The organism is Curtobacterium sp. MCSS17_005 (assembly GCF_003234225.2).
Classification (GTDB): Bacteria; Actinomycetota; Actinomycetes; order Actinomycetales; family Microbacteriaceae; genus Curtobacterium; species Curtobacterium flaccumfaciens.
This window is the reverse complement of record NZ_CP126258.1, coordinates 501,162-957,660: the sequence shown is the minus strand read 5'-3', so window position 1 is coordinate 957,660 and position 456,499 is coordinate 501,162. Positions and strand designations below refer to the sequence as shown.

The window sequence follows — 456,499 nt, the reverse complement described above, 5'->3', positions numbered from 1 at the left end:
CTCGCGCAGAACCGGCAGGACGACCGCGACCGCGTGCAGTTCGAGCAGGACCGCCAGCGCGCCGAGCGCAACCTGGCCGACACCGAGTACCTGGCCCGCGAGGTCGTGGCCCTGCGCCTGGCAATGCGGGACATGGCGTCGAAGGACTTCATCCGCGCCGAGCTCCGCTCCCTGCTCGAGGAGCTCGACCGCCGCGACGCCGACGAGGCCGGCTACGCGGACGAACACGACAGCTCCACCCGTGGCTGACGCCGTCCCCACCGACGATCAGCTCGGCACGGCGGTCCTCGCCGCGCTCGGCCGCGTCATCGACCCGGAGATCCGCCGCCCCGTCACGGAGCTCGACATGATCCGTGGTGTCGACGTGCAGCCAGGAGGCGCGGTGCGCGTCGACCTGCAGCTCACGATCGTGGGGTGCCCCGCCGCCGACACCATCGAGCGCGACGTCCGCGTCGCCGCCGGGTCCGTCCCGGGGGTCGGCGCCGTCGAGGTCGACGTGTCCGTGATGGACCCGGCCACTCGTGCCGCGCTGACCGAGCGGCTGCGCGCCGGCCGCCCCAAGGGCGTCCAGTTCACCGCGGACTCGCTCACGCGCGTCATCGCCGTCACGAGCGGCAAGGGTGGCGTCGGCAAGTCCACGGTCACCGTGAACCTCGCCGTCGCGCTCGCCCGCCGGGGCCTGCGGGTCGGGGTCGTCGACGTCGACGTGCACGGCTTCAGCGTCCCCGGCCTGATGGGTCTGACCGACGAGCACGGGGTCGCGCCCCGCCCGACCCGGGTGGACAGCATGATCCTGCCGCCGGTGGCGCACGACGTGAAGGTCGTCTCGATCGGCATGTTCGTCGACGACGTCTCGACCGCGGTGTCGTGGCGTGGACCGATGCTGCACCGCACCGTGAACCAGTTCCTGACCGACGTGTTCTTCGGCGACCTCGACGTCCTGCTGCTCGACCTGCCCCCGGGCACCGGCGACGTCGCGATCTCGGTGGGGCAGCTGCTGCCGCACGCCGAGGTCCTGGTCGTCACGACCCCGCAGGCCGCCGCGGCCGACGTCGCCGAGCGCAGCGGGATCGTCGCCCGGCAGACCGGGCAGCGGGTCATCGGCGTGGTCGAGAACATGGCCGGGCTCGTGCAGCCCGACGGCTCGGTGCTGCACCTGTTCGGTGAGGGTGGTGGCGCCGAGACCGCCACACGGCTCTCCCGCGGGCAGGACGCCCCCGTCCCGGTGCTCGGCACCGTGCCGCTGTCCGTGCCCCTGCGCGAGGGCGGTGACGCAGGCGTCCCGGTGGTGCTCGGCGCCCCGGAGGACCCGTCCGCCGTGGCCCTGACCGCGATCGCCGACCGGATCATCACGATGGGACGCGGGCTCGCCGGCCGGAAGCTCGGGTTGTCGCTGTCCTGACCGGCGTTCCGCGGCCCGTCCTGGGGAGCGGATTCGCTTCGCCGCACCGGTCCGCTCGACGCATCCTGTGCGTTCGTTCATGGACAGGGCGTTCTACCCCGGCGCATTATGCAAGGGCATTACACAATGCCCTTGCGGAATGCGACGTGAGGGCTCCACCCGCCGGACGACGACGTCCGACCGAGGACAGGAGAACCGTGTGAACCAGAACACCCGCGTGCGATCGGGCCTCGTGGCCACCATCGCCGCCGTCATCGTCGCAGGGGGCTCGCTCACAGCGGCGCCAGCCCTCGCTGCGACGACCTGCGCGACCGCCTGGAGTGCCGGCACCGCCTACAACGGCGGAGCCACCGTCAGCGAGAACGGCTCGAACTACACCGCGAACTGGTGGACCCAGGGCGACGAACCGGCGACCCACTCCGGCGCGACCGGCAGCGGCCAGCCGTGGACGTCGTCCGGCACCTGCACCGGTGGCGGCACCGGCGGCGGGACCACCACCCCTGGCGGCGGTGGGACCACCACGCCCGGCAACGGCAGCACCGGCACCGCGAGCGGCCTGGTCTTCAGCCCGTACAAGGACATCACCGTGAACCTCGACTGGAACACGAACGTCATGAACACCGCGGTCACCGGCACGCGGATCCCGGTCGTCGGGTCGAGCAACAGCCTCGTGTCGACGCGGGAGCCCGGCCTCAAGGCCATCACGCTCGCCTTCGCCACCGGTACCTGCGGCAGCGAGAACTGGGGCGGGGTGGCCGCCGACGCGTTCGCCAGCGCCAACATCGCGAAGCTCGACGCGGCCGGGGTGAACTACATCGTCAGCACCGGTGGCGCCGCAGGCTCGTTCAAGTGTTCCGGCACCGCGCTGCAGTCCTTCATCGCCCGCTACGCCTCGCCGCACATGATCGGCGTCGACTTCGACATCGAAAGCGGGCAGTCCGCCGCGGACGTGCAGAACCTGGTGAGCGCAGCGGCGCTGGCGCAGGCGAAGCACCCCGGCCTGCGCTTCTCGTTCACGCTCGCCACGCTGGCGGCGTCCGACGGTTCGTTCGGCGGGCTGAACAGCACCGGAGACGCCACCGTCAAGGCGATCAAGGCCTCAGCGCTCACGAACTACACGATCAACCTCATGACGATGGACTTCGGACGCGCGACCACGGCCAACTGCGTGATCGTCGGGTCGACGTGTCAGATGGGGCAGTCCACGATCCAGGCGGTCACGAACCTGCAGCACACCTACGGGATCGCCTCGTCGAAGATCGAGGTCACCCCGATGATCGGCGTCAACGACACCTCTGACGAGGTCTTCACCCTCGCGGATGCCGACACCGTCGCCGCGTATGCCAAGTCCCACGGGCTCGCGGGCGTGCACACCTGGTCGCTCGACCGCGACACCCCCTGCCCGACGGCGCAGAGCACCGCGTCACCCACCTGCAGCTCGGTGGCCGGCACCGCGGCCCTCGCCTGGACGGACCGCTTCCTGGCGGCCCTGAAGTAGGGAGGGACGGGGCGTCGCGACGCGACCCCCTGACGGACTGGAGGCCCGGTGCCAGCTGGCATCGGGCCTCCAGTCCGTCGTGTGCGGACGTGACGGGCGTCAGGTCGCCTCGGCGTCGAAGGGTGCCGGTTCACCGGCGGCCAGGGGCACGACGGGAGCCGTCGCCCGCACCTTCGAGGCAGTCACCTGCGCGGTCTGGACGGCTGCGGCACTCGTGCCGGAGTCGAGCAGGGCGTCGCGGATGATGCGGCGCGGGTCGTACTGGCGCGGGTCGAGCTTCTGCCACTCGATGTCGTCGAACTCGGGGCCCATCTCGTCGCGCATCCGCTCCTTCGCGGTGTCGGCGAACCGACGGACTGCCTTGACGAACTCGGCCAGCTTCTGGGCGTACATCGGCAGGCGCTGCGGCCCGAGCAAGAGGACGCCGATGACCCCGATGATCAGGATCTTGTCGAGCGGGATGTCCACGCGAGCGAGCCTAACGCGTGCTGCTGCGTTGCACCTCTAGAGTTGTCTCCCGAACGGAGTGTGCGTGTCAGAGAAAGAGTCGAACTGGAAGTTCGCCGAGGACATCGTCTCGGAGACCGAGGCGATCGCCCGTGCTCGTGAGCACTCCCTGGAACTCGGGGTCGAAGCGATCTCGCCTGCGATCGGTGCGCAGATCGGGGTCATCGCCGCAGCCTCGCGAGCCACGAGCATCATCGAGATCGGCACCGGCCTCGGGGTCTCCGGCCTGTACCTGCTCGCCGGCGCCCCGAACGCAACCCTGACCACGATCGACGTCGAGGTCGACCACCAGCAGTTCGCCCGCGACGCCTACATCAGCGCCGGCACCGCTCCCGCACGGATCCGGCTCATCCCCGGTCGAGCGAACCAGGTGCTCCCCCGCATGAACGAGGCCTCGTACGACGTCGTCCTCGTCGACGCCGACCCCGAGCACGTGATCGAGTACGTCGAGCACGGTCTGCGGCTCGCCCGCCTGGGTGGCACCGTCCTGGTGCCGCACGCCCTCTGGCGCGGACGCGTGGCCGACCCGGTGAAGCGCGACCGCGCCACCACGGACTTCCGGCTGCTCCTGACCGAGGTCTCGACCTCGGGTGCGGTGCGCAGCGCGCTGTCGCCCGCCGGTGACGGGCTGCTGCAGCTGACGAAGGTCACCAACTAGCGCTCGACCCGCCGCCGCTCGCGCAGGTCAGTCCAGGTGCCGCAGGTACCGCTCGGGCGACTCGAGGAACGCACGCTCGTTCCGCACCAGGTCGAGGTCGCGCCACTCGGTGCGCCGCAGGCCCCACTCGCCGACCTCGTGGATCTCGGCACCGGGGAACGCGGCGAGCACGGGTGAGTGGGTCGAGAGCACGACCTGGCCGACGCCGGTCTCGACGATCGAGCGCAACAGTGCGATCAGGGTGAGACAGCCCGAGAACGACAGGGCGGACTCCGGCTCGTCGAGGATCCAGAGCCCGGGCCAGCGCGCCCGATCGATGACGAAGTCCAGGAACGCCTCGCCGTGGCTGCGCTCGTGGAACACCGGCTCGGGCCGGCTGCGGTTCGGGTGCTCCTCGAGGTAGGTGAAGAAGCCGTGCATGGTCTCAGCACGCAGGAAGAAGCCACCGCGAGGTGCACCGAAGTCACGTCGCAGGACGATGTGCTGCCACAGGTCCGATTCGGACGGGCGGGTCGAGTGGTGCGCCCCGGTCGAGCCGCCTTCCGGGGACATCCCGAACGCGAGCGCGATGGCCTCGACCAGGGTCGACTTGCCGACACCGTTGTCCCCGACGAACACCGTCACCGGGTCCAGCTCGAGGCCCTCGTCGAGCAGCTGCCGGATCGGCGGGAGCGTGGCCGGCCACTCGTCGCGCGGCATCGGGTCCGGGTCGCGGTACTCCTCGACGCGTCGGATGGGCAGGTGGGTCCTCGGCACGGCCCCATCCTGCCGGAGCCGACCGACAGCGCCGCGGATCCCCCAGCCACGGGATCGTCGGCGGACAGACGGAAGGCCCGGAGCGTACACGCTCCGGGCCTTCCGTTCTGGTGCTTCGACGTACTAGGCCGAGACGACCTCAGCGAGTGCGTCGTGGAGTTCCTTGGCCTCGGCATCGTTGACCGAGACGACCAGGCGGCCTCCACCTTCGAGCGGAACCCGCACGATGATGAGTCGACCCTCCTTAACAGCCTCCATCGGCCCGTCACCGGTCCTCGGCTTCATGGCTGCCATCAGATGTCCCCTTTCGTGCAGTAAATGCAGCCCCATTATCCCGTATGGAGGGGGCAACTGCGAAACCGCCCAGGTTGGGGGTGTCGGATGTGCCGTTCTGATGCTCCGCAGAACGCGGTTCCACGGGCCTCCGGCGCCCCGCATCGATCACGGCGGGGTCCAGTCGTAGCCGTCGATCCACCACGTGTAGTACAGCCAGACCCACTGCAGCCCGACGAACGCGACGACGACGGCCACGCGGTACACCCGCGACCGCGGCAGCGCCACGATCCCGAGCAGCGGTGCGATCGGCACGAGGATGCGCCACGTGCTCGACTGCGGGAAGAACACCGCGAGCAGGTACACGAGGTACGCCACGCCCCAGAGTCGGAGCTCGATGCCGATCCGGCGTGCGGCGGGCATGCCCACGAACGCCGCGAACCCGACGAGCACGACGACGAGCAGCACCGTGCCGGCCGGCTGCCCGAACCACCACCCGAAGCCCTGCACCCACGGCGCGAACGGCACGAGTTCCTTCCACCCGATGTACGACGACCGCCAGGCGAGCTCGGTGTCCGTGTAGGCCTTCGGCACCCCGGTGACCGCCCACGCGATCGCCGGCCACGCCAGACCGACCAGACCCGACACCGTGGCGACCACCGCGGGCGGTACGAGCCGGCGGAGGATCAGCGGTTCCGACGAGCGCACCCACGCCGGGCGGATCGCCCACGCGGCCACGAAGAGCACCACCAGGAACGCGAAGGCGAGCCCCGTCGGTCGGGTCATGCCGAGCAGGAGCACGACGGGCAGCATCGCCCACCACCGTCGATCCACCATGAGCAGCAGCGCGACGAGCAGCAGGAACAGACCCATCGACTCCGCGTAGGCCACCTGGAACATCGCCGACACCGGTGCGACGCAGAACAGCACCGTGGCGAACGTCGCCCGTGCGGGGTCGAGGAACCGTCCCATGAGGCGGCGGAACACCAGCGCGGCCCCGAGTCCGGCGAGCAACGACACCGAGACCGCGACGAACTCGAACGACGCTCCGGTGAGCAGCGTGAGCGCCCGCACCGTGAACGGGTAGGCGGGCATGAACGCCCACGCGTTCTCGGTCACGTGCCCCGCGGCGTCGACCGGCAGCGTCGACGGGTACCCGCCCGTGGCGATCACGCGGTACCAGGCGCCGTCCCAGATCGACGCGAACGACAGGTAGCCCGGGCTCTGCACGGTGAACGAGTTCGCCGCCTGCACGCGGGCGAACGCGAGCATCATGGCGCCCGTCACGAGCCGCGCCAGCACGTAGACGACCGTGATGCGCACCCACCACGGGACGACCCGGTACCGGGCCCGCCAGCGGTTCCGAGCAGGGGTCCTCCGGGTGGCCCCCGCCGTCGTCAGGCCGTCAGCCACCGACGCAGCCCGGCCTCGACCGCGGTGATCTGCGCGACCGGGACCTGCTCGTCGTCGTGGTGGGCGAAGACCGGCTCGCCGGGGCCGTAGTTGACCGCGGGGACCCCGAGCGCCGAGAAGCGTGCGACGTCGGTCCAGCCGTACTTCGGACGGGGCTCCGGTCCGCCGACGGCCGCGACGAAGTCCTGCGCGAGCGGGGCGTCGAGCCCGGGGCGGGCACCGGCGGCGAGGTCGACGATCGTGACCTCGTACCCGTCGAACAGCTCGCGGATGTGGGCGACGGCCTCGTCGGCCGAGCGCGAGGGGGCGAACCGGTAGTTCACGTGCACCATCGCCTCGTCCGGGATGATGTTGCCCGCGATGCCGCCGCTGATGCCGACCGCGTTCAGGCCCTCGCGGTACTCGAGCCCGTCGACCGTGACTGTGCGGGGCTCGTACGCGGCCAGGGTGGCCAGGATCGGAGCGGTCTTGTGGATCGCGTTGTCACCGATCCAGCTCCGGGCGCTGTGCGAGCGCTTGCCGAACGTGCGGATCTCGGCGCGGAGGTTGCCGTTGCACCCGCCCTCGATCTGCGCCCCGGACGGCTCGCCCAGGATCGCGAAGTCGGCGGTGATGAGTTCGGGTCGCGTCCGGGCCAGGCGGCCGAGGCCGTTCAGGGCGTCGCTGACCTCCTCGTGGTCGTACCAGACCCACGTGACGTCGACCGAGGGGGCGACCAGGTCGTACGCGAGCTTGAGCTGCACCGCGCAGCCGGCCTTCATGTCGACGGTGCCGCGGCCCCAGAGGATCTCGGTGCCGTCTTCGGTGGTCCGGAACTCGGTCGGCAGGTTGTCGTTGAGCGGGACGGTGTCGATGTGTCCGGCGATGACGACCCGGCGGTCGCGGCCCAGGTTCGTCCGCGCCACGATCGCATCGCCGTCACGGATCACCTCGAGGTGCGGCAGCGGTGCGAGCACGGCCTCGATCGCGTCGGCGAGGGCCTGCTCGTTGCCGGACACCGACTCGATGTCGCAGATGGCACGGGTGATGTCGATGGACGAGGCGGTGAGGTCGAGGTGCTCCGGCATGCGGGCAGCCTATCGGCCGCCCCTCGCACCGCCCCGGCAGTCCGGACGGTCGGCAACCGGACCACCCCGGCAGTCCGGACGGACGGTGCCCGCCGACCGGCGCTCGGTACCCTGGAACCGTGACCGACACGACTGCCACCGACCGCCCGACCCACGCCTGGGGCCACGGCCTCGCGACGATCGCCACCGACGGCACGACGCTCGACACCTGGTACCCCGAGACGCACCTCGGCGCGCTGCCCGCCGACGCCGTGTTCCCCGCCGAGCTGCAGGCGCACGTCGGAGACGACCCCCGCCGCGAGGTCCGGATCGAGGCCGTCACCACCGAGATCACGATCGACGCCGGCCCGACGAGCACCCCGGACGCGTACCTCCGCCTGCACCTGCTGAGCCACCTGCACGTCCGCCCGAACGAGGTCTCCCTCGACGGCGTCTTCGGCCACCTGCCGATCGTCGCGTGGACGAACGCCGGCCCGGTGCACCCCGGGTCCCTGACGCGCCTGCGCCCGTCCCTGCAGCGCGCCGGCATCGCCGTGCACGCGATCGACAAGTTCCCGCGCCTGGTCGACTACGTCGTGCCGGACCGCGTGCGGATCGGCGACGCGAACCGGGTCCGCCTCGGCGCACACCTGGCACCGGGCACGACCGTCATGCACGAGGGCTTCGTGAACTTCAACGCCGGCACCCTGGGTGACGCCATGATCGAGGGCCGCGTCTCGCAGGGCGTCGTCGTCGGCAACGGCACCGACATCGGCGGCGGCGCCTCGATCATGGGCACCCTGTCCGGCGGTGGCACCCACCGTGTCTCGCTCGGCGAACGCGCGCTGCTCGGCGCGAACGCGGGCCTCGGCATCTCGCTCGGCGACGACTCCGTCATCGAGGCCGGTCTCTACGTCACGGCCGGCACGAAGGTGGTGCTGGTCGGCGCGGCCCCGAACCCCGACGGCACCCCGAAGACCGTCAAGGCCGCGGAGCTCTCCGGTACCCCGAACATCCTGTTCCGCCGCAACAGCATCAGCGGCGCCGTCGAGGCACTGCAGCGCAAGGGCGAGGGCATCCAGCTGAACACCGCACTGCACGCGTAGCGCACCGCGAGCGGTCGCAACACGCCGCCTGCGCGCTCCGAGGGTGCACGAACTGTCGCTCCGGCACCCGCCGGACGACAGTTCGCAACCACTCGGCGGAGGTGAGCGGCGCGTCCCGCCACGCCGCGCCCGACACACCCGCCTGGAGGCCCGGCGCCGGTCCACGAGACCGGCACCGGGCCTCCAGGCGGTCGCGTCCAGTGCCCCACCCCGCCCCGCGAGTGATCACAACACACCGTCCGCGGGCGCCGAGGGCGCACGAACCGTCGTTTCGACACCCGCCGGACGACAGTTCGCGACCACTCGGCGGAGGCGAGCGGCGCGTCCCGCCGGACGGCGACACTCTGCGCACACGCACGAGCGCCCCGCGCCACGGAACCGTGGGGCGGGGCGCTCGGAGTCGATCAGCGCTCGGGGACGTCGCGCTCGGGCGCACCCACGTAGAGCTGCTGGGGGCGACCGATCTTGTTGAGCGGGTCGTTGTTCAGCTCGCGCCACTGGGCGATCCAGCCCGGCAGACGACCGATGGCGAACAGGACGGTGAACATCCTCGGCGGGAAGCCCATCGCCTTGTAGATGATGCCGGTGTAGAAGTCGACGTTCGGGTAGAGCTTGCGGCTGACGAAGTACTCGTCCTCGAGCGCGATCTGCTCGAGTTCCATCGCGATGTCGAGCAGGTCGTCCTGCACACCGAGGGACTCGAGGACCTCGTGCGCGGACTCCTTGACGAGCTTCGCGCGCGGGTCGTAGTTCTTGTAGACGCGGTGTCCGAAGCCCATGAGCTTGACGCCCTGCTCCTTGTTCTTCACCCGCTCGACGAAGCGCGTGACGGGCTCGCCCGAGTCCTTGATCTGCTGGAGCATCTCGAGCACGGCCTCGTTCGCGCCACCGTGCAGCGGGCCGTACAGGGCGTTGATGCCGGCGGAGATCGACGCGAACATGTTCGCCTTCGTCGAGCCGACCATGCGCACCGTCGAGGTCGAGGCGTTCTGCTCGTGGTCCTCGTGCAGGATGAGGAGCCGCTCGAGCGCCTTCGAGAGCACCGGGTTCGGCTTGTAGGTCTCGGCCATGGTGCCGAAGTTCAGCCGCAGGAAGTTGTCGACGAACGACAGCGAGTTGTCCGGGTACAGGAACGCCTGCCCGATGGCCTTCTTGTGGGCGTAGGCCGCGATCACCGGGAGCTTGGCGAGGAGCCGGACGGTCTGCAGCTCGACCTTCTCGGGGTCGTCCACGTCCATGTCGTCCTCGTAGTACGTGGACAGGGCGCTGACGGCGCTCGAGAGCACGGACATCGGGTGCGCCGAGTGCGGCAGGGCGTCGAACAGGCGGCGGAGGTCTTCGTGCAGCAGGGTGTGCCGACGGATGCGGGCGTCGAACTGCTCGAGCTCGGTGGGGGTCGGCAGCTCACCGTAGATCAGGAGCCACGCGACCTCGAGGAACGTGCAGTTCCCGGCGATCTGGTCGATCGGGTACCCGCGGTAGCGCAGGATCCCCTGGTCGCCGTCGATGTAGGTGATCGCGCTCTTCGTCGCACCGGTGTTCACGAACCCGTAGTCGAGCGTGTTCATCCCGGTCTGCTTCTTGAAGGTCGAGATGTCGATAGCGGACGCGCCGTCGACGCTCTGCAGGATCGGGAACTCCGCCGTGCCACCCGGGAACGTCAGCGTCGCGGTCGCGCCCTGCTGTTCGGCGGCGGGACTCACGGGGACGGGCGTGGTGGGCGGTGTGGCCGTCTTCTGAGCGTCATTGGCAGTGTCAGTCACGAGGACAGCCTAATCGCGGCACCTGTCGGTCGTGCACACATCCCAGGTGACGATTTGGTGGTTCCCAGGGATTGCGGGCACCACCGGAACGACTCGTGTCCGTGCTACGCGGTGCCGAGGCGACGGCTGCTCGCCAGTCGCTGCGACGCTGCGGCGATGCGCTCGTCGGTCGCCGTCAGGGCCACGCGGACGTGCTCGCCCCCTGCTGCGCCGTAGAACGTGCCCGGTGCGACGAGGATCCCGCGGTCGGCGAGCCAGGCCACGGTGTCGAGTGCGGGTTCGCCACGGGTGGCCCAGAGGTAGAGCCCCGCCTCGCTGTGGTCGATCCGGAACCCGGCATCCTCGAGTGCTCGCCGGAGCATGTTCCGGCGCGCCCGGTAGCGGGCCTTCTGCTGCTGCACGTGGGTCTCGTCCTGGAGCGCGACGACCATGGCCTGCTGCACGGGCAGCGGCGGCATGAGCCCCGCGTGCTTCCGGACGGCCAGGACGTCGGCCAGGATCGCGGCGTCACCGGCGACGAAGGCCGCACGGTAGCCGGCGAGGTTCGACTGCTTCGACAGCGAGTACACGCTGAGCACGCCGTCGAGCGAGTCACCGACGACCCGGGGGTCGAGGATGGTGGGCGTCGGGGTGGTGGCGTACTCCGGGTCCCACCCGAGCTCGGCGTAGCACTCGTCGCCGACGATGACGGCTCCGAGCTCGCGGGCGCGCACCACGGCGGCACGGAGCTCGTCGATGGTCAGCACGCGGCCGTCGGGGTTGCCCGGGGAGTTCAGCCACACGAGCTTCGTGCTGGACGGCCACGCCGCCGGGTCGTCCGACGCGAGGGCCTCGGCGCGGACCAGTGCGGCGCCGAGCTCGTACGTCGGGTACGCGGCGGCCGGGAACACCACGGTGTCACCGGGGCCGATGCCGAGCCAGAGCGCGAGGCCCGCGATGAACTCCTTCGAGCCGATCGTCGGCAGCGCGTTCGCCTCGGTCAGGGCGACGCCGTGCCGGCGGCCGTACCAGTCGGCGATGGCCTGTCGCAGCGCCGGGGTGCCGGCGACCTGCGGGTAGGCGTGCGCATCGGTCGCGGTGGCCAGGGCGGTGCGGACGACCTCGGGCGTGGGGTCGACGGGCGATCCGACGCTGAGGTCGACGATGCCGCCCTCGTACGCCGCGGCGCGCTGCTTGAACGGGACGAGCTGGTCCCAGGGGAAGTCGGGGAGGTCGAGCGCCACGAGGGGGTCCGGTCAGCCGCGGACGGGCTCGGCCGCGACGACGGGGTGGTCCTTGTGGATCACGCCGACCTTCGCAGCGCCGCCGGGCGAGCCGACCTCGTCGAAGAACTCGACGTTGGCCTTGTAGTAGTCGGCCCACTGGTCGGGCAGGTCGTCCTCGTAGTAGATGGCCTCGACGGGGCAGACCGGCTCACACGCACCGCAGTCGACGCACTCGTCGGGGTGGATGTAGAGCGAGCGGTCACCCTCGTAGATGCAGTCGACCGGGCATTCGTCGATGCAGGCACGGTCCTTGACGTCGACACAGGGCTGGGCGATCACGTAGGTCACGGTTCGGGTGCTCCCTTCGACGAGCGGGTTCGAGTCTACTCGCGGCCCGGGGCCGTCCGGGACCGCAGCCCCGACAGGTCCGGCCACGCGAGGACCAGGGCGGCGATCACCGCGGGGGCGAAGTTCCACACGTACCCGGCCGCGTTGGCGAGGACGAGCGGCGAGCTCTCCCCGCCGACCGACACGAGCACCTGCGTCGCGACGAGGATCCCGATGCCGATCGCGGCGACCATCGTCCGCGAGCGGTAGACGAGCCGCACGCCCACGGTCAGGCCGAGCACGATGAGGGTGGTGATGACGAGTCCGACCGGGAACGCGCCGAGCGTCTGCTGGTGCGTGACCGTCCCGAGCCCGCCGGCGAGCAGCCCGAGCAGCAGCGAGACGACGACCGCCGCGGCCTTGCCCTGGCCGGACATCTCGGCGTAGGTCTGCGGGGCCGCCGGCTGCGGGGCCGCGTCGTGCCGGAACGCCTCGACCGCCGGGGCGTGCTGCCGGACGCCGTGCGGCATCACCCACGACAGGGCACTCGGGTCGGCGGGGTCCACGGGGTCGACAGCGACCTGGGAGCGGTACTGCTCGACAGCCGCCCGCACCTTCGCCCGGACCGGCATGACGTCGACCGTGACGTCGGCCTGACCGCTGGCGGGGTCGACGATCATCGAGAACGGGACTTCCTCGGCACGGGCTGCGTACTGCGCCGCGTGGTGCATCCGCACGTGGTCGGGATGCCCGTAGCCGCCGTCGTCGGCGTAGCTGATCACGGCGTCGGCACCGGTGGAGCGGATCGCGGCGCGGACGTCGTCGACGACCTCGCCCAGGTCCGCCGCCATCAGCGAGTCGGCCGGGGCGTCGTCCGCGGCGGTGGCCCGCCCGTCCGGGCCCCACTGCATGCCGGAGTCGACGTAGCGACGCTCCGGCAGGTCGGTCGGCCGGGCACCGCGCCCGCCGAGCCACAGGTGCTGCGGACCGCCGAGGGCGGCGAGGGCCGCAGCGATCTCGGTCTCCCGGTGCCGTGCCACCCGCGCGGGGTCGCCGGCCAGCGGGGCCAACTGCTCCGTGAGCATCTCGCCGCGCTCGCCCCGGGTCGCGGTGAGCACGGTCACCTCGGCGCCGCGCTCGAGCAGGGTCGCGATGGTCCCGCCCGACGAGAGCGTCTCGTCGTCGGGGTGGGCGTGCACGATCAGGACGCGCTCGGGGCGCGTGGCGGGGGCCTTCGACATCGTCCCCAAGGGTACGGGACTAGCGGGGCGTGACGATGTAGGTCGCCGTGACGCCGCCGCTGTCCTTGGTCTCCGAGAAGGTCAGGACGACGCGGTAGGCGTCGCTCCGGAACATGCCGAACGCGCTCGACGAGTCCGCACGCTTGGCCGACTCGGTGTACCCGGCGTCGGTGAGCTGCTGCACGGCGGCCTGGAAGTCGTCGACGGAGGCCGCCCGGACCTGCGCGACCCACCCCGAGCCGTTCGGTCCGGCTCCCCCACCGAGCACGGTGCCGTCGACGAGCGGGACGTCGGCCGACGGGAACCCGTCCGGCACCTTGCCGTCGGAGGTCACGTCGGCACCCTTGAGCGCCGTGTCGAGCGCGCCGTCGATGCCGCCGGCGACCGAGGACATGCCGTCCTGGATCGCCTTGCCGTCGATGCCCGCGACCCCGTCGGCGACGTTCGACGCGACGGAGGACCCGAGGTCGGTGGCCTGCTGCACGGCCTGGGTCGAGCAGCCGGTGAGTCCGGCCAGGGCGATGCCGGCAGCGACGGCGGCGATCAGCGGGGTACGGAGGGAACGCATGGCGCGACCGTAACGGACGAGCCGGGAGGCCCGGCGCGAGTTGGCTGTGAACGTGCCGTCCCCGGGGCGGTCACGTGCGCGGCGGGGCCGCCCCGGGCCTCCTTCCCGAAGAACGTGTCAGGCGACGTAGGCGCGCGTCGCCGCGACCAGGGCGTCGACGCCGACCGGGATCGCGGTCTCGGCCTGCGGCGCGTAGAACGGCGAGTGGTTGCTCGGGATCTCCTCGCCGCGGCGGAAGCGCTCCGGGTCGGTGATACCCGTGAACCAGTACACGAGCGGCGCTCCGGCGGCGGTGGCGAGCTGGCCGACGTCCTCCGACGCCATGGCGAGCCCGATCTCCAGGTCGCGGGCTCCCGGCACCTCGGCGCGGATGGCCTCGAGCACGGTGGCGGCGGCCTCGGCGTCGTTCACGGTGACCTCGGCGCCCGGCGCGCGCACGATCGTCGGCTCGGACAGGCCTCCGGCCGTGCTCTCGGCCCGGACGATGCGCTCGATCGAGGCGATGATGCGCTGGCGGGTCTCCTCGTTGCGGGCCCGGGTCGAGATCTCGATCACGGCCTCGTCGGGGATGATGTTCGCCCGCGTGCCGGCGTGGAAGCTGCCGACGGTGACGACCCCCGCGTCGCTCGGCGAGACCTCACGGGCGACGACGGTCTGCAGCCGCACGACGGCCGAGGCCGCGGTAACGACCGGGTCGAGCGATGCCTGCGGCGCCGAACCGTGCGCCCCTCGGCCGTTGAAGGTCACCGTCAGCCGGTCGCTCGACGCCATCACGGGGCCGGTGCCCACCGCGACGATGCCGACCGGTGCGGGTGCGGAGTGCTGCCCGAGCACGACGTCCGGCTTCGGGAACCGCTCGACCAGGCCGTCCTCGACCATCGCGCGGGCGCCGGAGATGACCTCTTCAGCAGGCTGGAAGACGGCGACGACCGTGCCGCGCCAGTCCCCCGTCGTGGCGACCAGGCGCTCCAGCGTGCCGAGCAGCCACGTGACGTGGATGTCGTGGCCGCAGGCGTGCATGGTCGGGACCTCGCGGCCCTCGTCATCGGTGCCGACGTGCTCGCTGGCGTAGGACAGGCCGGTGCGTTCCTGCACGGGCAGGCCGTCCATGTCGGCGCGGAGCCAGACCACGGGGCCCTCGCCGTTCGACACGACACCGACGACGCCGGTGCCGCCGACGCCCGTCGTCACCTCGATCCCACCGATCTCGGCGAGCTTCGCAGCGATGACACCGGCGGTGCGGTGCTCCTGGAAGCCGAGCTCCGGGTGGGCGTGCAGGTCCTGGTAGATCGAGAGCAGGTCGAGAGTCACGCTGACCACGGTACAACCGCGAACGGCCCGGCCACCTGTTGCGGGTGACCGGGCCGTCGGACGGAGGACGGGCCTCCGCGCGTGTTGCTCGCGCTGGTGCTTACGCGTCCTGGCGCTTGAGACGCGCGTAGGAGCGCTGGCGAGCCGACGCGTCCAGCTCGACCTTGCGGATGCGCACGGCGGCGGGGGTGACCTCGACGCACTCGTCCTCACGGGCGAACTCGAGGCACTCCTCCAACGAGAGCTGACGCGACGGCGTCATCGACTCGAACGTGTCGGCGTTGGCCGACCGCATGTTGGTGAGCTTCTTCTCCTTGGTGATGTTCACGTCCATGTCGTCGGCGCGCGAGTTCTCGCCGATGACCATGCCCTCGTAGACCTCTTCGGTCGGGTTGACGAAGAACGACATCCGCTCCTGGAGGTTCGTGATGGCGAACGGCGTCACCACACCGGAGCGGTCGGAGACGATCGAGCCGTTGATGCGGGTCTGGATCGCGCCGGCCCACTCGTCGTAGCCGTGGAAGATCGCGTTGGCGATGCCGGTGCCGCGGGTCTCCGTGAGGAACGACGTGCGGAAGCCGATCAGGCCGCGCGACGGGACGATGAACTCCATGCGCACCCAGCCCGTGCCGTGGTTCGTCATGTTCTCCATGCGGCCCTTGCGAGCGGCCATGAGCTGCGTGATCGCGCCGAGGTACTCCTCCGGCGTGTCGATCGTCATGTGCTCGTACGGCTCCTGCAGCTTGCCGTTCTCGTCACGCTTCGTGACCACCTGCGGCTTGCCGACGGTGAGCTCGAAGCCCTCGCGACGCATCTGCTCGACCAGGATGGCGAGTGCGAGCTCACCACGACCCTGGACCTCCCACGCGTCGGGGCGGCCGATGTCGAGGACCTTGAGCGAGACGTTGCCGACGAGCTCGCGGTCGAGGCGTTCCTTGACCATGCGGGCGGTCAGCTTGTGGCCCTTGACCTTGCCGACGAGCGGGCTGGTGTTCGTGCCGATCGTCATCGAGATCGCCGGGTCGTCGACCGTGATGGTCGGCAGCGGGCGGACGTCCTCGGGGTCGGTCAGGGTCTCGCCGATGGTGATCGTGTCGAAGCCGGCGACGGCGACGATGTCACCGGGGCCCGCCGACTCGGCCGGGTAGCGGTCGAGCGCCTTCGTGATGAGGAGCTCGGTGATGCGGGCGTTGACGACGGTGCCGTCGTGCTTGACCCACGCGACCGTCTGGCCCTTCTTCATGGTGCCGTGGAAGATGCGCAGGAGCGCCAGGCGACCGAGGAACGGGGAGGCGTCGAGGTTCGTGACGTGCGCCTGCAGCGGGTGCTCGTCGTCGTACTTCGGGGCCGGGACGTGCTGGAGGATCGCTTCGAACAGCGGCTCGAGGTCGTCGTTGTCGGGCAGCTCGCCGTCGTTCGGCTTGTTGCGCGACGCGGCACCGTTGCGACCCGAGGCGTAGACCACCGGGACGTCGAGGATCGCGTCGAGGTCGAGGTCGTCGACCTCGTCCGACAGGTCGGAGGCGAGGCCGAGGAGCAGGTCCTGGGACTCGGAGACGACCTCGTCGATGCGGGAGTCGGGCCGGTCCGTCTTGTTGACGAGCAGGATCACCGGGAGCTTCGCGGCGAGCGCCTTGCGCAGCACGAAGCGGGTCTGGGGCAGGGGACCTTCGGAGGCGTCGACGAGCAGCACGACACCGTCGACCATGGAGAGGCCGCGCTCGACCTCACCACCGAAGTCGGCGTGACCGGGCGTGTCGATCACGTTGATGGTGATGGGGCCGTCCGCGCCGAACTCGGTCGCGTGCTTGCCGTTGTAGAGCACCGACGTGTTCTTCGCGAGGATCGTGATGCCCTTCTCGCGCTCGAGGTCGTTCGAGTCCATCATGCGGTCTTCGCCCTCGAAGTGGGCGTCGAACGAGTTGGTCTGCGTGAGCATCGCGTCGACGAGGGTGGTCTTGCCGTGGTCGACGTGTGCCACGATGGCGACGTTGCGCAGGTCGGACCGGGTGGCGAGCGCCATACAGGACATCCTTCAATTTCTGGGAGAGTGTCGGGCCAGTGTTTTCACAGCACCGCACCCGTGGGCAGAACGCCCGACACGCCAGTCTACCGGTAGTTCGCAAGCGACAGGAGTACAGCGCATGAGCCGTCGGCGAACGTGGGTCGAGATCACCATCGTCCTGCTGCTCTCACTCGGTGCCAGCGCGCTCTACTCGATCCTGCAGATCATCGACGACCTGTCGCAGACGACCCCGCTCGGCGAGCAGTCGACGGCCCTGAACACCTCGTCGACGACGGTGCAGTACGTCGACCTCGCCCGGCAGCTCCTCGGCATCGCGGTGGACCTGGCCCCGGTCGCGCTCGTCTGCTACCTGCTGTGGAGCACGTCGCGGCCGCACCTCGGGCGGCTCGGCATCGACCGGTTCCGGGCGAAGCCGGACCTGGGCGGCCCGGCGCTCATCGCGCTGTGCATCGGGATCCCGGGGCTCGCGCTGTACTTCGCGGGGCGGGCGCTCGGCATCACGGTCGCGGTCGACCCCGCCGCGCTCAACTCCTACTGGTGGACGGTCCCGGTCCTGCTGCTGTCCGCGATCCGCTCGGGCCTGCAGGAAGAGGTGATCGTGATCGGGTACCTCTACGCCCGACTCGGCGACCTGGGCTGTGGTCGCTGGCAGATGATCCTGTCGACCGCCCTGCTGCGCGGCAGCTACCACCTGTACCAGGGGTTCGGGGCCTTCATCGGCAACGCGGTGATGGGCGTCGTGTTCGGCTGGATCTACACGAGGTGGGGCCGGCTCCTGCCGCTCGTCATCACGCACGCGCTGCTCGACGCGGTGGTCTTCGTCGGGTACCCCTGGGTGGCGCACGCGTTCCCGCAGTTGTTCTCGTAGGCCGCGGAGCGCATCCACAGCCCCCGCACAGCGCGCCGAGGGGCAACCACCGCCGGGCCGCCCTACCGTGAGACCCATGAGCATCCCCGCGATCGGCGAGTCCGCCCCGTCGTTCACCCTGCCGGGGATGGTCGTGCGCGGCGGCGTCCGCACCGACGACGAGTACGACCTGTCCGCCGAGATCGGCCGCACCGTGGTGCTGGCCTTCTACCCGGGCGACGCGACGGCGGTCTGCACGGCCCAGCTCTGCAGCTACCAGGCCGAACTCGACGAGTTCACCGACCTCGGCGCGACCGTGTGGGGCATCAGCCCGCAGGCACTCGATTCGCACGAGGGCTTCGCCCGCGGATCCTCGCTCGCGTTCCCGCTGCTCAGCGACACCGCCGGTTCGGTGATCCGCGCCTACGGGGTGCAGGCCCCGGGCATCGGCCTGCGCCGATCGGTCTTCGTGATCGGCCCCGACGGCGTGGTCCGCTGGCGGCACATCGGCCTCGTCGGCTTGCGGTTCCCGAAGGCCGAGACCATCCGCGAACAGATCGAACTGCTCGTTTCGTAGCCCCCGGCGTGGGAGTCCACTGAATGCGTCGCGGTGGGGTATTGACACCCGAACTGGGGGCGACGACCATTGACCGCACGAGGGTCCGTCCAGGATCTGCCTCCCCGGGGAATCGGGTCGTCCGGAGATACGCGCCGGTGTGTCACACCCGCTCCCCGGGCGTCTCCGGGGAGGCATCTCGTACCCTCGTCCGGTGCCCACCACCATCATCGCCCCCGGCCTGCGCGCCCTCGCCGTCGTCCTCTGGGCCGTGGCCGTCGTGCTCGTCCCGCTGGCCCTGCTCGGCGGCGGCGCCCCCTGGCTCGTGCCGATACCGAGCATCGCCGTCGCGTTCGTCGCGTGGGCAGCGCTGTGGCGTCCCAGGATCGAGCTGACGCCGGAGCACCTGCGCATCGTGGACGTCCGGCGTACCAGCAGCTACACCTGGTCACGCATCAGCGAGGTGCGCACGAAGTACGGCATCGAGGTGGTCACCAGCGAGGGCGTCCGCCGCGTCTGGATCGCGACCCGCCCGACGGCGCGGCTCGCCGCGCACACCGGTGACCAGCCGGGAGGCCCGGATCGCCTGGACGTCGACGCTGCGGCCGCGCGGATGCTGGCCCACGTGCCCGCCCCGGCCGAGCAGGACGGTCCGCCCCCGTCGAGCGTGACGGCTGCGCCGATCACGCACCGCACCCACGGCTGGACCATCCTGGCGATGGTCGTCCTCGGGGTCGCGGCGTCGCTGGCGGCGGCACGGTTCTAGCGGTCGCGCGGTCCTCGCGGCCGTGGCGCTCGGACGGAACCCGATGCAGAACGACACCCCCGACGTCGTGCGACGTCGGGGGTGTCGTTCGTGTGCGGTGTCGTTCGCGAACCGTGTCGTTCGTGAACTCGGTCGCGACTACTTCGTGTAGCCGACGTCCTGCCACTTGACCGAGTACTGCTGGAACTGCGCCGGACCGTAGTTCACCAGGTCCTTGCGCACGCCCCAGGCGTACGGCTCGGCGAACAGCGGGATGGTGCCGGCGACCGCGACGATCTTCTTGTCGATCGCCTGGGCGTCCTTGATGCGGGCATCCGGGTCGAGTTCGGCGTTCGCCTTGTCCCACGCGGCACCGAGGGAGTCGTCCGTCACGCCGGTGTAGTTCTGGCCGGCGTCGGCGGGGTAGTAGATCGACTTCAGCGACGAGATCGGGAACGGCGTGCCCTGCCACGCGAAGTACGTGGCGTCGAAGTCACGCGTCGTCGTGGTGATGTACTTCGTGAAGAAGTCGTCGGTGGGCACGGTGTCGATGGTCACCTTGAAGCCGGCGAGCTTGGTCTGCTGCTGCACGAGCTGCGCGATGTTCGCCGAGTTCGGGTTGTCCGACGGGATCACGAAGCGGACGTCGAGTTCCTTGCCGCCCTTGGTCGCGTAGCCGTCCGAGCCGATCTTCCAGCCGGCGTCCTCAAGCTTCGACTTCGCCTTGTCGGTGCTGTAGCCGTAGACGCTCGACACGTCGTCCTGGTAGCCCTCCTGACCGGGCAGGTACGTCAGGTTGTTGAGCACGTCACCCGGGCTCTTGACCGGCGACAGGATCGCCTGGGCGAGCACCTTGCGGTTGATCGCCTGCGCGAACGCCTGGCGCACGTCCTGGTCCTTGAAGACGTCCGAGGTGCCGTTCAGCGTGATCTGGCGCTGCGTGGTACCGAGCGACCGCTCGATCTTCGAGTCGGACCGCGAGTTCGCCGTCTTGAGGTTGTCGGCGCTGCCGTTCAGGTTGAAGGCGTCGAGCTCCTTGTTGCCGTACGCCTGGGCGACACCGTCACGGGACACCGTCTTGAAGACGATCGTGTCGAGCTTGCCCTCGTCGCCCCACCACTTCGGGTTCTTCGCGAACGTGAGCACGCCGCCGTTGGCGTCGAAGGACTTCACGATGTACGGGCCACCGGAGACGTAGGTCTTGCCGTCGGCGGCGTACGGACCCTTGGCCCAGGCCTTGTTGAAGTGCTCGGGGGTGTCGACAGCCCAGTACGGGTAGATGGAGCCCAAGACGCTCGCCCAGTCGGCGTTGGTCTTCGAGAACGTCATGATGACGTCACGCTCGTCGGAGCCCTGCTTGACCGAGTCCACGTCCTCCCACACGTTGGTGGCCAGGGGCGCGAAGGCCTTGTTCGTGCCGTTCAGCGCTTTCCAGTTCGCGATGACGTCCTTCGCGCTGATCGGGGTGCCGTCCGACCACACGGCCTTCGGGTTGATCTTGATCTCGACGGTCTGGGGCGAGTCCTTGGTCAGCTCGACGGACGTCGCGTAGTCCTTGTTCGCCTCCCACTCGCCGTTCTCCTTGAACTGGATGAAGCCCGGCAGGTAGGCACCCGAAATGGTCTGGTCGTCGACGGTTCCGGAGTCGAGGTTGTTGATCTGGAAGTTCGCCGGTGCGCTGTCGATCGGCAGGGTGATCGACCCACCGTCCTTGACGTCGGCGCGGTCCGCGACGGTCCAGCCGGTCGACTTCAGTGACGACTCGGCGACCGCGGAGCTGCTGTTGCCAGCCTGTCCGCCGCCCGAGCAGCCCGCCAGCACGACGGCGGCAGCCGCAGCGGTGGCGAGGACGGCGATGCCCTTGATCCTCTTTCGCATGGCGAGGATTCCCTTTCGTTGTGGTTCGCGCAGATCGCGCTGGACCGCGGCGGCCCCCGCCGTCGCGTCTGTTGGTTGAGAACCCTAGCCACATCCGAAGGCGGCACAAGGGTCTGTGCGATGAATCGAAACACGCTCGTAACGAATGTTGCATAGCGTCACTTCCGTTGTCCCAACCAGTCGCCCGAACGGCTAGCCTGTCGCCACCGACAACGCCGTCCGGTCGGACGGCCGCACCCAGAGGTCACGAACCACATGCTCGCCTTCATCGCAAAGCGGATCGTCAACTACATCGTGCTGACGATCGTGGCGACCACGCTCGGGTACATCCTCGCCAGCACGACGCTCAACCCGGCCGCCCGGTTCCTGGGGCGCAACCCGGCCGTGCCGCAGGGCACCATCGAGGCGTCGCTCCGCAAGCTCGGCGCCGATCCGGACACCCCGCTCCTGGTCCGCACCTGGGACTGGTGGGTCGGTCTGGTGACACACGGCTCGCTCGGCATGAGCACCCGCGGCACCGAGGTGACGGCCGACATCATCGCCCGCTCCGGGACGAGCCTGCGGCTGCTCGTGATCGGCACACTGCTCGGCGCGATCCTCGGGGTGCTCCTCGGCGTCTGGAACGCGGTCCGCCAGTACCGCACCTCCGACCAGGTCTCGACGTACCTGTCGTTCGCGGTGCTCGCCACCCCGACCTTCGTCATCGCGGTCGTGCTGATGATCCTCGCGACCACGCTCAACCAGGGCGTCGGGACGCAGGTGATCCGGTTCACCGGTGAGTACACGCCGGGGGTGACCGGGTTCTTCCCGGTGCTCGGCGACCGGCTCGGGCACCTGTTGTTACCGACGATCTCGCTGACGATCGGCGCCGTCGCCACGTACTCGCGCTACCAGCGCTCGGCGATGCTCGACGTGCTGTCGAACGACTTCATCCGCACCGCACGCTCGAAGGGCCGCACCCGCGGGTCGGCGATCATGCGCCACGGCGTGCGGGTCGCCCTCATCCCGATGTCGACCTTCTTCGCGTACTCGTTCGGACTCATCCTGACCGGCGCGAGCATCACCGAGCTGGTCTTCAGCTGGCACGGCATGGGCGAGTACTTCGTCCAGAGCATCAGCAACAACGACATCAACGCGGCATCGGGCACGATCCTCTTCACGGCGATCCTCGTGCTCATCGCAGGGACCCTCGCGGACCTGCTGTACGCCGCGCTCGACCCGCGAGTGAGGGTGTGACCCGTGTCTGTTCTCGACCCCACGACCACGACCACCGCCGGTGACCCCGGCGACGGCAACGCCGGGACGCCGGCGCACGTCATCGAGGTGACGGGCGGCCGCACCCCGCTCTGGCGCAAGGTGTTCGGCACCTGGCGCGCGCGCATCGGCGGCAGCGCCCTGCTCCTCATCATCCTCTGGGCGTTCCTCGGCCCGTACCTGTACCACTGGAACGCCGTCGACTCCGACGGACTGGCGTTCGGCATGCCGCCGAGCGCCGCGCACTGGTTCGGCACGAACGACATCGGCCAGGACATCTACGCGCAGACCCTGGTCGGCCTGCAGAAGTCGCTGCTCATCGGCCTGATCGCCGGGCCGGCGGCGACCCTGATCGCCGGCATCGTCGGCGCGATCGCCGGGTACTTCGGCGGCGTCACCGACCGGCTGCTCGTGTGGGTCATCGACCTGCTGCTCGTGATCCCGTCGTTCTACGCGCTCGTGCTGCTCAGCCCGGTCTTCAAGAACCTGACGTGGGTGGCCCTCATCGTCGGCCTCGCGGTGTTCAGCTGGATGGTGATGGCCCGGGTGATCCGCGGGCAGACGATGTCCCTGCGCGAGCGCGACTACGTCAAGGCCGCCCGGTTCATGGGCGTCCCGGCGTTCACGATCATCCGCCGGCACATCCTGCCGAACGTGGCGTCGCTGCTCATCATCGACGCGACGCTCGGCGTCGGCGCCGCGATCCTGGCGGAGAGCTCGCTGAGCTTCTTCGGCTTCGGCATCCAGATCCCCGACGTCTCGCTCGGCACCCTGCTCGCCGCCGGCAGCCAGTCCGCCGTCACCCGCCCGTGGCTGTTCGTCCTGCCCGCCGCGACGCTCGTCGCGACCGTGCTCTCGACCAGCCTGCTCGGCGACGCCCTGCGCGACGCCATCGACCCCACCTCCGGAGCCAACCGTGACTGAGCCGCTGCTCACCGTGTCCGACCTGTCGGTCACGTTCAACCCGAAGACCAAGCCCGTCTACGCGGTCCGGGGCGTCGACTACTCGGTGGCCCCCGGTGAGTTCCTCGGCATCGTGGGCGAGTCGGGTTCCGGCAAGTCGGTGTCCTCGATGGCCGTGATGGGCCTGCTGCCGTCGTCCGCCCAGGTGCAGGGCAGCATCCGGTTCGACGGCCAGGAGCTCGTCGGCAGGAACGACCGCGAGATGTCGGCGCTGCGCGGCCGGGACATCGCGATGGTGTTCCAGGACCCGCTGTCCGCCCTGACGCCGGTGTACACGATCGGCCAGCAGATCATCGAGGGCCTGCGCCTGCACGACCGCTCCCTCACCCAGCACGCCGCACGCACCCGCGCCGAGGAACTCCTGCGCATCGTCGGCATCCCGAACCCGGCGCGACGACTCGACGCGTTCCCGCACGAGTTCTCCGGCGGCATGCGCCAGCGCGCGATGATCGCCACCGCCATCGCGAACGACCCGAAGCTGATCATCGCGGACGAGCCCACCACGGCGCTCGACGTGACGATCCAGGCGCAGATCCTCGACGTGCTGCAGACCGCCAAGGACATGACCGGTGCGGCCGTCGTGCTCATCACGCACGACCTCGGCGTCGTCGCCGGCAACGCCGACCGCGTCGCCGTGATGTACGCCGGCCGGATCGTCGAGACGGCGCCGGTGCTCCCCCTGTTCCGTGAACCAGTGATGCCGTACACGATCGGGCTGCTCCGCTCGATGCCGAACATGACGTCCGCCCGCACCGAGCGGCTCGTCCCGCTCGACGGCCGCCCGCCCCTGCTCACGCAGAAGCCGACCGGCTGCCCGTTCGCCGACCGCTGCCCCGCCGTCATCGACGCCTGCCGCGACGGCGAACCCGCCCTCGTCGCACCGTCGGTGCCGCAGAGCGCCGACAACCCGGTCCTGACCGGCGCCGTCCAGACGATCGGCAACGGCACCCTGCTCGACGACCACACCGCCGCGTGCATCCGTCGCGACGAGATCGCCGCGGGCACCCTCGAGCGCTCGGAGATCTTCCCCCGCCCCGAGGACGTCCCCGAGGCAGCGGTCGACCACGGCGACGAGGTCGTGCTCGAGCTGCAGGACGTCGTCAAGACGTTCCCGCTCACCAAGGGCGCGCTCTTCCGCCGGCAGATCGGCGAGGTGCACGCGGTGGACGGCATCTCCCTGACGCTCAAGCGCGGCCAGGTGCTCGGTCTGGTCGGCGAGTCCGGCTGCGGCAAGACGACCACCATCATGGAGATCCTCGAGCTCGCCGGTGCCCAGCACGGCACCATCCGGGTGAACGGCGTCGACACCGCCTCGCTGTCCAAGAAGGACCGTCTGGCCCTGCGCCGCGACATCCAGGTCGTGTTCCAGGACCCGATGGCGTCGATCGACCCGCGCCTCGACATCGGCTCGGTGATCGGCGAGCCCCTCACCGTGCACGGCGTCGCGAAGGACGAGATCCGCCGGCGGGTGCGCGAGGTCCTCGAGCTGGTCGGGCTCGAGCCGAGCTACATCGACCGGTACCCGCACGAGTTCTCCGGCGGCCAGCGGCAGCGCATCGGCATCGCCCGTGCGCTCATCGTCGAGCCGAAGATCCTGGTGCTCGACGAGCCGGTCTCCGCGCTCGACGTCTCGGTGCAAGCCGGTGTGATCAACCTGCTCGAGGACCTCAAGCACCGCCTCGGGCTGTCCTACCTGTTCGTGGCGCACGACCTGTCCGTCGTCCGGCACATCGCCGACGACGTCGCGGTCATGTACCTCGGCCGCATCGTCGAGTACGGCGACGGCGACGCGGTCTTCTCGGACCCGCAGCACCCGTACACCCGGGCCCTGCTGTCGGCCGTGCCGGTGCCGGACCCGATGGCCGAGGCCGCCCGCGGGCGCATCCTGCTCGAGGGCGACCTGCCCTCCCCCACGGAGCGCATCGACGGCTGCCGGTTCCGCACGCGCTGCCCGCTCTACCAACTCCTCGACGAGGGCCGGCAGGAGCAGTGCCGCACGATCGACCCGGGTCTCGAGCCCGTGCACGGCCGCGGAGTCGCCTGCATCCAGACCGACCAGGAGCACCTGCTCACCGAGCGGGTCGACGCGGTCGTCTGACGACGCTGGTCACGCCGTGGACGTGACCAGCAGACGGACGGGAGGCCCGGCACACGTCGTGCGCCGGGCCTCCCGTCCGTCCTGTCGTCCCGATCGCGAGCCGCGTCAGGCTCCCAGCCACAGGCTGAGCAGCGAAGCGGCGAGCAGCGCCAGCGCCGCTGCGCCGACCGCCAGGGCCGGCACGTCCCAGCCGCGCACGGGGTCGCCGGCGCCGGTGCCGTCGCGGTGCTCGGACCAGCGGTCGAGCAGCACCGTCATCTCGTCGGGCTGTCGCAGGACGGCCCGCTCACCGCGCCGGGCCGGCTTCGGCCGCGGCAGCGACGGACCGCCCCAGCACTGCACCTTCCGGCCGGCGACCGTCTCGATCACGATCTGCCAGCGGAGCCGGACGTCGGCGACGGCCTGCCAGGGCACCACGGTGCGGCGGAGCGGGTTGACCACGGTGACGGCGCGCTCGTCGATGACGATGCACGGGCGGTAGGTCAGGACCCAGAGCGCCCAGACGAGCACGGCGATCGGGCCGGCGGCCCGGAGGACGACGTCCCAGCTCCCCCGGAACGCCGCATCGCCGAGCAGGAACAAGCCCAGGACGGCGACGAGGCCGGACGCCACCGCGCCCCCGCGACCAGCGCGGAGGACGACGGGGCGTCCGGCCTCGTTCGTGTCCAGGTGGATCAGCGTCCGAACTCGAACCCGGCACCGGGGATGGCGGCCAGGAGGTCCTTCGTGTACTGCTCCTTCGGGGCGGCGAAGACCTCGTCGGTCGTCGCCTTCTCGACGATCTGCCCACGGCGCATCACGCACACGTTGTCCGCGACGAGGCGGACGACCGCGAGGTCGTGCGTGATGAACAGGTACGTCAGGCCGAGATCGGTCTGCAGCTCGGTGAGCAGGTCGAGGATCTGCCCCTGCACGAGCACGTCGAGCGCGGAGACGGCCTCGTCGAGGACGATGACCTCCGGCTTGAGCGCCAGCGCGCGGGCGACGGCGATGCGCTGTCGCTGGCCACCGGACAGCTCGTTCGGGTAGCGGTTCACCATCGACTTCGGCAGCGCGACCTGATCGAGCAGCTCGAGCACCCGCGCGCGACGCGAGGCCTTGTCGCCCACCTTGTGCGTGGCGAGCGGCTCGGCGATCGTGTTCCCGACGTTGTACATCGGGTCCAGGGAGCCGTACGGGTCCTGGAACACCGGCTGCACGCGGCGGCGGAAGTCGAAGAGGTCCTTGCCCTTCAGCGCGCCGATGTCGATGCCGTCGAACTGCACGGTGCCGCTCGTGATGCTCTCGAGCTGCAGGACGAGCTTCGCGACGGTCGACTTGCCCGAACCGGACTCACCCACGAGCGCCGTGGTGGTGCCCTTCTGGATCGAGAACGACACGTCGTCGACGGCCTTGAGCTCGCGGGTGGCCAGGCTCTTGCCGCGCAGCTTGTAGACCTTCTCGAGGTTCTTCACCACGATGAGGTCCTCGGCCGGGCGGTGCTCGCGCTCCTGGGCCCGGGCGATCAGCTCGGCGTCGTCGTTGCCGGCGTCGGCGATGTCGACCCGCTCGTGCTGCACCTTCGACTGGATGCGACGGCTGGCCAGCGACGGGGCCGCCGCGACGAGACGCTGCGTGTACGGGTGCTGCGGGTTGGCCAGGATCTCCTTCGAGGGACCGGCCTCGACGACCTGGCCCTTGTACATCACGACGAGCTTCTCGGCGCGCTCGGCGGCGAGGCCGAGGTCGTGCGTGATGAACAGCACCGAGGTGCCGAAGTCGCGGGTCAGGCTCTCGAGGTGGTCGAGGATGACGCGCTGGACGGTGACGTCGAGCGCACTCGTCGGCTCGTCGGCGATGAGCAGCTGCGGGCGGCTCGACAGACCGATGCCGATGAGCACGCGCTGGCGCATGCCGCCGGAGAACTCGTGCGGGTACTGCTTCAGGCGGGTCGACGCGTCGCCGAGGCCGGCTTCCTGCAGGACCTCGACGGCACGGTCGCGGACGGCCTTCTTGCCGGTCGCCATGCCGTTCGCACGGATCGCCTCTTCGACCTGGAAACCGATCGACCACAGCGGGTTGAGGTTCGACATCGGGTCCTGGGGGACGTAGCCGATCTCCTTCCCGCGGATCTCCGACATCTCCTTGTCGCTCAGTCCGACGAGCTCGCGCCCGTTGAACTTGATCGAGCCGCCGGTGACCTCACCGGTGCCGGGGAGCAGCTTGATGATCGCCTGGGCGCTCGTCGACTTGCCCGAACCGGACTCGCCGACGATGGCCAGGCGCTCGCCCTGCTCGAGGGTGAGGTTGACGCCGCGGACGGCCTGCACGAGGCCGCTCTGCGTCTTGAAGCCGACCTGCAGGTCGGTGATCTCGAGCAGCGGCGCGCCGGAACCACCGGTGCGGCTGCTGTTCGTCTGGGTCAGTGTCTCGCTCATCGGCGGGCCCTCGCCTTCGGGTCGAGCGCGTCGCGCACCACGTCACCGAGGAGCAGGAACGCGAGCACGGTGATGGACAGGGCAGCCGACGGCCAGAAGATCGTCGACGGGTTCGTGCGGATCGACGTCTGGGCGGTGCCGATGTCGAGGCCCCAGCTGAGGGCCGACGGCGGCAGACCGATGCCGAGGAACGACAGCGTCGCCTCGGCGACGATGAACGTGCCGAGCGACACGGTCGCGACCACGATGACCGGAGCCAGCGAGTTCGGGATGACGTGGCGCACGAGCGTCCGGAACCGGCTGACGCCAAGGGCCGCCGACGCCATGACGTAGTCGGCCTGCTTGGCGCTCAGCACGGCACCGCGCATGATGCGGGCGATCTGCGGCCACGCGAAGGCCGCGAGGACGAGCGCGACGGTGATCGCGTTGCGCGCGGGGATGACGGACATGATCACGATCGCACCGAGGACGGTGGGGATCGAGAAGAAGATGTCACCGATGCGGGACACGATCGTGTCGAGCCAGCCGCCGTAGAAGCCGGCCAGGGACCCGATCACGATGCCGACGATCGACACCAGGATCGTCGCGACGATGCCGACGATGAGCGAGTTCTGGGCACCCCAGATCACGCGGGCGTAGACGTCCGAGCCCTGACGCGTGAAGCCGAGGATGTGCCCGGCCTCGGGTCCGCCGTCACTGTTGTCGAGGTTCGACGCCCGCGGGTCGACGTGGGCGAAGAGCCCCGGGAAGACCGCGACGACGATGATCAGCAGGATCAGGATCGAGGAGATCCAGAACGTCGGGCGGGTCCGCATCGACTCCCAGGCATCGGTCCACAGGGAACGGGTCTTCTCGTCCTCGTTGACCTGGTCGACCGCCTGCAGGGGGGTTTCTTCGAGCGGGGCGACGTAGTGCGTCGCCGAGCGGGGTGCGGCGTTACTTGGCATAGCGGATCCTCGGGTCCAGGACGGCGTAGAGCAGGTCCACCAGGAGGTTGGCGAGCATGAAGATGATGACCATCACGGCGACGAAGGAGACCACCGTCGGGCCCTCGCCGAGCTTGACGGCGCGGAACACCGTGCCGCCGACACCGTTGATGTTGAAGATGCCCTCGGTGACGATCGCGCCGACCATCAGGTTGCCGATGTCGACACCCAGGTAGGTCACCACGGGGATGAGCGAGTTCCGGAAGATGTGCACGCCGACGACACGACGACGGGGCAGCCCCTTGGCCGTGGCGGTCCGCACGAAGTCGGCACTCATGTTCTCGGCGACGCTGGCCCGGGTCAGACGCACGATGTACGCGAACGAGACCGAGGCGAGGACGATCGCCGGCAGGACGAGTTCACTCCACGGCGCCTCGCCGGACACCGTGACCCGGAACAGTCCGAGCTTGATGCCGAAGACGTACTGCAGCACGAACCCGACGACGAAGGTCGGCACCGAGATGAGCAGGAGCGACACGACGAGCGCGGTGGCGTCGAACAGCTTGCCCTTGCGCAGACCCGCGATGACGCCGACGACGATGCCGGCGACGGCCTCGAACACGAGCGCGAGGATCGCCAGGCGCGCGGTGATCGGGAAGGCCGATGCCAGCTGCTGGCTGACCGGCAGACCCGAGTAGGTCACGCCGAGGTCGCCGCGGAACACGCCGCCGATCCAGAGCAGGTACTGCACGATGAACGGCTTGTCGAGGTTGTACTGCTGACGCAGCGTCTCGATGACCTGCGGCGACGGCTGCCGGTCGCCGAACAGCGCGGCGATCGGGTCGCCGGGCAGCGAGAAGACCAGGAAGTAGATGAGGAACGTGGCCCCGAAGAACACGGGGATGAGTTGCAGGAGGCGCTTGCCGAGGTACCAGAGCATCAGATCACTGCCCGGTCCGGAGCGATGTCGATCAGGTTCATTGTGGTGAGGGGTGGACGGTCCGAGGGTCGGCACGGATGTCCGGTGCGGGAGGGCGCCCGCTGTGTGGGGGTGTTGTCACCGTGGTACGGGGGTTCGGGGACCTGTGCGGTCCCCGAACCCCCGTCCGGTGATCGCGAAGCAGGATACCTGCTCGCGCTTCGGTCTCTAGGAGACCTGGATCAGTTGTTGACCTCGATGTCGTAGTACAGCGGCACCGAGTTCCAGCCGAACTTGACGTTCGACACGTTGTCCGCGTTCCAGACACCGGTCACGTTGGAGTACCAGAGCGGGATCTCGGGCAGGTCCTCGAACAGGAGTTCCTGTGCCTGGTCGAAGGACTTGTTGCCCTCTTCGACGGTCGCAGCCGAACGGCCCTTGGCGAGCAGCTCGTTGTACTCCTTGGAGTCGTACCGCGAGTAGTTGTTCGACGAGCCCTCACCCATGGTCGGGCCGAGGAAGTTGTACAGCGACGGGTAGTCGGCCTGCCAACCGGTGCGGCTCCCGCCCGTGAGCTTGTCGTTCGTCTGGAGGTCCAGGGCTTCCTGGAACGTCGGGATCGCGTTGCCCTCGGCCTTGATGCCGAGCGTGTTCGAGATCGAGTTCGTGACCGCGGTCACCCAGGCCTCGTGGCCACCATCGGCGTTGTACGTGATGGTGAGCGTGTCGTCGTACTTCGAGATCTTGTCGGCCTCGGCCCAGAGCTTCTTGGCCTCGGACTCGTCGTAGTCCAGGACGTCCGAACCGTCGAGGTCGTCGTTCCAGCCGGCGATCACCGGGGAGGTGAAGTCCTTGGCCGGGGTGCGGGTGCCGTCGAAGATCTTGTCGGTGATCTGCTTGCGGTTGATCGCCATCGAGACGGCCTCGCGACGCAGCTTGCCCTCTTCACCCTTCCAGTGGTCGAGGTAGTAGGGCAGGTAGATCGCCTGGAAGATCGCGGCGGGCTGGTTGACGTTCGAGTCCGGGAAGTCGGACTTGTAGGTCTTGAACGCGCTGTCCGGCACGGCGTCGAGGACGTCGAGGTTGCCGCCCTGGGCGTCGGAGTACGCGGTGTCCTGCGAGGCGTAGAACGTGATCGTGAGACCACCGTTCTTCGGCTTGCGCTTGCCCTCGTAGTCCTTGTTGGTGACGAGCTTGATGGACTGGTTGTGCGTCCAGGCCTTCTTACCGTCGAGCTTGTACGGACCGTTGCCGATCGGGTTCTCACCGAACGCCTTGGTGTCGTCGTAGAACGCCGACGGGAGCGGCACGAACGCCGAGTAGCCGAGCGACAGCGGGAAGTCGGACTGCGCCGACTTCAGCGTGACGGTGAACTCGTCGTCGTCCACGACCTTGAGGCCGGTGAGCTCGGAGTCCTTGTCGGCGTTGTAGCCCTCGATGTTCTCGAAGAAGTAGCTGGCGCCCTGGGCGTTCGACTTCTGGGCTGCCCAGTTCCACGCCTTGGTGAACGACTCGGCCGTGACCTTCTCGCCGTTGGTGAAGGTGTAGTTGGTGTTCAGCGTGATGTCGAACGTCTTCGAGTCATCGGTGTCGATGCTCTTGGCGACCTCGTTGACCGGCTTGCCGTCGGCGTCGTACGAGACGAGGCCTTCGAAGAGCGAGTCGATGATCTTGCCGCCACCGGTCTCGGTGGTGTTCGACGGGATCAGCGGGTTCTGCGGCTCGCTGCCGTTCGTGGTGACGATCCCGGACGCGTTCGCCGAGCCCGAGTCACCGCCGTTCGACGAGCTGTTGCTGGAGCAGGCGGTCAGGGCGAGTGCTGTGGCCCCGAGCACGGCGAGGGCTGAGAGCCCGGCGCGCTTCTTGATCAAGGTTCCTCCTGGTGCATGGGACGCGCAGGGCACAGCGGTGTCACCCGGGCGCGTTTGACCTTTGCACTGTAGGCAAGGTGAACAGCGGCGTCCAAACCCAGGGGCGAACGGTTACACGCCGGTAACCAACTTGCACGATCCTTGCGAGAAGATGCAACATTCGCGCGCGTGCCGGTAAAGAGTGCGTTTTTGTTGCATCCGCATGAAATCCATTGCACTCCGTCACACTTCTGTGCAAGTCGGGGGACGGCCGAGCATCGCTCAGGGGTACGGTTCCGGGGCTGCGCCGAGCGGTCAAGACCTGCCGTGGGTGGCGCGCCGAGTGGTCACGAACTGTCGGTCGGCGTGGGTCCGGACGACGGTTCGTGACCGCTCGGCGGAACTGAGCGGGGTGTTGTGACCACCCGAGACGCGACCGTGCCACCGGCCGGACACGACCGTGCCCCGCCCGGAGGATCGGACGGGGCACGAGGTGCGCGGCGACGACGGGGTGTCGGCGCCGGTCGGGATCAGGCGAACGCCTCGATCGGCGGGCAGGCGCACACCAGGTTGCGGTCCCCGTACGCCTGGTCGATGCGACGCACCGGGGGCCAGTACTTCCGGCCGCTGATGCCCGGCAGCGGGTAGACGGCCTGCTCGCGGGTGTAGGCGTGCGCCCACTCCCCCGAGATCACCGACGAGGCCGTGTGCGGGGCGTGCACGAGCGGGTTGTCGTCCGCCGGCCACTCACCGCGCTCGACCGCCGCGGCCTCGGCCCGGATCGCGAGCATGGCGTCGACGAAGCGGTCGAGCTCGGCGAGGTCCTCGCTCTCGGTCGGTTCGACCATGAGCGTGCCCGCCACCGGGAACGACATCGTCGGCGCGTGGAACCCGTAGTCGACCAGGCGCTTCGCGACGTCGTCGACCGTGATGCCGGTGGTGTCACGCAGCGGGCGGAGGTCGAGGATGCACTCGTGCGCGACCAGTCCGTCGTCGCCCGTGTACAGCACCGGGAACGCGTCGCGCAGACGAGCAGCGATGTAGTTCGCCCCGAGGACCGCGGCCTCGGTCGCACGGGTGAGGCCCTCGAGCCCCATCATCCGGACGTAGGTCCACGTGATGGGCAGGATGCTCGGGCTGCCGTACGGCGCCGCACTGACCGGGCCGCCGGCGTGGGCCAGGCGGTCGTCCGCCTCGGCAGCGGTCGCACCGGAGCGCCGGTCGGCCTGCTGCGCGAACGGGTGGCCGGGCAGGAACGGTGCCAGGTGCGCCTTCGCGGCGACGGGTCCCACGCCGGGGCCACCACCGCCGTGCGGGATGCAGAAGGTCTTGTGCAGGTTGAGGTGCGACACGTCGCCGCCGAAGTCGCCGAAGCGGGCGTGGCCCAGCAGCGCGTTGAGGTTCGCGCCGTCGACGTAGACCTGGCCGCCGGCGTCGTGCACGGCGTCGCAGATCTCGCGGATGTCGTGCTCGTAGACGCCGTGGGTCGACGGGTACGTGATCATCAGGGCCGCGAGGGTGTCGGCATGGGCGGCGACGCGGGCCCGGAGGTCCTCGAGGTCGACGTTGCCGTTCTCGTCGCAGGCCACGACGACGACCTTCATGCCGGCGAGCACGGCGGACGCGGCGTTCGTGCCGTGCGCGCTCGACGGGATCAGGCAGACCGTACGCTCGCTGTCGCCGTTGGCCTGGTGGTACCCGCGGATGGCCAGCAGGCCGGCGAGCTCACCCTGGCTGCCGGCGTTCGGCTGCAGGGACACGGTGTCGTAGCCGGTGACCTCGGCGAGCCACGACTCGAGGTCGCCGATCATGTCGAGGTACCCCTCGACGTCCTCGCGCGGTGCGAACGGGTGGATGTTCGCGAACTCCGGCCAGGTCACGGCGGCCATCTCGGTCGCCGCGTTGAGCTTCATCGTGCAGCTGCCGAGCGGGATCATGCCGCGGTCGAGCGCGTAGTCCTTGTCGGACAGGTGCTTGAGGTACCGCATCATGCGGGTCTCGCTGCGGTGTGCGCTGAACACGGGGTGCGTCAGGTAGTCGCTCTCGCGCTGCAGGGCGGCCGGGAGGCCCGTGGCCGCGTCGCGCACGGCGGTCTCGGTCGCGGGGACGGTCACGTCCACCGCCCCGAGCACGCCCGCGAGCGCCACGACGTCGTCGGGCGTGGTCGTCTCGTCGACGGACAGCTGGAACGTGTCGGCGTCCACGACGTGCAGCAGGTAGCCGGCGTCCTGCGCTGCCGCGACGATCGCCTCGGCGCGACCGACGGCCCGCAGGGTGAGCGTGTCGAAGAAGGCGTCGTGCACGACCTCGACCCCGGCGTCACGCGCCACGGCGGCGAGCGCACCGGTGGTCCGCGCGACCCGGCCGGCGATGAACCGCAGGCCCTCGGGCCCGTGGTAGACCGCGTACATCGAGGCCATCACGGCGAGCAGGACCTGCGCGGTGCAGATGTTGCTCGTCGCCTTCTCGCGGCGGATGTGCTGCTCGCGGGTCTGCAGGCTGAGGCGGTAGGCCATCTGACCGTCGGCGTCGAAGGACACCCCGACCAGGCGACCGGGGAGCTGACGCTCGAGGCCGGCGCGCACCGCGAGGTAGCCGGCGTGCGGGCCACCGAAGCCGAGCGGGACGCCGAAGCGCTGGCTCGTCCCGACGGCCACGTCGGCACCCAGGTCGCCGGGGCTGGCGAGCAGGGTCATCGCGAGCAGGTCGGCCGCGACGACGGCGATGCCGCCACCGGCGTGGACCCGCTCGATGACGGACGACGGGTCGACGATGCGGCCCGAGGCGCCCGGGTACTGCAGGATGACGCCGAACGCACCGTCGAGCTGGTCGTCGCTCGGGCCGTCAGCAGCGTCGAACGCGCGCAGCGTGATGCCCACGGCGTCGGCACGGTGGTCGAGCAGTGCACGGGTCTGCGGCAGCAGGTCGGCGTCGACGAGGAACGCGTCGCCCTTGACCTTGGACGCGCGGCGGGCGAGGAGCATGCCCTCGACCACGGCGGTGCCCTCGTCGAGCATCGAGGCGCCGGCGGTGGCCATGCCGGTCAGGTCGGACACCATCGTCTGGAAGTTGATCAGTGCTTCGAGGCGGCCCTGCGAGATCTCCGGCTGGTAGGGCGTGTACGCCGTGTACCAGCTCGGGTTCTCGAGCACGTTGCGCTGGATCACCGCGGGCGTGTGGGTGCCGTGGTAGCCGAGGCCGATCATGGCGCGACGGACGGTGTTGCGGCCGGCCTTCGCGCGGAGTTCGGCGAGCGCCTCGGTCTCGCCGACGGCAGCCGGGATCACCGAGTCGGCGACGGGGCCGACGTGGATGGACTCCGGGATCGCCGCACGGACCAGGGCGTCGAGCGACGGCTGCCCGACGACGTCGAGCATGGCCTGCTGGTCGGCCGGGGTGGTGCCGATGTGGCGGTCGGCGAAGTTCGTCTGGAGGTTCTCGAACGCGGTCATGCGATGGAGGCCCGGTACGCGTCGTGGTCCATCAGGTCCTCGGGGAACGAGGTGCCGTCGACCTTGATCTTCACGAGCCAGCCGGCACCGAACGGGTCCTGGTTGACGGTGTCGGGGGTGTCGACGACGGCGTCGTTGACCGCGACGACCTCGCCCTCGATCGGGGCGAAGAGCTCGCCGACGCTCTTGGTCGACTCGATCTCGCCGATCTGGTCGCCGGCGGTGGTGGCGGTGCCGACGGCGGGGAGCTCGACGTAGACGACGTCACCGAGCTGCTCGGCGGCGTGGTCGGTGATGCCGACGGTGACGGTGTCGCCCTCGACGAGCAGCCACTCGTGGTCGGCCGTGTACTGGAGTGCGGTCTGGTCGGTCATGGGGTCAGCCTTTCGAGGCGCGGCGGTAGAAGGGGAACGCGGAGACCGTGCTGGGGACGGCAGTCCCGCGGACGTCGATGTGGAGGACCTGTGCCCCGTCCGACACGGCGGCGAGCGCGGCCGGGTCGACGAAGGCCATCGCGACCGGGTGGCCGAGCGTCGGCGAGAGCGCGCCCGAGGTCACGGTGCCGACGACCGTGCCGTCGAGCACGACGTCGTAGCCGGCGCGGGGAGCACGGCGGCCCTCGGTCACCAGACCGACGAGCACCCGGGCGTCCGCGGACGGGGTGACGCCGGCCGCACCGACGAAGTCGCCGTCCTTCGCGACGACGCGGCCGAGGCCGGCCTGGGCCGGACGGACGTCGGTGCCGAGCTCGTGCCCGTAGAGGGGCATGCCGGCCTCGAGCCGCAGGGTGTCGCGTGCGGCGAGCCCGGCGGGGACGACCCCGCGGTCGGCACCGGCCTCGAGCAGGGCGTCCCAGAGCACCGGGGCGGTGTCCGGGTCGGTGTAGACCTCGAAGCCGTCCTCGCCGGTGTACCCGGTCCGGGCGACGAGCACGTCGGCACCGTCGAACAACGCGTGCAGCACGCGGTAGTAACCGAGTTCGTCGAGCGGGATCTCGGGCTGCAGGCGGTCGGCGACGACGAGCGCGTCGAGTGTGCCGGCAGCCGCGGGGCCCTGGATCGCGACGAGGGCCGTGGTGTCGGAGTCGTCGGAGACCTCGACGTCGAACCCGTCGGCACGGGCGGTGAGCGCGCTGACGGCGACATCGCGGTTGGAGGCGTTCGCGACGACGAGGAAGACGTCGTCGTCGGTCCGGTACACGACGAGGTCGTCGAGGATCCCGCCGTCCTCGGCGAGCAGCAGCGAGTACTTGGCGCGGCCGATGGGCATCGTGCCGAAGGACCCGGCGAGCGCGTGGTCGAGGAAAGCGACGGCATCGCTGCCGGTCACCCCGATCTCGGCCATGTGCGACAGGTCGAAGACCCCGGCGGCCTGGCGCACGGCGTGGTGCTCGGCGAGGTCCGACGAGTAGCGCACGGGCATGCGGTACCCGGCGAAGTCGGTGAAGGTCGCACCGGCGGCCTCGTGCACGGCTTCGAGCGGCGACGAACGCTGACCCGGCGTGGGCAGTGGGGACGGACTCATGGCGGAGTTCTCCTGGCATCGGCAGGGCCCGGCGACGATCGCCGGGTGGAACTCCCCCTCTGTCATGGGCCTGAGAGTTTCACCGCGGCCCGTGAGGTCCGGCGGCTTTCACCGTGGGCGAGACGACCGTGCGTCTGCTTTTCAGAGTGGCCTGTCCGCTGCGGTGTGGGACCTGAGAGATTGACGGGGGGATTGCTCCTTCGGTGCCGTGCGTGTGCCCGAGGGCACGACGTACCCGGAGGTACGTGCACGGCGTCTCCCGCGACGGATGAACGGCCGGTGTGTTCAGTTGTCCGCCCAGAGCATACCGAGACCGCGTTACGAGCGTGTGTCGTGACCCGGCCTTCGACATCTCGTAGAATGCGGGGATGGCCGGACAACGATCGCGCCCCCGCGGGCAGCTGGAGCAGGCGGTGCTCGACGCCCTCCGCTCCGCCGACGCCGGGCTCACCGCGCGCCAGGTGCTCGACGCGTTCCCGGAGCCCCGTCCCGCGCTGACGACCGTCCTCACCGTGCTCGACCGACTCGGCCGCAAGGGCCAGGTGGAACGGGAGCAGCACGACGACGCTCCCCTGACGTTCCGCGCCGTGCACAGTCGTGACGAGCAGACCGCGTCGCTGATGTCGAGCGCGCTGGCCGCGTCGTCCGACCGCGAGGCGGCGCTGCTGCAGTTCACCGGCTCGCTCGCCTCGGACGACCTCGAGGCCCTGCGCCGCGCCCTCGACGCCCGCGCCCGCTCCTGACCGGCTGCGCACCGTGGTCGTCGCCGGCATCGCGCTCATCGTCCTCGCACTCGCGGTGGTGGTGTTCGCGCCCCGGATCCTGACCCGTTCCGGCTGGACGATCGACCTGCCCCGCACCGCGCTGGTCTGCTGGTCGGTCGCGGTCCTGCTCGGCGTCGTCGGCTTCGTGACCGGCATCACCCTCGTGGTGCTCGCCGACCGTCCGGTCACGGAGCTGTTCGGCGGGGACGACTCCCCCACGCACGGCTTCAACGTCGGCGTCGCGCTCCTCGCGGTCGTCGCGTTCGTCGTCGCGGTCCGGGTGCGCCCCGGCCCGGAACACAAGGCCGTCCGGCAGGCGATGCGTTCCGGCGTCGCCCCGCACCGCGAGATCGACGGCACCCCCGTCGCCGTCCTCGAGGCCGACCACGCACTGGCGTGCGCCGTGCCGGGTCGGAGCGGTGGCGTGCTCGTCAGCACCGGCTTGGCAGAGCGGTTGCGCACCGACGAACTGGAGGCCGTGGTCGCCCACGAACGCGCCCACCTGACCCAGCACCACGCGGCTGCGGTCGCGGTCGCGGAATCGATCGAGCGTGCGGTCCCGTGGGTGCCCGGTGCGCGCGCCATGGCGCGGTCGACGCGTGTGCTCGTGGAGTTCGCCGCGGACGACGCGGCGGCCCGTCGCGTCGGACGCGACGCCCTGCGCCGGGCGGTGCTGGTGGCGGACAGGAGCAGCGCGCTCGGGGCGATCCGCGCCTCCAGGCTGTCGTAGCGCCCCTGTCGGAGGCGAGGAATAGGGTGTCAGCACCGTGAAGCCACTGACCGAAGCCGACATCCGATCGTCGTTCGTGAACGCCACCCCCGACGAACTCGCACAGCTGCCCATCCCGGGCCTGCACGAGACACTCTGGGACGAACGCGAGTTCCTGGGCTGGCGCGACCCGCAGGCCGCCCGCCGCGGGTACATCGTGTCCTGGATCGACGAGCGCCCCGTGGGCATCGTCGTCCGGTCCGCCGGTGGCTCGCTGCGCCCCGGCATCGCCGCGATGTGCTCGTTCTGCCACTCCCCGCAGCCCGCGACCCAGGTCCGGCTGTTCTCCGCCGCGCGTGCCGGTGAGTCCGGGCGCAACGGCAACACGATCGGCACGTACATCTGCGAAGACCTCGGGTGCCCGATGCTCATCCGCACCGCGCCCCCGCACCTGAACCCGCCGGCGACCATCGCGATGCGTGGCGCCTCCCTGCTGCAGCGCGTGCAGAACTTCACCGCGGACATCACCAAGACGGCGTGAGCCGGTTCGGCACCGCCCGCTGGGCCGTGGTCGAGGAGCTCGGCGACGGGCGGTGGCGGCTGACCCTGCGGGACGAGGCCGACGACGAAGTCGGCGCGTTCGGTCTGGGCGTCGAGGGGCCGTGGAACCCCGACGTCGAGCCGCACGTCGGGTTCGTGCTCGTCCAGCTCGGCTTGACGCTGCGCGGCGCTCGGCCGTGGCGCGTCGACGAGCTCGGTGACCACCGGGCGCCCGTCCTGTCGCTCGGCTGAGCGAGGACGCCCGACCGGCGTCCGCTCGCGCACCCGGTCCGCTCGGTCAGTCCGCGGCGACGAAGTTGCGCAGGATCTCGCGGTCGTCGTCGGCGCGCATCGCCCATGCAAGCTCGCTGCGGTGGTCGCTGCCCTCGAGCGGCAGGAGCGCCACCGTGTCGGGTGCGGCGAGCGCAGCACTCTCCGGCACCACCGTGACACCGAGGCCCACCCCGACCAGATGCAGCACGGTCGCCCAGGTCGTGGCCTCCTGCACGATGACGGGACGGCGGCCACCGGCGGTGACCGGAGCGAGGTTGCGCTCGGTCGCCAGGGCCCCCGCGACCGCCGGGAAGAACACGAACGGCTCGTCGACCAGCTCGGTGCCGCGGATGCGATCCCGATCCGCCAACCGGTGCCCCCGCGGGACAGCGGCGACGAACGCCTCGGACCGGAACGGCAACAGCCGCACGGCGGGGTCCGGGTCGGCATCGCGGACGACGGCGAGGTCGAGCTCGCCGCGGACGATCCGGGCCAGCAGGGTCGACGAGTACCCCTCGGTCAGTTCGACCCGGACCAGCGGGTAGCGCTCCCGGAAAGCCTGCACCCGTTCGATCGGACCGAGGGGCAGCGCGGAGACGACGAACCCGACGTCGAGCCGACCGACCTCGCCCCGACCGACCCGCACCGTCTCGTCGAGGTCCCGGCGCACCTGCCCGAGCAACGACCGCGCACGGCCGTGCAGCACCCGGCCGGCTGCGGTCAGGGCGACGCTGCGGCTGGTCCGGACGAACAGGTCGACCCCGAGCGCGCGTTCGGTCCGCCGGATCTGCTGGGACAGCGCTGGCTGGGCGATCCGCAGCTGCTCGGCTGCTCGGCCGAAGTGCAGCTCGTCGGCGACGGCGAGGAACGCCCGCAGCTGCCGGAGGTCGACGTCGGGTTCGCGATCCATGCACACAGACTATCGATCGGCGCGAACGAGTATTGGACGTGACTGCATCCTCGATCGAGGATGAATGCATGCCCGAAGCGACCTCCACCGTCACCATCGCCGACCTCGCCACCCCCGCGGACGCCGAGGCGTTCCGCACGCTCAACGAGGCCTGGATCACCCGGTTCTTCACCCTCGAGGACGAGGACCGCGTGTTCCTCTCCGATCCGGTCGGCCGGGTCGTGGAGCGGGGCGGGGCCGTCCTGGTCGCCCGGCTCGACGACCAGGTCGTCGGGTGCATCGGGGTCGTACCCACCACCCCCGGAGTGTTCGAGCTCGTGAAGATGGCCGTCTCCCCCGACCACCAGGGGCACGGCACCGGGCGGAAGCTCATCACCGCGGCGCTCGACCGGGCACGCGAACTCGGCGCCCGCCGCATCGACCTGGAGAGCAACGCACAACTGGCCAGCGCCGTGCACCTGTACGAGGCGTTCGGGTTCCGGCACCTGCGCGAGGACGAGATCGTCCCGAGCCCGTACGTCCGGGCCGACGTGCACATGACCCTCGACCTGCACTGACGTTCGCCGTTGGACCTGCACTGACGTTCGAACTGCACTGGCGGCGGCCCGGTCCCGGTACGCTCGCGGCATGGCGACGTACGAGGTGCAGGCGGTCCGCGAGGCCGGCGCGTGGCAGGTCTTCATCGACGGCTTCATGGTGACCGAGGTGTCCCGGTGGCCGTCCGTCGGGTTCGTGGCCCGCGAGCTCCTCGCGATGGATCGTGACGACGCCCTGCGCATCCGCGTCGTCGGCCGCAACCAGTACGTGGCCTGACCGCAGCGGAGCGCGATGACCCGGGCGGTCAGCGAGCCGCGGCGACCAGCTGCTGGGCTCGCTGGTGCGAGACGTGGAGCAGCGGTCCGATCTCACGCACCGTGAGCCCGGCCTCGTGCAGGACCAGCGCCGCGGCGGCCGTCTCCTTGGCTGCCTCGATGCGTGCGCGCTCGGACTCCTCGCGGAGCGCCACCGCACGGTCCAGGTGCGCCTGCGCCGCTTCGGGCATCGCCACCTCGACGACGAGTTCGAAGGACTCCGGATCGCGGTCGTCGTTCATCAGCGAGAGCCAGTCGCGAGCCATCAGCTCGATCTCTCGTTCGCGCTTCGCCTGCGTCCGGATGACGCCGTCGATCCAGATCACCCAGTACTTCTTGCCGCGCTCCGCGCGAACAGTGTGTCGGCTCATTTCCGGCCTTCTCCCCGTTGTTGACTCGGCCGATCGCGTAAACCGGTCCACGAGTTCCGCGCGCTTCACGGTACGCGTCCAATCGGGATTGGGCAAAGCTGTCTACTCGAAGTAGACAAGGCCTCTCGGCTGGTCAGCGGCATGCACTCAGGCGACGTGCCAGACCAGCCCTTCCTGCGCGCTCGACGGGTACGCCGAAGCGATCCGGAACACGGCCTCGCGCAGGGTCTCCGGCGAGCACGCCAGGTTGAGCCGGACGAACCCGCGCCCCTCGGACCCGAACCCCAGCCCAGAGTTGAGCGCGACGTACGCGTGCTCCCGCAGCGGCACCGCGGGATCGTCGCCGAGGCCGATGCCCCGGAAGTCGAGCCACGCCAGGTACCCGGCGCGCGGCCGTGTGTAGACGACCCCGGGCAGGTGCTCGGCGAGCAGCTTGGCGAGCAGTCGGTCGTTCGCCACGATGCGTGCCACGACGTCGTCGAGCCAGTCCGTCGCCAGGGTGAACGCCGCCAGGTTCGCGTGCAGCCCGAGGATGCTCGTGCGGCAGGCGACTTCCTCCCAGAGCGTGTCGAGGAGCGCGGCGGTCCGGGGATCCCCGGCGACGATGACCGAGCACTTCACACCGGCGAGGTTCCAGCCCTTGCTCGCCGAGGTCACGCACACGCTCCGAGCACCGAGTGGCTCGGCGACGGCGGCGAACGGGGTGAACTGCACGCCGGGGTGGGTCAGGGGCGCGTGGATCTCGTCGCTGATGACGAGGACGTCGTACCTCGCAGCCAGTTCGGCGATCGCGACGAGGTCGGCCCGATCGTGCACGAGCCGACGGGGTTGTGCGGGTTGCAGAGCAGGAAGACGCCGACCCCGTCGGCGAACGCGCGCTCGAGGCCCTCGAGGTCGAGCCGGTACTGCCCCCACTGCTCGAGCAGCGGGACCTCCTCGACCTGACATCGGGCCTCTTCGACGAGCTCGAAGAACGGCGGGTACACGGGCGGGGTGATCGCGACGCGGCCGCCGTCGGGCAGCGCGAGCCGCAGCGACTCGACGATCCCGACGCTGACGTCGGTGGCCAGGTGGATCCGCGACGGATCGATCTGCCAGCCCCAGCGGTCCAGCGCGAACTGCGCGAACGCGGGAGCGAGCGGACCGGGGCCGTCGAGGTACCCGAGGTCGGACTGCGAGACCCGTTCGATCAGGGCCTGCCGGATCGCCGGGGCGACGTCGTGGTCCATCTCGGCGACGAACAGGGGCAGCACGTCGGGCGCGTACCGCGTCCACTTGATGCTCGTCCGGACCCCGCGGAGCGTGCCGACCGGGTCCTGCTCGTCGCTCGCCATGCGTCCCAGCATGCCCCTGCCAGGAGGCCCGGCGCGACTCCCGACGTCATCCCACGTCGTCTTCGGGTGGGCTCGCGGCCGGGGGCCGTCCCGTCGGCCTACTGTCGGCAGCATGAGCACGAGCACCGCCGACAAGGCCGTCACCCTGAAGCAGCTGCACGAAGCCCCCGAGATCCTGCGCGTCGTGAACGTGTGGGACGCGATCACCGCCAAGGTCGTCAGTGACCTGCCCGGCACGAAGGCGATCGCCACCGCCGGGCACTCGATCGCCGCGTCGTACGGGTACGAGGACGGCGGCATGCCCCTCGACCTCGCCCTGTCCGGAGCCGCGATCGTGGCCGCCGCCACGGACCTGCCGGTCACCGCCGACCTGGACGACGGCTACGAGGACCCCGCCGAGACGATCCGCCGCGCCATCGGCTCCGGCATCGTGGGTGCCAACGTCGAGGACCGGCTGCGTCCCTTCGACGAGGCCGTCGCCCGCGTCGCCGCGATCACCGCTGCGGCAGAGGCCGAGGGCGTCGACTTCCAGCTGAACGCCCGCACCGACGCGATCGTGCGCGGCGGCGAGCGCCCGATCGACGAGAGCATCGAGGACGCGATCGCCCGCGGCAAGGCGTTCCTGGACAACGGCGCCGCCCTGGTCTTCGTGCCCGGCGCGATCGAGCGTTCGGTGGTCGAGCGACTCGTCGGCGGTCTGGGCCGCGGCAAGCTCTCGGTCATCGGCCTGCCCGGCGCCCTGCCCGCCGCCGAGTACGAGACGCTCGGCGTCGCCCGCATCTCCTACGGCCCGCTCACGCAGCGGGTCGCGCTGCGCGCGCTCCGCGACCTGGCGACCGACCTGTACGCCGACGGCGTCGTGCCGGAGGACACCCCGACCCTGAACTGACGGAGCAGACGGACGGGAGGCCCGTGGCGGTGTCGCCACGGGCCTCCCGTCCGTCCTGTGGTCACGTCACGCGACCCGCTCAGCTCAGCCGAGCGCCGGGTACAGCGCGGGCGTGGTGCGCGCGTGCGTCTCCTGCTCGAAGGCGTAGCCGAGGCCGATGACCGTGCTCTCGTCGAACGAACGGCCGAGGAACTCCAGGTTCACGCCGGCACCGGTGATGGTGTTGTCGGCAGCGGTCGCCTGGCCCATCGGGACGGTGATCGCCGGCATGCCGGTGTTCGGGCTGAGGCGCATGTTCGTCGACTGCGTGCCGTACGGCGTGCCCGACGGGTAGACGAGCGCGTCGAGGTCCTGGTCGTCGAGCATCTGCGTCACGAGCTGCTTGCCGGTGGCGAGCTGCGTCGTGTGCGACCCCGTCGGACCGGCCCACGCCTGGTACTGCGCGTCGGTGATCAGGTCACGCGACTGGTAGGTGCTCTTGCGGCTCGGCACGTACTCGCCCGAGGCCAGGATGCCCTGCAGCGAGCGCGCGGCGACGTCGGGGTCGAGGTGCTTCGCGACGTACTCGTCCAGGTCGTGCTTGAACTCGTTCGTGCTGCCGCTGCCCTCGGACAGGACCCGGTTGAAGGCCGTCGTCGCGGTGATCGGGACGACGGTGGCACCGGCGGCCTCGAGCTTCGCGACGGAGGCGTCGAACAGGCGCTTCGTCGTGGCGTTCGTGCCGACCATGCTCGTCACGTAGCCGATGCGGGCGCCCTGCAGTGAGTCGGCGTCGAGCGACGACGTGTACGACGTCGGCACCTTGCCGGCCTGCGCACTCGTCGCCGGGTCCGCCGCGTCGACGCCGGTGACGGCGTCGAGCGCCACCGCGGCGTCGGTCACCGAGCGGGCGATCGGGCCACCGGTGTCCTGGGACAGGGCGAGCGGGATGATCCCGTCGCGGCTGGTCAGGCCGACCGTGGGCCGGATACCGACGAGCTGGTTGTACGTCGACGGCACGCGGATCGATCCGCCGGTGTCGGTGCCGAAGCCGATGCCCGCGAGGTTCGCGGAGATCGCCGCACCGGTGCCGCCGCTCGAGCCACCGGCCGTCTGCGCCGTGTTGTACGGGCTGGCGACCAGGAGCGACGAGCCGGCGGGCTGGTTCGACGAGAACTCGGAGACGAAGCCGAAGGCGAACTCGTCGAGGCTGGCCTTCGCCAGGATCACGGCACCGGCGTCGCGGAGGCCGGTGACCATGGCGGCGTCGGTGTCGGTCTGGTTGTCGTCCCAGCAGCCGCAGCCACCGGTGGTCGGCATGTCCTTCGTGTCGTAGTTGTCCTTCACCGCGATCGGCACGCCGAGCAGCATGCTCGTCATCCCGTGCTCGGCGCGCTCGGCGTCCGCGGTCTTCGCGGCGGCCAGGGCGTCGGCGTTGGTGGTGACGATCGAGTTGAGCGGGCGCCCGGTGGACGCGGTGTCGACCGTCGTGCGGTCGTAGGCGGCGATGCGGTCGAGGTAGTCCTGCGTGATCGCGACCGACGTGGTGACCCCGGCGTTCATCGCGGCCTGCATGTCGATGGTCGACGCCTCGACGAGCTGGAAGGGGCCGTCGTCGTAGATCATCCGCTGGGACAACCCGGCCAGGTCGGCGACGGTGATGGTGCCGTCGGCGTCGGTGTCCGCGGCGCTGATCGTCGCCCAGTCGGTGCTCGCGGTCGTCGCGCCGAGGTGGTCGGTGAGCACGGCGAGGTCGGCCTTGGTCACCTGGTCGTCGCCGGTCAGGTCGAGGTCCGTGTAGTACGGCGCGAGCATGGCGGCGGGGCTGGCGTCGACGGCTGCGGGTGCTGCGGCGGCGGTGATCGCGGGGGTCGCGGCGAGGACGGTGCCGACGAGGGCGATCAGTGCGGCGCCGGCGACGGTGGTGCGCTTCTTGCTGGCGGCCTGCTTGCGGGCGGCCTGCTTCTTGGCGGTCATGCGGAGGCTCCGGTGCGGTCGCGGCGGGCACGACGTGCCCGCAGGGTGATCAGGGTGCCGCCGGCTGCGAGCAGGGCGATGGACGCGGCGATCCACGGCGCGACGTCGGCGCCGGTCCAGGCGAGGTCACCACCGGTCGGACGGTCGTCCCCGCCGGCTGCCGCCACGGCGGTGGCGCCGCTGGTCGGGTCGGCGCCAGGTGCCGTCGGGTCACCGGGGGCAGTGGGGCCACCCGTGCCGCCACCGACGCCGGGCTGCGTGGTCGCACCCGGCGTCGGCGTGGCCGTCGGGGCGGTGGTCGCGGCCGCGGCGACCACGACGGTGGTGCTCGCCGGGGCGTCGAGGGTCGTCGACGTGCCGTCGGAGCCGACGAGGGTGATGCTCGTGACGTCGAGGTCGACGCTGCCGACCGCGGTCGGGGTCAGCGAGATCGAGGTGGCCAGGTCGCCCTCGAGTGCCGGTGAGGTGCCGAGGCGGGTGTGCACGATCGTCAGGGCGTCGCCGTCCTGCTCGACGCTGTCGAAGCCACCGTCCGGGCCGGTGACGCTGTCGTCCCGGTACTGCACCGAGTCGGCCTCGAGCGTGATCTCGTACGCGTAGACATCGGCGGTGTCCGGGATCGTCAGGTCGACGTCGAACGCCGTGCCGACGGTCACGGCGGCCGGGGCGTCGATGGTGGCGGTGGTCGCGGTGGGTGCTGCCTGGGCCGGAGCGGCCGTCAGGACGGCGAGGCCGAACGCCCCGGCGGCGACGAGCGTCGAGGAGACGATCGTCGCGCGGGGGCGCAGCCGTGGTCGGTGCTGCATGGGCGCAGTTCCTTCGGGTGGGGTGGAGGGGTACGGAGCGGGTACTCAGTGAACCGAAAGCTAACGGGGCGCTGTTTCCGGTTCTGGCCCGGCACGTTTCCGCCCCGTTACGGCTCGTTCCTGCCGCTACTGTCGTGCCATGTCGCTCGATGTCGAAGCCCTGCTCACCCCGCCCTCCCCCGTCGCTGCGCGGGCACTGGGCGCCGTGCGAACGTGGTCGTCACCGGCTCTGGTCAACCACTGCCTGCGGTCCTGGGCGTGGGCCGTCCTGCTCGCCCCGACGGTCGACCTCGAGCCGGACCCGGAGCTGCTCTTCGTCGCGACGATGCTCCACGACCTCGGCGTGACCCCGTCGTTCGACGCCCACCGGGTGCCCTTCGAGGACGCCGGCGGCGCGGTCGGTTCGGTCTTCGCGCTCGGCGCCGGGTGGGACGCCGTGCGAGCCCGTCGGGTCGGGGAGATCATCGAGCGGCACATGTGGCGGTCCGTCGACCCGGAGCTCGACGCCGAGGGGCACCTGCTCGAGGTCGCGACCTCGCTCGACGTCTCCGGTGCGGGCTTCGACAGGTGGTCGTCGGACGACCTGCGGGACGTCACGGCCGCGCTGCCCCGCCTTGACTTCTCGGCGTCGTTCGACGGGCTGATCCGCGAGCAGGCTTCGCGCAAGCCCTCTTCGGCCGCAGCTCGCCTCGACGGGTCGGGCAACGTGGCCGCCGGCGGAGACCGCTGGACGGCGTTCCTGGCGTCCTGACGCTCGGTCCGGTCGCTCGCTGGACTTCTCGGCGGGGTGGGCGTATAGTCTCTGGTTGGTGCACTGCAGCGAACCCATCTGACTCGCGCACACCAACCTCTCGACACCGACTCACCCGAGTCGCATTCCACTCGAGACACCGCTCGATCCGAACGGACGAGCTGCACGTTGAAACTCGACGTGCGCGCCCCGCACTCGATGCGTCGCGCTGGACTGAGACGTCCGCCGACACCGAGTCGCCCTGGCGCCGAATGACCAGGAAGTACAGCACCATGACCAGCAACGAACGAATCACCGTGTTCGGGACCGCACTCGCGGCTCCGACGATCACCCCCGACCGCATCGCCGAGTTCCCGGTGCGCGACGACCGCTCGCAGCGCGAGTACCTCGTCCGCATCGCAGCCGACGACCTGGGGACCTTCGTCACCCGGGGCACCCGGCTCGACGCCGTCGGCGAGGCCGGCTGGACCGTCCCGGGCCGCTCCTGGGCGGGCGAGGCCAGCCGCACCCTGCTGCAGGCACAGTCCGTGCAGGCGGGCGAGATGGCCCTCGCGGCCTAGGTCCCACCAGCACCACCACGAAGCGCCGCCGAGCACCTGCTCGGCGGCGCTTCGTCGTTCCCGGGGCAGCCCCGGTGCGACGCGTCAGTACTCGCCCCTGATCACGAAGAACGAGCCGCGGATCGTGCCCGCGAGCTTCGACCGCTGCCGGGCGAACTTGAACTTGTCGGCGAGTTCCTCCGGCACTTCCATACCGTCGGAGAGCTTGAACCCGACCGCACGCTTGCCGCCCGGTTCGAGCGTGTAGAGCACGTTGATCGCCAGGCCGGACTCGTAGAAGACGTAGGTCCAGCGGACGCCGTCGACCAGCGCTTCCGTGGCTTCGAGCGGCGGGGACGCGATCACGAGCCCCCGCTCCTCCACGAGCACGCGGGCGACGTACTCGACCAGCTCGGGAGCCTCGACGGCAGGACGTGTGGTGAGGTCGTGGTCGTACTTGTTCTTGAAGTAGCGGGCCTCGTTCGCACGGAGTCCGGCGAGCGCATTTACCACCGGCGAGGTCTCGAGCCCCACCGTGGAGACGTTCACGAAGTCGACGACGTACGGCATGGGGCCTCCTCGGCACTGGACGAGCTGAATCTAGTCCGCCCATGCCACTTCAACAGCAAGGGCGAGTCCTTTATAGTCGAGAGCTATAGGGGAGGTCGCCATGCGGGTCGAACGTGCTGCGGAGCTGATCCGCGCTGCCCGCGAAGACCTCGGTCTCTCGCAGACCGGTCTCGCTGCCGCCGCCGGCATGCAGCAGCCCACCATCTCGGCGTACGAGAGTGGACGGAAGCGGCCGCGCCCGGAGTCGCTCCGGCGGATCCTCGAAGCGGCGCACACCCGCCCGAGCATCCCGCTCGCCGTCTACGCCGACGCGATCCTCGACGAGGCGAAGCGCTTCCACCTCGACGACGTCCGCGTCTTCGGCTCCGCGGTGCGCGGGCAGGACACCGAACACAGTGACATCGACCTGCTGGTCCACCTGACCCCCGCGGCATCGCTGTTCGATCTCGGTGGATTCGCGCACGAGGTCGAGCGCATCACCGGTTTCGAGGTCGACGTCCTCACCGACGACCTCGAGGACGACGAGCACCTCGCCCACGTCCTCGACGAAGCCGTGCCGCTGTGATGCCGGCTCCCCGGTTCACGCCTCGGCCCCGCATCGACCGCGACCCAGTTGCCCTCGACGAGCGGTGGCCGTCGCTGCAGGCCAGCTTCCTCGACCTGCTCGCTGAGTGCTCCATGATCGTCGATGACGGGCGGAGCGAGTTCGACGCGGCCCGCAGCCTCACCTACCGAGCAGCCGAAGGGGTCATCATCCACTTCGACGACCTGCTCGGTCGCATCCCCCAGGACCGGGAGGCACGGCTTCCGTCCGACCTGTCACTCGCGGCGGTCCGGAAGACCCGCAACATCCTGTCCCACGACTACCGCAAGGCGCGGAAGGAGATCGTCTGGGATGCGATCGAGCACCGCATCCCCGCGGCGATCCTGGCGCTCGTCGGCTGACCCCACAGGGCGTCCCGACGACTGGGACCGCTCGACTCAGTTCAGGCGCTCGAAGACCATCGTCGCCTGCACCCGATCGCCGCCGCCGAAACCCGTGCTCCCCGAGGAAGCCGTCGTGATCGTGTGCAGCCGGTACCCGAGCGCAGCCTGAGCGTTGATCGCCTTCTCGAGCTCGGTGAGGTTGCCCGAACCGGTCCCGAAGAACTTCTCCTTGAGCACCACCTGCAGCACGACGTAGCTCATGCCGTTCTGCGCCGGACGCGGCTGACCACCCGAAGCAGCCTCGGCCTGGATCCGGCCGATCACTCCACCGACGCCGGACGCCCCGGGGGCCTGCTGCTGCACCTGCTCCGTCCACGCGGAACCGTCCCACCACCGCATGGTGCCGGAGCCGTCGTCGTACCACCCTGCCTGTGCATTCGTCATGCACTCATCCTGGCGCACGACGAACTGAGGTCAGTTGTTGAAGCGAAACTCCGCCATGTCGCCACGGCTGGCGACATCACGTGCGCACCGTCGCCGTCGTCTTCCGCGCATTCCCCGTGGCGTCGGTCCACGAGACTATGCAGTCGACCGCGTCGGGTGACCCCATGGCGAGCAGCAGTGGGAACCGCGCTTCTTGGCCAGGCGGGATCGTTCCGAGAGACCCTTCCTCGCGATGGGCGCGGAACAGCGCGTCTTCCGGGAGGTCCACGAATTCGAAGTCGACATCTCTCGCCGGCCCCCGGGAGGTGTTGTGAAGCACGAGTGACCAGCGCCGCTGTGTGTTGACGCGGCCTCTGCTGTCGGTCTTCACGCTCTCGCGCACCTCGGCGCGAGGCCACACACCCTCGGACGGGTCCGGCAACTCGGGCCGCACGTTCTTTGAAGACTCGACCGATTGCTGGAACTGCGCCGTCGCTCTGCTGAGGAAGTTGTTGATATGCCCGATGAGGGCACCGTCGTTGCCGTAGTCGAGGACGAGTGCGGACCTGCGCAGCTCTCCTAGGTAAGAGATGAGCCTCTGGCGCTCGTCGAGCGCCGCCCCGCTCAGAGGCGGGCGAGGAGCTGAGTTAACGAGGACTGCCACTGACTTTCCCGCCTCGACGAGGACCTTGATCTCTTCGGCTGTGCCCGACTCGGCCTGGCCGGTCGGCGTTCCGAGGCGATCCTCGAAGAGCGCCACGGCGAGGTCGGCCTCCTCGACAATCTGATCGTTAAGGATTGCCTGCGGTCGCTCACCGAATTCGGAGACGGCATGCTCAGTCCAGGACACTGGCAGAACCGTGAGACCGACATGGCGACCGAGGTTGAGATTCCACTGTCTTGCGGATCACGGCCATGTCCTCGAGTGCCACGTCGCCCGGGGCGGAGATGAGCAGATGGAGTGCGAGCGTGGGATAGGCCATCAGTCGGGGTCCTTGGTCGTAAGAGGATGAGGAGAACGGTCCCGTATGACTCGCAGGTCAACCGTTACCGACAAGCCGCAGGACTGGGCGCTCGTCGAGGTCGCCGAGGAGATCGCGTCGAGCGCCTACCCGGGCGAGGTGCCGACCCTGCTGAGGAAGGCCGCAGAGCTCGCCGGTGACCACGGTGCGGCCGTTCCGGCAATAGCGGAGGCGCTCGAGGTTGACCCTCGGCAGGTCCGATGCTTAATTACACGCTTAGGGCGTGTCACGGCTATGATCCCGCGGGCTCTGCGGGTGAGTCAGGCCCTGCCGGAACACAGGGTCGCGCGGATGATTAGCGACGAGCCGCGGAAGAAGTGGGTCGGCAACGTCGCTGCGGGCGGCCATGTCGTCGAGCGAGGCGATCACGTCGAGCACGGACCGGGGCTCGAACTGTCCAACTTCCCGCTTCGCCTTTTTCCGCACATTGTTCGGGGTCGGCCCAGCATCAAGGACGGAATGGTGCCACAGGCGGCTGTGGTGCGCGCATCGGTTGCGGAGATAGACCAACGCCCGTACACGGTAGGCGAAACCGGCCTTGGCGATACCGGCGCTCGTCGCCACGGCGTCGGCGAGCTCGCCTCCCGCGCCTCGCTCGATGGCCTTCGACAGCGTGCCGAACGACCAGGCTTCGACCGCCGACCACACCGGCAGCTTGCTGTAGTCGGCGCGGTCGACGCCCGCCTCACGGTAGTGGAGGATGTGGCGGTCCTTGCTGCGGTCTATGTCGCGGAGGCACGATTCGACGGTCGGCTCGCGGTCGCCAACTTCGGTATAGAAGCTCGCCTCGAGATACCGACCGTAGGCCCCATGCCCGTCCGCGATGACGCGGGCAAGGTGCGAGCGAAGCATGAGCTCGACCTGCGCGAGCGGCCGAACGAGTGCGATGCGCAGCGCCTCATCAGCATCGTAGACGGCGCGGATCTCGTCGAAGGTGACTCCCGGACGGAAGTCATCGTCCCCGAGATGGGGAGCCTTCTGAAAGTAGCGTGCATAGCCGGAGAACCGGTAGTAGTTCGTTGCGGCTAGGAAACGGGCGCATGCAAACTGATCGGCAACCGCGAGGCCCCGCCCGACCATGAGGGCGACTTGCGCGTCCCAGGACAGACTCGGCTTCAAACTTCACCCCGGAAAGAAAGAGGCCCCTCCCATTTGAGCTTCTTCGAGAGGCTTGGGAGGGGGTCGATTGCTCTTACTATAGCCGACGCAGCCGACGGCCGCCAGCAGGGCGGGTGCGAACCAGGCGCTCAGCCATCATCGCGAACCACGCCGGCAGGTCAGTTGTTGAAGCGGAACTCCACCACGTCGCCGTCCTGCATGACGTAGTCCTTGCCCTCGATGCGGGCCTTGCCGGCAGCGCGGGCCTCGGCGATCGAGCCGGTCTCGACCAGGTCGTCGAACGAGATGACCTCGGCCTTGATGAAGCCCTTCTCGAAGTCGGTGTGGATGACGCCGGCAGCCTGGGGAGCCTTCCACCCCTTGCCGATCGTCCACGCACGGGCTTCCTTCGGACCGGCCGTCAGGTAGGTCTGCAACCCGAGGGTGTCGAACCCGATGCGGGCGAGCTGGTCGAGGCCCGACTCGGTCTGACCGGTCGACTCGAGCAGTTCGGCGGCGTCCGCTGGGTCGAGGTCGATGAGCTCCGACTCGACCTGGGCGTCGAGGAACACGGCCTGCGCCGGGGCGACGAGCGCAGCCAGTTCGGCCTTGCGGGACTCGTCCGTCAGGATCGCCTCGTCGACGTTGAAGACGAAGATGAAGGGCTTGGCGCTGAGCAGGCCGAGCTCGGCGATCGGCGACAGGTCGATCTTGGTGGCGGACAGCAGCGTGCCCTGCTCGAGCGCGGCACGGGCCTCGCGAGCGGTCTCGAGCACGATCGGCTCGGTCTGCTTGAGCTTCACGGTCTTCTCGTACCGCGGGAGCGCCTTGTCGATGGTCTCCATGTCGGCGAGGATCAGCTCGGTGTTGATGACCTCGAGGTCGTCCTTCGGGGAGACCTTGTTCGCGACGTGCACGACGTCGTCGTCGGTGAAGCCGCGGACGACCTGTGCGATGGCGTCCGCTTCGCGGATGTTGGCGAGGAACTTGTTGCCCAGGCCTTCACCCTCGCTCGCGCCCTTGACGATGCCCGCGATGTCGACGAACGACACCGGCGCCGGCACGGTCTTCTCCGAGTGGAAGAGCTCGGCGAGCTGGTCGAGCCGCGAGTCGGGCAGGTTCACCACCCCGACGTTCGGCTCGATCGTCGCGAACGGGTAGTTCGCGGCGAGGACCTGGTTCTTGGTCAGGGCGTTGAACAGGGTCGACTTGCCGACGTTCGGGAGACCGACGATTCCGATGGTGAGAGCCACGGAAGAAGAGCCTACCGGCGGCGGCCTGTCGGAGCCGACCCGGGCCTCCAGTCCGTCCGTCAGATCAGCGGACGCGACCCGCCCATCGGAGGCCGCAGGGCCGTGATGCGGCGTTCGACGACGTCGAAGACGTCGGCCTGCAGCCGCTGCGATCGCCGCCAGTCCCCCGGCACCTGCAGCGAGTGGTCGGCACGGTCGACGGTCTGGAGGCGCGCAGCAGTCCCCGAGACCCGCTCGGACCGCCACATGGTGTCGTCTCCACCCCCGATCGCGACGTGCGCGTCGGTGGCAGCGGCGAGCGCTGCCGCGACGTCGTCGTGGGTGAGGACCGGCGTCAGCCAGACCCCGGGCACATCGAGGCGGATCGCCCACGGCAGGGCGAAGCAGCCGAACGACTTCGCGACGACGAGGTCGGGCAGCCGGTCCCCAAGGGCGGCGGCAACAGCGGTCACGACGAACCCGACCGGATCGGCACCGACAGCGTCGTCGACGTGCCAGCGTGGCGCGACGACCGCACACCCGGCCGCGGCGGCGATCTCGCTCGTCCACCACAGCAGCGGCGCCTGCTGCCCGTAGCCGGCACCGGCGAGCACCAGGACGAGCGGACGGCGGTCGGCCTCGTTCCCCATGCGCCGAGAGTAGCCACACGCAACGCCGACGGGAACGGAGGGCGATGTCGGCACCCCGTGCGACGATCGGGACCGTGCCGTTGAACTTCACCGCGATCGACTTCGAGACCGCCAACAGCTCGCCCGCCAGCGCCTGCTCCGTCGGGCTCGTGAAGGTCCGAGCCGGTCGGGTCGTCGATCGGGCGTCGTGGTTCATCCGCCCGCCGTTCGGGCACGACGCCTTCCTGGAGTGGAACACGCGGATCCACGGCATCGTCGCCGAGGACGTCACGCACGCCAAGACGTGGGAGCAGCAGTACCCCGACCTGGTGGCCTTCGCCGAGGGTGACGTCCTGGTGGCGCACAACGCCCGCTTCGACATGGGCGTCATCGCCGGTGGGTGCTCCGCGACGGGGATCGACCTGGCCGAGCACCACTCGCTGTGCTCCCTGGCGGTGGCTCGCAAGACCTACACGCTCGACTCGTACCGCCTGCCGGTCGCCGCGATGGCCGCCGGGTTCGAGGGATTCCAGCACCACGACGCCGCCGCCGACGCCGAGGCCTGCGCCGCGATCGTCGTGCACGCAGCCGGGCACCACGGGGTCGAGACGGTCGAGGCGCTCGGCGCGGTGACCCGGGTGACGATCGCCCCGGTCCGTCCGCGTGCCGAGAAGCCGAAGGCCGCGAACCAGCCGCGGCTGTCGAACCGGCCGATGGTGTTCGCCGACTGACGGTGTTCGCCGACTGACGGTGTTCGCCGACTGACCGTGTTTGCCGACTGACGCAACGCCCGCTGCGCACGGCCGGGGTGCCACATTCCCGGTGGTATTGTCACGACAATGCCGTCGGCACCGAAGCCGGCATCTCCGCACGTGTGAAGGACCGCGATGACCAACGAAGGCCAGCTGCCGTCCGACCTGTTCATGGACCTGGACCGGTCGGGTCCCATGCCCCTCTACTTCCAGGTCGCCTCGCGTATCGAGGAGTCGATCCGCTCCGGCGCGATGCCACCCGGGGCCCGACTCGAGAACGAGATCGCCCTCGGTGAGCGCCTCGGTCTGTCGCGGCCGACGATCCGGCGCGCGATCCAGGACCTCGTCGACAAGGGGCTGCTGGTGCGCCGACGCGGCATCGGGACCCAGGTCGTGCACGGGCCGGTGACCCGCAAGGTCGAGCTGACGAGCCTGTACGACGACCTGGCGCAGGGTGCGCAGGCTCCGGCGACGAAGCTCCTGCAGCGCAACGACGTCCCCGCGTCCGACGAGGTCGCCGCGGCACTGAGCATCGAGCCCGGCACGACCGTCGCGCACATCCGGCGGGTGCGGTTCGCCGAGGACGTCCCGATGGCGATCCTCGAGAACTACCTGCCGCCGGAGTTCCTCGACCTGACCGACGAGGACCTGCAGGCGTACGGGCTGTACCAGCTGCTGCGCGGCCGCGGTGTCACGATGCGGGTCGCGAAGCAGCGGATCGGGGCACGTGCGGTCACCGACGAAGAGGCCGGCCTGCTCGAGATCGAGGACGGCGACCCGGTGCTCACGATGAGCCGCACCGCGTACGACGCCTCGGGCCGTGCGGTCGAGTACGGCGTGCACTGCTACCGCCCGGACCGGTACTCGTTCGAGGTCACGCTCGTCGACAAGTAGGTCGCTCGGTGACTGGTCACGACACGCTGTCGGTGATGCGCCGAGTGGTCACGAACTGTCGCCCGGAGGCCCGGCAACCGACAGTTCGTGACCACTCGGCGGAACTGAGCGGGGTGTCGTGACCACCCCGCGAACGCACGGCCTCAACCGAGCGCGGGCACCCCGAGCTCACCGGTGACGTACTGGGCCCGTCCGAATCCGAACGACCAGTCCTGCGGCCCGTTCTCGACGTAGCCGATGAAGACGTCCTCGGACGCGACACCGATCGCCGCGAGGGCGTCGTGGATCGCCCGGTACAGCGCCGCCTTCGCCTCGTCGGTCCGCCCGCGCTGCGTGAACACCTGGATGACGATGACGCCCTCGGTGCGCTCGAACCCCAGGCCGGCGTCCTCGGCGATGATCTGCTGCGCCGGGTGCTCGGTGATCACCTGGAACCGGTCCCGCACCGGGATCCCGTACACGTCGACGATGGCCTGGTGGATGGCATCGGCGATGCCACGGACGGCCTCCGGCGTGCGGCCGGTGGCGAGGTCGATACGGACGAGCGGCATGGTGCCTCCTGGTTGCTCAAACTTTGTCCTTACATAGTAACAAGCAAGCACCGCGACGTGTCTAGAACCTCGGCGTCGGTGCCCCGTACGTCAGCGGCCCGTCGACACGAGCGACGTCGTGCCACGCGCCGTCGACCAGCGAAGCCTCCGCTGCCTCGACGATCGACGCCGCAGCGAGGCCGTCGGCGACCGAGGGTGCGAGCTGCTCCCCGCGCTGCACGCTCGCGATGAACTGCGCCGCCTCGATCGTCTTCAGGTCGTCGTAGCCCATCGCGGTACCGGCGCCCGGCTGGAACCGCCCGAACTCCCCGTCTCCGGCTGCGACGTAGTGCGTCGCGTACCCGTCGACCTCCTGCCCGTCCAGGTACACCTCGAGCTCGTTGAGGCGCTGGAAGTCCCACCGGACCGAACCGCGGGTGCCGTAGATCTCGAGCGTGTACTCGGCGTGCGGCCCACGCATGACCCGACTCGAGTCCATCGTGCCGACCGCACCGTCCTCGAAGCGGAACAGCAGCGCGGCGTAGTCCTCGTTCTCGACGGCACCGAGCTCGCCGGTCGCCGCGGCGCTGCGGTCGACGATGCCGGCACCCGGGCGGGGACGCGACTCGATGAACGTCTCGGCGAGCGCACTGACGGAGGCGATCCGGCCGACCACGTACTGCGCCAGGTCGAGTCCGTGCGACAGCAGGTCGCCGAGCACACCCGATCCGGCACGCTCGCGCTCGAAGCGCCAGGTCAGCGGGGCCGCCGGGTCGGACGAGTAGTCGGCGAGCAACGAGCCGCGCACGTTCGTGATGCGTCCGAGCCGCCCGCTCCGGACGAGTTCACGGGCACGCTCGATCGCCGGGGCGTGCCGGTAGTTGAAGCCGACGCTCGTGATGACTCCGGCGCGCTGCACCGCCTGGTGGATGGAGCGCGAGTCGCTGGCGTACCGTCCCATCGGCTTCTCGATCCAGAACGGCTTGCCTGCCTCGGCCGCGGCGACGGCCATCTCACGGTGCAGGAAGTTCGGCGAACAGATCGACACGACGTCGACCGCCGGGTCGGCGAGGACCTCGTGGTAGTCGGCGACGGCCCGCTCGTACCCGAGCCGCGTCACCGCCTGGTCACGGGCCGCCTCGATCGGGTCGGCCGCGACGACGAGCCACGGCTGGACGCCGAGCTCCGGGAAGTGGTCCGGCAACGCTCGGTACGCACGAGAGTGCAACCGCCCCATCCAGCCGACCGAGATCAGCCCGACGCCGATGCTGTCCATGGAGAACTCCTTCGTTCAGGTGACGCGCATTGGAGCGCGACAACGAGCGTAGCCGATGCGGCGGACTTTGTCAGCACATGACGCAACCGCCTGGAGGCCCGGTGCCGGTCTCGGGGACCGGCACCGGGCCTCCAGGCTGGTGCGTCAGCGCGCGGGGCGCGACCCGTGGTTCCGACTGCAGATCACACCCCGCATCAGACCGCGTCTCAGATCGCGGGGACGATGATGTCGCGGACCAAGGCGTCGAGCTTCGCGTCGGCGTCCAGGAACTGTCGGAGCGTCGTCACGGTCGCACCGAAGCGGTCGAACTCGTCGATCGTCATGCCGTCCACGTCGTAGCCGCGGGCGAACTCCGGCGTCGCGGCCCGGAGCGCCTCGATGACGTGCACGGGGACCTCGTCGTCGATGGCGTGCGGACGGAACGGGAACGCGTTGTCGTTGATGTCCTTCGTCCACTGGAACGGGGGCGACACCACCAGGTCGCCGCCCTGGAACTCCGACCACTGCAGTGCGTTCCGGAACGCGGCGACCAGCACGCGCGAGCGGAACCCACGCTCCTGGAAGACGCGGTAGGCGTTCTTCACCGCGGCGACACCGGCCCACTCGAGGATGCCCGGGTCCACCATCACGTGGTCGCGCTTGACGACGGTCTTCAGCCAGTCGTCGAAGCGGCCGGCCATCAGCGTGACGACGTGGCCGAACTCCTGCTCCGGCAGGCCCTCGGCAGCACGGCGGTCGAGTGCCCGCTCGATGGCCTCGCCCACGGCGACGACCTGCGGCACGGTGAAGGACACCGTGGCGTTGATCGAGACCCCGCGGTAGGCGGCTTCCTCGATCGCGGCGATGCCGACCTTGGTGGCGGGGATCTTCACGATGATGTTCGGCGCGAGCCGCGAGAACCGGACGGCCTGCTCGACGAGCGCGTCGGCATCACGGTGGAACCGGGGGTCGGTCTGCATGGACAGTCGACCGTTCCGGCCGCCGGACGCCTCGAACGCGGGCAGCAGCTGCGCCGCGGCGGCGATGGAGAGCTCCTCGACGGCCTTCCAGCCGATCCAGGACTCCCCCGCCGTCGGGTGCTCCTCGGCGATCTCGCGGATGCGCGGGACCCACGTCTCCGGGTCCTGCTGGATGCAGGTGTACGCGATCACCGGGTTGCAGGTCGCACCGACGGCACCGTACTCGTGGATGGCGGTCGACAGTTCGCGCGGGTCGGCGGAGTCGTTCCACAGGGCGGTCGGGGTCTGTTCCGCGGCCTGCAGGGTGACGGGACGGGAGTCGGCGTCGGTGGACGCCTGCGTCTCGAGGGTGGTGGTCATCGGTGGAGTCCCTTCGTGATCGTGTCGAGCTGGAACCGCGACACCGCGTCGGCGTTCTCGTCCTCGGCGAAGACGCTCGAGACCGCGACGGTGTCCTCGCGCGCTGAGAAACCGACCCGGTCGAGTGCCGCCCAGAAGGCGTCGAAGTCGACGTCCGCCTGGCCGACGGGCAGGTGCTGGTGCACACGGACCGGGTTGCCGGGCGGGTTCGTGATGTAGCGCAGGCCGTGCGAGCGACGGTGGTCGTACGCGTCGGCGACGTGGACCAGCTGCAGCGAGTCACCGGCCGCGTCGATGATCTCGTCCATGTTGCCGCCGTAGTGGAACGTGTGGCAGGCGACGTAGACGAAGCCGACGTGCTTCGAGTTCAGGCCCCGGATCACCCGGAGCGCCTCGAGCCCGTCCTCGACGAAGTCGTCGGGGTGCGGGTCGATGAGCACACGGATGCCGGCGTCCTCGATGATCGGCAGCAGTTCCTCCATCGACCGGTAGAACTGGTCCTCGGACTCCTCGGCGCGCTCGGGGCGGCCGGAGAACTCCGTGTTGATGGTGTCCACGCCGAGGCGCTTCGTGATCTCGATGACCCGCTTCCACTTCCGCACCGCAGCCTGTCGGGCGTCCTCGTCCGGGCCCGACCAGCGCAGCACGGGCAGCACGCTCGCCACCTGGACACCGGCGTCACGGCAGGCCGCGGCGAACGCGTCGACCAGGTCGTCGTCGGCCTTGGGGTGCCGGTAGAAGGGGATGAAGTCCTTGTGCGGGGTGAGCTGCAGGTACTCGTAGCCGAGCTCCGCGACCTTGCGCGGGAACTCGAGCAGCGACAGGTCGTGGTGGAACGGGGTCGGGTCGAGCGCGATCTTCGGCATCGATCAGGCCCCGGCGAGCGCGGCGGTCGCGTCGCTCGTCGCGTCGCTCGTCTCGTCGTAGAACGCCGGCTTCGTGACCGCGTACTCGACCACTTCGTGCGCGCCGGACTGCTGGGCCCGGACCGCGACCTCGGCGACGACCGAGGCGGTGTAGCCGTCCCAGGCACTCGGTCCGTCGATGCCACCGGTCCGGGCAGCGTCGACCCAGCGCTGCACCTCTTCGTCGTAGGCGGCACCGAAGCGCTCCTTGAACGACGGCGTGACGCCCTGCGAGGTCGCCCCGGCTGCGGCGAGCGAGAGTGAGGTGTCGCGGCCGATGTAGGCGACACCGGACTCGAACACGGCGTCGGTGGTGACCTGGTAGCCGAACTGGGCGTTGACGTTGATCTCGACGATCGCCATCGTGCCGGACTCGGTGGTGAACAGGACGAACTGCGGCTCGGGCAGGTCGGCCGGCGCGAGGGAGTTCTTGCGCGGCTTCTTCACCTCGACGCTCGTGATCGCTTCGCCGGTCAGGAACGGGATGATGTCGATCTCGTGGATCACCGAGTCGTGGATGAGCATCGACTCGCTGAAGTTCGGCGGCGTCGTCGGGTTGCGGTGCGCGTGGTGCAGGGCGAGCAGGGCGCCGTTCGCCCCCGACTCGCGCAGGGCCTTGAGCTCCTGGTACCCGGCGTCGAACCGGCGCATGAAGCCGACCTGGATGACGGGCCGGGCGGCGTGCTGCTGCTCGAGCTCGACGATGCGCAGCGAGTCCTCGGCACTGGTCGTCAGCGGCTTCTCGCACAGGACGGTGAGCCCGCGCTCGAGTGCGGTCACCAGGATCGGCTCGTGCAGGAAACCGGGGGTCGCGATGATGACGGCGTCGATCTCGGTCTGCTCGAGCGCCTCGTCGAAGGACGCGGCGGTGATCGCGCCGGGCGCCAGGGCGGCTGCCGCGGCGGCACGGGTCTGGTCGGGCTCGACGACGGCGACGACGTCGGCGTTCGAGATCTTGGCGGTGATGCGGCGGACGTGGTCGGCGCCCATCATGCCGGCGCCGACGACGGCGACGCGGAGGTTCTGCGTGGTGGTCATGGTGGTGTTCTCCTGGGGTTCGTTGACGCTGCGTGGACGGCGCGTCAGGAGGCGCGGGCGGCCGAGGTCGAGCCGAAGATGTGCTGGAAGGTGCGCTCGGCGATCGGGCCGGGGGCGTCGACGGAGCAGCCGTACATGTCCTGCTCGACGATGCCGAAGACGTCCGGGTTGATCGCGGCGACGGCCTCGATGATCGGGGCGAGTTCCGGGGTGCCGTGCGGCGGCTCGGTCATGATGCCCTGCGACACGGCGGTCGCGAACGGCACGTCGTTCTTGAGCACGTCGAACAGCAGGTCGGTGTCGACCTGCTTGAGGTGCAGGTAGCCGATGCGCTCCGGGTGGGCGGCGATGAGCTTGAGGTTGTCCCCGCCGTAGTAGGCGAAGTGGCCCGTGTCGAGGCAGAGGTTGGTGTACTCGGGGTTCGTGACCTCGAGGAACCGCACGGTCTCCTTGTAGGTGCCGACGTGGCTGTCCGCATGGGTGTGGAACTGCTGGTGGACGCCGTACTCCTCGAGCAGCGCCTTGCCGAGCTGGTCGTGGCCCTTGCCGAGACGCTCCCACTGCTCGTCGGTGAGCGTGCGCGCCTCGAGCACCTCTTCGGTGGCGTCCGAGCGCCACAGGTCCGGGATCGTCACCAGGTGCTCGGCGCCGAGCTTCGCGGCCAGGCCGGCGACCGCGACGGCCTGGTCCCACGCACGCTGGAACTGGTCCTCGCCCTTGTGGAACCCGGTGAAGACCGTACCCGCCGACAGCTTGAGCCCGCGGGACTCGAGCTCGTCGGACAGCTGGGACGGGTCGGTCGGCAGGTACCCGTACGGGCCGAGCTCGATCCACTCGTACCCGGCTGCGGACGCCTCGTCGAGGAAGCGCTGCCACGGCACCTGCTTCGGGTCGTCCGGGAACCAGACGCCCCACGAGTCCGGGGCGGTGCCGATGCGGATCGAGGCGGGCGCCGCGTCGGTGGCGGGGCTGCCGATGGGGGTGGCGGTGTCGGTCATGACGTCGCTGTCGCTTTCTGTCTCGTGAACGGTTCAGCCGAGCAGCGGACGCTGCGTGGCGACCTGCTGCGCGTACTCGGCGCGGGCGGCCTGGGTGCTGGGGAGGGTGGAGGTCTGCGCGACCGGCACGTCCCACCAGCCGTCGCCCTCGGGGGCGTAGACCAGCGGGTCGGAGTTGATGTGCACCAGGGTGGTGTGCTCGTTCGCCTTCGCCTGACGCAGTGCGGCCTTCAGGTCCTCGATGCTGTCGGGGCCGGGCTGCACCTCGATGACGTCGACGCCGTACGAGCGGGCGTTGGCGGCGAGGTCGACGGGCAGGGGCTCGCCGTTCTCGAACGACTCGGTCTCGTCGAGGTAGCGGTACTTCGTGCCGAAGCGCTCGGAGCCGACGGTCTCGGACAGGTGCCCGATCGACGCGTACCCGTGGTTCTGGATGAGCACGACGATGATCTTGATGCCCTCGGCCACTGCGGTGACGAGCTCGGTGTGCAGCATGAGGTAGCTGCCGTCACCGACCATCACGATCGCGTCGCGGTCCGGAGCCCCGCGGCGGACCCCGATGCCACCGGCGATCTCGTAGCCCATGCACGAGAACGCGTACTCGACGTGGTACCCGAGCTCGTCCCGCACCCGCCAGAGCTTGTGCAGGTCGCCGGGCAGCGAGCCCGCCGCCTGGATCACGACGTCGCGCGGGTCGGAAACCGACTGCACGGCCCCGATGATCTCGGGCTGGCCGGGCAGGTCTGCACCGGACGGGGCGAAGGCGCCGTCGACGGCGGCGTCCCACGCCGCCTTCAGCGAGGCGATCTCGGAGGCGTAGCCGGGCTCGACGACGTACGCCGTGTCCGACGTGAGCGACTCCGTCAGGGCGACCAGCGCCTCCCGGGCGTCCGCGATCAGCGGCAGCTGCGAACCGTGCTTGTAGGCGTCGAACGCGGCCACGTTGACGTTGACGAACGTGACGTCCGGGTTCTGGAACGCCGTGCGCGACGCCGTGGTGAAGTCGCTGTAGCGGGTGCCGACCCCGATGACGACATCGGCCTGGGCGGCGATCGCGTTGGCGGCCGCGGTGCCGGTCGCGCCGATCCCGCCGAGGTACTGCGGGTGGTCCCAGACCAGGGATCCGCCGCCGGCCTGCGACGTGCCGACCGGGATCCCGGTGGCCTCGACGAAGGCGCGGAGCTCGTCGGCGGCGTCGGAGTACAGCACCCCGCCGCCGGCCACGATGACCGGACGCCGGCCGGCCCGGATCGCGGCCACCGCACGCTCGAGCGGGCCACGCTCGGGCAGCGGACGGCGGATGTGCCACTCGCGCGGCTGCAGGAACGCGACGGGCACGTCGAACTCCTCGGCCTGGACGTCCTCGGGCAGGGCGATCGTCACCGCACCGGTCTCGGCCGGGTCGGTCAGCACCCGCATCGCGGCGAGGGCGATCGAGAACAGCTGCTCCGGACGCTCCACACGGTCGAAGTAGCGCGACAGCGGACGGAAGGCGTCGGTGACCTGCAACGACGTGTCGTGCGGCAGCTCGATCTGCTGGAGCACCGGGTCCGTGGTGCGCGTGGCGAAGGTGTCCGACGGCAGGAGCAGTGCCGGCAGCCGGTTCGTGGTGGCGAGTGCCGCGGCGGTCAGCATGTTGGCGGCGCCCGGGCCCACCGACGCCGTCGACGCGTAGGTCGCGCGGCGGCGGTGCATGCGGGCGAAGCCGACGGCCTCGTGCACCATCGCCTGCTCGTTGCGGGCCTGGTGGTACGGCAGCAGACCGGGCTGCTCGACGTGGAGCTGCTTGATGGCCTGACCGACCCCGGCGACGTTGCCGTGCCCGAAGATGCCGAAGATCCCCGGGATGGTGCGTTCGCGAACGTCGCCGTCGACGGTCCACTGGTTGGCCAGGAACTCGACGAGTGCCTGGCCGACCGTCATCTTCCGCGTGGTGGTGGTCACGCCTGCTTCCTTTCGTAGGGCAGTCGTGGGTCGATCGATTCCGATGCCCACGCCTGCCGGACCCACCCGTGGGCGGGGTCGTCGGTGATGTTCCAGACGCGCTCCGGGTCGGGCCCGGCCATCACGTTCAGGTAGTACATGTCGTAGCCCGGAGCGGCGACCGCCGGACCGTGCCAGCCGTACGGCACCAGGGCGACGTCGCCGGTCCGGACCTGCCGGAACTCGTCGATGGCGCGGTCGTCCGAGGCGTAGGTGCGGTGCAGGGCGAACGGGTCGGCGGCCTCGGGCGCGATCGACTCGAGCCCACGGGACACCGCTGCCTCGTAGTAGTAGATCTCCTCGAGGTTCGATTCCGAACCGGGCACGTTCGTGTCGTGCTTGTGGGGCGGGTACGACGACCAGTTGCCGGCCGGTGTGATCACTTCGCACACGATGAACTTGACGGCGTCGAGCGCCGCCGGGGTGCCGAAGTTGTGCACCTGACGGCTCGACTGCCCGGCACCGCGGAGCTCCACCGGCACGTCCGGCCGGGCCACGTAGGTGGTCGGCTTGACGGTGTCGGTGGGCGCCTCGGCGACGGCGAAGCGGCCGCTGCCGGTGATGGTGGCCGCGGAGCCCGAGCCCAGGTACAGGACGTCGGTGGGGCCGTCGAAGACGCTCCCCCGACCGTGCAGCGCCTGCTCGCCGTCGCCCGCAGCGCCCGAGTGGGTCACGTGGAACGACCCGGCGAGCGGCACGACGATGCGCTCGACGGCGTCGGCCGGGAGGCGCAGCTCGCCCCCGTCGGTCAGCGCGCCGGTCCGGAGCCCGGTGTGCGCCCACCCCTCGATGCGACCGTCGACCACGTCGGTCCAGCCCGCCTCGGGCCGGGAGCCCGCCGGGATGAACCACTGGTGGTGCTGGTGCTGTTCGTTCGCCATGCTGCGGGTCAGTTGTTCGACGGGAAGCCGAGGTTGATGCCGCCGTGCGACGGGTCGAGCCAGCGGCTCGTGATCGCCTTCTGGCGGGTGAAGAAGCTCACGCCGTCGGCCCCGTACGCCTTGTGGTCGCCGAAGAGCGAGTTCTTCCAGCCGCCGAACGAGTAGTAGGCGACGGGCACCGGGATCGGGACGTTGATGCCGATCATGCCGACCTGCACGTCACGCTGGAACCGTCGGGCGGCGCCACCGTCGTTCGTGAAGATGGCGGTGCCGTTGCCGTACGCGCCGGAGTTGATGAGCTCGAGGCCCTCTTCGTAGGTGGCGACCCGCACGACGCTCAGCACCGGACCGAAGATCTCCTCGGTGTAGACGCGGCTGGTGGTGGGCACCTGGTCGATCAGCGTCGGACCCAGCCAGAAGCCGTTCTCGTCGCCGTCGGGTCGGACGGTGCGGCCGTCCACCACAACCACCGCACCGTCCTGCTCTGCGACCTCGATGTACGAGGCGACCTTGTCACGGTGCTGCTTCGTGACGAGCGGCCCCATGTCGCACCCGCGACGACCGTCGCCGATGCGCAGGGTCGCCGCGCGGTCCTTGATCTTCTGGATGAGCTCGTCTGCCACCGGCTCGACGGCGACGACGACCGAGATCGCCATGCAGCGTTCGCCGGCCGAACCGAAGCCGGCGTTGATCGCGTTGTCGGCGACCAGGTCGAGGTCGGCGTCGGGCAGGACGAGCATGTGGTTCTTCGCGCCGCCGAGGGCCTGCACTCGCTTGCCGTGCTTCGTGCCGGTCTCGTAGACGTACTGCGCGATGGGCGTGGAGCCGACGAACGAGATCGACTCGACGTCGTCGCTGGTGAGCAGGCCGTCGACGGACAGCTTGTCGCCGTTGAGCACGTTGAAGACGCCGTCGGGCAGCCCGGCCTCCTTGAACTTCTCGGCGAGCCAGATGGCGGCCGACGGGTCCTTCTCGCTCGGCTTCAGCACGACGGTGTTGCCCGCGGCGATCGCGATCGGCAGGAACCAGAGCGGCACCATCGCCGGGAAGTTGAACGGGCTGATGATGCCCACGACTCCGAGCGGCTGGCGGATCGAGTAGACGTCGATGCCGGTCGAGACCTGGTCGGAGAACTCGCCCTTCATCAGGCTCGGGATGTTGGTGGCGAGCTCCACGACCTCTTGCCCACGGGCGATCTCACCCAGGGCGTCGTCGATGACCTTGCCGTGCTCGCTCGTGATGATCTCGGCCAGCTCGGCCTTGTCGCGGTTCAGGATCTCGCGGAACGAGAACAGGATCGCCTGGCGTTTGGCCAGTGACAGGTTGCTCCAGCCGGGGAACGCCGCCTTGGCGCTGCCGATGGCCGCCTGGATCTCGGACTCGTCGGCCAGCGCGACCTGCTTGGTCGCGACGCCGAGCGCCGGGTCGTACACGGGGGCGGTGTTGCCCGACGCGGATTCGACGCGCTTGCCGTCGATCCAGTGCCCGACGGTGGTGGTGGTCGTGTCGGTGAGCGTCATGCGTTGCTTCCTTCCGAGATGGACGAGTCCATGGTGGTGGCGCCCGCGAGCCGAGCGGCTGGGTCGTGGGCATCTGTGGAGAACCCGCCCCGGGCCTCCTGGCTGTGGACGAGACCGGCGGCCACGTCCACGGCGGCGGCGACGTCGCCGTCCGAGGGGTAGAGCAGGGTGCGTCCGACGACCAGGCCGCGGACGCCGGGCAGGGCCAGGGCGTCCGCCCACTTGGCGTACGTCTCCAGCGGGCGCGAAGCCGGGTCGCCGCCGAGCAGCAGCGTCGGCAGCGTCGTCGCGGCCATCACGCGCTCCATGTCGTCGACGACGGGGATCTTGAGCCAGCTGTAGGCGCTGGACTCGCCGAGTCCCGCAGCGATCGCCATCGAGGTGATCACGGCGTCGGCCGACAGGTCGTTGACGACCCGGCCGTCCCGCCACTCGGACATGAACGGCTCGAGCATGATCGGCAGCTGGAGCGCCGCGGCCTCGCTGACGGCGCGGGCCGTGGCCTCGAGCGTCGGCGCGGTGCCCGAGTCCTCCAGGGCGATGCGCACCAGCAGCTTGGCGAAGTCGAGCCCGGAGTCCTTGATCGCCCGCGCCGAGTACGCCGTGTACCGGTCGTCCATCTCGAACGTGGCGCCGCGGAGTCCACCGCGGTTCATCGACCCGACGACGACCTTGCCGTCGAGGGCGCCGAGCAGCGCGAGGTCCTCGAGGATGTCGGGGGTGCCGAGCACCCCGTCGACCCCCGGACGGCCGAGGGCCGTGACGAGCCGCTCGAGCAGGTCGTAGCGGTCCGCCATCGCGGACTCGTCGTCGCGCACCGCCAGGGCACCGCGTGCGGGGTGGTCGGCGGCGACGATGAAGAGCTTGCCGTCGTCGGCGAGCAGGGAGCGCTTGCGGCGGGCGTCGAGCGTGGCACGCACCAGGTCGGGCTGGCCGGCACGGATGTCGCGGAGGCGCTGGAAGTCGGCGGGGCTGAGCTCAGGCATGGGTCTTCTCCTCGGTGTTCGTCTCACCCGTGTACGTCTCACCCGTGTGGTTCGTGCCCTCGGCCGGGTTGTCGGTCAGGAACTGCTCGATCTCGTCGCTCGTCGGCATCGCCGTCGAGCACTCGAACCGCGTCGCGACGATCGCGCCGGCTGCGTTGCAGAACGCCAGGATCCGCTCGAGGCTCCAGCCCTGCAGTAGTCCGTGGGTCAGCGCGCCGCCGAAGCCGTCGCCCGAGCCGAGCCCGTTCACGACGTCGATGTGGTGCGGACGGAACTCGACGAACTCGTCGCGGGTCTTCGCCAGCACGCCCTTCGGCCCCTGCTTGACGATCGCGATCTCGACACCGCGGTCGAGCAGCGCGTCGGCGGCGCGGACCGGGTCGGTCTCCCCCACCGCCACCTCGCACTCCTCGCGGTTGCCGACGGCGACGGTGGCGTGCTCGAGGGCGATCGCGACCTCGCGCGTCGCGGCCTCGGGGCTCGACCAGAACATCGACCGGTAGTCCAGGTCGAGCACGGTGTGGGTCTTCGTGCTGTTCTGCGCGGCGGACCGGGCTTCGTACGCCACGTGGTGCGCCTGTCGGCTCGGCTCCTCGCTGAGGCCGGTCACCGTGGTCCAGAAGATCTTCGCGCGCTCGATCTCGTGCAGCGGCAGGGACTTCGCCGTGATCATCAGGTCCGGCGCCTTCGGGGCCCGGTAGAAGTAGAGCGGGAAGTCGTCCGGCGGGAAGATCTCGCAGAAGGCGACGGGGGTGTTCAGCCCCTCCACCGTCTCGACGAAGGCGTTCGCGACGCCGTACTCGGGCAGCGTGCGGGCGATGTACCGGCCGAACGGGTCGTTGCCCGTCCGGGTGATGACCGCGGCATCCGCGCCGTGGCGAGCAGCGGCGATGGCGACGTTCGTGGCGCTGCCGCCGACGGACTTCGAGAAGGTCGAGACGTCCTCGAGCGGGCCGGTCTGCTGCGGGTAGATGTCGACGCTGACGCGTCCCATCGTGATCACGTCGTAGGCGTGGGGAGCTTGGTTCGTCATGCGACGCGGTGGACCTTCCGTGCGGCTTCATCGGCGGACGATCACGACTGTACACCCTGTTTGCCCTAATGTCATGACATGGATTCCGCGGTCCGTCACGTTGGTCCCGTGGCGCTGGTCACGCTGGTTCTGCGGGGCGCGCCGGAGTGCCGGGAGGCGCGGTGTCGGTGGGTTCTGCCAGGGTCGCGACATGCAGATCCTCGCCCTGGTCATCGGTCTCGTGATCGGCATCGCCGTCGGTGCGGTCGTCGCCTGGTCGCTCGCCCGCTCGCGCGCGGGCATCGACGCCGCGTCGTCCCGTGCGACGGCCGAGGCGCTCCGCGGCCAGCTCGAGGCGGTGCGGCGCGACGCCGAGGAACGCCTCGACGCCCAGGACACGCAGTACCGCCGCCAGGTCGACTCGCTCGAGCGGCGCTCCGCCGAGCTCGAGCACCTGGTGCAGCGCATGCACGGCGTCGACGCAGCACGGAACCAGAACGAGTCCAAGGTGCTCTCCGCGCTCAGCCCCGTGGCGCAGACACTCGACGTGATGCGCACGAAGATCGCCGAGCTCGAGCAGTCGCGGAGCGAGCAGTACGGTGCACTGTCGGCGCAGCTCCGGTCGGCCGCCGAGTCCGAAGAGCGCCTCCGCGCCACGGCCGACACCCTGGCCAGCGCCCTGTCGTCGAACAGCACGCGCGGCGTCTGGGGCGAGACGCAGCTGCGCAACGTTGTCGAGGCCGCCGGGCTGCTCGAACGCGTCGACTTCGACGTGCAGTCCTCCGTCACCACGGCCGTCGGCTCCGCCCGCCCGGACATGGTCGTGCACCTGCCCGGCGGCAAGACCATCGCCGTCGACGCCAAGGTGCCGTTCAGCGCCTACCTGCAGGCCGCCGAGATCCCGGCGACCGCCACCGGTGCCGAGGCAGCCCGACGCGACCAGCTCATCGCCCAGCACGTCAAGGCGCTCCGAGCGCACGTCGACGCCCTTGCCGCACGGGAGTACTGGACCGGCTACGACGCCTCCCCCGAGCTCACCGTCGCCTTCATTCCGTCCGAGTCGCTCATCTCGAGCGCCCTCGCCGCCGACCCCGGCCTGCTCGACCACGCCTTCCGCAAGCGCATCGCCCTCGCCTCACCCGTGACCCTGTGGTCCGTGCTCAAGACCGTGGCGTTCTCGTGGCAGCAGGACGTGGTGTCGCAAGAGGCGCACGAGCTCTTCAAGGTGTCCCGCGAGCTCTACGGCCGGCTGTCCACGATGGCCGGGCACGTCGACAAGCTCGGCCGCTCGATCCGGGGCTCGGTCGTCGACTACAACCGCTTCGTCGGGTCCCTCGAACGCCAGGTCCTGCCGAGTGCCCGTCGGCTGTCGCTGCTCGATGAGTCGAAGGTCATCGCGGACCCGGCGTCGATCGAGGACGAGCCGCGGCTGCTCACGGCACCGGAGCTCGTCGGCGCCGTCGACGAGGACTGACCGGCGCAGCGCCGGACCGCACCGCACCGCACCGCACCGCACCGCACCGCCCCGCCCCGCCCCGCCCCGCACAACGAAAACCCGTCCGAACCACGGGATCGCGTGGTTCGGACGGGTTGCAGTGGTTCAGCGCGGATCCGCGCCGATCAGGACCGCGTGCGGATCAGAACCACTTCTCCGCACGGTGGTCCGCCTGGATGCGGCGAATCGTGTTCGAGCGCGAGCGGAGCACGAGCGAGTCCGTGTGGATGACGCCGCGCGAACGACGCACGCCGTCGACCAGGACGCCGTCGGTGACGCCGGTGGCGACGAAGAACGTGTTGTCACCCGTGACCAGGTCGTCCTGATCGAGGACCTTGTCCAGGTCGTGACCGGCGGCGATGGCGCGCTCGCGCTCCTCGTCGTCCTTCGGCTGGAGCTTGCCGAGGATCACGCCGCCGAGCGCCTTGATCGCGCACGCCGTGATGATGCCCTCTGGGGTGCCGCCGACACCGACGCACATATCGATCGTCGAGCCGGGCAGAGCGGCGGCGATGCCACCGGCGACGTCACCGTCGAGCAGCAGTCGCGTGCCGGCACCGGTCGCGCGGATGGCGCGGATCAGCTCGTCGTGGCGCGGGCGGTCGAGGACGGCGACGACCATGTCCTCGAGGTCCTTGCCCTTGGCCTTCGCCAGCGCACGGATGTTGTCACCGATCGGCTTCTCGAGGTCCAGGACACCGCGACCCTCGGGGCCGGCGGCGATCTTGTCCATGTAGAAGACGGCAGAGGGGTCGTACATCGAGCCGCGGTCCGAGACGGCCATGACGGAGATGGCGTTCTGGCGGCCGGCGGCGGTGAGCGAGGTGCCGTCGATCGGGTCGACCGCGATGTCGCAGGCCGGGCCGTGACCGTTGCCGACGTGCTCGCCGTTGTAGAGCATCGGGGCGTTGTCCTTCTCGCCCTCGCCGATGACGACGACGCCGTCGAAGTTCACCGTGCCGAGGAACTTGCGCATCGCGTCGACCGCGGCGCCGTCGGCGAGGTTCTTCTCACCACGCCCGACCCACGGCTGCGCACGGATCGCGGCGGCCTCCGTCGCACGCACGAGCTCGAGCGCGAGGTTGCGGTCGGGCTGGAGGAACAGGGAGCCGGTCTCAGTCGTGGGAGTCACGACCCGAGCCTACCGACCGGCGGCCGACCCACGGTCCGGACACCGGGCCCGTGCACGCATGTGCACGCCGGACGTGAGCCGACCGCGTAACCCGGACCGCGCCTCCAGTCCGGCTGACTACGATCGGCGGGGACATCACCGAAGTCGAAGGAGATCCACGTGCCCATCGCAACGCCGGAACAGTACGCCGAGATGATCGAACGCGCGAAGGCGGGCAAGTTCGCGTACCCCGCGGTCAACGTCTCCTCCTCGCAGACCATCAACGCGGTCCTCCAGGGCCTGCAGGAAGCCGGTTCCGACGGCATCCTCCAGGTCACGACGGGCGGTGCCGACTACTTCGCCGGCCACACCATCAAGAACCGCGCAGCGGGTGCCCTCGCGATGGCGAAGTTCGCCCACGAGGTCGCCAAGAACTACGACATCACGGTCGCGCTGCACACCGACCACTGCCCGAAGGACGCCCTCGACGGCTTCGTCCTGCCGCTGATCGCGGCGAGCGAGGAAGAGGTCCGGCAGGGTCGCAACCCGATCTTCCAGTCGCACATGTGGGACGGTTCGGCCGTGCCGCTCGACGAGAACATCGAGATCGCGAAGACCATGATCGAGAAGACGCGGAACATCAACGCGATCCTCGAGGTCGAGATCGGCGTCGTCGGCGGCGAAGAGGACGGCGTCCAGCACGAGGGCACGAACGACGCGCTCTACACGACCCCGAACGACGTCGAGAAGGTCGTCGACGCGCTCGGCCTGGGCGACAAGGGCCGCTGGATCGCGGCGCTCACCTTCGGCAACGTGCACGGCGTCTACAAGCCGGGCAACGTCAAGCTCCGCCCCGAGCTCCTCGGTGAGATCCAGGCGTCGGTCGCCTCGAAGCACGGCACGGGCGAGAACCCCCTCGACCTCGTCTTCCACGGCGGCTCCGGCTCGACCGACGACGAGATCCACGAGGCCGTCCGCAACGGCGTCATCAAGATGAACATCGACACGGACACGCAGTACGCGTTCACCCGCTCGATCGCGGACTCGATGTTCCGCAACTACGAGGGTGTCCTGAAGATCGACGGCGAGGTCGGCAACAAGAAGCAGTACGACCCCCGCGCCTGGGGCAAGGTCGCCGAGACCGCCATGGCGGCCCGCGTCGTCGAGGCCGCGAAGGTCCTCGGCTCGGCCGGTCACGCCAAGGGCTGAGCAGGTCCGTCCGGTCGGGTCCACCGGCCTGGAGGAACGGGGTGCGTCCGACGGACGCGCCCCGTTCTGCGTCGGGTCGCCTCCACCGCGTGCCACGATGGGCGGGTGACCGTCGACGCCATCGCCTCCGAGTTCGCCCAGTTCGTCACCGAGTCGCCCACCGCGTTCCACGCGGCGGCGGCGACCCGTGACCGTCTCGTCGCAGCCGGGTTCACCGAGCTGTCCGAGCTCGACGCCTGGCCGACCGAACCCGGCGCGTACGTGGTGGTCCGCGACGGTGCCGTCATCGCGTGGCGCCTGCCCGACGGTGCCGTCCCGACGACGCCGTTCCGGATCCTCGGCGCCCACACCGACTCCCCCGGCTTCCGCGTGAAGCCGAACCCCGGCGTGCGCACGGGCGGCTGGGAGCAGCTCAACGTCGAGGTCTACGGCGGCGCGCTCCTGTCGACCTGGTTCGACCGTGACCTGCGGATCGCCGGCCGGGTCGTCGACGCCGACGGCAGCGTGCGGCTCGTCAGCACCGACGCCGTCGCCCGCATCCCGAACCTCGCGATCCACCTCGACCGCGGGGTGAACGACGGCAAGGAGATCGACCGCCAGCGCCACACCCTGCCGATCGTCGGGGTCGACGGCGACGCCGGTGGGACCTCCGTCGTGGAGTGGCTGCTCGCCCGGCTCGGCGAAGGCGCCGTGTCGTGGGACCTGTTCCTCGCCGACACCCAGGCGCCGGCCCGGATCGGCATCGAGCGGGAGTTCCTGGCGTCCGGCCGGATGGACAACCTGACGAGCGTGCACGCCGGACTCCGGGGCATCGTCGACGCTCCGACCGACGGTGACCACATCCCGGTGTTCGCGGCGTTCGACCACGAGGAGATCGGGTCGTCGACGCCGTCCGGTGCCGGTGGTCCGTTCCTCGAGGACGTCCTCGGCCGTGTGCAGGAGGGACTCGGCACCACCCGCTCCGAGGCCGCCCGGGCGTTCCGTGCGTCGTGGCTGCTGTCGAGCGACGCCGGGCACCTGGTGCACCCGAACCAGCCGGAGAAGCACGACCCGACAAACCGTCCGCGCCCCGGAGCCGGTCCGCTGCTGAAGATCAGCGCGAACCAGCGCTACATGACCGAGGCGAAGGGCGAGGCCGTCTGGGCCGCCGCCTGCGAGACCGCCGGTGTGCCGTGGCAGCCGTTCGTCAACGTGAACACGATCCCCGGCGGCTCGACCATCGGCCCGATCGCGGCGACCCGGCTCGGGATCCCGACGATCGACATCGGCGTCGGACTGCTGTCGATGCACTCGATCCGGGAGCTCGTGCACGTCGACGACCTGGCTGCCCTGCACGGAGCGGTCGCAGCGTTCCTGGCCGGCTGACCTCCGGCTGGCGTCGACTGGCTGGGGTGGTCGCGACTCCCCATACGCGCAGGGCCGAGTGGTCACGAACTGTCGGTTACGCCGGTGCCGGACGACAGTTTCTGACCACTCGACGGCGGGCCCGCGGCGTGTTGCGACCACTCGGCGCGCGGAGGCCGGCGGCGCGAGCAGCCAGGCGGTCAGGCGGTCAGGCGCCGGACTGTCGCAGCATGAAGTCGACGAAGGCTTGGTCCTGCATGACCACGACGACGAACGCGATCGTGCTGATCGCCGTGGCGACGACCGCGCCGACCAGCGGCACCCAGAACGTCCGCTTCCGTGCTCGGAGCCGACGGATGGACCACCAGGCGACCAGGGCGAAGACGACCACGTTGGTGATCGCGGCGATGGCGGCGGCCGTGCTCAGGGCGCTCGGGTCGTTCAACGCCGTGTACTGGGTCTCGAGGGTGCGCCGCACGGTGGAGGCGACCTCGCCCACGGAAAGGGACTGCACCACGGAGACCAGTCCGAAGGCGAGCAGCCCGACGGTGAGCACGAAGTCGGCCGGCGTGCGACCGAACCGGCTGCGGACCATCGACCGCTGCGCCCCAGCAGGGACTGCACCGGAGCGAGCGTCCGTACCGGCGCGTTCGCCGCGGATGCCGTCGCTCGGAGCAGCGTCGCGCACGCCGGTGGCGGGGGCCTGATCCTGCCGCTCCCGTGCCTGACGCTCCCGCTCCTGGCGCTCCTGCTCGACGAGGACCGGGTTCACCCAGCCCTCTGGCGCGTACTCGCCGTACCCGGGGGCGGGACGGCCCTGGGGCCGACCGTTCGCGGGACCGGCGGCCGACGTCGCGGACGCACCCCGGGCCTCCTGGCCGCTACCAGCGCCGGCGTCGCCGTGGTTCGCCGGGTCGCGACGCGGGACCGAGGACCAGCCGTCCGAGCCGCTCATGACCGACGCCCGCCGAGCGCGCGCGTCGGGTTGCCCGAGGCGTCGGTGCGGAGCTCCTTGGGGAGCGAGAACATCAGGTCCTCGTGTGCGGTGACGACCTCTTCGACGGCGGCGTAGCCGGCGTCGGCGAGCTGTTCGAGCACCTCGGCCACGAGTTCTTCCGGCACGGACGCACCGCTCGTCACGCCGACCGTCTCGACACCGTCGAGCCACTCCTGCTGGATCTCCTCCGCGTAGTCGACGCGGTGGGCGGCGCGGGCACCGTGCTCGAGCGCCACCTCGACCAGGCGGACGCTGTTCGACGAGTTCGCCGAGCCGACCACGATCACCAGGTCGGCACCAGGCGCGACCTTCTTGATCGCGACCTGGCGGTTCTGGGTGGCGTAGCAGATGTCGTCCGACGGTGGGTCCTGGATGGCCGGGAACTTCTCGCGCAGCAGCCGCACGGTCTCCATCGTCTCGTCGACGCTGAGCGTGGTCTGCGACAGCCAGACGAGGTTGTTCGGGTCCGGCACCGACAGCGCGGCCACGTCGTCGGGGCCGTTCACCAGGATCGTGCGGTCCGGGGCGTGCCCCATCGTGCCCTCGACCTCTTCATGGCCGGCGTGCCCGATCAGGATGATGGTGCGCTCGGCCTTGGCGAACCGGGTGGCTTCGCGGTGGACCTTGGTGACGAGGGGGCAGGTGGCATCGATGGCGTGCAGGTCGCGCTCGGCGGCACCCGCGACGACGGCCGGCGACACACCGTGCGCGCTGAAGACCACGTGCGAACCCCGGGGGACCTCGGCCACGTCGTCGACGAAGACGGCTCCGCGCTGCTCGAGCGTCGACACCACGTGCACGTTGTGGACGATCTGCTTGCGGACGTAGACGGGCTCGCCGTACTGCTCCAACGCCTTCTCGACCGCGACGACCGCACGGTCCACCCCGGCGCAGTACCCACGGGGGGCCGCGAGCAGCACCTTCTTGGGGCCGGCGACCGGTTCGTCACGCAGTCGGCCCCGTGCCGCGTGCACACGCGGCGGGGCAAGCGGGACCGTGTGGCCGTTGGTGATCGTCACGTCCCCGATGATAGGTGAGCGGCACGCACGCGACCTGGGCGCGCGGGGTGCCTGTGGAGAACACGACGTCCGTCCCCTGTCACCGGTCTCGGGCACGATGGACGTCCCAGCAGGACGAGGAGCGACATGGCGATCGAACAGGGCCCGCCGACGGCCGACAACCCGTGGCCGGTGGCGCTCCTCGGCGCGAAGCTCCGCGACTGGATCGACCGGCTCGGCACCGCGTGGGTCGAGGGCGAGATCACGCAGTGGAACGTCGCCGGCGGCAACGTGTACGGCAAGCTCAAGGACGTCGAGGTCGACGCCACCGTGTCGTTCTCCATCTGGTCGAGCGTGCGCTCCCGGGTGCCGGCGGACATCAAGCAGGGCGACCGGGTCGTCGCGGCACTCAAGCCGAACTACTGGGTCAAGGGCGGCTCGCTGACCATGCAGGTCGTCGAGATGAAGCACGTCGGGCTCGGTGACCTGCTCGAACGCCTCGAGCGCCTCCGCCGGACCCTCGCCGAGGAAGGGCTGTTCGACCCGTCCCGGAAGCAGCGTCTGCCGTTCCTGCCGCACCGCATCGGCCTGATCACCGGCAAGGACTCCGACGCCGAGAAGGACGTCAAGCGGAACGCGCAGCTGCGGTGGCCCCAGGTGGAGTTCCGCACCGTGCACACCGCCGTGCAGGGCGAACGGACCGTCGGCGAGGTCACTGCGGCGATCCTCGAGCTCGACGCCGACCCCGAGGTCGACGTCATCATCATCGCCCGCGGCGGCGGCGACTTCCAGAACCTGCTCGGCTTCAGCGACGAAGGACTCGTCCGTGCGGCGGCCGCGGCGTCGACCCCGATCGTCTCGGCGATCGGGCACGAGGCCGACCGCCCCATCCTCGACGAGGTCGCCGACCTGCGCGCCTCGACCCCGACGGACGCCGCCAAGCGGGTCGTGCCCGACGTCGCCGAGGAGCTCGCCAACGTGCGGGCGGCCCGCGCCCGGCTCGGGCTCCGGCTCTCGCACACGCTGTCGGTCGAGGCCGACCGGCTCGCCGCGCTGCGGTCGCGCCCGGCCCTGGCGTCGACCGCGTGGCTCGTCGACACCCGTGCGGAAGAGGTCGCGCGCGACCTGTCCCGTGCCCGCGAACTGCTCGACCGCCGACTCGAGCGCGGGCACTCCGAGGTCGGGCACCTGACCGCCCGGCTCCGGGCACTCTCACCGCGCGACACCCTGCGCCGCGGGTACGCCATCGTGCAGCGGGCCGACGGCGGTGTCGTCCGCGGCACCGACGACCTGTCCGGAGCGACGCCGGTGCACGTCACGCTCGGTGCCGGCACGGCCACGGGCACGCTCGAACCGGACGGCCCCGGCCCGGACGGCTCCTGACCACCGCGGGTGTTCTCCACAGCCTGGGTCCGAGCGACGGATCGTCGGTGGACGCTCGGTAGGATCGACCCGTGCCATCCCAGCAGGAACCCGAGCAGACCGACGTCCAGTCGCTGAGCTACGAAGCGGCCCGCGACGAACTCGTGCGCGTCGTGAGCGAGCTCGAACAGGGCTCCGCGACCCTCGAGCGTTCGCTGGCGCTCTGGGAGCGGGGCGAAGCCCTCGCCGCCCGGTGCGAAGAGTGGCTCGTCGGCGCCCGCGCCCGGCTCGACGCGGCCCGTGCCGCCAGCGACGCCCAGGACGGCTCCGGCCGATGACCGACGCGAACGGCCGCCCGATCGTCGCCGAGCTCGGTCGCCCCGAGACGGCAGAGGAGACGTGGGCCCGCAAGGACGCCGCCCGGACCGCCCGCCGGCAGCACCAGACCGCGTTCAACCTGGTCATCGCGCTCATCGCCTCGCTCGGCATCGTGCTGTTCCTGGTGGCGGTCGTCGTCCGGCCCGACACCACGGTGGACCGCACCGTCGACTACCAGCAGATCGCGGCGAAGGCGAACGTCGACGACGTCACCCTGGTGGCGCCGCCGCTGCCCGACGGCTACAGCGCCAACCGCGCGGACTTCGCCAGCAAGACCACCGACGGCGTGGACGTCTGGACCGTCGGCTTCGTGACGCCGGACAAGCAGTACCTCGGTCTGCAGCAGGGCATCGACGCCAACGCCTCGTGGGTGTCGAACCAGCTCGACCAGCGCCCGTCCACCGGTGACCGCACCATCGGCGACACGGAGTGGACCGTCTACGACCGCCGCGCCGAGGGCACCGATGCCGGCAACCACGCGTACTCGCTCGTCTCGACGTTCGGCAAGAACACGATCGTGCTCTCCGGCACCGCCGACGACAAGGCGTTCCGGACCGTCGCGACCGCCGTCTCCCGAGAACTGACCGAGTAGACGACGGGCACCGCCCCGCCAGTCACCACCCCGTCCCACCCGAACCGAGGAGCCCCATGCCCGACCGCGCCGCCTCCACCCCGTCCGACGCCCTGCGCCTGCTGGTCGACGGCAACGCCCGCTTCGCCGCCGACAAGCGCCGGATGGGCCGCGTGGACCCGGACCGCCGCACCGAGCTCGAAGGATCGCAGTCGCCGTTCGCGACCGTCCTCGGCTGCTCGGACTCGCGGGTGCCGTTCGAGCACGTCTTCGACGCCGGCATCGGTGACCTGTTCGCCATCCGCAACGCCGGCCAGATCGTCGACGACGTCGTGCTCGGCTCGATCGAGTTCGCGGTCGTCGCCCTGGGCACGCCCCTGGTCGTCGTGCTCCGGCACACCCGGTGCGGTGCGGTCGCGGCAGCGCGCTCCGGTGAGCCCGTCCCCGCTCCGCACCTGCAGGCCCTCGTCGACGCGATCGCCCCGAGCGTCGAGAAGGTCCGACTCACCGACGCCGAGCTCCCGCAGGAAGCCGTCGGCGCCGCACACCTCGAAGCCACCCTCCGCCAGGTGATCGAGCGCTCCGGCGCGGTCTCCGACGCCGTGGCCGAGGGTAGATTGGCCGTCGTCGGGGCGACGTACGACCTCGCCACCGGAGAAGTCACCATCGACACCGTCGTCGGCCAGGTCTGACCGACCCCGACGACGACCGCCCCGGCGACCCCGGGGCGCAGGCACGGGCCGGCGCGACCGCGACCGGCGAGCACCCCAGGAAGGACCACGACGACGTGACCGACACCACCCCGACCGAGTTCCGCATCGAGCACGACACCATGGGCGAGGTACGGGTGCCGAAGTCGGCGCTCTACCGTGCCCAGACCCAGCGCGCCGTCGAGAACTTCCCCATCTCGGGCACCGGGCTCGAGTCGGCGCAGATCGTGGCGCTCGCACGGATCAAGCGTGCGGCGGCCATCGTCAACGGTGAACTCGGCATCGTCGAGCCCGCCGTCGCCGACGCCATCGCCGGCGCCGCCGACCTGATCATCGGCGGGCAGCACCACGACCAGTTCCCGGTCGACGTCTACCAGACCGGCAGCGGCACGTCGTCGAACATGAACATGAACGAGGTGCTCGCGACACTGGCGTCCGACATCGCGGGCTCGGCGGTGCACCCGAACGACCACGTCAACGCCTCGCAGTCGTCGAACGACGTCTTCCCCACCTCCGTGCACGTCGCCGTGACCGAGGCGCTCCTCCGCACGCTCGTGCCCGCCCTCGAGCACCTCGCCGAGTCCCTCGAGGCGAAGGCCACGCTCTGGGCCGACGCCGTGAAGTCCGGCCGGACGCACCTGATGGACGCCACGCCCGTCACCCTCGGGCAGGAGTTCGGCGGCTACGCCCGCCAGATCCGCCTGGGCATCGAGCGGGTGCAGGCGACGCTCCCCCGCGTCGCCGAGGTCCCGCTCGGCGGCACCGCGGTCGGCACCGGCATCAACACCCCCAAGGGCTTCCCGCAGCGGGTCATCGCCCAGCTCGCGAGCGACACCGACCTGCCGATCACCGAGGCCGTCGACCACTTCGAGGCGCAGGGTGCGCGTGACGCCCTGGTCGAGGCCTCCGGTGCGCTCAAGGTGCTCGCCGTCAGCCTGACGAAGATCAACAACGACCTGCGCTGGATGGGCTCGGGTCCGAACACCGGCCTGGGCGAGCTGCACATCCCCGACCTGCAGCCCGGCTCCTCGATCATGCCCGGCAAGGTGAACCCGGTGATCCCCGAGGCCACCCTGATGGTCGGCGCCCGGGTCATCGGCAACGACGCCACCATCGCCTGGGCCGGTGCCTCGGGTGCGTTCGAGCTCAACGTCGCCATCCCGGTGATGGGCACGGCGCTGCTCGAGTCGATCCGCCTGCTGGCGAACAGCTCGCGCGTGCTCGCGGACAAGACCATCGACGGCCTGCAGGCGAACCTCGAGCGTGCCCGCGCCTTCGCGGAGTCCTCACCCTCGATCGTCACCCCGCTCAACCGGGTCATCGGCTACGAGGCTGCCGCCAAGGTCGCGAAGTACGCCGTCGCCGAGGGCATGACCGTGCGCGAAGCCGTCGTGGCCCTCGGCCACGTCGAGCGCGGCGAGGTCACCGAGGCGCAGCTCGACGAGGCGCTCGACGTCCTGAGCATGACCCACCCGAACTGACGCGACGCTCCTGACGCGCCCCCAGGACGGACGGGAGGCCCGGTGCCAGCTGGCACCGGGCCTCCCGTCCGTCAGGTGGCGGCTCGGCCCGCCTCACGCGCTGAGCGACAGGTCACGCGCCCGGAAGCGCGTGACCTGTCGGTGAGCGCGAAAACCCGACAGCGCCTGCCGCTACACCAGGTCGGGCGAGTCCAGCAGGTCCGTGACCAGGGCGGCGATCGCGGAGCGTTCGGACCGCGTCAGCGTGACGTGTGCGAACAGCGGGTGCCCCTTGAGCCGCTCGATGACCGACGCGATCCCGTCGTGCCGTCCGACCCGCAGGTTGTCGCGCTGCGCGACGTCGTGGGTGAGCACGACCCGTGAGTTCTGGCCGATGCGCGAGAGCATCGTGAGCAGTACGTTCCGTTCGAGCGACTGCGCCTCGTCGACGATCACGAAGGCGTCGTGCAGGGAGCGGCCGCGGATGTGGGTCAGGGGTAGCACCTCGATCAGGCCGCGCTCGATCACCTCGTCGAGGACGTTGTCCGACACCACCGAGCCGAGGGTGTCGTAGACGGCCTGCGCCCACGGGTTCATCTTCTCGCCGGCGTCACCGGGCAGGAAGCCCAGGTCCTGCCCGCCCACGGCGTACAGCGGCCGGAACACCATGATCTTCTTGTGCTGCTGCCGTTCGAGCACGGCTTCGAGTCCGGCACACAGGGCGAGCGCCGACTTGCCGGTACCGGCGCTGCCGCCGAGCGAGACGATGCCGATCTCCGAGTCGAGCAGGGCGTCGATGGCGAGCCGCTGCTCGGCCGAGCGTCCGCGGAGTCCGAAGACCTCGCGGTCGCCGCGCACCAGTGCGACGGCGCCGGCGACGTGCACGCGGCCGAGGGCCGATCCGCGCTCGGAGTGGATGACGACGCCGGTGTTCACCGGGACGCCGTCGAGCTTTGCGGACCGGATCTCCTCCTTCTCGTACAGGTCGGACATCTGCTCGCCGGAGACCTGCAGGTCGGCGATCCCGGTGTAGCCCGAGTCGACCGCGAGTTCGGCGCGGTACTCCTCCGCCGCCATGCCGATCGACGACGCCTTGACCCGGAGCGGCAGGTCCTTCGACACGACGACGACGTCGAGCCCGTCGTTCTTGAGGTTCGACGCGACGGCCAGGATGCGGGAGTCGTTGTCGCCGAGCTGCAGGCCTGACGGCAGGACGGACTGGTTGGAGTGGTTCAGTTCGACGCGGAACGAGCCGCCGTCGCCGATCGCGATCGGGAAGTCGAGCCGCTCGTGCTCGATGCGCAGTTCGTCGAGCAGCCGGAGGGCCTGCCGGGCGAAGTACCCGATCTCCGGGTCGTTGCGCTTCGACTCGAGTTCGCTGACGACCACCACGGGCAGGACCACGGCGTGCTCGGCGAAGCGGAACAAGGCCCGCGGATCGCTGAGGAGCACCGATGTGTCGAGCACGTACGTGCGCTGGGCGACCGATGTGGACGAGTCCGCGGTGTGCTGCTGCTGTGCTCCGCGCGAGACGTTCTGAGAGGTCACGACCACTCCATCCCCGGGCCGCGACGGGCCCGGTCCTGTCCTCGAACGCGGCCACGGAGCGGGTCCCGAAGCACCGACTGTGGCCGCTTCGATCGGGCGCGGTGCCCGATGGGGACAACGTACGTCCGGCCCCCGACACCCCGACAGCGACACGCGGTTTCCGGAGTTACGGTCGCGTGAACAACGCGAGCGTGGCTCGCGACGCCGCGTGCGGCGGTGGCGCCGAGTGGTCACGAACTGTCGGGTGCGACGGCGCCAGCCGACAGATGGTGACCACCCGGCGGACGTCAGGGGGTGCCGTGACCGCTCGCGGGCTGCGGACGGGAGGCCCGTGGCGGCCTGGCACCGCGCCTCCAGGCCGTCCGGTGGTCGCGACTCGTCGCGCGCGTGGCTCCGGCTGGTCACGAACCGTCGGGTGCGACGGCGCCAGCCGACAGATGGTGACCACCCGGCGGACGTGAGCGGGGTGCCGTGACCGCTCGCGGGCGGCGGACAGCGAACAGCGGACAGCGGACAGCAGCCGCGCCGCTGCTACTGCATCGTGGCGTACGAGACGCAGGCGTCGCGGAACATGTCCAGGGTCTCGTCGGTGGTCGACGGGAACACGGACACCCGCGCGACGCCGAGCCGCGTGGTCGCGGTGACGCCGTGGTTGTGCATCGCGGCGGACAGGGCCGTCACGCGACCCTGCGTCGGCCGGAGCACCACGATGCCGGCGCGCTCGGCCGGGTCGCGGCTGGACTCGACCTCGAGCCCGAACTCGTCGGCGATGGCGAACACGCGCTCGACGCGGTCGGTGACCCGCTCCTGCACGGCGGCGACGCCGACCGCGGTGAGGCGCTCGAGCGACACCGCGAGCCGGGCCTGCGCGACCGGATCGATGCGGGACATCTGGAAGCCGGCGGCCCCCGGACGCACCGCCGGGACCTCGGTGGGCCAGCCGGAGGTGCCGTGCGGGCCGGACAGTGCCGGACGGATCCGGTTCAGGGCGCGGTCGCTGAACGCCACGAACCCGGTGCCCCACCCGGCGTGCAACCACTTCTGCCCGCCGGTGGCGACGACGTCGGCGACCTCGTACGGGGCGTCGACGACTCCGAAGCCCTGGATCGCATCGACGATGAGCAGGCGGTCGCCGATGACCTCCCGGATGGCGGCGAGGTCGGTCAGGTAGCCGGTGCGCCAGTCGACCAGGGACACCGCGACGGCGGTCACCTCGTCGGTCAGGCGCTCACGGATCAGCTCGGGGGTCACCCAGCCGGCACCCGACTCGATGACGACGGGCTGCACCCGTCCGCCGGTGGCCGAGGCGGCGCTGGCCAGTGCGAGCGGCAGCGACGGGTACTCGTCGGCGGACACGAGCACACCGCCGGTCAGACCGAAGGCGGTGTGCAGCAGGCCCGGGGTCGTCGCGGCCTGCGAGACGACCTGGTCCTCGCGGCGGCCGACCAGGCGGGCGGCGACGGTGCGGACGCGGGCGTCCTGCTCGTCGAGGGTCTCCATCGCGCCGAAGCGCATGTGTGCCTGGATCGTGCCGAGCACACGCTGCTCCTCGAGCACGGCGGTCTGCACGGGGCCGAACGCAGCGTGGTCGAGGTAACCGGGGTCTTCGGAGAAGCCGGCGGCGTACTCGTCGATGTTCACAGGTGGTGCACCTTTCACAGGGTTGAACCCTGAGAGCCTACTGGGACGCGGCTCCGCCGACGAACCCGGTGCGGGAGGTGGCTGCTCAGCCGCCGAACCGACGCGACCGGAGTCCGAAGTCGCGGACCGCCCGGAGGAAGTCGACCTCGCGCAGGTCCGGGTAGAACGCCTCGACGAAGTAGAACTCGCTGTGCGCGCTCTGCCACAGCATGAAGTCGGAGAGCCGCTGCTCGCCCGAGGTCCGGATCACCAGGTCGGGGTCGGGCTGGCCCTGCGTGTACAGGTGGTCGCCGATGAGCTCCGGCGTCAGGACCTCGGCCAGGGTGTCGATCGTGCCGCCACCCGCGCCGTGCGCCTGCACGATGCTGCGCATGGCGTCCGCGATCTCACGACGGCCGCCGTACCCGACGGCCAGGTTGACGTGCAGCCCCGTGCGTCCGGCGGTGCGCTGCTCGGCCCGTTCGAGCGCGGTCACCAGGTTGTCCGGCAGCCCCTCGTTCGAGCCGACGTGCTGCACGCGCCAGTCACGGTTGTCGGCCAGGACCCCGGCGAGGTCGGCGATGATCCCGACGAGTTCCTCGAGCTCTTCGCCGCCACGACCCGTCAGGTTGTCGGCGGACAGCAGGTAGAGCGTCACGACCTCGATGCCGAGGTCGTCGCACCACGTCAGGAACTCCGGGATCTTCGCGGCGCCGGCACGGTGGCCGTGCGCGGCGGACTCGAGCCCGAGCTGCTTCGCCCAGCGGCGGTTGCCGTCGACGATCATGGCGACGTGCTTGGGCTTCGCTGCACCCTCGAGCTGGCGGCGGATCCGGCGCTGGTAGGCGCGGTAGAGGATCCCTCGCCCTGTCCATCCCGCCGTCCCGGTCACGCACCGAGCGTAGTGCACCACCGACACACGATCCCTGAGGCTCCCGCTCTGCGGACACGTGGCTGTCGTTCGGGGTCAGGCCCTATGGTCGGGAACATGCAGGACGAGCACGAGACCGGAACACTCCCCCACGTCCCGTTCACGGAAGAGGCGTCGGCGACCGCGACCACGACCACGACCGCCGAACCCCGTCCGGCCTGGCGTGGCTGGATCCACCTCGGTGCGTTCCCGTTCGCGATCGCGATGGGGATCGTCCTGATCACCCTCGCCGACAGCACGGCAGCGAAGGTCGGCAGCGCGGTGTTCATGGCGACGTCGTTGGCGATGTTCGGTGTCTCCGCGACCTACCACCGGTTCCCGTGGGGGCCGAAGGTGAAGGCCGTGCTGAAGCGCATCGACCACACCAACATCCTGCTGCTCATCGCCGGCACCTACACGCCCGTCGCGATCTGCGCCCTGCCGCACACGCTCATGGTCGTCGTGCTCTGGGTGATGTGGTCGGGCGCCGCGCTCGGGATCGCGTTCCGCGTGCTCTGGATCAACGCCCCCCGCTGGCTGTACGTCCCGATCTACCTGGTGCTCGGGTGTGCTGCCCTCGGGCTGCTGCCGCAGTTCTTCGCGGCGAGCGTCCCGATGACCGTGCTCATCCTGTCCGGCGGCGTCGCCTACATCATCGGCGCACTGGTCTACGGCTTCAAGCGGCCGAACCCGGTGCCGACGCAGTTCGGGTTCCACGAGGTGTTCCACGCCCTGACCGTGGTGGCCTTCGGTGCCCAGTGGGTCGGCGTGCTCATCGTCGCGCTGGACCCGGTGCGCTGACCGTCGCAGGTTCCTTCCCAGAACGGGTGCGATGCCTGGTGGTTCCGGGCGTACTCACCCGGAAGTTCTGACGAGGTACGCCCGGTTCGACCAGGTACGCCCGGTTCCGGTAGGCGCGCCCGGTTCCGGTAGGCGCGCCCACAAGGCGGACTGGAGGCCCGTGGCGATGCCGCCACGGGCCTCCAGTCGGACTTGCGGTCGCGTCAGCCGCGCTCGGTGTCGTCGCCGACGTCGGCCCGGCCGTCCTCGGCCGCCCGCCGCTCCGGCTCGTCCGTCGCGGTGCCGTCCGTCGCGGTGCCGTTCGCCTCGGCCTCGAGCCGCTCACGCACCTCGGCGCGGTAGCGGGTCCGACGGATGCGTCGGGTCATGTCGACCACGAGCAGGATCGTCACGATCGCGACGAGTGCGATCGCGATGAACCCGACGACACCCGGGGTGACGTCGACGTCGGGGACGACCGAGGGGCTGGGACTGGGGGTGGCGGCGAGTGCCGCCGCGATGGTGCTCACGAGGTCGGTTCCTTGTCGGCTGGGATCCCGGCGAACAGGTCGGTCTCCGGGAGCTCGGTCGGCACGCGTGCCTCCACGAGCTGGTAGTCCTCGGTCGGCCACACCGTCGCGAGGAGGTCGTTCGGCCAGTAGAAGAAGGCGCTGTCCGGAGCGACCTGGCTGGCGTGGGCGCGGAGTGCGGCGTCACGCTGGTCGAAGTACTCGTGCACGTCGACGTGGGTGGTGGCGAGGTCGGGCCGGTCGGCGAACCGCTCGACCCACTCGCGCAGTTGCTCGATCGCGGGGCTGTCCGGGTCGCGCTCCTGCAGGGCTTCGAAGATCGTGCTGAAGCGGCGCGGGTTCATCGTGCGCTCGTAGTAGAGCTTCGCGATCGACCACGGGGCACCGGCGGACGGGTACGCCGACGGGTCGGCGGCGGCGGACCACGCGGCCATCGACACCTCGTGCGTGCGGATGTGGTCGGGGTGCGGGTAGCCGCCGTTCTCGTCGTAGGTGACGAGCACGTGCGGGCGGAACCGGCGGATCACGCGGACGAGGGCCTCGGTGCTGTACTCGAGCGGCACCGTGGAGAACGTGCCCGGCCGGACCGTCTCGCCCTTCTCGGCGTCGGGCAGCCCCGAGTCGTGGTAGCCGAGCCACACGTGGTCGATGCCGAGCGCCTGCTGCGCCGCGGCCATCTCGGTGCGGCGGTACCCGGCCATGTCACGGTGCGCACGGCTCGTGGCCGGCTCGCCGAGCTGGTCGTTCAGGATGTCGCCGGCCTCGCCACCGGTGCAGGACACGACGAGCACCTGGTGCCCGTCGGCCACGTACTTCGCGGCGGTCGCGGCACCCTTGCTCGACTCGTCGTCGGGGTGGGCGTGGACGGCCAGCAGACGGTAGGGCACGTGGGGTTCCTCACTGCGGGTGAGCGGCGTCGGACGCGGGCAGCGCACAGCATCGCGTGAACTACCCTGGGATCAGGATATCCACCCCGGGAGCCCCGAACTGTCCGAACAGCACCAGACCGCCACCCTCGACGAGCGCTACGGCCGCACCCCGGCCCGCAAGCGCCGCAGCCGCCTCTTCGCGATCGTCGCGGCCATCGCGGTCGTCGTGGTCTTCGGTGCGTGGGTGATCTGGGCCGGGCTCGACCAGTCCGACCGCGGCCTCGACCAGGACGTCATCGGGTACGAGGTCCTGTCCGAGCACAGCACCGTCGTCCACTCGCAGGTGTCCGTCGACCCGGGTGTCGAGGCGAAGTGCGCCGTGCAGGTCCTCGACAAGAGCTACTCGATCGTGGGCTGGAAGGAGATCACCGTCCCGGCGTCCGAACAGCGCAGCCGGAGCATCTCCACGCAGGTCACCACGACGACGCGGGGCGTGACCGGCTTGATCCACGACTGCTGGATTCCCTAGACTGTCCTGATTCGCCTCTCGAGACCGACCACTCGGCCGGTCTCGTTTTTTCATGGTCGAAGGGACAGAACATGAGCAACGACACGCAGGTCACCTGGCTGACCCAGGAGGCGCACGACCGTCTCAAGGCGGAGCTCGACGAGCTGAGCGGCGAGGGCCGTGCCGAGATCGCGCGCCGCATCGAGGCCGCTCGCGAAGAGGGCGACCTCAAGGAAAACGGCGGCTACCACGCCGCGAAGGACGAGCAGGGCAAGATCGAGGCCCGCATCCGCGTCCTCACCGAGCTCCTGAAGCACGCCACCGTCAGCGAAGCGGAGTTCGACGGCACCGTCGAGCCGGGCACCGTCGTCACGGCGGTCATCGCCGGCGACGAGTCCACCTTCCTGGTCGGCAGCCGCGAGATCGTCGCCGAGGGCTCCGACCTGACGGTCTACAGCCCCGTCAGCCCCGTCGGCGCAGCCATCGTCGGCCTCAAGGCCGGCGACAAGGCCACCTACACGGCGCCGAACGGCAAGGAGATCGCCGTCGAGGTCGTCAAGATCGAGCGCTACGAGCCGTAGACCCGGCCCACTGACAGACGGGAGGCCCGTGGCGACACCGCCACGGGCCTCCCGTCTGTCCGCCGGTCGCGCCCAGGGCGCGCACCGTACTTCCGACAGTCCACGCGTCGAACGACTCGTGGACTAGTGCTCGAGGAGTTCCGGGCGGAAGCCGACCTCGTGCAGGCGCTGGATGACCTCCTGCGCGTGCTCGGGGCCACGCGCCTCGATCGACAGGTCCAGTGCGACCTCGTTGATGACCAGGCCCTGGCCGTGGCGGGTGTGCAGCACCTCGACCACGTTCGCCCCGGCGTCCGAGATGACCTGGGCGACGCGGGCGAGCTGACCCGGGCGGTCCGGCAGCATGATGCGGATGCCGATGTAGCGCGAGGCCGCGACGAGCCCACGGGTGATCACGCGCTCCATCATGAGCGGATCGATGTTGCCGCCGCTCAGCAGCACCACGGTGCGGCCGGTGTCGCGGACGGCACCGGACATGATCGCGGCGACGCCGACGGCCCCCGCTGCCTCGACCACGAGCTTGGCGCGTTCGAGCAGGACGAGCAGGGCGCGGGCGGTGTCGTCGTCCGAGACGGTGACGATGTCGTCGACCAGGTCGCGGATGATCGGGAAGTTCAGGTCGCCGGGGCGCGCCACCGCGATGCCGTCGGAGATGGTCGGCTTCGTGGTGATGGTGACGGGCTCGCCGGCGGTGATCGACGACGGGTAGGCAGCGGCGTTCTCCGCCTGCACGCCGATGACCCGGATCGGCCGTCCGAGCCGCTCGGCCATGCCCTTCACGGCGAGCGCGATGCCGGAGATGACACCGCCGCCACCGATCGGCACGACGACGGTGTCGACGTCCGGCACCTGGTCGATGATCTCGAGGCCGAGCGTGCCCTGCCCGGCGATCACGGCCGGGTGGTCGAACGGCGGGATGAACACGGCGCCGGTGTGGGCGGCGAAGTCCTTCGCGGCGCTCAGCGCCTCTTCCACGGAGTGCCCCCGCAGCACGACGTCGGCGCCGTAGTGGCGGGTGGCCTGCAGCTTGGGCAGGGCGACCCCGACCGGCGTGAAGATCGTCGCGGGGATGCCGAGTTCGCGGGCGGCGAGTGCGACGCCCTGCGCGTGGTTGCCTGCGCTCGCGGCGACGACGCCCTTGGCGCGCTGCTCGGCGGACAGGGTCGAGAGCCGGTTGTAGGCACCGCGCACCTTGTACGCACCCGTGCGCTGCAGGTTCTCGCACTTCAGGTGCACCGGCGACCCGAGCAGCTCGGCGAGGAACTGCGACGTCTCCATCGGGGTGACGCGTGCGACGCCCTTGATGGTCTCGCGCGCCGCCTCGATGTCCGCGAGGGTCGGGATCGCGGCGAGCGTGTGCGGGGAGGCGCTGGTGTCGGTCACTCCCCCATCATCGTCGCTCCGGGCCCCCGCGGCGAACTCGTGTGACGCTCAGTTGGTGCTGGCGGTGCCTTCTTCGGCCGAGGGACCGGCGTCGACACCCGGGGCCGGGACGTCGTCGCCGACCTTGTGCCGACGGCGTCGGAGCAACTGGATCTGCCCGTGCTGCCCGCGCTTCGGCGTCGCTTCGAGGACGTGGTCCGAGTCGAGCCGTCGCCAGCGACCGCTCGCGATGGTGGTGACCATGGCGTTCAGCGTCGCGATCAGCGGCACGGCGAAGAAGGCTCCGGCGATGCCGGCGAGCCCGGAGGCCGCGGTGACGCCGAGGACGACCGCCAGCGGGTGGACCTTGACCGCGTTGCCCATCACGAGCGGCTGGAGGATGTGGCCCTCGATCTGCTGCACCAGCAGGACGACGCCGAGTACCAGGACCGCGGCGAGGGGACCGTTGAAGATCAGCGCGACGAACACCGCCAGGAAGCCCGTGACGATGGCGCCGACGACCGGGATGAAGGCGCCGAGGAACACGAACGCAGCGATCGGGATCACCAGCGGCATGCCGCCGAAGAAGAGCCCGACGATGAAGGACCCCAGGCCGATGCCGACCGCGTCGACGAAAGCGACGAAGATCTGCACGCGGATGAAGCTCGTCAGGGTGATCCAGCCGGCGACACCGGCGCCGTCCACCGCTGCGCGGGCCTTCTTCGGGAACAGCCGGACGGACCACCGCCAGACGTTCTTGCCGTCGATCAGCAGGAAGATCGTGGTGAACAGGATGATGAAGAGCGCCTCGAAGGCGTGCGTGGCACCCGAACCCGCGCTGGCGACCCCGGACAGGATCGACGCGGAGTTGTCCTGCAGCCACTTCGTGCCGTCGTCGAGCCAGCCGTTCACGTCCGATTGACTGATGCCGAACCCGGAGCTCAGGACGAAGTCCTTGATGTTCGCGTACTGGTCGACCGTCCGGTCACGCAGGGATGGGTAGGACGCGATGATCTGGTCGACGACGAGCCAGATCAGGCCACCGAGCGCCGCGATGCCGCCGAGCAGGCTCATCACGACGGCGAGCCACTTGGGCACGTGGTGCCGCTGCAGCCAGTTGGAGATCGGCACGAGGAGCGCCGAGACCACGATGCCGACCAGGAACGGGATGAGGATCTCGCTGAAGACCGTGACGAGCCAGATGAAGACGGCGATCACGCCCACGACGACGAGCGCCCGCCACGACCACGCACCGGCGATGCGCACGCCGACCGGGACGGATTCCTCGACCACGGGGTCGGGGTGTGTCTGCTTGCTTCCCCATGCCATGGGCCCGAGTGTAGCGATGTGCCTCCCGTCAGGTGCCAGATACGGCATACGTTCGTGGACCCTCATGTCGGCGGAGTTCGGTAGCGTCGCGGCATGCCCAGGTCGACGCTCTCCGCCGCCGAGGCCCGCCGGGTCGCACTCGCCGCGCAGGGGTTCGGGCGACCACCCGCCGAGCCCGTTTCGACCCGTGCGCTGAACGCGGCGTTCGGTCGGCTCGGCCTGCTGCAGATCGACTCCGTCAACGTGTTCGAACGCAGCCACTACCTGCCGCTCTTCGCCCGGCTCGGGGCGTACGACCGGTCGACACTCGACCGGCTGACGCTCGGACGCTCGGGTCCGTACACCGAGTACTGGGCGCACGAGGCGGCGTTCATCCCCCGCGACGACCTGCGACTGTTCCGGTGGCGGATGGACGCCCTGCGGGAACGTGACGCCGGCCCGACCAGGGTCGACGGCGTCACCCGGACCGCTGCCGTCCGGCGCGAACTGCACGCGCTGCTCCGAGCCGAGGGGCCGATGCGGGCGAGCGCGGTGGAGCACGAGTCGAACGTTCGACGCGGCCCCTGGTGGGGATGGAGCGACGTGAAGCTCGGGCTCGAGCAGATGTTCCGCTGGGGCGAGGCGGTGAGCGCCGGACGAGCCGGGTTCGAGCGGGTGTACGCCCTGCCGGAGCAGGTGCTGCCCGCAGGCTTCCTCGAGACCGCCCCGCCGCGTGCCGACGCCGTGCTCGAACTCGTCCGCCAGGCCACACGGGCGCTCGGCATCGGCACCCGGGCGGACATCGCGGACTACTACCGGCTGCGCTCCGACGACACGGCCACCGCGATCGCCGAGCTCACCGACGCCGGCGAGCTCCTGCCGGTGCGGGTCGAGGGCTGGGGCGAGCGGGCCTGGCTCCACGCGGGGGCTCGGGTCCCCCGGCAGCTGACGGCGGACGCGGTGCTGAGCCCCTTCGACCCGGTCGTCTGGTTCCGGCGGCGGGCCGAGCGGATGTACGGCTTCCACTACCGGATCGAGATCTACACACCGGCCCCGAAGCGGGTCTTCGGCTACTACGTGCTGCCGGTGCTGCAGGACGACCGGCTCGTCGGCCGGATCGACCTGAAGAGCGACCGGCAGCGCGGTGTGCTGCGCGTCCGGACCGCGTGGCAGGAGCCGGGCGAGCACCTGGACCCCGAGCGGCTCGCCGACACACTGCGACGGACCGCGAGCTGGCAGGGCCTCGGCGCGATCGAGGTGACCGACCGAGGAACCGCTGCTGCGGCCGTCGCCGGGGCGCTCGGAGTGCCCCTGGTGCCGCACGAGTCCGCTGACGACGCGGACACCCCCGAACCGGTCGAGACGGCCGACGACACCGCCGCCGACGGCACCGGCTGACCCGTCAGAACCGGTCGGCGTTCGCCCGCAGCCGCGCGATGCGGTCGGGCAGCGGCGGGTGCGTCGAGAACAGCCGGTCCATCACACCGGGGCGCATCGGGTCGGCGATCCACAGGTGCGCCATCGAGGAGTTCTGCGTCTGCATCGGTCGGCCGTACGCGCCGAGCTTCTCGAGGGCCCGGGCCAGGCCCTCCGGGTGCCGGGTCGTCATCGCCCCCGTCGCGTCGGCCAGGTACTCGCGCTGCCGGGACACCGCCGCCTGGACGCCGGCCGCCGCGATCGGGGCCACGATGACGGCGACGATCCCGGCGATGAGCAGCACCGGGTTGGCGCTGCCCCCGTTGTCCGAGTTGCGGTTCCGCCCGCCGGACAGACCGCTGAAGATCGAGATGCGGAGCAGGACGTCGGCGATGAGCCCGACGGCCACGACGAGTCCGAAGACCATCGTGGACATCCGGATGTCGTAGTTCCGGACGTGTCCGAGCTCGTGCGCCATCACGCCCTGCAGCTCCTGGTCGTCCATGAGCTCGAGCAGCCCCGTCGTCGCCGCCACCACCGCGTGCTCCGGGTCACGCCCGGTGGCGAAGGCGTTCGGCGAGGGGTCGGGGATGACGAACACCCGCGGCATCGGCATGCCGGTCGCGATGGCGAGGTTCTCGACGGTGCGCCACAGCCGTGGTTCGGAGACACGGTCGATCTCGACCCCGCCGGCGATCGCGGTGGCCTGCCGTGCAGCCAGGAAGTACTGCAGCACCGCGTACCCGAGGGCGACCGCGAGGACGATGAAGCCGATCGAGACGTTGCCGGCGAGGTACCCGCCGAGGAACCCGAGCGCGCCGATGATCAGCAGGAACACCAGGACGATGACCACGGTGTTGCGCTTGTTCCGCGCGATGGCGCTGTACACGTCGGATCCGACGCTGGGGTCAGAACTGCACGCGCGGCGGCTCGGCGATGGCCGCCGGCTCGTTCGTCTCGAAGAACGACGCCTCGGAGAAACCGCGGTTCTTCGCGAACGTGGAGTTCGGGAACACCCGGATCTTCGTGTTCAGCTCACGCACGCCACCGTTGTAGAACCGGCGGGCTGCCTGGATCTTGTCCTCGGTGTCGACGAGTTCGGACTGCAGCTGCAGGAAGTTCTGGCTCGACTGCAGCTGCGGGTACCCCTCGGCCACCGCGAACACGCTCTTGAGCGCCTTCTGCATGTGTCCCTCGGCCGTGGAGGCCGTGTCGGCGTCACCGGCGGACAGGGTCTCGGCGCGGGCCTTCGTCACGTCGTCGAAGACCGCCTTCTCGTGCGTGGCGTACCCCTTGACCGTGTCCACGATGGTGGGGATGAGGTCGGCGCGGCGCTTCAGCTGCACCGAGATGTCGCTCCAGGCCTCGTCGACCCGGACCTTGAGCGTGACGAGGGAGTTGTACGTCACCCAGAGGTAGATCCCGATGATCACCAGGACGACCACCACCACTCCGACGACGATGAGCGTCGTGACGAGTCCGGTGTCCATGCGGGCGTACTCCTTTGCGCGTCGGGATCCGCGGTGCTGCGTTGGCCTGAACGGCCATCGTGAAGTCTATCGACGCGCTGAGCATGCTCTGTTCCGTGAGCAGTGTTCACGGCCGATTCCCGAGTCACGCACACCGGGCTCCCGGACTGCGGCCCGATCCCGAACCTCATCCGCGAGGTGTATTGACCGGACGCCGCAGATCCCGTGGGATGGGTCCGGTGAACACGAGCGGGGAGAGCGTGGACGAGGGGGCTGTCGGGGGTGACAGTCCTCGTCGTCGTCCCCGCTTCGCCCTGCTCGCAGCGGCGACCACGGTCCTCGTCGCCGCCCTCCTCGGCGCCGCGACAGCCCCCGCCGTCGCGGTCGCCGCCACTCCCACTGCCACGCCCGAGCCGAGCGAGATCGCTCCGCCGAGCCCCGGCCGACCGGGCGCCCCGACGCCCACCCCCACGCGTCCGGCCGTTCGGCCCACCATCGCCGACCCGGGTGACATCACGACGGGGACGACGCGCTTCCACGGCACCGGCACCCCCGGGCACGCCGTCCGGGTGACCGGCCCGGCCGCGACGGGTTCGTCCGGGTGCACGACCCGGGTGGACCCGAACGGGTCCTGGGCCTGCCTCGGCGCCGTCCGGTCCGGTCCACAACAGGTCTTCACGGTGCGCGACCTCGTCGCCGCACTGCCCGTCGCGAGTGCACCGGCCTCGGACGTCATCGTCCCGCCGACGCTGGCGGCCGCCGGTCCCACCGGCAGAACGGTGTCCGGCACGGGGTACCCCGGATCGACGGTGATGCTGTCGGTCTCCGGCTCCTCGGCCCAGCAGACCGCCCGGGTGGGTGCGGACGGCCGGTGGGTGGCCGCCCTCGGGTCGCTCGCCGACGGTCGGTTCACCGTCACCGCGTCGCAGACCGCCAGCACGGCGCGCGGCTACCGGTCGGACCTGCGGAGCGCGGCGTCGGCTCCCGTGACGGTCACGGTCGACCGCACGGCGCCGGCCGCCCCGCGCATCACGACACCGGACGACGGCCAGCGCATCGGCACCCGGTCGACGACGGTGGCCGGGACCGGTGAACCCGGCGCCCGCGTGACCGTGTACGTCGACCGTGCGCCGGTGTGCGGCGTGGTGGTGGGGTCGGACGCCTCGTGGTCGTGCTCCACCGCGGGGTCGACGTTGCGCGCCGGCGGGCACGAGCTCACCGCGACGCAGCACGACGTCGCGGGCAACTACTCCCGGTCGTCGGCCGCCGTCCGGGTCACGGTGTGGTCCACCACCACGGCCCCGACCGCCACACCGACGCCGGGCGCCACGGACACCCCGGGGACGCCGGGCACGTCGACGCCGGGGTCCGGCGCGCCGACGGGCGCCCCCGGCGCGACCGGCCACGGCGGAACCGGCACCGGCACGAACGCCGCCGGTCACGGGGGCGACGGCGGCAACGGCAACGAAGACGGCGGCGCAGCAGGCACCGGCAACGGCCCCAGCGACGGCACCGGCAGCACCCCGGCCGGCGTCGGGAGCGCCGGAGGCCACCCCGACTGGTCCGGACCCGCGGGCGACTGGACCGCGGCGACCACCTACGACCGGACCGTCCCGACCATCCAGGCCGCGTTCTCGTGGCGGACCGTCCTGGTCGCCACCGCCGTCGCCGCCGGGTTCCTCCTGCTCATCGCCGCGCCGCTCGCCCTCGTGGCCGCGGTCACCCGCGGCCGCCTCCGCTCGCCGTTCGCCGGGCTGCTCGGACGCAACCGCTCGCGGTCGGACCGCGCCCGCGGCGACGACGTCCTGCCGACCTGGGCGTCCATCGCCATCGCGGTGTCCGTCGCGGCACTGTGCACCCTGCTCGGGGTCGGCGTCGAGCTCGAGGCCCGCTACGCCCGTCTGGCGATCGCCGTCCTCGCCGGGACCGGCGTCCTGACCGCCGCCGTCGTGTTCGCCACGCGGTGGGCAGCCGGCAGCGACCACCGCACCGTCGGATTCCGGGTGTCGCCGTGGCTCGTGCTCGCAGCCCTCGTGGCGTGCGGCGTCACCCGCGCGGCGGACCTGTCCCCCGCACTCATCGTCGGGGTCGTCCTCGTGCCGTCCGTCCGCCCCGGACTGGGGACCGGCCCACTCCGCCTCGGTACCGGGATCGCCGCGAGCCCCCGGGGTGCGACCTGGCGGGTGCTGGCGCTGCTCGGACTCGCCGCGGCCGGCTGGGTGCTGCACAGCGTGCTCGCGGGCAGCGGCTTCTGGGTGTCGCTCGGGTCGGAGTTCGCCATCACGCTGTGCGTCGGCGGCCTCGGTGCCGTGGTCGCGACCCTGCTGCCCGTCGCGGGGTCTGCCGGCAGCGCGCTGCTCGCCGCCTCCCACGGTCGGTACGTCGCGCTCGCGGTGGTCGCCGTGGCGCTGACCACGGCGGTCTACTCGGGGACGACCGGCACGCACGCCGCACCGGCCCTGCTCGTCGGGATCGCCGCGGCCTGCGTTGCGGCCGCGATCGCGGCACTGGTCTGGCTGCGCACCGAGCGGCGCGCGGCCCGCGTCTGAGCCAAGCCGGGCCTCCAGAGCGGTGCACCGCACCACCCGTCGGACAGAAGACGCACATGCGGGCCGGTTCGCGGACAGCGGGCTAGTGTGACGATCGGACGACCACGCCGCGCCGGACCAGCGGTGCAGCGACGCCTCGTGACCGGTGCCCGCGCAGGACAGTCGGTGTGCACCGCACGACCGCGGCAGGAGCGATGATGACCGACACCCGACCCGACACCCACCCCGACACGGACACCCGGTCCGACTACGACGCTACGCGCTTCCGCGAGGTGTTCGAGGGCAGCTTCACCTACGCGAACGGCTTCGCCCGCAACACCCACCGCTTCGCCGGCCGACCCGCGCTGCGCGAGCCGGAGACGGACCGCTCGTGGACCTACGCCGAGCTCGGCGACACCGTCGACCGGATCGCCGGGTGGCTCGTCCGGCACGGTGGCGGACGGGGTTCCGTCGTGATGGTCGAGCTGTTCAACACACCCGAGTTCGCGATGCTCTACCTGGCCTGCCACCGCATCGGCGCCGTGTTCTCGCCGACGAACTTCCGGCTCGCCCCCGACGAGGTCGCGTTCATCATCGAGGACTCCGCACCCGCCGTCCTGGTGCACGACACCGAGCGGACGAGTGCGATCGCCGCCGCGATCGAGTCCTCGCCGCACCGGCCGGACCACGTCGTCCCGGTCGGCGGCGACCACGACCGGTTCGCCGAGCTGCTCGCGTCCGATCCCGTCTCCCCCGAGGAACTCGCGGCGATCGGCCCGCGCAGCACCTACGACGAGTCCACCCGGCTCTACACCTCGGGCACCACCGGTCGGCCGAAGCCCGTCCCGCTGCCGAGCCTGGTCGAGGTGCTCAGCGCGCACGACGTGGTCATGCACTTCCCGCTCAGTCCGTTCGACAAGACGCTCAACATGTCACCGCTGTTCCACCGTGGCGGCCTGTACTCCGGCGGCCCGAACCCGGTGTTCTACGTCGGCGCGGAACTCACGACGCTGCGGCACTTCGACGCCGACCGGGTGCTCGACCTGGTCGAGTCCGAGCGCCTGACGTTCCTGATCGGGGCTCCGCCGAACCTGGTGCAGCTCGCCGACGCGCAGGAACGCCGGGCGCGGGACCTGTCGAGCCTCAACGGCATCGTCACGATGGGCGCACCGCTCGACCGAGCCGCGGCACTGCGGTACCAGGAGCTGCTGTCGCCGCGGATCTTCAACGGGTACGGCACCACCGAGACCTTCTGGAACACGTTCCTGCGCCCCGAGGACTTCCCGGACGGCGCCGGTTCCGCCGGTCGCGCATCGACCGACGACGACGTCGCCGTCGTCCGCGTGCACGAGGACCGTCTGGCCGACCCCACCGACACGGTGGCGAAGGACGGCACCGAGATCGGTGAGTTCGCCGTCCGCACCGTGAAGTCCGGCTACTCGTACCGGAACCCCGGGCTCGAGGCCGAGAAGTTCGCGAACGGCTGGTTCTACCCGGGCGACCTCGCCACGTGGGACGAGCACGAGCGGGTCACGATCGTGGGCCGCAAGGACGACATGGTCATCTCCGGCGGCGAGAACGTGCACCCCGTCCAGGTCGAGGCGGTGCTGCAGGAGCACCCCGGGGTCGCCGACTCCATCGTGGTGGGCGTGCCGGACCCGCGGTGGGGCGAGGTCGTCACGGCGTACGTCGTCCGTGCCGGCGACCGGCTGCCGACCGACGACGCCGAGGCAGCGGCCGTGCTCGAGGAGTGGACCGGCTCCCACCCGGGCCTCGCCCGGTACAAGCGCCCGCGGCGGTACCGCTTCGTCACGGACCTCCCCTACAACGCCACCGGCAAGAAGGTGCACTACCTGGCGAAGGACACGGCCGCGGCGGACCAGGCAGCCGGCCGGCTGATCGAGCCGTAGCGGGCCCGGTACCCGGCCGGTGACGGCCTGGAGGCCCGTGGCGGCGCCGCCACGGGCCTCCCGTCCGTCAGCTGGTCGCGTCCACCGCGCGCCGGGGCGCGTTGCGCGCGAAGAGGCCGGGCAGGAGCCCGCCGATCTTCGTCCCGATGCACAGGCTGACGAAGGTCGCGAGCGGAGTGGCGAGCGCCTCCGGATCGAAGGTGGCCACCGCCACCAGCCCGACCGTCCCCGGCACGAGCAGCAGGAACGCCGGGAAGAACGACACCGTCGCCGGGATCGCCGGCACGAGACGCTCGAGCAACCGGGTCGTGACGAACAGCAGCGCCGCTGCGGCACCGGTCGCGACGACGCTGCCCCAGAGCGGCGTCGTCGTGCTCACCACGGCGTACGCGGTGACCATGACCGCCACCGACACGAGCGTCAGGCGCCACCCGGACCGGAACACCAGACCGAGCCCGACCGCGAGCACCACGACGGCCACCCACGACACCCAGTACGCCGGCACGGACTCCCAGCCGGCCAGGTCCGTGCCGACCCCCGCGACCTCGCCGACGAGCGCGGCCGACGACGGGTCGACGTGCAACCCGGTCAGGGCGCTGCCGGACGCGATGCCGGCGGCCATGAAGCCGAGCATGATGAGCCCCTGCACCAGTCGCGACGACCCGGTGACGATGTCCGCGGCGGTGAGTTCGAGCAACGCGTTGGTGATGAGCGCGCCCGGGACGAACACCGCCACCGGGGCGCAGACCGCGAAGAGCGGGACCTGCTCGAACCCGGTGCCCGCGGCGACCAGGCCGACGATCGCCGTCGACACGAACGCGGCCAGGAACGGGATGATCGCCACGGCTTCGCGGAAGCGCCGGAGGACCAGTCCGATCACGCCGACCAGACCACCGACGACGAGCGCCAGGACGATCGCCCACCAGGGGCAGCGGAAGACGACGGCCAGGCCGGCCGAGGTCAGGGCGTTGCCGAGGATCCACGGCAGGGCGGGCGGCGGGACGGTGCCGGCGCGGATGGCCCGGACGCGGGCGGGGATCTCGGCGAGGGCGATGGAGCCGCTCTCGAGCCCGAGCACGACGCGGTTGGCCCGGGCGGCCTGGCGGGAGGACAGTTCGACGCCCTCGGCGTTGACGATGGTGGCGGCGCCCGTCGAGACCTCGCTCACCATCACCAGGGCGGGCAGGACGCCGATCGCGAGCGTCGGTCCGACCCCGGCGGCGTCCCGGGCCTTCTCGAGCGCCGACCGGACGTCGGTGACGGAGCTGCCGGCGTCCAGGAGCAGGGCTCCGAGGGTGCCGAGGAGCATGCCGACCGGGACGCTCTCGCCGTCGACGACCTCGACGTGGGCCTCCGGTCGGCGGAGGGCGTTCTGCAGGTTGGCGAGTGCGCTTCCGAGTCCGACCACGATCGTCGATGCTACTGGGCGTGCGGGGTGCGCGGGTCGCGTGCGGTGTTCGGTACCCCCGGTGGGACTCGAACCCACAACTCGGCGATTTTAAGTCGCATGCCTCTACCGATTGGGCCACGGGGGCGGGCCGCAACAGCCTACCGATGCACGAAGGCGGCCACCCTTCGCAGGTGACCGCCTTCGTGACGAGTGGTGCTACTTGGCGTCGGCCGGGGCCGTCACCGGCTCAGGGGCGTTGGAGACGTCCTTCGCGGGCTCGCCGTAGACGGGGCCGGCGGCACCGGCGACCTTGCCCTCTTCCGGAGCCGGGGCTGCGGCGGGCGCGGCCGGGGCCTCGGCAGCGGGCTTCGGACGGGACGCGAACGCCTCGAACGCGGCACGCGGGGTCTCGCGGTCGTCGAGCGACACGATGTCGCGGCCCAGGAAGAAGCCACCGACCCAGTCGCCGATGACGCGCCACTTGCGCTCCCACGACGGCATGGCCAGGCCGTGGTAGCCGCGGTGGGCACCCCAGGCCAGGAAGCCCTTCATGGCGAACTTGCCGGACTGGAACACACCGGTGCCCAGGCCGAGGCCTGCGACGGCACCGAGGTTCTCGTGCTTGTAGTCGGTCGTCGCCTCGCCACGGATGGTCGCGACGACGTTCTTCGCGAGCTGCTTGGCCTGGCGCACGGCGTGCTGGGCGTTCGGCACGCAGAACCCGCCGACACCGCCACCGGTCAGGTCCGGCACGGCTGCGACGTCGCCGCAGGCCCATGCGTCGGCGATCACGCCGTTGTCGTCGACCACGCGCAGGTCGGGCTGCACGCGGATGCGGCCACGCTGCTCGAGCGGGAAGTCGGTGCCCTTGACCATCGGGTTCGCCATGACACCGGCGGTCCAGATGATGAGGTCGGACGGGATGGTCTCGATCGCGCCGTCGCTCGTCTTGAGCTCGCAGACGCCACCCACGGCCGAGGCCAGCTGGGTCTCGAGGTGCACGGTCGCGCCACGCTCCGCGAGGTTCTTGAGCACCCAGTGCGACGTCTCGAGCGAGACCTCGGGCATGATGCGGCCCATCGCCTCGACCAGGTGGAAGTGCGTGTCGTCGAAGGACAGCTGCGGGTGGCTCTTCAGCAGGTCGGTGACGAAGGAGCGGAGCTCGGCGAACACCTCGATGCCGGCGAAGCCACCACCGACGACGACGACGGTGAGCAGGCGGTCGCGCTCGGGACCGGCCGGCAGGTTCGCCGCCTTGTGGAAGTTGCTGAGGATGCGGTCACGGATCGACGCGGCTTCCTCGATGGTCTTCAGGCCGATGGCCTCGTCCGCGACACCCGGGATCGGGAACGTGCGGGACACCGCGCCGGCGGTCATGACGATCTGGTCGTAGGACTCCTCCCACGCCTCGCCCTCGGCCGGGGTGATCGTCGCCGTCTTGGTGGCGTGGTCGACCTTGGTGACCTTCGCCGTGACGACGCGGGTCTTCTTTAGGTGACGACGGTGCGCGACGACCGCGTGACGCGGCTCGATGGAACCGGCGGCGACCTCGGGCAGGAACGGCTGGTACGTCATGTACGGCAGCGGGTCCACCATGACGACCTCGGCTTCGCCCTGGCGAAGGTGCTTCTCGAGCTTCCATGCGGTGTAGAAACCGGCGTAACCGCCGCCGACGACGAGGATCTTGGGCACGGGGGATGATCTCCTTGGATGGGGGTGTGCGGGAGTCGAGTCAGACTTCGCCGCCACCCGCCCCGACTCCAGCGTCTGCACCGTCATCATACGCCCGGCACTCACACCGGGAGGGCGACCAGTCCGCGCGCTCGAGCGCGAGGTCGCCGATGGGGTTGACGCCGGGTCCGGCGGCGAGGGCGTGGCCGACGAGGGCGTGCAGGCACTTCACGCGGGTGGGCATGCCACCGGCGCTGATGCCGTCGATCTCGTCGACGTGTTCGATCGACTCGCGATCGGCCAGGTAGGACTCGTGGGCCGCGCGGTACTGCGCGGCGACTTCGGGGTCCTCGAGCAGGGCTGCCAGCTCGGGCATCACCTGGTTGGCCTCGAGGGTGCTGACCGCAGCGGTGGCCGCGGGGTGGCACAGGTAGTAGAACGTCGGGAACGGGGTGCCGTTCGACAGCCGGGGCTTCGTGGAGACGACGGTGGGGTTGCCACAGACGCAGCGTGCCGCGATCCCGATGACGTCACGTGCCGGTCGGCCGAGCTGCGCCGACACGACCTGGACGTCGCGGTCGGAGGGCGGGTCGAAGGGAGGGGTCGTCACGGGAACGTGAGCCTACCGGAGAAGCGGAACCCCTCGCACCGTCGGGCCGGACGGCTCCGCGCCTCGCGGTCCGGGACTACTTGCTCTCGCCCGTCCCGGAGACGTCGGGGGCGACGAGGTCGGCGGCACGCTCGTCGGTGAGCCCGGACTGCAGCACCGACGAGAGCATCGCCTGCACCCAGTCGACCTTTGGCGTCTGCACCTTCGCGCTCACGGGGGTGCCGGAGTCCGTGGTCGGGGTCTTCTCGGCCCGCTTGTCCTCGGTGCCCATCACGAGGTAGCTCTCCTCGCCCGGGTACACGTAGAGCAGCCGGTCACGGGCTTGCGCCTCGATGTACGCCGGGTCGTCCCAGCGTGCGACGTCCTGCTTCTTCTGCGCGACGTCGGCCTTCTGGCTCGCGACCTCCTGCTGCTGCTGGGCGATCTGCTCCTGCTGCTGGATGAGCGTCCGGAGCGACGGCGCGAGCACCACCACGAAGAGCACGATGATCGCGAGCATGAGCAGGCTGAACCCGGAGAAGTGGATCGAGCGGTACCAGGGCTGCGCGGGCGTGCTGCCGTCGGGCATCGCCACGGGGACGCGGCGGACGCGGGGCTTCTGGCTGGGCACGGTCCGACGATAACCCGGCACGGTCGGTCGGGCCGCCCGGCACGCGGCCGTTCGGCGCCCTCCCAGCGTCTCGCGTCCCACGGTGCTGCCCAGCAGAAGACGCCGTCGTCTCCTCGAGACGCCTCCGGATTCGGCGGCGTCTCACGGACTTCGCGGCGTCAGGCTGACACGACGGCGTCACGCCGACGGCGGGCGGGTGCGGGTCCGATCGAGGCAGCCGGGAGGCACGGCTCGGGCCCGTCCGTCCACCCCGCACCCGGAGTGGTCACCACACACCGCCCGGCGCACGTCCGGTGGTCACGTCCTGTCGGCCAGGCCCGGGCCAACCGACGACTCGTGACCACTCGACGCAGCGCGCGCGGCACGTCCTGACCGCTCGGCACTTCGGGGCCGCACACACGACGAGACGCCGCCCCTTTGGAGGAGGACGGCGTCTCGGTGGTGCGGGTACTGCTGGCCGAGCTGGTTACAGCGACGCGGCGCGCGGGAAGGCCGAGCGACCGGCGTACACCGCGGCGTCGCCGAGCTCTTCCTCGATGCGGAGCAGCTGGTTGTACTTCGCGACGCGGTCCGAGCGGGCCGGGGCGCCGGTCTTGATCTGACCACCGTCGACCGCGACCGCGATGTCCGCGATCGTGGTGTCCTCGGTCTCGCCGGAGCGGTGCGACAGGATCGAGGTCAGGCCGTGACGGTGCGCGAGCGAGACCGCGTCGAGCGTCTCGGTGAGCGTGCCGATCTGGTTGACCTTGACGAGGATCGAGTTCGCGGCCTTCTCGTCGATGCCCCGCTGCAGACGCTTCGGGTTGGTGACGAACAGGTCGTCGCCGACGATCTGGACCTTGTCGCCGAGCTCGGCGGTCAGGTGCGACCAGCCTTCCCAGTCGTCCTCGGCCAGCGGGTCCTCGATGGTGACGAGGGGGTAGTTCGCGACGAGCTCGGCGAAGTAGGAGGTGAACTCCTGGCTCGAGAGCTGCTTGCCCTCGAACTGGTACTTGCCGTCCGAGAAGAACTCGGTGGACGCGACGTCGAGGCCGACGGCGATGTCCTTGCCGGGCGTGTAGCCGGCCTTCTCGATCGCGGTGAGCAGGAAGTCGAGCGCCGCGCGGTTCGACGCGAGCTCCGGCGCGAAGCCGCCCTCGTCGCCGAGGCCGGTGGCCAGGCCCTGCTTCTTCAGCTCGCCCTTGAGGGCGTGGTAGGTCTCGACGCCCCAGCGGAGTGCCTCGGAGAAGGACTCGGCGCCGTAGGGCACCAGGAAGAACTCCTGGATGTCGACGTTGGTGTCCGCGTGGGCACCACCGTTGACGACGTTCATCAGCGGGACGGGCAGCGTGTGCGCGTTCGGGCCGCCGAGGTAGCGGAAGAGCGGCAGGTCGACCGAGTCGGCTGCGGCACGGGCCACGGCGAGCGAGGCACCGAGGATCGCGTTCGCGCCGAGGCGGGACTTGTTCTCGGTGCCGTCGAGCTCGATGAGCGCGGCGTCGACGAGGCGCTGATCGGTGGCGTCGAAGCCCTCGAGCGCCGGGCCGATCTCGTCGAGGACGGCGTCGACGGCCTTGAGCACGCCCTTGCCGCCGTAGCGCGAGGCATCGCCGTCGCGCAGCTCGTACGCCTCGAACGCGCCGGTGGATGCACCGGACGGGACGAGCGCGCGGGACACGACGCCGTCGTCGAGGAGGACCTCGACCTCGACCGTCGGGTTGCCTCGGGAATCGAGGACTTCGCGTGCGCCTACGGCATCGATCAGGGCCACGGGGTACTCCCTACACATTGGTTGTGGTGATTGCGGTGTCGATCCTAGCGAGCGGAGGTGAACACGACGTCGGCCGTGACGCCCCGCTGTGGACGAGTCCGTGCTGGAACGAGGACTGGGTGCTCAGTCGAGCGGGCGGAACTCGACGCCCTCGAGCGACGCGGTGTCCGCCGAGACGGTCGCGAACGCCGTGAAGCCCTGGGCGGCGAGGCCGGCGAGCAGGTTCTTGGTGTTCTTCGTGCGGCGCTCGAGCCGGACGCGTCGGTGGGACGCCAGCGCCTCGGTCTTCAGCGCGGCGAGCCGGACCGGGTCGACGTCCTTGTCGTACACGAGCACGACGGCGTCGGCCTCGGCGGACTCCGGGAGGGTCACGAGGTCGACGAGCCGCTCGAACCCGAGCGAGAACCCGACCGCGGGGACGTCCTGCCCGAGGAACCGGCCGATCATGCCGTCGTACCGGCCGCCGCCACCGAGGCTGTAGCCGAAGTCGGGGTGCGCGACCTCGAAGATCGTGCCCGTGTAGTACCCCATGCCGCGCACGAGCGTCGGGTCGAAGCGCAGGTCCACCCCGGGCAGCGCCTCGCGCAGGCGGAGCAGGTCGGCGAAGGCCGCGGCGTCGAGCCACGGCGCCCCCTCGACCGACGTCCAGTCGGCGGCCTCGAGCGCACGGATGGTGTCCTCGAGCCCGGGCAGGTCGGCGCCCACGGTGCTGCGGAGTTCCGCCGCGACGCCGTCCGCACCGATCTTGTCGAGCTTGTCGATCGTGATGAGCGCGCGGTCCGCGGCGGCCGACTCGGTGATCCCCCACGACGCGAGGAGCGCGAGCAGGATCCGGCGGTCGTTGATCCGGATCGTCGTGCCGCGGACCCCGAGGGCGTCGAGGGCCGCGGTCGTCGCGCGGATGAGCTCGATCTCGGCGAGCTGCCCGGGCTCCCCCAGGATGTCGATGTCGCACTGCACGAACTGGCGGTAGCGGCCCTTCTGCGGGCGCTCGGCACGCCAGACCGGCGCGATCTGCACGGACCGGAACACCGACGGCAGCTCCGCACGGTGCGAGGCGTAGAACCGGGCCAGCGGGACCGTCAGGTCGAACCGGAGACCGAGGTCGGCGAGGTCCAGCGGCGCTTCGGCAGCCTGCAGGTCCTCGGTGGTCAGCCCGCGCTTCATCACCGCGAACGCCAGCTTCTCGTTGTCGCCGCCGAGCCCGGAGTGCAGCCGCGCAGCGTCCTCCACCACCGGGGTCTCGATCTCGTCGAAACCGTGCCGCGAGTAGACGTCCCGCACGACACCGAGCACGTGCTCGCGCCGGGCCTTGTCCGCCGGGAGGAAGTCACGCATGCCACGGGGTGCCGTCACGGTCGTTGCCATGGGGTCAATTCTGGCAGACGGGCGTCTCCGGCTTGCGCGCCTGCCGACCCACTCGCATACTGCATGCAGAACCTCGGTCCGGATCGTGCCTGATCCACGCTCCGGACCGATTCGCGGGGCGACGTGCTGCAGTGCGTCCCGCGGTTCGAGCGGGCTTCCCTGTCGGCCCCTCTCCCTGGTGGAGCCGACGCCCGCTCACGGGCGCCCTCTCTTTTTCGGGTTGGGAGGGCGCCCGTTCTCCCGACCGGGGATCACTCCACAGCCCGACCGGCCTCCTCCAACGCCGCCACCGCGGCCCGCAGACTCGCGACCGGGTCCACCCCGCGTCCTGCCGCAGCCGCGACCTCCCCGAGTACCGCGCGCCCCCACTCGGCGTCAACCGTCGCCACCCCGTCGTCCGCAGCGGGCGCGGCGGACGCACCACGGGCCTCCAGGCCGACGCCGGAACCGGCCCCGACGACGGACGCGACGACCGCGTCGGCGTCCCCACGTTCCTCCAGGCGTTCCAGCAGCTTCACCGCACGCTCCAGCGGCGGCATCGCCCGCGGCACCCCGTCGAACGCACTCCGCCGGCTCGCCTTCTCGGCCGCCTTGGCCGCACGCCAGACCCGCACGACGTCCTCGACGGTGTCCGCCGTCTCGTCGCCGAACACGTGCGGGTGCCGCCTGGTCATCTTGTCCCGGACCCCGGCGGCGACGTCCTCGAAGGTGAAGTCCCCCGCCCGGGCGGCGAGCCCCGCGTGCAGGACCACCTGGTAGAGCAGGTCGCCGAGTTCCTCGCGGACGTCGTCGGGGTCGCCGTCGTCGATGGCGTCGACGAGTTCGTACGACTCCTCGACGGCGTAGCGCGCGAGCGAGGCGTGGGTCTGCGCCCGGTTCCAGACGCACCCGCCGTCCTCGGCGAGCAGGCGGTCGACGACGGTCACGAGGTCCGGTACGGCGGTCATCAGGTCATCGTGCCACCCGCGTAGACTGGCGGTGGTGTGTCGGGAAGTCTGGTCGACGGACACTCACCCGACCCCTCGAGACGGAGATCCATGTCGTCCCTCGTCCGCTCCCCCCGCTTCAGCGCCATCGCGCTCCTCACCGCCGCCGTGCTCGGCCTGGTCGTGGCGAACTCCCCGATCGGCCCCGGCCTCGAACGGCTGCTCGACGCGCACCTGCCGCTCGGTGCCCTCGGCCTCGACCTGTCGATCGCGCACTGGATCAGCGACGGTCTGCTCGCGGTGTTCTTCCTGCTCGTCGCGATCGAGCTGAAGCAGGAACTCGTCGACGGCGAGCTGTCGAACCCCAAGACCGCGATCATCCCCGCCATCGCCGCGGTCGGCGGCGTGCTCGTCCCGGCCGGCATCTTCCTGCTCGTCACCGCGGGCACGCAGTACACGCACGGTTGGCCGATCCCGACGGCGACGGACATCGCGTTCGCGCTCGGGGTGCTCGCCATGTTCGGTCGCGGGCTGCCGAGCGGCATCCGGGTGTTCCTGCTCGCGCTGGCCGTGCTCGACGACCTCATCGCGATCATCATCATCGCCGTGGTGTTCGCGCACGACACCGACTTCCTGGCCCTCGCGGGCGCTGTCGTCACCCTCGCGGTGTTCTGGCTGCTCGGCCGGATGCTCCGTCCGGGGCGCAGCGGGCAGACGTTCATCATCGTGGCGATGGTCGTCGTCGGGCTCCTGACCTGGTGGCTCGTCTACCACGCCGGTGTGCACGCCACGATCGCGGGCGTCGCGCTCGGGCTCGTGCTGCCCCGTCGTCCGGGCCACACCCTGCACGAGAACGTCGAGCCGTGGTCGAACGCCATCGTGCTGCCGGTGTTCGCGTTCGCGTCGGCCGCCGTCATCATCCCCTCGGTCGGCATCAGCGAGCTCTCCCCCACGTTCTGGGCGGTCGTCCTCGCGCTGCCGGTCGGCAAGGTCATCGGCATCACGCTGTTCGGCACGATCGCCACGCGGATCTTCCGCTCGCCCGGCCGCTCGTCGCTGTCGTTCTTCTCGATCATCACCGTCGGCGTGCTCGGCGGCATCGGGTTCACGGTGTCGCTGCTCATGAACGAGCTGGCGTTCGCCCGCAACGAGGAGATCCTCGACGAGGGCGTCCTCGCCGTGCTCGTCGGCTCGGGCATCGCCATCGTCGCGTCGGCGGTCGTCGTCACCCTGCGGGCGCGGGCGTACCGCGCGCGCCGCGAGCTGTCCGAGGCCGAGGACACCGAGTAGCGGGTCGCGGGTCGCGGTTCGCACCCGTTCCACGACAGGCCACGCGTCGTTCGACGCATGGATCGTCGCGAACGGCGTGCGCGCCGTGGACGTGGCCGATGACGGACTGGAGGCACGGTGCGGGCCCGCACCGTGCCTCCAGTCCGTCGGCGCTCGCGTCTACGCGGCCGGCGCCTCTGCGGGGGTCGTCGCCCCGTAGACGGCGGTGAGGATGCTCTCCACCCACTGGATGAGGGCGTCGTCCGGCAGCGCCTGGTCGTGCGGACGCGGCATCGGGATGCTCGTCGCGTTCTGCTGCGGGAACCAGCGCGCCCCCGGGAACATGCGCTTCAGGCGCACCTGCGACGAGTCGGCGAGCTCCTTGCCGGCGACCCGCAGGTTCGAGCCCATCACCACGACGTCGGACAGGCCGACCTGCTGCGCCATGCGACGGAGGCGGGAGACCTCGACCAGGGTCTGCACGGCCTGCGGCGGCTGCCCGTAGCGGTCGGTGAGCTCGTCGAGCACCATGTCGATCGCGTTCGGCTGGGCCGTCGGGGCCGAGGCCGCCGAGAGCTTCTGGTACGCCTCGAGTCGGAGTCGCTCGGACTCGACGTAGTCCTCGGGGATGTGCGCGTCGACGGGGATCTCGAGCCGGAGCTCGGTCTGCCCCTCGGCGACGTCGCCACGGAACTGCGACACCGCCTCGCCGATCATCCGCAGGTACAGGTCGAACCCGACGCCTGCGATGTGGCCGGACTGCTCCCCGCCGAGCAGGTTGCCGGCCCCGCGGATCTCGAGGTCCTTCATGGCGACCTGCATGCCCGCGCCGAGCTCGTTGTTCGCGGCGATGGTCTCGAGGCGGTCCTGCGCGGTCTCGGACAGCGGCTTGTCGGAGTCGTAGAGGAAGTACGCGTACCCGCGCTCCCGCCCACGGCCGACACGACCGCGCAGCTGGTGCAGCTGCGACAGGCCGTACTTGTCCGCCTTGTCGATGATGAGCGTGTTCGCGTTCGCGATGTCCAGGCCCGTCTCGATGATCGTCGTCGAGACGAGGACGTCGAAGCGGCGCTCCCAGAAGTCGACCATGACCTGCTCGAGGGTGGTCTCCGACATCTGCCCGTGCGCCACGGCGATGCGGGCGTCCGGCACGATCTCGGCCAGGTGCGCGGCGACCGACTGGATGTCCTTCACGCGGTTGTGCACGTAGAACACCTGGCCCTCGCGCAGCAGCTCGCGGCGGATCGCCGCCGCCACCTGCAGGTCGGACTGCGGTCCGACGAAGGTCAGGATCGGGTGGCGGTCCTCGGGCGGGGTGGCGAGGGTCGACATCTCGCGGATGCCCGTGACCGCCATCTCGAGCGAGCGCGGGATCGGGGTCGCCGACATCGCCAGGACGTCGACGTTCGTCTTGAACTTCTTGAGCTGGTCCTTGTGCTCGACGCCGAACCGCTGTTCCTCGTCGATGATGACGAGCCCGACGTCCTTGAAGGTGATGCCCTGCGACAGGATCCGGTGGGTCGCGATCACGATGTCGACCGTGCCGTCGGCGAGCCCGGCGATGGTCTCCTTCGACTCCTTCTCGGTCTGGAACCGGCTCAGGGCCCGCAGGTGCACGGGGAACCCGGCGAAGCGCTCCTGGAGCGTCTCCATGTGCTGGCGGACGAGCAGGGTCGTCGGGACGAGCATGACGACCTGCTTGCCGTCCTGCACGGCCTTGAACGCGGCACGGATCGCGACTTCGGTCTTGCCGTAGCCGACGTCGCCGGAGAGCAGGCGGTCCATCGGGATCGGGCGTTCCATGTCGCGCTTGATCTCGTCGATCGTGGTGAGCTGGTCGGCGGTCTCGGCGAACGGGAACGCCTCTTCCAGCTCGCGCTGCCACGGCGTGTCCGGACCGAACGCGTGCCCCTTCGACGCCATGCGCGCCGAGTAGAGCTTGACCAGGTCGACTGCGATGTCGCGGACGGCCTTGCGGGCCTTCGACTTGGCGGCGGACCAGTCCGAGCCGCCCATCTTCGACAGGGTCGGGGACTCGCCACCGACGTAGCGCGACAGCTGGTCGAGCTGGTCGGTCGGCACGAAGAGCTTGTCACCCGGGTAGTTGCGCTTCGACGGCGCGTACTCGAGCACGAGGTACTCGCGCTGCGTCTTCACGGCGTTCCGGCCACCGCTGGAGACCTCGCGGCTGACGAGCTCGACGAACTTGCCGATGCCGTGGGTCGCGTGCACGACGACGTCGCCCGGCTTGAGCTGCAGCGGGTCGACGACGTTCTTGCGTCGGCTCGCGAGCTTCTTGACGGTGCGGGCACCCTGCTGGACGCTGCGGCCGTAGAACTCCGCCTCGCTCAGGACCGCGATGCGGGGGTCTGGGATGGCGAAGCCGTGCTCGACGGTCGCGGTCGTCACGACGGCGAACCCCGGCTCGGGCGGCGCGTCGACCGCTGCGGCACGAGCGGCGACCCCGGCGTCGGCGAGCACCTGCACCGCACGCTCGACCAGGCCCTGGCCCTGCGCGGTCACCACGACGGCCCACCCGTCGTCGGTCAGCGACTTGACGTGCGCGATCGCCCCGTCGGCGCTGCCCGCGAAGCTCGGCACCGCCTCGGCCCGGACGCGGATGTACTCGCCGGCCTCGGCAGCCGCCTCGGCGTCGGTGAGGACGCGCTCGGTGTCCCCTTCGTCGAGGCCGGAGTCGAACGGCGACACCGTCCACCAGGTGCGCTGCCCCCGGGTGTTCTTGAGCTGCTGCACGGTCAGGAAGTTGCCCGCGTCGAGGTCGATCGGCGCCTGGGCACCGGCGACCGCTGCGCTCCAGGCCGCCTGCAGGAACTCGGTGTTCGTCTCGGCGAGGCTGTTCGCCCGGCCGTTCACCCGCTCGGGCGAGAACACCGCGATGGTGGCGTCGTCCGGCAGGTAGGAGGTCATCGGCACGAGGTCCTGCACGAGCGCCGGGGCGAGGGACTCCATGCCCTCGACCGGGATGCCCTCGGCGATCTTCGCGAGCATCTGCGACAGGTTCGGGAACTCGTGCAGCATCTCGCGCGCCCGCTGCCGGACGTCGTCGCTGAGCAGGAGTTCGCGCGAGGCGGTCAACTCGACCGAGCCGAGGTCGTCCTCGGTCGTGCGCTGGTCGGCGACGGAGAACGCCTTGATCGCCTCGATCTCGTCGCCGAAGAAGTCGACGCGTGCCGGGTGGTCGGCCGTCGGCGGGAAGACGTCGAGGATGCCACCGCGCACCGCGAACTCACCACGGCGGGTGACGAGGTCGACGCGCGAGTAGGCGAGGTCCACCAGCTGGGACGCGATCGCCGCCAGGTCGTTGCCCCGCGAGTCGGTCCGCAGCACCACGGGCGCCAGGGAGGTCAGGTTGCTCGCGATCGGCTGCAGCGCGGCGCGGACGCTCGCGACGACGATGGTCTGGCGACGCTCGGCCGGGTCCGCGGCCTGCCACGCCGCGAGCTTCCGGAGCGTCGCGATGCGCGTGCCGACGGTCTGGGCACTCGGGCTGAGGCGTTCGTGCGGCAGGGTCTCCCACGCCGGGAACTCGAGCACGTCGGCGTCGGGGACGTAGCTGCCGAACGCTTCGCGGACCGCCTCGGCTTCACGCCCGGTCGCCGTGATGACGAGGACGCACTGCGGACCGTTGCGCTCGGCGAGCAGCGCGCCGAGCAGCGGCACGCGCAGGCCGTCCACGACGGAGAAGTCGGCGTCGCGCGGTGCGGCGCGCAGCACGCGATCGAAGGCGGAGGCGCGCGAGAGCGCAGGGATGATGCCCGAGATCGTCACTCAGGAGATGGTACCGGCCGCCACCGACACCGGCCGCGGCGTGCGCGACGGGCGAACAGCGCCGACGCCCAGCACGGAGCGCTCAGGACGGAGCGTGCACGCGCTGCTGTGCGGCGAGCAGCCCGACCTCGGCGATCGCCTCTACCGCGTCGGCCGCGTCGGCCAGCAGGATCGGCAGCGTCTTCTTCTCGGCGGCGGAGAAGTCACGCAGCACGTAGTCGGCCGGGTCCTGCCGACCGGGCGGACGACCGATGCCCACCCGGACGCGCATGAACTCGTTCGTTCCGGTGGCCTTGATGATGTCGCGCAGCCCGTTGTGCCCGCCGTGCCCGCCACTGCCCTTCAGGCGGACGGTGTCGAACGGCAGGTCGAGCTCGTCGTGCACGACGACGAGGTCGGCCGGAGTGGCGCTGTAGAACCCGAGCACCGAGGAGACCGGTCCGCCCGAGGTGTTCATGAACGACCCGGGCTTCGCCAGCACGAGTCGTGTGCCGCCGGGCACCAGGCGCCCCTCGGCGACCTGGTTCGGCGTCTTGTGCTTCTTGAACGTGGCTCCCATGCGGGACGCGAGTTCGTCGAGGACCATCTGGCCGACGTTGTGGCGGTTGCCGGCGTAGTCGGGCCCGGGGTTCCCGAGCCCGACCACCACCAGGATGCTGCTGCCGTTCATGAGCGCAGTGTCACAGCGTCGACCAGATGTCTTCGAAGGGGTGTTACTCGGAGTCCGCGGCGCCCTCGGCACCCGACTCGGCGCCGGCCTCGGCCGAGGCCTCGTCCGCAGCGTCGTCGTCAGCGGTGCCACGCGGGGTGACGATCGCGACGACCAGCGCCTCGGGGTCGGTCTCGAGCTCGGCGCCCTCGGGGAGCTCGAGCTGCGCGGCGTGGACCTGCACGCCGTCCTCGAGGCCCTCGACGTTCACGGAGACGTGCTCCGGGATGTCGGTGGCGAGCACGAGCAGCGAGATCGTGTTGAGGTCCTGCACGTGGATGGTGCCGGAGAAGGACTCGCCCTCGATGACGACGGGCACGTCGACCGTGACCTTCTCGCCGCGGCGGAGGACCACGAGGTCGATGTGCTCGATGATCTGGCGCACCGGGTCACGCTGGACGTCCTTGACGAGGGCGAGCTGTGCAGCACCCTCGATGTCGAGGTCGACGACCGCGTTGGCGGTACGGACGAGCAGCATGGTCTCGTGACCGGGCAGCGAGATGTGCTTCGGCTCGGTGCCGTGGCCGTAGACGACCGCGGGGATCTTGTCGGCCGCGCGGAGCTTGCGAGCAGCGCCCTTGCCGAACTTGGTGCGGACTTCCGCTGCGAGCTTGGTGTAGTCGGCCATGGTGCCTCCTGGTGTCGGGGACGACGCCGGGGTGCCGGCATCGTGGGGGTCTGTGGTGTTGCAACTCGAACGCGTGCACGCGTGAGGAACGATCCCAGGGTCTTGCCGGGTATCCCACCGCGTCGATCACGGCCGCGCGTACGCAGCCCTCGCCGAAGTCAGGGATTGAGTCTAGCAGGACCGTCCGGGCGTGTCGTCCCGTGATCTGCCCGCTCCGGCTGCGACGCCGCTCAGCGCCCGACCTTCCGCCGGTGCTCCTGCGCGGCGCGGAGGACGTCGCGCGCCCGGTCGCTCGCCGCCTCGGCCTCGTCGCGGGCTGCCTCGAGCCGGGTGATCTCGGCCTCGGCCTGCTCGAGGGCACGCTGGAGCTCCGCGCGGCGCTCCTCGGCCTGTTCGAGATCGGCCTCGGCGGTGTCGAGCGCGGCGTCGGCGTCGCGCGACTCCGTGCGCGCTGCGGTCTCGGCCTGGCGCGCGGCCTTCCGGTCGGCGGCGGGGTCGCGCTTCGGCTCGGGTTCGGGTTCGGGTTCGGCGTCCGGTTCCGGGGCGTCGCGCTGCGCGGGCCTGGAGGCACGGCTCGCCTTCCGCGCACCCCTCGCCTGGGAGATGGGGATGGGTGGGGCATCACTGCCGGACCAGGCATCGGGCACCGCGTCCGGATCCGCGAGCGCCCCGTCGAGGTCGACCGCGTCGAACCCCACGCTCTCGAGCGCCGTCACGAGCAGCCCCGACCGGACGACCGCTCCGGCGTGCGGGTCTGCCATCGCCGCCTCGATCGTCGACCGGACCTGCTCGAGCACCGCCGGGGTGACGGGGTGTCCGGCGTCGGACGCCAGGTCCGCACCGGCCTGCGCGAGGGCGTCGACGACCTCGGCGCGCTGCCGACGGAGGGTCCGGATCGCGTCGGGGTCGGCGTCGGCCTGGGCCTTGCGGAGCGCCGGTCCGAGGTCGACGGCGTCGTCGAGGGCACTGTCGTGCGCGAGCAGGTCGATCACCCATGCGGCCGGGGCGGGCTTCCGGAGCTGCCCGACCGCCGTCGCGAGGGCACGGTCGTCCTTCCGCACCGCGCGCTGCCGTGCGGTTCGCTCGGCGACGAAGTCCTGCGGTGCGACGAGCAGCAGCTCCCTGGCGACGTCGGCGAAGTCCATGCGACCACTGTGCCTGCTCAACACCGTGCCCGTTCAACACCGTGCCCGCCACGGCGCCGGGGACTACCAGTCGTGGACGGTGCCGTCGGCCAGGCGGTTGAACGGCAGGTACGCCTGCTCGTAGGGGTACTTGCCGGCCTCGTCGACGTCGAGGCTGACCCCGAGGCCCGGCTCGTCACCCGGGTGCAGGTAGCCGTCGGTGAACGTGAACGTCTGGTGGAACACCTGGTTGGTCTGCGGTCCGTGCTGCATGTACTCCTGGATGCCGAAGTTGTGGATCGCGAGCCCGAGGTGCATCTGCGCGGCGAGCCCCACCGGGGAGATGTCGGTCGGTCCGTGGAACCCGGACCTGACCTGGTAGAGCGCCGCGTACTCCATCGTCTTCTTGAGCGGGGTGACGCCGCCCATGTGCGTCACGGCACCGCGGACGTAGTCGATGAGCTGGTCGCGGATGATGTCCTTGAAGTCCCAGATGGTGTTGAAGACCTCCCCGATCGCCAGCGGCGTCGTGGTGTGCTGCCGGACGAGCTTCAGGGCCTCCTGGTTCTCGGCGGGGGTGCAGTCCTCGAGCCAGAACAGGTCGTAGGGCTCGAGCGACTTGCCGAGCTTGGCAGCCTGCAGCGGGGTCATCCGGTGGTGGCCGTCGTGCAGCAGCGGCAGTTCGGGGCCGAACTCGTTGCGGACGGCCTCGAACACGGTGGGCACGTGGCGCAGGTAGGCGCGGGTGTCCCAGTCCTCCATCGCCGGGTACGCCCCGCGCTGGGCGGGCTCGAAGTCGTAGCGGACGCCGGCGTTGCCCTCGGTGGTCCTGTTCGACGCGATGCCGTAGATGGACTCGAGACCGGGGACGCCGGTCTGCACCCGGATCGAGCGGTAGCCCTCTTCCTGGTGCTCGCGGATGGAGTCGAACAGTTCGGGCAGCTCCTTGCCCGAGGCGTGGCCGTACGCCATGAGCCCGGTGCGCGATGCCCCGCCGAGCAGCTGGTACAGCGGCATCCCGGCGACCTTCGCCTTGATGTCCCAGAGGGCCATGTCGACGGCCGCGATCGCGGCCATGGTGACCGGACCACGGCGCCAGTACGACGACCGGTACAGGAACTGCCAGGCGTCCTCGATGCGGCTGGCGTCACGGCCGACGAGCAGCGGGACGACGTGCTCGGACAGGTACGCGGAGACCGCGAGCTCGCGGCCGTTCAGGGTGGCGTCGCCGAGCCCGGTGACGCCGTCGGCCGTGGTGAGCTTGAGCGTCACGAAGTTCCGGTTCGGGCTGGTCACGATGACCTCGGCCCGCTCGATCAGCTGGCCGCGGTCCGCCGAGGCCCAGGTGTCCGGACGGCCGGCGGTGGTCTCGGCCGGCCCGCTGTCGGTGGCGCCGGGGACCGGGGCCGCGGGGTTCGTGGTGTTCGTGTCGGTCATGCGTGGACTCCTCCGTTGGAGCGTTCGCGGGCGGGTGCCGCGGCGGTGCGGATGCGGTCGGCCGCCGCCGTCACGGCGGCGACCACGGGGGTGGTGTCGAGTTCGGGCGCGACGACGGCCAGGACGTCGTGCACGTCCGAGTCTGGCCCGGGGGCACCGGGGTCGTCCACCAGGTCGGACTGCTCGGTGACGTGCAACCACCACGCGGCGAGGGCGGTGGCCGCTCCGGTGCCGATGCCGGCCGAGGGGTCGCGGGCGAGCCGGTGCCGCACGACGTCGACGACACGGACGGGCAGCTTCTGCGAGCCGCCGGACGCGATCTGCCGAAGCGTGTGCCGGATGCGCGGGTTGGCGAACCGTTCGACCAGGGCCGTGCGGGCGTCTTTGACCTCGGCCTCGGGCAGGGGCAGCTCGAGCGCGGCTTCGTCCCAGAGCTGCTCGACGGCGGTGCGGCAGACCGGGTCGTCCATCGCCTCGGCCACGGTGTCGTGGCCGAGCTGCAGCCCCAGGTAGGCGAGGAGCGAGTGCGAGCCGTTCAGCAGCCAGAGCTTCCGCTGCTCGTACGGGGTGACGTCGTCGACGATCCGGACGCCGGCCGTCTGCCACGCCGGTCGGTCGATCCCGTCGAAGGCGTCCTCGAGCGCCCACTCGGCGAACGGCTCGGTGACGACGGGGACCCGGTCTCCGGCGAGCGCACCCGGCAGTTCCGACAGGCGCGCGACGTCGTCGTCGGTGGTGGCCGGGGTGATCCGGTCGACCATCGAGCTCGGGAACGTGACGTTCGCCTCGATCCAGTCGTGCAGGGCGTCGTCGGTGACGGCGTCGAGCACGGCGTCGCGGAGGACCACCCCGTTGCGCGTCAGGTTGTCGAGACTGACCAGCGCGATGCGCCCGGACCCGGCGGCACGGCGGGCGTCGAGCCCCGCGACCAGCCGCGCCGGCACGTCGGAACCGGGCCGGTAGCCCTGCTCGGTGACCGTCAGCGTGACGATGGTCGTCTCCGGGGACGCGACCACGTGCCTCCAGGCCGTGTCGTCGCTGCCCGGGTGGGCGGCCACGATCGTGTCGACCACCTCGGCTCCGTCGCCGGACGCGGCTCGGGTGACGAGCGTGTACCGGCAGTCCTGCGCGATCAACGCGTCCGCGGCGGCGGGCGAGCGGCCGGTGAAGGCGGTGATGCCCCACGGCTCCCCCGTGGTGTGGGCGGTGTACCAGGCGAGGTGGGCACGAGCGAACGCGCCCACCCCCAGGTGGACGATGCCCGGACGCCGATCGGTCATGCCGACACCGGCACGAGGGAGCGGAGGTACGCCAGGTTGTCGGCGGTGCGGGTCTCGAGCGGGAGGTCGGTGGAGAAGTCCTCGATGGTGACCCACCCGTCGTACCCGACCTGGCGGAGCGCGTCGAGGTACTCGGACACCGACGCCTGGCCGGTGCGCAGGGGTGCCCACTCGTGCTGCCAGATCGAACTGCCGTCGGCACGGGTGTCGCCGGTGTCCACCCAGCGGGCGTTCTTCACGTGGGCGTGTGCCAGGTACGGCCCGAGCAGTTCGAACGCGGCGAGGTGGTCCTCGTACCCCTCGATCACGAGGTTGCCGAGGTCGTGGATGACGCCGACGTGTGCGGGGTCGAGACCGTCGATCAGTCGCAGTGCCGCGGAGGCCGACGGCGTGATCGTCATGTGGTGCAGCTCGACGAGTGCTTTCACGCCGAGCTCCGACGCACGCGACGCGACCCACTCGAGGTCGGCGCGGGTGCGGTCGAAGAGCTGCGGGTAGGTCTCGCCAATGCGTTCCTGCTCGGCACGGTAGTGCGGCATCGTGACGCGGACCTGCCGGGCGCCGAGTTCGCTGGTCACGCGCAGCATGGTCTCGACGCCGTCGTGGTCGGCGGCCGGCTGGTAGCCGCCGATGCCCGAGTACTCGAGCCCGGCGGCGTCGGTGACCCGGGCGATCTCGCCGACCCGGTCGCGGATGCCGGTGTACTGCCACGTCGAGTTGTTGCCCGCCCAGAACGACCGCTCGACGGGGACTTCGGCGCCGTCGGCAGGGCGGTCGTCGACGATGCGCCACTCGATGCCGTCCCAGCCCTGTGCGGCCAGGGTCTCGGCGGCTTCGGACGGGGTCCAGTCGGGGGTGGAGGCGGTGAACACGGAGAACTTCATCGGGTGGCTCCTTCGGTCGCGGTGGCGGTTGCGGGTGTGCCGACGACCGGCACCACGTCGTCGTACTTTCCCTCGATCACGTCGTCGATGCGGACGGGTTGCCCGAGCGTCGCGCTGACGTAGAGCCCGCGGACGGTGGCGAGCGAGACCAGGGCCGCGTCGACGGTGACACCCGGTTCGCGCCCTTGTCGGATCGCGTCGACGATGTCCGTGTACTGCCGAGCGTGCCCCGCGGCGAAGTGGTCGGGTTCGGCCGGGCCGCCGACGACGTGCTCGGGCGGGACGACGTCGTCTTTCTGGTCGACGGCTCCGGCGACCGCGGTGGCGTTCGACGTGGTCGCGGCGGACTCGAGCGTGGCGGTGTCCGGGGCGATGTGGAAGTAGGCGAGCCGGTCGTCGTCGACGATGGCGGAGCCGTGCGTGCCGTACACGGCGTACCGGGCGGAGAGCCCCGGGTACGCCGCGGTCGTGCAGTGGACGACCCCGAGCGCCCCGCCGGCGAACCGGACCGTGGCGACGGCGGTGTCCTCGACCTCGATGCGGTCGTGCGCGAGCAGGCCGGTCTGCGCGGAGATCTCGACCGGACGACCGAGCGCCCAGACGAGCAGGTCGACGGTGTGCACGCCCTGGTTCATCACCGCGCCGCCGCCGTCGAGCGCCCAGGTGCCGCGCCAGTCACCGGAGTCGTAGTACCCCTGCGACCGGTACCACGCGACGCTCGCGAGCCCCGAGGTCACGGTGCCGAACCCGCCGTCGTGCGCGGCCCGGGCGACGGCCGCCGACGCCGGGTCGAAGCGGTGCTGGCTGATGACGCTCGTGACGAGCCCGCGGTCACGAGCGGCTGCGGCGAGCGCCGCGATCTGCCGGGCCCGGGGCATCGTGGTGTCGAGCGGCTTCTCGATGACGACGTGCTTGCCGGCGGCCAGGGCGGCCTCGGCGAGCTGCACGTGCATGCCGGACGGCGAGCAGACGGCGACGACGTCGATGTCGGTCTGTTCGATCGCTTCCTCGATGGTGGACGTCGTGATCGGGCGGGCGACGCCCATCGCCTCGATTGCGTCGGCTGCGCTCGTGGCGGCTTCGGGCACGGCGTCGACGAGGGCGACGACCTGCAGGTCGGGGTGGTGGACGGCGACGGTGGCGTGGTGGCGTCCGATGACACCGGCGCCGACGACGGCCAGGCGGAGCGGGTTGGTGGGTTCGGTCATCGCAGGGTGACTCCGATCTGGTCGGTGAGGGTGCGGAAGGCCCGGCCGGCACGACCGAAGGCCGCGGGGCCGGAGAACCCGCCGAGGGAGGTGAAGTCGCTGAGGTGCGGCTCGAGCGAGGCGTACCCGGAGTACCCGGCGTCGCGGAGGGCGGTCAGGGTCTGGAGCAGTTCGCCGTCACCCTCGCCCGCGGGGACCACCGACGAGTCGGCGGCGAGGGCGTCCTTGACCTGCAGGTAGTCGACGTAGGGGGCGAGCTGCTCCCAGCCGTCGGTGAAGGGCCGGACGCCGCACTGCACGTAGTTCGCGTTGTCCCAGGCCAGGCGGAGCGCGGACGAACCGACGCTCTCGACGATGTCGAGCACCCGCGCGGGGACGTCGCCGTAGATGTCCTTCTCGTTCTCGTGCAGCAGCGTCACGCCTTCGCGCTCGGCGAGGTCGGCGAGCGCCCGCATCTGGACGAGGACGTCGTCGCGGACGTCGTCGGGGCTGCGGCCCTCGAAGTAGAACGAGAAGATCCGGATGTTCGTCGTGCCGAGGGCGTGCGCGGCACGGATCGCACGGGCGAGCCGTGACACCTCGTGCTCGACGGGTTCGTCGACGGGCACCTTGCCGATCGGCGAGGCGATCGCGGACACGGTCTGGCCGCGCTCGTCGAGCAGCCGGTGGAGTCGGGCGAGCTGGTCCTCGTCGAGGTCGACGACGTTGACGCCCCAGGCGCTGCGGACCTCGATGGCGCTCGCGCCGAGCGCCTGGAGGACCGCGACCTGGACGACCGGGTCGGCGTCGATCTCGTCGCCGAAACCGGAGAGTTCCCAACTGGGCTGGTCGGTCATGGTGTCCTTTCGTTCGGACGGGAGGCGCGTGGCGGGACGGCCACGGGCCTCCAGTCCGGTTCTGGGTTGCGGCCTACTTGACGGAGCCGGCGGTGAGCCCGCCGACCAGGTAGCGCTGGAAGATCAGGTACAGGGCGACGACCGGGACCGCGCAGACGATCGAGGCGGCCATCATCTGGCCGTAGATCGGAACCGCGCCGCCCTCTTGGGTGGTGCCGAGCACCTGCAGGACCACGGCCACCGTCCGGGTGTTCGGGGTCGTCATGATCGTGGAGAACAGGACGTCGTTCCAGCCGAGCAGGAAGGCGAAGATCGCGGACACGACGATGCCCGGCCACGACAGCGGGAGCACGATCTTCGTCAGGATCTTCGTCGAGCTGGCGCCGTCGATGCGCGCCGCTTCCTCGAGTTCCTTCGGCAGGCCGCGCAGGTACGTGACCATCACCCACGTCGAGAACGGCAGGGCGAAGGTCAGGTAGGTGACGAACAGGCCCCACCGGGTGCCGATGATCTGCACGCCGGTGGCGCTGGCGATGTTCGAGAACACCACGAAGACCGGCAGGAGCAGGAGCGTGCCCGGGATCGACTGCAGCGCGAGGAGCCCACGCAGGATGGTGAGCCGCCCGAGGAACCGGAACCGGACGAGCACGTAGGCCGTGGACACGGCGAGCGCAGCACTCGCGACGGCGACGGCACCGGCGGTGAGCATCGAGTTCACCAGTCCCTCGCCGAGGGCGACGGTGGACCAGATCTCGACGTAGTTCGACAGCGTGAACTCCGACGGGAAGTACTCGCCACGGGCGACGGCGACGTCGGAGTTCACCGAGCCGAACAGGATGTAGAGCACGGGGACGGCGATGAACGCGATGATCACCGCGATGACGGTGACGAGCAGCCAGCGCGGCAGCAGCCGGGTGACGTCGGTGTCGTACGGGCGCTTGTTCCGTCGCCCGCCGTTGCCGGTCGTGATGCTCTCGGTGAGCGTCGCGGTGGGGCGGGTGCGGGTGCTGAAGGACGTGCTCGGGGTGGTCATGCGCGTGCTCCGTCGATGTCGGCGGCGGTCGGGGCGGCGGCGAGCGTGGCGCGGTCGGCGCGACGCTGCTTCCGGTTGGGGCCGGCGTCGTCGCCGGTGTCGAGCTTGACCGCCCGCAGGTAGACGAACAGCGGGATCGCGACGATCACGAGCGAGCAGATCGCCATCGCTGCGGACAGGCCGAAGCGGAACGACTGGAAGCTCGCGATGTACGTCAGGACGGGCATCACCTCGACGCTGGACGGCAGCGGGATGCCGAACAGCACGAACGGCAGCGTGAAGTTGTTGATGTTGTGCAGGATCGAGATGATCACCGCGAGGCTGAGGGGTCCGCGCAGGTACGGGAAGATGATGTACCGCAGCTTCGCCCACCAGGTCACCCCGTCGAGCGCGGCGGCCTCGTGCACCTCGTTGTCCACGGCCTGCAGTCCGGCCAGGGACAGCAGGTAGACGAAGGGCCAGCTCGTCCAGATCATCACGCCGGCGAGCGCCCAGTACGACGCCGAGCCGTTCAGCCACAGCACATCGGTGTGCAGGATCGAGTTCACGACCCCCTGCGGCTGGAGCATCGTGCGGAAGAACGTGCCGACGACGAACGCGGGGAGCACGTACGGGATCAGGTAGATCGAGCGGACGAGCCCGCGACCGGGGAACCGGTTCTGCGTCGAGATCGCGGCGGCGACCCCGATCGGCACGGTCACGGCCGTGACGAGCACCGACAGCGACACCGAGATCCAGATGGAGTGCAGCAGCGGCGAGTTCGTGAACGCCTCCGTGAAGTTGGCGAACCCGACGAACGGGGCGCTGAACCACTGGCGGAGCGTGTACTGGTCGAGGTCGAGCATCGCGATCCAGAAGCCCACCAGGAGCGGCACCACGATGACGGCGAGCATGAGGACCCCGCCGGGCAGGAGCATCCACAGTGGACGCTCCCGTTTGTAGAGGGGCGTCTTGCCGGCCGGACGGACCGGCCGGGGCGGCGCCGCGTCGGTGCGGGGCCTGGTCTGCGTGCTGGTCATCACAGACCTCCGTTCTTCTGACGGTCGAGGGTGGCCTGGGCGTCCTTCTGGGCGTCCTGCAGTCGCTTGCGGAGCTGGTCGTCGGTGACCTCGCCGGACTTCAGCGACGGGATCGACTGCACGACCACGTCGACCAGGGCGAGCTGGATGTCGGACCAGGCGCCGGTGAACGCGGTCGGCTTGGACAGGCGGCCGGCGTCGATGATCGGCTTGAGCTGCGGGTTGTCGGCCGCCAGGTCGGCGGCGGCCGACGCGTTGGTCGGCAGGTTGCCGAACAGGTCGTAGTACTCGAGCTGGGCCTTCGGCGCGCTGAGCTGCTTGACGAACGCGAACGACAGCTCCTGCTTGCTGCCGTAGTCGGCGACGACCCAGTTGTCGCCGGACAGGATGCTGGCGGCCTCGATGCCGTCGGACGGCCGCTCGGACGCCCCCGGCGGGACGGTGGGCAGCAGGGCGAACTCGTACTTGCCGTCGACCTTGGTGTCCGTGAAGGAGTTGATGGCGGTGGTGGTCGTCATCGGGAAGAACGCGGCCTTGCCCTCGGTGAACTGCGCGAGGGCCTGGGCGTTGTTCCAACCGATCGCGGCCGGGTCGACGACGCCGTCCTTCGTCACCCAGTCGAAGTAGGTGCGGTAGGCGTTCTCGACGGCCTCGCTGTCGATCTCGGCCTTCGAGCCGTCGACGATCGTGTTGCCGGCGTTCTGGGCCATCCCCCACACGAACTTCCAGGGGTCGAAGCCGTCGGCGTAGGCGATCGCCATCCCGTGGCGTCCGTCACCCGTGGTGGCCTTCGCGTCGGCGGTCAGCTCGTCCCACGTCGTGGGCATGTCGGTGATCCCGGCCTTCGCGAGCAGGTCTTTGTTCACCGCCATCACGAACGGACGGCTGGCGAACGGGATCCCGATCTGCTTCGACGCACTCGGACCGGAGATGCCGAACGACGCGGGGTCGAACTGGTCCTTGCCGCCGATCGCGTCCCACTCCTTCGTGCCCATCTCGACGAAGGCACCGGTGGCGTACGCGGTCGGGGTGAAGGTGGTGCCGATCGCGTAGACGTCGGGGCCCTGGCCGGAGATGACGCTCGTCTGGATCGCGGTCAGTTCCTCCTGCGCGGACGAGTAGGTCTCCCACTGGATGTCCGCACCGGTGGTGCGCTTGAACTCGGCGGCGGTCTCCCGCTGCCACTGCTTGCGTTCCTTGGGGTAGGTGGTGTCCGCGCCCATCATCACGCGGAGGGTGTTCGGGTCGTCGCCGCTGCCGTTCACCACAGCGCATCCCTGCAGGGACAGTGCGGCGACGGCGACCACGGCGACGGCACCGACGAGGGTGCGGACTTGCAGTCTTCGCGTCTTCACGGGGGTTTCCTCCTCGAGACCTCCTCCGAGCGGCGCTGCTCGGTGGCACCACTGTTCCGCCGTTGGCAACATGCGGCAACCGGTTGCCACTTGTTGCCAGACGCGAATACGTTCGGCCTCGTGAAGGACCTCTCGACGGACGGTGGCGGGCGCACGGGCGGTGCCGCGGGCGGTGCTGGTGGCGCCGTCGCCGCTGGCGCGGGCGCCGCCGTTGGTGCTCGTGCTGCCGGCGCCGCCGCTGGTGCCGCGCGTCGCGTCACCATCCGCGACATCGCCGACGCCACCGGGGTCGCCGCGTCCACCGTCTCCCGCGCCCTGTCCCTGCCCGACCGGGTCAACCCCGTCACCCAGGAGCGCATCCAGCGGGCAGCCCGCGAGCTCGGCTACGTCGCCAACTCGCAGGCCCGGGCACTGACCTCCGGCCGCACCCGCGCCGTCGCCGTGCTCGTGTCCGACATCACGAACCCCTTCTACTTCGACGTCATCCGCGGCACCCAGCACCAGCTCGCCGGGGCCGGCTGGACGCAGCTGCTCGTCGACACCGAGGAGTCCGCCGACGCCGAGATGGCCGCACTCACCGCCGTGGGGGCGAAGGCCGACGGGGTCGTGCTCACGGCGTCACGACTGTCCGACGCGCAGATCGCGCGGTTCGCCGAGCGGATCCCCCTGGTCGTGGTGAACCGCCGACCCACCGGCGTGCCATCGGTGCTCATCGACACCCCCGGCGGGGTGGAGCAGGCGGTGCAGCACCTGGTGTCGCTGGGACACCGGGAGATCCTGTACGTCGCCGGGCCGGACAGCTCGTGGTCGAACGAGCGTCGGTGGCGCGCGCTCGTGCAGGTCGCCAAGCGCCTGGGGATCCGTGTCGCCCGGGTCGGGCCGCACGCACCCTTCGTCGACTCCGGCGCCGCGGCCGCCGACGCCGCCGTGCACGCCGGTGCGACCGCGTGCATCGCCTTCAACGACCTGATCGCCATCGGGATGCTCGCCCGGCTGCGGGAGCGCGGAGTCCGCGTCCCCGAGGACATGAGCATCGTCGGTTGCGACGACATCTTCGGCGCTGACTTCTGCAACCCGCCGCTCACCACGATGACCTCGCCGATCGAGCGGGCCGGCCGGGTCGCGATCCGGATGCTGCTCGGACGGCTCGGCGCGCTGCCCGCCGACGAACTGCCCGGGGAGCACATGTCCGGCGCCGTCGCCCTGCCCACCCACCTGACCGTGCGCGAGTCGACCGGGCCGGTACCCCGTGCCGGCACCGGCACCGGCTGATCCCCCACGAGCAGCCCCCGCACTCGCCACCGGCGAACTCGCCGCCCTCGAAGGAGTCGATGATGACCCGCACCAGCACCCCCACCCGGCTCGCACCGCACCCCGACCGGCTGTTCCCCGCCGACCCCGGAGCGCGAGCCGTCGCACGCACCGTGTACGAGGCGGTCAAGAACGCACCGATCATCTCGCCGCACGGGCACGTCGACGCAGCGCTGATCGCCTCGGACCAGCCGTTCAGCGACCCCGCATCGCTGCTCATCACGCCCGACCACTACGTGCTCCGCCTGCTGCACGCGAACGGGGTGGACCTGGCCGCGCTGGGACGCGCGGACCTGTCGGGGCCCCGCCCGGGCTCGCAGGCTCGCCCGGCGGCGTCGGCGCATCGCTGGCGCGATGCCGCTGAGCCGACGCCGCCAGGCCGTGCCATCTGGCGGCAGCTGGCGGAGCACTGGGACGACTTCCTCGGAACCCCCGTGCGGTACTGGTTCGAGACGGAGCTGCACGACGTGTTCGGGCTCGACCAGGCACCGTCCGCGGCGAACGCCGACGACCAGTACGACCACATCGCCGGCCTGCTGGCGTCCCCCGCCTTCCGGCCACGCGCGCTCTTCGACGCCTTCGGCATCGAGGTCCTCGCCACCACGGACGGCCCGGCGGACGACCTCGCTGGGCACGCGCAGCTCGCGGCGGACCCCGGCTTCACCGGCCGGGTGCTCCCCACGTTCCGCGCGGACGCCGTGTTCGACCCGACGCGGTCGGACTGGAGGCCCGTGGTCGCGTCGATCGGCGAGGCCTCCGGCATCGACACGGGCACCCACGCAGGGCTGCTGGCGGCTCTCCGCGCACGTCGCCACTACTTCATCGAGCACGGTGCGACCGCCACGGACACCGGGGTGCTCGACGCGGGCTCCGCTCCCCTGCCGTCGAGCGAGCGGGAACGCATCCACGCGGCGGCGCTGCGCGATGCGTCGTCGGTCACGGAGGCCGAGGCGACGGCGTACCGGCACGACATGCTCTACCGCTGGGCGGAGATGAGCGTCGAGGACGGCCTCGTCATGCAGCTGCACCCCGGGGTGATCCGGAACCACCACACCCCGACGCTCGAGCGCTTCGGGCCGGACACCGGACACGACCTGCCGGCCGTCGGGTCCTTCACCGAGCCGCTCCGGCCGCTGCTCGAGTCCTTCGGCACCGCTCCCGGGTTCCACCTCGTGCTCTTCACCGTCGACGAGACCGTCTTCTCGCGCGAGATCGGGCCGCTCGCGGGCTTCTACCCCGCCGTGTACGCGGGCGCACCGTGGTGGTTCATCGACACCCCGGCGGCCATCGGGCGCTACCGGTCGGCCGTCACCGACTCGGCGTCGTTCACGAAGACCTCCGGGTTCATCGACGACACCCGTGCGTACTGCTCCATCCCCGCGCGGCACGACATGGCACGGCGGGCGGACGCGGCGTACCTGGCGTCGCTCGTGGTCACGCACCAGGTCTCGGAGGAGGACGCCGTCCGCACCGCCCGCCGCATCGTGTCCGACATCCCGCGGGCGACGTTCAAGCTCTGACGCGGGCGGGTGCGGCGTGGTGCTGCGCGGTGCTGCCGCGTGGTGCGAGGTTCCGTGCCTGGTGCGAGGGGTGCCGGGTCGCACGGAACACGGAACCTCGCACGGTTCGGCGCTGCGGCGGTACGGTCGGGCGCATGACGGAGCGCGTGACGGCGGCGTACAGCGCTCGGGCCGACGAGTACGCGGCACTGCTCGGGTCGATGGACGCCGTCCACCCCGACGACCGATCCCTCGTCGACGCCTGGGCAGCCGGTCGCCGCGGTCCCCTGGTCGACGCCGGGTGCGGCCCCGGTCACTGGACGGCGCACCTCGCACGGCAGGGGCACCATGTCAGCGGCATCGACGGGACGCCGGAGTTCGTCGAGCACGCACGACGGACGCACGGCGCCTCGGTCGAGTTCCGTGTCGGGTCGGTCGACGCGCTCCCGCTCGCGGACGGCAGCGTCAACGGGGTCCTGGCCTGGTACTCGGTGATCCACCACGAGCCGTCGCGGATCGGTGAGCCACTCGCCGAGTTCCGTCGGGTGCTCACTCCCGGCGGTGGGCTGCTGCTCGGGTTCTTCGAGGGCGCCGCGGTCGAAGCCTTCGACCACGCGGTCGTCACCGCCTACCGCTGGCCGGTCGCGTCCCTGGTGGCGCTGCTGGACGAAGCGGGCTTCGACGTCGTGGACGTCCACACCCGCACGGCTCCGGAGCACCGGCCGCACGGGGCGATCAGTGCGGTGCGCCGCTGATCGGCCGCGGTGTCAGGGCTGCCAGCCCGGAGTGACGAGTCCGGTCTCGTAGGCGAACACGACGAGCTGCGCGCGGTCGCGGGCACCGAGCTTGATCATCGCTCGGGAGACGTGGGTCTTCGTGGTGAGCGGACTGACGAACAGCCGCGCGGCGATCTCGGCGTTGGTGAGCCCGACCGCCACGAGCTGCATGACCTCGCGCTCGCGCTCGGTGAGCACCGAGAGGCCCGGCGCGAGGGACGACGGCTTCGCGTGGGTGGCGTACGCCTCGACCAGGGAACGGGTCGCACCGGGTGAGAGCAACGAGTCGCCGGCCACCACGGTGCGGACGGCGCGGAGGAGCTCGGCGGGTTCCGTGTCCTTCACCAGGAACCCGGCCGCCCCGGACCGGATCGCCTCGAAGACGTAATCGTCCTGCTCGAAGGTCGTGAGGATGACGACGTGCACGCCGTCGAGGTCCGGGTCGTCGCTGATGCTGCGGGTGGCGGCGAGCCCGTCGGTGCCGGGCATGCGGATGTCCATGAGCACCACGTCGGGTCGCAGCGCCCGGGCAGCTTCGACCGCAGCGTCCCCGTCGCCGGCCTCGCCGACGACGGCCATGCCGGGTTCGGCGTCGAGGAGCGCGCGGAGGCCGGCACGGATGAGGACCTGGTCGTCGACGAGCAGGACGGTGATCGGGGTCATGATCCGGCTCCGTCCGCGACGTCGATCGAACCGGCGTCCTCGGTCGAACCGGCGTCGTCGGTCGAACCGGCGGTACTGATCGGCAGGCGTGCCACGACGCGCCAACCGCCGTCCGTCGTCGGACCCACGGACAGCTCTCCGCCGACCGCGGCGGCGCGCTCCCGCATGCCGATGATGCCGTTGCCGGTCGCGCCGAGGCCGACTCGTCGCGCGGAGCGGTCCGGGACGGCCGACGGGTGGTCCTCGACGACCAGGTCGACGACGTCGGCCCCGACGGTGACCACGACCGACGTGTCGTGTCCGGGGGCGTGCTTCATGACGTTGGTGACGGATTCCTGCACGATGCGGAAAGCGCTCCGGCCGCTGGTCCCGTTGACGCTCGACGGGTCGCCGTGGATCCGGAGCTCGACCGCGACGCCGGCGGCACGCGCTCGATCGACGAGCTCCGCGACCCGATCGAGGCCGGGAACGGGACTCCGATCGGGTCCACCGGTGCTCGCGGGGCCGCCGTCCACCGAGCGCAGCACCCCGAGGATCGTCCGGAGCTCGACGAGCGCATCGCGGCTCGAGTCACGGATGTTCAGCAGGGCGTCGTGGGTCTGCGCGGGGAGTCCGTCACCGAGGTGCAGAGCCACGCCCGCCTGCAGGTTGATGAGGGACATGCTGTGCGCCACCGAGTCGTGCAGTTCGCGAGCGATGCGCACACGCTCCTCGCCCGCCCGCACCCGTTCAGCTTCGGCACGCTGTCGACGGCGTTCGGCGACCCGCTCGACCTGCACCCGGACGAGTTCGGACACGGCGATCGTCACCGTCAGCCACGCCGCGCACAGCAGCACAGCACCGAGGTCGAGCCCCGGAGCCCGGCCGAGCAGCACGTCGGCCGACGGGAGCACCAGGACGGCGGCGACAGCGGCCACCGCCACGGTCCGTCGGTGGCCCCGCAGCCACGCGTTCACGACGGCCATCGTGAGCGCCGCCACGAAGGGCCCGCGGGGGCTGACGACCAGGGCGTACCCGACGGTCGTCGCCAACGTGACGAGCAGCACCGACCGTGGCCACCTCCACCGCCACGGCAGGACGACGACGCCGGCCACGAGGAGCGCGCCGGCGAGTGGGCCGAGCACGACGGGATCGACGCCGCCGACCGCACCGTGTCGTGCCCACGGCGGACCGCCCGTCCCTGCGACCGTGATGCGGGACGCGAGGATCGTGCCGACGATCTGCACGACGGCCACCGGCAGGACCCGACCGGACCGGGCGAACCGCTGGCGTCCCGGCCAGCGGTCGCCAGCCGAGTCGCGGTCGTCTTCGCGTGGCCCTGTCGTCATGCGTCGAGCCTAGGGACGTCGGTCCGCGCCGGCATCGACCGCAGGGGTGCCTGTGGACTACTCCCCGGGGAGTAGGTCCCTGGTGAGGAACGACCGCAGTACGACCGCGGGAGCAGACGGAATTGGGGCTGCGCGGCGGACGCGTGGCGGGCCTCCAGGCCGGAGAGTCGACGTGTCGCGACAGCGGCCCCGAAACCGACCACAGGAGATCACCGTGTTCACGTCCATCACCGCATCCGCACTCACGACGGCAGCAGCCCACGGCCCGTACTGGCAGGGCGGCGGGTTCCCGTTCTTCCTGTTCCCCGCGTTCTTCTTCTTCGCGTTCCTCGTCGTGTTCCTGGTGTTCGGGGTGCTCCGACGAGGGAGCTGGCGCGCCCGCTCCGACGCCCGCGGTGTGCTGGCCGACCGGTTCGCTCGCGGCGACATCGACGCCGAGGAGTACCGCGCCCGGCTGTCCGAGCTCAGCCGGAAGTGACCGCGAGCGCGGCGAGGATCTCCCGCACGGTGTCGTCGACCGCTCCGTCGATCGACACCGCGACGGCGGCCTCGCCGGGCTGCGGCCGCTCGAGGGTCGCGAACTGCGAGTCGAGCAGCGTCGTCGGCATGTACTCGTGCTGGCGGTGGGACTGCCGTTCGGCGATCAGGTCGCGCGACCCGTCGAGGAAGGCGATGACGAGACCCGGCGCGGACCCGCGCAGACGGTCCCGGTAGGCACGCTTGAGCGCCGAGTTCGCCATCACGCACCGGGAGCCGTCCGATTCGACCGCGGCGATCCGCTCGGCGCAGGCGTCGAGCCACGGCCAGCGGTCCTCGTCGGTGAGCGGGATCCCCTGCCGCATCTTCTCCTTGTTGGCGACCGGGTGCAGGTCGTCGGCGTCGACGAAGACGCACGGTTCGCCCTGCGCGACCAGGGCGTCGGTGAGCGCCTGGCCGATGGTGGACTTGCCGGAGCCGGAGACCCCCATCACGAGGACGGGTGGATGGACAGCGAGCTCGCTCATCCCTCCACAGTATTGATCCGGTGAACTCTGGTCCCCAGTTCCCGCAACACCTGTGCGCTCCCAGACCGCCGGTCGTAGGTTGGGCGCCAACGTCAGGACAAAGGAGGCCCCCGTGGCAGACAACAACGGTCAGGCGAACATCGGAGTCGTCGGACTCGCAGTGATGGGCTCGAACCTCGCCCGCAACCTCGCATCGCGCGAAGGCAACACGGTGGCGGTCTACAACCGCACGTACGCCCGCACCGAGGAGCTGCTCCAGGAGCACGGCGACGCCGGGTTCATCGCGTCCGAGGACATCGACGGGTTCGTCGCCTCGCTGTCGAAGCCCCGGACCGCCATCATCATGGTGCAGGCCGGCAAGGGCACCGACGCCGTGATCGGACAGCTCGCCGAACGCTTCGAACCGGGCGACATCATCGTCGACGGCGGCAACGCGAACTTCCACGACACCATCCGACGTGAGCACGACCTGCGCGAGAAGGGCCTGAACTTCGTCGGCACCGGTATCTCCGGTGGTGAAGAGGGCGCACTCAAGGGCCCGTCGATCATGCCCGGTGGCTCGAAGGAGGCCTGGGAGACGCTCGGGCCGATCCTGAAGTCGATCGCCGCGGTCGCCGAAGGTGAACCGTGCGTGACCCACATCGGCACCGACGGCGCCGGGCACTTCGTCAAGATGGTGCACAACGGCATCGAGTACGCCGACATGCAGCTCATCGCCGAGTCGTACGACCTGCTCCGTCGCGTCGGCGGGCTCTCGGTGGAGGACCTGGTGCAGGTCTTCGACGAGTGGAACAAGGGCGACCTCGAGTCCTACCTGATCGAGATCACCGGCGAGGTCCTCAAGCAGCGCGACGCCGACACCGGCAAGCCGCTCGTCGACGTCATCCGTGACGCGGCCGGCTCGAAGGGCACCGGCGTCTGGACCGTGCAGAACGCCGTGGGCCTGGGCATCCCCGTCTCGGGCATCGGCGAAGCCGTGTTCGCCCGTGCGGTGTCGTCGAAGCCGACGCAGCGTGCCGCCGTGCAGCAGTCGATCAAGAACCGTCCGCAGATCGCCGAGGTGCCGGACACCTTCGCCGACGACGTCCGTGCGGCGCTCTACGCCTCGAAGGTCGTCGCGTACGCGCAGGGCTTCGACCTCATCATCGCCGGGGCGAAGGAGTACGGCTGGGACATCGACCTCGGCAACGTCGCGAAGATCTGGCGGGGCGGCTGCATCATCCGCGCCCAGTTCCTGAACCGCATCGTCGAGGCCTACGCCGAGAACCCGAAGCTCGAGTCGCTGCTCGTCGACCCGTACTTCGCGAACGCCGTCGCCGAGGGCGAAGCCGCCTGGCGCCGCATCGTCGGCATCGCGGCGGCCTCCGGGATCCCAGCCCCCGGCTTCTCATCCGCGCTGTCGTACTTCGACTCCCTCGCGTCCGAACGCCTCCCCGCAGCGCTCATCCAGGGCCAGCGCGACTTCTTCGGCGCACACACCTACCAGCGCATCGACAAGGACGGCACCTTCCACACGCTGTGGTCCGACGACGACCGCCGCGAGGTCGAGCAGGAGCCGTCCACGCACTGACGACCGCACCCACAGCCGACCACGGAGGTCGGTGCGGGTTCTGCAAGGAGGGCCTCGCTGACCCCGGGGCCCTCCGCTGCGTCAGGCGACGATGCGTTCCCGTGCCAGGTCGGCGACGAGCCGGTCCAGCCGCGGACCGCGCCCGAGCAGCCGACGCGAACCCGGGGCGGTCCGGACGAAGAAGGTCGCCACGGCGGGGGTGTCGTCCGGACGCACGTGGTGGATCGCCACCGCACACGCGCGGCGAGCACCACCGGAACCACCGGGTCGCGCCGAGCTGCCGAGTTGCCCCGAACCGTCGACGCCGTCCGCCACGTCTTCGAGCCCGACGTGCACGACGCGACTCCACCGGATCACGAGCAGCCGGGTCGCCCGCCGTTCGTCGAGTTCCCACAGGGAGGCCTCGGTGGCGCCGAAGGCCCAGGTGACGCGCGAACCGAGGTGGGTGTCCGGACGGACCTCGTCGACGATGCCGCGGAGTTCCGGTGTCGGCGCCGCCGGCACGAGCCACACCGTCGGGTCGATCCGCCGGATGGCGAGTGCGAGGGCCTCGTCCGCCTGCCGCCGCCGTACCGTCGCGGTCCGCACGACGGCGACCACGATGACCACGACGCCGAGGGCGATCGCGCCGAACTCGACGATGCCGTACCAGGAGAGGTCGACGCCCGGTGCCGTCGAGACGACGACGATCCGGGTGATCAGGAGGACCAGCCAGACGGCGACGATGACCCAGCGCAGGGTGGCGAGTCGACGTGCCGGAGACATCGGTGTCCGCCGTGCACCGCGGGCACGACCGGACCGCGGGACACCATCCGGACGCTGCAGCACGGTCCGATCCTCCCACGAGCCGCGCGCCACCTGCTGGCTGAACCTAATGAACGCGCGGGGAAGCGCGCACACACAGCCCACGAGCGGCCGGGCGACCTACGCTCGGGCGGTGACCACCGAGACGACGGACGAACCGATCGGTCGATCGACGGCGGGTCCGTCGGACGGCCCGAGCAGGCCGGACGGCCCTCCGACCCGACGTTGGACGCTGATCGCCGCGATCGTCGGCGTCGTGGCTGCCGCCGCGTTCCTCGGCGTCGCCGAGTTCGGCGCGCTGCTGCTCGGCGGAGCGGGCAGCCCCCTGGTCGCCGTCGGGTCCGCCGTCATCGACCTCGCTCCCCCGGGAGCCAAGGACTTCATGGTCGCCGTGTTCGGCACGGGGGACAAGGTCGCCCTGTTCGTGCTCATGACGGTGATCGTCATCGCGATCAGTGCGGGTGCCGGTGTCCTCGAACGTGTGCGCCCGCCCTTCGGTGCCCTCGTGTTCGCCGCCGGTGGTGTGCTGGCGCTGCTGGCCGTCAGCACCCGCTCGGGCAGCGGGACGCTCGACGGCGCCCCGACGGTCCTCGGCATCGCTGCGGCCGTGGTCGTCCTGCGTCTGCTGCTCCAGCGGCTGCGCCGGTGGGAGGCCGCGGCGACCGTGCCGACGGCGGCACCGCGACCCGCCTCGGCTGAGCGCCGCACGTTCCTGGTCTGGGGCGTCGCGACGGCGACCCTCGCGGTCGTGGTGGGCACCGCCTCCCGGCTCGGGTCGTCCGCGATGCAGGCGGCCGCTGCTGCCAGGCGGGCCATCCGGCTGCCCGCCGCGGCCACCGCTGCACCGGTGGTCCCCGCGGGTGCGTCGCTCGATGTCGACGGCATCACCCCGTACATCACGCCGAATGCCGACTTCTACCGGATCGACACGGCCCTCCGGGTGCCGCAGGTCGATCCCGCCGACTGGTCGCTCCGCATCCACGGTGCGGTCGAGCAGGAGATCACACTGACGTGGGACGAGCTGCTCGCACTGCCGCTCGAGGAGCACGTGGCCACCCTGAGCTGCGTGTCGAACGAGGTCGGCGGTGACCTCATCGGCACGGCCCGCTGGCTGGGCTACCCCATCCGGAAGCTCCTCGCCCGGGCACGTCCGACGGGCGACGCCGACATGGTGCTCTCACGGAGCATCGACGGGTTCTCCGCCGGCACCCCGCTCGACGTGCTGCAGGACGACGGCACCGCGGCGCTGCTCGCGGTCGGGATGAACGGCGAGCCCCTGCCGACCGAGCACGGGTTCCCGGTGCGGATGGTCGTGCCGGGCCTGTTCGGGTACGTCTCGGCGACGAAGTGGGTCACCGAGCTCGAGGTCACCCGGTTCGCCGACGCGCAGGGCTACTGGACCCCGCGTGGCTGGTCGGAGCGTGGCCCGGTCAAGCTCGAGTCCCGCATCGACACCCCGCGGAACGGGTCGACGGTGACCGCGGGCAAGCCGGTCGCGATCGCGGGGGTCGCGTGGCAGCCGCACAAGGGCGTGAAGGCCGTCGAGGTCCGCGTCGGAGGCGGCGACTGGCAGCGTGCCGAACTCGCCGACTCGGTCTCCGCGGACACCTGGCGGCAGTGGGTGGTGCGGTGGACGCCGACCGCCGGCTCGCACCGCATCGAGGTGCGCGCGACCAGTGCGGACGGCGAGGTGCAGACGAGCGTGGACCGGCCGCCGGCGCCCAACGGTGCGACGGGCTGGCACACGGTGACGGTCGACGCGCGCTGACCGTCCGGGAGCGGTCTGCGACACGCCCGCTGACTGCCGTCGAGGTGGCAGAAAGCGTCGGTTCGCGGACGCGCAGACGACACTTCGTGCCGCCGCGGCGAACCTGAGCGGCATGTCCTGACCACTCGGCGCCGGGGCGCTCCGGTCACCCGACGGCCTGGAGGCCCGGTGCCTGCCCGCCCCGCCCCTCGCCCTGGTCGCGCGACACGCCACGTGCGTCGCGCCGAGGTCGCAGAAAGCGTCGGTTGGCGGACGCGCGGGCGACACTTCGTGCCGCCTCGACGAACCTGAGCGGCATGTCGTGACCGCTCGGCACCGCGGCCAGACTGGCACCAGCGCGAGGCGGGCAGGCCGAGGTCAGGAGGGCAGGGTCGCGACGACGCAGGTGCCGTCGACCTCGGCGTCCCGCTCGACCGCAGCGGAGAAGCCGGCGGCCGTGAACGCAGCGGCGGATGCCTCGGCCTGGGCCTCGGACACCTCGATGACGACGGCGCCACCGGGGCGGAGCCACTCCCCCGCACCCGCGGCGATCCGCCGGTGCAGGTCGAGACCGTCCACACCTCCGTCGAGGGCGACGCGGTGTTCGTGCTCGCGGGCCTCGGCCGGCATGAGTTCGATCGAGGCCGTCGGCACGTACGGGGCGTTCACCGCGATGACCGTCACGGCCCCGCGGAACCGATCGGGCAGCGGCGCGAACAGGTCTCCGGCGACGACGATGCCGCGGTCGCCGATGTTCTCGGCTGCGACGTCGACGGCGTCCGGGTCGATGTCGGTCGCGACGAGGTCGAGCGCGCCGACGCGGCCGAACAGGGCGACCGAGATCGCGCCGGCGCCGCAGCACAGGTCGACCACGCGGTCGTAGCGCTGCAGCCGACGCGCTGCCTGCTCGACGACGACGGTGGTGCGGGCTCGCGGCACGAAGACGCCGGACGTCACCCGGATACGGTGCCCGTCGAAGGCGGCCCAGCCGAGCACGTACTCGAGCGGCTCACCGGCCAGCCGACGCTGCACGAGGGTGCGGAGTCGCACCGGCTCACCGTCACCGGCCTCGAGCAACAGGTCGGCTTCGTCCTCGGCGAAGACGCTCCCCGCGGCCCGGAGCCGGGCCGCGAGGGCGTCACGCGCGGGGTGTGTCAAGCGGCTCCATCGAACATCGACGTCACGGAACCGTCGTCGAAGACCTCGTGGATGGCACGGGCGATGAGCGGGGCGATCGGCAGGACCTCGAGGCGGTCCCAGCGCTTGTCCATCGGCAGGGGCAGGGTGTCCGTCACGACCACGCGGTCGATGAACTCGCTCTGCAGCAGCTCGGTGGCGGGGTCGGAGAAGACGGCGTGGGTCGCGGCGACGACGACACCCGTGGCGCCGGCGTTCTTGAGCGCCTCGGCAGCCTTGGCGATCGTGCGGCCGGTGTCGATGAGGTCGTCGACGAGCAGGCACACGCGGCCGCTGACGTCACCGACGATCTCGTGCACCGAGACCTGGTTCGGCACGAGCGGGTCGCGGCGCTTGTGGATGATGGCGAGCGGGGCGCCGAGCTTCTCGGACCAGATGTCGGCGACACGGACGCGGCCCATGTCGGGCGACACGACGGTGAGCGTCTTCGGGTCGAGGATCTGGCGGAAGCGCTCGAGCAGCACCGGCATGGCGAACAGGTGGTCGACGGGGCCGTCGAAGAAGCCCTGGATCTGCGCGGCGTGCAGGTCGACGCTCATGATCCGGTGCGCGCCGGCGGCCTTGAACAGGTCGGCGACGAGGCGGGCCGAGATCGGCTCGCGGCCGCGGCCCTTCTTGTCCTGGCGGGCGTACGGGTAGAACGGCGCCACGACCGTGATGCGCTTCGCCGAGGCACGCTTCAGCGCGTCGACCATGATGAGCTGCTCCATGAGCCACTCGTTGATCGGCGCGGTGTGCGACTGGATGACGAAGGCGTCGCAGCCACGGACCGACTCGTCGAAGCGGGCGTAGAGCTCACCGTTCGCGAAGGTCCGGGCATCGGTCGGCACGAGGTCGACCCCGAGCTCCTCCGCGATCTCGGCAGAGAGCGCCGGGTGTGCTCGCCCCGAGACGAGGACGAGTCGTTTCTGGCCGGTTGTCTTGATTCCGGACAAGTGCGGTGCTCACTCCCTGACCCACGAGGGGTCGATGTCGGCGACGGGTGGTCGCCGGGATCTATTCGCCGTTCGCGAGCCGAGCAGCCTCGGCCGCCGGTGTGCCGGGTCGGTGTTCCTCGACCCATCCGTCGGTGTTGCGCTGTGGGGCGTAGCTGATCGCGAGCGATCCTGCCGGAACGTCCTTGCGGACGGTGGTCCCGGCACCGGTGTACGCACCGTCACCAATCCTAACGGGGGCGACGAACACGTTGTGCGAGCCTGTACGGACGTTCGAGCCGACCTCGGTGCGGTGCTTGTGCACGCCGTCGTAGTTCGCGGTGATGGTGTTCGCGCCGATGTTCGAGTCCTCGCCCACCTCGGCGTCGCCGATGTAGGACAGGTGCGGGACCTTGCTGCCGCGGCCGATCCGGGCGTTCTTCGTCTCGACGAAGGTGCCGATCTTGCCGTCGTCACCGAGGATCGTGCCCGGCCGCAGGTAGGCGAACGGGCCGACCGAGGCACCGTCCCCGATCACGGCGAGGGTGGCGTCGACGCGGTTCACGGTGGCGCGGGCCCCGACCTCGGTGTCGCGGAGCGTGGTGTCCGGTCCGACGACGGCACCGGCGGCGATCGCGGTGGCGCCGATGAGCTGGGTGCCGGGCAGGACCTCTGCGTCGGGCTCGATCGTGACGTCGAGGTCGATCCAGGTGGACGCGGGGTCCTGCACGGTGACGCCGGCGAGCTGGTGGCGGCGGACGATACGGGCGTTGAGTTCACGCGCGGCGTCGGAGAGCTGGGCACGGTCGTTGATGCCGGCGACGAGCCACGGGTCGGTCAGGGTGACCACGTCGATGCGCCCGCCGCGCTCGCTGATCAGCGCGGGAGCGTCGGTGATGTACTTCTCGCCCTGGGCGTTCGCCGTGGTGAGCGACGGCAGGGCCGCCCGGAGGCGTGCCACGTCGAACGCGTAGATGCCCGCGTTCGCCTCGGTGATGGTCAGCTGTTCGGCCGTCGCGTCCTTGTGCTCGACGACGCTGACGAAGGCGCCGGAGGCATCCCGCACGATCCGTCCGAGGCCGGTCGGGTCCGGGGCAATCGCGCTCACGAAGGTCGCCCCGTTGCCGCCGCCGGCGTGGGCGTCGACGAGGAGCCGGAGCGATGCGGCGTCGAGCAGCGGGACGTCGCCGGACAGCACCACGACGGCGCCGTCGAAGTCGGCGGGCAGTGCTTCGACCGCCACCTCGACCGCGCGTCCGGTGCCGGGGACGTCGTCCTGGTCGACGACGATCGCGTCGGGGGCGCGCTCGACGACCTCGGCCGCGACGAGGTCACGCTCGTGCCGGACGACGACGGCGACGTGCTCGGGGCTGAGCGACGACGCGGTGCGCAGGACGTGCCCGATGAGCGGCAGTCCGGCGAGCCGGTGCAGCACCTTGGGCGTGGACGACTTCATGCGCGTGCCCTGCCCGGCGGCGAGGACGACGACGGCGATGCGCTGGTCGGTCATGCACCCATCCTGGCGCACCGCAGCCCGGGCCGCCCGACGCGACCACGGCACTGTGCGGAACCGTGCGCAGAACCGCAGCCTGTGGACGGACCGGCACCGCGCCTCCAGGCCGCCTGACGGGGAGCTCTGGCAGACCCCGCACGCCGAGGATCAGGCCCGCGCGCCCTGCGGTTCCCGCTTGACGAACGCCATCAGCACCAGCCCGGCGATGAGCACGACCACCACGCCGAGGATCCCGAACCGGGTCGACCCACCGACGGTCACCGCGACGCCGAACAGCGCCGGCGCGAGGAACGACGCGGCCCGGCCGGTGGTGGCGTAGAGGCCGAAGAGCTCGCCCTCTCGGCCGGGGGTCGTCAGCCGCGCCAGGTACGCGCGGGACGACGACTGCACCGGGCCGACGAACACGGCGAGGGTCAGCCCGAGCACCCAGAACCACTGCGTCTCGTTGCCGGCGGCGAAGACCCCGACCCCGCACACGGCGAGTCCGACGAGCGAGACCATGATGAGCGCACGCGACCCGTACCGGTCGTCGAGGCGTCCGGAGACGAACGTCGCGATGCCCGCCACGACGTTCGCGGCGATGGCGAACAGGATGACCTGCGACGGCGTGAACCCGAACACCTGCGCGGCGACGATCCCGCCGAACGTGAAGACGGCCCCGACACCGTCGCGGAACACCGCGCTGGCGAGCAGGAACGCGAGGACGTTGCGGCGCTCGCGCCACAGCCGTGCGATGTCCCGGCCGAGGTCCGCGTAGGCACTGAACACGCCGCCGCCGCGGGTGCGGTCGGGCACCGCCTCGGGCACGGTGAGGAACAGCGGGATCGAGCTGACGGCCAGCCAGACGGCGGCGATGCCGATCGCGACGCGGACGTCCCACTGCCCGGTGGCGACGGTGGCCGGCAGTTGCAGGAGCCCGCCGACGACCCCGTCTCCCCGGAAGTCCTGGATGCAGAGCACGAGCAGCAGGACGAGCAGCACGATCCCACCGAAGTACCCGGCGGCCCACCCGATGGCGGAGACACGGCCGGTGCGTTCCCCGGAGGCGATCTGTCCGATCATGGCGTTGTAGCCGACGCTCGCGATCTCGTAGGCGACGGTGCCGATGCCGAGCAGCGCCGCTCCGAGCAGCAGGTACGGCTGGCTCGGCGCGACGAAGACCATGCCGCCGATCGACAGCGCGACGCCGATCGTGGCGATGAGGACCGACCGGCGGCGGTGTCCGGACGAGTCCGCGAGCCGGCCCATGGCCGGTGCCACCAGGGCCACGACGATGCCCGCGATGGTCAGTGCGGTGGACACGACGGCCGCGTTGTGCGCGAGCTCGCGTTCCACGATCGTCTTGCCGGCCGCGGACGTGTCGCCGACGAGCGCCGGGTCCACGAACGCCCGGCTGGCCAGGTACGTGCTGAACACGAAGGTGGTGACGACCGCGTTGAACGCGGCGGAACCCCAGTCCCAGAGCGCCCAGGAGACGAGCGCGCGCCGGTCGGTGCGCTGCGGCACGACGGCGGCCGGTGAAGCGGTCATGCGCGAACCGTAGCGCGTCCCGGTGACGCGGCGGTGGCCCCGTTCCGGGTCACGTGCCGGACGGGAGGCGCGGGGCGGGTTGGCCCCGCGCCTCCTGTCCGCACCGTGCGTGCGTTGTCACCCCGTGCGAGCTTCCGCGGGGTCGCTCGCTCTGGTGCGAGGTCCCGCACTCCGTGCGAGGTCTGCGCGCCGTCACGGAGTCCGGAACCTCGCACCAGACGACGCGCAACCTGCTCAGGCGGGGACGCCGCCGGGGTAGACGACGGACTTGAGCGACTCCGGGTCGGTGTCGCTCTCGAGGGCTTCGCGGACGTCGTCGAGCCCGAAGCGACCGGTGACGAGCGAGTCGAGGTCGACCTGCCCGGACGCGACCAGTTCGATGGCGACCGGCCACGTGTTCGTGTACCGGAAGATCCCGGTGACCGTGACCTCGAGGTTCTGGATGTGCTCGACCGGCAGCGTCATCTCGGAGTTGCCGAGCCCGACCAGCACCGCGGCACCCGCCGGACCGACCGCCTTGATGCCGTCCGACACCGCTCGGGGCGCGCCGCTGGCGTCGATGAACGCGTCGACGGGGACGATGTCGGACGCGACGGACACGGCGGTGGGGTCGACGACCTCGGTGGCTCCGTACTCCAGGGCCCGCGCACGGCGCTCCGGCACCAGGTCGCTGACGACGATGCGCGAGGCACCGAAGGCCTTCGCGACCTGGGCGCAGATGATGCCGATCGGACCGGCACCGGCGACGAGCACCGACGAACCGGGGACGATGCCGGCCTTGCGGACGGCGGCGATGCCGACGGACAGGGGCTCCAGGAGCGCGCCGGCCTCGAACGAGACGGCGTCGGGCAGGACGTGCGCGAACTCGGCCTCGATGGTGACGAACTCGGTGAAGGCCCCGTCGACCGGCGGCGTCGCGTAGAAGCGCATGTGCGGGCAGAGGTTGTAGCGGCCGGCCAGGCACTGCGCGCAGCGGTGGCAGGGGCGCTGCGGCTCGATGGCCACGCGCTCCCCCAGGCGGGACGGGTCGACGCCCTCTCCGACGGCCTCGATCGTGCCGGACAGCTCGTGCCCGAGGACGAGGGGCTCCTCGACGACGAAGTCGCCGATGCGGCCGTGGCGGTAGTAGTGCACGTCGGAGCCGCAGACGCCCACGGCGGCGACCCGGACGAGCACGTCGCCGGGGTCGGCGGCGGGGACGGGGCGGTCCTCGACGGTGAGGTCCTGGGTGCCGAGCAGGACGCTGGTGCGCTGGGTGGAGGTCATGCGGTTCTCGCTTCCTCGGCCGCGTCGTCGCGGCCGGACGTGTGGGTGGTGGAGGGGGCGGCGGCGGGCGCCGCGGGCGTGGTCGCCGGTACCGGTGCCGGTACCGCCGGCATCGTGGCGTCGCGCAGCAGCTCCGCGAAGCCGATCTCGGCGGCGCCACGGACCAGGACGTCGCGGCCGAGTGCCGCCGGGACGATCCGGAGCCGATCGGTCATCGCGGCCATCGTCTGCGCCCGGACGTCGGTCTCGACCCGGTCGCCGACGTGCCGGAGCAGCGCACCGAGGAACCCGCCGAGCACGACGACCTCGGGGTCGACGGTGTGGATGGCGTTCCGCAGTGCGGTCGCGAGTGCGGTGACCTGTCGGTCGACGACCCGCTCGACCTCGGGGCGGCCCTGGGCGAGCGCCGCGGCGAGCGCGTCGAGGTCGTCCGGCGGGGTCCCGGTGACCGCGGTGAGGGCGGAGCGTGAGGCCTCGGTCTCCAGGCAGCCGACCGCGCCGCAGTGGCAGCGGATCCCGTTCGCCGCGACGAAGGTGTGCCCGAGCTCGCCCGCGTACCCGTCGGCGCCGCTGAAGGGTCGGCCGGCACTGACGATCCCGCCGCCGATGCCGCTCGCGCCGCCGTTCAGGTAGACGAGGTCGTCGACGCCGCGCGCGCTGCCGTACAGCCGTTCCGCCCAGGCGCCGAGGTTGGCGTCGTTCGCGGCCCGGACCGGCAGCCCCAGGCGTTCCGCGAGCGGTGCGGCGAGGGGTTCGTCACGCCATCCGAGGTGCGGGGCGTCGCGCACGGTGCCGTCCTCGACCCGGACGATGCCGGGCACGGCGACGCCGACCCCGACGATCCGGGCCACCGGTCCGGTCCGGGCGACGAGTGCGGCGAAGACCCGGGCGACGGCGTCGATCGCCTGCGCCGCGGTGGGCACGGTGGTCTGCGGCTCGACCAGCCGGTCGCGGACGGTGCCGTCGAGGCCGACGAGGGCGACCCCGACGGCGTCGATCTCCACCGTGACCGCGGCGGCGAGGACGTCGGAGGAGGCCCGGACGACGCCGCTCGGCCGCCCGACGCCCGCACCGGGGGTCCCCGCTGCCGGCGTCTCCTCGTGCACGAGACCGGCGTCGACGAGGTCCCCGACGAGCGCGAGGATCGTCGAGCGGTTCAGACCGGTGCGCCGGGTGAGCTCGGCGCGGGTGACGGGGCCGTCCTCGTGGACGAGCCGGAGGACGCGCGCGGCGTTGCCCGGCGTCGCCGTGGGCTGCCGTGCCATGGGTCCTCCTCGGTGGTGGGTGGGGGCGTGGGTGGGGTTTCGGGCTGAGCGACGAGTTTTGCACCCGGGCGCCCGTGGACTGTCGCGCAGCGCGAAACCTCCGCGACCGCGACCGCGACCGACCGCGACGGCCCGGTCAGCGCGACCGCGAGAACGCGGCGTCGAACGCGGCGTCCGGCGGCGCGATGGTACCGAGCTGCCGGACGAACGCCAGCGCCTCGGGCCCGCCGACGAGCCGGTCCATGCCGGCGTCCTCCCACTCGACGCTGGTCGGTCCGGTGTACCCGATGTGGTTCAGCACGCGGAACACCCGCTCCCACGGCACGTCCCCGTGGCCGGCGGTGACGAAGTCCCACCCGCGCCGGGGGTCGCCCCACGGCAGGTGCGAGGACAGCCGCCCGTTGCGCCCGTCGAGCTGCTTCACCGACTCCTTGCAGTGCACGTGGTACACCCGGTCGGCGAAGTCGAGCAGGAACGCCGCGGGGTCGAGGTCCTGCCAGACGAAGTGCGACGGGTCGAAGTTGAACCCGAACGCCGGCCGGTCGCGGAACACCTCGAGGGTCCGCGCAGCGGTCCAGTAGTCGTAGGCGATCTCGGACGGGTGCACCTCGAGCGCGAACCGGACCCCGACCTCCTCGAAGACGTCGAGGATCGGTGACCAGCGGTCGTGGAAGTCCTGGTACCCGGCGTCGATCATCCCCGGGGGCACGGGCGGGAACCCGGCGACGGTCTTCCAGATCGACGAGCCGGAGAATCCGGTGACGGTGTCGACGCCGAGCGCCGCGGCGGCACGCGCGGTCCACTGCAGTTCCTCGGCCGCACGCTGCCGCACGCCCTCCGGGTCGCCGTCACCCCACACGTGCGGCGGGACGATGTCCTGGTGCCGCTGGTCGATGGGGTCGTCGCACACGGCCTGGCCGACCAGGTGGTTGGCGATCGTCCAGACCTGCAGCCCGTTGCGTTCCAGGATCGCCTTGCGCTCGGCGACGTACGAGGGGTCCGTCGCGGCGCGCCGGACGTCCAGGTGGTCACCCCAGCAGGCGATCTCCAGCCCGTCGTAGCCCCACTCGCCGGCGAGCCGGGCGACCTCTTCGAAGGGCAGGTCGGCCCACTGTCCGGTGAACAGGGTGACCGGCCTGGAGGCCCGGGTCGTCTCCGTCGTGTCGCTCGCGTCCGTCGTCGTCATCGTCGTCGTCCTTCTTCGCGGTGGTCGGGTTCCGTCACCAGGATCCGGGTGCGGACCCGGCGGGGACGGTGGCGGGTCGCTCGACGCGCGAGTGCACGTCGACGACCGAGTGGTCTCGGGCGGCCGCGGAGACCGCCTCCATGACCTCGAGCACGTGGAACGCGAGGTCACCGGAGGCTCGGTGCGGCCGGTCCGTCGCGATCGCGTGGGCCATGTCGGCGAGACCGTAGCCGCGGCCGGCGTCGGCGTACCCGGCGGCGACCGGCAGGTCGCGCCACGAGCGGTCGTCGGCGGTGGCGATCGACACGGTGTCCGAGAACCGGTTCGGGTCCGGGACGCCGAGGGTGCCGGCGGTGCCGTACACCTCGAACAGCGGGGCGCGGGTGGCCCACACCTCGAACGAGACGGTGACGGTGGAGACCACGCCGTTCTCGTGCTCGAGGATCGCGACGACGTGGGTGTCGATGTCGACCGGGATCGACGTGCCGGCGTTCGGCCCGGTGGCGATCGTCCGTTCGCGGGTGGAGCGGGTGGCGCTGCCGCTGACCCGGACGACCGGCCCGAAGAACGTGACGAGGCTGGTCAGGTAGTACGGCCCCATGTCGAGGAGCGGTCCGCCGCCCGGCTGGTAGTAGAACGCCGGCGCGGGGTGCCAGAGCTCGTGCCCGGGTGCGCTCCAGGCGACGGCGGCACCGACCGGGGTCCCGATCGCGCCGTCGTCGAGGGCGGCTCGTGCGGTCTGGATGCCCGTGCCGAGGACGGTGTCCGGGGCGCTGCCGACGCGCAGGCCGGCGGCGCGGGCTGCTTCGAGCACCGGTGCGGCCTCGGCGGTGGACATCGCGAGCGGCTTCTCGCCGTAGACGTGCTTGCCGGCGGCGAGGGCCCGGGTGGCGATGTCGGCGTGCGCGGCCGGGATCGTCAGGTTGAGCACCACGTCGACGTCGTCGGCGGCGAGCAGGTCGTCCACGGTGGTGCCGCGAACGCCCTGTGCAGTACCGACCTGCTGGGCGCGGGCGACGTCGAGGTCGGCGACCGCCACGAGCGACAGCCCGGGCAGCGCCGGGAAGTGCTCGAAGTACTGCTGGCTGATCACGCCCACGCCGACGACGCCGACCCGCAGTGCTCGTTCGTTCACCGTGCTGCCCACAGGAGTCCCCGTTCGATGATGGTGCGGAGTGGCTGCGACTCGACGACCTCGAGGCGGTGCCCTGGTGCGGAGACGAACACGCGGCCCTCGCCCCACTGCCGTGTCCAGATCGCCGGTGCGGTGACCGGGCGGTTCCAGGCGTCGAAGTCGCGCGCGTCCTGGGTGGTGGTCGCGAGGACGTCGTTGTACTCGTCGGACAGCACCCAGTACTGCTCGGTGACGAGGTCGAAGTCCTCGATGCCCTGCGTGATCGGGTGTTCGTGCCCGAGGTCGGTGATGTGCACCGTGTAGGGGATGTAGTTGTCGGACTGTTCCCCGACGCGCTCGTCGGGGTGCTTGCCGGCGTGGTGGGCGAACTGGCCACCGACCATGTGCAGGTAGTCGGCGGTGTTCCGGAACGCGTCCGCGATGCCGCCGTGCCAGCCGGCCAGTCCGGCGCCGCCCAGGACCGCGCGCTGCAGCCCGGCGAACTCGTCGTCGGCGATGGTCGACATCGTGACGACCTGCACGATCAGGTCGACCTCGTCCATGACGGCGGCGTCGGCGTAGACGGCCGTCGAGTCCGACACCCGGACCTCGAACCCGTTCTCGCGCAGGAACGGGACGAACAGGTCGGTGGTCTCGACGGGCTGGTGGCCGTCCCACCCGCCGCGGACGACGAGCGCCTGGCGGGTCTGCTCGGCGGCGCTCACGACGTCGCCGTCCAGGTGCTGCCGGCGGCGGCGCTGCGTTCGACCGCGTCGAGGACCCGCTGTACGTGCAGGCCGTCGGCGAACGAGGGCGACGGGTCGGTGCCGGCGACGATCGCGTCGACGAAGTCCTTCACCTGGTGGCTGAAGGTGTGCTCGTACCCGATGAGGTGCCCGGTCGGCCACCACGCGGCCATGTAGGGGTGCTCGGGCTCGGTGACGAGGATGCGGCGGAACCCCTGCTCCCCCGCCGGGGCGTTCGACTCGTACAGCCGGAGCTCGTTCATCGCCTCGAGGTCGAACTGGATCGCGCCCTCGGAACCGCTGATCTCGAGCGTCAGACCGTTCTTCCGCCCGGTCGCGTAGCGCGTGGCCTCGAACGTGCCGATCGCGCCGTCGGCCGCGCCGCCGTCGAGCCGCGCGGTGAAGAACGCGGCGTCGTCGACGGTGACCTGCCCGCGCTCGCTCGACGCGGTGCCGGAGAGCCCGACCCCCTCGGCCATCAGCGGACGCTCGGTCACGAAGGTCTCGAGCGTGCCGGAAACGGTGGCGAGCGACGCACCGGTGACGTGCTCGACCAGGTCGATGGCGTGCGCGCCGATGTCCCCGAGGGCCCCCGAGCCGGCGAGCGACTTGTCGAGGCGCCAGGTCATCGGGCCGTCCTCGTCCGCCAGCCAGTCCTGCAGGTAGAGCGCGCGGACCTGGCGCACGGTGCCGATCCGCCCGTCCTGCACCAGCTGCCGCGCGAACGCGATGGCCGGCACCCGGCGGTAGCTGAACCCGACCATCGCCCGGACACCCTGCGCACGGGCGGCGTCGGCGGCGGCGGTCATCGCCTCGGCCTCGGCGACGGTGTTCGCGAGCGGCTTCTCGCACAGGACGTGCTTGCCGGCCTGGAGCGCGGCGATCGCGATCTCGACGTGCGAGGACCCCGGGGACACGACGTCGACGACGTCGATGTCCGGATCGGCGACGACGGCACGCCAGTCGGTGGACGCCGCCTGCCAGCCGTACTGCTGCCGAGCGGCCTCGGTGCGTCCGGGATCACGCCCGACGATCACCGCCATCTCCGGCTCGGCTCCGAGGTCGAAGAACCTGGGGGCGGTCCACCACGCCTGTGAGTGTGCGGCTCCCATGAAGCCGTGCCCCACCATCGCGACCCGCAGTCGTTGCTGCACCGTCGACTCACTTGCCATCCGCTCGCTCCTTTGCGATCACGTGCTTGCCACAGCCAACACTACCGCTTATGTTGGGCGCGGCAACATTTTGTTTCGACGACGAACGGTGACCACCATGGCAACGACGCCCACCCGTGCAGACAAGTTCTCCTTCGGTCTCTGGACCATCGGCTACAACGGCTCCGACCCCTTCGGCGGGCCGACCCGACCCGCCCTCGACGTGGTCGAGGCGGTCGAGAAGCTCGACGAACTCGGGGCCTACGGCCTGACCTTCCACGACGACGACCTGTTCGCGTTCGGTTCCACCGACGCCGAACGCCAGACCCAGATCGACCGCCTGAAGGGCGCGCTCGAGTCGACCGGGCTCGTCGTGCCGATGGTCACGACGAACCTGTTCTCCGCCCCGGTCTTCAAGGACGGCGGCTTCACCTCGAACGACCGGCAGGTCCGCCGCTTCGCGCTCCGCAAGGTGCTCCGCAACATCGACCTCGCCGCCGAGCTCGGCGCGTCGACGTTCGTGATGTGGGGTGGCCGCGAAGGCTCCGAGTACGACAGCGCCAAGGACGTGCAGGCCGCGCTCGAGCGCTACCGCGAGGCCGTCAACCTGCTCGCCCAGTACGTCACCGACAAGGGCTACGGCATCCGGTTCGCCATCGAGCCGAAGCCGAACGAGCCCCGCGGCGACATCCTCCTGCCGACCCTCGGCCACGCGATCGCCTTCACCGAGACGCTCGAGCGCCCAGAGCTGTTCGGCATCAACCCCGAGGTCGGCCACGAGCAGATGGCGGGCCTGAACTTCACCGCCGGCATCGCCCAGGCGCTCTACCAGGGCAAGCTCTTCCACATCGACCTCAACGGCCAGCGCGGCATCAAGTACGACCAGGACCTGGTGTTCGGTCACGGCGACCTGCAGAACGCGTTCTCGCTCGTCGACCTGCTCGAGCACGGCGCCCCGCAGGGCGGCCCGGCGTACGACGGCCCGCGCCACTTCGACTACAAGCCGAGCCGCACCGAGGACATCACCGGCGTCTGGGACTCCGCGTCGGCCAACATGCGCATGTACCTGCTCCTGAAGGAGCGTGCGCAGGCGTTCCGCGCCGACCCCGAGGTGCAGGCAGCGCTCGAGGCCTCCAAGGTCGGCGAGCTGTCGACGCCGACGCTCAACGACGGCGAGTCGTACGACACGTTCCTCGCCGACCGGTCCGCCTACGAGGACTTCGACGCCGACGCCTACTTCGGCGGCAAGGGCTTCGGCTTCGTCCGCCTGCAGCAGCTCGCCATCGAGCACCTGATGGGCGCGCGGAATTGACGGCAGACGCGCCAGCGGCTGCATTCCGCGCGCTGAGGCGGCCTGCCGCCGAGGGGGCTGACCTCGTCGCCGGGGTCGACTCGTCGACCCAGTCCTGCAAGGTCACCATCCGCGATGCCGCGACCGGTGCGGTCGTCCGCGAGGGACGCGCGTCCCACCCGGACGGCACCGCCGTCGACCCCCGCCACTGGTGGGACGCCCTCGGTGCCGCCGTCGCGGACGCCGGTGGCCTCGACGACGTCGGCGCCGTCGCCATCGCCGGGCAGCAGCACGGCATGGTCGCGCTCGACGCCGACGGTCACGTGGTCCGCGACGCCCTGCTCTGGAACGACGTCCGCAGTGCGGACGCGGCCGCGCAGATGGTCGGCGAGCTCGGCCAGGAGGCGTGGGTCGCCCGGACGGGGCTGGTGCCGGTCGCGTCGTTCACCGGTACCAAGCTGCGGTGGCTCCGTGACGCGGAGCCCGAGAACGCGGCCCGCGTCGCGGCCGTGGCGCTCCCCCACGACTGGCTGTCGTGGCGGCTCCGCGGTTACGGACCGGCGGACGAGAGCCCGCTCGGCCCCGACCTCGACGCCCTGGCGACGGATGCGTCCGACGCCAGCGGCACGGGGTACTGGGACCCGGTGCGCCGCGAGTACGACCCGGAGCTGTTCGAGCTCGCGCTCGGGCGGCCGATGCGTCCGGCGTCGATGGGTGACGACGACGCCGTGGTCGTGCCCCGCGTGGTCGCTCCCGACGAGGCGATGGGCACCCTGTCCACCGACGTCGAACTGCCCGGCGGCGCGGTCGCCCGGTCCGGCCTCGTCGTCGGTGCCGGACTCGGCGACAACGCCGGGGCAGCGCTCGGCCTGGGTCTCGGCCCGGGTGACGTCGCGGTGTCCCTCGGCACGAGCGGCACGGTCTTCGGGGTCAGCGACGCCGAGGTGCGTGACCCGAGCGGGACCGTGGCGGGCTTCGCCGACGGGACCGGGTCGCGCCTCCCGATCGTCACGACGCTCAACGCGGCCCGCGTGCTCGAGGTGATCGGCGGCCTGCTCGGCGTCGACCACGACGCACTCGGCGAGCTGGCGCTGCAGGCGCCGGCCGGGGCCGACGGCCTCGTGCTGGTGCCGTACTTCGTCGGCGAGCGCACGCCGAACCGGCCAGACGCGACCGCATCGCTGCTCGGCATGACGCCGGCGACCACCGACCGGGCGCACCTGGCCCGGGCGGCCGTCGAGGGGATGCTCTGCGCCCTCGCCGACGGACTGGCCGCGGTGCAGGACACCGGGGTGACCGTCGAGCGGTTGCTGCTCATCGGCGGCGCTGCGCGGAACCCGGCGGTCCGCGCCGTCGCCGCGCAGGTGTTCGGCCGTGACGTCCTGGTGCCGGAGCCCGGCGAGTACGTCGCCGCGGGTGCTGCGAAGCAGGCCGCGTGGGCGCTCACCGGTGCCCTGCCGACGTGGGACACCGCGACGACCACCGTGCCGTCCGACCCGCACCCCGAGGTGCTCGAGCAGTACCGCGCCGCGGCGCGCTGACCGACGCACCGGATCCGACACTCCCCGCCCCCGGCGCCCTCCAGCAGGGCGCCGGGGGCATCATCGTCCCCGGAGGACCCCCATGCCACTGACCGACCTGCCCCTCGACGCGCTCCGCACCCACCGCTCGGACGTCCGTCGTCCCGCCGACTTCGACGCCTTCTGGGCGGACACGATCGCCGCTGCCCGGACCGCGGGCGAGGGCGTCGAGGTGACCCTCGTGCCGGCCGAGACCCCGGTGACCGGGCTCGTCGTCGAGGACCTGACGTTCCCCGGGTTCGCCGGTGACCCGGTGCGGGCGTGGGTCAACCGTCCCGTGACCGACGACCCGGGCGCGCTGCCGGTCGTCGTCGAGTTCCTCGGCTACGGCGGTGGCCGTGGTCGCCCGGGTGAGCGCGTGCACTGGGCCCTCGCCGGGTACGTGCACGTCGTGATGGACACCCGCGGCCAGGGCTCCGGGTGGGCCGGCGGCGACACCCCGGACCCGCACGGCTCCGCACCGCACGCCAGCGGCTGGATGACGAGCGGCATCGGCTCGCCCGCCGACCACTACTACCGCCGCGTCTACACCGACGCCGTGCGGCTCGTCGAGGCGGTGCGCACGCTGCCCGGGGTCGACCCCGAGCGCATCGCCCTGACCGGCGGCAGCCAGGGCGGCGGCATCACGATCGCCGCAGCGGCCCTGGTCGAGGCACACGTCGGACCGGTCGCCGCGGTGCTGCCCGACGTGGCGTTCCTGGCCGACTGGCGGAACGGCACCGACGTCGCGGTCGGCGGGCCGTACCTGGAGCTCGCGCAGTACCTCGCCGTCCACCGCGACGCGGCTGACACCGTGTGGGCGACCGCCGCGTACCTGGACGGGGTCAACCACGCCGCCGGCATCACCGCCCCGGCGCTGTTCTCGGTCGCGTTGATGGACGACGTCGTGCCGCCGCGCACGACCTTCGCCGCGTTCAACGCCCTCGGCTCCACCGACCGCGAGATCGTCGTGTACCCGTACAACGGGCACGAGGGCGGCGGCTTCCGGCACTGGGAGCGTCAGGCGGCGTTCCTGGCGGACCGGCTGCAGGGCTCCGTCAGATGAAGTAGTGGTGCCGGTGGTGGGGGCCGGCGCTCCCGCCACCGACGTCGTAGTGCACGGTGAGGGTCTGCTCCCAGTCGCCGCGGTGATCGCCCCACTCGAACAGGATGCTGTCCGGCACGACGTCCGGCTGGTGGAGCAGGACCCGCTCCGCCAGCCCGATCAGCCGCTGTTGTCGGGTACGCACGGATCGGCGCTCAGGTGCTCGTCTGGAGCGTCTTCTTCGGGTACTCGTCGAAGCGCTGGAAGTACGTGCTCGAGAACCGCCCCATGTGGCGGAAGCCCCACCGGTGCGCGACCTCGGCCACCGTCGTCTGCGCGCAGTCGGCGAGCTGGAGCGCGATCCGGACCCGGTCGAGGCGGACCTGCAGCAGGTACGTCATAGGGCTCACGCCGACGTGCTGCACGAAGTTCTCCTGCAGCGTGCGGGAGCTGACCCCGACGGCCCCGCAGACGTCCGCGAGCTGGAGCGGCCGGTCGCAGTGCTCCGCGAGCCAGGCCTGTGCGAGCTGCACGGTGTTCACCGTCCGGCGGACCGGCGATGCGTCGGGTTCGGCGTCCGTCCCGCCGAAGGCCCGCAGCACGGACTCGGCCAGCAGCACCTGTGCCGACAGGTGCCCGCCCGGGTTGCGGTCGGGGTGCAGTGCGTTGACGGCGACCGCGTCGATGCGGGCGACCAGGTGGGACACCTCGGCCTCGGCCGGGCGGGATCGCAGTCGGCCGGCGAAGCGGTGGTCGAACACGACCCCGTTCACGGCGTCGAGGAATCCGCGGTCGACCCGCAGGACCTGGACGGTCCCCGCCGGCACGAGCAGCGTGAACGGCCGGTCCGTCGGCAGGAGCACCGGCACACCGGGCCGGGCGGGCGCGTCGTCGTCGACCCGCAGGCACCCCGCGGTCGACCACGCCAGTACCGGCGTGCCGTCCGGCGTGAACGAGGCGGCGGCGGCGGTCGACACCGCCGACGACAGCAGCGCGACGTTGTGGTGGCGCACCGTCCGGTGGCGGAACGCGAACCGGTCGGTGGGCGCGAACCGGACGTCGCGACCGTCGTACACGGCACGCACCGTCCGGACGGCGTCCGCGGTGGTCCGGCCGCACCGCTCGGCGGTCCGGGGCGCGTTGCCGACGGCGACCCGCGGGACGGTGTCGCTGCTCACTGGCCCGATCCTCGCCGGGCGCGGAGGTCCGCGAAGGTGAACCGCTCGCGGTCGACGTCGTCCTCGGACTGCACGATCCACCCGCGTCGGGCAGCGCGTGCCCGAGCCCGGTAGGAGGTGATGTGGACCGGGGCGACCCCCGGTGCACGCTCGTAACCACTCATCAGATCCTCCGATCTGTCCCCGTGCCTCCGACCCTGTTCGGAGGGGGACAGTTTGAGTACCTCTTGGACGATAAGCGCCCTCACCGGGGTCCACAATGGCCCCCGAACGGGTGCGATCCACATCCGCGCACGCCGGATAACGGCGGCGTCGTGGCGTCGGAGGCCGATCGGCCCGACCGACTCGTACCCTCCACGTATGGACCAGGCACCGACCACGGCCAGTGGTCCCGAGCACGGCGGAGCACGGCTGTCCCGCACCGTGCACGAGGCGCTGCGGTTCGTGCACGCCCACGCCCGCGAAGCGATCTCCGTACCGGACATCGCCGCCGCCGCACACCTGTCGACCCGCGGCCTGCAGAGCGCGTTCCGGCGGGAGCTGCAGACCTCACCCGCGTCGTACCTGCGCGGGGTGCGACTCGAGGGCGTCCGCCGCGACCTGCTGTCGATGACACCGGCCGACCGTCGCACCATCGCGGACGTCGCCAAGCACTGGCACTTCAGCAACGCCGGCCGGATGGCGGCCGAGTACCGCGCCGCGTTCGGCACCGCACCGTCGGCGGCGCTCCGGTCGTTCGACCCGGAGGACCCGGACCCCCGCGCCACATCGGACCTCGCCGGGTCCCCGGGTGAGGGATCACGCTTCCGGATCGTGCTCGACTGCGAGGTGGAGGTCGACGACGCCGACGCGACGTTCGCCCATGCCCTGCGCCGTGCCCAGGGCGATGACCGCCCCTGGCACGGCTACGACCCCGACGGCAGCACGGCCGACGTCGTCGCGTTCCTGCTGGCGAGCGCCGTCCGCGGGGCCGCCGGGGACACCTCCGGCATCCGGCTGCGTGCGGTCAACCCGATGCTGCGGGCTCCGGACGAGCACGGCGGGTACCCGTCCGCCGAGCTCCCGCCGTGGTCGGCACCGGCCGTCCCGCCGTCGGCCACCGGCACGGAACGGGACTGATCGCGCCGTCGATGGACGAAAAGCGCCAGGGGTCGAGGAACCGGGGGAGAATGGACCTCGCGGGTCCGGCACGTGCGGCGGGCCCCGGCAAACGGAAGGCAGCGCCATGGGCCAGCTCATCTACGACTCGCAACCCCTCGAGCTCCGCCTCGACGACCGTGCGCTCACGCACCTGCAGATCGTCATCGTGAACCTCATCCGCCGCGGGGAGAGCTTCGTGTTCTCGTGGAAGGACGACCCCGCCGTCGGGGGCGGCCGCAGCAGCATCTGGATCCACCCGTACTGTGGACTGCACTTCAAGTTCGCCGGTGGCAAGTCCCCGAGCGTGAACCGCTCGTGGCTCGACGAGCTCTACGCCAGCGCGGCGAGCGGCTCCGGCCTCGTCCTGAGCCCGGAACCGACGGACGCCGAGGGCCCGGTCTCCGCCGACGACGTCGCCGGCGCCCCACCGGCACGACCCACCACGACCATCAGCGCCTCCTGACCGGAGCGCTGACGACGCGCCCCGACCGGGCACGAACGACAGGATGCCCCTCCCCGTGACCACCACCCCGCGTCGACGCCGCTCCGCGCTGCTCGCCGCCGCGCTCACCGCCGGACTCGCACTCGCCGGCTGCACGGCCCCGACCGCCGCCCGGGCCGACGGGTTCGACGTGACCGGCTTCCAGCCCGAGAACGCCGACACCGCCCTGGTGGACGCGAACGCCACGGCGATGGACGTGGTCGGCGTCGACGGGCTGCTGGTGAACCGCACGGGCACGAAGGTCACCGCACCGTCGCGCGCCGCCAAGGCCCAGCGCAACCGGGCACACGCCGACGGACTCACCGCGCAGCTGCTCGTCAGCAACTACTCCGAGGCCGACGGCGACTTCAGCGAGCCGATCGCGCGGAAGCTCCTGACCTCGCCCGCGAACCGCGCCCGGGTCGTCCGGTCGCTCGCCGCCGACGTTGCCACGGGCGGCTGGGACTCGGTCATGATCGACCTCGAGGCGCTGACCTCGGCCGAGAAGCCCGGCCTCACCGCCTTCGCCCGGGAACTCCGGGCCGCCGTCGGTGACGACGTCCGGCTCGACATCGCCCTGTCCGCGTCGACCACCGCCGCCGGGTACGCCCGCCTCGGCTACGACGTGCGCGCCCTCCGCGCCCCGCTCGACCACCTGACGCTGATGGCCTACGACCAGCACGGCCCCTGGGAACCGGACGCGCCCGGCCCGGTCGGGTCGCTCGCGTGGTCGTCGAAGGCCGCCCGTGCGCTCGCGACCCTCGCTCCCGCCGACCAGATCGTGCTCGGTGTCGCCGGGTACGGCTACCACTGGAAGGGCACGCGTCCGGCCGGTCAGCTCTCCGACGCCCAGGCCCGGCTCCGGGTCCGGAAAGCGGGCGCGACCGCCCGGTGGGACGCGACGGTCGGCGAGTGGACCGCGACCCTGCCGAGCGGTGAGGTGCTCTGGTGGTCCGACGCGCGCTCGCTGCGCGAGCGGGTCGCACTGGCGGAGCGGCTCGGCCTGACCGGCGTCGCCGTCTGGTCGCTGGACCTGTCCGACCGTCTCGAACCGGTCGGGTGACCGCGACCCGCTGACGGACAGGAGGCCCGGTGCGAGCCCGCACCGCGCCTCCCGTCCGTCAGCCGGTCACGCCCAGGGCGCGTGGTCCGTCACCAGGTCAGACGAGGGACCACTCCACCAGGCGGGGGTCGCCCGGGGTGACCTCGTGCACCGCACCCGTCACCGCGACGGTGGCGCGCTCCGTGGCGGTGCCGGGGACGGGGTGTCGGACCGGACCGTCGCCCGAGGCGACGATCCCACCGGCTGCCACCGGGCCTCCCGGCCGTGACGCCGCCGCGTGCGACGCGACCCAGACCTGCACGTCGCCGGGCTCGACCACCCTGCGCATCCGACGGTCGGTGAACGCGAAGCGCTGCACCGGGACGCGGAAGCGGACCCGCGCGGACTCCCCCGCGGCGAGCGCGACCCGCGCGTAGCCGAGGAGCTGCACCTCGGGCCTGGTGACGCTGCCGTGCACGTCGTGCCCGTAGAGCTGCACGACGTCGTCGCCGTCACGGGACCCGGTGTTCCGGACCGTCACCGACGCGGTGAAGACGCCGTCGGAGCGGACGTCCGGGTCGACGACGAGCTCGTCGTAGGCGAAGTCGGTGTAGCCGAGGCCGAAGCCGAACGGTCGCACCGGCGTGGAGTCCGCGGCGGTGACGTCCGACGGACCGCCGAGCCGCGGGTGCAGGTACGTGAACGGCTGCGCACCCGCGGACCGGGGCAGGGACAGTGGCAGCCGGCCCGAGGGCGAGGCCGCGCCGGTGAGCAGGTCGGCGATCGCCAGCCCGCCGCCCTCGCCCGGGAAGAACGCCTGCACGACCGCGGCCGGACGCGGCTGGTCGCCGTCGAGCGCCCAGCCGATCGCGTACGGCCGGCCGGTGAGCAGCACCATCACGGTGGGGGTCCCGGTCGCGACGACGGCCTCGACCAGTTCGCGCTGCACGCCGGGCAGGTCGAGCGACTCGGTGTCGTTGCCCTCGCCGACCGTGCCGCGGCCGAAGAGACCGGCCTGGTCGCCGACGACGACCACCGCGACGTCCGAGGCGGAGGCCACGGCGACCGCGTCGGCGAAGCCGGCCCGGTCGTCGCCCGTGACGGCGCAGCCCGCTGCGAAGCGGACCGCTGCCGGGCCGAGAGCCTGGGCGACGGCTTCGCGGACGGTCGGGATCGCGAAGCCGAGCGGCAGGTCGGGGTGCGAGGCGAGCACGTGGTTCGCGAACGAGTAGCAGCCCTGCAGGGCCTCGGCGCGGTCGGCGTTCGGGCCGATGACGGCGACGGAGGCCCCCGGTGCGAGCGGGAGGACGGGGGTGGTGCTGTCAACGGTGCCACGGTCGGCGGTGGCGTCAGCGGTGCCGCTGTCGGCGGTGCCGCTGTCGGCGGTGCCGCTGTCGTTCGACAGCAGCACGAGCGACTTCGCCGCCAGCTGCCGTGCGAGCGCCTGGTGCAGCGGGGTGTCGAGGTCGATCCCGGTGGGGGCGTCCTCGGCGAACGCGTCCGGTTCGAGCAGGCCGAGCCGCTCCTTCTGCCGGAGCACCCGGAGCACGGCGCGGTCGACGAGGGCCTCGTCCACCTGCCCGCTGCGGACCCGCTCGACCAGCGGCGCGAGGTACGCGTCACCGGTGGGGAGCTCGACGTCGATGCCGGCCTCGAGCGCCAGCACCGCGGCGTCGCCACGGTCGGCGGCGATCCCGTGCATGACCTCGAGGAACGCCACCGAGAAGTAGTCCGCGACGACCGTGCCGTCGAAGCCGAGCCGGTCGCGGAGCAGGTCGGTGAGCAGCTCGCCGTTCGCCGCGACGGGCACGCCGTCGATCTCGGCGTACGAGTTCATGACGCTCCGGGCGCCGCCGTCGCGCAGCGCCATCTCGAACGGCGGCAGGTACACGTCGGCCACCTCGCGGGCCCCGGCGTGCACGGGGGCGTGGTTCCGTCCCGCCTGCGACGCCGAGTAGCCGAGGAAGTGCTTCAGCGTCGCGTCGACCCCGGCGGACTGCAGGCCACGCACGTACGCGGTCCCGACCGTACCGACCAGGTACGGGTCCTCGGCGATGCACTCGTCGACCCGGCCCCAGCGGGGGTCACGGATCACGTCGAGCACCGGCGCGAGGCCCTGGTGGACGCCGAGCTGGCGCATCGACGCACCGATCGCGGCGCCGACCTGCTCGACGAGCTCCGGGTCGAACGACGCGCCCCACGCCAGCGGGGTCGGGAACGTCGCGGCCTTCCACGCGGCGAGGCCGGTCAGGCACTCCTCGTGGACGAGAGCGGGGATGCCGAGCCGGGTCTCGCGCTGCAGGCGGCGCTGTTCGGCCCAGAGCCAGGCGGCACGCTCGTCGGGTTCGACGGGACGGGTGCCGTAGACGCGGGTGAACTGCCCGATGCCGTCGCGGGTGATGTCCGCCAGGGTGCTGCCCTGCTGCACGGCCGCCATCTCGCCCTGCATGGGCGCGACGACGCCGTTCTGGTCGAGCCAGTAGCCGACGAGCTGGGCGACCTTCTCGTCGAGGCTCATCACGGCGAGCAGGGCGTCGGCGCGGGGTCCGGCGGTGGTCGCGGTCTGCGTCGCGTCCGTCGCGGTCACCCCTTCACCGCCCCGGTCAGGCCTCCGACGATGCGGCGCTGGAAGATCGTGAAGAACACGAGCGCCGGGATCATCGACATCGAGGTGAACGCGAGCACCTTTGCGGTGTCGACGGAGTACTGCGACGAGAACGACTGGACCCCGAGCGGCAGGGTGTACGCGGCCTCGTTGTTCAGGATGAACAGCGGCAGGATGTAGCTGTTCCAGCTGGCGATGAACGCCAGGATGCCGACCGTGACGACGCCGGGCAGCGACAGCGGCACGACCATCCGGAAGAAGAACCCGAGTCGGCTCGCCCCGTCGATCGACGCGGCCTCCTCGAGCTCGTCGGGGATCGCCCGCAGGAACGGCACCAGGATGATGACGGTGGTCGGCAGCGCGAACGCGATCTGCGGCAGGATCACGCCGGCCAGGCTGTTCGTCAGACCGAGGTCCTTCACGAGCAGGTAGAGCGGGGTGATCGCCACGGTGATCGGGAACATCAGGCCCGCGGCGAACAGGGCGTAGAGCGCCCCACGGCCGGCGAACCGGTAGCGGGCGAGCACGAAGCTCACCATCAGCCCGAGCACGACGACCCCGATGGTGGTCGTGACGGCGCTGATCGTGGAGTTGCCGAGCTGCTGCCAGAAGATGCCGCTGGACAGCACGGACCCGTAGTTGCCGAACTCGAACGGTGCCGGCAGTCCGGCGGGGCTCGTGGTGATCTGCGAGTTGGTCCGGAAGCCGCCCAGCACGATGTAGAGCACGGGTGCCAGGTTGGCGGCGACGAACAGGATCGCGACGACGTAGGTCAGCGGGTTCGCGCGTCCGATCGCGGCACTGGACCGGCGCTCCCGCACGGCCCGGCGCCCGGGGGCGACGATGCTCGTGGTGGCCATCAGTTCTTCCTCTCGGTGAGTGCACCCGCGGTGTCGCGGCGGAGCACGAAGCGCTGGTAGATCAGGGCGACCACGAGCGAGATCACGAACATCACGACCGCGACGGCGCTGCCGAAGCCGAAGTTGCCCGAGGTCCGGCCGTTGGCGACCATGTACGTCGCCATCGTCGAGGTGCCCGCGGTCGACGCGATGTACTGCCCCCAGATGATGTAGACGAGGTCGAACAGCTGCAGCGAGCCGATGATCGACAGGAACGCCCAGATGCGGATGGTCGGACCGAGCAGCGGCAGCGTGATGCGCCGCTGGATCTGCCAGTAGCCGGCGCCGTCGATGGCGGCGGCCTCGAACAGTTCCTCGGGGATGCTCTGCAGGCCGGCGAGGAACAGGATCACCGCGAAGCCGATGTACTTCCACGAGATGATCACGAGCAGCGTCCAGATGGCGATGTCGGGGTTCGACAGCCAGTCCGCACGGAGCCCGCCGAGGCCGATGCTCTGGAACAGGTCGTTCACGGCGCCGTTCGACTGGAGCATCAGGCTCCACCCGGTGCCGACGATCACCTCGGAGATGACGTACGGCACGAAGACGAGCACGCGGACGAGTCCGCGGCCGTGCATCTTCTGGTTGAGCAGCAGGGCGAGCACGATCGCGATCGGCCCCTGCAGCACCAGGGAGAGCACGACGATGAAGCCGTTGTGCATCAGGACCGCGTGGAACGCCTTGTCCTGGAAGATGATCAGGTAGTTCTGCAGCCCGACGAAGTCGGTGGGCGGGCCGTAGCCCTGCCACTTGAAGAACCCGTAGTAGGCGGCGAGCGCCACGGGCAGGATCACGAAGGTGACGAAGACGATGACCGCGGGTCCGGCGAGGACCGCGATCTCGACGCGCTTCCGCCAGTCTGCGATGCGGCGCTTGGTCCGCCGACCGGCGGGGAGCGGCGAACCGCTCCCCGCCGGGGACGTCCCCGCGGCCGTGTCCGACCCGGTGGTCGGAGTCGTACCGAGCGAGGTGTCGAGGGTCATGCTCAGCCCTTGGCCGCAGCCTGGTTGGTGGTCTCGACGATGTCCTTCGCGCTGCCCTTGTCGGCGAGCAGGTCGACGACGCTGGTGTTCAGCGCGTTGCCGACGTTCTGGCCGTACAGGGTGTCGAGGTACTGGGAGACGAACGGGGCCTCCTGGTAGGCGGCCAGGGCCGACTTCAGGTAGTCCGAGTCGACGACCGACTGGGCCTCCTTGTTGACCGGGATGGCGTTGAAGGCCTTGTAGTAGCCCTCCTGGTTGTCCTTCTGCACGATGAAGTTCAGGAAGTCGGTGCACGCCTTCTTCGGGGCCTGTGCCGAGCAGGAGTTGCCGTCGACGCCACCCATCATCGACTTCGGGTCACCCTTGCCACCGTCGATCGCGGGGAACGGGAACCAGCCGAGGTCGGGCAGCGGCTTGGCGTCCGGCGTCAGCGACGCGATCACGCCCGGGTCCCACGCGCCCATGAGCTCCATGGCGGCCTTGTGGTTGGCGAGGAGACCGGCCGAGCTGCCGGCGCCCTGCTGTGCGGCGGTGGTCAGGAAGCCGTTGTTGAAGGGCTTGGTGGCGTTGAAGTCCTCGAGCTGCTCGCCGGCCTTCGTCCAGCAGGCGTTGTCGAACTCCAGCGACTTCGCCGTGTCCTCGAGGGTCTTCTGGCTGCACTCGCGGAGCGCGAAGTTGTAGTACCAGTGGGCGGCCGGCCAGGCGTCCTTCGCGCCGACGGCGACCGGGTCGATGTCCTTGGCCTTGAGCTTCGTGATCGCGTCGTTCAGCTCGTCCATGGTCGTGGGCGTGCCCTCGATGCCGGCTTCCTCGAACAGGTCCTTCGAGTACCAGATGCCCTCGGGGAGCACCGCGCCCGGCATGGCGTAGGTCTTGCCGTCCTTCTCGTACCCGGCGAACGTGCCCGCGCTGATGGACTTCTTCGCGTCGGCGCTGATGGAGTCGGAGATGTCCATGAGCTGCCCGGCAGCGATCATCGCGTCCATCTTGCCGCCGCCACGCTGCAGGAACACGTCGGGGGCGTCGCCGGAGTTGAGGGCGGTCTGGAGCTTGCCGTCCAGGTCCTCGTTCTGGATCGCCTGGGTCTTGATGGTGACGTTCGGGTACTGCTCCTCGAACGCCTTGACCGTCGAGGCCCAGTAGGCCTTGCCCGGTCCGGTGGTCGAGTTGTGCCAGAAGGTCATCGTGACCTTCCCGCCGTCCTCGGAGGCATCGCTGCCCGCCGAGCACCCACTGGCCACCAGTGCTGTGGCCCCGATCAGCGCGATGGCTGCCGCGGCACGGATCTTCCTCGTCATCGTGGAACTCCTGAAGTGTCGTCGTTGACATGCGCGACATCGACTGCCGCTGCGGAGAGCATGCCTGCTGCTCCAGGCTCATGTCAATCGATATCGATAACGTTTTCTTTACCGATGTCATGATGCCGCAGCGGTACGGTGTGCACATGGACTCGGCACTCGGCGCGCGTCCCGGTGCCGGCCGGGTGACGATCGGCGACGTGGCGCGGGTGGCCGGGGTCTCGATCCCGACGGTGTCCAAGGTGATCAACCAGCGCGACGGGGTCGCACCCGCCACGATGCTCCGCGTGCAGCAGGTGGTCGACGACCTGGGGTACGAGACGTCGCTGGTCGCCCGGAGCCTCCGGAGTTCGCGGACCGGGGTCGTCGGCATCCTGGTCCCCGAGTTCGAGCCGTTCTCGACCGAGCTGCTCCGCGGCATCTCGCGGGCGGCGACCGGCACCGGCTACGAGCTCCTCGCCTACGCCGGCCTCATGACCGGGGCCGACCGACCCGGGTGGGAACGCCGGTCGCTGTCCCGCCTGTCCGGCACCCTGATCGACGGCGCGATCGTCGTCACCCCGACCACGGCGCTGTCGAGCTCGTCGATCCCCGTCGTGGCGATCGACCCGCACACCGGGCCGGAGGGACACGCCACCGTCGACGCCGACAACGAGGCCGGAGCCGTGCAGGCCGTCGAACACCTGCTCGCACTCGGGCACACCCGCATCGCGCACCTGCAGGGACGCGCCGACCTGGCCTCCGCCCAGCTGCGCGCGGCCGGGTACCGCTCGGCCCTGACAGCCGCGGGCATCGCCGTCGACGAGTGCCTGCTGCGTGACGGCGGCTACCAGGAGGACCAGTCCGCGGCCGTCGCTCGCGAGCTCCTGACCCTCGCCGACCGCCCCACCGCGGTGTTCGCTGCGAACGACTCGTCGGCGATCGGTGTGCTCCGCGCCGCGGCCGAGGTCGGGCTCCGCGTGCCCCAGGACCTGTCCGTGGTGGGCTTCGACGACGTGCCGCAGGCGTCCACCACGACCCCGCCGCTCACCACGGTGTCGCAGCCGCTCGCCGAACTCGGGTCGCACGCCGTGCAGATGCTCCTGACCATGCTGCGCGGCGAGCCGACCTCGGACCACGTCCGGCTCCCCACGACCCTGCGGGTGCGGGCGAGCACGGGCCCCGCGCCGAGGCCGGCATCCGGCCGCTGAGCACCCGCCGTCGTCAGCGGCGCAGGGTCTGCTTCGGGTACTCGCCGAACCGGGCCGCGTAGGCCGCCGAGAACCGTCCGAGGTGGGCGAACCCCCACCGTCGCGCGACATCGCCGACGACCCCGGCCTGCGGGTCGAGCTCGAGCAGTTCCCCGCGCACCCGGTCGAGCCGGACCTCGCGCAGGTAGGTCAGCGGTGACACGTCGAAGACCCGGCGGAACGACTCCTGCACCGACCGCACGCTCAGACCGGCGACCTCGGACAGCTCCTGGACGGTGACCGGCTCGGCCGCGTGTGCGTGGATGTACTCCACGGCGGCGCGCAGCCGGGCGTTCCGCGGCAGGCCGAGCACCGCGGGCAGGTCGTCGGCCTGCGGCGGGAAGGTGTCCAGGAACGCGGTGGCCGCCGATCGCTTGGCCTCGTGCCACGCATCCGAGTCGGGCCCCTCGGCGCGCAGCGCCCGGGACAGCGCCAGGAGCGCCCCCTGCCAGCGCTCCGCCGTGTCGGGCTCCGGCGCGCGGGTGGGGTCGAACCGCAGTGGTGTGGCCTCGACCTCCAGGTGTTCGAACGCGACCCGGTGCACGTACTCCCGCCCGAAGTGCACCAACCGCTGGTCGTGGTCCTCGGCCGTGAACACGAAGTCGTCCTCGGGCGGCAGGAGCACGGGGACGTCCCGGCGCAACTCCATCCGGACACGCCCGGAGTCCAGGTGCGCGGTCCCGCTGGTGATCCACGTCACCACGTAGTCGGCGCCGACCGGCACCGAGCCGCGCACGGCGCCGCGGAGCTGCGAACGCCGGATGCTCACGTCGGAGTCCCCGACGGCCGTGTACCGGTACGAGAAGTCGTCGTCGATGCGCCGGACGGACCACCGATCGGCGCCGTGGACGGCGGCGAGGTCGCGCTCGGCCGAGTCGGGGTCCCCGCCGGAGACCTCGAAGCGGACCGGTTCACCGGCGCGTGCAGCGGACTGCGGAGTCGGGGCGGGGTCAGCCACGGTGCCCCGAATCCGTCATCGCCACCTGCACCGTTCCACGCTTCGCGTTATGTGGATACGCTGGGGCTGTGAGTGCGGCGTATCGTGATCCGGACGAGACCCGTGCAGAGGGGGCTTTGTCGTGAGCGATGTCGACCTGGACGCGGCTCTGACCCGGCTCGAGGCCGCGGTCTCCGAACTGCGTGGACGCCTGCGCGACGAGCTCGGCGTCTCCGGCGGCGACCTGACGCTGCTGCAGTTCGTCTCGCGCGCCGAGGAAGCGGGCCGGACCGTGCGCGTCAAGGACCTGTCGAAGCACCTGGGACTCACCGGCCCGGCGGTCACCGGCATGGTCGACCGCCTCGAGCACAGCGGACACCTCAGTCGCATCCCGAACCCGGATGACGGCCGCAGCCGGCACATCGAGCTGACCGATGCTGCCCGCCGCGACTACGCGCGCGCGATGGACGGCACGAACAAGCACCTGCACGACCTGATGGCCTCCTTCTCGGAACGGGAGCGGGCCAGGTTCGTGCGGATCATCGACCGCATCGTCGCAGCCGTCGATCTCGGCGCACCGAGCCCCTGACGGCAGGTTACGGGCGGTCAGGACGACGCCCGGACGAATGTCCAGCATGCGCAGCTAGGTAAGTTCCCTACCTATCTCCGCATGCCGGACACCCGTCACCCCTTGACCGCGCCGGAGGTCAGCCCGGACACGATCGAGCGGCGGAACACCAGCACCAGGATGACGATCGGCACCGTCGCGGCGACGCTCGCGGCGAAGATCTGCGCGAACGGCACCGTGAACTGCGTCCCGAAGAGCGCGATGCCGACCGGGATCGTCCGGAACGAGTTCTCACTGTTGAAGGTCAGTGCCATCAGGAACTCGCTCCACGACGCCGTGAAGGTGAAGACGCCGACCGTGAACAGGCCCGGCTTCGCCATCGGCAGGATCACCGACAGCACGGTCCGCCAGGCCCCGGCGCCGTCGATCTCGGACGCCTCCTCGATCGTCGACGGGATCCCCTGCAGGTAGTTCCGCATGATCCAGATGGCGAACGGCAGGTTGAACGCCACGTACGGCACGATCAGACCCGGGTACGAGTTGAGCAGCCCGAGGTTGCGCTCGAGCAGGTACAGCGGCGTCAGCACCGCGATCGCCGGGAACACCGACAGCATGAGCAGTGAGGTCATGATCGCCGTGCGCCCCCGGATGAACCGGCCGGCCAGGGCGTACCCGGCGAGGAACGCCAGCGCGAGCACGATCACCGTGGTCGACACCGACACGATGACGCTGTTCACCATGTACTGGCCGAGCGCGTTGTCGCGGAAGGCCACCACGAAGTTGTCGAAGGTGAACGACTGCGGCCAGACGGTGGGCGGCGACTGCCCGATCTCGGACGCCGGTTTGAGCGACGTCGTGACGAGCCAGTAGAGCGGCAGCGCGGTGAGCACCGCGATGACGACACCGCTGACGTTGACGGTGTTGACCCACTTCCGCCAGCCCTTGCGCACACGTTGACGGGGCATCAGTCGTCCCCTCCCTTCGCCTGGTTCCGGAACGCCCGGAGGAACAGCAGACACCCGGCCGCGACGATGACCGCGGTGGAGGTCGCGATCGCCGCCCCCGGTCCGATGTTGATGTCCTGGAAGAGCACCTTGTAGCCCATGATCGCGAGCGACTGGGTGGCGGTGCCCGGGCCGCCGTTCGTCAGCACGAACGGCAGGTCGAAGACGCCGAACGCCTGCAGGATGCGGAACAGCACCGCGATCGTCAGGGTCGGGGTGAGCTGCGGCAGCACCACGCGCCAGAACGTCTGCCAGGTGCTCGCGCCGTCGAGCTCGGCGGCCTCGTAGTGGTCCTCGGAGATCTGCACGAGCCCGGCGAGCAGGATGATCGCGACGAACGGCGTCGTCTTCCAGATGTCCGCCACCATCAGCCCGGTGATCGCGGGCACCGGTTCGCCGAGGATCACCGGGGCGTCCCCGAACAACCCGAAGAACCACGTCGCGACGCCGTAGGTGCTGTCGTAGATGTACTTCCACAGCTGCGCGTTGACGATGGTGACGAGCGACCACGGGATGAGCATGAGCGCGAGCATCCAGCCGCGAGTGGCCCCGAGGCGCTCGAGCACCAGCGCGACGAGCATGCCGAGCACGAGCTCGACCGACACCGTCACCACCGTGTAGAGCACCGTGAAGCCGAGCGCCCGGTACCAGTCGGCGCTCTGCAGCAGGGCCGCGTAGTTGTCGAACCCGAACGACTGGATGGTGAAGCCCTCGTAGCCGACCTCGACGTCCGCGAAGCTCAGGACCACCGAGTACACGACCGGGAAGATCGTCACCGCCGCGACCACCAGGAGCGCCGGGGCCGCGAAGCCCCACGCGCCCCGCGAGCGGATGCGGTCGAGACGCGACCGCCCCGTCGGCCGGGGCGGCGGATCGACGCGACCCGTGCCTCCAGGCCGTGCCGGTCGTGTCGCCGTACCGGCGCTCACAGCGCTGCTCCCTGCAGGGCGAGCGAGATGGCGGAGGCCATCGCGCTGGTGCCGCCGTCGACGGACGCCTGCCCGCCGAGGATGCTGTTGCCGTTCTGGTAGACGCCCTGCGAGACCTTCGGGTAGTAGGCCGTCGAGGTCGGGCGGGGCACGAGCGTGATGCCCGCCGCTGTGTCGTAGGTCGGGCGCTCCTGCCGCTTCGCGTCCGCACTGACGAGGCTCGCCGACCGGGCCGGCAGGACCCCGCCCTCGCGGGTCAGGAACTGCTGCGCGGGCTCGCTCGACATCCAGCGCGCGAAGGTCAGTGCCGCCGCGGGTTCCTGGGTGTGCGGGTTGATGTAGTTCCCCCACCCGCCGATCGTCGAGTGGTGCTCGTCCATGCCGTCGAACGTCGGCCGGGCGGCGAGACCCACCTTGCCGGCGACCTGGCTGTCCGGGCCGTTCGCGATCCCCCAGGCGTACGACCAGTTGCGGAGGAACGCCGCGCGGCCGCCGGAGAAGGCGTCGTTGGTGTCCTGCTCCTGGTACGTCAGGGTGGCCCGTGGAGACGCTCCCGACGTGACCAGCGACCGCATGAACTCGAACGCGCGCTTGGTCTCGGAACTCGTGGTCTCGGGCTTCGTGAGGTCGTCGTTGAGCAGCGACCCGCCCGCGTCGGCGACGAACTCGGTGACGTTGCAGGTCAGTCCCTCGTACACGTCCCCCTGGAACGCGAACCCGTACGACACGTCGCCGGTGTCGACGAGCTTCGCGGCGGTCTCGCGCACTTCCTCCCACGACCCCGGCACCTGCAGGGAGTGCTTCGCGAGCAGGTCCTTCCGGTAGAGGAAGAACGACTCGTCGATGTAGAGCGGGAACATGTAGTAGGTCCCGTCGACGCTCGCCGCCAGCCGCAGGCCCTCGGGGAACTGGTCGAAGAAGTCCTCGCCGACGAGCTGGTTCACGGGGGTCGCGAGCTTGTTCTTCGCGAACTGCCCGGGCCAGGCGACGTCACCGAGGTAGACGTCCGGCGTGCTGCTGCCGGCCGCGATCTGGGTCGTCAGGCTGGTGCGGTTCGTGTCGGTGTCGCTCGGGGCACTGACGATCCGGACGCGGATGTTCGGGTGCTCCTTCTGGAACTCCGCGATGAGCCGGCGCCGCAGGTCACCGCCGTCCTTCGAGGCGACCTGACCGGCCCACCAGCTGATCGTCGCCTCGCCCTCGGGCGGTTCGGTGGGCCAGTCCTCGACCCGCGTGCGCTCGGGTCGGGTGGAGCAGCCGGCGAGCAGCAGCACCGCCGCTCCCCCGAGCATGAACGTCCTCCGGTCGATTGCCATCCGTCCTCCTCGACGTGTGGTGCTGCGAACCTGTGCATCCACACAACCAGGCGGAGCCTGGTCTGTCCGCCAGGGGCGGTCGGCGGCGCGGCTGCGGGGCGGCGGCGCGGCTGCGTCGGGCACCTTTCGGGCTGGACGACAGCTCACGCGCTCGCGGCCCCGTGGACTGTCGTGCAGCCCGAAACGTGGCCGGCGACGGCCTGGAGGCCCGTGGCGGGGTCGACCCGCGCCTCCAGTCCGGTAGGGGATCAGGCGGGGGCGGGGGCCGTGGAGTCTGCCAGGTGCAGGGCGCACGGGATGAGCGTGTGGGTGCGCGCGGTGCTGCCGCCCTCGAGGCGGTCGACCAGCGACTCGACCGCCAGGCGGCCGAGCTCCGGGCCGGGGGCGTTCAGCGTCGTGAGCACCGGTTCGGTCGCGGCCCCGGCGCCGTCGGAGGACACGATCGCGATGACCGAGACGTCCTCGGGCACCCGGCGACCGCCGGCCCGCAGCCCGCTGACGAGCCCGAAGTTCGAGTCGTCCTTCATGATGATCGCGGCCGTGACGTCGGGGTCGCGCACCAGCAGGTCCGCCGCCGCACGACGACCGCCCTCGGCCGAGGCGCCGGCGGCGACCACGGTGCCGGTGAGCCCCCGGCGGACGATGCCGGCGTGGAACGCCGCCTCGGAGCGGACCTTCGGCCCGTAGTCGGCCATGGTGGTGCCGTCGAGGTCCTCGACCACGAGCCCGATCCGACGGTGCCCGAGCCCGGTGAGGTGGTCGAGGGCGTCCTCGACGGTGCGCTCGAAGTCGATGTCGACGTAGGAGATGCCCGAGGGGTCGGCGGTGCGGCCGATCGCGACGAACGGGACCTCGAGCTCGGTCAGACGGGCGATCCGGGGGTCGTGCATCGTGACCTCCATCACCACGACCCCGTCGGCGAGACCGCCCGAGATGAGGTCCTGCACGTCGTCCGCCGTCGTCACCGCCGGCCAGAGCACCAGGTGGTACCCGAGCTCCGAGGCGCGGCTCGCGGCACTCGTGAAGAACTGCAGCGCGGTCTGTCCGAGCCGGTGCTCGAGCACCGGGAACACGAGCGCGAGGATCCGGGTGCGGCGCGACGCCAGCGCCCGGGCGACCACGTTGTTCCGGTAGCCGAGCTCGCGCATCGCCGCCGTGACCCGGGCACGGGTGTCGGCGGACACACGCTTGTTCCCGTTCACGACGAAGGACACCGTCGCGATCGAGACGCCCGCCCGGTCGGCGACCTGCTGCATCGTCGCCATGCCGCTCCCTCACCCTGTTGCGCTCACTGTAGCGGGGGCGGTGCTCGAAAAAGTTCGTCTAAGCGCTTTACCATCGAAGCGCTTCGATGCTAGCTTCGACCTCACTCGGGACGCGACGGAGCGGTTCTGGTCCGGTCGTCCCCGATCCACGAGCGACACGTTCGACTCGTGTCCGGCAACCATCCAGAGAAGAGCGAAGCAATGAAGCCTCGACACCGCAGGATCGCCCCGGTCCTCAGCGCGGTCGCCATGCTGGCGACCGTCCCCCTCGTCCTCGCCGGCTGTTCCGGCGGCTCGTCCGCGAGCTCCGGCGGCAAGGTGGACTCCATCACCGTGCTCGACTACTACAACCAGGGCAACGACAAGAAGGTCATCGGCGAGTACCTCGACAAGTGCGGCGCCGAGAACGACGTCACCATCAAGCGCAGCCTGGTACCCGGCTCGTCGCTCATCCAGAAGGTCCTGCAGCAGGCGTCGTCGAAGACCCTGCCGGACGTCCTGATGCTCGACAACCCGGATCTGCAGCAGATCGCCGAGACCGGTGCGCTGTCACCGCTGTCCGACTACGACATCTCGACCGACGGCTACGCGAAGGGCGTGCTGCAGGCCGGGACCTACGAGGACAAGGTCTACGGCCTCGCCCCCACCGTGAACACCATCGCGCTCTTCTACAACAAGAAGGTGCTGTCCGAGGCCGGTGTCACCCCGCCGAAGACGTGGGACGAGCTGCAGTCCGCCGCGGCGAAGCTCACCAAGGGCGACCAGTACGGGTTCGCCGTCGACGCCAACGCCACGTACGAGGGCACCTGGCAGTTCCTGCCGTTCATGTGGTCGAACGGCGGCGACGAGAAGGACATCGCGACCCCGGAGACCGAGGAAGCACTGTCGCTCTGGAAGGGCCTGGTCGATGACGGCTCGATGTCGAAGAGCGTCGTGAACTGGACCCAGGCCGACGTGAACGACCAGTTCATGGCCGGCAAGGCCGCGATGATGATCAACGGCCCGTGGCAGATCCCCGGTCTGAAGGAGTCGAAGGTCGACTACGGGATCGCCCAGATCCCCGTGCAGGCCGCCAGCGACAAGGCCGTGGCCCCGCTCGGTGGTGAGGTCTGGACCGTCCCGAACACCGGTGACAAGGCGAAGCAGGCCGTCGCGGCGAAGATCGTCGACTGCATGAACAGCGACGCGAACCAGCTCGCGATGGCGAAGCTGCGGTACACGATCCCCTCGAAGACCGACGTCGCGCAGCAGTTCGGCAAGGACGTCCCCGAGGAGCAGGTGTTCGTCGACCTCGTCGCCGACGCCCGCGCCCGCACCGGCGAGCTCGGTGCCGACTGGCCCAAGGCCGCGACGAAGATCTACACGGCCGTGCAGTCGGCGCTGACCGGGCAGGACTCCCCGGCCGACGCCCTGCAGAACGCGCAGTCGAGCAACTGAGCATGACGAGCACCGCGACCCCCGTCGCCCCACGGCGGGCCGCCGGGAACGGAGCACCCGCTCCGTCCCGGCGGCCCCGCCCGGGCCGCTCGCTGCGCTTCGAACGGATCGCGCAGCTGCTGTTCCTGCTGCCGGCCGTCCTGTTCCTGCTGCTGTTCTTCGGCTACCCGGTGGTCAAGAACATCGTCATGAGCTTCCAGGCGTACACGACGTCGACGTTCTACACGGGCGAGGCACCGTGGGTCGGCCTGGCGAACTACGCCTCGGTCGTGTCGTCCCAGCTGTTCGGCACGGCGATGCTCAACACGGCGCTGTTCACGATCGGGTCGATCGTCGGCCAGTTCGTCCTCGGCCTGCTGCTCGCCCTGTTCTTCCGCCGGAACTTCCCGCTGTCCGGCCTCCTGCGCTCGCTGCTCCTGCTGCCCTGGCTGCTGCCGCTCATCGTCTCGAGCGCGGTCTGGAAGTGGATGCTCGACCAGGACTCGGGCGTCGTCAACCAGTTCCTCGGCACCTTCGGCATCCCGTCGGTCCCGTGGCTGACGAGCCCCGCCGTGGCGCTCATCACCGTCATCGCGGTGAACATCTGGATCGGGATCCCCTTCAACACCACGATCCTGTACGGCGGTCTGCAGGACATCCCCACCGAGCTGTACGAGGCCGCGGCACTCGACGGCGCGACCGGGTGGAAGGCCTTCTGGGCGATCACCTGGCCGATGCTCCGCCCCGTCGTGAGCGTCACGCTCGTGCTCGGCGTCGTCTACACGATCAAGGTGCTCGACATCATCCTCGGGTTGACGAACGGCGGGCCGGCGAACGCCACCCAGACCATCGCGACCCAGTCCTACGACCTGTCGTTCAAGCAGTTCGACTTCGGGCAGGGCGCCGCGTTGAGCAACATCCTCATCGTGATCTCCGCCCTGTTCGCGATCGTCTACCTCCGCCTCAACAGGAAGGCCGTCGATGACTGACGCAGCGTCCACCAACGACGTCCTCCGGACCCGCGCGGTGGTCACCCGCGGTGCCCGGCGACCCGTCCGTCCCACGAGCGCGAAGCAGTGGGTGCTGTCCGGCGTCGGGATCCTGATCCTCGCCGTGATGCTGTTCCCCGTCTACTGGATGATCAACATCTCCCTGCAGCCGGCCGGTTCCGCGATCGAGGCCGCCTGGTTCCCGATCAACGCGCAGCTCGGCGGCTACGCGCAGGCCATCGCCGACCAGGGCGGCGCCCTGGTCACGAGCCTGGTGATCGCCCTGGGCAGCGTCGTCGTCAGTCTGCTCATCGCGACGCCGGCGTCGTACGCGCTCGCCCAGTTCAAGGTCAAGGGCATCAACGCGGTGCTGTTCGGCATCCTCATCTCGCAGATGATTCCGGGCATCGTCGTCGCGAACGCCCTGTACGCCGCGTACAACGACCTCGGGCTGCTCAACACCGTGCCGGGGCTGATCCTGGCCGACAGCACCGCGGGCGTGCCCTTCGCGATCCTGATCATGCGGGCGTTCATGCAGAACATCCCGCCGTCGATCATCGAGGCCGCCAAGGTCGACGGTGCCGGCAACTTCCGGGCCTTCCGCTCGGTCGTCGTGCCGATCAGCGCCAACGCCCTGATCACCGCCGGGCTGTTCACGTTCCTGTTCACCTGGAGCGACTTCCTGTTCGCCCTGACCCTCACCACCACCGAGGACGTCCGGCCGATCACGCTCGGCATCTACAACTACATCGGCACCTTTACCGCCGACTGGTCGACCGTCATGGCCGCCGCTGTGATGGCCTCGATCCCCGCCATCGTGCTGCTGCTCGTGGCGCAGAAGTTCATCGCCGCCGGGGCCACCGGCGGCGCAGTCAAGTGACCGGGTCCCACCACCCCCGAAAGGCACACACCATGACCACCACCCCGCTCCGCATCACCGTCTGGGGCGAGAACGTCCACGAACAGGTCGAGCAGCACGTCGCCGAGCGGTACCCCGACGGCATGCACGGCGCGATCGCGGACGGCATCCGCGAGCACCTGCCCGAGGCCGTCGTCCGGACCGCCACCATGCAGGAGCCCGAGCACGGCCTCACCGACGAGGTCCTCGCGAACACCGACGTCCTCACCTGGTGGGGGCACGCCGCACACCAGGACGTCGACGACGCCGTGGTCGACCGGGTGCACAAGCACGTGCTCTCCGGCATGGGCCTGCTCGTCCTGCACTCCGGCCACTGGTCGAAGATCTTCGGCAAGCTGATGGGCACCACCTGCACCCTCCGCTGGCGCAGCGAGCACGACCAGGAACTCGTCTGGACCGTCAACCCGCAGCACCCGATCACCCGCGGAGTGCCGAACCCGATCGTCATCCCCGAGCAGGAGATGTACGGCGAGTACTTCGACGTCCCGACGCCCGACGAGCTCGTGTTCATCTCGGGCTTCACCGGCGGCGAGGTGTTCCGGAGCGGCATGACCTACCGTCGCGGCCTCGGGAAGATCTTCTACTTCTCCCCCGGTGACCAGGACTTCCCCGTCTACCACCACCCGGACGTCCGCCGCGTGATCGCGAACGGTGCCGAGTGGGCCCGGCCCGAGCGGGAGCGGGAGATCCCGACGCTCCGCCGCTACGACCTGGGCGAGTACTTCGACGGGCAGCACTACCGCGGCCCGTTCGACGACGCCGAGCCCGAGACCGCCGAGCCGGCGGCCAGCGAGCCGGCGGCCAGCGAGCCGGCGGCCGAGCGCGACGGGGCGCAGGCGTGAGCCCCCTCCGCGTCCTGCAGGTCGGCGCCGGCGGGATGGGGCGGGCCTGGCTCGCCACCGTCGCCGCCGACCCCGAGGTCGAGCTGGTCGGCATCGTCGACCTCGACCTCGACGCCGCCCGCGCCGGGGCCGAGCACGCCGGCGACCCGTCGATCCCGGTCGGCACGGACCTGACCGTGCTGGCCGCCGAGACCGGTGCCGAGGCCGTCCTCGACATCACCGTGCCGGTCGCGCACCACCCGGTCACCCTGCAGGCGCTCCGGGCCGGGCTCCCCGTGCTCGGCGAGAAACCGGCCGCACAGACCGTCGCCGAGGCGCTGTCGCTCGCCGCCGCCGCCGAGGCCACGGGCAAGCTGTTCATGGTGTCGCAGTCCCGCCGGTACAACGACCAGCTCGTCGCGTTCCGGCAGCACGTCCGCGACCTCGGTGCCGTGGGCGGGCTGAGCACCCGGTTCGCGAAGGCGCCGCACTTCGGTGGTTTCCGCGAGGAGATGGACGACGTCCTGCTGCTCGACATGGCCATCCACGCCTTCGACTCCGCCCGGTACGTGCTCGAACGCGACCCGGTGTCGGTGTACTGCGAGTCGTGGAACCCGTCGTGGTCCTGGTACCGGGGCGACGCGGCCGCCGCAGCCGTCTTCACGTTCGAGGACGACGTCCGCTACGTCTACGACGGCTCGTGGTGCGCGCCGGGTGCCGAGACCTCGTGGAACGGCGACTGGCGTGCCTCCGGAGCGGCCGGCACGGCACTCTGGGACGGCGACCACGACCCGTCGAGCGACCTCGACGGCACTCCCGGTTCCCCTGCCGCTGCGCCGTCGGTCGGGCACGAGATCGCCGGGTCGCTGGCGTCCTTCGTCCGGGCGGTCCGCTCCGGCGAGGTGCCGGACGGCGAGGTGCACGGCAACGTGATGAGCCTGACCATGGTCGATGCGGCCATCACCTCGGCCCGCAGCGGCCGCCGGGTCGTCATCGACGAGGTACTCGAACAGGCGCACCGCGACGCCCTGGCCGCCGAGCAGGACGACGCGATCCGCGACCGCTTGGCCGGCTGGGAGTCGGTCCGCGGCGCCCTGCGCGAGCGGCTGCCCGCTTCGTGAGCAGGAACGGTCGGGTCGCGCACCGCGACCCGACCGTTCCTGCTCACCATGTGCGGTACGACGCACCCCGAGCAGGCCTGGAGGCCCGTGGCGGCGCCGCCACGGGCCTCCAGGCCTGCGTTCTGCGGCGATCCGGGCTCCACGCGCGCCCGGCAGGGACGCCGCCGGTTACGGTGTCCGGGTGCACGGACAACGGTCGTCGGACAGTGACACGGCGGCGGAGCCGGTCGTGCTCGTCGCGGCCGACCCGCGCCGGAGGACCGGCCGGACGCCCTGGCGGCTCGTCCTGGTCGGCGTCGTGCTCGCCGCGGTCGTCGGCGGCGCCGCGGTCGCGACCGCCGGCACCCTGGTGGCGCAGCGCATCGCGGAGTCGTTCGCCGTCCGTGACGCGACCAGCGACACCGCGGCGCTCGCACGGGTCGTGGTCGAACCCGCACTGCTCGACGCGGTCGCCGACCCGTCCCGGTCCGCCGTCGACCGGAACGCCGCACGGACGCGCCTGGACGACGCGGTGGCCGGTGAGCTGCGCGCCGGATCGGCGGTCCGGATGAAGCTCTGGGCGGCAGACGGCACGGTGCTCTGGTCGGACGAACGTCGACTGGTCGGCGAGCGCTTCCCGCTGTCCGACGAGGACCAGGAGGCGCTGGAGTCGGACCGCTCCGACGCCGAGGTGTCCGACCTGACCGAGCCGGAGAACCGCTACGAGCGCGGGCACGGGCCGCTGCTCGAGGCGTACCAGGCGGTGCACACGCCGTCCGGCGAGGCGCTGCTGTTCGAGGCGTACCAGCCGTACGACCAGGTGCTCGCGCGCGCCGCGGACCTGCGACGGTCGTTCGCCGTCCTGGCGTTCGGCACGGTGGCGGTGGTGCTCGCGCTCCTGGTGCCGCTGCTGCTCGGGTTGCTGCTGCGGATCCGTTCCGGGCAGCGCCTGCGGGAGCGGCTGCTCGGTCGCGCGCTCGACGCCGAAGCCGCGGAACGCCGACGGATGGCCGCCGAACTGCACGACGGACCGGTGCAGGACGTCGCCGGACTCGCACTGTCCCTCGGTGCCGATCCCGCCACGCGCGACGCCGCCACCGTGCTCCGGGGTGCGGTGTCGTCGCTGCGGACCTCGATGGCGACGATCCGGCCGGCGGCTCCGACGCCCGAGGGACTCGGTGCCGCCCTCGACGACGCCTGTGCCCGCGCGCGTGCAGCGGGGCTCGCGACCACCGTGCGGGTGCCGGAGGCCGTGGACGCGTCCCCCGCCGCGCTGCTCGCGGTCGTGCGCTTCGTCCGTGAGGCCGTCTGGAACGTCGTCAAGCACGCCGAAGCGACCCGGGTGGACGTCACGGTGACGCAGGCCGGCGGCTCGGTCCGGGTGGTCGTGCACGACGACGGAGCGGGCTTCGACCCCGCCGTGGTCGTCGAGGGCGGCCGCACCGGCCACCTCGGCACGACCCTGCTGCGCGAGGTCGCCGAGGACACCGGTGGGTCCCTGCTGCTCCGGACCGCTCCGGGTGCCGGCACCACCTGGGACCTCGAGGTCCCCGTCGACGCGGAGGCCCTGCGGTGAGGGTCCTGTTGGTCGACGACCACGCGCTGGTCCGGAGCGGGCTGCGCGCGGTGCTCGCGACGACCGACGACTGCGAGGTCGTCGGCGAGGCGGCCACCGGCGAAGCGGCGGTGGCGCTCGTGCCGACGTTGCGGCCCGACGTCGTCGTGATGGACCTGTCGATGCCCGGTGCCGGCGGTGTGGAGGCGACCAGGCAGGTGCGGGCGCTCCTGCCGTCGGTCCGGGTCCTCGTCGTCACGACGTTCTCGGACGACCACCGGGTGCGCGCCGCGTTGGCAGCCGGCGCCACGGGCTACCTGCTCAAGGACGCCGCGCCCGACGACGTGGTCGCGGCGGTCCGAGCCGCAGCGCGCGACGAGACGCCGATCGACCCCCGGGTGGCCCGGGCGCTCCTGCCCGGAGCAGCCGCCGGGGCCGCCGCGGACCGGGGCCCGGAGCTCCCGCCCCGGGAACGGGACGTGCTCGTCCGCATCGCCCGCGGCATGTCGAACCGGCAGATCGGCACGGAACTCGGCATCGCGGAGCGGACCGTGAAGGTGCACGTCGGGTCGCTGTTCCGGCGCATCGGCGTCGCGGACCGCACGAGCGCCGCCCTGTGGGCGCGCGACCACGGCTGGTGACCGTGCCCTGCTGCACGCTGCTGACCGGGTACTAGTACCAAGGTCCGATGGTGCGGAGCCGGGCCGGCGGCGACGATCGTCGTACCGGCCAGACAGGCCCACCAGGAGGCACCCATGCACACCCAGCGCTCACGCAGGATCGGCAGCGGCATCGTCGCCGCGATCGCCCTCGGCACCGCCGCCGCCGCTGCCCTCGTCGGGGTCTCCCCCGCGAACGCGTCCGGCAAGACCTCGACCGGTGGCGACTACGCCGTCACCGTGAACGGGGTCACGACGAACCCCGCCCAGGGCAAGGAGCTCAAGGTGCGCGACACCCCGGTCACCGGCACGATCGCGGTCCGGGGCAAGCACAACGGCTTCGACATCCGGATCGCCGACCTCGGCGTGTACGACTACACGCTGACCGGCGCTCCGGACACCCAGCGGATGGTGACGAAGCCGACCGTGGTGTTCGCGTCGAAGGTCCCGTCGCTCACCGCCGCGCAGCTCGCCAGCACGAAGCTCTCGTCGCTCGAGGTCAAGGACGACACCCTCGTCGCGATCTTCTCGACGGGGGCCGGGAAGCTCAAGGTCCAGGCGAAGGACGGCGCCCAGGGCGGCATCTTCCAGATGGAGACCGAGTTCGCCGGGCCGGTGACGTTCACCCACACCCTCGGGGCGGGCCTGTTCTACTTCACGAACCCGTACACGGGCAAGATCAACTTCGGCGACGGCACGGCCGCGGTGTCCGCGGGCAGCGGTGCCCACCAGATGCTCCTCGGCAAGGACAGCCCGCAGGTCGCCACGAAGACCTCGCAGACCACGACCACCACCACGTGGACGGTCCAGCCCGGCGGGCGTCTGGGCGGGGTGCTCGGCGAGGACGCCGTCGAACTCTCGCAGGGTGCGACGAACTGCACCAGCGACTGCCAGGCGCAGAACCAGATCCGCGGGTCGCTCCCGGTCCCGCCGGACCCCGTGGACCCGACGCCGCTGGGCGTCACGCGGATCGCGTGACCGTCTACCTCGCCTCGTGAGCAGGAATGGTCGGGTCCGCACGTCGGACCCGACCATTCCTGCTCACCATCCGTGCGCGCGCGGTCAGCGCGGGATGACGGAGAACAGGAACTTCTTGCGGACCATGTACCAGGCCAGCAGGATCAGCGCCGTGTGCACCACGAAGCCGATCCAGAAGTCGCCCCACGGCACACCGGGGATCGACGCGATCGCCAGGGCGAAGAACACCTGCCAGACGAACACGTACAGGCTCGCCTGCCCGAGCGGGATCCAGAGCCAGCCGATGGCGGCGGCGATGGGCTTCCAGAACACCGTGAGGATCGCGTAGGACACGATCGCGAAGAACGCGATGTCCACCAGGCGGCCCCACTGCAGGTCCACCCGCTGGTACGCCGTGTTGTACAGGGACTCGTACATCGTCGCCGGGAACGGCACCGGGGTGAACCCGAAGTGGTCGCCCGCCCACACGTAGACCAGGAACGCCGCGTACCCGCCGACGGCGACGCCGACCAGGACCTTGCCGAGACGCCCGGTGAGCGCGCCGACGATCTGCCGCCGGTAGTACCCGAGCACGAGCCCGTGGGTGAACACCACCTGCCAGGTGAACAGGGGGAACACCGCCTCGAACTGGGAGTTCAGCGGACGGAAGTCGGGGTTCAGCGCCTGGAACACGTACAGCGCCCAGCTGGCGGCGAGGAGCGCCCACCAGAACCCGCGGCGGATCACCCAGATCAACGCCGGGATGAACAGGCTCAGCACCACGAACAGGCCCATGATGTTGAACGGCCACGGCCCCATCTCGAGCAGCAGGAACTGCCGGATCGCGTACCAGGGCGGCGGGTAGGCGAGCAGCTGCATCGCGTTCGGGTACAGGTCGTAGACCCGGCCTTCGGCCTCGACGCCGCCGGTGCCCGTGCCGCGGTCGGTGAACGTGGTGATGGCGTCGGTGTTCAGGAACGGGACGAAGCTCAGCGCGAAGACCACCAGGATCACCACGAGCGTGACGACGTACTGCTTGCGCGCGCGCTTCCACGCCCCGATGGCCGCCGCCCACTCGCCGAACTTCTTGACGGCGAACGGGTACGTCATGCCGAGGACCATGCCGGACAGGAACACGAACATCTCGGCGCCGGTGATCGCCCCGACGGCGTGCAGCGTGAGGTACGAGTACGGCCCGCCGATCTCGATGTGGGTGATCACCACGGCGAGGATGATGAACCCGCGGAACAGGTCGAGCCGCAGGTCACGGCCGGGCTTGCCGTCGTCGGGGTAGCGCCAGCTCGGCAGGAGCCGGCCGAACACCCCGCTCAGCAGGAACACGACCGCCAGGCCGGCGGCCAGCCAGACGATCCACGCCATCTGGTCGCCGCCGGTCTCGTACTCCTGCGAGATCGCGGCGTTGCCCTGCTGCACGGTCACGCGGTCGGTGACCGGGCCGAAGGCGAAGTCGCCGGACCGCTCGAGGTCGGCGCGGAAGGACTCCGCGACGCCCGGGTCCGCGGTGAGCCGCCAGTCGGCCACGCGGTTGCCGGCCTCGGGCTCGCGTCGCTCCGCCTCGAGCACGGTCATGCCCCGGATCAGCGGACGCTCCTGCACGGCGGCGAGCACCTGCCGCCACCAGCTCCGCTTGACCTGGAGCTCGGCGTCGCCCTGCAGCTCACGGTTGTACAGGGCACCGGTGTCGAGCAGCATCGGACGGTCGTCGGCCACCGCGAACCGGTCGTAGAACGTGCCCGACTGCGGCTGGTCGTAGCCCCAGTCCTCGTCGAACCGCGACTCGACCTCACCGCTGCGGGTGAGCGGCACGGCGCGACCGGCGGCCTCGGTCGGGTCGCCCTTGCCGTACGAGAACATCGAGAGCCCGACCCAGTCGACGGCCTCGGCCCCCGGCCAGTACGGCCCGTACGGGTCGTCGGCGCCGGTGAGCTGTCCGTCGCCGTTCGTGTCCGCCTTCGCGACGTCGACCGGGGACAGGTTCCGCAGCCGCCCGGCGGACTCGCCGAACGGGTAGCCGGCGCCGTACCCCGGCGACCAGACCATGAGCGCGTCCGACGTGCCCGCGTGCACGGTCGTGGCGAGCCCACGGAACACCCGGACGAACTCCGTGGGCTGCTGGCCCCAGCGGACCCACGTGCCGTTCATCTGCGGTGCGAACCGGACGAGCACCTGGATGTCGTACTGGTCGTGCAGGTCCTCGAACACGGTGTTGACGGCACGGGTGTCCGCGGTGTCGAGCGACTTGAGTTCGCGATCGGGTTCGAGGCTCACGACGAGCACCGCACCCTGGGTCGCCGCCGCACGCGCCGAGCGGAGGAGCTCCTGCTTCGCCGTGCGGTCGAGCGGGTAGTCGACGGACACCCCGTACATCGACGGCGTCGCGCCGAGCCGCCCCGCGTACCCTTCGGGCGAGTCGCTGGCCCAGTCGAGGTCGGGGCCGAACCACGTCGACCCCTCGGCCGGCTGCACGGCGGCCGCCGGGTGCACGGACGCAGCCGACGCCGGCAGCGCACCACCGAGCAGGAGCGTGGCGATCGTGACGAGGAGGGCGACCGCGCGGGCCACCGGCTTCTTCACCGGTCGCACGCAAGCGTCCAGACGTTGTGGCCGGGCTCGTGCCGGTGCTCCAACCGGTCGAGCGCCGCGATTGCGAGGGCGAGACCGCGCCCGCTCTCCTGTTCGACGTCGGCCATGGTGACGGCACTCAGGTCGATGTCGGCCGGCATCCCGTTGTCGGTCAGCACCGCGGTCAGGGTCTGGTCGGTGGCCTCGAGGTGCACGGTGTACCGGCGGCCGGTCCCCCGGTCGGCACGGACGGTGTGCTCGACGATGTTCGCAGCGATCTCGGCCAGGGCGGTCTCGAGTGCGAAGCGCAGCCGCACGTCGTCGATGCCCAGGCCGTCCCACCACGCGGCGAAGCGGTCCTGCACCTCGTCGAGGGAGTCGGGCGTCGCAGCGACCTCGAACGTGGTCTCGGTGCTCACAGGGGTCCTCCGGCGGTGCTCGACTCGTGTTCGGACTGGGCTGGGGTGGCCGGGCCGCGGTACCGGACGGCCCGGATCACGATGCTGAAGATGAACAGGTCGAAGACGACCCACGCGGTGTTCACGAGCGGCGCGATCCCCTCGGCCTGGCCGGTCAGGTAGCGGATGCCGATCATGACCAGGGCGGCGACCAGGGCGCCCATGGCGTACAGCTGCGGCTTGACCAGGTCCCACCGCGGCTTCTGCTCGGTCTCGTCGCGCACCTTCGGGGTGACGCGGAACCCGAGCGGCTTGCCCCGGTAGACGTTCTGGAACGCACTGGTCACCGACTCGATCCAGACCGGGAACAGGGCGAGCGAGTACTGCTGCCCGCGCCAGGTCGGTCTGCCGGCGGCCACCACCCAGAACAGCAGCTGGTTGAAGACCAGGAACGGGATGAGCCGGGCGAAGAAGTCGACGCTGTAGGCCTGCACGGGGATGACCCCGAACGACAGGCAGAGCACCGGGGCGGCGATGTAGACGATCGCGGCGAACCCCGACAGGTAGCTCCACATCGTCGAGAAGTACATGAGCCGCTGCCCCCACGACAGCCCCTTCTGCACCAGGGGGTTCTCGCGGAAGAACACCTGCATGGTGCCCTGCGCCCAGCGGAGTCGCTGCACGAGCATCGTCGGCAGGTCCTCGGGGGCCAGGCCCTTCGCCAGGATCTCGTCGTGGTAGGCCGACTTCCAACCCAGCCCGTGCAGGCGCATCGCGGTGGCCATGTCCTCGGTCACCGAGATCGTCGCCAGCGGCATGATCGGCTGCGCCTCGTCGTCGCGGTTCACGTCGAGGGCACGGGCGAGCACCGCGATGGACTCGATGGCGGCAACCGGCGAGGCCTCGCGCCGGCCGAGCACGTCGAGCGCGGCGTCGTCGAGACCGGCGAAGGTGTTGGCGTCGGTGGACATCGCCGCGAGCTCCTGCAGGTCGTTCCGCACCGACTCGAGATCGGCGGCGGCGAACCGGAACGCGATCGCGTCGATCCCCCGCTGGAACGCGTACGTCACGTCACCGAGGGGCTCACCGGTGCGGACCTGTTCGCGAGCGCGGTCCACCACGACCTCGGCGTCGTCGAGGGCGGCGAGCACGCGCGGGTCGGTCTCGGTCTCTCGCGAGCGGGCGAGGAGCTTGCGCGAGGTGGCGAGGGTGCGCTGCACGGACGCCTCGACCTCGGCCACGTAGCGCGAGATGCCGAGCTGCATGAGCGCTTCACGCCGCAGGATGGCGTTCGACCCGCAGAAGAACGCCGCGTTCCAGCCGTCCTTCGACTGCTGGATCGGACCGTAGAACAGCGGCGCCTGGCTGCCGAGGGGGTCGTCGTCCGGCACGTTCTCGAACCACTGCGGCGTCTGCACGAGCGCCATCCGCGGGTCCTTGAAGTACCCGAGGGTGCGGTCGAGGATCGCCGGGTCGGGCACCTGGTCGGCGTCGAGGATGAGCAGGAACTCGCCCTGCGTCGCGAGCAGGGCGTTGTTGAGGTTGCCGGCCTTGGCGTGCCGGGGCCGGTCCACCCAGTCGGCGCCGCGCGTGATGACCCCGATGCCGAGCGCCTCGGCGGCCGCACGCATCTCGGGGCGGTTGCCGTCGTCGAGGATCCAGGTGGTGTGCGGGTGCGTGATCGCCTTGGCCGCCCGGGCGGTGCGCTCGACCAGGTCGATCGGCTCGTTGTAGGTCGTGATGAAGACGTCGACGGTGACGTCGGTGGACGGCTTCGCCGGTGGTTCGCCGCGCTCCCGGAGCCGCCAGGCCCCGAGGGCGAAGAGCAGGGAGTCGATGACGCTGTAGGTCTCGGCGAGGATCAGCGGCACCGCGATCCACCACGAGTGCCAGTTCACCGAGGCCGCCCAGCGCCACACGATGTAGTTCACCCCGGCGAGGGACGCCAGGAGCGCCACCGTGCGCACGGTCACCAGGCGTCGGCGGGCGGTGCCGGTGGTCAGGCGGCGGCGGTCCTGTCGGCTGACGTCGAGCGCGGTCACCGGGTCGCCCCGTCCGTCGTGCCGCCGCACGTGCTGTGTCGCAAGCATGCCTCCTGATCAGCGCGGGCCCCGGCCGCGTCGCACACGCCCGAGTGTGGTTCCGTCCGGCAGCTGACCCGGAGGGCACCGTGCCGGTCGTCCGCTCCGGTCATCGGGCACGACCTCGGCGTGACGACCTGTCTACCGCACGGGCGGGTGCTCTGTCAGGCCGCGCACCCGATCTGGGGACAGCACCCGCGTCAGAACGTGGCGGTGAACCCCAGGTCATCCGCCAGGCGCACGATGACCTGGTCGAAGTAGGCGGCCGGGTCGGACACGGAACCGACGAAGTGGCCGAAGAGCTCGAACGAGATCGTCCCGAACACCGTCGTCCAGGCCATCAGGGTGCGGACCAGGACCTCGTCGGGCAGGGTGATGCCGAACGAGCGCAGGGTGGCGACCCCGTCCGCGACGGCGGGACCGGCCACCCCGGGAGCCGCCGTGGGAGCGGTGGGTGATCCGGGCCTCCCGGCCGCCTCCGGCGTCGACGTGACGGACGAGCGCGACGCACCAGGCGCACCGGAGCCGACGGCGTCCGCGACCACGCGCACCAGCGCCAACGTCGTCCGCGTCGCGGGCACGACGGTCTCGCGCGGCGCCGCGTAGCCGGGCACGGGCGAACCGAACAGCAGCGCGAAGTCCCCCGGGTGCGCGATCGACCAATCACGGATCGCCCGGCACATCGCCACCCAGCGCGCACCGGGAGCCGATCCGGCCGCGGCACCGGCGGCCTCGACCGCGGCGCCGAGTTCGTCGTAGTCGGTGATGAGCAGGGCGGTCAGCAGGTCGTCGCGGCTCGGGAAGTACCGGTACACGGCCGACGAGACCATCCCGACGTCACGGGCGACGGCACGCAGGCTGACGGCGGCCGGACCCTCATCGGTCAGCCGGATCCGCGCAGCGGCCAGGATGTCCGCGGTGACCGTCTGCCGTGCGAGTGCTCGGGCGGTGGGTGCCATCCGATGATCCTGGCACGGGAGAGCAGCGCACACAAAGGAGAGCACTGCTCTTGCTCTTACGTCGACGAACCGTCATGCTCGTTCCGAGAGCAGTGCTCTCGAATCCATGACGAAGCGGTCGACCAGGAAGCGATCGACCAGGAAGCAGGAGACCATGACCCACCACCTCGTCGTCGGTGCCGGCCCCGTCGGCCGGCACATCGCGGAACTGTTGACCGTCCGGGGCGACCGCGTCACCGTCGTCTCCCGCTCCGGTCGCAGCACGGGCATCGCCGGCGTCGAGCACCTCGCGCTCGACGCCTCCGATGCCGACGCCCTCGCCCGCGCCACCGAGGGAGCAGCCGTCCTCTACAACTGCGCGAACCCCGGCGACTACACGCAGTGGGAGCGCACCTGGCCCCCGCTCGCCGCAGCACTGCTCACCGCGGCCGAACGCACCGGGGCGACCTACGCCATCACCGGGAACCTGTACCCGTACGGCCCGGTCGACGGGCACATGCACCCCGGCCTGCCGGACGCTGCCACCGACCACAAGGGAGTGCTCCGCGCCACGCTGTGGGCCGATGCCCTCGCCGCACACGACGCCGATCGGATCCGGACCGTCGAGGTGCGCGGCTCGGACTACGTCGGCCCTGGGATCGGCGCGAACGGGCACGTCACGCGCGTGCTGCCGGCGGCGCTGCGCGGACGGGCGGTGTCGATGGTCGGTCGCACGGACCTGCCGCACACCTTCACGGACGTGCTCGACGTCGCCCGGACCCTCGTCGCCGCCGCCGAGGACGAGAGCGCCCACGGCCGCACGTGGATCGTGCCGAGCAACGCGCCGCGGACGCAGCGGCAGGCGCTCACCGACGTGCTCGCCGCGGCGGGGAAGCCTGCGGTGCCGGTGCGGCGGATGCCCGCGGCACTGTTCCGCGTCGGCGGGCTCGTGTCGCCGATGCTCCGCGAGCTGGCCGAGATGTCCTACCAGTGGACCGCGCCGTACGTCGTGGACGACGCGGAGACCCGGGCGCACTTCGGCATCGAACCGACCCCGTGGGACGAGGTGTGCCGCCGGACGGCCGCCGGCGCGGCCTGAACCACCGCAGTCGACGCCGTCGCCGCGCCTGGACAGCCGCCACCACAGCCACCGCCACCGCCACCGCACACGGAAGGGGGACAGGACGCGCCGTTGCGCCCTGTCCCCCTTCCGCCTCGCACCGCCGGTCAGATCACCAGCAGCCTCGAGTACTGCGCCGCGTCGAGCTGCTGGGCAGCTCCACCCGCGGCGGGGACCTTCCACAGCCCGACCGAGGGGCCGCTGTCGATGGAGACGAACACGTCCCCGTCGGCCGAGACGGCACCCAGGTGCTCGCCACGCGACCCGGCAGTCAGCCCGGTCACCGGCACGGTGGACGTGCCGCCGCTGCCCACCACGAGCTTGTCCGGGATGCCGCGGTCGATCGTGCACCCGCCCGGCCGGTACTCCGACGGGGCGGGGCAGAACTGCGCCGACTGCAGGAGCGAGAAGCCGTCGGCGTTCGCGGCGGCGTACTCGAACGCGTACCGCGGTTCGATCTTCGTCAGTTGGGTCGCCCCTGGCTTGAGCTGGTACCAGACCCACGACCCGGCGCCACCGGTCGATCGGATGTCGACGTAGACGTTGCCGTGCGAGTCGGCGAGCACGCCGGCGGGGTAGCCGACGATCGTGCCGATCGGCCCGGTGAACGTGCGGGGCGCGATGCCGGTGCCCTTGACGTACGGCTGGCTGACCGTTCCGCCGAGCACGACGACCTTGCCGTCCGGGGTGACCGTCCAGAAACGCTGATCGCTCCCGACGGCCTTGCCGCCCAGGTCCAGCACGACCTTCGGGGTCGAGGTGCCGACGGACAGCTTCTGCACCGCACCGGTCACCGAGTCCACCCAGTACAGGTTGCCCTCGGCGTCGGAGCGCAGGTCCGGGGTCAGGTGCAGCCCGGACGCGATGATCGAGACCCCGCTGCCGTCGGCCGGGTCCCGCAGGATCTCGGTGCCGTCCGCCGACGGGGTGAACACGTCACCGTCGGCGTTCGCGGCGAAGCCCTCGCCGTCCGTCGCGACGACGGTCTTCGCACCGCTGCCGGAGTCCGCGAACCGCACGACGTCGCCGTTGCCGTCGAGGGCGAACAGCGACTGCGTCGTCTCCGGCTCGGGTACCGACGGTGACGTCCAGCGCAGCGTGATCGTGCGGCCGGTCCCCCGGTGGCCGAGGGCACGCACCGAGAAGCGGTACGTGGTCGCGGGCGAGAGCTCGTCGAACCGGTCGGAGCGGGCGCGCGGGTGGAGTCGGTCGACCTGGCGGTCGTGCCGGTTCGCGACGGCGGCGACGGCGACCTTCCAGCCCGTCACCTTCGCGCCGTGCTCCGGGCCGCGCCACGTCAGCGTGGCACTGTCCGCGTCGCCGGTGACGCGGACGGCGGTCGGTGCTCCCGGCACCGACGGAGAGGTGTGCGCCGTCGCCGGCACCGCACCTCCGAAGACGAGCGCCGCGGCGGCGACCGCGGTGATGAGTGCTCGGTACACGATGGTTCCCCTGCCTTCTCCGCGGCTCCCTGCGTCACGGCTCCACGTATCACAGCACCGCGCTGACCCCAGGGGAACGGCTGCGGGTCGGATCTGCGGTTCCCCGCACCGCAAGATGCCGCAGGGCTGGACCAGCAGACGCCGTCGTGTTCCCGAGACGCCGCCGAATCCGACGGCGTCTCGCCGACTCGGCGGCGTGGAGCCGACACGACGGCGTCTCGCGGGCACGAGATCCGCACCGACGACGGACGGGAGGCCCGGTGCCAGCTGGCAACGGGCCTCCCGTCAGAAGGTGGTCGCGTCTCGGACGCGGCTCGTCTCAGTAGCGCGGCTTGCGCTCCGGACGGTCGTCGCGGTCGTCGCGGCGGCCACCACCACGGCGGTCCGCACGGATCTCGATGAGCTTGCCGCTGATCCGGGTGTCGGTCAGGCGGTCGAGCACACCGGGGTCCATGTCGGCCGGCAGTTCCACGATCGAGAAGTCCGGACGGATCTGGATCGCACCGAAGTCGTCGCGACGCAGGCCACCTTCGTTGGCCAGGGCACCGACGATCTGGCGCGGCTCGACGCGGTGGCGGCGGCCTACCTCGATGCGGTACGGGGCCATCGGCTGCGAACGGCGCGGGCCGCGGTCACCACGGTCGCGGTCGCCACCACGGTCGCCGCGGTCGTTGCGGCCGCCACGGTCGTCTCGGGCACCACGCTCGTCGCGCTCGCTGCGGCGGGCGTCGCGCTCCATCTGGCTGCGGAGGGCGTCGTCGGCTGCGGTGAGGAGCAGCGGCGAGTCGCCCTGCGCCACGACGGCCAGGGCGGCGGCGACGTCGTCCGAGGGGACGTCGTGGTGCTCGACGTAGTGCGCGATGACGTCGCGGAAGGCGGCGATCCGGCCCTGGTCCTCGAGCGCCGCGGTGATGGCGTCGTCGAAGCGGGTCAGGCGCGTCTCGTTGACGTCGTCGATGGTCGGCAGCTGCATCTGCGTGAGCGGCTGCTTGGTGTGACGCTCGATCGCGGACAGCAGGCGACGCTCGCGCGGGGTGACGAAGCTGATCGAGTCACCCGAGCGGCCGGCGCGACCGGTCCGGCCGATGCGGTGCACGTAGGACTCGATGTCGACCGGGATGTCGAAGTTCACGACGTGCGTGATGCGGTCGACGTCGAGGCCACGGGCGGCGACGTCCGTGGCGACCAGGATGTCGAGCTTGCCCGACTTCAGCTGGTTGACCGTGCGCTCACGCTGGGCCTGGGCGACGTCACCGCTGATCGCGGCGGCGGCGTACCCGCGGGCACGGAGCTTCTCGGCCAGGGTCTCGGTCTCGCTCTTGGTGCGGACGAAGATGATCATGCCCTCGAAGTCCTCGACCTCGAGGATGCGGGTGAGCGCGTCGACCTTCTGCGGGTACGAGACCATCAGGTAGCGCTGCGTGATGTTCGCGGCGGTCTTCGTCTTGGTCTTGACGGTGATCTCGGCCGGGTCGGTCAGGTACTGCTGCGAGATGCGGCGGATCTGCGCGGGCATGGTCGCCGAGAAGAGCGCGACCTGCTTGTCGTCCGGGGTGTCGGCGAGGATCGTCTCGACGTCCTCGGCGAAGCCCATCTTGAGCATCTCGTCGGCCTCGTCGAGCACCAGGTACTTCAGCTCGGACAGGTCGAGCGTGCCCTTCGCCAGGTGGTCCATGATGCGACCGGGGGTACCGACGATGACGTCGACGCCGCGGCGCAGGGCGGAGAGCTGCACGCCGTACGCCTGGCCGCCGTAGACCGGCAGGACGTGGACGTTCTTCATGTGGGAGGCGAACTGCTCGAACGCCTCGCACACCTGCAGGGCGAGCTCACGCGTCGGGGACAGCACGAGCGCCTGGGGCTTCTTGCTGCCGGACTCCATGCGGGACAGGATCGGCAGCGCGAAGGCCGCGGTCTTGCCGGTACCGGTCTGCGCCAGGCCGACGACGTCGCGCCCGGCGAGGAGCGTGGGGATGGTGGCTTCCTGGATGGCGGAAGGGGTCTCGTAGCCGATGTCCTTGACGGCCTTGAGCACAGCATCGCTCAGGCCGAGGTCGGCGAAGGTCACCACTGGCCCGTCGTCGGTGGTCTCGGTGGTGGTGGCGGTGTCCGTGCTCATACACCAACGGTATCTCGAATGCGCGCCCCGCAGGGACGGGAGGCCCGTGGCGACGCCGCCCCGGGCCTCCCGTCCCTGCCCTCGGTCACGTCAGGAGCGGGTGGTGCCGATCCCCAGGACCGCGTCCGCCCGGTCGTTCAGTCGCGTCAGCATCTCGGCGAGCGAGCGCAGCTCGTCAGAGGCGAACTCCTCCGTCAGGTCGTCGAACACCTCGGCGCCGGCGGCGTCCAGCTCGTCGAGCAGTCGTCGGCCGGCGGGGGCGAGCGTGACGAGCGTGGCGCGGCCGTCCGCGGGGTCGGGCGACCCGATCAGGTGCTCGGCCTCGATCAGCGAGGCGACCCGGCGGCTGATCACCGGGCGCGACAGCCCCGTCGCGTCGGCGATCGCGGTCGCCCGGACCGGGCCGTGCCCGGCGACGGCACGCAGGATCACGCGGGCCGTCGGGTCGAGGCCACCCCGGGACTCGATGAGCGAGGAGCGCAGGGTCTGCCGGACCCACAGCCGGTCGAGCTGGGATCGCAGGAGTCGCTCGGCGGCACGCCGGTCGTCGGTCACGCGCTCAGCGTAGCGGGCACATTTAGTTGCTTGCCGGAAGCAACAGATGTATCGTTGCGCGGTCTGCAAAGTTTCACAGCCAGAAAAAGGAGTTCGATGACCGCCACCGCACCCGTCCCGGTGCAGCACGGTCGGCACACCGCCGAGGCCCCCGCGGCCTCCGGGGGCGCCGGCCAGCAGCCGCTGATGACCCACCGTCAGATCCTCCTGGTGATCTACGGCCTGATGGCGGGCATGTTCCTGTCCTCGCTCGGCCAGACGGTGTTCGGCACGGCGATCCGCACGATCGGCGACGACCTGCACGGGCTCGACCAGCAGGCCTGGGTGACGACCGCGTACCTCATCACCTCGACGATCGCGACGCCGATCTACGGCAAGCTCTCCGACATCTTCGGCCGCCGCCCGCTGTACATCTTCGGCATCGTCGTCTTCATCCTCGGCGCCGTCCTGTCGTCGATGTCGACCTCGATGCTCATGCTCGCCGCCTTCCGCGCGGTGCAGGGCATCGGTGCCGGCGCCCTGATGTCGCTGCCGCTCGCGATCATGGGCGACATCCTCGCCCCGCGTGAGCGCGCGAAGTACCAGGGGTACTTCCTCGCCGTGTTCGGCATCTCGTCCGTCATCGGCCCGCTCATCGGCGGCCTGCTCGCCGGTTCCTCCGAGATCCTGTGGATCACGGGCTGGCGCTGGGTGCTCCTGATCAACGTGCCGATCGGCGTCGCCGCGCTCCTCATGGTCATCGTGTTCCTGCACCTGCCGAAGGTGCACGGCGCCGGCGACGCGAAGCCGAAGGTCGACTGGTGGGGCGCGACCGCCGTCATCGTCACCCTCGTGCCGCTCCTGCTCGTCGCCGAACAGGGCCGCATCTGGGGCTGGGGCTCCCCCGCCGCCATCGCCTGCTACGTCGTCGGTGTCGTCGGCCTGATCGGTCTGCTGCTCATCGAGTCGAAGATGGGCGACGCGGCGATCATCCCGCTCAAGCTGTTCCGCTCGGGCACGTTCTCGATGGCGACCGTCATCGGGTTCCTGGTCGGCTTCGCGATGTTCGGCGCGATGCTCACGATCCCGCTCTACCTGCAGATCGTCGTCGGACTGACGCCGACCGAGTCCGGCTTCGCCACCCTGCCGCTCGTCGGTGGTCTCATGATCGCCTCGATCACCTCGGGTCAGATCGTCGCCCGCGTCGGCCGGTACCGGATCTTCCCGGTCATCGGCACCGCGCTCGTCTCCGCCGGCTACGTCGTCCTGACCTTCATGACGATCGACAAGCCGCTCTGGTTCCTGATGATCGGCATGTTCCTCATCGGTCTCGGCCTCGGATCGGTCATGCAGTCGCTGACCCTGGCGTCGCAGGGCTCCGTCGAGGCCCGTGACATGGGCGTCGCCACGTCGTCCGCCACGTTCTTCCGTCAGATCGGTGGCACGCTCGGCACCGCCGTGCTGCTGTCCATCCTGTTCTCGGTGATGCCGGCGAACATCCTGACCGCGACCGCGAACCAGAAGGACCTCGGTCCGGCGCTCGACGCCGCGCTCAACCCGACCGTCGCCAGCGCGAAGGCGAACCAGGGCGCCATGGAGAAGATCTGGACGCCCGTCGTCACCCCGCTGACGAAGACCGTCCAGTCGCAGCTCGACGCCGCCTCGGCGAAGGCGAAGCAGGCCGCCGACGCTGCGGTCACCGAGCAGGTCACCGCGGCCGTGCAGCAGCAGGTCACCGCCGGTGCCGTGCCCGCCGCAGCAGCGCAGACGGTCATCGACCAGCAGGTCGCCGCGGCCACGCCGGCCGCCGAACAGTCGGCACTCGAGCAGGTCGCCGACCAGGCGCACGCCAGCGTGCAGGACGGTGCCGTGTCCGTCGACTGGGCGGACGCCGACCAGCGCTCCTACTGGGTCGACGAGCTCACCCCGGAGCTGGCGAAGAAGATCGACGACGGCAACACCACGAGCGACAGCGCCACCAGCACGAACGACACCTCGTTCCTGACCGGTGCGGACAGCCGCCTGACCCGGCCGTTCATGGCGGGCTTCAACGCCTCGTCCGTGACGATCTACTGGGTCGGTCTCGGCGTCATCCTGCTCGCGTTCGTGCTGACCTGGTTCTTCCGGGTGCCGCCGCTGCGCCAGCGTTCCGCGCTGCAGGAGCAGGCCGACATGTCCGCCGAGGCGCAGCTCGAGGCCGAGGCGGGCGCCGCCGCAGCCGAGGCCGGCTCGTTCACCGGACCGATGACCGGTTCGGTGCCGACCGGGTCCGTGCCGACCGGCTCGGGTTCGACCGGATCCACGCCGACGCATCGTCGGTGACCGACCGGGGCGTCCGTCCGTGCCCCCCTTTCCGGGCGGGCGCCCCTCCCACACACACCAACCCACCAGGAGTCCACGTGATCACCACCCCGGCAGCGGCTGCGGCAACGGAGCCGTGCACGCTGCGAGAACGGAAGAAGCAGCAGACCCGGCAGGCACTGCACGACGCAGCGCTCACCCTGGTGTCCGCGCACGGGCTCGACGGCGTCACGGTCGAGCAGATCTGCGCCGACGCCGACGTCTCCCCCCGCACCTTCTTCAACTACTTCTCGTCGAAGGCGCACGCGGCGCTCGGGCTCGACTCCGTCGAGGTCCCGGAGCGCTCAGCGGCCTGGTTCGCCGAGGCCGACGGTGCCCTGGTCGACGACCTGTGCGCCCTGGTCGCGGCCACCGTCCCGCTCTCGCAGGACCGCCGTCGCATGAAGGAGCTGCTCGTGCTCCGGCCGGAGATGTCCTCGATGGTGATGCAGTGGATGGCCGAGTCGCGCCAGTCCCTGCTCAGCGTCGTCGGCACCCGCACGGACGCGCAGACCGCCCGCACCGCGGTGACCCTGGTGATGTCGGCGCTCAGCGAGGTGGCGCATCGAGCCACGGTCACCAACAACGAGGAGCTCGCGGATCGGCTCCGTGCCGTCGTGCGCGAGATGGCGGCGCTCGTCTCCTGAGGCGGGGCCCTTCGGGCGTACCTGCTCGAATCGGGCGTACCTGGCAGGAACTTCCTGCCAGGTACGCCCGATTCCGCTTTCCCGCGCACCCGCTCCGGGAAGGAACCGCGCTTCGTCGACGCGAGCGAAGGGCGGACGGGAGGCCCGTGGCGACGCCGCCACGGGCCTCCCGTCCGTCAGGTGGTGACGCCCTGACGCCGCCGCGCCGGCCGGTGCCACACGAGCGCGTCACGCGAGCGGTCGCGGGCGAACCGGAGCACCCGCAGCACGACGATGTCGTGGTCGCCCGCTCGACCAGCGCGTCAGACCGACCGCGCGGCCGCCTCGAGTGCCTCAGCGGCTTCGCCGGCGCGCACGATGTCACCGTCGCTGACCGACCTCGCGTTGTACTCGGCCTTGGTCTTCACCGCCAACAGCACCTCGAGGTGCTTCGCGACCGCCGGCCCAGCAGCTGCGCGGAGCACGGGCACCGCCTCGTGGTGCGCTCCCGATCGCGAGTAGTTGCCGGTCCGAGCCACGCAGATCGCGTCAGCCGCGGCGATGCCGCTGAGGACGCACTGTGTGACGAACGCGTTCGCGAACTGTGACCCGGCGCTGAACACCCCTCCGTCACCACCGAACGCGCGGAGGACGTCAGCGGCGTCGAGGAACTCCGTCGCCTTGGCGAGCCGGCCCCTCCGGAACGAATCGTCGCCCGGTGCGGTGGCGCCGGTTCGCGGGGTCATCCGTTCAGCGTACGGAGCTTCCGGGACAGCCATCGACCGTCACCTGCGATGGGAATCCCGTCCCGAGCAACCGACGCGAGGAGCGGATCCGTGCCCTCGATCTCGTCCTCGTCGAAGACGACCGGCCGCACGGCGTTGCCGGTCCAACGACCGGCTGCGCGGCACAAGGCGTGGATCTGGTCCTCGGCGTCCGGGCGTCGGCCGCGAGCGACGACGAAGCAGAGATCGAGATCGCTGTCCGGGCGCATCGCACCGCGGGCTCCGGATCCGAAGAGCGCGGCGTACCGGAGGGGGATCGACCGACAGCCGGATCGGAGTCGTTCGAGCAGGGCACGCCGGAGGTCGGCCAGGGCGGTGACCGCATCGGCGGCGAGGTGCTCTCGGTTCAGGGTGAAGGACTTCGTCCGTCCGGTCCGGTGCCCGTCGACGAGGCCCTGCTCGACCAGCCGATCCGCGCTGTTCCGGACCCCGGCGTACGACCGGTCCGGTACCAGGTTGCAGATGCCCGCGATAGTCAACGGCCGTGGGGCCAGTGCCAACACCGCGAGGACATCGCCGTCCACGGAGGTTGTGACGGTCGCGAAGGGGGATTGCAACTGCATGGAGAGGTCCGATCAGATCGAGTAGAAATCTACCACTCCAGGTAGATTTCTACTCGTATCTGAACAAATCCGTCAGACCACGGACCAGCCACCGTCACTCGGCAGCACCGCACCGTTGACGTTCGCCGAGTCGTCACTCAGCAGCCAGGTGATGGCGGCGGCGAGCTGCTCGGGCTGGGCGACCGGCGGGATGGTGGTCTGCATGATGGGACCGACCCGGCGGGCCGCGTACTCGCTGCGCATCGGCGCCTCGATGTTCGTGGCGACCGCACCCGGCGCCACGGCGTTCGCCCGGATGCCCTGCGGCCCGTGGAAGAACGCGACGCTCTTGGTGTACCCGGCGATGGCGTGCTTCGACGAGGTGTAGGCAGCACCGGCGGCCGAGGCCTTCAACGCAGCCTCGGACGCGACGTTCACGACCGATCCCTTGCCGGCGGCGATCATGAGCGGCAGCACGGCGCGGGTCAGGCGCATCGGGCCGGTGACGTTGACGCTGAAGACACGCTCCCAGGTGGCGTCGTCGACCTCGTCCGGCGGCAGGAACGCGTCCATGATGCCGGCGACGTTGGCGAGCCCGTCCACCCGGTCGCCGGCGGCGGCGATGAGTGCGTCGATGGTCTCGCTCGCGGCGACGTCGCCGACGACGGTCTCCACGGCGAAGCCCTCGAGCTCCGTGCGGAGTGCGTCGAGCCGCTCGGCCACGACGTCGGTCGCGATGACGCGCCCGCCCTCGTTCGCGATGCGTGTCGCCGTGGCGCGTCCGATGCCGGAACCCGCTCCGGTGACGATGATGGTCCTGCCGGTGAACCGTCCGGCGGTGGTGGTGTCGGTCATGTCGTCTCCTCGATGAGAGGCGCTCGCTGCGCCACACCGGTTATAGCACTCAGTGCCGAAAGGTCTCCATGAGCTCGACGAACGACCGTCCGACGGGCCGCCCGCGCACCATCGACCCCGACGCCGTGTCCCTCGTCGCACTCCGGCTGTTCGACGACCAGGGCTTCGACGCGGTGTCGATGGACGACGTCGCCGCGGCGGCCGGGGTGAGCCGTCGGTCCCTCTTCCGGCTGTTCCCGAACAAGGCGGCACTGGTGTGGGGCGGTCTCGACGAGTTCGCCGCGCGGTTCCGCGAGGCCCTGCGGTCACGGCCGGCCGACGAACCCTCGGCGGTGGCGCTCCGGGCGGCCTACCGGATCGGAGCGACGTTCCCGGACGACGCCGTCGAGGTCACCCGACACCGCCTCCGGGTCATCCGCGCGAACCCGTCGCTCGAGCACGTCGGCGCCGCGACGGTCACGGCCCTGACCGACGAGATCCTGCGGTACGTGGCCGAGCGGGACGGGGTCACCGCCGACGACCTCGCCGTCGCCGTGCGCGCCCACACACTGGCCGCCGCCGCGAGCGCCGCACTCACCTGGTGGGCACTGCACGGCGACGGCCGACCGGAGGACGTCCTGGAGCGCGCACTGGCGCTGCTCGACTGACGAGCCCGGGGTTCCCCCACGCCGCACGCCGGAGTACCTTCCGGGCATGCACACGACCGGACCCGCGCCGTACTTCCAGTTCGCCGGCACCGCCAGGCAGGCCCTCGAGCACTGGCAGCGGGTGTTCGGCGGCGACGTGCAGATCGCGACCTACGCGGACTTCTCCCGCACGGACGGCCCGGCCGACGCCGTCGCGCACGGCCAGCTCACCGGCGAGCTGCAGCTGTTCGCCGCGGACGCGAGCGAGGCCGACACCCCGTTCTCGGCGACGGGGCTGCTCTTCTCACTGCTCGGCGCCGCGGAACCGGACGTCCTGCGTCGGTGGTTCGACCAGCTCGCCGAGGGCGGCACGGTGGTCGACCCACTGCAGCAGCGCCCGTGGGGCGACTGGGACGGCACCGTCCGCGACGCGTCCGGGGTCACCTGGCTGATCGGGTTCGAGGACTCGGCACGCTGACTCCCGCGCGCCGCAGCGCCTACTGCTGGTCGGACGGCAGCAGCGGCGCCCAGAAGGCGTCGGGACCGTCGGCCTGCACGGCGTCGCGCTCGAACCGGAACCCGTAGTCGCGCACGAAGTCGAGGGCCGCGGCCTGCTCGTCCTCGGCGTCGTCGTGGTCCGCGTCGAACAGGTACACGCCGTGCCCCATCGCGACACCGGCGTCGCTGATGACGGAGAGGTCCCAGCGCCCCTGTTCGGAACGCTCGATCCGGACGACGGCGGCCTGGGATGCGGTGAAGTCAGCCATGCCGCGAGCCTACGGACGCCCCGCGGCTGGCGTTCAGGATGCTCCACGGCCACTACGCTGTGCACGGTCACAGGTCAGACGAGTGGAGAACGAATTGTCAGTCGGATTGCTCGCCGTGGTGGACGACATCCTCTCCGCAGCCCTCAAGGCCAGCGCGAAGACCGCCGGGGTCGTCATCGACGACGCCGCCGTCACGCCCCAGTACGTGCAGGGCCTCGAGCCCGCTCGTGAACTCCCCGTCGTCGGGCGCATCGCCCTCGGCAGCCTGTTCAACAAGTTCATCATCATCATCCCGCTGGCGTTGCTGCTCACGGCCTTCGCACCCGGGGTGCTGCCGTGGCTGCTGCTGCTCGGCGGCACGTACCTGTGCTTCGAAGGCGCCGAGAAGGTCACCGAGTGGTTCGGTGTCCACCACGAGGGCGGGTCCGACGAGGCCGTCACCGAACCGAAGCTCGTCTTCGGCGCCATCCGCACCGACCTCATCCTGAGCACCGAGATCATGCTCATCGCGCTGGCGGGCCTCGACCCCGACCTGGGGCTCTGGCCGACGCTCGGCGCCCTGATCGTGATCGGTCTGGTCATGACCGCGGTCGTCTACGGCGCCGTGGCACTGCTCGTGAAGGTCGACGACATCGGCCTGCAGATGATGAGGAACTCGGTCCGCCGCACCCGTCGGATCGGTGCCCGCATCGTCCGCGCGATGCCGATGGTCTTCCGGGTCATCAGCGTCATCGGGACCGTCGCGATGCTCTGGGTCGGCGGACACCTGGTCATCGCGAACCTCGCCGAGACCGTCTGGCACGGACCGTACGACCTGCTGCACGTGATCGAGCACGCACTCGAGGCCGCAGGCCCCGTCGTCGTCTGGATCGCCGACACCGCTGTGTCGGCCGTGGCCGGCCTGGTGCTCGGCATGGTCGTCGTCGGCATCGTGCTGGCCATCGGCCGCCTGCGCGGCAAGCAGCACTGACGCGGCTGCGCGGCGGCCGGGAGGCCCGTGGCGGCCCGGCACCGCGCCTCCCGTCCGGCGCACCGTGCGCCCACCGCTGACGGTGCGGGCCGCGCTCAGCGCTGCACGTTCTCCAGGTCCTCGAGCAGGCTCGGGTGCGTCGGCACCCAGCCGAGCGCTTCGCGCGTGTGGGCACTCGACGACGGCTGGTCCATCGCGAAGATCGGCGCGAACGCGCCGAAGGTCTCGTCGGCCACCCGCTCGACCGGCAGACCGAGCCGACGCCCGATGACCTCGGCCAGGTCACGCACCCGGTCCCCCTCGTCGGCGACCGCGTGCCAGACGGTCCCCGCCGGAGCACCTTCGAGCGCGAGCCGGAACAGCACCGCGGCGTCCGCGGCGTGCACGGCGGGCCACCGCTGCTCGCCGTCGCCGGGGTAGCCCGCGACCCCCGCCTGTCGGGCCGTCTCCGTCAGGATCCCCGCGAACCCGCCCGTGCCGTCGGCGTGCACGGTGCGCGGCAGGCGGATCGCCGAGACCCGGACGCCCCGTGCCGCCAGGTCGAGGGCGGCGAGGACGGATCGGGCTCGACCCGCGACCGGCCCCTCGAGCGGGAGCGGGTCGGTCTCGACCGAGGCCCGACCGGGCTCCCACGGCGTGCCGGAGACGACGACGAACGGGCGGTCGCTGCCGACGAGCGCCTCGCCGAGTGCGGCCATGGCGGCGCCTTCCTCGGCGATGCCCCGCTCGAGCGCCTCCGCCGAACTGAAGTCGTTCGAGAACGCGAGGCTGACGACCCCGTCGGCGGCGCGTGCGCCCTCGTGCAGCACGTCGAGGTCGGTGAGTGCTCCGCGGGCGGGGGTCGCCCCCGCGGCGAGGAGGGCAGCGGCCGACCGGTCCGACCGGGCCAGGGCCGTGACGGCGTGCCCGGCGGCGATGAGTTCGGTGACGACGGCGGTGCCGATGGTGCCGGTGCCGCCGGTGACGAAGACGTGCATGGGTGCTCCTCAGAAGTGATGGGACTTTTGTACCGTCACCGTACACCCGCGATGGGACAATTGTCCCGTCGCGTATGATCGTCCCATGGTGCGATGGGAACCCGGGGCCCGGGAACGACTGGTCCTGGCCGCGGTCGACCTGTTCTCCGAGCAGGGCTACGACGAGACGACCGTCGCGCAGATCACCGAGCGCGCCGGTGTCACGAAGAGCACGTTCTTCCGGCACTTCCCGGACAAGCGCGAACTGCTCGTCGCCGGGCAGGAGACCCTGAGCCGACTCCTGGCCGAAGGGATCACCGGCGCTCCGGCCGACGCCACCCCGCTCGACGCGGTCGCCGCAGGACTGGAACGGGCCTCGGACGAGATGGGACCGCTCAACCGTGAGCTCGGACCACGACTGCGAGCGGCCGTCGCCGCCAGCGCCGAGCTGCAGGAGCGCGACGCCCTGAAGAGTGTCGGGATGGCCGCGGCCATGACCGATGCCCTGGTCGGCCGCGGTGTCCCCGACGCGCCCGCCCGGCTGGCCGCCGAGATGGGCGTCCTGGCGTTCAAGCAGGGCTTCGAGCGGTGGTCCGGTGTGGGGCGCGCCGACGACGACCGGCTGGCCGACCACGCCACGGCCGCGCTCGCCGAGCTCCGAGCGGCGGCCGCCCAGCTCGGTTGAGCGGACGTCGAGCGGACGCTGAGCGGACGCCGGTCGTGCATCGTCGTATCCTCGGCTCCATGGCAACGGTGCGACAGGTCCAGGTGACGTTCGACTGCGCCGAGCCGGAGCGTGTCGCCCGGTTCTGGTGCGAGGTCCTCGGCTACGTGGTGCCGCCGCCCCCACCGGGCTTCGCCGACTGGGACGCGTTCGACCGGTCGCTGCCGCCGGAGCACCAGGGCTCGGCCTTCGCGTGCGTCGACCCGACCGGTGCCGGTCCCCGGCTGTTCTTCCAGCGCGTCCCCGAGGGCAAGACGGTGAAGAACCGGGTGCACCTGGACGTCCGGGTCGGCACCGGCATGATCGGCGCCGAACGGCTCGCGGCCCTCGACGCCGAGAGCGCCAGACTCGTCGCGCTCGGTGCCACCCAGGTCCGTCGGATGACGGCGGACCAGGTGAACGAGTCGTGCATCGTCATGCAGGACGTCGAGGGCAACGAGTTCTGCCTGGACTGACCGGCGTATCGTCGACGGACCCGAACCGCACCGCCGCGCCACGGAAGGACCCCCACCCCGCATGACCGTCACCGCTGCATCCGCAACCGCAACCGCAACCGCAGCCGCATCCGCCACCGCAGCCGACGCCACCGCCCTCGAACACCTACTGGGGTCCGACCAGGTGCTCCGCGACCCGGAGTCGCTCGAGCGCTACCGCCACGACGACGCCGAGTGGGCAGACTCCACGGCACCGCTCGCCGTCGTCCTGGCACGCAGCACCGACGACGTCGTCACCGCCGTCCGCTGGGCAGCCGCCGCCGGTCTCCGGGTCGTCCCCCGCGGTGCCGGCACCGGCCTGTCCGGCGGCGCCAACGCGATGGCCGACTCGATCGTCGTGTCGCTCGAGCGGATGGACCGGGTGCTCGAGGTGAACACCGACGAGCGGTACGCGGTCACCGAACCCGGCGTCATCAACGACGCACTCCGCGCCGCGGTCGCCGAGCACGGCCTCTGGTACCCGCCGGACCCCGCGAGCTCGGCGATCTCGACGATCGGCGGCAACGTCGCGACGAACGCCGGCGGCATCTGCTGCGTCAAGTACGGGGTCACCCGCGACTACGTGCTCGGCATGACCGTCGTGCTTGCCGACGGGTCGGTGGTGGAGCTCGGCCGCCGGACCGCGAAGGGCGTCGCCGGGTACGACCTCACGGGGTTGATGGTCGGTTCCGAGGGCACGCTCGGCATCGTCGTGTCGGTCACCGTGAAGCTGCTCCCCCTGGCCGGCCGTGACGAACGGGCGGTGATCGGGTACTTCCCCTCGCTGACCGCAGCGGGCGATGCCGTGGCCGCGATCTCGCGCGCGGGCATCGTCCCCGCGGCACTCGAGATCGTCGACCGCACCTGCCTGCGGGCCGTCGACGACTGGATGCACCTCGGGCTGCCGGCGGACGTCGACACCCTGCTGCTCGCACGGGTCGACGAGCGCGGTGCGGCCGGTGACGAGATCGCCGACCACGTTGCGGACGTCTTCGCGGAAGCCGGCGGCACGGACGTCGAGCGGGCCACGGACCCCGAGGACATCGACCGGCTGTTCCAGGCCCGCCGACTCGCCTACCCGGCTCTCGAGCGGCTCGGTCCGGTGCTGACCGAGGACATCTGCGTGCCGCGGAGCGCGGTGCCCGAGATGCTCCGGCGGATCCAGGTGACCGCGGACGCGCAGGACGTCACGATCGCCAACATCGCGCACGCCGGCGACGGCAACCTGCACCCGCTGATCATCGCGCCGGAGGGCGACGACGCCGCGAAGGCCCGCGCGAAGACGGCGTTCGACCAGATCGTGGCGGACTGCCTGGCGCTCGGTGGGACCGTGACCGGTGAGCACGGCGTCGGGCTGCTGAAGCTGCCGGGCCTGCGGGTCGAGCTCGGCGACCGCGTGCTCGCGATGCACCGCTCCGTCAAGGACGCGCTCGACCCGGCGGGGACCCTGAACCCGGGCAAGGCGTTCTGACCCGAGCGGACGGACGAGTGCTCGCGGGCGTGACCGCTGTCCGGATGTGCCCGATGGTCACAGAGCGGTAACGACGGCAGATCGGTCCAAACCCTTCGCCCCAGGGTGCCGAATCACCTGCAACGACCGGGAAACACCCGGAGCGCTCACCAGCCGCACATCGCTGGTTCTCCACCCCACCAAGGGTGTGTTCGGCGCGCACACAGCAGCCGCGCCGAGCGCGACAACAGCAAAGGACTGATCACGATGCGTAAGAGCCTCAAGACCTCCATCACCCTCGCCACGACCGGCGCCCTCGTCCTCGGCGGTGCCGCGTTCGGGATCTCCTCCGCCCAGGCCGCGACCCCGAACGTGCACACGGTGTCCTCGTCGTCCGAGTCGAAGATCCCCGCACCCGTCGCCTCGGTCCCCGAGGTCCTCGGTGGCTCCACCGCCGTGAAGCTCGACTCCGGCTTCACCGACGCCCTCACCGCCCTGAAGCTCACCCCCGGCGTCTCGGGAGATGCGACTCTCGCTGACGGGTCGGTGTCGTTCCCGATCACCGCCGGGTCGGTCACCTACTGGTCGCCGGATGGCAACTACCGCCCGTACGTGCAGGGCCTGCTGAACCACGACGACTCGGGTCTGACCCTGAAGGCCGGCGACACCACCGTCACGCTGGAGAACTTCGTCGTGAACCCGGGCTCGTCCAAGCTCTACGGCGACGTCCTCGTCAACGGCAAGGTCGCCGCGGCCAACGCGTTCCTGTTCGAGCTGCACGGCGGCTCCCTCAAGCCCCTCCAGCTCGAGGGCGACAACGCCATCCTCACCGGCACCACCGTCCACGTCTCCGAGGACGCCGCCGGCCTGCTGAACAAGACCTTCGGCACCGACGCCGTCAAGCGCGGCCTGCTCGTCGGCACCGCCACCATCACCGCACAGATCAAGTAACACCTGCCGCAACACCGCAACACCGCACGACACGAAGAGTCGCTCCGCCGATCAGGGCGGAGCGGCTCTTCGTCGTTCGCGGTTCCGCCGGTGGTGCTGCTCCTCCCAGTGGCCGAGCCTACGATCGAGCGAATGCCCGCTCCCCGCTCGACCCCCACCGACGACCGACCCGGGCCGGACGACTTCATCCGCGTCCGAGGCGCCCGCGAGAACAACCTGCGCGACGTCGACGTGGACATCCCCCGCGACCGGATCGTCGCGTTCACCGGCGTCTCCGGCTCCGGCAAGTCCTCGCTCGCCTTCGGCACCGTCTTCGCCGAGGCGCAGCGCCGGTTCCTCGAGTCCGTCGCCCCGTACGCGCGGCGGCTGATCGCGCAGGGTTCCACCCCGCACGTCGACTCGATCACCGGACTGCCGCCCGCCGTCGCCCTGCAGCAGCGTCGCGGCGCCCCGAGCTCCCGCTCCACCGTCGGCACCATGACCACGCTGTCGAACTCGATGCGCATGCTCTACTCGCGCGCCGGCACGTACCCGCCCGGCGCCGACCGGCTCGAGTCGGACTCCTTCTCGCCGAACACCGTCGCCGGCGCCTGCCCCCGGTGCCACGGCATCGGGACCGCGCACGAGGTCACCGAAGCATCGGCCGTGCACGATCCGTCGTTGAGCATCCGCGACGGCGCGATCACCGCCTGGCCCGGAGCGTGGCAGGGCAAGAACCTACGCGACGTCACCGCCGTGCTCGGCTACGACATCGACCGTCCGTGGCGCGAGCTGTCGCGCAAGGACCGCGACTGGCTGCTCTTCACCGAGGAACAGCCCGTCGTGCAGGTGCACCCGAAGCGCGACCGCGTGGCCAAGCCCTACAAGGGCCGGTTCTGGAGCGCCCGCCAGTTCGTGCTGCACACCCTCGCCGACTCGCAGAGCGAGACCCAGCGCGCGAAGGTGCTGCAGTTCGTCGAGTCCGGCCCGTGCGGGCTCTGCGGCGGCACCGGCCTGACCCGGGCCGCCCTCGCCGTGACGATCGGCGGCCGCTCGATCGCCGAGCTGAACGCCCTGCCGCTGACCGGCCTCGCCGACGTCCTGCGGCCGATCGCGGCGATCACGGATGCGGCAGCGGCGACGTCGCGAGCATCGTCCGGCGAGCACACCGAGGTCGCCGTGGCGATCTCCCGCGACCTGCTCACCCGCGTCGAGGTCCTGGTCGGCCTGGGTCTCGGTTACCTGGCGCTCGACCGCGCCACCCCGACGCTCTCCCCCGGCGAGAGTCAGCGGCTGCGGATCGCGACGCAACTGCGCTCCGGCCTGTTCGGCGTCGTCTACGTGCTCGACGAACCGAGCGCCGGCCTGCACCCCGCCGATGCCGAGTCCCTCGTCGACGTCCTCGACGACCTGCGCGCCGGCGGCAACAGCGTCTTCGTCGTCGAACACGACATGAGCATCGTGCGCCGCGCCGACTGGATCGTCGACGTCGGCCCCCGCGCGGGCACCGGCGGCGGCACCGTCCTGTACAGCGGCCCGGTCGCCGGCCTGGCCGAGGTCGAGGCCTCGGTCACCCGGCGCTTCCTGGAACCCCGGCAGCCGACCGCCGACCGCGCCGTCCGGACCCCGATCGCCACGCTCGAACTCCGCGACCTCACCCTGCACAACCTGCGGGGGCTCGACGTCGACCTGCCGCTCGGTGTGCTCACCGCGGTCACCGGGGTCAGCGGCTCCGGCAAGTCGTCGCTCGTCGGCGGCGTGCTGCCCGGCGTCGCGACGTCGCACCCGCTCATCGACCGCGTCGTGCAGGTCGACCAGAAGCCGATCGGCCGGACGCCCCGCTCGAACCTCGCCACCTACACCGGCCTGTTCGACGCGGTCCGGGCCGCCTTCGCCCAGACCGACGACGCGAAGGCCCGGGGCTGGACGGCCGGACGGTTCTCGTTCAACGTCGCCGGCGGCCGGTGCGAGGTCTGCCAGGGCGAGGGGTCGGTGTCCGTCGAACTCCTCTTCCTGCCGGGCAGCTGGGCCCCGTGCCCCGAGTGCCACGGCTCCCGCTACACCGCCGAGACGCTCGAGGTCCGGTGGAACGGGGCGTCCATCGCCGACGTCCTCGGCATGACCGTCGACGAAGCGGCGCCGTTCCTGGCGTCCCTGCCCGCAGCCGGGCGCGGACTCGAGACCCTCCGCGAGGTCGGCCTCGGCTACCTGCGGCTCGGCCAGCCCGCCCCGGAGCTGTCCGGCGGCGAGGCGCAGCGCATCAAGCTCGCCACGGAACTGCAGCGTGCGCGGACCGGCCACACCCTGTACCTGCTCGACGAGCCCACCACCGGCCTGCACCCGGCCGACGTCGAGCTGCTCACCGCCCAGCTCGCCCGCCTGACCGACGCCGGCAACACCGTCGTCGTGGTGGAGCACGCCATGGACGTCGTCGCGAGCGCCGACCACGTCATCGACATGGGTCCCTCGGGCGGCGACGACGGTGGCCGGGTCGTCGCCTCCGGCACGCCCGCCGAGGTCGCCGCCTCGACCGCCAGCCGGACCGCGCCCTACCTGCGGGACCAGCTCGGTCGCTGACGCAGGAGTGCCCGCCAGGATCGCTCCTGGCGGGCACTCCGTGGCTGCCGCTGTTACCGCTGGACCGCTTCCGGGGCGTCGTCGCGGAAGAAGTCGCTGCCACTGTGCGTGTAGCCGACCTCACCCGTCCGGCGCCACTGCTTGCGGACGCGCTTGAAGGTGGTGATGCGTGCAGGTTCGACGTTCTCGTCGCTCGTGTAGGCGCTCATGGCTGATCTCCCTGTGTGATTGGCCGTGGTTCCTTGGCCCCCCGAAAGGGAGGCTAGCGAGCGGCTCGGAGCGGAGTTCGCAATCCGTCCCGGAACGTCCGTGGAACGCAATTCCGGCCGCCTGATGGCCGCGGAACGCACGGACGCACGCGACCAGGCGGGACGGACTGGAGGCCCGGATCACCGCCGGCAGACCGGCGGCGGTGAGTCGCGCCTCCAGGCCGGTACGCGGGGCGGGCTCAGGAACGCAGGCCGAGCACCAGGTCGTGGACCACGCGCGCTGCGCGCGCCGAAGCGTCGTCCAGGTGCTCGCGGAACTCGGCGCCGTCCGGCGCGCAGAGGTCGCTGATGCACCGGACCGACACGAACGGCATGTCGTGCACGTGGGCGAACTGCGCGATCGCGGCCGACTCCATGTCGACCGCGGCCACCTCGGGGAACGCGACCCGGAGTGCGCGGGCACGACCCTCGGTCACGAAGACCTCGCTCGAGCCGATCGTCGCCGACCGCAGCGGCCACGCGATGTCGGCGCCCATCGCGAGCTCGACGAGCCGGGCGTCCGGCGCGTAGCCGGTCGGCATGCCGGGGACCTGGCCCAGGGCGTAGCCGAACGCGGTGGCGTCGGCGTTGAGGTTGACGTACCGGTCGCCGACCACGACGTCACCGATGGCGACACCGTGCATGAGCCCACCGGCGGTCCCGACGCTGATCACCGGGATGCCCGGGCCGAAGTCGTGGAAGCCGTGGGCGACGGCGGCCGTGGCGTTCGTGAAGCCGATGCCGCTGCGGCGCACGACGACCGTGGCGCCGCCGATGTCGAGCAGCTGGTGCGGGTCGTGGCCACCGACGGGGCCGTCGAGGACGGGGACACCGCCGAACAGGTCGGCGAAGGCCGAGACCTCTTCGCTCATGGCCGCGATGATGATCGCGACGGGTTGCTGCTGCACTGATCGATCCTCCCACGCCGGACGCGCGCGGACGTGCAGGTCGGATCGTCGACGGTGCTACCGGCGGGGGTCCTGCCGGGCCAGCTCGTCGGCGACGAAGGCGGCGAGCGCGTCGGCGCCGAAGTGGTCGTCGGCGGTGATCGTGACGACGGTGCCGGGGTCGTTGCTCGCCTCGGTCTCGTCGAACAGCAGCATCTGGCCGTACGCACCGTGCAGCCGCCAGAGCCGGCCGGGACCACCCCACCCGGCCATCGCGTACCGCTCGTAGCCGGGGCCCGTGCCCTCGCGCTCCACCCAGTCGGTGTGCATCGCGTCGCACCACCGTGCGCTGACGATCCGCTGTCCGTCGACGACCCCGCGATCGCGGATCAGGCGCCCGATGCGGGCGAGCTCCTCGGTGCGGAGCGACAGCCCCTCGCCCGCGGCGACGAACCCGTTCGGGCAACGCTGCCACTGGACGTCCCGGATGCCGAGCGGCGCGAACAGCCGTTCGGTGACGAACGCGCCGACGTCACCGACCCGGGTCTCGAGCACGCGCATCGCGGTGTAGGTGCTGGCGTTCGCGTACTGGAACACCCGGCCGCGGGACGGTCGCCGCAGGAACTCGGCCGCCAGGTCCGGCCAGTCCGTCAGCTCGGTCGCCGACCACGGCATGTCGATGCCGCTCGTCATGGTCAGCAGGTGCCGGAGGGTGACCCGCTCGACGCCGTCCCCGAGCGCGAGCCCGGTCTCCGTCCCGAGGCCGGTGTCGACCGGGTACGTCGCGATCGGTTCGTCGAGGTCGACCAGGCCATCGTCGGCGGCGATGCCGGTGGCCAGGACGCAGACGCCCTTCGCGGCGGAGTGGATCTCGCGTCGGACGTCGGGGGTCCAGTGGTGCTCGGCGACGTCGTCCGCGGTGCCGTCGGTGCCCGGAGCCGCAGTCCGCGTGCGCACGTGGATGCCGTGTGCAGCGAACCCCGTCGTGTCGATGTGCCGGACGACGGCGTCGAGGATGGTCGCGGCGGTGTGCACACCCCATCCTCTCGTGCCGAGCGGCGTGGGTGCCCCTTCATGGCCGGGCGGCTGCGGGGACGGGCAGGGGCCGCCGCGTACCGTCCGGCTCGTGTCCGACGAACAGCCCCGCCGCCCTGATCCCACCCGCGTCGGCGACCAGCCCGCACTCCGGACGGCGTCGGGCTCGAACTGGCTCGTGTGGGGAGCCGTCACGGCCGTGATCGTCGCCGCGGTGATGGTGCTCATGGCGATCCGGGCGCCGGCGATCGGCTGGCCGGCTCTGGTGCTCGTCGTCCTGTTGTTCGTGGCGATGGTCGTGGTGCGGGCCGCCGTCCGGCCGCAGCGCGCTCGACTCGTCACCCTGGCCGTGCTCGACCTCGGCATCGTGGTCGTCGGGTTGGTGGCGACCCTGGCGGTCCTGTACTCGACCCCGGCGGGCTGAGGGCCGGAGCGCGCTCCGACGGCGCTGGTGCGGCCCGAGACGGTCACCATGCCGGACGGGAGGCCCGTGGCGGGCACGCACCGCGCCTCCAGTCCGGTGCCGGTCGCGACCAGTGCACGTGGCCGGCTACGCGCTGCCGGTCACCGTCGGCTGCGCCTGCCGCAGCCCGGTGACCAGGAGGGTCACGATCGTCCGGACGTCGTAGTCGGGGTCCTGGGGACTCCACGCCACCAGGTCACCGACGGCCCGGAGCAGCTGGTACGGCGGGGTCGGCGCGGCCACGTCGCCGGACTCCCGCGCGGCGTCGAGCAGCCGGCCGAGCACGGGCACGAGCTCGTCGACGAACAGCGTGTGCAGCGCCGTGAAACCGTCGGCGTCGCCCTCCCAGACACGCGCCAGGCCGTGCTTGGTGCCGAGGAAGTCGACGAACTGGTGCACCCAGCGCAGCAGGGCGGCGAACGGCGACGGTTCGGAGTCGAGCAGCGCCGGCCCCGCGTCGACCAGGGCCTCGATCTGGTGCCGGTAGACGGCGACGACCAGGTCCGAACGGGTCGGGAAGTGCCGGTAGAGCGTTCCCACCCCGACACCGGCGGCGGTGGCGACCTCGCGCACCGGTGCGCCGACGCCCGAGGCCGTGAAGACCGCGGCAGCGGCGTCGAGGATCGTGCGCTCGTTGCGCTCGACGTCGCGACGGCGACGCGGCACGGGGTCGGTCGACGGGGTGCTCATGTGTCGATCATCCCACGACGCAGACGCGATGCGGAACAACGCTCCGCTTCGTCTTGCAATACGGATCGTTGTTCCGTATCGTTCCGGAACGTCGCTCCGTTTCAGACGACGATCGCTCCGACCACGGGCGACACCGCATCCCGGAAAGGCCCACATGGCACCCACAGCACCTCGGCCGCAGGTCATCAGCGTGCGCCCCGTCACGCTTCCCGCACCCTCGCGCGGCCAGGACCTCGAGGTCCGGATCACCGCACCGATGACCGGCACCGACCTGCCCGTCATCGTCTTCGCCCACGGCTTCGGCCAGTCCATGACCGGCGGCGACCCCCTGGTCGACCACTGGACCGCGAACGGCTTCGTCGTCGTCCAGCCGACGTTCCTCGACGCAGCGGCCTACGGGCTGACGCTCGACGACCCGCGCTACCCGACCATCTGGCAGACGCGGGTCGACGACCTCGAGCGGGTGCTCGACGACCTCGACCAGCTCATGGACGCGGTCCCCGGCCTGAGCGGGCGCGTCGACACCGCGCGCATCGCCGCGGTCGGACACTCGTGGGGCGGACAGTCCGTGGGCATGCTGCTCGGGGCCCGCGTCCTCGACGCCGACGGACGGCCGGGCGAGGACCGCACCGACCACCGCGTGCGCGCCGGGGTCCTGCTGTCCACCACCGGGATCGCGCGCGGCGACCTCGCGCCGTTCGCGCAGGAGCACTTCGCGTTCATGAGCCCCGACTTCAGCCAGCTGCACACCCCGTCACTCGTCGTCGCCGGCGACCACGACCAGTCCCAGCTCTCGACGCGAGGTCCGGACTGGTTCACCGACGTCTACCACCTGAGCCCCGGCGCGCGGCACCTGGTGACCGTCCACGGCGGCGAGCACCTGCTCGGCGGGATCCAGGACTACGAGTCGACCGCGACCACGGACGAGAGCCCCGAGCGTGTGGACCTCGTCCGCCACACCACGACGGCGTTCCTCCGGACCGCGCTCGGCCTCGACCCCGGAGCGTGGTCGGCGATCGCCGACGCCGTCGGCCCTGCTGCCGCCGTCGGCCACATCGAATCGAAGGAGCACCACTCGTGATCACCGACCAGCACCCCCTGCCCAGCAGCTTCACCGCCGCGTCCACCGCCGCCGACGTCCTGGACGGCGTCGACCTGACCGGCCGGAACGTCGTCGTGACCGGCGGACACAGCCGCCTCGGCCGTGAGACCAGCCGCGCCCTCGCGGCGGCCGGCGCCGACGTCACCGTCGCCTCCCGTGACGTCGACCGGGCATCCGCAGCAGTCGCCGACATCCCGGGCATCCACGTCGAGGCCCTCGACCTCACCGACCCGTCGTCGGTCGATGCCTTCGCCGCGCGCTGGTCGGCCTCCGGCCGCCCGCTGCACATGCTCGTGAACAGTGCCGCGATGCTCTTCACCCCGGACCGCCGGCTCGACGGCCGCGGCAACGAACAGGCGTTCTCGACGACGCACCTCGGGCACTTCCAGCTCACGCGGGCGCTCCTCCCCGCCCTCCTGGAGGCCCGTGGTGCGCGAGTCCTGACCGTCACCTCCGGTGCGGCGCGGTTCGGGCAGATCCGGTGGGACGACCTGACGTTCGCGCACGGGTACGACCCGGTCACCGCGTACGGCCAGTCGAAGCGCGCCAACGTCCTGTTCACGGTGGAGCTCGACCGGCGGTACGCCGACCAGGGCATCCGCGCCTTCGCCGCGCACCCGGGCGTCATCATCGGACCCGGCCCGCACGACGCTTCTCGGATCGCCTCCTACCGCGAGCAGGGACTGGTCGACGACCACGGGATGACCGTCATCGACCCCGAGGTCGGCAAGAAGACCGTCGAGCAGGGCGCAGCCACGCTCGTGTTCGGCGCCGCGAGCCCGCTGCTCGACGGCGTCGGCGGGGTCTACCTGAAGGACAGCGACGTCGCCGTGATCGACGACCGGGTCCTGCCCCTCACCGCGGACCGGATCCCGTCGGACGCGAACTCGGCGATGCTCGACGCCGACGATGCCCGGCGGCTGTGGGAGGTCAGCGAGGGGCTCCTGGCCTGATCGTGGTCAGCCGGGGGCTCCTCGTCTGCTCACTGTCCGCGTCGTCCTCGCTACTGTGTGACGGTGCTGACCGTGCGGATCGAGAGCCCCCGGCAGGACGACGTCCTGCACCTGCTGCAGCAGGGCGACGACTACGGACTGAGCCTCTACGCGGCCGAGAACTACCACGCGCTGGACGTCGACGACCTGGACCAGCCCGACGTCACGTTCCTGGTGGCGCGCGAGGACGGCACCGCCCTCGGCACGGTGGCGCTCGTCGACGCCGGCGACGGCACCGGCGAGGTCAAGCGCATGTTCGTGAGTGACGCCGCGCGTGGGCTCGGCGTGGGGACGCGGCTGCTCGACGCCCTGCACGACCGGGCGCGCGCGGTCGGCATCGGGACCGCCCGACTCGAGACCGGTCTGCCGCAGGCCGCGGCGATCGCGCTGTACCGGAAGGCCGGGTACGCGGACATCCCCCGGTTCGGCCCGTACGTCGACGACCCGACGAGCGTGTGCATGGAGCAGCAGCTCGTCTGATCGGCGCTCGGTCCCGACGTAGGATCGCGTGTGAGCTCCGAGCACCCCGAACCCAGCGGCATCGACCCCGACGACCTGACCGTCGCGCTCCGGGTGCTCGAGCAGCTGCCGTCGATCGACGAGACGCACCCGGACTTCATCCGGGTCCGCCAGGCCACCGCGAAGATGTTCAAGGCCGTCAAGCGTGCGCACCGTCTCGAGAAGCGCGGCGTCATCGCCGAGGCCGACCGCCGGGTGATCGCCGCCACCGCCACCGGGGCCGCCGACCGGATCGACGACGAGACCCGCGGCGTCCTGATCAGCGCCTCGACCGCGTCGACCACCGCGGGCACCCTGCTCAAGTCACGGCCCTGCTACATGTGCAAGCAGCACTACACGGTCGTCGACGCGTTCTACCACCAGCTCTGCCCGGCGTGCGCTCGCATGAGCCACGCGAAGCGCGAGGCCCGGACGGACCTGACCGGCAAGCGGGCGCTGCTCACCGGCGGCCGCGCGAAGATCGGCATGTACATCGCCCTCCGGCTGCTGCGCGACGGGGCCGACACCACCATCACCACGCGGTTCCCCCGCGACGCGGTGCGCCGGTTCGCGAGCCTGCCCGACTCCGCCGACTGGATGGACCGCCTGAAGGTCGTCGGCATCGACCTGCGCGACCCCGCCCAGGTGATCGGGCTCGCCGAGGACGTCGCCGCGTCCGGCCCCCTCGACATCCTGATCAACAACGCCACGCAGACCGTGCGCCGATCGACCGGGGCCTACCAGCCGCTGGTCGACGCGGAACTCACGCCGCTGCCCGACGGACCACTGCCCGAACTCGTGACCTTCGGGCACACGAACGACCAGCACCCGCTGGCGCTCGCCCGTTCAGTTGCCGCGCACCCGATCCTCGCGGCCGCCGCAGCCCGGGCCGACGAGCTGACCGAACAGGCGATGGCACCGGGATCGAGCTCGCTCGAACGGCTCGCCTTGGGCACCGCCATCGACGCCGGCGGCCTGGTCCCCGACCTGCACGACGAGAACTCGTGGACCCAGCAGGTCGACGAGGTCGACCCGCTCGAGATGCTCGAGGTCCAGCTGGCCAACACCACGGCCCCGTTCATCCTGATCTCGAAGCTCCGCCCCGCGATGGCCGCGAGCACGGGACGCCGCACCTACGTGGTGAACGTCAGTGCCATGGAAGGGGTGTTCGGCCGCGCCTACAAGGGACCGGGTCACCCGCACACGAACATGGCGAAGGCCGCCGTGAACATGCTCACCCGCACGAGCGCGCAGGAGATGTTCGAGACCGACAACATCCTGATGACGAGCGTCGACACCGGCTGGATCACCGACGAACGGCCGCACCCCACGAAGGTCCGGCTCGCCGAAGAGGGCTTCCACGCGCCGCTCGACCTGGTCGACGGGGCAGCCCGCGTCTACGACCCGATCGTCCGGGGCGAAGCCGGCGAGGACCTGTTCGGCGTCTTCCTGAAGGACTACGCGCCGAGTTCGTGGTGACCGGCCGTCTCCTCAGACCTGGAGCTGCCGCCCCACGACCCTCGATGCGCCACTGACGAACCGCTCGAAGAGTGCACGGGCCGACAGGTCTGCGCCGATGTCGAGGTGCGTCGGGGAGATTCCCCGTTCGTCGGACACCATGAGCTCGGCGTCGCCCGAATCCCAGACGATCAAGTCGTAGGCGATCAGATCGGACTCCACCAACACGTGGGTGCTCCGGTTGCCCCGTTCCTCGGGAGAGCGCCGCAACTCGGTGTTCACGGCGTCGGCCTCGAGCTGCGCCATCAGCAGCGAGCCCCAGCGGTGGAAGTCATCCGAGATGGTCACTGCGCACACCCGCTCTCGCTCCCGCCGCGACGGACGACCCGCCCGCTCCGCCTCCAGGATTCGAACCCGGACCTAACGGCACCAAAGGCCGTCGTGCTGCCATTACACCAAGGCGGAACGCACCCGCAGGTGCTCCTCCATCCTCCCACGACCGACGAGGCTGGCTGTCCGCTCCGGGTTCGGCCAAGATGGAGGGATGCCGCATGAGGACGAGGTCGATCGCATCGTCGCGGCGTGGGGTCGTGAGCGTGCTGACCTCGACTTCGGCCCGCTCGAGGTGTTGTCCCGCGTGGACCGGCTCGCCCGACACCTGGACCGTGCCAGGCGGACGGCGTTCGACGCAAGCGACATGGAGCCGTGGGAGTTCGACGTCCTGTCGGCCCTGCGGCGCGCGGGCGAGCCGTACGAGCTGAGCCCGAAGACCCTGCTGCAGCAGACCCTGGTGTCGAGCGGCACGATGACGAACCGGGTGGACCGCCTGGCGGCCCGCGGCTTCGTGGGGCGTCGGACCGACCCGAAGGACGGCCGCGGCATCCTCGTCTCGCTGACGAGCAAAGGCCGGGTGGCGGTGGACGCGGCGATCGCGGACCTGCTGGCCGCCGAGCGCGACATCCTGTCCGGGGTCTCCGCCGACGAGCAGGGCCAGTTGGCCGGGCTGCTCCGCCGACTCATCCTGGGTCTCGGGGACTGACCGAAAGCGTGACACGGGCCGGGCGGCCCCGGCGTAGCGTGCGGCGCATGCACGCCATCACCCTCGCCGTCGCCGACGTCGCTCGATCGGCCGATTTCTACCGCGCCCTGCTCGGCATCGAGGGCAGCGGCGTCATCGGCACCGAGTACCCCGCCACCGAGACGCAGGCCGGCGGCACCACGGCGATGTTCACCCTCGACGACGGCCTGATCGTCAGCGTCTACGGCCGGGCCGACATGGCGAAGGACTCCGGCGTGCAGCTGGCCATGGCACCGAGCAGCACGATCGGGCACTTCACGAGCAGCCAGGCCGAGGCCGAGGCGTTCCTCGAGCGGGCGCAGGCAGCGGGCGCCACGATGCCGGAACCGCCGTACACACGCCCGTGGGGCATGTGGTCCGGCTTCTTCCAGGACCCGGACGGGCACCTGTGGGAGGTCGTGGCGAACCCCGGCGGTGGGGCGCCCGAGGACGCCACACCGGCGGACAGCGGCCAGGACGCGGTCGACCCCGCGTCCGTCGAGTAGACCGCCTCAGACCCCGAGCAGCTCCGCGACCTCGAGCCAGCGCTCCTCGAGCTGCTCGACCTCGGCCTCGAGCGCACCGAGCTTCGACTGCAGTTCGCCGAGCCCGGCGTAGTCGGACTGGTCGTGCGTCGCGAACTGGTCGAGCAGCTTCTTGCGGTCCGCGCCGACCTTCGCGATCTTGCGGTCGAGCGCCGACATCTCCTTCTCGGCCGTCCGCCGGTCCGCTCCCGACAGGGCGGACGCACCAGCGGCCGTGGACCCGGCCACGGCACCGGCCGAGCCGGTCCCGCCGACGGTGTCGGGCCGCCCGGCAGACGCGGCGGCAGCCGCAGAGGCGGTCCCACCACCGGTGCCGGCCTCGCGCAGACGCATGTACTCGTCGACGCCGCCGGGCAGGTGGCGCAGGTGCCCGCCGAGCACGGCGTACTGCTGGTCGGTGACGCGCTCGAGCAGGTACCGGTCGTGGCTGACGACCAGCAGGGTGCCGGGCCAGGTGTCGAGCAGGTCCTCCATGGCGGCGAGCATGTCGGTGTCGAGGTCGTTGGTGGGCTCGTCGAGGATGAGCACGTTCGGCTCGTCGAGCAGGATGAGCATGAGCTGCAGGCGCCGCTTCTGCCCACCGGACAGGTCCTTGACGGGTGTGGAGAGCTGCTCCGAGGTGAAGCCGAGCCGCTCGAGCAGCTGCGACGGCGTCATCTCCTTTCCGTCGGCGACGTAGCTCGTCTTCTTGCGGGCCACGACCTCGCGCACGCGGTCGTCGGCGAACTGCTGCAGGTCGGCGAGCTGCTGGTCGAGCACCGCGACCTGCACCGTCTTGCCGGTCTTCACCCGCCCGCTGGTCGGCTGCAGCCGGCCGGAGACCAGGTTGAGCAGCGTCGACTTGCCGGCGCCGTTCGGGCCGAGGATGCCGGTCCGCTCCCCCGGTGCGATGCGCCACTCGATGCGGTCGAGGATCTGCGTGCCGTCGAACGAGACGCTCACGTCGAGCAGGTCGACGACGTCCTTGCCGAGGCGCGCGGTCGCCGTCCGGGACAGCGCGACCGTGTCGCGGATCGGCGGGACGTCGTCGATCAGGGCGTTCGCCGCGTCGATGCGGAACTTCGGCTTGCTCGTGCGGGCCGGGGCACCGCGGCGGAGCCACGCGAGCTCCTTGCGGGCCAGGTTCTGGCGGCGCTGCTCGATCGTGGCAGCCTGCCGGTCACGCTCGACGCGCTGCAGGATGTACGCGGCGTAGCCGCCTTCGAAGGGGTCGACGACGCCGTCGTGGACCTCCCACGTGTCGGTCGACACGGCGTCCAGGAACCACCGGTCGTGCGTCACGACGACCATGCCGCCCTGGTTCGACGACCAGCGGCGGTTGATGTGCCCGGCGAGCCACTCGATGCCCTCGACGTCCAGGTGGTTGGTCGGCTCGTCCAGGAACAGGACGTCCCAGTCGCCGACCAGCAGCCGCGCGAGTGCCACACGGCGACGCTGCCCACCGGACAGCTCGTCGACGCTGACGTCCCACGGGATGTCCGAGACCAGACCGCCGATGATGTCGCGGATCTTCGGGTCTCCGGCCCACTCGTGCTCCTCGAGGTCGCCGACGACGGTGCTGCCGACCGTCGCGCCCTCGGGCAGGATGTCGCGCTGGTCCAGGTAGCCGATGGTCAGCCCGCGGCGGTGCGTGACGCGGCCGCCGTCCGGCTCGAGGCGCTGGGACAGCAGTGCGAGGAGGGTCGACTTGCCGTCGCCGTTCCGGCCGACGACGCCGATCCGGTCACCCTCGTCGATGCCGAGGGTGACGTTGTCGAAGACGACCTTGGTGGGGAACTCGAGATGCAGGTTCTCGGCGCCGAGGAGATGTGCCACACGTCAAGGGTAGGTGGCGCGGCGGGGTGGCGGGTGCGGTGCGGATGGTTCGGGGCGGGTGGTTCGGGTGTTCGGCCGGCTCTGGTCGCACGGTGCGCGCTTGTTCGAGTGGTGCGAGGTTGCCCGCTCGGTGCGAGCCTGTTCAGGCGCACGGAGCGCGCAACCTCGCACCAGTCGACAGGGGGCGCACGGTGCGTCGGCCTGGAGGCCCGGGTCAGCTCGTCGGGGTCGGCTCGGCCCCGGCGCGGGGCTCGTCGCACGGTGCGCGCTTGTTCGAGTGGTGCGGGGTTGCTCGCTCGGTGCGAGCCTGTAGCGGCGCACGGAGCGCGCAACCTCGCACCAGCCGACAGACCGCGCATGGTGCGTCGGCCTGGAGGCCCGGGTCAATTCGCCGGGGTCGGCTCGGCCCCGGCGCGGGGCTCGGTCTCCTGCAGGAACGCCCGCCATTGCCGCCGCTTGCGTACGGTCCAGAGCAGCATCGCGAGGAAGAACACGGTGAGGAGTGCGTACAGCAGTCCGAACAACGTCGCCCAGTTGAGCAGGAACTGCGCGAACGCGAACGGCGTCCATCCGAGGGCGAGCCAGAACGTCGATGTCGATTGGCTGAGTCGACGGCCGGCGAGCGCGACGAGCGCGGTCCGGTGCTGCGGGTCGGCGGGCTGCTGCCCACGAGCCATGCGCTCGATCCGTCGGCGGTCGGCACGGGGAAGCCCGAACGTCGGGTCAGAGATCGCGCTCTGGAACTGCCCACCGCCCCGGACGATGGCGATCACCCAGCAGACCGGGCCAACGATCATGAGCGGGACGATGACGAAGAACGCCCAGTCCGGCAGGCCACTTCCGGTCGAGGGCAGCTCGAAGCGCGGCAGGTGTTCGGCGCTCAGCCACCCGGCTGCAACCGCGGTGACGACGGCCAGCACGATCCAGATGACCCGCCGGACCATCGAACGGCGGACACGCGGTCCGACTGCCGCCCCCGCGAGACGGTCCTCCACCTGCTGCCAGGTCTCCTCGGAGACCGTGGCTCCGGCGAACTCATGCGAGGCCGGCGTGGACACGATCAGCTCGCGGGGGCGGTGTCGCCCTCGCCCGCGGCTTCCTTCGCGCGCTTCAGGCGGGCCTGCGCTTCCCAGTACTCGATCTCGCGCTCGAGCTCTGCGAGCTCCTGCTCGGTACCGGTGACGCGCTTGGCGCCGTGGGCGCTGCGGGCGTCACCGAGGGTCGCGTACCGGTCCTCGTGGCGGGTCGGCTCGATGTAGCGACCGTGGTTCCGTTCGCCCGGAGCCCAGTCGTGGCCGATGGCGAACCAGACGATGCTGCCGACGACGGGGACCAGGATCACGAGGATCACCCACGCGATCTTCGGCAGGCCGCGGATCTGGTCATCCGTCTTCGTCAGGATGTCGATCAGGGCGAAGACCAGCAGGATGACGGTGATCCCGGGCAGCAAAACGCTCATGTTCGCGATTCTATGGATCCGCTTGGAGTCTCACCATGCCCCGAACGAGCGTCCTGGTTGCGAAGGTGCACAGGGTGGGCGTCGAGGTACCGGCGGGCGAGCACCGCGGACCGTGCCGTCCATGCGAACTGCCCCGCGGCGGCGATGCCACCCGCGAGGTAGACGGGCCAGAGCGTGACGCCGGAGAACGCGACGGCCGCCCACACGACCACGAGGCCCGCGGTCAGCTGGATCCCGGTGCTGTCAGCCAGTTCGACGGCTCGAGCCCGCACGATCGCCAGCCGGTCGGCGGGGGCAGCGCGCCGCCCGGTCGCGGCCGCGGTCACCGCCCGCTGCTCGTGTTGCTGCAACGGCGCGAGCACCGCCACCGGCCGAGCAGTCACGCCGTTCCGTCTCCGGCGGATGCTGACCTGAACGGCCTCACTGAGACCGGCCACGAAGCCCAGCGCAGTGACCACGGCCGAGAGCGTGAAGCGCGCGTCGGAGCCGGCGGGCAGGACGATCGCCCCGACGCCGAGCACCACCAACACCAGCACGATCGCCAGGACGAACCAACGGACCTTCAGGACAGGACCCGGGGACTGCGCCGAGACGGCGCGAGCGCGTTCCTCGGACTCGGCCCACCGGCGTTCCACCACCGTCAATTCGGCGTTCGACCGTTCGGCAGATGTCACAGCGCCGCGACCCACTCGTCCGTCCCGTCGGTGAACCGCTGGTGCTTCCAGATCGGCACGCGCTCCTTCACCAGGTCGACCAGGGCACCGCACGCGGCGAACGCCTGCGCCCGGTGCGACGACGACACCGCTGCGGCGAGCGCGACGTCCCCGATGCCGAGCGCCCCGACGCGGTGCAGCACGGCGATCCGGACGTCGGGGTGGTCCTCGGCGATGGTCCCGGCGACCTCGGTGATGACGTCGCCGGCACTGGGGTGCCGTTCGTAGTCGAGCGCGGTGACGCCCTTGCCACCGTCGTGGTCACGGACGATGCCGGCGAAGGTCACCACGGCGCCGTCCTGCTCGGTGGCCACCACGGCTGCGACCTCGTCGACGCTGATGTCGCGGTCGACGACGTCGGCCAGAACGACCCGTGCGGCGGCCTCGGTGGTGCTCACGAGGCGCTCCGAGGGGCGTGGCCTTCGCCGTGCACCTGGGCGACCACGTGGTCGAGTACTCCGTCGAGCACGGCGAGGCCGTCGGACACCCCACCGCGCGATCCGGGCAGGGTGACGAGCAGACAACCGGCGTTCGTGACCCCGGCGACGCCGCGGGTGAGCAGTGCGGTCGGGCCGGCGCCCGCGAGTCCGCGCCGACGGATCTCCTCGGTGATGCCCGGCAGTTCGAGGTCTATCAGGCCCGCCACCGCCTCGGGGGTCCGGTCGGTGGGGGTGACCCCGGTGCCGCCGGTGGTGATGACGACACGTGCGTCGGCCAGGAGTTCGGCGGTGACGGTCTCGGTGATCGCGCCGCCGTCGGGGACGATGATCGGGTCGCTCGTGGTGAACCCGTGGTCGCGCAGCCAGTCGGCGATGACGGGTCCGGTGCGGTCGAGCGCGGGGTCGGCGGCGGCCTGCGTGGACACCACGACGACGGCGGCCCGGCCCCTGGTCGGCTCGGCGGTCATCGGTTGCTCCAGTCCCCGGAGCGCCCGCCGTGCTTCTCGAGCACGCGCACGTCCGTGATCACGGCCGCTCGGTCGACGGCCTTCACCATGTCGTACACCGTCAGGGCGGCGACGCTCGCCCCGGTCAGGGCTTCCATCTCGACGCCGGTGCGCGAAGTCGTGCGGACCGAGACCTCGATCAGCACGCTGTCGTCGGTGCCGGTGATGTCGACCTGCACGCCGGCGATCGGCAGCGGGTGGCACAGCGGGATCAGGTCGGAGGTCTTCTTCACCGCCATGATCGCGGCGATGCGGGCGGTGCCGACGGCCTCGCCCTTGGGCAGCGAGCCGTCGAGGATGCGTGCGACGACGTCAGGGCGGGTGACGACGGTGGCGGTGGCGGTGGCCGACCGGTCGGTGACGTCCTTCGCGGAGACGTCGACCATGTGCGCGCTGCCGTCGGCGCGCACGTGCGACAACTCGTCGGTCGGCGTCGGCTCGGACCGCATCTGGTCAGCGGACGGGTCGGTCATCGGAGGCTCCAGACGGTCAGGGGGTCGCCGACCTCGACGGTGTCGACCCCCACGGGGACGTGCACCAGGTGGGTGGCGGCGGCGTAGTGGACGAGCAGGTGCGAACTCGGCCCACCGACGAAGTGCACGGCCCCGTCCTGCACCCGGCCGCGACGGACCTGGTGCTTGCCGACGGGTGAGCCGGCAGCGGACGCCGCCGGCAGGACCTGCGTGGGCCGGTCCGGCACGAGCCCGACGGCGGCAGCGAGCAGCGGGCGCAGGAACACCTCGAACGAGACGAGCGCCGACACCGGGTTACCGGGGAAGGACACGACGGGCACGGCACGACCGGCACCGAACACGACGCTGCCGAACGCCTGCGGCCCACCGGGCTGCATCGCAACCGGCGTCACCGCGAGCCCGCGGGGTTCGAGCGCCTGTCGCACGACCTCGTACGCCCCGGCGCTGATGCCCCCGGTGGTCAGCACGAGGTCGGCCCAGTCCCCCACGGCCGCATCGAGCGCCCGGTCGAAGGCAGGGACATCGTCGGGCACCCGGACGGCCCGCGAGTCCGCACCGACCTGGGCCAGTTCGGCCTGCAGCGCGATGCCGTTGGCGTCACCGATGGTCGCCGAGTCCGTGTCGGCGCCCTGCAGCTCCGAGCCGGTCGACACGACGAGGACCCGCAGCGGTCGGCGCACCGAGACGGCCGTCACCCCCGCCGAGGCCAGCGCCCCGAGCAGCGCCGGCGTGACCGCAGAACCGGCCGGAGCGAGCTCGGCACCGGCGGGCAGGTCGCTGCCGGTCACCCGCACGAAGGTGCCGGCGGTCAGGTCGGCGGGCACTGTCACCCGTGGCAGCTCGAGCGCCGCCGGGAACGCGCCCGGCTCGGTCGCCTCGACGGGGAACACCGCGTCGGCACCGGCCGGGATCCGTGCACCGGTCATGATCGGCGCGGCTGTGCCGGGTTCGAGCGGTTCGGGCACCACGCCGGCCGGGATCGGGTCGACGACCCGGACGGCATGCCCCGCGTCCGCGGCCCGCACGGCGAACCCGTCCATCTGACTGTTGTCGAACGGCGGCAGCGGAACGGGCGACGCGACGGGAGCAGCGAGCACGCGGTGCGCGAATCCGACACGCGCACCCGCACCCACACCCGCGAGTTCGTCGAGCCGCAGGTCTTCTGCTCCGAGGCCCGCCACCACCGGCGCGAGCAACGCCGCCAGGTCGTCGCGGTGCTGACCGATCGTTCGCACAGGTGCCTCCGAACAGGGGTTGGTGGCGCCGTTCCCGGTTCGCCCGGTGGCGCCGTCAGTAGCGTATCCAGCGCGCAGCCCGCGCCGACGACCAACCGGAGGACCTGTGGAGAACGACGAAGCCGTGACGATCGGTGTCATCGGAGGCTCCGGCCTCTACCAGCTGTTCGAGGAGGGCACCGCCGACGAGCTCGACGTCCCGACCCCGTTCGGCCCGACGTCGAGCCCGATCAGCATCGGCACGATGGCCGGACGACGGGTCGCGTTCCTGACCCGCCACGGCCGTGAGCACTCCGTCGCCCCGCACCGCATCAACCACCGTGCGAACGTCTGGGCGCTCCGTTCGCTCGGCGTCCGCGCGATCGTGTCCTCGAGCGCCGTCGGCGGCCTGCACCCCGACTACGCCCCGGGCACCTTCGTCGTGACGGACCAGCTCATCGACCGCACCTGGGGCCGCGCCGACACGTTCTTCGAGGACGACGTGCAGCACCTGTCCTTCGCCGACCCGTTCGATCCGACGCTCCGCCGCGCGGCGATCGACGCCGTCGCCGGACTCGACGTGCCGTTCCGTCCGACCGGCACCTGCGTCGTCATCCAGGGTCCCCGGTTCTCCACCCGCGCCGAGTCCGTCTGGCTCCGGCAGGCCGGCGGCCACACCATCAACATGACGATGACACCCGAGGTCCCCCTGGCCGCCGAACTCGGCATCGCCACCGTGAACCTGTCGTTCGTCACCGACGCCGACGCCGGCCTGGCCCCGACCGAGGACGAGGCCGCAGCCGCTGCCGCAGCCAGCGGCCCCGACGTCGACGACGCCGGCGCCGTCGTCACCCACGCCCTCGTCATGGAACGCCTCGCCCGCGCCAACGAGGTCATCGTCCGCGCCATCGGCCAGATCGTCGCCGCCATCCCCGCCGACTTCACCCCGCGTGAGCTCGTCCCCACCAGCGCGAGCGCCAGCATCATGCAGGCCCAGCCCGCGACGGGCCCCACCGCCACGAAGGCCCAGCCCGCCTCCACCACCACCACAGGCGCCACCGCATGAGCCGCCTCCTCGTCACCGGCGGCGCCGGCTTCATCGGCTCCGCGATCGTCCGCCGCGCCCTGGCCGACGGCCACGAGGTCCGCGTCCTCGACTCCCTGCGCGACGACGTGCACGGCGACCCCGCCGAGGTCGTCCGCGCCCACCAGCAGCAGGGCATCGCGTTCGTGCACGGCGACGTCCGTGACCGGGTCGCCCTCGACGCCGCCCTCGACGGCATCGACGTCGTGTGCCACCAGGCGGCCAAGGTCGGCCTCGGCGTGGACTTCCAGGACGCCCCCGACTACGTCTCGTCGAACGACGCCGGCACCGCCCACGTCCTCGCCGGCATGGACCGGCACGACATCGGCCGGCTCGTCGTCGCCAGCTCGATGGTCGTCTACGGCGAGGGCGCGTACACCACCGCCTCCGGCGAACCCACCCGTCCGCCGGCCCGCCGCCGCGAGGACCTCGACGCCGGCCGCTTCGACCCGATCGGCCCCGACGGTCAGCCCCTGCTGCCCGGCCTGATCGACGAGTCCGCCGCGCTCGACCCCCGCAACGTGTACGCGCAGACGAAGGTCGCGCAGGAGCACCTCGCCTCGAGCTGGGCCCGTGCCACGGGCGGCCGCGCGATCGCGCTCCGCTACCACAACGTCTACGGATCGGGCATGCCGGCGAACACCCCCTACGCCGGTGTCGCGTCCCTGTTCCGCTCGGCACTGGCCCGCGGCGAGGCGCCCCGGGTCTTCGAGGACGGCGCCCAGCGACGTGACTTCGTGCACGTCGACGACGTCGCCGGCGCGAACGCTGCCTCGATCGCGGCGACCGCCGACCTGCCGTCGGACACGTTCCGCGCGTACAACGTCGGCTCCGGCACCGTGCACACCATCGGGGACATGGCCGCCGCGATCGCCGGACCGGACGGCCCGCAGCCGGTCGTCACGGGCGAGTACCGCCTGGGCGACGTCCGCCACGTCACGGCGAGTTCGGCGCGCATCGCCGCCGAGCTCGGCTGGCACGCCGAGGTCGAGTTCGAGGCCGGCATGCGCGACTTCGCGACGGCACCGCTCCGAAGCGCCGTCCGCTAGCCGGAACGCGTGCGTGAGCGTCGCACCGCTGGCCGCGCCTGAGAGCGCGACCAGCCACCGGACGGGAGGCCCGTGCCGGCCCCGCCCGGCGCCTCCCGTCCGCAGTCGCCGCCCCCGGGGCCACGCGGGACGCCGTCGTGTCGGCACCACGCCTCCTGGTGCGTGAGACGCCGCCGCATCCGGCGGCGTCTCGACGACACGACGGCGTCTTGCGCACCCACTCGCGGAACCCACGCGCGCACCCTGTCCCCCGTTCTGGGGACCGGACGCGCGCCGAGCGCGCTGAACGACCAGGACCCGGCAATTTCCTGTACCCCGCAGCGCGTCGTCGTGTTGTGTCGAGTGCATGCCAGGACAGACCCGTCGATCCGACCGACCGCACCGAATGACGGACATGACTGTCGACGTGATCCTGCCGTGCCTCGACGAGGCGGACGCCCTGCCGAAGGTCATCGCGCGGCTCCCCACGGGCTACCGGGCCATCGTCGTCGACAACGGATCGACCGACGGATCGGCCGACGTCGCCCGCGCCCACGGTGCCCTGGTGGTGACGGAACCCGTCAAGGGGTTCGGTTCGGCCTGCGCCGCAGGGGTCGCCGCGGCGACCGCCGACTTCGTCGCGTTCTGCGACGCCGACGCTTCGATGGACCCGGCCGAGCTCCCGCCCCTGGTCGACCGCGTGGCCAGTGGCCGCGTCGACCTGGCACTCGGCCGTCGCGTCCCGACCGGCCGCGGCGCGTGGGCCCCGCACGCGCGCTTCGCGAACCGCGTCCTCGCCGTCCTCATGCACCGCGCGACCGGCTACCGCCTGCGCGACCTCGGCCCGATGCGCGTGATGCGCCGCGAGGACCTCGTCTCCCTCGACCTGCGCGACCGCCGCAGCGGCTACCCGCTCGAGATGGTCCTGGCCGCCCACGCCGCCGGCTGGCGCGTCGACGAGTCCGACATCGGGTACGCGCAGCGCATCGGTGACAGCAAGGTGACCGGCACGCTCCGCGGCACGATCAACGCGGTGCGGGACATGTCCCGTCTGCTCCGTGCGTACCGCCGGGAGGCCCGTGTCCGGGTCGTCGCACCAGGTCCGCTCCGCCAGACGGCCGAGTCCACCCCCGTGGTCGAGGAGGCCCGCTCGTGACCGCCGTCCCGACCCCCGCCAGCGACGCCGCGCGCGCCGACGTCACCGTCGCCGTCGTGGCGAAGGAGTGCCTGCCCGGCAAGGTGAAGACCCGGCTGACGCCGGCGCTCTCCCCCGAGGGCGCCGCACGCGTCGCGTCCGCGAGCCTCGCCGACACCCTGGCGACCGTCCGCGCACTCCCCGCGGCCCGTCGGGTCCTGTTCTTCGACGGCGACGTCGTGCCCGCGTCGGCCGAGGGGTTCGAGGTGCTGCACCAGCCCGGCGGCGGCCTCGACGAGCGCCTCGGGTTCCTGTTCGACGCCGTCGACGGTCCGCTGCTGCTCGTCGGCATGGACACCCCGCAGGTGTCCACCGCGGACCTCGCACCGGTGTTCGAGGACGCCGGGCGCGATGCCTGGTTCGGCCCGGCCGAGGACGGCGGCTTCTGGTCGCTGTACCTGCGACAGCCGACCGGCGACCTGCTGCGCGGCGTCCCGATGTCGCGTGAGGACACCGGCGCAGTGCAGCTCGCACGCCTGACCGACGCCGGACTCGACGTGGGCGTGCTCGGGGAGCTGCTCGACGTCGACACGATCCCGGACGCCGAGCGGGTCGCCGACCTCGCTCCCGACTCCGACTTCACCCGGGCACTCCGTGCCGAGACCGTGGGGAGCACCCGATGACCATGCACGCACCCGTCTCGTTCGGTGCCGGCGGCGGCGAACCGTACGCCCGTGCCCTGCGCACCGACGGCCACCTGCGCCTGACCGACCCCGACCGCCCCGATGTCGTCACCACGATGGACGTCGGCCGCTGGAGCGCCGCGGCCGACCGCGTCGACCGCTCGCTCCTCGACGACGTCGACGGCGGGGTCATCGACATCGGCTGCGGCCCGGGCCGGATGCTCGTCGCCGCACGCTCCCGGGGCATCCCGGCGCTCGGCGTCGACGTCTCCGCCGAGGCCGTCGCCATCGCGCAGCGCGCCGGCGGCACCGCCCTGCAGGGTTCCGTGTTCGACGCGGTGCCCGACGAGGGCCACTGGGACACCGCGCTCGTGATCGACGGCAACATCGGCATCGGCGGCGACCCGACGGCCCTGCTCGCCCGCTGCCGCGAGATCGTGCGCGCCGGAGGCCGGGTCATCGTCGAGACGAACCCCGAGGTCACGGCCGACCGGGTGTACACCGCCCGGGTGGTCGACGCCGACGGCAACGAGAGCGCCGGGTTCCCCTGGGCCGAGGTCGGGCTCGATGCCCTGCACCGGCACGCGGCGGAAGCCGGGTTGGTCTCGCGGCAGAGCTGGACGGCCGAGGGCCGGAACTTCTGCGAGCTGCTCGCCTGAGCCTCCGACACGCGCTTGTTTTGCATGATGCAAGACAAGCGCGTAGAGTGGTGGTCATCCAGCCGACGGCGTCGCGGTCGCCGGCTCGGTGACCTGCGGACCTCGGCACGACGACGAGGAGCACCCATGCAGAACCGTCAGAACCCCCTGGGCGGCGCCTACGTGACCGGCCTCGAGACCCGCGTCGAGCTCGGCGCCTTCACCGGCGACGCGACCCGCGGCCCGGTCGGCAGCTACACCGGCACCGGCATCGGCCGAGCAGTCGGCCGCTTCGTCGACACGCAGTTCCGCCGTCCCGGCACCGCGACGTCCTCGACGCGCACCGTGACCGGCTCGTTCCGCACGGCGACGGGTTCGTTCCGCACCGCCTGAGGCACCCGCCTCCACAGACCGCGAGCGGTCGTCCACCCCGGGGGTCCCCCCTCAACCCGGGTGGGGCGGCCGCTCGCTCGCGTTTCCGCCGACCTCCGGTGCACTTCCCCCGAACGCGCCAGGGCCGCCGATGCCAGGATGGACGCATGAACGACCGCGCCGGCACCCCAGCGACCGCAGACGACCTCGTCGACCTCGACGAGCTCCTCGCCGCCTACCACGACCGAGTGCCCGACGTCTCGGTCCCCGAGCAGAAGGTCGTGTTCGGCACGTCCGGACACCGCGGGTCGTCGCTCGACACCGCCTTCAACGACACCCACATCGCCGCCATCACGCAGGCGATCGTGGAGTACCGCCGCGACCAGGGCACCGACGGGCCGCTCTTCATCGGCCGCGACACCCACGCGCTCTCGGCCCCCGCCGAGCAGACCGCCCTGCAGGTCCTCGCCGCCAACGGCGTCCGCGTGCTCGCCGACAGTGAGGACGGCTTCGTGCCGACACCCGCGCTGAGCCACGCGATCATCCGCTACAACCGCGCCGGCAACCCGGACACGGCCGACGGCATCGTCATCACGCCGAGCCACAACCCGCCCCGCGACGGCGGTTTCAAGTACAACCCGCCGCACGGCGGCCCCGCCGACAGCGACGCCACGAGCTGGATCGCGAACCGGGCGAACGCGATCATCGAGGGCGGCAACGCCGAGGTGCAGCGCACCGAGGACGCCGAGCCCGAGCGCTACGACTTCCTCAACACCTACGTCGCCGACCTCGAGAACATCATCGACATCGCCGCGATCAGGCGTGCCGGCGTGAAGATCGGTGCCGACCCGCTCGGTGGCGCCTCGCTGCCGTACTGGAACGCCATCCGCGACCACTACGGCCTCGACCTGACCGTCGTGAACCCCGAGGTCGACCCCACGTGGGCGTTCATGACGCTCGACTGGGACGGCAAGATCCGGATGGACCCGTCGAGCCCCTCGGCGATGGCCTCGGTGCTCGCCCGCAAGGACGACTTCGACGTGCTGACCGGCAACGACGCCGACTCCGACCGGCACGGCATCGTCACGCCCGACGGCGGGCTGATGAACCCGAACCACTACCTCGCCGTCGCGATCGAGTACCTCTACGCGCACCGGCCCGAGTGGCGCGACGACGCCGCGATCGGCAAGACCCTGGTGTCGTCGAGCATCATCGACCGCGTCGCCGAGTCCCTGGGCCGTCGCCTGTGGGAGGTCCCGGTCGGCTTCAAGTGGTTCGTCCCCGGCCTGATCGACGGCTCCGTGGCCTTCGGCGGCGAAGAATCCGCGGGTGCGTCGTTCCTGCGCACCGACGGCACCGCGTGGACCACCGACAAGGACGGCATCATCCTGGCGCTCCTGGCGTCCGAGATCGTCGCCGTCACCGGCAAGACCCCGTCGCAGCTCTACGCCGAGCTGACCGAGCGCTTCGGTGCCCCGGTCTACCAGCGCGTCGACGCCGCGGCCTCGAAGGAGCAGAAGGCTCGCCTCGGCAAGCTCGACGGCGACGCCATCACCGCGGACACCCTGGCCGGTGACCCGATCACCGCGAAGCTGTCGAAGGCCCCGGGCAACGACGCAGCCGTCGGCGGCGTGAAGGTCGTCACCGACAAGGCGTGGTTCGCCGCGCGGCCGTCGGGCACCGAGGACGTCTACAAGATCTACGCGGAGAGCTTCGTCGGGCAGGAGCACCTCGAGCAGGTGCAGCGCGAGGCCAAGGAGATCGTCGACGCAGCGCTGGGCGCGTAGCGCCCTCGTCGGACGGGCTGCGGGTCTCGGAGACCGCAGCCCGTCCGACGGAGCCGAGCCGGGCCTCCAGGCCGTGTGCTGCCGGGGTGTACCGGGCGTACCGTGACTGCCGATCCACTCAGGAAGCCGTCTCGGTGCGACCGAGCACTTGCGGCAGTTGTAACTTTGCAGGCAGCGCAAAAATCGTTCTGCCAGCGCATCCGTACCCGGGAGACCCTGCTCATGACCCAGACGGCGACCGCACCCGCGGCCCCCTCCACGGCGTCCAACGTCGTGATGAACCACCGACAGATCCTGTTGGTGATCTACGGCCTGATGGCCGGCATGTTCCTCGGTGCCCTCGACCAGACGATCGTCGGCACCGCGATCCGCACCATCGGTGACGACCTGCACGGGCTCGACCAGCAGGCCTGGGTCACCACCGGGTACCTGATCGCGTCGACGGTGACGACCCCGATCTACGGCAAGCTCTCCGACATCTTCGGTCGCCGGCCGCTCTTCATCACCGCGATCGGCATCTTCATCGTCGGCTCGTTCGCGGCGTCGTTCTCCGACTCGATGCTCATGCTCGCCGGGTTCCGTGCGCTGCAGGGCCTGGGTGCCGGTGGCCTGATGTCCCTGCCGCTGGCGATCATGGGCGACATGCTCGCCCCACGCGAGCGGGCGAAGTACCAGGGCTACTTCCTGGCGGTCTTCGGCATCTCGTCCGTCATCGGGCCGCTCGTCGGTGGCGTCTTCGCCGGTGCGGACCAGCTGCTGTTCATCGCGGGCTGGCGCTGGGTGTTCCTGATCAACGTGCCGATCGGCATCATCGCCCTGTTCATGGTGCTGACGTTCCTGCACCTGCCGAAGTTCGGCGACCGGGGCAAGCCGCGCATCGACTGGTGGGGCGCGACGCTCGTCATCGTCACGCTCGTGCCGCTGCTGCTCATCGCCGAGCAGGGCCGCGAATGGGGCTGGGACTCCCCCGCCGCCTTCGCCTGCTACGCCATCGGCGCCCTCGGCCTGATCGCGTTCATCATCGTCGAGCGGGCCATGGGCGACGACGCGATCCTGCCGATGAAGCTGTTCGGATCGCGGGTGTTCTCGATGTCCGCGATCCTGTCCGTGCTCGTCGGCTTCGGCATGTTCGGCGCGATGCTGACGATCCCGCTCTACCTGCAGATCGTCAAGGGCGTGACCCCGACCGAGTCGGGGTTCGCCATGCTGCCGATGGTGCTCGGCCTGATGATCTCGTCGATCGCCTCCGGCCAGATCATCTCCCGCACCGGCAACTACCAGGTCTTCCCGATCACCGGAACGGCGTTCACCGCGATCGGCTTCACGGTCCTGACGTTCCTGACCGCCGACCGGCCCCTGTGGTTCCTGATGCTCGGCATGTTCGGCATCGGGCTCGGACTCGGACAGCTCATGCAGACGCTGACCCTCGCCGCGCAGAACTCGGTCTCGCCGCGGGACATCGGTGTCGCCACGAGCGCCGCGACGTTCTTCCGCCAGATCGGCGGCACGATGGGCACCGCTGTCCTGCTCTCCGTGCTGTTCACCCTGATGCCGACGAACATCAGCGCCGCGATGCAGAACGAGTCCGACCTGAAGAGCGCGCTCAACGCCGCGATGACGCCCTCGGTCGCGAACGCGTCGAAGAACCAGGGCGTGATGGACGAGATCTGGACGAAGATCGTCGACCCGGTGCAGAAAAACGTGCAGGACGGTCTCGACCAGGGCACCGCGCAGGCGAAGCAGGCCGCCGACGCCGCCGTGACCAAGCAGGTGACCGCAGCCGTGCAGCGGCAGGTCGCCGCGGGCACGGTCCCCGCCGCCGCAGCGGACACGATCATCGCCCAGCAGGTCGACGACGCGAAGCCAGCCGCCGAGCAGCAGGCGCTCGAGACGGCGGCCACGAAGGCGAACGCCTCGGTCGTCGACGGCACGCTGCAGATCGACTACTCCGACAAGGGGCAGCGGGAGAACGTCGTCGACCAGGTCGCCCCGACGCTCATCAAGCAGCTCAAGAGCGGCGACTCCGCCGCGAGCTCGTCCACCGACTCGGCGACGAGCGACACCTCGTTCCTGAACGGGGCGGACCCCCGGCTCAGCCGTCCGTTCCTGGTCGGATTCAGCGACTCGGCCGTCCGCGTCTACTACGTCGGCCTCGCGGTGATCCTGCTCGCGTTCGTGCTGACGTGGTTCTTCCGGGTGCCGCCGCTCCGCAAGACCTCGGCGCTGCAGGAGCAGGCCGACGCCGCACGCACGGCTGCCGGTGCGGGGTCGGACGGGAGCGCCACCGCAGCCGCTGCCGCCGCCGCACCTGGGGCCGGGCCGGTGCCGACGGGGTCGGGGTCGGCGTCGGCCTCCGCCGACGTGCCGACTTCGCCCGACGTGCCGACCTCGCCGGACGTGCAGCCCCGGTCCGCCCGGACCGCCGGAGCGTCGGACGTCTCGGTGTTGCCGATCGGGGTCGACGACACCCGCGCACCGTTGCCGAACGCCACGACGCACGGTGCGCACTCGGCGGCTGCGCCGGTCGACGAGCCACCGACGACGACCGGTGCCATCCGGACCCGGGCTGCCCACGCTGCCCCGGTCGTGGAGCCGGACGCCCACGGGGCCGGAGCCGATGCGGAGGCGAGCCGGGCCTCCCGGCCGGACGCTGACGACGCGCACGCGCACGGACGGCACTCGGCGGAGTAGTCGGCGCGGGCGCTCGCTCGCTGATGCCGAACGACGAGGTCGCTGTCGTACGACAGCGACCTCGTCGCATCTGCGCGTGTGCAACTGTTGCGGCCGCGCGGGAGCGACACCGTCGACGTCGTACGACATCGTCGTTCGGTGCGTGGGCATGTTCCGACGATCCACGCGTCGAACGACTCGTGGATCGTCGCAGACCCCGCTCGCCTCAGACCGCCGGCGCCGCGTCCCCCGCCGCTGCCGCCGGTGTTCCGGCCACCTCGAACGATGCCCCCGGCAACCGTTTCCGCATCACGTCGATCGCCGCCGGGTTGTCGTCCACCAGCACGTACCGCCGTCCCAGCGCCTGCGCCACCGCGCCCGTGGTCCCGCTGCCCGCGAAGAAGTCGAGCACCCAGTCCCCCTCCCGTGAGGACGCCTGCACGATCCGCCGCAGCACCCCCTCGGGCTTCTGCGTGGGGTAGCCGGTCTTCTCGCGGCCGGTCGGCGAGACGATCGTGTGCCACCAGACGTCGGTGGGCAGCTTGCCGCGCTCGCGCTTCTCGGGAGTGACGAGACCCGGCGCCATGTACGGCTCGCGGTCGACGGCCTCGGAGTCGAACCAGTACCGCGACGGGTCCTTCACGTAGACCAGGATCGTGTCGTGCTTCGTGGGCCAGCGCGTCTTGGACTTGGCGCCGAAGTCGTAGGCCCACACGATCTCGTTCAGGAACGACTCGCGGCCGAACAGCGCGTCGAGCAGCACCTTGGCGTAGTGCGACTCGCGGTAGTCGAGGTGCAGGTACAGCGTGCCGTCCGCGGCGAGCAGGCGCCAGGCCTCGATGAGTCGGGGTTCGAGGAACGACCAGTAGTCCTCGAACCGGTCGTCGAAGCGCATCAGGTCGCCGCGCACCCGCTCGTAGGTCCGGCCGTGGAACCCCATCACCGGACCGTCGGCCTTCGGTACGGCGGAGGTCGCGTGCCGACGCTGGTACCGGCCGGTGTTGAACGGCGGGTCGAGGTACACCAGCGTGAAGGAGCCGTCCGGGTAGGCGGGGACCACGTCGAGGGCGTCGCCGAGGACGACGCGGTCCGGGCCTCGGTCGTCTCCCCTGCGCACGGACCCATTGTCGCGCACCGAGCGGACGCGCAGCGCACGGAGCCAGCGCGCAGCCCAGAGCGCACGCCCGGGCCCCGGCGTACGGTCGAGTGCATGGCAGCAGCACCCGAGGTCCGCAACGACACCGACAAGCAGCAATACTCCCTGATCGAGGACGGCGAGGTCATCGGCCTCGCGGCGTACGAGATCGACGGCGACGAGATCCGCTTCGTGCACACCGAGGTCGATCCCGAGCACCGCGGTGGTGGGCACGCGTCGATCCTGGTGCAGCACGCCCTCGACAACGTGCGCGCGAGTTCGTCACGCCGGGTCGTCGCGCAGTGCAGCTACGTGCACGCGTGGATCGAGCGGCACCCGGACTACCAGGAGCTCACGACGCGCTGATGCGGGCGACGCACAGACGAGCGCGGCGCCCGTCCGCTCAGTACGAGCGGTCGTGCGTCCCCACGCGGGCCTCGTGCCGTCCGGCGCTCCGCACCGTCGGCACCCGGATGAGCACGCTGCCGCTGAGCAGGTCGTGGTCGTCGTCCGCCGGTGACGGGGCCTGTTTCGGCAGGCGCGCCTGCCGTTCGTACTCGGCTTGCGTCTCGTGCCGGGTCGGTGCGAACACCTCGTCCAGCATCCCGCCCATGCCTCCGGATCCGCCGCTCCGCTGGGACTTGTTCGACAGGTCGATCCACCCCATGCGATCGGCGATCCACACCACGACGGCCACGGCGGCCACCGCCCCCAGGAAGATCAACCAGTTCACGGCAGCGACGCTACGTGGACCGCGCAACGAGCGGATCAGCCGCGCGGGGGATTCTCATCATCCACACGTCTGGTTCATGAAGTCGTGGCGCACACTCGAACCAGCGGCGGCCGGGACGTCCCCCCTCAGCTCCGGCCGTCGCGTCCACCGTCGATCGCAACGGGGCTCACGGCACCCGCTCGAGCCACTCCTTCGTCGCGAACTTCGTCCGCACCAGCTCCTGCGCCCGCTCCCGCTCGGCCTCGGTCACGTGCCCCTCGGTCGCCCCGTACAGCCGGGTGAACGTGCCGATCAGCCGCTCGATGATCTCGGCGCGGGACAGCCCCGTCTGCGAGCGGAGCGGGTCGACCCGCTTCGCAGCGCTGGTCGTGCCCTTGTCGCTCATCTTCTCGCGCCCGATGCGCAGCACCTGCACCATCTTCTCGCCGTCCATGTCGTAGCTCATGGTGGCGTGGTGCAGCAGCGAACCGGTGCCGAGGCGCTTCTGCGCGGCCCCGCCGATCTTGCCCTTGGTCGAGGTGATGTCGTTGAGGGGCTGGTAGTACGCCTCGATGCCGAGCGACTTGAGCGCCTCGATCACCCACTCGTCGAGGAACGCGTACGAGTCGGCGAAGGTCATGCCCTGCACCAGGTCGGACGGCACGTAGAGCGAGTACGAGATCACGGCGCCGGCGTCCATGAACATCGCGCCGCCGCCGGAGATGCGTCGGACCACCTGCACGCCGTACTTCTCGGCGCCGACGGGGTCGACCTCGTTCTTGAGCGACTGGAACGAGCCGATCACGACGGCCGGCTGGTCCCACTCCCAGATGCGCAGCGTGGGACCGCGACGGCCGGCACCGACCTCTTCGGTCAGCACCTGGTCGAGCGCGAGGTGCTCGTTCGGGCTGATCGGCCCCTCGTGCACGATCTGCCAGTCGTGGTCGCGCCAGGTCGAGGCCCGCGACAGCGCGCGGCGCACCGCGACGCCGACGGACTCGGGCGTGAAGCCGAGCAGCACCGCATCGGTCGGCAGGGCCGCCCGCACGGCTGCGGCGACGCCAGCAGCGTCGGTGGTGACGGGAAGCCCGTTCACGGCCGCGTCGATGAGCGGCAGCGCGTCGTCGGGTTCCAGGAAGAAGTCACCCGCCAGGCGGAACTGCTGGATCGTGCCGTCGACGACTTCGAGGTCGACGACGACCAGCTTGCCTCCGGGGACCTTGTACTCACCGTGCATGCCGCAACCCTATTCCGGACGGCCGACGGCCCGGCAGTGAGCCGGCCTGGTGACGGCCTGGAGGCGCGTGGCGGCGCCGCCACGGGCCTCCAGTCCGCCGCCGGTCGCGTCGCAGGACGCGGCGAGCGCCGTCAGCGCGCGGTCACCCGGTCGAGCCACGCGACCAGGTCGCCGATGACCTCTGCGCGGTTCGTCTCGTTGTAGACCTCGTGGCGTGCGCCCTCGTACACTTGCACGGTCACGTCGGACAGCCGGCCGCGTCGGCGGTACGCCTGCGCCAGACGCTCGATCGAGCGCGGACCCCCGAGGGTGTCGTCGGAGCCGACCTGCAGCAGCATCGGCAGGTCGTGCGGGATCCCCCGCCGTGGCACACCGAGCAGCCGGAGGGTGTCGGCGAGCCCGAACAGCCCGATGACGTCGGCCTCGACCGCCAGGGGGTCGAGCGCCATCGCGTCGATGATCGTGCGGTCGCGGGTGAGCCACTCGTACTTGGTGGGCCCCGACCCCGCGTGCCGGGCGTTGAGGTCGCCGCTGTTCATCCAGCCGGGCAGCCGGTAGGCACTCGCGGACAGGACGACGCCGTCGTACCGGTCCGACGACGTGTTCACGATCCGCTGCGCCATGAGCGACCCCCACGAGTGCCCGAGCAGCACGAGCGGCAGCCCGGGTTCGTCGGCCCGCGCAACCGCGCTCATCTGCTCCACCGCGGCGATCGCCGCGCGCAACCCGCCGGGCCCGAGCCGCCCGAGCTTGGCGTGGTCGCCGTCCCACTGGGTCAGGCCGGTGCGTCCGTGCCCGCGGTGGTCGTTCGCGTGCACGGTGTAGCCGGCGCGCACCAGGTCCTGCGCGAGCGGTTCGTACCGGAGCCCGTGCTCCCCGACCCCGTGCGCGATCTGCACGACACCCTTCGGCCGCGCCGCACGCCAGGTCGAGTAGACGATCTCGACGCCGTGGGCGTCGGTGAACGAGGCGTCGCCACGAGCGGCGGAGAAAGTCGGCACCTCCGCATCTTCGCAGACGCGCTCCATCCCGGACCTGTTCACCCGGCGTTCACGCAGCGGGTTCGGGGCGGGCCTACCGTCCTGCGCATGGACGTCATCGTCATCGTCACGCTGGTGATCGTCGTGGCCCTCGTGTTCGACTTCACGAACGGCTTCCACGACACCGCGAACGCCATGGCCACGTCGGTCGCCACGGGAGCGCTCAAGCCCCGGACCGCCGTGCTCATCTCCGCCGTGCTCAACGTGGTCGGCGCGTTCCTGTCCACCGAGGTCGCCAAGACCGTCTCGCAGGGCATCATCCGCGAGGGGCAGGACGGCATCCACATCTCCCCCACGATGATCTTCGCGGGGCTCGTCGGCGCGGTGCTCTGGAACCTGGCGACCTGGTACCTCGGGCTGCCGTCGTCCTCCACGCACGCGCTGTTCGGCGGGCTCATCGGCGCCTCGATCATCGGGGCGGGTCTGAACTCGATCAGCTGGGCGACGGTGGTGTCGAAGGTCGTGCTGCCAGCGCTGCTCTCCCCGGTCATCGCCGGCGTGATCGCCCTGGTCGCGACGTACCTGGCGTACATGCTCACGAAGAACGCGACGACGCACGGTGCGGCGACCGGGTTCCGGCACGGGCAGACGATCTCGGCGTCGCTGGTGTCGCTTGCACACGGCACGAACGACGCGCAGAAGACGATGGGCGTCATCACGCTGACCCTCATCGCCGCGAACTACCAGGCCGCCGGCACCGGTCCGGCGCTCTGGGTGATCCTGGCCTGCGGGCTCGCGATCGGCCTCGGCACGTACATGGGCGGCTGGCGGATCATGCAGACCGTCGGCAAGAAGATCTCCGACGTGCAGTCGCCGCAGGGCTTCGCCGCCGAGACGAGCTCCGCCGCGACGATCCTCATCTCGTCGCACCTGGGCTTCGCGCTCTCGACGACCCACGTGACGAGCGGCGCGGTCGTCGGCTCGGGCCTCGGCAAGAAGCTCGCCGACGTGCACTGGTCGGTCGTCGGCCGCATCGTCATCGCATGGGTGATCACGCTGCCGGCCGCTGCGGTGGTCGGGGCGCTCGCGACCTGGCTCGCGTCGACCTCGGCCTTCGGGCTGGTGCTCGTCGCGGTCCTCGCCCTGGCCGGCGGGCTCACCTTCTACGTGCTCGCCAAGCGCAAGCCGATCTCGCACGAGGACATCACGACCGAGTCCGGGCCGGCCGAGCAGACCGAGCCGCAGCCGACCGGCGCGACGAACTGAGGGGAACGACGATGGACATCGACTTCACCGCGATCGGCACGGTCGCCGGCGTCGGCTTCGTGGCCGCCGTGGGACTGGTGCTGGTGTACACGCTCGGCCTGCGGCTGCTCGGGACGGGGCAGCCGGACGACGCGGGCGGCGAGCGCACGCAGTACTCCGACGAGACCCCGCGCTCCGGGCACACCCCGCCGGCGGCACTGGCGGGAGCCGTTTTGTGCTTCGCGCTGTGCATCGCCGCGGTGCTGGCGGGCATCTGGCTCACGATCCCCCAGTTCCACTGAGGACGTTCCTTCCCAGAACACCCGCGATGCCTGGTGGAATCGGGCGTACCTGGTCAGAACTCCCGACCAGGTACGCCCGATCCGACCAGGTACGCCCGTTCCGACCAGGTACGCCCGGAACACATGCCTGGGATGATCGACGTGTGACCACCCACCACCACCTCGACGCCACGGTCGACACCGCCGTCGACGTCTTCACCGCCGAACGCCAGCCGGTCCTGACCGTGGAACCGGGCGACACGGTGACCGTCCGCACCCTGAGTGCCGCGGGCTACACGGAACGCCAGCCGGGCCCTGGCCTCGACGCCCCGACCCTGATCGACCCGCGCCGGGGCCACTGCCTGGTCGGGCCGATCGCCGTCGCGGGAGCACGTCCGGGGATGGTCCTGGCGGTGCACTTCGACGACCTCGTGCCCGACGACTGGGGCTACACGGCCTCGGGCGGGGTCGACTCCCCGGTGAACCGCGCACTCGGCCTGACCGACCCGGCATCGCGCGGCCCGCTCCTGTGGGACATCGACGTGTCCGCCGGCGTCGCCGTGAACCAGCTCGGCCTCGGGGTGCGGACGGCACCGTTCCTCGGCGTCGTCGGCGTCCCACCAGAGGCCACCGGGGAGCACTCGACGATCCCACCCCGCACGGTCGGCGGCGGCAACGTCGACTGCCGTGAGCTGATCGCCGGCTCGACGCTGTACCTGCCCGTGACGGTCCCGGACGCCCTGCTCCACGTCGGCGACGGGCACGCGGCCCAGGGCGACGGCGAGGTCTCCGGCACGGCGGTCGAGTGCGGCATGACCACGACGATGACCCTGACGCTCCTCGACCGGGCTCCGGTCGAGGGTGTGCACGCCGACACCCCCGCCGGACGCATCACCTTCGGCTTCGACGCCGACCTCAACGTTGCGACGGCCACGGCTCTCGACCGGATGGTCGACTGGATCGCCGGGCTGCACGGGATCGGCCGCGCCGAGGCACTCGCGATGGCGAGCGTGGCGGTGAGCATGCGCATCACGCAGGTCGCGAACCGCACGTGGGGCGTGCACGCCCTGCTCCCGCACGACGCGATCCTGACGGACGCGCGGCTCTGAAGGCCGGGAGGCCCGCCCAGCGCGAGCCGACCGGCGCACGCTGGGCGGGCCTCCCGTCCGACGTTCCTTCCCATCGCACCCGCGCTGGAAGGCGGAAACGGGCGTACCTGGTCGGAAGAACCGACCAGGTACGCCCGTTTCGACCAGGTACGCCCGGAACGACCAGGTGCACCGAAGCCGTCAGTGGGCGGAGTAGCCGCCGTCCACCAGGTGGTAGCTGCCCGTGATGAACGAGGCCTTGTCGCTCAGCAGGAACAGCACGAGCGCGGCGACCTCGGCGTCGGTGCCGAGCCGCTTCGAGGCGTGCTCGTCCTCGAGTGCCGCGATGGCCTCGGGTGAGAGCGACTTCCGGAGCAGCGGGGTGTCGATGAACCCGGGGCCCACGGCGTTTGTGCGGACGCCCTGCGACGAGTACTCGAGCGCGGCGACCTTGGTCAGTCCGGCGAGCGCGTGCTTGGAGGCGACGTAGGCCGCGTTCTGCGCCATGCCGACCGTACCGAGCACCGACGCCATGTTCACGATCGCGCCACCGCCGGCAGCCACCATCGCGGGGATCTCGTAGCGCAGCCCGTAGAAGACGCCGTCCAGGTCGACCGCACGGACGCGGTCCCAGGCGGCGATGTCGTACTCGCCGATCGGCTGCGGTGCTGCGCCGATGCCGGCGTTGTTCACGGCGAGGTGCAGTGCGCCGAACGTGTCCACCGCGAACTGCACCATGCGCTCGTTGTCCGCGGCGACCGCGGAGTTCGCCTCGAACGCGCGAGCGGTGCCACCGGCCTCCACGATCGACGCGGCGACGCGCTCGGCGCCCGCCAGGTTGATGTCGGCGACGACCACCGTGGCACCCGCCGCGGCGAGCTCCTTCGCGACGGACTCGCCGATGCCGCTGCCACCGCCGGTGACGACGGCGACCTTGCCCTCGAACTCGGACATGTTCTCCTTCTCTCTCGGCAACACGTGTTGTCTACAACAACGGTACACCCGAAATGAAGTTCGTTCGCTGAACTAATGAGATAGGCTAACGATCGATGACCGATGCCACCGACCTCCGCATCGCGGTGAACCGGCTGTCCCGCACACTCCGTGGCCAGAAGGCAGACTCGAGCGTCACGGACGCGCAGTTCTCCGCCCTCGCCCGACTGCACCGCGACGGCGCCATGACCCTGGCCGACCTGAGCCGACAGGACGGCGTCACCCCGCCGTCGATGACGAAGACCGTCGCGGTGCTGGTCGAGCGGGGCCTGGTGTCGAAGTGCGGGCACGGCGACGACCGCCGCAAGGTGCTGCTCGGTGCGACACCCGCCGGAGCCGCCTTCGTCGAGGAGACCCGACGCCGCCGCGACGACTGGCTCTCCCCGCGACTCGCAGCGCTCACCGCCGACGAGCGGAGCACCCTCGCCGACGCCACCGAGATCATGAGGAGGCTGGCCCAGCAGTGACCGCCATGTTCCGCTCTCTCGCCGGACGCAACTACCGCATCTGGTTCGCCGGGGCCCTGGTGTCGAACGTCGGCACCTGGATGCAGCGCACCGCCCAGGACTGGATCGTGCTGACCCAGCTCTCGGACAACAACGCCGTCGCGGTGGGCATCACGATGGCCCTGCAGTTCGGCCCCCAGCTGCTGCTCCTGCCGCTCACCGGGCTCGCCGCCGACCGGTTCGACCGCCGGAAGATGCTCATGCTCACCCAGGGCCTGATGGGCTTGCTCGGACTGGGACTCGGCGTCATGGTCCTCACGCACACCGCCACCCTGCTCGCGCTGTACGGCTTCGCCCTGGCACTCGGCATCGTCGCCGCATTCGACGCCCCGATCCGGCAGGCCTTCGTCTCCGACGTCGTGCAGGGCGAGGACGTGTCCAACGCCGTCGCCCTGAACTCCGCATCGTTCAACGCCGCACGCCTGATCGGCCCCGCGGTGGCCGGTGTGCTCATCGCGGCGATCGGTTCCGGATGGGTGTTCGTCATCAACGCCGGGTCGTTCCTGGCCGTCCTGCTCGCACTCCGGTTCGTCGACCCCGCCCAGCTCGCCGAACGGGTCCGGGCGGGCCGCGGCAAGGGGCAGATCGTCGCCGGCTTCCGGTACGTCCGCACCCGACCCGACATCGTCGTCGTGCTCTGCATGATCTTCGTCGTCGGCACGTTCGGCGTGAACTTCCCGATCTTCACCTCGACGATGGCGCGGGTCGAGTTCCACCAGGGCGCCGGCGAGTTCGGGCTGCTCAACTCGGTGATGGCGATCGGCTCGGTGCTCGGCGCGCTGCTGTCCGCCCGCCGGGACAAGCCGAGGATGCGCACCCTCGTGCTCGCCGCCGGCGGGTTCGGGCTCGCGTGCACGGCCGCTGCCCTCGCCCCGACGTACTGGACCTTCGCGATCGTGCTGGTGTTCGTCGGGCTCGCGTCCCTGACCTTCATGACCACCGCGAACGCCCTGGTGCAGACGACGACGAAGCCCGCGATGCGCGGTCGCGTGATGGCGCTCTACATGGCGATCTTCGCGGGCGGCACCCCCATCGGCGCCCCGCTCGTCGGTGCCGTCGCCGACGCCTTCGGCCCGCGCTGGGCGATCGTCGTCGGCGCGGCCTCGGGCTTCGTCGCACTCGGGATCGCGCTCGTCTGGCTCGTCCGGTACCAGCGGGTCCGGCTGCGCTACGACGCCGGCTCGCGGCTGCACCTGGCGATCACGCACGCCGTACCGGTGGTCGGCTCACGCGCGGCGCTCCGCCGCGAGCTGGAACGCGACGAGACGCTCGCCGACCGCTCCAGCGCCGTCTGACGGACCGGCGGGTCGCCCTGCCCGTCGGCCGATGGCCGCGCCGACCGTCGGACGGGAGGCCCGCACCGGCGTCGCCACGAGCCTCCCGTCCGACGCCACCCGGACCCACCGCAGCGGTCGCGACGCGCGGACCGGCCCGGTCCCGCCGCACGCGCGCCCGGTCGGCTCAGAGCACGGGTGCGGACGACGCGAAGACACGCTCGTCGAGGGCCGCAGCGACGCGGTCGGCAGCCACCGCCAGCCGCTGCCCGACGTCACCCGCCACCGCGAGCGCCGACTCTTCGGGGATGCCGTCGAGCAGGGCGCGGACCTCGTCGAACCCGGCGACCTCGTCCGCGATGCAGGACGGGGCGACGTCGGCCAGGCACTCGGCCGCGCGGTGCACCGTGAAGCGCAACGACCGCGGACTGTGCGCGTCGAGGAGCAGGAAGGCGGCGGCGTCGGACGGCACCGGGGCGTGGTCGCGGCCGCGCAGGAAGGCCTCGCCCGCACCGCACGCCCGGAGCGCCGCCGTCCACGAGGTGACCGCGTCCGGCTCGAGCAGCCGCGACGCCAGCAGCCGGGCGGTGGAGGCGCAGCGGGTGAGCGAGCGTCCGAGGGTGAAGAACTCCCACACCTCGTCACGGCTGGCGTCCCCCTCGACCACCCCGATGGCGAGGGCACTGCGCTCCCGCACCCAGCCGAGGAACTCGTGCGCCCGGTCGGGGGCGATCTTCCGGGGCATCCGCGACCGCGTGACGTCGAGGCAGTCCCAGAGCTCGCTCGACACGACCTCGCGGGCACGGCGTGCGTGGTCGCGGGCGACGGCGACCGCGGCGGCGATGGACGCGGGTTCGTGCCGGTCGAGCGCGAGGGCGTCGACGGTGGCGGCACGGTCCGGGTCGTTCGCGGGGCCGGTGGTCCCGATGACGCTGCGGAGCTCGGTGGACACAAGCCGGTCGTCGTCGAGGGTCCCTGGTTCGCGACGCGCGACGTAGACGTCGAGCAAGCGTGCGACGACGTCGGTGCGCTCCACCGCGCTCCCCACGTGGAAGACGTTCCCCGCGAGGCGGCTCAGCACGGCTGCTCCTGCATGTCCAGAACCTAACGAGCCGGCGTTGCCGGGGTGTTACAGAACCGAGTCACGGGTGTTGCAGGTGTCCCGTCTCCGCGCTCGCTAGACAATCTAACTAGAGCGTCTAGCATTGGGGCATGACGTCCGAGGTGATGACCAGCACCGCGGGGTACTGGTACGAGGACTCCGCGGTCTCCGCCGTGGACGTCGTCAATGCCCTGCGGCGGTACCGGACGGCCGAGAGCGCCGCCCAGCGCCGAGCGCGCGAGGCACTGGGGATCGGCGAGAACGCCCTGCTGGCGATCCGGTTCCTGATCGACGCCGAGCACGACGGCCGCACCGTCAACGCGAAGGACCTCGCCGAGCGGCTCGAGATCACGGCGGCGTCGACGTCGGCGCTCGTCGACCGGCTCGTCCGCAGCGGTCACGTCGAACGGCACGCCGACCCGAACGACCGCCGTGGCGTGGTCCTCACCGCCACCGGCACCTCGATGCGGCACGCGCTCCGGGTCATCGAAGAGCTCGACGCCCGCGCGCTCGAGGTCACCGAGCACCTGCCGAGCAACGAGATGGCCGTCGTCGTGGACTTCCTCGACGAGATGGTCCGCGTCGTGGACGAGCTCGACGCCGGGTCGGACCACTCCCGTCGCGCGTAACCTGGACCGCATGGACCCTCGCGGCGAGCACCACCCCGAGGACGACATGCCGTTCGCGGAGCTCGACTCGCGGGCCCGTGCCGACGCAGCACTCCGACGGATCCAGGCCGGGTCAGATCCGGCTCGTGAGGCGTTCGACCTCGCCAACACCATGAACGACGAGGCCGTGGGGCGGCTCACGAAGCGCCTGCGGCGGTTGTTCCGTCGGGGCTGATCGGTCGGCGGAACCGTTCGTGTGCGCGTGCGTGTGCCCGTGCGTCAGAACGCGGTGCCGACCGCGGCGATGTCGTCGCCCCCGTGCCCGGCTGCGCTGGCATCGGCGTAGACGCGCCCGAGTGCCTCGAGCAGTGTGGTGGACACCCCGGCGGTCCGGGCGGCATCGGTGATGAGTCCGATGTCCTTCCGCAGCCCGTCGAGTGCGAACTGGGCGGGGAACTCGCGGGCGATCATCGCGGCGCCCTTGGTGTGGGCGTACGCGGAGTCGCTCGCGCTGCCCTCGATGGCCTGCAGGAACAGCGCGGGGTCGAGCCCGAGCGCCGCCGCGAGGGCGAGGGACTGCCCGGTCGCCGCGGTGATCGAGGCGATCCAGGCGTTGGCGGCGAGCTTCAGGGCGGTGCCGTCCCCGACGTGGTCGCCGGCGCGGACGGTCTTCGCGCCGATCGCGTCGAGCACGGGGTCGACACGGTCGAGCAGGTCCGCGGGGCCGGCCGCGAGCATCGTGAGCTTGCCCTGTTCGGCGGGGGCCTTCGTGCCGAGCATCATCGCCTCGACCAGGGTGATGCCGTACTTCTCGGCCAGTTGCACGACCGTCGCGGTGCCGTCGACCCCGATCGTCGAGGCCTGCACCCACACGGCGTCGGTCGGGGCGTCGCCGGCGGCCTGCTCGAGGACGTCGACGACCGCATCGGTGTCGAACAGGGTGAGCAGGACGACCTCGGCGTGCTCGACGGCAGTGCCCGGGTCGCTCGCCACCGTGGCACCGCGGTCACCCAGGGATGCGGCCTTGTCGGCACTCCGGTTCCAGACCGTCACCTCGTGGCCGTCGCGGAGCAGTGATCCAGCCACGCCGGCGCCCATCGCACCCGTCCCCAACACCGTCACTCGCACGTGCGTCTCCGTCCTGGCGCGACACCGTGCCGCGACCGTCCCGACGCTACGCCGACGCCGTCAGAGGAGCCCGCGAGCCCGGAGCCAGGCGGCCGGGTCGATCGGGGTGCCGGCCACGATGACCTCGAAGTGCAGGTGGGCGCCGGTCGAGACGCCCGTGTTGCCGACGGCCCCGAGCCGCTCCCCCGCGCCGAGGACCTGCCCGGGGCGGACGTCGATCACCGACAGGTGCCCGTACCGGGTCGCGGTGCCGTCGGCGTGCTGCAGGAGGACCTGGTTGCCGTAGCCACCGAGGACACCCGCCGAGACGACCCGGCCGGGCAGCGCGGCGACGACCGGGGTCCCGACGGTCGCGGCGAAGTCGACCCCCTGGTGGTTCGACGAGCAGGCCGCGCAGCCGACGACCCAGCGGGAGCCGAAGCCACCGGCGTTCGGGATCGCACCGACCGTCGGGCGCGCGGCCCCACCGGTCGGGCCCGCGCCACCGGGGACCCGGAGTGCTGCGGCTGCACGGCCGACCGAGAAGTCGTCGCGGCCGGCGGTCGGACCGGTCGAACCGTCGGCGACGAAGTGCTGCATGCCGACGGCGGCCGACGTGGGTTCCGGAGCGCCCGGAGCGGCGACGGCGGTCTGCGGGGAGCCGACCGCGACGAACAGGCACGTGACGGCGGTCACCGCCGCGGCGGGAAGTGTCCGCCGGGCGGGGATCCGGAACGAGGCAAGGCGACGGCGCGCGGGAGCGGCGGCCTGCGTGGGCCGGCTCGGCTGCGCGGCCTGCGTGGCCCGAGTGGGCCGGGTGGAAGCCGGGGTGGCGGGAGGGGGCACCGCCACCCCGGCGGCTCGGAGGGGCCCGGGCTGTGCAGCGTGCCGGGCACGGCGCAGCGGGGGCTCGGTCGGTCGGTCGGCGGTACGGCGCTCGGCTCCGCGCGGGCGTCGGGGCAGACCGTCGTCGAGGGTCGTCATCGTGCGCCGACCGGCCCGGTCAGACGCGGACGACGCCGTCACGGGCGATCCGGTCCAGCTCGCACACGATGGCGTCGACGACCGCTCGGGTGATCGCGTCGGCGACGGTCTCGACCAGGACGAGGTGCTCGGGGCGGATCGTGACCTCGGTCACCAGGGCCGATGCCACCCGCACCGGGATCTCGTCGATCGCGGCGACGAGCGCGGCCGGCACCAGCGTGGAGTCACCCGGGCGGACGGGCGCGGACATCGGCGAGGTCGGCACCGGGGTCACGACGGCGAGCGCCGGCGACGGGGTGGAGTGCACGGTGGAGTGCGGAGCGTCGGCCTGATCGCGACGCTGGGCGATGGAGTCGAAGAGCGGGGTGGAGGACATGCTGCGGACGGTCCGATCTGGATGTCGTGGCTGGTCGTTCTCGGGCGACCGGCGATGGCGGCGTGCCGAGCGGCACGTCCGCCATTCAACCATCGATATTTCAGATGTGCAATAGTGACCGGACAGTAGGGGTGATCAGTCGGGGTCGACGGCGGCAGCGGTCGGGTCGTCCGGCTGCAGCGCCCGACGGACCCGCTCCACGATCGTCGCGGGCGGGTTGTTGTAGGTGTTCGCCGGCTCCTGGCCGCTGAGCTCCTGGATCGCCGCCATCACCGCATCGGTTGCGTGGCGTCGAGCACGGCCGGACGACGCCTCGCCGAAGGACGACAGGTCGATCGGCTGCCCGAACTCGATCGTCACGCGGGCGAGCTTCGGCAGCCGGGACCCGACCGGCTGCACGTCCTCGGTGCCGGTGAGCGCGACGGGGACCACGGGGGCGCCGCTCGTCAACGCCAGCCACGCCACGCCAGTGCGGCCCTTGTAGATCCGGCCGTCGAGCGAGCGCGTGCCCTCCGGGTAGATCGCGAACGCCTCGCCCTCCTGCAGGCGTGCCAGCCCGAGGTCGAGGGCCTGCTGGGCCGCCGCACCCGCGCCACGCTCGACCCCGATGGCGCCGATGCCACCGAAGAACGCCCGCGAGACGGCTCCCTTGAGACCCGAACCCGTGAAGTACTCCTGCTTCGCCAGGAACGACACCTTGCGCGGTGCCATGAGCGTGATCGCGGGCGAGTCGATGAACGAGCGGTGGTTACTCGCGAGGATCACCGCACCCCGCTTCGGGACGTTCCGACGACCGATGATCTTCGGGCGCCACAGCAACCGGGCGAGCGGGGTCACCACCGCGCGACTGAGCACGGTGGCGAACTTCGTCGAACCGGACACCGGACCTCCTCGTGGTGACGAGCTACCGAGTGTAATGAGGCGCGCGGAGGGCACATGCCCGGAACGGCATGCAGTGGTGGCAGGGGGTCAGTCGGCCGCGGCGACGACGTCGAGGACCGCGCGCCCGTACCGTTCGAGCTTCGCTGCGCCGACGCCGGAGATCTCGCCGAGCTGGTCGATGTCGGCCGGGCGGACGGCCGAGATGCCCCGGAGCGTCGCGTCGTTGAACACCACGTACGCGGGGACGCCCTGCTCGCGGGCCTCGGCTGCACGCCAGGCACGCAGGGCCTCGAACAGGCCGACGGCTTCCTGCGGCATGTCGGTGACGACGGTCCGTCGACTGCTGCGGCCGGCCCGCGGAGCCTTGACCGGGTCGCGACGCATCCGTACCTGCACCTTGCCGGTCAGGACCTCGGCGCTCGTGGGACTGAGGACGACCGTGCCGAAGCCGTCGCCCGACACCGCCGCGTAGCCCTGGGCCAGCACCTGTCGTGCGACCGCGCGCCACTCGCCCTCGGACAGATCGGCGCCGATGCCGAAGGTCGCAAGGGTGTCGTGTTGGAGTTCCTGCACGCGGGGCGACCGCTTGCCGATCAGGATGTCGACGAGGTGCGAGACGCCGTACCGCTGGCGGCGCTCACGCTCGAGCCGCACGACGGTGGACAGCAGCTTCTGCGCGGGGACGGTGCCGTCCCACGACTCCGGCGGCGCGATGCACGTGTCGCAGTTGCCGCATGCCGTGCTCTCCTGCCCGAAGTACGCGAGCAGCCGCACCCGGCGGCACTCGATCGTCTCGCACAGGCTGAGCATGGCGTCGAGGTGGGCGCTGAGCTGCCGACGGTGTGCGGCGTCGCCCTCGGACTGGTCGATCATCCGCCGCTGCTGCACGACGTCGTTCAGGCCGTACGCGAGCCACGCGGTGGCCGGCAGCCCGTCACGACCCGCACGGCCGGTCTCCTGGTAGTAGCCCTCGACCGACTTCGGCAGGTCGAGGTGCGCCACGAACCGGACGTCGGGCTTGTCGATGCCCATGCCGAACGCGATCGTCGCCACCATGACGACGCCGTCCTCGCGCAGGAACGTCGACTGGTTGCGGGCACGCACCCGGGCGTCGAGGCCCGCGTGGTACGGCAGGGCGTTGATCCCCTGCTCGGCCAGGGCGGTCGCGGTGCGCTCGACGGAGTTGCGGGACAGGCAGTACACGATGCCGGCGTCGCCGCTGTGCTCCGTGCGGATGAAGGTGAGCAGCTGCTGCAGCGCGCCGGTCTTCGGTTCGATGCGGTACTGGATGTTCGGCCGGTCGAAGTCGGCGACGAAGTGCGCGGCGTCGTCGAGGCCGAGCCGGGCGGAGATCTCGCGGTGGGTCTGCGGCGTCGCGGTGGCGGTCAGGGCGATGCGCGGCACCGTCGGCCACCGCTCGTGCAGGACGCTCAGCTCGAGGTAGTCCGGGCGGAAGTCGTGCCCCCACTGGGCGACGCAGTGTGCCTCGTCGATGGCGAACAGCGAGACGCGCGCCCGGTCGAGGAGCGCACGGGTGGACTCGAGCCGGAGCCGCTCGGGCGCGAGGTAGAGCATGTCGACCTCGCCCTGCACGACCGCACGCTCGACCCGGGACCGTTCGTCGGGGCCCTGCGTGGAGTTGAGGAACGCGGCGCGCACACCGTTCGCCGCCAGGGCGTCGACCTGGTCCTGCATGAGGGCGATGAGCGGCGACACCACGACCCCGACGCCGTCACGGACGAGCGAGGGCACCTGGTAGCAGAGGGACTTGCCACCACCGGTCGGCATGAGCACCAGGGCGTCGCCACCGCCCACCACCTGGTCGATGATGGCCGCCTGCTCGCCGCGGAAGTCGTCGTAGCCCCACACACGGTGCAGCACGTCGAGCGCAGCGGCACGGGGTGCGGACACGGCAGCAGGAGCAGGCACGGCAGCGGGCGCGGGCGTGGTGCTCATGCCACGAGCCTACGGGCGACCGGCGACACCCACCGCACTGTCCACAGCACCGTCCGTGCCGGAGCCGGCACGGTGGTCGGGACCGGCCACGTCGTCGGCGCGGGCCGGCGTGGTCGCCCAGCCCGTGCCTCCAGGCCGGATCCAGCGGGCGCCGCCCGCCCAGGCCGGGGTCACACCGCGGAACCGGGGTGCCTCGTGCCCGGCGAACCGGCGGTCCAGCCCCCGCCACCACGCCAGGAACTCGACCATGCCCCAGAACGCGAGCGACGTGAGGAGGGTGACGAGGGTCCCCTGCCAGGTGCCGTTCGCGTCCGACGAGGTCAGGTCGACCTTCGACCAACCGGGCGCCTGCAGCACGAAGATCATGATGTTGTTGAAGGCGTGCTGCAGGACCGTCGCCTCCAGCCCGCCGGTCCGGAGGACGATGATCGCCGCGATCAGGCCGAACGAGCCGACGTCGAGGATGCCCCAGACGTTGTAGCCGTTCGGGATGTGCAGCACCGCGAAGACGACCGTCGAGACCGCCACGGCGATGACGGTGCCGACGCGACGCGGGATCCACGACGCGACGGTCTGCATGAGGAAGCCGCGGAAGATGTACTCCTCGGCAGCGCCCTGGAACGGGACGAGCAGGACGACGAGGACGATCGTCAGGGTGAGGGTGCCGAGGGAGACCGTCGACTGGCCGATCGCGTCGTGGTTCCAGGCGAAGCCGCCGTCGGTCGTGATCATCCCGCCGTCCCAGAACAGGCCGGTCTGGACGACGAACATGACCGCGGCGATGACGAGCGTCGGCAGCAGGCACCACGCCGTCCAGGCCCACCGGACCCGGAACCGCGTCGACGACAGGATGCCGGCCGGTCCGATCCGCGCGATCTTCACGGCGAGCAGGATGCCCGGCAGCAGGACCACGAGCGAGACGAGCGACAGCGACAGGATCAGCGGGTCGGTGGGGTCGAGCGCGCCACCGGCCAGGTCGTTCTGCAGGTCGATCAGGGCTTGCGGCCCCTGCGTTGCGCCGATCGGCACGAAGTACGCGACCGCGATGACGATCTGCGACACGAGGTACCACCCCGCCAGGAACGCGAGGGCGACGAGCGGCCGCCACCACCTCCAGCGCGCGTCGATCCGGGGCAGGCGCTGGTAGGGAACACTCACGCACCGCAGGGTACCGGGCCGGGCAGGATGGGAGCCGTGCTCACCGTCCTGTTCGGCCTGTCCGGCGCGATCGTCTACGGGTTCGCCGACTTCCTGGGCGGACTCGCCTCGCGCCGGGTCCGGCCGGTCGTCGTCACGGCGGTGGCCGCCGCGATCGGGATCGTGCCGTTGCTCGTCGGACTGGTGGTCCTGGGTGGCGTGTTCTCGTGGCCGGCCGCGGTCTGGGGTGCGGTCGCCGGGCTCTCCGGCGGCGTCGGGGTGCTGCTGCTCTACGCGGCACTCGCGATCGGACCGATGAGCGTGCTCTCCCCCGTCACCGCCGTCTTCGCGGCCGTCGTGCCGGTGCTCGTCGCGGTGTTCCGCGGCACCGTGCTGTCGCCCGTGGCCAAGGGCGCGCTCGTGGTCGCGGTCGTCGCGGTGGTCCTGGTCGCGGTGGTCCGGGACGCCTCGGGCGCGCGGCTCACCGCCCGGGGCGTGGTCGCCGCCACCGTCGCCGGGTGCGGCTTCGGCGGGATCGTGCTGGCCTACGACATGACGCCGTCGGACTCGGGCATCGCACCCCTCGTGGTCGCGCGGGTGCTGCAGGCGGTGCTGCTGGGTGCGGCGGCGATCGTCGTCGTGCTCCGGACGGGAGGCCCGGTGTCCGCCCCGACGTCGGCCCGCCCCGACGGGGCTGCCGCCGTCCGCGGGCCTCGGTCGGGTCGCACATGGGGTCCGCGGCTGCTGGTCATCGTCGCCGTGTGCGGCGTCTTCGACGCGATGGCGAACGTGTTCATCCAGGCGGGGCTGCACAGCAGCGACGACCCGGCGACCCTGCCCGTCGTGAGTGTGCTCAACGCGCTCTACCCGATCGGGACGGTGGTGCTGGCCGGGGTGGTGCTGCGAGAGCGGTTGACCGCGCAGCAGTGGATCGGCATCGTGCTGGCGTTCGTCGCGTCGGTGGCGCTGGCGTTGGCGTAGGGCGCGGGTCGCGGCAGGGCCGGGCGGGGCCGGGCACGGTGCCGAGTCGTTCGAACCGTGCGAGGTTGACCGCCCGGTACGGACTTGCAGCACCGCACCGAGCCGCCAACGCCGCACCGGATGAGCGGACCCGCACGGTGCGACGGGCGGGCGCGGTCAGGCGTCGGGGATGAGGCGCTTGCCGAGCGAGACCGTGCGGTCGTCGGTGTAGCCGAGGGACGCGTAGAACCCGAGCACCTGCTCGTTGCCCGCACGCACCTGCAGGTTGAGCTTCGGGCAGCCGAGGTCGGTCAGGAGCCGCTCGAACTCGGCCATCAGGGTGCGACCGAGGCCGGAGCCCTGCAGGTCCAGGCGCACGGCGAGGTAGTTCACCCAGCCGCGGTGCCCGTCGAAGCCGGCCATGCCCGCGGCGACGACGCCGGTGTCGGTGTCGGTGTCGTCGGTACTGGTGTCGGCGGCGTCCGGCTCGGCGACCAGGAAGAGCTCGGGCTGGACGGTCAGCTTGCGCGCGATGTCACGTCGGGGGTCGTTCCAGGGTCGGACGAGGCCGCACGATTCCCACAGGGCGACGACCGCGTCGGTGTCCTCGGTGCGGAAGGGGCGGATCCGGTACTCCATGCCCCCACGTTAACGGGGGTGGGGAGAACGTCGTCACCGGCCTGTCGCCGTGATCTGATAGACCTGTCCGACCACCCAGCCGATCAGGAGCCCCGTGACCGCACACGACACCCTCCCGTCGCGCCGCAGCGCACGGGACGACGAAGCCGGTTCGCGGTCCCGGCGTTCCCCGCGCAGACGCCAGACGGTCGGCGGTGCGATCGTGTCGCTCGTCGCCGAGTTGCTCATCATCGCGGGCGCCGGCACCGGCCTGTACGTCGTGTGGACGGCGTGGTGGACCGACGTGGTCGCCGTGAACGAGCAGACGAAGCTCGTGCAGGGCCTCGACCAGGTCAAGACACCGAAGGTCGAGGGCACCGAGCACCGCGGCACCGCACCCGTGCTGGACGAACCGCCGGGGTTGTCGGACGTGTTCGGCACGATGCAGATCCCCCGGTTCGGCAAGGACTACAACCGGCCGATCGGCGAGGGCACGGATCGTGAGCAGGTCCTCAACACCATCGGGCTCGGCCACTACCAGGACACCGCGATGCCCGGCGCACCCGGCAACTTCGCCATCGCCGGACACCGGGTCACCTACGGCAAGCCCCTCAACCAGATCGCGGAGCTCAAGAAGGGCGACTCGGTCGTGGTCCGGGTCACCGACGCGAAGACGAAGTTCGACGTCTGGTACGTCTACAAGGTCACCGACAGCCAGATCGTCACGCCCGACAAGATCGAGACGATCGCGCCGGTGCCGAACGAGCCGGGCGTGGAACCGACCCCCCAGGACCGCTGGCTCACGCTGACCGCCTGCCACCCGATGTGGTCCGCGGCGGAGCGGTTCGTGACGCACGCGAAGCTCGACTACTGGATGCCCGCGTCCGAGGGCACCCCGAAGGAACTCTCGGAGACCGCCAAGTGATCTTCCCCCTGGTCTGGCGGCTGCTGCCCGGCCCCACCGCCCTGAAGGTGCTCGAGTTGCTCGTGCTCCTCGTCGCCATCGTGTTCGTGCTGTTCCAGTGGGTCTTCCCGTGGATCGCGGCGGACATCCTGCCGCCGCCGGACGGCACGGTGGAGTCGACGCCGACCCCGTAGCGTCAGGTCAGGCAGGTCTGGTCTGGTCAGGTCGGGTCGGGTCAGACCGTGGTCGTCACCTGCGACCCGCCGGCCGGGGTGCGTCGCACGGCGATCCGCTCCGGGATCCGCTGCTTGAGTTCCTCGACGTGGCTGACGATCCCGACCTGTCGTCCGCCCGCGGTCAGTCGCGACAACTGCCCGATGACGTCGTCGAGGGTCTCGGGGTCGAGCGTGCCGAACCCCTCGTCGACGAACAGGGTGCCGAGCGAGACCCCGCCGGCCTCGGCCTGCACGACGTCGGCGAGGCCGAGCGCCAGGCACAGCGACACGGTGAACGTCTCGCCGCCGGACAGGCTGCGGGGATCGCGGACGGTGTCGGTCGTGTGGTCGTGCACGGCGAGGGCGAGCCCCGTCCGTCGCGACCGTGACCCGGATTCCCGTTCGTCGGAGGTCTCGAGGGTGAAGCGCCCGGCGAGCATGCCGCGCAACCGGTCGTTCGCCGCTGCCACGACGTCCTCGAAGCGCCGCATGAGCACGTAGGTGCCGAGCGTGATGCCGGTCGGGTTGACCGACGCCACCCCGTTCGCGACGTCGGCGAGCCGGACGACCGCGCGGCTGCGGGCCGAGGTCTCCTGTCGCGCGCGGACGGTGCGGTCGACCTCGGTCGCACACTGTTCGACGGCCTCGGCACGGTGCGCTGCGGTGACCGCGAGCCGGGTGGCCTCGTCGAGCTCGGCCGTCGCGCGGACCCGTTCGGCCTGGGCCGCCGGCACGTCGAGCTGCTCCGGATCGTCTTCGGCCGCCTGCACCACCGCCGGGTCGTCGAGCCCTGCCCGCACGACGGCGCGTTCGGCCTCGGCTGTACTGATGCTGCTGCGGAAGCGTGCGACGGTGTCGGGCTCGAGCAGGCCGGCTCGTGCGGCGTCGACGTCGGGGAACCCCTGCTCGTCCAGGACCCGGGCGACCTCGGCGCTGCGCTCGTCGCGGGCTCGGGCTGCGGCAGCCGCGCGGTCGTCGGCCTCGGCGACGGCGCGGAGCACCGTCAGCCGTCCGTCGAGCTCGTCGACCACGGCCCGGAGCGAGACCGGCGCGCTGTCGCTGTTGTTGTCGCTGTCGAGCAGTGCTGCGAGCCGGTCGATCGCGTCGTGCACGGATCGCAGGTCGGCCTCGAGCCGCTCGGCGTCGGAGGCCGCGGTCGACGCGAGCACCGTGCGCCGGGCGTCGAGGTCGTTCCGCTCGCGCTCGAGCGCCCGCGTCGCGGTGTCGTGCGCCGTCCGCTCGCGCTCGTGCTCCAGCACCAGCGCCGCAGCGTCGTGCGCCGCTCGGACCCGCTCGTCGGCGGCCACCGCCATGGCGTCGAGGGCGACCGTGTCGACGGCGCCGACGACGTCGGTCAGTCGGAGGTGCTCGGCGCGCTCGACGGCCAGGTCGGCCGCGGCGTCGGCGAGCTGCTGGTCTGCCAGACGTGTGGCGTCGCCCGCTGACTCCACCGCCTGGATCGTCGGGTGGTCGTCCTGCGGCGCGGCCACCGACGGGTGCGCCGTCGATCCGCAGACCGGGCAGGGGTCGCCGGGGGTCAGCGCGGCACCGAGCTCTCCGGCGAGCCCGGCGATCCGCCGCTCGCGCAGGGAGCGTTCGGCGTCGAGCGCCTCGGTGGCCCGACGCCGGGCATCGGCCACGACGCGTTCGGCACCGGCGACGCGCTGCTCGGCGCGGTCGCGAGCGGCCAGGTCGGCGCGGAGCGACTGCACCCGGGCGACCTCGTGCGCGGCGGCGTCGGCGTCGGCAGCGGTCGTCGAGGCGGTGCGGGCGGCCTCGACGATCCGGGCTCGTTCCGTCGGCCGGGCTTCGAGCGCGGTGTCGAGGGCGGCGAGGTCGTCGGTGAGGCGCGATGCGGTCGCGGTGGCCTCGGCGATGGCGGTGCGCCTGGTGTCTGCATCGGCCTCGACCGCGACGAGGTGCCGGACGTCGGACAGGGCGTCGGACAGGGTGTCGCGGCGCCGGGCGACCTGCTGTGCGTCGACGGCGCGGAGTGCGTGCTGGTCGCGCAGTCGGGCGGCTGCCGCGGCGGTGTCGTCCGCCCGGACGGCTGCGGCGTCGAGGCCGTCGGCCACCGCGGCGACCCGGGCGGCGCGCTCGGCCGTCGCGACCGCGGCCCGTGCCTGCTCGATCGCCGGGGCGTCGTCGTCGAGGAGCGCCTGCCGCCGCAGCAGCGCCGCTCGTCGCTCGAGGGCGGCCGCTCGGGCCGTCACCGATCGTTCGTGTTCGGTCGCCACCGTCGCGGCGGCAGCCGCAGCCGTCCGGGCCGCCCCGGCGGCATCGGCCGTCGCGCGGAGGGACGCCACCGTGCCGGGGACCACGGACTCGTCGGCCTCGGCGAGGTCGGCCGCCTGCGCGAACCGGGCCAGGGCGTCGCGGACGCGGTCGTCGGCCCCCTCGACCTCGGCCTGCACGGCTCGGCGGCGAGCGGCGAGCTCGTCGGCGGTGCGGTCGTAGACCTGGGTGCCGAACAGCGACTGCAGGAGCTTCCGGCGGTCTTCCCCCGGGGAGCGAAGGAACCGTGCGAACTCGCCCTGCGGCAGCACCACGGTCTGCAGGAACTGCGCGCGGTCGAGCCCGACGATCCGGGCGATCTCGACCCCGACCTCGGGGATGCGGGACGACATGGGTTCGCCGGCGACGTCGGTCGGCGCGGCGAGTCGGAACAGCTGCACGGACGCCTGCTGCTTCACCGTGCCGGTCCCCCGCTGCTTCGGGCGGTCGTACTGCGGGGTGCGCCGAACCCGGTACGTGCCCGCACCGGTCTCGAACACGAGCTCGACGAACGGTTCGACCGCGGGGTCGGCGTGCTGGCTGTGCAGCCGGTCGGAGCTGGCGTCGGAGCCCGCGAGTCCGCCGTACAGGGCGAACACGACGGCGTCGATGATCGTCGACTTGCCGGAACCGGTCGGCCCTTCGAGCAGGAAGACCCCGGACGCGGCCAGCGCCGCGAAGTCGATGGTCACGAGGTCGGGGTACGGCCCGATGGCGCGCAGTTCGAGTCGGTGCAGGTACATCAGCGGTCCCCCTCGCGCTGCAGGGCGAGTGCCGCGGCCTCGTACGCCTCGGTCAGCACCGCGCGTTCGTCGTCGTCGGGCAGCCCGCCGGTGGCGAAGGCCACGAAGTCGCCGGCGACCTCGACCGGGTCGGACGTCGCGGTGACGGCCCGCGCGGCCGTGGCGGCCGGCCGGTCCGCCGGTTCGTGCGTGATCGCCAGGGCGTGCGGGAAGTGGTCCTTCACGCGGGCGTACATGCGTTCCGGATGCACGGTGTCGGACACCGCGACACGGACCCAGGCATCGGCATCGGCCCGGAAGTCCCCGGACTCGATCGCGTCGATGCTGCCCCGGACGTCGACGAGCCGACGCGGCACCGGGGTCGGCACGAGCTCGACGGTGACGGCACCCGCCGCGTCGAGGTCGGCGATGGTCACGGACTTCCGCTGGTGCCGCTCGCCGAACGAGAACGCCAGCGGCGACCCGGCGTACCGGACCCGGTCGTCGTCGCCGACGCGCTGCGGGCCGTGCAGGTGTCCGAGGGCGACGTAGTCGAACCCGTCGAACACCGACTCGGCCACACGGTCGACCCCGCCGACGCGGATGTCCTGCTCGCTGTCACTCGGGTCGGCACCCCCGACGAAGGCGTGCGCGACGACGACGCTGCGGGTGTCTGCCCGCGTCGCCAGGTCGGCGCGGATCCGTTCGATGGCGGCGTGCACGACGGCGTGGTGCGAGCGGGCGAGGGGTTCGTCGGGGACCGCCGCCAGGGCGTACCGCGTGAGGTCGGGGTGCAGGTACGGGATGCCGTACACGGCCACCGGGCCGTCGTCGTCGGGCACGAGCACCGGATCGGCCACGTGGGCGGGCTCGGCGAGGATGCGCACGCGCTGCCCCATCACGCCGGCCCCGAAGCCGAGCCGCGCGGCGGAGTCGTGGTTGCCCGGGGTGAGGACCACCGTCGTGGTCTCGGCGAGGCGCTCCAGCACGCGGGAGAGCATGCGGACGGCGTCCACCGGCGGGATCGCACGGTCGTAGACGTCGCCGGCGATGACGACGAGGTCGACCGCGCGCTCGCGGGCGAGGTCGACGAGCCAGTCGGTGAACGCGGCCTGGTGCTCGAGCAGGTCGGCACCCAGCAGTGTGCGGCCGAGGTGCCAATCGCCGGTGTGCAGGATGCGCATGCGGCCACGGTAACGCCGGCCGGGGACATCCCCGGACACCTCGCGGTGCCCTGTGGACAACCGATCGGGCGTCAGTTCGCGCAGCTCAGGTTCGTGCCGATGAGCGCGGTCTGGATGCGCGCTGTCGCCGTGCTGTCGACGTACCAGGAACCTGCCCAGTTGGTGCGGATCTTCACGGTGACGACCGCACCGAGGGTGAGGATGCCGCTGCCCGTGACCCGGATCGGCGCCGTGCTGCCCGCCGGTCCGGTCGCCGCGATCGTGTTCGCGTTCGTGTTGAGCACCGAGAAGGACGCCGCGGTCGGCCCGCTGTACGCGAAGCCGATGTTCACCGAGCCGTCACCGTTCGGCGTGCAGGTCAGCGCCGTGGCGGGGGTCGCCGTGCCCGCCGTGAAGGCCGCGGTCGGTGCGACGGTGGTCCGTGACCAAGGAGCCGCGTCCGCCGCTCCGGGCAGCAGGACGCCGGTGGCCGCCGCGAGCACGAGCACCGCGGCGCCCCCGCCGACGCGGCGCAGCCGCCGCACGCGGCGGGCTCGTCGACGCAGCGCGCGACGGGTGAGGACGGTGGACGCAGCGGTCGGGAGGCCCGTGGCGGCGCCGCCCCGCGCCTCCAGGCCGTCATCGGCACCGTCTGCCGGACCGGCGGCTCCGTCCGGACCGACGGCTGCGCCGTCGGTGTCGTCGTCGGCCTCGACGAGTCGCCGGAGCGACCCGTCGATCGTGCACAGCGCGAGCACCGCGGTCAGGCCGAGCGCGAGCATCGCGACCAGGCCCCACTCCCCCGCGCTGATCCACCGGATCGGTGTGCCGATGAACGGGATGCGCAGGAAGGCGACGCCGTGCACGGCGGAGCGCTCGATCGGTGTGGAGTCCTGCTGCGGGTTGGCGTCGCCCTTCGTGACCATGGTGCCGCCGGGGCCGTCCTCGACGTACCGGTGCATGCGCAGGTGGTCCGGCTGGTCCGGGTCATCGGCGAGCAGGACCTTGCCCGTCGCGATCTCGCCCGAGCCGACCGGACGCGAGACGACCACGTCACCGGGGACGATCCGCGGCTCCATCGAACCGGTCATCACCGTGGTCGGCTGCCAGCCGATGAGCGCCGGCGCGGCCGCCCAGAGCGCGAGTCCGAGCAGCGTCGCGACCACGCCCCGGGCGAGGGTGGCGACGACGACGCGCCCCCAGTCGACGGCGTCACGGACCGCTGCGTGCGGTGCGGGACCACCGTGCACTGCGATGCTGCTCATGACTGCCTTCGACCGGGGGCGCGTTGCGGGGAGGGAACGGACGGGGCTGGTTCGGCCCCGGGCCCGGCTCAGCTGTTCTGGGCCTCCCAGGTGAAGCCGAGGGCTGCGGTGCCGCCCTGCACGGTGTTCGGGGCGGTGCTCGAGACCGTGTAGGTGACGCGGTAGACGCGCGTCTCGGACGCGGTGCCGGTCGGGGCCCAGGTGCCGACGCCGGTCGCGTAGTTGGTCGAGGCGGCGCCGAAGCCCGCGACGGTGCCGCTGTAGAGCGAGCCGCCGGTGGCGGCCGGGGTGAAGCCGGAGCAGGAGCCGAAGCCGCCGCCGGTGCCCTGCTCGATGGTCAGGTTGACGTTCGCCGCCAGGTCCTTCGTGGTCGAGACGTTCGTGCCGTAGAGCTTGACGGCCGAGGGCAGCGAACCGGTCGAGGTCACCGCGATGCAGTTCGCTCCGGTCGAGCCGGGCTTCAGGTTGTTCGCGGTGAAGAGTGCGGTGTTGTTGTCGTCGTCGGACAGGGCGACGCTGCCGGCCGTCCAGTTGTTCGTCGGGTTGACGGTGGTCGAGGAGAAGGCCGCGTACGAGGCCGTCGAGACGACGACCCCCGAGGCGACGAGGGCGGCGGGGATGGCGATCCAGGCGGCGAGGCGGGCAGCACGAGGCGTGACACGAGACATGGTTGGACTCCGTGAGGAAGAGATCTGATCGGTGGTTCGGCCGGGCCCGCGGTGGTTGGTCGCGCTACGTGCCGAGGTGGTACGACGATCAAGCTACTTGGCCCTCGAGCAGCTCACAAGACCTGAGATGTCCCCACTGATGGGGGTATCTTGACGAGTGAGTTACTTGTTGACTGAAGTTCCCACCCTGTACCCGAGAAGAGCTCCCATGACGGACACCGACCCGGTCGTCCTCCCCCCGCACGCACCCGCCGTCCCCGCGGCGCGCGTCGCCCCCACCACGCCGCCGGCACCGATGTCGCCCGTCGTCACGGCGATCGACCCCGTCAGCGCCGACACGGACCCCGATGCCGACCTGCCGCGACTGCTCACCGCCTTCCGGGTGCTCCAGATGCAGCACGCGCGCGTCCTGCACCACGAGAGCTCGATCCGCGGGCTGAACGCCACGGACACCCGGTTCGTGTTCTTCCTCAGCGCCGCCGACGGCCACGGCGTGACCCCGAAGCAGGCCGGTGAGTACCTCGAACTCACCACCGGCGCGATGACGTCGCTGATCGACCGGCTCGAGAAGCACGGACACCTGGAGCGTCGGCCGAACCCCGAGGACCGACGGAGCGTGCTGCTGCACCTCACGCCGTCGGGCACGGCGGTCGCCCGAGAGGTCGGCGCCGTCTACTCCGACGCGTTCCGGCAGGTCGTCGCACCGACCGACCGTGCCGTGGTCGCCGCCGCGTTCGAGGGGCTCGGTGCCGCCCTGGAGCGCCACCACCGCAGCGCCGCCGTGTGACAGCCGGTGTCACGGCCCGCGCGTAGCGTGAGCGCCATGACCCCCTCTGAACTCCTCACCGAAGCGTTCTCCCGCGTCCCCGAGACGGTCGAGCGGGCCGTCGACGGGCTCTCCGAAGACCAGCTCGCGGCACGACCGGCAGCCGGGGCGAACACCCTCGCATGGCTCGCGTGGCACATCGCCCGCGGCCAGGACGTGCAGATCGCCGAGCTCGCCGGCTCCGAGCAGGTCTGGACGGCGGACGGCTGGTACGACCGGTTCGGGCTGCCGTTCCCGGCCGAGGCGCTCGGCTACGGCATGTCCCGCGACGACGTCGGGCGGGTGCGGGCCTCTGCCGAGCTGCTCACCGGGTACCTGCGCGCGGTGCACGAGCGCACCGTCGCGTACCTCGGCACGCTCGGTCCCGACGACCTCGACCCCGTCGTCGACGACGCGTGGGACCCGCCCGTGACGGCCGGCGCGCGACTCGTGAGCATCCTGGACGACTGCACGCAGCACGCCGGGCAGGCTGGCTTCGTGCGCGGGCTGCTGTTCTTCAACCGCTGAGCGCGCGCGGGCGCGCGGCCGCTTCGTGAGCAGGAATGGTCGGGTCCGACGTCGCGACCCGACCATTGGTGCTCACCATGTGACGGACGGGAGGCCCGGTACCAGCTGGTACCAGGCCTCCCGTCCGTCGTGTGCTCGCGACTAGCGCGCGGCGAGCTCCGACACGATGCCGTCACCGGGTGCGGCCTGCACCAGGTCCGCCTCGATCTCGGCGCGCTCGAGGATGCCATCGATCTTGCGGATGCGGCCGCGCGGGACGATCGTCACGACCGTGCCCTCCTTGCCGGCACGACCCGTGCGGCCGGAGCGGTGCATGTACGCCTTGTAGTCGTCCGGGGCGTCCGCCTGCACGACGAGCGAGACGTCGTCGACGTGGATGCCGCGGGCGGCGACGTCGGTGGCGACGAGCACGTTGACGCGGCCGCTGGTGAGCAGCTGCAGGTTGCGCGTGCGGCGCGACTGGTTCAGGTCACCGTGGAGCGAGGTCGCGCGGATGCCGGCGTCCTCGAACTGGTCGGCCAGGCGCTCGGCGTAGGCGCGGGTCCGGGCGAAGACGATGGTCTTGCCGTCGCCGGCGACCAGCTCCTCGAGGAGACGGTCCTTCTCGCGCTGCTCGACCACGAGGACACGGTGGTCGATGGTCGAGGACGCCTGGTCCTCACCCGCGACCTCGTGCACGCTCGGCTCGTGCAGGAACTGCTCGACGAGCGCCGCGACCTGGGTGTCGAGCGTCGCACTGAACAGCAGCTTCTGCGCGCGGTTGCCCTGCGGGGTGACCTCGGCCGTGGCGGAGAGGATCTCCTGCACCGGCTCGAGGAACCCGAGGTCGCACATGTGGTCGGCCTCGTCGAGCACGGAGATGATGACCTCGCTGAGGTCGAGCTTCCCCTTGTTCATGAGGTCCTGCACACGACCGGGGGTGCCGACGATGATGTCGACGCCGCGCTCGAGTGCGCCCTCCTGGCGGCCGTAGGGGACGCCGCCGTAGATCTGCGTCGTGAACAGGCCGACCGAGCGGGCGATCGGCTGCACCGTGCGGTCGATCTGCAGGGCGAGCTCACGGGTCGGCGCAAGGATGAGCGCACGCGGGGCGCGGCCCATCTTGCGCTTGGTGCCGCCGCCGTGCTCCATGAGCTTCTCGACCAGGGGCGCGCCGAAGGCGATGGTCTTACCGGAGCCGGTGCGGCCACGGCCGAGGACGTCCTTGCCGGCGAGCACGTCGGGGATCGTCGCCGCCTGGATCGGGAAGGGGCTCGAGGCGCCGAGCTCCTGCAGGGCGCGGGAGATGTTGCCACCGATGCCCAGGTCGCCGAAGGTCACGCCCTCGACGTCGGCCGCGATGGTGGCCTCGGCCTGGAGCTTCTCGAGCTTGACGTCGTCGGCCGGCACGAACTTGCCGCGCTCGGGCTCGTCGAACGAGCGGCGCGGGGCGCGGTCGGTGCGGTCGTCGCGGTCGAACTTGCGCGGGGCGCGGTCGTCCCGGTCGAACTTGTGCGGGGCGCGGTCGTCGCGGTCGAACGAGCGACGCGGGCGGTCGTCGTTGTCGCGAAGCGGGGCGCGGTCGACACGGTTGAACGAACGCGGTGCACGGTCATCGCGGTCGAACGAGCGACGCGGGCGGTCGTCGTTGTCGCGACGCGGCGCGCGGTCGTCACGGTTGAACGAACGCGGTGCACGGTCATCGCGGTCGAACGAGCGACGCGGGCGGTCGTCGTTGTCGCGACGCGGCGCGCGGTCGTCACGGTTGAACGAACGCGGTGCACGGTCATCGCGGTCGAACGAACGACGCGGGCGGTCGTCGTTGTCGCGACGCGGCGCGCGGTCGTCACGGTTGAACGAACGCGGTGCACGGTCATCGCGGTCGAACGAACGACGCGGGCGGTCGTCGTTGTCGCGACGGGGAGCACGGTCGTCGCGGTCGAAGCGACGGGGACGGTCGTCGTTGTCACGACGGGGCGCACGGTCATCGCGGTTGAAGCTGCGCGGTGCACGGTCGTCATGGTTGAACGAACGCGGAGCGCGATCATCGCGGTCGAACGAACGACGCGGACGGTCGTCGTTGTCACGACGGGGCGCACGGTCGTCACGATCGAAGCGACGCGGGGCGCGGTCGTCACGGTTGAAGCCGCGACCACCACGGTCGTCGCGGTCGGGGCGACGCTGGCCGCCGCCGTCGCGCGGCTCCCAGTTCGGACGGGCCGGACGCTCGCCCTGCGACGCGCGACCGCGACGCTCCTCGGCGTCCCAGCGCTGCTTCTGGCGCGGCTGCGAGGAGTCGGCGGCGCGGAACCCGCGGTGCTTGCTGCTGCGGGCGGCGGGGGTGCCGTTCGGGTGGCGGACGCGGTCGGAGGCGCGGTTGTCCGCGCCGCCCTTGTTGTACGGGGCCATGGCTGCTTTCTCGGGTGCGCAACGTACCGCAGCGCCCGACAGCGACATCGGCGAGGGCTGCTTGCGGAGAGGGGGTTCATCCCGTCGCGAGTCGACGTGATTCCAGCCCTCGAGCAACACACACCCAGCAGAATTTCCGTGATCACAATGTCACGACGTCGAAGGCCGACCGAGCGAGTCTACGCGAGCCGGTGCCCTGACGCCAGCCCCACGCGGTCCGGTGGCGGCGTGCCGGGCGCGGGACGGGCCTCCAGGCCGGAGGTCGTGCGCTCAGGACTCCGCGAGCCGACGACGCTGCTCGGCGACGTCGAAGTCCGCCTTCGGCCAGGACAGGTGCATGTCCTCCAGCGCCCGGAGCAGGAGCTGCTGCACGGCGAGGCGGGCGTACCACTTGCGGTTCGCGGGGACGACGTACCAGGGAGCCTGCGGGGTCGAGGTGCGATCGAGGGCGATCTGGTACGCCTGCTGGTAGCGGTCCCAGAGCAGGCGGTCGTCGATGTCGCCCGGGTTGAACTTCCAGTGCTTGTCGGGGCGGTCGAGCCGGTCGCCGAGGCGCTCGCGCTGCTCGTCCTTCGAGATGTGCAACATCACCTTGACGATGGTCGTGCCGGCGGCGGCGAGGCCGTCCTCGAAGGCGGTGATCGCGCCGTAGCGGCGTTCGATCTCGTCCGGCGCGGCGAGCCCGCGGACCCGCTGGGCGAGCACGTCCTCGTAGTGCGAGCGGTCGAACACGCCGAGCTGCCCGGCTGCCGGCAGCTGCTTCTCGATGCGCCAGAGGAAGTCGTGCTCGCGCTCCTCGGCCGTCGGGGCCTTGAAGCCGGCGTAGTGCACGCCGTTGGGGTCGACCGCACCGACGACGTGCGAGACGATGCCGCCCTTGCCCGCGGTGTCCATCGCCTGGAGCACGAGCAGCACCCGGCGCTCGTCGCCGGCCGTCGATGCCGCGTACAGGCGCTCCTGCAGGGCGGCGAGACGGGAGGCTCCGGCGGCGAGGGCTTCGAGGCCGTCGATCTTGCGGCCGGGGAAGCCCGGGGTGCCGTCCGGGTCCACCTGGTCGAGGCGGAACCCGGGTTCGACGCGGAGCAGTGGTTCGGGATCGGCGTTCCAGGCCTTGCGACTGCTCACGGGTCCTCCTGCGGTGCTCCGGTCGGCGACTGCCGTGCTCATCCTCGCACTGCCATCCTCCGCTCGGGTGACGTCGGCGGTCGCCGGGGCGGCTAGCGTGGACGTGATGAAGTCCGGCCGCCGCTCACTGCTCGCGCTCGTCGCCGCGGTCGTGGCGCTCGGCGCGATGGCGTCCTGCAGCACGGACCCGGTCGGTGACGAGAACGCCACCGTGACCGCGGACAGCGTCATCTACCCGCTGTCGCTGCGGTACCACGGCATCGACGTGGTGGCCGACGTGCCCTACGGCACCGACCCGCTGCAGCGCCTCGACGTGTGCCTGCCGGCAGACAGCGACCCCGCGACGACGGCGACGCCCACTGCGACGCCGTCCGCCTCGGCCACCGCCGACCCCGATGCCGAAGCGGTCGAGGCCACCACCGGACGCCCGGCGGTCCTGATGATCCACGGCGGCAGCTGGTCGCACGGCGACAAGGCGACGGCCGCGTACCGGTCCGTGTGCAAGTACCTGGCGTCCGAGGGCTTCGTGACGTTCAACGTCGACTACCGCCTGGCCCCGACGGATCCGTTCCCGGCCGGGCTCGACGACGTCCGCCGTGCGCTCGACTACGTGTTCCGTCCCGCGACGCTCGAGACCTACGACGTCGACGCCCAGCGTGTGGGCGTGTTCGGCGGGAGCGCCGGCGGCAACCTCGCCGCGATGCTCGCCGTCACCGACCACGACTCCGCCGCGTACGCCGACGGGGACCGGATCCGTGCCGTGGTGGACCTGAGCGGGCCGACGAACCTGACCACCCGGTCCACCGAGCCCGACGGGGTGTCCGCGGCCTTCCAGCGCAAGCAGCTGCTCTACCTCGGGTGCCGGTCGTACGCCAGGTGTCCGGCGGCCACGCGGGCGTCGCCGGAGTTCCACGTCACCTCGGACACCGCGCCGTTCTTCATCGGGCACTCCACCGACGAGTTCATCCCGATGTGGGAGTCGCAAGAGTTCGCCGCGACGCTCCGCTCCCACGACGTCCCGGTGACGTTCGTGGCGGTCGAGGGCACAGCGCACTCGATCGCCCAGCTCGACGAGGCGATGAGCCGCCGGGTGGTCACGTTCCTGCGGACGCAGTTGGGCTGACCGCGGGCGGCCGACCAGCTGCCGGCTGCCGGAGACCGACCGCGTGCCCCGGGTGGGTGCCACCCGGAGTCGGGACTGCCGCTGCCGACACCCTGGCCGCAGACTTCGGGGGTGACCGACACCTCGACCCGCCCTGCCCGCGCCGCTGCGACCCGCTGGGACCGCCCTGCGCTGCAGACGTTCGGGGAGCTGCTGCTCGGGCTGTCGTTCCTCGCCGCGGTGTCGTTCGGCGGGTACGCCTCGGTCACCGGACAGCTGGCCGTCGTGTCACAGGTCGCCGCCGTGGTGTTCCTCGTGACGCTGACCCTCGTGCTGGTGTCCTGGTTCCGGGCCGTCGAGCGCGAGGAGCAGACCGAGCGCGTCGTCGTCTCGCCCCTCGCCGCGATCGACGCCGAGTACCGCCGCTAGGCAGCGCTGCCGGAACGCGCCGCTCGTCGCCGCTGTCGTTCCTGCCGGAGTTCCACGCGTTCCTGGCGTCGCTCGGCGCGCGCCTGCTTCCGGGTCTTGCCCGCGGCGATCCGGTCGTCGTTGCGCTCGCGAGCCCGCTCGACCACGAAGTACAGCGCCGGCAGCACCACGAGCGTCAGCAGCGTCGAGGACACCAGGCCACCGATCACGACCAGCGCCAGCGGCTGCGAGATGAAGCCGGACTTGCCGGTCAGCCCGATCGCCATCGGCAGCAGCGCGAAGATGGTCGCCATCGCCGTCATCAGGATCGGACGGAGGCGTCGTGTGGCGCCCTCGATCAACGCCTCGCGCACCCGCAACCCGCGCCGTCGGTACTGGTTGACGAGGTCGATGAGCACGATCGCGTTCGTCACGACGATGCCGACGAGCATGAGCAGACCGATCAGCGACGCGACACCGATCGGGACGCCCGACGCGATCTGCAGCAGGATCGCGCCCGTCGCCGCGAACGGCACCGACACGAGCAGCAGCAGCGGCTGGAGCAGGCTCCGGAACGTCGCGACCATGATCACGTAGACGATCAGCACGGCGACCAGCACCGCGAGCCCGAGCTGCGAGAACGCCGACGACTGGCTGGCGGCGACGCCACCGATCGAGGCGGTCGCACCCTTCGGCAGGTCGAGCTCGTCGACGGCGGTCGTGACGGACTGCACGGCCGCACCGAGGTTCGTGGCGTCCGGCGTCACGGTGATCGTGGCGGTGCGGGCCGCGTTCGTCGTGGTGACGGTGGTCGGGCCCTCGGACTCCTCGACCGTGGCGACGTCGGACAGCGGGACCGTGCCGGTGCTCGTCGGCACGTCGAGTGCACGGAGCGCGGCGATGGTGGTCGGCGGCTCCGGGTCGGCGATGTAGACGTCGAGCGTCGCGTCGTCGATCTCGATGCTGCCGGTGTCCCGCGGCGAGACCGCGGCGGCGACGAGGCCACCCACCTGGGTCTCGGTGAGGCCGAGTGACGCTGCCTCCTGGCGGTCGACCCGGACGGCGAGGAACGGTTCTGCCGCGGACAGGTTGCTCGTGGCGCCCGTGGTGTCCGGGACCGACTGCATGGTCTTCAGCACCTGGCGCGACGCCGTCTCGAGCTGCGACTGGGTCGGCGCGGTCACGTCGACCTCGATGTCGCTGCTGCCGCCGAACCCGCCGCCGGAGGACGCGATGGTGACCTCGCCGACGTCCTTGATAGTCCCGATCGACTTCCGCGCGTCGGCCTGGATCGTGGGCTGGTCGGCCTCGGCGTCGGTCGTGACGGCGTACTGCACCGAGGCGCTGCCGCCCCCGCCGAACGCCGCCTGGATCGACTGGCCGCTCGTGCCGATGGTGGTCTGCACGGTCTCGACGCCGTCGACGTCCTGCAGTGCCCGCTCGACCTTGCGTGCGGACTCGGACTGGACGGCGAGGCTCGAACCGGCCTTCAGGTCCTGCGTGACCGTGAACGTGTTCTGCCCCGAGTCGCCGAGGTAGTTCGTGGTGACGAACGGCAGCGTGGCGACCGTTCCGCCGAGCACGATCACGGCGAGCAGGATGACGACGACCGGCTTGCGGACGACCCACCGGAGCACCGGCAGGTAGACGCGTCGCAGGCGGTCGACCCGGCCGGCGTCGTGCAGGTCCGCGGCGGAGGCGAGCGCACCCTCCGAGCGGTCGCCTTCGTGCCCGCGCTCGGCATCGATCGCCGACGGTGCCGCTTCCGCGTCCGTGGGCGCTTCCGCTGCCGCCGTCGCGTCGCCCGGCTTCGCCTTCGGCGGGCGCAGCCACCAGTACGCCAGCACCGGCACGATGGTGAGCGAGACGAACAGCGACGCGACGAGCGCCAGGGTGACCGTCACGGCGAACGGTCGGAACAGCTCCCCCACGAGTTCTGCGACGAAGGCGACCGGCAGGAACACCGCGACGGTCGTCAGGGTCGAGGCGGTGACGGCTCCGGCGACCTCGCGCACGGCGTCCCGCACGGCCTGGCCGCGGTCGACACCGGGCAGCATGTGCCGCTTGATGTTCTCGATGACGACGATGGAGTCGTCGACCACGCGGCCGATCGCGATCGTCAGGGCCGCCAACGTGATGATGTTGAGCGTGTACCCGGCGGCGCGCATGCCGATTGCGGCGAGGAGCACCGACGTGGGGATCGAAATCGCGGTGACGAGCGTGGAGCGCCACGAGAGCAGGAACACCAGGATGACGATCACCGCGAAGGCGAGCCCGAGCAGGCCTTCCTCGGCCAGTGAGTCGATCGACTGCTGGATGTAGGGCGCCTGGTCGAAGACGACGGTGAACCGGGGGTCGCCCTCGATCTTGTCCTCGATGCCGGGCAGGGCGTCGCGGACGGTGTTCGAGACGTCGACGGTGTTGGCTTCCTGCGTCTTCGTGATCGAGATCGTCAGCGCCTGCTGCCCGTCCACGCGGCTGATGGAGGTGCGCGGCGACTCGGTGATGGCGACCTTCGCGACGTCGCCCAGGGTGGTGTCCGTCGGCGTGGCCGCGGTCGTGGACGTGTCCGTCGCGGCGTCTCCCGTGGGCGCAGCACCGGTCGCACCCGTGCCGGTCGTGCCCGTGCCGGTCCCGGTCACACCGGCGCCGGTCGCCCCCGTGCCGGTCGTACCCGCAGCCGTGCCGTCACCGGACGAGGCTGTCCCGTCGGCACCAGCGGCACCCGACCCGGACCCGTCCGACCCCGACGAACTCGAGGAGCTCGTCAGCGGCAGCGCGCGGATGTCCTTGAGCGAAGCGATCCGCTCGCCCGTCTGCACCGACAGGGTCGAGCCGTCCTCGGTGATCGTGCCGCCGGGGATCAGGGTGCCGTTGTCGTCGAGTGCGTCCGAGATCGCCGTCTGGCTCAGGCCACGGGCGGCCAGCTCGTCCTGGTCCGGTGTGATGACGACGCGACGACCCGGGTTGCCGAAGACGTCCGCCTGCCGCACGCCGTCGAGCTTCTCGAGGTCGGGGATCGCCGAGGCCTGCAGCCGGTCGACGAGCTGCTCCTGGTTGCCCGACGCCGAGACCGCGACCTGCAGGACCGGCAGGTCGTCGAAGGACCCGGTGACGATCTGCGTCTGCACCGAGTCGGGCAGCGACAGCGCGTTCACCGCGGTCTGGATCTTGTCCTCGGCGCTGGCCAGGTTCGATCCGTACTGGAACGACGCCGACACCACGCTCTGTCCGGTCGACGAGGTCGCACTGGTCGACTCGAGGTCCGGGACGACCTGGATCGCCTGTTCGATCTTGGTCGAGACGTCGTTGGACACGACCTCTGGCGTGGCTCCGGGGTAGGCGCTGACGATCGCGACCTGCGGGAACTCGACGCTGGGGATCAGCTCCTGCTTGAGGCTCGAGAGCGCGATGCCGCCGAAGACCGCGACCACGATCGTGACGAGCGCGATGAGTGCCCGGTTGCGCAGGCTGAAGACCGAGAGGAGGTGCACGTCATCGATCCTCGCAGGACCGACCGACGAACGTTCGGGTGCCAGCCAGAACCCGCCGTTGGATCAGGACGGAGCGGCGAGGACCCGCCGTCGGATCAGGACCGAGGGGCCAGGACCGGCCGACGGATCAGAACCCGCCGAGCAACAGGTACGCCCCGAGCACCGCGACCGTCCCGACCACCCCGGCGCCGAGCGCCACCACGCGCCCGACGGGTGAGCGGGTGCCGAGGACCCCGATGCCGAGCAGCACGACCCCGACGACGATCTCGACGACCCAGGTGACGTGCCCGGTCGTCGCGGCGACCTGCAGCAGCCCGCGGATCCCCTCACCGACGAGCACAGCGGCCGTCACACCGAGCGCCCCCGCCCGCCACCGGGCGTCGCGGGACCGCACCGCCACGGCGGCCGCTCCGGCCAGCAGCCCGGCCGGCACCCCGAGCAGCACCCAGGGGTTCGTGATCGACAGCACGTCGGGGAACCCGCGCAGGACCGTCGTGGCCCAGTACCCGACGTGCATGAGCTCGAGGAGCACGACGCCGAGCACCATCTCCAGCGGCAGGGCGACCCGGCCCCCTCGTGCTCCGGCCACCACGCACAGCAGCGCGGCGACGAGGAACCACGGTCCGGCTGAGTTCGACACGGAGGCGAGAGCGGGCACCGCCTGCCCGAACGAGGTCAGGACGCCCGCCAGGAACGCCCCGCTCAGCGCGATTGTGACCCGCACCACGGCGGGGACCGCCGCGGGCGGCTCGACGGGCGTCGGCACAGCGGAGCGGGTTCCGGCGGACAGGGTCGCGTTCATGGCACCAGCCTCGCCGGACCCTGCCGACGCCGCATCACCCCGAGGAGCGAGAACCCCCGACCCGACCTCACCCCGGAGGATGACGCCGAGCCCGGCGGACAACGCCGAGCCCCGGACGCGCCGCTCAGACCACCGCCGCCAACGACCCCCGCACGCCGCTCGTCTCACCGCCCACCCGTTCCCACGACCGCGACAGCACGTCGACCAACCGCCCCCGATCGGCCGGGGCCATCGTGAACGGCACCCGCAGGAACCGCTCGAACCCGCCGTCCGGCCCGAACACCCCGCCCGAGGCCAGCACCACGCCCTCGGCCCGTGCCGCGAGGACGAGTGCGCTCGACACCGGCCGACCGAGCCCCACCCACGTCGTCAACCCGCCCGCCGGTGCCGGGACGTCCCACTCCGGGAGCCGCGCCCGGAGCGCCCCCACGACCGCGTCGCGACCTTCGCGCAGGGACGCACGCCGCGCCTCCAGGAAGGCCGCCGTGCGCGGGACCAGCTCGCGCACGACCAGCTGGTCGAGCACGGGGGTGCCGAGGTCGCCCGTCGGGCGGGCGAGCAGCAGCCGCTGCAGCAGCGCCGGGTCGGCACGGATCCAGCCGATCCGCAGGCCGCCCCAAAAGACCTTGGCGGCGGAACCGATCATCACGACCGACGACCCCGACGGGTCCGCCGCTGCCAACGGTGGCGACGGCTCCCCGTCGATCCGGAGCTCCCCCATCGTCTCGTCGGCGATCACGACCGTGCCGACCGAGGACGCGACCGAGAGCAGGAGCCGGCGGGTCGACGCGGACATGGTCGCACCGGTCGGGTTGTGGAGCTCGGGCATGACGTACGCGACGGAGGGCGCGGTGCGACGCAGCGTCGTCTCGAGCGCGGCGGCGTCCCACCCCGTCCGCGCGTCGACGGGGACGCCGACCAGGCGGCCGCCGGCCTCGCGGAAGGCCTCGTGCGCGTGCGGGTAGGTCGGGGACTCGACGAGCACGGCGTCGCCACGGCGGACGAGCACGCGCGCGAGCAGGGCGATCGCGTGCTGCGCGCCGAGGGTGACGATGACCTGGGCGGGCTCCGTCGGCAGCCCGCGCTCGGTGTAGCGCGCGGCGATCGCGGCGCGGAGGCCGGGGTCGCCGACGGTGTCGTAGCCGATCCCGGCGAGCGCCGCGGGCACGTGCCGGACCGCCCGCTCGACCGCCTCGTCGATGCCGGGGGCCGCGTGCAGGGCCGCCTTGCGCAGGTCGAGCAGGTCCCCCTCGACGACTCCGCCCAGGCGTTCGGGGTCGGGCCGGCCGACCAGGTCACGGGGCAGGTGGACCACGCTGCCGGAGCCACGGACGGACACCAGGAACCCGTCGGAGCGCAGCCGGGCGTAGGCGTTCGCGACGGTGGTGCGTGAGACGCCGAGCGCTGCGGCCAGGCCGCGCTCGGCCGGCAGCCGGACGCCCTGGGCGACGCGCCCGTCGATGACGAGGACCCGGAGGGCGTCGGCGAGCGCCTCGTAGGCCGGGGCATCGGTCCCGACGCGCCAGTCGGTCAGCAGGTGAGAGGCGGCGCGGGCACTGATCAGGACAGGGGGCACGGGTCCACGGTAGCGCGATTGGCTCTCGACCAGCAGGCCAATCTGTCGGGACGATGGCCACATGCCCCGTCGCACCGCCCTCACCCTGCGCTTCGTCCAGCTCTTCGTCGGACTGTTCCTCTACGGCGCCTCGACCGCACTGCAGGTCCGCGCGGTGGTCGGTGTCAGCTCGTGGACCGTGCTGACCCAGGGGCTCGAGAACGTCGTGCCGTGGTCGTTCGGGGTCATCACGGTGGTGTCGAGCGGCGTGATCCTGCTGCTGTGGATCCCGCTGCGCCAGAAGCCGGGCATCGGGACGCTGCTGAACGCCCTGGCGATCGGGCCGAGTGCCGACCTGGTGCTCTGGCTGGTGCCGGAGCCGTCGGGGATCGTCGCCCGGATCGGGCTGTTCGCGGCGGGACTCGTGCTGCTCGCGGTGGCGACGGCGTTCTACATCGGGGCGGGGTTCGGCACCGGGGCGCGTGACGGCCTGATGGTCGGGTTGCACCAGCGGCTCGGCTGGCCGATCTGGCTCGCGCGGACCCTGGTCGAGGTCACCGTGGTGATCGTCGGGTGGGTCCTCGGCGGGGACGTCGGCGCGGGCACCGTCATCGCGGCGTTCGCGATCGGCCCGATGGTCCAGCCGCTCATGCCGCACTTCCGCCGGTTCCCGTGGAGCCCCGAGCGCACGGCGGCGGCGCCCGACGTCGCAGCATCCGCCGCCACACCGGCCGTGGAGGCCCACCCCACCCCCGCCACGCCCGCTTCGTGAGCAGGAACGGTCGGGTCCACGGCCCCGACCCGACCATTCCCGCTCACGATCGCCCGGCGCTCGCCCCGCGATCGCATGCGCCCCCTTGCGGCGGCGGGGAACGCGATATAGCGTGACCTCCACAGACGCGATACATCGCGAGTTCCAGGAGGCAACATGACGCAGGAGAAGTGGCTCGTCGACGAGCCCAAGGTCATCGACACCGGCATCGTGCGCACCGTGCGTGTCGGCCTCGTCGGCGGGCAGGTGGACGTCGTCGCGCACGACGAACCCACGGCCCGGGTCGAGATCCACAGCGTGTCCGGCAAGCAGATGCTCATCGAGGTCGACGGCGACACCCTCACCGTCGACCACCCCCAGGTCCGGTGGGACGACCCCATCGGGTTCCTGAAGTCCTTCCGCGGCAAGGCCCACGCCGACGTCAGCATCCTGGTCCCCCGCGACGCCGGCATCACGCTCGGCGTCGTCTCGGCCGGTGCGCTGCTGTCCGGGACGAACCGCGGTGCCACCCTCAACACGGTGTCCGGCGACCTGGTCGTCGACGGCGTCGCGGGTGACGTCACGGTCAACGCCGTCTCGGGCGCCACCACGATCCGCGACCTCGACGGCGCGCTCGCGGTGCACACCGTCTCCGGCGACGTCGTGGCCACCGGCGAGATCCCGCGGTTCCAGGCCGACGGCGTCTCGGCCGACGTCGTCCTCGACCTGCACGGGGTCCCTGAGTCCGCCCGCGTCAACACGGTGTCCGGCTCGGTGAGCGTCCGCCTTGCGGACGGCGTCGCCTACAAGTGCACGGTGAACACCGCGACCGGCAAGCTGCAGTTCGACGACGCCGAGATCCGCGGGGTGCGCGGCTCGTACGTCAAGCAGGGCGGCGAGCTGTCCGGCCAGTGGCTGGACCTGCGGGTGAACTCCGTCTCCGGCGACATCGCGGTACTGCACGCCCCGCCGGTCGCCGAGCCGGCACCACCGACCACCCCGTCGACCACCCCGACGAACGAGAGCGAGGTGCCCGAATGAGCCCCGTCTTCGCCCACGGCCACCTGCGCCTCTACCTGCTCGTCCTGCTGGCCGATCACCCGATGCACGGGTACGAGCTCATCCAGGCACTCGGCGACCGCTTCGGCGGCACCTACGTGCCGAGCGCCGGCACCGTCTACCCCCGGCTCGCCAAGCTCGAGGACGACGGCCTGGTCACGAAGACCGCCGACGGCCGCAAGACCGTCTACGCGATCACGGACGCCGGCCGTGCCGAGCTCGCGGCACGTGCCGACGAGATCGCCACGGTCGAGTCCGGCGTGAGCGACTCGGTGAAGTCGTTGGCCGACGGCGTGCGCGCCTCGGTCGGCGAGGCCATGCGCTCGCTCCGTGCCGACCTGGCCGCAGCCGCCGAGAGCCCGGCGTCCGGTTCCGCCGAGGAGCCCGTGTCCGTGCCGTCGGACAGTGCCCGCGCCCTGCGCGAGCTCGAGATGGCGCTGTCGTCGTTCCGGCAGCAGGTGCGTGCGGACCTGCGCCGTCGAGCAACCCGCGGCACGCTCGGTGCGGACACCGTGACGCGTCTGCGGGACGGCCTGGAGGCCCTGCGCAAGTCGCTCTGACGGCCGGCGGCCGACAGGCGGTGGCGACCAGGGCCTCCCGGCCGTCACCGGGACCGTCCGCGGAACCGGGACCGCCCCCGGAACCAGGTTCCGGACACAGCACCGTGCAGATGCGCGGTGTGGTGTCCAGAACCTGGTTCCTCAGCTCCCCGCACCCGGCGGATCGGCGGCCGGCAGCCGCGTCGGCGGGAAGCCGGCGAACGTGTCGGCCGCCGCCAGCTCCTCCCCGTCCTCGACGCGCGCCACGGTGGTGCGCACGGCCGCGAGCTGGCGGGCCAGGCGGTCCCGTTCGTGCTCGAGCCACGTCAGGTGCGCCGTGAGCGCGGCGACGTCGTCACCCTCGTCGTCGAGCCGTCGCGCGATCTCGGGCAGTCCGAGTCCGAGCCCGCGCAGCAGCAGGATGCACTGCAGTCGGACGAGCGCACGGTCGTCGTAGCGCCGCAGCCCACCCGCGCCGACGGCGGTGGCCGGCAGCAGTCCGACGGCCTCGTAGTGCCGAAGGGTCCGACTCGAGACACCGGCGGAACGCGCCACCTCGGTGATGACGTGGGGAGCTTTCGCAGCTGGGTCGTCCGGGCCTGTCGATGCGCTCATGCTGGCGACTGTACTGCTTGACGCTGCGTCAACCGCAAGGGGTGTGCGACCCCCAGGGTGGAGCACCAGTGGGCAGCCGGGAATATGCGGCAGGCGAACCGTGTTGACTCGGGCCCGGAACTGAGTAGGTTTGCCGCTCGTGACGAACGAGATCCGGTCGTTGAAAGCACGACTGATCGGGGATCCCCTCCCCTCTGAGAAGCTCGAAGGACAGCTCCTCCCGAAGCACCTGGCCCTGCCGATCTTCGCGAGTGACCCGCTGTCCTCTGTCGCGTACGCGCCGCAGGAACTCCTGATGATCCTGCTGCTCGGCGGCATGGCCTTCCTGACGTTCGCGCCGTGGGTCGCCGCACTCGTCGTGCTGCTGCTCGTGGTCGTCGTCGCCTCGTACCGGCAGCTCATCAAGGCGTACCCGTCCGGTGGTGGCGACTACGAGGTGGCACACCGGAACCTCGGTGAGAAGGCCGGGCTGGTCGTCGCGAGTGCACTGCTCGTCGACTACGTGATGACGGTGGCCGTGTCGGTCGCCTCCGGTGTCGACAACATCATCTCGGCGCTCCCGATGCTCGACCACTTCCGCGTCGAGCTCGCCCTGCTGTTCGTCGTGCTGCTCGCCGCCGCGAACCTGCGAGGTGTGCGGGAGTCGAGCAAGGCCTTCGCGATCCCGACCTACCTGTTCGTGGCGAGCGTCTTCGTGATGGTCGTCACCGGGCTCGTCCGCGTAGCCGCCGGCAACGCCCCGGTCGCCGAATCCGCGGCGTACACCGTGCAGAACGTGGAACACACGACGCAGGCTGCGTTCATCCTGCTGCTCCTCCGCGCCTTCGCCTCGGGCTGCTCCGCCCTGACGGGCGTCGAGGCCATCGCGAACGGCGTGCAGGCGTTCCGCCGTCCGAAGATCAAGAACGCGCAGGCCACCCTGGTCGCCATGGGCGGCATCGCGATCGTCCTGTTCATCGGGCTCATCACCCTGGCGCTCGTGTCGCACGTGCACTACGCCGAGCGGGCCTGCGACCTGCAGGGATTCGCGAACTGTGCCACCACGCCGCAGCGCTCGCTCATCGCGCAGATCGCGGCCGCGACCTTCGGCAACAACTCGGTGCTGTTCTTCGTGATCCAGGCGACCACTGCGGCGGTCCTGCTCCTCGCGGCGAACACGGCCTTCAACGGGTTCCCGCTGCTCGGCTCGATCCTGGCCCGCGACTCGTACGCCCCGAAGGCGCTCTCGACCCGCGGCGACCGGCTCATCTACTCGAACGGCGTCATCGTCCTGGCTCTCGTCGCCGCGGCGCTGCTCGTGGTCTACCGGGCGAACGTCACGAGCCTCATCCAGCTCTACATCATCGGTGTCTTCGTGTCGTTCACGCTCGGACAGACGGGCATGGTCGTGCACTGGACGCGGCTGCTGCGGGCAGACCGGGACGGGACGGTGCCCGCGGGTGACCCACCCGTGAACCGCGGGCAGGTCGTCCGCTCCCGCACGATCAACGCGATCGGCGCGACCTTCACCCTCGTGGTGCTCGTCATCGTCACGATCACGAAGTTCACCCACGGCGCCTGGCTGGTCTTCCTGATCATGCCGGTGCTGTACGTGCTCATGCTCGGCGTGAACCGCTACTACCGCGACGTCTCGCACGAGATCGAGGCCGACGTCGAGACGAAGTTCGGCGCCACCGGCGACCACGCGATCGTCCTGGTGAACAAGCTGCAGAAGCCCGTGCTCAAGGCGCTCGACTACGCGGTCGCCGCCGAGCACGCGAGCATCGAGGCGGTGCACGTCGCGATCGACGACGCCGAGTCCCAGCGCCTGCGCGACCAGTGGGCGGAGTACGGCATCCAGGTGCCGCTGACGATCGTGCCGAGCCCGTACCGCGACATCTCGATGCCCCTGATCAAGTACATCAAGGCACACCGGGCCGAGCACGGCTCCGAGGTCGTCACCGTCTACACCCCGATCTTCATCGTCGGGCACTGGTGGGAGGGCCTGCTCCACAACCACCGCGGCCGCCGCATCCGCAAGAAGCTGCTGCTCGTGCACGGCGTCACCGTGGCCCTGGTGCCGTGGCTGCTCGACTCGTCCGAGCTGCTCTACGGCCGCCGTTCCCGCCCGCTGCCCGGCCAGGAGCGCCGCGGCGAGCCCGTCCGGCCCCCGCTCCGCCGCCCCGCGCAGCCCGGTTCCTCGGCCGAGGCCGCGGCCTCGGCTTCGGCCGAGGACCGCCTGCTCCGCTCCGCCGAGCGCAACAGCATCCAGCCGCGCCGCGCGACCCGTCCGGCCGGCCCCGCCGAGGGCGTCGACCCCGCGCTCTGCACGGGCGAGATCCACGCCCTCGTGCCCTCGCCGCCGCGACGGGGAGCCGACGAGTCGTAGCATGTGGCCCCATGACCATCAGTGACCTGCGGACGTTCGCCACGTTCGACGGACACGGCGGCAAGGTCTCGAAGCGCGTCGAGGTGCTCGACCACGAACCGCCGGCCGGCAGCCCGCTCGAAGGACTCGTCGCCGTGCGCGGAGAGCACCCCCTCGGTGCGCGCGACGAGCGCGCCGCCGACGAGTCCGCCGCGCTCTCCCGCGGCGTCCCGAGCGTCGGCTGGGTGGACCCGGCCGCGCTCCGCGACTGGTACCGTCCGGACCGCGTCGTCCTCACCCGGCTCGAGGCGCGGCAGTCCGGCATCGAGCCCGGTGTCTACGCCGATTCCCGTGGGCGCGGTCGCGTCCGGATCGACGGCCTGGAGGCCCACCTCGCCCCCGACGGTCGCCCCGCCTTCCGCGCACTGGCCGGCCCCACCGCCGCGCCCGTCGTCGACGTGCCGCTGCCGACCGACCAGGCCGTCCGCCTGGTGGCGGTGACCGCGGTCGACGAGGGCCTCGAGGTCGTCACGGCCCCGGTGTCACCGTTCCTGCAGCCCGGCGAGCACCCGGCGTACGGCGACGACGTGGTGGGGTTGCCGGCACGTCCGGCGAGCGGGCACGTTCGGGTCACGGCGTCGGTGCTGCTCGACGGCGAGCTGCACGAGGTCGACCGGATCGACGAGCGCGCGGCGACCATCTGGATCCGGCGGGACGACCGCGTCGTGCCGATCGCCACGAGTGCTGTCGGGCCCGACCTGGTGCGGTACGCCGCGACGTCCGTCTGAGCCGTTCCGGTGCGGATTCGTGCCGTTGAGCCGCTTCGGGGGACGCCGCTGCTGCGTGTCGTGACGGTGGTGCGGCGTACCGTCGCGGACATGAGTGACGCAGACCGCGACCAGCAGCAGACCCCGGACGCGCCGATCCAGGGCGAGACCCTCGGCGGCCCCCGACCCGACCCCTCCACCGACGCGAGCAAGGACCCCGAGCAGTGGGTCACCGGCGACGAGCCGATGACCGGACCGCAGCGCAGCTACCTCGACACCCTGGCCCGTGAAGCCGGCGAGGAACTCCCCGCCGACCTCACCAAGGCGCAGGCGTCGGAGCACATCGACCGCCTCCAGCAGCAGACGGGCCGCGGCGCCGATTCCTGAGGAGCAGTCCGCCCTTCGGCGGACCCCTGTCTGGGCATGCTCTGGGCATGTTCTGGCGAAGCGCGGTCAGTCCCTTGTTCGAAGGCGATCGATGACGCGTCAACGGCTACCGTCGTGGCCATGCGAACGACATCGACCTCCATCGGCCTGACCGCGCTCCGCATCGTCCTCGGGGTGGTGTTCATCGCCCACGGCGCCCAGAAGTTCGCCCAGGGCATCCCCAACGTGGTGCAGGGCTTCTCGGGCATGGGCGTCCCCCTCGCCGAGGTCGCAGCACCCCTCGTCGCCGGCCTCGAGCTCGTCGGCGGCATCCTGCTCGTGCTCGGCGTCGCGACCCGCGTCGTCGGCGTGCTGCTGACCGTCGACATGGTCGTCGCCGGGTTCCTGGCCCACGGCACCGCCGGCTTCTACTCGCAGGACGGCGGGTTCGAGTACGTGCTCGTCCTCGCGGTGGCGTCGCTCGCCGTGGCGCTGACCGGGCCCGGGCGGTTCTCGCTCGACGCCCTGGTGCTCAAGTCGTCGCGCCGTCGTCGTGGCGTCGAGGAGCCCCTCCCCGCCTGAGCCGCGCGTCCCGGTTTCGTCTGGTGCGAGGTTCCGTTCCCGGTGAGAGCTCACGAGGCCCGCACCGGGAACGGAACCTCGCACCGTTCACGCTGCCCCTCGCACGGTGCGAGGGGCCGCAGTGCCGTTCAGCCCGCCAGCGCATCCATGACCTGGCGGGCGATGCGTCGGCCGGCCCGGTTCGCACCGATGGTCGACGCCTGGGGACCGTAGCCGGCCAGGAACAACCGCGGCTCCTCGGCCGACCGGCCGTCCTCGACCACCACGCCGCCCGCCGTGGTCCGCAGGTGCAGCGGCGCGAGGTGCCGCAGGTCGGCGCGGAACCCCGTCGCCCAGATCACCGCGTCGGCGTGCACGTGGGTGCCGTCTGCCCGCACCACCCCGGTCTCGTCCATCCGCGTGAACATCGGCTCGTCACGCAGCACGCCGCGGTCGATGCCGGCGCGGATCCGTCTCGACACCGGGACCCCGGTACCGCTGACGATGCTCGGCAGGACCTCGCCGGCGCGGGCGGCCCGGTCCTGTTCGTCGACGGCGGCCACCGCAGACTCGACGTCGAGCGACGCGGTCCCGGCCCAGACCATCGGGCGGCGGGTGAACCACCGCGTCGAGCGGGCGACACCATCGAGTTCGAGCAGGAACCCGATCGCGCTCGTCCCACCGCCCACCACCACGACGTCCTGACGGGCGAACTCGGTGGCGCTGCGGTACTCGGTCGTGTCGACCTGGCGTCCGCGGAACACGTCGCGCCCCGGGTACCACGGCACGAAGGGGGTGCCCCACGTGCCGGACGCGTTCACCACGACCTCGGCACGGATGCGCGTCACCGTGCCGTCGGCGCTCCGGGTCGTGACGCACAGCCCGCCTTCCGCCGGGGCGTCGCCCGCCACGCCGCCGACGCCGTCGATGCGCGAGACGGACGTCACCGTGACCGGGCGCCGCACCCGCAGGTCGTAGTGCTGCTCGAACCGCCGGTAGTACTCGCCGACGACGTCCCGCGCGGGTCGTGACCGGTCGGCGTCGTCGAACTCCAGCCCCATCGCGCGCATGCCGGGCAGGTCGTGCACCCGGTGCGCCGCTCCGAGCCGCAGGGCCTCCCACCGGAACTGCCACGCCCCACCGGTGCTCGGCGCTCGGTCGAGGATCACCAGGTCGCTGCCGGGGACGAGCCCGAGGCGACGCAGGTGGTATCCCACGGAGAGCCCCGCCTGCCCCGCACCGATCACCACCACGCGGGCGTGCTGGTCGACCGGGGTCTCGAGGGGTTCCGTCATCACTTCGATTCTGCTGTGCGGGCCAGCCGTCGCGCGACGTCCAGATCGAGGTACATGGTAGAGTGATCGGCAGATTTCAAACCACGAACCGTCTGGTTCCCCGAGTGATCCTCCGTCATTCGCCAGGACCGGACCAGAGCCGAACGAGGGGGTCACGCATGGGGCGCGGCCGTCAGAAGGCGAAGCACACCAAGGTCGCCCGTGAGCTGAAGTACTTCAGCCCGCAGACGAACTACGGTGCGCTCGAGCAGGAGCTCTCCGCCGGACAACACTCCGACGAGAACTACGTCGACCGTTGGGCGGACCAGTACGGTCCGGAACCGGCGGAAGACGAAGACGAGTTCGAGACCCAGGCAGACCAGAACAAGTCCGCCTGACCTCTCTCGCAGTCACGCCGCGCAGCCCTCGGGCAGCGCGGCGTTTCCGCGTGCCCGGACACCGGACGCGCCCAGACACCGAGCGCGCCCAGGCACCCCTCGGCGCGCTCGGGTCCTCGGCTTCCAGTGGTCACGACTCACCGCGTGCATGACGCCGAGCGGTCACAAACCGTCGGTTGCAGGTGCGCCAAACGACGGTTCGTGACCACTCACCGCACGCGGCATGGCGGGTCCCGGCACACCCACGCCGGCGGCACGGGCCACCCGGCACTCGCCACCCTCCCGGTGCCACACGCCCCGGTGCCACGCACCGGTGCCGCGCCCGAGTCCCCGGGTCGAGTGGTCACGACTCACCGCGTGCATGACGCCGAGCGGTCACAAACCGTCGGTTGCAGGCCCGCCAAACGACGGTTCGTGACCACTCACCGCACGCACCACGGCACGGCACGGCCGCAGCCGTCGAGCGGGTCAGCCCGCGTAGCTCCCGACGAGCCGGACCGCGCCGCCGTCGACACCCTTGGCGCCCTGCTCGAACCCGGTCAGGTCCCGTGCGGACGTGGCGATCGTGCCGACGGGCCACGTGGGCATGCCGGCGGCGCCGAGTGACGCGATGACCTCGGCAGCGGCCCCGGCCGAGACGACGGCGAACATGCCGATGCCCAGGTTCCAGGTGCCCTCGGTGTCCTCGATCGGGGTGCCGGCCATGTCGGCCAGGACCCGGAAGACCGGGAGCGGCTGCCAGGTGGAACGGTCGACCTCGACCCAGGAGCCGACGGGCAGCACGCGCGCCAGGTTCGCGGCGATGCCACCACCGGTCACGTGCGAGAGCGAGTGCACCGCGCCCGGGTGCTGCTCGAGGAGCGCCAGGAGCGGTGCGGTGTACAGGCGGGTCGGCTCGAGCAGGGCTTCGCCGACGGAGACCGCGCCGCCGAACCCGACGCCGCTCAGCTCGGGCAGCTGGTCCGTGAAGCCGACGCCCCGCGACGCCAGGATGTGCCGCACGAGCGAGTAGCCGTTGGAGTGCAGGCCCGACGACTCGATCGCCAGGACCACGTCGCCGTCCTGCACCAGGTGCGCGCCGAGCTGTGCGTCGGCCTCGACGACACCCGTCGCCGCACCGGCCACGTCGTAGTCGTCCGGGCCGAGCAGCCCAGGGTGCTCGGCGGTCTCGCCACCGACCAGGGCGGTGCCGGTCTCCGAGCAGCCGCGGGCGATGCCGGCGACGATGTCGGCGATCCGGCCCGGCACCACGCGACCGCACGCGATGTAGTCGGTCATGAACAGCGGCTTCGCGCCGACCACGACGATGTCGTCGACGACCATGCCGACCAGGTCCTGCCCGATGGTGTCGTGCTTGTCGATCGCCTGCGCGATGGCGACCTTGGTGCCGACGCCGTCGGTGGAGGTCGCGAGCAACGGGTGTGAGAAGTCCTTCAGGAACGAGACGTCGTAGAGCCCGGCGAACCCGCCGACGCCACCGAGGACCGAGGCGTTGTGGGTGGCCGCGACCGCGGACTTCATCAGTTCGACGGCCAGGTCACCGGCAGCGGTGTCCACTCCGGCTTCGGCGTACGGGTTGGGCATGCGGAGTCCTTCGCGGTGACATGGCAGACTTGTTCGGTACCCCCCGATTCTACGGTCTGGAGCACACCCGCGAATGTGCGGCATCGTCGGCCTTGTTGCGCAGGGCCCCGCCAACCAATCCATCTACGACGCACTGCTCCTCCTGCAGCACCGCGGGCAGGACTCGACGGGCATCGCCACGGTCGAGGGTCACGTGCACCACATGCACAAGACCCGCGGCCACGTGCGAGAGGCGTTCCGCACCCGCGACATGCGTGCCCTCCTCGGCACCATGGGGCTCGGACACGTCCGCTACGCCACCAAGGGCGCCGCGACGAACGAAGAAGAAGCCCAGCCGTTCTACGTGAACGCGCCGTACGGCATCGTCCTCGTCCACAACGGCAACCTCACCAACACGCGGGAACTCACGCGTGAACTGTTCGACATCGACCGTCGTCACCTGAACACGACGAGCGACACCGAGCTCCTGGTGAACGTGCTGGCGCACGAGCTGCAGGGCCAGGTCCGCGGCGCGAACCTCGACCCGGGTCAGGTCTTCGACGCCGTCGAGCGCGTGCACGAGCGGGTCGAGGGCTCCTACGCCACGATCGCGACCATCGCCGGGCACGGGCTGCTGGCCTTCCGCGACCCGTTCGGCATCCGCCCGCTGATCCTCGGCCACAAGTTCGACGAGGCCGGGCAGCCGGAGTGGGTCGTCGCGAGCGAGTCGCTCGTGCTCGAGTCCGGCGGCTACGAGATCGTCCGCGACATCGCCCCGGGCGAGGCCGTGTTCATCGAGATGAACGGCCAGATGCACGCCCGCCAGTGCGCGAAGAACCCGCGTCTGGTGCCGTGCTCGTTCGAGTACGTCTACCTGGCGCGCCCCGACTCGGTGATGAACGGCATCTCGGTCTACGACGCGCGTCTGCGCCTCGGCAACCGCCTGGCCGACACCATCGAGCAGTACGCGCCGACCGGTGACATCGACGTGGTCATGCCGATCCCGGACTCGAGCCGTCCGGCCGCCATGCAGGTCGCCCGGAAGCTCGGCATCGAGTACCGCGAGGGCTTCTACAAGAACCGCTACGTCGGCCGAACCTTCATCATGCCGGGGCAGGCGGAGCGCAAGCGTTCGGTGCGCCAGAAGCTCAACGCGATGTCGTCCGAGTTCAAGGGCAAGAACATTCTGATCGTCGACGACTCGATCGTCCGTGGCACCACGAGCCGCGAGATCGTCGAGATGGCCCGGGCCGCGGGCGCGAACGAGGTCACGTTCACGAGCGCCGCTCCCCCTGTCCGGTTCCCGCACGTCTACGGCATCAACATGCCGACGCGTGCGGAGCTCATCGCGCACGACCGGAAGATCCCGGAGATCAACCGCGTGCTCGGCAGCGACCACCTGATCTACCAGGAGGTCGGGGACATGCGCGACGCCATCATCGAGGGCTCGGACGTGACCGACCTCGAGATGAGCTGCTTCACGGGCGAGTACGTCACGGGCACCGTGAGCCCGGAGTACCTGTCCTGGGTCGAGGCGAACCAGCTCAGCTAGGTCGCGTCCGAGACGCGACCAGACGACAGACGGGAGGCCCGGTGCCAGCTGGCACCGGGCCTCCAGTCCGTTGGTCGGGGGCGGCTACGGCCGCTGGTCACCGTGGTCGTCGAGCTCACCGTCGACCGTCTCGGGCGGCAGTTCGACCTCGACGCGCTCCGCCGTCAGGCGGGCCGACCGCCGGGCGTAGACCCGGTCGAACACGACGGCGACGACCGCACCGACGAAGGCGCCGATCGTGACGCCCCACAGGCTGAAGTAGCCGACCAGGCTGCCGAAGCTGGTCTGGTCCCGCTGGCCGCCGAGGTTCATGGTGAGGGCGACCACGACGAGGGTCGCGAGGAACCCGAGCACGGCACCGCCGACGATGAACACGCCGAACTTCGGTGCACGGCGGATGGTGACCTCGTCGGGGCTGGCGACCGCGCTGGGAGCCGGTGCCGGCGTGGGGAGCGGCTGCTCGTCGGGTTGATCGGTGTTGCTCACCCGTCCATTGTCCCCCACTGTGGGACGTCCCGCGGCCTGTGCGCGGCGACCGATCCGGGAGAGGATGGTCGCTACTGGTCGGTATCCCAAGCGGAGGAGGTGTGTCGGATGCGTGAACGAACCGCACCCGCCCGCCGACGCCGACCGGCCGCCCCCGCCCGCGTGGCCTGGCCCGTCGCGCAGCGCGCGGAGGAGGACCGCGCCGTCGCCGTCGTCGCCGAGCACCGGTGGAGCGTCGCGCTCGTCGGTGCCCCCGGCATCGGCAAGAGCACCGCCGCGGCGCGGGTCACCGACCGCGTCGCCGGTCGCGACGGCACCGGCCGCACGGTCGTCGTGCCGATCACGGCGGTCGCCGCGAGCCGGTCGATGCCCTTCGGCGCCGTCGCCGAGCGCTTCGGCGAGCTGCCGGCGTCCATCTCGGAGCTGTCCGACGACACCGGCGCCGAGCAGCGCTTCCGGGCGATCGAGGACCTCGTCGACCGTGACGTCCTGCTCCGCGTCGACGACGCCGACCACCTCGACGCGATCTCCGCGCGGTACGTCGCCTGGCTGGTCCGCCGACAGGGTGCTCGGCTGGTCCTGACCTGCCGCGACTTCACGGCGCTCCCCGAGCCGCTCCGCGCACTGTGGCAGGACGACCTGCTCGAGCGCATCGACCTGCAGCCACTCGCCCTGCACGAGACCGCCGCGCTCGTGGCCGAGGCGCTGGGCTCGCCGCTCGAGAACGCCTCGGCCGAGCGCGTCCACCGCGCCACCGCCGGCAACCCGCTGTACCTGCGCGAGGTGGTCCGTGCGGCGCGGGTCTCCGGCGCCCTCGACCACACCGCGACCGGGTGGTACTGGCGTGGGCGGGTGACCGCGTCGGACAGCCTCGCGGACATGTACCGCACGGAGCTCGGGTCGCTGCCGGAGGACCTGCGCGACGTCGTCGACATCGTCGCCCTCGCCGACCCGATCCCGCTCGCGCGCCTGCTCGGCCTGGTGACCGGCGGGGACGTCGACCGGGTCGTCGCGCTCGGCCTGGTCCGGATCGACTCGCTCGAGGACGGCGCCGCGGTCGTCCGGCCGTCGCACCCGCTCGTCGGCGAGGTCATCCGGACCCTGGTGCCGGTCGCCCGGCGCACGGCACTCTTCGCGCGCGCCAACGCGTTCCGCACCGACCGGCCCGAGGGTGCACCGCCCGCCGCACGGCTGCGTGCCGCGCTGTGGTCGCTCGAGTGCGGAGTCCTGCCGTCGGTCGACCAGCTGCTCGACGCGGCGCAGGTCGCCGTGCGGCTGCAGGAGCACGAGAGCGGGATCGCCCTGGCCTCGGCAGCGCTCCGCACGACGCTCACCCCCACCGAGCAGGTCGCGGCGCACTGCCTCCGCTCGCTGGCGTACTCGTACTCCGACGGCCGTGAAGCCGGCCGCGCCGACGCCGAAGCCGCCTGGGGCGTGGCCAAGCGGCACGTCGGCGACGTCACCGACGAGGCCGTGATCGAAGCGTGCGAGACCCTGGCGAACATCCGCCAGTTCCACGACGACGACGTCCCGGCGGCGGTCGCCCTGACCGATGCCGCCACGCGCCTGGTGGTGTCCGACGAGGCCGTCGAACGGCTGCGGCTGCTGCGGATGGCGCACCAGGGCTGGGGTGGAGACTTCGCCGAGGTCCGGGCCGAGATCGAGCGCAGCGGCATCGTGGACGCTCCGACCATGCCGATGTCGTTCCTCGCCGTCGCACCCTGCGCCGTGATGGCGTTGGCGACCGCCGGCCGACTGGACGACGCGTCCGCGCTCGGTCGCCGTGCCCTGGCCACCGCGTTGGCGCACGTCGAGGCAGCCCCGTGGAGCGTCGGCGAGAACTCCTCCGTCCTGCACCAGGTGCAGATGTGGCGCGGCGACCTGGACGACCTGATCACCGAGGTGCCGGCGGGCCGGTCCAGCCCGTACCTGAAGTACGACTTCACGCTCGAGCTCATCGGCCAGGGCAACCTGGCCATCGCGCAGCGCCGCTGGGACGACGCGATCGCGGCGTTCTCGGCGGCGTGCGAGCGCTACGACATCGCCGACCACGGCGGGTTCGCGGCCTACCCCTGGGCACGTCTGGCCCTGGCGCACGCCTACGCCGGGCACCCGGAGGCGGCAAGCCGAACGCTCGAGCGTGCTCGGACCACGCCGCAGCGGGCGATGCGGATCACCGGCGAGCAGGTCGCCGTCACGATCGCCTGGACCGAGGCCGTGCTCGGCAACCCGGCCGGACTGCAGCACGCCGACGACATCATCGAACGCAGCACGGCCAACGGCTCGTGGACGCACGTCATGTACGGGTACGCGCTGCACCACGCGGTCGGCATGCTGCAGGGGCGCGACTCGGCGTCGTCGCTCGACCGGATGCGCGAGGCCGCGACCCGCGTCGACGGCCCGCTCGCAGCCGCGGTCATCGAGTACGCCGACGCCGTGCGTGCCGACGACCGGACGCGGGTGATCGCGGCGCAGGGCGTGCTCGCGGCGCACGGTGTCTCGGTGACCGCTGGGCGCTCGAAACCACCGCTGACGAAGCGCGAGTACGAGGTCGCCGAGCTCGCCGCGCAGGGGTTGAGCAACAGGCGGATCGCGGAGTCCCTCGGGCTCTCGACGCGGACGATCGACGCGCACCTGTCGCGCGTCTTCGCGAAGTGGGACCTGCACGCGCGGTCGGAGCTCACCGAACTGCTCTGAGCTGCTCGGTACTCGGCACGGCCGGCTCGGCGTTCCGCATCGGCTGTCGCACACGCAAGAACGTTGCGGATTGCAGCACGACGCGCCGCTGCGATTGACACGTTGTGTGGAACATCGCGTACCTTGGTGCCTGTCGCCGGGTTCGGACCCGTTCGGGTCGGGTCCGAATCCCGGCGACTTCAAGCTTAGGAACCCGGTCGATGCGGGCGCATCGGTAGGGACTACCTAATTCGCGCAGGACTTCTCCGCAGGCGGCTTCGGCGCCGTTCGGTCAGGCGCGGGTGGGTCTGGTGCCGGGGGTCAGGCGCCGGGGGCGGGCAGCCGGACCGGCAGGAACGCCGTCAGGTCGGCGCGCGAGCCCGAGGCACTGACGCGCGACTGCGCGACCGCCTCGGCCCAGGTCAGCTCGCCGGACGCGAGTGCCAGCCACGTGGTGGCGTCGGTCTCGACCACGTTCGGCGGCGTGCCACGGGTGTGCCGGGGTCCGGGCACGGCCTGCACGGCGGCGAACGGCGGCACCCGTACCTCGACGCTGTTGCCCGGGACCTCGTCCGCCAGGCACTGCAACGTCCACCGAACCGCGGTCGCGACGGCCGGTCGGGCCGTCTCCCCACGACGCACCGCGGCCAGTGCCGCGCGCCCGTCGGCGTCCTCGATCCTCTTGGGTGGCATCTCCACAGGCTAGCCCTCGCATCGCGGGCGACGAGTCGGGCTGGGTAGGGTGATCGGGTGCGAATCCTCGTCCTCGGTTCCGGTGCCCGCGAGCACGCGATCATCACGGCCCTCCTCGCTGAGCATGCGGGTCACGTCATCACGGCAGCGCCCGGCAACGCCGGCATCGCCGCCGACGTCGAGACCGTCTCCCTCGACCCCACGAACGGCGCGCTCGTCGCCGAGTACGCGATCGAGAACGACATCGAGCTCGTCGTCGTGGGCCCCGAGGCCCCGCTCATCGCCGGCGTGGCCGACCCGGTGCGCACCCGCGGCATCCCGGTGTTCGGGCCGGGCAAGGCCGCCGCGCAGCTCGAGGGCTCGAAGGCGTTCGCCAAGCGGATCATGGGCGAGGCCGGTGTGCCCACCGGGCGTCCGGTCTACGCGGGCACGGCGGACGAAGCCGTCGCCGCGATCGACGAGCTCGGCGCCCCGTACGTGGTCAAGGCCGACGGGCTCGCCGCCGGCAAGGGCGTGCTCGTGACCGACGACCGCCAGGCCGCGATCGACCACGCCACCTACTGGCTCCAGCACGGACACGTCGTGGTCGAGGAGTTCCTCGACGGCGAAGAGGTCTCGTTGTTCTTCCTGAGCGACGGGCACGACGTCCGTGCGCTCAGCCCCGCGCAGGACTACAAGCGTCTGGCCGACGGCGACCTCGGCCCGAACACCGGCGGCATGGGCGCGTACTCGCCGCTGCCGTGGCTCGCCGACCGCTGGCCGTCCGAGCAGGCCTTCGTCGACGAGGTCACCGAGCTCGTCGCGCTGCCGACCGTCCGCCGCCTCGAGCACGAGGGCACGCCGTTCGTCGGGCTCCTGTACTGCGGCCTCATCGTCACCGAGCAGGGCGTCCGCGTGATCGAGTTCAACGCGCGCTTCGGTGACCCGGAGACGCAGGTCGTGCTCCCCCGCCTGGCCACGCCGCTCAGCGAACTCCTGCTGGCCGCCGCCACCGGGCAGCTGGGTGCCGTACCCGCACCCGTGTTCCGCGACGAGGTCGCCGTGACCGTCGTCCTGGCGAGCGAGGGCTACCCGGAGAACCCGCAGACCGGCCGACCGATCACCGGCATCGACGACGCGAACGCCCGCGACGGCGTCTCGGTCGCGCACGCCGCCACCGGCGTCCTCGACGACACGCTCGTCGCCACGGGTGGCCGGGTGCTCAGCGTCGTCGCGACCGGGTCGGACTTCGCCCAGGCCCGCGAGCGCGCCTACGCCGGGCTCGGCGACATCACGCTCGACGGCGCGCAGTTCCGCACCGACATCGCCGCGAAGGTCGCGAAGTGACCGCCCCCGCGCCGATCGCCGGCTGGCGGCACGTCTCGTCCGGCAAGGTCCGCGAGCTCTACGTGCCCGAGGGCACCGCCGACCTGGCGAGCGCGTCCGAGCTGCTGCTCGTCGCCTCGGACCGGGTCAGCGCCTACGACTTCGCGCTCGAGCCGCCGATCCCGGGCAAGGGCGAGCTGCTGACCCGCCTGTCACGGTTCTGGTTCACCCAGCTGAGCGACGTCCCGAACCACATCATCGGCCCGTCCTCCGGTGGCACCCCGGTGCCCGCCGAGGTCGAGGCACGGTCGATGCACGTCATGCCGCTGACGATGTTCCCCGTCGAGTGCGTCGTGCGCGGGTACCTGGTCGGCAGCGGCTGGGCCGAGTACCAGGAGACCGGCAGCGTGTGCGGCGTCGCGCTCCCCGCCGGGCTGTCCAACGGTGACCGCCTGCCGGAACCGATCTACACGCCGGCGTACAAGGCAGCCCAGGGCGAGCACGACGAGAACATCTCGTACGAGCAGACCGTCGACCTGGTCGGTGCCGAGACCGCTGCCACCCTGCGCGACCTCTCGCTGCACGTCTACACCGAGGCCGCGGCCATCGCTCTCGAACGGGACGTCGTGATCGCGGACACGAAGTTCGAGTTCGGGCAGGACGCCACCGGCCGGATCCGCATCGCCGACGAGGTCCTGACGAGCGACTCCAGCCGCTACTGGGACGCCCGCTCCGCCGACCGCACCGACTCGTTCGACAAGCAGATCGTGCGGGACTGGCTCAGCGCGCACTGGGACCGTCAGGGCACGCCGCCGGTGCTCCCGGACGAGATCGTCGAGCGCACGGCTGCGCGGTACGCCGAGCTGATCGAGCGCCTCGGCGCCTGACGCCGCGCCCGGCCGGCTCCCGCCGGTGCCTGGCCAGCGGTCACGACACCCCGCTCAGCTCTGGCGACCGGTCACGAACCGTCGGCCGAGGCCCCGCCAACCGACGGTTCGCGACCACTCGGCGGCCCGCGCACGACACGTCGCGACCACTCGAACCGCCGACGAGCCGGCGGCGGTTCTCGACCGCTCAGGCCTCGACGGTCTCGACGGCCTCGCGCGCCACCACGACGACGGTCAGGTCGTCACCCGGGTCGTGCTCGGCGACGCGTGCGCGCACCCGCTGCAGGAACGTCTCGACGTCCGGGGACTCCCGGTACAGCGACCCGAGCTCGGACAGCGACGCGAGCGTGGAGTCCCAGAGCTCGAGCGCGCCGTCGGTCACGACGATGAGCACGTCACCGGGCCGGAGCACGAGCGACCCGGCGGCGCGGGGCATCCCGGCGGGGTGCAGCCCGATCGGCAGGTCCGACGACCGCAGGATCCGCTCGGCACCGTCGTCACGGAGCTGCAGCACGAGCCCGTGGCCGGCGTCGGCGAAGTCGAGGCGCCCGGTGGACGGGGTCAGCCGGCCGTGGAACATCGTCGCGAAGGACTCGGCGCGGCTGAGCTCGGGTGCGACCTGTGCCTCGAGTTCGGCGACGGCGACGCCCGGGTCCTGGTCGCCGCGGGCGAGCAGGCCTCCGCGGATGTTCGCGGCGAGGAGCCCGGCGGACATCCCCTTGCCCATGACGTCCGACACGGTCAGGTGGATCGAGTCATCGCCGGAACGGTGCCAGTCGTGGAAGTCGCCGGAGACGAGCCCGTGCGGGATCGACATCCCCGTGATCCGGTACCCGGGCACCTGCACCTCGGCCGGCTGCAGGCCTCTGAGCACGGTGCGCAGGCGGTCCTCGTCGGCTCCGGCGAGGAGCTCGCGTTCCGCCCAGATGCCGAGTTCCTGCAGGAGTTCGAGCTCGTCGGCGTCGAGGGTGCGCGGCTCGGGGTCGATCAGGCAGAGGGTGCCGATCTTCAGGTCGTCGTCGCCGGCACGGAGCCCGACTCCGGCGTAGAACCGGACGTTCGGGTCGCCCACGACCATCGGCATGTCGGAGTACCGCTCGTCCGCGCGCGCGTCAGGGACGATCACCGGCTCACGCTCTCCGAGGGTCCGTCCGCAGAAGGTGTCCTGCAGCGGGATCACCGGGTCGAAGACCGTGTCGCTCTGCTGCGACTTGATCGTCAGCGTGGTCTCGCCAGCCAGGTTGAGGAAGGAACCGGAGACCCCGAGGGCCTCCCGTGCGATCCGGGTGATCCGTTCGAACCGTTCCTCGACGCCACCGTCGACCACGTCGAGTGCCGCGATCAAGGCCGCTCGCCGAACGGCATCGGCCCCGGTCGGCGCGGGCACGGACATCGCGGTTTCCGGCTGCATGCTCCCACGGTAACGCGCTGAACGGACAGAGCCTGTCCCCAGTCCGGAGGGCGCAGATCGTCGGGCGCGTCGGCGTACCCTGGTCGTCGTGCTCCGAGTCGTCCCCGCAACCGTCCTCGGCGTGGCCGCGCTCCTGGCCCTCGCCGGCTGTGGCGCCCACGACTCCACCGGCCAGGTGTCGGTCACGGTGTCGTCGAACGCCGCCGACCACCCCTACGAGGTCAAGGTGTTCGCCTCGACCGGCAAGCTCTCCGAGCACCAGCGGGTGTTCCCGGGTGGAACGGCCGACTTCGCGGGCGTCCCCCTCGGCAAGGTCACGGTCCGCGCCGGTGACCTCTGCCCGCAGACGACCAAGGTGTCCGACGGCACGGTCGCGACGGTGACCCTGACCACGACCGGCTGCTGACACCACCCGCCACCACGACCGGCCGCTGACACCACCCGCCACCACGACCGGCCGCTGACCCCACCCGCCACCACGACCGGCCGCTGACCCCACCCGTCACCCCGACGACGGACTGCCGACCCCCTCCGCGACCAGGTGCTCGACCCGCGGCTCGCCCGCGACCTCGCGCACCGCCTGCAGGGTCCGCGCGTCGTCCCCGGTCTGCCGGACCTCGTGCTGGTCGACGTGCTCCTGCCACGACCCCACCCGGAACGCCTCGACCCAGGCGTCCGGCCCGGTCGCGGCGTCGCGGTAGAGGTTCCAGTCACGGGCACCGGTCCGCCGACGACTCCGCCCGAGCCGTTCGGCGCGCGCCCGGAACTCGTCGACCGCATCCGCCGGGACCGTCCAGTGCAGCAGCACGAGGGTCTCCCCCGTCGCCGCGCCGTGGTCGTCCGCCACGAACACCTCGTCCCCGAACGGCATCGGCGTCACGGCGCGCTGCCGGTCGGTGAGCACCGGGAACCCGGACACGAGCAGCACTGCGGCGCTGAGCGCGGTGAGGACTCCGGCCCCGGCGAGCACGCCCGTCACGCCGAGTGGCGTGGCGACCGCGCCGGCGAGCGCCGCACCGATCGCGGTGCAACCGAAGAGCACGAGCTGGTAGGCAGCGAGCCCGCGGGTCCGGACCCAGGCGGGCAGGAACGCCTGCACGGTGCCGTTCAGCGTCGTCACCACGGCGATCCAGGCCACCCCTCCGACCAGCAGCGCGACGAGCACGACCGCCAGCACGGGGACGAGGGCGACGACCGTGGTGCAGACGCCGAACACCACCGAGGCGATGCCGACCGTGCGACCGATGCCGAGCCGCGCACGGACCGCCGGCATCAGGAACGCTCCACCGACGGACCCGATGCCGACGGCGGCGAGCAGCAGTCCGTACCCGCCGGAGGACAGGCCGAGCGAGCCGTCGGCGACGAGCGGCAGGAGTGCCCACAGCGCGTTCGCGGGCACCATGAAGACGGCGAGCTGCACGAGCAGCCGGCGGACGACCGCCGCGTGCAGGACGTACCGCAGCCCGGCGCGGGTGGCGTCGATGAACGGTTCGGCCCGCGTCTCGGGGCGCTGGTAGCCGCGCCACGCGACGAGCACCACCAGGAAGAGCGCGAACGACAGCGCATTGGCGGCGAACACGAACGGCACGCCGAGCTGCGCGATGACCACCCCGGCGAGCGCCGGTCCGATCGCCCGGGCGACGTTGACGCCGACGGAGCTGAGCGCCGCGGCGTCGGTGATCGCGGCGCGCGGCACGATCTCGGGCACGAGCGCCTGGTACGCGGGCAGCTGGAGCGCCGAGGCGGTACCGAGCAGGAACGTGACGGTGAGCAGGAGCGCCGGGGTCATGTCGCCGGTCGCGGTGAGCACGGTCATCACGACGCCGACGACCACCTGGAACGCCTGCACGCCGATGAGCAGCCGCCGCCGGTCGACGAACTCGCCGATCACCCCGGCGGGGATCCCGACGAGCAGCACCGGCAGGCTCGACGCGGTCTGCACGAGGGCGACGACGACGGGTGCGGCGTGCTCGTCGACGAGCAGCCACTGCGCGCCGACGGTCTGCATCCAGCTGCCGATGTTGCTCACGAGCACCGCGATCCACAGGGCGCGGAAGACCGGGATCGCGAGCGGCGCCAGGGCGCCGCCGCGGGGTGCTGGGGTGGTGCGTTCCGTGGTCACGTCGCCTCCTGGGGTGGAACGGGGACATCCTGGAGGCGCGGTGTGCGCCGGGCGCACGCCGCGCCTCCAGGGGTGGTCGTTCAGGCGGCGGCGTCGGTCGCGCTGGTCGCGGCGACGGCGCGCTCGATGACTTCGGCGACGTCCTTCGGGTGGGTCTGCATGACGAGGTGCGGGGCGGCGAGCTCGGTCACGTCGGTGATGCCGGCGCGGGTGTAGCCGAAGCGCTCGACCTCGGGGTTGATGGTGTGGTCGTCGGTCGAGACGATCGCCCACGCGGGGGTGGTCTTCCACGCAGCGGCGGAGGCCGGTTCGCCGAAGGCGGCACCGGAGAGCGGGCGCTGCGACACCGCGAGGACCTCGGCGACCCGCGGGTCGACCCCGGCGGCGAAGACCTGCGGGAACGCGTCGATCGCGACGGACACGTCGGTGCCGTCCTCGGCGCCGGCGACCGGGTACGGCGTGTACACCAGGTTCGCGGCGAGGTCGGAGTCCGGGAACCCGCCCTGCAGCTGCCCGAGGCTCTCGCCGACCTCGAGCACGTAGCCGGAGACGTAGACGAGTCCGACGACGTTCTCGGCCTCGCCGGCGACGGTGATCACGGCGCCGCCGTACGAGTGCCCGGCGAGCACGACCGGCCCGTCGACGTGCTCTGCGACGGCACGGATCGAGGCGGCGTCCTCGGCGAGGCTGCGGTTGTAGACCGGCGGGACGAGGACCGTGTGGCCGCGGTCGAGCAGCTCCCGGGTGACGGGCGCCCAGCTGGCGGAGTCGGCGAACGCGCCGTGGACGAGGACGATGGTGGGTGCAGCCATTTGCGGGTCTCCTTCGTGACGAACGTCTGGGGTGGTGCGGGGACCGGGGGTCCCGGCGTCGTCACGCTAGGGCTGGGGGTGCTGCGCCGTCGTGTCCCTGTCGTTGCCCGTCACCCCCGATGACGGCGCGTACCGGCGGCCCCGGGCGCGGCGCGCGTGCCCTCGGACGGTCGGACACACCGTGCCGGGGTCCCCCTGCGAGGCGGAGTCGCCGCGACGGGGTCCCCGCCGGGGCCCCCTTCTCCCCCCTGCTCCACGGCCCGGCCGGTTAGCGTGATCGCATGGAACACGAGGACGGCACGACGACGACGTCGGCCCAGGACTTCGTGGACGCGCTCGCCGAACCGATCGTGGTCTTCGACCGGCACCTGGACGTCGTGGCGGCGAACCGGCTCGCCAGCGCCCTGTCCGCGTCCCTCACCGTCGGCACGAACCTGGCGCGCTTCACCTTCCTGAACCCCTGGGTCGAGGACTCGGTCGACGGCTGGGAGGCCGAGGCGCACCGCACGGCCGCGATGCTCCGGGACTCGCTGGACGAGCACGACGCCGACGACCGGTTCCAGGAGCTCGTGGGCGAGCTGATGGCCAGGAGCACGACGTTCGCGACCGAGTGGGCCGGCGGAGCGGTGCGGCCGGCTCGCCGCGGGGAGTCGACGTTCGAGAACCCGCTGGTGGGCCGGATCGACCTGCGGTGGGAGCAGCTGCGTCGGCTGGAGGACCCCGAACACGTGCTCGTGGTCTGGACGGCGGTGGACGACGAGTCCGCCGCGCGGCTCACGATGCTCCGCGGGCTGCTCGAAGAGGACGCGACGACCGCCTGATCGGCGAGCGCGGCGACCGCGGCGACCGCCTGGCTACCCCACCGCGGTCTCGCCCGCGACCGGCTGCCGACGGGCCGTGCCCTGCTGGACCTGCGCGGCGAGGTACGCGACGGCGGCCGCTGCGGGCGTGCCGGGGTCGGCCCAGAAGGTCACGAGCACGTGCGAGCTGCCCGGGATCGCGAGGTTCTGCCAGCGGAACTCGACCCACCCGATCGGGTCGATCCAGTGCCGCGAGACCCCGGTGCGCTGCACGGCGACGTCGTGCCGTGCCCAGATGCGGGCGAAGTCCGGGTCCTGCAGGGTCAGGGTGCCCACGATCTCCTGCAGCCGGGGGTCCTCGGGTTCGGCGTGCAGCCGGAGTGCGGCGACGACCCGGTGTGCGGTGCGGTCCCAGTCGGCCGCGTGCTGCCGGGACGCCTCGGAGAACATCTGCAGGACGAGGTTCGCGCCCGGCTCCATGTAGCCGGGGCCGAGGGCGCTCGCCAGGGCGTTGGACAGGATGATGTCCTGGTTGCGGTCCATCACGAACGCCGGGGTGTGCGACCACTGTGCCAGCAGCGACCGGACCGAGTCGTCGAGCCCCGGCGGTACGACGCCCTCGGGGCGGCGGCGTTCGGCGTGTGCGAGGCGGCGCAGGTAGTCGACGGCCTCGTGGTCGAGCCGCAGTGCGCGGCCGAGCGCCACGAGCACCTGGTCGGACGGCTGGTGGTCGCGGCCCCGTTCGAGCCGCAGGTAGTACTCGGGGCTGATGCCCGCGAGCCGTGCGACCTCTTCGCGGCGCAGGCCGTCCACTCGTCGTCCGGGCTCGCGGGTGAGACCGACGTCCTCGGGCTGGACGAGCGCCCGACGGGCGCGGAGGTACTGCCCGAGTTCGGACCGTCGCGCATCCACGCGAGCAGGATAGCCGGAATCCGCAAAGAACGCGAGAACTACCGTTCTCCGGGTGTGCCGCTCCGCACGATGGTCTGGTGCGGCTGCTCCCCGAACCGTTCCCGGTAGTACGCCGCGAACCGCCCCAGGTGGGTGAACCGCCACCGCCGCGCGACCTCGCTGACGAGCAGCGCGCGGGAACCCGGCCGCCCCAGCTCCAGGTGCACCCGGTCGAGCCGGACCTCGCGCAGGTACTGCATGGGCGTGACGCCGAGCCGACGGCGGAACAGGTCCTGCAGGCCGCGCTCGCTCAGGTCGCAGGCCGCTGCGACGTCCGCCACCGTCAGCACCCGGTCGGCGTGGTCGTGCACGAAGCCGATCGCACGCCGCATCCGGTCCGCGACGTCCGATCGCGACCGGGCGAAGGTCGACAGGACGACGGTCGCGATCCGCCGGTTCAGGGCCGCACGGTCGTCGGCGGGCAGGGTGGGGTCGAGGATGCGCCCGGAGGCCTCGCGCAGCAGTGCCCGCAGCGGTTCGAGTGCGGGATCGCCCGCGTCCGGCTGCCGGAACACCGAGGACTCTCCCGTGTCGCCCAGCAGCGACGGCGACAGGTGCAGCAGCGTCGTGGCGGTCGCGTCCGTCTCGAAGCCGTACGCGACGGACGCCGAGAGCATCATCGGCCGCTCGGCGCCGACCTGCCAGTGCTCGCCGTCGTCGGCGGTCAGGCTGGCCCGGCCGTCGGCGAGCCAGAACACGACGTGGTCGGGCCGCGGACCGATCGTCCCCGACCGCTTGCCCGGTGTCGCGATCCGGTGGATCGACAGGTCGTCGTCCCCGCCGGTCTCGTAGCCGAAGCCCTCGTCGTCCGCGGTCACGGCGTCGGGACCCGGTCCCACTCGTCGCCGTACCGGGACAGCACCGACCACCGCGAGACGGGCCACGTGGTCACGAAGGCACGCCCCACGACGTCGTCGACCGGCACGGTGCCGTGCACGCGCGAGTCGGCGGAGTCGTAGCGGTTGTCGCCCATCACCCAGATACGTCCCTTCGGCACGGTGATCTCGAAGTCCTTCCCGGCGACACGGTCCGACCCGCGTTCGAGCACGACGTAGGGCTCGTCGACCGCGTGCCCGTTCACCGACAGACGGCCCCGGGCGTCGCAGCAGGACACCGTGTCACCCGGCAACCCGATGACCCGCTTGATCAGGTCGTCGCCCTGGCCCATGCCGAGCCAGCCGCCCGGGTCCTGGAACACCACGACGTCACCACGCTGCAGCGGCACCACCCCGGGCACGAGCTCGTTGACGAGCACCCGGTCCCCGACGAGCAGCGTGTTCTGCATCGATGCCGAGGGGATGTAGAAGGAACGGACCAGGTACGCCTTCACCAGGAAGGACGCCAGCAGCGCCACGACGACGATGATGACGAGGTCGCGCAGGAACCGCAGACCGCCGCGCTTCGGCTCGCTCTCGGCTCCGGGTGCGGAGTGGGGTTCGGCATGAGCGGGCGTGTCGCTCAATGCGTCAGCACCACCTTGACGAGGCCGATCACGAACGCCACCGCGGCCAGCACGATGCCACCCCACAGCCCGAGGAACGTGGGCTGCTTCCCGCTGAACCGCTGCATGAACACGCCCACCAGCCCGATGCGCACGACCAGGATCACGGTCGCCGCGATCTGCGCCCACTCCGCCGGCAGCCACCCGATCCAGGCAGCGGCGTAGAGGACCGCCGGGATCAGCCCGGAGGTCGCGATCGGGTTGGCGTTCCGGACGATCGTCGCGACCGAGTCGCGGCGGGCAGCGCGGTCCTCGGCGGACTCCTCGCCGTCGTCGCCGAGCCCGTGCGCGACCAGGTGCGCGAGCACGTGCGCCAGGTACGTGAGGACCGCGGTCGCCAGGACGGTCGCCACCGCGGCGCCGTGGTGGATCTGCTCCGGGTCCACCGCGATCGCGACGGCGAGCACCGTGATGTTGCCGTAGATGTACGACGACATCCGGTCGCGGACGTGCTCGAGCGGCAGGTCGCGGGGGTCCGGGCGACCGCCGCGGGGTCCGCGCCCCGGTCGGGAGGGCCGTCGTGTGCGTGGCATCCGTCCATCTTGGCCCCCGCGGTCGGCCGTCCGCCGACAGGACACCGGGTGCGATGGTCACGCGGGTGGCCGGTTCCGGCAGACTGGGTGCCGATCGGTGCGACGGAGCGCCGGACAGGAGGCACGCATGACGTCCGCACGACCACTCGCCCTGGTGACCGGGGTGGGCCGCAGAGCCGGCATCGGCGCAGCGCTCGCCACCCGCCTGGCGACCGACGGCTGGGACCTCGCCATCTCGTGGTGGGGCCCCTACGACGACCGCGTGAGCGGCGGGGCGGACCCGGACGGGGTCGAGTCGGTGGTGCAGGAGTGCGGGGCGGCGGGAGCACGGGTGACGCGCCTCCCGGTCGATCTGGAGGACCCGGAGCAGGCGACCGCACTCGTCGGCCGCGCCGAGGCGGAAGCCGGCGCGCCGGTCACCGCCCTCGTCATGTCGCACTGCGAGTCCGTCGACTCCGACTTCCGCACCACCACGGTCGAGTCGTGGGACCGCCACTTCGCCGTGAACGCCCGCGCACCGTTCCTGCTCGTGCAGGCCTACGCGGCCGGGCTCGAGCGCGCCGGGGAAGCCGCACCGCGCGACCGCCGCCGCATCGTGGCGCTGACGAGCGACCACATCGCGTACAACCTGCCGTACGGGGCGTCGAAGGGGGCGCTCGACCGGATCGTGTTCGGCGCCGCGAAGGAGCTCGGCAGCCTCGGCGTCAGCGCCAACGTGGTGAACCCGGGCCCGAACGACACCGGCTGGATGTCCGACGAGGTCAAGGGGTGGGCCATCGAGGGCACTCCGCTCGGCCGGCTCGGACGCCCGTCGGACACCGCCGCGCTCGTCGGGTTCCTCTGCTCGGAGCAGGGGGCCTGGGTGAACGGGCAGCTGCTGACGTCGGACGGCGGGATCTCGAACCGCGCCTGATGCACCGGGCTGGTTGACGCGTCATCGAATTGGTTGACGCGTCAACTAGTCGGGCGCACACTGGGTGCATGCAAAGGCACGAACTGCTCGCCGCCGACACCGGGATGGGCGCCGTCACCCTCCGCGTCGCCGACCTCGACGCGATGATCCGGTACTACCGCGACGGCGTGCGGCTGTCGCTGCTCTCCCACGACGGCGGCGTCGCCGTGCTCGGCCGGGGCCGCACGCCGATCGTGGTCCTCGAGCACGCCCCCGCGATGCGGCACGCCGGCCCCCGCGAGGCCGGGCTGTTCCACACGGCGATCCTGTTCGACACCCGCGCCGACCTGGCCGCCGCGCTCTACTCGGTCGCCACGCAGTACCCGGCGGGCTTCACCGGCAGCGCCGACCACCTGGTGAGCAACGCGTTCTACTTCACCGACCCCGAGGGCAACGGCGTCGAGCTGTACTGGGACCGCGACCGCACCGAGTGGTCGTGGACGCACGGCATGGTCGACATGGACACGAAGTACGTCGACCCGAACGCGTTCCTGCAGTCCCACCTGACGCAGGACGCCCTGGACACTGCCACGGCGCGCCCGGGCAAGGTCGGCCACGTGCACCTGTCCGTCGGCGACGTCGACACCGCGCGCTCCTTCTACGTGGACACCCTCGGCTTCGAGACCACCGCCGGCTTCGGCGAGGCGCTGTTCGTCAGCGCCGGCGGGTACCACCACCACATGGCGATGAACACCTGGAACTCCCGCGGCGCCGGGCGGCGACAGCTCGCACTCGGCCTGGGGCTCGTGCGCATCGAGGTCCCCGCGGCCGACGACCTCGGCGCCCTGACCGAGCGCATGCGCCACGGCGGCGTGGAGCTCGCCGACGACGGCCGGACCGTGGCATTCGACGACCCCTGGGCGAACCGCATCGAGGTGACCACGCCGGGTCGCGGCTGACGCGTCGCGGCACTTCGCGCTGACCGACACCTCACGCGCGCCCGGCCCCGCGAGGTGTCGCCCAGCGCGAAACATCGCCACACCGGCCACCACATCCGTGCAGGATGGACCCGTGACTGACGACATCCGGTGGGAGGTGGTCGAGGAGAGCACGCTGTCGCTCCCCGACCACGAAGCGATCGCAGCGCTGCTCGGGCAGGCCTTCCCCGACTGGTCGCACTGGTACGTGGGCGGCCGGAGCTGGTCCGGCATGCAGCCGGAACGCCGGGTGCTCGCGCACGACGCCGACGGGGTCGTCCTGGCCCACGTCGGCATCCGCCGCATGTACATCTCCGTCGGCGGCGAAGACGTCCTGGTCGGCGACACCGGCCTGGTCGCCGTGTCGCCCCGACTGCAGGGCACCGGCGTCGGCCGCGAGCTGATGACCCGGACCGCGGCGGTCCTCGAGGGACTCCGCGTCCCCTTCGGGTTCCTCGGGGCCGGCGAGGACCGGATCCCCTTCTACGCGAAGCTCGGCTGGCACGAGTTCCCCGAGGCCGTCGGCACCTTCTCGGCGTTCACCGCCGAGGGCGCGGGCGTCAGCAACACCGAGCAGGGCGGCTGGATGGCGCTGCCGGTGGCAGCGCAGCTCGAGGACTGGCCCGCTGGGCCGATCTGGCTGAACGGCCAGCAGGTCTAGACGCAGCGACCGACGGACAGGAGGCCCGGTACCAGCTGGTACCGGGCCTCCCGTCCGTCAGGTCGTCCAGCGGGGCTTACGCCTCGACCGCGACCTTCTCCGGGTCCTCGTTGGAGCCCGGCGCGCTCGGCGCGACCGCGGCGCGCACGCGCGCACCCAGCTCGGCGTCGACGTTCGTCCAGTAGGCGAACACGCGCTCGCGCAGGTCGTCGCGCGTCACCTTCGAGACGTGACCGGCGATGTTGCCGACCAGGCGCTCGCGGGCGGCGTCGTCCAGGACCTCACGGACGAGCGTGCCGGCCTGGCCGAAGTCGTCGTCCTCCGGGTGCAGGGTCGCGGCGGAACGCTGCAGCGCACCGTCGGACTCCCAGCCCGGGGCGTCGTCGGTCGCGTTCGGGTCGGCGTGCGCACCACCGAGCGAGTTCGGCGCGTACACCGGCACCTCGGACTTCTGGAAGTCGAAGCGCATGCCGCCGTCCTTGGAGTACGAGTGGACCTCGTTCTTCGGGGCGTTCACCGGCAGCTGCGCGTGGTTCGTGCCGACGCGGTAGCGGTGCGCGTCCGCGTAGCTGAAGATGCGCGCCAGGAGCATCTTGTCGGGGCTCGCCGCGATGCCGGGCACGAAGTTCGAGGGGGCGAAGGTCGCCTGCTCGATCTGCGCGAAGTAGTTCTCCGGGTTGCGGTTGAGCTCCATCGTGCCGACCTCGATGAGCGGGTAGTCCGCGTGCGGCCACACCTTCGTCAGGTCGAACGGGTTGAAGCGGTAGGTCGCGGCGTCCTCGTACGGCATGACCTGCACCTTGAGGGTCCAGCGCGGGAAGTCCTGACGCTCGATCGCGGCGTGCAGGTCACGGATGTGGAAGTCCGCGTCCTCACCGGCGATGCGGTCGGCGTCCTCCTGCGTCAGGGTCTTGTGGCCCTGCTCGGTGACGAAGTGGTACTTCACCCAGAAGCGCTCGCCCTCGGCGTTGATCCACTGGTAGGTGTGCGAGCCGAAGCCGTCCATCTCGCGCCAGCTCGCCGGCAGGCCGCGGTCGCCCATCAGCCACGTGACCTGGTGCGCCGACTCGGGCGACAGAGTCCAGAAGTCCCACTGCATGTCGTGGTCGCGCAGGTGCGAACCCGGCAGGCGCTTCTGCGAGCGGATGAAGTCGGGGAACTTGATGCCGTCGCGGATGAAGAACACCGGGGTGTTGTTGCCGACGAGGTCGTAGTTGCCCTCGGACGTGTAGAACTTCAGCGCGAAGCCGCGGGGGTCGCGCCAGGTGTCCGGGGAACCCTGCTCACCGGCGACGCTCGAGAACCGGGCGAGCATCTCCGTGGTCTGCCCGGGCTGCAGGAACGCGGCACGGGTGAAGCGCGAGACGTCCTGCGTGACGGTGAAGGTACCGAAGGCGCCGCCACCCTTGGCGTGCACGACCCGCTCCGGGACACGCTCGCGGTTGAACTGGGCGAGCTTCTCGACCAGGTAGTGGTCGTGCAGCGCGAGGGGGCCGTCGGCCCCGACGCCCATCGAGTGCTCGTCGCTCGAGACGGGGGCGCCGCTGTTGGTCGTGGTGGTCGGGGTGCCGGTCGGCGTGTTCTGGTCGGACACGGTTCCTCCTGGAGGTGGGACGTTGGTTCGGTCAGGGGTGCTCGGGTGGTTCGGGGTCCGGCGCGTCGTGCGGCCGGTGCGGTGGGCTGCCGCCGTCAGGCGGGCGTGGGGGCGACGTCTGGGTCGTCGCGCTCCGCGTCGTCGTGCTCCGCGCCGTCGCGCTCTGCCGCTGCGCAGCGTTCGCAGATGCCCCAGTAGGTGACCTCGGCGGTGGTGACCGCGAAGCCGTGGGTCTCGGACGGCGTCAGGCACGGCGAGTGGCCGACCGCGCAGTCGACGTCCTCGATCGCGCCGCACAGGGTGCAGACGATGTGGTGGTGGTTGTCACCGGTGCGGCGCTCGTACCGTGCAGGGCTGCCGGCCGGTTCGATGCGGCGGACGAGCCCGACGCCGGTCAGGGCGTTCAGCACGCCGTAGACGGCCTGGTGACTGGTGGTCGGCAGCTCCACGGCGAGCGCGGTGACGATGTCGTCCGCGGTGGCGTGCGGCATCGAGTCCGTCGCGCGGAGCACCGCGAGTCGTGGGGTCGTGACCCGGAGCCCCGAGGAACGGAGCAGATCGGCGTCGGCGTCCATGCTGAGCCTTTCTTTTGCAGGAATCAAGACAACGCGTTCACTGTACACGAGCTTCTGCTGCCGGCCGGCGATGCCTCCGCTGTCGCCCGGATCTGAACCGGTTCTCACCGTCGCGGGCCACGACGGACCCCCGGCGGACGCCGGGCGGACGGAGGATGGCTCCGGCGGCGCGAAGGACGAGTCCGCCTGATCCCCAGGAGGCTCCCCACGCCGTCGACACCCGAGTTCTGGAGCACCTGGCGCTTCGACCCCCTGGCGGCGGTGCTCCTCGTCGTCGCCGCGGTCGCCTACGGCCGGTGGGTCGTCGGCGCGGCGCGACGGGGTGCCCGCTGGCCGTGGTGGCGCACGCTCGCCTTCGCCACGGCGCTCGTGCTGTTCGGCGTCCTGCAGTTCGGCATCGTCGGCATCGACGACGAGCGGTTGCGCTGGGCGTTCGTCCTGCGGGCTGCCCTGCTGTTCTTCGCGGTCCCCACCTTCGCCGCGCTCGGTGCGCCCGTCGCACTGCTCCGGATCGGAGGCCCGGCTCGCCTCGCGCAGGTCGCCGACGCGGTCATGGGGTCACGTCCGGTGCGCCTGCTCGGCAACGCGATCGTCGCGCCGCTGGTCGCGCTCGCGCTGTTCGCCGTCCTGCTCACCCCGTTCTCGGCGGTGATCCGGGAGTCCCCCGCATGGGCCGCTGTCATCACCGTGGCCGTGCCGGCGCTCGGGTTCGGCCTGCTCGCGCCGCTGTCCGAGGTCGGCGTGCTCGTCTCGTCGACGTTCGCCACGGCCGAGTTCCTGCTCGCGTTCGTCGAGCTCGTCGTCGACGCGGTGCCCGGCATCGTGCTGCGGATCACGAACCACGTGCTCGACGGGTCACTCGTGCCGGTCGTCGGGCGGGCCTGGTACCCGTCGCCGCTGCAGGACCAGCACCTGGCGGGCGACCTGCTGTGGTTCATCGCCGAGGTGGCGGACATCCCCGTGCTCGTCGCCCTGTTCATCCGGTGGCAGCGGACCGACCGCCGCGAGGCCCGGGCCGTCGACGCCCTGACCGACGAGCAGATGGACGAGCTCACCCGAGCGCACCTGCAGCGCCACAGTTGACGGCCGGGGGTGTACCTCGTCCCACTTCGTGAGCAGCAATGGTCGGGTGCCCGAAGGCGACCCGACCATTCCTGCTCACGAAGTGCGCTCGTGCCCTACTTCGACGGGGCCCCCGCGGGCTCGGCGTCGGGCTGCGTGGTCACCGAGCCGGTCTGCTGCCACGCAACGGTCTGCTTCGGCTTCGCCAGGAACAGCGCCGCGACGATGGCCACGACGAGCACGATCGCCGGCAGGTAGAGCGACTCACCCATGGCCTTGGAGAACGGCTCGAGCAGGAAGCCCGGCAGCGCGCCGACCTGCTGCTCGGCACCACCGGCCGAGGCCCCACCGGACGACGCCGGGAAGTTCGCGGTGATCCGGGCCTCCATCAGGGCGGCGATGCCGGCGGAACCGAGCACCGCACCGATCTGGCGCGTGGTGTTGTAGACGCCCGAGCCGGCACCGGCCAGCTTCGGCGGCAGGTTGCGCGTCGCCGAGACGGACAGCGGTCCCCACATGCAGGCGTTGGCGAGACCGAGGAGCGCGCTCGGCAGGAGCACCCAGCCCCACTCGGCACCGCTCGACAGCAGGGCGCCGAACCAGAACAGGCCGACGGAGAAGCAGGCGAGCCCGAACGAGGCGACCCAGCGCGGGTTCCAGCGGTTCAGGTTCTTGCCGACGATCGGCGCGAGCGCGGCGGACAGCACGGCCTGCGGCACGAGGAGCAGTGCGGCCTGGGTCGGCGAGAAGCGCAGGACGTCCTGGGCCCACAGCATGATCGGCAGCGCGAACGAGGCGATCGCGACACCGACGGCCGTGATGGCGACGTTGGCCAGCGTGAAGTTGCGGTCCGTGAACAGGCCGAGCGGCAGCAGCGGCTCGCCCTTCTGCACGCCCTGCCAGACGACGAAGCCGGCGAGCACCACGAGACCGACGATGATGAGCGACCACACCGAGATCGGGCCGGCGATGACGCCCCAGTCGTAGGTCTCGCCCTCCTGGATGCCGAAGACGAGCAGGAACAGGCCCGCTGCCGACAGGAAGATGCCGAGGTAGTCGAAGCGGTGTCCGTGACGCTCGAACGACGGCACGAAGCGCTGCGCGAGCACGAACGCCACGACACCGACGGGGACGTTCACGAAGAAGATCCACTCCCAGCCGAAGCCGTCGACGAGCAGGCCGCCCACGATCGGGCCGACGAGCGACGCGACACCGGCGACGGCGCCCCAGAGGCCCATGGCCGCGCCGCGGTTCTGCGGCGGGAAGATGCGCGTGATGACCGACATGGTCTGCGGGCTCATCATGGCGGCGCCGAGGCCCTGCACGACGCGGGCGACGATCAGCACCTCGATCGAGCCGGCCAGGCCGCACCACAGGCTGGCGAGCGTGAAGACCACGAGGCCGATCTGGTACATGACCTTCGGGCCGAAGCGGTCACCGAGCCGGCCGGTGATGAGCAGCGGCACGGCGTAGGCGAGCAGGTAGGCGCTCGTCACCCAGATAACGGAGTTGATGTCCGCGTCGAGCTTCTGGGCGATGGTGGGGGTGGCGACGGACACGATGGTCGAGTCGACGAGGATCATGAAGAACCCGACGACGAGTGCCCACAGGGCAGGCCACGGCTTCTTCTCGGTCGTCCGCGGAGGCGTGACGGTGGTCATCGAGTGGTTTCCTTGCTGTTCGTGGTGGTGTCTGCGGACGCGGCGGTGGCGTCCCAGGAGATGTGGCCGGCGGCGATCCGGTCGGCCGTGGCGGCGAGCCACTCGATCTGCGTCGTGAGGATGGCACGCACGTACGACACGTCGAGCCAGTACCGCTCGGGCAGGTCCTTGGCACGGACGACCCCGAGGATCTCGTCCGCCTCGTCGCGCTGGGCCCGGAGTGCGACGGCCCGTGCCCGGAGGGCGGACTCGGCCTCGTCGACCGACAGGTTCTCGATCTCGGCGACGGCCAGGTGGAAGACGGGGTACTCCTCGGCCGGTTCGGCGATCAGCCGGACGAGCCCGTCGTGCAGGGCCGTCCACCCGTCGTCGGTGATGGCGTAGGTGGTGCGTTCCGGACGGTTGCCCGCCCGGTCGGTGCCGACGACCTCGGCGAGGCCGAACTCCACCAGGCGGCCGACCTGGTGGTACAGGGTGCCGGGCCGGACCTTGACGTTCCGGCCGTCCCGTCGGTGCGTCATCGTCTGGAACATCTCGTAGGGATGCGTCGGCCCCTCGGCCAGGAGCCCGAGCGCGGCGAACGCGAGTGGCGTGAGCGACGGCACACGTGCCTCCAGTCCGCTTGTTCGTTGTTGACTATTCGAAGTGGAATATACGCGTTGGAACAGGCATGAGCAACCGCACAGCAAGGGCCGGTCTGGAGGCCCGTGGCCGTCCCGGCGTGTCGCGCGCGCCCCGTAGACTGGTCGCGTCCCCCCACCCCTGAAGTGCTGGAGAGAACACGTGCCAACGATCGTCGTCGAGGTCATGCCCAAGGCCGAGATCCTCGACCCCCAGGGGAAGGCCGTGGGCAACGCCCTGGCCCACCTCGGCAAGGCCGACCTGACCAACGTCCGCATCGGCAAGCGCTTCGAGGTGACCGTCGACGGCCCCGTCGACGACGCCAAGCTCGCCGAGGTCCGCGACATCGCAGCCGACGTCTTCTCGAACGCGGTCATCGAGGACGTCGTGTCCGTGACCGTGGAAGGCCAGTGACCCGGATGCGCATCGGCGTCATCACGTTCCCCGGCTCGCTCGACGACCGCGACGCCCAGCGCGCCGTCCGTCTCGCCGGCGCCGACCCCGTCGCCCTGTGGCACGGCGACCACGACCTGCAGGGCGTCGACGCCATCGTGCTGCCCGGTGGGTTCTCGTACGGCGACTACCTCCGTGCCGGCGCGATCGCCGCGAAGGCCCCGATCATGGCCGAGGTCATCGACGCCGCCGGCAAGGGCATGCCCGTGCTCGGCATCTGCAACGGTTTCCAGATGCTGGCCGAGGCCCGTCTGGTTCCCGGCGCGCACACCCGCAACGCGCACCAGCAGTTCATCCGCCGCGACCAGAAGCTCCGCGTCGAGACCACCGCGACCGCCTGGACCTCCGGCTTCAGCTCCCAGCAGGAGATCACCATCCCGCTGAAGAACGCCGACGGCCGCTTCGTCGCGGACGCCGACACCATCAAGCGCATCGAGGACAACGGCCAGGTCGTGTTCCGCTACGTCGGTGTGAACCCGAACGGCTCCATCGACGACATCGCCGGCGTCTCGAACGAGCGCGGCAACGTCGTCGGCCTGATGCCGCACCCCGAGCACGCGACCGAGGCCGGCTTCGGCCCGGACACCCCCGCTGCGATGGCCTCGGGCACCGACGGCCTGACCTTCTTCACCTCCGTGATCGAGCACGCGCTCGTCAAGTGACAGGGAACAACGACACCGTGACGACCTCCGTTCGCCCGAAGCCCGACACCGTGCAGGACGCGGCAGCCACCCCCGACAAGGAGCAGCCGTACGACGCGCTGGGCCTGAAGCCGGACGAGTACGCCCGCATCAAGGAGATCCTCGGCCGCCGCCCCACCTCGGGTGAGCTGGCGATGTACTCGGTGATGTGGAGCGAGCACTGCTCCTACAAGTCCTCGAAGAACTACCTCCGTCAGTTCGGCAAGAAGGTCACGCCGGAGATGACGAAGAACCTGATGGTCGGCATGGGCGAGAACGCCGGTGTCGTCGACGTCGGCAACGGCTGGGCGGTGACCTTCAAGGTCGAGTCGCACAACCACCCGTCCTACGTCGAGCCGTACCAGGGCGCGGCCACCGGTGTCGGCGGCATCGTCCGCGACATCATCTCGATGGGCGCCCGCCCCGTCGCCGTGATGGACCAGCTCCGCTTCGGCGCGATCGACCACGAGGACACCGCACGCGTCGTGCACGGCGTCGTCGGTGGCATCTCGTTCTACGGCAACTGCCTCGGCCTGCCGAACATCGGTGGCGAGACCTACTTCGACCCGGTGTACCAGGGCAACCCGCTGGTCAACGCCCTCGCGGTCGGCGTGCTCCGCCACGAGGACCTGCACCTGGCGAACGCCTCCGGTGCCGGCAACAAGGTGGTCCTGTTCGGTGCCCGCACCGGTGGCGACGGCATCGGCGGCGCGTCGATCCTGGCGTCCGACACCTTCACCGAGGGCGGCCCGACCAAGCGTCCGGCCGTGCAGGTCGGCGACCCCTTCGCCGAGAAGGTCCTGATCGAGTGCTGCCTCGAGCTGTTCCAGAAGGACCTGGTCGAGGGCATCCAGGACCTCGGCGCCGCGGGCATCTCCTGCGCCACCTCGGAGCTCGCGAGCAACGGTGACGGCGGCATGCACATCTCGCTCGACGACGTCCTGCTCCGCGACCCCACGCTCACCGCCGAAGAGATCCTGATGTCGGAGAGCCAGGAGCGCATGATGGCGGTCGTCCGCCCCGACAAGCTCGACGAGTTCCTGGCCGTCGTCGGCAAGTGGGAGGTCGAGACCAGCGTGCTGGGCGAGGTCACCGGCACCGGCCGACTCGTCATCGACTGGCAGGGCCAGGAGATCGTGAACGTCGACCCGCGCACCGTCGCCGTCGACGGCCCGGTCTACGACCGCCCGGTCGCCTACCCGACCTGGATCGACGCGCTGCAGGCCGACACCGCCGCCTCGCTCGACCGCCCGGCCGACGGCCCCGCGCTGAAGGCACAGTTCCTCAGCCTGCTCGGTTCGCCGAACCTGGCGTCGAAGAACTGGGTCACGAACCAGTACGACACCTACGTGCTCGGCAACACCGCGCTGTCCTTCCCCGACGACGGCGGCATGATCCGTGTCGACGAGGAAACCGGGCTCGGCGTCGCGATCGCCACCGACGCGAACGGCCGGTACTGCCAGCTCGACCCGAAGCAGGGTGCACGCCTGGCCCTGGCCGAGGCGTACCGCAACGTCGCCGTCACCGGTGCCGTCCCCGCCGCCGTCACCGACTGCCTGAACTTCGGCTCCCCCGAGAACCCCGAGGTCATGTGGCAGTTCTCCGAGGCGGTCGAGGGCCTGGCCGACGGCTGCATGGAACTCGGCATCCCGGTCACCGGCGGCAACGTGTCGTTCTACAACCAGACCGGCTCGACCCCCATCCACCCGACGCCCGTCGTCGGCGTGCTCGGCATCATCGACGACGTCGCCAAGCGCGTGCCGTCGGGGTGGCAGGACGACGGCCACAACATCTACCTGCTCGGCACCACGAGCCTCGAGCTCGACGGCTCCGCGTGGGCCGGCACCGTGCACGGGCACCTGGGCGGGCGTCCGCCGGCGGTGGACCTCGAGCGCGAGAAGGCCCTCGCCGAGCTGCTGTACGCGGCGTCCGGCGAGCAGCTGCTCACCAGCGCGCACGACCTGGCGGACGGCGGTCTCGGCCAGTCGCTCGCCGAGTCCGTGCTCCGCTTCGGCATCGGCGCCCGCGTGGTCCTCGACGAGCTCGAGGCCCGCGACGGCATCGACACCGCGACGGCGCTGTTCTCCGAGTCGACCGGTCGCGTCATCGTGACCGTCCGCCGTGAGGACGACGTGCGGTTCCAGGGCATGTGCGACGGCCGGGGCTTCCCGGTGCTGCGCATCGGCGTGACCGACGCGACGTCGAGCACGCTCGAGGTCCAAGGCGCGTTCGAGGCCACGGTCGACGAGCTGCGCGGCACCCACGCCGCGACGCTGCCGGCCCGCTTCGGCGACGTGATCGTCGAGGACGTCACCGAGGGGTACGTCGGCCGCGGGCCGCTCGACTCCGACGGCGCCTTCTCGCCGCGCACCGACGCCTAGGCCCGGGTCGCGGATGCCGATCGTCACCCTGCCCTTCGCCGAGCTCGTCGACCGGTTCGGCCCCGTGCCGGACGGCATCGAGCTGGACGTCTGGGACGTCGAGTCGCCGTACGGTCGCCCGGATGACGTCGCGATCACGTTCCTGCCGTTCTACTTCGGGGGGCGGCACCGCTGGCAGTTCGTGCACGACCTGCCCGAGCTCCAGCTGCTGCAGCTGCCGAGCGCCGGGTACGAGCACGCCGTCCCGCACGTGCCCGGTCACGCGCAGCTGGCGAACGGTCGCGGCATCCACGACGACGAGACCGCCGAGCTCGCCGTCGGCCTCGCGCTGACGTCGCTCCGTGAGATCTCGGCGTTCCAGGTCGACCGTGCCAACGGCGTCTGGGACTCCCGCGAGACCCGATCGCTCGCCGACCGCCGGGTGACCGTCGTCGGCTACGGGGCGATCGGGTCCGCGATCGCCACCCGGTTCGAGGCGTTCCGCACCGAGGTGACCGTGGTCGCCCGGACCGCTCGCGAGCAGGACGGTCGGCACGTGCACGCGTTCGGTGAGCTGCCCGATCTGACTCCGACGACCGACGTCCTCGTGCTCATCGCGCCGCTCACCACCGAGACCGAACGCCTGGTCGACGCGGAGCTGCTCGCGGCGCTGCCGGACGGCGCTCTCGTGGTGAACGTGGCGCGCGGCAAGGTCGTCGACACCGACGCCCTGGTCGCCGAGCTGCGGTCGGAACGGCTGTTCGCGGCCCTCGACGTCACCGACCCGGAACCCCTGCCCGCCGGTCACCCGCTCTGGACGACGCCGAACACCGTGCTCACCCCGCACGTCGGCGGCAACACCGACCTGAGCGTGCCGCGGTCGATCGAGCTGATGCGCAAGCAGGTCGCCGCGCTGGCCGAGGGTCGCCCGTTCGAGAACCTGATCGAGTTCTAGCTGGCCGATCCCGACGTCAGAGCGGGACGACGCAGGTCGGGGTGCCGACCGGGATCTGCGCGACGGCTTCGCCGGGCATGCCCTCGGCGTCGAGCGGCAGCACGGCGACGGCGTCGGACTTCTGGTTCGCCACCAGGACGAACCCGGGCACCCGCGCGAAGTGCCGCGGCCAGACCCCACCGCAGGGCACCGACCCGACGACGGCGAGCCCGCCGTCACGCGCGTCGAGCACCACGAGCAGGTCCCGCCCGCGTACGGCCACGTACGCGCGGCCGGCCTCGTCGACCTCGATGTGGCTGAGCAGCGACTCCCCCACGGCACCGTCGAACGTGGGCACGGCGGCGATCGTCACGAACGACCCGGAGTCGTCGCGGCGCAGGCGGTGCACACGCCCGTCGAGTTCACCGGCGACGAGCAGGTCACCGTCGACCCAGGCCATGTGCCTCGGCCCGGCGCCGGCTGCCACGTGGTGCAAGCGGAGCGCCTCGATGGTGGGGATCCCGTCAGCCGACACCGTGACGCGGAACTCGTGCAGGGCGTCGCCGCCGAGGTCGGCGACGAGCACCGTGCCGTCCGGAGTGGCGATCGACTGGTGGGCGTGCGGGGCGTCCTGGCGGTCTTCGTCGGGACCGGTGGCGTCGGGCAGCACGGCGACCGCGACGGCCTCGGCCGGCACCGAACGCTGGTCGGCGTCCCCGTGCAGCACCACGCCGTCGCTGGCGGTCACCGAGGCGGCGTGTGACTCGGCCGGGGCGAGGGAGATCGCCGTGACCGTGCCGGAGACGTAGTTCGTGACGACGAGCGCATCCGAGGGGTCGACCCGCACGTGACACGGGGCGTCCCCACCGGCGGGGGCGTCCCACAGGTGCTCGAGTGCGCCGCCCTGCAGCCGGAAGGCCGACACGGTGCCGTCGTTCGTCTCGGAGACCGCGTAGACCCGGTCAGCCGAGACCGCCAGGAACGAGGGGTCGTCGAGCACTGCGACGGTCCGGGGCGCCGGAACGGCTCCGACCGGTCCGGCGTCGACCAGCGAGATGCCCGTGGCGTTCCCGCCGCCGGTCGCCGTGTACGACCCGATGAGCAGCGACGGCAGCTCGGCGCTCATTCGTCCCGGCCCGCGATGCGCTCGTGGTGGTGGATGACCTCGGCGACGATGAAGTTGAGGAACTTCTCGGCGAAGGCGGGATCGAGGTGGGAGTCGGCGGCGAGCGACCGGAGCCGTGCGACCTGGATCCGTTCGCGCTCCGGATCGGCGGCCGGCATGCCCGACTCGGCCTTCAGGTGCCCCACGCGCTGCGTGTACTTGAAGCGTTCCGCGAGCATGTGGATCACGGCGGCGTCGATGTTGTCGATGCTCTGCCGGATGCTCCGCAGTTCGGCGACGGCGCTCGCGTCGGCCTCGGGCGGGGTGACGTCGTCGTTCATGGTCCGAGCCTACTGGCGGACGTGCAGCGGAACCCGGCCCGCTGCTGCGAGAATGTGCACATGTCGGTCCTGCTGGTGATCTCGGGTGTCTGTGCGGTCCTCGCGGGCCTCGTCCACGTGTACATCTTCTTCCTCGAATCGATCATCTGGACCAGTCCGCAGGCACGCCGGATCTTCGGCATCGCTTCCGAGACGGAAGCCGTGGCGACCCGCTCGCTCGCCTTCAACCAGGGCTTCTACAACCTGTTCCTGGCGATCGGGGCGATCCTCGGCGTCGTGCTCGTGCTCGCCGGCAACACCGTGAGCGGCTGGACCCTCGTGGTGTTCTCGACCGCGAGCATGCTCGGTGCCGCGGTGATCCTGCTCGGCACGGGTCGCAAGTACGTCAACTCCGCCTTCAAGCAGGGCACGCTCCCCCTGATCGCGCTGCTCTTCGCGCTGCTCGGCTCCACCGTCGGCGTCTAGCTCAGGGATCCTCCCCCGAACTGCGAAAGCGACAGGGTGCCACCGGACATCGGTGGCACCCTGTCGCTTTCGCGGTACTGACCAGCAATGCTGACCAGCGGAACCGGCCAGCAGCGACGACCAGCTCTAGCCGAGCTTCTCCTCGAACTGCGCCGGCAGCTTGTCGAGCGCCCACTCGATCGCAGCCGTGGTGCCCATCGAGAACGCGGACGACACGTCCTTGTCGTCGAAGACGATCGCGTGCCCGGCCTCGACCGACGGCACCTTCTGGAACAGCTTGTTCGACGACGCCTCTGATGCGTCGACGTAGATCGGCAGGATCAGCGTCAGGTCGGCGTCGAGCAGGTCGAGGTTCTCGTCGGACAGGTGCACGGAGAACTCCTTGCCGGCCTGCTCGTCGATGGCCTTCGGGATCTCGAAGCCCAGGTTGCGCATGAAGGTCGAACGGCTGTCCGTGGAGGCGTACGCCCCGAAGCCCTCCGAGCTGTAGGCACCGACGACGGCCGTCTTGCCCTCGAAGTCCGGGTGCGCCTTGCGTGCGGTGGCGTAGGCGTCGTCGAGGCCGGAGAGCAGCTTCTTGCCCTCGGACTCCTTGCCGAGCGCCTTCGCGATCATGGTCGTCTGCTGCTCGGTGGACGCGAGGTAGTTCTCGCCACCCTTCGGGATCGCGACGGTCGGCGCGATCGCGGACAGCTTGTCGTACCGCTCCTTGTCACCCGAGGACTTCACGTCGAGGATGACGTCGGGGTTGAGCTTGAGGATGTCCTCGTAGCTCGGCTCGAGCGTCTGGATGATCTTCGGGGACTCGTCGTACGCACCCTTGAGCCACGGACCGACACCGTCGCCGCCGAAGGCGAGCCAGTCGCTCGCACCGACCGGCTGCACACCGAGCTCGAGGGCGGTCTCGGCGTCGCCCCACCCGAGCGCGACGACGCGCTTCGGTGCCGACTCGATGGTGGTGGTGCCGAGGCCGGTCGTGATCGAGACCGGGAACGCGGCGTCGGACGACCCCGATGACGCCGAGTCGGTCGAGGAGCCGGAGCCGGACGCGCAGCCGGCGAGGACGAGGGACGCAGCGACGACGGCGCCGGCTGCGGCGAGCACGCGTCGGAGACGCAAGGGAGAACGGTTCACGAAGGGTAGCCTAACCTAACGGGGTGCTCAGGAACACGGCTGGCTAGGCTGGGTGACCGTGGCGTTCACCGATCCAGGCCGCACGCACCTCGCGGTGCTCGGCTCCCCCATCGCGCACTCGCTCTCGCCCACGCTCCACGCTGCGGCCTACGACGCGCTCGACCTGCCCTTCACGTACGGGAGGCACGAGGTCGCGTCCGGCGAGCTCGCCGCGTTCGTCGCGGGGCTGGGTCCGGAATGGCGTGGGCTGAGTCTCACGATGCCGCTCAAGCGCGAGGTGCTGCCGCTGCTCGACCGCACCACACCGCTCGTCGACGAGCTCGGGGTCGCCAACACGGTCGCGTTCCGCCACGAGGGCTCCACGATAGTCCGAGCCGGCGCGAACACCGACGTGCAGGGGCTCGTCCGCCCCGTCGAGGCGCTCGGACACCTGCCCGGCGAGGCCACGATCCTGGGCGGCGGAGCCACCGCGGCGAGCGCCCTGACGGCTGCCGTGCGGCTCGGGGCGTCGCTCGTCCGGGTGTTCGTCCGTGACACCGCGAAGACGCGTGCGCTGGTCGACCTGGCCGTCCGGCTCGGTGTGACGCTCGAGGTGCACCCCCTGACCGAACTCGCCGGCACCGACCACGGGTTCGTCCTCTCGACCCTGCCGGGCGGTGCCGCCGACCCGCTTGAGTTCCGTCCGTCGGGGCCGGACGCCGTCCTGTTCGACGTCGCCTACGAACCGTGGCCCACCGCGGTCGCCAGCCGCTGGACCGACGCCGGGGGCCGCGTGCTGAACGGCCTTGACATGCTCACCGAGCAGGCGATCGGGCAGATCCGGTTCTTCCTGACCGGTGACGAGGACGAGCTGCTCCCCGACGAGGCCGGGGTCCGCCGAGCGATGCGCACCGCGGTCGACCTGCCCGCCGTCATCGGCAGCTAGCCGACGACGACACTGGCGCCCCGCGGTCAGCCGCGGGACCGCGCCTCGGCGTCGAGCAGCGCGACGGAGACGTCCCACAGCCGATCGGCCTGGTCCGGATCGAGGGCCCAGGGCAGCACGCCGTGCAGGCCGTCCTCGATCCGCTCCACCACCGCCGCTTCGTGGCAGTCCTCGAAGTACCGGCCCGTGACCCCGTCGAGTTCCGGTGCGGTGGCGAGCAGGACCGAGGTCGCGGCTCCCTGCTCCGGGGACTTCACGGCATCGGCCGCGGCGATCTTCGTGGCGGCCAGCACCTCCGGGTCCCAGTGCTTCTGCAGCCCGGTCCAGATCCCGCCGGGCATGAGGGCGTTCGCGGTGATGCCGTCGGCGGCCCACCGCCGGCTGGCAGCGACGGCGAACAGCACGTTGGCGGTCTTCGACTGCCCGTAGGCGAGTCCGGGCTCGTAGCGACGCCGGCGGAAGAACAGGTCGTCGAACACGACGGGCGAACCACCGTGGCCGCTCGACGACACCGAGACGATCCGTGCCGAACCCGAGGCGGCCAGGGAGTCGTGCAGCCCGAGCGCGAGGGCGAAGTGCCCGAGGTGGTTGGTCGCGAAGTGTGACTCCCACCCGGCGGACGTGTACGACTCGGGCGCGTCCATGATGCCCGCGTTGGCGACGAGCACGTCGAGCGGCCCCGACCACGCTGCAGTGAAGGCCTCGACGGAAGCCGGCCGGTCCAGGTGCAGCTCCACGACGGCCGGTGCTTCCGTCCCGGTCGTCCGGGCGATGTCGTCCGCCACCCGTAGGCCGGCATCGACGTCCCGCACCGCGAGCGTCACGCGCGCCCCGGCTCCGGCGAGTGCTCGGGAGGTCTCCACGCCGATGCCGGACGCCGCACCGGTGACGATCGCCGTGCGCCCCGTCAGGTCGAGGCCGTCGACGACCTCGGCGGCCGTGGTCCGGTCGCCGAAGCGGGTGAGGTCGCGTTCGGGCATGTGGGCTCCTGTCAGCTGGCGTGGTGCGCAGTCATCAGGCCACCACGCCGTCCACGTAGAACCATCGTCCCTGCTCGCGGACGAAGTCGCTCGTCTCCTCGAGCGTGCCGCGCTCGTCGTCGGAACGCCACCACGCGCGGAACGTGACGGTGCCGTGGGAGTCGAACGGGCCTCCCGAGGTGGTCGCCAGCACGTCCAACCGGGTCCAGCGCTGGGTCGGGTCCAACTCGAGACCCGCCGGACGGGTGCGCGGGTGCCAGGTGAGCAGCAGGTACTCCGGCAGGCCCAGCGCGAAGGCGCTGAAGCGGGAGCGCATGAGCCGTTCCGCGGTCGGTGCGACGGCCCCGGCGTGCAGGGGGCCGCAGCACTCGCCGTAGGGGTTGCCGCTCAGGCAGGGGCAGCGCGTCGTGTCGGTGACCACCGGCCGAACGCTAGTCGACGATGGACAGCGTGACCGTGATGTTGCCGCGGGTGGCGTTCGAGTACGGGCAGATCTCGTGTGCACGCTCGGCCAGTCGCTGGCGCTGCTCCTGCGGGGCGTTCGGGGCGTAGACGTCGAGCTCCACGGCGAGGCCGAAGGCGCCGTCGCCGGTGCCGCCGATGCCGACCTCGGCGGAGACCTCGGCGCCGGTGGTGTCGACCTCGAGCTCCTTGCCGGCGGCGTGCAGGGCGCCGAGGAAGCACGCGGCGTACCCGGCGGCGAAGAGCTGCTCGGGGTTCGTGCCCTCGCCGCTGCCGCCCATCTCCTTCGGAGGGCGGGTGTCGAGGTCGAGCCGGTCGTCCTCGCTGCGGACGTGCCCGTCGCGGCCGCCTCCGGTGGCGTGGGCAGCGGCGGTGTAGACGATGTCGAGACTCATGGTCCGAGGTCACCGTGCTCGCCTGGACGAACCCTGAGCGGGAGCACCACGTCGCGGGTGCGGCGGCTCCGGGCGCAGGGCGCTCGGGCGTGTCCGGGTGGGGGCGGCGCGGGCCGGCGCGCGGTGCGGGTGCGAGCGCGTCGCTTGGTGAGCAGAAGATGTCGGGTCCCCCACCCGCACCCGACATCTTCTGCTCACGAACGCGAGCACGAACGCGACCGCCCGAGCGCCCAGCACCCCCGCCGAGTAGACATGATGAGTGTTCAAGATCGGGTGGCAGGTGTTCCGGGAGCGGTTCCCCGCGCTCATCGGGCCGCAGTACCGCCGTCGCGTCGTGGTCGTCGCCGCCGTCGTCGCGCTGGTCGCGTTCATCGGACTGCAGTGCCTCGCGCTGCTCGTCGACGACGGTTCGGTCCCCCTCGCGGTGTGGCTGGTCGCATCGGCACTGTTCGCGGCCGCGGTCGGCGGGTTCGGTTCGTGCTTCGTCCCGATCGGCCCGAAGGGGTGGGCGGTCCCGCCGATCCCCGGCATCGGCTGGCGCACACAGGAGGCCGTCGCCCGGTACTACCGCCGCGATCCGCCTCCGGTCGACCCGAGACACCGCGACGCCGTCCTCGACCGCATGCCCGAGACCCGCGACCTGATCGTCCGCGGCGCGTTCCGGGGCTTCCTGCTGCTCGGCAGCTGGGCCCTGGCACTCGTCGCGACCGTGGTGGTCAACGTCGCCACCGTGCCGGCCGGCGACGGGCTCGTCGGGCTGTCCGCCTTCTGGTTCGTCGTGCCCCTGAGCGGCGCCGTCACCGCGATCGGAGGACTGCGCACCCTCGGCCGCCAGGAGCAGCTCCGCGTCGAGGCCGAAGCGCTCCCGCCGGTTCCCCCGCCCCTGCCGCCCCGCGGCCGTCCCGGCGCACGGAGCGGCAGCAAGCTCGCCCTGCCGGAGGAGTGACCCGTGTTCACGCTCGGCTGGCAGGTCTTCCGTCGGCACGTCACGGACGTGCTGGATCCGGCACGTGTCCGTCGCGCTGCCCTGTGGTCCGGCATCGCGGCGGTCGTCGCGCTGGTCGGCATGGCCGTCCTGGAGGCCCGGGTCGACTGGACGGGGACCACTCCGGTCCGCAGCGTGGTCGCGATGGTGCTGCTGGCGCTCGGCGTCGGACTGCTCACCTTCGCGTGCATCCCGACGTGGCGGCCGCCGGACCCCTCGACGACGATCAACGGTCGGCAGGTGCGGCCCTCGTGGCAGCTCGCCGCGCGGGGCGCCACGCAGCTGTACGTGCAGCGTCGTCCGGTGCCGGTCCTGCCGGAGCACCGCGACATCGTCCGCACCGACACGGTCCTGCTGCGGCGGGGGCTGATCGGCATGCTCGCCCGCGTCGCACCGTTGCTCGGTTCGGGGCTCGTCGCCGTCCTCGGGGCGTTCGTCCTCGGGCCGGCCAGCTGGTTCCACGTGCTCTTGATCGCGGTGTACACGATCGGACTGTCGGAGTACGTCGTCCACCTCGGCCGCTCCGAACGAGCCCGCCTGGCCGCCGAGTCCCTCGAGCCCGCACCCGAGACGCCCGCACGCCCCACTTCGTGAACAGGACACCCCGACGCGCACCACTGTCGGCGGCGACGGGCACACTGGGCGCATGTGTGGAAGGTTCGTCGTCTCCGACACCACGGCCGATCTGTTGCCCGAGCTCATGGGCGAGCTCGCCGCCCGGACCGAGCACGTCGACGAGGACACCGGCGAGGTGCACCCTGGCCTCGCCCCGAGCTGGAACGTCGCGCCGACCGACCCCGTGTACGCCGTCCGCCAGCGGCACGGTGAACGGGAGCTGCCGCAGATCAGCTGGGGCTTCGTGCCGAGCTGGGCGAAGGACTTCCAGAAGCAGCGCCCGAAGCCGATCAACGCCCGCATCGAGACGGTCGCGACGAGCGGCATGTTCAAGCGCGCCTTCGCCACGAACCGCTGCATCGTCCCGGCGCAGGGGTACTACGAGTGGGTGGTGCGCGAGGACGGCAAGGAACCCCACTTCGTGCACGAACCCGGCGGCGCCCTGGCGATGGCCGGCGTCGTGAGCGCCTGGCCCGACCCCACGAAGCCCGAGGGCGACCCGGACAAGTGGCGGCTGTCGCTCGCGATCATCACCCGTGACGCCCACGTCGCCCCGGGCGAGGTCCACGACCGCATGCCGGCGTTCCTGACGCCCGACGGCTACGACGACTGGCTCGGCGGCGACCTCCAGTCAGACGACCTGCTGGCCCTGCTCGACCACGAGTCGCTGGCGGTGGCCGCGGGCCTTGCGCAGTACGAGGTCTCCCGCACGGTGAACAGCGTGCGGAACGACGGACCGCAGCTCATCGCGCCCGTCGCGTAGGCGGTCGCGCCCCGCGCGCGGACAGGAGGCCCGGATCACCGCAGCGGGTCTGCTGCGGTGATCCGGGCCTCCAGTCCGGTGCCCTGTTACGGACGTGCGGTGCGGCGGATGCCCGGCGCGACGCGGACCGCGATCCGCCGTCGGGTCACCAGGAGCACGCCCGCCAGCATGAGCGCGAGTGCCGCGAGCCCGAGGCCGACCAGTCCGGTCACGCCCGTGAAGGCGAGCTCCGTGCCGTGCACGATCGCGGCGAGCCCGGTCGGGAACGTGACCGTGACGGTCGCGGTGACCGTCTGTCCCGCGCTGTCGGTGACCGCGTAACCGACGAAGGAGGTTCCGGTGAAGCCGTCCTGCGGGGTGAAGACGACCCGGCCGTCGCGGATGGTCCACGTGCCCTGGTCGGCGACGACCACGCGGTCGGTCGGCGTGTCGGACTCGGGGCGGAGCAGGTGCAGCGTGCCCGACTCGAACGTGGCGCCGCCGGTGGCGGAGTCGTTGTCGAGCGGATCCACGACGACCCGGTGTCCGACGATCCCGGTGGCGGAGTCGTCGGTGGCGACCGCCGCGGCGACCACGGTCATGGTCGCGGTGGCGGTGGCCGTCTGCCCCGAGGCGTCCGTCACCGTGTAGGTGAAGGTGTCCTTGCCGGTGAAGCCGGCGGCCGGGGTGTAGACGTACGCGCCGTTCCGCTGGATCGTCACGGTGCCGTGGGCGGGCTTCCGGGCCGGGGCGGCGGTGAGGCCGGTGCCCTGGTCGTCGGCGAGCAGGCCGTGGCGCGCGTCACGGGTGACGGGCGTGCCGGACACGGTGTGCCCGGAGTCGTCCGCAGCGGCGATGCCGACCGTGATCGTGACGGTGGCGTCGACCTGCTGCTCCATCGAGTCCTGCGCACGGTAGGTGACGGTGTCGGTGCCCGAGAAGCCCTTCGCCGGGGTGTAGACGAACGTGCCGTCGGCGGCGATGGAGGCCTTGCCGTGGCGGGCCTGACCCACCGCGACGACCGTCAGGGCGTCACCGTGGTCGTTGCCGAGCACGCCGTGGCCGGCGACCCGGACCGTCTTGCCGGCCGTGGTCGTGGCCTTGTCGTCCGTTGCGGCCGGGGCGACGTCGATGACGACGCGCGCGAACGCCGCGGTGCCGTCGGCGTCGTTGGCCGAGTAGGTGAACCAGTCACGTCCGGACCAGTTCGCCGTGGGCGTGTAGACGTACGAGCCGTCCTTCTCGAGCGACAGCGTGCCGTTGGTCGGCTCCGTCTCGATGGCGGCCCAGAGCCCACGACCCGAGTCGCCGACCAGCACGCCCTCGTCGGCGGACATGCGCATGCTGCGGTTCGTCGACATGGTGTGCCAGTGGTCGACCGCGGCGACGCCGACGACGACCGTGACCGTCGCGGTCGAGGTCCGTCCGGCGCCGTCGGTCACCGTGTACTCGAACGTGTCCGCGCCGGAGAACCCCTTGGCCGGGGTGTAGACGAGCGAGCCGGGCTCGGTGCCCTCGGTCACGGTGCCGTGCTCGGCGCGGCCGTGCGCAGTGACGGTGAGGCCGGCGCCACGGTCGTTGCCGGTCAGGGTCGCGCCGCTGATCGGGAGCGCGGTGTTCGCCGCGGTGCGCAGCGCGTCGGCGACCGCGGTCGGCGTGACGGTCACGGTGACGGTCGCCGTCGCGGTGCCGCCGGTCGGGTCGGTCACCGTGTAGGTGAACGTGTCCGTGCCGGAGAACCCGTCGGCGGGCGTGTACGTGACCGAGCTGGCAGCGGTCGCACCGCCGCCGGTTCCGCCGGTCGTCGTGCTGCCGGTGATCGTCGCGGTGCCGTGGCCGGGCTTCGACACCGCGGTGACGGCGAGCTTCGTGCCCGAGTCGTTGCCGGTGACGGCGACGTCGACCGGGGTCGCGGCGCTCGTCGTCGCGGTGTCCGCGGCGGCCTTCGGGGCGACGACGATCGTCACGGTGCCCGTGGTCGTCCCGCCGGAGCCGTCGGTGACCGTGTAGTCGAACCCGTCCGGGCCGGAGTAGCCCGGCTCGGGCTTGTACGTGTACGAACCGTCCTCGTCGACCGTGACCTCACCGTGCGAGGGCTTCGTGTGGTCGGTGACCGTCAGGTCGGTGCCCTTCGCACCGTCGAGCAGGCCGGTGCCGGCCGGCACGGTGGTGGTGGCATCGGCCTCGGCCGAGGTCGACCCGCCGCCGGCGACCGGGGTGACGGTGACCGTCACGGTGCCGGTGTTCGTGGCGCCCGACGGGTCCGTCACCGTGTAGGTGACGGTGTCCGTGCCGGAGAAGCCGTCCTTCGGCGTGTACGTGATCGTGCCGTCGTCGTTGCGGGTCGCGGTGCCGTTCTTCCCGTCGGTGACGGACACGACGGTCAGGCCGGCGCCGTGGTCGTTGCCCGTCAGGGCGCCGGAGGTGACCGTGGTGCTGCCGCCCGCCGCGACGGTGACGGTGTCCGGCTCCGTGCCGGGGCGGACCGTGACCGTCACGGTGCCGGTGGTGGTGCGGCCGGCGGGGTCCGTCGCCGTGTAGGTGAAGGTGTCCGTCCCCGAGAAGCCGTCCTTCGGCGTGTACGTGTACGAGCCGTTCGCCGCGAGCTCGACCGTGCCATGTGCGGGCTGCTGGTCGACGGCCGCGGTCAGGCTGGTGCCCCGGTCGTTCGCGAGCACGCCGTCGCCCTTCGCGACGGTCAGCGTCGAGCCGGCCGTGGCGGTGGCGGTGTCGGCCGTGGCGCGGGGGCCGACGACGACCGTGACCGTGCCGGTGGTGGAGCGGCCCGCGGTGTCGGTCACCGTGTAGGTGAAGGTGTCCGTGCCCGAGAAGCCGTCGGCCGGGGTGTAGACGACGCGGCCGGTGGCACGGTCGAGGGTGACGGTGCCGCGGGCGGCGCCGGTCTCGACGGTGCCGGTGCCGGTGCCGTTGCCGTTGCCGTTGCCGTTGACGGCCCCGCCTGCGGTCACGTCGGTCACGGTCAGCCCCGTGCCCCGGTCGTTGCCGGTCAGGGTGGAGGCGTCGATGGTCAGCGCCTCGTCGGCCCGGGTCGACACCGTGTCGGCCGTCGCGACGGGTCGCACGGTGATCGTGACGGTCGCCGCGCCGGTGGTGACTCCGCTGCCGTCGGTCACCGTGTAGGTGAACGAATCGGTGCCGGACGCGCCGGCGGTCGGCGTGTACTCGACCGAGCCGTCCGCTGCGACGACGGCCGTGCCGTGGGACGGACCGGTGACGATCGTGGTCTCGAGGTCCGAACCGCGGTCGTTGGTCTGCACGTCGATGGTCACCGGGGTGCCGGCGTCCGTCGATGCGGTGTCGGCGCCGATGGTCGGGTTGACGGTGATGGTGACGGTCGCGGTGCTCGGCGAGCCGGAGCCGTCGACGGCCGTGTACGTGAACGCGTCGGGGCCGGAGTACCCCTCGGTCGGCGTGTACGTGAACGTGCCGGTGGCCTTGTCGAGCGTCAGCGCACCGTGCGCGGGGGACGTGTTCGACGCCACCGTGAGCCCGGTGCCGGAGTCGTTGCCGAGCACGCCGGTCGCGCGGGTACCGGCGGTGGCCGTGCCGCCCGCGGCGACCTTGACGGTGTCGTCCTGTGCGGCGGGGGCGACATGCACGGTGACCGTGACGGTGTCGGTCCCGCCGCTGCCGTCGGTCACGGTGTACGTGAAGGAGTCGGTGCCCGAGAACCCGGCGGCGGGCGTGTACGAGTACGAACCGTCCGGTCGCACCGTCGCCGAACCGTGCGCGGGGGTGCTGTTGCCCGTGACCGTCAGGCCGGTGCCGAGGTCGTTCGTGAGCACGTTGCCGGTCGTCGACGACCCGGACGTCGCGGTGACCGCATCGGCCGTGGCGGTGGGCAGCACGGTGAGCCGGACCGTCGCGGTGACGGTCGCGCCGGAGCCGTCCTTCGCGGTGTACGTGAACGAGTCCGGGCCGGAGTACCCCTTGTCGGCGCCGTAGGAGAACGACCCGTCGGGGCCGATCTTCACCAGTCCGTGCGACGGCTGACCGTGGCCGGTGAGGGTCAGGTCCGACCCGCGGTCGTTCGTCAGGACGCCGTCCGCGGCGTTCACCTTGAGCACGGTGCCCGCGTGCACGCTGTAGGCGTCGTCGGAGCCCTTCGGTGCGACGGTGACGGTCACGGTGCTGGTCGAGGTCTGGCCCGACGAGTCCTTCGCCGTGTACTGGAACGTGTCCGAGCCGGAGAACCCACCGGCAGGGGTGTACGTGTACGAGCCGTCGGCGGCGACCGTTGCGGTGCCGTGCGCCGGCGTGGTGTTCGAGACCACGGACAGGCCGGTCCCCTGGTCGTTCGCGAGCACACCCGAGGCAGCCGGCACCGACAGTGCCGTGCCGGTGGGGGTCGTGGCGGTGTCGCTGCTGGTGGTGACGTGCGTGGCCTTCAGCGTGTTGGTGAAGGTGACCAGGACGTCCGTGCCGTCCGCGGTGGTGGCTGCCGGGAACGTGAAGGTCCCCGTGGTGCCGGTGCCGCTGGCGACGGTCGTGCCCGTCGTCTGGTCGACCGCCTTCCACGTGGTGTCGTAGTTCGCCAGGTCGGTCGTGCCCGCGGCCGTCTGCTTGACCGTGTAGTCCTTGTTCGGCGTCGTCAGGACGGCGCCGGCCTTCTGCGCCTGCACACCGGTGGCGGAACCGGTCGTGGTGCCGGAGACGCCCGCGGTCGCCGGGTCGATGCCGCCCCCGCTGATGGCCAGGGAGAACTGGTCGCCGCTGCTCCAGCGCTGGTCGACGCTCGCCGCACCCGTGACTGTGTCGGCGTAGTTGCAGCTCGCCAGGTCACTCGCGGCGTAGTTGCCGACGATGGGGAAGCTGCGGACCTCCTTGCCCGAGGTCGGGTCGAGCTGGTAGATCGTGGTCGTCGCGACGCTGTTGGTCGTCACCGTGTTCGAGACGTAGAGGTAGCCGTCCGACGAGAACGCGATGCCCGGGCTGTTCGTGCTCGCCGGCAGGGTCGCGATCTCGGTGGTGCTCATCGCCGTGGTGCCCGCGGTCGCCGGCACCTGCTCGACGTTGACGCGGTAGACCTTGTTCGCCGCGACGACGAAGAACAGGCCGCGCGAGCTGAACGCGAAGTCACCGTTGGCGTTCGCGGTGTCCGCGGCGTTGCGCTTCGTGAGCCCGTCGATCTGACCGACCTGGCCGAGGTACTTGCCCGTCGACGGGTCGTACGCACCGAGCCACCCGGTGTTGTCGCCGTAGTAGTAGATCCCCGTCACCGGGTTGACCGCGCCCCGGATGACGGGGCGCGTCTTGTCCGTCACGACCGGGTCCGACGCGACACCGGTCTTCGGGTCGAACTGCCGCAGGGTCGCGGTCTGGTTGTTCGACGCCGCGAACATCGAGACGCCCTCACGCGAGATGCCGAGGCCGTTGTTGGCGCCGGTGCCGAGGTTCGTGACGTCGGCGGTCGTGCCCCGCGAGGCCCCCGTGCTGATGTCGACCGCGACGACCTTGCCCGTGCCATCGATCGCGTACAGCGTCTCCTGCGGGGTGCAGACCATGGCGCCGTCCTTCGTGGCGCTGACGGCCGAGGCGGGCGCGGCCGCGACGACCGCCGATGTGGCGGTCAGCCCGGTGCCCACCAGGAGTGCGGCTCCGAGGACGGCGACGGCGCGCAGGCCGGGTCGGCGGGTGGCACGGGTGCCGGCAGGACGGTCGGGACCGTCGGTGGGCACAGCGGTGCCCGGGTTCGTACGCTGCATGATCACTTTCGGGTCGAGACGATGCGGGCACCGAGACCGACCGGAGGATCAGGGAGAACGGTCGTTGGCGCCAGGTTGATCCTGGCAGTTCCTCGTGTTCCGATGGGGACAATCGGGGTCCCCAATAGGGGGGACCACTCGTTCAGGGGGCACGCCGTGGCCCCGTACTCCACGGCCGCCCCCGGGTCCACGGTGCGGTCCGATCGCGCCCCGGCCACATGGAAGAACCCCCGCCGGCAGGCCGGCGGGGGTTCGAGGATCAGCGAGCGATCAGCAGCGCATCAAGCGGTCGGACGGATGACGTCCGGCAGCAGCACGTGCAGGCGCTCGGACAGGCGCGCCTTCGCCTCGTCGAGCGAGCGGAAGTCCCCGACGTACTCACCGAAGGTGTCGGCGACGAAGAAGTGGGTGCCCTGACGGTCGACGGTGCCGCCGTAGTAGCCGCCGTAGTTCGCGACCCACAGGCCCGTGTCGGCCTGGGCCCACGAGATGCGGACGGGGGCTGCCTGCACGGGAGCCACGACCTGGGCCTCGATCTCGGCGATGACCTCGATCGTCTGGGTGTCCAGGGTCACCTCGGCCTGCTGGCGGTGGGCGACGGTCGTGCTCATGGTGTTGCTCCTTCGTGCTGTGCTGCGTTCTGGGTGGTGCCGGTGGTTCCGGGTGGTGCGAGCGTCGCTGTCGACGCCGGTGGAGCTGGTGTCCGCTGTCGTCACTCGACCGGCCGGATGACCGGCGGGAGCATGACGTGCAGCTGGTCCTCGAGCTTGGTCTGCGCCTCTTCGAGGGAGGAGAACTCGCCCACGACGAGCCCGAAGGTGTCGGAGGCCACGTAACGGTCGTCGCGCTTGTCGACGCTGCCGCCGAAGTACCCGCCGTAACCGGCGATCCACTCGCCCTGGTCCTCCTGCACCCAGGTGACCTTGGCGCGCTTGGGACGGGACGAGAGCGCTGCATCGGCCTCGAGGATCGCGATGGTGTCCACGGTGTCGGTGTCGAGGGTGACCTCGGCCTGCGTCGCGTTGTTCACGGTGATGCTCATGTCGCTCTCCTTCACGATCCGGGGTACATCTGCTGACACCAGAACGCTACGAGAAGTGCCGAGGGGATCGCCAGCCAGGCCCGTCGATTCACGGGTTTCGTCAATGCCGCCCATCGGACAGCCCCGGATTTCCGGGCAGGTGCGTCGCACTTCCGGGGTACAGCGCCAGGATCGGGGTACTCGTTTTCCGGATCGCCGCGATCGGGGGACGAGATGGTTCGGACACCTGCCTGGAGGCGCGACTCGCTAGCGTCGGCACGTGACCTCCGACAAGCCCCGCGTCGACGACCGCGCCCCGGCCACCTGGCGCAGCCGTCGGTTCGCGACGGGGCTGGCGGTCGCCTACGGCGTCGCTCTGGCGCTCGTCGGGTTCTGGGGCTCCCCCGTCGACGCCGCAGGAGGCCCGTGGCTCAACCGTGTCCTCGCAGCCGCCCACCGCCACGGACTGCCGGAGCGCATCGACTACGCCGCCGTTGAGTCACTGGCGAACGTGGTCTTCTTCGTGCCGCTCGGACTGCTCGTGGTGCTGCTCGCCGGTGCGCGGTGGTGGTGGGCTGCCATCGCCGCGGGGCTCGTCATCAGCGCGTGCATCGAGACCGGTCAGGCGCTGTTCCTGCCCGCCCGCACCGCGACCGTCGACGACGTCGTCGCCAACGGCGTGGGGGCACTCCTGGGGGCCGTGGTGGGTGTGCTGCTGCTCAGCCGTGCGGCTCGGCGTCGCTGAGGACGATCTCCAGACACGAAGAAGCCCCCGGAGCAGATGCTCCGGGGGCTTCGTTCAGTGTGTCGAGACTCAGACGGACTCGCGCTGGCGGCGGACCGAGCCGCGGACCAGCAGGAGGCCACCACCGAGGACGACTGCGCCGCCGGCGACCCAGAGGGCCAGGGCGGAGACGGTCGAACCCGTGAAGGCCAGCGTGCCGTCGGTGCCGGTGCCCGCGCCAGCGGCGGGGACAGCAGCAGCGTCAGCCGGGGCGACGGTGAAGGCCGCGAAGCCGACGACGCCCGAGGTGGCGCCGGTGGCGGTCAGGTTGTAGGTGCCCGAGGCGCCCTGGGGGAACGTGACGTTGACGTCGAGCGAACCATCCGAAGCGGCCGTGTAGGTCTTCGAGACGGTCGTGGTCGGCAGCGCGCCGAGCGTGACCGCACCGGCACCGGTGACCTGGACGTTGACGGTCTCGTTGTCCTGGAACGCGCCCTCGGTGAAGTTCACCGAAGCGGTGCCACCGGCGACGGCGGTGCCGGAGACGGAGACGTCGGAGTCAGGCGTGTAACCGGCGGCGTTGGCGACGGCCGGCGTGGCGAGCAGTGCGGCGCCAGCCAGCACCACCGCTGCGATGAGCTTCTTCATGAATGGTTCCCCTAAAGATCTGATGATCCAGACCCTGACACCCAGAGCCCGCTGTTCGCCGGTGGTTGGCCCCTGCCACAGAAATGGCGGTTGTTATGGCGAAGTTGTCTCAATCTAGCGGAGTTTCACAGCTTGGTACCAGATCACGTGGATTTTCGTCATTGGTCGACATCTGTTCATCCGCGTCACCCCCGGGTCGCACGGCCTCACCATCGGTCGATCGAGGCCCCAGACGCCAGAAACCCCAGATGAGGGGCCCTCATGGTGGCAATTCGTACACGCTGTGCGTCAGATCAAGGGCCTTTGGACCCGGTCAGGCTGGCCTCCTGCCCCTCGGAGTGGGGGCCACATTCCGGTTCGCTTTGCGGAGGTTTCGAGGTCAGCCAGCGGCAAGCGGCTGCTCACAGTCGAACGTGAGCGGCTTCGTCTCGGTCTGGCGGACACCAGGGGTCGAGGTCGCCTGCACGGGGGACTTCGCGTACTTCGCGTCCCCGAGGAACGCGACGCGGTACGTCAGGCTCTCTCCCGGTGCGAGCAGCGTTTGCAGCTGGGCCACGGGGTGCCCACCGTCGGTCGCCGTCTGCACGGCCGTCGTCTTGCCGTCCTTCGTGGCGCCGAGGAAGATCGCGTCCGCGGGTGCGTACGCGGCGAGCAGGGTCTTGATCTTGCCGGGCTCCACTCCGAAGTCACCGCCCCCGGTGACGTAGCGCGGCAGGCTCGTCGCTGCATCGGCCGGTGCCGTGTTCTTGATGGTGATCTGGACGACGGACGTCGGACGCCCGTCCTTCCGGCACACCGAGCTGCCGACGGACACGCTCTTCTCGAGGTAGTAGTCCATCTTCGCGCCGGTGCCGTCGTTCAGGTAGACGGCGAACTGGCTCGAGTCGGCGGTCGCCGTCGGTAGCTCGCCGGCGACCGGTGTCCCATTGATGCGGCGCTGCTCGGCCTTCTCCGCGCTCCAGAGCCGCAAGCGGCCCTCATCAGCGCTCTGGGTCAGCGCAGACACGAAGGCCTTTGTGTCGAATCCGCCCGACGCGACCTTGTCGAAGACCGCGCTCGCGGCGGACGCGAAGAACGCGTCCTGCACCACCGGATCGGGGTACTTCGCGTACACATCACTCAGCAGCAGCTGGACCGCGTTGTCGGCGGTCAAGGTGTCACCGGTCGGCAGTGTCACGGGCCCGGTCGCCCTGAGCAGGTAGCTCAGCGTCACGGGGTCGATCGCGAGCACGCCGTCGACCTGCTGCCCGAAACGCTGCTTCCACATCTCCCGAGCGAGCTTCGCCGACACGTCGAAGCGCGGCGTGAGCGTGACGTCCTGCATGTACTCGCCGGTGATCTCTCCGTAGAGCCCACGCGTGTCGGCGGTGAGCGGCAGTACCGGTTTGTCGTACGGCCCGAAGGAGGACCCAGACGCTTGGCTCCCCAGGTTGATGGCACCGTCCTTCACCTGCAAGAGCGCCACCGCGCCGGGTATGCCCCCGCCCGCGCGCAACTCGGCGTTGTTCTGGAACATCATTAGGTAGTTCCGGTCTCCGTCGTGACCGAGCATGGCCGGCGCGAGCTGCACGATGCGGTTCGCTGCGACCACCTGCTCGGACGCTGACGACAGGGCGTTCCGCAGCTGTCCCACGGCGGTGGTGACCGGCGACAGCGTCCCACGGGTGTCGATCCGTGCCGCATCGCTGCGCGCCCGCTCGATGGTCTTCGTGGCCATGGCGACCGCCGGCTGCGCGTCCTCGATCGGTTGCAGGTCGATCCTGCCGTTCTTCGGCGCGAACGAGTCCGACCCGAGCTTCCCGAGGGCCCCCGCGACCGGACTGACGGCGTCGCTGGCGACGTCGTCGACGATCACCGAGACGTCCCGGACGGCCCGCAGGTTGGTCCCGAAGAAGGGCACGGACTGCGCCGCACCCCAGACGGGGTCACCGGTCAGCGATCGCGCCGACGCTGCTTCGTCCTCGAGGTGGCGCGCCGTCTTCTGGGCGGCGGCGGTGTCACCGTCGGCCAGCTGGGATCGGAGCGTGTCGACGTCCCCGACGGCCCGCTCCAGGTGCCCCTTGGCGAGCATGCCGCGGACACCGACCCACGCGACGGCGAGGATCAGCAGCAGGACAAGGGCGAGGACGACCCACAGGACGATCCGGGCCCTGGACCCCCGGCGTACTGCAGTGCGTCGCGACTCGGGCGCGTCGGACATGAGGCGATCCTACGGTTCCGCGCGTCCGACACACGTCACTGACGGACCGAATCCGCATGTTCGCGGTACCAGTCGATTGTGCTGCGGAGCCCGTCCTCGAGGCCGATCTGCGCGGTCCAACCAGCGTCCGCCAGCTTCGACACGTCGAGCAGCTTCTGCGGGGTGCCGTCCGGCTTGGTGGTGTCCCAGACCGTCTCGCCCTCGAACCCGACGATCTTCCCGATCGTCTCCGCGATCTCCTTGATCGTGACGTCCGATCCGGTACCGACGTTGACCTGGTCAGGACCGTCGTAGTGCTCCATCAGGTGGAACACCGCTGCCGCCATGTCGTCGACGTGCAGGAACTCGCGACGGGGAGACCCGGTCCCCCAGTTCTCCACCGTCGACGCACCGCTGCGAGCGGCTTCGTCGTACCGGCGGATGAGTGCCGGCAGGACGTGGGAGCCGGTCGGCGAGAAGTTGTCACCCGGGCCGTAGAGATTGGTCGGCATGGCCGAGATCCACGGACGGCCGAACTGCCGACGGACGGCCTGCACCTGCAGGATGCCGGCGATCTTGGCGATGGCGTACGCGTCGTTCGTCGGTTCGAGATGCCCCGTGAGCAGCGCGTCCTCGTGGATCGGCTGCTCGGCCATCTTCGGGTAGATGCAGGACGAGCCAAGGAACACGAGACGTTCGACACCGTGCTCGACCGCGGCATCCATCACGTTGACCTGGATCTGCAGGTTCTCGCTCAGGAAGTCGTGCGGATAGGTGTTGTTCGCCATGATCCCGCCGACCTTGGCAGCGGCGAGCACGACGTGCTTCGGCTGCTGGTCCGCGAAGAAGGCGAAGACTGCGCCGCGGTCCTTCAGGTCGAGCTCGGACGAGGTGCGCCCGACCACGTCGGTGAAGCCCTCCGACTCGAGCTTGCGCCAGACGGCCGAGCCCACCAGGCCACGATGTCCCGCCACGTAGACACGATCAGCCCGGTCGATCGGACCGGCGGTGAAGTCGGTCGTGGCCATCAGGAACCCCAGCTCTCGAGTCGGACGGTGTCGATCCACGGGCGGCCCTCGTGTTCGAGCGCCGAGATGTCGGCGTCGACCATGATCCGCGCCAGTTCGGCGGTGTCGACGGTCGCCTCCCAACCGAGCTTCTCCTTTGCCTTTGAGGCATCGCCGACGAGGGCGTCGACCTCGCTCGGTCGCAGGTACCGCTCGTCGAACCGCACGTGGTCTTCCCAGTTCAGCCCGGCGTGCGAGAACGCCGTGGTCAGGAAGTCTTTGACCGTGAAGTCACCACCGGTCGCCAGCACGAAGTCGTCCGGCTCGTCGACCTGCAGCATCCGCCACATGCCCTCGACGTACTCGGCTGCATAGCCCCAGTCGCGCACGGAGTCGAGGTTGCCGAGGTACACGTGGTCCTCGAGGCCGGCCTTGATCCGTGCGACCGCCCGGGTGATCTTCCGGGTGACGAACGTCTCACCGCGACGGGGAGACTCGTGGTTGAACAGGATGCCGTTCACCGCGAACATGCCGTAGGCCTCGCGGTAGTTCCGGGTCACCCAGTAGCTGTAGACCTTTGCGGCGCCGTACGGGGAACGCGGCCAGAACGGCGTCTCTTCGTTCTGCGGCGGCGGGGTGGCCCCGAACATCTCCGAGGAGGACGCCTGGTAGAAGCGCGTGTGGATGCCGGACACCCGGACCGCCTCGAGCATGCGCATCGTGCCCACACCCGTCACGTCTCCGGTGTGCTCCGGCTCGTCGAACGACACCCGCACGTGCGACTGCGCAGCGAGGTTGTAGACCTCGTCGGGCTTCAGCTCGCTGAGGAGGCTGACGAGCCGCGCGCCGTCGCCGAGGTCTCCGTAGTGCAGGAACAGCTTGGCATCGGGGTTGTGCGGGTCCACGTACAGGTGGTCGATCCGCGAGGTGTTGAACGTGGACGCACGACGGATGAGTCCGTGCACCTCGTACCCCTTCCGGAGCAGCAGCTCGGCCAGGTACGAGCCGTCCTGTCCAGTGATCCCGGTGATCAAGGCCTTCTTGGGCAACTGGTTCCCGTCCTCACGTCGTCTTAGTTCGACCGGGCGGCCGTCAGCCGCTCGGTCTTGATCTTGCTGCGGAGACCGGTGCTCGGTCCGGTCACGATCTTGCGGATGAAAAACTTGTCCGAGGACGCTACTTGCCACCAATCCTCCTCGGTGAACACCCGGATGAGAGTCGGATCGATCAGGTGGAGGTTGGCGTAGCGCCAGTTCCCCGGGCCCACGTAGTCCTCGAAGCCACTCGCCGGTGTCGCCGAAGCGAAGCGGGTGCGCATGATCAGGGACTGGTAGAACTTCTCCTCAGGGCAGAAGATCGCCGCGAAGTACCGCTCGACCTCCGGCGTCACCAGCGCCTCCATCTCACGGAGACACGCCGCTGTCACCGCGAAGTGCGTCCCGCCGTGACCGATACGAAGCCCGTCAGGAGGAACCGGGGAGCGCTTCGCGCTCAAGGGGCCGTCGATGAGTCGGATGATGCCGTTGCGGGCCTTGCGGAGGACTCGGTTGCCGGTCCGGGTTGACAGGAAACGCATGTCGCGGTGATGCCGTCGGTCGACCTGTCTGCGGTACTTCTCTTCGCTCGTGGAGATCTCGAACGCGCGGATGAACTGCCGCCCCCCGTGCTCCACGAGGTGGGCGACCAATTCGTCGACTGCTCGGAGCGGGTAATCCGAGCCGGAGAGCAGGACGAGGTAGTCGTCGTCGTTTGCGAACTCGAGTCCCTTTCTCACGAGGGCTCGGATCGCACGGACCTGCGAGTACCCGCCCCAGTTGACCTGCACTCGGTCCTGCAGCATCCGGACGTTCGTGCAGTGCTTGACCGCGGCTGCGAACGGCGCCAAATCGACCTTCGCGTCGACGTGGACGATCACTTCGTACGGTGTCAGCGCTTCGACGAGTTCCCGGAGGTGTTCCGCGTCCTGGAAGGTGTAGACGAGGAAGATCGGTTGCACGGCCGCCCCTTCGTTGTCCAGGGGGCCAGACCGGAACATCCGCCCTCCCCGCCCCTGATCGGCTGAATCTACCGTACGAGCGTCAGCGCGGTGAGCCGAACCGAGCTCGCTTGCGTCCTGCGGAGGTTCCGAGCCTCAGGACAGCCTCTCGCCGCCACGCCCGAGGATCCCCCGGCGACGGAGGATCTCCAGTGGCGGGAAGGATCGACGCGTTGCGCCCACCCACACGACGAGGACGGCGAGGCCGACGAGGCCTGCGGCCACCCGGATCGGCCCGAAGCCGAAGTCGTGGACGAGCACGACGAGTGAGCCGTAGAGCACCAGGGCGAACACCGCTGCCTGCGCGTACCCGAGGGCGAGTTGCCGGAGGCCGAGCGCACGGACGCGGTGTGCCTGGACAATGTGCACCACGTGCCGACCGACCATCGCCGCGATGAGTGCGAGGAGGGCGAAGACGTACTGCTGATGGATTACGACCATCGCGACACCGACGGCGCTGAGGACGAACGCGACGGCTTCGGACAGCCAGATCGCCTTGAAGAGCGCGGCGGCCTCGAGGGCGCCGGCGAGGAGGATCATCAGCGGCTGCACGGCGCCGAGCACCGCGAGCAGCGGCAGGATCTGGCCGGCGAGTTCCCAACCCGGCCCGAGCGCGAGGCGGACGACTTCCGGCCCCACGCTGGCGATCACGGCGCCGAGCGGCAGGGTGAGCCATGCGACGAGGGTCAGCATGTCCAGCCATGCGGCTCTCGCGGCGGACGTGCCAACCTCGTAGCGACGGAACTCCGGGTAGATCACCTGCATCAGCGCGTTCTGCAGCTGCGAGAACGGGATCGTCGACAGGACGTCAGCCCGATTCCATGCGCCGAGCACGCCGGCTCCGACGAACTGGCTGACGCTCCATCGTGGGGCGTTGCCGGAGATGTACTGAAACACGGACACCGCGACGAGCTTCGTGCTGAACCGGATGTTGTCCGATCGGAGGGCGAGTCGGCCTGGGAGCAGACCGCCGCGGAGTCGGGTGACCGCCCAGAGCAACGTGCCCCATTGCCCGACGATCGCCGAAACGGCTAGGGACTCGGGGCTCCGAAAAACGAGTACTGCAGCCGCACCGACGATCATCCCGACGACGTTGGCGGCGAAGGTGGCGATCGCCATCTGGCGGAAGACCCCTTGGCGGCGCAGCAGGCCAGTACTCAGGCTGAGGAACGGCATCACGAGCGCACTCGCCGCGAGGAGCCGCACAGCGCCGGAGGCCTGCGGTGCGCCCCAGAATGCACTCCAGAGATCTGCCGTGGCGAGGGTGAAGAGCGCCGCGGCCACTCCCAGGAGCAACGCGTAGGTGGCGAGGGGTCGTGTCGACGACCGCTCCGCGTCCGGCGCTCGAGCAGCTGTCTGCGACAGCCCACCGGACCCCAGTAGGTTGACCAGCGCCGCGATCGACAGCGCGACGCTGTACGCGCCGAAGACCCCGGGTTCGGCGAGCCGTGACGTCAGCGCTGCGTACGCGAGTTGCACAACGACCGTCAGGAGTTGCAACCCGTACACCCACGAGGCCCCGGCCATGAGGCGCCGTCCGTTTGATGTCACGAAGCGGCACCGGAGATCAAGTCGTCGAGTCGAGCGACGTCGAGGCCTTGGCCCTCCTGGTACGCCAGCCAACGACCGGTGTCCGGGATGTGGTGCCACCAGGGGACGCGGGCGATCACCGGTGCTCTCGACACGAGCGCGGCGAGGAACCCGAAGGAACTCGGAGCCGCCACGACGACCCGTGCGGCCGCGATCTCGATGAAGTCTCGGTCGCGCTCGCCGCCGTCGGAGATCGTGACCCCGAGGGCGTTCAGGTCACGCAGGTCTGCTGCATCGCCCGAGGTGTAGAGCCTGATTGGCGTGTGCGCGAGCGCGGGAACGGTCCTGATCTCGGCGATCAGCCGTTGGTAGTAAGGAAGACCGATCCAGCGATCAGGATGTGATTCCGGCCCGATGTCTCCACGTCGTGCGTGGACCGCGATGTAGTCCGCGTTCGTCTCGATCTGGCTGAACTGATCACCGAGGTACCCACTGAGGAGGGCTCGACGCAGCGGCTCGGCCGCCGGCGTCTGGTCCCAGCGACGCTGGTCCACCGCCAGCCGTCCGACCCACGGTCGGCTGGAGCGGGAGGCGACCCGACTCGTCGCCCGCTGGAGCGCAGGAAGCGCCCAGTCCTCGTACTCGAACCCAGTCGCTGCGATGCGACGCTCGACCACATTTCCAGAGGGTGCACCGGCCGTCGACCGTGCCAAGTCGAAGAGCCCCTTCGTGTCCTTTGTCACGTCCCCGCCGAGGTAGGGCACCCCGAGGTCCGCGGACCACAGGTAGCCGGCGATCCAGGTTGACAGCTGATGTCCGAGATCCGGGTATGGGTCCACACGGACCCGGAGCCCGAGCAGGTTCCGCGGCGGCACCCATCCGTCGGGTGGCGTCGCACCACCACTGCCACGCTGCAGGTTTCGCGCGTTCATGCCCCGTTCGATCCGGAGGGATGCGCGCAGCGGAAGCGTCCTGATCGGCCCGAGCCTCATGCGCGACCTCCCCGCTCAGCGGCCCACACGGACCGAGCATCAGCCGGATCGATCCACTGCGTGCGCCAGTTCATCATCTGGATCATCATGTCGTCCTGTCGGAAGTGCTCCGCTGCGAACTCACGTCCGGCTGCGATGGCCCCGAGCCGGTCTTCCGTCGTGGTGTCGGCCAACACACGCTCGATGGAACCGACGAGCGCCTCGGGAGTCCGACCGCGCACCAGGAACCGGCGGGACTGCGCCGGGAAGAGCTGGTCGTAGCCGGGGTGGTCGGTCGTCGCGTGGATGGATCCGGCGGCGAGCGAGATCGGCAGCCGATTGGAGAAGTATGACGCTTCGGATGCGAAGTGGTCCCAGTTCGCGCTGACCCAGCCCGAGGTGATCGCTTCGTCCTGTGCTTCGAAGGGCACCGGCCCCTTCGCTGTCGGGCCGTCCCAGCCTCTTCCGTACACAGCCAGTCGTTCTCCGAAGTGTTGCTGCATCAGTTCGACGAACCGGATCCGCTCGCGCCAGTCCGGCAGGCCCCTGAACCGAGGTCGGTTCCGGTTGGCGACGATGACGACGTCATAGGGACGGTCCTGGCGAACCGGGCGGTCGAAGTTCGAGGTCCTGGTCGGTTCGTAGGCCGACGGGATCCAGCGGACGTTCGTGCTCCCCGCTCGCCGGAAGTTGTCGCTGAACACGCCGCTGCCGACCGTGAAGACCACGTCCGCAACCCGTGCTGCTGCCCGCGCCTCGGGAGGGATGGGATGGAGGTGCCTCGAGTAGGGGTCGGCCTCGTGGTAGATGAAGTCCCGCGGGCAGGCCTGACGCAGCGATGCGAAGTGCTGTCGCCGCAGGCCGGTGTGGCCGAGGTGCTGCATGAGCAGGATGTCCGGTTGGAAGTCCGTCACCCGTCGGACGAGCTCCTTTCGATGGGCCTCGGCGTTGCCGCCGTTCCGGATCGCGTCGAGAACGCTGAAGGTCGCGAGCTCGGCGACCTGGCCGGCTCGTACCAACGATTCCAACGGGTCACGGAAGCCGAGTTGGCGGAAGCCCCCGAACTCGTTCGGCACGTAGAAGATCCGTGGGGAGGGGTCAGCCATCGGCCCCACCCATCGCCGGATCCTCGGCGAGCCGGACACCCCGGCGGCGCAGCGCGTCCCAATGGACGGTGAGTTCTCCTTCGCCGAGCCGCGGTCCGAGCGCTCGCGCCGGGTTCCCCGCAACGACGGTGTTCGGCGGCACGTCCCGAGTCACGACCGAACCAGCCGCAATGACGGAGCTGTCGCCGACGGACACACCGGACAGCACGATCGCACCGAATCCGATCCAGACGTCACTGCCGATCGTGGTGGAGGTGCTCAGGGCGGGGGTGTCTCCGACCCAGGGCGTCGCAGTGATCGGCACACCCACGACTGACATGTCGTGATCGCGTCGGCCGACGATCGCCGCTCGGTTCGCGATCAGCACACCGTCCCCGATGCTGCCGTCGACCTCGATGCGCACGTCTGAGCCGAGGTGGACGTCAGAGCCGATCGTCAGGGACCTCGGAGCCCAGAGTCGGACCCGTGCGCCGAAGCGCAGGTCCTCTCGACAGGACACGGTGGTCGGGAGGGAACTGAACCAACGTCGCCGTCTGATCGATGCAAGTGCCCGTCGGATCACTGCGCAGCCCTTCTTCTTCGAGTGGTGACGGCTCGGTAGACCTCGGCGTACTCGGATGTTCCCCTGGCCGCGCGGAAGTCGATCGTCGGAGCGCTTCCCGCTCCGCCTGACTCGCCGAGCCGTTCGGCCCACTCTGCCGGTTCCCGGCTCCCGAGCGCCACGACGCTTCCCTGCCCGGCAGCCCACCAGAGTCCTGGGACGTCGGACACGACGGCGGGGAGGCCGACGACCAACGCTTCGGCGAGCGCGACCGGCATGCCCTCGTGACGGCTCGGCATCGCGAACATACGTCCGGCGAGGAGTGCCGCTGCCGGATCGCCGACCCCGCGACCGGCCAGGAGGCCGACCTGGTCGAGTCGCTCGAGGAGTTCCCGCTCCGCCGGTGCCACGTCGTCCTCGGAACCCACGTGCACGACGCTGAGGTTGCCGAGGAGCGCGGCCTCGAGGACGACTTCGTGGCTCTTGATCTTCGAGCAGTTCCCGACGATCACGATCGGAGCCGTGGACGGCACCGTCGTCTGCGCACGCTGTGCGGCGATCTCGAAGAAGCGGTCTTCCACCCAGTTGTAGATCACTCGGACTCGTCGCCCGAAACGCGCCTCGTTCGCCGCCACGTCCGGGCTCGGCGCGATCAGCGCATCGACCAGGCGATCGGCGATGAGCGCTTGCGCGGCACGCCGGAGGAACCATCGGCCGCGCGCGTCGAACACGTTGTGGATGGTCCGCACGACCGGCAGGCGCCTGTTCGACCTGCGGACCGCGAGCACGGTCTGCAGGTAGCGGCCTTCGGTGTGGATGTGCACGACGTGGGGGTCGACCTCGGAGAGAAGACGGTGCAGGACCTGTCGCCCTGCCGGGGTGTGCAACGCACTGTCGGTGGTGTGCACGGAGTAACCGGCATCTCTGATCGCACGCTCGAAGGGATGGTTGCGGCCAACGCCGAAGACATGGCCCTCGACGCCTGCCGAGTCAAAGCCGCTGGCCCCGGAGACGAGCATTCGTTCCATGCCGCTCGGCCGGAGTTCACCGAGGACGTGCAGGACTCGCGTCCCGGGCGTCATCCGTGCACCGGGAGGCGACGGGACCGGCCGACCACGGGTGTATTCGTCGAGATCGCCTCTGGGAAGTCGCGGTCCAGGAACGCCAGTGCGAGCGGCAGACACGTCCACCACTGCCATGAGTACGTCCATCCGTAGACCAGGAAGCAGACAAGCAGAGCGGTCACGAAGACGTCTCGGTTGGCCCGCAACCCGGCGAAGAAGCGTGGCAGGAAGATGACCAGCATCGCGCCGAGACCGATGAGTCCTTCTCGCAGGTACACCGTGACGTACCAGTTGTGCGGAGCGAAGACCACCCAGCGGCCGACGCCCTCGAACCTGCCGTAACCGTGTCCGAAGGGTGCTCCGAAGAGGACGGTCATCACGCCTTCACCCACCGATTGCACGATGAGGCCGATCCAGCTCGTGAGCCGGGCCGAGTACGTCCCCGTGTTTGATGCGGATCCGACGAACTCGGCGGCAATGCCGCTCGACGACGACTGCGCTGCCGACACCAGGATCCCCCCGATCAGCAGCGTTCCGAAGAGCAGCACGAGCGTGTGGCGAAGTGCACGCGGTCCACGCACGAGCAGCACGAGGACGACCGCGAGGGCGGTGAGCCAGACCGTTCGTTGCTGGCTGACGATCACGAACACCATGAAGAGACCGAACAGCCAGACCCAGCGCGCGCGGGCGTCGCGCTGCCAAAGCCGGAGAGCAAGGACCGCACAGATCGTGAGGAGCAGCGCCTGCCCCGACACCAATGGGCGTCCGGTCTGGCTGAGCTCTCCACTGACGAGAACGAAGTCCGCCGTCCCACCCAGGCCGTACCGCGCGACGTGGTACACGCCGACGACGCACAAGCCGATGCCCTGCACGATGACGAAGAACTTCTCCGCGTAGACGATCTCGGCATCTGGCCATGGACGGGTCACCGCCCAGAACAGGATGCCGAGCACGTACAGGAACCCACGGGCTTCGTTGACGGCCACGCCGAGTCCGAAGGTCGCGATGCCCTGCACGAGCGACAGCGCGAGCACCGCGACGAGCGCTGCGCCCGCGATGACCCCGACCGGCCGGAAGCGCCGGACCACAGCCCGAGCGTCGAGCAGGCCTGCGGCGATCAAGCTCACCGCGAGCCCGTCACCGAGTGTGATGGTCGTGCCGCCGAAGGTGCCGATCGTCCCGAAGTTCGGGTACTCCCACGCTGTTACGGCGTACAAGGACACGATCCAGTACACGACGCGCGGCTGAATCCGTACAAGCCCGACAGCCAGGACCAGGAAGATGGCCGCGACGACGAGGAACAGCAGGGTGGTCATCGGCGTGTCCCTCTGCTCATCGCGGCGCGACGAAGGGTACGAACCCACCAGAGCGCGTAGGACGCGGCGTAGAAGAACCACCAGGACCGCGGGTTGTGCCGGCGAAGGTACCGGCGGATCGAACGAGGATTGCCCGCCCCCTTCTGCCCGGTGTACGAACGCCAGGCGGCGACGATGGACGGGTGCGACACGGCAGGGTTCCGGCTGCAGTACCCCGCTGTCTCCCCGATCACCCAGATGGGAACGCTCTTCGCGGTCGCGCGCATCCCGTAGTCGACATCCGCGTACGCGTGGCTGAAGCCACCGTCGATAGGACCGACCGCGCGGGCGACGTGGACGGGCATGAGCACGATGTTGCCGTTGAAGGCATCGACCCGCTCGGCTTCGCTGGCACCGTCCGGCGGTTGGACGAGTGCGAACGCCAACGGGTGGGGTCCCTCGCGTCGGAGTCCGCCGTAGGTCAGTGCGCCCGAGACGGGGTCCACTGTGCTTCCGACGAGGATCCCCGCCTGCAGCTGCGGTGCCGCTTCGAACAGGGACCGGAGACCGGAGCGCTCGAGCAGGACGTCGTCGTTAAACCAGAGCAACCAGTCGTCGTCCCGGACATCGTCACGGTCCAGCACCGCGGCCTCTGCCGTAGCCATGGACCGGGCCCAGAACGCCGAACCATCGCCCCGCAGGACCGTCAACTGATCCACGACCGCGGTCACCCGCGCGATCGTGTCGTCCGACGAGCCGTCATCGAACAGCGTCACGTCGTACTCGACACCCGCCTCGGAGATCGCCTCCTGGAGCGACCGCAACGCGGACACCGTGGTGTCGGCGCGGTTGTGGCTCGCTACGATCACGTGCAACTCACTCATTGTCGTCCTTGATCGCTGCGTTCAGGCCGTCCTGGAAATGATGCGCCATCTTCTCGACGGAGTACTCCTCGGACACTCGGCGGCAACGCTCTTGCATGGTCACGAGCTCCTGCCGGTCGCGCAGGAGCCGCACGACAGACCGCGCAGCGTCCTCGACGCCATCGGCCACGACGCAGGTCCGGCCGGGCTCGAGGTACCCGAACTCCGGTCCGTGGAGCGACGACGCGAGTGTGACGATGGGTCGGCCTGCGACGAGGCTGTCGAGCGCGACGAGTCCGACGCGTCCGGGCAGCAGGAGCAGGTCGCTCTCGCGCAGCAGCACCGCCTTCGCGGCTCCGGACACCGCACCGCGGTAGTCGAGCCACGCGAAGCGGGCCGCCGCGGACTCGACCGCGGGGCGAAGCTGTCCGTCACCGCCGACCACCAAGCGGAAATCCGGATTCGCCCGGTGCGCGGCCTCCCCGATCGCGATCAGCTCGACGATCTTCTTGCTGTCGTCGAGGCCGCCGATAAAGGCCACCTGGCCCTCGGCGTTGGTCGCCTCGACGGCCGCAAGCTCCTCGCGCAGGTGCCGGACGTCGGTGCTGTTGTGCAGGACAGTGGTTCGCTGTGGGTCCCGGCCGATCGCGGCAGCCCACTCGGCGCCTGCCGGCGTGTAGGCGAAGAACCACGTGGCCTTCCGCGTGATCAGGCGGCTGTACAACCGCTCGAAGCGGGACGGGACCTTGACGACGTCGGCGCCGTGGCCCCACAACGCCGTCTTCCGCGCTGTCCGGTTCAAGAGCAACAGCAGCGGGAGATCGAGGTTCCGTCGAGCTTGCTCCACGACGATCAGGTCCGCTCGCCACACGTCGCGCGGCAGCACGCGGAGGGTCAGCCGTTTCCGGAACAGCCGGAACTCCCGCTGGCGGATCCTCCGCAACCACGGCCGCTCCTGCACGCCGTCCCGCCGCTGAGCGAGCGCGCCGGCCGGGTTCCCGGCGAAGACGGTGAGCTCATCGCCCGTTTCCGACAGCGCCTCGGCCAACCGGTCGAACAACGGCGCGCGGTACTCGGGGACGTACTCCTGCACGATCGCGAACGTTCGTCCTGCCACGTCACGCACCCCGCTCGAGAAGTTCGGTCCACGCCGCGCTGTACCGGGCGAGCCCGAAACGTTCGCGGGATGTCGTGAGGGCTCCCGCGGCGAGTCGGTCGCGGTCGTCTCGTGACGACAGGATGGTCCGGCATCGCTCGGATGCCGCCTCCCAGTCACCGCTCCTGACGAGGAACCCGTTCACATCGTCGTCGATCACGTCGCGGAGGCCCCCGACGTCGTAGGCGACGACCGGAACTCCCAACCGCATCGATTCCAGGACGGTCAGCGGCTGTGCCTCGTAGCGGTAGGTGCTCGGGAACACGAGGACACTCGCGGTCGCGAGCAGGTCGTCACGAGCTTCGTCGAACAGCGCGCCGACGAAGTCCACCCGGTCTCGCACCTCCGGTTCGAGGATCGCCCGCAGCCCCTCCGCGTACTCGTCGGACGACGCTCGACCGATCACCATCGCTCGAGCGTCCGGTGCGTCGACGAGGCACCGGTTCGCAATGCGCATGAAGTCCTCGGCACCCTTGCCCGGGATCAGGTTCGACAGAAAGGCGATGGTCGACGAGCCGCCGACGGCTGTCGTTCGCCGCTCCGGACCGCCGACCGCGTTCGGGATGACACTGCGGGCGTCGTTGAACTGTTGCACGTCGGCGAGCATCGACTCCCCGAGGACCACCACCGAAGAAGCGCCGCCGAGCAGGAGGGCCACCCCACGGCGATGGAGGGCCCCTCGTTCGGCCAACGCTCGGTAGCCCGACGTGTGGACGTACGCGATGTAGGGACGGCGCAGCATCCGCAGTTCCACGCTCATCACGACGTCGACCCAGAACGACGGCGGCCGGTTCGTGGTGAAGAACACCACCACCGCGTCACGGTGGTGTCGGAGCGCCGTTCCGAGCCGGAAGAGGAGCGAGATGCCGCTGAGTACCTTCTTGATGCTCGTTGAGCCGATCTCGTCGACTGATCTGCTGAAGCGCCGGTCCACGAGGACCGGGCGCCAGCCAGAACCGACGAGGACGTCCATGAGGGTCCTCGTCATGACCGTCGACCCGTGCACGGGTGGAGGCAGCTGACTGATCGCGATGACGTCACCGTGCGCCTCATCCACGTCGTCTCCTGATGGCGAGAAGGAGGAACGTCAGGTTGCCGAGCAGGTAGCGGCGCCAGAGGCGCCGTGGCTCGCGGACGAGTCGGTACATCCACTCGAGGCCCGTTCGGCGCCACAGCCGCGGTGCCTCGACGACGTCTCCGGACACGAAGTTGAAGGCCGCCCCGACAGCCAGGACGACTGCGGAGTGCAGCGCGGCGAGTCTGACGACTTCGTAGTCCTGCTTCGGTGTGCCTATGCCGACCCAGACGACGTTCGCGGCGGACTCCCGGATCAGCGAATCGATGTGGTCTCGATCGCTGTCGCCGAACTCGGTGAAGGGAGGACTGAACGCTCCCACTACGACCGCATCGGGGTGGTCCCGAGCGATGGCCATCTCGAGACGGGCGAGTGACTCCTCGCTCCCGCCGAGCAGGAAGTGCCGAAGGCCGTACGTCGGCTTCGACGAGAGGATCTCGCGGAATGCGTCCGGACCGCGCAGATGTGCAACCTCGCCACCTATTAAGCGCGCGATCCACGCCAGGGGTGTCCCGTCCGCAATGTTCACCCCGTCCGATTGGAACAGGCGCAGGTAGCGGGGGTCGGTCGTCAACGACACGGTGTACGCGTTGACGAAGTGGACGGGGAGCCCCGCTCCGTCAAGGCGATCAGCGACGGACCGCAGCTGCTCGAGGACTTCCGGAGCTGGGACCGCGAGCAGCGGCACGCCTGCCGCACGGACCGTCGGGAGGGCGATCATAGCGTTGCGGATGCCGGGCTCCGCCCCGTCAGGATTGCTGTGAGCGGTCATCTAGTACGCACCTCGGCTGGCCGCGATGGCCTTGAACGTCTTCCAGAGGATGAGGAGGTCGGCCACGATCGACCAGTTCTCCACGTAGTACAGATCGAGCCGCACGGAATCCTCCCACGACAGGTCGGATCGACCGCTCACCTGCCAGAGGCCGGTCATCCCCGGCTTCACCAGGAACCGACGGTGGACGTGGGTGTCGTAGCGGGCGACCTCGCGCGAGAGCGGCGGCCGGGGTCCGACGAGTGACATGCTGCCGGCCAGGACGTTGAACAGCTGCGGCAATTCGTCGAGGCTGTAGCGGCGCATGAACCCGCCGACCCGGGTCACCCGGGGGTCGTTCCGCATCTTGAACAGGACGTCGTTGCCCTCGGCCCGGTCGAGAGCGCTGAGCTCCTGCAGGCGTTCCTCGGCGTCGACGACCATGGAGCGGAACTTGATCATCCGGAAGGTGCTGCCGTTCAGGCCGACGCGCTCCTGGTGGAAGAAGACCGGACCGGTCGAGGTGGTCTTCACCAGCACGGCGAGCACGAGCAGCAGCGGCGACAGGACGACGACGAGCAGCCCTGCACCGATCAGGTCGAAGGCCCGCTTCGTGTAGAGCTTGCGCCCCGAGTACGTCGGTGTCTCGACGTGGATGAGCGGCAGGCCCTGCACGGGACGGGTGTGGATGCGGGGGCCACCGATGTCGGTCAGGCTCGGCGCGACCACCAGGTGCTGCCGGCCCGGCTCGAGCGACCAGCTGAGTTCCCGGACGCGCTCCGGCGGCAGGTCGTCGGAACTCGTGATCACGACGGTGTCGGCACCGGTCTCGCGCAACGCGGAGCCGACGTCCTCGAAGCCGCCGTGGCTCTGGATGGTCGATCCGGCCAGCAGACCGCGGTGGTTCGTCGACACGACCGCTCCGACCACCCGGTAGCCGGCTTCGGGGGAACGCGCGAGTTCGCGGCCGATGTGCAGCACGCTGGCCGGAGACCCGACGAGCAGCACGGTCGCCGAGTAGGCGCCCTGCTGACGCTGAGCGACCAGCCACTGGCGCCAGATCCACCGGGACAGCAGGAGGACGAGGATCCCGATCGGGAACGCGATGAGCACGTACCCGCGGGCCAGGTCGACGTGCAGCAGGAACGCCGCGATCGCGAGCAGGCCGAACACGCGGACGCTGGAGTCCGCGACCAGGCGGTACTCGGTGCTGCCGACGCCGATCACCCGCGCACCGCGGGTGTCGTACAGGGCGAGTGCGCTCATCCACACGACGATCACCACGATGGAGATCGCGGAGTAGCTCAGTCGCAGGTCGGCGGTGTTCGTGGCCAGGTTCGACTCGAGTCCGAGCCAGGCGATCTGCACACCGAAGACCACCCAGATCAGGGCCAGCAGGTCGGTGAACAGCACGCGGCGCGAGTACGTGCGGCTCCACTCGTCGGTGGCGCCGATGGCGCGCGGGGCGCGGAGCGCGTCCGCCGTCACGAGGACGACCCGGTCACCACGTCGCGCCGCCGTCCGACGACACCCGCACGGTCGTGCCGTCCCACAGCCACACGTCCTGGCCGGCACGGTCGATGGTGACGGTGTCGTCGGTGTCCGCGCCGTCGGCACAGCCGATCGGTCTGGTGGACGACGAGGGCGTCACGTCCGACGCGGACATGGTCTCGATCTGCACGCCGTCGCACGCTGCTGCACCGACGCGGGCGAGGGTGTAGTTGCCACCGTCGACGCCGATCGAACGGACGCCACCCATCGGCACGTCGACCCACGCGGCACCGCCGGTGCGCCACTCGAGCTGGCCGTCGCAGATGACGACCGCGGTCTTCTCGCCCTGGAACGCGTCGATCGGGTCGGCGCACGGCGCCTGCTCCGTCCCGCTCGCGAGCACGACGCCGTCGGTGCTGATACCGGCGCCGGCGGCGCCGGGCGCCCCGGCTTCCCACGTCACGCCGGCGTCGGTGCTGGTCCGCGCCGTCGTGGTGCAGTCGTCGCCGATGCCAGCCAGGATCGAGAGCTCCGCGCTGGAGGCCCGTATCGCCATGAGCGATCCGACGTCCGTCCCGAGTCCCACCGGGACCCACGTCGCCCCGCCGTCCACAGAGTGTTCCAGCACCGGCCGCGGACCGCCGCACGACCCACCGGACGCGCGCCACGCCTCCTGGCCGTCGACCGCTGCCAACAGGCGACGACCCTGCTGCTTGGTCGAGGCGGCGTCTGCGTCAGCAGACGCACTCGGTCGCGGCGTCTCGCGTCGGTCGGGCGTCCCCGTGAAGGTGGGGATGGGACCCGCGGAACCGTTCTCCTCGGGTGCGGTGCGACCGAGGGCGAGCGCGACGAGCACGACGTCGACGACGACCAGCACCACCACGACGACGGCCACCAGGATGAGCGTGGTCCGGGGCAGTGCACGACCGAGGCTTCGGGTCCCCCGGCGAGTCTTCATGTGAGTGTCCCCGTTCAGCGTCCGGCGCGGCGGAGCACGCCCAGCTTCTTGCCGACCCGCTTGGGCGGGTTGACCGTCGCGGCAGCGTCCTCGTCCTGACCGTAGCCGTACCCGTAGCCGTACCGGCCGTAGCCGTAGGCGCCGGGGCCCTTGAGCGGCATCTTGGTGATGACGAAGCCGGAGATCGGGGCGCCGACGTTCTCGAGGGTCGCGACGGCAGCGGCGAGCTGACCCTTCAGCGTCTGTCCCGAGGCGACCGCGACGATCGCGCCGGAGGCCTTCTTGGCCAGGATCGCCGCGTCGGTGACGGGCAACAGCGGCGGGGCGTCGAACAGCACGTAGTCGAACTGCTGCTCGAGCCGTTCGATCAGGTCCTGCATGGCGCGCGACCCGAGCAGCTCGGACGGGTTCGGCGGGATCGGGCCGGCGGGCAGGACGACGAGCTTGCCGCGGCCCCAGGGGTGGGCGACGTCCTCCAGGTCGGCGCGACCGATGAGCACGTCGGTCAGGCCGGCGTTGCCCTCGACGTCCATGTACTCGGCGACGCGGGGGCGGCGCAGGTCGGCGTCGATCAGGATCACGCGGAACCCGGCGCTGTCCAGGGCGATGGCCAGGTTGGCGACGGTGGTGCTCTTGCCCTCGGACTGCATCGACGACGTCATGACGAAGGTGCGGGCGCCGCTGCCGATGTCGAGGAACTGCAGGTTGGTGCGGAGCGTGCGGAACGACTCGGCACGGGGGCTGCGCGGGTCGACCTGCACGATGAGCGGGCGCTCAGCGGCCTTGGCGTCGAAGGCGATCCCGCCGACGACCGGCTTGTCACTGATCTTCTCGACGTCGAGCTCGGTGCGGACCCGGTTGTCCAGGGTCTCGCGCAGCACGGCGATCCCGATGCCCAGTGCGAGCCCGACGAGCAGCCCGAGCGCGACGTTGACGGGCACGTTCGGGCTGACCGGGACACTCGGCACGTCGGCCTGCTTCACGCGGGTGAGCTTGACCGTGCTCTTGCCGCTCGCGTCGGTGGCCTCGATGTCCTGCACGACGTTGGTCAGGCTCTGCGAGGTCGCGTTCGCGATGTCGGCGGCTTGCACCGGGTCGGTGCTCTCCACCGAGATGGCGATGAGGGTGGTGCTCGTCGGCGCCGTCGCGGACACCATCGTCGCGAGCTGGTCCGCGTTCATGTCGAGCTTGAGCGACGAGATCACCGGCAGCAGCACGATCGGCGTCGACACCAGGTTCGAGTACGTCAGCACCCGCTGCTGGGTGAACGTGTTGCCCTGGGCCAGGTCGCTGGCGCTGCCGGACGTCTCTGTCGAGACGAAGACCTGCGCCGATGCCGAGTAGACCGGCTTCTTCAGCAGGGAGAACCCTGCGGCTGCGGCCACTCCCACCAAGGCGAGTACGACGATCAGCACCCATCCCTTGCGGAGCACCGTGATGTAGTCGCGGAGTTCCACGCCTTTGCCTTCCCCGATCCCAACCGTCCCTGTGGTCCCGACACAGGCACGCCGGGGTACTCCCAGCGCACGGCATTCAAATAGTGCCACAGGAACGAGCACTGCTCGGGGACAAGTCGCCATCCGGCGCACGGTGTCCTCTACGGTGGCCCCATGCGCTCCGAGCCGGCCCCGACCACCACCGAGCCCAGCGTGCGGCGACAGCGGGACCTCATCGTCATCCTCGTCGCACTCGGCGTCGCCGTCATCCTGACCCGGATCGTCGGACAGGTCACCCGGACTGGGGGCATCCCCTCGCCGGTCCTGCAGGTGCTCGCCGCGGATGCCGCCGTATGGCTGCCGCTCGTCGCCGCGGCCGCCGTGGTGCTCCGGCGGACCCCGCGATCGGCGATGGTGTCGCGGCTGCGGCTCGACCTGGGGATCGTGGTCTTCGCGATCGGCATCGTGATCGTGTGCCGCGCGGTGGACGTGTTCCTGTCGATCGCGTTCACCGGGTCGACCGGGCTGGTGCCCGCGCCGTCCCTCGGCACGCCGGACGTCGGGCTGCTGCTCGTGTCGGCGATCGGCATCGTCGTCGTCAGCCCGGTGCTCGAAGAGGTGGTGTTCCGCGGGCTGTTCCAGCGCCGGCTCGCCGCCGAGCTCACGCCCCGCACCCGGTTCCTCGCGGTGCTGGTCACGGCGTTCCTGTTCGCGCTGCTGCACCTGCTGCTCGGTGCGGGCGGCACGTCGCTCGGCGGGTTCCAGGTGTTCGTCACGACGTTCCTGCTCGGCCTGCTCACCGGCACGCTCGTCGCGATGACCGACCGCATCGGCGGCGCGATCCTGGCACACGTGCTGTTCAACGCGGTCGCGGTCGTCGCCACCTGGCCGCGCTGAGCGGCTACGCCTCCGTACGCGCCGAGGCGTCGTCGACGGCTGCAGCCCTTCGTCGCCGACGCTGGATCACGACGATCGCCGTCGCGTACGCCCCGGCGATGAGGAGCACCCCGAGGATCGAGCCACCGACGCGCGCGCCCGTCTGATCGGAGCCCGACAGGATCCCGCCGAACAACAGCCCGATGCCGAGGGTCATCAGCACGAGGAAGACCACGGTCTGCCATCCGTCACGGATCTGCCCCGGGTCCGGCCTGGTCCAGAGGACCGCGGCGAGGACTCCGAGCGTGATGAACGCCAGGGGCTCCACCGGGAGCCACCGTCCGACCAGGGAGAGCGCACCGAGCGCCGCGGCGAAGGCCACCGCGAGCCAGCCGAGCTGGGCCAGCCGCCGACAGGCAATCGAAGGACCGTCGCTGCGCTCGCCGTGCACCATCCCTCGACCGTAGTCGGCGAACGCGCAGCCGCCACCCCCGACGGGCAGCGACGACCCGGTTCCACTAGCCTGCACTGAGCATGACTCGCCCAACCAGCATCGTCGACAACCCCCTCGTCCGTCAGGCTCCGATCAGCGGCCTGTTGGCGCTCTCGGCGTTCCTCAGTGTCGTGATGCCGTCGCTGGTGATCACCGAGCACGACCTGTTCGTCGCGAGCGTCGTCGGCACGGTGGTGGCGACCCTGTTGAGCGCGATCCCCACGCTCGTGCGCCGCGCCGCCTGGGTGGTGCCGATCCTGCTGACCGTCGACTTCCTGACGATCGCGCTGCTGCGCACCGGGACGGGTGCGGGTGCCTCGGTGTTCACGGCCCTCGTGGTGCTGCCGGTGATCTGGTGGGCATCGCTCGAGGGGCGTCGGACCGTGGGGTTCGCGGTCCTCGGTCTGCTGGTCGTGATGCTCGCCCCGTACGTGCTGACCCCGACCGACCCGCCCGGGCCGAGTGAACTCGTCCGCGTCGGCGCAGTGGTCATCGTGTTCGGCACGGTCGCCGTCGTCGTGCACGAACTCTCCCGTCGCTCGCGCCTGAACCTGCGGTCGGCCGAAGCCCGCGAGGGCAAGGTCCGCGCCGAGATCGACCGGGCGGCCGCGGTGCAGCGCTCCCTGCTCCCGACGACGACGGGCCGCATCACCGAGGACGTCGTCGTCGCCGGTGCCTGCCTGCCGGCCCGGAGCGTCGGTGGCGACTTCTTCGACTGGTACCCGACGCCGACCGGCGTGGCGGTGAGCCTCGGCGACGTCATGGGCAAGGGCGTCGGCGCGGGTCTGATCGCGGCCGCCGTGCGATCGACCCTGCGGAGCGCTCGGACCGTCGAGGACCCCGCCGAGGCGCTGAAGCGGGCCTCCGACGGCCTGACCGCCGAGGGCGTCGGGCCCGATCTTGCCTTCACCACGCTGTTCCACGCCCGGATCTCCGACGACGGCACCCTCCGGTGGGCCGACGCCGGGCACGGGCTGAGCTTCGTCCTGCGTGCCGACGGGCACGTCGACCGGCTCCGGTCCGGCGACATGCCGCTGGGGCTCGGCATCCGCGAGGAGTGGGCGACGACCCAGGGCGCCCTCGAACCGGGTGACCTGCTCGTCTCGTTCAGCGACGGCGTGCTCGACCTGTACGACGGTCTCGACGAGACCATCGAAGCGGTCGCCGCGATCGCCCGCGCCGGCCGTGACCCGCACGCGGTCGTCCTCGCGCTGTCGGCGCGCGCTGACGAGGTGCCGCACGACGACGACGTGACGGTCATCGCGATCCGCCGGCAGCCGGTCGAGGTGGACACGGAGCGACCGCTCGCGATGCACGCCGACTGACACGGAACGAGCGACCGCGGCCGACGACGCGCAACGAGCGCCGGCCTGCAGAGATTGGTACGCGCCGCCGCTCGAACCCGAATCGTGCGGCGACGCGTGCAGACGATGAGCGTCTGCCCTCGGACGCCCTAGCGTCCTCGGTCTGTGGGGGCGGCCTGCCGAGCCACCCGGAGGGTCAACCGACCCGGTCGAGGTCCCAGACGGGCGGTACGTACGCGCGGGACCAGCCCTCGCGCAGGCGCGTCACGGCGCGGTCGAAGGCCTCGAGCAGGTCCATCTCCGGCCGCACCATCGACTGCAGCTGCAGCCCCTCGTAGGTCGCGAGCAGCTGCTCCGAGCCGCGCGCAGGCTCCATCGTGCCCGGCTCACGTCCGAGCAGGACGTCACGCTCCAGGGCGTGCTGCACGAAGGCGTGGAACCGTCGCCACCGAGCGTGCAGCATCGGCGCGAGCGGGTGCTCGGGCGACGCCGCGATGTTCAGCGTCGCCGTCAGGAACCGCATGAGCGACGGGTCGGACACGTTGGCGGTGACGATCGCACGCAGGAACCGGATGGTGCCGTGCTGCTCGGCCAGGGGCATGAGCGGCACGGTGCGCTCCTCGTTCCACCGATCGATCGTGGCGAGCAGCAGGCCGTCCCAGCTCGGGAACGTGCGGCCGACGACGTCGGTGTCCACCCCGGCCGCAGCCGCGACGACCTCGGGGGTCACCTCGTGCAGCGGACGGGAACGCAGCGCCGTGATCATCCCGTGGATGACCTCACCCCGCAGGGCGGGGTCGTCGGGAGTGGTCACCGGCGGCGCTTCGATGTGCATGCACACACTGCACCAGCCCGGCGCGACCGTGCACAGCCCCCCGAACGGGAACGCGCGTTCCCCGGACAGCGATCGGATCGGGTAGCACGAAGAACGATCTGTCTGTCCGTGCAGCGCGCGCTTGGACGCCCCCAGACCTGGGGGAAGATGACATGTCACAGAGCTTCTAGGGTGATGAAGTTCGCACCCGAAACGAAAGCTCACGTTGCCTCACCACCAGCGCTCCTCCCGCCTGCCCTTCATCGCCGCAGCTGCATCCGTTGCCGTCTTCGCCGGCACCCTGCTCGCCACCGTCCCGAACACTGCGACCGCCGTGGAGGGAACCGGGACGATCGCCCCCGTCCCCGCGCCGACCGACGTCCCGGTACCGTCACCGACCACGGAGCCGACGAGCCAGCCGAGCGAGCCCACGCCCGCCCCGACCAGCGTCCCGACGCCGAGCACCGCCCCGACGGCCACCCCGACGCCGACGCCGCCGCCGACTCCGACGCCCGCGCCGACACCGAGCCAGCTGACCTTCACCTACGCCGGCGACTCGCTCACTGCCATGGACGCCTCGTGGATGCGGCAGCTGAAGGACCCGACGATGGTCAACGTCGGGGGCACCTCGATCGGTGGAGCCACCTCGGCACGGATCCTGGAACGGAGCTCGGAGCACGACGCCGACGTCCTCGTCGTCATGGCCGGCACGAACGACCTGCGCTACGGGTACAGCACGAAGTCGATCCTGAAGAACATCGACAAGATCACGCAGAAGGTCGGCGCGCGCCACGTCGTGATCGCCGCGATCGCCCCGTCGAACATCACGAACTACAGCAAGAAGCACATCGATCGCCGCAAGCAGGGCGAGATCCTGAACCGTGACCTGCAGAACCACGCCCTCACCCGCGGCTGGATGTTCGTCGACCCGTGGGCCGCCGACCGCCGGCTCGACGGCGGCTGGCCGTCCTCGCGCACGTACGACGGCGTCCACCCGACGGTCGCGATGTCGAAGAAGGTCTCGGTCCGGATGCAGCAGGCGATCCACATCGCCGCCGAGGGCGCCAAGGGCGCAGCGGGCTAGCCCCCGGTCGCGTCGTGAGTCATACTCGCCCCATGCAGTGGGGACGGATGGCGCCGGTCGTGGCACTCGTCGTGGTGCTCGGCGGCACCCTGGCGGGCTGTGGCAGCGAGAGCCGGGTGCAGTCGATCAACGACGACAACGTGCAGAGCACCGGGTGCACCGACTACATCCAGCTGAAGACGCCGGCCGAACGCCGCGACGCCGCTGAGCTCGTCGTCGACGCCGACGTCACCAAGACCGACCGCACCGTGGAACCGCAGGGCATCTACGAGGTGTACGAGGCGACGGTCACCGACGTCACGAAGGGCGACGCCGCCGCCCCCGGCGACACGATCCAGGTCATCAGCACGTCGGACCAGTGCGAGACGAGCGGTGAACCGGTCGAGTACCTCTCGGGCGACCCCCTCGCCGACGAGGGCGCCTTCCGCCTGTACCTCTCCCACGACGGAGACGACGACGTCTGGCAGCTCGTCGTCCCCGGCGCCGCCGAACCGCAGCCCGCCGGCTGACGCCGCGGCCCGCGGACTGACACCACGGGCCGCCGGCTGCGACCGGGGCCGCTACGGCTGCTCCGGCACCGTCACGATCCGGTTCTGGTACGCCCACACCACGGCCTGCAGCCGCGACCGCACCCCGAGTTTCGGTAGCATCCGCGCCAGGTGCGACTTGACGGTCGACACCTCGAGCACGAGCGCAGCCGCGATCTCCTCGTTCGACATCCCCTGCGCCAGCAGCAGGAGCACCTCGCGCTCGCGGGCGGTCAGCACGCCGTCGGCCCGGTCGCCGGAGACCGGCTGCAGGCTCCGTCGTGACACGAACTCCCGCAGCACCCGCCGGGTCAGTGCCTGATCGAGCGTGCCGTTGCCGGCGGCGACCTGCCGCACCGCGTCGACGATGGTGTCCGGCTCGGCGTCCTTGAGCAGGAACCCGGACGCCCCGGCCTCGAGCGCCCCGAACACGTAGTCGTCCAGGTCGAACGTCGTCAGCATGAGCGCGGGGATCGCCGGATCGGCGTCCGGAGCGCAGAAGATCCGGGCGAGTTCGATGCCGTTCATCACCGGCATCCGGATGTCCAGGCAGGCGACGTCGGGTCGCGTCTCGCGCGCCAGCGCGAGCGCCTCGCCGCCGTCGGCGGCGACGGCGACCACCTCGATGTCCGGCTCCGCACCGAGGAGCGCCGACACCCCGGCGCGGACCAGGGGCTGGTCGTCCGCGACCAGCACGCGGATCACGCGACCACCCCGGTGCCGTCGGCGTCCTGCGCGGGTGCGGCAGGTGCCTCCCGGCCGAGCGCCAGCTCCACCAGCCATCCGCCGGTCGCGGTCGGGCCGGTCTGGAGGCGCGCCCCGACCAGGTCCGCCCGCTCGCGCATCCCCCGCAGGCCGTTGCCGCCCGAGGGAGAGGTCCCCGCTGCCGGCACGGTGGCCGGTGCGTTCTCCACCCGGATCACCACCCGGGTCGCGTCGCGGTCGTCGATGGTGACGGTGCACGGGGCGGACGGGGCGTGCAGGGCGGCGTTGGCCAGCGCCTCCTGGACGGTGCGGTAGGCGGCGAGCTGTGCGAGCGGGCCGACGCCGTCGGCCAGCGGACGGTCACCCGGCAGCACGTCGAGCCGGACGTCGCTGCGGAACCGGGCACGTTCGGCCAGGTCGACGATGCCGGCGACCGTCTCGACGGCGCGCTCGGCGGGAGCATCGTCGCGGAGCAGGCCGACCAGGCGGCGCAGGTCCTCGAGCACGGCGGTGCTCTGCTCGCGGACCTGGCGGGCGCCCTCGTGGGCACGCTCCGGGTCCGCGTCGATCTGCCGGTCGATGACGGCGGCCATCAGTGCGATGCCGGACAGGTGGTGCGCGGCGATGTCGTGGAGCTCACGGGCCATCGCGGCACGTTCGCGGGACACCGCGGCGTCGACCAGGGCGTCCTGCTCACGGTTCACGGCGCTGGCCTCGGCGGTGCGGGCGACGCGGACCTCGCGGCGGGACTGCACGAGCAGGGTGACCAGCAGGGGCAGGCCGACCGCGCCGATCGCCTGCAGCACACCCTGCCCGAGCGAGCCGGCGAGGCCCGTCGAGAAGTCACCGCGGACCGCACCACCGGCGACGGCGGCGAGCACCGCGCTGCCGGCGGCGACGAGCGCACCGGCGACCAGGAGCGTCGGCCACAGGCGGGTCAGCGGGACGCGGAGTGCGGCGAGGACGACGGCGACGACCACGGGCAGTGCGGTGAGGCCGAACAGGTCGGACGACTGCGGGGCGAGCGCCGCGACCACCACCGGCAGGGCGGCGACCACGATCAGCACGGTGCGCGGTGCGCGACGGGCTGCGAGCAGGGCGGCCGACTGGACCACCAGGCCGAGGGCCAAGATGCTCCACGCCAGGGTGAACGGCGCGGGGACCCGCATCGCCAGGGCGGGGCCGTCGGGCTCGAGGGCGTCCAGCGGCGGCAGGCCGAGCAGCAGCCCGAGGGCGACGACGGCCGTACCGAGGGCGACGAAGACGTCGACGCGGCGGGCGCGCTGTGCTGCAGGCTCGGCCGGTGCGCGCAGCGCGTCGTGCTCAGCGGGTGCCATCGTTGGATCCTACGAGGCGGGCGCGGGTGGGGACCGGTGCGTCGAGGGGCAGGGCGCGTCGGGCGGGGTCGTAGCCCAGGCGGCCACGGGTCGCGACGAGCAGCACCACGGCGGCGATCGTCGACATGATCGTCAGGCCGATCATCAGCGTGCCGGCGGTCATGCTCGGGTACATCTCGGGGAACAGCGTCGAGATCGTGTTGTTCACGCCGACGTGCAGCAGCAGGGCCAGGGGCAGGCTCTCGCGGGTCTTGTTGAAGACCTGGATCATCACGACGTTGAAGGTGATGGTGAACAGGGCGAACACGACGGGCTCGCTCCAGTGCGCGTTCGGCCAGCCGCCCCAGTCGCTGAAGTACAGCGGCATGTGCCAGAGCGCCCAGATCGGGCCGAGGATCGCGGCGGCGCCCAGGCCCCCGAAGCGGTGCTGCAGGCGGGGCAGGGCGAAGTCGCGCCAGCCGGGCTCCTCGCTCAAGCCGGTCGAGAACAGCTGGATGATCAGCCCGGGTACGAGCATGGCGAAGGCCAGGGCCGAGGGGGCCCGCACGTCACCACCGGCGAACGGCAGCGCGGACACGACGATCAGGGCCGGCACGACGACGAGCGCCAGCGCGTACCAGTACCAGGCGACCCGCCAGCGGAACAGCCGTCCCACCCAGCGGCGGAGCCCCGCGCGACCGTCGGCGACCGCGGTGACGATGAACGCGCTGCCCAACGGGCCGAGGAGCGCCCCGGGCAGGACACCCGTGAACTGAGCGCTGCCCAGGACCTCGGGGAAGTGGATGTCCCACACGCCCATGCCGTGCGGGGACAGGATGTACGGCACCCACGCGAGCCAGCTCAGGCCGAGTGCCATGGTGAAGAAGGACACGAGCGGGTGCCGGGCGATGAGGCCGCGGACACCCCCTCGGTCGCGGGCTGCGGTGCCGGCGGTGGGCCGGACTTCGGTGGTGTTCGTCATGTACACGACGCTAGGAACCAGCGCGCTCGGGGACGACCGGCTTCGGGATGCACCTGCGGGAGTTCCATCGAAGGATGCAAGCGCTCGTCGGGCCGGTCAGGCGGCGGGCTGGGCCGGTCGCCGTGGTGGCCGGCCGTGCTTCGCCGGGGTGAGGAACACGCCGTCGTCATCGCTCGACGCCCCGTCGCGCTCGAGACGCCGCCGTATTCGGAGGCGTTTCGAACACTCGGCAGCGCCTTCGTCCGACGACGGCGTCTTCCGAACCGACTCGGCCCGCAGGACGCCGGCGTCTCGCGGGTCTGTTCAGGCGTCGCGCTGCGCAGCCACGTGCGCCAGGACGACGGGGTCCGCGCAGCCGCGGGACTCGCACCGTGCGGCGCCCCTCGGCCCGTGCGAGCTTGCTCGCTCCGTGCCCCGCTACAGCCCTGCACCAGGCCGCCGACCTCGCACCGGCCGAACAACTGCGCACCGTGCGCAGCGGCAGCGTCAGCGTCAGCGTCAGCGTCAGCGGCGGCGTCAGCGTCAGCGTCAGCGGCAGCGTCAGCGCAGCGTCGCCGGGAGTGCGTCCGCGATGCCCGTCAGGGCGACGTCGAGCTCGTCGGCGACGCGCTGGTGGGTCGCGGTCGAGCGACGGTAGGGGTCGTCCACGTCGTCGTCGGCCGGGTCGGCGGGCGGCGGGACGGTGCCGCGCAGCCGGGCGACGCGCTCCACGAGCTGCTGCGGCGTCGTCACGTCGGCCAGGTCAACGGGCTCGAGGCCGGCGAGCACCCGCGCGAACTGCTTGATGGTGAACGTCCGCTTGGACGCCCGGGGCGCCAGGGAGACGGCGGCTGCACGGTGCGATCGCTCGGCGGTCAGCACCAGGTCGGCGCGCTCGACGATCTCGGCCGTCAGGTACCGCGACCGGTGGGCCGACGGGTCGCCCCCGAGCCGGACGGACTGCTCGGCGGCGGCGGCGTCCATCGGGGCGCCGTCGTCGGCGATGGTGCCGGCCGACTCGACCACGAACGCGGGGGCGTCCGGGCCGAGTCGTGCCGTCAGGACCTGCGCGCCGAGCGGGGACCGGCAGATGTTGCCGCTGCAGACGAACAGGATCCGCATCGTCACGCTGCGTCGGTGCGTTCGTCGGTGCGTTCGCCGGCACGCTCGTCGGCACGTTCGTCGGCACCGAGCAGGTCGTGCCGCACGACGATGGCGTCACGGCCGGGGCCGACACCGATCGCCGAGATCCGTGCGCCGGACATCGCCTCGACCGCCAGGACGTAGTCCTGCGCGTTCTTCGGCAGGTCGTCGAAGGTGCGGGCGCCGGTGATGTCCTCGGTCCAGCCGGGGAACTCCTGGTACACCGGCTTCGCGTGGTGGAAGTCGGACTGGTTGACCGGGACCTCGTCGACACGGACGCCGTCGACCTCGTACGCGACGCACACGGGGATCGTCTCGAGCCCGGTCAGGACGTCGAGCTTGGTGAGCACGAAGTCGGTCACGCCGTTGATGCGTGCCGTGTAGCGGGCGATCGGGGCGTCGTACCAGCCACAGCGGCGCGGGCGGCCGGTGGTGGTGCCGAACTCGAAGCCGTTGGCGCGCAGGAACTCGCCCGACTCGTCGAACAGCTCGGTCGGGAACGGACCGGCGCCGACGCGGGTCGTGTACGCCTTGACGATGCCGATGATCCGCTCGAGCTTGCCCGGCCCGATGCCCGAACCGGTCGCGGCGCCACCGGCGGTCGCGGACGACGAGGTGACGAACGGGTAGGTGCCGTGGTCGACGTCGAGCATGGTGGCCTGGCCGGCTTCGAACAGGACGGTCTCGCCACGCTCGAGCGCACGGTGGATCTCGAGGGCGGTGTCGGCGACCATCGGGCGCAGGCGCTCGGCGAAGGACAGCAGCGACTCGACGACTTCTTCCGGGTCGATCGCACGGCGGTTGAAGACCTTGACCAGCAGGTGGTTCTTCTGGTCGAGTGCGGCCTCGACCTTCTGCCGCAGGATGTTCTCGTCGAAGATGTCCTGGATGCGGATGCCGACGCGGTTGATCTTGTCGGCGTAGGTCGGGCCGATCCCGCGACCGGTGGTGCCGATCTGGCGCTTGCCCAGGAACCGCTCGGTCACCTTGTCGACGGTGCGGTGGTAGTGCGTGATGACGTGGGCGTTGGCCGACACGAGCAGCTTCGAGACGTCGACGCCGCGGGCGCGCAGGGCGTCGAGCTCCTGGAACAGCACCTCGAGGTCGACGACGACGCCGTTGCCGATGATCGGGGTCACGCCGGGCGTCAGGATGCCGGAGGGCAGCAGGTGCAGGGCGTACTTCTCGCCGCCGACGACGACGGTGTGGCCGGCGTTGTTGCCGCCGTTGAACTTCACGACGTAGTCGATGCGGGAGCCGAGGAGGTCGGTGGCCTTCCCCTTGCCCTCGTCGCCCCACTGGGCGCCGATGATGACTGCTGCGGGCATCTGGTTCTCCTCACGTTGGCGGAGGACCGCACACGGCCGTCCGGGCCGGTGGTCCACCCGAGTCTATCGGCTGGTCACCTGCGCGTCACCCGCTGTGACGTCCTGTGGACTGCGGGCGGCTTGTCCACATCCAGCGCACCTGGGTGTCCGTCCGGATCGGTCGGAGCACGGTCGGACGCGTCCAGATCCACGACGCGAAGGAGCACGACATGAGCGGCATCGGAGACAAGGCGAAGGACTTCGCCGACAGCGACAAGGGCGAGAAGGCCACGGACGCCGGCCTCGACAAGGCGGGCGACGCGGCCGACAAGGCGACCGGCGGCGGGCACGGCGACCAGATCGGCAAGGCCGAGGACGCGGCCGACGGCAAGATCGGCAAGTGACGTCCGAGACGCCACCAGAACGGGACGGGAGGCGCGGTGCCAGCTGGCACCGCGCCTCCCGTCTGTCTGCCGGTGCGTCCCGAATCGCACGGCCGACCCCGGATCAGCTCCGGAAGAAGTCCTGGTACGACGGGTCACCGACGGGCTGGGAGTGCCCCGGCTCGGCCAGGCGCTGCTCGATCATGGCCTGGATGACGTCCGGCGGGGTGAGTCCACGACGGCGCCACTCGACCGGGTTGGACCGGAGCTGGTTGAGCGTGTTCTGCATGGAATCCACACTGGCACCACTTCACTAGTTTGTCTAACTACCTGTCCCGAACGCGCGTTCTGGCGGGCTGCCCCGTGCTTCGTGAGCAGAAGAGGTCGGATCCCCATTCGGGACCCGACCTCTTCTGCTCACCAGGTGGCGCGCGCACCCTGTCCTAGCGGCGCGTGACCTTCGCGGTCGCCCCGGACTTGGCGGTGCCGTCCTCGTACCCGGAGGCGTGGGCCGTCACCTGCACGCTGATGCGGTGCCCGACGTCGGACGAGCCGAGCTTGTACTTGGTACCCGTTGCCGACCCGACGACCTTGCCGTCACGCAGCCACTGGTACTTGTAGGTCGCCTTCGTCGTGCTCCACGTGCCGTGCTTCGCGGTGAGGGTCGAGCCGACCTTCGCCGTCCCGCTCACCGTGACCTTGCTCCCCTTCGCCAGCGCGAGCTTCGGCGGGACCACGTTGATGGTCGACGTGTCGGCCTGCTTGCCCGCCGCGTTGTCGAGGTGGAGCAGCAGCACCGTCGCCTTGGTGACGCCCGAGGCACGGGTGACCGTGAGGGAGTCGGCGTCGGCGAACAGCACGCCGGTGGTGCCGTCCTGCGAGAACGACAGCTTCGGCTTCGACGGGTCGAACGTGGCCGTCTTCGTCTCGTCCACGACCGAGGAACCGCTGGTGGCGGCACCCGGGGCGTAGGCCGACTCCGTCAGCACGGTGTAGTCGAACTTCTTCGACGAACCGATGGCCTTCGCAGCGACGGTCAGCACCTTCACCGAGCTGTCGAAGGTGTTCACGTCCTGTCCGGGCGCACCGCCGTTGAGCGGCTGGACGTCGACGACGGGGTCGACGTCCGGGTCGTCCAGGGCGGCCTTCGCCAGGTCGACCGTCGTGGCGAACGTGGCGTCCACGGCAGCCGACTTCGCGTCGTACACCAGGAAGTCGGGCTCGCCGTCACGGTCCGTGTCGATGAGGACCTCGACGTTGGTCACGGCGCCCGGGTTCGCGTCCGGACCAGCGGTCTGCACGCCGAACGCCAGGGTTCCCGACGCCTTGTCGTACGACGCACCGTAGGAACGGACGTCGGCCGCCTGCAGCGAGCGCGTCGCCGAACCCTCGGGGAACGCCTCGGCCGGGTCGGTGCCGCCGAGCACGAACGGAGCGACGGCCGCGTGGTAGCCGGTCGTCAGTCCGCCCTGGTCGAGCGTGCGGCCCTTGAGCGTGAGCTCGGCCGACTTGCCCGGTCCCGTGAACGAGACCGTGGTCCGTGCCCGCACCGCGCTGACGGGCTTCGGGGCCACGTAGGCCCCGAGGCGCATCGGGTTGAGCGAGCTGTCGGTCGGTGCGAACGCCACGATGCCGGAAGCGGCGGCCACGAACTCGCGCTGGTAGCCCTGCTGCACGGCTTCCTGGGTCGGGTCGATGACGCGACGGAGCTTCGTCGGGTCGGCGACCGAGAACGTGAGCGTGACCGACGCGGTGCCGTTGGCGGGCACCGTGACCTGCTTCGAGCTGAGCGCGAACGTCACACCCGGCTGCGTCACCTGCGGCTGGTACGACACGTTGTAGGTGTGCGCCGTGCCGTCGGTGTTGTCGATGCGCAGGGTGCGGCGCTCGCTCGTCTTGCCGGCGACCTCGACGACACCGAACGACGCGGTGACGAGCTGGTCGTTCTCGGCGCTGCGGACCGTGGTGCCGGCGGTGACCGCCTGCAGCGCGTCCACGCGACCGGTGCCCTGGCGGAGCAGGGTGGCCGAACGGTTGCCGTCCTTGACGTCGTGCGTCGCCGTGTTCATCAGGGCCGCCTTGACCTGCGGGGCGGACCAGGTCGGGTGCGACTGGAACGTCAGCGCCGCGATGCCCGCGACGTCGGGCGTGGCCATGGAGGTACCGCTCATCGACATGCGGCCGTCACCGGTGCCGTTGGCCGCCGAGATCACGTTGACCCCGGGGCCGGCGATGTCCGGCTTGACGATGTCGTCGAACGATCCGTGCACACCACGGCTGGTGAACGACGCGAGCGTGTTCACGGCGTCCGCCTCGATGGCGACCTCGAAGCCCTTGAGCTCGTCCGCGAAGCGCACGTGCAGGGTCCCCGCCTTCGCGGTGGCCTGGAGGCTCGCCACGCTCTTCGCGGTCAGCTCGGCACCCGGGATGGTCGCGTTGCCACCGATGCCGGATTCGAACGTGTCGAGCGTGCCCGCCAGCAGGACACCGACACCGCCGGCAGCCTCGACGTTGCCGAAGCGCACGGCGGAACCGCACTCGAGCGCGGCGTCCGTCCACTTCAGCCAGACGACCTTGCCCTTGAGCTTCGCGGCGTCGGCGGCGCTGAACGCGGCACAGCCGTCGATGTTCGCGGTCGGGACGACGACGTCGCCCTCGACCGGCAGGGTGCCCTTGAAGTTGGACGAGTACTGCGACCGGTAGGTCTTCGCGACGCCGGCCGGTGCGGTGACCTGCACGCCGTCGTAGAGCGACTGGCCGGTGGCGCTCGCGGCGACGGTGAGCGCCCCCTCGGCGTTGCCCGGCGAGCCACCGATGTCGGTGAAGTCGTCGGCGTTGCCCGAGGCGATCACGGGGAGCACGCCGCGAGCGGTCAGTGCGTCGATCTTGGCGTTGTCGGGGTCGTCCGGTGCGCCGTAGTCGGAGCCGAGCGACAGGTTCAGGACGTTGATGTCCTTGCCCTCGGTGAGCGCCTGGCCCACCCAGTCGAGCGCGGCACCGGTGACGTCGGTCGAGCCGCCGTTGTCACCGAAGACCTTCAGGGCGTACAGGCCGGCCTCGGGCGCGGTGCCCGGACCGATCCACATGTCCTGCACCTGCTGCGTGGTGAGCTTGGTGTAGTCGCCGTCGAACTGCTGCTTGTCGGCGGTCAGGCCGTAGCCGGCGATCGAGCCGGACACGTGCGTGCCGTGGTCGCCACCCTTGCCGTCGATCGGGTTGTCGTCGGGAGCCGGCACCGGGTCGTAGGCGTCCGGGTCCGTCGGGTCGGCGTTGTAGGTCGCACCGGCGAAGTCGTACCCGCCGAGGAACTTCGACGCGTCGTACAGGCTGGGGTCCGGGGCGCCGCCGCTCGCGTTCGCCAGGGCCTGCTGGTACGCCTCGGTGGTGCCGGGGCCGCCGAAGTCGGCCTGCGTGTAGTCGAGACCGGTGTCGAGGACGGCGACGTTGACGTCCTTGCCGGTGTGGCCGGTCTGCTGCCAGGCGTTGAGCGAGCGCGTGTAGACGTCGCTCGCGGCGTTCTTCGGCGCGACGCCGTCGACACCGGGCTGGACCAGGCTGGGGTCGACACCCGAGGGAGCGGCGTCGGCGTTCTCGTTGACCGTCGGCTCGACGATCTTCTTCGGCGTGAGCGGGATGATGCTCTCGACGTCGGAGCGCTCCGCGATCTTCCGGAACGCGTCGACGTCGGCGACGACCGCGACGCCGGGGACGGTGTACTCCGTCGAGTAGAGCTCGGTCGCGTCGGCGTCGGCGCGCTTGACGGCCGACCGCACCGCGGCGACGGTCGACTGGATCGCCTCGACGCGGTCCTTGGCCGCGGAGGACTGGGTCCGCGACTTCGTCAGGTCCCCGCCCTTCGCCTTGGCGTCCACTTCGAGGGCACCCTGGCCGGTCGTGCGCACGAACGCGGCGACGGTCTTCGTCGGCTTGGCGTCACGGAGCGGGGCGGAGAGCTTGAGGTCGGCCACCGAGATCCCGGCCGGAGCTGCGGAGGCCGCGCCCCCGACTGCGAGACCGCCACACGCGAGGGCCGCGACGGCGATGCCGGCGGTCAGGACGCGGGTGAAGCGATGGGGGGTTGGGTTCGGGTCGGTGTTCGGTGTTGCACGGTTCAAAGAGGGCACTCCTGGCTCAGTCCGTGGTTCGCATGAGATTCCTGTGAAGCTATGCGTTCGTTCTCAGGGAAGACAGTCCGCACTTTGGGGGACTCCCCTCGTCCGGGGGACGGAACCTGTTAAGTTGCACACCTGTGTGCACGTTACTACGATGGGGTGCGTGACCACCACCGAGCAGCCCTCCCGCGCGCCCCGCCGCGACGCCACGGAGAACCGGGCAGCCCTCCTCGACGCGGCGAAGACCTGCCTGCAGCAGGACCCGGACGCCTCCATCGAGACGATCGCGGCGTCCGCCGGCCTCTCGCGCCGTGCGGTGTACGGACACTTCCCCTCGCGCGACGACCTGGTGCGCGAGGTCGTGACCGCCGGTGCCGCCCGGATCGCGGCCGCCATGCCCACCGCATCGGACCTGCAGGAGCTCCCGCCGGCCGCGCGCCTCGCCGCCATCGCGGTGACGCTCTGGACCGAGGTGTCGCACGTCCGCTCGATGGCCCGGGTCGCCGTGCGCAGCCCGTTCGCCGAACCCGTCGCCGAGGTGTTCGCCCCGCTGCGCTCGCAGGTGCGCCAGGCGTGCGCGCTCGGGATCGCCGACGGCGCCATGCGGGACGACGTCGACCCCGAGACCCTCGGCCGTCTGGTCGAGGGTGCGTGCATCGCCGTCCTCGACGAGGCCACCCGTTCCGGCACGAGCGACGAGGACGGACGGCGCATGGTGGTGGTGTCGGCGCTGGGCATGGCCGGCATCGACTGGCGCACCGCACTGCTCTCCGAACCCGCTGCTCCCGCTCCCGCCCCTGCCCCTGCTCCGAAGGACCACGCATGACGCTCGAACTCGACCACGTCGGAATCGGCGAGGAGCCCGGCGCACCCCTGCCCGTCGTCTCCGCCGTCGCCGCCCCGGGACGCCCGGGAGTCCTCGCCGTCGAGACCGAGCAGGCACCCGTGCTCGCGTCACTCGTCGCCGGCGGCCGCATGCAACCCGACACCGGCCGCCTGCTGCTCGACGGCCACGAGGACCCGGCAGCCGTCCGCCGCTCGTTCGCGCTCGTGGACACCCCCGGGGTCGCCGAGCCCTTCCCCGTCATGACCCTCAAGCAGATCGTGCGCGAGGAGCTCGCGTTCGCCGGGCAGCGCCCGAACCGCGAGCACGTCGACACCGTGCTCGACGAGCTCGGACTGCGGGACTACGTCGACACCGCCGTGCAGCGGGTGCCGACCGTCGTGCGCGTCCGGCTGCTCGTCGAGCTCGCCCTGCTCCGCGACGGTGTGACCGGCATCGTGATCACCTCGCCCGAGCGGCACGGCGGCGCCGTCGAGGACTGGTTCCAGGTGGTCCGCGACGTCGCACGGCGGGGCGTGACCGTGGTCCTCGTGACCTCGAAGGCCGCCGCCACAACCGTCGAGCACCTGCTCGACACGATCGACACGCACGACGACGTCGCGACGCTCGGCGGCGTCGAAACGCACGACGACGTCGCGACGCTCGCGACGCCCCAGACCGAGGACCCCGAGGACGTGGCCCGAACCGACGGAACCGAGCCGGGCCTCCCGGCAGCTCCTTCCGTCACCGAAGCATCCGCAACCGTCCCGACGGAGGCACAGAAGTGACCACCACCTCGCTCGTCCGCGCAGAACTCGCGCGGCTCACCGCGACCCCGCTCGCACGCCTGGCGTTCATCGCGCTGATGATCGTGCCGCTGCTGTACGGCGGCGCCTACCTGTGGGCGAACCGCGACCCGTACGCGAAGCTCGACCAGATCCCCGCTGCGATCGTGAACCTCGACGCCGGTGCGACGCTGGACGGCGACCACGTCGACTACGGCAAGGACGTCACGAAGGAGGCCATCGATGGCGCCGACTTCAAGTGGACGAAGACGAGCGCCGCCGACGCCCGCTCCGGCGTCCGGAACGGCACCTACGACTTCGTCGTCACCATCCCGCACGATTTCTCCGAGCACCTGGTGTCCGCGCAGTCCGACGACCCGACGCAGGCAAAGCTCGTCATGACGACGGCCGACACGAACTCGTACCTGGCCTCGACCATCGCCGAGCAGGCGGGCAAGACCATGCGCACCGCCGTCGCCGAGCGCGTGGGCAAGCAGGCGGCGAAGACCCTGCTCGTCGGGCTCGCCGACGTGCGGGACAGCCTCGGCGACGCCGTCGACGGGGCCGATGAGCTCGCGTCCGGAACGGCCAAGGCGGACAAGGGTGCGCACGAGCTCGCCGCCGGCACCGGCAAGCTGTCGTCCGGGGCGGCGGAGCTCGCGTCCGGCACGGCCGACCTGCCGTCGCAGACCCAGCAGCTGAACAGCGGAGCGCAGCAGGTGGCGTCGGGGGCGTCGACCCTGGCGTCCGGGCTGGCCAGCGCGCAGCAGCAGACGGCGGCGCTGCCGTCGCAGACGCAGCAGTTGAACGCGGGGGCGCAGCAGCTCCAGACCGGGCTGCACCAGCTCCGTGACCAGACGGCTTCGCTGCCGTCGGACTCTGCGCGCCTGTCCAGTGGTGCGTCGCAGGTCGCCAGCGGGAACGCCACGCTGGCCGACGAGGCCGCACCGTTCATCGCGGGCGTCCAGCAGCTCTCGGCGCAGTCGCCGGAACTGGTCGCGTCACTGAAGCCCGTCGTCCAAGCCTCCACGGTGCTCACCGCGGAACAGAAGACCCAGCTGCTCGCCGGGCTCGACAACCTGCAGGCCGGCAGTGCCAGCCTCGGCACCGGTGCCGGCGAGCTGTCGGGCAACCTGCAGAAGCTCAAGACCGGCAGCGCACAGGTGTCCGCGGGGGCATCGCAGCTCGCCGAGCAGGCCCCGGCGCTGACGAGCGGCATCCAGCAGCTCTCCGACGGCTCGGACACGCTCGCCGCCGGCACCGGCAAGCTCGCCGCGAAGGCTCCGGAGCTGTCGTCCGGGATCGCGGACGCGGCCACGGGCGCCTCGACGCTCTCGTCGGGAGCTTCGAAGGTGGCCGACGGCACGTCGACGCTGGCCTCGGCCGCTCCGACCCTGTCGTCGGGTGCGTCCCAGCTCGCGACCGGTGCGAAGACCGCCGACCAGGGCGCTTCGTCGCTCGCATCGGGGCTGGACGAGCTCACGACCGGCTCGTCGAAGCTCGCGTCGTCGCTCGACCAGGGCCGCACGAAGATCCCGGCGTCGAACGCCTCGGAGCGGGAGTCGCAGGCCTCGGTCATCTCCGACCCGGTCAAGGTCGGGGACGACAACGTCGCCGCCGCGTCGAACTACGGTGCCGGTCTCGCGCCGTTCTTCATCTCGCTCGCGGCCTGGATCGGCATGTACGCGCTGTTCCTCATCCTCAAGCCGATCTCGAAGCGTGCGATCACGGCGGTGCGGAAGCCCCTCGCCGTGGTGTTCGGCGGCTGGCTGACCCCGGCGCTCCTCGGCCTGGTGCAGATGGTGGCGCTGTTCTTCATCGTGCGTTTCGCCCTCGACCTGAACGTGGTGCACGTCGGCGGCACGATCGGGATCATGGTGCTGGCCTCGGCGACCTTCGCGGCGATCATCATGGCGCTCAACGTGCTGCTCGGATCGGTGGGGCAGTTCCTCGGCCTGGTGCTCATGCTCGTGCAGCTCGTCACCGCCGGTGGCACGTTCCCGTGGCAGACGCTGCCGGGGCCGTTGGCGGCGCTGCACTTCGCGCTGCCGATGACGTACTCGGTCGACGCGATCCGGCAGACGATGTACGGCGGGAACCTCGGCGCCGCGTGGTCCGACGCGGGCGTGCTGCTCTGCTGGCTGCTCGGGGCGCTCCTGGTGTCCTTCGTGGTCACGGCGCGGCAGACCCGTTCCCGCACGCTGCGCGACCTGCGCCCGAGCCTGATCGGGTAGCGGGGCGCGGGGGCGGGCGCCGCGGCGCGGGCGCGGCCGCGGCGCGGGCGCGCACGCTTCGTGAGCAGAAGAGGTCGGGTGACATCAGGTCACCCGACCTCTTCTGCTCACGAAGTGCGTCCGCCGAGCGGCTGGTGCACCATCCCGCCGCCGAGGGTGCTCAGGTCGTCGGTCGGCAGGGCTGCTCGGGCATCCGCATCGAGCACGGCGGACGCGTCGTCGACGGGGTGGAACCCGATGCGCTCCCCGGCGGACAGGTCAGCCGGCGACCCGGTGTTCCGCGACAGGGCCCAGACCACGTGGTGCCCGGGGTCGCGGAGTGCCACGGTCGCGAGGACCAGGCGCGTCAGGTCGTCGGGCGAGGTCCACATGAGCAGCCCCCGGGTCGTCGGCGGCAGGGCACCGAACGCACCGATCCGCGCGGACACGATCGACATCTCGTACCGGTCGGCGAACAGGCTGCCGAGCAGTTCCATCGCAGCCTTCGTCACGCCGTAGTACGTGTCCGGACGGGGGCGCCGGTCGCCGGGCACGCTCCCCGGCTGGTCGAGGGGTTCGGGCACCAGCCCCACCGCGTGGATCGAGCTGGCCTGCACCACCCGGAGCACCCCGGCGGCGGCCGCCCGTTCGAGCACGTTCTTCGTGCCGGTCAGGTTCGCCGCGATCAGGTCGTCCCAGGCGGCCTCGGTCGGGATGCCCGCCAGGTGCACCACGGTGTCGACCCCGGCGAGCGCATCGTCCAGCACGGCCGGGTCGTTCACCGAACCGGGCACGAACCGTTCCCCCGCGACGACCGGATCGTGGGGCCGCTGTTCGTCGAGCAGCACGAGGTCGTGTCCCGCGGACCGCAGTCGAGGACGCAGGGCGCTCCCGATCCGGCCCGCGGCTCCGGTGATGAGCAGCGTCGCCATGCGGCGGACGCTACCCCCGGCGCGCGAGCAGCGACCTCAGCTGTCCCATTGCGCCGAACGCCGGGGTGTCGAGGTCGGACTTCGTCCACCGGACGACCGCCCAGCCGAGTCGTTCCATCTCGCGGTAGCGGCGGAGGTCACGGCCCCACTGCTCGGCGTCGGTCCGGTGGTGGTCGCCCTCGTACTCGATGACGATGCGGTGCTCCGGGTAGGCCAGGTCGACGCGGCCGACGAACCGGCCGGCTTCGTCCAGCACGTCGACCTGCAGTTCGGGCTCGGGCAGCCCCGCGCGGACGATCGCCAGCCGCGCCCGGGTCTCCTGCGGCGACCCGGCCCCCACCCGCACGAGCTCGAGTGCCACGCGCAGTCGTCGGACACCCGATCGCGCTCCGGCCAGGGCGACGGCGGCAGCGAGGTCGTCGATCGTCGTCCCGCACCGCCGTTCCGTGACGATGGCGTCCCCGAGCACGACGAGCTGGTCGACCGAGAGCATCGCACCACAGTCCACCCACAGCGCCGCGGGCATGCTCGTCGGCATCCCCCACCGCTCCGTCACCCGGGCACGATCCGGTGTGATGCGGTGCCCGACGACCCCGTGGCGTCGCGGTTGTGCGATCGGCAGGGGACTCGTGACGTGCACCGGTCCGTCGTCGGCGGCAGGGACCGGGAGCTGCCAGAGGACCGCCGCCGAGACGTGACTGATGAACTGCCCGGGAACGAGGACCGGCCGGATCGCCCGGATCCGGTGGGCCGGGTCGGGCGGACGGTCACGTGCCCATCGGATCGACCGGGTCGGGCGGATCAGGTCACGCCGCCGGAGTCGTTGTCGGGAGACGCCCGCGCGGTCGGCGGCGACGACGTCGAACGCGCGCCCGCGCAGTGGTGTCGGAAGTGGTCGTGCTCGCATGACCACCACGTTCGCGCCCCGCGCCCACCGCCCACGCGCCGAACGCGACTTCTGTGCACAACGCACCCCGGGCCTCCCGTGTGGAGGACCAGCCACGCGCGGATCGTGAGCAGAAACGGTCGGGTCGCCGCCCCGCACCCGACCATTTCTGCTCACGAAGCGAACCGGCGCGCGCCCGCTACGATCGACGCACGAGCCAACGGAGGTCGAAGCGCATCATGGGAGACGGCAAGCCCGCGACCATCTACGACGTCGCCGCACGCGCCGGGGTCTCGAAGTCCCTCGTCTCCCTCGTGCTGCAGCGCTCCCCCCGTGTCAGCGACCAGCGCCGGGCCGCCGTGCTCAAGGCGATCCAGGAGCTCGACTACCGCCCCTCGACCGCGGCCGTCTCCCTCGCCGGCACCCGCAGCCGCACCATCGGCGTGGTGCTCGACGACTTCCGCAACCAGTGGTTCGTGGACCTGCTCACCGGCCTGCGCGAGAGCCTGCAGGACCAGGGACACCGGCTCGTGGTCGCCGACCGGTTCCTCAACACGGGGCTCGATGCCTCTCCGGTCGAGGGCTTCCTCTCCATGCGCGTCGAGGGCATCGTGATCGCGGGCGAGCCCACCACCGACCTCGCGATCCCCGCCTCGATGCCGCTCGTCATCGCCGGCGGCCGGGTCGCCATCCCCCGCGCGGACACCGTGGCGAACGACGACCACGCCGGCGGGGGCATCGCGGCGCAGCACCTGCTCGACCTCGGCCACACCCGACTCGGGTTCGTCGGCGCGGGTTCGGCGGCCTCGGCCGAACGCCGGGCCGGGTTCGAGCAGGCCGCGGCGACACGTGCGTCCGTCGTCACGACGGTGCTGCCCGGCGAACCCACCGAAGAGGCCGGTTCCCGTGCCCTCGGCATGCTCCTCGACGAGCACCCGGACGTCACCGCGGTCTTCGCCGCGAACGACGTGATGGCCCTCGGCGCCCTGTCCGAACTCGCCGAACGCGGGTTGCGCGTCCCCGAGGACGTCTCCGTCATCGGCTACGACGACACCCCCGTCGCCGCGATGCGGTACGTCGGCCTGACGAGCATCGACGACCGCAGTGTCGAGATCGGCCGCGGCGCCGGCGAGCGCCTGCTGGCCCGCATCGCCGATCCGCGGATCGCCGCCACGGAACTCCTCGTCGAACCCCGCCTGGTCGCGCGCCGCACCACCGCCGCGCGCTGACGCGGCAGCACGGACCCCGGCCGGGAGGCCCGCCTCGCCTCCGCCCCGCCCGCTTCGTGAGCAGAAATGGTCGGGTCCAGGGCCCGTACCCGACCATTTCTGCTCACGAAGTCGCGCCCGGCAACTCCGCGTGCTGGACGACCCAGCTGTGCATGACGATGGCAGCGGCGGCCGAGGCGTTGATGCTCCGCGTCGACCCGAACTGCGTGATCTCGAGGTGTGCGTCGGCACCGGCGACCGCCTGCTCGGTCAGCCCGGGGCCCTCCTGCCCGAACAGGAACACGCAGCGCTCCGGGATCGTCGCGGTCTCGATGCGCTCGGCACCGGGTGTGTTGTCGATGGCGACGACGGGACGCTGTTCCTCGGCCATCGCGGCGAGGAACGCCTCGACGTCGGGGTGGTAGCGGACGTGCTGGTAGCGGTCGGTGACCATCGCCCCGCGCTTGTTCCACCGCCGTCGCCCGATGATGTGCACGGTACCGGCGAGGAACGCGTTGGCGCTCCGCACGATCGACCCGATGTTCAGGTCGTGCTGCCAGTTCTCGATCGCCACGTCGAACGCGTGCCGGCGGGTGTCGAGCTCGGCGACGATCGCGTCCATCGACCAGTACCGGTAGCGGTCGAGCACGTTCCGGGAGTCCCCGGCGGCCAGCAGCTCCGGGTCGAGCCTCGGGTCGTCGGGCCAGGGTTCCGGGTGCGGCCCCACCCCGTTGGTCGTCAGCTCGTGCGACGGTTCGGGCGCAGTGGTCACCCGACCAGCGTACGGCCGGGCGCGGGCTCAGGCGGTGCGGGCCCCGTGGGCGATGCGCGACTCGATGCCGGCGATCAGGATGTCGAGGCCGAGTGTGAACCGGTCGTCGTAGGAGTGCTCGCCGAGGATCTCGCCCACCAGTCGGTGTCGCTCGGGGCGGCCGGCCTGGGAGCCCCCGCGTCCGACCTGCACCCCGGCGTGCCCGACCACGAAGTCGTACACGACGAAGAAGGTGTACATCGCCTCGGCCGGCGGCAGCCCGGCGTCCTGCAGGGCACCGACGACCTTCGCCACGACGGCGTCGGACTCGGTCGAGGCGAGCGGGGCGCGCTGGCTGTGCGACTCGAGCACGAGCGGGTGGGTCCGCATCAGGTCGCGGAACGTCGTGGCGAAGGTGCGGACGACGGCGTGCCACTCGTCCGGCCAGACGAAGGTGGCGGTGAACTCGTCGACGGTGCGGCGGACGAGTTCGGCGTGCAGGTCGTCCAGCCCGCCGATCGTCCGGTGCACGGTCATCGGGGCGACCCCGAGCCGCACGCCCAGTGCCCGGAAGGACAGGCGGTCGAGGCCGTCCTCGTTCGCGATGGTCGTGGCGGCGTCGATCACCTGCTCGCGGGAGAGCACGTTCGGGCGGCCTCGGCGTCGTCGCGGGGTCACCTCGAGCTCCGTCTCCGACACCGGGGTGGGTCGGGGCGCGGCGGACGGGGTTCCGGGTTCGACGAGCACGAGGGGCCTCCTTGATTCGGTACGTGTCCCGAAAAGCCTAGGGCAAAAGCCGACCGCGGTTCGGTGTCTCGACCTTCTCGGGTCTCGGAGCAGCGCGCAAGAGCCGCCCCGGGCCTCCCGGCCCTTTCCGAGCCGGCCACGAGCCGGGCCTGAACCCCACCGCAGTAGGGTGAGGGCCATGGCGACCCGAGACGACGTCGAGTGCTGGCTGACCGACATGGACGGCGTGCTCGTCCACGAGAACCAGGCGCTCCCGGGCGCGCCGGAACTCATCCAGCAGTGGCTCGACGACGGCACCGAGTTCCTCGTGCTGACGAACAACTCGATCTTCACGCCGCGCGACCTCAGCGCTCGGCTGCGGAGCTCGGGCCTGCACGTGCCCGAGGAGCGGATCTGGACGAGTGCGCTCGCGACGGCCGACTTCTGCAAGTCGCAGATGCCCGGCGGCTCGGCGTTCGTGATCGGTGAGGCCGGCATGACGACCGCCCTGCACGAGGCCGGGTTCATCATGACCGAGACCGCTCCCGACTACGTCGTCGTCGGCGAGACCCGCAACTACTCGTTCGAGGCGATCACCAAGGCCGTCCGGCTCATCCGCGCGGGCGCCCGCTTCATCGTGACGAACCCCGACGCCACCGGCCCGAGCGCCGAGGGGGTCCTGCCGGCCACCGGCGCCATCGCGGCGATGATCGAGAAGGCCACCGGCAAGCAGCCCTACGTGGTCGGCAAACCGAACCCGATGATGTTCCGCTCCGCGATGAACCGGATCGGCGCGCACTCCGAGAACACCGGCATGATCGGTGACCGCATGGACACCGACGTGCAGGCCGGCATCGAGGCGGGGCTGCACACCGTACTCGTGATGACGGGCATCAGCGACCAGGCCGAGATCGACCGGTACCCGTTCCGCCCGAGCGAGGTCATCTCCGGCGTGCACGAGCTCGTGCGCACCGAGCCGTTCGAGGTCGAGCTCTAGCCGGTCGCACGCGACCGCGCGCGTCGGCCGCGGCCGCTACCGCGCGTCGACCCCGGCACCGGACGCGACCGCGGCACCCGCCGCAGCCGTTCCGTGGGACGCCCCACGGGCCTCCAGGGCGAAGGCCGCCATCGGCGGCACCGTCCGCCACCGCTTCGCGAGCCGACGGGGGCGGTCGTCGTACCAGGCGATGATCCCGCCCGCCACGATGCCGAACGCGAGCACCCCGAACGAGAACAGCCCGATCAGGCCGAGCAGGGTCAGCTTGCCGAAGTCGCCCGTGTCCGCGGTCGCCGAGAACCCGATCGACCCGAAGTCCCAGAAGGCGTGCAGCAGCACCGGGGCGAGCAGCGACCCGGTCAGCCGACGCGCGACGTACAGCGTCGACCCGAACGACGCCGCGAACACCACCTGGATGAGCGTCGGTCCGATCCCGGCACCGGCGAGCGCGTTGAGCAGGTGCAGCAGCCCGAACAGTGCGCACGACAGGGCCCACACCCCCATCTCCGGCAGGCGCCGCCGCAGCCCGACGAGCAGGGTCCCGCGGGCCATCAGCTCCTCGAAGACCCCGACGAACAGCACCCCGACGGCGAGCAGCAGGAAGTAGTGCGCGGGCAGCGCCGTCCAGTCGATCAGGGGCAGCCGGACAACGCACACCACGAGCACGAGGATCGGTGCGAGCATCGTCCACCGCAGCCGCGTCCGGACCGGGTCGACCGTGGCGATCCGCCACCAACCGAGCGCCGTGACGAACAGGGCGAGTGCCACGACGGCGATGCCCTCGGGGATGACCAGGGCGTGCACGACGCTGTCGACCGTCTGCCCGAGGGTCGCGTAGTCGTCGCTCGGCCGTGACCGCCAGGCGCTGATCGCCGCGAACACCACGATCGGCGCGAGCCCGAGCAGCAGCGACGGGGGCACCGGCCAGCGACGGCGGGTGGCTCGGACGGGGGCGGTGGTGGTCATCTGCCGGTTGTACCAGGCGGGACGTACGATTGGCGGTATGCGCCTGCCCTCCCTGTCCACCATGGCAGAGGACTACGTCAAGCTCATCTGGAAGGCCAGCGAGCGCGGCGGGCCCGGCCTGGCGACGCGGGACATCGCGGCGTCGCTGAAGGTGTCGGCGTCGACGGTGTCGGGCAACCTCAAGAAGCTCGACCGCGACGGCCTGATCGAGCACACCCCGTACTACGGCGTCGTGCTCACCCCGCTCGGGCAGCAGGTCGCGGTGGCGATGGTCCGGCGGCACCGATTGATCGAGACGTTCCTGGTGGAGCGGCTCGGCTACTCGTGGGACGAGGTCCACACCGAGGCCGAGGCCCTGGAACACGCCGTGTCCGAGCAGTTCCTCGACCGGGTCGACGCCGACCTCGGCCACCCGACGCACGACCCCCACGGCGACCCGATCCCCGGCGCGGACGGCATCGTGCCGGACTCCCCCGGCACGCTCCTCGGGGCGATCGAGCCGGGAGCGTGCGGCACGGTCGACCGGGTCTCGGACGACGACCCCTCGCTGCTGCGGTACTTCGACGAGCTCGGGGTGGGGCTGGGCACGCACCTGCGGGTGGAGCGGGTGCGGGACTACGCCGGCGTCATCGCGGTGTCGCGGCGGGCGACCGACGGCTCGGAGTCCCTCGTCGACCTGCCGGCGGCGGCGGCGTCGTCCATCTGGCTCGCACCCGACGGCGACTGACCACGCTGCGCGCGCGGGCGGGATGGTCGGGTGGTCTGCCGGTCACGACACCCCGCTCACGTCCGCCGAGCGGTCAGGAACCGTCGCCCGGCAGCCCCGCAACCGACGGTTCTCGACCACTCGGCGCCCAGCGCACGGGGCGTCGTGACCGCACCACGGCCCGCGAACGCGCGTGGCGTCGGACGGGAGGCCCGGTGCGCGGCCGCCACGCGCCTCCCGTCCGATGCCCCACCGGCCACGGCACCCCGCTCACGTCCGCCGAGCGGTCACCATCTGTCGCCCGGCAGCCCCGCAACCGACGGTTCGCGACCACTCGGCACCCCGGCCACGGGGTGTCGTGACCGGGCGACGCGCCCGCCCCACCACCGCGCAGCCGACGCTTCGCGACCACCCGGCGCTCCCGGCCGGGCGCGCCCGCCGGCCCTAGCCCTTGACGGAGCGCGTCCGGCCGAGGGCGACCTCGCGCCGGGCCCGCTCGAGGGCGAGCGCGGATGCCGCATCCGGGTCGTGCAGCAGGCGTTCGGTCTCGCGCACGTGCTCCCGGACGGCGTCGGTCCCCCGGTCGGCGGCCGCGACGAGGACGGGTCCGACGGTGTCCTCGCCGAGTCCCACCAGGGCACGCGACAGGCTGAGCCGACGCTCGCGGTCGCCGATGCCGAGCTGCACCGCGAGGGTCCGCGCGAGCGACGCCCGCTCGTCGTCCGGCACCAGTGCGACGGCCGTCCGCCAGGCGGCGCGGAGCACCTCGTCGTCGTGGTCCTCGAGCAGCGGGCGCACCGCCGGCCACGCCTCCGGGTCGCCGATCTTCGACAGGGTGTGGAGCGCCTGGCTGCGGGCCTGGGGTTCGGGGCGCTCGAGCTCGGGCAGGACGCGGGCGACGACGTCGTCGGCGGGGTGCCGGGTGAGCGCCCACGTCAGCATGTCGCGGACGAAGAAGTCCGGCTCGACGGCGCACTGTGCCACGAGCACCTCGAGGTCCGCGGGGTCCGGGGTGGTCCCCGCGGCCATCACCGCCTGCAGCCGGGCGGAGGATCGCGGATCGGCGAGGGCATCGGTGAGCGTGGTCATCCGTCCATCGAAGCCCCTCGCGCCGGGGCCGTGTCAAGCATCGGGGCATAGCGTCGGGAGACGTGCGGTTCGCTCCCACCGCACCCCCGACCACGAAAGGACCTCCGCATGCCCCGCATCGGTACCAGTGACCTGCACGTGTTCCCCCTCGCCCTCGGCGGCAACGTCTTCGGGTGGACGGCGGACGAGTCGACCTCGCACCAGGTCCTCGACGCCTACACCGCGGCCGGTGGCGACTTCATCGACACCGCGGACGTCTACTCGGCCTGGGCGCCGGGCAACTCGGGCGGCGAGTCCGAGCGGGTCATCGGTTCGTGGCTGCGCGCCTCGGGCAAGCGGGACGACGTCGTCATCGCCACGAAGGGCTCGCAGCACCCGGAGTTCCAGGGCCTCGCCGCGGACACCGTCGCCGCCGCTGCCCGCGCGAGCCTCGAGCGCCTCGGCACCGACCGGATCGACCTGTACTACGCGCACTTCGACGACCAGTCGACCCCGCTCGAGGAGACCGTCCGCGCCTTCGACCAGCTCGTGCAGGACGGCCTGGTCCGCTACACCGCGATCTCGAACTACTCGAAGGACCGCGCCGCGGAGTGGATCCGCATCGCGACGGAGAACGGCCTCGCCCAGCCCGTCGCCATCCAGCCGCACTACAACCTGGTCACCCGCCAGCCGTACGAGGCCGAGATCGCACCGCTCGCGCACGAGCACGGACTCGGCGTGGTGCCGTACTTCTCGCTCGCCGCGGGGTTCCTGACCGGCAAGTACCGCTCGAAGGACGACTTCGCGGGCAAGGACCGCGAGGGCCAGGTGTCCGGGTACTTCACCGACGAGGGGCTCGCCGTCGTGGACGCGCTGTCCTCGATCGCCGACGCGCACGGCTCCGAGATCGCCACCGTCGCACTCGCCTGGCTCCAGGCGCAGCCCGACGTCGTCGCACCGATCGCGAGCGCGCGCAACACCGAGCAGCTGCCGGCGCTGCTGGCCTCGGCGGAGCTCGAGCTCACCGCCGACGAGCTGCAGACGCTGTCCGACGTGTCGGCGAAGGTGCCCGCGAGCGCCTGACGCCGCGCTGCCCGCCGCGGCACGCACCGCCGCCGCCGCTGACGCAGAACGACATCCCCGACGTCGCACGACATCGGGGATGTCGTTCGTTGCACACGCGGACAGTCCCGGGGCACGAGGAACGACGATGTCGTTGTCGTACGACGTCGACATCGTCGTTCGGCGTCGGACGTCGACCGACCGCCCGCCCCTACGCCCCCGGCGCCAACGACCCGGTCAGCGGCTGCCCCGACGACCGCGTCACGAAGCACGAGATGAACCGGTCACCCTGGTCCCACGTCGCCTGGTCCGGCGCGTAGGAACCCTGCACCTGCACGTCCCCCACGGCAGCGGCGGCCGAGGCGTTCAGCGCCGTGTCGGACTGGCACTGGTCGGCCGCCTGGGTCGCCAGGGCCTCGGCACCCGGGTAGGTGTCGCCCTCGACCGCGAGCCGTGCGGTCAGCTGCCCGATGTGCGGCGTCGCGCAGTCCACCACCGTGAAGGTCTGCGACCACGCGTTCGTGAACGGCGACAGGCACTCCCCGCCGGCCAGGTCGGTCCACGGGTGCTCACCGGGCAGGGCCGGGGTCGTGGCGAACTGCAGCGTGGCGGCCGGTGCTGCGGCGTCGCTCGGCTGCGAGGCCGACGCCGACGGCGCAGCGCTCGGTGTCGCCGGCGCCGACGAGGCAGCGACCGGCGACTTCGTCGGCACGGCCTGGTCGGCGATGTTGTTGCCGAGGATCCACTTCGACAGCAGGAACACCAGCACGATGAGCACGAGGATCAGCGCGATCGACCCGTAGATCAGCAACTGCTTGCCGCGCTTGCCCTCGTTCCGCAGCCGCGCGAAGCCCTCGTTGATGAAGTTGTCGCGTTCGCCGGACGGCCGGTCCGGACCGCCGGCAGGCCGTCCGCCAGGAGCGGGCGCCGGGGCAGCAGCAGGAGCGGCGGCAGCAGCAGGCACGGCAGCCGCGGGCACGGCAGCCGCCGGCATCATCCGCGTCCCGGTGTCCTCCGGGTCGTAGCCGGTGCCGCCGAGCTGCCCGACGGCCTCGGTGCCGAACAGGTCCTTGATGGCGCTCGTGTCGCTGGTCTCGCGGCCGTCCCACTCGGACTGGTCCAGGTCGTCCGGCGCCGCGGCCGGCAGGGACTCCGGCTGCGGACCGGTGTCGTTCCCGCGCAGCCCGAGCACGGCGTCGAGGTCCTGCCCGACCGACGGCGGCAGGTGCGCCGGGTACTCCTGGGCACCGGCAGCGGGCTCGACGAGCGGCGGTGCCGCGGTCGGCGGCACGGTCGCGTCGGGCTCGGACCACCAGGGCGTGCCGGCAGCCGGCATCGCGGTGGTCGGGGCATCGGCCTGGAGGCCCTCGGTCGCGTCCGGCACGTCGCCTCCGGCGGGCCCACGGGGCACGTCCACGGCCTCGGTCGCCCCCGACGGAGCACCAGCGGCATCAGCGGCGGGAACGGCAGCCGGAGCAGCCGTGTCCGACACGGCCGCGGCCGGGACCGCCGGGGGCACCACCGGCGGCACGGGGACCGCCGGCGGCACCGGGTAGGTCCGCGGTGCCTGCGGCATCCCGGAGGCCGGGGTGTCGACCTCGCCGGCGACGACCTCGTCCTCGTCCTCCAACTCGTCGGCGAGCGACCAGGACCCGGCGGACAGCGCGGTCGTGTCGAACGAGTCGGTGGTCAGCGTCGCCGGGACCTCGCCGGGCTCGTCGTCACCGATCGCCCAGTCGAACGGCCGGTCGTGCGCGCCGGTCTGCGTGGGGACCGGCCCGGTGCTGGTGATGCGCAGCAGGTCGGTGAAGGTCGGCGGCTCCTCGGTCGGGGGCAGCACGTTCTGGACGCCGAGGGGCTGCGGGGCAGCGGGAGCAGCAGCAGCGGGCGCCCCGGACTCCGGGTGGCTCCCGGTCGCGCGGCCGAGCCAGTCGACATCGGCGCGGCCCTCGCCGAAGGGGTCCACGCGGCGACGCTCGTCCTCGATGGCCTTCGACGCGGCAGCTCGTTCGTCGCGGTGGGTCTGTGCCGTCGGCAGCACGATCGACGACGGGTGCGGCGCGGTGGAGTCCGGCGGGACGTCGGCGGCGGCCGGGATGCGGTCGTGCAGTGTGGAGCGCTCGTGCTCGACGACGGCATCGGGGTTCTCGGAGGGCGCGAGCAGCTCGGGCGGCATCGCGATGGCCTGGGTCGCACCGTCGTCGAGCGCCGGAGCCGAAGCGGCCGGAGCAGACGCAGCAGGAGCAGCAGGAGCAGGAGCAGCCGGAGCAGGAGCAGCCGGCGCAGCAGCAGCAGGAGCGCGCTCGGCGTCCTCCGCCTCCCCCTCGGCCACGAACGGCTCGGGCAGCGGCGCGCCCGTCTCACGGGCGGTGCGCTCGGCCTCGCGGCGCTCCCGCCGCGACGGCCAGTCCTCCTCGCCGCGCGGAGCCCCGAAGATGTCCGCAGCGCTGCGGAGACCGTGGAACGGAGCGTCCGAGCCGGACGCACGCCGAGCCTCCAGGCCGTCGTCCCCGTCTGCCGGGCCGGCGGTGCCGTCGGGTTCGCGTGCGTCGTCCGGACGCTCCTCGGTCACGCGGTCAGCCCCAGATCAGCCAACCCGATGGCCGCGAAGTACGGGTAGCCGGCCGCCTCGATCGTCTCCTTGGCACCGGTGTCCCGGTCGACGACGACCGCGACGGCGGCGACGATCGCGCCCTCGCGCTCGAGCGCCTCGGCTGCCTTGAGCGGCGAGCCGCCGGTGGTGGAGGTGTCCTCGAGCACGACGACGCGCTTGCCCTTGAGGTCCGGTCCCTCGACCTGCTTGCCGCGGCCGTGGTCCTTCGGCTCCTTGCGGACGACGAAGGCGTCGTAGGTCAGGCCCTGGGCGGCGGCCTGGTGCAGGACGGCGCTGGCGATGGGGTCGGCACCCATGGTGAGGCCCCCGACGGCGGACACGTCCGGCACCTGCTGCACGAGCTCGGTCATGACCTGCCCGATCAGCGGCGCGACGCGGTGGTCCAGGCTGACCTTCCGCAGGTCGATGTAGTACGTCGCCTTCTTCCCGCTGGTCAGGGTGAAGTCGCCGTGGAACACCGCTTCGGAGGAGATGTACTGGATCAACTGTTCGCGCGCGTCGGTCACAGCCCACAAGGGTAGTCGGTCGGGCCCGCAACGCGCTCCCCCAGCCTGTGGGCCGCGGGGTGCCGGCACCGAGGCGGCCTCGGTACGCTCCGGGGCATGTCCCGAGCACCGCGCCGCCCCGCCGTGGAGCCGGCTCCGTCCGGCGACCGGCGGCCCGGCGAGGTGGCCGTCACGATCGGACGGGAGGCCCTGGGCGGCCTGGTCGCGCTGGCCCTGGCCGTCATCGCCCTGCGCCACGTCATCGCGACGGAGCGGGTGGCGTTGCTCTGGTACGACGGCGACTCGGTGCTGCTGCCGCTCGTCGAGCGCTCGCTGCAGGCCGGCCAGCCGTTCGAGTGGGCGATGTCGCCCGCGCTGTTCTTCTTCCCCGAGCTGCCCGTGTACCTGTTCTGCTCGCTGGTGACCGCGACGCCGCAGCAGGCCCTGGCGCTGAACGGGGTGCTCGTGCTCCTCGCCGTCTACGCGCTGGTGCGGGCCGCCGCGAACGAGCTGATGCCGTCCGCCGGACGCCCTGCCCGGATCGCGGTGTCTGCGGGGGCGCTCGGTCTGGTCACGCTGCTCGTGCTGACGGAGTCGTCGGCGACGGCCACGTCGCTTGAGCTGGCGTCCCTGCTGCTCACGACGACCTACTACTACGGCGCCGTGCTGGCGGTGCTCGGCACCGCGGTGCTCGTGCTGCGGGCGGTGCGCGTCGGCCGGGCGTCGGCGCCCCTGCTCGTGGTGCTCGGACTCGTCGCCGCGTGCACGACCGCGTCCAACCCGCTGTACGTGCCCTGGTCCGCCGCTCCCGTCGTCGTCACCCTCGGGCTCCTGGTGCTGGCACGGCGGGTGCCGTGGCGCCCCGCTGCGCTGCTGGCCGGCGCCGTCACGGTCGGTTCGGTCGTCGGGTACCTGGTGCGGATCCCGCTCCGGCCCTTCGTCTCCCTCGACCCGGCGACGTACGTGCAGCCGTCGCGGGCCGGGGAGACCCTGCGGTTCTTCGCGGCGCTGACCGACGACCGGGCGGGCACGGCACCGGGCGACCTCGGGCTCCTGCTGCTGTTCGCCGGGGTGCTCGTCACCGTCGGCGGCACGGTCTGGGCCTGGCGGGTCCGCACCGCACGCACCGTGCTGGTCGCGACGGCGCTGCCGCTGGTGACCGTCGTCGCCGTGTCCGTCGGGGTCGTCGTCGCCGGGTCCGAGACCCCGCGCTACCTGCAGCCGATCGTGACGGCACCGCTGCTCGCACTCGTCGCCGTGGCCGAGCTCACCCGCACCGCGGTCCGCCGCACCCGCGTGCACCGCCCGCACCGCGGGGTCCGGGCGGGGGTGGCGGTCGCGATGGCCGCCGTCCTCGCGACCGGGATCGCCGTGGCCCCCGGCACCGCCCACGCCGTGTCGACCGCGCGGTACCCGGCGGCCGCGTGCCTGGACCGCTGGGCCGACGGGCACCAGGTCACGGGCGTCGGGCAGTTCTGGACGGTCCGGCCCCTCGCCACCTACGCGTCGACGAACGTCGGGCTGCTGCAGGTCCGCGACACCTTCGAGACGTACCCGTGGCTCGTCGACCTCGGCGCGTACCGCGACGCCGACCCGAGCTTCGTGGTGGTCGGGTCGCACGACCTCTGGACCACCGCGGTCGAGGACTCACTCGGCCCCCCGGCGACGATCACCCACTGCACCGGGTTCGACGTCTACGACTACGCCGGCACCGCCGGGCAGGCGATCCTGCGGCGCGACGTCGTCGGGAGCGCCGACGTCATCCGACGCGACCGCGGCTTCTGATCCACTGCTGAAGTTGTCCACAGCGGCGCGTTGCCGTCCGATGCTCGCTGTACGGATGTATAGGCTCGTGGTCGATGTCTCGCCCCACCAGCCCCCGCGCCCACCGTGTCCCCGTGCGCCTGCGCCTCGCCGTCACCGGCCTGGCACTCGCGGGCCTCGTCGGCACGGTCATCGCCGACGCTCCGGCAGCCCAGGCGGTGACCTACCCCACGTGGGACGAAGTGAAGTCCGCCCGCGGCAAGGAATCCGCGAAGCAGGGCCAGATCACCGAGATCCGGGGCATCATCAGCGAGCTCGACGCCAAGGTCGACGCTGCCGAGGCGAAGGCGCAGAAGCTCGGTGACGTGTTCTACAAGGCACAGCGCAAGGCCCAGACCGCGGCCGAGAAGGAACAGCAGCTCCGCGCCGACGCGAAGGACCACGCGAAGGTCGCCGACCAGAGCGCCGCGCAGGCCGGGCAGTTCGCCGCGCAGATGTCCCGCTCCGGTGGCGCCGACGTCACCACCTCGGTGATCACCCAGGGCGAAGACGCCAGTGATCTGCTCTACAACCTCGGTGCGCTGAGCAAGCTCTCCGAGCAGGCCGAGCGCGTGCAGGCCGCCGCGAGCGCCGACGCCGCCGTCGCCAGCTCGCTCGAGGCACAGGCCGACCGCGCCGCCGAAGCACTGGGCGACCTCGCTGCCGAAGCCGAAGACCGCATGCAGGAAGCCCAGGCGGCGTCCGACGCCGTGCAGGCCGCCTACGACGAGCAGCAGTCGAACAAGGCCCGACTCGACGCCCAGCTCGCGACCCTGACCTCCGGCCGCGTCCGGACCGAAGCCGAGTTCGCCAAGGGTGAGCGCGTCCGCAAGGCGGCGGAGGAGAAGGCAGCACGCGAAGCCGCAGAGCGCGCAGCCGCCGCGCAGCGAGCAGCTGCCGCACAGGCCGCCGCGAACTCCGGTGGGGGCGCTCCGTCAGGCGGCTCGACCGGCAGCAGCGGTTCGGGCGGCGGCGGGTCCGTCGGCGCGGGCTCCGGCACCGGCTGGGTCCGCCCGGCGAGCGGCTACGTCATCAGCCCCTACGGGTACCGCGTGCACCCGATCACCGGCGTCGTGACCATGCACGAGGGCACCGACCTGGCGAGCGGCTGCTACACGCCCATCGTCGCGGCCTCGGCCGGCACCGTCGACTACGTCGGCTGGTACGGCGGCTACGGCAACTACGTCCGCATCAACCACGGCGGCGGTGTCCAGACCGCGTACGGCCACATCGTCGACGGCGGCTTCCGGGTCGCCACCGGCCAGCAGGTCTCCGCGGGGCAGCTCATCGCGCTCGTCGGCTCCACCGGGGCGTCGACCGGCTGCCACAGCCACGTCGAGGTGCACATCAACGGTGCCACCACCGACCCGGTGCCCTTCATGAGCGCACGCGGGGTCGCCTTCTAGCCGACCGGCCCCGGCCCCGGCTCGTCGATCCCGTCGTCGCCGGCGTTCCACAGCGCCCGGTACCAGGCGGTGCGCTCCGGGTCGTCCGGCAGACCGTACGCCCGGTGGAACAGCGGCTCCCACCCGGGTCCGTAGTTCCAGCCGAGGGCCATCGTCGCCACCGCGATGTCGGCCCAGCGGTCCGCGACCCCCATCGCAGCCAGGTCGACGTGCCCGCTCCACCGCCGGTCCGCACCGATGAGGGTGTTCGGCGTGCACGGGTCACCGTGGCAGACGACGATCCGGTCGGTCGGCGGCTCCGGACCGAGACCGCCCGGGCCGCGCTCGGTGTCGGCGTCGGCGTCGGCCCCGCGCGCCCGATCGAGCCGGTCCGCGGTCGCCCACGTGAACGGGCAGTCGTCGACCGGCAGGGTGTCGTGCAGCGCGCGCAGCCCCTCGCCCACCGCGACCACCGCGGTCCGGGGTTCGTCGTGCCAGCGCGGGTCGACGGCGCTCCACCCGGGCACGGCACGGGTGTGCAGCCAGACGCCGTCGTCGTCGGCGCCGTGGTCGAGCACCTCCGGCACTCGGGCGTACCGGGACGCCCACGTCAGCCGCGCGGCCTCGCCGCTGATCCACGAACCGTAGGCGCGCGGCAGCACCTTCACGAACGCGTCGGCGTGCGCGTCCGGTCCGATCCGGAACGTCGTCCCGCCGATCTGGTTGTGCCAGACGAGCGCGACCTCACGCCCTCGGGCGACGTCGGTGACCACGCGCGGCACCGGGACGGTCTCGCCCGGCCGGGGCAGTCCGCCGATCGAGCGCACCACGGCGACGCTCAGTGCACGCGGTCCGGGCGGGAGGACCCCGACCCACCACGGGCGATCTCGAGCAGCACGGGCAGGCGTTCGCCGAGCAGGGCGTCCAGGTCGGCGACGACGGCCTCGACCCGTTCGGTGATCTCCCGCGGCGCGGCACCCCGGCGCGGACGGACCCGCACCCGGATCGCCCGACCACCACGGACCCGGTAGACGTCGACGGCGAGGGAACCGACCTGGGGCATGTCGCCGATGGCCGAGGAGAGCGCGTGCTGCACGGCCGTGGACTCGATGCGTACCGAGCCGGCGACGCCGTCGGCCGAACCGTCGCTGTCCACCACGGTGCCCTCGCGGCCACCGCCGAGCGTGGTCAGCACGACGAGTGCGAGCACGCCGAGCACGACGCCACCGCCGAGTACGCAGGTCCACGCGAACACCGAGTCGTCACGCGACGCCCCCGTGCCGAGTCCGGCGAGGGCATCGCCGACCGTGCGCCACCACGAGGCGACGAGGGGCAGGCCCTGCGCGGTCTGCACCAGGATCGCGGCGACCCCGGCGACGAGCAGCACGAGCCCGAGCACGACGAGCGCCGTCCGGCCGACCGCGCGGTTCGTGGCGTTCATCCGTCCACCCGTCCGGTCGGCTGCACCCGGACCCGCGCGGCCAGCGTCGGCTGCGCGTCGATCGCGGCGAACTCCCGCTCGACGGCCTCGGTCGCGGCGACCGCGGGGACGTCCACCCCGGCTGCTGGACGGAGCACGACGTCGACCGTGCGGCGGCCGACGGTTCCCACGGCGGCGTCGGCGCCCAGGCGGGTCGCGGAACGGGCGGCGCGGGCCGCAGCGGAGGCCAGGACCTCATCGTCGACGACGACTGCGAGCCGGTCGGACGACATCACGTGCCGTGGACGACGCTGGGGCAGGATCCCCTGCAGCAGGAGCACCAGGCCGATCAGGGCCACGACGGCGCCGATGCCGATCACGATGGTGGTGTCGAGGCCGTCCGGAGCGGCGAGCGCGGCGTCGACCACGGCACGGGGGTCGACACCGAGCACGTTCTGGTCGAGCAGGACGAGTGCGCCGGCGAAGACCGCGGCGGCGGCGAGCACCAGGGCGATGAGCATCGCGACGACGACGGCGCCCGAGCGGGAGACGTGGGTCTCGCGGCGCAGCAGGCGGCGGTAGGTGGCGTGGTGGTCGTCGTGCGAGGGGCCGGCGGGGACGACCGGCTCGGTGCTCCCGACGGCTGTGGCGGCGGTCACCGGACCCTCCGCGGGGTGTCCACGACTGACGACGCGAAGGTCACGGTCACGCGGGCGACCTGTCGGCCGGTGATGGTCCGGAAGCGCTCGGCGATCGTGCCGCGAGCCCGGTGCGCCGTGGCGACGACGGGTTCGTCGGGGAGTGCGTGCGAGCCCAGCACCGGCAGGGCGAGCGGGGCCGTGATCTCGACCGCCAGCGCGCCGCGACCGTCGTCGGCGACCCGGGCACGGACCTCCCGGAAGGCCACGCGCAGTGCTTCGGCGGCGACCGCCTGGGCGGTGTGCACCAGCGCCGACGTGCCGATGCGGTCGGAGCCGCGGAGCCGGACGCCGCTGTCGCCGGCCGTGGCGACGGCGGCGTCGCTCACGACGAGCTCCGGCGTCCGCGCAGCACGTCCAGCAGACGGCGGAAGTCGACGTCGCCCGTGACGATGCGGGCGACCAGAGCGCCGAGCGCCATGCAGACGGCGACGACGACGAACGCCCAGAACCCGAGCGTCACGGCGACGATCGCGAGCAGGGCGCCGATGCCCATCCCGACGACGGTGGCGTTCACCGGACTCGACCGTCCCGGGTGTCGAGCTCGTCCGCGACGCCGTTGAGCGCCGGGATGTTCACGTCGTTGATGGCGATGTTGACCTCGGTGACCTCGAGGCCGACGAGTTCGGTGACGGCGTTCGTGACGGCGGCGCGCACCGCGGAGGCGACCTCCATCATCGGCGTCGGGTAGTCGACCACGATGGTCAGGTCGACGGCGACCTGGGTCTCACCGACCTCGACGCGGACGCCCTGACCGAGCGCGCTCGAGCCGATGGCGTCGCGGATGGCACCGAACGCCCGCGAGGCGTTGCCGCCGAGCGCGAAGACGCCGGGGACGTCGCGGGCGGCGATGCCCGCGACCTTCGCGACGACCGTGTCGTCGATGATGGTCCTGCCCTTGGCGGTGACCTGCGTCGTGGTGGTGCCGGCGGGCTGGGTGCTCCCGGCCCCGGTGCCGAGCGCGGCCCCGGTCGTGGTCCCGTCGACGCGGTTCGTCGTCGATGCCATTGCTGCCTCCGTGCGATCGATTGCTGGCCTCCAGCGAACACCATCGTGCCGCACGCCGTACAGGCGGCGTACGTGCCGTACGCCGCACAGGCGGCGCACGGGCCGTCCGGTCGCGCAGCCGACCTCGTCGTCAGTCGGCACCGGTAGGTTCTTGTTCCATGCGCGTCGCGACCTGGAACGTGAACTCCGTCCGCACCCGAGTGGGTCGGATCGTCGACTGGCTGGTGCGTGAGGACATCGACGTCCTCGGCATGCAGGAGATCAAGTGCAAGCCGGAGCAGTTCCCGGTCGAGCAGTTCGAGGCCGCGGGGTACCACGTCGAGGCGCACGGCCTGAACCAGTGGAACGGCGTCGCGTTCGCCAGCCGGCTGCCGATGGAGGACGTCACCCGCGACTTCCCCGGCCAGCCCGGGTTCCTGAAGGGCCACGAGGGGCCGGACCTGCCGGTCGAAGCCCGCGCGATCGGCGTCACGGTCGACGGCGTGCGGCTCTGGAGCCTCTACGTCCCGAACGGCCGCGAGCTCGGCGACCCGCACTACACGTACAAGCTCGACTGGCTCGGCCAGCTGGCCGACCGCACTTCGGAGTGGATCGAGGCATCGCCGGAGACCCCGCTCGCGCTGATGGGCGACTGGAACGTCGCACCGCTCGACCAGGACGTCTGGGACATGCGGGTCTTCGAGGGGTCGACCCACGTCAGCGAGCCCGAGCGGGCAGCGTTCCGCGAGTTCGAGGCGCGGGGTCTGCAGGACGTCGTCCGCCCGATCGTGCCCGACGGCTACACCTACTGGGACTACAAGCAGCTGCGGTTCCCGCGCAACGAGGGCATGCGCATCGACTTCGTGCTCGGCTCGCAGGCCTTCGCCGACGTCGTCACCGACGCCTCGATCCACCGGAACGAGCGCAAGGGCGACGCCCCGAGCGACCACGTCCCCGTGGTGGTCGACCTCGACCTGGACACGTCGCTCGACGACGACCGCCCGATGATCTTCTGATCGGAGTCGGGTCACCGGCCCCGTCCGGCCCGGCCCGGCCCGGGATCGGCGCCCGTCCGACTCTGTTACGCCCGGCGTCCGCCGTGATTGAGCCGTCCGTCACGCCGACGTAGGTTTCCTGCACCGAACCCCTTCGAGAGCAGGTGAAGCCATGTCCCGCACGACGATCCTTCCCATCCAGCGCCTCATGGCGACCGCAGCCCCCGGTGCGTGGCGCGACGGCATCGTCGTCGAGACCCGCGCAGCCGACGCCGTGGTGCTGTTCCTCGACGGGAGCATCACCCAGCTGCGGGTGGCGGACGCCGACGGCGTCCTGTCGGTCGGCGAGCCGGTCGCCCACCACCCGGTCGCGGAGATCCTCAGCGCCGGCGGTCGACAGACCACCGCACGCGTCGCGTAGCGCGCACGCGTCGGGGCGCGCAGGCGGAGCGGGTCAGGCCGCCATCGAGTCGAGCATCGACTGGCACTTCGACACCATCTCGTCGCAGGCCATGGCGCAGTAGCGGCACGACTCGTCCATGTCCTGGTGCTGGCGGCACTCAGCGGCACACGCGGTGCCCATCGCGACGACGGCCATGAGCATCGCCTGCATCGCGGCGGTGTCCATCCCCATCGGACGCATCATCATCCGCATGCCGGTGTCGGCGAGCATCGCGGTGTTCGAGCACATCGCGGCGCAGGTGGCCATCTCGCCGCCCATCCGCATGTCGGCCGCGGAGCACATCGTCGCGGCCATCGACGCGGCGTTCATCGCCATCATCGTGTCCTGCATCATGTCCATGTCCATCTCCATGGGCATGTCCGTCATCGACATGTTCTTCATCATCGCCATCGTGTCCATCGCCGGTCTCCTCGTCGTGGTCATCGGTCACGGAGCGGTCCGCCCCGCGTGCCCGCCAGGGTACGCGCGTGCCGTCCGCGCTTCGTGAGCAGAACCGGTCGGGTCCGCGGACGCGACCCGACACTTGCTGCTCACCATCCGCGGTGGTCGCCACCACGGCCGGACGGGAGGCCCGGTGCGCCCCCGCCACGGGCCTCCCGTCCGCCCCGCGGCGCTTCCACGGCGCGCTACGGGTGCAGCAGGGCGGCGATCGCGACGAGCACGGGCACCGAGCCGAGCGTCGAGATGAGCACGACGTCGCGCGCCACCGGGACCGCTGCCCCGTACCGCTGCGCGTAGTTGAAGACGTTCTGCGCCGCCGGCAGGGCGCCGAGGGTGGTGAGCACGAAGACCTCCTGGTCGCCGAGCCCGAACACGAACCGGGCGAACACGAACGCCACGGCCGGCATCACCACGAGCTTGATCGACGACGCCACGATGACGTCGGTGCGGATCGCCGGGTCCCGCAGCGGGGTCGCACCGTGCAGGCTCATCCCGAACGACAGCAGCACGACGGGCACCGCGGCCGCGCCGACGAGCGAGAACGGCTCGAGCACGGGGTCGGGCAGCGTGATCCCGGTCGCCGAGCACACGAGCCCGACGAGCGAGGCGATGATGATCGGGTTCCGGAACGGCCCGGCGATCCGCCGACCCCATCCGCCGCCACCCGCGGTCGCAGCGTCGAGGATCGTCAGCGCGATCGGGGCCATCACGACGAGCTGCAGCAGGATCACCGGGACGACCGCGGTCGCCTGGCCGAGCACGTACACGGCCACCGGCAGCCCGATGTTGTTCGCGTTGACGTAGCTCGACGCCAGGGCGCCGACGGTGGTCGTGGTGACCGAGCGGCGCAGCACGAGGCGGAACACGGCGGCGGCACCGAGGGCGACCACGGCGGCGCTCAGCAGCGAGACCCAGAGCATCGACGACAGCAGCGACGCGATGTCGGCGGTCGCGATGGTGTGGAACAGCAGGCACGGCATCAGCACGAAGAACGCGAGCCGGCTCATCACGAACTGCGCGTGCGGGCCCAGCAGGCCGATGCGCCCGACGACGTACCCACCGGCGATGATCGCGCCGATGATCGCGAAGCCGGTCAACACGCCACCCATCCCGTCCATCCTGGCACCTGCCGGCGGTGATGTGACGTCACTCAGGTCGGAAATGCGTACGCATCGAATACCGTTGAGCGCATCATGACCTCGACGAACGCCGACACCCTCACCCGGTCCACCGACTCCAGCCAGCCGCTCGTGCCGCTGCTCGAGGAGCGCTGGAGCCCCCGCTCCTACGACGAGACCGCGACGATCTCGGACGACCAGCTCGACGCCGTCCTCGAGGCCGCTCGCTGGGCACCCTCGGCCATGAACTTCCAGCCCCGCCGCTTCATCGCCGGCCGCCGCGGCACCGAGACGTTCCGGAAGATCAACGAGAACCTGCTCGGCTTCAACGCCGCCTGGGCCTTCCGCGCCAGCGCCCTCGTCGTCGGCGTGCTCGAGACCGTGACCGCCGACGGCGAGGAGCGCCCCTTCGCGCAGTACGACCTCGGCCAGTCGCTCGCCGCGCTGACCGTGCAGGCGCACGCCGAGGGGCTGCACGTGCACCAGATGGCGGGCATCGACGCCGCCGGGCTCCGTGCCGCGTTCGACCTGCCGGAGCGCTTCCTGCCGTACACGGTCACGGCCGTCGGCACCGTGGCGCACCCGTCGCAGCTCGACGACAAGGCCGCCGAGCGCGAGGTCGCCCCGCGCACCCGCATCCCCCTCGACGAGGTCGTCCTCGTCAAGGAGTGAGCACCGGCGGTACCGCCGCCCGCGATCGCCACGACGGCCGCGTCCCTGCGGGGGCGCGGCCGTCGGCGTACCATGACGTGACATGGATCAGCACCAGGACGACGCCCCGCCGGAGATGAACTTCTACACCCGGAAGTGGGTGCGACCGGAGGACCTCAACGCCAACGGCACCCTGTTCGGCGGCAGCCTGCTCCGCTGGATCGACGAGGAAGCCGCGGTCTACGCGATCATCCAGCTCGGCAACGGCAAGGTCGTCACGAAGTACATGTCGGAGATCAACTTCCTGTCCTCGGCGAAGGAGGGCGACATCGTCGAGATCGGCCTCGTCGCCACCCGGTTCGGCCGGACGTCGCTGACCATGCGTGCCGAGGCGCGCAACCTCTTCACGCACCGCAGCATCCTGACGATCGACGAGGTCGTGTTCGTGAACCTCGACGAGGACGGCAACCCCGCCCCGCACGGCTACACGGACATCACCTACGCCCGCGACCGGGTCCCCGCCACGCACCGCGCGTGACCCCGCAGACATCGCGCAGCACCCGGGCACCCGGGTGGTCGCACCCTGCGGGTGGTCGGCGGGCTCTGGCAGGATCGGTGGCATGACCACGCCCCGCCTCGTCGCCTTCGACCTGGACGACACGCTCGCCCCGTCGAAGTCCTCCCTCGACCCCCGCATGCTCGAGACCTTCGCGTCCCTGCTCGAGGTCGTGCCGGTCGCGGTCATCTCCGGCGGCAACTTCACCCAGTTCGAGCAGCAGCTGGTCACCCCGCTCCGGCAGCGCGACGGCCTGACGCTCGACGCCCTGCACCTCCTGCCGACCTGCGGCACCCGGTACTACCGCTGGGAGGACCAGGACTGGGCACTGCAGTACGCCGAGGACCTCACCGACGAGCAGAAGGACCGCGCCCTCGCCGCGGTCGAGGCCCGTGCGAAGGAAGCCGGGTACTGGGAGTCCGAGACCTGGGGCGCCATCCTCGAGGACCGCGGGTCGCAGATCACGTTCTCCGCCCTCGGTCAGTCGGCCCCGGTGGACGTCAAGAAGCAATGGGACCCGACCGGCGAGAAGAAGGACCACCTGCGCCGACTGGTGCAGCAGGACCTGCCCGACCTCGAGGTCCGCTCGGGCGGCTCCACGAGCATCGACATCACCCGCAAGGGCATCGACAAGGCCTACGGCATGCAGCGCCTCGCCGAGATCACCGGCATCGCACTCGACGACATGCTCTTCGTGGGCGACCGGCTCGACCCCGAGGGCAACGACTACCCGGTGAAGGCGCTCGGTGTCCCCTGCCACGGGGTGCAGGGCTGGGAGGACACGGACGCATTCCTGACGGAGCTCATCCCCACCCTGCGCTGACCGGGGCTCAGCCCAGACTGCGGACGGCCTCGACGAACGCACGGATCTTCGCGGGGTCCTTGACGCCACGCTCGGACTCGACGCCGCTCGACACGTCGACGCCGTCGGGGTCGAGCGCCTCGACCGCGGCGACCACGTTGGCCGGGGTCAGCCCGCCGGCGAGGATCCAGGCCTCGTCCACGCCCTCGATGGTGGCCGGGTCGATCAGGCGACCGCTGCCGGGCACGGCAGCGTCGAGCAGCAGCAGGTCGTGGTCGAACGCGGCGCGCTGCTCGGGCGTCTCGCGCAGGTAGTCCTCGGCCGCGATGGCCCGGATGGTGAAGAAGCCGGCGTCGCGCGCGCGGGCGAAGTCGGACGCCGACTCGCCACCGTGCAGCTGCAGCGTCGTGAGCCCGACCTCGGAGGCGATGCCCACGATCTCGTCGATCTTCTGGTCACGGAAGACCCCGACGGCGTCGATGCCGTCCGGCACCCGCTCGACGAGTTCCTTCGCCAGGTCGGCGGTGACGGTCCGGGGGCTGCCCGCCGCGAAGACGAACCCGACGGCGTCGGCACCCGCGTCGATGGCGGCGTCCACGGTGTCGGGCGTCGACAGGCCACAGATCTTGATCCAGCGCTGGTCGGTCATGCTGTCCATCCTGCCAGGGTGCTCCGGTGCCCGGAGCACGGAGCCGCCAGAGGGGTCAGTGCAGGGCGCCCGCGACGTAGGCGGCCACGCAGGCCGCGGTGACGCCGAAGGCCGCGAAGGACCCGACCAGGACGTTCCGCCGACGCCAGCGACGCACCGCCGAGAACGTGCCGCGCTTGGCGTGCCGGTGCGCGGCGCGGTGCATGCGGTGGTCGCGCTGGTGCTTGACGCGTTCCGGACCGAGCGGCACCGGGCCGGTGATCTGGGTGGAGCCGCCGCGCAGCGCGTTGGCGATGGCGACCGCCGTGGGTCGGCGCTCCGGGTCGCGGGCCGTCATCCGGCTGAGCAGCTCGCGCCACTCGTCGGCGACGTCGTCCGGGACCTCCGGGTCGCGGCGGAGCCGGGCGAGTGCGGCCTCGATGAGGGTGCCCGAGTACTCCTGCTTGCCGGTCAGCGCCTCGAGCAGGACGAGCCCGAGCGAGTACACGTCGGTGGCGAAGCTGATCGGTTCGCCGGCGACCTGCTCCGGGCTGAGGTAGGCGGCGGTGCCGATGACGGTGCCGTCGTTCGTCAGGCGGGAGCCGTCGACGAAGTGGGCGACGCCGAAGTCGGTGAGCTTGACCGTGCGGGCGAACCCGGACGAGCCCTCGTCGCTGATCAGGATGTTGGCGGGCTTGACGTCGCGGTGCACGATGCCGCGGGAGTGCACGTAGGCCAGGGCGTCGGCGAGCTGCGCACCGAGGTCGGCCACCTCGTAGTTGTGCAGGGCGCCCTCGGACAGGCGGCGGAGCAGCGTCGTGTCGGCGATGAGCTCCATCACGATGAACCGGTGCGGGCCGTCCTCGAACTCGTGGGTGCCGGCGTCGTACAGCGGGATGAGGCCCGGGTGGGAGAGCATGCTGAGCAGCCGGATCTCGCGCTCCTGGCGGACACGGTCGGCGGTGGTCATCTTGTCCGGGGTCGCGAAGAGCTTCACGGCCACGGCCCGGTACGTGTGCTCGTCACGGGCTTCGTAGACGGATCCCATGCCGCCGGTGCCGATGAGCTTCACGAGCCGGTACCGCGCAGAGAGGACGGTGTCCGCCCGCGCGCTGTCCAGCAGGGTCATGGTGTCCGTCGTCCCGTCCGGAGCCCGTGGTTCCGCGGCCGCTGCCGGCGTGTGGGCTCAGGGGAAACGGTACGCGTCCGACTCTCGATCCGCATGGCCGTTACGACATCGTGATCGCCGTACTTCCCTGAGTTCCCGGGGATCGACGGGGTACAGTCCGACCTCCACCAGGACGAAGAATCGCGCAAGGAGGACAGCATGGCGTTGTCGAAGGGTGACGAGGTGCACTGGAACACTTCGCAGGGCACGACGACCGGCACGCTCGTGCGGAAGCGGACGAGCGACTTCGAGTTCGACGGGCAGCACTTCAAGCCGACCGACGACGACCCGTACTGGATCGTCGAGTCGGAGAAGAGCGGCAAGCAGGCCGCCCACAAGGAGTCGGCGCTGACGAAGGCCTGAGGCTCAGTCGCGGGCGGGCTCGGCGCGACGACGACCCCGGGCACCGCCCACGGCAGGGCTGCCGGCGTCGTCGTCGTGGTCGTCGGGGCCGCCCGTACGCCGCTCGGCGCGGACACGGCGGACCCGGCGCACGACGAAGGTCACCACGACCGCGGCGATCGCGACGTAGAGCACGCGGTCGATCCACTCGGTGTACGCCTCGACCTGGTCGTACTGCGACCCGAACGCGGCACCGAGCAGCACGAGTGCGCTGTTCCAGATGCCGCTCGCGATGATCGTGAACACCGAGAACGTGCCGAGGTGCATGCGGTCGGCGCCGGCCGGCAGCGAGATGAGGCTGCGGACGATCGGGACGAACCGGCCGAAGAACACCGCGCTCTTGCCGTGCCGGTGGAACCAGCCGGCCGCCTTCCGGAAGTCGTCCTCGTCGACGAGGGGCAGCTTGCCGAACCACCGCGTGGTGCGTTCGAACCCGATCTTCGCGCCGAGCCAGTACAGCACCAGCGCCCCGAGGTACGACCCGATCGTCGCCAGCACCAGGACCAGCACGAGGTTCATCTGGCCGGCGCCCGCGAGGAACCCGGCCAGCGGCAGGATGACCTCGGACGGGATGGGCGGGAACACCGTCTCGACGAAGAGCATCAGCCCGACGCCCCACTCCCCCAGGGCGTCGATCAGCTGCAGCACCAGGCCGGAGAGTCCCCCGAGGTCCGACGGAGCGGTGGAGTCGCCACTGGCGACGGTCATGGCACGGGTGGTCACGGCAGTCGTCATGCCCCCAGCATCCCTGAACGCCCTGTCAGGACCCGGCACGCTCCCTGGGTGTCAGCCGAGTCCCATGTGAGCGGACCGGACGTGCGCGAGCGACCGCGCGAGTGCGCCCCACGCGACGGCGTCGCGACCGACGGTCGACGGGGCGAACGCCACCGGGTGCCGGAGCTGTGGCGTGACGATCTCGTCGAGCGCGGCGCAGAACACCTCGGCAGCCGGCAGGACCTCGCCACCGACGACGACGACCTCGGGGTCGATCGTCGTCACGAGCTGCACGACGCCGGGTGCCACGTCGGCGGCGAACGCGCGGACGGTCTCGACTGCCGACACCGAGCCCTGCGCGGCCGCTGCGATGACGGACTCGAGGTCCGTGTCGGACGGGATCCGGGCCTCCAGGCGGGCGGGCGCGGCGGGCCAGCCGGTCGAGGCGATACCGCCCATCTCACCGGCGGCACCACGCGCACCGCGCGCCAACGAGCCGTCGACCACCAGCGCGGCACCGATCTGCCGACCCATGACCAGGTACAGGCCGTCCCGGACGCCGTGGAACCGCCCCCACCGCGCCTCGGCCGTGGCGGCCAGCTTCGCGTCGTTGTCGAAGAAGGTGGCGACCCCGGGGAAGAGGTCCTGGATCCGACCGGGCACCCGTCGCTCGACCCACTCCGGCACCGCGACCGTGTAGTCGATCGCGCCGTCGCGGTCGACGACCGCCGGGACCCCGAACGTGGCGCCGAGCACCGGCGCGCCACCGGCGGGGCCGCCGACCGTGCCACCGACGGGCGACGTCAGCCGACGGACGACGTCCTGCACGCTCGACCAGGCCTGTTCGGCGTCGGCGAGGTCGGTGTAGCGCTCCTCGACCCGGGCGAGCGTGACGCCGCGCAGGTCCGCGCGCACGCCGACGATCCCGTGCAGGCCGAGGTCCACGCCGAGCACGGAGCCGGCCGACGCGTCCGCCGCGAAGCGCTTGGCCCGACGACCGGCCTTGTTCGGGGTCGCGATGGCCTCGGCCTCGGTCACCCACCCCTCGTCGACCAGGTCGGCGAGCGCCGCCTCGACCGTGGGGCGGGAGAGTCCGACCGTGCGCCCGAGCTCGGTGACCGTGCGGGAGACGTCGTCGCGCAGGAGCTCGTCGAGGATGGCCCGCGAGTTCATCTGCCGCAGGACGCCCGGGGTCGTCCCGACGGCGCCCGGGGTCGTTGACACGGTCTGCTGCACGGCCATAGCCTCCACATTACGAAAGATCATTGAGGAATGGTGGCTCCGACATGCTCGTCCCACGACCGCGCCGCACCGCTCCCGGTGTCGGGGCCTTCGAGATCACCCCGTCGACCCGGATCGCCGCCGACCCGGCGAGCGAGTCCGTCCGACTGTACCTGCAGCAGACCCTGCGGGGATCGACCGGGCTGCCGGTGCGGGACGCCCTCGACGACACGGCACCGGGGACCGGCACGATCACGCTGCGCGTCGCCGACGACCCGTCCCTGCCCGCGGGCCCGACGACGCCGGAGGGCGACCGGGCGGAGTCGTTCCGCCTCACGGTGACGCCGGACGGCGTCGACGTCGTCGGCGGCTCGCCCGCCGGGGTCTTCTACGGCGTGCAGGCCCTGCTGCAGCTGCTGCCCCCGGACGTGTACCGCAGCGGCCGGGTCGCGACCGGTCCGTGGTCCGTCCCCGCCGTGGTCGTCGAGGACGCCCCCGCCTTCGCCTGGCGTGGCGTGATGCTCGACGTCGCCCGGCACTTCCGGACGAAGCACGAGGTCATGCGGGTGGTCGACCAGCTCGCCGCGCACCGGATCAACCGCCTGCACTTCCACCTCACCGAGGACCAGGGGTGGCGCATCGAGATCCGGAAGTACCCGCGCCTCACCGAGGTCGGGTCCTGGCGTCGGGAGTCCCAGGTCGGCGCGCACGTCCCCGGGCCGGACGGCACACTCGTCGTCGCCGGGTTCGACGGCCGCCCGCACGGCGGGTACTACACGCAGGACGACATCCGCGAGATCGTGGCGTACGCGGCCGACCGGTTCGTCACCGTCGTCCCCGAGATCGAGACCCCCGGGCACGTCCGCGCGGCGCTGGCGGCCTACCCGTCGCTCGGCGTCACGGGCGAACCGGTCGAGGTGTGGACGGAGTGGGGCATCGCCGACGACGTCCTGAACGCCGAGGACGCCACGATCGACTTCTTCAAGGACGTCCTCGACGAGGTCATCGCGCTCTTCCCCTCCGGCTACATCGGCATCGGCGGCGACGAGTGCCCGAAGGTGCAGTGGGAGACCGACCCGCGCACCCAGGAGCGCATCCGCGAGCTCGGACTGCAGGACGAGGAACAGCTGCAGGCCTGGATCATCGGCCAGCTCGCCGCACACGTCGAGTCGCACGGCCGGCGGGCGTTCGGGTGGGACGAGATCCTCGAGGGCGGCACGCTCGACCCCTCGGCGACCGTGGTCTCCTGGCGCGGGCTGACGGGCGCGCGGACCGCCGCCCGCCGCGGGCACGACGTCATCTCGTCGCCGGACGACCAGGTGTACCTCGACTACCGCCAGAGCGACCTGTCGACCGAGCCGATCCCGGTGTCGATCGTGCTCACCGTCGACGACGTCTTCGCCTTCGACCCGGTGCCGTCTGGGCTCACCGACGCCGAGCGCACCCACGTCATCGGCGGCCAGGGCAACATGTGGACGGAGCACGTCGACACCGCCCGTCGGCTCGACTACCAGCTCTTCCCCCGTGTCGCCGCCCTCGCCGAGGCACTGTGGTCGGCCGACACCACCGGGCCGCGCGACCTCGCCGAGTTCCGCGGACGCCTGGCCGAGCACACCGCCCGGCTCGAGGCCATGGGCATCGAGTACCGGCACGAGGCGGGCCCGTTCCCGTGGGAGCAGCGACCGGGCATCCCGGGGCGCCCGCACTCGCGGGAGGAGCGTGCGGCGTACATCGACGCGGTGACGGCGAACATCGCCGACTGACCAATTGACATTTCACATGTGAAAGGTTCACACTGGGGAGGACTTCACGGAGGAGACCCCCATGCCACAGCGCAGCATCCCCGGCCTCGACGGGCTCGACATCGACGCACTGATCGGGGATCGACAGCCCGAGGCCGAGCTCGAGATCACCGTCGACTTCGTCCGGGGCCGGTCGGTGCTGATCACGGGCGCCGGCGGCTCGATCGGCAGTGAACTCTGCCGACAGCTCGTCCGGTTCGAGCCGGCGGAGATCATCATGCTCGACCGCGACGAGACCGCCCTGCAGCAGGTGCAGGTCTCCGTGGACGGTCACGGGCTGCTGGACACGAAGAACGTCGTCCTCGCCGACATCCGCGACGCCGACGCCATCCGCGACATCATGCTCAGCCGCCGGCCCGACGTCGTCTTCCACGCCGCGGCGCTGAAGCACCTGCCGATGCTCGAGCAGTACCCGGACGAAGGCTGGAAGACGAACGTCCTCGGCACCCTGAACGTCCTCCGGGCCGCTGCTGCCGCGGGCGTGGGGACGCTCGTGAACATCTCGACCGACAAGGCCGCGAACCCGACGAGCGTGCTCGGATCGACCAAGCGCATCGCCGAGCGGTTGACCGCCTGGACCGCCGCCGACACGGGCCACGACTACGTGTCGGTCCGGTTCGGCAACGTCCTCGGCAGCCGTGGCTCGATGCTCCCGCTCTTCGCGGAGCTGATCCGTGCCGGACGACCCCTCACCGTCACCCACCCCGACGCCACCCGCTACTTCATGTCCATCCCCGAGGCGTGCCACCTCGTGATCCAGTCCGCTGCGATCGCCCACCCCGGCGAGGTCCTCGTGCTCGACATGGGCGCCCCGGTCCGGATCCTCGACATCGCACGGCGCATGCTCCAGGCCACCGGGAGCCCGTCCGACATCGTGTTCACGGGCCTGCGGGCGGGCGAGAAGCTGCACGAGGACCTCATCGGACGCGGCGAGACCGAACGTCGTCCCGTGCACCCGAAGATCACCCACACGTCGGTCGCGCCGATCGCACCGTGCGACGTCGACGAGTGCGTCCCCGGTCAGGTCGACCCGTCGGCGCTCGCGATGGCCGCCTGACCGACGCACGTCCGGCCCGCAACGCGACCGGACGACGGACGGGAGGCCCGGTGCCAGCTTGGCACCGGGCCTCCCGTCCGTAGTGTGCGGGGGTCGACTACGCAGCGACCGGCGCGCGCTGCCCCACCGTCTCGCCGGCCACGGCAGCCTCGCTGCCCGCAGCAGCCTCGTCGACGGGGCGACGACGGACCCACTTCTTCAGGGCGACGAGCACACCGGCCGAGATGAACGCACCGAGCACGACCGCCCCGAGCCAGGCCCAGAAGTTGCCGATGGCGAAGAACACGAACACGCCACCGTGCGGCGCCCGCGACGTCACGCCGACCGCCATCGAGATCGCACCGGTGACCGCAGCCCCGACCATCGACGCGGGGATGACGCGGAGCGGGTCGGCTGCGGCGAACGGGATCGCACCCTCCGAGATGAAGGAGAGGCCAAGCAGGTAGGCAGCCTTGCCGTTCTCCCGCTCCGGCTTCGTGAAGCCCTTGCGGTAGAAGAGCGTCGAGGCGAGCGCCATCGCGAGCGGCGGCACCATGCCGGCACCCATCACGGCGGCCATGATCTCGAACGGCACCGTGTTGCTCGCGGTCCCGGCACCGAGCCCGGCGACGGCGAACGCGTACGCCACCTTGTTGACCGGGCCGCCGAGGTCGAACGCCATCATCAGCCCGAGGATGATCCCGAGCAGGACGGCCGAGGCACCCGACAGGGAGTTGAGCCAGGCGGTGAGCTCGGTCATGACCCAGGCGATCGGGCCACCGAGCACCAGGAGCATGAGGCCCGAGGCGATGATCGATGCGAACAGCGGGATGATCACGACCGGCATCAGGCCACGCAGCCAGCGCCAGGTCGGGATGCGCCCGATCCAGTACGCGGCGGCACCGGCGATGAGGCCGCCGACCAGACCACCGAGGAACCCGGCGTTCATGAACACGGCGATGGACCCGGCCACGAAGCCCGGTGCGATGCCCGGGCGGTCGGCGATGGCGTAGGCGATGTACCCGGCGAGTGCTGCGACCAGGAACCCGAGCGACACGGAGCCGATCTGGAACGCGGCGGCGCCGAGGTAGTAGCCGAGGCCCTCCGGCGGCAGGTTCAGCAGGGTGTAGTTCGTGAGCGTGAAGACGGCGTTGTTCTGCCCCGAGTCACCGTGGGTCAGCGCGATGCCGTACCCGGAGAGCAGGAAGCCGAGCGCGATGAGGAGCCCGCCACCGGCGACGAACGGGATCATGTAGCTGACGCCGGTGAGCAGCCAGCGCTTGAGCGCCTGCCCGAAGTGCTCGTTCGACTTGTTCGTCTCGCCCTCGACGGCGGCACCGCCCTGCACGCGTGCGGCGTGCGGGTCCTCCGAGGCGCGGATCGCCTCGGCGATCATCTTGTCGGGCTCGTCGACACCGCGCTTGACGGGTCCGGACACGAGCGGCTTGCCGGCGAACCGACCGCGGTCGCGGACGTCGACGTCGACCGCGAACACGACGGCGTCGGCACGGGCGATGAGGGCCGGGTCGAGGGGTTCGACCTGCGAGGACCCCTGCGTCTCGATGTGCATCTCGGCACCGGCACGCTGGGCGGCGGCGACGAGGGCGTCGGCCGCCATGTAGGTGTGCGCGATGCCGGTCGGGCAGGCGGTGACGCCGACGAAGACCTTGCGGCCCGCCTCCGGCGCGGTGGCCGGTTCGGAGGCACCACTCGCCTTCCCGACGCCTGCCTCGGCCACTTCGCCGCTCACCTCGTCGTCGACCAACCGGACGATCTCGTCGGGGGTGGTCGCGGCACGGAGCGCGGCCGTGAAGTCCTCGCGGATGAGCGCGCGGGCCAGGGTCGAGAGGACCGTCAGGTGATCCTTGTCCGCCCCCTCGGGCACGGCGATCATGAAGACGATGTCGGCGTCGCCGTCCGGGGCGCCGAACGGCACCTTCCGGGCCAGGCGCGAGAACGCCAGCGTCGGCTCGGACACCGACGCCGACCGGGCGTGCGGGATGGCGATGCCACCGGGGACGCCCGTTCCGACGCTCGCCTCGCGCTTGATGGCGTCGTCGGCGAGCGTGGCACCGTCGGCGGCGCGGCCGGTCGCGGCGACGCGATCGGCGAGCACCCGGATGACGTCGGTCGACGTGGCGCCGAGGTCCTCGTCGAGGCCGACGAGCTGTGCGCTGATGAGGCGCGGACTCGGGTCTGCGGACATGTGCTTGCTCCTTCGCAATGGCGCTGATCGCGCGGTGGTGCAGGTGTTCGTGGGGTGGTCGGGCGGGGTGGGGAGGGGATCAGGCGGGTTCGGGGGCCGGGTGCGTGTCGAGCACCCGGACGGAGACCGCCGTCGGGTCGGTGTGGTCGAGTGCCGGCACGTCGCTGCCGGGCAGGGCTGCGGCCGCGGCACCGGTGGCGACGGCCTGTGCGAGACGCTGCTCGGGTGCGGCTCCGGCGACCTCGGCGAGCAGGTAGCCGGCGAGGGAGGAGTCCCCCGCGCCGACCGTCGACCGGGCGACGATCTTCGGTGCAGCGGCGGCGAACGCGCCCTCGTCGGAGACCAGCACGGCGCCGGCGCTGCCCAGGGTGAGTAGCACGGTGCCGACGTTCTTCCGCCGCAGCCGCTGGGCTCCGGCCACCGCGGCGTCGAGGTCGCGCTCGTACTCCTCGGGGTCGCCGCCGACGACCTCGGCGAGTTCCTCGGCGTTCGGCTTCACCAGGTCGATCCGTTCGCCCGACTGCAGCAGCGCGGTGAACGGCACCCCGGACGAGTCGACGGCGACCCGGACGTCGGCACCGTGGCGGGCACGGACAGCGCGGACGAGCACGGCGAGTGCGTCGTCGGGCAGACCGGGCGGCAGCGACCCGGCGACCACGACCCAGCGTGCGGCGGGGCCGGTGGCGGTCGCAGCGGCGGTGTCGGCGACCAGGGCGGCGAGGTCGTCGAGGCGGCCGGCGAGCGAGGGGCCGGGTTCGTTGAGCTTCGTCGTGGTGCCGGTCGGTTCGGTCACGGTGACGTTCGAGCGGAGGGGCGCCCCGATCGCCAGCGCGGCCGTCGGGATGCCGCGGGTGGCCAGGCCGAGCAGCACCGGGTCGAGCTCGTCGCCGGGCAGGACGGCGACGGTGTCCCCACCGCTCGCGACGACCACGCGGGAGACGTTGACGCCCTTGCCGCCGGGTTCCGCGGTGGACCGGGTCGCACGCTGGACGGCGCCGCGCTGCAGTTCGCCGGCGAGCTCGATCGTGCGGTCGAGGGACGGGTTCGGGGTGACCGTGACGATGCGGGCGTTCATGCGACGACCACCTCGACGTCGGCGTCGGCGAGCGCGCCGGCGAGGTCGGCCGGGGGCTGTTCGTCGGTGACGAGCGTGTCGATCTCGTCCAGGCGCGCGAACCGCATCAGGGCCTCCACGCCGTGCTTGGCGGCGTCGGCGAGCACCACGGCCCGTCGGGCGGCGAGCACGTAGGCGCCCTTCACGGCGGCCTCGTACTCGTCCGGGGTGCTCAGACCGAAGCCGGCGGACAGGCCGTTCGTGCCGATGAACGCCACGTCGGGCCGGAGCGCGCCGATCTGCTCGACGGTGGCCGTGCCGACCGCCGCGCTCGTGACCCCACGCACGCGGCCGCCGAGCAGGTGCAGTTCGAGGTGCTCGCTGTGCTGCAGGGTCGCGGCGATCGGCACCGAGTTCGTGATGACGGTGATCGTCGAGCCGGCGACCTCGGGCTCCCAGCGGGCGAGTTCGGAGGCGACGGCGGCGCAGGTGGTGCCGGCGTCGAGGGCGATCGAGCCGGTGAAGGTCGGGGGCACCAGGCGCATCGCGGCGCGGGCGATCGCGGACTTCGCGGTGCCGTGCTGCCCCTCGCGCTCGGCGACGCTGAGTTCGACGACGCTCGAGCGGCCGACGGGGACCGCTCCCCCGTGCACCCGGCGCAGGACCCCGGCGGACTCGAGCGCGTCGAGGTCACGGCGCACGGTCTCGGTGGTGACGTCGAAGTGCTCGGCCAGACCGGCGACCGACACACGACCGGCGGACTGCAGCTCGGCGGCGATGGCGGTGTGCCGCTCGGTTGCGTACATGCCCGAACTCCTTCGTTCCGTTGGGTTTCGAGCACTGTACGTCTGAAACCCACAAGAACGCAACCGTTCCGTCATGCAACCAACACGTCCACAGGTGCTGGTCGTCCGACCGCTACCCCTTCACGGCACCCGCCGTCATCCCGCTGACCAGCCGGCGCTGCACGATGAGGAAGAACACCACGACGGGGATCGAGAACAGCACGCTCGCCGCCATCAGCCCGCCGAAGTCGGTGCCCTTGTTCGTCGAGAACCCGGCGAGCCAGACCGGCAGCGTGTACATCCCCTGGTCCTTGAGCATCACGTACGTGATCAGGTAGTCGTTCCACGCCGCGATGAACGCGAACACGCTCGTTGCGATGACCCCGGGCATGACGAGCGGGAACAGCACGCTCCACAGGATCCGGAAGGTGCCGGCGCCGTCCACCTTCGCCGCCTCTTCGATCTCGACGGGGACGGCCACGAAGAAGCCGCGCATCACCCAGATCGAGAAGGGCAGCACGCTCGCCACGTACGCCAGGATCAGCCCGACGTAGCTGTTCAGCAGCCCGAGGGTCTGGAACGACAGGAACAGCGGGATGAGCAGTGCGCCCGACGGGATCATCTGCACGAACAGGATCGCGACCAGGATCGCCCGGCGGCCGCGGAACCGGAACCGCGACAGAGCCGCCGACGCCAGGAACCCGACGACGATCGACAGCAGCACGGCCGCCACCACGACGATGGTGGAGTTCCGCAGGTAGACCAGGAAGCCCTCCTGCGTGAGCGCCCGCGTGAAGTTGTCGAGCGTCGGGTGCAGCGGCGCCCAGATCGGGGTCATCGTGGTGACCTCGTCGGCGGGCTTGAAGGCCGTGTTCACCATCCAGTAGATCGGGAACACCCAGACCAGGCAGAACACCACGGCGATGGTGTTCGCGACGATGCGCGGCTTGCGTTTGCGCACCCGCACGGGGCCCGGCGCGGAGACGCTGCCCGCACGGGGCGCCGTTCTCGAGACGGTCACAGGTCCTCCTCACCGCTGCGGACGAGCCGGCGGATGTAGTAGCTGGTGAGCACCCCGAGGATCAGGGTCGAGATCACGGCGATCGCCGCGCCCTGCCCGTAGGCGTTGGACACGAACGACTGCACGAAGGTCCAGATGCCGAGGGTCAGCGTGGCCTCCTCCGGTCCGCCGCGGGTGAGCAGCCAGATCTGGTTGAAGACGTTGAAGTCCCAGATCACCGACAGGATCGACACGAGCAGCAGCGTCGGCGCGAGTGCCGGCAGCGTGATCGCGCGGTACATCGTCCACACCGAGGCCCCGTCGAGCGCACCGGCCTCGTAGTACTCCGGCGCGATCTGGGACTGCGCGGCGTACAGCGTCAGCGCCACGAACGGCACGGCCTGCCAGATGACGAGCGTCAGCACGATCGTGTACGCCTGCCCCGGGTGCGAGGCCCAGTTGTCCTGCGTGTGGTCCCCGAACACCCGCAGCTGCGTGATGAGCCAGTTGAGCACGCCGTAGAACGGCTGGAAGAGCCACTGCCAGACCAGGCTCGAGGCCACGTTCGGCATCGCCCAGGCCAGCACGAGCACGACACTGACGATCGTGCGCATCGCGACCCCGAGACGGGTGAGCAGCTGCGCCACCCCCATGCCGATGACGATCGTGCCGAGGACCATCGCGCCCGTCACGAGCACGGTGCGCAGGATGACCGGCCAGAACGACGCATCCGCCAGGACGTCCGTGTAGTTCGTCAGCCCGGTGAACCCGGCCTGCCCGGTGAAGATCGCCCGCAGCCCGTAGTCCTGGAACGAGATGACGACGAGCCGGACGAGCGGGTAGACGACGAGGGCCAGGAGCAGCAGTGCCGCCGGGGCCAGCAGGACGAGCGGCGCCCGCGACCCGACCGGCGACCGACGACCCGCGCCGCGCCCACCCCGACGGGAACCCCGCGACGGCCCCTGAACCTGCCCGCCGACACCCCGCCCGCCGGTGACCGGCGCGGACTGCTCCGCGTCGGTCACCGGCTCCGCAGTGGACGTCATCGCCTACGGCTGCGCGTTCAGCGCGGTCGTGAGGTGCTTCGAGAAGCCCTCGGCGGCCTGCTCCGGCGACTTCCGGCCGGTGGCGACGTCGGCGAACATCGACTGGAACGAGGCGTCACCCTCGATGGTGGCCCAGCCCGGGGTGGCCGGGGTCGGTCGGCTCGTGCCGGCCGCCTCGAAGTACGGCTTGTGCAGCTCGTCGACGTCGCCGGCGACCGCGTCGAGCAGCTCGGTGGAGTTCGGCTCCCAGCCGTCGACCCCGAACACCTGGTCCTGCTGGAACTCCTTCGAGGTCAGGATCTTCAGGTAGTAGAGCGCGAGCTCCTGGTTCTTCGCCTTGGCCGGGATCCCCAGGTCGGAGCCACCGAGGAACACCGGCTGCGTCTTCCCCGCCGTGGACGACGGCATCGGGAACGTGCCGATGCGATCGGCGAGCTCCGGCTTCGCCGTGGTGATCGAGCCGATCTCCCAAGCGGACCCGAGGAACGCCGAGGTGTTGCCCTGTGCGAAGACGTCGCTCTGCGAGGGCTTGTCGGTGTTGATGTCCTGCGTGGACTTCGCCGAGTACGCGTTCTGGAAGTCCTTCCAGGCGGTCAGCCCCTTCACCGCGTCCGCGGAGTCGAGCGTGCCGGTCCACTTGCCGCCCTTGTCCTTGGCGATCTCGCCGCCGGCGTCCCAGACCCACTGCAGCCCGCCGTACCAGTACTGACCCGGCATGTAGAAGGCGGAGAAGTCACTGGCCGGGTTGGCGGCCTTGACCTTGTCGAGGTCGGCCGTGAGCTCGTCGTAGGTGGTCGGCACGTCGGTCACGCCGGCGTCCTTCCAGACCTTCTTGTCGTAGACCACGGCCCGGTTGCCGGCGAACAGCGGTGCCCCGTAGAGCTTGCCGTCGACGGTGGCGGGACCCTCGAGCCCGGTGAGCCAGGTCTGGCCGTCCTTGAGCTCGTCGCGGTACGGCGTCAGGTCCGTCAACCCGCCGGCTGCCGCGTAGACCGGCACCTGCGTGTTGCCGAGGTCGACGACGTCGGGGGCGTCGCTCTGTGCGAGCGCCGTGGTGAGCTTGGTGGTGATCCCGTCCCACTGCTGGGTCTGGATCTTCACCTTCGCCCCGGTGTCGGCGGTGAACTGCTTGCCGGCGGCGTCGAGCACCTTGTCGCTCAGGTCGCCGTTCATCATCCAGACGGTGATGGTCTTGCCCTTGCCATCGGGCGTGCCGATGGACTTCGTGCCGCCGTCGGAAGCGGCGTTGCTCCCGGCGGAGCACCCGGTGAGGGCGAGCGCGCCTGCGAGGGCGAGCGCACCGAGTGCGGCGAAACGCGTTCGTGTCACGATGACTCCCTTGGTCCGACCTTTATGAAAGGACGTTGCGTATTCGCAATAGAAGACCCTGCACGGCCCCTTGTCAACCGTTGGATCGGTCCCTGTGACCGCTTTCGATCCGCGTGTTTCCGGGGCATCACGGATGTCGAACAGATCGACGCAGATGCTTGACCAGGTGGTCATGACCAGGCATGATCTGCGACTCGCGTCCGGTGTGGGGAAGCGACCGCCTGGAGGCCCGGTGCCGGTCCGCCGGACCGGCACCGGGCCTCCAGTGCGGGCGTCCACCGCACGCGTCAGACGGCCGCCAGGGCGGACGTCGGCGGGATCCGCGCCGCGCGTGCCGCCGGGTAGAGCCCGGAGACCCCGCCGATCACGACCGTGGCACCGAGTCCCCCGACGACGGCCCACACCGGCAGTGCGACCGGCCAGCCCTGCGTGACGGCGAACACGACCGTCACCCCCACGCCGAGCACGACGCCGGCCACCCCTCCGAGGAACGACAGCAGCAACGACTCGACCAGGAACTGGTCGCGGATGCTCCGACGACGGGCCCCCAGCGCACGACGGACGCCCACCTCGGCGCGGCGTTCCAGGACGGTGATCACCATCGTGTTCGCCACTCCGATGCCACCGACGAGCAGCGCCACCCCGCCGATGCCGACCAGCAGCCCGGTGAAGGAGTCGTCCGTGGCGTCCTTCGCGGCCAACGCGTCCGACGGCCGTGTCACGCCGACGTCCTGCGGTGCCCCGGGTCGGACCGCACCGGCGAGCAGGTCCCTCGACCGTTCGACGTGCGCCGGGTCGACACGCGTGTAGACCGCGGTCGGGGCCCCGTCGAAGCCCAGCTGCCCGGCGAACCCCCGGGGCACGAACACCCGCGAGTCGAGGTCCTCGGCGAGCGCGACGGGGTCGAGCACCCCGACCACCTGCACCCACCGACCGCCGATCCAGACCCGGCTGTCCGGATGCAGGTCGCCCATGCCGAGGACCGCGGCCGCCCGTGCCCCCAGCACGACCTGCGGCGGCGCCCCGGCGGCGTCGTCGATCCACCGCCCGGCTGCGAGCTGTCCGCCGAGGACCCGTGGGACGTCGCCCCACGCGGCGAGCACGCCGAGGCCCTTCGTCTCGGGCGCCGGCACGCGGTCGTTCCGGTACACGCCGGTGTCCGGCACGGTGCCGACGGCCGCGGCCGACTCGACGTCGTCCTGCCGCAGCACCGACTCGAGTGCGGTGGACGGCAACGGAACCGGTTCGCCGAGGCCCTGCGCCTGGGTGAGGGTGAGCACGTTCGTGCCGAGCGTGTCGAGCACCTGGTCGACCTTCGCCTTGCTCGACGACGAGATCCCGACGACCGCGAGCATCGCCGCGATGCCGATCGCGATGCCGAGCGCCGACAGCACGACGCGACCCGGACGGGTCCGCAACCCGAAGACGCCGAGGCGGAGCAGGTCGACCGCGCCCACGGACCGACGCCGGCTCATCGGGTGACCTCGGGCTCGATCATGCCGTCGCGCATCCGGACCTGTCGTGGCAGCGACGCCGCCAGGTCGAGGTCGTGCGTGATGACCACGACCGTCGTGCCCGCCGCGTTGAGCTCGCGCAGGAGCTCGACCACCGCGGCACCGGACGCCGTGTCGAGTGCACCCGTCGGTTCGTCGGCGAGCAGGATCGTCGGGTCGCCGATGACGGCCCGCGCGATGGCGACGCGCTGGCGTTCCCCGCCGGAGAGCTGGTGCGGTCGGTGGTCCACCCGGTGCGCCAGCCCGACCCGGCCCAGGGCCTCGACCGCCAGTCGGTGCCGCTCGCGCCGGGGCACGCCCTGGTAGAGCAGGCCGTCGGCGACGTTCTCGGTGGCGGTCGCGCCGGCCTGCAGGTGGAACTGCTGGAAGACGAACCCGATGTGGTCGGCACGGAGTCCGGACAGGGCGTCGTCGGACATCGTCGCGACGTCGTTGCCGGCGATCGTCACCGTGCCGGACGTGGGACGGTCGAGGGTCCCGACGACGTTGAGCATCGTCGACTTGCCCGACCCCGACGGGCCGACGACCGCGACGAGTTCACCCGCGGTGACCTCGAGCGACACCCCGCGCAGGGCCCCGACGTCGCCGTAGGTCTTCGTGACGTCACGGAGCGACAGGACGGAGTCGGGTGGCAACACGGCGGCGGGTGGCAGCACGGCGGCGCTCATCCGGGCACCACCACGCGGTCGCCGGCGGCCAGGTCCCCCGAGACCGCGATCCGTCCGTCCGCGCTGAAGCCGGGATCGACCCGGACCCGCTCCGTCGCGCCGTCCCGCTGCACGACGTCGACGGCGTACCGACCACCGGCGCCCGCGACGAGTGCGGCGACCGGCACGGACAGGACGTCGTGCTCGGTGGTGCCCTTCGCGTCGACCTGCGCGGACGCTGCCGCGGGCAACGTGCGCTTCCCCGGGTCGAACGACACGGAGACCTCGACGGCCGTGCCGCCGTCCTCGCTCGTCGTCGGCTGCACGTCGACGACCGAACCGGGCATCGCCGCCCCGGCACCGTTCACCCGGACCTCGACGTCGGTGCCGACCGCGAGCCGTTCCGCGTCGCGCTGGGGAACGGTCGCCGTGACGACGCGCCGGGTGCTCGTGACCTGCAGGACGTCGGCCGCCGCACCCGCGCCGGCCGCCGCACCAGCGCCACCGGCCCCCGCCCCTGCGCCCGCTCCGCCGGCGATCCGCTCCCCGAGCCGCCCGTCGACCGAGGCGACCCGGACCGCGCCGTCCACGAAGGCGACGTCGGCCGCCGTCAGCACCCCGGTCACCTCGTGTCCGCGGTCCTGCTGCCACTGCCGGACGGCTCGCTCGGTCCGTGGACCGAACCGGTCGTCCACGGACACGTCGTACCCGAGCGCGGCCAGGTTCTCGTTGAGCTGCCGCACGTCGGCGCCCTGCAGCCCCCGTTCCAGGTCCCGCCAGAGCGGCACGGTGCCGTACATCGACCGGACGTCCCGCTCGTCGACGGCGTACAGGGGCCCGTCGCGTTCGATGACGTCACCGGCACGAGGCAGCCAGGTGATCGTGCCGGCGGCGGCCCCGGGGACCCCCGTCGCCGCGCCGTACCCGAGCGTCCCGGCGAAGACCTTCGAGTCGGTCAGATCGCCGCGGCTGACCGTGGCGGTGGCTCCGGTCGACGTGGTCCCGCCGCGCGATCCGCTGCTGGCCGAGGCTCCCGGACCACTCGGCACCGTGGCGAGGAGGGCCCACGTGCCGGCCCCCGCGGCCACCGCCGCGACGAGGCACACCGACACGATCGTCCGGCGTCGGACGCGCCGGTGGCTCACGACCCGGCTCCGCCCTGGACGGCCTCGAAGGCCGCGTCGGTGCAGGTGCCGGCGGCCTCGTCGAACGCCTCTTGGTCGTCGGGCTGGAACCGGCTCTGCGCCTCCTGGTCGTCCGGGTAGTCCGGGAACCCCTGCTCCCGCAGGCACTCCGCCGTCTTCCTCGCGATCTCCTCGCTGCCCGGCATCGGCTGCGCGGCCTGCGCGTCGCCGGCCGCTGCGGAGTCGTCGAGGCAGCCCTTGAGGTCCTCCTGGTACTGCTCGGGGTCGACACCGTCGGGTGCACTGAGCTGCATCGACCCGCCGCCGGCGCCGGGGTCGGGCATGTCGTAGCCGCGATCGCGCATGCACTCGGCGAGGGCGACGCCGGGTGCCGCCCCACCGGACGCCGTCGTCGTGTCGTCGTCCGGTGACGCGTCCGAGCAGCCGACCAGGAACAGGGGCAGCAGGACGACGGCCGCGGCCGCGCTCATCAGGGACCGGGTGCGCCGGGTGGTCGTCTTCGTGGTGTGGTTCATGCCTCCAGCACACCGGAACGGCTGTTTCGCCCCGCGTGCACGCCGGGTTGCACCGGCGAAACACGGACCCGGACGACCAGCCCGCCGGTCGGCCGTGCGGTGATCGACAGCTGCCACCCGTGCGCGTGCACGATGGCGGCCACGATCGACAGCCCGAGACCGCTGTGCTGCCCGCGTGCGCCGTCCGTCCCGCCGCGGCGGAACGGTTCGACGAGCAGCGCCGCCTCGTCCGCCGCGACCACCGGCCCACCGTTCTCGACGACGAAGCCGTCCGGCTCCGTGGTCACCAGGACGGCGCCGCCGGGTTCGTTGTACTCGACGGCGTTGCCGACCAGGTTGCCGAGCAGCTGCCGCAGCAGCGTCGGCTCCCCCGGTACGACCAGGCCGGGAGGCCCGGTGCGGCGCGCGTGGGTCAGCGTCACCCCCGCCTCGGCCGCGTCTCGGGCCGCCCCCGCGACGACCTCGGCGGTCACCTCGTCGAGGTCGACCGCGCGCGTCGCGCCCGCCAGGCCACGATCGGCCTCGGCGAGCACGAGCAACGACTCGACCAACCGCTCGGTCCGGCGGTTCTGCTCCAGCAGCTCCGCCCGGACCGCTCGGACGTCCGCGGGGTCGGCGTCGTCGTGCAGACCGATCTGCACCGCCGCGCGCTGCACCGCCAGGGGCGTCCGGAGTTCATGGGACGCCTGGGCGACGAACCGGCGCTGGCTCTCGAACGCGGTCTCCAGGCGGGCCAGCAGGTCGTCGATGGTGCGCGAGAGCCGCCGGAGCTCGTCGTCGGGACCGTCCAGCGCGATGCGCTCGTGCAGGTTCGACGCCGAGATGCGGTTCGTGGTCGCGGTGATCCGGTCGATGGGCCGGAGGACCCGGCGGCTGACGAGCCAGCCGATGCCCCCGGCCGCGAGCCCGGCACCCGCGATCCCGATCGCGGACCACTGCCACTGCTGCACGGCAACGAGCCGGATCACCGCCACCGCACGGTCGTCGCCGTCTCCGTCCACCTCGATCGGGGCCGGAACGGTCGTGGCACCCGGTGATCCGGACGGCGGGCGCTGCACTGCCGCGGTGTCGAGGCCGGCACCGACACCGGCCAACGACATGGTGTTCGTGAAGAGGACGACCCCGGTCGCCAGCGCCATGGCCGCGAGCGCGAACGTCAGGGCCGTCCGGGTCCGGATGCTCCAGCCCCGGGCCCACCGACTCACAGCGCGTAGCCCTGGCCGGGCACCGTCCGGATCGGGTCCGGGTCCCCGAGCTTCCGGCGGAGCTTCGACATCGTCACGCGGACCGCGGCGGTGAACGGGTCGGTGTTGACGTCCCAGACCTTCTCGAGCAGGTGCTCGGCGGAGACGATCCGACCGTCCGCGCGGAGCAGGGTCTCGAGCACCCCGAGTTCCTTCGAGGTCAGGTCGAGCGGCCGACCGTCGCGCGTGGCCATCCGCCGGTTCGTGTCGACGACGAACCCCGCACGCTCGAGCACCGGGGCGACGGGGGCGGCGCTCCGCCGACCGAGCGCGCGGACCCGGGCGACGAGTTCCGGGTACTCGAACGGCTTGGTCAGGTAGTCGTCGGCACCGAGCTCGAGCCCGTGCACACGGTCGCTCAACGTGGTCGCGGCGGTGAGCAGGAGGATCCGCGTGAGTGCGCCGCGCGCGGTGAGCCGCCGTGCGACCTCGTCGCCGTGCAGCCCGGGGACGTCACGGTCGAGCACGACGACGTCGTAGTCGTGCACCGCCAGCAGCTCGTCGGCGTCGTCGCCGCGGTAGGCGACATCCACCGCCATGTCCTGTCGGGTCAGGCCCGTCGCGACCAGGTCGGCGAGGGCCCGTTCGTCGTCCACCACGAGTACGCGCATCGATACATCACACGTGACGTACCTTTGCCGGACCTGGGAACTGGATCAGGCGTCGAACGGCACCTCACCGTGGTCACTGACGCCGGCCCGCTGCCGGTAGGACAGGTGTCCGCCGAGGTACCCGCCGACACTCACGACGGCGAGACCCGCGAAACCGAGCAGCTTGCCGGCGCCGTGGTTGCCGCGCTTCCGCTGCAGCCACGACAGGCCGTACAGCGACAGGCCGGTCCAGTTCACGGCCTGGTGCACCCATCCGGTGCGGAGCTGCTCGCGGTTCAGTTCGGACCAGTCGACGTAGCCGGCGACCGAGGCGCTGCTCGCCGAGACGACCCCGACGCCGACCAGGGTCTTGGCGGCCTTCGCGTTGCCCTTCCCGCCGACGAGGTCGAGCACCGCGGCGGAGATCCAGGCACCGAGGGGCACCTGCACCATGAGCGGGTGGATCGGGTGGCCGAACGGCACGCCGTGCAGCAGCTGGCGCAGGGCCTTCGGCTTGGCGAGGGCGTTCACGACGGCACGGTCGATGTCGACGGCCTTGTCGAGCACGCTCGCGTGCTCGACGGCGTCGGTGAGGCGACGGATCGCGCGGATCTCAGGCATGCCGTGGACGCTAGCCGAAGGGCCCGTCACCGGTCCCAGGAACCGGTGACGGGCCTCCCGTCCGTCTTGGTGGTCTACTCCTCGACGATCTCAGCCAGCTCGAAGGGCTCGACCGTCAGGCCGTCGCCGTCCGCCGCGACGTCCACCCGGACGGTGTCGCCGTCGCGGACGTCACCCGACAGGATGGCGCGTGCCAACCGGTCGTCGATCTGTCGCTGCATCAGGCGACGCAGGGGCCGCGCGCCGTACAGCGGGTCGTACCCGCGCTCCGCCAGCCAGCCGCGCGCCTCGGGGGTGACGGCGAGCTCGAGCCGGCGGTCGGTCAGACGGCGGGCCAGCCGGTCGACGTAGAGCGACACGATCTGCCCGAGGTCGTCGGCCGTCAGGGCCTGGAACACCACGATGTCGTCGAGGCGGTTGATGAACTCCGGCCGGAACGCCTGCTGCACGAGCTCACGGACCGCCTCTTCCCGCTGCGGGTCACTCAGGGACAGGTCGGTCATGAACTGCGACCCCAGGTTCGACGTCAGCACGAGGATCGTGTTCCGGAAGTCCACCGTGCGCCCCTGGCCGTCGGTCAGCCGGCCGTCGTCGAGCACCTGGAGCAGCACGTCGAACACCTCGGGGTGCGCCTTCTCGATCTCGTCGAGCAGGATCACCGAGTACGGCCGGCGGCGGACCGCCTCGGTGAGCTGTCCACCGGCCTCGTACCCGACGTACCCGGGCGGAGCACCGATCAGGCGGGCCACGGAGTGCTTCTCGCCGTACTCGCTCATGTCGATGCGGACGAGGGCCTTCTCGTCGTCGAACAGGAACTCGGCGAGCGCCTTGGCCAGCTCGGTCTTGCCGACGCCCGTCGGTCCGAGGAACAGGAACGAACCGGTCGGGCGGTCCGGGTCGGAGATGCCGGCGCGGGTGCGACGGACGGCCTCGGACACGGTGGTCACGGCGGTGCGCTGCCCGATGATCCGGCGGCCGAGCTCGCTCTCGAGGTGCAGGAGCTTCTCGGTCTCGCCCTGCAGCAGCCGGCCGAGCGGGATGCCCGTCCACTGCGCGATGACGGCGGCGATGTCCTCGTCGGTGACGCTGTCGTTCACCATCCGGTCGGCGCTCTCGGCCTGTTCGGCGGCGGCGAGCTCGGCCTCGATGCGGGGCTTCTCGCCGTACTCCAGTCGGGAGACGAGTTCGTAGTCGGCCTCGCGCTGAGCGCGCTGCGACCGCATGTTCAGGTCGTCGAGCCGCTGCTTGAGCTCACCGATGCGGTTCAGGCTCGCGCGCTCGGCCTGCCAGCGCTGCTCGAGCTCGGCCAGCCGTTCCTCGCGGGTGCGCAGCTCGTTGCGCAGGGTCTCGAGCCGGGCCTTCGAGGCGTCGTCCTTCTCCTGCTTGAGCGCGAACTCCTCGACACGCAGGCGGTCGACGTTCCGCTTGAGCTCGTCGATCTCGACCGGGCTGGAGTCGATCTCCATGCGGAGTCGGCTCGCGGCCTCGTCGATCAGGTCGATGGCCTTGTCGGGCAACTGACGGCCGGAGATGTACCGGTTCGACAGGCTCGCGGCCGCGACCAGTGCGGAGTCGTTGATCGTCACCTTGTGGTGCGCCTCGTAGCGTTCCTTGAGCCCGCGGAGGATCGCCACGGCGTCCTCGACGCTCGGCTCACCGACGTAGACCTGCTGGAAGCGTCGCTCGAGCGCGGCGTCCTTCTCGATGTACTCGCGGTACTCGTCGAGGGTCGTCGCGCCGATGAGCCGGAGCTCACCGCGGGCGAGCATCGGCTTGAGCATGTTCGATGCCGCGACGGAGCCTTCGCCGCCCCCGGCACCCATCAGGGTGTGCAGCTCGTCGATGAACGTGATGACCTGCCCGTCGGAGTCGTTGATCTCCTTGAGCACGGACTTGAGCCGCTCCTCGAACTCGCCGCGGTACTTGGCGCCGGCGATGAGGGCGGAGATGTCGAGCGAGATGAGCCGCTTGTCCTTGAGGGAGTCGGCGACGTCCCCGGCGACGATGCGCTGCGCGAGCCCCTCGACGACGGCGGTCTTGCCGACGCCGGGCTCGCCGATGAGCACGGGGTTGTTCTTGGTTCGGCGCGTCAGCACCTGGGAGACGCGTCGGATCTCGGAGTCACGTCCGATCACGGGGTCGAGCTTGCCGCTGCGGGCGATCGCCGTGAGGTCGATGCCGTACTGCTCGAGGGCGGTCTTCTGTCGTTCTTGGGAGTCAGGAGCGCCCTGGAGGTTCGCCATGCGTTCCGTCCTTTCGTTGCGGTGGTCCTGGAGTTGAGTCTACTCCACTCAACTTACGTGCGCTCCGGGACATTCCGGATCCCGACGGCGCTGACGACGGCACCGGCCGCCAGCAGGAGCGCCATCACCACCATGGCCCGGTGCAGCCCGTCGACGCTCACCTCGCCACCGAGCACCACGCCGGCCAGTGCCACCGTGACGAGTCCGGCGATCCGCGCGACCGCGTTGTTCACGGCCGAACCGGACCCGGCTTCGGACTGCGGCACCGACCCGAGCACCGCGCTCGTCAGGGGTGTGACCATCAGGGCGATGCCCACGCCGATCAGCACCAGCCCGGGGAACACCGACCACCAGTAGCCGGTCGGGTCGTCGCCGGCGAGCAGCAGCAGGAGCGCGCCGACCGCGCCCGCTGCCGGCCCGGCGGCCATGAACCATCGCGGGCCGAACCGACCCGCCGCGGACCCCACGGCGGTGGACAGCGCGAGCAGCATGATCGTCGGCGGCAGCGTCGCGAGTCCGGCGAGCCAGGCCGGGTACCGCCAGACCTCCTGCAGGAACAGCGTGACGACGAAGAACACCATGCCGAGCGCGCCGTAGATGGACAGTGTCGCGAGGTTGCCGACCGTGAAGTTCCGCGCCCGGAACAGCTCGAGCGGCACGAGCGGCGACCCCGTCGTCCGCGTCACCCGCAGTTCCCACGGCACGAACGCCACGAGCGCGGCGGCACCGAGCACGAGGGCGCCGACCACCACGGGCGCACCCCACCCCAACCGCTCCTGTTCGATGAGGCCGAGCACGACAGCGCCGACACCCACCACGGCGAGCACGGCCCCGACGACGTCGATGCGCGGGCGGACGGCGGGGTGCACGTCACCGGTGATGCGCAGGACCAGCGGGATCGTCACGGCGATCGGCACCGCGGTGAGCACGAAGACCCACCGCCACCCGATGCCGTCCACCACGAGCCCGCCCACCACGGGGCCGAGGATCGTGGCCGCGCTCGACCACGCCGTCCACGTGCCGATCGCCTTCGCCTGCGCCGCCCCGCGGAACGCCGCGACGATGAGGGCGAGTGCACTCGGCATCACGAGTGCCCCGCCGACGCCCTGCAGCGCCCGCGCGACGATGAGCACCTCGCCGGTCGGGGCGATCGCGCACACCACGGACGCGATCCCGAAGACCACGAGTCCCCACGTGATGATCCGGACGCGGCCGAACAGGTCGGACAGGCTGCCCGCGACCAGGATGAGCGAGCCGAGGGTGACCAGGTACGCGTCGACGACCCACTGCTGCACGACGAGTCCGCCCCCGAGCTCCTGCCGGATCGCGGGGAGTGCGACGTTCACGACGCTCGAGTCGAGCCCGACGACGAACGACGCCAGGATCGCCACCACCAGCACGATCCGCCGGTCGTCCCGGAGCGGCGCGACTCCGTGCGGCACGGGGGCCGGAACGGGAACGGGAGCGGTCATGTGCTCATCCTGCGGCACCGGGTAGCCCGCGGTCGATCCCGCACGACGAAGCCCCCGCGACCGAGGTGGTCGCGGGGGCTGCCGACAGGACGGGGCTGGGTGTCCTAGCGCCGGGAGTCGGTGTTCGGCTGCGCGGTCGGCCCCGGGTTCAGGACCGGACCGGCGGCGGGCTCAGCGGGGACGTTCTGGACGGTGCTGTTCTGCACCGTGCCGTCCGGAGCCGTGCCGTTGGCCTGAGCCTGGGCCTTCTTCTCGTCGTCGGACATCTCCTTCTTGAAGATGTTGATCGACTGGCCGAGGCCCTTGGCGAGGGCCGGGAGCTTGGTCGCGCCGAACAGCAGGATGACGATCCCGAGGATGATCAGCAGGTGAAGGCCGGTCAGGTTTCCGAGCATCATGACTCCTTGGTCTGGAACTGGTCGCCGTCCGTTGATCGTCGTCGATCACCGCGGCGGAAGTCCGTGTCCCCCCATGGTAACTCCCCCGCCCCTGGATGCCCAGGCCGGTCCCCGGAACGGACACCGTTCGTCCAGGGAAGCGCTCCGGTCACCGCAGGACGCCGTCGATGCTCCACAGCACGGGCGCCTCGCGGAGCGCCGGGATGTCGGCCTCGGTCACACCGCCGAGCCGGAACACCACACGCTCGCCGGGCAGCAGCGTCATGAACCCGCGGTCGACCGTGCCGTCGGCCGCGATCCGGTCCGGCTGCACCAGCAGGTCGCGGACGAGCGAGTCGGCCTCGACGGTCAGGTCCAGGCCACCGTCGACCACCGCGAACGATGTCCGGTAGCGCGCGGGCTCCCACCGCATCGCGGCGTCGGGACCGGGGGTCCAGACCGCGCGGCGCCAGTCCATGTCCGCGACGATGAGCTCGTTGGCCGGGTCGTCGACGACACCGACCGACTCGGGCAGGGCGACGACCGCGACGCCGGCGGACGACAGCCGGACCGGCAGCGACACCTCGGCCAGGATCGTGCCGGCCGTGGTGATCCGGCGCACCCGCACCACGCTGTCGTGCCCGGTGCGGGTCGACCGGACGGCCACCTCGACGGGCGAGGACCCGAACGCACCGGGCGACACGCCCAGCGAGAGCGTGTCCGCGAGCTCGCCCAGGTCGGCCGTCTCGCCGACCGCAGCCGACCCACCCGGGTGATCCGGGCCTCCAGTCCGCTCCGCACCCGACGGTCCCGACGCACCAGTGGTACCGGCCGCACCCGGCGTCACCGACACCGACGACACCGGACGGATCGTGAGCAGCACGTCGTCGTACAGGCGGCGCAGCTCGTGCGCCAGCGGCTTCAGCCGCCCCGCCGAGTCGATCGCCGACCACGACGACACCGGCCACAGGTCGTTCAACTGCCACACCACCACGCCGGTGTTGCGCGGCCAGTGCGTGCGCCAGTGCTCGATGCCGGTCGCGATCGCCCGCGCCTGCTGCAGCTGCGTCAGGTAGTGCCACGCGTCGAACGCGGCGGGGTCGACCGCGCCGAAGCGCGGCTCCAGCCCGCGGGCCAGCTTGGTCATCCCGTCCGCCGCCTTCTGGTGGTGGACCACACCGGGCGAGTCGACCCGCAGCGGCGCGTCGGTGACCGCGTCGCGCAGCGTGCGCCACGCCGGCGGCGCCTGCCAGCCGAACTCCGACACGAAGCGCGGCACCGACTCGCGGTAGGCGGTGTCGGGCAGCCGGTTCCAGACGTCCCACGAGTGGTGCGTCTCGTGGTCGACCTCGTTCGCGGGCAGCGACTCGGAGCCGGACCACGGCGACGCGACCGTGTAGAAGCGCGACGGGTCGACGGCGTCGACGATCGTCGGCAGCAGGTCGAGGTAGTAGTCGAGTCCCCAGCCCCGATCGCCCAGCTCCGCACCCCAGCCGTCGGCGTCGTGCAGCCAGATGTTCTCGTTGTTGCCGTTCCAGACCACCAGCGAGGGGTGGCGGGCGAGCCGGGCGACGTTGTCGCGTGCCTCGGCGATGACCTCGCTGCGGATCGGCTCGACCTCCGGGTAGGCCGAGCACGCGAACGGGAAGTCCTGCCAGACGAGCAGACCGAGTTCGTCGCAGACCTCGTAGAAGTCGCGCGATTCGTACACTCCGCCGCCCCAGACGCGGACGAGGTTCGTGCCGAGCGAGGCCGCGGCGCCCAGCCGGGACTCCAGTCGCGCGCGGTCGACGCGCGAGACGATGACGTCGTCGGGGATCCAGTTGACGCCCCGGACGTCGATGAGCGTGCCGTTGACGTGCACGGCGAAGGGGCGGCCGATGCCGTCGACCTGGGTCTCGATGCGGGTCGACCGGAACCCGGTGCGGAACGTGTCGCGGTCGAGCACCTCGCCGTCGACGGTCTGCAGCTCGACCACGACGTCGTACTGCGGCTGCGCGCCGTAGCCGCGCGGCCACCAGCGCCGCGCCTCGGGGACGCGCACGGTGACGACCGTCTCGTCGTCCTTCGGGGTCAGCTGCGCGCGGGACCGCTGGCGCGTGGTGCCGCCGTCCTCGGTCTCGCCGCTGACGGTGACGACGAGCACGAGGTCGTCGTCCTCGCCGTCCTGGTCCAGGTCGTTCATGCCCGAGCGCTCGACGGTGATGTGCGCGTCGAGCACGCCCTCGCCGGCCTCGACGTCGACGAGCGGGCGGACCTCGCGCAGGCGCGCGGTCGACCAACGCTCGATCGCGACCGGCCGCCAGGGGCCACTCGTGACCGCCGTCAGCCCCCAGTCCCAGCCGAAGTTCGACGCCATCTTGCGGACGTACGGGAACGGCTCGTCGTACGGACCGGGCATGCTGCCAGCCTTCGCAGCGACCCGGCCGGCCTCGCGGTAGGGCGACTCGAACAGGATCTCGAGGTCCTTCGTGGTGCCGCCGGATCCCGTCTGCACCCGGGCGTCGAACCGGTAGCGACGGTGCATGTTGCGGGTCGTGCCCACGACGACGCCGTCCAGGCTGAGCTCCGCGACCGTGTCCAGACCGTCGCAGACCAGGTCGACGCGCTCGTGACCCCGCGGGTCGACGTCGACCGTGCGGCGGTAGGCCCAGTCGGCGCGGCCGACCCACTTCGCGGCCTGCTCGTTCAGGTGGAACGTCGGGTCGGGCAGCAGGCCCTCCCGCTCCAGGTCGGTGTGCACCTGGCCCGGCACCGTCGCCGGGATGGTGCGGCCCGCGACACCGTCCGGCGCGCCGGTTCCTCCGGCCATCGTCACGGTCCAGTCGTCGCGGAGTTCCTCGCGTTCGAGGGTCATGCGGGTCCTTCTCTTCGGCGGCAGGGTGTCCGTCAGCCTCGGTCGGGGACGCCGACCGGCGGTCCGACCCGCGGCCGGTTCCCACGGCCTGGAGGCTCGGCACCGGTTGCCCGGGCGTCGTCACGTCGCGCGCACGAACGGGTTGCGCTCGCGCGAGGGGTGCTCGGCGATGCTAGTACGGGATGCTTTCGGCAACCTAGGTGGTGACAGGGGCGGGTCGCGCGGGCAAGGTGGGAACGTGATCACCGTCGAACTCGCCAGGTCCCTCCGTGACGCCGGCCTCCGCTGGCACCCCGAGACCGGGGACCGGTTCGTGATCGACAAGCCCGGCATCGACGACGACGTCTACACGGTGTCCGAGATGACCGTCGAACGGCACGACTCCCCCACCGGCACGATCCTCGGCTTCAACGGCACCACCGAGTGGGCGCTCGACTCGGTCACCGCCACCGAGTCGCTCTGGCTACCCCGCGAGGACCAGCTGCGCGAACTGCTCGGGCCGTCGTTCATCGGGCTCACACGGGTGCAGGTCGGCGGTCGTGTGGTCTTCACCGTGACGGCGACGATCGACGGCGCCGACCGCAGCTTCGCGTCCGAGATGCCCGCGATCGCGTACGGCCAGGCGCTCCAGGCGTACATCACGGCTGCGCTCGCGTGAACGGCGCGCCCGGGACCGCGGTTCCTGGGTGTTGGCGGAATGGGCGCTGAGGGGCGTTTGGTTGCATGACACCATGACCGTTCCGAACATCACCCTGAACGACGGCAAGACCATCCCGCAGCTCGGCTTCGGTGTCTTCCAGATCGACCCCTCCGAGACGAAGGCCGCCACGCTGGCCGCGCTCGAGGTCGGCTACCGCCACATCGACACTGCCGAGATGTACGGCAACGAGAAGGAGGTCGGCGAGGCGATCGCCGAGTCCGGCATCGACCGTTCCGAGATCTTCGTCACCTCCAAGTTGAACAACGGCTTCCACGCCCCCGAGGCGGCGCTGGAGAACGGCAAGAAGTCGGCCGACCTGCTCGGCGGCTACACCGACCTGTTCCTCATCCACTGGCCACTGCCCACCGTCTCGGACTTCGTCCCGACGTGGAAGGCCCTCGAGGAGCTGTACCACGCCGGCACCGCCCGCTCGATCGGTGTCTCGAACTTCCAGGCGCACCACCTCCACCGCCTGCGTGCCGAGACCGACGTCCCGCCGTCGGTCAACCAGATCGAGGTGCACCCGTACCTCGCGCAGGACGAGCTCCGCGCCGTGAACCGCGAGCTCGGCATCGCGACCGAGGCCTGGTCCCCTATCGCGCAGGGCCTCGTCCTCGACGACGAGACCATCACCCGCGTCGCCGCGTCGGTCGGCAAGTCCCCGGCCCAGGTCGTCCTCCGCTGGCACATCCAGCGCGGCGACATCGTGTTCCCGAAGTCGGTCACCCGTGCCCGCGTCGAGGAGAACTTCGCGATCTTCGACTTCGAGCTCTCGGACGAGGACATGACGGACATCACCGCCCTCGACAAGGGTCACCGCACGGGCCCCGACCCCGACACGTTCGACTACGTGCCGGCCTGATCGGTCCTCCGCCGCACCACGTCGCGAGAGCCGTCCGGGTCAGCCCGGGCGGCTCTCGCCGTCAGCGGTTGGGCGCGACCGAGGCCGTCAGCGGTTGGTCGCGACCGAGGCCGTCACCGTGAACTTGGGGGTCCGGACGACCTCACGGGTCGGCCCGACCAGGCGCGAGAGCACCGGCCGGTAGCGCAGGTGCGTGTTCCAGACGCACCACAGTTCACCGCCGGCCTGGAGGATCGTGGCGGCGTTCCGGAACATCGCCTCAGCGGTGTCCGTGGTCACCGTGGTGTCCGCGTGGAACGGCGGGTTGCAGAGCACGAGCTGCGCAGACCCCTCGGCGAGCTCGTCGCCCGCGTCGGTCCGCAGCACCGTCACCCGGTCGGCCACACCGTTGGCCTCCGCCGTCGCGCGCGTCGACTCGACCGCGATCCGGGACACGTCGGTGGCGATCACCCGGACCGACGGTCGCCGACGTGCGACCGCAGCCGCGATGACGCCGTTGCCGCTCCCCAGGTCCACGATCGTGCGCGCGGTCGGGACCGCCTGGTCCATCGCGTCGAGCAGCACCCGCGTGCCCTGGTCGAGCGACGTCCCGGCGAACACACCGCCGTGTGCCACCAGGGTCATGCCGAGGTCGTCGACGTGCACGGACCGGGGCCAGGGGTTCGTGGTGGCGGCACGGTTCGCCTGTGCGCGCAGGGGGTCCTGCGCGATGAGCAGTCGCGACTTGCCACGACCTCGTGATGCCGTGACCTCGCCGAACGAGCGCCGGAGCACGTCGTTCTGCGTCACGTGCATGTACTTCACGTTGCCGCCGCAGAGCAGCACCACGTCGGGCGCCGCGAACCGGGCGACCGCGCGGGCGATCTCGTCGAGCCGGTCGTGCGACTTCGAGAGCCGTAGCACCACGAGCCGCGCGTCGCGGAAGGCGTCCTCGAGCGAGTCGGGGTGGTGGAAGCCACGCAGCCCGAACGTGCCGGCGTTGGCCTCGAGCGCCCGCTCCCCCACCAGCGAGTCCTGCACGACGCGGATGTCGCTCGCCCCGTACTGCGTGATGAGGCCGAGCGTCAGCACCCCGTACCGGTCGTCGACGACCGCGACCTCGCCGGGCTGCCGGAGTGCGTCGCCGTGCACGTGCGGTGCTTCGTCGAGCAGGAAGCGGTCGGTGCCGTCGATCGCGATGAGGTCGGGCGCGTCGTCGTCGCGTCGGCGGAAGAGGTCGGCGAAGTCTGGCACCGCGTCAGCGTACCCGGCGGCGGCCCGCACCGGAGCGAATGGTGATCGCTCTCGCGATAGGAACAGGCTGTGTATTTCACATGTCAATACACTGGGAGTCCCCCATCAGAAGGAGCCCCCAATGGAATGCACCTCGTTCCGGAGCGCCGCGGTCGTCTGCGGTGTCCTCACCGCCTCACTCGGCTTCGGCTTGCTGACGCCCGCCGTCGCCACCGCTGCCACCACCACTCCCGCAGCCGCCTCGTCGTCGGACTCCACCGTGCAGGAGGAGAATCCCGACTTCGACTCGATCCCCATCGACCCCGCGCTGACGGCCCCGAAGTTATACCAGGACTGGAGCACGCCGTTCGGTTCTCGCATCGTCGCCGGTGATGCTGGCGGCGACGACGTCTGGCTCGTCAGCGGCAACACCGCCTACGACCGGTCGACGGGGGGTGGCCTGTTCTTCCTGAACGTGCAGAACCGTCACCAGGACGCCGGACTCGAGGCGATCCGGGTCCACACCGCCGCGGACGGCACGCAGACCCGCGGCGAACGCACCCCGATCCCCCGCACCATCAAGATCGACGGACTGCAGGAGCAGAACACCTTCACACCCGGCACCACCCACTTCGCCGGCAGCGCCACCGCCGGCGCCACCATCGTCGCGAAGGACACCGTGTCCGGTGACACCCTGTTCACGACCGACGTCAGCAACGCTCGGAACGGCACTGGCTCGTGGAGCGCCGACGCCGACCTCGCCGACGCCGACCACGTGATCACCCTGAAGCAGACGACGCCCGACGGCCGGACCAACGAGTTGCGCGACGTCCGGTTCGCATCGACCGCGAGCGACGCCCCGGCCGCACCCACCCTCGAGACCACGGAACGGCGACTGGACGGCTCGTTCGTGCTGACCGGCAAGTACGCGGACTCCGTCGACTCGGTCGTCGTCCAGGACGCATCGGGAGCGACGATCGCCGACGCGACCCTCGCCCAGACCGGCTACGTCGCGCAGATCCCGCAGGAGCGCATCGGCTCGACGGTGTACGTCGTCGCCAAGGCCGCGGACGGGACACCCTCGAGCCGCACCGCAGCCTCGCTCGCGCAGCTCCCGACGGACGCGTCCGTGCCGAAGCCGACACTGCGGTCGGTGTTCGTCCACACCGACGGCCGGGTCCAGGTCGTCGGTGAACCGGATGACGCCTCGGGCCTGTGGATCCTCGACGGCGACCGCGTCGTCGCCGGCGTCCCCCACAACGAAGTCTGGAGCTACGTCATCCGCGCGCAGGAGACCGGCAAGCAGCTCGCGATCGCGAACCTCGGCTTCGACGGGCAGGGGTTCTCCTCCTTGTCGGAGCGCGTGGCCCTCCCCCGTCTCCTGCAGGTCGACGGCATCACGGACGAGAACACCTACACGCCCGGCGCTCGCGCGTTCGAGGGAACGGCCGAGGCCGGCGCGACGATCACCGCCACCGACCAGCGCGGCCGCGAACTCTTCACGGCACCGGTCACCGGTGCGCGCTCCGGCGTGGGGGCGTGGAAGGCCTCGGCCGACCTGACCGGCACGGCCGGGTACGAGCTCACCTTCACGCAGACCACCAGCGACGGCCGGACGTCCGTGATGCGGGACATCGCCTTCGAGTCCGAGGCGAAGACCGTCGAGCCGGTCGCGGTCACCACGAAGACGGTGACCGCCGGCGTCTCGAACCACATCGCCGGCACCGCCACCCCCGGCGCGACCTTCCGGGTCCTCAACCCGAGCGGCGCCCAGATCGTGCCCGGCACCCACCAGGTCACCGCCGACGGCACCTGGTCGTTCGACCGCGTCGTGTCCAAGGGCGCCGCCAAGCTCGACATCGTCATCGAACAGACCGTCGACGGCACCCCGAAGAAGTCCGGCACCTTCTCCCTCGCCGCGAGCTGATCCCCGCTCCACCGCTGCATCAGAGCACCCCCGGGCCCACGAGGCTCCGGGGGTGCTGCTGCTTCCGGGGCGTGAGGTCAGCCGGTCGTCACCGTCGCTCCGCCGTGGGCGATCCGGACCCGTGCCGTCCCCCAGGTGTTGTGCCGGACGGCGAACCGGTTGTCCGCGTCCCCGAACCGGACCGCCACGGCCAGCGCGTGCGGTGCGGACTCGAAGTGGTTCCGCGTGATCACGCCGTGGTTCGCTCCCGCACGGACGTTCACCCCGATCCCGGTACCACCGACTCCCACAATGCGGTTCCCACGGACCGCGACCGACGCGTTCGAGTGCGCGAGGCAGACGGCGTTGTCGACGCTCGCCTCGATCCGGTTGCGGGCGACCACCATCCCCCGAGTCAGTTTGAGCAGGATTCCCGCCTCGCCCGAGGACCCGCCGCCACCGGTCACGACGTTGCCCGAGACCACTCCCGTCGCGCGTGGCCGGGAGGAATCGACGGTCGTTCCGGCACCGCTCACGATGATGGCGGACCCCGGTGCGAGACCCGACGACCTGGTCACGGTGTTGTCCGCGATGACCAGCCCGATCGGCGCCACGCTGGTCTGCTCCCGATCGGCGGGGTCCTTCGACGGCACGGCGGCGATGCCGACCCGGCAGCCCGTCACGACGTTGCCGCGGATCTCGATGTCCTCGCCGGCGTGCGTGTCGATACCCTCCCAAGCGGGGACACCGTCGATCCGGTTGCCCGTCACCCGGACCCGAGCCGACCGACGGGCCTCCGAGGGGGCGTGCCGAGCGTCGCGCGTCAGGGAGATGCCGTAGGAGTTGACCCGACGCGCGGGCTGCCGGACATCTCGCACCGTGTTGCCGTCGATGGTCCCGTCGACGACGCCGACCCCGACGATGCCCGCGTACCCGAGGCGCTCCATCGTCGTCCCGGTGATCTCGAATCGGTCGCAGTACTCCAGGTGCACACCGTCGTGCGGGATGTCCCGGAAGTGTCCGCGTCGTACGGCGATCCCGTGCAGGGGGCCACCGCGGAGCCCCATCACCGCGATCCCGTGGCCGAGGCCCCCGCTGTCGGCACCGGCACCCGTGATCACGGCGTCCACGATCTCGACGTCGGACACCTGCACCAGGAGGGCACTCGACCCCGTCGTCATGCGGAGGGCACCGGTGCCGGTGAACCGCAACCGCAGTGGGCGACGGACGACGAGGCTCCGCGAACGCGTCCAGGCCCGGTCGATCACGAACTCCCCTCCGGAGGGCATCGCGTCCACTTCTGCCTGCAGGTCGTCGTCGTCAGCGTCGCCCACCGCTTCGGTGAACCCGGGGCGTTGTCCCAGGACCACGGCCGCCGCCAGCCCGAGTCCGCCGACCACGGCAGCGATCAGCACACGACGCCGACTCCGCTCCTCTGGCCGCACCCGATCGTCCATCTGTGCCCCTGTCGTCGAGCGGATCCCCCGGCCTTGCGCCGCCACACTACGGCGCGCCACGCGCGCTGTCCAGGCCTCGGTATTTCAGAATACGAAGGCCATTCTGTATCTCGCGTTGCCGGATAATCGATGGGTCTTCAGCTCTGATATGTTGCGTTCCATCCGGGTCGACCGGACACGGTTGGTACCGACCATCCGCCCTCAGAGACGAGAGAGACACATCGATGACGAGACACGCCCGCAGGACCACCGTCCGCACGGCAACCGGCCTGACGGTCCTGACGATCGCTGCGACCACCGGGCTGTCCCCGGCCGCTGCCGCGGAGCTCGACGAGTCGGAGCTGACCCTGGTCGGCCCGCTCGTCACCGAGACCTCGGCGTTCGCCGGTGACCCGTCCACCCCGCGGTACAGCGCCCCCTCGGCGGCGGCGGCCGGAGCAGAGATCCCGGCGAACCGCGCGACCACCCTGACTGCCGCCCGCGCGGCCGCTGTGCGGTGGTCCATCCCGGCACCCGGAGCGGTCACCACCGTGCGACCGCTGTCGGATCCCGACCTGTGCCTCACGGCCGCCACGGCCTCGATCACGAGCTACTCGCCCGTCACCCTCGAGACGTGCGTCGACGGTGACGCCAAGCAGCGGTTCCGCACCGCGGCGAACACCGGTTCGAACAACCCGATCGGCACCGGCCTGCAGTCGACCTACAACCGCGGCTTCCTCGGCCTGTTCAACACCGACCGGGTGATGCGCCTGCAGTCCCAGAACGTCGCCGACCGGCTGCCGAACACCGAGGACTTCACGCCCTCGTTCACCGCACGGGTCGACTCCGCCGACGTCACGACACGGAGCGCCCAGGTCTCCGGCACGGGGACCCCCGACGCGACGGTCCTCATCGACGGTCGGAACCCGCAGGTCGTCGGGCCCGACGGTCGCTGGACGGCCCGCGTCACGAACCTGCCCCTCGGCACCAGCACCCTCGAGCTCGAGCAGTACGAGGGAACCGAACGCACCGGCGCCGCAGAGCTCGAGATCACGCTGACGGTGGCACCGCTCACGTTCGAGACGACCTTCGCCGACGCCCTGTCCGATCCGGTGACGGCCAGTGGGAGCGCGCAGCCCGAGGCCGCGGTCCGCCTCTACGACGCCGCGGGGAACCAGCTCGGCGACACGGTCACGGCAGGTCCGAACGGAGCGTGGGAGACGACGATCCCCGCACCCGATGCCGGCGGAGTCCTGCGGGTCACTGCCGCACAGTTCGTCGACGGCGTCCGCGACACCGCGAACGAGGTGACCCGCGACGTCGACTACGGGGCCGCGGTCAGCATCGCCACCCCGGCCGAGGGCGCCGCCCACGTTGGCGGTTCGGTCTCGATGTCCGGTAGTGGCGAACCGGGGTCCACCATCGAGGTGGTCGAGGTGACCGCCGACGGCGAGCGCACGGTCGGTCGCAGCACCGAGGGGGTCCTGCCCAGCGGCCGCTGGTTCGTCGACACGGACTCGCTGGACCGAGCCGAGCACGTCCTGCGCGTGGTTCAGGACTCGAAGGGCGACAACACCACCACCGCACAGGTCACCGTCAATCCCGGCGAGACCGGCCGCCTGACCCAGATCCGACTCAGCGGCCCGGGGACCGTCACGCCCGGTGTGGTGAACCGGATCTCCGGGACCGGCGAACCCGGCGCGAGCTACCGCGTCCTGAACGCCTCAGGCACGCAGATCGTGCCCGGCACGCACCAGGTCGACGACGAGGGCAACTGGTCCTTCGACCGCGTGGTGACGAACGGTTCCGCGAGCTTCCAGTTCGTCATCGAGCAGACGAAGGGCGAACAGGGGCCCGAGCGGTCGGAGGTCTTCACGATCGCTGCCAACGAGGGCTTCGAGCCGGTCGAGGTCACCACGCGCGCCGTCGACCCCGGTGTCGTGAACACCTTCGAGGGCACAGGCCCGGCCGGCGCCACCCTCGTCGTGCTGAACTCGTCCGGTACGCAGATCGTTCCCCAGCCGGTGCGGGTCGACCCAGAGGGCAACTGGAGCTTCGAGCGGGTCGTCTCCCGCGGCGCCACGAAGTTCGACTGCAAGTTCGCGGTGTCGGTCTCGGGTTCGGAGTACACGACCTCGCTCTTCACCGTGTACGCGAACACCCGGTGACGCCGGGTTGAAACGACGATGCCCCCGGACCACTCGGTCCGGGGGCATCGCTTCGTCAGCGCGTCAGCGCGTCAGCGCGTCAGCGCGTCAGCGCGTCAGCGCGGCCCGCGGTACAGCACGATCTGCGTGTTCCGCTGCGGCCGCGACCCCGCCTTGAGGGAGATCGCCGCACCACTCGCGGTGGCGGCGAAGACCCGCGCACCGGGCCGGTTGATGAGTTGGTCGGCCAACGCCGACTCGAGTTCGCGCACCCGGTCGCGGAGCGCCCTGTTCTCGTTCTCCAGGTCGAGCACCCGCCGGATGCCCTCCAGCGACACCCCCTCGGAGCCGAGTCGCGCGATCTCACGCAGCTGCGCGACGTCACGCATCGAGTACCGCCGCGACCCACCCCGGGTGCGGCCCGGCACGACCAGGCCGAGCCGGTCGTACTGCCGCAGCGTCTGCGGGTGCATCTCGGCGAGTTCCGCAGCGACCGCGATCGCGAAGACGGGCGAGTTCTCGTCCATGTCGGTCATGGCGCGTTCCTTTCCGTCGTCCGCGTGGGGTGAAAACCAGCCTGGAGGCTCGGTGCGGCTTCCTGACGGAGCCGCGCCGGGCCTCCAGACCGGTCTACTGCTGTGGTTGCGCGACGCTAGTCGCGCGCCTTGGCGAGGAGGTCCTCGCGGGGGTTCTCGTCGGGCAGCGCAGCCGCGAGTGCCTCGACGGCCTCGCGCTGCTTGTCCGACAGGTGCGACGGCACCGCGACCTGGACGGTCGCGAGCAGGTCGCCCGTGCCGTTCTTCGTCGTGACGCCGCGGCCCTTGACGCGCAGGACACGACCCGACGGCGTGCCGGGGGCGACCTTGAGCTTCACCGGCGAACCACCGAGCGTCGGGACCTCGATCGTCGCGCCGAGCGCTGCCTCGGTGAACGTCACGGGGACGTCCACACGCAGGTTGAGCCCGTCGCGCTCGAACACCGGGTGCTTCCGCACCGACACGCCGACCACGAGGTCACCGGCCTCACCGCCGTCGGGCGAGGGCTCGCCGCGGCCGCGCAGACGGATCTTCTGACCGTCGGCGACACCCGCGGGGATGCGGACGTTCACCGGTCGGCCGTTGCCCTGCGACAGCTTGACGGTGTCACCGGCGATGGCCGTCGTGAAGTCGAGGGTCGTCGACGCCGTGACGTCGCGGCCCTTCGTCGGCCCACCGAAGCCGCGGTAGCCGCCGGAGGTCTGGCCGAAGCCACCACCCCCGCCGAACATCCCTCCGAGGATGTCCTCGAAACCGCCGGCACCGCCGGGGCCGCCCTGGCCGAAACGGACGCGTTGTCCGCCACCGCCCTGCTGCCCGAACATCCCGCCGAAGACGTCCTCGAACCCGCCTTGGCCCCCGCCGCCCGCCGTGAAGCGAGCGCCGGAGCCCATGGCGCGGACCTGGTCGTACTCCTGGCGCTGCTCCTTGTCGGAGAGCACCGAGTACGCCTCGCTGATCTCCTTGAAACGGTTCTCGGCGGCGGCGTCACCCGGGTTGGAGTCCGGGTGGAACTGCCGCGCGAGCTTCCGGTACGTCTTCTTCAGCTCGGCGTCGGAGGCGTCCTTGGACACGCCGAGGACCTTGTAGAAGTCCTTGTCGAACCAATCCTGACTGGCCATGGATCACCTGCCTTCTTCTGTCGTCACCGTGGGACCCGGCTCAGGCCGGGACCGCCACCGCGACCTTGGCCGCGCGGAGGACCCGCTCACCGAGCTTGTAGCCCGGCTCGACGACGTCCGCGACGGTCTGTCCGGTGGCACCCGGGGTGGGGAGCTGGACGATCGCCTCGTGGATGTTCGGGTCGAACGCCTCGCCCTTCTCGCCGATCTGCACGAGCTTGAACTTCTCGAAGCCCCCGCGGATCTTCTGGCCGATGACCTGCATCGGGCCCTCGGCGAGGTCACCGTGGGCCTCGGCCCGGGTGAGGTCGTCGAGTGCCGGCAGCAGCGCCCGCACCACTTCGGCGATGGCGACCTCGCGGTTGGCCTCACGGTCACGCTCGACGCGCTTCCGGAAGTTCACCAGCTCGGCCTGCGCACGGAGCATGTCCGCACGCATCTCGGCGACGAGGTCGCGGTCCTCGGTGCTCAGCTTGTCCTCGGCGATGCCGCGGGCCGCGTCGGCGAGCAGCGCTTCGTCCTCCGGGGAGAGGTCGTTCGCTGCATCGGCCGCCGGGCCCCCGGCGGCGGGGCCGTCCGTCGGTACTTCGACGTCCGGCCCCTCCGCCTCGATGAGGTCCTCGGGCTCGGCAGCGTTCGTGGCGTCGCCCTCGACCTGGGGCTCGTCCTCGTTGGGCGCGTTGTCCTTGGGATCCGTCATCGTTACTTCTTGTCCTTGTCGTCCTCGTCGTCCACGACCTCGGCGTCGACGATGTCCTCGTCGTCGGCCGGCTGCTCACCCGCGGGCTGCTCGCCACCGGCGGTGCCGGCTGCTGCGTCCTGCTGGCTGTAGATGGCCTGGCCGAGCTTGCCCTGCGACTCGTTGAGCTTGTCGAAGGCGGTCTTCACGGCGTCGTCGTCCTCGCCTGCGAGAGCGGACTTGAGCGCGTCGACGTCGGCCTGCACCTCGGACTTGACGTCCGCGGGGAGCTTCTCGTCGTTCTCCTTGATGAGCTTCTCGATCGAGTAGACGAGCTGCTCGGCCTGGTTGCGACGCTCGTTGGCCTCGCGACGGGCCTTGTCCTCGGCGGCGTGCTCCTCGGCCTCGCGGACCATGCGCTCGATGTCCTCCTTCGGCAGCGACGAACCGCCGGAGATGACCATCGACTGCTCCTTGCCGGTGCCCTTGTCCTTCGCGGACACGTGCACGATGCCGTTGGCGTCGATGTCGAAGGTGACCTCGACCTGCGGGACGCCACGGGGAGCCGGCGCGATGCCGGTGAGCTCGAAGGTGCCGAGCGGCTTGTTGTCGCGGGTGAACTCGCGCTCGCCCTGGAAGACCTGGATCGCGACCGACGGCTGGTTGTCGTCAGCGGTCGTGAAGGTCTCGCTCCGCTTGGTCGGGATCGCGGTGTTGCGGTCGATGAGCTTCGTCATCAGGCCACCCTTGGTCTCGATGCCGAGCGACAGCGGCGTGACGTCGATGAGCAGGACGTCCTTGCGCTCGCCCTTCAGTACACCGGCCTGCAGTGCGGCACCGACGGCGACGACCTCGTCCGGGTTGACACCCTGGTTCGGGGACTTGCCACCGGTCAGCGACTTGACGACCTCGGCCACGGCGGGCATGCGGGTCGAGCCACCGACGAGCACCACGTGGGCGATGTCGTTGACCGAGACACCGGCTTCCTTGATGACGTCGTTGAACGGCTTCTTGGTGCGGTCGAGCAGGTCGGAGGTCATCTGCTCGAACTGTGCACGCGAGATGGTCTCGTCCAGGTTCAGCGGACCCTCGGCGGTGAGCGTCAGGTACGGGAGCTGGATGTTCGCCGACATCTGCGACGACAGTTCCTTCTTGGCCTGCTCAGCCGCTTCCTTCAGGCGCTGCTTGGCGATCTTGTCCGTGGACAGGTCGACGCCGTGCTCGTCCTTGAACTTCTTGACCAGGTAGTCGACGATGCGCTGGTCCCAGTCGTCGCCACCGAGGCGGTTGTCACCGGAGGTCGCGCGGACCTGGATCGTCGAGAAGTCGTCGTCCTTGCCCACCTCGAGCAGGGAGACGTCGAACGTGCCACCACCGAGGTCGAAGACCAGGATGAGCTCGTCTTCCTTGCCCTTGTCGAGGCCGTAGGCCAGTGCGGCCGCGGTCGGCTCGTTGATGATGCGGAGGACGTTGAGGCCGGCGATCTCACCGGCGTCCTTCGTGGCCTGACGCTCGGCGTCGTTGAAGTACGCCGGAACGGTGATGACCGCGTCCGTGACGTCCTCGCCGAGGTACTGCTCGGCGTCACGCTTGAGCTTGCCGAGGGTGCGAGCCGAGATCTCCTGCGGCGTGTACTTCTTGCCGTCGATCTCGGTGGTCCAGTCGGTGCCGACGTGACGCTTGACCGACGCGATGGTGCGGTCGACGTTCGTCACGGCCTGGCGCTTGGCGGTCTCGCCGACCAGGACCTCGCCGTCCTTGGTGAACGCCACGATCGAGGGCGTGGTGCGCATGCCCTCGGCGTTGGCGATGACGGTGGGTTCGCCACCTTCGAGAACTGCGACGACGGAGTTGGTGGTTCCGAGGTCGATGCCTACTGCACGTCCCATGTGTTGCTCCTCTTGCTTGGGGGTAAGTCGTTGGACTTGCGTCCGATGGGCTCAACTCTACTCCTGAGTCGGCTGGAGTCAACTTCAGAGGGAGCAAACCTGCGCCAGTCCCACTCAACTCTCAGCTCACCGTCCGCCTGCTAGCACGTTCGTATGTTGGTATTTCACGTGATATTCTGAATACACATGCGCCGTCAGAGTCTGTTGACGGGCGTGCCCCTTCCCGCACAGCCGCTGTCTGCGGCCTGTCCTGAAAGATGCACATGTCTCACAAGAAGAGGGCATCGACTGCCCTCAAGTCCATGGGTGCGGCCGGGCTGGCCGCAGCCACCATCGTCAGCGGGCTGTCGTTCAGCCTCCCGGCCGCTTCAGCTTCCACCGAGCGCGACCGCTCGGTCGTGGCGGAGACGAAGGCTGCCCGCTACACGGCGAAGATCGTTCTACAACGAGGATCAAGCTTCCTCGCGTTCAAGTCCGATGGATATCCCGCTAGGTACAACTCGCTCTCGGCCGCAAAGAACGCCGCCATGACCGGCACGTTCCCGGCGCCCGGCACGAGCGGTAAAGTCCAGATGGCGAACGGCTACTGCTTGTCCTTCAAGAATTCTGGCGGCCGTATGGGTACAGCTGCCTACCCGCACAAGGACTCTGCCTGCGGCAATACGCCCAACTGGACCGTCACCCAGGACGGCTACCTCAAAGCAGGCACCTGGGGCTTCATGGGTGAGATCTACAGTTACGGCACGTATCTGAACAACGTTCAGTCCGACTGGTACTCGTTCCAGCCCACTCTCGAACAGGTCACTTTCCCGCTCGAGGCCAAGGCTTCTTCGGTGAATCACATCGAAGGGACCGCGGTGGTCTCGGGGACCGCCACGTCGAACGGCACCGTCACGATCAACGGTCAGGTCGCGAACGTGAATGCGTCTGGTGCATGGAGCATGACGGTCACGGGGCTTGCCGAAGGGGCCAACACCCTCACTGCGATCCAGAAGGTGAACAACACCGAGGTCGACCGCAAGAACGTCGTCGTCACGATCAACAACGCCGCAATCATCGGACAGGATGGGGCCGCCGTCGCGCTCGAGCGTGGTGAGACGACCTCGGTCGAGTCGCTGTTCGAGACCAAGGGCAGCGTCAGCCGTCCGCAGGGCAAGGTCGAGTTCACCGCGCCCGCGGGCACGACCTTCGCGGCGGACCAGGGCACCATCAACGGCGCCTACAAGAAGCCGGGTGAGGCCTGGACGAACTCGTCCATGACCCTCACGAACGGCGTCCGCTCTGAGGACGGCACGAAGTACACCTACGACTTCGTGACCACCACCACGACCTGGAACCTCCCCGACGCATCGCTGATGCGCTGGAACATCAACGTGAACACTCCCGAGGATGCGGACGGCGGCACATTCCCGATGCGCACCGTCCTCAGCGGCACCGCCGTCGAAGGCGCGTTCAACGCAACGAGCGAGACGACGACCACCCTCGAGACCGCCGAGCGCGAGCTGACCGCCGAGGTCGCGTCGGTCGACAACGAGGCCCGCTCGGCCGTGGTGACCGGTACCGCCACCCCCGGTGCCGACATCTCGATCGGCGACGAGACGGCCAAGGCTGACGCCACCACCGGCGCCTGGTCCATCACGGTCGACGACCTCGAGGTCGGCGACAACGCCCTCGTCGTGGTCCAGAAGATCAACGACCGCGAGATCGACCGCAAGACCGTCACCGCGACGGTCGAGGGTCGCACGGAGCTGGCCCCGATCACGCTGTCCGGTCCGGCCTCGGTCACCCCGGGTCGCTCGAACACCTTCACCGGTACGGCCGAGCCCGGCGCGACGTTCCGCGTGCTCAACGTCTCCGGCACCCAGATCGTTCCCGGCACCTTCGAGGTCGGTGCCGACGGCCGCTGGAGCTTCGACCGCGTCGTCTCCAACGGTGCGTCGAACTTCCGTTTCGTGATCGAGCAGACCAAGAACGGCCAGGTCGCCAAGTCCGAGCTGTTCACGGTGAACGCGTCGGCTCTCGCACCGGTGACCGTCACCACGCCGGCCGCCGTCCGTCCGGGCCTGACGAACACCTTCACCGGCACGGCGGAGCCCGGCGCCACGTTCCGCGTGCTCAACGTCTCCGGCACCCAGATCGTCCCCGGCACGTTCGAGGTCGACGCGCAGGGCAACTGGACGTTCGCCCGCGTCGTCTCCGCTGGTGCGTCGAACTTCCGCTTCGTGATCGAGCAGACCAAGAACGGCCAGGTCGAGAAGTCCGAACTGTTCACGATCAACGCCGCGGCACTCGCCCCGGTGACCGTCACCACGCCGGAGCGCGTCACCCCGGGCCGCTCGAACACCTTCACCGGGACCGGTGAGCCCGGTGCGACGTTCCGCGTCCTGAACATCTCGGGCACGCAGATCGTCCCCGGCACGCACGAAGTCGACGCCCAGGGCAACTGGACGTTCGACCGCGTCGTCTCGAACGGTGCGTCGAACTTCCGATTCGTGATCGAGCAGACCAAGAACGGCCAGGTCGAGAAGTCCGAGCTGTTCACGATCAACGCCGCGGACTTCGCTCCGGTTACCGTCGCCAACCGTTCCGTCACTCCCGGTGCCGTGAACACCTTCACCGGTACCGGTGAGCCCGGCGCGAGCTACCGCGTGCTGAACATCACCGGCACGCAGATCGTCCCCGGCACCTTCGAGATCGACGCCGAGGGCAACTGGACCTTCGACCGTGCGGTCTCGCGCGGCGCGACCGAGTTCCGGTTCGCCCTCGAGCAGACCAAGAACGGCAAGGTCGAGCTCAGCGAGCTCTTCACCCTGCCGGCCGACACCAAGTAGCACCCTGGCCCCTCCCGTCCGCGCGACGGGAGGGGCCTCCCCTTCTTCCGCACGGCACCACCGCCGAACGAACTCCTCGGAGAGGAAACCCGATGAACACCACGATCCGCCGCGGCCTCGCCGCCGCATCCATCGCCCTCGTCGCCACACTCGGCGTCACGGCGTGCAGCTCGTCCGACGCGAAGGACCCCGCCCCGACCGCCTCGAGCACCACGAAGGCGGCCCAGACCACCTACAACGAGTGCATCGACGGAGCCGTGCAGCTCTGGGATGACGATGAGGACTCCGACAAGACCATCACGACCGAGGACTGCGCAGCGGCGAACCTCATCAGCTCGGACCGCACCTACGACCTCGGCACGATCGACACCATCACCGTCGAGGCCAGCAACGCCACGATCTCGGTCTCCTCGACGAAGAAGGTCTACTTCAGCGGGTCGAACAACACCCTCACCTACAAGGGGGAGGCACCCAAGGTCGACGACCAGGGCAAGGGGAACACCATCACGGCAGCGGGCTGAGTCCGACCGCCGACGGCACCGAGAAGGGGACGGGAGCAGTCTTCCGTCCCCTTCTGCGCGTCGTATTGTTCTTTCAGATGTGATGTTTTACACTGGTCCAGCAACCCGACCGGAGGCTCCTCTTGAACTACCTCGCCGTCATCCGCGCCCTCCTCTCGGGCTGGTGGATCATCGCCGGTGCAACGCTCCTCGGAGCCGGTGCATCCCTCGTCGTCACGAGCGTCACCCCACCCACCTACGAGGCGTCGACCTCGTACTACGTGTCGGTCGCCGGCAACACCTCGGCGACCGCGGGCGAGATCGCACAGGGGTCGACCGCCGCGCAGCAGAAGATCAAGTCGTACATGCAACTCGCGACCTCTCCCCGCGTGCTGCAGGGCGTCATCGACGAGCTCGACCTCGACACCACCCCCGCTGCACTCGGCTCCCGGGTCACCACCTCCGTCGACGCGGGCACCGTGATCATCCGGATCACGGTGCAGGACGGGTCCGCCAAGGCAGCGGCCACGATCGCCGAGAAGATCGGCAAAAGCCTCGCCACGGTGGTGCAGCAGATCGAGCCCGCCGGAGCCGATCAAGCACCGTCCGTCAGGCTCGAAGAGGTCACACCGGCGTCCCGACCGCTGAGCCCCGTCGCCCCACGCAAGGCCGCCGACCTCGCACTCGGTCTGCTCGGCGGTCTCGCAGCGGGCGCGGCACTCGCCCTGCTCCGCGCTGCGGTCGACACGCGCGTCCGCTCCGGCGAGGACCTGGACGGCGACGTCCCCGTGGTCGGCGACATCGCGTTCGACGCCGACGCCGCCCGCCACCCGCTGATCATCCGCGACGAGGTGAACTCGGCGCGGTCCGAGGCCTTCCGCAGCCTCCGCACGAACATCCAGTTCCTCCGGACCAGCGGCGCACCGACCATCGCCGTGACCAGCGCCAGGCCGTCCGAGGGCAAGACGACCACCACCGCCAACCTCGGGATCGCCCTGAGCAAGAGCGGCATGCGGACCGTCATCATCGATGCCGACCTCCGTCGCCCGAACGTCGCCGCCGTGATGAGCCTCGAAGGTGCCGTCGGGCTCACCGACCTGCTCGTCGGCCGCGTCGAGCTCGACGACGTCCTGCAGGACTGGGGCCTCGACGGCCTCTCGGTCCTGCCCGCCGGCACGATCCCCCCGAACCCGAGCGAGCTGATCGGGTCCGAGGCGATGGCACGGGTCCTCGCCGAGCTGGCCGCCGACTACGACGTCGTCCTGGTCGACACACCGCCGGTCCTCGCGGTCACCGACTCGGCGCTCGTCAGCACGCTCGTGTCGACGACCCTGCTGGTCACCGCCGCCAACCAGACGAAGCGTTCCGACGTCCGACTCGCGATCGAGGCACTGGCGCGCGTCGGCCAGCAGGTCGCCGGCATCGTCCTGACCAAGACCAAGCACAAGGCCTCCCGGAGCGCGTACTACCGCTCCGAGTACAAGAGCGCTCGCCCTTCTGACCGATGACAAGGACACGTCCCATGCAGTCCCCCCGCCGCACGCGCACGCTCCGCGCCAAGCGCCTCTCCGACATCGTCGGCGCCTCCCTCGCGCTCGTCGCACTCGCTCCGGTGCTCGCCGTCGTCGCCGTCCTGGTCGCGGCTCGGCTCGGTCGTCCGGTGCTGTTCCGGCAGCCCCGCCCCGGGCTCCACGGCGAGACGTTCACCATCCTGAAGTTCCGCACGATGCTCGAGCCAGACCCCGCAGCTGGACTCGTCAGCGACAGCGACCGCCTCACGCCGTTCGGTTCGTTCCTGCGGTCGACGAGCCTGGACGAGCTCCCCAGCCTGTGGAACATCCTGCGGGGCGACATGAGCTTCGTCGGCCCCCGCCCGACCCTCTGCCGGTACCTCGACCTCTACACGGCCGAGGAGTCCCGCCGACACGACGTCCTGCCCGGTCTGACCGGTCTCGCCCAGGTCCGTGGCCGCAACGCGCTCCCGTGGCCCGAGCGGCTCCGGTCGGACGTCGAGTACGTCGACACCGTGACGCTCGGCCTCGACCTCCGCATCCTGCTCCGCACGGTCGTCGTCGTCCTCCGACGCGAGGGCATCGCCGCGCCGGGCCACGTCAGTTCCGACGTCTTCGAGGGGACCGCGGCGATGACGGGTGGATCACGGTGAGGACCGTCTGGATCGTCAACCACTACGCGCACCACCGCGAGCGGGACGGCCGCGCGACCCGGCACCAGCACCTCGCCGCGGGTCTGACCGAGCACGGGTGGCGCACGGTGGTCATCGCCGCCGGCACGGACCACCCGTCCGGCCGCTCCCACCAGCACGCGACGACGCTGCGCGAGCGCTGGACGGGCGACGGGTACGAGTTCTGCTGGCTCCGCGGAGTCGACCACCGTGGTGCCGGCGCCCGCCGAGCGATCCGTCGCATCGCCGACATCGGCTTGTTCACCGCGCTGCTGCTCCGACCGGGTTCGCTCCGAGGGCTCCCCCGACCAGACGTCGTGATCGGTGGATCCTTCCATCCCCTGGCCGCGTGGGGCGCCTCGGTGCTCGCACGACGGATGGACGTGCCGTTCGTCTTCGAGCCGCGCGACCTCTGGCCGGAATCAGCCCTCGGGCTGGCGGGCATGACCGAACGGCACCCGGTGGTCCGGCTGCTCCGACGGCTGGAACGGACCGTCGTCCGTCGGGCAGCGCACATCGTCTCCCCGCTCGAGGGCGTCGGCCGGTACTACGCCGACCGCGGTCAGCCCACGCCCTTCACCTGGGTCCCGAACGGTGTCGCGCTCGACGAGCGAGCCGACGAACCCGACGAACCCGACGCACCCGAAGAGCCCGCGGACGAGCCCGACACCGCACTCGCACTCGCGCCCGCTGACGACCGCTTCACGGTCACCTACATCGGCTCGATGGGGCCGGCGAACGCGCTCGAAGCCGTCCTCGACGGCTTCGACCTCGCCGCCCGCAGGGCCGCCGCGAGCGGCGGCCCGCGTCTGGTGCTCCGCATGGTCGGGGACGGATCGGACGTCAGCGCGCTCCGGGAACGCGCGTCGCGCCTCCAGGCCGGCGTGGACGTGATCTGGGACGGACGGGTGCCGCAGGACGACGCCCGCCGCATCGGACGCCGGGCGGACTGCCTGGTCGTCAACATGCACGACCTGCCGCTCTACCGACACGGCGTCTCGATGAACAAGCAGTACGAGTACATGCTGCTCGGCCGCCCGCTGCTCGTCGGAGCACCCGTCACGCTCGAACCGGTGGCCACTTCGGCCAGCGGGCTGCACGTCCGGCCGGATGACCCCGAGGCGATCGCCGAGGGCATCCTCGCGCTCGCGGCGATGCCCGCCGCCGAACGCGAGGCCATGGGTGCCCGCGGCCGCGACCACGTCGTCCGCGAGCACGACTACCGCCGGCTGGCCGGCGTCCTGGCCGGCGTCCTCGACGACACCGTCGCCGCCTGACCCTCCCCTGTCCCGTCCCGTCCCGTCCCGTCCGAGGAAACCCGAGCATGCTCCCCGACATCGTCCACGTCTCCAGCGCCCACCCCTGGGTCGACAACCGCGTCCACCTGCGGGAAGCCGCGGCAGCCGCCGACGCCGGCTACCGCGTCCGCCTCATCGCGGTCGAGTCCGACCTCGGCGCCCCACCCACGGCCGTCGAGGTGGTGCGGATCCCACGGCGAGCGCGTGTCCGGCGCATGGTCGTGTCGACGACGCAGGCACTCGCCCTCGCGCTGCGGTCGCGTGCCCGGGTGGTGCACCTGCACGATCCCGAGCTCATCTGGACCATCCCGGTGCTCCGGCTGGCCGGTCGCACCGTCGTCTACGACGCGCACGAGGACCTGCCCGACCAGGTCTGGGGCAAGGACTACCTGACCCACCGGCAGCGTGCCGTGTTCGCGTGGCTCTCGCACGGGCTGCTCCGCGTGGCCGGGACCGCGAACCGGGTGGTCACCGCGACCGAGTGGACCGGACGCCGGTTCCCGGCACCGCGCCGGATCGCGATCCACAACTTCCCCTTCGCGCGTCCGGAAGACGACGCCCAGGTCGGCCTGGAGGCGCGGCCCGCCCTGGTCGCGCACGTCGGCGTCCTGAGTCACGACCGTGGCATCGACGTGCTCGCGTCCGTCGTCGAGGAACCGTCGTTCCCGGCCGGATGGCGGGTCGAGATGGTCGGCTCGATCGACCGGGCGACGTCGACGGAGCGGTTGCGTGCCGCCGAGGCCACCGGCCGGGCTGTGCACGGCGGCGTCGTCGGTCCGATGGAGGCGCGCGACCTGCTCCTCCGCGCCCGGATCGGCGTGGTCCCCTTCCGTCGGACGCCCGTCACCGACCAGATCTTCCCGACGAAGCTGTTCGAGTACCTCGCGGCCGGACTCGCCGTCATCGCCACCGACATCCCCCTGTGGCGGCACCTGTTGCGCGGGGTCGAGTGCGTGACCTTCGTCCCCGCTGACGACCCCACGGCCATCGCCGAGGCGATCCGCCGGTACGCGGACGACCCCGCGCTCCTCGAGCGGCACGGCGCCGAGGCCCGACGGGCTGCCGCGCGGTTCACCTGGGCGCCGGAGGCCGAGCGGCTGGTCGAGATGTACGACGAACTCCTGCCCGGCGTCCGCGCAGCACGATCGACGCCGACGGCCACCCGGTGACGCGGGCGACGATCGACCGGGCCGAGCTCGCACGTCCGATCGGACGGGTGACGGGCGTGTTCGTCGCGGTCGGGCTCCTCGGCCTCACGATGAACTGGATCTCGGCGAACCTCGTCGCACCGATCTTCTCGTACCTGGGGTACGGCTACGTCCCCGCACCCTGGCAGCCACTGCTCGTCGTCATCGTGCTGACGACCGGGGTGGCGCTGACGCTCCCCCGGGTGCTCGTCCGGCCGTCACACGTCGTGCTCTGGACGATCTTCGTCGTGTGCGTCAGCCCGACGATGATCATGAGCATCTCGACCGGGTACGTGTCCACCGCCACGGCGATCGCGCTGAGTGCCGCGGTCGGGACGGCGTTCGCACTGGTCAGCCTGGCCACGCCGAGCGGCGCGACTGCTCCGGCGGCCCGGGTCGAGGCGGCGGACGACGTGCTGGTCATCGGCGCGCGACGGATCGACCGTGGCACGCTCACCTGGCTGGTGTGCGGCCTCTACTCCCTCGTCACGTACGGCCTGATGGCGGCGACGGTCGGCATCCACATCCGGTTCCTGGCGCTCGACGACATCTACGAGGTGCGAGCCGACTACTCGGCCGACGTCGGGACCGGTGGTGCCCTCGGGTACCTGTTGACCGGCCAGGCGTACGTGATCAACCCGCTGGTCCTCGCGCGCGGCATCTTCCGTCGCCGCCCGTCCCTGGTGGTCCTCGCCCTGGCCGGGCAGTTCCTGCTGTACTCGAGCACCGGGTTCAAGGCGGTCCTGTTCTCGTTCATCGCCGTCCTCGGGATGGCGGTGCTGTTCCGGGGCGCGAAGTCGGCGCGGTCGCTCGCCTTCCTCGGCGCGCCCCTCGCGATCATGATCGTCTCCGCGGTCGCCGACGAGGTGCAGGGCGGCATCACCTGGACGTCGGTGTTCACCCGTCGCTTCATGCTGACGCCGGGGCTGCTGTCATCGGTCTACGTCGACTACTTCTCCGACAACCCCGTCGCACGCTACGGGTACTCGTTCCTCAGCCCCTGGATCGAGTACCCGTACGATCTGCCGCCGCCGAAACGGATCTCCGACTACCTGGTGCCCGGGTCGGTGGGCTACGCGAACGCCAACCTGTTCGCCGACGGGTTCGCGAACCTGGGGTGGATCGGGATCTTCGTCGCGGCGGCTGCGCTGTTCGTCTGGCTGCGGTTCCTCGACGGCGCGAGCCGGGGGCTCCCGATGCGGGTCACGGCGATGGCCGTGGTGATGCCGAGCATCATGCTGTCCAACACGTCCATCTTCACGGCGATGCTCTCGCACGGGCTGCTGATGGGGACGCTGATCCTGCTGATCGCCCCGCGCAGCGGCTGGGAGCGGGCCTCGCCCAGACGGCGGCCCACCGCTCCGGGCGACGATCGGCTGCGAGCACGATCCCGGAGCGGCCGACGTTCGGCACTCGTGGGCGGAGCACCCGCACCCACGCTGACACAGGCGTCGGCACCGGCACGGTTGCTGCTCCGCGCTGCGCCGGTGCGGGGCGCTGGGCACCGCGATGCTGCAGCACGTGCGCGGACCGCTGCCCGGACGGACCGGCGGAAGGTGCCGGGGCGTCGGGCAGCTCAGCCCTCGCGGACCCGGAGCACCGCGCCGGCACCGGCCACGACCGCGGTCGTCGTCGCGGCCCAGTCGTTGTCCACGAGCACCAGGTCGTTGGCCGTCTGGCGGCACAGCACCCCGTAGACGGCACCGCTCTCGACGCTGCCCTCGTACCGGTTGCCCACCAGGTGCCCGCGGTTCTCGGTGGCGCGGACATCGATCGCGACCGACGTCGCCGTGCCCTGTCGCCGCAGCCCCGCGATCCGGTTGCCGACGAGCGTGATGCCGTCGTTCGAGTGGTACAGGGAGAGCCCGCGACGGACTCCGCCCGGGCAGTGGTTGTGCGCGACGATCAGGTGCCGCGTCAGGTAGACGAGGACTGCCCCGTCGCGGTCACCGTCCCCGTACCCCGTCACCGTGTTGCGGAGGACTACGCCGTTCGCCCGTTCGGCGGGATCACCGACGGTCTCGCCCGCGCCGCGGATCACGATGCCGGACCCGGGGCCGGACGTCGTGCGGCGGACGACGTTGTCGATGACCGAGCAGTCGAGGGGCGCGTACTTCGTGGCGCCGGCGTTCGCCTCGTCCTTCGAGGGGACGACGGCGATCCCCACCCGGCAGTTCTCGACGAGGTTGCGGAGGATCGCGATGGACTGCCCACCGTGGGTGTCGATGCCTTCCCACGCGGGGACGTCGGAGACGTGGTTGTCCGCGATGACGATCCGGGCCGAACGTGGTGCGCCCAGGAGACCGGTGGTGGTCGCGCGGACGGCTTCGATGCCGTACGAGTTCGGGTACGGCACAGGCTGGGTCACCCGGGCGATGCGGTTGCCGCGCACCGTGCCGTCGGTGCACGAGAACATGAGCACCCCGGCGTATCCGACGTCGGCGATGACGCAGTCCGCGACGGTGAACGCCGCGCAGTGGTCGAGCAGGACACCGTCGTGGGAGAAGTCGCGGATGTCGGCGCCGTGTATCCGGACGTCGCGGAACGGCCGGGTGACGGTGCCGACGACGTGGACACCCCGACCGAGTCCGGAGTGGTCGGACCCGGAACCACGGAGGACCGCGTCGATGACGGTGACGTCCGACGCGGCGACGACGACCAGGTCGATGTCGCGCGTGGTGGAGAGCGATCCGCCGACGAACCGGATCGTCATCGCGCGGTCGATCCGCAGCGGCTCGGACAGCACCCAGTGCCGGGTCACGACCAGCACGGCACCCGCGTCGGTGGCCGCGACGGCGTCCTGCAATCGGGCGACCCTGGCGTCGGTCACCGTCCGGGCCGTGTCCGCTGGCGCGGGACTCGAGCGCCCGGACGCGGCGGCCGGCAGGTTCCCGGTGGCGAGCAGCGCTGCCGGGATCGCTCCGGCCGCGCCGAACAGCGCACCCCGTCGGCTGACGACCGACCGGGGTGTCCGGAGCGGCGTCACCGCCCGACGGCTTCCGGCATCGGCGAGGCGCCGGACAGCGAGCGGTACAGGTCGAGCAGGACGTGCTCTTCGTGGTCCCACCGGAAGCGTTCGAGCACCAGGGCGCGGCCGGCTTCGGCGTGCCGTCGCAGCAGGTCAGGATCGCTGTCGTACCGGCGGAGTGCGGCCACGACGGCTTCCGGGTCACCCGGTGGGACCCACGTCGCGCAGTCGGCGCCGTCGAGCAGCTCGCGCCAGAGCGGGACGTCGGTGGCGACGACCGCCAGTCCGGCCGCCAGGTACTCGAAGAGCTTGGTGGGGATCGACGCCGCGTAGGCGGGCGTCGGCAGGAGCGGGAGGAGCCCGACGCGGGCCGTCACCAACAGGTCGCGGGCCGCGTGGGGTGCCAGGACGCCGCGGTGGTCGATGCGCCCGGTGTCGACCAGCGCGTCGAACGAACCGCGGTCTACCGCCGAGTCGATCGGACCGGCGGTGACCACGCGCCAGCCGTCCGGGAGCTCGGGTGACGCCGCGACGCCGGTCAGGACGTCGATCCCCCGGTCGCGGCTCATCGACCCGAGGTAGACGGCCACCCGACCACGAGCAGCGGCCGGCGGGGCGTCGGTGTCCTCGGCACGGAGCCGTGGGACGTTCCGGACCAGGACGGTCCGGTCGGCGCGGAAGCGGCGCGCGATGGTCGGCGTCGCGGCCACCACGGTGCGTGACCGGCGTGCGAGGGCCACTGCCGCGTGCGCCGCCACCGTGCTGCCGCGGCGGGCCACAGGGCCGAGGTACTCCTTGCCCCGCACCTGCTCCGGCAGGTCTTCGTGGGCGTCGTACACCACCGTCCGGTGCAGCACACGCAGGAGCGGGAGCGCCCACAACAGTTCGGGGTCGTGCAGGTGCACGATCGGCGCCCGGGACGACAGTGCCGCCCCGATGACCTGGACCGAGGACACCAGCACCCGTCGCCCGCGACGCCGAGCCGGGATGCGTCGGACGTACACCCCCGTCTCGGGATCGGGCAGGTGCCAGTCCGGATCGGCGCCGCCGCCTGCGGCAGCGACGGCGACCAACGCCGTGCGGTACCCGGCACGCGCCGCGCTCGCCGCAGCACGGAGGTGCACTCGGTTGTCGGTCCACGGGTGGGCGCTCGAGACGTGGACGATGTCGAACGGGCGGGGTCGAGGGGCCATGCAGCGAAACTATGGGGCGCGGCTGCCACCGCGCGAGTTAGCTACATGTTGCATTCCAGCAGACTGGTCCGCTCACGGCATCGCGCCGAGCAGATCGTCGTCGTGGTGGCGGGTCGCCCGCACCACGAGCAGCAGGACCGCCGCATAGGAGACCGTCATCGCCGAGGCGAGCGCGACGAGCACGACCGGCATCGGGGCCCCGAGCACGGACGGCACGAGCACCGCGGCGGCGCACACCACGAGACGCGATGCGTCCCACGTCAGTTGTGCCCCCTGCCGCTGCAGCATCGACAGCACCTGCGTGACCGGCGATGCGGCGACCTGGACCGCGAACGCCGGGACGAGGACCTGGGCGTAGGTGCCGGAGATCGCCCACTCCACACCGAACACGGTCGAGAACACGGCGGGTCCGAGCAGCACGACGACGAGCACCGCGACCGCACCCGCGCTGGCGAGACGCACGACGAGGCGCAGGACGAGTCGGCGCACGGGATCACCGGATCGGATGTGGAGCCCGAACGCCCCGGCTGCGTACTGCGCGGTCGCGTCAGCGACCATGCCGACGGGAGCACCGAGCACCCGCATCGTGAGGGCGACGAAGCCCGCGGCGACGCTCCCGTGCAGCGCCGCGATGAGCAGGCCCGGAGCCTGCTGGCCGACGACGTTCAGCATCGAGGACCACGGCGTGATGACGAGGAACCGCCGGTGGTGACGGACGGCGGCCGAGAGCGCCCGAGGGGTGATCCGCTCGCCGTCGCCCCGCCGGAACCGGACCATCCCGAGCACGGCCGCGGTCCGGCCGACCGCCAGGCCGCCCACCAGCCCGACCGGACCGGCCGCGGCCATCGTCAGGTTCCAGACGGACTGGCCGATGCCCTGGCAGGCGTTGCGCACAGCGATGGACCGGTGCTGCTGCCGTCGCGCGAGCACGGCCGAGGCGATCCGTTGCGCCCCCACCGCGACGACCGTCACGGGGACGGTCCACCACAGGTCCTCGAGGGCCGGTGCGGTGAACCACCGTGCCGCGTCGCCGCGGAGGACCCAGGCGACCGCGGCGGTACCGACGCCGACGACCAGCGTCGAGAGCAGACCGAGTGCGACCAGCGCGCTGGTCGTCGCCCGGCCGTGTGCGACGACCAGCGCGCGGTCGGTGCCGAGCGTCGCTCCGGCTCCGAGGATGCTCGCGACCGCCGTGACGACCGCGAGCGTGCCGAAGTCCGCCGGGGTGTAGAGCCGCGTCAGCAGCGGTGAGATCGCCACGACCAGGCCCTGTCCGAGGACCGTGCCGACGAGGATCGTCGCGATCGCCGGGAGGCGCCGTCGGGGCGAGGACCGCACGGCGTCAGGCCACGGGGACCACGGGCGGAGCACCGATCGCGGTCACCGTGGTGGACGCCCACCGTTCGACGTCGAGGACCCCTCGGCCGTCGACGACCGTGCGGACCCCGGGAAGCCGGGACTCGTCCCATGTCGCGTACTCGGCGTGGTCGGCCTGCACGACCGCCGCGTCCACCGGTTCGCCGTCGACGTGGGGCTCGAAACCGAGACTGCGGAGTTCGACGTCCGAGTACAGGGGGTCGGACACGGTCACCGCTGCGCCGCGGACCCGGAGTGCGTCCACGGTGCCGAAGACCCCGGAGAACGCGGTCTCCTTCACGCCGCCACGGTAGGCGGCACCGAGGACCACGACCCGCTGACCCCGCAGGTCCCCGTGCAGGCGCTCGAGGAGGTCGACCGCGTGGGCCGGCATCGCGGCGTTCCTGGCACGGGCAGCACGGACGACCGTGGCCTCCGGGTCGTTCCAGAGGTACAGCCGCGGGTACACCGGGATGCAGTGACCGCCGACCGCGATCCCGGGGCGGTGGATGTGGCTGTACGGCTGGGAGTTGCAGGCGTCGATGACGGCGGCGATGTCGATGGACTGCCGTTCGGCGAACCGGGCGAACTCGTTCGCCAGCGCGATGTTGACGTCGCGGTACGTGGTCTCGGCGAGCTTCGCGAGCTCGGCGGCCTCGGCGGTGCGGAGGTCCCAGACGCCGTTCGGCCGACCGAGGTCGTCGCGCTCGTCGAACTGCAGCACCGCTTCGTAGAAGGCCCGGCCGCGCGCCGAGCCCTGGTCGGAGAGACCACCGACGAGCTTCGGGTAGCGCCGGAGGTCGGCGAACACCCGGCCGGTGAGGACCCGCTCCGGCGAGAAGACGACGTGGAAGTCCTGCCCCTCGACGAGTCCGGAGCGGGCCTCGAGCCGGGGTGCCCAGCGGCCACGGGTGGTCCCGACCGGCAGCGTCGTCTCGTACGCGACCAGGGTGCCGGGTCGCAGGTGGTCGCCGATCGTGTCGGTGGCGGCGTCCATCCAGCCGAAGTCGGGGATGCCGTCGGCATCGACGAAGAGCGGCACGACGACCACGACGACGTCGGCTCCGGGGATCGCTGCCGCGGCGTCCGTGGTCGCGCGGAGCAGCCCCGCGGGGACGACCTCGCGCAGGCCGTCGGCGAGCCCGTGCTCGCCGGGGAACGGCTCGGTCGCAGCGTTCACGGCGTCGACCACCCCGCTCGCGACGTCGAGGCCCGTGACGTGTGCACCGGATCGTGCGTACTGGACGGCGAGCGGGAGCCCGATCTTGCCGAGACCGACGACGACGACGTTCATGCTGCTGCTCCTTCGGCGTCCGTGCCGAGCTGCACGGTCTGCTGGATCCGCGAGGACTCGAGGACGGCCTCGGCGACGAGCACCGTCCGGAGGCCGTCGCGGAGGGTGACGATGTCCGACGGCCGCCCGAGCACGGCGTCGCGGAACGCCTCGTGCTCGACCAGGAGCGGCTCGCGCTTGGTGATGGCGAACCGGGTGCTGGCCCCCTCGGACACACCCCGGAACGCGGAGACCTGGTCCCACTCGGTCTGGACGGTGCCGTTCTCGTGGAAGGTCAGGTCGGCGGTCAGGGTGTCGGCGACGAACGTGCCGCGGTCACCGGTGACGACCAACAGGCGCTCCTTGTACGGGGTGAGCCAGTTCACGAGGTGCGAGGTCAGCGTGCCGTCGGCCAGGCGACCGGTGACGGTGACGAGGTCCTCGTGGGGGCGCCCGCTCTTGGTTCCCGCGAGCGCTCCGACGTGGACGAACGGTGACCGGGCGATCCACGACGTCGAGTCGATGTCGTGCGTCGCGAGGTCCTTCACCACACCGACGTCGGCGATCCGTGCGGGGAAGGGGCCCTGTCGCCGCGTGACGATCTGGTAGACGTCGCCCAGCTCACCGGCGTCGAGCCGCTGTCGCAGCGCCTGGAGCGCCGGGTTGTAGCGCTCGATGTGGCCCACCGCGCCGACGAGTCCGGCGCGGTCGAAGGCGGCCACGAGACGTGCGGCAGCCGGACCGTCGACCGCGACGGGCTTCTCGATCAGGGCGTGCACCCCCGCCGCGGCGAGTTCCAGACCGACGGCTTCGTGGTGCGCCGTGGGGACCGCGACGACCGCGGTGTCGAGCCCGAGTGCGACGAGCTCACCGACGGACCGGACGACCGGCACGCCCTGGGCGACGTCGTGCGGGTCACCGAGGGCATCGGCGACGCCGACGAGCTCGACCCCCTCGAGCGACCGGAGGACCCGGGCGTGGTGCCGCCCCATCATCCCGAGGCCGATGACCCCGGCCCGCAGCACCCCGCTCATCGTCCGGCCCCGGCGAGGGTGTTGACGGCCTCGACGACGCGGTCGAGCTGCGAGAGCGTCAGGGTCGGGTAGACGGGGATCGCGAGGACCTCGGACGCGGCACGCTCGGTCTCGGGCAGGTCGAGGTCGTGTGCGAACGACGGGAGGCGGTGGACGGGCGTCGGGTAGTAGACCCCGGTCCCGATGCCGAACTCGGAGCGCAGCGCGGCCGCGAAGCCGTCGCGGTCGGACGGCACCCGCACGACGTACTGGTGGAAGACGTGCTCGGCTCGGGGATCGGTCGTCGGCGTCACCACCCCGTCGAGTTCACGGCTGAAGTAGGCCGCGTTCGCCTGCCGCTGTGCAGTCCACCCGAGCACCTTGCGGAGCTGCACACGCCCGATCGCAGCGTGGATGTCGGTCATCCGCGCGTTGAAGCCGATGACCTCGTTCGCGTAGCGCTGCTCCATGCCCTGGTTCCGCAGCAGCCGGAGCATCCGGTCCACCGCGGCGTCGCGGGTCGAGACCATGCCCCCTTCGCCCGCGGTCATGTTCTTGGTGGGGTAGAGGCTGAACGCCGCGGCGTCGGACGAACTGCCGACGCGCGTGCCGGCCCACCGGGCACCGTGCGCCTGCGCAGCGTCCTCGACCACGAGCAGGTCGTGCTCCTCGGCGATCCGGGTGATCGCGGTCATGTCGGCCGGGTGCCCGTAGAGGTGTACCGGCATGACCGCGCGGGTCGCCGGGGTGACGGCGGCCCGGACAGCCGCCGGGGCCACGCAGTAGGTCAGGGGATCGATGTCGACGAACACCGGCTCGGCGCCGACGAGTCGGACCGCGTTCGCCGTGGCCGCGAAGGTGAACGAGGGGACGATGACCTCGTCACCCGGACCGATGCCGAGCGCGACGAGCGCCAGGTGCAGTGCAGCGGTGCCGCTGTTGACCGCGGTGACCGCGGCTCCGTCGACGAGGACGTCGCCGAACTCGCGCTCGAAGGCGGCGACCTCGGGGCCCTGCGCGAGACCACCCCCCTCGAGGACGGCATCGACGGCGCGGCGTTCCTCGAGGCCGATGAGGGGCTTCGCCGCGGGGATGAGTTCGAGTGTGGTGGTCAACGGATCGCCTCGATCGTGTCGGTGGTCTCGGAGTGGAGGAAACGGTCGCCGGTCTCGGTGCAGATCAGCGTTCGGTCGTCGACCTGCGCCAGCCGTCGGCCGGTCCGGCTCACCCAGCCGATGCGGCGGGCGGGGACCCCGGCGACGAGCGCGTGGTCCGGGACGTCGTGGACGACGACGGCGCCGGCCGCGACCATCGCCCACCGGCCGATGCGGATGGGGGCGACGCAGAGCGCCCCGGCGCCGATCGACGCGCCGTGCTCGACGACGACGGCAGTGGGCCGCCAGTCGTCGGCGTCCTGCACGGAACCGTCCGGGTTGATCGCCCGTGGTGTGTTGTCGTTGGTGAGGACGGCACCGGGGCCGATGAAGACTCCGTCGCCGACGACCGCCGGTCCGTAGACGAGGGCACCGTTCTGGACCTTGCAGCGCGCTCCGATGCGGACACCGGCGCCGATCGTGACGCCGCAACCGACGAGGGTCTCGCTGCCGACGGACGCGTGCGCCTCGACGTGGGAGTCGTCCCAGATGCGGACCCCGGGAGCGACGGCAGCCGAGGGCGACACGACGGCTGCCGGGGCGATGAACGCGGTCGGGAGGGTGGGACTGGGGGTCATGGGTGCGCTTCCGGATCAGGCGCGGCGGGACCTCCGCTGCCGGACCACCATACGATATACCGGTACGACATATCAAGTGTGATGATCGCGAGTGCGATGCGATCGCACCGCTGCCCCGCCGCCGGACGCCGGGTAGTGTCGTCCCGTGCGATGGAGTCGAGTGAACTGGCCTTCCGTTGGCTACGTCTCCCTCGAGGACTTCGACGGCCAGCGCGAACACGTGACCCGGTTGCTCGAGGACGCCCCGCCCACGATCGCCGCGCTCCTGACCGTCAAGTGGACCGACTCACGGATCGAACGCTGGGTCGTGGAGTCCGCCGACGCCGTCGCCGACCCGGACGCCGACGAGGACGACGTGACGACCCCCGTCGACCTGCCGGGCCACGGTGTGCCCGACCCGGTCGTTGTGCACGCCGACATCGTGGTGCGCAACGACGAGGTCCTCGACACCCCGAGCGGCCTGTGGCGCCGCTGGAACCACGCCAGGGTGTCGCTCCGGCTCCGGGACGCCGTCATCGACCCGCCGGGTGTCGACGCCGCGGCACTGCTCGCCGGTGACGCCCACGTCGCTCGGGGCGAGCTCGAGTACCTGAACGAGCACGACGCCTGGGAGCTCCGCCTGCTGATCTCCCCCGTCGGTGAGGTCGCGATCCGGTTCCGGGGTGTCCGGGTGGCGATCCGGAGCGTCGCCGAGAGCGTGCACGCCGACCTCGAGGCGCGCCCGGCACGCGGCTGGCACGGCCCGGTGCCGGACGGCTGGGTCGAGTGGACGACCGAGGTGGTGCGGGCAGCGGCCTACGGCGACCTCGGCGGACTGCACCTGGCCGACGACGCGAGCGACGTCGACGACGTCGACCCCCGCTGGGGCTTCGCCCCACTGCACGCCGCCGCGTGGTTCGACCACCCCGAGATGCTCGAGGAACTCCTGCGCCGCGGGGCGACCCTGCAGCTGGAGGACACCGAGGGGCGGACGCCGCTGACGCTGGCGATCGACCGCGACGCGCGACGGGCGGTCGACGTGCTGGTCGCAGCGGGTGCCGACCTGGAGGCCCGTGACGGCGACGGCAACACCCCGATCGTCCGCGCTGCGTGGGGTGGGCACGCCGCGATCGTGCGTACGCTCGCCACCGCGGGTGCGGACACCAGGGCGCGCGGGTCACGAGGCGCGACGCTGCTGATCGCGGCCGTCGACTCCGGCGACCTCGACACGGTCCGGGTCGTGCTGTCGCTCGACGTCGACCGGGACGCCGTCGACGACGAGGGCTCGACCGCCGCGGACCGCGCGGAGCTGCTCCGCGAGACGGCCGTCGCCGATCTGCTCGCCGCGGCCTGAGCACGGCCCGCACCACGGCCCGTGCCCCGGCCACGTGCCGGGCGTGCGGAAGCGCGGCGGACGGGAGCAGGGCCTCCCGTCCGCCGCGCGCCTGCGGGGTCGACGGTCCTAGACGGTGACCGACTCGAGGGCGTTCTCCTGCGCGACCCGCCCGTACCAGCGGGCGGAGTCCTTCGGCGTGCGTTCGAAGGTCTCGCGGTCCCACGCGACCAAGCCGAACGTCGGGCGGAAGCCGGAGGCCCACTCGTAGTTGTCCAGGAGCGACCAGTGCTGGTAGCCGAGGACCTCGATGCCGTCCTCGATGCAGCGGTGGATGCCCTCGAGGGCGCCCTGCGTGTAGGCCTGCCGGCGGGAGTCGTCGGCGGTGGCGATGCCGTTCTCGGTGATCATCAGCGGGACGCCGCCGGAGAGCTCCCACGCGCTGCGGAGCCCGTCGGCCGAGGCCTCGGGGTAGAACTCCCAGCCGGTCAGGGTCGTCTCGACGTCGTCGGCGACGGGCAGGGGCCCGTCCGGACCGATGAACGTGCGGGTGTAGGCCTGCACGCCCAGGAAGTCGTCGCCGGCGGCCTGCTCGAGGTACCAGTCGTCGCGCGGGTACCCGTACTCGCGGAGCATGGCGTCCGCCCCGGGCTCGCCGGACGACTTGAAGGCCTGCGTCGCGATGGTCCAGCCGGACTGGAGGCCCGACACCTGTGACAGGACCTCGCGCGACCGCTTGTGGCTGGCCAGCAGGGCGTCGGCGACCCCCAGGTCCGGGTTCGGCAGGCCGAAGGCCACCAGGTTGGCCGCGTCCTCGCCGCCGGCGAGCATCGCCGCGATGTTCGGCTCGTTGATCGTGCAGACGTAGCGGACGCCGTCGTGCACCACGGGCAGCGCGGCCTCGGTGTAGCGGGCGAACAGGTCGGCGGCGTCGGGTGCCCGCCAGAAGCCGTCGCGTTCGAACCAGCGCGGCACCGTGAAGTGCATGAGGGTGACGATCGGCTCGATGCCGAACTCGTGGCAGGCGTCGACCACGCGGCGGTAGTGGTCGACCTCGGCACGGCTGACGAACCCGCGCTCGGGCTCGATGCGGGCCCACTCGATGCTGAACCGGTACGAGTTCAGCCCGAGCTCGGCGGCGATGCGGATGTCCTCGCGGTACCGGTGGTAGCTGTCCGCCGCGTCACCCGAGGGCTCGACGATGGTGGTGTCCGGCTCGTGCTCGTGCACCCACCAGTTGCTGTTGACGTTGTTGCCCTCGATCTGGTGGGCGGCGGTGGCGGCACCCCAGAGGAAGCCGTCGGGGAACTGCAGCGTGGAGATGATGGTGCCTTTCAGTGCTTGTTCGAGTCAGTGCTGGCTCAGGTCAGTGCTGGCTCAGGAATGCGTCGAAGACGGCGACCGTCCCGAGCGGGTTCTCGACCTGGGGGCCGTGGTAGCTCGCGGGGATGACGACGTACTCGGCGCCGGTCTGCTCGGCCATGGCCCGCTGCCACGGGATCGGCCAGGCGTTGTCCCACTCGCCGTGGGCGACGAGGACCGGCAGGCCGGTGGCGCGCAGGGCGTCGGAGGCGTCGGTGTGGTCCTCGAGGATGTGGCCACCGGCGACGACGCTGAGCGGGCTCGTCGCGTCGAAGCGGTCGCGCACCATCCGGACGTCGTCGGGCAGCTCGGCGTCGGGACGGTACGCCCAGAGCGGGTTCGTCGAGTCGAACAGCTGCCGGAGGTTCCCGCCGGTGTCGTGCAGGATCGTCAGCTCGGCGACCTTGCGGTACGGCCACCCGTGCGGCCCGGAGCAGAACTGCACGACGTCGCGGAACGCCGTCGGGTCCTGGAGCGCGGCGGCCCGGACGATCACACCGCCGAGCGAGTGCCCGACCAGGTGCACGGGGGCACCGTCGTCGAGCAGGCGCGCGACCCGGACGACGTCGGCGGCTTCTTCGTCGAGGGAGTAGTCACGGGGTTCGGTCGGTGCTGCCGAGTCGGCCTGACCGCGCCGGCTGATCGCGACCGCGGTCCACCCGGCGTCGCGGAGGACGGGCAGGAAGGTCCGCCAGTCCTCCTTCGAGCCCGTGTACCCGGGGACGATGAGCACGGTGCCCTTCGACACCCCCTCGGGCACGATCCGGTAGGCCGTGAGCCGCCCGACCGGGACGTCGATCCCGACGACGTCGACGCCGTCCGGGGTGGGCAGGTGTCCGAACGGCGGGACCGTCGGGAAGTCGTGCAGGTTCGTCATGCGCGCAGGGTCCTCCGCGGGTTGGGAACGGCGTCGAGGAGGGCGATCGTGTACGGGTCCTGCGGGTCCTGCAGCACCTGGGCCGTGTGACCCCGCTCGACCACGGCGCCCTCGTGGAGCACCATGATGTCGTCCGTGATGAGCCGCGCACTCAGCAGGTCGTGCGTGATGTAGAGCAGGGACACGCCCCACTGCTCGCGGAGGTCCTCGAGCAGTGCGAGTACACCGGCGCGCAGCGTCACGTCGAGCATCGAGACCGGCTCGTCGGCGATGATCACCTGCGGGTCGCTCGCGAGCGCCCGGGCGATCACCACGCGCTGCCGCTGCCCGCCGGAGAGCTGGTGCGGGAGCTTCTGGGCGAACTGCTCGACCGGGGTGAGCCCGACCGTCTCGAGCAGCTCGAGGACCCGACGTCGGGCATCGCGCCCGGTGAGCCCGGTGTAGTTCGCGATCGGCCGGGACAGCGTGTACTCGACCGTGTGCAGCGGGTTGAGCGCCGAGTACGGGTCCTGGAACACCATCTGGACCTCGGAGCGGAGGTCCCGCAGGCCGCGCTTGCCGAGGCGGGCGACGTCGAGGTCCCCGAACCGGACCGTGCCGGTGGTCGGCTTCTCGACGCCGGTGAGCAGCTTCGCGATGGTCGACTTGCCCGAACCGGACTGGCCGACCAGGGCGAGCGACTGCCCGGGCTCGAGGGTGAACGACACGTCGCGTACTGCTTGCACCGGCTGCTCGCCGCGGCGGGGTGCCGGGTAGGTCTTCACGATGTGGTCGACGACGATCGGGTTGCCGGCAGCACTGCGCTCGCGGGAGCCGACGGTGCTGAACGGCGAGGTCGTCTCCTGCCGCTTCTCGCCGGCCTCGGCGCGGAGCGAGCGGTCCGGGAAGCCCGGCAGCGACACCACCTCGGCGCGCGGGTCGGCGTAGTGCGACAGGAGCATCTGCGTGTACTCGTCCTGCGGGTCGCGGAGGATCTCGCGGGAGCCGCCGTCCTCGACGATGCGGCCCTCGTGCATCACGAGGACGCGCTCGGTGGCCTCGAGGACGATGCCGAGGTCGTGGCTGATCAGGATCGCCGTGAAGCCCTCGGTGCGCTGCAGCTCGATGATGGTGTCCATCACGGCGTGCTGCACGAGGACGTCGAGCGCCGTCGTCGGCTCGTCGAACACCATGAGCTGCGGCTCGAGCGAGAGCGCCAGGGCGATGGAGACGCGCTGCCGCATGCCGCCGGAGAGCTCCCCGGGGAACCGGGCGAGCATCGACGTCGGCAGCTTCACCTTCTCGATGAGCTCCTTCATCCGGGCGTCCCAGCGGTCGCGCGACACGTGGCCGTGCGCCTTGAAGACGTCGATGAAGTGGTTCCGGATCGTGCGCACCGGGTTGAGCGCGTTCATGCCGGACTGCAGCACCATCGCGAAGCCGCCCTGCCGCTGCTGGCGCAGGGCTTCGTCGTCGAGGTCGCGGATGTCCTTGCCCGCGAAGACGATGCTGCCACCGTTCGTGCGCGCCGGGGGCTTCTGCAGCCGGGTCAGCGCGTAGCCGAGCGTCGACTTGCCGGAACCGGACTCGCCGACCAGGCCGACGAACTCGCCCTTCTTCAGCTGGAACGACACGTGGTCGACGGCCTGGACGGCCGTCTGGCCGGCCGATTCGTAGACGACCGACAGGTCGCGGACGTCGAGCAGGACGGATGCGTCGCCCTGGTCGTGACGGGCGTCGGACCGGAGGCCCGTGGCGGCGCCGGTGGGCGCCTCCAGGCCGTCTGCCGGGTGCGTTTCTGGCAAGCCGCTCATGCGCGCTTCTCCTTACGGGGCCGTGCGCCGTCGCGCAGCCGCGGGTTGGACACGGCGTCGACGCCGAAGTTGATCAGGGTGAGGCTCATCGCGAGGAGCGCGATGCAGAGACCCGGCGCGAAGAGCAGGATCCACTGCCCGGTGAGGAGCGCGTTCGAGTTCTGCGCCCAGTACAGGATCGTCCCCCAGCTGACGATCGACGAGTCGCCGAGTCCGAGGAACTCGAGGCCCGCCTCGGCCAGGATCGCGCTGGTGGCCGCCCCGAAGAACGAGCCGACGATGAGGCTCGTCATGTTCGGCAGGATCTCGCGGAACACGATGCGCGTCGCGCCGTCCCCGGAGAACTGGGCGGCGGTGACGAAGTCCCGGCCGCGGAGCGACTGCGTCTGGGAACGGAGCACGCGAGCACCCCACGCCCAGCCGGTCACGACGATGACCGCGATGATCACCGCGATGCCGCCGTTCTGCAGGTACGCGGCGATGACGATCATCAGGGGCAGGCCCGGGATGACGAGGAACAGGTTCACGATGAACCCGATGACCTCGGCGATCCAGCCGCGGACGTAGCCCCAGCTGAGGCCGATCGCGACGGCGACGAGCGTGGACAGGATGCCCGCGACCGCGCCGACCATCACGGAGATGCGGGCGCCGTAGATGATCTGGGACAGGACGTCCTCGCCGGCGGCGGTGGTGCCCATCCAGTGGTCGGCCGTCGCGTCGGCGGACCGGGCGAAGCCGTTCTGGCTGGCGCCGTACGGGGCCAGGAGCGGGGCGAAGACCGCGACGAACACGAAGACGCCGAGGATGATGATGCCGATCCGGGCCTTCTTGTTCGACCAGACGACGCCGAACTGGCGGGCCGCGGCGCGCCACTTGGACGGCGCCTGCTGTTCTTCGTTGGGTGCGTTCTCTTGCGTGCGCACCGACACGGTTGCGTTGGTCATCGACGTGCCCCCGGGTGCTTGATGTGGGCGCAGCACGCCGCCTTCGTGATGTTGTTGGTCATCGACGCGTCCTCGGGTCCAGGACGCCGTACATGACGTCCACGATGAAGTTGGCGATGAGCACCGACACGGTGATCATCAGGAAGAGGGCCTGCATGAGCGGGTAGTCCTGCCCGATCACAGCGTTGAACAGCAGGTAGCCGATGCCCGGGTAGCCGAAGACCTGCTCGACCAGGACGGAACCGCCGACCACGCCGCCGAGCGCCAGACCGAAGCCGGTCAGGTTCGGCAGGATCGCGTTGCGGGCCGCGTAGCGGATGGCCACGGTACGTCCGCGGAGGCCGTTGGCCTCGGCGAAGGTCACGTAGTCGTCACCGAGGGTGTTGATCATCGCGTTGCGCATGCCGATGATCCAGCCACCGAGGCTCGTCACCAGGATCGTGACCGCCGGCAGCACCGCGTGCTGCAGTGCGTCGCCGAAGAAGGCACCGTTCAGGCCGGGCGTCGTCGTCGCCGAGTAGGCGCCCGTGGTCGGGAACCAGTGCAGCACGTAGCCGAGGAAGAACAGCAGCAGCAGGGCGGTCCAGAAGTACGGGAACGTCGACATGAAGCTGCCCGACAGGGTGGGCAGTGAGTCGAGCCAGGTGCCGCGCTTCCACGCCGCCGCGACACCGATCAGGGTGCCGAGGACGAACGCCAGGATCGTGACGACCCCGACGAGGATCAGCGTGTAGGGCAGGGCCTTCGACACGAGGTCACCGACGGGCCGCGGGTAGAACGTGTAGCTCGTGCCGAAGTCGAGGGTGATGACCTGGTGCAGGTAGCTGACGTACTGGTCCCAGAGGTTGCCGGTCGGCACCCCGAGCTGGGCTTCGATGGCCTTCTTGGTGGCGTCGGTGACCGGGCCGTTCTGGCTGAGCTTCGCGAGTGCGGCGTCGGCCGGGCTGCCGGGCATCAGGCGCGGGAGCACGAAGTTCAGCGTGACCGCGGCCCAGAGGGTCAGGACGAAGAGGACGAGTTTCTGGAGGATGTACTTCACTTCTGGTCCTCCTGCTCCGAGGCGTCCTGCTCCTGCAGGATCTGCTTGCCGGCCGCGCTGTCGCGCAGACGGAGCTTCGTGAAGATGAGCAGCGGTGCCGAGTCGTAGTTCTGCGGTGCCATGTAGGGGTCCTTCGCGCTCGGCCAGCCGACGAACTTGCCGGTGTTGAACAGGCCCCAGAGCCCGCCGTAGTACATGCCGATGACGGGGAGCTCGTCGTAGACGGTCTGCTGCAGCTGGTCGAGGATCTCCTGCTGCTTCGCGGTGTCCGTCGTCGCCTTGTACTCGTCGAGGAGCTTCTGGGTGTCGGCGTCCTTGTACCGCTCGTAGTTGTTCACGGTCGACTTGCCGACGGGCTGGTAGAACTCGCTGCTGAGCAGGGAGTTGAACGCCTGGTAGACGTCACCGTTGCCCATGCCGCCCATCGCCATGTCGAACGTGCCGTTGTTGATGTTCTGCTGGTACCCGGCGGGCTGCGGCGCCTGGATCGTCACCTTGATGCCGATGGCCGTCAGTTCGCGGCGGACCTCCTGCGCGGCGCGGAGCCAGTCGGAGTAGCCGTTCGCGGTCATGATCGTGATGGCGAGCTGCTTGCCGTCCTTGACGACCTTGCCGCCCTGCACGGTGTACCCGGACTTCTCGAGGCTCGCGAGCGCTGCCTTCGTGTCCTGCGTGATCATGCCCTTGTCGGGGATGTCCGGGTTGAGGTAGCGCTCCTGGTTCGGCAGGATCAGGCCGGTCTGGCCCGCCGCCGACAGGTTGCCCTCGGACGCGGTCTCGGCGATGGCGTCACGGTCGAGCGCGAGCGAGATGCCCCGGCGGACGTTGACGTCGTTGTACGGCGCCTTCGTCAGGTTCGGGATGAGGCCGATCACACCGCCGGCCGGGAACCACCACTCGTTCGTCTTCGACGCGGCACCCCAGGTGCCCTTGACGTCGGAGATGAACGAGTACGCCCAGTCGTAGCCGCGGGTGACGGTGTCGAGCTGCGTGTTCGTCGCCGGCAGGATGAGGTGCTTGATGGCGATCTTGTCGGCCTGCCAGTACTTCGGGTTCTTGTTCATCGAGTACTGCTGGTCGGTGTAGTTGCCGAGGACGAACGGCCCGGTGCCGACCGGGTTCGGGTCGCGCCAGGTCGTCGGATCCTCCACGCCACCCCAGTGGTCCTCGCCGAGGATGTACGTCTGCCCGATGATCGTCAGGCTCGGGACGTCCTCGCTCTTGAGGTGGAAGACGACGTGGTCGCCGTCCTGCTCGATGCTCTTGATGTGCTGCCAGGCGCCCTTGACGTCCATGGCGGGGAACTTCTTGAGCAGGTCGAAGGTGAAGACGACGTCCTTCGCGCTGAACGGCGAACCGTCGGACCACTCGACACCCGAGCGGATCGTCATGTCGATCGTCTTCGCGTCGGGCTGGCTCCACGCGCTGGCGAGCCACGGGTTGCGCTTGCCGTCGAGGGGGTTCACCTCGATGAGGGGCTCGTACATCCACTTGGAGGCCGTGCGGGCGTTCGCGATGTACGGGTTGAAGTTGCGGTCGAACAGCGGGTTGCCGCGGTCCGCGTTGATGAGCATCGTGTCCTTGCCGATGGTGGGATCGGGTTCGGATCGGACCTGGATGCTGCAGCCGGTGGCCACGAGGGCCACTGCTGCGAGGCCGGCGATGGCCGCGACGAGGCGGCCTCGGCGGCGGGGGCCTGGGTCACGCGTGCCGCGCGTGCGCTGTGGGGGAAGCGTCATTGCTCGGTCGACCTCCATGTCGATTCGGTACGTGCTCAATGTATGCGCTTACATCGCGGCGTGCAACTGCGGGCGTTGTTTCGCGGGGCGGCACGGTGCGAGGTGTCGGCGGCGTGGGGCGTCGCACGGTGCGAGGGGGCCGCGCGTGGTGCGAGGTTCCGTCCATGGTGCGAGGTCGCGAGGCTCGCACCGAACACGGAACCTCGCACCACACGCCCCTCGCACGGTGCGAGGCACGCACGCCTACAGCGCGGGCGGGCAGCTCTCACGCAGCAGCACCTCGACGGGCAGGCGCACGGCGCGCGGCGGCCCCTCGCGGCGCTCCAGCCGGTCCACGATCGCCAGGACGGCAGCACGGCCGAGCGCCCCCATCGGCTGGTGCACGGTCGTCAGGCGCGGCGACGAGAACCGGCCGGCGTCGATACCGTCGAACCCGGTCACGACGAGGTCCTCGGGCACGCGGAGCCCCCGGGCAGCGGCGGCGTCGAGCACACCGAGCGCGGACTGGTCGTTCGAGCAGACGACGGCGCGCGGGACGTCGTCGGCCAGCAGCGACACCGCGAGCTCCCGCGCCCGGGCCCGCCCGAAGTCGCCGTGCACGGTGCGCACCGCCGAGGCCGGCACCCCGTGGTCGGCCAGCGCCGCACGGAACCCCGCCGAGCGCTCCATGTCGTCGGGCGAGTCGATCGGCCCCGCCACGTACGCGAGGGACCGGATCCCCAGGCGCCCGATCACGTGCGACGCCAGGGTCCGCATGCCCGCGGCGTTGTCCACGCTCACCGAGTCGAACCCGTGCGAGCGCCGGTCGTCGGCGAGGACCACGACGGGGATGCGGCGGGCGACGTGCTCGAGCAGGTCGTCGGGCACGGTCTGCGCCAGCACGGCCAGCCCGTCGACCCGGCCGGCGACGTCGTTCACGATGACGTCGCGCGACGACCCCCGCCCGGCGGCGACCATGAGCGCGAGGCCACGCTGCCAGGCCTCGGTCTCGGCACCGCGCAGGACCTCGTCGAAGTACAGGTTGGACGAGAACGGCTGCGTCACGTGCCGCCGGTCGTCGACCACGCGGACGCCGCCGTCGGTGACCAGGTCCGGCCGCTCGTCGGGCACCACGTCGAACCCGGGCAGCAGCAGTCCGACGACGCCGGTGCGCTTGCCGGCGAGGGCCCGGGCATTGCCGGACGGGACGTAGCCGAGGCTCCGGATCGCCGCCTGCACGCGGTCCCGGGTGCCCTCGCGGACGGCGTCGGGCGTGCGGAGCACGCGCGAGACGGTGGCGATGGAGACGCCGGCTGCAGAGGCGACGTCGTAGACCGTGGGAGGTGCGGTGCGCTGGTCGGCCAACCCGTGCCTCCCCTTCGACGTCCGCTGGTGCCGCGCCTCGCGCTGTGCGGCCGGACCATCCTAGGCATGCCGTGTGCCGGGAGTTCTCCACACGGCGCCGGAAACGCTTGCGGGACAGCGGGGGTCGCGCGACACTGTTCCGACCTCAGTACGTCCCGTGAGGAAGTGCACCAGCGGGCCGCGTGCCCGCACCGATCAGGTTGCCCACACGCAGGGGAAGGACACGACATGTCACAGTCGACACGTTCCGGGAGCAAGCTCGCACTCCGCGCGAGCCACGACGAGGCCGAGGTGCGCGACGCGCTGCTCGAACGCACGGATTCGATCCGCACGTTCGACGACCTCGACGCGCCGCAGGAGACGACGGACCTGCGCTAGCGGCTCGCGCCCGGCCTCCCCCCGGACACGGCCAGGAGGCCCGGGCAGGCGCCCGCAGACCGCTCACGTCCGCGGGCACTCAGCGCTCGGTCGCGCCCACGATCGTCATGCCCGCCCCGCGCAGGCGTCGGCGCTCCTGCGCGATCCAGCTGAGCAACCGGTCGTTCGTGCCGGCGACGTGGGCGGCCACGAGTTCCGCTGCGCGGTCGGCGTCGCCGTCGCGCACGGCGTCGATGATGGCGCTGTGTTCGTCCCATGCGGCGTCGCGCGCCTCGGGCGTGCGGACCTCGATCCAACGAGTGCGCTCGAGCCGCGTCAGGGCGTCGGCGATGGCGTCGGTGACGAACCGGTTGCCCCCGAGCGCGGCGAGGTCGAGGTGGAATGTCGACCCCATGCGGATGCCGGCCTGCTGGTCGGGGGTGGGCTGGAGCGCGTCGAGGTGCCCGCGGACCTCCGCCAGCTGCTCGGGGGTGGCACGCTGGACGGCCAACCGAACGGCAGCGGGCTCGAGGATGCCGCGGAGTTCGGCGAGCGAGGCGATCTCGTCGAGGTCGATCGGGGTGACCGTCCACGAACGACCCTCGTGCAGGATGAGCCCCTCGCGCTCGAGCCGCGACAGTGCGGCGCGGACCGGCGTGCGCGAGGCGTGGAACCGTGCCTCGAGCCCCCGCTCCGAGATGCGCTCCCCCGGTGCGATGTCGAGGGTCAGGATGGCTGCGCGCAGGTTGTCGTAGAGCTGGGCCGTCTGCGACACGGGCGCGGCGTCGGTCGTGTCGGTCACGGCGGACAAGCCTAGCGGCGCGACGGCGGGAATGGTATACCGTTCTGGTATACCAATCCGTTCCGCGATGGAACGACGACGAAACGGCCGACACGACCCATGCGCACGACCGACGCCCCGCAGCGATCCTCCACGACGCCGCCGGTCTCCGCCCGCGCCTGGACGATGCTCGCCCTCGGGGTCGCGGCCCAGGCGGCGGGGACGCTCGTCGTGTCCGCGCCGGCGCTCCTCATCCCCCACCTGCTCAGCCGCGGCACCTCCCTGCCGGTCGCCGGGGTCCTCGCCGCCGCCCCGACCTTCGGCATGGTCCTGACGCTCATCGCCTGGGGCGCGATCACCGACCGGTTCGGCGAGCGCGTCGTCATCGCCGGCGGACTCGTGCTCACCACGCTGGCCGTGGTCGCCGCCTGGCTGGCCGCGGGCGACCCGGTGCTGCTCGGGTTGGCGTTCCTGGCCGGCGGGATGACGAGTGCCTCGACGAACGCCGCGAGCGGTCGGGTCGTGGTGGGGTGGTTCCCGAAGGAGCGCCGGGGACTCGCGATGGGCATCCGGCAGATGTCGCAGCCGCTCGGGGTGACGCTCGCGGCGGTCACGGTGCCGCAGCTCGCCGAGGGCTCCGGGATCCGCGCGGCCCTGGTCCTGCCGATCGTGCTGTGCGCGGTGCTCGCCGTCTGCTGCGCGATCGGGATCACCGACCCGCCACGCCCTGCCCGGGCAACGGTGCCGACGGCGGCGACCGCGAACCCCTACCGCTCGAGCGGGTTCCTGTGGCGGGTGCACGCGGTGTCGGTCCTGCTCGTGGTGCCGCAGTTCACCCTGTCGACGTACGGGCTCGTCTGGCTCGTGGGCCTCGGCTGGTCGACACCGGCGGCCGGGCTGCTGGTCGGCGCCGCGCAGTTCGTCGGGGCGATCGGCCGGATCCTGGTCGGTGGCTGGAGCGACCGGGCCGGGTCGCGGGTCGGACCCCTCCGGATCGTCGCGGTGAGCGCCGCGGTGGTGATGGCGGTGCTCGCGGTCGTCGACGCGACGCACCTGGCCGGGGCTGCGGTGTTCTTGGTGCTCGCGACGAGCGTGACGGTCGCCGACAACGGGCTGGCCTACACGTCGGTCGCCGAGGCGGCGGGACCGTTCTGGTCGGGCCGGGCACTCGGGGCGCAGAACACCGGGCAGTTCATCGCGGCGAGCGCCGTCGGTCCGGGCATCGGCGCCCTGGTCGGTGCGCTCGGCTTCGCGGCGTCGTTCGGCATCGTGGCGGTGCTCCCGCTGCTCGCGGTCCCGCTGGTGCCCCGACGCGACCGTTCGCACGACTGACCGCGAACGACGCCGTCAGCCTTGGCCGCGGCGCGCTCGTCAGCCCTGTTCGTGGTCCGCGCGCTCGGGGTCGTCCTGGGAGTCCCGTCGGCGGTCCTGCATGAGCTCCTTCGTCCGGAGCAACCGCAGTGCCGTCACGAGCACCAGCCCACCGAGGACGTTGAACAGCAGCGTGTACCCGAACCAGCCGAGCCACTGCCCGTAGGTGATGTCCGCGCCCGACTGGATCGCCCCGAAGACGAGCAGCGAGTCGAGGATCGAGTGGAAGAGCTGCAGCCCGGCGAGCAGGAAGCCTCCGGCGACGGCGGCGACGAGCTTCGCGGGGTCCGAGTCGGTGCCCTGCTGCATCCGCGTCATCAGGGTGATGGTGCTGCCACCCAGGACCGCCAGCACGATGCTCTGCAGTCCGAACGGCGCGTCGACGTAGTGGTGCGCCGACTCCGAGAGCGTGGCGTGCCACTGCGGGAACGCCTGGACGACGAGCCACATGAACACCCATCCCCCGGCCAGGTTCGCCACGAGGGTGCCGCCCCACAGTCGCACGAGCTGCAGGACGGTCCCCTCGCGGGCGACCACGGCCGCGACCGGCATCAGGAAGTTCTCGGTGAAGAGTTCGCTGTGCGCCAGGTGCAGCGCGATGAAGCCGATGCCGAAGGCCAGCCCGGCGAGCAGGTGGCTGTCGGTCTCGGTGAGCACGCCGAGGTACGCCATCACCCCGAGACCGACCTCGAGGCCGCCGAAGAACCCCGTGACGAGGACGGCCCGGGTCGTCCGTTGCAGCCGCTCCGCGCCCTCCTCGATGGTCGCGTCGAAGGACTCCGCGAGTTCGTCCTCCACGGGTGCGTCACTGGTGCCGAGCTCACGTCGGCGGTCGTCGGTCATGGCCGGGACGCTATACGCGGCCGTCGTGGCGGCCCGCAGGATCGCGCCGAGACGGACGGGAGGCCCGGTACCAGCTGGCACCGGGCCTCCCGTCCGTCGTCCGGTCACCGCTCAGGCGGCCGGCACCGCCGGTCCCACCGGCCACCGCAGCAACGCCGCGGCGGGCGCACCGTTGGGCAGCGACGCGGCGTTCACGAGCAGCAGTTCCGCGTCGGTGAGGGCGACCGCCCGGACGATCGCGCACACGGCCGGGACCGGTCCGATGACCGGTGCGCCCGCCGCCTGCTCGGGTGCCGTGGCGATCCACGGCACCGCTCCCAGCGCGAGTAGGGTGCGGTCGCCGATCGCGGCGGCGTCGATCGCGACGACCGAGGCCTGCGCCTGCTGCAGCGCCTCGACGACGGAACCGAGGCCGGCGACCGTCTGGTTGTCCCCGCGACCGACGTGGGTGCGGAGCAGGTCCTCGAAGTCGTGCCGGCGGGTCGCGATGACCCGCGCGAGCGCGATGTCGACGTGCTCGACGAGCGCGGTCTCCGACGCATCCGACGCCCGGGTGTCGACCGGGACCTCGGAGACGACGGCGCGCGCCTCGGTGGACAACTGGTCGAGCAGGAGCCCCCGTGCGCGGATGTCCCCCGCGACCACGATGAGCTTCGGCTGCAGCCGCCGGAACGCCTCGTCGACGGCCGTGGCGACCTCGTTCTGGTTGTCGCGCCAGATCTCCTCGGTGTGGTGCTGCCACCGCAGGTGCGACCAGCCGCCGCCCTGGAACTTGTGGAGCGTGTCGGTGCGGCCCTGCACGCGCTGCTCGTCGCGCCGGTCCGGCACGTCGGCGTGGCCCAGGCGGTAGGCGCGGTAGCCACCGCCCTCGCGACCGACCTCGACGATCAGGAACGGCAGGTCGAGGGGCCGGTGTGCCAGGAGCGGCAGCAGGTCGGGCACGGGGTCGTGGCCGATCGACGTCGGGGCGTGCATCGCCCCGGGCAGGACCTCGCTGAGCACGAGTTCGCCGTCGTGCACGAGCACGTACCGGCTGACCGGCGCCGGCACCCCGGGAGTCTCCTCGAGCTCGGCCATCACCGTGTCGATGACCTCGGCGTCCGCCCCGGCCGACCGCAGCACGTCCTCGGCCTTCCGGCGCTGCAGGGCGGCGAGGTGCTGCGGGTCCTCACGGTCACCGGACGCGTCGACGTAGGCCCACGTCCACGTTCCCCCGCGCTTCAGGCGTTCGGCGATCCCGGACTGCAGGTGCGGGGCGTCATTCTGCGTCAGAGCCATCGGCGCTGCCCTCCCCGGTCTCGGTGCGGTACACGGTCGCGTCGGCTCCGTCGCCCTCGCCGGTGGGCAACGGGTCGGCACGGTCGGCGTCGTCCTCGGGGAGCACGTCGGTGGTGTCGTCCTGCAGCTCGCCCTCGAGCTCGCCGTCGTAGCCCGACGCGGCGAGGGTCTCCGGGTCGTCGGTGTCGTCGGGGACCGGCTCGGACTGCCGGAACTCCTCGACGTGGGCGTTGCTGCCGTGCCCCTCGACGATGCTCTGCGCCTCGTGCGCGAGCTGCTCGTCGAGTTCGGGGCGATGGGTGGTGTTCCCGCGTTCGGTCATCGCTTCTCCTCCCGGTCGTGCCACCGGCGGCCTTCGCCGCCCGGGGCGTCGGTGTCTGCTCTGTGACCCACGGTCCGCGCCCGGGCCTGGGGCCGTTCCAAGGTGCGCGGGAACGCGCAGTGTCGGTACGGTCACGAAACCACAACGGCGTTCGGTTCTGTGGTTGGGTGTGGACAACCCCGATCAACGACGAACGGAGTGCGGCAATGGCGCCACGACCACGACCCATCACGAGACGACACCTGTTGGGCTTCGGCCTCGGCACCGCGGCGGCGGGACTCCTCGCCGGCTGTGCGGTCCCGGGCTCGAACAACGTCAACAAGGCGGCCCTCGTGCCCGCCGCGGCCTCGGGTGAGACCGTCCAGCTCACCTACTGGGCCTGGCTCAAGGACCTGCAGAAGGTCTGCGACGTCTGGAACAAGACACATCCGAACATCCAGGTGTCGGCGAACTGGATCCCCGGCGGCAACAGCGGCGGGTACCAGAAGATGTACTCCGCGCTCGCGGCCGGCGGCGGCCCGGACATCGGGCAGGTCGAGCTCCGGCAGATCCCCGAGTTCATGCTCGCCAACGGCCTGGTCGACCTGGCCCGGTACGGCGCGAAGGACTTCGAGTCGGAGTACGACGAGGCCGCGTGGGCGCAGGTGTCGTTCGTCGACGGCATCTACGGCATCCCGCAGGACACCGGCCCGATGGGGTTCTACTACCAGACCGCGCTCCTGGAGCAGGCCGGCGGCGAACCCCCGACGACGTGGGACGAGTGGCGTGACCTGGCCGAGAAGGTCCGGAGCACCGGGAAGCAGAACTACCTCGAGGTGTTCCCGGTCGCCGACGCCTCACCGTTCGCCGCGTACGCACAGCAGGCCGGCGCGCGCTGGTTCAAGGTCGACGGCGACGAGTGGGTCGTCGACATGACCGACGACAAGACCCTGATGGTCGCGGACTTCTTCGACGGCGTGATCGACGACAAGCTCGTCGACACGAGTGCCGGCGCGTACTCCCCCGGGTGGTACGCCGCGGCCGCGAGCGGCAAGATCGCCGCGGTCACCAGCGCGAGCTGGGGTGACGCCCTGATCGAGTCGGTGCAGGGCGGCGAGGGCAAGTGGAAGGTCGCCCCGATGCAGAAGTGGGGCGCCGACGGCTTCGGCTCGAGCGCCATCGGCGGTTCAACGGCCGCGGTGCTGGCGAACGCGAAGCACCCGAAGGAGGCGCTCGAGTTCATCACGTGGATGACCACCTCGAAGGAGGGCATCGACGCGATGATCAAGTACTGCGGCATCGGCTGGTCGCCCGCGGTCGACTACATCGGGGCGCAGCGCGAGAAGCCGTCGAAGTGGTTCTCCGGCCAGAACTACAACGAAGAGGTCTTCGTGCCGGCGTCCCAGGAGCAGAACGTCGAGTGGTCGTGGTCCCCGGTGACCCAGTCGGCCTTCACGTCCCTGCAGAACCAGTTCCGCCGCAAGCTCACCTCGGGCCTGAAGCTCAGTGACGCCGTGGAGCTCGCACAGCGGGAGATCGTCCAGTCCTTCAAGGACAAGGGCCTCAGCGTCAGGACGGCACGATGACCCAGCAGACCACCACCCCACGGTCCACCGGTCGACCGGCCGACGGCACCCCCGCGTTCCGCACGAGCACGAAGGCCACGAGCGCGCAGAAGCGTGCTCCGTGGATCCTGCTCGCCCCGTTCCTGGCCCTGTTCATGCTGACGTTCGTCATCCCGATCATCAGCGCCCTGTTCCAGTCGTTCACCACCGTCGACCGCGAGGGTCTGTTCGGCGAGGACGGCGTCGTCGGCCGGTTCGCCGGGTTCGACAACTACGCGATCGCCCTGCAGGACAGCGGGTTCGTCGCCTCGATCGGCCGCATGCTGCTGTTCGGCATCGTCCAGGTCCCGGTGATGATCATCGCCTGCACGATCCTCGCGCTGCTGCTCGAGTCGGCGAGCGCCCGCTGGCCGGGCTTCTTCCGGGCGCTCTACTTCATGCCGTACGGCGTCCCCGGCGTCATCGCCACGATCCTGTGGTCGTTCCTGTACGTGCCCGGCCTGTCGCCGATCGTGTCGCTGCTGCAGTCGATGGGGCTGCAGCCGGACTTCCTCGGCGCCAACAGTGTGCTGTGGTCGATCGCGAACATCGTCACGTGGACCTACACCGGCTACAACATGCTCATCATCGTGGCGCAGCTGAAGTCCATCCCCGGCGAGGTCTACGAGGCCGCCAAGGTCGACGGTGCGAACGCGTTCCAGGTCGCGTGGCGGATCCAGATCCCGCTCATCGCGCCGGCCCTGGTGCTCACGACGGTGTTCTCGATCATCGGCACCCTGCAGCTCTTCGCGGAGCCGCAGATCCTGTCGACCGTGGCCCCGGCGATCGACACCGAGTACACGCCGAACTACGCCGCCTACACGAACGCGTTCGCGTTCAACGAGTACGGCGTCGCGAGTGCGCAGGCGGTCATCATCGCCCTGGCCGCGTTCATCCTGTCGTTCGCGTTCCTCGCGCTGACGAACCGGCCACCCAAGGACGAACGCGACCGGCGCAAGCGCGCACGGCGCGACGGCCGGGAGGCCCGCACCGCGCTCCGGACGCGCGCTGCGGCGGGCAGCAACGGTACTTCCCAAGCCGCACCGGGCCTCCAGGCCAGGTCCGGTCTGCAGAACGGAACGAAGGGGGCCGACGCATGACCAGCGAAGCCATCGAAGCGCCAGCCACGGCGAAGACCTCCGTCCCGGTCGACACCACGTCGATCTCGGCGCACCAGCGACGGAAGCTCGACCGGTCGCCGCGCTCGCAGATCGTCGTGACGGGGATCCTCGTCATCGCCGCGCTGTACTTCCTCGTCCCGCTCTACTGGGTGATCATCGCCGCGACGAAGACCACGGGGGCACTGTTCTCCACCCCCGGGTTCTGGTTCGGCGGCGAGTTCGCGCTGTGGAGCAACCTGCAGCAGGTGTTCACCTACGACGGCGGCATCTTCGTCCGGTGGATCGCGAACAGCGTCCTGTACTCCGGCGTCGGTGCGGTCCTGGCCACCTACTTCGCCGCGGCCGGCGGGTACGCGCTGGCGAAGTACGACTTCCGGGGGCGCCAGTTCGTGTTCGGCACGATCCTCGGCGGCGTACTCGTGCCCGGGACCGCGACGGCACTGCCGCTGTTCCTGCTGTTCTCGTCGATGGGCCTGACGGACACGTACTGGAGCGTGCTCATCCCGAGCCTGGTGTCGCCGTTCGGGCTGTTCCTGTGCCGGGTGTACGCCGCCGCGTCGGTGGACACCACCCTGCTCGAACAGGCACGCATCGACGGTGCCGGTGAACTGCGGATCTTCCACACCGTGGTGCTCCGGCAGATGACCCCGGCGCTCGTCACCGTGTTCCTGTTTCAGGTGGTCGGGATCTGGAACAACTTCTTCCTGCCGCTCATCATGCTGGCAGACCAGAAGCTGTACCCGATAACACTGGGTCTGAACAACTGGCGCTCGCAGGTCGACCGCCTGCCGGAGTTCTACCAGCTCACCACCGGCGGGGTGCTCGTCTCGGTCATCCCGCTCGTCATCGCCATCATCGTCCTCCAGCGCTTCTGGCGTGGAGGCCTCACGGAAGGATCGGTCAAGGGTTGACCCACTCCGCACTCTCGTCCACCGCACCCGGCTCCGACTCGAGGCTGGCACCCCGTGCCTGGCTGCACACCGACGCCCCGTCCCTGTCGCTGAACGGGGACTGGCGGTTCCGGTGGTCGCCCGTCGCCTCGGTCTCCGAGGACTTCGCGACCGAGGGTGGGGAGGACGACGACCCGGCCTGGGGCGAGCTCCCGGTGCCGTCGCACTGGGTGCTGCACGGGCACGGCGCTCCGAGCTACACGAACCTGCAGTACCCGTTCCCGATCGACCCGCCGCACCCGCCGGAGGAGAACCCGACCGGTGACCACCGCCGCACGTTCGAGCTGCCGTCGTCGTTCGACGGTGCCGGCCGGGTGCTGCTGCGGTTCGACGGGGTCGAGTCGCACTTCCGGGTGTGGCTGAACGGGACGCTCGTGGGGTGGTCGACGGGCTCGCGCCTGGCGACCGAGTTCGACGTCACCGAACTGGTGCGCCCGGGGGCGAACGAGCTCGCGGTCCGGGTGCACCAGTGGTCGGCGGCGTCCTACCTGGAGGACCAGGACCAGTGGTGGCTGCCCGGCATCTTCCGCGACGTCACCCTGCTCGCCCGACCCACGGCGCCGATCGACGACGCGTTCGTGCGCGCCGGTTGGCGGGCGACGCTCGGCACGGCTGCCTCGTCCGGCACCGCGGCGTCGGGACGGCCGGAGACGGGGACCGGCACGATCACGTTCCCGACGCTCGACGCGGTGTTCCCGGTGCGGTTCGCGGTGCCCGACCTGGGCGTCGACGTGACCTGGGCCACGGCGGACGACGTCGCGCCGATCGAGGTCGAGGGTGTCGAGCCGTGGAGTGCCGAGCTACCGAAGCTGTACGACGCGACGCTGTCGAC

429 protein-coding genes, 2 tRNA genes, 2 pseudogenes and 2 riboswitches (2 of these 435 only partly in view) are annotated in these 456,499 nt (G+C 71.2%); of the genes and pseudogenes, 170 read left to right on the top strand and 263 right to left on the bottom strand.

The features are described 5' to 3' along the window. The 3 genes from DEJ20_RS04725 to DEJ20_RS04715 form a co-directional block, all read left to right on the top strand. Positions 1 to 249 carry the final stretch of a DUF1003 domain-containing protein gene (locus DEJ20_RS04725; RefSeq protein WP_042539423.1) on the top strand. Its footprint begins 249 nt before the window's first position, so only the last 249 of its 498 coding nucleotides appear in the window; the start codon falls outside the window, past its left edge; its stop codon occupies positions 247 to 249. After that, positions 242 to 1,402: a P-loop NTPase gene (locus tag DEJ20_RS04720; protein WP_111235449.1), complete on the top strand. Its 1,161-nt coding sequence runs from the start codon at positions 242 to 244 to the stop codon at positions 1,400 to 1,402. Before DEJ20_RS04725 ends, DEJ20_RS04720 begins: the two co-directional genes overlap by 8 nt. Before the next feature lie 199 nt (positions 1,403 to 1,601). Beyond that, on the top strand, positions 1,602 to 2,900 hold the full coding sequence (locus DEJ20_RS04715) for a carbohydrate-binding protein (RefSeq protein WP_220034991.1): 1,299 nt from the start codon (positions 1,602 to 1,604) through the stop codon (positions 2,898 to 2,900). A gap of 99 nt (positions 2,901 to 2,999) precedes the next feature. On the opposite strand, the gene DEJ20_RS04710 is transcribed toward DEJ20_RS04715, so the two are convergent. Further along, positions 3,000 to 3,368 carry a twin-arginine translocase TatA/TatE family subunit gene (locus DEJ20_RS04710; RefSeq protein WP_027464570.1) on the bottom strand — a complete coding sequence of 123 codons (369 nt, stop codon included), beginning with the start codon at positions 3,366 to 3,368 and terminating at the stop codon, positions 3,000 to 3,002. Positions 3,369 to 3,432: 64 nt separating this feature from the next. On the opposite strand from DEJ20_RS04710, the gene DEJ20_RS04705 reads away from it, so the two are divergent. Beyond that, positions 3,433 to 4,065: an O-methyltransferase gene (locus DEJ20_RS04705; RefSeq protein WP_017887052.1), complete on the top strand. Its 633-nt coding sequence runs from the start codon at positions 3,433 to 3,435 to the stop codon at positions 4,063 to 4,065. 27 nt (positions 4,066 to 4,092) lie between these two features. Here the strand turns inward: DEJ20_RS04705 and DEJ20_RS04700 are convergent, their stop codons facing one another. The 4 genes from DEJ20_RS04700 to dapE form a co-directional block, all read right to left on the bottom strand. Further along, on the bottom strand, positions 4,093 to 4,821 hold the full coding sequence (locus DEJ20_RS04700) for an AAA family ATPase (RefSeq protein ID WP_111235448.1): 729 nt from the start codon (positions 4,819 to 4,821) through the stop codon (positions 4,093 to 4,095). A 123-nt stretch (positions 4,822 to 4,944) separates the two neighbouring features. Then, complete coding sequence (locus tag DEJ20_RS04695) at positions 4,945 to 5,115, bottom strand: DUF3117 domain-containing protein (RefSeq protein WP_017887054.1); 171 nt, start codon at positions 5,113 to 5,115, stop codon at positions 4,945 to 4,947. A 147-nt stretch (positions 5,116 to 5,262) separates the two neighbouring features. Then, the gene (locus tag DEJ20_RS04690; protein WP_111235503.1) at positions 5,263 to 6,507 is read right to left on the bottom strand and encodes a hypothetical protein; all 1,245 of its coding nucleotides are present in this window, start codon (positions 6,505 to 6,507) and stop codon (positions 5,263 to 5,265) included. Next, positions 6,492 to 7,574, bottom strand: coding sequence for a succinyl-diaminopimelate desuccinylase (dapE, locus tag DEJ20_RS04685; protein WP_111235447.1), 1,083 nt, complete (start codon positions 7,572 to 7,574; stop codon positions 6,492 to 6,494). The genes DEJ20_RS04690 and dapE overlap by 16 nt, the downstream gene beginning before the upstream one ends. A gap of 119 nt (positions 7,575 to 7,693) precedes the next feature. Between dapE and dapD the strand changes: the two genes are divergently transcribed. Next, positions 7,694 to 8,659 carry a 2,3,4,5-tetrahydropyridine-2,6-dicarboxylate N-succinyltransferase gene (gene dapD / locus DEJ20_RS04680; protein ID WP_111235446.1) on the top strand — a complete coding sequence of 322 codons (966 nt, stop codon included), beginning with the start codon at positions 7,694 to 7,696 and terminating at the stop codon, positions 8,657 to 8,659. Positions 8,660 to 9,063: 404 nt separating this feature from the next. Here the strand turns inward: dapD and DEJ20_RS04675 are convergent, their stop codons facing one another. The 7 genes from DEJ20_RS04675 to typA form a co-directional block, all read right to left on the bottom strand. Next, entirely contained in the window at positions 9,064 to 10,362 is a 1,299-nt protein-coding gene (locus DEJ20_RS04675) for a citrate synthase (protein ID WP_111103151.1), read from the bottom strand. A 164-nt stretch (positions 10,363 to 10,526) separates the two neighbouring features. After that, on the bottom strand, positions 10,527 to 11,645 hold the full coding sequence (gene dapC / locus DEJ20_RS04670; protein WP_111235445.1) for a succinyldiaminopimelate transaminase: 1,119 nt from the start codon (positions 11,643 to 11,645) through the stop codon (positions 10,527 to 10,529). 12 nt (positions 11,646 to 11,657) lie between these two features. Continuing rightward, a complete protein-coding gene (gene fdxA, locus DEJ20_RS04665; RefSeq protein WP_017887060.1) occupies positions 11,658 to 11,975 on the bottom strand; it encodes a ferredoxin in 318 nt (105 codons plus the stop codon). 35 nt (positions 11,976 to 12,010) lie between these two features. Then, a complete protein-coding gene (locus DEJ20_RS04660) occupies positions 12,011 to 13,195 on the bottom strand; it encodes a PIG-L family deacetylase (protein ID WP_111235444.1) in 1,185 nt (394 codons plus the stop codon). Positions 13,196 to 13,214: 19 nt separating this feature from the next. After that, a complete protein-coding gene (locus DEJ20_RS04655) occupies positions 13,215 to 13,763 on the bottom strand; it encodes a hypothetical protein (protein WP_071404165.1) in 549 nt (182 codons plus the stop codon). A 117-nt stretch (positions 13,764 to 13,880) separates the two neighbouring features. After that, positions 13,881 to 15,074, bottom strand: a complete 1,194-nt coding sequence (locus DEJ20_RS04650; protein ID WP_220034990.1) for an amidohydrolase — start codon at positions 15,072 to 15,074, stop codon at positions 13,881 to 13,883. A 100-nt stretch (positions 15,075 to 15,174) separates the two neighbouring features. Beyond that, the gene (typA, locus tag DEJ20_RS04645; RefSeq protein WP_027464562.1) at positions 15,175 to 17,097 is read right to left on the bottom strand and encodes a translational GTPase TypA; all 1,923 of its coding nucleotides are present in this window, start codon (positions 17,095 to 17,097) and stop codon (positions 15,175 to 15,177) included. Between the two features lie 121 nt (positions 17,098 to 17,218). On the opposite strand from typA, the gene DEJ20_RS04640 reads away from it, so the two are divergent. The 3 genes from DEJ20_RS04640 (at position 17,219) to DEJ20_RS04630 (ending at position 19,269) form a co-directional block, all read left to right on the top strand. After that, positions 17,219 to 17,968 (top strand): CPBP family intramembrane glutamic endopeptidase, encoded by a 750-nt coding sequence (locus tag DEJ20_RS04640; RefSeq protein ID WP_111235442.1) that lies wholly within the window; start codon positions 17,219 to 17,221, stop codon positions 17,966 to 17,968. Between the two features lie 76 nt (positions 17,969 to 18,044). Beyond that, positions 18,045 to 18,524 carry a peroxiredoxin gene (locus DEJ20_RS04635; RefSeq protein ID WP_111094745.1) on the top strand — a complete coding sequence of 160 codons (480 nt, stop codon included), beginning with the start codon at positions 18,045 to 18,047 and terminating at the stop codon, positions 18,522 to 18,524. A 193-nt stretch (positions 18,525 to 18,717) separates the two neighbouring features. Continuing rightward, positions 18,718 to 19,269, top strand: a complete 552-nt coding sequence (locus DEJ20_RS04630) for a PH domain-containing protein (protein ID WP_181431552.1) — start codon at positions 18,718 to 18,720, stop codon at positions 19,267 to 19,269. 138 nt (positions 19,270 to 19,407) lie between these two features. Here DEJ20_RS04630 and DEJ20_RS04625 read toward each other — a convergent pair whose 3' ends face one another. Further along, positions 19,408 to 21,126, bottom strand: a complete 1,719-nt coding sequence (locus DEJ20_RS04625; RefSeq protein WP_111235440.1) for an ABC transporter family substrate-binding protein — start codon at positions 21,124 to 21,126, stop codon at positions 19,408 to 19,410. 255 nt (positions 21,127 to 21,381) lie between these two features. On the opposite strand from DEJ20_RS04625, the gene DEJ20_RS04620 reads away from it, so the two are divergent. Genes DEJ20_RS04620 through DEJ20_RS04610 form a run of 3 tightly spaced genes read left to right on the top strand, consistent with a single transcriptional unit; the run spans position 21,382 to position 25,441 of the window. Then, a complete protein-coding gene (locus DEJ20_RS04620) occupies positions 21,382 to 22,362 on the top strand; it encodes an ABC transporter permease (protein ID WP_111235439.1) in 981 nt (326 codons plus the stop codon). A 3-nt stretch (positions 22,363 to 22,365) separates the two neighbouring features. Then, positions 22,366 to 23,304: an ABC transporter permease gene (locus DEJ20_RS04615; RefSeq protein WP_111235438.1), complete on the top strand. Its 939-nt coding sequence runs from the start codon at positions 22,366 to 22,368 to the stop codon at positions 23,302 to 23,304. Further along, positions 23,297 to 25,441 carry an ABC transporter ATP-binding protein gene (locus DEJ20_RS04610; protein WP_111235437.1) on the top strand — a complete coding sequence of 715 codons (2,145 nt, stop codon included), beginning with the start codon at positions 23,297 to 23,299 and terminating at the stop codon, positions 25,439 to 25,441. The genes DEJ20_RS04615 and DEJ20_RS04610 overlap by 8 nt, the downstream gene beginning before the upstream one ends. A 105-nt stretch (positions 25,442 to 25,546) precedes the next feature. Here the strand turns inward: DEJ20_RS04610 and DEJ20_RS04605 are convergent, their stop codons facing one another. From DEJ20_RS04605 to gcvT, 8 genes are all read right to left on the bottom strand, one after another. Further along, positions 25,547 to 26,053 carry a PH domain-containing protein gene (locus DEJ20_RS04605; protein WP_181431551.1) on the bottom strand — a complete coding sequence of 169 codons (507 nt, stop codon included), beginning with the start codon at positions 26,051 to 26,053 and terminating at the stop codon, positions 25,547 to 25,549. Between the two features lie 62 nt (positions 26,054 to 26,115). Further along, the gene (locus DEJ20_RS04600; protein WP_111235435.1) at positions 26,116 to 27,858 is read right to left on the bottom strand and encodes a dipeptide ABC transporter ATP-binding protein; all 1,743 of its coding nucleotides are present in this window, start codon (positions 27,856 to 27,858) and stop codon (positions 26,116 to 26,118) included. After that, on the bottom strand, positions 27,855 to 28,805 hold the full coding sequence (locus DEJ20_RS04595; RefSeq protein WP_111235434.1) for an ABC transporter permease: 951 nt from the start codon (positions 28,803 to 28,805) through the stop codon (positions 27,855 to 27,857). The genes DEJ20_RS04600 and DEJ20_RS04595 overlap by 4 nt, the downstream gene beginning before the upstream one ends. Beyond that, complete coding sequence (locus tag DEJ20_RS04590; RefSeq protein ID WP_027464553.1) at positions 28,795 to 29,724, bottom strand: ABC transporter permease; 930 nt, start codon at positions 29,722 to 29,724, stop codon at positions 28,795 to 28,797. The genes DEJ20_RS04595 and DEJ20_RS04590 overlap by 11 nt, the downstream gene beginning before the upstream one ends. 221 nt (positions 29,725 to 29,945) lie before the next feature. After that, on the bottom strand, positions 29,946 to 31,574 hold the full coding sequence (locus tag DEJ20_RS04585) for a peptide ABC transporter substrate-binding protein (protein WP_111235433.1): 1,629 nt from the start codon (positions 31,572 to 31,574) through the stop codon (positions 29,946 to 29,948). Between the two features lie 509 nt (positions 31,575 to 32,083). Further along, positions 32,084 to 35,005, bottom strand: a complete 2,922-nt coding sequence (gcvP, locus tag DEJ20_RS04580) for an aminomethyl-transferring glycine dehydrogenase (protein WP_111235432.1) — start codon at positions 35,003 to 35,005, stop codon at positions 32,084 to 32,086. Continuing rightward, entirely contained in the window at positions 35,002 to 35,379 is a 378-nt protein-coding gene (gene gcvH, locus DEJ20_RS04575; protein WP_111094739.1) for a glycine cleavage system protein GcvH, read from the bottom strand. Before gcvH ends, gcvP begins: the two co-directional genes overlap by 4 nt. 4 nt (positions 35,380 to 35,383) lie before the next feature. Continuing rightward, positions 35,384 to 36,529, bottom strand: coding sequence for a glycine cleavage system aminomethyltransferase GcvT (gene gcvT / locus DEJ20_RS04570; protein ID WP_111235431.1), 1,146 nt, complete (start codon positions 36,527 to 36,529; stop codon positions 35,384 to 35,386). A 49-nt stretch (positions 36,530 to 36,578) separates the two neighbouring features. After that, a riboswitch (glycine riboswitch) is annotated at positions 36,579 to 36,680 on the bottom strand. Further along, positions 36,681 to 36,801, bottom strand: a riboswitch (glycine riboswitch). Positions 36,802 to 36,897: 96 nt separating this feature from the next. Here gcvT and DEJ20_RS04565 point away from each other — a divergent pair. From DEJ20_RS04565 to DEJ20_RS04550, 4 genes are read left to right on the top strand one after another with little or no spacing between them, the layout of a single operon-like run. Beyond that, a complete protein-coding gene (locus DEJ20_RS04565) occupies positions 36,898 to 37,272 on the top strand; it encodes a BlaI/MecI/CopY family transcriptional regulator (protein WP_027464548.1) in 375 nt (124 codons plus the stop codon). 13 nt (positions 37,273 to 37,285) lie between these two features. Continuing rightward, the gene (locus DEJ20_RS04560) at positions 37,286 to 38,023 is read left to right on the top strand and encodes a M56 family metallopeptidase (RefSeq protein WP_111235430.1); all 738 of its coding nucleotides are present in this window, start codon (positions 37,286 to 37,288) and stop codon (positions 38,021 to 38,023) included. Positions 38,024 to 38,060: 37 nt separating this feature from the next. Continuing rightward, positions 38,061 to 38,543, top strand: a complete 483-nt coding sequence (locus DEJ20_RS04555; RefSeq protein ID WP_027464546.1) for an FBP domain-containing protein — start codon at positions 38,061 to 38,063, stop codon at positions 38,541 to 38,543. Beyond that, positions 38,540 to 38,794: a hypothetical protein gene (locus DEJ20_RS04550; RefSeq protein ID WP_111235429.1), complete on the top strand. Its 255-nt coding sequence runs from the start codon at positions 38,540 to 38,542 to the stop codon at positions 38,792 to 38,794. Before DEJ20_RS04555 ends, DEJ20_RS04550 begins: the two co-directional genes overlap by 4 nt. A 46-nt stretch (positions 38,795 to 38,840) precedes the next feature. Here DEJ20_RS04550 and DEJ20_RS04545 read toward each other — a convergent pair whose 3' ends face one another. Next, positions 38,841 to 39,725, bottom strand: a complete 885-nt coding sequence (locus tag DEJ20_RS04545; RefSeq protein ID WP_111235428.1) for a LysR substrate-binding domain-containing protein — start codon at positions 39,723 to 39,725, stop codon at positions 38,841 to 38,843. Positions 39,726 to 39,793: 68 nt separating this feature from the next. Here DEJ20_RS04545 and DEJ20_RS04540 point away from each other — a divergent pair, with 68 nt between their 5' ends. Next, complete coding sequence (locus DEJ20_RS04540) at positions 39,794 to 40,282, top strand: GNAT family N-acetyltransferase (RefSeq protein ID WP_111235427.1); 489 nt, start codon at positions 39,794 to 39,796, stop codon at positions 40,280 to 40,282. Between the two features lie 70 nt (positions 40,283 to 40,352). Continuing rightward, a complete protein-coding gene (locus DEJ20_RS04535) occupies positions 40,353 to 40,538 on the top strand; it encodes a hypothetical protein (RefSeq protein ID WP_111235426.1) in 186 nt (61 codons plus the stop codon). A 28-nt stretch (positions 40,539 to 40,566) separates the two neighbouring features. Here DEJ20_RS04535 and DEJ20_RS04530 read toward each other — a convergent pair whose 3' ends face one another. Then, positions 40,567 to 40,947, bottom strand: coding sequence for a hypothetical protein (locus DEJ20_RS04530; RefSeq protein ID WP_111235425.1), 381 nt, complete (start codon positions 40,945 to 40,947; stop codon positions 40,567 to 40,569). A 147-nt stretch (positions 40,948 to 41,094) separates the two neighbouring features. Continuing rightward, positions 41,095 to 42,293, bottom strand: a pseudogene (locus DEJ20_RS04525) (MalY/PatB family protein). 100 nt (positions 42,294 to 42,393) lie between these two features. Between DEJ20_RS04525 and DEJ20_RS04520 the strand changes: the two are divergent. Beyond that, positions 42,394 to 43,170, top strand: coding sequence for an isocitrate lyase/PEP mutase family protein (locus DEJ20_RS04520; protein ID WP_111235424.1), 777 nt, complete (start codon positions 42,394 to 42,396; stop codon positions 43,168 to 43,170). 84 nt (positions 43,171 to 43,254) lie between these two features. Here the strand turns inward: DEJ20_RS04520 and DEJ20_RS04515 are convergent, their stop codons facing one another. Next, a complete protein-coding gene (locus tag DEJ20_RS04515; RefSeq protein WP_111235423.1) occupies positions 43,255 to 45,126 on the bottom strand; it encodes an amidase family protein in 1,872 nt (623 codons plus the stop codon). Further along, the gene (locus DEJ20_RS04510) at positions 45,123 to 45,932 is read right to left on the bottom strand and encodes a hypothetical protein (RefSeq protein ID WP_111235422.1); all 810 of its coding nucleotides are present in this window, start codon (positions 45,930 to 45,932) and stop codon (positions 45,123 to 45,125) included. The genes DEJ20_RS04515 and DEJ20_RS04510 overlap by 4 nt, the downstream gene beginning before the upstream one ends. A gap of 139 nt (positions 45,933 to 46,071) precedes the next feature. Here DEJ20_RS04510 and DEJ20_RS04505 point away from each other — a divergent pair, with 139 nt between their 5' ends. Beyond that, positions 46,072 to 46,683, top strand: a complete 612-nt coding sequence (locus tag DEJ20_RS04505) for an HD domain-containing protein (RefSeq protein WP_111235421.1) — start codon at positions 46,072 to 46,074, stop codon at positions 46,681 to 46,683. Positions 46,684 to 46,955: 272 nt separating this feature from the next. Next, a complete protein-coding gene (locus DEJ20_RS04500) occupies positions 46,956 to 47,243 on the top strand; it encodes a hypothetical protein (protein ID WP_017887091.1) in 288 nt (95 codons plus the stop codon). 84 nt (positions 47,244 to 47,327) lie between these two features. Here the strand turns inward: DEJ20_RS04500 and DEJ20_RS04495 are convergent, their stop codons facing one another. Beyond that, positions 47,328 to 47,792 (bottom strand): DUF8821 family protein, encoded by a 465-nt coding sequence (locus DEJ20_RS04495; protein WP_111235420.1) that lies wholly within the window; start codon positions 47,790 to 47,792, stop codon positions 47,328 to 47,330. Between the two features lie 100 nt (positions 47,793 to 47,892). Here DEJ20_RS04495 and DEJ20_RS04490 point away from each other — a divergent pair, with 100 nt between their 5' ends. Then, on the top strand, positions 47,893 to 48,357 hold the full coding sequence (locus DEJ20_RS04490) for a helix-turn-helix domain-containing protein (RefSeq protein WP_110864420.1): 465 nt from the start codon (positions 47,893 to 47,895) through the stop codon (positions 48,355 to 48,357). Beyond that, positions 48,357 to 48,737, top strand: a complete 381-nt coding sequence (locus DEJ20_RS04485; protein ID WP_111235419.1) for a HepT-like ribonuclease domain-containing protein — start codon at positions 48,357 to 48,359, stop codon at positions 48,735 to 48,737. Before DEJ20_RS04490 ends, DEJ20_RS04485 begins: the two co-directional genes overlap by 1 nt. Positions 48,738 to 48,773: 36 nt before the next feature. Here the strand turns inward: DEJ20_RS04485 and DEJ20_RS04480 are convergent, their stop codons facing one another. From DEJ20_RS04480 to DEJ20_RS04460, 5 genes are all read right to left on the bottom strand, one after another. Continuing rightward, a complete protein-coding gene (locus DEJ20_RS04480; protein WP_111054542.1) occupies positions 48,774 to 49,163 on the bottom strand; it encodes a DUF2510 domain-containing protein in 390 nt (129 codons plus the stop codon). A 76-nt stretch (positions 49,164 to 49,239) separates the two neighbouring features. Further along, positions 49,240 to 49,992: a DUF8453 domain-containing protein gene (locus tag DEJ20_RS04475; RefSeq protein WP_111235418.1), complete on the bottom strand. Its 753-nt coding sequence runs from the start codon at positions 49,990 to 49,992 to the stop codon at positions 49,240 to 49,242. A gap of 388 nt (positions 49,993 to 50,380) precedes the next feature. Then, the gene (locus tag DEJ20_RS04470) at positions 50,381 to 51,283 is read right to left on the bottom strand and encodes an Abi family protein (protein WP_111235417.1); all 903 of its coding nucleotides are present in this window, start codon (positions 51,281 to 51,283) and stop codon (positions 50,381 to 50,383) included. 158 nt (positions 51,284 to 51,441) lie between these two features. Continuing rightward, positions 51,442 to 52,515 (bottom strand): redox-regulated ATPase YchF, encoded by a 1,074-nt coding sequence (gene ychF / locus DEJ20_RS04465; protein WP_110864417.1) that lies wholly within the window; start codon positions 52,513 to 52,515, stop codon positions 51,442 to 51,444. 59 nt (positions 52,516 to 52,574) lie between these two features. Beyond that, complete coding sequence (locus tag DEJ20_RS04460) at positions 52,575 to 53,144, bottom strand: hypothetical protein (RefSeq protein WP_111235416.1); 570 nt, start codon at positions 53,142 to 53,144, stop codon at positions 52,575 to 52,577. 44 nt (positions 53,145 to 53,188) lie between these two features. Here DEJ20_RS04460 and DEJ20_RS04455 point away from each other — a divergent pair, with 44 nt between their 5' ends. Then, positions 53,189 to 53,854, top strand: coding sequence for an exonuclease domain-containing protein (locus DEJ20_RS04455; protein ID WP_181431550.1), 666 nt, complete (start codon positions 53,189 to 53,191; stop codon positions 53,852 to 53,854). Positions 53,855 to 54,010: 156 nt separating this feature from the next. Further along, positions 54,011 to 54,769 carry a GntR family transcriptional regulator gene (locus DEJ20_RS04450; protein WP_071405736.1) on the top strand — a complete coding sequence of 253 codons (759 nt, stop codon included), beginning with the start codon at positions 54,011 to 54,013 and terminating at the stop codon, positions 54,767 to 54,769. A gap of 143 nt (positions 54,770 to 54,912) precedes the next feature. Here DEJ20_RS04450 and DEJ20_RS04445 read toward each other — a convergent pair whose 3' ends face one another. The 11 genes from DEJ20_RS04445 to iolC all read right to left on the bottom strand — a co-directional run bounded on the left by DEJ20_RS04445 (position 54,913) and on the right by iolC (position 67,238). Beyond that, positions 54,913 to 55,320 (bottom strand): tautomerase family protein, encoded by a 408-nt coding sequence (locus DEJ20_RS04445; protein WP_071405737.1) that lies wholly within the window; start codon positions 55,318 to 55,320, stop codon positions 54,913 to 54,915. A gap of 61 nt (positions 55,321 to 55,381) precedes the next feature. Continuing rightward, positions 55,382 to 56,575: a Gfo/Idh/MocA family protein gene (locus DEJ20_RS04440; RefSeq protein ID WP_111235415.1), complete on the bottom strand. Its 1,194-nt coding sequence runs from the start codon at positions 56,573 to 56,575 to the stop codon at positions 55,382 to 55,384. 206 nt (positions 56,576 to 56,781) lie between these two features. Then, the gene (locus DEJ20_RS04435; protein WP_111235414.1) at positions 56,782 to 57,894 is read right to left on the bottom strand and encodes a transaldolase family protein; all 1,113 of its coding nucleotides are present in this window, start codon (positions 57,892 to 57,894) and stop codon (positions 56,782 to 56,784) included. Beyond that, positions 57,891 to 58,760 carry a sugar phosphate isomerase/epimerase family protein gene (locus DEJ20_RS04430; RefSeq protein ID WP_110864413.1) on the bottom strand — a complete coding sequence of 290 codons (870 nt, stop codon included), beginning with the start codon at positions 58,758 to 58,760 and terminating at the stop codon, positions 57,891 to 57,893. Before DEJ20_RS04430 ends, DEJ20_RS04435 begins: the two co-directional genes overlap by 4 nt. 3 nt (positions 58,761 to 58,763) lie before the next feature. Beyond that, entirely contained in the window at positions 58,764 to 59,837 is a 1,074-nt protein-coding gene (locus DEJ20_RS04425) for a Gfo/Idh/MocA family protein (protein WP_111235413.1), read from the bottom strand. A gap of 44 nt (positions 59,838 to 59,881) precedes the next feature. After that, positions 59,882 to 60,835: a sugar phosphate isomerase/epimerase family protein gene (locus tag DEJ20_RS04420; protein ID WP_017887103.1), complete on the bottom strand. Its 954-nt coding sequence runs from the start codon at positions 60,833 to 60,835 to the stop codon at positions 59,882 to 59,884. 33 nt (positions 60,836 to 60,868) lie between these two features. Continuing rightward, the gene (iolD, locus tag DEJ20_RS04415) at positions 60,869 to 62,758 is read right to left on the bottom strand and encodes a 3D-(3,5/4)-trihydroxycyclohexane-1,2-dione acylhydrolase (decyclizing) (RefSeq protein ID WP_111235501.1); all 1,890 of its coding nucleotides are present in this window, start codon (positions 62,756 to 62,758) and stop codon (positions 60,869 to 60,871) included. 17 nt (positions 62,759 to 62,775) lie between these two features. Continuing rightward, a complete protein-coding gene (gene iolB / locus DEJ20_RS04410) occupies positions 62,776 to 63,699 on the bottom strand; it encodes a 5-deoxy-glucuronate isomerase (RefSeq protein WP_111235412.1) in 924 nt (307 codons plus the stop codon). A gap of 8 nt (positions 63,700 to 63,707) precedes the next feature. Beyond that, complete coding sequence (locus tag DEJ20_RS04405; protein ID WP_027464521.1) at positions 63,708 to 65,219, bottom strand: CoA-acylating methylmalonate-semialdehyde dehydrogenase; 1,512 nt, start codon at positions 65,217 to 65,219, stop codon at positions 63,708 to 63,710. Continuing rightward, positions 65,216 to 66,205: a class I fructose-bisphosphate aldolase gene (locus DEJ20_RS04400; protein WP_111235411.1), complete on the bottom strand. Its 990-nt coding sequence runs from the start codon at positions 66,203 to 66,205 to the stop codon at positions 65,216 to 65,218. The genes DEJ20_RS04405 and DEJ20_RS04400 overlap by 4 nt, the downstream gene beginning before the upstream one ends. Next, complete coding sequence (iolC, locus tag DEJ20_RS04395; RefSeq protein ID WP_027464520.1) at positions 66,198 to 67,238, bottom strand: 5-dehydro-2-deoxygluconokinase; 1,041 nt, start codon at positions 67,236 to 67,238, stop codon at positions 66,198 to 66,200. Before iolC ends, DEJ20_RS04400 begins: the two co-directional genes overlap by 8 nt. 190 nt (positions 67,239 to 67,428) lie before the next feature. Between iolC and DEJ20_RS04390 the strand changes: the two genes are divergently transcribed. Beyond that, positions 67,429 to 68,691: a DNA recombination protein RmuC gene (locus DEJ20_RS04390; protein WP_111235410.1), complete on the top strand. Its 1,263-nt coding sequence runs from the start codon at positions 67,429 to 67,431 to the stop codon at positions 68,689 to 68,691. A 163-nt stretch (positions 68,692 to 68,854) separates the two neighbouring features. Here DEJ20_RS04390 and glpX read toward each other — a convergent pair whose 3' ends face one another. After that, entirely contained in the window at positions 68,855 to 69,844 is a 990-nt protein-coding gene (gene glpX, locus DEJ20_RS04385; protein WP_017886722.1) for a class II fructose-bisphosphatase, read from the bottom strand. A gap of 159 nt (positions 69,845 to 70,003) precedes the next feature. On the opposite strand from glpX, the gene fbaA reads away from it, so the two are divergent. Both fbaA and DEJ20_RS04375 read left to right on the top strand, forming a co-directional pair. Continuing rightward, a complete protein-coding gene (fbaA, locus tag DEJ20_RS04380; RefSeq protein ID WP_110860683.1) occupies positions 70,004 to 71,032 on the top strand; it encodes a class II fructose-bisphosphate aldolase in 1,029 nt (342 codons plus the stop codon). Positions 71,033 to 71,137: 105 nt separating this feature from the next. After that, positions 71,138 to 72,397, top strand: coding sequence for a M18 family aminopeptidase (locus tag DEJ20_RS04375; protein ID WP_111235409.1), 1,260 nt, complete (start codon positions 71,138 to 71,140; stop codon positions 72,395 to 72,397). Positions 72,398 to 72,584: 187 nt separating this feature from the next. Here the strand turns inward: DEJ20_RS04375 and DEJ20_RS04370 are convergent, their stop codons facing one another. After that, a complete protein-coding gene (locus DEJ20_RS04370; RefSeq protein ID WP_146245436.1) occupies positions 72,585 to 73,331 on the bottom strand; it encodes a DUF6264 family protein in 747 nt (248 codons plus the stop codon). After that, positions 73,328 to 74,392: a 4-hydroxy-3-methylbut-2-enyl diphosphate reductase gene (locus DEJ20_RS04365; RefSeq protein WP_502866592.1), complete on the bottom strand. Its 1,065-nt coding sequence runs from the start codon at positions 74,390 to 74,392 to the stop codon at positions 73,328 to 73,330. The genes DEJ20_RS04370 and DEJ20_RS04365 overlap by 4 nt, the downstream gene beginning before the upstream one ends. A 126-nt stretch (positions 74,393 to 74,518) precedes the next feature. Between DEJ20_RS04365 and xseA the strand changes: the two genes are divergently transcribed. From xseA to DEJ20_RS04340, 5 genes are all read left to right on the top strand, one after another. Next, complete coding sequence (xseA, locus tag DEJ20_RS04360; RefSeq protein ID WP_111055645.1) at positions 74,519 to 75,754, top strand: exodeoxyribonuclease VII large subunit; 1,236 nt, start codon at positions 74,519 to 74,521, stop codon at positions 75,752 to 75,754. Between the two features lie 71 nt (positions 75,755 to 75,825). Further along, on the top strand, positions 75,826 to 76,071 hold the full coding sequence (locus tag DEJ20_RS04355) for an exodeoxyribonuclease VII small subunit (protein WP_017886728.1): 246 nt from the start codon (positions 75,826 to 75,828) through the stop codon (positions 76,069 to 76,071). After that, complete coding sequence (locus tag DEJ20_RS04350; RefSeq protein WP_071405755.1) at positions 76,068 to 76,703, top strand: DUF4245 domain-containing protein; 636 nt, start codon at positions 76,068 to 76,070, stop codon at positions 76,701 to 76,703. Before DEJ20_RS04355 ends, DEJ20_RS04350 begins: the two co-directional genes overlap by 4 nt. A gap of 56 nt (positions 76,704 to 76,759) precedes the next feature. Continuing rightward, positions 76,760 to 77,374, top strand: coding sequence for a carbonic anhydrase (locus DEJ20_RS04345; RefSeq protein WP_027464510.1), 615 nt, complete (start codon positions 76,760 to 76,762; stop codon positions 77,372 to 77,374). Between the two features lie 95 nt (positions 77,375 to 77,469). Continuing rightward, entirely contained in the window at positions 77,470 to 78,873 is a 1,404-nt protein-coding gene (locus DEJ20_RS04340) for a class II fumarate hydratase (protein WP_111111195.1), read from the top strand. 171 nt (positions 78,874 to 79,044) lie between these two features. Here DEJ20_RS04340 and phoH2 read toward each other — a convergent pair whose 3' ends face one another. From phoH2 to DEJ20_RS04325, 3 genes are all read right to left on the bottom strand, one after another. Next, positions 79,045 to 80,406: an RNA 5'-3' helicase PhoH2 gene (gene phoH2 / locus DEJ20_RS04335; RefSeq protein WP_173035851.1), complete on the bottom strand. Its 1,362-nt coding sequence runs from the start codon at positions 80,404 to 80,406 to the stop codon at positions 79,045 to 79,047. Positions 80,407 to 80,931: 525 nt separating this feature from the next. Then, positions 80,932 to 82,041 (bottom strand): aminotransferase class V-fold PLP-dependent enzyme, encoded by a 1,110-nt coding sequence (locus DEJ20_RS04330; protein ID WP_110860697.1) that lies wholly within the window; start codon positions 82,039 to 82,041, stop codon positions 80,932 to 80,934. 85 nt (positions 82,042 to 82,126) lie between these two features. Then, positions 82,127 to 82,912, bottom strand: coding sequence for an isoprenyl transferase (locus tag DEJ20_RS04325; protein WP_111235499.1), 786 nt, complete (start codon positions 82,910 to 82,912; stop codon positions 82,127 to 82,129). A 96-nt stretch (positions 82,913 to 83,008) separates the two neighbouring features. Here DEJ20_RS04325 and trhA point away from each other — a divergent pair, with 96 nt between their 5' ends. Further along, on the top strand, positions 83,009 to 83,731 hold the full coding sequence (gene trhA / locus DEJ20_RS04320; RefSeq protein WP_258377169.1) for a PAQR family membrane homeostasis protein TrhA: 723 nt from the start codon (positions 83,009 to 83,011) through the stop codon (positions 83,729 to 83,731). Between the two features lie 203 nt (positions 83,732 to 83,934). Here the strand turns inward: trhA and DEJ20_RS04315 are convergent, their stop codons facing one another. Next, complete coding sequence (locus DEJ20_RS04315; protein ID WP_111235406.1) at positions 83,935 to 84,240, bottom strand: hypothetical protein; 306 nt, start codon at positions 84,238 to 84,240, stop codon at positions 83,935 to 83,937. After that, positions 84,237 to 85,127 carry a mycothiol conjugate amidase Mca gene (gene mca, locus DEJ20_RS04310; protein ID WP_027464504.1) on the bottom strand — a complete coding sequence of 297 codons (891 nt, stop codon included), beginning with the start codon at positions 85,125 to 85,127 and terminating at the stop codon, positions 84,237 to 84,239. Before mca ends, DEJ20_RS04315 begins: the two co-directional genes overlap by 4 nt. Before the next feature lie 19 nt (positions 85,128 to 85,146). Here mca and DEJ20_RS04305 point away from each other — a divergent pair, with 19 nt between their 5' ends. Together DEJ20_RS04305 and greA are read left to right on the top strand one after the other, a co-directional pair. Then, the gene (locus DEJ20_RS04305) at positions 85,147 to 85,638 is read left to right on the top strand and encodes a DUF4307 domain-containing protein (RefSeq protein WP_017886738.1); all 492 of its coding nucleotides are present in this window, start codon (positions 85,147 to 85,149) and stop codon (positions 85,636 to 85,638) included. A gap of 71 nt (positions 85,639 to 85,709) precedes the next feature. Next, positions 85,710 to 86,198, top strand: a complete 489-nt coding sequence (gene greA, locus DEJ20_RS04300) for a transcription elongation factor GreA (protein WP_017886739.1) — start codon at positions 85,710 to 85,712, stop codon at positions 86,196 to 86,198. A 123-nt stretch (positions 86,199 to 86,321) separates the two neighbouring features. On the opposite strand, the gene ilvA is transcribed toward greA, so the two are convergent. Together ilvA and DEJ20_RS04290 are read right to left on the bottom strand one after the other, a co-directional pair. After that, entirely contained in the window at positions 86,322 to 87,581 is a 1,260-nt protein-coding gene (gene ilvA, locus DEJ20_RS04295; RefSeq protein WP_071406124.1) for a threonine ammonia-lyase, read from the bottom strand. Positions 87,582 to 87,629: 48 nt separating this feature from the next. Continuing rightward, positions 87,630 to 88,889 (bottom strand): AI-2E family transporter, encoded by a 1,260-nt coding sequence (locus DEJ20_RS04290; RefSeq protein WP_246521478.1) that lies wholly within the window; start codon positions 88,887 to 88,889, stop codon positions 87,630 to 87,632. A 93-nt stretch (positions 88,890 to 88,982) separates the two neighbouring features. Between DEJ20_RS04290 and DEJ20_RS04285 the strand changes: the two genes are divergently transcribed. Beyond that, a complete protein-coding gene (locus DEJ20_RS04285; RefSeq protein WP_111235404.1) occupies positions 88,983 to 90,266 on the top strand; it encodes a winged helix-turn-helix domain-containing protein in 1,284 nt (427 codons plus the stop codon). A 4-nt stretch (positions 90,267 to 90,270) separates the two neighbouring features. Here the strand turns inward: DEJ20_RS04285 and DEJ20_RS04280 are convergent, their stop codons facing one another. Together DEJ20_RS04280 and DEJ20_RS04275 are read right to left on the bottom strand one after the other, a co-directional pair. Further along, on the bottom strand, positions 90,271 to 91,173 hold the full coding sequence (locus DEJ20_RS04280; RefSeq protein ID WP_111235403.1) for a M48 family metalloprotease: 903 nt from the start codon (positions 91,171 to 91,173) through the stop codon (positions 90,271 to 90,273). A gap of 19 nt (positions 91,174 to 91,192) precedes the next feature. Further along, positions 91,193 to 91,774 carry a LemA family protein gene (locus tag DEJ20_RS04275; RefSeq protein WP_110895440.1) on the bottom strand — a complete coding sequence of 194 codons (582 nt, stop codon included), beginning with the start codon at positions 91,772 to 91,774 and terminating at the stop codon, positions 91,193 to 91,195. 218 nt (positions 91,775 to 91,992) lie between these two features. Between DEJ20_RS04275 and DEJ20_RS04270 the strand changes: the two genes are divergently transcribed. Continuing rightward, complete coding sequence (locus DEJ20_RS04270; RefSeq protein ID WP_146245435.1) at positions 91,993 to 94,302, top strand: Ig-like domain-containing protein; 2,310 nt, start codon at positions 91,993 to 91,995, stop codon at positions 94,300 to 94,302. 197 nt (positions 94,303 to 94,499) lie between these two features. Next, the gene (locus DEJ20_RS04265) at positions 94,500 to 96,191 is read left to right on the top strand and encodes a class I adenylate-forming enzyme family protein (protein ID WP_111235498.1); all 1,692 of its coding nucleotides are present in this window, start codon (positions 94,500 to 94,502) and stop codon (positions 96,189 to 96,191) included. 67 nt (positions 96,192 to 96,258) lie between these two features. Here the strand turns inward: DEJ20_RS04265 and DEJ20_RS04260 are convergent, their stop codons facing one another. The 8 genes from DEJ20_RS04260 to DEJ20_RS04225 form a co-directional block, all read right to left on the bottom strand. Then, positions 96,259 to 97,599 carry a threonine/serine exporter family protein gene (locus DEJ20_RS04260; protein WP_111235401.1) on the bottom strand — a complete coding sequence of 447 codons (1,341 nt, stop codon included), beginning with the start codon at positions 97,597 to 97,599 and terminating at the stop codon, positions 96,259 to 96,261. A 53-nt stretch (positions 97,600 to 97,652) separates the two neighbouring features. Further along, positions 97,653 to 97,726 (bottom strand) — tRNA-Leu (locus DEJ20_RS04255). Positions 97,727 to 97,797: 71 nt separating this feature from the next. Next, positions 97,798 to 99,273, bottom strand: coding sequence for an NAD(P)/FAD-dependent oxidoreductase (locus DEJ20_RS04250; RefSeq protein ID WP_111235400.1), 1,476 nt, complete (start codon positions 99,271 to 99,273; stop codon positions 97,798 to 97,800). 40 nt (positions 99,274 to 99,313) lie between these two features. Further along, positions 99,314 to 99,862 (bottom strand): DUF501 domain-containing protein, encoded by a 549-nt coding sequence (locus tag DEJ20_RS04245; protein WP_071406119.1) that lies wholly within the window; start codon positions 99,860 to 99,862, stop codon positions 99,314 to 99,316. A 76-nt stretch (positions 99,863 to 99,938) separates the two neighbouring features. Further along, positions 99,939 to 100,472, bottom strand: coding sequence for an FtsB family cell division protein (locus DEJ20_RS04240; RefSeq protein WP_111235399.1), 534 nt, complete (start codon positions 100,470 to 100,472; stop codon positions 99,939 to 99,941). 466 nt (positions 100,473 to 100,938) lie between these two features. After that, a complete protein-coding gene (gene eno / locus DEJ20_RS04235; protein ID WP_027464494.1) occupies positions 100,939 to 102,222 on the bottom strand; it encodes a phosphopyruvate hydratase in 1,284 nt (427 codons plus the stop codon). A gap of 123 nt (positions 102,223 to 102,345) precedes the next feature. Then, entirely contained in the window at positions 102,346 to 103,590 is a 1,245-nt protein-coding gene (gene hisS / locus DEJ20_RS04230; RefSeq protein WP_111235398.1) for a histidine--tRNA ligase, read from the bottom strand. Positions 103,591 to 103,841: 251 nt separating this feature from the next. Then, positions 103,842 to 104,537: a MazG family protein gene (locus tag DEJ20_RS04225; protein WP_111235397.1), complete on the bottom strand. Its 696-nt coding sequence runs from the start codon at positions 104,535 to 104,537 to the stop codon at positions 103,842 to 103,844. Between the two features lie 90 nt (positions 104,538 to 104,627). On the opposite strand from DEJ20_RS04225, the gene nhaA reads away from it, so the two are divergent. Next, complete coding sequence (gene nhaA / locus DEJ20_RS04220) at positions 104,628 to 105,806, top strand: Na+/H+ antiporter NhaA (RefSeq protein WP_111235396.1); 1,179 nt, start codon at positions 104,628 to 104,630, stop codon at positions 105,804 to 105,806. Positions 105,807 to 105,965: 159 nt separating this feature from the next. Here nhaA and mfd read toward each other — a convergent pair whose 3' ends face one another. The 12 genes from mfd to DEJ20_RS04160 form a co-directional block, all read right to left on the bottom strand. Further along, positions 105,966 to 109,574, bottom strand: coding sequence for a transcription-repair coupling factor (mfd, locus tag DEJ20_RS04215; protein WP_111235395.1), 3,609 nt, complete (start codon positions 109,572 to 109,574; stop codon positions 105,966 to 105,968). 82 nt (positions 109,575 to 109,656) lie between these two features. After that, a complete protein-coding gene (pth, locus tag DEJ20_RS04210) occupies positions 109,657 to 110,244 on the bottom strand; it encodes an aminoacyl-tRNA hydrolase (RefSeq protein WP_111235394.1) in 588 nt (195 codons plus the stop codon). A 43-nt stretch (positions 110,245 to 110,287) separates the two neighbouring features. Next, positions 110,288 to 110,911, bottom strand: a complete 624-nt coding sequence (locus DEJ20_RS04205) for a 50S ribosomal protein L25/general stress protein Ctc (RefSeq protein WP_111235393.1) — start codon at positions 110,909 to 110,911, stop codon at positions 110,288 to 110,290. A gap of 230 nt (positions 110,912 to 111,141) precedes the next feature. Further along, positions 111,142 to 112,056 (bottom strand): hypothetical protein, encoded by a 915-nt coding sequence (locus DEJ20_RS04200; RefSeq protein ID WP_111235392.1) that lies wholly within the window; start codon positions 112,054 to 112,056, stop codon positions 111,142 to 111,144. A gap of 63 nt (positions 112,057 to 112,119) precedes the next feature. Next, positions 112,120 to 113,472, bottom strand: a complete 1,353-nt coding sequence (gene manD / locus DEJ20_RS04195) for a D-mannonate dehydratase ManD (RefSeq protein ID WP_239001473.1) — start codon at positions 113,470 to 113,472, stop codon at positions 112,120 to 112,122. Further along, positions 113,469 to 114,752: a mannitol dehydrogenase family protein gene (locus DEJ20_RS04190; protein ID WP_111235391.1), complete on the bottom strand. Its 1,284-nt coding sequence runs from the start codon at positions 114,750 to 114,752 to the stop codon at positions 113,469 to 113,471. The genes manD and DEJ20_RS04190 overlap by 4 nt, the downstream gene beginning before the upstream one ends. Further along, the gene (locus DEJ20_RS04185; RefSeq protein WP_111235390.1) at positions 114,749 to 115,636 is read right to left on the bottom strand and encodes a sugar phosphate isomerase/epimerase family protein; all 888 of its coding nucleotides are present in this window, start codon (positions 115,634 to 115,636) and stop codon (positions 114,749 to 114,751) included. Before DEJ20_RS04185 ends, DEJ20_RS04190 begins: the two co-directional genes overlap by 4 nt. Continuing rightward, on the bottom strand, positions 115,633 to 116,844 hold the full coding sequence (locus DEJ20_RS04180; RefSeq protein ID WP_111235389.1) for a Gfo/Idh/MocA family oxidoreductase: 1,212 nt from the start codon (positions 116,842 to 116,844) through the stop codon (positions 115,633 to 115,635). The genes DEJ20_RS04185 and DEJ20_RS04180 overlap by 4 nt, the downstream gene beginning before the upstream one ends. Continuing rightward, positions 116,841 to 117,680, bottom strand: coding sequence for a sugar phosphate isomerase/epimerase family protein (locus DEJ20_RS04175; protein ID WP_111235388.1), 840 nt, complete (start codon positions 117,678 to 117,680; stop codon positions 116,841 to 116,843). Before DEJ20_RS04175 ends, DEJ20_RS04180 begins: the two co-directional genes overlap by 4 nt. Positions 117,681 to 117,753: 73 nt before the next feature. Then, positions 117,754 to 118,713 (bottom strand): carbohydrate ABC transporter permease, encoded by a 960-nt coding sequence (locus DEJ20_RS04170; protein ID WP_027464480.1) that lies wholly within the window; start codon positions 118,711 to 118,713, stop codon positions 117,754 to 117,756. Further along, complete coding sequence (locus tag DEJ20_RS04165) at positions 118,710 to 119,732, bottom strand: carbohydrate ABC transporter permease (RefSeq protein WP_027464479.1); 1,023 nt, start codon at positions 119,730 to 119,732, stop codon at positions 118,710 to 118,712. Before DEJ20_RS04165 ends, DEJ20_RS04170 begins: the two co-directional genes overlap by 4 nt. Beyond that, complete coding sequence (locus tag DEJ20_RS04160) at positions 119,732 to 121,087, bottom strand: ABC transporter substrate-binding protein (protein WP_181431548.1); 1,356 nt, start codon at positions 121,085 to 121,087, stop codon at positions 119,732 to 119,734. Before DEJ20_RS04160 ends, DEJ20_RS04165 begins: the two co-directional genes overlap by 1 nt. A 120-nt stretch (positions 121,088 to 121,207) precedes the next feature. Here DEJ20_RS04160 and DEJ20_RS04155 point away from each other — a divergent pair, with 120 nt between their 5' ends. From DEJ20_RS04155 to DEJ20_RS04145, 3 genes are all read left to right on the top strand, one after another. After that, positions 121,208 to 122,359, top strand: coding sequence for a LacI family DNA-binding transcriptional regulator (locus DEJ20_RS04155; RefSeq protein ID WP_181431547.1), 1,152 nt, complete (start codon positions 121,208 to 121,210; stop codon positions 122,357 to 122,359). A 62-nt stretch (positions 122,360 to 122,421) separates the two neighbouring features. Further along, the gene (gene uxaC, locus DEJ20_RS04150) at positions 122,422 to 123,918 is read left to right on the top strand and encodes a glucuronate isomerase (RefSeq protein WP_111235387.1); all 1,497 of its coding nucleotides are present in this window, start codon (positions 122,422 to 122,424) and stop codon (positions 123,916 to 123,918) included. Between the two features lie 134 nt (positions 123,919 to 124,052). Then, complete coding sequence (locus DEJ20_RS04145; protein ID WP_111235386.1) at positions 124,053 to 124,652, top strand: class I SAM-dependent methyltransferase; 600 nt, start codon at positions 124,053 to 124,055, stop codon at positions 124,650 to 124,652. A 12-nt stretch (positions 124,653 to 124,664) separates the two neighbouring features. Here the strand turns inward: DEJ20_RS04145 and DEJ20_RS04140 are convergent, their stop codons facing one another. Then, a complete protein-coding gene (locus DEJ20_RS04140) occupies positions 124,665 to 125,336 on the bottom strand; it encodes a response regulator (protein WP_111235385.1) in 672 nt (223 codons plus the stop codon). After that, positions 125,333 to 126,664, bottom strand: a complete 1,332-nt coding sequence (locus DEJ20_RS04135) for a sensor histidine kinase (RefSeq protein WP_181431546.1) — start codon at positions 126,662 to 126,664, stop codon at positions 125,333 to 125,335. Before DEJ20_RS04135 ends, DEJ20_RS04140 begins: the two co-directional genes overlap by 4 nt. A 214-nt stretch (positions 126,665 to 126,878) precedes the next feature. Here DEJ20_RS04135 and DEJ20_RS04130 point away from each other — a divergent pair, with 214 nt between their 5' ends. Next, positions 126,879 to 127,142, top strand: coding sequence for an SHOCT domain-containing protein (locus DEJ20_RS04130; protein WP_051596490.1), 264 nt, complete (start codon positions 126,879 to 126,881; stop codon positions 127,140 to 127,142). On the opposite strand, the gene DEJ20_RS04125 is transcribed toward DEJ20_RS04130, so the two are convergent. Continuing rightward, positions 127,129 to 127,668, bottom strand: coding sequence for a gluconokinase (locus DEJ20_RS04125; protein WP_111235382.1), 540 nt, complete (start codon positions 127,666 to 127,668; stop codon positions 127,129 to 127,131). The genes DEJ20_RS04130 and DEJ20_RS04125 overlap by 14 nt on opposite strands. 112 nt (positions 127,669 to 127,780) lie before the next feature. Here DEJ20_RS04125 and gnd point away from each other — a divergent pair, with 112 nt between their 5' ends. Continuing rightward, positions 127,781 to 129,238, top strand: a complete 1,458-nt coding sequence (gnd, locus tag DEJ20_RS04120) for an NADP-dependent phosphogluconate dehydrogenase (protein WP_111235381.1) — start codon at positions 127,781 to 127,783, stop codon at positions 129,236 to 129,238. Between the two features lie 81 nt (positions 129,239 to 129,319). Here the strand turns inward: gnd and DEJ20_RS04115 are convergent, their stop codons facing one another. Further along, complete coding sequence (locus DEJ20_RS04115; RefSeq protein ID WP_146245433.1) at positions 129,320 to 130,003, bottom strand: hypothetical protein; 684 nt, start codon at positions 130,001 to 130,003, stop codon at positions 129,320 to 129,322. A 172-nt stretch (positions 130,004 to 130,175) separates the two neighbouring features. On the opposite strand from DEJ20_RS04115, the gene DEJ20_RS04110 reads away from it, so the two are divergent. Beyond that, positions 130,176 to 131,810 carry a molybdopterin-dependent oxidoreductase gene (locus DEJ20_RS04110; protein ID WP_111235379.1) on the top strand — a complete coding sequence of 545 codons (1,635 nt, stop codon included), beginning with the start codon at positions 130,176 to 130,178 and terminating at the stop codon, positions 131,808 to 131,810. Positions 131,811 to 132,167: 357 nt separating this feature from the next. On the opposite strand, the gene DEJ20_RS04105 is transcribed toward DEJ20_RS04110, so the two are convergent. The 10 genes from DEJ20_RS04105 to DEJ20_RS04060 all read right to left on the bottom strand — a co-directional run bounded on the left by DEJ20_RS04105 (position 132,168) and on the right by DEJ20_RS04060 (position 143,692). Next, complete coding sequence (locus tag DEJ20_RS04105) at positions 132,168 to 132,947, bottom strand: putative protein N(5)-glutamine methyltransferase (protein WP_111235378.1); 780 nt, start codon at positions 132,945 to 132,947, stop codon at positions 132,168 to 132,170. Beyond that, the gene (locus tag DEJ20_RS04100) at positions 132,944 to 133,921 is read right to left on the bottom strand and encodes a ribose-phosphate diphosphokinase (protein ID WP_027464468.1); all 978 of its coding nucleotides are present in this window, start codon (positions 133,919 to 133,921) and stop codon (positions 132,944 to 132,946) included. Before DEJ20_RS04100 ends, DEJ20_RS04105 begins: the two co-directional genes overlap by 4 nt. Positions 133,922 to 133,982: 61 nt before the next feature. Next, the gene (gene glmU, locus DEJ20_RS04095) at positions 133,983 to 135,410 is read right to left on the bottom strand and encodes a bifunctional UDP-N-acetylglucosamine diphosphorylase/glucosamine-1-phosphate N-acetyltransferase GlmU (RefSeq protein WP_111235377.1); all 1,428 of its coding nucleotides are present in this window, start codon (positions 135,408 to 135,410) and stop codon (positions 133,983 to 133,985) included. Between the two features lie 150 nt (positions 135,411 to 135,560). Further along, positions 135,561 to 136,943, bottom strand: a complete 1,383-nt coding sequence (locus DEJ20_RS04090; protein ID WP_111235376.1) for an MFS transporter — start codon at positions 136,941 to 136,943, stop codon at positions 135,561 to 135,563. A 234-nt stretch (positions 136,944 to 137,177) separates the two neighbouring features. Further along, positions 137,178 to 138,209 carry an NAD(P)-dependent alcohol dehydrogenase gene (locus tag DEJ20_RS04085; RefSeq protein WP_111235375.1) on the bottom strand — a complete coding sequence of 344 codons (1,032 nt, stop codon included), beginning with the start codon at positions 138,207 to 138,209 and terminating at the stop codon, positions 137,178 to 137,180. Next, a complete protein-coding gene (locus tag DEJ20_RS04080) occupies positions 138,206 to 139,474 on the bottom strand; it encodes an ROK family transcriptional regulator (protein ID WP_284183377.1) in 1,269 nt (422 codons plus the stop codon). The genes DEJ20_RS04085 and DEJ20_RS04080 overlap by 4 nt, the downstream gene beginning before the upstream one ends. Before the next feature lie 136 nt (positions 139,475 to 139,610). After that, the gene (locus tag DEJ20_RS04075; RefSeq protein ID WP_111236614.1) at positions 139,611 to 140,660 is read right to left on the bottom strand and encodes a sugar phosphate isomerase/epimerase family protein; all 1,050 of its coding nucleotides are present in this window, start codon (positions 140,658 to 140,660) and stop codon (positions 139,611 to 139,613) included. 34 nt (positions 140,661 to 140,694) lie between these two features. Next, complete coding sequence (locus DEJ20_RS04070) at positions 140,695 to 141,795, bottom strand: Gfo/Idh/MocA family protein (RefSeq protein ID WP_258377271.1); 1,101 nt, start codon at positions 141,793 to 141,795, stop codon at positions 140,695 to 140,697. Next, positions 141,792 to 142,499, bottom strand: a complete 708-nt coding sequence (locus DEJ20_RS04065) for a ThuA domain-containing protein (RefSeq protein ID WP_111039984.1) — start codon at positions 142,497 to 142,499, stop codon at positions 141,792 to 141,794. The genes DEJ20_RS04070 and DEJ20_RS04065 overlap by 4 nt, the downstream gene beginning before the upstream one ends. Next, positions 142,496 to 143,692, bottom strand: a complete 1,197-nt coding sequence (locus tag DEJ20_RS04060; RefSeq protein WP_258377272.1) for a Gfo/Idh/MocA family protein — start codon at positions 143,690 to 143,692, stop codon at positions 142,496 to 142,498. The genes DEJ20_RS04065 and DEJ20_RS04060 overlap by 4 nt, the downstream gene beginning before the upstream one ends. Before the next feature lie 97 nt (positions 143,693 to 143,789). On the opposite strand from DEJ20_RS04060, the gene xylA reads away from it, so the two are divergent. The 3 genes from xylA (at position 143,790) to DEJ20_RS04045 (ending at position 147,587) form a co-directional block, all read left to right on the top strand. Beyond that, on the top strand, positions 143,790 to 144,983 hold the full coding sequence (xylA, locus tag DEJ20_RS04055; RefSeq protein WP_027464459.1) for a xylose isomerase: 1,194 nt from the start codon (positions 143,790 to 143,792) through the stop codon (positions 144,981 to 144,983). A gap of 32 nt (positions 144,984 to 145,015) precedes the next feature. Continuing rightward, the gene (gene xylB / locus DEJ20_RS04050; protein WP_111236642.1) at positions 145,016 to 146,503 is read left to right on the top strand and encodes a xylulokinase; all 1,488 of its coding nucleotides are present in this window, start codon (positions 145,016 to 145,018) and stop codon (positions 146,501 to 146,503) included. Between the two features lie 82 nt (positions 146,504 to 146,585). After that, positions 146,586 to 147,587 (top strand): acetylxylan esterase, encoded by a 1,002-nt coding sequence (locus DEJ20_RS04045; protein WP_111236615.1) that lies wholly within the window; start codon positions 146,586 to 146,588, stop codon positions 147,585 to 147,587. On the opposite strand, the gene DEJ20_RS04040 is transcribed toward DEJ20_RS04045, so the two are convergent. The 3 genes from DEJ20_RS04040 to DEJ20_RS04030 are packed head-to-tail and all read right to left on the bottom strand — an operon-like array spanning position 147,580 to position 148,908. Next, on the bottom strand, positions 147,580 to 147,771 hold the full coding sequence (locus DEJ20_RS04040; protein WP_111233558.1) for a hypothetical protein: 192 nt from the start codon (positions 147,769 to 147,771) through the stop codon (positions 147,580 to 147,582). The genes DEJ20_RS04045 and DEJ20_RS04040 overlap by 8 nt on opposite strands. 10 nt (positions 147,772 to 147,781) lie before the next feature. After that, the gene (locus tag DEJ20_RS04035) at positions 147,782 to 148,744 is read right to left on the bottom strand and encodes a helix-turn-helix transcriptional regulator (protein WP_111054919.1); all 963 of its coding nucleotides are present in this window, start codon (positions 148,742 to 148,744) and stop codon (positions 147,782 to 147,784) included. Further along, on the bottom strand, positions 148,741 to 148,908 hold the full coding sequence (locus tag DEJ20_RS04030) for a hypothetical protein (RefSeq protein ID WP_163343324.1): 168 nt from the start codon (positions 148,906 to 148,908) through the stop codon (positions 148,741 to 148,743). Before DEJ20_RS04030 ends, DEJ20_RS04035 begins: the two co-directional genes overlap by 4 nt. Before the next feature lie 196 nt (positions 148,909 to 149,104). On the opposite strand from DEJ20_RS04030, the gene DEJ20_RS04025 reads away from it, so the two are divergent. The 3 genes from DEJ20_RS04025 to DEJ20_RS04015 all read left to right on the top strand — a co-directional run bounded on the left by DEJ20_RS04025 (position 149,105) and on the right by DEJ20_RS04015 (position 151,428). Further along, positions 149,105 to 149,863, top strand: a complete 759-nt coding sequence (locus DEJ20_RS04025; protein WP_111236616.1) for a helix-turn-helix domain-containing protein — start codon at positions 149,105 to 149,107, stop codon at positions 149,861 to 149,863. Positions 149,864 to 149,969: 106 nt separating this feature from the next. After that, positions 149,970 to 150,347, top strand: coding sequence for a DUF7882 family protein (locus DEJ20_RS04020; RefSeq protein WP_071245963.1), 378 nt, complete (start codon positions 149,970 to 149,972; stop codon positions 150,345 to 150,347). Positions 150,348 to 150,402: 55 nt separating this feature from the next. Then, the gene (locus DEJ20_RS04015) at positions 150,403 to 151,428 is read left to right on the top strand and encodes a glycosyl hydrolase family 18 protein (RefSeq protein ID WP_258377274.1); all 1,026 of its coding nucleotides are present in this window, start codon (positions 150,403 to 150,405) and stop codon (positions 151,426 to 151,428) included. Between the two features lie 97 nt (positions 151,429 to 151,525). Here DEJ20_RS04015 and DEJ20_RS04010 read toward each other — a convergent pair whose 3' ends face one another. From DEJ20_RS04010 to DEJ20_RS03995, 4 genes are all read right to left on the bottom strand, one after another. Beyond that, a complete protein-coding gene (locus DEJ20_RS04010; RefSeq protein ID WP_502866602.1) occupies positions 151,526 to 153,925 on the bottom strand; it encodes a beta-xylosidase/alpha-l-arabinosidase in 2,400 nt (799 codons plus the stop codon). A gap of 65 nt (positions 153,926 to 153,990) precedes the next feature. After that, positions 153,991 to 154,872 (bottom strand): carbohydrate ABC transporter permease, encoded by an 882-nt coding sequence (locus DEJ20_RS04005; RefSeq protein ID WP_111024614.1) that lies wholly within the window; start codon positions 154,870 to 154,872, stop codon positions 153,991 to 153,993. Further along, on the bottom strand, positions 154,872 to 155,894 hold the full coding sequence (locus tag DEJ20_RS04000) for a carbohydrate ABC transporter permease (RefSeq protein ID WP_027464452.1): 1,023 nt from the start codon (positions 155,892 to 155,894) through the stop codon (positions 154,872 to 154,874). The genes DEJ20_RS04005 and DEJ20_RS04000 overlap by 1 nt, the downstream gene beginning before the upstream one ends. A gap of 2 nt (positions 155,895 to 155,896) precedes the next feature. After that, positions 155,897 to 157,192 carry an ABC transporter substrate-binding protein gene (locus tag DEJ20_RS03995; RefSeq protein WP_111236619.1) on the bottom strand — a complete coding sequence of 432 codons (1,296 nt, stop codon included), beginning with the start codon at positions 157,190 to 157,192 and terminating at the stop codon, positions 155,897 to 155,899. 146 nt (positions 157,193 to 157,338) lie between these two features. Here DEJ20_RS03995 and DEJ20_RS03990 point away from each other — a divergent pair, with 146 nt between their 5' ends. Then, complete coding sequence (locus DEJ20_RS03990) at positions 157,339 to 158,382, top strand: LacI family DNA-binding transcriptional regulator (RefSeq protein ID WP_258377275.1); 1,044 nt, start codon at positions 157,339 to 157,341, stop codon at positions 158,380 to 158,382. A 13-nt stretch (positions 158,383 to 158,395) separates the two neighbouring features. On the opposite strand, the gene DEJ20_RS03985 is transcribed toward DEJ20_RS03990, so the two are convergent. Continuing rightward, positions 158,396 to 159,379, bottom strand: a complete 984-nt coding sequence (locus DEJ20_RS03985; protein WP_111236620.1) for an AraC family transcriptional regulator — start codon at positions 159,377 to 159,379, stop codon at positions 158,396 to 158,398. Between the two features lie 121 nt (positions 159,380 to 159,500). Here DEJ20_RS03985 and DEJ20_RS03980 point away from each other — a divergent pair, with 121 nt between their 5' ends. Further along, a complete protein-coding gene (locus DEJ20_RS03980; RefSeq protein WP_110862645.1) occupies positions 159,501 to 159,947 on the top strand; it encodes a MarR family winged helix-turn-helix transcriptional regulator in 447 nt (148 codons plus the stop codon). Positions 159,948 to 160,042: 95 nt separating this feature from the next. On the opposite strand, the gene DEJ20_RS03975 is transcribed toward DEJ20_RS03980, so the two are convergent. From DEJ20_RS03975 to DEJ20_RS03960, 4 genes are all read right to left on the bottom strand, one after another. Further along, positions 160,043 to 160,891, bottom strand: coding sequence for a carbohydrate ABC transporter permease (locus tag DEJ20_RS03975; protein ID WP_027464448.1), 849 nt, complete (start codon positions 160,889 to 160,891; stop codon positions 160,043 to 160,045). Beyond that, positions 160,891 to 161,859 carry a carbohydrate ABC transporter permease gene (locus DEJ20_RS03970; RefSeq protein ID WP_171907805.1) on the bottom strand — a complete coding sequence of 323 codons (969 nt, stop codon included), beginning with the start codon at positions 161,857 to 161,859 and terminating at the stop codon, positions 160,891 to 160,893. The genes DEJ20_RS03975 and DEJ20_RS03970 overlap by 1 nt, the downstream gene beginning before the upstream one ends. Next, on the bottom strand, positions 161,856 to 163,175 hold the full coding sequence (locus tag DEJ20_RS03965) for an ABC transporter substrate-binding protein (protein WP_111236621.1): 1,320 nt from the start codon (positions 163,173 to 163,175) through the stop codon (positions 161,856 to 161,858). The genes DEJ20_RS03970 and DEJ20_RS03965 overlap by 4 nt, the downstream gene beginning before the upstream one ends. A 248-nt stretch (positions 163,176 to 163,423) precedes the next feature. Next, complete coding sequence (locus DEJ20_RS03960) at positions 163,424 to 164,440, bottom strand: LacI family DNA-binding transcriptional regulator (protein ID WP_258377276.1); 1,017 nt, start codon at positions 164,438 to 164,440, stop codon at positions 163,424 to 163,426. 201 nt (positions 164,441 to 164,641) lie between these two features. On the opposite strand from DEJ20_RS03960, the gene DEJ20_RS03955 reads away from it, so the two are divergent. The 8 genes from DEJ20_RS03955 to DEJ20_RS03920 all read left to right on the top strand — a co-directional run bounded on the left by DEJ20_RS03955 (position 164,642) and on the right by DEJ20_RS03920 (position 172,877). Further along, positions 164,642 to 165,877 carry a sugar ABC transporter substrate-binding protein gene (locus DEJ20_RS03955; RefSeq protein ID WP_111056922.1) on the top strand — a complete coding sequence of 412 codons (1,236 nt, stop codon included), beginning with the start codon at positions 164,642 to 164,644 and terminating at the stop codon, positions 165,875 to 165,877. Between the two features lie 2 nt (positions 165,878 to 165,879). Next, a complete protein-coding gene (locus DEJ20_RS03950; protein WP_027464443.1) occupies positions 165,880 to 166,845 on the top strand; it encodes a carbohydrate ABC transporter permease in 966 nt (321 codons plus the stop codon). Beyond that, positions 166,838 to 167,725, top strand: a complete 888-nt coding sequence (locus DEJ20_RS03945) for a carbohydrate ABC transporter permease (RefSeq protein WP_110894486.1) — start codon at positions 166,838 to 166,840, stop codon at positions 167,723 to 167,725. The genes DEJ20_RS03950 and DEJ20_RS03945 overlap by 8 nt, the downstream gene beginning before the upstream one ends. Before the next feature lie 32 nt (positions 167,726 to 167,757). Next, on the top strand, positions 167,758 to 168,606 hold the full coding sequence (locus tag DEJ20_RS03940) for a ThuA domain-containing protein (RefSeq protein WP_111236622.1): 849 nt from the start codon (positions 167,758 to 167,760) through the stop codon (positions 168,604 to 168,606). Further along, positions 168,603 to 169,706: a Gfo/Idh/MocA family protein gene (locus tag DEJ20_RS03935; RefSeq protein ID WP_071405201.1), complete on the top strand. Its 1,104-nt coding sequence runs from the start codon at positions 168,603 to 168,605 to the stop codon at positions 169,704 to 169,706. Before DEJ20_RS03940 ends, DEJ20_RS03935 begins: the two co-directional genes overlap by 4 nt. 181 nt (positions 169,707 to 169,887) lie before the next feature. Beyond that, complete coding sequence (locus tag DEJ20_RS03930) at positions 169,888 to 171,261, top strand: sensor histidine kinase (protein WP_111236623.1); 1,374 nt, start codon at positions 169,888 to 169,890, stop codon at positions 171,259 to 171,261. An 8-nt stretch (positions 171,262 to 171,269) separates the two neighbouring features. Continuing rightward, complete coding sequence (locus DEJ20_RS03925) at positions 171,270 to 171,881, top strand: response regulator (RefSeq protein WP_284183376.1); 612 nt, start codon at positions 171,270 to 171,272, stop codon at positions 171,879 to 171,881. 114 nt (positions 171,882 to 171,995) lie between these two features. Beyond that, complete coding sequence (locus tag DEJ20_RS03920; protein ID WP_111236624.1) at positions 171,996 to 172,877, top strand: hypothetical protein; 882 nt, start codon at positions 171,996 to 171,998, stop codon at positions 172,875 to 172,877. 84 nt (positions 172,878 to 172,961) lie between these two features. Here the strand turns inward: DEJ20_RS03920 and opgC are convergent, their stop codons facing one another. The 4 genes from opgC to DEJ20_RS03900 all read right to left on the bottom strand — a co-directional run bounded on the left by opgC (position 172,962) and on the right by DEJ20_RS03900 (position 178,877). Then, a complete protein-coding gene (gene opgC / locus DEJ20_RS03915) occupies positions 172,962 to 175,451 on the bottom strand; it encodes an OpgC domain-containing protein (RefSeq protein ID WP_146245506.1) in 2,490 nt (829 codons plus the stop codon). Next, positions 175,448 to 175,858 (bottom strand): ATP-binding protein, encoded by a 411-nt coding sequence (locus DEJ20_RS03910; protein WP_111236626.1) that lies wholly within the window; start codon positions 175,856 to 175,858, stop codon positions 175,448 to 175,450. The genes opgC and DEJ20_RS03910 overlap by 4 nt, the downstream gene beginning before the upstream one ends. Beyond that, the gene (locus DEJ20_RS03905; RefSeq protein WP_258377277.1) at positions 175,855 to 177,927 is read right to left on the bottom strand and encodes a glycosyltransferase; all 2,073 of its coding nucleotides are present in this window, start codon (positions 177,925 to 177,927) and stop codon (positions 175,855 to 175,857) included. The genes DEJ20_RS03910 and DEJ20_RS03905 overlap by 4 nt, the downstream gene beginning before the upstream one ends. Positions 177,928 to 178,118: 191 nt before the next feature. Further along, a complete protein-coding gene (locus DEJ20_RS03900; RefSeq protein WP_111236627.1) occupies positions 178,119 to 178,877 on the bottom strand; it encodes a TetR/AcrR family transcriptional regulator in 759 nt (252 codons plus the stop codon). 154 nt (positions 178,878 to 179,031) lie between these two features. On the opposite strand from DEJ20_RS03900, the gene DEJ20_RS03895 reads away from it, so the two are divergent. Continuing rightward, a complete protein-coding gene (locus tag DEJ20_RS03895) occupies positions 179,032 to 179,955 on the top strand; it encodes an NAD-dependent epimerase/dehydratase family protein (protein WP_111236628.1) in 924 nt (307 codons plus the stop codon). A 128-nt stretch (positions 179,956 to 180,083) separates the two neighbouring features. Here the strand turns inward: DEJ20_RS03895 and DEJ20_RS03890 are convergent, their stop codons facing one another. The 3 genes from DEJ20_RS03890 to DEJ20_RS03880 all read right to left on the bottom strand — a co-directional run bounded on the left by DEJ20_RS03890 (position 180,084) and on the right by DEJ20_RS03880 (position 184,092). After that, a complete protein-coding gene (locus DEJ20_RS03890; RefSeq protein WP_181431654.1) occupies positions 180,084 to 181,418 on the bottom strand; it encodes a fibronectin type III domain-containing protein in 1,335 nt (444 codons plus the stop codon). Between the two features lie 319 nt (positions 181,419 to 181,737). Next, positions 181,738 to 183,537: a DEAD/DEAH box helicase gene (locus DEJ20_RS03885; RefSeq protein WP_111236630.1), complete on the bottom strand. Its 1,800-nt coding sequence runs from the start codon at positions 183,535 to 183,537 to the stop codon at positions 181,738 to 181,740. A gap of 90 nt (positions 183,538 to 183,627) precedes the next feature. Further along, a complete protein-coding gene (locus DEJ20_RS03880) occupies positions 183,628 to 184,092 on the bottom strand; it encodes a MarR family winged helix-turn-helix transcriptional regulator (protein ID WP_163343313.1) in 465 nt (154 codons plus the stop codon). A gap of 96 nt (positions 184,093 to 184,188) precedes the next feature. Between DEJ20_RS03880 and DEJ20_RS03875 the strand changes: the two genes are divergently transcribed. Together DEJ20_RS03875 and DEJ20_RS03870 are read left to right on the top strand one after the other, a co-directional pair. Next, positions 184,189 to 186,393 (top strand): MDR family MFS transporter, encoded by a 2,205-nt coding sequence (locus DEJ20_RS03875; RefSeq protein WP_111236631.1) that lies wholly within the window; start codon positions 184,189 to 184,191, stop codon positions 186,391 to 186,393. A gap of 77 nt (positions 186,394 to 186,470) precedes the next feature. Next, positions 186,471 to 187,058 (top strand): TetR/AcrR family transcriptional regulator, encoded by a 588-nt coding sequence (locus DEJ20_RS03870; RefSeq protein ID WP_111236632.1) that lies wholly within the window; start codon positions 186,471 to 186,473, stop codon positions 187,056 to 187,058. Between the two features lie 302 nt (positions 187,059 to 187,360). On the opposite strand, the gene DEJ20_RS03865 is transcribed toward DEJ20_RS03870, so the two are convergent. The 3 genes from DEJ20_RS03865 to DEJ20_RS03855 all read right to left on the bottom strand — a co-directional run bounded on the left by DEJ20_RS03865 (position 187,361) and on the right by DEJ20_RS03855 (position 189,219). Continuing rightward, positions 187,361 to 187,783, bottom strand: coding sequence for a hypothetical protein (locus tag DEJ20_RS03865; RefSeq protein ID WP_111088886.1), 423 nt, complete (start codon positions 187,781 to 187,783; stop codon positions 187,361 to 187,363). Then, the gene (locus DEJ20_RS03860; protein ID WP_111236633.1) at positions 187,780 to 188,385 is read right to left on the bottom strand and encodes a nucleotidyltransferase domain-containing protein; all 606 of its coding nucleotides are present in this window, start codon (positions 188,383 to 188,385) and stop codon (positions 187,780 to 187,782) included. The genes DEJ20_RS03865 and DEJ20_RS03860 overlap by 4 nt, the downstream gene beginning before the upstream one ends. 72 nt (positions 188,386 to 188,457) lie before the next feature. Next, the gene (locus DEJ20_RS03855; protein WP_111029641.1) at positions 188,458 to 189,219 is read right to left on the bottom strand and encodes an SDR family NAD(P)-dependent oxidoreductase; all 762 of its coding nucleotides are present in this window, start codon (positions 189,217 to 189,219) and stop codon (positions 188,458 to 188,460) included. A gap of 68 nt (positions 189,220 to 189,287) precedes the next feature. Between DEJ20_RS03855 and DEJ20_RS03850 the strand changes: the two genes are divergently transcribed. Together DEJ20_RS03850 and DEJ20_RS03845 are read left to right on the top strand one after the other, a co-directional pair. Then, complete coding sequence (locus DEJ20_RS03850) at positions 189,288 to 189,866, top strand: TetR family transcriptional regulator (protein WP_027464431.1); 579 nt, start codon at positions 189,288 to 189,290, stop codon at positions 189,864 to 189,866. A gap of 46 nt (positions 189,867 to 189,912) precedes the next feature. Then, the gene (locus tag DEJ20_RS03845; RefSeq protein ID WP_111236634.1) at positions 189,913 to 190,323 is read left to right on the top strand and encodes a VOC family protein; all 411 of its coding nucleotides are present in this window, start codon (positions 189,913 to 189,915) and stop codon (positions 190,321 to 190,323) included. Positions 190,324 to 190,342: 19 nt separating this feature from the next. On the opposite strand, the gene DEJ20_RS03840 is transcribed toward DEJ20_RS03845, so the two are convergent. Continuing rightward, a complete protein-coding gene (locus tag DEJ20_RS03840) occupies positions 190,343 to 190,612 on the bottom strand; it encodes a hypothetical protein (protein WP_071245932.1) in 270 nt (89 codons plus the stop codon). A gap of 94 nt (positions 190,613 to 190,706) precedes the next feature. Between DEJ20_RS03840 and DEJ20_RS03835 the strand changes: the two genes are divergently transcribed. Then, complete coding sequence (locus DEJ20_RS03835) at positions 190,707 to 191,582, top strand: DUF808 domain-containing protein (protein WP_111236635.1); 876 nt, start codon at positions 190,707 to 190,709, stop codon at positions 191,580 to 191,582. A gap of 95 nt (positions 191,583 to 191,677) precedes the next feature. Here DEJ20_RS03835 and DEJ20_RS03830 read toward each other — a convergent pair whose 3' ends face one another. Then, complete coding sequence (locus DEJ20_RS03830) at positions 191,678 to 192,559, bottom strand: NAD-dependent epimerase/dehydratase family protein (protein ID WP_111236636.1); 882 nt, start codon at positions 192,557 to 192,559, stop codon at positions 191,678 to 191,680. Positions 192,560 to 192,644: 85 nt separating this feature from the next. Between DEJ20_RS03830 and DEJ20_RS03825 the strand changes: the two genes are divergently transcribed. From DEJ20_RS03825 to DEJ20_RS03805, 5 genes are all read left to right on the top strand, one after another. Beyond that, positions 192,645 to 193,223, top strand: coding sequence for a TetR/AcrR family transcriptional regulator (locus tag DEJ20_RS03825; protein WP_111236637.1), 579 nt, complete (start codon positions 192,645 to 192,647; stop codon positions 193,221 to 193,223). 59 nt (positions 193,224 to 193,282) lie between these two features. Next, positions 193,283 to 193,717, top strand: a complete 435-nt coding sequence (locus tag DEJ20_RS03820; protein ID WP_111236638.1) for a VOC family protein — start codon at positions 193,283 to 193,285, stop codon at positions 193,715 to 193,717. A 61-nt stretch (positions 193,718 to 193,778) separates the two neighbouring features. Beyond that, a complete protein-coding gene (locus DEJ20_RS03815; protein ID WP_111236639.1) occupies positions 193,779 to 195,206 on the top strand; it encodes an FAD-binding oxidoreductase in 1,428 nt (475 codons plus the stop codon). Between the two features lie 246 nt (positions 195,207 to 195,452). Next, positions 195,453 to 196,136: a hypothetical protein gene (locus DEJ20_RS03810; RefSeq protein ID WP_110858642.1), complete on the top strand. Its 684-nt coding sequence runs from the start codon at positions 195,453 to 195,455 to the stop codon at positions 196,134 to 196,136. 132 nt (positions 196,137 to 196,268) lie between these two features. Continuing rightward, complete coding sequence (locus DEJ20_RS03805) at positions 196,269 to 198,692, top strand: excinuclease ABC subunit UvrA (RefSeq protein ID WP_111234986.1); 2,424 nt, start codon at positions 196,269 to 196,271, stop codon at positions 198,690 to 198,692. 53 nt (positions 198,693 to 198,745) lie between these two features. Here DEJ20_RS03805 and DEJ20_RS03800 read toward each other — a convergent pair whose 3' ends face one another. From DEJ20_RS03800 to DEJ20_RS03790, 3 genes are all read right to left on the bottom strand, one after another. Further along, positions 198,746 to 198,901: a hypothetical protein gene (locus DEJ20_RS03800; protein ID WP_155896774.1), complete on the bottom strand. Its 156-nt coding sequence runs from the start codon at positions 198,899 to 198,901 to the stop codon at positions 198,746 to 198,748. 239 nt (positions 198,902 to 199,140) lie between these two features. Next, positions 199,141 to 199,848, bottom strand: a complete 708-nt coding sequence (gene mtnN, locus DEJ20_RS03795) for a 5'-methylthioadenosine/S-adenosylhomocysteine nucleosidase (RefSeq protein WP_111234985.1) — start codon at positions 199,846 to 199,848, stop codon at positions 199,141 to 199,143. Between the two features lie 57 nt (positions 199,849 to 199,905). After that, positions 199,906 to 200,862 carry a serine hydrolase domain-containing protein gene (locus DEJ20_RS03790; RefSeq protein ID WP_111234984.1) on the bottom strand — a complete coding sequence of 319 codons (957 nt, stop codon included), beginning with the start codon at positions 200,860 to 200,862 and terminating at the stop codon, positions 199,906 to 199,908. Positions 200,863 to 200,953: 91 nt separating this feature from the next. Between DEJ20_RS03790 and DEJ20_RS03785 the strand changes: the two genes are divergently transcribed. Continuing rightward, the gene (locus tag DEJ20_RS03785; protein WP_111234983.1) at positions 200,954 to 201,286 is read left to right on the top strand and encodes a hypothetical protein; all 333 of its coding nucleotides are present in this window, start codon (positions 200,954 to 200,956) and stop codon (positions 201,284 to 201,286) included. Between the two features lie 126 nt (positions 201,287 to 201,412). Here DEJ20_RS03785 and DEJ20_RS03780 read toward each other — a convergent pair whose 3' ends face one another. Next, on the bottom strand, positions 201,413 to 202,015 hold the full coding sequence (locus DEJ20_RS03780) for a TetR/AcrR family transcriptional regulator (RefSeq protein WP_111234982.1): 603 nt from the start codon (positions 202,013 to 202,015) through the stop codon (positions 201,413 to 201,415). Positions 202,016 to 202,169: 154 nt separating this feature from the next. On the opposite strand from DEJ20_RS03780, the gene DEJ20_RS03775 reads away from it, so the two are divergent. From DEJ20_RS03775 to DEJ20_RS03760, 4 genes are all read left to right on the top strand, one after another. Beyond that, positions 202,170 to 203,096, top strand: a complete 927-nt coding sequence (locus DEJ20_RS03775) for an alpha/beta hydrolase family protein (RefSeq protein WP_181431503.1) — start codon at positions 202,170 to 202,172, stop codon at positions 203,094 to 203,096. Beyond that, complete coding sequence (locus DEJ20_RS03770) at positions 203,093 to 204,070, top strand: SDR family NAD(P)-dependent oxidoreductase (protein ID WP_111234980.1); 978 nt, start codon at positions 203,093 to 203,095, stop codon at positions 204,068 to 204,070. Before DEJ20_RS03775 ends, DEJ20_RS03770 begins: the two co-directional genes overlap by 4 nt. A 63-nt stretch (positions 204,071 to 204,133) precedes the next feature. Then, complete coding sequence (locus tag DEJ20_RS03765; RefSeq protein ID WP_258377124.1) at positions 204,134 to 204,589, top strand: GNAT family N-acetyltransferase; 456 nt, start codon at positions 204,134 to 204,136, stop codon at positions 204,587 to 204,589. A 30-nt stretch (positions 204,590 to 204,619) separates the two neighbouring features. After that, positions 204,620 to 206,086 carry an SDR family NAD(P)-dependent oxidoreductase gene (locus DEJ20_RS03760; protein WP_111234978.1) on the top strand — a complete coding sequence of 489 codons (1,467 nt, stop codon included), beginning with the start codon at positions 204,620 to 204,622 and terminating at the stop codon, positions 206,084 to 206,086. 12 nt (positions 206,087 to 206,098) lie between these two features. Here the strand turns inward: DEJ20_RS03760 and DEJ20_RS03755 are convergent, their stop codons facing one another. Next, the gene (locus DEJ20_RS03755; protein ID WP_111234977.1) at positions 206,099 to 206,413 is read right to left on the bottom strand and encodes an immunity protein TriTu family protein; all 315 of its coding nucleotides are present in this window, start codon (positions 206,411 to 206,413) and stop codon (positions 206,099 to 206,101) included. 45 nt (positions 206,414 to 206,458) lie between these two features. Beyond that, a tRNA-Gln gene (locus tag DEJ20_RS03750) sits at positions 206,459 to 206,530 on the bottom strand. 79 nt (positions 206,531 to 206,609) lie between these two features. On the opposite strand from DEJ20_RS03750, the gene DEJ20_RS03745 reads away from it, so the two are divergent. Next, positions 206,610 to 207,104, top strand: a complete 495-nt coding sequence (locus DEJ20_RS03745) for a MarR family winged helix-turn-helix transcriptional regulator (RefSeq protein ID WP_071406000.1) — start codon at positions 206,610 to 206,612, stop codon at positions 207,102 to 207,104. 47 nt (positions 207,105 to 207,151) lie between these two features. Next, entirely contained in the window at positions 207,152 to 207,628 is a 477-nt protein-coding gene (locus tag DEJ20_RS03740) for a VOC family protein (protein ID WP_146245395.1), read from the top strand. A gap of 6 nt (positions 207,629 to 207,634) precedes the next feature. On the opposite strand, the gene DEJ20_RS03735 is transcribed toward DEJ20_RS03740, so the two are convergent. From DEJ20_RS03735 to DEJ20_RS03700, 9 genes and pseudogenes are all read right to left on the bottom strand, one after another. Then, the gene (locus DEJ20_RS03735; protein ID WP_411512263.1) at positions 207,635 to 208,990 is read right to left on the bottom strand and encodes an ABC-F family ATP-binding cassette domain-containing protein; all 1,356 of its coding nucleotides are present in this window, start codon (positions 208,988 to 208,990) and stop codon (positions 207,635 to 207,637) included. Between the two features lie 23 nt (positions 208,991 to 209,013). Further along, positions 209,014 to 209,482 (bottom strand): annotated as a pseudogene (locus tag DEJ20_RS18110) (ATP-binding cassette domain-containing protein); the annotation flags it as partial. Between the two features lie 383 nt (positions 209,483 to 209,865). Next, positions 209,866 to 210,540: a hypothetical protein gene (locus tag DEJ20_RS03730; protein WP_111234975.1), complete on the bottom strand. Its 675-nt coding sequence runs from the start codon at positions 210,538 to 210,540 to the stop codon at positions 209,866 to 209,868. A 2-nt stretch (positions 210,541 to 210,542) separates the two neighbouring features. After that, positions 210,543 to 210,941, bottom strand: a complete 399-nt coding sequence (locus DEJ20_RS03725) for a PLDc N-terminal domain-containing protein (protein WP_042537802.1) — start codon at positions 210,939 to 210,941, stop codon at positions 210,543 to 210,545. Beyond that, positions 210,938 to 211,615 (bottom strand): hypothetical protein, encoded by a 678-nt coding sequence (locus DEJ20_RS03720; protein WP_181431502.1) that lies wholly within the window; start codon positions 211,613 to 211,615, stop codon positions 210,938 to 210,940. Before DEJ20_RS03720 ends, DEJ20_RS03725 begins: the two co-directional genes overlap by 4 nt. After that, entirely contained in the window at positions 211,612 to 212,052 is a 441-nt protein-coding gene (locus tag DEJ20_RS03715) for a molybdenum cofactor biosynthesis protein MoaE (RefSeq protein ID WP_111234973.1), read from the bottom strand. The genes DEJ20_RS03720 and DEJ20_RS03715 overlap by 4 nt, the downstream gene beginning before the upstream one ends. Beyond that, positions 212,049 to 212,561 carry a MogA/MoaB family molybdenum cofactor biosynthesis protein gene (locus tag DEJ20_RS03710; protein WP_071406005.1) on the bottom strand — a complete coding sequence of 171 codons (513 nt, stop codon included), beginning with the start codon at positions 212,559 to 212,561 and terminating at the stop codon, positions 212,049 to 212,051. The genes DEJ20_RS03715 and DEJ20_RS03710 overlap by 4 nt, the downstream gene beginning before the upstream one ends. Then, a complete protein-coding gene (gene moaC / locus DEJ20_RS03705) occupies positions 212,558 to 213,073 on the bottom strand; it encodes a cyclic pyranopterin monophosphate synthase MoaC (protein ID WP_220034974.1) in 516 nt (171 codons plus the stop codon). Before moaC ends, DEJ20_RS03710 begins: the two co-directional genes overlap by 4 nt. Further along, complete coding sequence (locus DEJ20_RS03700) at positions 213,070 to 214,308, bottom strand: molybdopterin molybdotransferase MoeA (RefSeq protein ID WP_258377123.1); 1,239 nt, start codon at positions 214,306 to 214,308, stop codon at positions 213,070 to 213,072. Before DEJ20_RS03700 ends, moaC begins: the two co-directional genes overlap by 4 nt. Positions 214,309 to 214,414: 106 nt before the next feature. Here DEJ20_RS03700 and DEJ20_RS03695 point away from each other — a divergent pair, with 106 nt between their 5' ends. From DEJ20_RS03695 to DEJ20_RS03660, 8 genes are all read left to right on the top strand, one after another. Then, positions 214,415 to 215,353 (top strand): MTAP family purine nucleoside phosphorylase, encoded by a 939-nt coding sequence (locus tag DEJ20_RS03695; RefSeq protein WP_111234971.1) that lies wholly within the window; start codon positions 214,415 to 214,417, stop codon positions 215,351 to 215,353. Then, entirely contained in the window at positions 215,350 to 216,420 is a 1,071-nt protein-coding gene (locus DEJ20_RS03690; protein ID WP_111234970.1) for an NAD-dependent epimerase/dehydratase family protein, read from the top strand. Before DEJ20_RS03695 ends, DEJ20_RS03690 begins: the two co-directional genes overlap by 4 nt. Before the next feature lie 385 nt (positions 216,421 to 216,805). Then, positions 216,806 to 217,555: a glycosyltransferase family 2 protein gene (locus DEJ20_RS03685; RefSeq protein ID WP_111234969.1), complete on the top strand. Its 750-nt coding sequence runs from the start codon at positions 216,806 to 216,808 to the stop codon at positions 217,553 to 217,555. Further along, complete coding sequence (locus DEJ20_RS03680; protein ID WP_111234968.1) at positions 217,552 to 218,217, top strand: TIGR04282 family arsenosugar biosynthesis glycosyltransferase; 666 nt, start codon at positions 217,552 to 217,554, stop codon at positions 218,215 to 218,217. Before DEJ20_RS03685 ends, DEJ20_RS03680 begins: the two co-directional genes overlap by 4 nt. Beyond that, positions 218,214 to 218,876 (top strand): class I SAM-dependent methyltransferase, encoded by a 663-nt coding sequence (locus tag DEJ20_RS03675; protein WP_111234967.1) that lies wholly within the window; start codon positions 218,214 to 218,216, stop codon positions 218,874 to 218,876. Before DEJ20_RS03680 ends, DEJ20_RS03675 begins: the two co-directional genes overlap by 4 nt. Positions 218,877 to 219,002: 126 nt before the next feature. Further along, positions 219,003 to 219,248 (top strand): hypothetical protein, encoded by a 246-nt coding sequence (locus DEJ20_RS03670; RefSeq protein ID WP_111234966.1) that lies wholly within the window; start codon positions 219,003 to 219,005, stop codon positions 219,246 to 219,248. A 146-nt stretch (positions 219,249 to 219,394) separates the two neighbouring features. After that, entirely contained in the window at positions 219,395 to 221,014 is a 1,620-nt protein-coding gene (pgm, locus tag DEJ20_RS03665; RefSeq protein ID WP_111234965.1) for a phosphoglucomutase (alpha-D-glucose-1,6-bisphosphate-dependent), read from the top strand. Between the two features lie 222 nt (positions 221,015 to 221,236). Further along, complete coding sequence (locus DEJ20_RS03660) at positions 221,237 to 223,705, top strand: MDR family MFS transporter (RefSeq protein ID WP_111234964.1); 2,469 nt, start codon at positions 221,237 to 221,239, stop codon at positions 223,703 to 223,705. Positions 223,706 to 223,910: 205 nt separating this feature from the next. On the opposite strand, the gene DEJ20_RS03655 is transcribed toward DEJ20_RS03660, so the two are convergent. Next, entirely contained in the window at positions 223,911 to 224,801 is an 891-nt protein-coding gene (locus tag DEJ20_RS03655; RefSeq protein WP_111234963.1) for a DNA-methyltransferase, read from the bottom strand. Positions 224,802 to 224,894: 93 nt separating this feature from the next. Here DEJ20_RS03655 and DEJ20_RS03650 point away from each other — a divergent pair, with 93 nt between their 5' ends. Beyond that, positions 224,895 to 225,185 carry a GNAT family N-acetyltransferase gene (locus tag DEJ20_RS03650; protein WP_111234962.1) on the top strand — a complete coding sequence of 97 codons (291 nt, stop codon included), beginning with the start codon at positions 224,895 to 224,897 and terminating at the stop codon, positions 225,183 to 225,185. Between the two features lie 37 nt (positions 225,186 to 225,222). Here the strand turns inward: DEJ20_RS03650 and DEJ20_RS03645 are convergent, their stop codons facing one another. From DEJ20_RS03645 to DEJ20_RS03635, 3 genes are all read right to left on the bottom strand, one after another. Then, positions 225,223 to 225,552 (bottom strand): hypothetical protein, encoded by a 330-nt coding sequence (locus DEJ20_RS03645; RefSeq protein ID WP_111088717.1) that lies wholly within the window; start codon positions 225,550 to 225,552, stop codon positions 225,223 to 225,225. Between the two features lie 166 nt (positions 225,553 to 225,718). Further along, positions 225,719 to 226,768: a lipoate-protein ligase LplAB gene (gene lplAB / locus DEJ20_RS03640; protein ID WP_111234961.1), complete on the bottom strand. Its 1,050-nt coding sequence runs from the start codon at positions 226,766 to 226,768 to the stop codon at positions 225,719 to 225,721. 131 nt (positions 226,769 to 226,899) lie between these two features. After that, complete coding sequence (locus tag DEJ20_RS03635) at positions 226,900 to 227,769, bottom strand: alpha/beta hydrolase (RefSeq protein ID WP_027465072.1); 870 nt, start codon at positions 227,767 to 227,769, stop codon at positions 226,900 to 226,902. Positions 227,770 to 227,856: 87 nt separating this feature from the next. Between DEJ20_RS03635 and DEJ20_RS03630 the strand changes: the two genes are divergently transcribed. The 3 genes from DEJ20_RS03630 (at position 227,857) to DEJ20_RS03620 (ending at position 230,383) form a co-directional block, all read left to right on the top strand. Then, positions 227,857 to 229,014, top strand: coding sequence for an inorganic phosphate transporter (locus tag DEJ20_RS03630; RefSeq protein ID WP_111234959.1), 1,158 nt, complete (start codon positions 227,857 to 227,859; stop codon positions 229,012 to 229,014). A gap of 11 nt (positions 229,015 to 229,025) precedes the next feature. Beyond that, positions 229,026 to 229,295: a hypothetical protein gene (locus DEJ20_RS03625; RefSeq protein WP_071248265.1), complete on the top strand. Its 270-nt coding sequence runs from the start codon at positions 229,026 to 229,028 to the stop codon at positions 229,293 to 229,295. Between the two features lie 143 nt (positions 229,296 to 229,438). Beyond that, positions 229,439 to 230,383 (top strand): acetamidase/formamidase family protein, encoded by a 945-nt coding sequence (locus DEJ20_RS03620; protein WP_111234958.1) that lies wholly within the window; start codon positions 229,439 to 229,441, stop codon positions 230,381 to 230,383. Positions 230,384 to 230,563: 180 nt separating this feature from the next. Here the strand turns inward: DEJ20_RS03620 and DEJ20_RS03615 are convergent, their stop codons facing one another. Next, positions 230,564 to 231,316 carry an SDR family NAD(P)-dependent oxidoreductase gene (locus DEJ20_RS03615; RefSeq protein ID WP_071406021.1) on the bottom strand — a complete coding sequence of 251 codons (753 nt, stop codon included), beginning with the start codon at positions 231,314 to 231,316 and terminating at the stop codon, positions 230,564 to 230,566. Positions 231,317 to 231,411: 95 nt separating this feature from the next. Here DEJ20_RS03615 and DEJ20_RS03610 point away from each other — a divergent pair, with 95 nt between their 5' ends. Beyond that, positions 231,412 to 231,822 carry a MarR family winged helix-turn-helix transcriptional regulator gene (locus DEJ20_RS03610; RefSeq protein WP_111234957.1) on the top strand — a complete coding sequence of 137 codons (411 nt, stop codon included), beginning with the start codon at positions 231,412 to 231,414 and terminating at the stop codon, positions 231,820 to 231,822. A gap of 5 nt (positions 231,823 to 231,827) precedes the next feature. Next, on the top strand, positions 231,828 to 233,156 hold the full coding sequence (locus DEJ20_RS03605) for an MFS transporter (RefSeq protein WP_349814996.1): 1,329 nt from the start codon (positions 231,828 to 231,830) through the stop codon (positions 233,154 to 233,156). A gap of 166 nt (positions 233,157 to 233,322) precedes the next feature. Here the strand turns inward: DEJ20_RS03605 and DEJ20_RS03600 are convergent, their stop codons facing one another. Further along, positions 233,323 to 234,216: an alpha-E domain-containing protein gene (locus tag DEJ20_RS03600; RefSeq protein WP_111234956.1), complete on the bottom strand. Its 894-nt coding sequence runs from the start codon at positions 234,214 to 234,216 to the stop codon at positions 233,323 to 233,325. A 131-nt stretch (positions 234,217 to 234,347) separates the two neighbouring features. On the opposite strand from DEJ20_RS03600, the gene DEJ20_RS03595 reads away from it, so the two are divergent. After that, positions 234,348 to 234,866, top strand: coding sequence for a MarR family winged helix-turn-helix transcriptional regulator (locus tag DEJ20_RS03595; protein WP_111234955.1), 519 nt, complete (start codon positions 234,348 to 234,350; stop codon positions 234,864 to 234,866). 10 nt (positions 234,867 to 234,876) lie between these two features. Continuing rightward, positions 234,877 to 235,080 carry a hypothetical protein gene (locus tag DEJ20_RS03590; protein ID WP_027465064.1) on the top strand — a complete coding sequence of 68 codons (204 nt, stop codon included), beginning with the start codon at positions 234,877 to 234,879 and terminating at the stop codon, positions 235,078 to 235,080. A 44-nt stretch (positions 235,081 to 235,124) separates the two neighbouring features. On the opposite strand, the gene DEJ20_RS03585 is transcribed toward DEJ20_RS03590, so the two are convergent. The 6 genes from DEJ20_RS03585 to DEJ20_RS03560 form a co-directional block, all read right to left on the bottom strand. After that, positions 235,125 to 235,967, bottom strand: coding sequence for an NAD(P)-dependent oxidoreductase (locus DEJ20_RS03585; protein WP_111234954.1), 843 nt, complete (start codon positions 235,965 to 235,967; stop codon positions 235,125 to 235,127). A gap of 66 nt (positions 235,968 to 236,033) precedes the next feature. After that, entirely contained in the window at positions 236,034 to 236,648 is a 615-nt protein-coding gene (locus DEJ20_RS03580; protein ID WP_181431500.1) for a M23 family metallopeptidase, read from the bottom strand. Positions 236,649 to 236,955: 307 nt separating this feature from the next. Continuing rightward, positions 236,956 to 237,312 carry a hypothetical protein gene (locus DEJ20_RS03575; protein WP_111234952.1) on the bottom strand — a complete coding sequence of 119 codons (357 nt, stop codon included), beginning with the start codon at positions 237,310 to 237,312 and terminating at the stop codon, positions 236,956 to 236,958. A 135-nt stretch (positions 237,313 to 237,447) separates the two neighbouring features. Beyond that, a complete protein-coding gene (locus DEJ20_RS03570) occupies positions 237,448 to 238,194 on the bottom strand; it encodes a lysophospholipid acyltransferase family protein (protein WP_111030846.1) in 747 nt (248 codons plus the stop codon). Between the two features lie 87 nt (positions 238,195 to 238,281). Continuing rightward, positions 238,282 to 240,150 carry a DNA helicase RecQ gene (recQ, locus tag DEJ20_RS03565; RefSeq protein ID WP_111234951.1) on the bottom strand — a complete coding sequence of 623 codons (1,869 nt, stop codon included), beginning with the start codon at positions 240,148 to 240,150 and terminating at the stop codon, positions 238,282 to 238,284. Between the two features lie 9 nt (positions 240,151 to 240,159). Beyond that, positions 240,160 to 241,308, bottom strand: coding sequence for a CPBP family intramembrane glutamic endopeptidase (locus DEJ20_RS03560; RefSeq protein WP_111234950.1), 1,149 nt, complete (start codon positions 241,306 to 241,308; stop codon positions 240,160 to 240,162). 36 nt (positions 241,309 to 241,344) lie between these two features. Here DEJ20_RS03560 and DEJ20_RS03555 point away from each other — a divergent pair, with 36 nt between their 5' ends. Continuing rightward, entirely contained in the window at positions 241,345 to 242,268 is a 924-nt protein-coding gene (locus tag DEJ20_RS03555; RefSeq protein ID WP_111234949.1) for an EamA family transporter, read from the top strand. A gap of 156 nt (positions 242,269 to 242,424) precedes the next feature. On the opposite strand, the gene DEJ20_RS03550 is transcribed toward DEJ20_RS03555, so the two are convergent. Beyond that, positions 242,425 to 242,886 carry a GNAT family acetyltransferase gene (locus tag DEJ20_RS03550; RefSeq protein ID WP_111234948.1) on the bottom strand — a complete coding sequence of 154 codons (462 nt, stop codon included), beginning with the start codon at positions 242,884 to 242,886 and terminating at the stop codon, positions 242,425 to 242,427. 94 nt (positions 242,887 to 242,980) lie between these two features. Here DEJ20_RS03550 and DEJ20_RS03545 point away from each other — a divergent pair, with 94 nt between their 5' ends. Together DEJ20_RS03545 and DEJ20_RS03540 are read left to right on the top strand one after the other, a co-directional pair. After that, the gene (locus DEJ20_RS03545; protein WP_258377122.1) at positions 242,981 to 243,790 is read left to right on the top strand and encodes a class E sortase; all 810 of its coding nucleotides are present in this window, start codon (positions 242,981 to 242,983) and stop codon (positions 243,788 to 243,790) included. Beyond that, positions 243,787 to 243,963, top strand: coding sequence for a hypothetical protein (locus tag DEJ20_RS03540; RefSeq protein WP_156463787.1), 177 nt, complete (start codon positions 243,787 to 243,789; stop codon positions 243,961 to 243,963). The genes DEJ20_RS03545 and DEJ20_RS03540 overlap by 4 nt, the downstream gene beginning before the upstream one ends. A gap of 41 nt (positions 243,964 to 244,004) precedes the next feature. On the opposite strand, the gene DEJ20_RS03535 is transcribed toward DEJ20_RS03540, so the two are convergent. The 4 genes from DEJ20_RS03535 to DEJ20_RS03520 all read right to left on the bottom strand — a co-directional run bounded on the left by DEJ20_RS03535 (position 244,005) and on the right by DEJ20_RS03520 (position 250,076). After that, positions 244,005 to 247,001 carry an AAA family ATPase gene (locus DEJ20_RS03535; protein WP_111234947.1) on the bottom strand — a complete coding sequence of 999 codons (2,997 nt, stop codon included), beginning with the start codon at positions 246,999 to 247,001 and terminating at the stop codon, positions 244,005 to 244,007. Further along, positions 247,001 to 248,164 carry a metallophosphoesterase family protein gene (locus DEJ20_RS03530; protein ID WP_111234946.1) on the bottom strand — a complete coding sequence of 388 codons (1,164 nt, stop codon included), beginning with the start codon at positions 248,162 to 248,164 and terminating at the stop codon, positions 247,001 to 247,003. The genes DEJ20_RS03535 and DEJ20_RS03530 overlap by 1 nt, the downstream gene beginning before the upstream one ends. A gap of 71 nt (positions 248,165 to 248,235) precedes the next feature. Next, a complete protein-coding gene (locus tag DEJ20_RS03525) occupies positions 248,236 to 249,408 on the bottom strand; it encodes a S24/S26 family peptidase (RefSeq protein WP_111234945.1) in 1,173 nt (390 codons plus the stop codon). A 68-nt stretch (positions 249,409 to 249,476) separates the two neighbouring features. Continuing rightward, entirely contained in the window at positions 249,477 to 250,076 is a 600-nt protein-coding gene (locus DEJ20_RS03520) for a M73 family metallopeptidase (protein ID WP_110858866.1), read from the bottom strand. 208 nt (positions 250,077 to 250,284) lie between these two features. On the opposite strand from DEJ20_RS03520, the gene DEJ20_RS03515 reads away from it, so the two are divergent. Next, positions 250,285 to 250,863: a MarR family winged helix-turn-helix transcriptional regulator gene (locus tag DEJ20_RS03515; protein ID WP_111234944.1), complete on the top strand. Its 579-nt coding sequence runs from the start codon at positions 250,285 to 250,287 to the stop codon at positions 250,861 to 250,863. 36 nt (positions 250,864 to 250,899) lie between these two features. Continuing rightward, positions 250,900 to 251,409 (top strand): mycothiol transferase, encoded by a 510-nt coding sequence (locus tag DEJ20_RS03510; RefSeq protein WP_111234943.1) that lies wholly within the window; start codon positions 250,900 to 250,902, stop codon positions 251,407 to 251,409. Positions 251,410 to 251,550: 141 nt separating this feature from the next. Here the strand turns inward: DEJ20_RS03510 and DEJ20_RS03505 are convergent, their stop codons facing one another. Both DEJ20_RS03505 and DEJ20_RS03500 read right to left on the bottom strand, forming a co-directional pair. Beyond that, positions 251,551 to 253,797, bottom strand: a complete 2,247-nt coding sequence (locus DEJ20_RS03505) for a DEAD/DEAH box helicase (protein WP_284183372.1) — start codon at positions 253,795 to 253,797, stop codon at positions 251,551 to 251,553. 270 nt (positions 253,798 to 254,067) lie between these two features. Further along, entirely contained in the window at positions 254,068 to 254,922 is an 855-nt protein-coding gene (locus tag DEJ20_RS03500) for a polyphosphate kinase 2 family protein (protein ID WP_181431499.1), read from the bottom strand. Between the two features lie 106 nt (positions 254,923 to 255,028). On the opposite strand from DEJ20_RS03500, the gene DEJ20_RS03495 reads away from it, so the two are divergent. Together DEJ20_RS03495 and DEJ20_RS03490 are read left to right on the top strand one after the other, a co-directional pair. Continuing rightward, the gene (locus tag DEJ20_RS03495) at positions 255,029 to 256,045 is read left to right on the top strand and encodes an alpha/beta hydrolase (protein ID WP_146245392.1); all 1,017 of its coding nucleotides are present in this window, start codon (positions 255,029 to 255,031) and stop codon (positions 256,043 to 256,045) included. A gap of 111 nt (positions 256,046 to 256,156) precedes the next feature. Further along, positions 256,157 to 256,453 (top strand): hypothetical protein, encoded by a 297-nt coding sequence (locus tag DEJ20_RS03490; protein WP_111234940.1) that lies wholly within the window; start codon positions 256,157 to 256,159, stop codon positions 256,451 to 256,453. On the opposite strand, the gene DEJ20_RS03485 is transcribed toward DEJ20_RS03490, so the two are convergent. From DEJ20_RS03485 to yczR, 3 genes are all read right to left on the bottom strand, one after another. Next, positions 256,450 to 259,926 (bottom strand): efflux RND transporter permease subunit, encoded by a 3,477-nt coding sequence (locus DEJ20_RS03485; RefSeq protein ID WP_111234939.1) that lies wholly within the window; start codon positions 259,924 to 259,926, stop codon positions 256,450 to 256,452. The two genes, DEJ20_RS03490 and DEJ20_RS03485, sit on opposite strands and share 4 nt — an antisense overlap. A 127-nt stretch (positions 259,927 to 260,053) precedes the next feature. Continuing rightward, positions 260,054 to 260,728 (bottom strand): DUF6518 family protein, encoded by a 675-nt coding sequence (locus DEJ20_RS03480; protein ID WP_111234938.1) that lies wholly within the window; start codon positions 260,726 to 260,728, stop codon positions 260,054 to 260,056. A gap of 124 nt (positions 260,729 to 260,852) precedes the next feature. Continuing rightward, positions 260,853 to 262,304, bottom strand: coding sequence for a MocR-like transcription factor YczR (gene yczR, locus DEJ20_RS03475; protein ID WP_258377121.1), 1,452 nt, complete (start codon positions 262,302 to 262,304; stop codon positions 260,853 to 260,855). A 61-nt stretch (positions 262,305 to 262,365) separates the two neighbouring features. Here yczR and yczE point away from each other — a divergent pair, with 61 nt between their 5' ends. From yczE to DEJ20_RS03460, 3 genes are all read left to right on the top strand, one after another. Next, positions 262,366 to 263,055 (top strand): membrane protein YczE, encoded by a 690-nt coding sequence (gene yczE, locus DEJ20_RS03470; protein WP_111234937.1) that lies wholly within the window; start codon positions 262,366 to 262,368, stop codon positions 263,053 to 263,055. Positions 263,056 to 263,211: 156 nt separating this feature from the next. Then, positions 263,212 to 264,075 (top strand): DUF4097 family beta strand repeat-containing protein, encoded by an 864-nt coding sequence (locus tag DEJ20_RS03465; RefSeq protein WP_111234936.1) that lies wholly within the window; start codon positions 263,212 to 263,214, stop codon positions 264,073 to 264,075. Then, positions 264,072 to 264,653, top strand: a complete 582-nt coding sequence (locus DEJ20_RS03460; protein WP_111234935.1) for a PadR family transcriptional regulator — start codon at positions 264,072 to 264,074, stop codon at positions 264,651 to 264,653. The genes DEJ20_RS03465 and DEJ20_RS03460 overlap by 4 nt, the downstream gene beginning before the upstream one ends. 141 nt (positions 264,654 to 264,794) lie before the next feature. Here DEJ20_RS03460 and DEJ20_RS03455 read toward each other — a convergent pair whose 3' ends face one another. Further along, positions 264,795 to 265,247 carry a MerR family transcriptional regulator gene (locus DEJ20_RS03455; protein ID WP_111234934.1) on the bottom strand — a complete coding sequence of 151 codons (453 nt, stop codon included), beginning with the start codon at positions 265,245 to 265,247 and terminating at the stop codon, positions 264,795 to 264,797. A gap of 130 nt (positions 265,248 to 265,377) precedes the next feature. Here DEJ20_RS03455 and DEJ20_RS03450 point away from each other — a divergent pair, with 130 nt between their 5' ends. The 4 genes from DEJ20_RS03450 to DEJ20_RS03435 all read left to right on the top strand — a co-directional run bounded on the left by DEJ20_RS03450 (position 265,378) and on the right by DEJ20_RS03435 (position 269,309). Next, on the top strand, positions 265,378 to 267,615 hold the full coding sequence (locus DEJ20_RS03450; RefSeq protein WP_111234933.1) for an APC family permease: 2,238 nt from the start codon (positions 265,378 to 265,380) through the stop codon (positions 267,613 to 267,615). Between the two features lie 11 nt (positions 267,616 to 267,626). Further along, the gene (locus DEJ20_RS03445; RefSeq protein ID WP_111234932.1) at positions 267,627 to 268,382 is read left to right on the top strand and encodes a hypothetical protein; all 756 of its coding nucleotides are present in this window, start codon (positions 267,627 to 267,629) and stop codon (positions 268,380 to 268,382) included. 90 nt (positions 268,383 to 268,472) lie between these two features. Then, positions 268,473 to 268,748 (top strand): DUF3072 domain-containing protein, encoded by a 276-nt coding sequence (locus tag DEJ20_RS03440; protein ID WP_017886246.1) that lies wholly within the window; start codon positions 268,473 to 268,475, stop codon positions 268,746 to 268,748. Between the two features lie 120 nt (positions 268,749 to 268,868). Further along, the gene (locus DEJ20_RS03435; protein WP_111234931.1) at positions 268,869 to 269,309 is read left to right on the top strand and encodes a DoxX family protein; all 441 of its coding nucleotides are present in this window, start codon (positions 268,869 to 268,871) and stop codon (positions 269,307 to 269,309) included. A 128-nt stretch (positions 269,310 to 269,437) separates the two neighbouring features. Here DEJ20_RS03435 and DEJ20_RS03430 read toward each other — a convergent pair whose 3' ends face one another. Beyond that, positions 269,438 to 270,583 carry an NAD(P)-binding domain-containing protein gene (locus DEJ20_RS03430; RefSeq protein ID WP_111234930.1) on the bottom strand — a complete coding sequence of 382 codons (1,146 nt, stop codon included), beginning with the start codon at positions 270,581 to 270,583 and terminating at the stop codon, positions 269,438 to 269,440. A 158-nt stretch (positions 270,584 to 270,741) separates the two neighbouring features. Here DEJ20_RS03430 and DEJ20_RS03425 point away from each other — a divergent pair, with 158 nt between their 5' ends. Further along, the gene (locus tag DEJ20_RS03425) at positions 270,742 to 270,960 is read left to right on the top strand and encodes a DUF3073 domain-containing protein (protein ID WP_017886249.1); all 219 of its coding nucleotides are present in this window, start codon (positions 270,742 to 270,744) and stop codon (positions 270,958 to 270,960) included. 468 nt (positions 270,961 to 271,428) lie between these two features. Here DEJ20_RS03425 and purM read toward each other — a convergent pair whose 3' ends face one another. Beyond that, positions 271,429 to 272,544: a phosphoribosylformylglycinamidine cyclo-ligase gene (purM, locus tag DEJ20_RS03420; protein WP_110858852.1), complete on the bottom strand. Its 1,116-nt coding sequence runs from the start codon at positions 272,542 to 272,544 to the stop codon at positions 271,429 to 271,431. Between the two features lie 73 nt (positions 272,545 to 272,617). Between purM and purF the strand changes: the two genes are divergently transcribed. Beyond that, positions 272,618 to 274,075 (top strand): amidophosphoribosyltransferase, encoded by a 1,458-nt coding sequence (gene purF / locus DEJ20_RS03415; RefSeq protein ID WP_027465037.1) that lies wholly within the window; start codon positions 272,618 to 272,620, stop codon positions 274,073 to 274,075. Positions 274,076 to 274,159: 84 nt separating this feature from the next. On the opposite strand, the gene DEJ20_RS03410 is transcribed toward purF, so the two are convergent. Beyond that, the gene (locus DEJ20_RS03410) at positions 274,160 to 274,561 is read right to left on the bottom strand and encodes a hypothetical protein (protein WP_110858851.1); all 402 of its coding nucleotides are present in this window, start codon (positions 274,559 to 274,561) and stop codon (positions 274,160 to 274,162) included. Positions 274,562 to 274,669: 108 nt separating this feature from the next. On the opposite strand from DEJ20_RS03410, the gene DEJ20_RS03405 reads away from it, so the two are divergent. Next, complete coding sequence (locus DEJ20_RS03405) at positions 274,670 to 277,258, top strand: helix-turn-helix transcriptional regulator (protein ID WP_111234929.1); 2,589 nt, start codon at positions 274,670 to 274,672, stop codon at positions 277,256 to 277,258. Between the two features lie 300 nt (positions 277,259 to 277,558). On the opposite strand, the gene DEJ20_RS03400 is transcribed toward DEJ20_RS03405, so the two are convergent. Next, positions 277,559 to 277,930, bottom strand: a complete 372-nt coding sequence (locus DEJ20_RS03400) for a sterol carrier family protein (protein ID WP_111235002.1) — start codon at positions 277,928 to 277,930, stop codon at positions 277,559 to 277,561. A 57-nt stretch (positions 277,931 to 277,987) separates the two neighbouring features. Between DEJ20_RS03400 and purD the strand changes: the two genes are divergently transcribed. Both purD and DEJ20_RS03390 read left to right on the top strand, forming a co-directional pair. After that, a complete protein-coding gene (purD, locus tag DEJ20_RS03395; protein ID WP_111234928.1) occupies positions 277,988 to 279,256 on the top strand; it encodes a phosphoribosylamine--glycine ligase in 1,269 nt (422 codons plus the stop codon). After that, positions 279,253 to 280,122 carry a phosphoribosylaminoimidazolesuccinocarboxamide synthase gene (locus DEJ20_RS03390; protein WP_027465034.1) on the top strand — a complete coding sequence of 290 codons (870 nt, stop codon included), beginning with the start codon at positions 279,253 to 279,255 and terminating at the stop codon, positions 280,120 to 280,122. The genes purD and DEJ20_RS03390 overlap by 4 nt, the downstream gene beginning before the upstream one ends. Before the next feature lie 187 nt (positions 280,123 to 280,309). On the opposite strand, the gene DEJ20_RS03385 is transcribed toward DEJ20_RS03390, so the two are convergent. Next, positions 280,310 to 281,533 (bottom strand): PP2C family protein-serine/threonine phosphatase, encoded by a 1,224-nt coding sequence (locus DEJ20_RS03385; protein ID WP_111234927.1) that lies wholly within the window; start codon positions 281,531 to 281,533, stop codon positions 280,310 to 280,312. An 88-nt stretch (positions 281,534 to 281,621) separates the two neighbouring features. Here DEJ20_RS03385 and DEJ20_RS03380 point away from each other — a divergent pair, with 88 nt between their 5' ends. Further along, positions 281,622 to 281,939 (top strand): hypothetical protein, encoded by a 318-nt coding sequence (locus DEJ20_RS03380; RefSeq protein ID WP_071405843.1) that lies wholly within the window; start codon positions 281,622 to 281,624, stop codon positions 281,937 to 281,939. A gap of 96 nt (positions 281,940 to 282,035) precedes the next feature. Here the strand turns inward: DEJ20_RS03380 and DEJ20_RS03375 are convergent, their stop codons facing one another. Continuing rightward, complete coding sequence (locus DEJ20_RS03375; protein ID WP_181431498.1) at positions 282,036 to 283,655, bottom strand: MFS transporter; 1,620 nt, start codon at positions 283,653 to 283,655, stop codon at positions 282,036 to 282,038. 80 nt (positions 283,656 to 283,735) lie between these two features. After that, complete coding sequence (locus DEJ20_RS03370; protein WP_111235001.1) at positions 283,736 to 284,467, bottom strand: alpha/beta fold hydrolase; 732 nt, start codon at positions 284,465 to 284,467, stop codon at positions 283,736 to 283,738. 281 nt (positions 284,468 to 284,748) lie between these two features. On the opposite strand from DEJ20_RS03370, the gene DEJ20_RS03365 reads away from it, so the two are divergent. Beyond that, positions 284,749 to 285,288 carry an MmyB family transcriptional regulator gene (locus DEJ20_RS03365; protein ID WP_111234925.1) on the top strand — a complete coding sequence of 180 codons (540 nt, stop codon included), beginning with the start codon at positions 284,749 to 284,751 and terminating at the stop codon, positions 285,286 to 285,288. A gap of 33 nt (positions 285,289 to 285,321) precedes the next feature. On the opposite strand, the gene DEJ20_RS03360 is transcribed toward DEJ20_RS03365, so the two are convergent. The 4 genes from DEJ20_RS03360 to DEJ20_RS03345 are packed head-to-tail and all read right to left on the bottom strand — an operon-like array spanning position 285,322 to position 288,252. Continuing rightward, positions 285,322 to 286,179, bottom strand: coding sequence for a helix-turn-helix domain-containing protein (locus tag DEJ20_RS03360; protein WP_111234924.1), 858 nt, complete (start codon positions 286,177 to 286,179; stop codon positions 285,322 to 285,324). Between the two features lie 38 nt (positions 286,180 to 286,217). Further along, positions 286,218 to 287,036 carry a helix-turn-helix transcriptional regulator gene (locus tag DEJ20_RS03355; protein WP_146245391.1) on the bottom strand — a complete coding sequence of 273 codons (819 nt, stop codon included), beginning with the start codon at positions 287,034 to 287,036 and terminating at the stop codon, positions 286,218 to 286,220. Then, positions 287,033 to 287,680 carry a signal peptidase I gene (gene lepB / locus DEJ20_RS03350; RefSeq protein ID WP_111234922.1) on the bottom strand — a complete coding sequence of 216 codons (648 nt, stop codon included), beginning with the start codon at positions 287,678 to 287,680 and terminating at the stop codon, positions 287,033 to 287,035. The genes DEJ20_RS03355 and lepB overlap by 4 nt, the downstream gene beginning before the upstream one ends. Continuing rightward, positions 287,677 to 288,252: a hypothetical protein gene (locus DEJ20_RS03345; protein WP_146245390.1), complete on the bottom strand. Its 576-nt coding sequence runs from the start codon at positions 288,250 to 288,252 to the stop codon at positions 287,677 to 287,679. The genes lepB and DEJ20_RS03345 overlap by 4 nt, the downstream gene beginning before the upstream one ends. Positions 288,253 to 288,379: 127 nt before the next feature. Here DEJ20_RS03345 and DEJ20_RS03340 point away from each other — a divergent pair, with 127 nt between their 5' ends. From DEJ20_RS03340 to DEJ20_RS03330, 3 genes are all read left to right on the top strand, one after another. Then, the gene (locus DEJ20_RS03340) at positions 288,380 to 289,165 is read left to right on the top strand and encodes an SDR family oxidoreductase (RefSeq protein WP_111234920.1); all 786 of its coding nucleotides are present in this window, start codon (positions 288,380 to 288,382) and stop codon (positions 289,163 to 289,165) included. A 68-nt stretch (positions 289,166 to 289,233) separates the two neighbouring features. Next, positions 289,234 to 290,103, top strand: coding sequence for a VOC family protein (locus tag DEJ20_RS03335; RefSeq protein ID WP_111234919.1), 870 nt, complete (start codon positions 289,234 to 289,236; stop codon positions 290,101 to 290,103). A 112-nt stretch (positions 290,104 to 290,215) separates the two neighbouring features. Beyond that, positions 290,216 to 290,782: a GNAT family N-acetyltransferase gene (locus DEJ20_RS03330; protein WP_071405850.1), complete on the top strand. Its 567-nt coding sequence runs from the start codon at positions 290,216 to 290,218 to the stop codon at positions 290,780 to 290,782. A gap of 76 nt (positions 290,783 to 290,858) precedes the next feature. Here DEJ20_RS03330 and DEJ20_RS03325 read toward each other — a convergent pair whose 3' ends face one another. Then, positions 290,859 to 292,376 carry a catalase gene (locus DEJ20_RS03325; RefSeq protein WP_111234917.1) on the bottom strand — a complete coding sequence of 506 codons (1,518 nt, stop codon included), beginning with the start codon at positions 292,374 to 292,376 and terminating at the stop codon, positions 290,859 to 290,861. Between the two features lie 95 nt (positions 292,377 to 292,471). Continuing rightward, positions 292,472 to 292,951: a Fur family transcriptional regulator gene (locus DEJ20_RS03320; protein ID WP_111234916.1), complete on the bottom strand. Its 480-nt coding sequence runs from the start codon at positions 292,949 to 292,951 to the stop codon at positions 292,472 to 292,474. Between the two features lie 261 nt (positions 292,952 to 293,212). On the opposite strand from DEJ20_RS03320, the gene DEJ20_RS03315 reads away from it, so the two are divergent. Next, on the top strand, positions 293,213 to 294,034 hold the full coding sequence (locus DEJ20_RS03315) for a cytochrome c oxidase assembly protein (RefSeq protein ID WP_111234915.1): 822 nt from the start codon (positions 293,213 to 293,215) through the stop codon (positions 294,032 to 294,034). Between the two features lie 95 nt (positions 294,035 to 294,129). Here DEJ20_RS03315 and DEJ20_RS03310 read toward each other — a convergent pair whose 3' ends face one another. Next, positions 294,130 to 295,674 (bottom strand): DHA2 family efflux MFS transporter permease subunit, encoded by a 1,545-nt coding sequence (locus DEJ20_RS03310; protein ID WP_111234914.1) that lies wholly within the window; start codon positions 295,672 to 295,674, stop codon positions 294,130 to 294,132. Then, a complete protein-coding gene (locus DEJ20_RS03305) occupies positions 295,671 to 296,279 on the bottom strand; it encodes a PadR family transcriptional regulator (protein ID WP_181431497.1) in 609 nt (202 codons plus the stop codon). The genes DEJ20_RS03310 and DEJ20_RS03305 overlap by 4 nt, the downstream gene beginning before the upstream one ends. A 178-nt stretch (positions 296,280 to 296,457) precedes the next feature. Between DEJ20_RS03305 and purS the strand changes: the two genes are divergently transcribed. The 4 genes from purS to DEJ20_RS03285 are packed head-to-tail and all read left to right on the top strand — an operon-like array spanning position 296,458 to position 300,743. Beyond that, entirely contained in the window at positions 296,458 to 296,709 is a 252-nt protein-coding gene (gene purS / locus DEJ20_RS03300) for a phosphoribosylformylglycinamidine synthase subunit PurS (protein ID WP_111234912.1), read from the top strand. Positions 296,710 to 296,714: 5 nt separating this feature from the next. After that, positions 296,715 to 297,410 carry a phosphoribosylformylglycinamidine synthase subunit PurQ gene (gene purQ / locus DEJ20_RS03295; RefSeq protein ID WP_111235000.1) on the top strand — a complete coding sequence of 232 codons (696 nt, stop codon included), beginning with the start codon at positions 296,715 to 296,717 and terminating at the stop codon, positions 297,408 to 297,410. A gap of 17 nt (positions 297,411 to 297,427) precedes the next feature. Then, positions 297,428 to 299,809: a phosphoribosylformylglycinamidine synthase subunit PurL gene (purL, locus tag DEJ20_RS03290; protein ID WP_258377120.1), complete on the top strand. Its 2,382-nt coding sequence runs from the start codon at positions 297,428 to 297,430 to the stop codon at positions 299,807 to 299,809. A 13-nt stretch (positions 299,810 to 299,822) separates the two neighbouring features. Continuing rightward, positions 299,823 to 300,743, top strand: coding sequence for a 2-hydroxyacid dehydrogenase (locus DEJ20_RS03285; RefSeq protein WP_111234910.1), 921 nt, complete (start codon positions 299,823 to 299,825; stop codon positions 300,741 to 300,743). A 16-nt stretch (positions 300,744 to 300,759) separates the two neighbouring features. On the opposite strand, the gene DEJ20_RS03280 is transcribed toward DEJ20_RS03285, so the two are convergent. Then, positions 300,760 to 301,848 (bottom strand): lactonase family protein, encoded by a 1,089-nt coding sequence (locus tag DEJ20_RS03280; RefSeq protein ID WP_111234909.1) that lies wholly within the window; start codon positions 301,846 to 301,848, stop codon positions 300,760 to 300,762. After that, on the bottom strand, positions 301,845 to 302,168 hold the full coding sequence (locus tag DEJ20_RS03275; RefSeq protein ID WP_111234908.1) for a chorismate mutase: 324 nt from the start codon (positions 302,166 to 302,168) through the stop codon (positions 301,845 to 301,847). Before DEJ20_RS03275 ends, DEJ20_RS03280 begins: the two co-directional genes overlap by 4 nt. 60 nt (positions 302,169 to 302,228) lie before the next feature. On the opposite strand from DEJ20_RS03275, the gene DEJ20_RS03270 reads away from it, so the two are divergent. Next, positions 302,229 to 302,633, top strand: a complete 405-nt coding sequence (locus DEJ20_RS03270; RefSeq protein ID WP_110858826.1) for a DUF1304 domain-containing protein — start codon at positions 302,229 to 302,231, stop codon at positions 302,631 to 302,633. 126 nt (positions 302,634 to 302,759) lie between these two features. Here DEJ20_RS03270 and DEJ20_RS03265 read toward each other — a convergent pair whose 3' ends face one another. Next, positions 302,760 to 303,767 carry an iron-siderophore ABC transporter substrate-binding protein gene (locus DEJ20_RS03265; protein ID WP_258377119.1) on the bottom strand — a complete coding sequence of 336 codons (1,008 nt, stop codon included), beginning with the start codon at positions 303,765 to 303,767 and terminating at the stop codon, positions 302,760 to 302,762. A gap of 58 nt (positions 303,768 to 303,825) precedes the next feature. Between DEJ20_RS03265 and DEJ20_RS03260 the strand changes: the two genes are divergently transcribed. After that, positions 303,826 to 304,692, top strand: a complete 867-nt coding sequence (locus DEJ20_RS03260) for a shikimate dehydrogenase family protein (protein ID WP_181431496.1) — start codon at positions 303,826 to 303,828, stop codon at positions 304,690 to 304,692. 26 nt (positions 304,693 to 304,718) lie between these two features. Here DEJ20_RS03260 and DEJ20_RS03255 read toward each other — a convergent pair whose 3' ends face one another. The 3 genes from DEJ20_RS03255 to DEJ20_RS03245 are packed head-to-tail and all read right to left on the bottom strand — an operon-like array spanning position 304,719 to position 306,529. Beyond that, entirely contained in the window at positions 304,719 to 305,672 is a 954-nt protein-coding gene (locus tag DEJ20_RS03255) for an SDR family NAD(P)-dependent oxidoreductase (protein ID WP_111234905.1), read from the bottom strand. A gap of 34 nt (positions 305,673 to 305,706) precedes the next feature. Continuing rightward, on the bottom strand, positions 305,707 to 306,093 hold the full coding sequence (locus DEJ20_RS03250) for a YchJ family protein (protein ID WP_027465017.1): 387 nt from the start codon (positions 306,091 to 306,093) through the stop codon (positions 305,707 to 305,709). Positions 306,094 to 306,103: 10 nt separating this feature from the next. After that, entirely contained in the window at positions 306,104 to 306,529 is a 426-nt protein-coding gene (locus DEJ20_RS03245) for an organic hydroperoxide resistance protein (protein ID WP_071404380.1), read from the bottom strand. Between the two features lie 259 nt (positions 306,530 to 306,788). Here DEJ20_RS03245 and DEJ20_RS03240 point away from each other — a divergent pair, with 259 nt between their 5' ends. From DEJ20_RS03240 to DEJ20_RS03230, 3 genes are read left to right on the top strand one after another with little or no spacing between them, the layout of a single operon-like run. After that, entirely contained in the window at positions 306,789 to 307,475 is a 687-nt protein-coding gene (locus DEJ20_RS03240) for a hypothetical protein (RefSeq protein WP_111234904.1), read from the top strand. Positions 307,476 to 307,478: 3 nt separating this feature from the next. Next, positions 307,479 to 308,108: a hypothetical protein gene (locus DEJ20_RS03235; RefSeq protein WP_111234903.1), complete on the top strand. Its 630-nt coding sequence runs from the start codon at positions 307,479 to 307,481 to the stop codon at positions 308,106 to 308,108. 52 nt (positions 308,109 to 308,160) lie between these two features. Beyond that, positions 308,161 to 308,892 carry an SOS response-associated peptidase gene (locus DEJ20_RS03230; protein WP_111234902.1) on the top strand — a complete coding sequence of 244 codons (732 nt, stop codon included), beginning with the start codon at positions 308,161 to 308,163 and terminating at the stop codon, positions 308,890 to 308,892. A gap of 86 nt (positions 308,893 to 308,978) precedes the next feature. On the opposite strand, the gene DEJ20_RS03225 is transcribed toward DEJ20_RS03230, so the two are convergent. From DEJ20_RS03225 to DEJ20_RS03215, 3 genes are all read right to left on the bottom strand, one after another. Next, on the bottom strand, positions 308,979 to 314,597 hold the full coding sequence (locus DEJ20_RS03225) for a beta strand repeat-containing protein (protein ID WP_146245388.1): 5,619 nt from the start codon (positions 314,595 to 314,597) through the stop codon (positions 308,979 to 308,981). 281 nt (positions 314,598 to 314,878) lie between these two features. Next, positions 314,879 to 315,208, bottom strand: a complete 330-nt coding sequence (locus DEJ20_RS03220; RefSeq protein WP_258377118.1) for a hypothetical protein — start codon at positions 315,206 to 315,208, stop codon at positions 314,879 to 314,881. A 101-nt stretch (positions 315,209 to 315,309) separates the two neighbouring features. Next, complete coding sequence (locus DEJ20_RS03215; protein WP_071248415.1) at positions 315,310 to 315,639, bottom strand: hypothetical protein; 330 nt, start codon at positions 315,637 to 315,639, stop codon at positions 315,310 to 315,312. A gap of 259 nt (positions 315,640 to 315,898) precedes the next feature. Between DEJ20_RS03215 and DEJ20_RS03210 the strand changes: the two genes are divergently transcribed. Beyond that, positions 315,899 to 316,363 carry a VanZ family protein gene (locus DEJ20_RS03210; protein WP_111234899.1) on the top strand — a complete coding sequence of 155 codons (465 nt, stop codon included), beginning with the start codon at positions 315,899 to 315,901 and terminating at the stop codon, positions 316,361 to 316,363. Positions 316,364 to 316,432: 69 nt separating this feature from the next. Here DEJ20_RS03210 and DEJ20_RS03205 read toward each other — a convergent pair whose 3' ends face one another. From DEJ20_RS03205 to DEJ20_RS03120, 18 genes are all read right to left on the bottom strand, one after another. Next, positions 316,433 to 316,990 (bottom strand): hypothetical protein, encoded by a 558-nt coding sequence (locus DEJ20_RS03205; RefSeq protein ID WP_111234898.1) that lies wholly within the window; start codon positions 316,988 to 316,990, stop codon positions 316,433 to 316,435. A 379-nt stretch (positions 316,991 to 317,369) separates the two neighbouring features. Then, positions 317,370 to 319,190 (bottom strand): DUF4012 domain-containing protein, encoded by a 1,821-nt coding sequence (locus DEJ20_RS03200; protein WP_111234897.1) that lies wholly within the window; start codon positions 319,188 to 319,190, stop codon positions 317,370 to 317,372. A 35-nt stretch (positions 319,191 to 319,225) separates the two neighbouring features. Beyond that, positions 319,226 to 320,197 (bottom strand): GDP-L-fucose synthase family protein, encoded by a 972-nt coding sequence (locus DEJ20_RS03195; protein ID WP_111234896.1) that lies wholly within the window; start codon positions 320,195 to 320,197, stop codon positions 319,226 to 319,228. After that, the gene (gene gmd, locus DEJ20_RS03190) at positions 320,197 to 321,225 is read right to left on the bottom strand and encodes a GDP-mannose 4,6-dehydratase (protein WP_111053820.1); all 1,029 of its coding nucleotides are present in this window, start codon (positions 321,223 to 321,225) and stop codon (positions 320,197 to 320,199) included. Before gmd ends, DEJ20_RS03195 begins: the two co-directional genes overlap by 1 nt. A gap of 23 nt (positions 321,226 to 321,248) precedes the next feature. Next, positions 321,249 to 322,172 carry a beta-1,6-N-acetylglucosaminyltransferase gene (locus DEJ20_RS03185; protein WP_181431495.1) on the bottom strand — a complete coding sequence of 308 codons (924 nt, stop codon included), beginning with the start codon at positions 322,170 to 322,172 and terminating at the stop codon, positions 321,249 to 321,251. A 135-nt stretch (positions 322,173 to 322,307) separates the two neighbouring features. Beyond that, positions 322,308 to 323,762 carry an oligosaccharide flippase family protein gene (locus DEJ20_RS03180; protein WP_146245387.1) on the bottom strand — a complete coding sequence of 485 codons (1,455 nt, stop codon included), beginning with the start codon at positions 323,760 to 323,762 and terminating at the stop codon, positions 322,308 to 322,310. After that, complete coding sequence (locus DEJ20_RS03175; protein WP_146245386.1) at positions 323,759 to 324,673, bottom strand: hypothetical protein; 915 nt, start codon at positions 324,671 to 324,673, stop codon at positions 323,759 to 323,761. The genes DEJ20_RS03180 and DEJ20_RS03175 overlap by 4 nt, the downstream gene beginning before the upstream one ends. A 56-nt stretch (positions 324,674 to 324,729) precedes the next feature. Next, positions 324,730 to 325,818, bottom strand: a complete 1,089-nt coding sequence (locus DEJ20_RS03170) for a CgeB family protein (RefSeq protein ID WP_146245385.1) — start codon at positions 325,816 to 325,818, stop codon at positions 324,730 to 324,732. After that, positions 325,811 to 326,221: a DapH/DapD/GlmU-related protein gene (locus DEJ20_RS03165; protein WP_284183370.1), complete on the bottom strand. Its 411-nt coding sequence runs from the start codon at positions 326,219 to 326,221 to the stop codon at positions 325,811 to 325,813. Before DEJ20_RS03165 ends, DEJ20_RS03170 begins: the two co-directional genes overlap by 8 nt. A 155-nt stretch (positions 326,222 to 326,376) precedes the next feature. After that, complete coding sequence (locus tag DEJ20_RS03160; protein ID WP_258377126.1) at positions 326,377 to 327,387, bottom strand: glycosyltransferase; 1,011 nt, start codon at positions 327,385 to 327,387, stop codon at positions 326,377 to 326,379. A 50-nt stretch (positions 327,388 to 327,437) separates the two neighbouring features. After that, a complete protein-coding gene (locus DEJ20_RS03155; RefSeq protein WP_181431493.1) occupies positions 327,438 to 328,739 on the bottom strand; it encodes an O-antigen ligase family protein in 1,302 nt (433 codons plus the stop codon). Beyond that, entirely contained in the window at positions 328,736 to 329,587 is an 852-nt protein-coding gene (locus DEJ20_RS03150) for a glycosyltransferase family 2 protein (protein WP_284183392.1), read from the bottom strand. The genes DEJ20_RS03155 and DEJ20_RS03150 overlap by 4 nt, the downstream gene beginning before the upstream one ends. Before the next feature lie 7 nt (positions 329,588 to 329,594). Further along, positions 329,595 to 330,674 carry a glycosyltransferase gene (locus DEJ20_RS03145; protein ID WP_284183369.1) on the bottom strand — a complete coding sequence of 360 codons (1,080 nt, stop codon included), beginning with the start codon at positions 330,672 to 330,674 and terminating at the stop codon, positions 329,595 to 329,597. Between the two features lie 25 nt (positions 330,675 to 330,699). Beyond that, positions 330,700 to 331,725 (bottom strand): glycosyltransferase family 4 protein, encoded by a 1,026-nt coding sequence (locus DEJ20_RS03140; RefSeq protein WP_146245384.1) that lies wholly within the window; start codon positions 331,723 to 331,725, stop codon positions 330,700 to 330,702. A gap of 61 nt (positions 331,726 to 331,786) precedes the next feature. Further along, the gene (locus DEJ20_RS03135; RefSeq protein WP_111234887.1) at positions 331,787 to 332,584 is read right to left on the bottom strand and encodes a WecB/TagA/CpsF family glycosyltransferase; all 798 of its coding nucleotides are present in this window, start codon (positions 332,582 to 332,584) and stop codon (positions 331,787 to 331,789) included. Beyond that, a complete protein-coding gene (locus DEJ20_RS03130; protein WP_258377117.1) occupies positions 332,585 to 334,051 on the bottom strand; it encodes a sugar transferase in 1,467 nt (488 codons plus the stop codon). 13 nt (positions 334,052 to 334,064) lie between these two features. After that, positions 334,065 to 335,012, bottom strand: a complete 948-nt coding sequence (locus DEJ20_RS03125; RefSeq protein WP_111234885.1) for a beta propeller repeat protein — start codon at positions 335,010 to 335,012, stop codon at positions 334,065 to 334,067. A gap of 14 nt (positions 335,013 to 335,026) precedes the next feature. Further along, a complete protein-coding gene (locus DEJ20_RS03120) occupies positions 335,027 to 336,469 on the bottom strand; it encodes a tyrosine-protein kinase domain-containing protein (protein WP_111234884.1) in 1,443 nt (480 codons plus the stop codon). Between the two features lie 153 nt (positions 336,470 to 336,622). On the opposite strand from DEJ20_RS03120, the gene DEJ20_RS03115 reads away from it, so the two are divergent. After that, on the top strand, positions 336,623 to 337,345 hold the full coding sequence (locus DEJ20_RS03115; protein WP_111234883.1) for a CPBP family glutamic-type intramembrane protease: 723 nt from the start codon (positions 336,623 to 336,625) through the stop codon (positions 337,343 to 337,345). 4 nt (positions 337,346 to 337,349) lie between these two features. Here DEJ20_RS03115 and DEJ20_RS03110 read toward each other — a convergent pair whose 3' ends face one another. Then, positions 337,350 to 337,778 (bottom strand): hypothetical protein, encoded by a 429-nt coding sequence (locus DEJ20_RS03110; RefSeq protein ID WP_111234882.1) that lies wholly within the window; start codon positions 337,776 to 337,778, stop codon positions 337,350 to 337,352. Positions 337,779 to 337,858: 80 nt separating this feature from the next. Here DEJ20_RS03110 and DEJ20_RS03105 point away from each other — a divergent pair, with 80 nt between their 5' ends. Further along, positions 337,859 to 339,142 carry a PP2C family protein-serine/threonine phosphatase gene (locus tag DEJ20_RS03105; protein ID WP_111234881.1) on the top strand — a complete coding sequence of 428 codons (1,284 nt, stop codon included), beginning with the start codon at positions 337,859 to 337,861 and terminating at the stop codon, positions 339,140 to 339,142. Positions 339,143 to 339,317: 175 nt separating this feature from the next. Here the strand turns inward: DEJ20_RS03105 and DEJ20_RS03100 are convergent, their stop codons facing one another. After that, positions 339,318 to 339,956, bottom strand: coding sequence for a TetR/AcrR family transcriptional regulator (locus DEJ20_RS03100; protein ID WP_111234880.1), 639 nt, complete (start codon positions 339,954 to 339,956; stop codon positions 339,318 to 339,320). Positions 339,957 to 340,161: 205 nt separating this feature from the next. Between DEJ20_RS03100 and DEJ20_RS03095 the strand changes: the two genes are divergently transcribed. Next, complete coding sequence (locus DEJ20_RS03095) at positions 340,162 to 341,019, top strand: SGNH/GDSL hydrolase family protein (protein WP_111234879.1); 858 nt, start codon at positions 340,162 to 340,164, stop codon at positions 341,017 to 341,019. A gap of 32 nt (positions 341,020 to 341,051) precedes the next feature. Further along, positions 341,052 to 341,528 (top strand): hypothetical protein, encoded by a 477-nt coding sequence (locus tag DEJ20_RS03090; protein WP_146245383.1) that lies wholly within the window; start codon positions 341,052 to 341,054, stop codon positions 341,526 to 341,528. A gap of 51 nt (positions 341,529 to 341,579) precedes the next feature. On the opposite strand, the gene DEJ20_RS03085 is transcribed toward DEJ20_RS03090, so the two are convergent. The 5 genes from DEJ20_RS03085 to DEJ20_RS03065 form a co-directional block, all read right to left on the bottom strand. After that, complete coding sequence (locus DEJ20_RS03085; protein WP_111234877.1) at positions 341,580 to 342,251, bottom strand: response regulator; 672 nt, start codon at positions 342,249 to 342,251, stop codon at positions 341,580 to 341,582. After that, a complete protein-coding gene (locus tag DEJ20_RS03080; RefSeq protein ID WP_111234876.1) occupies positions 342,248 to 343,588 on the bottom strand; it encodes a sensor histidine kinase in 1,341 nt (446 codons plus the stop codon). Before DEJ20_RS03080 ends, DEJ20_RS03085 begins: the two co-directional genes overlap by 4 nt. Continuing rightward, positions 343,575 to 344,549 (bottom strand): CPBP family intramembrane glutamic endopeptidase, encoded by a 975-nt coding sequence (locus DEJ20_RS03075; protein ID WP_111234998.1) that lies wholly within the window; start codon positions 344,547 to 344,549, stop codon positions 343,575 to 343,577. The genes DEJ20_RS03080 and DEJ20_RS03075 overlap by 14 nt, the downstream gene beginning before the upstream one ends. A 540-nt stretch (positions 344,550 to 345,089) precedes the next feature. Beyond that, positions 345,090 to 345,650 (bottom strand): arsenate reductase/protein-tyrosine-phosphatase family protein, encoded by a 561-nt coding sequence (locus DEJ20_RS03070; RefSeq protein WP_258377125.1) that lies wholly within the window; start codon positions 345,648 to 345,650, stop codon positions 345,090 to 345,092. Positions 345,651 to 345,652: 2 nt separating this feature from the next. After that, entirely contained in the window at positions 345,653 to 346,999 is a 1,347-nt protein-coding gene (locus DEJ20_RS03065) for an adenylosuccinate synthase (protein WP_111234874.1), read from the bottom strand. A 209-nt stretch (positions 347,000 to 347,208) separates the two neighbouring features. Here DEJ20_RS03065 and DEJ20_RS03060 point away from each other — a divergent pair, with 209 nt between their 5' ends. After that, positions 347,209 to 347,382 (top strand): antitoxin, encoded by a 174-nt coding sequence (locus tag DEJ20_RS03060; protein WP_071248465.1) that lies wholly within the window; start codon positions 347,209 to 347,211, stop codon positions 347,380 to 347,382. A 103-nt stretch (positions 347,383 to 347,485) separates the two neighbouring features. Here the strand turns inward: DEJ20_RS03060 and DEJ20_RS03055 are convergent, their stop codons facing one another. Together DEJ20_RS03055 and DEJ20_RS03050 are read right to left on the bottom strand one after the other, a co-directional pair. Then, the gene (locus DEJ20_RS03055) at positions 347,486 to 347,650 is read right to left on the bottom strand and encodes a hypothetical protein (protein WP_155896763.1); all 165 of its coding nucleotides are present in this window, start codon (positions 347,648 to 347,650) and stop codon (positions 347,486 to 347,488) included. Between the two features lie 154 nt (positions 347,651 to 347,804). After that, the gene (locus DEJ20_RS03050) at positions 347,805 to 351,329 is read right to left on the bottom strand and encodes a S8 family serine peptidase (protein ID WP_284183368.1); all 3,525 of its coding nucleotides are present in this window, start codon (positions 351,327 to 351,329) and stop codon (positions 347,805 to 347,807) included. A 307-nt stretch (positions 351,330 to 351,636) separates the two neighbouring features. Between DEJ20_RS03050 and DEJ20_RS03045 the strand changes: the two genes are divergently transcribed. Genes DEJ20_RS03045 through DEJ20_RS03035 form a run of 3 tightly spaced genes read left to right on the top strand, consistent with a single transcriptional unit; the run spans position 351,637 to position 355,315 of the window. Then, positions 351,637 to 352,299 (top strand): TetR/AcrR family transcriptional regulator, encoded by a 663-nt coding sequence (locus DEJ20_RS03045; protein WP_111234997.1) that lies wholly within the window; start codon positions 351,637 to 351,639, stop codon positions 352,297 to 352,299. Then, positions 352,296 to 353,084 carry a hypothetical protein gene (locus DEJ20_RS03040; protein WP_111234872.1) on the top strand — a complete coding sequence of 263 codons (789 nt, stop codon included), beginning with the start codon at positions 352,296 to 352,298 and terminating at the stop codon, positions 353,082 to 353,084. Before DEJ20_RS03045 ends, DEJ20_RS03040 begins: the two co-directional genes overlap by 4 nt. Beyond that, complete coding sequence (locus DEJ20_RS03035; protein WP_111234871.1) at positions 353,081 to 355,315, top strand: YhgE/Pip domain-containing protein; 2,235 nt, start codon at positions 353,081 to 353,083, stop codon at positions 355,313 to 355,315. The genes DEJ20_RS03040 and DEJ20_RS03035 overlap by 4 nt, the downstream gene beginning before the upstream one ends. Before the next feature lie 107 nt (positions 355,316 to 355,422). Here DEJ20_RS03035 and DEJ20_RS03030 read toward each other — a convergent pair whose 3' ends face one another. Together DEJ20_RS03030 and DEJ20_RS03025 are read right to left on the bottom strand one after the other, a co-directional pair. After that, on the bottom strand, positions 355,423 to 356,226 hold the full coding sequence (locus DEJ20_RS03030) for an NAD-dependent epimerase/dehydratase family protein (protein WP_111234870.1): 804 nt from the start codon (positions 356,224 to 356,226) through the stop codon (positions 355,423 to 355,425). Between the two features lie 10 nt (positions 356,227 to 356,236). Further along, positions 356,237 to 357,133 carry an endonuclease domain-containing protein gene (locus DEJ20_RS03025; RefSeq protein ID WP_111234869.1) on the bottom strand — a complete coding sequence of 299 codons (897 nt, stop codon included), beginning with the start codon at positions 357,131 to 357,133 and terminating at the stop codon, positions 356,237 to 356,239. 218 nt (positions 357,134 to 357,351) lie between these two features. Between DEJ20_RS03025 and DEJ20_RS03020 the strand changes: the two genes are divergently transcribed. Further along, positions 357,352 to 358,341 (top strand): LacI family DNA-binding transcriptional regulator, encoded by a 990-nt coding sequence (locus tag DEJ20_RS03020; RefSeq protein WP_111234868.1) that lies wholly within the window; start codon positions 357,352 to 357,354, stop codon positions 358,339 to 358,341. Between the two features lie 103 nt (positions 358,342 to 358,444). Here the strand turns inward: DEJ20_RS03020 and DEJ20_RS03015 are convergent, their stop codons facing one another. Further along, positions 358,445 to 359,092 (bottom strand): TrmH family RNA methyltransferase, encoded by a 648-nt coding sequence (locus tag DEJ20_RS03015; protein WP_027464993.1) that lies wholly within the window; start codon positions 359,090 to 359,092, stop codon positions 358,445 to 358,447. A gap of 27 nt (positions 359,093 to 359,119) precedes the next feature. Next, complete coding sequence (locus DEJ20_RS03010; RefSeq protein WP_181431490.1) at positions 359,120 to 359,818, bottom strand: TetR/AcrR family transcriptional regulator; 699 nt, start codon at positions 359,816 to 359,818, stop codon at positions 359,120 to 359,122. A 178-nt stretch (positions 359,819 to 359,996) separates the two neighbouring features. Between DEJ20_RS03010 and DEJ20_RS03005 the strand changes: the two genes are divergently transcribed. Further along, entirely contained in the window at positions 359,997 to 360,794 is a 798-nt protein-coding gene (locus DEJ20_RS03005) for an HAD-IIA family hydrolase (protein WP_111234866.1), read from the top strand. A 36-nt stretch (positions 360,795 to 360,830) separates the two neighbouring features. Here the strand turns inward: DEJ20_RS03005 and DEJ20_RS03000 are convergent, their stop codons facing one another. Beyond that, entirely contained in the window at positions 360,831 to 361,760 is a 930-nt protein-coding gene (locus DEJ20_RS03000) for a CPBP family intramembrane glutamic endopeptidase (protein ID WP_181431489.1), read from the bottom strand. A 37-nt stretch (positions 361,761 to 361,797) separates the two neighbouring features. Between DEJ20_RS03000 and DEJ20_RS02995 the strand changes: the two genes are divergently transcribed. Next, positions 361,798 to 362,487 (top strand): metal-dependent transcriptional regulator, encoded by a 690-nt coding sequence (locus DEJ20_RS02995; protein ID WP_027464846.1) that lies wholly within the window; start codon positions 361,798 to 361,800, stop codon positions 362,485 to 362,487. Between the two features lie 423 nt (positions 362,488 to 362,910). Here the strand turns inward: DEJ20_RS02995 and DEJ20_RS02990 are convergent, their stop codons facing one another. Then, positions 362,911 to 363,555 carry a HEAT repeat domain-containing protein gene (locus DEJ20_RS02990; protein ID WP_111234864.1) on the bottom strand — a complete coding sequence of 215 codons (645 nt, stop codon included), beginning with the start codon at positions 363,553 to 363,555 and terminating at the stop codon, positions 362,911 to 362,913. 108 nt (positions 363,556 to 363,663) lie between these two features. On the opposite strand from DEJ20_RS02990, the gene DEJ20_RS02985 reads away from it, so the two are divergent. Next, entirely contained in the window at positions 363,664 to 364,617 is a 954-nt protein-coding gene (locus DEJ20_RS02985) for an aldo/keto reductase (RefSeq protein WP_111029748.1), read from the top strand. A gap of 190 nt (positions 364,618 to 364,807) precedes the next feature. Here DEJ20_RS02985 and DEJ20_RS02980 read toward each other — a convergent pair whose 3' ends face one another. Both DEJ20_RS02980 and pyrE read right to left on the bottom strand, forming a co-directional pair. Continuing rightward, complete coding sequence (locus DEJ20_RS02980; protein ID WP_111234863.1) at positions 364,808 to 367,168, bottom strand: septum formation family protein; 2,361 nt, start codon at positions 367,166 to 367,168, stop codon at positions 364,808 to 364,810. Further along, positions 367,165 to 367,716: an orotate phosphoribosyltransferase gene (pyrE, locus tag DEJ20_RS02975; protein WP_027464850.1), complete on the bottom strand. Its 552-nt coding sequence runs from the start codon at positions 367,714 to 367,716 to the stop codon at positions 367,165 to 367,167. The genes DEJ20_RS02980 and pyrE overlap by 4 nt, the downstream gene beginning before the upstream one ends. A gap of 96 nt (positions 367,717 to 367,812) precedes the next feature. Between pyrE and DEJ20_RS02970 the strand changes: the two genes are divergently transcribed. Further along, positions 367,813 to 369,480, top strand: coding sequence for a hypothetical protein (locus tag DEJ20_RS02970; protein WP_146245380.1), 1,668 nt, complete (start codon positions 367,813 to 367,815; stop codon positions 369,478 to 369,480). Between the two features lie 74 nt (positions 369,481 to 369,554). Next, positions 369,555 to 370,904, top strand: a complete 1,350-nt coding sequence (locus tag DEJ20_RS02965) for a M23 family metallopeptidase (RefSeq protein WP_146245379.1) — start codon at positions 369,555 to 369,557, stop codon at positions 370,902 to 370,904. Here the strand turns inward: DEJ20_RS02965 and DEJ20_RS02960 are convergent. The 6 genes from DEJ20_RS02960 to DEJ20_RS02935 are packed head-to-tail and all read right to left on the bottom strand — an operon-like array spanning position 370,901 to position 374,009. Then, a complete protein-coding gene (locus DEJ20_RS02960; RefSeq protein WP_220034973.1) occupies positions 370,901 to 371,713 on the bottom strand; it encodes an aminoglycoside 3'-phosphotransferase in 813 nt (270 codons plus the stop codon). The two genes, DEJ20_RS02965 and DEJ20_RS02960, sit on opposite strands and share 4 nt — an antisense overlap. An 8-nt stretch (positions 371,714 to 371,721) precedes the next feature. After that, positions 371,722 to 372,324, bottom strand: coding sequence for a hypothetical protein (locus DEJ20_RS02955; protein ID WP_111234860.1), 603 nt, complete (start codon positions 372,322 to 372,324; stop codon positions 371,722 to 371,724). Beyond that, entirely contained in the window at positions 372,321 to 372,962 is a 642-nt protein-coding gene (locus DEJ20_RS02950; RefSeq protein WP_111234859.1) for a hypothetical protein, read from the bottom strand. Before DEJ20_RS02950 ends, DEJ20_RS02955 begins: the two co-directional genes overlap by 4 nt. After that, complete coding sequence (locus DEJ20_RS02945; protein ID WP_111089400.1) at positions 372,959 to 373,330, bottom strand: hypothetical protein; 372 nt, start codon at positions 373,328 to 373,330, stop codon at positions 372,959 to 372,961. The genes DEJ20_RS02950 and DEJ20_RS02945 overlap by 4 nt, the downstream gene beginning before the upstream one ends. After that, positions 373,327 to 373,518: a DUF2273 domain-containing protein gene (locus tag DEJ20_RS02940; protein WP_111234858.1), complete on the bottom strand. Its 192-nt coding sequence runs from the start codon at positions 373,516 to 373,518 to the stop codon at positions 373,327 to 373,329. The genes DEJ20_RS02945 and DEJ20_RS02940 overlap by 4 nt, the downstream gene beginning before the upstream one ends. After that, positions 373,515 to 374,009 carry an Asp23/Gls24 family envelope stress response protein gene (locus tag DEJ20_RS02935; RefSeq protein WP_111234857.1) on the bottom strand — a complete coding sequence of 165 codons (495 nt, stop codon included), beginning with the start codon at positions 374,007 to 374,009 and terminating at the stop codon, positions 373,515 to 373,517. Before DEJ20_RS02935 ends, DEJ20_RS02940 begins: the two co-directional genes overlap by 4 nt. 158 nt (positions 374,010 to 374,167) lie before the next feature. Between DEJ20_RS02935 and DEJ20_RS02930 the strand changes: the two genes are divergently transcribed. Beyond that, positions 374,168 to 375,004, top strand: a complete 837-nt coding sequence (locus DEJ20_RS02930) for an exodeoxyribonuclease III (RefSeq protein WP_111234856.1) — start codon at positions 374,168 to 374,170, stop codon at positions 375,002 to 375,004. A gap of 151 nt (positions 375,005 to 375,155) precedes the next feature. After that, positions 375,156 to 375,404 (top strand): hypothetical protein, encoded by a 249-nt coding sequence (locus DEJ20_RS02925; protein WP_027464862.1) that lies wholly within the window; start codon positions 375,156 to 375,158, stop codon positions 375,402 to 375,404. Positions 375,405 to 375,437: 33 nt separating this feature from the next. Here the strand turns inward: DEJ20_RS02925 and DEJ20_RS02920 are convergent, their stop codons facing one another. Continuing rightward, on the bottom strand, positions 375,438 to 375,785 hold the full coding sequence (locus DEJ20_RS02920) for a four-helix bundle copper-binding protein (protein ID WP_258377116.1): 348 nt from the start codon (positions 375,783 to 375,785) through the stop codon (positions 375,438 to 375,440). On the opposite strand from DEJ20_RS02920, the gene DEJ20_RS02915 reads away from it, so the two are divergent. Beyond that, positions 375,784 to 375,933, top strand: a complete 150-nt coding sequence (locus DEJ20_RS02915; protein WP_173032071.1) for a hypothetical protein — start codon at positions 375,784 to 375,786, stop codon at positions 375,931 to 375,933. The two genes, DEJ20_RS02920 and DEJ20_RS02915, sit on opposite strands and share 2 nt — an antisense overlap. Positions 375,934 to 376,072: 139 nt before the next feature. On the opposite strand, the gene DEJ20_RS02910 is transcribed toward DEJ20_RS02915, so the two are convergent. Further along, positions 376,073 to 376,996, bottom strand: a complete 924-nt coding sequence (locus DEJ20_RS02910) for an AEC family transporter (RefSeq protein ID WP_111234854.1) — start codon at positions 376,994 to 376,996, stop codon at positions 376,073 to 376,075. Between the two features lie 84 nt (positions 376,997 to 377,080). Between DEJ20_RS02910 and DEJ20_RS02905 the strand changes: the two genes are divergently transcribed. From DEJ20_RS02905 to DEJ20_RS02895, 3 genes are all read left to right on the top strand, one after another. After that, positions 377,081 to 377,677 (top strand): nitroreductase family protein, encoded by a 597-nt coding sequence (locus DEJ20_RS02905; RefSeq protein ID WP_027464865.1) that lies wholly within the window; start codon positions 377,081 to 377,083, stop codon positions 377,675 to 377,677. Positions 377,678 to 377,759: 82 nt separating this feature from the next. Further along, positions 377,760 to 378,194, top strand: a complete 435-nt coding sequence (locus DEJ20_RS02900) for an acyl-CoA thioesterase (RefSeq protein WP_017886352.1) — start codon at positions 377,760 to 377,762, stop codon at positions 378,192 to 378,194. A gap of 82 nt (positions 378,195 to 378,276) precedes the next feature. After that, positions 378,277 to 379,035: an HAD-IIB family hydrolase gene (locus DEJ20_RS02895; RefSeq protein WP_111234853.1), complete on the top strand. Its 759-nt coding sequence runs from the start codon at positions 378,277 to 378,279 to the stop codon at positions 379,033 to 379,035. 7 nt (positions 379,036 to 379,042) lie between these two features. On the opposite strand, the gene DEJ20_RS02890 is transcribed toward DEJ20_RS02895, so the two are convergent. After that, positions 379,043 to 379,663 carry a phosphoribosylanthranilate isomerase gene (locus tag DEJ20_RS02890; protein WP_111234852.1) on the bottom strand — a complete coding sequence of 207 codons (621 nt, stop codon included), beginning with the start codon at positions 379,661 to 379,663 and terminating at the stop codon, positions 379,043 to 379,045. A 55-nt stretch (positions 379,664 to 379,718) separates the two neighbouring features. Next, positions 379,719 to 380,771, bottom strand: coding sequence for a serine/threonine-protein kinase (locus DEJ20_RS02885; protein WP_110864242.1), 1,053 nt, complete (start codon positions 380,769 to 380,771; stop codon positions 379,719 to 379,721). A gap of 198 nt (positions 380,772 to 380,969) precedes the next feature. Here DEJ20_RS02885 and DEJ20_RS02880 point away from each other — a divergent pair, with 198 nt between their 5' ends. Beyond that, positions 380,970 to 381,173 (top strand): hypervirulence associated TUDOR domain-containing protein, encoded by a 204-nt coding sequence (locus tag DEJ20_RS02880; protein WP_111234851.1) that lies wholly within the window; start codon positions 380,970 to 380,972, stop codon positions 381,171 to 381,173. Between the two features lie 3 nt (positions 381,174 to 381,176). On the opposite strand, the gene DEJ20_RS02875 is transcribed toward DEJ20_RS02880, so the two are convergent. Together DEJ20_RS02875 and DEJ20_RS02870 are read right to left on the bottom strand one after the other, a co-directional pair. Then, a complete protein-coding gene (locus DEJ20_RS02875) occupies positions 381,177 to 381,947 on the bottom strand; it encodes a DedA family protein (RefSeq protein ID WP_258377115.1) in 771 nt (256 codons plus the stop codon). Between the two features lie 51 nt (positions 381,948 to 381,998). After that, complete coding sequence (locus tag DEJ20_RS02870; protein WP_181431488.1) at positions 381,999 to 383,162, bottom strand: ROK family transcriptional regulator; 1,164 nt, start codon at positions 383,160 to 383,162, stop codon at positions 381,999 to 382,001. Between the two features lie 50 nt (positions 383,163 to 383,212). Between DEJ20_RS02870 and DEJ20_RS02865 the strand changes: the two genes are divergently transcribed. Next, complete coding sequence (locus DEJ20_RS02865) at positions 383,213 to 384,910, top strand: beta-N-acetylhexosaminidase (protein WP_111234849.1); 1,698 nt, start codon at positions 383,213 to 383,215, stop codon at positions 384,908 to 384,910. Between the two features lie 61 nt (positions 384,911 to 384,971). Continuing rightward, positions 384,972 to 386,006: a UDP-N-acetylglucosamine 4,6-dehydratase family protein gene (locus DEJ20_RS02860; protein WP_111234848.1), complete on the top strand. Its 1,035-nt coding sequence runs from the start codon at positions 384,972 to 384,974 to the stop codon at positions 386,004 to 386,006. A 97-nt stretch (positions 386,007 to 386,103) separates the two neighbouring features. Here the strand turns inward: DEJ20_RS02860 and DEJ20_RS02855 are convergent, their stop codons facing one another. From DEJ20_RS02855 to DEJ20_RS02775, 17 genes are all read right to left on the bottom strand, one after another. Next, positions 386,104 to 388,191, bottom strand: coding sequence for a PTS fructose transporter subunit IIABC (locus DEJ20_RS02855; RefSeq protein ID WP_111234847.1), 2,088 nt, complete (start codon positions 388,189 to 388,191; stop codon positions 386,104 to 386,106). A gap of 79 nt (positions 388,192 to 388,270) precedes the next feature. After that, positions 388,271 to 389,266 carry a 1-phosphofructokinase family hexose kinase gene (locus DEJ20_RS02850; protein ID WP_111234846.1) on the bottom strand — a complete coding sequence of 332 codons (996 nt, stop codon included), beginning with the start codon at positions 389,264 to 389,266 and terminating at the stop codon, positions 388,271 to 388,273. Further along, the gene (locus tag DEJ20_RS02845) at positions 389,263 to 390,051 is read right to left on the bottom strand and encodes a DeoR/GlpR family DNA-binding transcription regulator (RefSeq protein ID WP_071404329.1); all 789 of its coding nucleotides are present in this window, start codon (positions 390,049 to 390,051) and stop codon (positions 389,263 to 389,265) included. Before DEJ20_RS02845 ends, DEJ20_RS02850 begins: the two co-directional genes overlap by 4 nt. A gap of 112 nt (positions 390,052 to 390,163) precedes the next feature. Continuing rightward, positions 390,164 to 391,051, bottom strand: a complete 888-nt coding sequence (locus DEJ20_RS02840) for a carbohydrate ABC transporter permease (RefSeq protein WP_258377114.1) — start codon at positions 391,049 to 391,051, stop codon at positions 390,164 to 390,166. Beyond that, positions 391,048 to 392,076 (bottom strand): carbohydrate ABC transporter permease, encoded by a 1,029-nt coding sequence (locus tag DEJ20_RS02835; RefSeq protein WP_111234845.1) that lies wholly within the window; start codon positions 392,074 to 392,076, stop codon positions 391,048 to 391,050. Before DEJ20_RS02835 ends, DEJ20_RS02840 begins: the two co-directional genes overlap by 4 nt. 3 nt (positions 392,077 to 392,079) lie before the next feature. Next, positions 392,080 to 393,405, bottom strand: a complete 1,326-nt coding sequence (locus tag DEJ20_RS02830) for a sugar ABC transporter substrate-binding protein (protein WP_220034972.1) — start codon at positions 393,403 to 393,405, stop codon at positions 392,080 to 392,082. Positions 393,406 to 393,692: 287 nt separating this feature from the next. Continuing rightward, positions 393,693 to 394,880: an ABC transporter permease gene (locus DEJ20_RS02825; protein ID WP_181431487.1), complete on the bottom strand. Its 1,188-nt coding sequence runs from the start codon at positions 394,878 to 394,880 to the stop codon at positions 393,693 to 393,695. Then, a complete protein-coding gene (locus tag DEJ20_RS02820; RefSeq protein WP_111234843.1) occupies positions 394,877 to 395,587 on the bottom strand; it encodes an ABC transporter ATP-binding protein in 711 nt (236 codons plus the stop codon). The genes DEJ20_RS02825 and DEJ20_RS02820 overlap by 4 nt, the downstream gene beginning before the upstream one ends. Then, positions 395,584 to 396,711, bottom strand: a complete 1,128-nt coding sequence (locus tag DEJ20_RS02815; RefSeq protein ID WP_111234842.1) for a peptidoglycan-binding protein — start codon at positions 396,709 to 396,711, stop codon at positions 395,584 to 395,586. The genes DEJ20_RS02820 and DEJ20_RS02815 overlap by 4 nt, the downstream gene beginning before the upstream one ends. Then, positions 396,708 to 397,226, bottom strand: coding sequence for a hypothetical protein (locus tag DEJ20_RS02810; RefSeq protein WP_111234841.1), 519 nt, complete (start codon positions 397,224 to 397,226; stop codon positions 396,708 to 396,710). Before DEJ20_RS02810 ends, DEJ20_RS02815 begins: the two co-directional genes overlap by 4 nt. Continuing rightward, positions 397,223 to 398,431, bottom strand: a complete 1,209-nt coding sequence (locus DEJ20_RS02805; RefSeq protein ID WP_111234840.1) for a sensor histidine kinase — start codon at positions 398,429 to 398,431, stop codon at positions 397,223 to 397,225. Before DEJ20_RS02805 ends, DEJ20_RS02810 begins: the two co-directional genes overlap by 4 nt. Further along, entirely contained in the window at positions 398,428 to 399,081 is a 654-nt protein-coding gene (locus tag DEJ20_RS02800) for a response regulator transcription factor (protein ID WP_111234839.1), read from the bottom strand. The genes DEJ20_RS02805 and DEJ20_RS02800 overlap by 4 nt, the downstream gene beginning before the upstream one ends. Positions 399,082 to 399,126: 45 nt before the next feature. Further along, positions 399,127 to 399,681, bottom strand: coding sequence for a DUF2231 domain-containing protein (locus DEJ20_RS02795; protein WP_071404319.1), 555 nt, complete (start codon positions 399,679 to 399,681; stop codon positions 399,127 to 399,129). Between the two features lie 74 nt (positions 399,682 to 399,755). Beyond that, positions 399,756 to 401,924: an ATP-dependent Clp protease ATP-binding subunit gene (locus DEJ20_RS02790; protein ID WP_111234838.1), complete on the bottom strand. Its 2,169-nt coding sequence runs from the start codon at positions 401,922 to 401,924 to the stop codon at positions 399,756 to 399,758. Between the two features lie 53 nt (positions 401,925 to 401,977). Further along, positions 401,978 to 403,396 (bottom strand): MFS transporter, encoded by a 1,419-nt coding sequence (locus DEJ20_RS02785; protein WP_111234837.1) that lies wholly within the window; start codon positions 403,394 to 403,396, stop codon positions 401,978 to 401,980. A 104-nt stretch (positions 403,397 to 403,500) separates the two neighbouring features. After that, positions 403,501 to 403,794, bottom strand: coding sequence for a twin-arginine translocase TatA/TatE family subunit (gene tatA, locus DEJ20_RS02780; protein ID WP_414437193.1), 294 nt, complete (start codon positions 403,792 to 403,794; stop codon positions 403,501 to 403,503). Between the two features lie 148 nt (positions 403,795 to 403,942). Continuing rightward, positions 403,943 to 406,630, bottom strand: a complete 2,688-nt coding sequence (locus tag DEJ20_RS02775) for a glycoside hydrolase family 2 protein (protein ID WP_111234836.1) — start codon at positions 406,628 to 406,630, stop codon at positions 403,943 to 403,945. Between the two features lie 238 nt (positions 406,631 to 406,868). Here DEJ20_RS02775 and DEJ20_RS02770 point away from each other — a divergent pair, with 238 nt between their 5' ends. Together DEJ20_RS02770 and DEJ20_RS02765 are read left to right on the top strand one after the other, a co-directional pair. After that, a complete protein-coding gene (locus DEJ20_RS02770; RefSeq protein ID WP_111234835.1) occupies positions 406,869 to 407,288 on the top strand; it encodes a pilus assembly protein CpaE in 420 nt (139 codons plus the stop codon). Between the two features lie 73 nt (positions 407,289 to 407,361). Then, positions 407,362 to 408,192: an aldo/keto reductase gene (locus DEJ20_RS02765; protein ID WP_111033081.1), complete on the top strand. Its 831-nt coding sequence runs from the start codon at positions 407,362 to 407,364 to the stop codon at positions 408,190 to 408,192. A gap of 87 nt (positions 408,193 to 408,279) precedes the next feature. On the opposite strand, the gene DEJ20_RS02760 is transcribed toward DEJ20_RS02765, so the two are convergent. Continuing rightward, on the bottom strand, positions 408,280 to 409,425 hold the full coding sequence (locus DEJ20_RS02760; protein WP_111234992.1) for a class I SAM-dependent methyltransferase: 1,146 nt from the start codon (positions 409,423 to 409,425) through the stop codon (positions 408,280 to 408,282). A 121-nt stretch (positions 409,426 to 409,546) separates the two neighbouring features. Here DEJ20_RS02760 and DEJ20_RS02755 point away from each other — a divergent pair, with 121 nt between their 5' ends. Further along, positions 409,547 to 411,331, top strand: coding sequence for a hypothetical protein (locus tag DEJ20_RS02755; protein ID WP_111234834.1), 1,785 nt, complete (start codon positions 409,547 to 409,549; stop codon positions 411,329 to 411,331). A gap of 77 nt (positions 411,332 to 411,408) precedes the next feature. Here DEJ20_RS02755 and DEJ20_RS02750 read toward each other — a convergent pair whose 3' ends face one another. Further along, on the bottom strand, positions 411,409 to 412,767 hold the full coding sequence (locus DEJ20_RS02750) for a right-handed parallel beta-helix repeat-containing protein (protein WP_111234833.1): 1,359 nt from the start codon (positions 412,765 to 412,767) through the stop codon (positions 411,409 to 411,411). Positions 412,768 to 412,991: 224 nt separating this feature from the next. Here DEJ20_RS02750 and DEJ20_RS02745 point away from each other — a divergent pair, with 224 nt between their 5' ends. Then, positions 412,992 to 414,914, top strand: coding sequence for a hypothetical protein (locus DEJ20_RS02745; RefSeq protein WP_111234832.1), 1,923 nt, complete (start codon positions 412,992 to 412,994; stop codon positions 414,912 to 414,914). A gap of 95 nt (positions 414,915 to 415,009) precedes the next feature. Here DEJ20_RS02745 and DEJ20_RS02740 read toward each other — a convergent pair whose 3' ends face one another. The 4 genes from DEJ20_RS02740 to dnaK all read right to left on the bottom strand — a co-directional run bounded on the left by DEJ20_RS02740 (position 415,010) and on the right by dnaK (position 419,118). Continuing rightward, positions 415,010 to 415,420: a heat shock protein transcriptional repressor HspR gene (locus DEJ20_RS02740; RefSeq protein ID WP_111234991.1), complete on the bottom strand. Its 411-nt coding sequence runs from the start codon at positions 415,418 to 415,420 to the stop codon at positions 415,010 to 415,012. A gap of 125 nt (positions 415,421 to 415,545) precedes the next feature. Further along, a complete protein-coding gene (locus DEJ20_RS02735; protein ID WP_111234831.1) occupies positions 415,546 to 416,550 on the bottom strand; it encodes a DnaJ C-terminal domain-containing protein in 1,005 nt (334 codons plus the stop codon). A gap of 40 nt (positions 416,551 to 416,590) precedes the next feature. Continuing rightward, positions 416,591 to 417,250, bottom strand: coding sequence for a nucleotide exchange factor GrpE (locus DEJ20_RS02730; protein ID WP_083404289.1), 660 nt, complete (start codon positions 417,248 to 417,250; stop codon positions 416,591 to 416,593). A 2-nt stretch (positions 417,251 to 417,252) separates the two neighbouring features. Then, on the bottom strand, positions 417,253 to 419,118 hold the full coding sequence (gene dnaK / locus DEJ20_RS02725) for a molecular chaperone DnaK (protein WP_111234830.1): 1,866 nt from the start codon (positions 419,116 to 419,118) through the stop codon (positions 417,253 to 417,255). Positions 419,119 to 419,381: 263 nt separating this feature from the next. Between dnaK and DEJ20_RS02720 the strand changes: the two genes are divergently transcribed. From DEJ20_RS02720 to DEJ20_RS02695, 6 genes are all read left to right on the top strand, one after another. Then, positions 419,382 to 421,949 carry a hypothetical protein gene (locus DEJ20_RS02720; RefSeq protein ID WP_146245378.1) on the top strand — a complete coding sequence of 856 codons (2,568 nt, stop codon included), beginning with the start codon at positions 419,382 to 419,384 and terminating at the stop codon, positions 421,947 to 421,949. A gap of 92 nt (positions 421,950 to 422,041) precedes the next feature. Then, entirely contained in the window at positions 422,042 to 422,470 is a 429-nt protein-coding gene (locus DEJ20_RS02715; RefSeq protein WP_111234828.1) for a DUF3060 domain-containing protein, read from the top strand. 122 nt (positions 422,471 to 422,592) lie between these two features. Then, a complete protein-coding gene (locus tag DEJ20_RS02710) occupies positions 422,593 to 423,957 on the top strand; it encodes a tyrosine-protein kinase domain-containing protein (RefSeq protein ID WP_111234827.1) in 1,365 nt (454 codons plus the stop codon). A 14-nt stretch (positions 423,958 to 423,971) separates the two neighbouring features. After that, positions 423,972 to 424,613, top strand: coding sequence for a sugar transferase (locus DEJ20_RS02705; protein WP_111234826.1), 642 nt, complete (start codon positions 423,972 to 423,974; stop codon positions 424,611 to 424,613). Continuing rightward, the gene (locus DEJ20_RS02700) at positions 424,610 to 425,908 is read left to right on the top strand and encodes a glycosyltransferase family 4 protein (protein ID WP_181431486.1); all 1,299 of its coding nucleotides are present in this window, start codon (positions 424,610 to 424,612) and stop codon (positions 425,906 to 425,908) included. The genes DEJ20_RS02705 and DEJ20_RS02700 overlap by 4 nt, the downstream gene beginning before the upstream one ends. Before the next feature lie 47 nt (positions 425,909 to 425,955). Further along, positions 425,956 to 427,098: a glycosyltransferase gene (locus DEJ20_RS02695; protein ID WP_110865481.1), complete on the top strand. Its 1,143-nt coding sequence runs from the start codon at positions 425,956 to 425,958 to the stop codon at positions 427,096 to 427,098. Between the two features lie 1,594 nt (positions 427,099 to 428,692). Here DEJ20_RS02695 and DEJ20_RS02690 read toward each other — a convergent pair. The 7 genes from DEJ20_RS02690 to DEJ20_RS02660 all read right to left on the bottom strand — a co-directional run bounded on the left by DEJ20_RS02690 (position 428,693) and on the right by DEJ20_RS02660 (position 436,651). Further along, positions 428,693 to 430,102: a right-handed parallel beta-helix repeat-containing protein gene (locus DEJ20_RS02690; protein ID WP_111234824.1), complete on the bottom strand. Its 1,410-nt coding sequence runs from the start codon at positions 430,100 to 430,102 to the stop codon at positions 428,693 to 428,695. Beyond that, positions 430,099 to 431,277, bottom strand: coding sequence for a glycosyltransferase family protein (locus DEJ20_RS02685; RefSeq protein WP_111234823.1), 1,179 nt, complete (start codon positions 431,275 to 431,277; stop codon positions 430,099 to 430,101). The genes DEJ20_RS02690 and DEJ20_RS02685 overlap by 4 nt, the downstream gene beginning before the upstream one ends. Positions 431,278 to 431,349: 72 nt before the next feature. Continuing rightward, entirely contained in the window at positions 431,350 to 432,615 is a 1,266-nt protein-coding gene (locus tag DEJ20_RS02680) for a lipopolysaccharide biosynthesis protein (protein ID WP_181431485.1), read from the bottom strand. A gap of 4 nt (positions 432,616 to 432,619) precedes the next feature. After that, entirely contained in the window at positions 432,620 to 433,927 is a 1,308-nt protein-coding gene (locus DEJ20_RS02675) for a nucleotide sugar dehydrogenase (protein ID WP_111234821.1), read from the bottom strand. Beyond that, positions 433,924 to 434,940, bottom strand: coding sequence for a Gfo/Idh/MocA family protein (locus tag DEJ20_RS02670; RefSeq protein WP_111234820.1), 1,017 nt, complete (start codon positions 434,938 to 434,940; stop codon positions 433,924 to 433,926). The genes DEJ20_RS02675 and DEJ20_RS02670 overlap by 4 nt, the downstream gene beginning before the upstream one ends. Beyond that, entirely contained in the window at positions 434,937 to 436,034 is a 1,098-nt protein-coding gene (locus DEJ20_RS02665; protein WP_111234819.1) for a DegT/DnrJ/EryC1/StrS family aminotransferase, read from the bottom strand. Before DEJ20_RS02665 ends, DEJ20_RS02670 begins: the two co-directional genes overlap by 4 nt. Then, entirely contained in the window at positions 436,031 to 436,651 is a 621-nt protein-coding gene (locus DEJ20_RS02660; protein WP_111234818.1) for an acyltransferase, read from the bottom strand. Before DEJ20_RS02660 ends, DEJ20_RS02665 begins: the two co-directional genes overlap by 4 nt. Positions 436,652 to 436,796: 145 nt before the next feature. Here DEJ20_RS02660 and DEJ20_RS02655 point away from each other — a divergent pair, with 145 nt between their 5' ends. Next, positions 436,797 to 437,984 carry an ankyrin repeat domain-containing protein gene (locus DEJ20_RS02655; RefSeq protein WP_111234817.1) on the top strand — a complete coding sequence of 396 codons (1,188 nt, stop codon included), beginning with the start codon at positions 436,797 to 436,799 and terminating at the stop codon, positions 437,982 to 437,984. Between the two features lie 108 nt (positions 437,985 to 438,092). On the opposite strand, the gene DEJ20_RS02650 is transcribed toward DEJ20_RS02655, so the two are convergent. The 7 genes from DEJ20_RS02650 to DEJ20_RS02620 form a co-directional block, all read right to left on the bottom strand. Beyond that, positions 438,093 to 439,289: a family 1 glycosylhydrolase gene (locus DEJ20_RS02650; protein WP_111234816.1), complete on the bottom strand. Its 1,197-nt coding sequence runs from the start codon at positions 439,287 to 439,289 to the stop codon at positions 438,093 to 438,095. A gap of 40 nt (positions 439,290 to 439,329) precedes the next feature. Next, complete coding sequence (locus tag DEJ20_RS02645; protein ID WP_111033060.1) at positions 439,330 to 440,202, bottom strand: alpha/beta fold hydrolase; 873 nt, start codon at positions 440,200 to 440,202, stop codon at positions 439,330 to 439,332. After that, the gene (locus tag DEJ20_RS02640) at positions 440,199 to 441,995 is read right to left on the bottom strand and encodes an ABC transporter ATP-binding protein (protein ID WP_111234815.1); all 1,797 of its coding nucleotides are present in this window, start codon (positions 441,993 to 441,995) and stop codon (positions 440,199 to 440,201) included. The genes DEJ20_RS02645 and DEJ20_RS02640 overlap by 4 nt, the downstream gene beginning before the upstream one ends. Further along, positions 441,992 to 442,939 carry an ABC transporter permease gene (locus tag DEJ20_RS02635; protein WP_111234814.1) on the bottom strand — a complete coding sequence of 316 codons (948 nt, stop codon included), beginning with the start codon at positions 442,937 to 442,939 and terminating at the stop codon, positions 441,992 to 441,994. The genes DEJ20_RS02640 and DEJ20_RS02635 overlap by 4 nt, the downstream gene beginning before the upstream one ends. Positions 442,940 to 442,997: 58 nt before the next feature. Next, a complete protein-coding gene (locus DEJ20_RS02630) occupies positions 442,998 to 443,978 on the bottom strand; it encodes an ABC transporter permease (RefSeq protein WP_111234813.1) in 981 nt (326 codons plus the stop codon). After that, complete coding sequence (locus DEJ20_RS02625) at positions 443,975 to 445,717, bottom strand: ABC transporter substrate-binding protein (protein WP_258377113.1); 1,743 nt, start codon at positions 445,715 to 445,717, stop codon at positions 443,975 to 443,977. The genes DEJ20_RS02630 and DEJ20_RS02625 overlap by 4 nt, the downstream gene beginning before the upstream one ends. A gap of 243 nt (positions 445,718 to 445,960) precedes the next feature. Next, positions 445,961 to 447,061 (bottom strand): LacI family DNA-binding transcriptional regulator, encoded by a 1,101-nt coding sequence (locus DEJ20_RS02620; RefSeq protein ID WP_071250632.1) that lies wholly within the window; start codon positions 447,059 to 447,061, stop codon positions 445,961 to 445,963. Between the two features lie 228 nt (positions 447,062 to 447,289). Between DEJ20_RS02620 and DEJ20_RS02615 the strand changes: the two genes are divergently transcribed. Then, positions 447,290 to 447,439: a hypothetical protein gene (locus tag DEJ20_RS02615; RefSeq protein ID WP_155896754.1), complete on the top strand. Its 150-nt coding sequence runs from the start codon at positions 447,290 to 447,292 to the stop codon at positions 447,437 to 447,439. Positions 447,440 to 447,518: 79 nt separating this feature from the next. Here the strand turns inward: DEJ20_RS02615 and DEJ20_RS02610 are convergent, their stop codons facing one another. Next, entirely contained in the window at positions 447,519 to 448,220 is a 702-nt protein-coding gene (locus tag DEJ20_RS02610; protein WP_231564062.1) for a GntR family transcriptional regulator, read from the bottom strand. A 99-nt stretch (positions 448,221 to 448,319) separates the two neighbouring features. On the opposite strand from DEJ20_RS02610, the gene DEJ20_RS02605 reads away from it, so the two are divergent. Continuing rightward, complete coding sequence (locus tag DEJ20_RS02605) at positions 448,320 to 449,531, top strand: MFS transporter (protein WP_111234811.1); 1,212 nt, start codon at positions 448,320 to 448,322, stop codon at positions 449,529 to 449,531. A gap of 39 nt (positions 449,532 to 449,570) precedes the next feature. Here DEJ20_RS02605 and DEJ20_RS02600 read toward each other — a convergent pair whose 3' ends face one another. The 3 genes from DEJ20_RS02600 to DEJ20_RS02590 form a co-directional block, all read right to left on the bottom strand. Then, positions 449,571 to 450,413 (bottom strand): formate/nitrite transporter family protein, encoded by an 843-nt coding sequence (locus tag DEJ20_RS02600; RefSeq protein WP_111234810.1) that lies wholly within the window; start codon positions 450,411 to 450,413, stop codon positions 449,571 to 449,573. 111 nt (positions 450,414 to 450,524) lie between these two features. Next, a complete protein-coding gene (locus tag DEJ20_RS02595) occupies positions 450,525 to 451,691 on the bottom strand; it encodes a baeRF2 domain-containing protein (RefSeq protein WP_110858720.1) in 1,167 nt (388 codons plus the stop codon). Then, positions 451,672 to 452,013 (bottom strand): hypothetical protein, encoded by a 342-nt coding sequence (locus DEJ20_RS02590; protein WP_111234808.1) that lies wholly within the window; start codon positions 452,011 to 452,013, stop codon positions 451,672 to 451,674. Before DEJ20_RS02590 ends, DEJ20_RS02595 begins: the two co-directional genes overlap by 20 nt. Before the next feature lie 206 nt (positions 452,014 to 452,219). Here DEJ20_RS02590 and DEJ20_RS02585 point away from each other — a divergent pair, with 206 nt between their 5' ends. The 4 genes in view from DEJ20_RS02585 to DEJ20_RS02570 are tightly spaced (at most 11 nt apart) and all read left to right on the top strand, a layout consistent with a single transcriptional unit that may run on beyond the window. Beyond that, positions 452,220 to 453,578 (top strand): extracellular solute-binding protein, encoded by a 1,359-nt coding sequence (locus tag DEJ20_RS02585; protein ID WP_111234807.1) that lies wholly within the window; start codon positions 452,220 to 452,222, stop codon positions 453,576 to 453,578. Next, on the top strand, positions 453,575 to 454,696 hold the full coding sequence (locus DEJ20_RS02580) for a carbohydrate ABC transporter permease (protein WP_111234806.1): 1,122 nt from the start codon (positions 453,575 to 453,577) through the stop codon (positions 454,694 to 454,696). Before DEJ20_RS02585 ends, DEJ20_RS02580 begins: the two co-directional genes overlap by 4 nt. 11 nt (positions 454,697 to 454,707) lie before the next feature. Beyond that, on the top strand, positions 454,708 to 455,628 hold the full coding sequence (locus DEJ20_RS02575; RefSeq protein ID WP_502866601.1) for a carbohydrate ABC transporter permease: 921 nt from the start codon (positions 454,708 to 454,710) through the stop codon (positions 455,626 to 455,628). Further along, positions 455,625 to 456,499: the start of a glycoside hydrolase family 2 TIM barrel-domain containing protein gene (locus tag DEJ20_RS02570; RefSeq protein WP_111234804.1), read on the top strand. 2,188 nt of this gene lie beyond the right edge of the window; the window shows 875 of its 3,063 coding nt (coding positions 1-875); it begins with the start codon at positions 455,625 to 455,627; its stop codon lies off the right edge, out of view. Before DEJ20_RS02575 ends, DEJ20_RS02570 begins: the two co-directional genes overlap by 4 nt.

Coding starts and splice junctions, on each gene's coding strand:
- DEJ20_RS04115 (WP_146245433.1), bottom strand. CDS start 130,003: ATGTCTCCGGCACGTCGACTCGCCACCCTGCGCTGGGTCATCGTCGCC.
- DEJ20_RS02905 (WP_027464865.1), top strand. CDS start 377,081: ATGACCTCGACGAACGCCGACACCCTCACCCGGTCCACCGACTCCAGC.
- DEJ20_RS03960 (WP_258377276.1), bottom strand. CDS start 164,440: ATGGCGACGATGCAGCAGGTCGCCGACCGGGCGGGCGTCTCGATCGCG.
- DEJ20_RS02835 (WP_111234845.1), bottom strand. CDS start 392,076: ATGACGTCCACTGCGGAGCCGGTGACCGACGCGGAGCAGTCCGCGCCG.
- DEJ20_RS02885 (WP_110864242.1), bottom strand. CDS start 380,771: ATGACCCTGCTGGACAGCGCGCGGGCGGACACCGTCCTCTCTGCGCGG.
- DEJ20_RS03070 (WP_258377125.1), bottom strand. CDS start 345,650: ATGCGGATCCTGTTCGTCTGCAGCGGCAACATCTGCCGGTCCCCGCTC.
- DEJ20_RS04405 (WP_027464521.1), bottom strand. CDS start 65,219: ATGACGCTCACCGACACGACCACCACCACCGTCGGGCACTGGATCGAC.
- DEJ20_RS03815 (WP_111236639.1), top strand. CDS start 193,779: ATGACCGTCACCGCTGCATCCGCAACCGCAACCGCAACCGCAGCCGCA.
- DEJ20_RS04345 (WP_027464510.1), top strand. CDS start 76,760: ATGCCCGACCGCGCCGCCTCCACCCCGTCCGACGCCCTGCGCCTGCTG.
- DEJ20_RS04545 (WP_111235428.1), bottom strand. CDS start 39,725: ATGGATCGCGAACCCGACGTCGACCTCCGGCAGCTGCGGGCGTTCCTC.
- DEJ20_RS03615 (WP_071406021.1), bottom strand. CDS start 231,316: ATGTCCGAGTTCGAGGGCAAGGTCGCCGTCGTCACCGGCGGTGGCAGC.
- DEJ20_RS02765 (WP_111033081.1), top strand. CDS start 407,362: ATGACCGTTCCGAACATCACCCTGAACGACGGCAAGACCATCCCGCAG.
- xseA (WP_111055645.1), top strand. CDS start 74,519: ATGGCGATCGAACAGGGCCCGCCGACGGCCGACAACCCGTGGCCGGTG.
- DEJ20_RS03055 (WP_155896763.1), bottom strand. CDS start 347,650: ATGCAGAACACGCTCAACCAGCTCCGGTCCAACCCGGTCGAGTGGCGC.
- DEJ20_RS03115 (WP_111234883.1), top strand. CDS start 336,623: ATGCGCTCCGAGCCGGCCCCGACCACCACCGAGCCCAGCGTGCGGCGA.
- DEJ20_RS04135 (WP_181431546.1), bottom strand. CDS start 126,664: ATGACGACAGGGCCACGCGAAGACGACCGCGACTCGGCTGGCGACCGC.
- DEJ20_RS03245 (WP_071404380.1), bottom strand. CDS start 306,529: ATGAGTCTCGACATCGTCTACACCGCCGCTGCCCACGCCACCGGAGGC.
- DEJ20_RS03460 (WP_111234935.1), top strand. CDS start 264,072: ATGAGCCCCGTCTTCGCCCACGGCCACCTGCGCCTCTACCTGCTCGTC.
- gcvH (WP_111094739.1), bottom strand. CDS start 35,379: ATGACCGACCAGACCGCACTCCAGTACACGGCCGACCACGAGTGGCTG.
- DEJ20_RS04510 (WP_111235422.1), bottom strand. CDS start 45,932: ATGCAGCACCGACCACGGCTGCGCCCCCGCGCGACGATCGTCTCCTCG.
- DEJ20_RS04455 (WP_181431550.1), top strand. CDS start 53,189: ATGTCGGCACCCCGTGCGACGATCGGGACCGTGCCGTTGAACTTCACC.
- DEJ20_RS04500 (WP_017887091.1), top strand. CDS start 46,956: ATGACCAGCAACGAACGAATCACCGTGTTCGGGACCGCACTCGCGGCT.
- DEJ20_RS03950 (WP_027464443.1), top strand. CDS start 165,880: ATGACGAGCACCGCGACCCCCGTCGCCCCACGGCGGGCCGCCGGGAAC.
- DEJ20_RS03110 (WP_111234882.1), bottom strand. CDS start 337,778: ATGGTGCACGGCGAGCGCAGCGACGGTCCTTCGATTGCCTGTCGGCGG.
- DEJ20_RS04275 (WP_110895440.1), bottom strand. CDS start 91,774: ATGGACACCGGACTCGTCACGACGCTCATCGTCGTCGGAGTGGTGGTG.
- DEJ20_RS02720 (WP_146245378.1), top strand. CDS start 419,382: ATGTCTCACAAGAAGAGGGCATCGACTGCCCTCAAGTCCATGGGTGCG.
- DEJ20_RS02595 (WP_110858720.1), bottom strand. CDS start 451,691: ATGGCTCTGACGCAGAATGACGCCCCGCACCTGCAGTCCGGGATCGCC.
- DEJ20_RS02910 (WP_111234854.1), bottom strand. CDS start 376,996: ATGGGTGGCGTGTTGACCGGCTTCGCGATCATCGGCGCGATCATCGCC.
- DEJ20_RS02675 (WP_111234821.1), bottom strand. CDS start 433,927: ATGAACGTCGTCGTCGTCGGTCTCGGCAAGATCGGGCTCCCGCTCGCC.
- DEJ20_RS03135 (WP_111234887.1), bottom strand. CDS start 332,584: ATGACCGCTCACAGCAATCCTGACGGGGCGGAGCCCGGCATCCGCAAC.
- DEJ20_RS03175 (WP_146245386.1), bottom strand. CDS start 324,673: ATGAACGCGCGAAACCTGCAGCGTGGCAGTGGTGGTGCGACGCCACCC.
- DEJ20_RS03140 (WP_146245384.1), bottom strand. CDS start 331,725: ATGACGAGGACCCTCATGGACGTCCTCGTCGGTTCTGGCTGGCGCCCG.
- DEJ20_RS02890 (WP_111234852.1), bottom strand. CDS start 379,663: ATGACCGACCAGCGCTGGATCAAGATCTGTGGCCTGTCGACGCCCGAC.
- DEJ20_RS03535 (WP_111234947.1), bottom strand. CDS start 247,001: ATGTACCTGCACCGACTCGAACTGCGCGCCATCGGGCCGTACCCCGAC.
- DEJ20_RS02640 (WP_111234815.1), bottom strand. CDS start 441,995: ATGAGCGGCTTGCCAGAAACGCACCCGGCAGACGGCCTGGAGGCGCCC.
- DEJ20_RS03885 (WP_111236630.1), bottom strand. CDS start 183,537: ATGAGCACGGACACCGCCACCACCACCGAGACCACCGACGACGGGCCA.
- DEJ20_RS03590 (WP_027465064.1), top strand. CDS start 234,877: ATGGACCCTCGCGGCGAGCACCACCCCGAGGACGACATGCCGTTCGCG.
- DEJ20_RS02695 (WP_110865481.1), top strand. CDS start 425,956: ATGCTCCCCGACATCGTCCACGTCTCCAGCGCCCACCCCTGGGTCGAC.
- DEJ20_RS03435 (WP_111234931.1), top strand. CDS start 268,869: ATGCGAACGACATCGACCTCCATCGGCCTGACCGCGCTCCGCATCGTC.
- DEJ20_RS03505 (WP_284183372.1), bottom strand. CDS start 253,797: ATGGCCCCGTACAACAAGGGCGGCGCGGACAACCGCGCCTCCGACCGC.
- DEJ20_RS04080 (WP_284183377.1), bottom strand. CDS start 139,474: ATGGCACGGCAGCCCACGGCGACGCCGGGCAACGCCGCGCGCGTCCTC.
- DEJ20_RS03725 (WP_042537802.1), bottom strand. CDS start 210,941: ATGAGCGTTTTGCTGCCCGGGATCACCGTCATCCTGCTGGTCTTCGCC.
- DEJ20_RS03780 (WP_111234982.1), bottom strand. CDS start 202,015: ATGAGCACCCCGTCGACCGACCCCGTGCCGCGTCGCCGTCGCGACGTC.
- DEJ20_RS03170 (WP_146245385.1), bottom strand. CDS start 325,818: ATGGCTGACCCCTCCCCACGGATCTTCTACGTGCCGAACGAGTTCGGG.
- DEJ20_RS04290 (WP_246521478.1), bottom strand. CDS start 88,889: ATGGCATGGGGAAGCAAGCAGACACACCCCGACCCCGTGGTCGAGGAA.
- DEJ20_RS04350 (WP_071405755.1), top strand. CDS start 76,068: ATGACCGACGCGAACGGCCGCCCGATCGTCGCCGAGCTCGGTCGCCCC.
- DEJ20_RS03650 (WP_111234962.1), top strand. CDS start 224,895: ATGGCAGCAGCACCCGAGGTCCGCAACGACACCGACAAGCAGCAATAC.
- DEJ20_RS02990 (WP_111234864.1), bottom strand. CDS start 363,555: ATGACCACGCTCACCGATGCCCTCGCCGATCCGCGATCCTCCGCCCGG.
- typA (WP_027464562.1), bottom strand. CDS start 17,097: ATGGCGCTCGCCACCCGGTCCGACCTGCGCAACGTCGCCATCGTGGCA.
- DEJ20_RS04430 (WP_110864413.1), bottom strand. CDS start 58,760: ATGCCGAAGATCGCGCTCGACCCGACCCCGTTCCACCACGACCTGTCG.
- DEJ20_RS04045 (WP_111236615.1), top strand. CDS start 146,586: ATGCCACTGACCGACCTGCCCCTCGACGCGCTCCGCACCCACCGCTCG.
- DEJ20_RS03940 (WP_111236622.1), top strand. CDS start 167,758: ATGACCACCACCCCGCTCCGCATCACCGTCTGGGGCGAGAACGTCCAC.
- DEJ20_RS02705 (WP_111234826.1), top strand. CDS start 423,972: ATGCAGTCCCCCCGCCGCACGCGCACGCTCCGCGCCAAGCGCCTCTCC.
- DEJ20_RS03685 (WP_111234969.1), top strand. CDS start 216,806: ATGACGGACATGACTGTCGACGTGATCCTGCCGTGCCTCGACGAGGCG.
- DEJ20_RS02900 (WP_017886352.1), top strand. CDS start 377,760: ATGGATCAGCACCAGGACGACGCCCCGCCGGAGATGAACTTCTACACC.
- DEJ20_RS03320 (WP_111234916.1), bottom strand. CDS start 292,951: ATGGACGCCGACGCCGATCTGCTCCGTTCCTCGGGGCTCCGGGTCACG.
- DEJ20_RS03440 (WP_017886246.1), top strand. CDS start 268,473: ATGAGTGACGCAGACCGCGACCAGCAGCAGACCCCGGACGCGCCGATC.
- DEJ20_RS03990 (WP_258377275.1), top strand. CDS start 157,339: ATGGACTCGGCACTCGGCGCGCGTCCCGGTGCCGGCCGGGTGACGATC.
- recQ (WP_111234951.1), bottom strand. CDS start 240,150: ATGAGCACCACGCCCGCGCCCGCTGCCGTGCCTGCTCCTGCTGCCGTG.
- DEJ20_RS02955 (WP_111234860.1), bottom strand. CDS start 372,324: ATGAACGCCACGAACCGCGCGGTCGGCCGGACGGCGCTCGTCGTGCTC.
- DEJ20_RS04450 (WP_071405736.1), top strand. CDS start 54,011: ATGACCAACGAAGGCCAGCTGCCGTCCGACCTGTTCATGGACCTGGAC.
- DEJ20_RS03965 (WP_111236621.1), bottom strand. CDS start 163,175: ATGGCAATCGACCGGAGGACGTTCATGCTCGGGGGAGCGGCGGTGCTG.
- DEJ20_RS02915 (WP_173032071.1), top strand. CDS start 375,784: ATGTCCATCTCCATGGGCATGTCCGTCATCGACATGTTCTTCATCATC.
- DEJ20_RS02875 (WP_258377115.1), bottom strand. CDS start 381,947: ATGACGACTGCCGTGACCACCCGTGCCATGACCGTCGCCAGTGGCGAC.
- gcvT (WP_111235431.1), bottom strand. CDS start 36,529: ATGAGTCCGTCCCCACTGCCCACGCCGGGTCAGCGTTCGTCGCCGCTC.
- hisS (WP_111235398.1), bottom strand. CDS start 103,590: ATGGCAACGACCGTGACGGCACCCCGTGGCATGCGTGACTTCCTCCCG.
- DEJ20_RS03550 (WP_111234948.1), bottom strand. CDS start 242,886: ATGGAGTACCGGATCCGCCCCTTCCGCACCGAGGACACCGACGCGGTC.
- DEJ20_RS03895 (WP_111236628.1), top strand. CDS start 179,032: ATGACCCACCACCTCGTCGTCGGTGCCGGCCCCGTCGGCCGGCACATC.
- DEJ20_RS03280 (WP_111234909.1), bottom strand. CDS start 301,848: ATGAGCGCCGAGCTGCCGTCGCTGCTCATCGGGTCGTACACGGCGACC.
- DEJ20_RS04390 (WP_111235410.1), top strand. CDS start 67,429: ATGCAGATCCTCGCCCTGGTCATCGGTCTCGTGATCGGCATCGCCGTC.
- DEJ20_RS03630 (WP_111234959.1), top strand. CDS start 227,857: ATGGACGTCATCGTCATCGTCACGCTGGTGATCGTCGTGGCCCTCGTG.
- DEJ20_RS02920 (WP_258377116.1), bottom strand. CDS start 375,785: ATGGACATGATGCAGGACACGATGATGGCGATGAACGCCGCGTCGATG.
- DEJ20_RS03340 (WP_111234920.1), top strand. CDS start 288,380: ATGACGTCCGCACGACCACTCGCCCTGGTGACCGGGGTGGGCCGCAGA.
- DEJ20_RS04515 (WP_111235423.1), bottom strand. CDS start 45,126: ATGACCGCCAAGAAGCAGGCCGCCCGCAAGCAGGCCGCCAGCAAGAAG.
- DEJ20_RS03745 (WP_071406000.1), top strand. CDS start 206,610: ATGCCGCATGAGGACGAGGTCGATCGCATCGTCGCGGCGTGGGGTCGT.
- DEJ20_RS03820 (WP_111236638.1), top strand. CDS start 193,283: ATGGCAACGGTGCGACAGGTCCAGGTGACGTTCGACTGCGCCGAGCCG.
- DEJ20_RS03810 (WP_110858642.1), top strand. CDS start 195,453: ATGCGTAAGAGCCTCAAGACCTCCATCACCCTCGCCACGACCGGCGCC.
- DEJ20_RS02795 (WP_071404319.1), bottom strand. CDS start 399,681: ATGCCTGAGATCCGCGCGATCCGTCGCCTCACCGACGCCGTCGAGCAC.
- DEJ20_RS04505 (WP_111235421.1), top strand. CDS start 46,072: ATGTCGCTCGATGTCGAAGCCCTGCTCACCCCGCCCTCCCCCGTCGCT.
- DEJ20_RS04635 (WP_111094745.1), top strand. CDS start 18,045: ATGAGCATCCCCGCGATCGGCGAGTCCGCCCCGTCGTTCACCCTGCCG.
- manD (WP_239001473.1), bottom strand. CDS start 113,472: ATGACCGACACGAACACCACGAACCCCGCGGCCCCGGTCCCCGGCGCC.
- DEJ20_RS02660 (WP_111234818.1), bottom strand. CDS start 436,651: ATGACCCCCAGTCCCACCCTCCCGACCGCGTTCATCGCCCCGGCAGCC.
- DEJ20_RS03905 (WP_258377277.1), bottom strand. CDS start 177,927: ATGCTTGCGACACAGCACGTGCGGCGGCACGACGGACGGGGCGACCCG.
- DEJ20_RS03425 (WP_017886249.1), top strand. CDS start 270,742: ATGGGGCGCGGCCGTCAGAAGGCGAAGCACACCAAGGTCGCCCGTGAG.
- DEJ20_RS04640 (WP_111235442.1), top strand. CDS start 17,219: ATGAGCCGTCGGCGAACGTGGGTCGAGATCACCATCGTCCTGCTGCTC.
- DEJ20_RS04225 (WP_111235397.1), bottom strand. CDS start 104,537: ATGACCGCCGTACCGGACCTCGTGACCGTCGTCGACCGCCTGCTCGCC.
- DEJ20_RS04125 (WP_111235382.1), bottom strand. CDS start 127,668: ATGAGCGAGCTCGCTGTCCATCCACCCGTCCTCGTGATGGGGGTCTCC.
- DEJ20_RS03105 (WP_111234881.1), top strand. CDS start 337,859: ATGACTCGCCCAACCAGCATCGTCGACAACCCCCTCGTCCGTCAGGCT.
- DEJ20_RS03495 (WP_146245392.1), top strand. CDS start 255,029: ATGAAGTCCGGCCGCCGCTCACTGCTCGCGCTCGTCGCCGCGGTCGTG.
- DEJ20_RS03845 (WP_111236634.1), top strand. CDS start 189,913: ATGCACACGACCGGACCCGCGCCGTACTTCCAGTTCGCCGGCACCGCC.
- DEJ20_RS03065 (WP_111234874.1), bottom strand. CDS start 346,999: ATGCCCGCAGCAGTCATCATCGGCGCCCAGTGGGGCGACGAGGGCAAG.
- DEJ20_RS02750 (WP_111234833.1), bottom strand. CDS start 412,767: ATGGACGATCGGGTGCGGCCAGAGGAGCGGAGTCGGCGTCGTGTGCTG.
- DEJ20_RS04060 (WP_258377272.1), bottom strand. CDS start 143,692: ATGGCAAGTGAGTCGACGGTGCAGCAACGACTGCGGGTCGCGATGGTG.
- DEJ20_RS04480 (WP_111054542.1), bottom strand. CDS start 49,163: ATGACGAATGCACAGGCAGGGTGGTACGACGACGGCTCCGGCACCATG.
- DEJ20_RS03000 (WP_181431489.1), bottom strand. CDS start 361,760: ATGACCACCACCGCCCCCGTCCGAGCCACCCGCCGTCGCTGGCCGGTG.
- DEJ20_RS03875 (WP_111236631.1), top strand. CDS start 184,189: ATGACCGCCACCGCACCCGTCCCGGTGCAGCACGGTCGGCACACCGCC.
- glmU (WP_111235377.1), bottom strand. CDS start 135,410: ATGACCGACCAGCGCATCGCCGTCGTCGTCCTCGCCGCCGGGCAGGGC.
- DEJ20_RS04445 (WP_071405737.1), bottom strand. CDS start 55,320: ATGCCGCTCGTCCGTATCGACCTCGCCACCGGCCGCACGCCGGAGGCC.
- DEJ20_RS03515 (WP_111234944.1), top strand. CDS start 250,285: ATGACGGACACCGACCCGGTCGTCCTCCCCCCGCACGCACCCGCCGTC.
- xylA (WP_027464459.1), top strand. CDS start 143,790: ATGGCAACGACGCCCACCCGTGCAGACAAGTTCTCCTTCGGTCTCTGG.
- DEJ20_RS04655 (WP_071404165.1), bottom strand. CDS start 13,763: ATGCGTTCCCTCCGTACCCCGCTGATCGCCGCCGTCGCTGCCGGCATC.
- DEJ20_RS03020 (WP_111234868.1), top strand. CDS start 357,352: ATGGGAGACGGCAAGCCCGCGACCATCTACGACGTCGCCGCACGCGCC.
- DEJ20_RS02965 (WP_146245379.1), top strand. CDS start 369,555: ATGTCTCGCCCCACCAGCCCCCGCGCCCACCGTGTCCCCGTGCGCCTG.
- DEJ20_RS02925 (WP_027464862.1), top strand. CDS start 375,156: ATGTCCCGCACGACGATCCTTCCCATCCAGCGCCTCATGGCGACCGCA.
- DEJ20_RS04620 (WP_111235439.1), top strand. CDS start 21,382: ATGCTCGCCTTCATCGCAAAGCGGATCGTCAACTACATCGTGCTGACG.
- DEJ20_RS03230 (WP_111234902.1), top strand. CDS start 308,161: ATGTGTGGAAGGTTCGTCGTCTCCGACACCACGGCCGATCTGTTGCCC.
- DEJ20_RS03205 (WP_111234898.1), bottom strand. CDS start 316,990: ATGAAGAAGCTCATCGCAGCGGTGGTGCTGGCTGGCGCCGCACTGCTC.
- DEJ20_RS02585 (WP_111234807.1), top strand. CDS start 452,220: ATGGCGCCACGACCACGACCCATCACGAGACGACACCTGTTGGGCTTC.
- DEJ20_RS02755 (WP_111234834.1), top strand. CDS start 409,547: ATGGAATGCACCTCGTTCCGGAGCGCCGCGGTCGTCTGCGGTGTCCTC.
- DEJ20_RS04490 (WP_110864420.1), top strand. CDS start 47,893: ATGCGGGTCGAACGTGCTGCGGAGCTGATCCGCGCTGCCCGCGAAGAC.
- DEJ20_RS02775 (WP_111234836.1), bottom strand. CDS start 406,630: ATGACCCTCGAACGCGAGGAACTCCGCGACGACTGGACCGTGACGATG.
- DEJ20_RS04440 (WP_111235415.1), bottom strand. CDS start 56,575: ATGGACAGCATCGGCGTCGGGCTGATCTCGGTCGGCTGGATGGGGCGG.
- DEJ20_RS04175 (WP_111235388.1), bottom strand. CDS start 117,680: ATGACCGACCAGCCCAGTTGGGAACTCTCCGGTTTCGGCGACGAGATC.
- DEJ20_RS03900 (WP_111236627.1), bottom strand. CDS start 178,877: ATGGCACCCACCGCCCGAGCACTCGCACGGCAGACGGTCACCGCGGAC.
- DEJ20_RS03060 (WP_071248465.1), top strand. CDS start 347,209: ATGAGCGGCATCGGAGACAAGGCGAAGGACTTCGCCGACAGCGACAAG.
- nhaA (WP_111235396.1), top strand. CDS start 104,628: ATGTCGTCCCTCGTCCGCTCCCCCCGCTTCAGCGCCATCGCGCTCCTC.
- DEJ20_RS02580 (WP_111234806.1), top strand. CDS start 453,575: ATGACCCAGCAGACCACCACCCCACGGTCCACCGGTCGACCGGCCGAC.
- DEJ20_RS02860 (WP_111234848.1), top strand. CDS start 384,972: ATGCCACAGCGCAGCATCCCCGGCCTCGACGGGCTCGACATCGACGCA.
- DEJ20_RS03575 (WP_111234952.1), bottom strand. CDS start 237,312: ATGTCCTCCACCCCGCTCTTCGACTCCATCGCCCAGCGTCGCGATCAG.
- DEJ20_RS04540 (WP_111235427.1), top strand. CDS start 39,794: ATGCCCGAAGCGACCTCCACCGTCACCATCGCCGACCTCGCCACCCCC.
- DEJ20_RS04170 (WP_027464480.1), bottom strand. CDS start 118,713: ATGACCACCCCGAGCACGTCCTTCAGCACCCGCACCCGCCCCACCGCG.
- lplAB (WP_111234961.1), bottom strand. CDS start 226,768: ATGCACGGTGAGTACAAGGTCCCCGGAGGCAAGCTGGTCGTCGTCGAC.
- DEJ20_RS03030 (WP_111234870.1), bottom strand. CDS start 356,226: ATGGCGACGCTGCTCATCACCGGAGCCGCGGGCCGGATCGGGAGCGCC.
- DEJ20_RS03465 (WP_111234936.1), top strand. CDS start 263,212: ATGACGCAGGAGAAGTGGCTCGTCGACGAGCCCAAGGTCATCGACACC.
- DEJ20_RS03455 (WP_111234934.1), bottom strand. CDS start 265,247: ATGAGCGCATCGACAGGCCCGGACGACCCAGCTGCGAAAGCTCCCCAC.
- DEJ20_RS02625 (WP_258377113.1), bottom strand. CDS start 445,717: ATGACGCTTCCCCCACAGCGCACGCGCGGCACGCGTGACCCAGGCCCC.
- DEJ20_RS02670 (WP_111234820.1), bottom strand. CDS start 434,940: ATGAGCGGGGTGCTGCGGGCCGGGGTCATCGGCCTCGGGATGATGGGG.
- DEJ20_RS03255 (WP_111234905.1), bottom strand. CDS start 305,672: ATGCCCGAACGCGACCTCACCCGCTTCGGCGACCGGACCACGGCCGCC.
- DEJ20_RS04200 (WP_111235392.1), bottom strand. CDS start 112,056: ATGGACTTCGCCGACGTCGCCAGGGAGCTGCTGCTCGTCGCACCGCAG.
- DEJ20_RS03160 (WP_258377126.1), bottom strand. CDS start 327,387: ATGGAACGAATGCTCGTCTCCGGGGCCAGCGGCTTTGACTCGGCAGGC.
- DEJ20_RS04425 (WP_111235413.1), bottom strand. CDS start 59,837: ATGACCACCACGCAGAACCTCCGCGTCGCCGTCGTCGGCGCCGGCATG.
- DEJ20_RS03125 (WP_111234885.1), bottom strand. CDS start 335,012: ATGAAGACTCGCCGGGGGACCCGAAGCCTCGGTCGTGCACTGCCCCGG.
- iolB (WP_111235412.1), bottom strand. CDS start 63,699: ATGGCGAACGAACAGCACCAGCACCACCAGTGGTTCATCCCGGCGGGC.
- DEJ20_RS04185 (WP_111235390.1), bottom strand. CDS start 115,636: ATGAAGTTCTCCGTGTTCACCGCCTCCACCCCCGACTGGACCCCGTCC.
- DEJ20_RS02790 (WP_111234838.1), bottom strand. CDS start 401,924: ATGGCGAACCTCCAGGGCGCTCCTGACTCCCAAGAACGACAGAAGACC.
- greA (WP_017886739.1), top strand. CDS start 85,710: ATGAGCAACGACACGCAGGTCACCTGGCTGACCCAGGAGGCGCACGAC.
- DEJ20_RS03080 (WP_111234876.1), bottom strand. CDS start 343,588: ATGGCACCCGCTGAGCACGACGCGCTGCGCGCACCGGCCGAGCCTGCA.
- DEJ20_RS04565 (WP_027464548.1), top strand. CDS start 36,898: ATGGCCGGACAACGATCGCGCCCCCGCGGGCAGCTGGAGCAGGCGGTG.
- DEJ20_RS03430 (WP_111234930.1), bottom strand. CDS start 270,583: ATGACGGAACCCCTCGAGACCCCGGTCGACCAGCACGCCCGCGTGGTG.
- DEJ20_RS04285 (WP_111235404.1), top strand. CDS start 88,983: ATGCCCAGGTCGACGCTCTCCGCCGCCGAGGCCCGCCGGGTCGCACTC.
- DEJ20_RS02605 (WP_111234811.1), top strand. CDS start 448,320: ATGCGCACGACCGACGCCCCGCAGCGATCCTCCACGACGCCGCCGGTC.
- DEJ20_RS03595 (WP_111234955.1), top strand. CDS start 234,348: ATGACGTCCGAGGTGATGACCAGCACCGCGGGGTACTGGTACGAGGAC.
- DEJ20_RS04085 (WP_111235375.1), bottom strand. CDS start 138,209: ATGACCTCCACCCAGCGCACCAGCGTCCTGCTCGGCACCCAGGACCTC.
- DEJ20_RS03220 (WP_258377118.1), bottom strand. CDS start 315,208: ATGAGCACGACCGTCGCCCACCGCCAGCAGGCCGAGGTGACCCTGGAC.
- DEJ20_RS04435 (WP_111235414.1), bottom strand. CDS start 57,894: ATGACCACCACCCTCGAGACGCAGGCGTCCACCGACGCCGACTCCCGT.
- DEJ20_RS04600 (WP_111235435.1), bottom strand. CDS start 27,858: ATGAGCGAGACACTGACCCAGACGAACAGCAGCCGCACCGGTGGTTCC.
- DEJ20_RS03775 (WP_181431503.1), top strand. CDS start 202,170: ATGGCACCCACAGCACCTCGGCCGCAGGTCATCAGCGTGCGCCCCGTC.
- DEJ20_RS03040 (WP_111234872.1), top strand. CDS start 352,296: ATGACGCTCGAACTCGACCACGTCGGAATCGGCGAGGAGCCCGGCGCA.
- DEJ20_RS03270 (WP_110858826.1), top strand. CDS start 302,229: ATGTCGGTCCTGCTGGTGATCTCGGGTGTCTGTGCGGTCCTCGCGGGC.
- DEJ20_RS04660 (WP_111235444.1), bottom strand. CDS start 13,195: ATGTCGAAGGCCCCCGCCACGCGCCCCGAGCGCGTCCTGATCGTGCAC.
- moaC (WP_220034974.1), bottom strand. CDS start 213,073: ATGACCGACCCGTCCGCTGACCAGATGCGGTCCGAGCCGACGCCGACC.
- DEJ20_RS03805 (WP_111234986.1), top strand. CDS start 196,269: ATGCCCGCTCCCCGCTCGACCCCCACCGACGACCGACCCGGGCCGGAC.
- DEJ20_RS03025 (WP_111234869.1), bottom strand. CDS start 357,133: ATGCGAGCACGACCACTTCCGACACCACTGCGCGGGCGCGCGTTCGAC.
- DEJ20_RS02850 (WP_111234846.1), bottom strand. CDS start 389,266: ATGAACGCCCGCATCGTCACGGTCACCCCGAACCCGTCCCTCGACCGC.
- DEJ20_RS03075 (WP_111234998.1), bottom strand. CDS start 344,549: ATGACGAACACCACCGAAGTCCGGCCCACCGCCGGCACCGCAGCCCGC.
- DEJ20_RS02785 (WP_111234837.1), bottom strand. CDS start 403,396: ATGACCGCTCCCGTTCCCGTTCCGGCCCCCGTGCCGCACGGAGTCGCG.
- DEJ20_RS03335 (WP_111234919.1), top strand. CDS start 289,234: ATGCAAAGGCACGAACTGCTCGCCGCCGACACCGGGATGGGCGCCGTC.
- DEJ20_RS03345 (WP_146245390.1), bottom strand. CDS start 288,252: ATGCCACGCACACGACGGCCCTCCCGACCGGGGCGCGGACCCCGCGGC.
- DEJ20_RS02715 (WP_111234828.1), top strand. CDS start 422,042: ATGAACACCACGATCCGCCGCGGCCTCGCCGCCGCATCCATCGCCCTC.
- iolD (WP_111235501.1), bottom strand. CDS start 62,758: ATGACGGTCGGCCAGGCACTCGTCGAGTTCCTGGCCAACCAGTGGACC.
- DEJ20_RS02800 (WP_111234839.1), bottom strand. CDS start 399,081: ATGCGCGTACTCGTGGTGGACGACGAACGGGCCCTCGCCGACCTGGTC.
- DEJ20_RS03480 (WP_111234938.1), bottom strand. CDS start 260,728: ATGAACGCGACCCTGTCCGCCGGAACCCGCTCCGCTGTGCCGACGCCC.
- iolC (WP_027464520.1), bottom strand. CDS start 67,238: ATGACGAACCAAGCTCCCCACGCCTACGACGTGATCACGATGGGACGC.
- DEJ20_RS02855 (WP_111234847.1), bottom strand. CDS start 388,191: ATGTCCGCAGACCCGAGTCCGCGCCTCATCAGCGCACAGCTCGTCGGC.
- DEJ20_RS04145 (WP_111235386.1), top strand. CDS start 124,053: ATGACGGAGCGCGTGACGGCGGCGTACAGCGCTCGGGCCGACGAGTAC.
- DEJ20_RS04590 (WP_027464553.1), bottom strand. CDS start 29,724: ATGCTCTGGTACCTCGGCAAGCGCCTCCTGCAACTCATCCCCGTGTTC.
- DEJ20_RS04190 (WP_111235391.1), bottom strand. CDS start 114,752: ATGACCGATCGGCGTCCGGGCATCGTCCACCTGGGGGTGGGCGCGTTC.
- purF (WP_027465037.1), top strand. CDS start 272,618: ATGTGCGGCATCGTCGGCCTTGTTGCGCAGGGCCCCGCCAACCAATCC.
- DEJ20_RS03510 (WP_111234943.1), top strand. CDS start 250,900: ATGACCCCCTCTGAACTCCTCACCGAAGCGTTCTCCCGCGTCCCCGAG.
- DEJ20_RS02970 (WP_146245380.1), top strand. CDS start 367,813: ATGTCCCGAGCACCGCGCCGCCCCGCCGTGGAGCCGGCTCCGTCCGGC.
- purM (WP_110858852.1), bottom strand. CDS start 272,544: ATGCCCAACCCGTACGCCGAAGCCGGAGTGGACACCGCTGCCGGTGAC.
- DEJ20_RS03215 (WP_071248415.1), bottom strand. CDS start 315,639: ATGAGCATCACCGTGAACAACGCGACGCAGGCCGAGGTCACCCTCGAC.
- DEJ20_RS04535 (WP_111235426.1), top strand. CDS start 40,353: ATGGCGACGTACGAGGTGCAGGCGGTCCGCGAGGCCGGCGCGTGGCAG.
- pgm (WP_111234965.1), top strand. CDS start 219,395: ATGAACGACCGCGCCGGCACCCCAGCGACCGCAGACGACCTCGTCGAC.
- DEJ20_RS04075 (WP_111236614.1), bottom strand. CDS start 140,660: ATGACGACGACGGACGCGAGCGACACGACGGAGACGACCCGGGCCTCC.
- DEJ20_RS03525 (WP_111234945.1), bottom strand. CDS start 249,408: ATGAGCAGCATCGCAGTGCACGGTGGTCCCGCACCGCACGCAGCGGTC.
- DEJ20_RS03825 (WP_111236637.1), top strand. CDS start 192,645: ATGGTGCGATGGGAACCCGGGGCCCGGGAACGACTGGTCCTGGCCGCG.
- DEJ20_RS03370 (WP_111235001.1), bottom strand. CDS start 284,467: ATGGCTGCACCCACCATCGTCCTCGTCCACGGCGCGTTCGCCGACTCC.
- DEJ20_RS02600 (WP_111234810.1), bottom strand. CDS start 450,413: ATGACCGACGACCGCCGACGTGAGCTCGGCACCAGTGACGCACCCGTG.
- DEJ20_RS03445 (WP_111234932.1), top strand. CDS start 267,627: ATGACCATCAGTGACCTGCGGACGTTCGCCACGTTCGACGGACACGGC.
- tatA (WP_414437193.1), bottom strand. CDS start 403,794: ATGATGCTCGGAAACCTGACCGGCCTTCACCTGCTGATCATCCTCGGG.
- DEJ20_RS02865 (WP_111234849.1), top strand. CDS start 383,213: ATGCTCGTCCCACGACCGCGCCGCACCGCTCCCGGTGTCGGGGCCTTC.
- DEJ20_RS03865 (WP_111088886.1), bottom strand. CDS start 187,783: ATGACCCCGCGAACCGGCGCCACCGCACCGGGCGACGATTCGTTCCGG.
- DEJ20_RS03405 (WP_111234929.1), top strand. CDS start 274,670: ATGCGTGAACGAACCGCACCCGCCCGCCGACGCCGACCGGCCGCCCCC.
- DEJ20_RS03850 (WP_027464431.1), top strand. CDS start 189,288: ATGAGCTCGACGAACGACCGTCCGACGGGCCGCCCGCGCACCATCGAC.
- uxaC (WP_111235387.1), top strand. CDS start 122,422: ATGACCCGCACCAGCACCCCCACCCGGCTCGCACCGCACCCCGACCGG.
- DEJ20_RS04020 (WP_071245963.1), top strand. CDS start 149,970: ATGGGCCAGCTCATCTACGACTCGCAACCCCTCGAGCTCCGCCTCGAC.
- trhA (WP_258377169.1), top strand. CDS start 83,009: ATGCAGGACGAGCACGAGACCGGAACACTCCCCCACGTCCCGTTCACG.
- DEJ20_RS03800 (WP_155896774.1), bottom strand. CDS start 198,901: ATGAGCGCCTACACGAGCGACGAGAACGTCGAACCTGCACGCATCACC.
- DEJ20_RS02930 (WP_111234856.1), top strand. CDS start 374,168: ATGCGCGTCGCGACCTGGAACGTGAACTCCGTCCGCACCCGAGTGGGT.
- DEJ20_RS03740 (WP_146245395.1), top strand. CDS start 207,152: ATGCACGCCATCACCCTCGCCGTCGCCGACGTCGCTCGATCGGCCGAT.
- DEJ20_RS03830 (WP_111236636.1), bottom strand. CDS start 192,559: ATGCACGTCTTCGTCACCGGCGGCACCGGCACCATCGGCACCGCCGTC.
- gcvP (WP_111235432.1), bottom strand. CDS start 35,005: ATGACCGCGTTCGAGAACCTCCAGACGAACTTCGCCGACCGCCACATC.
- DEJ20_RS04485 (WP_111235419.1), top strand. CDS start 48,357: ATGCCGGCTCCCCGGTTCACGCCTCGGCCCCGCATCGACCGCGACCCA.
- DEJ20_RS02735 (WP_111234831.1), bottom strand. CDS start 416,550: ATGGCCAGTCAGGATTGGTTCGACAAGGACTTCTACAAGGTCCTCGGC.
- DEJ20_RS04140 (WP_111235385.1), bottom strand. CDS start 125,336: ATGACCCCGATCACCGTCCTGCTCGTCGACGACCAGGTCCTCATCCGT.
- DEJ20_RS02685 (WP_111234823.1), bottom strand. CDS start 431,277: ATGGCCCCTCGACCCCGCCCGTTCGACATCGTCCACGTCTCGAGCGCC.
- DEJ20_RS04165 (WP_027464479.1), bottom strand. CDS start 119,732: ATGACCAGCACGCAGACCAGGCCCCGCACCGACGCGGCGCCGCCCCGG.
- pth (WP_111235394.1), bottom strand. CDS start 110,244: ATGAACGGCAGCAGCATCCTGGTGGTGGTCGGGCTCGGGAACCCCGGG.
- DEJ20_RS04005 (WP_111024614.1), bottom strand. CDS start 154,872: ATGGCCACCACGAGCATCGTCGCCCCCGGGCGCCGGGCCGTGCGGGAG.
- DEJ20_RS04265 (WP_111235498.1), top strand. CDS start 94,500: ATGACCGACACCCGACCCGACACCCACCCCGACACGGACACCCGGTCC.
- DEJ20_RS04090 (WP_111235376.1), bottom strand. CDS start 136,943: ATGACCGCTTCACCGGCCGCCGTCGTGCCGCAGCGCACCGACCGGCGC.
- DEJ20_RS03385 (WP_111234927.1), bottom strand. CDS start 281,533: ATGCAGCCGGAAACCGCGATGTCCGTGCCCGCGCCGACCGGGGCCGAT.
- DEJ20_RS03195 (WP_111234896.1), bottom strand. CDS start 320,197: ATGGCCACGACCGACTTCACCGCCGGTCCGATCGACCGGGCTGATCGT.
- DEJ20_RS03670 (WP_111234966.1), top strand. CDS start 219,003: ATGCAGAACCGTCAGAACCCCCTGGGCGGCGCCTACGTGACCGGCCTC.
- DEJ20_RS04530 (WP_111235425.1), bottom strand. CDS start 40,947: ATGAGCCGACACACTGTTCGCGCGGAGCGCGGCAAGAAGTACTGGGTG.
- DEJ20_RS02645 (WP_111033060.1), bottom strand. CDS start 440,202: ATGACGAACCTGCACGACTTCCCGACGGTCCCGCCGTTCGGACACCTG.
- DEJ20_RS03855 (WP_111029641.1), bottom strand. CDS start 189,219: ATGACCGACACCACCACCGCCGGACGGTTCACCGGCAGGACCATCATC.
- DEJ20_RS03090 (WP_146245383.1), top strand. CDS start 341,052: ATGCAGTGGGGACGGATGGCGCCGGTCGTGGCACTCGTCGTGGTGCTC.
- DEJ20_RS02820 (WP_111234843.1), bottom strand. CDS start 395,587: ATGAGCGCCGCCGTGCTGCCACCCGCCGCCGTGTTGCCACCCGACTCC.
- DEJ20_RS03660 (WP_111234964.1), top strand. CDS start 221,237: ATGACCCAGACGGCGACCGCACCCGCGGCCCCCTCCACGGCGTCCAAC.
- DEJ20_RS04010 (WP_502866602.1), bottom strand. CDS start 153,925: ATGAGCCTCGACGAGAAGGTCGCCCAGCTCGTCGGCTACTGGCTCGAC.
- DEJ20_RS04025 (WP_111236616.1), top strand. CDS start 149,105: ATGGACCAGGCACCGACCACGGCCAGTGGTCCCGAGCACGGCGGAGCA.
- DEJ20_RS03365 (WP_111234925.1), top strand. CDS start 284,749: ATGGAACACGAGGACGGCACGACGACGACGTCGGCCCAGGACTTCGTG.
- DEJ20_RS03945 (WP_110894486.1), top strand. CDS start 166,838: ATGACTGACGCAGCGTCCACCAACGACGTCCTCCGGACCCGCGCGGTG.
- DEJ20_RS04370 (WP_146245436.1), bottom strand. CDS start 73,331: ATGAGCGGCTCGGACGGCTGGTCCTCGGTCCCGCGTCGCGACCCGGCG.
- DEJ20_RS03975 (WP_027464448.1), bottom strand. CDS start 160,891: ATGCCCCGTCAACGTGTGCGCAAGGGCTGGCGGAAGTGGGTCAACACC.
- DEJ20_RS02825 (WP_181431487.1), bottom strand. CDS start 394,880: ATGAGCCGGCGTCGGTCCGTGGGCGCGGTCGACCTGCTCCGCCTCGGC.
- DEJ20_RS03610 (WP_111234957.1), top strand. CDS start 231,412: ATGACCGATGCCACCGACCTCCGCATCGCGGTGAACCGGCTGTCCCGC.
- yczE (WP_111234937.1), top strand. CDS start 262,366: ATGCCCCGTCGCACCGCCCTCACCCTGCGCTTCGTCCAGCTCTTCGTC.
- DEJ20_RS03155 (WP_181431493.1), bottom strand. CDS start 328,739: ATGACCACCCTGCTGTTCCTCGTCGTCGCGGCCATCTTCCTGGTCCTG.
- DEJ20_RS04625 (WP_111235440.1), bottom strand. CDS start 21,126: ATGCGAAAGAGGATCAAGGGCATCGCCGTCCTCGCCACCGCTGCGGCT.
- DEJ20_RS02730 (WP_083404289.1), bottom strand. CDS start 417,250: ATGACGGATCCCAAGGACAACGCGCCCAACGAGGACGAGCCCCAGGTC.
- DEJ20_RS04000 (WP_027464452.1), bottom strand. CDS start 155,894: ATGACCCTCGACACCTCGCTCGGTACGACTCCGACCACCGGGTCGGAC.
- DEJ20_RS04520 (WP_111235424.1), top strand. CDS start 42,394: ATGAGCACGAGCACCGCCGACAAGGCCGTCACCCTGAAGCAGCTGCAC.
- DEJ20_RS02880 (WP_111234851.1), top strand. CDS start 380,970: ATGGCGTTGTCGAAGGGTGACGAGGTGCACTGGAACACTTCGCAGGGC.
- DEJ20_RS03005 (WP_111234866.1), top strand. CDS start 359,997: ATGGCGACCCGAGACGACGTCGAGTGCTGGCTGACCGACATGGACGGC.
- DEJ20_RS02740 (WP_111234991.1), bottom strand. CDS start 415,420: ATGGACGAGAACTCGCCCGTCTTCGCGATCGCGGTCGCTGCGGAACTC.
- DEJ20_RS03275 (WP_111234908.1), bottom strand. CDS start 302,168: ATGAACGACGACGTCACCCCGCCCGAGGCCGACGCGAGCGCCGTCGCC.
- DEJ20_RS04400 (WP_111235411.1), bottom strand. CDS start 66,205: ATGCCTGAGCTCAGCCCCGCCGACTTCCAGCGCCTCCGCGACATCCGT.
- DEJ20_RS04695 (WP_017887054.1), bottom strand. CDS start 5,115: ATGGCAGCCATGAAGCCGAGGACCGGTGACGGGCCGATGGAGGCTGTT.
- DEJ20_RS03520 (WP_110858866.1), bottom strand. CDS start 250,076: ATGTCTCGTGTCACGCCTCGTGCTGCCCGCCTCGCCGCCTGGATCGCC.
- DEJ20_RS02935 (WP_111234857.1), bottom strand. CDS start 374,009: ATGGCATCGACGACGAACCGCGTCGACGGGACCACGACCGGGGCCGCG.
- DEJ20_RS03285 (WP_111234910.1), top strand. CDS start 299,823: ATGCCGATCGTCACCCTGCCCTTCGCCGAGCTCGTCGACCGGTTCGGC.
- DEJ20_RS04595 (WP_111235434.1), bottom strand. CDS start 28,805: ATGCCAAGTAACGCCGCACCCCGCTCGGCGACGCACTACGTCGCCCCG.
- DEJ20_RS04420 (WP_017887103.1), bottom strand. CDS start 60,835: ATGACCGACACCGCCACCCCCATCGGCAGCCCCGCCACCGACGCGGCG.
- DEJ20_RS03710 (WP_071406005.1), bottom strand. CDS start 212,561: ATGACCGCCGAGCCGACCAGGGGCCGGGCCGCCGTCGTCGTGGTGTCC.
- DEJ20_RS02590 (WP_111234808.1), bottom strand. CDS start 452,013: ATGACCGAACGCGGGAACACCACCCATCGCCCCGAACTCGACGAGCAG.
- DEJ20_RS02810 (WP_111234841.1), bottom strand. CDS start 397,226: ATGAACCACACCACGAAGACGACCACCCGGCGCACCCGGTCCCTGATG.
- DEJ20_RS03310 (WP_111234914.1), bottom strand. CDS start 295,674: ATGACCACCGTCACGCCTCCGCGGACGACCGAGAAGAAGCCGTGGCCT.
- DEJ20_RS03200 (WP_111234897.1), bottom strand. CDS start 319,190: ATGTCCGACGCGCCCGAGTCGCGACGCACTGCAGTACGCCGGGGGTCC.
- DEJ20_RS04460 (WP_111235416.1), bottom strand. CDS start 53,144: ATGGGGAACGAGGCCGACCGCCGTCCGCTCGTCCTGGTGCTCGCCGGT.
- DEJ20_RS02845 (WP_071404329.1), bottom strand. CDS start 390,051: ATGTACGCAACCGAGCGGCACACCGCCATCGCCGCCGAGCTGCAGTCC.
- DEJ20_RS04495 (WP_111235420.1), bottom strand. CDS start 47,792: ATGCCGTACGTCGTCGACTTCGTGAACGTCTCCACGGTGGGGCTCGAG.
- DEJ20_RS03530 (WP_111234946.1), bottom strand. CDS start 248,164: ATGCGCATCCTGCACACCGGCGATTGGCACCTCGGCCGCACACTGCTG.
- DEJ20_RS03100 (WP_111234880.1), bottom strand. CDS start 339,956: ATGCACATCGAAGCGCCGCCGGTGACCACTCCCGACGACCCCGCCCTG.
- DEJ20_RS03400 (WP_111235002.1), bottom strand. CDS start 277,930: ATGCCACCCAAGAGGATCGAGGACGCCGACGGGCGCGCGGCACTGGCC.
- DEJ20_RS02985 (WP_111029748.1), top strand. CDS start 363,664: ATGCCCCGCATCGGTACCAGTGACCTGCACGTGTTCCCCCTCGCCCTC.
- DEJ20_RS02995 (WP_027464846.1), top strand. CDS start 361,798: ATGCGCCTGCCCTCCCTGTCCACCATGGCAGAGGACTACGTCAAGCTC.
- DEJ20_RS03840 (WP_071245932.1), bottom strand. CDS start 190,612: ATGGCTGACTTCACCGCATCCCAGGCCGCCGTCGTCCGGATCGAGCGT.
- DEJ20_RS03690 (WP_111234970.1), top strand. CDS start 215,350: ATGAGCCGCCTCCTCGTCACCGGCGGCGCCGGCTTCATCGGCTCCGCG.
- DEJ20_RS03625 (WP_071248265.1), top strand. CDS start 229,026: ATGGACATCGACTTCACCGCGATCGGCACGGTCGCCGGCGTCGGCTTC.
- DEJ20_RS02635 (WP_111234814.1), bottom strand. CDS start 442,939: ATGACCAACGCAACCGTGTCGGTGCGCACGCAAGAGAACGCACCCAAC.
- DEJ20_RS03225 (WP_146245388.1), bottom strand. CDS start 314,597: ATGCAGCGTACGAACCCGGGCACCGCTGTGCCCACCGACGGTCCCGAC.
- dapE (WP_111235447.1), bottom strand. CDS start 7,574: ATGCCGGAGCACCTCGACCTCACCGCCTCGTCCATCGACATCACCCGT.
- DEJ20_RS02615 (WP_155896754.1), top strand. CDS start 447,290: ATGTCACAGTCGACACGTTCCGGGAGCAAGCTCGCACTCCGCGCGAGC.
- DEJ20_RS04205 (WP_111235393.1), bottom strand. CDS start 110,911: ATGGCCGACTACACCAAGCTCGCAGCGGAAGTCCGCACCAAGTTCGGC.
- DEJ20_RS02895 (WP_111234853.1), top strand. CDS start 378,277: ATGACCACGCCCCGCCTCGTCGCCTTCGACCTGGACGACACGCTCGCC.
- dnaK (WP_111234830.1), bottom strand. CDS start 419,118: ATGGGACGTGCAGTAGGCATCGACCTCGGAACCACCAACTCCGTCGTC.
- DEJ20_RS03605 (WP_349814996.1), top strand. CDS start 231,828: ATGTTCCGCTCTCTCGCCGGACGCAACTACCGCATCTGGTTCGCCGGG.
- DEJ20_RS03920 (WP_111236624.1), top strand. CDS start 171,996: ATGCACACCCAGCGCTCACGCAGGATCGGCAGCGGCATCGTCGCCGCG.
- DEJ20_RS03860 (WP_111236633.1), bottom strand. CDS start 188,385: ATGCAGTTGCAATCCCCCTTCGCGACCGTCACAACCTCCGTGGACGGC.
- DEJ20_RS03995 (WP_111236619.1), bottom strand. CDS start 157,192: ATGACGAGGAAGATCCGTGCCGCGGCAGCCATCGCGCTGATCGGGGCC.
- purQ (WP_111235000.1), top strand. CDS start 296,715: ATGCGCATCGGCGTCATCACGTTCCCCGGCTCGCTCGACGACCGCGAC.
- DEJ20_RS03955 (WP_111056922.1), top strand. CDS start 164,642: ATGAAGCCTCGACACCGCAGGATCGCCCCGGTCCTCAGCGCGGTCGCC.
- DEJ20_RS03675 (WP_111234967.1), top strand. CDS start 218,214: ATGACCATGCACGCACCCGTCTCGTTCGGTGCCGGCGGCGGCGAACCG.
- DEJ20_RS02745 (WP_111234832.1), top strand. CDS start 412,992: ATGACGAGACACGCCCGCAGGACCACCGTCCGCACGGCAACCGGCCTG.
- DEJ20_RS04030 (WP_163343324.1), bottom strand. CDS start 148,908: ATGAGTGGTTACGAGCGTGCACCGGGGGTCGCCCCGGTCCACATCACC.
- DEJ20_RS04180 (WP_111235389.1), bottom strand. CDS start 116,844: ATGACCGAACCCACCAACCCGCTCCGCCTGGCCGTCGTCGGCGCCGGT.